This window comes from Pseudomonas shirazica (assembly GCF_015168335.1).
Lineage (GTDB): Bacteria > Pseudomonadota > Gammaproteobacteria > Pseudomonadales > Pseudomonadaceae > Aquipseudomonas > Aquipseudomonas asiatica.
Genome location: NZ_CP063456.1, coordinates 3365001 through 3823604 on the forward strand (window position 1 = coordinate 3365001; position 458604 = coordinate 3823604).

The following is a 458604-nucleotide window of genomic DNA, read 5'->3' on the forward strand; positions in this document are numbered from 1 at the left end:
CGAGCTGATCATGCCCACCTGCATCGCGGTCTGCGGCGTGGGTGCCGCCTGGTAGGCAATTACCTGCGGCCCCTCGTGCACGTTCATGAAGTAGCCCACACCATGCCCGGTGCCGTGGCCGTAATCCACCTGGTCAGCCCAGATCGGTGCCCGGGCAATGGCGTCGAGCAACGGCGATAGCACGCCACGCGGGAAGGTGGCACGCGACAGGGCGATCATGCCTTTGAGCACGCGTGTGCAATCCTGCTTCTGTGCAAGGCTCGGGTTGCCCACCGGCACCATGCGCGTGATGTCGGTGGTGCCCCCCAGGTACTGCCCGCCCGAATCGATCAGCAGCAGACCATCGCCCTCGATGACCGCGTGCGACTGTTCCGTGGCGCGGTAATGTGGCATCGCGCCATTGCCGTTGAAGGCGGCAATGGTCGAGAAGCTCAACGACACGAAACCTGGGCGGCGGGCACGGGCGGCACTCAACTGCTCGTCGATCGTCAGCTCGGTAACCAGCTCACGACCAAGGTTGGCCTCGAGCCAGGCGAAGAATTCGCACAGGGCCGCGCCGTCCTGCTCCATCACCTGCCGGATGTGCACCAGGTCCTCATCACCCTTGCACGACTTGCTCAAGGTGCTGGGGTTGAGCCCCTCGACCAGCTCCACCTCGGTCGGCAGGTTATCCAGCAGGCCGCAGGTCACCCGGGCCGGGTCGACCAGCAATCGGCTGCCGGCCGGCATGGCGGCAAGGGCCTTGCCTGCTTCGGCGTAGTCACGCACTTCGATACCGTCGGCCGCAAGCACCTTGCGTAGATGTTCGTCGAGCTTGTCCTGGCCGACGAACAGGATGGCCTGCTGCTGGCTGATCAGAGCAAAGGCCACGAACACCGGATTGTAGGAAACATCGCTACCGCGCAGGTTGAACAGCCAGGCGATGTCATCCAGGGTGGCGATGAAATGCCAATCGGCCCCCTTGGCCTGCACGCTCTGGCGCAACTGCGCCAGTTTTTCCGCACGGTTCACCGTGGCGTGCGGCGGCAAATGCTGGTAGACCGGGTTGCCTGGCAGCGCCGGGCGCCCTTCCCAGACCTGGCCCAGCAGGTCCTTGTCAGTCACCAATCGCGCCCCGCGCGCCTTCAGCCGATCGCTCAGTTGGCGCGCCGAAGCCAGCGCCATGACCGCACCATCTACCGCCACGCTGCCGTTGGGCTCGACGTGATCGCCCAGCCATTCCAGCGCACCAGGCTTGCCCGGCAGCAGCTTCATAAGCTCGATGCCACTGCCTGCCAGCTCGTGTTCCGCCTGTTCCCAGTAGCGGCTATCGACCCACAACCCGGCAAAGCCAGCTGTGACGACCAGCGTGCCGACCGAGCCATGGAAACCCGAAAGCCACTGGCGCCCTTGCCAGTAACCAGGCAGATATTCGGAAAGATGGGGGTCGGCCGAAGGTACCAGCAAGGCATCGATGCCCTCTGCGGCCATGGCCTGGCGAACCAGCGCCAAACGCTGCGGCACGCTTTGCCCAAGGGTGGTCTGAACGTTCATGCGCTCTCCTGCGGCTACATCACGGTTTATCCAGTGTGCCGATAATGGAACAGCCGCCGAAGCCCTGCAATCTTGGCGACCGACACACGGCATGCATTGCCCGTGACGCCCTGCGCATACCGGACATTTCCTACAGACAGGCCAGAACCACCGATCAAGTTCCGCTGAACTTCCACAAAGCACCGGCTTCACACTCAGTACATTCATTGCACACAGGCAAATGACCATGCCCAACGCCTGCGCCCCTAAAAGCGGCGTGGTGCTGCTCGACACCCGCGCGCACACCCCCGACCACGAGCATGCCGTGCACCTGAAGCTTGCCGATGGCCTGGCCCGCCTTCTGGGCTGCCCGCACGTGCAACCCAGCCAGCCACCAAGCGCCACCGACGGCTACTACTACCTGCCCACCGAAACCCTGGTCGATCCCGAACGCCATGCCGCCCTCGGCATCTGCAGCGAACAGGACCTTTTCGGTGGCCTGGTCGCACACCCCTACATGGCGACCAAGGCGATTTCCCACCCGCTGCCGGCCGGGGCCAGTTTCCCGCCGGGCTGGACCGATGCCTTCGCACGGCAAGCCTGCGACGCCCTGCTGCGCGGCTACACCGTATTCAGCAAGGCCGATGCACGGACCGCCGCACAGCTGTTACTGACGGACGGCCCGTTGCGAATCAAGCCGGTACTGGCCTGCGCAGGCCGTGGGCAACAGGTCATAACCACGGCGGATGAGCTGGAACCGCTGCTGGCCGGCATGGATGACCAGGACCTTGCGCTATGGGGGTTGGTGCTCGAGGAAGACCTGAGCGAAGTGCAAACCTTCAGCGTTGGCCAGGTACGTGTCGCCGGCCTGACCTGCAGCTATCACGGCACCCAGCAACTTACCCGCGACCATCAGGGCACGGAAGTGTATGGCGGCTCCGACCTGGTAGTGGTACGCGGTGACTACCAGGCACTGCTGCAACTGCCGCTGGATGAGCCGCTGCGCCTGGCCATCAACCAGGCGATGGCCTACGAACAGGCCGCCGAGCAGCACTTCCCCGGCTTCATCGCCTCGCGGCGCAACTACGACATTGCCCGCGGCGTGAACCCACAGGGCCACCTGCGCAGCGGCGTACTCGAGCAATCCTGGCGCCTGGGCGGTGCCAGCAGTGCCGAACTGCTGGCCTTGCAGGCGTTCGCCGACGACCCGGCATTGCAACGGGTACGTGCCTCCACCCATGAAGTGTTCGGCACCCCCGAACTACCCACTGACGCCACCCTCTTTTACCAAGGAAACGACAGTGAACTCGGACAACTCAGCAAATTTGCGCGGATTCGCGAACATGACCATTCAAAGTGAAACCGTTGAACTCCAGGTCGAGGATGACAGCATCGTCGGCACCTTGGTCAGCCCCGGCAGCAAGATGCCGGGCATTCTCTTCGTCCACGGCTGGGGTGGCAGCCAGCAACGCGACCTGGCCCGCGCCCGGCATATCACCGGGCTGGGCTGCGTATGCATGACCTTCGACCTGCGCGGCCACGAAAAAACCGAAAGCCAACGGCTGACGGTAACCCGCGAACAGAACCTGACCGACCTGCTGGTGGCCTACGACCGGCTGGCAAGCCACCCAGCCGTCGACACCAGTGCCATCGCCATCATCGGTAGCAGCTATGGCGGCTACCTGGCCACCTTGCTGACCCGTGAGCGGCCGGTCAAATGGCTGGCCCTCAGGGTACCCGCGATGTACTGGGACGACGAATGGAACCTCCCCAAGCAAACCCTCGACCGGCAACGGCTGAACGCCTATCGCCAACGCCTGCTCGGCCCGGCAGACAACCGCGCACTGGCAGCCTGTGCCGAGTTCGGTGGCGATGTACTGCTGGTCGAGTCCGAGCAGGACGACTACGTACCGCACAGCACCTTGATGAGCTACCGCTCGGCATTCGTCAGCGCCCATTCGCTCACCCACCGCATCGTCGACGGTGCCGACCACGCGCTGTCCAGCGAAGAGAGCCAGAAAGCCTACAGTTCGATCCTGGCGGCATGGGTCAGCGAAATGGTCATTGGCGCCCGCCTGGATCGCTACCCGCACTACGCACCCTGGTATGCCTGAGGCTCACCCACCTGGCAATGCAGGCCGCCATCGGCACCGCGCACCAGGCTGCGCAGCGTCTGGTAGGCAGCAAAGTTGACGCCACGCGCCTGGTACTGGCCAAGCAGGTCGAGGAAAGGTTCCCCGACGAAATATACGGCCGCCGCTGCCCACGCCTGGCGGGATTGCCACTGCAGGTACTGCAGCACCCGGCTGCCATCGTCGCTGGCCTGAATACTGACGCCCTGCAGTCCTTCGCAACGCGCGGCCAGCTCTTCGCTGCGCGCCACCAGCGCTTGGGCCAAGGCCTGCTGGAACTTGCCAGGCACTTCAAATTCGATCATCTGGGTAAACCACAGGGCATGGGATGTTGCCGTCATGAACGGTCTCCTGGTCACGGACGCCTATAGCGCGATGCAGAGCAGGGTAAAACCTCAAGTTATATCAAGGTCAAGCGGTTTCCGCACCGGGAACGCCCCCGCGCCCTAACCCGATACCGCGAAGCGCCGCCGATAATCACTCGGGGTCAGGCCGGTGATGCGCTGAAACACCTTGCGAAACGCACCCGGGTCCTGGTAACCGACGCCCCAGGCGATCTGCTCGACATTGCGCCGGGTGAACTCCAGCAAGCGGCACGCACGCCCCACCCTCACCTGCTGGCAGTACTCGGTCGGCCGTAGCCCCGTGGCAGCACGAAAACGCCGCAGGAAAGTGCGTTCCTCCAGCCCCGCGCATGCGGCCATGCTGGCCAGGTCGGCATCCTGCCCACCGTTGCCCTGCAACCAGTGCTGCACTTTCAGCACTGCTTCATCACCATGGTCCAGGCGTGGGTTGAACACTGCACCGGGCAGTGGCGCCGCGACCGGGTCGACCGCCAGGTAGCGGGCAGTTTCCCGCGCCACCGTCGCGCCCATGAAGCGCTCCAGCAAGCGCAAGCCCAGGTCGGTCCAGGCCATCAGCCCGGCCGAAGTGACGATGTCGCCATCGTCCAGCAACGGCTGCTGGGCCTCGACCCGCACCTTGGGAAAACGCTGGGCAAGCGAATGCACGTAGTTCCAGTGGGTACAGGCCGGGCGCCCGTCGAGCAGACCACTGGCGGCGATGAAGAACACCCCGATGCACACCGATGCCAGCACCGTGCCGTGCCCGTGCAACTGGCACAACGACGCGCGATGGCGCTCAAGCAGCTCACCCTGTGGTGCCGACTCCAGGCTTGGCGGAATGATCAGCACCCGCAGATCGGCCGCGGCGGCAGGCGGGCCCTCAGGGGCAAGCTGCAACCGCCCTGCCTCGTCTGCCTGCCAAAAGCTGATACGCGCCGATGGCAACTCGACAGCACCCAGTTCGGCAACCACCCGGTTGGCTACCAGGAAAAGGTCGGCCAGCCCATGCACGGCAGCACGCTGCGCGCCGGGGTACAGCAGCAGGCCGATGTCCAGGCTGGCGGGGTTGTCAGTTTTTGCCTGCATAGTGTCGTTCGCGCCAATCCTCAGGTCAGTGCACACAGCCTATAACTAACGTCATCCAACGACTACTGCCACAGGAGGCAGCATGAGCAAGCAGGCGCTGATCATCATCGACATCCAGAACGACTACTTCCCGGGCGGCAAATGGACCCTCGATGGTGCCGACCAGGCGGCCGACAATGCTGCCCGCCTGTTGGCGGCAGCGCGTCAACGGGGCGACTTGGTGGTGCATGTGCGGCATGAGTTCGAAAGCGCCGATGCGCCGTTCTTCGCGCCAGGCTCGCAGGGTGCGGCGATCCATGCCAAGGTCGAGCCTCAAGCCGGTGAGCCGGTGGTGCTCAAGCACAAGGTCAACGCCTTCCTCGGTACCGACCTTGAGCACACGCTGGACCGGCATGGCATCGAGGCCCTGACCATCGTCGGCAGCATGAGCCACATGTGCATCGACGCCGCCACCCGGGCCGCGGCCGACCTGGGTTACGACGTGACCGTGGCGCACGACGCCTGTGCCACGCTGCCACTGGAGTTCAATGGCAAGCGGGTGCCGGCGGCGCAGGTGCATGATTCGGTGATGGCGGCGTTGGCGTTTGCCTATGCCAAGGTGGTCAGGACCGATGAGTTGATAGGAGACTGACCGCGAACCTTGGTTGCCCATACGGGCCTCATCGCCGGCAAGCCAGCTCCCACAGGTCCACCTTCAGGCTCATAGCCAGTGGCGAACCTGTGGGAGCTGGCTTGCCGGCGATGAGGCCCTGGAGGCAGCAACACCTCTCGATCAAATCACCACATTGCGCACAAACCGCACCGCCACCGCCCCATCGTTGCGATAGGCATACCGGCAGTTACTGGGAAACACATGGAACTGCCCGACCTGCAGGCGATGCTCGACCCCTTCGATAATCAGCGTCAGTTGCCCTTGCGCCACATAAATCTGCTCGCTCCAGCCTTCGGCATCAGCCTCGCTGGAATAGCACTCGCCCGGTGCCAGGGTCCATTCCCACAGTTCCACCTCGCGCCGCGCCACGCTGCTGCCCAGCAGCACCGCCCGGCTCTGCGGGTGCTCCCCGGCCCAGGCCAACTCTTCGATGCGCCCGGGGTCGCGCTGGTCAGGTGCCTGGATCAGAGTACTGAAAGCCACGCCCAAGGCCTCGGCAATCAGGTCGAGAGTAGTCAGGCTGACATTCTTCTCGCCCGCCTCGATCGCCACCAGCATGCGCCGGCTGACCCCGGAACGCTCCGCCAACGCCGTCTGGCTCATACCCGCGGCGTTGCGCAGGCTGCGTACATTGAGGCTGACATGTTGCAGCACCGATGCCCGGTGCGAGGAATCTTTGTGCACTATATTGCTCACTGGTCGGTATTGCGCAGTATACTGCCCACTTTGCGGCGATTGTGCGCCGCCCCCTCCGAGTGCGCAAGACCATGAGCCAGCCCAGCAGCAAACCGACCCCTGCCATTGCCTTTCGCCTGAGCAAGGCCGAATTGGTGCTGGTGTTCATCACCATGCTGTGGGGCGGCACCTTCCTGCTGGTGCACAACGTGATGAGCGTCAGCGGCCCGATGTTCTTCGTCGGCCTGCGCTTCGCCGCAGCCGCGCTGTTCGTCGGGGTGGTCTCGGCGCGGGCGCTGCCAGGGCTGACCTTCACCGAACTGAAGGCCGGCATGCTGATCGGGGTGTCGATCATGCTCGGCTACGGCCTGCAGACCATGGGCCTGCAAACCATCAGCAGCAGCCAGTCGGCGTTCATCACCGCGCTGTACGTGCCGTTCGTGCCGCTGCTGCAATGGCTGGTGCTGGGCCGGCGCCCCGGCCTGATGCCCAGCATCGGTATCGGCCTGGCGTTCATCGGCCTGATGCTGCTGGCCGGTCCGGAGGGTGGCAGCCTGCACTTCAGCGAAGGCGAGCTGGTAACCCTGGTCAGCGCCGTGGCCATTGCCGGCGAAATCATCCTGATCAGCCGCTACGCCGGGCAGGTCGATGTGCGCCGGGTCACCGTGGTGCAGCTGGCGACCGCCTCGCTGCTGGCGTTCCTGATGATCGTGCCGACCCAGGAGCGCATACCCGATTTTTCCTGGCTGCTGCTGACCAGTGCCGTGGGCCTGGGCGCCATGAGCGCGGTGATCCAGGTAGCCATGAACTGGGCGCAGAAGTCGGTCTCGCCCACCCGCGCCACCCTCATCTATGCCGGCGAACCAGTATGGGCCGGGATCGTCGGGCGCATCGCCGGTGAGCGCCTGCCGGGCGTGGCACTGCTCGGCGGCCTGCTGATCGTGATCGCGGTGGTGGTCAGCGAACTCAAGGTGCGCCGCCCGCGCGAGGTGGCCGAATCGCGGGAAGTGACGGATGAAGGTGAACGCCAGGCTGGCCTGTAAAGCCGCCAACTGCGGCTATGCTTTGTAAGAATCTGTTATAAAAAAACAGCTTGTCACAGCCTGTTTGTAGGATTCTGCGACAGCTTGCGTGTTGGTGATCAACCCCTCGGCACGTATGATTCTTTGCAAACTTCTCCAGAATAGAACGCTATGTCATTGATAGTGCTATTGCTTCTGCCGTTCGTGGGCAGTTGCCTGGCAGCAGTGCTGCCGCACAACGCACGTAACGCGGAGTCCATTCTCGCCGGGCTCGTGGCCCTGGTCGGCACTGTCCAGGTAGCACTGCTGTACCCTCAGGTTGCCCACGGTGGCGTGATTCGCGAAGAGTTCCTCTGGCTGCCCAGCCTGGGGTTGAACCTGGTGCTGCGCATGGACGGCTTCGCCTGGCTGTTCTCGCTGCTGGTGCTGGGCATCGGTACGCTGGTTTCGCTGTATGCCCGCTACTACATGTCGCCACAAGACCCGGTGCCGCGCTTCTTCGCCTTCTTCCTCGCCTTCATGGGCGCCATGCTCGGCCTGGTGATCTCCGGCAACCTGATCCAGCTGGTGTTCTTCTGGGAACTCACCAGCCTGTTCTCGTTCCTGCTGATTGGCTACTGGCACCACCGTGCCGACGCCCGCCGTGGCGCCTACATGGCGCTGATGGTCACGGGCGCGGGCGGCTTGTGCCTGCTGGTGGGTGCCCTGCTGCTCGGCCATGTGGTCGGCAGCTACGACCTGGACAAGGTCCTGGCTGCCGGCAACACCATCCGCCAGCATGCGCTGTACCCGGTGCTGCTGCCGCTGATCCTCATCGGCGCCCTGAGCAAGAGCGCACAGTTCCCCTTCCAGTTCTGGCTGCCCCATGCCATGGCAGCGCCCACCCCGGTATCGGCTTATCTGCACTCGGCGACCATGGTCAAGGCCGGGGTGTTCCTGCTGGCGCGCCTGTGGCCGGTGCTGTCGGGCAGCGAAGAGTGGTTCTGGATCGTAGGCGGTGCTGGCGCCCTCACCCTGCTGCTCGGCGCCTTCGCCGCCATGTTCCAGAACGACCTCAAGGGCCTGCTGGCGTACTCGACCATCAGCCACCTGGGCCTGATTACCCTGCTGCTGGGCCTGAACAGCCCGCTGGCCGCGGTCGCGGCGGTGTTCCACATTCTCAACCACGCCACCTTCAAGGCCTCGTTGTTCATGGCCGCCGGCATCATCGACCACGAAAGCGGTACCCGTGACATCCGCCGCCTCAGCGGGCTGATACGCCTGGTGCCATACACCGCCACCCTGGCCATGGTCGCCAGCGCCTCGATGGCCGGCGTGCCGTTGATGAACGGTTTCCTGTCCAAGGAAATGTTCTTCGCCGAAACGGTGTTCATCAGCTCCACTGCCTGGGTCGAGGCCACGTTGCCGGTGGTCGCCACCCTGGCCGGCACCTTCAGCGTGGCTTATGCCCTGCGCTTCACCGTCGATGTGTTCTTCGGCCCCACTGCACAGGACCTCCCGCACACACCACACGAACCGCCACGCTGGATGCGTGCGCCGGTCGAATTGCTGGTGCTTACCTGCCTGGTGGTGGGCATCTTCCCTGCCCAGTCGGTCGGCCCGCTGCTGGCCGCCGCCGCCCTGCCTGTGGTGGGCGGCACCCTACCGGAATACAGCCTGGCCATCTGGCATGGCTGGAACGCGCCGCTGATCATGAGCCTGGTGGCCATGAGCGGCGGTATCGTGCTTTACCTGCTGCTGCGCAAGCAGCTGCGCCTTGGCCGCTTCCCCTACCCACCGGTGATCGAACGCTTCAATGGCAAGCGCCTGTTCGAACACGGCCAGGTGCAGCTAATGCTGCTGGCGCGGCGCATCGAGCGCCTGCTCACCAGCCGCCGCCTGCAATCGCAGCTGTTCATGCTGGTGCTCGCCGCCTTCCTCGCCGGCCTCACCCCCATGCTCTACAGTGGTCTCAGCTGGGGCGACCGGCCGAAGATTCCGGGCTCGGGCGTGTTTGTCGCGCTGTGGCTGATCGCCATCGCCTGCGCCATCGGCGCTGCCTACCAGGCCAAGTATCACCGTTTGGCGGCGTTGATCATGGTCAGCGTCTGCGGCCTGATGACCTGCATCACCTTCGTCTGGTTCTCCGCGCCCGATCTGGCCCTGACACAGCTGGTAGTGGAAGTGGTCACCACCGTGCTGATCCTGCTCGGCCTGCGCTGGCTGCCGCGGCGAATCGAAGGCGTATCGCCGCTGCCGGGCAGCCTCGAGCGTGCGCGCATGCGTCGCCTGCGCGACCTGCTGCTGGCGGTGCTGGTAGGTGGCGGCATGGCCGTGCTGTCCTACGCCATGCTCACCCGGCCGACGCCGAACGACATTTCCTCGTTCTACCTGAGCCGGGCACTACCCCAGGGCGGTGGCACCAACGTCGTCAATGTCATGCTGGTCGACTTCCGTGGCTTCGATACCCTCGGTGAAATCACCGTGCTTGTGGCCGTGGCGCTGACCGTGTTCGCCCTGCTGCGGCGCTTCCGCCCGCCCAAGGAAAGCATGCAACTGCCGGCGCAACAGCGTCAGCTGGCACCCGACGTGGTCACCGACCTGATCAACCCGCGGCATGCCACCGACACCGCCCTGGGCTTCATGATGGTGCCCGCGGTGCTGGTGCGCTTGCTGCTGCCGATCGCCCTGCTGGTGTCGATGTACCTGTTCATGCGTGGCCACAACCAGCCGGGTGGCGGCTTTGTTGCCGGCCTGGTGATGTCGGTGGCGTTCATCCTGCAGTACATGGTGGCCGGCACCCAGTGGGTCGAGGCGCAGATGAGCCTGCGCCCGCTGCGCTGGATGGGCACCGGGCTGCTGTGCGCAACCCTGACCGGCGCGGGCGCCATGCTGCTGGGCTACCCGTTCCTCACCACCCATACCGCCCACCTGCACCTGCCGTTGCTCGGCGATGTGCACGTGGCCAGCGCGCTGTTCTTCGATGTCGGGGTGTTCACTGTGGTGGTCGGCTCGACCCTGCTGATCCTCACCGCCCTGGCGCACCAATCGGTGCGCGCCTACCGCCCGGGTAACCCGGCGAAAACCAGCCAAGCAGGAGCCGCCTGATGGAAGAAGTGATTGCAGTTGCCATCGGCGTGCTGGCCGCTTCGGGAGTGTGGCTTATCCTGCGCCCGCGAACCTACCAGGTGATCATGGGCCTCTGCCTGCTGTCGTACGGGGTCAACCTGTTCATCTTCAGCATGGGCAGCCTGTTCATCGGCAAGGAACCGATCATCAAGGACGGCGTGCCCCAGGACCTGCTGCACTACACCGACCCGCTGCCGCAGGCCCTGGTGCTCACCGCCATCGTCATCAGCTTCGCCATGACCGCGCTGTTCCTGGTGGTGTTGCTGGCCTCGCGCGGCCTGACCGGTACCGACCACGTGGATGGCCGGGAGCGTGACGAATGAGTGGCATGAGCCAATTGATCATCGCGCCCATCCTGCTGCCCCTGGTTACCGCGGCATTGATGTTGCTGCTGGGCGAGAAACACCGGCAGACAAAGGCCTGGCTGAACCTGCTGTCGACCTTTGCCGGCCTGGCCATCGCGGTCAGCCTGCTGCTGTGGGTGCGCACCCAGGGCCAGGCGGAATCGATCGGTGTCTACCTGCCGGGCAACTGGCCGGCACCGTTCGGCATCGTGCTGGTGGTAGACCACCTGTCGGCCCTGCTGCTGACCCTCACCGGCATCATCGGTTTCAGTGCCCTGCTGTTTGCCCGCGCTCGCTGGGACGGTGCCGGGGCCAGCTTCCACGCACTGTTCCAGATCCAGCTGATGGGCCTGTACGGCGCCTTCCTCACCGCCGACCTGTTCAACCTGTTCGTGTTCTTCGAGGTGCTGCTGGCCGCTTCCTATGGCCTGCTGCTGCATGGCTCGGGCCGCGCCCGAGTGCGTGCCGGCCTGCACTACATTGCCATCAACCTGTTCGCCTCGTCGCTGTTCCTGATCGGCGCAGCGATGCTGTATGGCGTGACCGGCACCCTGAACATGGCCGACCTGGCGCTGAAGATTCCGTTGGTGCCGGAGGCCGACCGTGGCCTGCTGCACGCTGGCGCGGCGATCCTGGCCATGGCCTTCCTGGTCAAGGCCGGCATCTGGCCGCTGAACTTCTGGCTGGTACCGGCCTATGCCTCGGCCAGCGCGCCGGTGGCGGCGCTGTTCGCCATCATGACCAAGGTCGGCCTGTATGCCGTGCTGCGCCTGTGGACTCTGCTGTTCTCAGGGCAGGCCGGGGCCTCGGCGCACTTCGGTGGTGAATGGCTGGTGTACGGTGGCCTGGTCACCCTGGCGGTGGCGGCAGTGTCGATCATGGCCGCGCAGCGCCTGGAGCGCATGGCCGCCCTCAGCATCCTGGTTTCAGCCGGCACCCTGCTCGGCGCCGTCGGTTTTGCGCAATCGGCGCTGACCGGCGCGGCGTTGTTCTATCTGGTCAATTCGACCCTGGCGCTGTGCGCGCTATTCCTGCTCGCCGAACTGGTCGAACGTTCGCGCTCGGCCAACGAAGCACCGCTGGACGACGAAGAAGACGCCATGCCGCCACCGCTGGAATCACTGCACCCGCCCAAGGGTATCAACCTCGACGATGAACAAAAGGTTGTGATCGGCCAGATCATCCCGTGGACCATGGCCTTCCTCGGCCTCAGCTTCATCGCCTGCGCCCTGTTGATCATCGGCATGCCGCCGCTGTCGGGCTTTGTCGGCAAGCTCAACCTGATCAGCGCGCTGTTCAACCCGCAAGGGCTGGGCGTGCCTGCCGAGCAGCCGCTGGGCATGGCGGGTTGGGGCCTGGTGGCGTTGCTGGTCCTGTCTGGCATGGCCTCGCTGATCGCCTTCGGCCGCGTCGGCATCCAGCGCTTCTGGAAGCCTGAAGAGCGCCCGTCGCCGGTGCTGCGCCGCTATGAATGTCTGCCCATCGTCATCCTGCTCGGCCTGTGCTTCATCCTCAGCTTCAGGGCCGAGCCGCTGCTGCGCTACACCCAGGACACCGCCGCCAGCCTGCAGGCCCCCGACACCTATATCGAAGCCGTGATGGCCGCCCGGCCGATTCCTGGCCCCACCTCGCTCGACGTACAGGTGCAGCCATGAATCGACTGTTCCCGGCACCGCTGTTATCGGTTTCGCTGTTCGCACTGTGGCTGTTGCTGAACCTCTCGGTCAGCCCCGGCAACCTGCTGCTGGCAGCCGCGCTCGGCGTGCTGGCGCCACTGCTGATGGCACCGCTGCGCCCACAGCATGCCCATGTGCGACGGCCGCTGGCCATCGCCCGGCTGATTGGTCGTGTCGGCATCGATGTGATCATGTCCAATCTCCTGGTTGCCCGTGGCGTGCTGCGCGCCAGCAAGCAGCCGCCGCGCTCGGCCTTCGTGCACATCCCGCTGGCCCTGCACGACCCACATGGCCTGGCGGCGTTGTCGATGATTACCACGGTGGTGCCCGGCACGGTCTGGTCCGAGCTGGCCCTGGACCGCAGCGTGTTGCTGCTGCATGTGTTCGACCTGGACGATGAGGCGGCCTTCATCCAGCACTTCAAGGACACCTACGAACGCCCGCTGATGGAGATTTTCCAATGACAGGCCTGCTCGCCAATGCTGTCCTCGCCAGCCTGTTCATCTTCGCCCTGGCCATGGCCCTGGCACTTATCCGGCTGTTCCGCGGCCCGTCCGCCCAGGACCGGGTGCTGGCGCTGGACTACCTGTACATCCTGGCGATGCTGACCATGCTGGTGCTGGGAATCCGTTATGCCAGTGACACCTACTTCGAAGGTGCCCTGCTGATTGCGCTGTTCGGTTTCGTTGGCTCGTTTGCCCTGGCCAAGTTCCTGCTGCGCGGTGAGGTGATCGAATGACTGAAACCCTGCAACTCCCCTTCTGGCTGGAGCTGGTCACAGCCGCGCTGCTGCTGACCGGCAGCCTGTTCGCCCTGATCGGTGCCGTGGGCCTGTTGCGGCTGAAGGACTACTTCCAGCGGATGCACCCGCCGGCACTGGCTTCGACCATTGGTGCCTGGTGCGTGGCACTGGCTTCGATCATCTACTTTTCTTGGCTCAAGGAAGCCCCGGTGCTGCACGCCTGGCTGATTCCGATCCTGCTGTCGATCACCGTGCCGGTGACCACACTGTTGCTGGCCCGGGCGGCGCTGTTCCGCAAGCGCATGGCGAAAGAGCCGGTCCCTGAAGAAGTCAGCAGCGGCCGCGATCGAGGCAACTGACAGGTCGCCACCTCACCCTTGGGCCAGGCGCTGCAACTCGCGCCGGACCATGGCCGCATAAGGCGGCGGGCCGAGGCGATACAATTCCCCTGCCACCCAGTTCAACCAGGCGCCTTGCAGTTCTTCGCGCCTGGCCAGCAAACGCTCGGCCTCGGACACGGCATCCGCCTGGTGCTGCCGATGGAACTCGGCACGCGTGGCAGGCGCGTCGTCACTGTGGGTCATTCACTGGCCTTGAAGGTGGTCAGCTCACCCTTGCGCCATTTGGCAACCTTGCCGGTCACCGCCTTGAGCAACTTGCCCAGGCCTTCCTGCACTTGTTGCTGTGCGGCGAATACCAGCATCACACCGTGGCCTTCACGGAACACGATGCCCTCGCCTTCAGGCACCGACACAAAGGCATAGTCGCCCACGCCATATACGTTCAACTTGATTTCGCGAAAGCGCATTTCCAGTTTGCCGCCTTCGCGGCTGGGCAGCACGGCGGCGCGAAAGTGGTCGCCGACCTTCAGTTCCAAACGCTGCTTGTCATCGACGACCAATGCGCTTTCGGTGTCGATTTCGGCCATGTACAGGCCTTCGGGACTCTGTTCCGTAACATAGACAAAGCGGCCCTGGAACAGCTGGGCCAATTTACCGCGCAAGTCGCCCAAGGCGAACAACGCATGGGTATCAAGAGTGCTGACTGCCAATGAAGTAATCCTCAACCGGTTACAACCCGCCCTCACCCAAAGCTCGGTGAGGCACGGCCATTTCTTATCGATAGGCGAAAAGAGTAATAAAGCGATATGCGAAATGTCTGCGCCCGCTGGCGATGCAGCGTGCGGGAATCTTTACCCTGGCTTGCCAGATCTGGCCTCAAATACAGGCTTTCGGCATATTCCCGATTCGGGAAGCGCAATGTCTGACAGCAAAACCGCCAGAAAAAAATGCGACAGGCAATGCCAGAGCGCACGTAAGAACGGGCCCTGCAATCCATCAGCGCATTACTGGGGAAAGAATATGCACGAAAACACCGAAATTCGTCGAGAGGCAAAGTACATTTCTTACAAGCGAACGCCCTGAACAACACCCCGTTCGCTTGCCGGCAGCACTCACGGTGCTCAGGCAGCCAGGCCCTTCTTCAACTGCTGCCAGGCCGCTTGGCACTCCAAGGCCTCTTCACGGGTGGCAAATGCGGTACCACGGCGTTCGCCATTGACCAGCACCACCCAGCAGATGCGTTTACCCAGCGCCCGCATCGAGGCTGGCACACCAGAACCAATCATCACGGCTACATCGACCCGGCTATTCATCATTCCCTCCGGAATTTAATTAGCACCCTAACGATAAAGTGATGATACGCCTGCTTACGGCGCTGAAACAGCGCATCCCGGTACAGCAGTGTTACGTGCAGGGCAACAAAACCGCCGCCGGCAAGAAACGCAAAAAGCCCCAGGGATCGCTCCGTGGGGCTTGGCACACCGCGCGGGGTTACACCTGGCGCTGGTGGCGGTCGAGCTGCTCGTGGCGCTCCTGGGCTTCGATGCAGTACTTGGTGGTCGGGCTGATCAGCAGACGCTTCAGGCCGATTGGTTCACCGCTGTCATCACACCAGCCGAAGCTTTCGTCGGCAATACGGTCCAGGGCCATTTCCAGCTGCGGCAGCAGGCGCTGGTCGCGGTCGATGGCATTCACCAGCCAGCTACGCTCTTCTTCGACCGAAGCCACGTCGGCAGGGTCCGACGGGGTGTCCAGGCCTTCGATGGTGGCACGGCTCAGCTCGATGCGTTCATGGGTTTCGACTTTCATCGCCTGCAGCAGGCCAGCGAAGAAAGCCAGCTGGTCAGCGTTCATGTAGTCATCGGCCGACATGGCCAGCAACTGTTCCTTGGTCATCGATTTCTCTATGAAAAAATGTGCATTTGGGCGATTCGGGTGCCGCCGACGCCTCGGCATCGGCAGCAGAATTCTTCAAGCGCCAACCGGCACTCTTTTACAGGGGGCGGCAGTCTAAGGCGCCACGTCGCGTGGAGCAACTGCAATTGGGTGCGAATTTGCTTCCGGTGCCCACATTCCGCCAGTCGGCGCCCTCTGCTCTGGCTCTGGCTCTGGCTCTGGCTCTGGCTCTGGCTCTGGCTCTTGATCTTGATCTTGATCTTGATCTTGATCTTGATCTTGATCTTGATCTTGATCTTGATCTTGATCTTGATCTTGATCTTGATCTTGATCTTGATCTTGATCTTGATCTTGATCTTGATCTTGATCTTCGCGACTTCAGGAGGCCGAGCAGAGGTTTTGCGGAGGGAGGTGACGGGCATGGATGCCCGTCAAGCGCTGAGGCCCCATGGATGGGGCCTGCAGCGCGTCCTCCCGGGAGCAAGACCGGAGCGAGGGAACCCCGTAGCGTAGCGGAGGGGCCGGATGATGGGAGCGCAGCGTTTTTTGGTTACTTTTTGTCGCGTTTGACAAAAAGTGACTCGCCGTAAGGGCGAAAAGGTGAGTAAGCGTCGCCATCGTAAATGGACTATGCGCGAGATCAAGACCAGTACGTTTCCGCTCTTCGCTCTTCGCTCTTCGCTCTTCGCTTTCAAGCGTGGGCATCAACAACAAGGTCAACATTCATTTTCGAAGGTGGCGCTTAATCACCTTTCCGCCCTTACGGCGGGTCACTTTTTGTCAAACGCGACAAAAAGTAACCAAAAAACGCTGGCTCCCATCATCCGGCCCCTACGCTTCGCTCCGGGGTCCCCTCGCTACGGGCCTGCTCCCGGGAGTACGCGCTGCAGGCCCCATCCATGGGGCCTCAGCGCTTGACGGGCATCCATGCCCGTCACCTCCCTCCGCAGTCCCTTCGCTCGGCCTCCTGAAGTCGCAATCGGCGGCGCCTGAGCTACCGTGCGCTTAGAAGCAAAGCAAAAGCAAAAGCAAAAGCAAAAGCAACGGCAATGCCGATTCCAATCAACGATCCTTGAACTGCGCCTCGCGCTTGGCAATGAACGCAGCCATCCCCTCTTTCTGGTCTTCGGTAGCAAACGCCGCATGGAACACCCGCCGCTCGAAGCGCACACCTTCGCTGAGGGTGACTTCGAACGCACGGTTGACGCTCTCCTTGACCATCATGCTCACCGGAATCGACTTGCTGGCAATGGTCGCGGCCACCTTCAGCGCCTCTTCCACCAGCTCCGCCTGCGGCACGATACGCGCCACCAGCCCGGCACGCTCCGCTTCCTCAGCCCCCATCAGGCGACCGGTCAGGCAAAGTTCCATGGCCTTGGCCTTGCCCACCGCGCGGGTCAGGCGCTGGGTGCCGCCCATGCCCGGCAGCACGCCAAGGTTGATTTCCGGCTGGCCGAACCTGGCATTGTCCGCCGCCAGGATGAAGTCACACATCATCGCCAGCTCGCAGCCACCGCCCAGGGCAAAACCGGATACCGCGGCAATGATCGGCTTGCGCCGGTTGGCAATGCGGTCGGAATCGCTGAACAGGTCGTCAACGTAGATTTGCGGGTATTGCAGCTCGGCCATTTCCTTGATGTCGGCACCAGCGGCAAAGGCCTTGGCGGAACCGGTCAGCACCACGCAGCCGATGTTCGGATCGCGCTCGAGCTGGTCCAGGGCCTGGTTGATCTCGCCGACGATCTGCGCGTTCAGCGCGTTCAGCGCCTGCGGGCGGTTGAGGGTAATCAGGCCGACCTTGCCGTGGATATCCAACAGGATAGTTTCGAATGCCATGCAGTCTGCTCCTTCAAAGATTGCGCGCAATGACCATGCGCTGAATGTCGCTGGTGCCTTCGTAGATCTGGCAAACCCGAACGTCGCGGTAGATCCGCTCCAGCGGGAAGTCGCTCAGATAGCCATAACCGCCCAGGGTCTGCAAGGCATCCGAACAGACCTTTTCGGCCATTTCCGAGGCAAACAGCTTGGCCATCGACGCTTCCACCAGCGCCGGGCGCCCGGCATCGCGCAGCGCGGCAGCGTGCAGCACCATCTGCCGGGCCACGGCAATCTTCGTCGCCATGTCGGCCAGGCGGAAGGCCACCGCCTGGTGCTCGATCAGCGCCTTGCCGAAGCTCTGCCGCTCGTTGGCGTAGTCACGCGCCACTTCGAACGCCGCGCGGGCCATGCCCACCGCCTGCGAGGCGATGCCGATGCGGCCGCCTTCGAGGTTGGCCAGGGCGATCTTGTAGCCCTCGCCTTCGGCGCCCAGGCGGTTGGCCACCGGCACGCGCACATTGTCGAAAACGATCTGGCAGGTGTCGGAGGCGTGCTGGCCGAGCTTGTCCTCAACCCGCGCCACCTGGTAGCCCGGCGAATCGGTGGGCACGATGAAAGCAGTGATCCCGCGTTTGCCGGCGTCCGGGTCGGTCACGGCGAACACGATCACCACCCCGGCGTTCTGCCCGGAGGTGATGAACTGCTTGCTGCCATTGAGCACGTAGTGGTCGCCATCCAGACGCGCACGGGTCTTCAGGCTGCTGGCGTCGGAGCCTGCCTGCGGTTCGGTCAGGGCGAAGGCGCCGAGCATCGCACCGCTGGCCAACGGGGTGAGGAACTGTTCTTTCTGCTGCTCGCTGCCAAAACGCAGGATCGGCACACAGCCCACCGAGTTGTGCACGCTCATGATGGTCGAGCAGGCGCCGTCACCGGCGGCGATTTCCTCCAGGGCCATGGCATAGGCCACGTAGCCGGTGTCGCTGCCGCCCCACTGCTCCGGCACCAGCATGCCGAACAGGCCCAGCTCGGCCATCTCGTCGATGGCCTCCTTGGGGAAGCGGTGTTCCTTGTCCCATTGCTCGGCAAACGGTTTCAGGCGCTCCTGGGCAAAGGCGCGTACCGCGTCGGCGATCTGTTGTTGCTCGTCAGTTACCAGCATGATTCACCTCAGTACAGGCATTCGACAGCCATGGCCGTGGCCTCGCCACCGCCGATGCAGATGGCCGCCACGCCACGGCGCAGGTTGTTCTGGCGCAGGGCCGACAGCAGGGTCACCAGGATGCGCGCGCCGGAAGCGCCGATCGGGTGGCCGAGGGCGCAGGCGCCGCCATGGATATTGACCTTGTCGTGCGGCAGGTCGAGGTGCTTCATGGCCGCCAGGGTGACCACGGCGAAAGCCTCGTTGATCTCGAACAGGTCGACCTCGGCCAGGTTCCAGCCAGTGCGTTTCATCAGCTTGTCGATGGCACCGATCGGCGCGGTAGGGAACAGTGCCGGGGTGTCGGCAAAAGCGGCGTGGCCGTGGATCACCGCCAGCGGCTTGAGGCCGCGCTTGTCGGCTTCGGAGCGGCGCATCAGCACCAGCGCCGCAGCGCCGTCGGAAATCGAGCTGGAGTTGGCGGCGGTCACCGTGCCGCCTTCGCGGAAGGCCGGCTTGAGCTGCGGGATCTTGTCCAGGCGCGCCTTGGGCGGTTGTTCGTCATCCTTGATGACGCGCTTCTCCTTGCCCTCGGTAACCTCGACCGGCACGATCTCGGCAGCAAAGCGACCACTCTTGATAGCGTCCTGGGCGCGGGTCAGCGAGGCGATGGCGAACTGGTCCTGGGCTTCGCGGCTGAAGGCATTGGCCTGGGCGCAGTCTTCGGCAAAGGTACCCATCAGGCGGCCCTTGTCGTAGGCGTCTTCCAGGCCGTCCATGAACATGTGGTCGATGATCCTGCCGTGGCCCATGCGGTAACCGCCACGGGCCTTGTCCAGCAGGTACGGCGCATTGGTCATGCTTTCCATGCCACCGGCCACCACCACATCGGCGGTACCGGCCAGCAGCAGGTCATGGGCCATGATCGCCGCCTGCATGCCCGAACCGCACATCTTGTTCAAGGTGGTGCAGGTGGTGTGTTTGTCCAGCCCGGCGCCCAGCGCGGCCTGGCGCGCCGGTGCCTGGCCCTGGCCAGCCGGCAGCACGCAGCCGAACAGCACCTGCTCGACACTGGCAGCATCGATGCCGGCACGCTCCACGGCACCACGGATGGCGGCGCTGCCCAGCTGCGGCGCGGTCAGGCTCTTGAGGTCGCCCTGCAGGCCGCCCATGGGCGTGCGCACGGCGCTGACGATAACGATCGGGTCATTGGCGAGGGTCATGTTCGCTCTCCTTACTTGGCAGCCATGCGCAGTGCACCGTCGAGGCGGATCACCTCGCCGTTGAGCATGCTGTTCTCGATGATGTGGCGGGCCAGCGCGGCATATTCCTGCGGGCGCCCCAGACGCGGTGGGAAAGGTACGCCGGCGGCCAGCGAGGCGCGTACTTCCTCGGTCATGCCGGCCATCATCGGCGTTTCGAAGATGCCCGGGGCGATGGTCATCACACGGATGCCGAAGCGCGCCAGTTCGCGGGCGGTCGGCAGGGTCAGGCTGGCGATGGCGCCCTTGGAAGCAGCGTAGGCCGCCTGGCCGATCTGGCCGTCATAGGCGGCGATGGAGGCGGTGTTGATGATCACCCCGCGCTCGCCACCCTCATCTGCAGCCCCTTCGGCCATGGCCGCGGCGGCCAGGCGCAGCAGGTTGAAGCTGCCGATCAGGTTGACGTTGATGACCTTGGCAAAGCTGGCAAGGCCATGCGGGCCCTGTTTGCCCAGCACTTTCTCGGCACCGACGATGCCGGCGCAGTTGACCAGCCCGTGCAGGCTGCCAAAGGCGCTGACGGCCGCATCGACCGCCGCCTGGGCGGCCTGCTCGTCGCTGATGTCGGCCACCGCGAAACGGGCGTTTTCGCCCAGTTCGCGGGCCTTGGCTTCAACGGCCTGGGCATTGAGGTCGACCAGCATGACCTTGGCGCCGGCCTCGACCAGCATCTGCGCGGTGGCAGCACCCAGCCCGGAGGCGGCGCCGCTGACGATGAAGTGTTTGTTGGCTATCTGCATGATCGGTTCCTTTCAGGCGCTGGCAGGGGTGGCCTGTTGCGCTTGTTGTTTGGCGACTTCCTGGTTGCGCAGGATGAAGCGTTGCAGCTTGCCGCTCGGGGTCTTGGGCAGCTCGCTGACGAATTCGATTTCCCTTGGGTAGGCATGGGCGTACAGGCGCTGGCGCACGTGCTGGCGCAAAGCCTCTTCAAGCTCGGCGCTGCCCTGGTAACCGCTGGCCAATACCACGAAGGCCTTGATCAGCTCGGTACGTTCCGGGTCCGGTTTGCCAATCACCGCCGCTTCGATTACCGCTGGGTGCTCGATCAGTGCGCTCTCGACGTCGAACGGGCCGACCCGGTAGCCGGAGGTGGTGATCACATCGTCGCTGCGGCCGACGAAGCTGATGCTGCCGTCCTGGTTCAGCTCGACGGTGTCGCCGCTGAGGTAGTACTTGCCGACGAAGGCTTTGGTCGGCAGGCCGTGGTAGCCCGCGAACCAGCACAGCGGCGACTGCTCGCGGTCGACCGCGAGGATGCCCGGCTGGCCGGCGGGCAGTTCGTTGCCCTGCTCGTCCAGCACCACGATGCGGTGGCCGGGGATGGCGAAGCCGGCCGAGCCGAGGTGTACCGGGTGCTGCAGGCCATGGTGGTTGCACAGCACCATGCCCAGTTCGGTCTGCCCGTAGTGGTCATGGATGGTCACGCCCAGTTCGTCGGCGAACCAGCGGATCACTTCCGGGTTGAGCGGTTCGCCGGCACTGCTGACCACCCGCAGGCGGCCCTTGATCGGTGCCGAGAAGTCATCCCCGGCGGCAATCAGCAGGCGGTACGCAGTGGGCGAGCCGGCCAGGTTGGTGATGCCCAGCTTGTCGATCACTCGTGCGCAGCTTTCAACACTGAACGGGCCATCGTAGAAGGTGGTGGCATGGCCCAGCGACAGCGGGCCAGTGACCGCATAATACAGGCCATAGGCCCAGCCCGGGTCGGCCAGGTTCCAGAAGTTGTCCTCGGGGCGCAGGTCGATGGCGTCGCGCATGTAGCCCTGGAACGCGACGATGGCACGCAGCGGCACTTCCAGTGGCTTGGCCGGGCCGGTGGTGCCGGAGGTGAACATCAGCAGGAACGGGTCGTTGCCCGAGCGCATGACCGGCTCGCATTTGTCTGCGGCTTTGTCCAGGCACTGCTGGAAGTCCAGCTCGCCATTGCGGGCATTGACGGTAATGATGGTCGGGCAGGCGTGCACATCGTCCAGCTTGGCGCGGTTGTGGCTGTCGGTAACGACCACCCGGGCGTGGGACTGCTCCAGGCGATGTTCGATGGCCTTGGGGCCGAACGCGGTGAACAGTGGCTGGTACACCGCGCCGAGACGCCAGGTGGCGAGGATGGTGACCAGCAGCTCGGGGGTACGCGGCATCAGGCCGGCGACCCGGTCACCCGCACCCACGCCTTGCGCTTCGAGCACATTGGCGAAACGGGCCGCCAGTGCCTGCAACTGGTCGAAGCTCAAGCGCACGCTGTTGCCCTCGCGGTCTTCCCAGACCAGTGCGGTCTTGCCCTCACCGGCATGGCGGTCGCAACATTCGACACAGGCATTGAGGGCTTCGAGGTTGCCATGTAGCGCCGCCGCAGCAGCCTGGCCATGGTCGAACGCACGAGCGGCCTCGGTGTAATCGCGCATCGTCGGACTCCTGGTTTCTTGTTTTTGGAGTTGAACCATCGGTCCGATGATGTTCGCGCCGCGCTGGCGTCGCGGCAATGGCCTAAGTTGTCAAACTGGATGACCGGTTTGGCCGGTGGCCATCAGCCCGGTGCGCGCTCCAGACTGATCACGTAGTGCCGGGTCAGTTGCAGTTGCAACGTCAGCCGATCGGCCTGCAGCTGCGCATCCAGCGCCTGTACCTGGTTCAGATACTGTGCTTCACCCAGTTCATCGCGCCTTACCGCCAGGGCCGCCCGCTGCTCAGCGGCGAGTTGCTCCAGGTCATTGAACGGCTGGGCAAAGTGCTGTTGCAAAAAGCGCTGCCAGAACGCACGCGTGCACAGATCGGCCGCGAGAGCAACGAGAACGTTCGCCCTTTCCACAGCCGCCTCGGCCGACTGCAGCCGATGCTCGCTCAACCCTACGGCAGCGGCTTTAAGGCGCATTCTGACAGGCTGGAACGGCAACCTGAGCCTGGTGCGCAAGCGTACCCTGTAGCGCATTGCCAACGTCGCCAGTACCGCGGGCTCGGCGAAGCCTTCAAGGTTTTGCCGCTCGGTCTCGACATACTCGTCAAGGCGGTCCAGGCGGTGCAAGGCGCGCCCCAACGCCAGCAACTTCGGGCCTCGGGATTGCGCACCATCGCCTGCCGCGTCGCGCTCGGCATGCAGACGCAGCAGTCGGCTGAACAGGTCGATGGCACCGTTGTCATCCATTACCACATCGTCGGCCGCCAGTTGCGCCTGGCGAGCGAACTCGACGTCTGTCTCCAGCATCGACAGGCATTGCCAGCCCATGCGCAGCAGATAAGCCTTGGGCCAGCTGAAGTCCGCCAAGCCTTGCAAAAGCTCCAGCAGATCGAACAGGCGGGCGTTTTCGTCCCGGGTGCTCAGCCGGTCCCAAAGCTCGCCGCGCCCATGGCTGGCGGAGTCGGAACCGACCCACCAGGCTCGGCCTATCTCTTCCTGCGGCTCTTCCAGGAGCGGCTCCAAGGCATAGAGCTTGCCGTAATCAGCCATGCTCAGGCGGTTGCCATCGACCAGGATGCGCTGGCGAAACTCCAGCGGCATGGCCAGCACGCCGTCAGGCACACCCCGCAAGAAGTTGTCACGCAGGTCGGCTCGTTGCAGGAAGCCACACAACTCGAGCCCTCTGGGCCACTCGCTGAGCCCGCAGCGACGCAAATTCAGCTCGATCAGATGAGGCAGGTGATGGAAGCGCATTTCGTACACCCCCAGCGGGCTGTTGTAGCTCAGGTCGAGGTGACTGAGCAGCGGCAACCCGTTCAGTGCTTCGATGGCATGGGCATCCAGGCGAATGCGGTTATGCCCCAGGCGCAACCGGCGTAGGTTGGTCAGGTAGCCAAGCCCGCGCGGGCAGCGCAGCAGCTGGTTGTGGCTCAGGTCCAGCTCCTGCAGGTAGGTGAATGCCCGCAGAAACTCCTCGTTCACCACCCCGATGGTCGTCTCGCTCAGTACCAGGGTGGTTACGTGATAGAAATCGATAGGTGCAGGCATGACCGGCAACGAATCGGTGGGCAGATCATTCAACACCAGACGCAGCCCCTGGCGCTTGCCGTCACTGTCGACCACCACATGGTCGCCAAGCGCCTGCCAGGCACGCAGCAATCGTTCGGCGAACAGCTGGCGTCGCGCCCGCAAAGTGTCACTCAGCGCAGCCGACACCCAACCATTGAGCGCGCGGTTCAACTGCTCAAAATCGTCCTGCAGCGCCAGGAGCGCATCGGCGACCGACACATTCTGCAGCAGCCAGCGGTCAACTTGCGTTTCCAGCGAATCGCCCAGCCCCGGGAAGAATCGCCTCAGGCCGGCCCGCAGTTGTTCCCTGGGTGTGGTGGGCAGTGCCGCGCGCCCGCTGAGCAGGTAACCGACGCGGCCATCGGCAAGGCGCTGCCCAGGGTTGAACCAGCGCTCCGTCGACGCCCAGCCCAGCATGCGGGCTATTTCCTCATGGGTACCCAGGTACGCCATGAGCTTCTCGCGCAGGCGCTCGGCGTTGGCGTTCTCGGCCAGGCCCAACCGGCCCAGCAGGTTGCGCGATTCGAGCGCGGCCAGCACAGCCTGGAAGATGCATGAGGAAGCAGGTGGCTGCATCGCGAGTTTTCGGCCCTGCCCGTCATACAGGGCAAAGACACCTTGCTCACGCACCAGCACCCGTTGCTCGGCCGCATCGCCAACCGAACCGATGCGTTTCAACGCCACGGCATCCGCAGCAGCATTGCTCAACGCCAGGCTGAACGCATCAATGGCCTCGACATTCAGCAATGCCAGCACCAGCATGCCCGTTTCGTCGCTATATGCACTCGGCAGATAAAACCCTGCCAGCGCCCTGCTCACCTTCGCCTGCGAGCACAACGACCTGGCCTGGGTGGCCAGGCTTTGCGGCAACTTTCCACCACTGACGAACAGCTGGCGAGCCTCGTGACTTGCTCCGTCGGCCAGATCGCGCGCATAGGGCTCAGGCAGCCCCAGCGCCATCAGCGGCTTGAGCAAAGGCTCCGTCGATTCGGGCAGGCGTGTCAGCCGTGCGAACAGCAGGTCGCTCGACCTTGGCCGGTCCGCCAGCACTGCCGCACGCCCCTTTACACTGCCCGGTCGGGCCTCGCACCAGGCCAGCAGCTGCAAGTCCTGATCGGAGACAGTGTCGCGTTCCAGGTTGCGGAAGAACGTGTCGATCCGGGCATCGGCATCGAATGCCTTGAGGGTTTCCCGCAAGGTGGCAGGCGTTCGCCGGTTTTCCACCAGCAGGCCGCGCAGTTCGTCCTCATCGATGCCGGCCATGCGCAAGATCCGCTGCGCCTGCTGTTTATCGAAAGGTTGATCGCGCGGCCAAAGTGTATCGAGCATTTTCGCAGGGTCGCGCCAACGCTGGGGCTCATCGTGCATCAGGCGCCAACTGCGTTCGCCATTGTGCAGCACGACCGGGCCGTACGCCTCTTCGCGACCGGGGTGGCGCAGACGCCAGGGGCCATCGGGGTCAGGCCGATGAACTTCGTAGAAGACCCCGTCGGACTTCATCCAGCGGCGCTCGCCATCAGCATAGGCCCCGTCCGTACCCAAGGTGATCGTCTCAGGGGTCGAGGCAAAAGCTGCCAGATCTCGGGACCACAAACGCCCCGCCCCATTGGCGAGCCTTACCGGCTCCAGCGCCGCGACGAACGCGCTGCGCACGAAGGTGACGCCGGCCACCGTCGCGGCGGTGCCCGCCAGTATCTCGGCAACGCCCAGCATGTGCTCCAGCGCCTCGTGCTGATGGCCTCGCGACCAGTCCTGCACGCCCTCGAAAACCTCCGAGAGGGTCTGGGCCACCAGTTGCCCAAGCAGCAAGCCACCCACCACCGGAATGAACAGGCCCGCGAGATTGAGCACATCAAGGCCGGCGGCCTTCCACGCCTCATGCCGTTCACGCGACGCGGCTTCATCGGCATCGGCGGTCGGCACCAGCAACAGGCGGCCATCCTGCTTCACCCGGTTTGTCTGCTGCGCAGCCAGCGCCTGGAAAATGTCATGCTGTGGCACGCTGCCATCGAGCTCCAGGTCCGGCTGGTCATCCGCCAGGCGGGCCTGCAGCTTGCGCATGAACCCGGCACGCTGATCCAGGCCGATCAACTGGCTGAACGCCTGGCGATAGGGTTCATGGCGCAGCTCGGCCACCAGCGTGCGGTTGATCGAGGCATGGCTGTCGAAGTGTCGCAACGCCTGTACCGGGTCGCTGGGCAGGTAGAGCACGCCACCCTGCGTTTGCCCATGCGTGTCGCGAAGTTGAATCCACACACCATCCGCCACTGGGCAACCGAGGGCTTCGAACAGGCCCGGGTGGCCCGTGAGGCTGGCGGATCGCCGATCTGCGGGTTTATCCACCAGGGCGTGCAATGCCTCCTTGACCGGCTCGGTAATCTCGCCTTTCAGCGCGGCAACCTGCACGGCCAGGCGCAGCCCGGAGCGTTTGTCTTCACACAAGATGCGCTGTGCCGCGGCATCGAATGTGCGGTCCAGTTCCTGCTGGTACAGGCGCCCGGCATCGAGCTTGCGGCACGCCTCGACCAGTTCATCGGTGCCTCGCGAAAGTACCCGTTCCTGCCCCGGCGCGACCAACCCGGTTCCCAGGTAGAAATCGTTGCTGACGGCAAAGTTGCGCATCAGGCGGAGCAAGCCGTTTTCACGCCGTTGCCCGTAAGTGGGAAATGGCGGCTCAGCGCCGGGCGTGGACGAAAAACGATGGGAAACTTCCAGCCACTCCAGCTGCCAGAACGCTACGTCACCCGGCAGCGGCTCGCGCAACAAACTGGCGAATTGCCGTTCGGCGAACTGCTGTGGTGACGGCAGCGCCAGGGTGATCCCGCGCAACCGGGCCTGGGTGGCATGATGGGCTTCCAGGCTTTCGCGCAAGGTGCGTATCTGGCTTTGCGTGGCCTGTTTGAGCCAGGCAGGCAACCGGTCACCGATGAAACCGTCGTGCAAGTGGCTGGAAGATGCAGAGGCGGGCTGTGGGGCGTGTGGTTCGCGGGTCATGGCAGGTCCCTGGATGACTGTCGAAAGCCACGCATGGTGTGCAACCTGCCGGTGCTTGCGCAGAGGGAACCCCTGCGGTAGAAGCAGGGCGGCACACTGCGTGCCGCCCCTGAAGGGCCGTCACTTTGCCTCTGGCACCATGAACGCTTCGCGCGTAAGGCGCTGGGCAAGGCTGGCCAGGGCCTGCTCGCGCTCGTCGCGCAGAGCGTTGCTCAGGTTCCAGTACTCGTCACTGGTCAAAGCTTCCCTTTGCTCGTCCAATGCCTCCAGCCGAACGGTGAATTGCGTTTCCAGGTTTTCGAAGTCATCCGGATGCTCTGCCCGCAGTACCGGCAACCAGAAATCACGCTCGCTGATGAACACGATCCGTTGCTCGCCCGCCTCCACCTCCAGCACTTCCTTGAAGGCCTCGTCCAGTTGCAGGGGCGACACGTTGGCCAGCCTGCCAAACTGCATATGGCGAGGCTGGCCCAACAGGTCCAGGCGCTGGGCCAAGCCGCTGAGGTAGGCAAGGTTGACCTCCACCTCCTCTTCATCGTGGTTCCCGTGGCTCCAGCGTCCATCCTGGTAGCGGGCGTCGATTTCGCGCCGGGCGATTTTCTCCACCCAGTGCACGCGAAACAGCCGCTTGGCCAGCTGCAGGCGTGCCGAGCGGGTCGAGATCGGGTCGCCGCCGCGGGTGGCCTGCTCGACATGCATGCGCACCTCAAGGCGGCTGAACACCGTGGAAACGCTGTCCACACAGGTGGTGGGCTCCGCTGCCAGGTCAAACAGCGCCATGCGCGTGGTGGTATCGGCATGGGCGGCATCCAGCATTGCCCATACCCTGAACCCGAGTTCGGCCGGCGCCTTGCTGAATTCGGCCGTGCTCGTCAGTTGCCTGAGCAGCTCGAAGAAAGCCAGGCTGCCGGGCTCGGCATTCAGCGCATCCCATTTCCCTTGCTGCTCCTGCCGCGCCGCTGGGTCCAGGGTCTGCAGCCATTGTTCCCGGGCCGGGGCGTGCCGTTGCGGGCGGGGCGTGGCCAGCAGGCGTTCGGCGGCATAAAGGCGATCGAGATCCTGCACTGGCAGTGCATTGCCCTCCAGGTGCATGGCACGGCGCAACTGCAACGGGGCCTGAAACAAGGCTGCCGGCAACTCGGCTATCTGGTTGTTGCGAAGGTCGGCGAACACCAACAGGCCACACCACTCCAGGCCCCAGGGCAGCGCCGTCATCTGCACCCGGTTCAAACGCAGGATCCGCAGGCTGGGCAACCGCTCGAACTGTAGCCTGATGTCGCCGAGCGGGTTGTCACTCAGGTCCAGCGAACGCAAGAGCGCCAGGCCAGTCAGCACATTGGCCTGCGGCTCCGAGATACGAATACGGTTGCGCGGCATCAGCAACTGGCGCAAGGCGGTCAAACGCTCCAGCCCCGCAGGTAGCGCGCGCAAGGCGTTGTCGCTCATGTCCAGGCACAGCAGATCGGGGAAGCAGGCGAGGAACCCCGGCGGGATGGCATCCAGACCGAGCGCCGACAGGGTCAATTCCGACACGTGCGAGAAGTCCGTCCCGATCGGCAATACAGGCAGGCTGCCCACCGGTACGGCGACGATGCTCAGGCTGAGCACCGCATCGTTGCCGATAGCCCCGACGGCGCGGTCGCTGCGCATCTGCCAGGCACGCCGCAACGAATCTGCGACGCGTCGGCGTGCGCGGCTGGCGCTGCCCGCCACCTCTGCAACCCAGGCCAGCAAGCTGTCATCCAGGCGGCGGTACTCCTGCTCGACACGCAGCAGGTTCTCGAACAGGCCCCCGCGCATGTCCAACAGGCTCTGGACATAGCGATCGACGCCGACATCCCCGATACCGGGGTACAAGGCGCGCACCCGCTGCCGCACCACACGCTCCGGCGAGCCGATGCACGACTGGCAGCCACCCAGTGGATAGCCCGCTCGGCCATCGGCCAAACGCTGCATGGGCGATGCCATGGGCCTTGCCTCCCGCCAGCCGAGCAGGCGCAGCAGGGCCTGCCGGTCACCGGGTAGCCAGGCCTGCATCTGCTCGCGGATTCTGGTCGGCGCATCGGTGCCATTCCAACCCTGTCGCACCCGGTATTCCACGGGCAGGCAAGCGGCCAGCACCTCGAACAGCCCCTCGGGGGCGGCGACCTCGCGCTCATCCGGCAAGCCTCTGTCGTTGTAGAGCTGGAAGCGCCCTTCCCGCCTGACCAGCACCACGTCCTGCTCAAGGTCGGTCTCGGCGAACAGCCGTTCCATCGCCGCCCCAGCATACGGGTCACGACGCAACACCAGGTTGAACCCGGCAGCGCCGGGGCCATGCCGACGCAGCAGGGCAAAGGCCAGCGCCACCACTTCCGGCCGGTAACTGCCTTGCAGGTACAACGCTTCGCGCATGCGGGTCAGGCGCGCCAGTTGCAGGGCCACCCGCGCCTGCTCAGCCAACGCCAGCGGCAGACGGGACTCTGCCTGCATGCGCAAGCGCACAGCCTCGGTGGCCTGCTCCAGCACATCGAGGGCATAGGCTTCTGGCAGCGTCGGGAAGTCGCGCTGGATCAAGCCCAGCAGCGGGTCGTCAGCCAGGTAAAGCCCGGAGAAATGCTCGAGCATCGCCTCACGCAACTCGATTGCCGCGTCACCGATCGACAGCGCCTGTTCTTCGACGGTTTCATCCTGCAGCTGCAGCCTTTCGATGCACCATTGCCACAAGTCGGAATCGGTATCGGCCTCCCCCGCTTCCAGCCGGCTGAAAAAGGCTTGCGCGCGCGCGTCCACGGCAAAGCGCTGCAAGGTATCGCGCAGCTGCACTGGCATCGCTCGCCGCTCCACCAGCAGGCCACGCAGGTAGGCCTCGTCGACATCCGCGACTTTCAGCACCTGCTCCACCCGCACAGCGTCCATCGCGGCCGCAGCCGGCCAGAGCCGCCCGAGCAACAGCGCGGCGCCCTGCCATTCCAGTGGCCGCTCATAAGCCAGCCGCCAGCCACGCGCAGAGCAGCGTTCCAGCACCGGCCCGAACGCTGCCTCACCGTCGGCATGCAGCAAGCGCCAGACGCCATTGGCGGTTTGCCTTACCCGATACAAGGCTCCATTCAACCGCCACCAATGGCGCTCACCCTCGGCGAGCAAGCCGTTGTCGAGCTCCGTCAGCTGAACGGGTGGAGTAGTGTCCTGGTAAGGCGCCAGCTCATTGCGCCACAGCCGTTGCCGGCCATCTTCGGTGATGACCGGCTCCAGGGTTTCGACGAATGCGCTGCGGGCCAGGTGGGCACCGACAACCACCGCACCGGTGGTTGCCACGCTGAATGCCACCTGAAGCATATGCATCAAGGCCTCATGCTGATGGCCCAACTGCCAGTCACGCACGCCCTCGAAAGTTTCGGTCAACAGTTGCCTGGCAAGGTCCGCCAGCAGCAAAGCCCCGATGACCGGCACGAACAGGCCCGCCAGGTTGAGCAATACCAGGCCGGCGCCTTTGAGCTCGTCCAGGCGCTGCTCCGAAGCCGCGTCATCGGCCTGGGCGGTGGGCACCGCTAGGAAACGTCCATCGGCCTTGATTCGCTGAATGTGCCAGGCGGCCATCGACGCAAAACCGTCCCCCGCTTCCAACACCCTGCGGGGTTCCAGGTCAGGTTGTGCATCCTGCAAGCGGGTGGCCTGGGCCTGCTCACAAGTGGCGCGATCACCCAAGGCAATGCGCCGCACGAATGCCTGCCGATAGTCCTGGTTGCCCATCGCCGAGGCCAGGACGCGGTTCGCCTCATCCCAGTTGGTGAACGCGCGCAGGGGTTGCGCCTGATCGTCAGGGGTGTACAGGATCACTCTTTTCAAGCGCCCAGGTACCCCGAAGGGAAACGTGGACTGGTGGCGGGACTGCTCGATCAATTCAACCGCCAGCGCGCCATCCACCCGGCAGCCAAGGACCTGAAGCGCACCGATCTCCAGCTGCAGCGGCCCCTTGATCACGGCGTGTTCATCCTTGCACGCGACACGCAGCAGCAGCAGGTCTTGCGGATCCAGCTGCTGCTTGATGGCCGCGATCTCGACCGCCACGGCCAGTTCCAGGCGCCGGTCGGTGGTCAGGGCTTTTTCATAGTCAGGGGTCAATACCTGCGCCAGGTGCCGCTGGTAGGCGCTGCCGACATCCACCTGGCGGCACAGGCTGACAATCCGGTCGATGTCTTCGCTCACCACCTGCTCGTCCTGGTGGGCTCCCGGGAGGGTCAAGGCGGTGCCGAGGAAGAAGGACTCGTTGGCCTTGAAGTTCTGCAACAGCTTTTGCAAGGCCGGCATGCGCACGAAGTACGGTTGATAATCAGGGATCAAGCCGGTTCTCACATCCAGCCGTGCGCGTGTTTCGCGCCACACCAGCTTGTCCAGGTCAACCTGCAGCTTCAGCTGGCTGTCCTGACGCAAGGCAGGCTCGAACAGTTGCTTGGCAAACCGGTCCAGAGGCTGCAGGCGGTCGGCGAACCCTGCCATCTGCCTCTGACTCGCAAGATAGGCATTGAAACGCAGTTGCAGCCTGGCAAGCTGCTTGGGCTTGGCCGCCTTCAACCAGGCGGGCAAGCTTTGGGCGATGAAGTCTTCGGCGGGGTGAAGCAACTTGGGATGCAAGGCAGGTTGAGACATCGTCGATTTCCTGGTCAGTGATCGACTCGTCACGATGCTTGCCAGCGGCGGCGGCCGGCAGCGGGAAGGCGTGGTCCCCTAGCCGCCACTGCCGCGCTTGAGGATCAGCGCACGGTAATGCCCGGGGTTGCAGCCGAACCACTTGCGAAACGCCTTGTAGAACGAACTGCTGTCGGCAAAGCCCAGGCGTTCGGCGATTTCGCTCATGGCTGCGTCTTCCTGGCTCAGCCAGGCAATCGCCAGCTCACGCCGCACACTGTCCTTCAACCCCTGGTAATTCTGACCCTCTTCGGCCAGCCGCCGGCGCAGGGTAGAGGGCGACAGGCACAACTGCCGCGCCAGGCTGTCACCATCGGGCCACTGCCCCGGATCCAGGCGCAGCAGGTCGGTGCGAATGCGCCGCCCGAGGCTGGCCGGGTCACGGTACTTGACCAGGATGTTGCCCGGCGCCTCGGCCAGAAAACGCTGCAGTTCTTCTTCGCTGCGCCGCAGCGGCAGCTCAAGGCATTCGGCAGCGATGATCATGCGTGTGCGCGGGCGCTCGAACTGCAGGTTTTCCGAAAACATCACCCGGTAGTCATCGCAGAACGGCGGTTCGGCACAGCGCAGATCGATGGCCAGGATCGGGATACGTCGCCCGGCCAGCCAGCAGGTCACACCGTGCACGATCATCCAGAAGGTGAAATAGGTGAAAGCGCGGCGCGGGGTGTCACGCGGTTCATTGATGACGATTTCGGCCAGGCCCTGCTGGCGCACCAGGCTTGGCTGCAGGTCTTCAAGCATCAGTGACAGAAACGCCAGCGCGGTTTCCAGGCCAGCGCCCAGGGTCGGCTGGCCCATGCTGGCACGGCACATGAACGCCAGGCTGCCGCTGCGCAGACCGCGCGGGTCCATGGCGAAGAACTCATCGTTGCAGCGCCGCGCCAGCAGGCGCCAGAGCCGGGCATAGGACTCGGCGCTGACTCGCGCCGCAGGCAGGTGCAGCTGTTCGACGGCGATACCCGCCCGGGCCAGCAAGCCGATATCGGGCTCGCCAGCGGGGCAGGTCTGCAACAGCGCCTCGCGTACCAGCTGCATGGAAATGGTGTCTTTCTCGCTCATCAACGGTCCTGTCGGCTCAATGCCGGCCATCTTAGGCCGCCCCGTTGAAAACAGCCATCACAGCCCTGCCGCCAGGCCGAGGAACGCCTGGATCAGGCGCAGCTCACGGCGGCGCTCCAGGCAGCCGATCAGGTGCTGGTTGACCAGGCCGTCACCGGCCAGCGGGCGCGCCACTACCCGCGGGTCATTGGCGACTTCGGTGGACGACACCACGCCAATGCCCAGCTCCGAGGCCACCGCTTCGGTCACCGCCTCGCGGCTATCCAGCTCCAGCAGCACCCGAGGTTGCACGGCGGCCTTGCTGCAGGCCTTGTCGAAGGTGCGCCGGGTGGTGGAGCTGGGCTCGCGCAACACCATGATCTGCTGGTGCAGCTCGGCCAGCGGCAAATCACCTTCGCCGCTGGCCCAGGCATGCCCCGCCGGCAGCAAGGCGCACAACCGCGACTCGCACAGGTTCTGCAAATGCAGGCCTTTGCGCGGCTCGATCTCGGTCAGCACGGCCACGTCGGCATGTTCGCTGAGCAATGCCGCCAAAGTTTCCTGGGCATTGCCCAAGCGCAGGTTGACGGTAATGCCCGGGTAGCGCTCGCGCAGCAGCGCCAGCATCGGCATGACCCGGTGCGGGCCATCGGCCGCCACCTCCAGGCGCCCGGTCAGCAATTGGCGATTAGCCTCGAGCATGGCCTGCGCCTCTTCGGCCAGCCCGAACATGGCGCGGGTGATGGCTGCCAGGCGGGTGCCCTCTTCGGTCAACTCAACCCGCCGCGCGGTACGCCGCAGCAAGGTGATCTGGTAGTGCTCCTCCAGCGCCTTCACGTGCCCGGTCACTGCCGGCTGGCTGATGAACAGGCGTGCGGCGGCACGGGTGAAGCTGCCCTCACGGGCCACGGCATCGAAGGCACGCAACTGGAACAGGTTCATATTTATCGGCCTTACTTATAGCTCGGATAACAACAAACAATTTGATTGATGACAGCGCCAATTGCAACCTAGGCCCCGTAGTTTCAGCCCACCGCTTGTGAGGAATAACGGAATGAGCAACGCCCCGATTCTGCTGACCCCCGGTCCCCTGACCACATCAATCCGCACCCGCCAAGCCATGCTGGTGGACTGGGGCTCCTGGGACCGCGACTTCAACCAACTGACTGCCAGTGTCTGCGAGCAACTGCTGGCCATCATCGATGGCAGCGCCAGCCACCACTGCGTGCCCCTGCAAGGCAGCGGCACCTTCGCCGTGGAAGCGGCCATCGGCACCCTGGTGCCGCGTGACGGCAAGGTCCTGGTGCTGATCAATGGCGCCTATGGCCAGCGCCTGGCGAAGATCTGCAAAGTGCTGGGCCGTGCCTACAGCACCTTCGAAACCGCCGAAGACCAGCCGACCACCGCCGCCGACGTCGACCGCCTGCTGGCCGCCGACCCGGCCATCACCCATGTCGCGCTGATCCACTGCGAAACCAGCACCGGCATCCTCAACCCGCTGCCCGAGATCGCCCAAGTGGTCAAAGGCCACGGCAAGCGCCTGATCATCGACGCCATGAGCTCGTTCGGCGCACTGCCGATCGATGCCCGCGCCATCCCCTTCGAGGCGCTGATCGCCGCCTCCGGCAAATGCCTGGAAGGGGTACCTGGCATGGGCTTCGTGTTTGCCGAGAAAACCGCCCTGGCCGCTGCCGAAGGCAACGCCCACTCGCTGGCCATGGACCTGCACGACCAGCACACCTACATGGCCAAGACCGGCCAATGGCGCTTCACCCCGCCGACCCACGTGGTCGCTGCCCTGCACGAAGCGCTGCAGCAATACAACGAGGAGGGAGGCCTGCCGGCACGCCACCGGCGCTATGCCGACAACTGCAAGACCTTGCTCGACGGCATGGCCGCCATCGGCCTGCGCAGCTTCCTGCCCGCCGAGATCCAGGCGCCGATCATCGTCACCTTCCACGCACCGAACGATCCCCGCTACCAGTTCAAGGACTTCTACGAGCGGGTCAAGGCCAAGGGCTTCATCCTCTACCCGGGCAAGTTGACCCAGGTGGAAACCTTCCGTGTCGGCTGCATCGGCGTGGTCGGAGCGGATGGCATGCAGGCCGCCGTGAATGCCGTGGCCGAGGTGCTGCGGGAAATGGAAGTGCTGGACATCTGACCCTTTGCCCACCCAATTTCAGGAACAAGCGCACATGAACTACAGCAACCCTACCCAGCTGCAAGCCGCCATCCTCGACTGGGCCGGCACCGTGGTCGACTTCGGCTCCTTCGCCCCGACCCAGATCTTTGTCGAAGCCTTTGCCGAATTCGATGTGCAGGTGTCCATCGAAGAAGCCCGTGGCCCGATGGGCATGGGCAAGTGGGACCACATCCGCACCCTGTGCGATGTGCCGGAAATTGCCGAGCGCTACCGCAAGGTGTTCGGCCGTACCCCGACCGACGATGATGTCACCGCCATCTACAACCGCTTCATGCCGCTGCAGATCGAGAAGATCGCCGTGCACTCGGCGCTGATCCCCGGCGCCCTGGACACTCTCACCGGGCTGCGCCAGGACGGCCTGAAGATCGGCTCTTGCTCGGGCTACCCGAAGGTGGTGATGGACAAGGTGGTGGAGCTGGCCGCGCAGAACGGCTACGTGGCCGACCATGTGGTGGCCACCGACGAAACCCCGAACGGCCGCCCATGGCCGGCCCAGGCCCTGGCCAACGTGATCGCGCTGGGTATCGACGACGTGGCGGCGTGCGTGAAGGTCGACGATACCGTGCCGGGCATTCTCGAAGGCCGCCGTGCCGGCATGTGGACCGTGGCCCTGGTGTGCTCGGGCAATGCCCTGGGGCTGACCTGGGAAGGCTACCGCGCGCTGAGCGCCGAGAAGCTGGAAAGCGAGCGCCAGCGCATCCACGCCCTGTTCGCCGGCTCCCGCCCGCACTACCTGATCGACACCATCAACGAACTGCCCGAAGTGATCGCCGACATCAACCGGCGCCTGGCCAAGGGTGAGATGCCGCAAACATCCTGACCCGGCCATGGGGGCCGCGTTGCGGCCCATCGCCGGCAAGCCAGCTCCCACAGGTCCAGCGACAATCTTGAGAACAACGCTGTACTTGTGGGAGCTGGCTTGCCGGCGATGGGCTGCAAAGCAGCCCCAGCAAGGCCCGCCCCTACTCCGGCAACTGCACCCGGGGTTTGGTTGCCGCGAAGATCGCCCAGCTCGACACGAACAGCGCCGCGATCAACGGCCCGATCACGAAGCCGTTGAGCCCGAACACCGCCAGCCCGCCCAGCGTCGACACCAAAATCAGGTAGTCCGGCATGCGCGTGTCCTTGCCCACCAGGATCGGCCGCAACAAGTTGTCCACCAGACCGATCACCAGCACACCGAACGCGGTCAGTATCACCCCCGACAAAATCGCACCGGTCAGCAGGAAATACGCCGCCACCGGTGCCCACACGATCCCCGCCCCCACCGCCGGCAACAGCGACAGAAACGCCATCAGCACCGCCCATACCAGCGCACTCGGGATATCCAGCACCCAGAAAATGAAACCGCCCAGCGCCCCCTGGGTAATGGCCACCAGCACGTTGCCTTTTACCGTCGCCCGCACCACACGGTTGAACTTCAGTTGCAAACGGCGCTTCTGGTGTTCGGGCAACGGCACTGCCAGACGCACCTGGCGGGCGACATCCGCGCCTTCGCGCAGGAAGAAGAACAACAGGTACATCATGATGCCGAAGCTGATCACGAACTCGAACGTGCCCTGCCCAAAGTTGAACGCCTGGCTGGCCAACACCTGGCTGCCCTGGGTGGCCCACTTGCTGATCTTGTCGCGTAGCCCGTCGAGGTTGCCCATGCCCATGCTGTCCAGGCCCTGCTGGGCAAACGCCGGAAGCATGTCCTTGCCGCGCTCGACATAACCGGCAATATCCAGCTCCCCGTGCTCGATGCGCTGGTACAGGGCGGCTCCCTCCTGCACCAGCAACGCGCTGGTGATGATCACCGGCAGGATCGCCACCAGCAGGCACACCAGCAAGGTGGCCGCCGCAGCCAGGTTGCGCCTTCGGCCGAAACGCAGCAGCAGGTGGCGCTGCAGCGGGGCGAACAGGATGCCGAGTATCACCGCCCAGAAGATCGCACCGTAGTACGGCAGCAGGATCCAGATGAAGGCAATGGTCACCAGCGCCAGCAGTACTGCCAGGGCTTTGTTCTGCAGGGCGGTCTGGTTCATCGCGGGTCCTCGCATGGCTTATGCGTTATTAGTGCACCGCGCCTTGGCAAAAGTGCCGCCATTTCCTTGATGCAAATCAATACGCGCCGTATCTGCCAGCCCTAGCATCCGCGCCTTTTGCTCCGGTGCGCACATGAACCCTATCGCCAAGCCCGAACTGCTGGCCCCCGCCGGCACCCTCAAGACCATGCGCTACGCCTTCGCCTATGGCGCCGACGCGGTCTACGCCGGCCAGCCACGCTACAGCTTGCGGGTGCGCAACAACGAGTTCGACCATGCCAACCTGGCCCTGGGCATCCAGGAGGCGCATGCCTTGGGCAAACGCTTCTACGTGGTGGTCAACATTGCCCCGCACAATGCCAAGCTCAAGACCTTCCTCAAGGACCTGGCGCCGGTGATCGAGATGGCACCGGACGCGCTGATCATGTCCGACCCAGGCCTGATAATGCTGGTACGCCAGCATTTTCCGCAGATGCCGGTGCACCTGTCGGTGCAGGCCAACACGGTCAACTGGGCCAGCGTGCAATTCTGGCAGCAACTGGGCCTGAGCCGGGTAATCCTGTCGCGCGAACTGTCGCTCGAAGAGATCGAGGAAATCCGCCAGCAGGTGCCGGGCATGGAGCTGGAGGTGTTTGTCCACGGTGCCCTGTGCATGGCCTACTCCGGCCGTTGCCTGCTGTCGGGCTACCTCAACAAGCGCGATGCCAACCAGGGCACCTGCACCAACGCCTGCCGCTGGAAATACGACGCCACACCTGCCACCGAGAACGCCACCGGCGACATCGTGCGCGAAGTGCAGCCGACCCTGGGCCTGGGTGCACCGACCGAGCAGGTATTCCTGCTGCAGGAAAGCAACCGCCCCGGCACCGAAATGCCGGCGTTCGAAGACGAGCACGGCACCTACATCATGAATGCCAAGGACCTGCGCGCCATCCAGCACGTCGGGCGCCTGGCCGCCATGGGCGTGCACTCGCTGAAGATCGAAGGCCGTACCAAATCGCACTTCTACTGCGCCCGCGCCGTGCAGTCGTACCGCCAGGCGATCGACGATGCGGTGGCCGGGCGACCATTCGACCGCTCGCTGATGGACAACCTCGAATCCTTGGCCCAACGCGGTTACACCGAAGGCTTCTTGCGCCGCCATGTGCACGACGAATACCAGAACTACCAGCGCGGTAACTCGGTGTCCGAGCGCCAGCAGTTCGTTGGCGAGCTGACCGGGGCACGCGTCGACGGCCTGGCCGAGGTCAAGGTGAAGAATCGCTTCGCCGTGGGCGACCACCTGGAACTGATGACCCCGCGCGGCAACTACCACTTCGATCTCGAGCACATGAGCAACGGCCAGCAGCAACCGCTTCAGGTCGCCCCAGGCGATGGCCACACCATCTACCTTCCTGTTCCCGAGCAGGTGCCGTTGGCATATGGCCTGCTGATGCGTGACCTGCCAGCTTGAGCAAGGTGGCTGTGGCTAGAGCTCGATCCTGGTAACGGCACCAAGCCGTCGGTCGCCCAACTCTTTACGAATCTGCTGACGGAAACCGGCAAAACGTTCCACGTCAAAACGATAAACAGTGCCGGTGTTCCACACGACGATGTCACGCTGGGTCTCGCTCCAGAATCCGAAGTCGCGCATCTCCACGGTGCCATTGAAGCGAAACGAGTAGACCGCCAGATGGATCTGGCCCTCCTCGTCCTTCTGGCAGGGTGTGATCAGAAAGGATGAGGCGACGTCGTTCTGCCAACCCGACTGCAGGAACTTGCTGGCGTGTGCACTGATTCGCAGTTCCTGCATGGATGCGCGCGCCAGTTGGGCCAACAGCGTCGGTGTGCTGCCTGTGCCGATGGGCTCGAGCCTGGTATCGAAATCGTCATGGTCCCTGATGACCTGGGGCGGTAACTCCAGGGCGGCCGTCCTTACGCAGCCATGTTTCTCCAGGCGATTGCGGAAGCGGTCGAACCAGCTTTTCCATAGTTCGTCCCGGTCGAGAAAGCGGCTTGCGAACTCATCGGCATGGTCCAGCAACGTTTGCACGTCCAGGCGTTCCTCTTCGGACAGGTTTGGTCCGATGCCGATCAGATTGGTCTTGGAGTACAACAGGCAGTCCAGTGGTAGGGTCATGATCAAGCAGGCTCTCAGATAGGTGTGCCGCACGTTAGCCAGCGTGATGACAGGCCGGCATCCGGAACCAGTACCTGGCAGGTAGACTGGCTGCCTGGCAACGCTGGTGAAGGGCAACAGGCCGCGCTGCGCCTGAAGGCCGCTTGCGCTATGCTGCTGGCCAACCGCTGGATACCGGACCGCCCCTGGGGCCGCAACGACACCGGGCGCGAGCAAGGCACAGGCCTGGTCGCCGGTATCCGCCCACGTTTTTGAAGGAGTGTTTCATGATGCTGCGTAAACACCTGCTGCCCCTGGGCCTGCTGGCCATCACCGGCCTGGCCCAGGCTGCCGAGACCATCGACGTCTACCGCGACCCCAACTGTGGCTGCTGCAAGGCCTGGATCAGCCACCTGCGCGACAACGGCTTCACCGTCAACGACCATGTCGAGCCGAACATGAGCGAGGTGAAGCAACACCTGGGCGTGGCGCCACGCCTGGCGTCGTGCCATACCGGGGTGATCGATGGCAAGTTCGTCGAAGGCCATGTGCCGGCCGAGCAGGTGCGCCTGCTGGCCAAGCGCAACGACCTCAAGGGCCTGGCCGTGCCGGGCATGCCCATGGGCTCGCCCGGCATGGAAATGGGTGACCACAAGGATGCCTACCAGGTCATCGGCGTGACCCAGGACGGCAAGGACACCGTGGTCGCCAACTACTGATGCTCAGCCTGTGGGCGCTGTTCCTCAGCGCCTTCGGCGCCGCCACCCTGCTACCGCTGCAATCGGAGGCCGTGCTGGTCGGCCTTTTGCTGCGCCAGCCCGAGGCCTGGGCCACCCTGCTGCTGGTGGCGACCCTGGGCAATGTGCTGGGCTCGGTGGTCAACTGGGTGCTGGGCCGGGCCATCGAGCATCTGCGTGACAAGCGCTGGTTCCCGTTCAGCCCTGCCCAGCTGGAGCGCGCGCAGCAGCGCTACCAGCGCTGGGGGCAATGGTCGTTGCTGCTCAGCTGGATGCCGGTGATCGGTGACCCGCTGACGCTAATCGCCGGCATCATGCGTGAGCCGTTCTGGCGCTTCCTGCTGCTGGTGACCCTGGCCAAGGCCGGCCGTTATGGAGTGCTGGCGATGATTACCCTGGGCTGGTTTCACGCCTGGTAACACCTTTCACGTTCCGCGTGGTCCACTGGCTGCTACAGTCGCCCCTTCCTACATGGCCCTACACGGAGTGCCCCTATGCTGCGCGCAACTGCCCTGGCCCTGGCCTGCCTCGCCGGCAGTTCGGCCATCGCCGCCGAATCGCCCACCTACGGTCCTCAGTTGGAAGGCTTCAGCTACCCGCATCCGCTCAAGCATTTCGACTTCAAGTCCCAAGGTCAGGCCCTGCAGATGGGCTACATGGACGTGCCCGCCCAGGGCCAGGCCAACGGTCACAGCGTAGTGCTGATGCACGGCAAGAACTTCTGCGCCGCCACTTGGGAAACCACCATCGACGCCCTGAGCAAGGCTGGCTACCGGGTCATCGCCCCCGACCAGGTCGGCTTCTGCAGCTCCAGCAAGCCAGCCTACTACCAGTACAGCTTCCAGCAACTGGCGAGCAATACCCATGCCTTGCTCGAACAGCTGGGCGTGAAGCAAAGCATCGTGCTCGGCCACTCCACCGGCGGCATGCTCGCCACCCGCTATGCGCTGATGTACCCGCAGCAGGTGGAGCGCCTGGCGATGGTCAACCCCATCGGGCTGGAAGACTGGAAAGCCCTGGGCGTGCCCTACCGCACGGTGGACCAGTGGTATGCGCGCGAGCTCAAGCTGGATGCCAACGGCGTGCGCGAGTATGAGCGCAAGACCTACTACGCCGGGCGCTGGAAGCCGGAGTACGAGCGCTGGGTGCAGATGCTGGTGGGCCTGAACAAGGGGCCGGGGCATGAAGCAGTGGCGTGGAACTCGGCGCTGATCTACGACATGATCTTCACCCAGCCGGTGTACCACGAGTTCAAGGACCTGCAGATGCCCACCCTGCTGCTGATCGGTGACCAGGACACCACGGCCATCGGCAGTGATATCGCGCCGCCGGAGGTGAAAGCGAAGCTGGGCAAGTATGCAGTGCTGGGGCCGCAGGTGGCCAAGCTGATCCCCAAGGGTGAGCTGATTACCTTTGAAGGCATGGGGCATGCGCCGCAGATCGAGGAGCCGGTGCGGTTCAACCGTACGCTGGTCGAGTGGTTAGGGCGCTAGATCTAATTTGGGGGCCGCTTTGCGGCCCATCGCCGGCAAGCCAGCTCCCACTTGACCGCATCAACCTCAAGCTTTGTTCAACACCTGTGGAAGCTGCCCAGCTCTTGAGCGTAGCGCGGTCGAGGTGGGAGCTGGCTTGCCGGCGATGGGCTGCGCAGCAGCCCCTTTGGCCCGTCACATCTTCCAGACCTGCTCCTCGGTCCAGCCCAGCTCGGCAAAATCCGCCACCCGCAACCTCGCCTCTTCCTCGCAGAAAAACTCATCCAGCTGCGGCGGCCTCACTGCCGTATCACTGAGCATCGCATGCACCTGCCCACGATGATGTATCTGGTGCTCGAACAGGTGCGCCAACAACCGCAGCCGTTGCTCGCGCTGTACCCGCTCGGGGCGCACGATGCTCACATAGCGCGCCAGCTCACCATCGCGCAGGCCCCGGCAATAGGCGATCAGCCGGTGATCGGCCTGGGCCTGTTCGGCGTGCAGGTCGGTGCAGGTGGCAAACGGCTGTTCGGGGTCGAAGAAGCGCTCGCCGTCGGCGTCGGGCTGCTCGCCACGCTGCTCGCACTCGAGCATGTGCAGGTAGAACCAGTCCACCGTCAGCAGGTGGTTGAGGGTGGCCTTGATCGACGGGAAAAAACTGCAGCGGGGGGCGACGAATTCGTCCTGGGTCAGTTGCAGGCAGGCCTTGTACAGACGGTGGTTGGCCCAGCCATTGTTGTAGGCCTGGGTCAGCAGATGATGCGACAGCGGCTCCATGGTTCGGCTCCTTTTCAGGCGAAGCGTTGCAGTTGCATCTCCCGTAGCCGGCTCAGGGTCCGTTGGTACGGGAACGCCAGATACCCTTGAGTGTAGAGGGCATCCAGCGGCACCTGTGCCTCCAGGTACAACGCCACCCGGCGGTCGTAGCATTCGTCGACCAGGGCTATGAAGCGGCGCACCGCGTCGTCCTTGGGCGACAGCGCCGGCAGCTCGCGGTCGCCCGCTGCCACCCGCGCCGCAGCATCCTCGGTGCCCCGGGCAATACGCCCGGCCCGCTGTTCACCCCCCAGCGCCGGAATGCCCGACACCAGGATGGCCGGGAACCGGTCGCACAGGGCCATGAACTCCATGGCCGCCAGCGGCTGTTCGCACAGGTCGGTGAAACGGCACCAGATGGCCTGCGCGCTGCGCCGCACCACCTGCACCTGCCGGGAGCCGATCGCCAAGGGCTGATCGTGGCCTTCGTCGCCGGGGCTGAGCTGGCGGAACACCTCGCCCAGCTGGCTGGCCTGCCCCGCTTGCGCCACCCAGTAACGCTGGCGCTCGGCGCCGGGGTGCAGGCGGTGGTCCTGCTCGCCGGCTACCGGCAGCACCTGCATGTGCCGCTGGATGGCGGCGATGGCCGGCAGGAACCGCTCGCGGTTGAAACCGTCGCGGTACAGCTGCTCGGGTGGCTGGTTAGAGGTGGCGACAATCACCACGCCTTGGTCGAACAGTACCTGGAACAGGCGGCCGAGGATGATCGCGTCACCGATGTCGTTGACGAACAGCTCGTCGAAGCACAGCACGCGAATCTGCCCGGCCAGTTCCCCGGCCAGCGCCAGCAGCGGGTCGGCGGTGCCGTTGAGCTGGAACAGGCGCTGGTGGACCCAGGCCATGAAGTGATGGAAGTGCTGGCGCCGGCTGGGTACCCGCAGGCAGCGGTGGAACTGGTCCATCAGCCAGGTCTTGCCCCGGCCGACCGGGCCCCAGAGGTAGATACCCTGGGTGGGGCGGCCCTGTTCGACGGCCTGGAAACAGGCCTGCAAGGCTTCGACGGCGCGGGCCTGGGCGGGGTCGGCGACATAGCCCTGGGTGGTCAGGGCCTGCTGGTAGAGGGAATGGGGATCGATAGCCATGCGGCATTATCTGCACCGGCCTCATCGCCGGCAAGCCAGCTCCCACAGGGATAGCGCATGGCTTGGGGCCAATGCGGTCGAGGTGGGAGCTGGCTTGCCGGCGATGAGGCCGGTGCAAGTGACTTTGGCTCAGCTATCTCCCAATCCAACTTTCAGCAGCGCGCCGTCCTTGTCATCGGTCAGCACATACAGGTAGCCATCCGGCCCCACCCGCACATCGCGGATACGCGCCTTCAGCTCACCCAGCAAACGCTCTTCATGCACCACCTTGTCGCCATCCAGTTGCAGGCGGATCAGCTCCTGGGTGGCCAGCGCGCCAATGAACAGATTGTGGTCCCAGGCCTTGAACCTAGGGCTGTCGTAGAACGCCATGCCGCTGATACCCGGCGACTTCTCCCATACATGGTGCGGGTCGACCATACCCTGTACATGCTTGCCCTTGGCCTCGGGGATCGGCAGCAGCGAGTAGTTGATGCCGTGGGTCGCAATCGGCCAGCCATAGTTCTTGCCGGGTTCGGGAATGTTGATCTCGTCGCCGCCGCGCGGGCCATGCTCGTGGGTCCACAGCTTGCCGGTCCAGGGGTTGAGTGCGGCGCCTTGCTGATTGCGGTGGCCGAACGACCAGATCTCCGGCCGCACATTGTCCTTGCCGACGAAGGGGTTGTCCCTGGGCACTTCGCCGTCCGGCAAGATACGCACGATCTTGCCTTGCAGCTTGTCCAGGTCCTGGGCAGTCGGGCGCTGGTTGTTTTCACCGAGGGCGATGAACAGGTAGCCGTCGCGGTCGAACACCAGACGCGAGCCAAAGTGGTTGCCCTCCGACAGTTTGGGCTGCTGGCGGAAGATGACGTTGAAGTTTTCCAGCCGGGCGCGGTCCTGGGACAACTGGCCACGGCCGACCGCCGTACCGGCCTTGCCGTCACTGCCCTCTTCGGCGTAGGACAGGTAGACGGTGCGGTCCTTGGCGAACTCCGGCGACAGCACCACATCCAGCAAGCCGCCCTGGCCCTCGGCCCAGACCTTGGGCACACCGCTGATCGGCGGGCCGACCTTGCCTTCGGCATTGACCACCCGCAAGTTGCCGGCACGCTCGGTGACCAGCATGTCCTTGCCGCCCGGCAGGAACGCCAGGGCCCAGGGATTGCGCAGGCCGTCGGCCAGGGTGCTGACGGTCAAGGTGCCTTCTTCACTGCGAAACTGCTGTTCGGCCGCCGCCTGCGCCAAAAGGGGCAGGACTGCGGCGGCGGTCAGGGTTACAAGCCAGGGTGCTCGAAGCATGCAGGATTCCTTTCGTAGGGCGCTCATGGCGCGCGCGGGTTGTCGCGGGGTGGTCGGCTGGGCTCCAGGTTCGGGGTTTGTTGCTGGCGGCGCAGGTTGTCGCCATTGCCGATGCCGCGGTTGTCCAGGGTGGGCGTGCGCTGGTACGGGTCGGTGGACGGGCCGCGCACGGGAGGCGTGGCCGGCATGCTGCCCTGTCGGCTGTTGGGGTTGGCGCGCTGGATCGGGCTGTTGTAGGGGTTGTTGTTGCCGGCGGCGAGTTGCAAGGGCGGCTCGGGGGCCGCTTGCGCGGGCAGGCACAGCACCAGGCCGAGGGCCAGGATGGGCAAGGTCGGGGTCATGCTTCACCTCCTGTACGAAAATGCCGCGCCTGGTGGGTTTGATAGCCTAAGGCGCGAAGGGTTCGCGGCAAAAGTGTGAATGCGGGTGGAGATGATTCCTGATGTTTCAGTATGGGCCTTGGGGGCTGCTGCGCAGCCCTTTCGCGACACAAGGCCGCTCCCACAACCCCCCTACGGACGCCGAATTACTGGCCCTTGTCCACCTTGTGCCGCGCCGCATACAGGCACAGCATTTCCATCGCCAGGGTCGCCCCGGCCAGCGCGGTGATGTCGGCATGGTCATAGGCTGGCGCCACCTCCACCAGGTCCATGCCCACCAGGTTGATGCCGCGCAGCCCGCCAAGGATCTCCAGCGCCTGCACCGTGCTCAGCCCACCGCACACCGGCGTGCCGGTACCGGGCGCATACGCCGGGTCGAGGCAGTCGATATCGAAGGTCAGGTAAACCGGCCGCTCGCCCACCCGCTGGCGAATCGCCGCGATCACCGCCTCGGTGCCCTGCCGGTGCACCTGGCGGGCGTCGAGGATGGCAAAGCCCTGGCTGTCGTCATTGGTGGTGCGCAGGCCGATCTGCACCGAGCTGGCCGGGTCCACCAGGCCTTCGCGGGCGGCATGCCAGAACATGGTGCCGTGGTCGATGCGCTTGCCTTCCTCGTCCGGCCAGGTGTCGCTGTGCGCATCGAAGTGGATCAGCGCCAGCGGGCCATGGCGACGGGCATGGGCCTTGAGCAGCGGGTAGCTGATGAAGTGGTCGCCACCCAGGGTGAGCATGGCGCAGCCTGCTTCCAGAATATGCGTGGCATGGGCCTCGATGCTGTCCGGTACCGACTGCGGGGTGCCGCTGTCGAAGGCGCAATCGCCATAGTCGATCACCGCCAGGTGGTCGAACGGGTCGAACGCCCATGGCCAGTGCCGGGCCCAGGCCTGCTGCACCGAGGCGGCGCGGATCGCCCGCGGGCCGAAGCGCGCACCGGGGCGGTTGCTGGTGGCAGTATCGAACGGCACACCACTGACCACCACATCGACACCACGTAGGTCGCGGCTGTAGCGGCGGCGAGAGAAACTGGTAATACCGGCGTAGGTACTTTCCGCAGCGGTGCCATACAGGCTGTCGCGGGTCATGGCCTGGTCGTTGTTTACGGCTTGCTCCACGGTCGAGCTCCTTTGTCGTTATCGGTTACTGGCGGCTGCGGAACGCGGTCCACAGGCGGTTGCGCTGGCGCAGGTCGGCCAGGGCCATGCTGCGGTCGGCATACAGGCGCTGGCGCACCGCGGCCGACGGGTAGATGTCCGGGTCGTTGCGCACTGCTTCGTCCACCAGCGGCGTGGCCGCCTGGTTGGCGTTGGCGAAGAACAGCGTGTTGGTCAGCGCGGCGACCGACTCGGGCTTGAGCATGAAGGCGATGAACGCCCGCGCGGCCTCGGGGTGCGGGGCGTCCTTGGGAATGACCAGGTTGTCCTGCCACACCAGCGTGCCTTCGCGGGGGATGCGGTAGATCAGCTCGAACGGTTTGCCTGCGCGACGCGCCTGGTCGGCGGCCATCGCCGCATCGCCGTTGTAGGTCAGCGCCAGGCACACGCTACCGTTGGCCAGGTCGCTGATCTGCCGGCCATTGGCGACGTAGCTGATCGACGGCTGCAGCTGGCTCAGCAGGTTCTGCGCGGCGGCCAGGTCGTCCTTGTCCTGGCTGTAAGGGTCCTTGCCCAGGTAGTTCAGGGCCACACCGATCACCTCCTGGGGCGAGTCGGGCATGGCGATGCCGCAGTCCTTCAACCGGCTGGCGTACTCGGGCTTGAACAGCAGGTCGAGGCTGTCCAGCGGTACATCCCCCAGGCGCTGGCGCACCGCTTCCACATTCACCCCCAGGCCCAGGGTGCCCCAGGTGTAGGGCACGGCATGGCGGTTGCCGGGGTCGGCCTCGGCGAGCTTGGCCAGCAGGTCCTTGTCGAGGTTGGCATAGCCGGGCATGGCCTGGGGATCGAACGGCTGCAGGGCATTTGCCTTGAGCGCCCGGGCCAGTACGGTTGACGACGGCACCACCACGTCATAGCCGCTACCACCGGTCAGCAGCTTGGTTTCCAGCACTTCGGTGGTGTCGAAGGTGTCATAGCGCACCTTGTAGCCGGTTTCCCGCTCGAAGCGCTGGAGGGTTTGCGGGGCGACATAGTCGGCCCAGCTGTAGAGGTTGACGACCTTTTCTTCGGCCTGCAGCGGCAAGGCCAGGACCAGGGACAGCAGGCACAACGATCGACGCATGGCGAACACCTCGGCAAATGGGTGGATGCCGCGAGCATGCCAGCCGGGTTACATTGCAGGAATGGCAAGTTTGCAAAGCTGACATTCATCAGGAGCAATGTAATGCTCGGACAAGTGCACGACCCCGACCTGCATCTGCTGCGGCTGTTCGTCACTGTAGTCGAGGCCGGTGGCTTCAGCGCCGCGCAAGGCGTGCTGGGCCTGAGCCAGCCCACCATCAGCCAGCGCATGGCGCAGCTGGAAGCGCGGCTGGGCTACCGCCTGTGCAGCCGCGGCAAAGGTGGCTTTCACCTGACGGAAAAGGGCGCGTTGTTGCTGGACGCCGCCCGTGGGCTATTGCTGAACATCGAACAGTTTCGCCAGCGGGCCAATGGCGTTGCCGGGCGGCTGCTGGGGACCGTGCGCATAGGCATGGCGGAGAACCAGGACAAGGCGGTGAGCCTGAAGCTGGCGGCGGCCATTGCGGCGTTTCGCAGGCGCGAGGAGGCGGTGCAGCTGGAACTGATCAGTGCGCCACCGGCAGAGCTGGAGCGCTTGTTGCTGGAGCAGCGGCTGGATTACGCCATCAGCTACTTTTCCGGCAACCAGGCAGCCTTCGACTACCAGCCGCTGTTCCAGGAGCGGCAACGGCTGTATTGCGGCAAGGGCCATGTGCTGTTCGGTGAGGCTGGTGTTGGCCGGGAGCGGTTGCTGGCGATGGACCAGGTGCGCCATCCGTACCGGTTTCTCAAGGGCGGTGAGCCGTTCCAGAGCCAGCGCAGCATGGCGGTAGCGGAACAGATCGAGAGCGTACTGACGTTCATTTTGTCGGGGCGGCATATTGGCTATCTGCCGTGCCATTGCGCGCAGGGGTGGGAGACTCAGGGGATGTTGTGGGCGCTGGACCCTGGGCTGGACTTTGTGGTGCCGTTTACCCTGGCCAGGCACCGGGCGCAGGCGGTTGGTGAGGCACAGCAGGCGTTTGCGCAGGATTTGCTGGCGGCGTTTGCCTGACCGGGCCTCTTCGCGGGTGAACCCGCTCCCACAGGATTCTCACACAGCCTGAAGGCTGCGCCGCACCTGTAGGAGCGGGTTGACCCGCGAAGAGGCCGGGACAGACAACACCCATCAGTAAGCCATGCTCCAGGTCAGGGTGTAGGTGCGCCCGCGCCCCTGGTAGTCATACAGGTACGCCGGCCCGTAGGTCGGCGAGTAGAACAGCGTCGCACGCTGCCCCCAGACCGTGCTGTACTGCTTGTCCAGCAGGTTCTGGATACCGGCGCTGAAAGTACCGAAGCCGGTGTCCTGGCTGCCCAGCAGGTCGAAGGTGGTGTAGCCGTCGATCTCGTGGTCGGCATCGTCCTTCAGGTTGAAGGCATGGTTGGCCTGCAGCCGCGCACTGCGGCCATCGCCCTTCCAGCCAACGAACGCGGTAGCCTTGGACAGCGAGGCATAGCGGGCATCGCGTTTGATCCAGCCGCCATCGACATCTTCTTCCTCGGAGCGGGTCAGGTGCAGGGTGCCACCGGCTTCCCAGCCGGTCTGGAAGTGCCGGGTCAGCGCGCCCTCAAAACCGAAGTCACGGCTTTTCTGGTCTTCCACATTGATGGTCAGCGTCTGCGAGTCGACGTTGATGATCTTGTCCGACCAGATGTAGTACAGCGCCGCCTGAGCATCCCAGTCCAGGTCGGCATAGCGCCAACCCAGTTCCACCTGGCGGCTCTTGATGCCGGCCAGCGGGTTGTCGGCCACGCTCAACCCGGGCTTGCCGTAGTACTTGGCCGGGTCGGGCAGGTCGAAGCCTTCGCCGTAGTTGGTCCATACCTGGTGGCCATTCTTGAAGTCGTAGATGGCACCGACGTTGAACAGGTTGACCTGGTAATCGTTGCTGCCGCCCGGCACACCCTTGAAATCGCTGACGTCCACATCCATCTGCTGGCGCCGGGCGCCGCCGGACAGGGTCAGGTTATCGGTGGCATGCCAGTCCAGCTGCGCGTATACCGACACGCCATCGACCCGGTAGCTGGGGTAGCGTGCGGCCTTGCTTTCCTTTTCCAGCTCCAGGCCACCCGACTCGGACGACGTCTGGGCGTTGAAGGTGGTCTGCTCGGCGTTGAAGCGCTCGCGGTCCAGGTCCACGCCGTAGGTCAGCTTCAGCGCGTCCCACTGCTTGGCGAACAGGCCCTTGAGGCTGGTGACTTCGAAGTTTTGCTGCGAGGCGGCGAAGTACACCCCGCGCGAGCCGGTGGGCGTGGCGCGGTTGTAGTACGGGAACGGATAGAAGTTGTCGTCTTCCTTGCGGTACGAGGCCTGCAGGTAGAAGTCCTGCCCCAGCACGTCGGTGTGGTGGTAGTTGGCGTTCAGCAGCAGGCGCCGGGTGCGCGGCTCCAGGTCCGACGAGTAGCCACTGCGCAGCTCGGCGTCTTCCAGGTCGGACGGGGCGTTGTAATTCAGGTTGGGGAAGTAGATACCGGTACTGCCATGGTTGCCCGAGTCATAGTACTGGGCCAGCAGGTCGAGGCTCTGCTGGTCGTTCAGTTGCATCCCCAAGGTGCCGAGCACGTCGATGGTGCGGTTGTATTGCAGGTCGGTCTGGGTGTTGTCGATGAAGATCTGGTCGCCGGCGCCGTCGTAGAAGGCTTCGTTCTGCTCGCCGGAAACCCCCAGGCGGGCGTTGAACCGTTCGTTGCCGCCACTGATCGACTGGGCGAAGCGGGTGGCCAGGTCGTCGCTGTTGTTGAAGCCGCTGCTGGCACCGAGCTGGGTCTCGAAACGCGCCGGGCCGGGTTCGCCCTTCTTGGTCACGATGTTGATGATGCCGCCGGTGGCGCCACCACCGTAGATGGCACTGGCGCCAGACAGCACTTCGACGCGCTCGACGTTGAACGGCGAAATGCTGTCGAACTGGCGTGACAGGCCGCGCGAGCTGTTCTGGCTGACCCCGTCGATCATCACCAGCACATTGCGCCCGCGCATGTTCTGGCCGTAGTTGGTACGGCCTTCCGGCGCCAGGTCGAGGCCTGGCACCAGCTTGCCGATGGCTTCCTTCAGGCTGACGCCGCTGTCGATCTGCTCGCGCAACTGCTGCTGGTCGACCACCCACACGGTGCCGGGGATTTCACTGATCGCGGTGCTGGTGCGCGAGGCCACGCTGACCTCGATCGGCTTGAGATTGATCGCCTGCGGCGCAGCGTCGGCCTTGCGCAGGGTCACCGTGCGGGCATCGCTGAAGTGCCAAACCATGCCACTTCCGGCCAGCAACTGCTGCAGCGCCTGCTCGATGCTGTAGCTGCCCTGCAAGGCAGGGCTGGATTGACCGGCGACGTCGCCGGTGGTGTACAGCAGGTGCAGGCCGGCCTGGTCGGCGAACGTCGTCAGGGCGTGGTCCAGCGGCTGGGCCGGCAGGTCGAGCTGGACCTGGCGGGCCTGAGTCTGGGCCTGTTCGGTGGCGGTCGAGGCAAACACCTGCAGCGGGCCGACCAGCATGGCCAGGGCACTGCAGGACATCAGGGCATGGTGAAGCGGACCGCGGCGGCGGTGCAAGGGCTTGAGCATCAGAGGCACGAATGAGCTTCCTGACAAGTCGTAAATGAGAATTGGTTGCTGATCAGTCCCACTACGACGATCTGGCTTGCAGGAACTTGCAGTGCCAAATGGAAAATATTTTTATTTCTGTGCCGGCCTCTTCGCAGCACGAGGCTGCTCCTACAGGGATCACAGTTCGCTGTAGGAGCAGCCTTGTGCTGCGAAGAGGCCGGCACAGGCGAATCAATGAACCACGGCCAACCACGGCAGGTAGGTCACCTTCAGCCCATAACGCTGCTCAAGGGTCCGCAACAGGGCCTCCGGCTCATCGAGGTCGAACACCCCGCTGACCTGCATCGCCGCCAGCTTGCTATCGGACAACACGATCCGCCCATGCCGATAACGCTCAAGCTCCGCCAGCACCTGCCCCAGCGGCTTGCCGTTGAAGATCAGCTTGCCGCGCTGCCAGGCCATCTGCGTGCCGGCATCGGCCGCTACTGCCAGTTCATGTTCGCCAACCTTGGCTTCGCCATGGGCCAATACCACGCGGCCATCGCGACGCACGCTGAAGGTGGCCGCACTCCCCTGCACCCGCTCACCGGCCGTATCGACCACAAAGGGCCGTGAATCATCGGTGGTCTCGAACAAGGCCTCACCAGATTCCAGCACCACCCGCCGCTCACGGTCGCTGAACACCACGCTCAGGGCTGTGGCACTGTTCAGCGTCACCCGCGTGCCATCTGCCAAAGTAATCACCTGTCGCTCACCTACCCCGGTGTGGTAATCCGCCAGCAGCATTGGCGCCTTCTGCCAACCCGCCACACCAACGGCCAACACCAGTGCAGCAGCCACCCCTGCCTGTTTGAGCCAGTTGCGGCAATGGCGCAGGGCCTGGCCGATGTATTTCGCCACCATGCTTTCGGAAACCCCCAGGCGCTGCGCGATCTGCGCCTGGGTCAGGCCGTCGACGCGGTTGAGCAACAGCGCCTGGCGGGCATTGTCGGACAGCTGCAGCAGCGCCTGGTCGAGGATCTGCAAGCGCTCCCGGGCCAGCAAGGCCGCTTCCGGGGCCGGCGCCGGGCAGGCGACCTCACCTGCCCGCTCGCTGTCGTCGTGGCTGGCGGCAATGCGCTGCTCGCGGCGCAAGGCATCGATCGCCAGGTTGCCGGCCACGCGGAAGATGAAACTGCGCGCGTGCAGCACCGGCACCGCCTGCTGGTCGATGTTGACCAGCTTCAGGTAGGTTTCCTGCGCGACATCGGCAGCGCGCTGACGGTCGCTCATGCGCCGGGTCAGGAACTGAAGCAGGTCGTCGTAGTGCTCCTGGAAGCTTGCCAGCAGGCCCGGCGCGGGAGAAGTCAGCATGGGTTCGGGAACGGCCAGTAGGAGAAGTTATCGGGCGTTAATGAGAAACAGTATCTTTCATCTGGACGGTGACTTTCAACGCCGACGCGTATTTGCCACACTGCCCATTCGCCCACTCTGGCAAGGTCGCACTCCATGGCTGCCCGTCTGCACCGCTACGCCCGCCTGTTCCTGGTCCTGCTGCTGGCCTGCGGCCTGGGAGCCTGTGCGCTGTTCCAGGCACGCGACCCGGTCAATATCAGCGTGATCGGTATCGAGCCGCTGCCCGGGCAGGAGCTGGAACTGCGCATGGCGGTGAAGATGCGGGTACAAAACCCCAACGAGGCGCCGATCGACTACAACGGCATCGCCCTGAACCTGGAGGTGAACGGCCAGCCGCTGGCTGCCGGGGTGAGCGACCAGCAGGGGCACATCGGCCGTTATGGCGAAGCGGTGATCGTGGTGCCGGTGAGCATCACGGCGTTTTCCTTCCTGCGCCAGGCCTATGGGCTGGGCCAGGTGGACTCGCTGCAAGGCCTGCCCTATGTGCTGCGCGGCAAGCTGGCCGGCGGGCTGCTGGGGACCGTGCGCTTTACCGACGAGGGCAAGCTGGACCTGCCCAAGGGCGCCTACTGGTAGGCGCCTGGCGGGGTGTGATCAGCGGCTGGCGCTGGCTGCGGCCATCAGCTTGTTGACTTCGCTGCGCACCATGTTGGCGTATTCGGGCGGCGACATGCCATCCAGCTCGGCGCGCACCCACTCGGCCCATTTGCCTTTGCGCCGTGGTTTCTCGGCGATCAACCGTGCCGCTTCGCCCTTGGCCTTGCCCAGGTTGTTCTGCCACAGCTCGAACAGCCGGGCCTTCTCTGCCTCGATCTGCGCCCGTTCCTCGAAGCTCATGTTGGCCAGATTGAAACTCATGAAGGTACCTGCAGGTTTGAAAATGGCCGCTATCTTACACCCAGGTACTGCAACAGCCCAAAGCCGCCGCAACTTTCCCGACGCGCCGGCATCCATTGTTCAAGCCACACCATCGACGAGGACGAGTTCATGGCCCGGAAAAACGCCCCGCTGACCGACAGCGATCAGATCAAGGACCAGGTATTCAGCGAACTGCAGGCGCTGATCGAAGAGTCGGAAAAACTGCTGAACGACAGCGCCGCCCTGGTGGGTGACGAGGCGGAAACCCTGCGCGCGCAGGTAAGCCTCAAGCTACGTCAGGCGCGCAATGCCGCCGACAAGGTACGCAGCAAGGCGCAACCGGTGATGGACGCTACCCAGGACTATATCGGTGGCCACCCGTGGCAGACCGTGGCCATTTCCGCTGGCCTCGGGCTGGTGGTCGGCCTGCTGCTGGGCCGCCGTCACTGACGCCTGGGCTGCCTGGTGCGAATCAGGCGGCCTGCGCCATCGGTATACCGCTGTGAAAGCGCAGCTCCTGGTCCGGTGACTGGATCAGCTCCACCTCTGCTGCGCGCACCAGGTCCACCCGGCGGGCAATGTCTGCCTCTTCGCCATAGTTGTGCGCCAGTTTCAGATAACCTTGGTAATGGCGCGCTTCGCTCTTCAGCAGGCCGTGGTAGAAGCGGCCCAGTTCCTCGTCCAGATGCGGTACCAACGCGGCAAAGCGCTCGCAGCTGCGCGCCTCGATGAACGCCCCCACCACCAGCGTATCCACCAGCTTGACCGGCTCGTGGGCGCGCACCAGCCGCCGCAGCCCCGACGCATAACGCCCCGCCGACACCGGGCGCAGCGGCACGCCACGACGCTTCATCAGGCGCAGCACCTGCTCGTGGTGCACCAGCTCCTCGCGGGCCAGGCGCGACATCATGTTGATCAGGTCGAGGTGGGTGTTGTACTTGGCGATCAGGCTCAGGGCGGTGCTGGCAGCCTTGAATTCGCAGTTCTTGTGGTCGATCAGCAGGGTTTCCTGGTCGGCGAGCGCCGCTTCGATCCAGGCGTCTGGTGTCGGGCAACCAAGAAAGGCGTCGATTTCGGGGATCAGGGACATGAGCGTGCAACCACAAAGAACTGGCAGGGCCGGCGATTATACCGGCGGCGGCGGGCGGCGCCAGTGACTATGCTTGATGTACATCAAGCGCCAGCGGGGGAAGCGCCGACTATAGTCAGGCATTGGTCGCCACCTTTGAAGGGAGTTAACGCCCATGCAAGCCGTCCGCAGCATCCTCGTCGTCCTCGACCCCGAGCACGCCCACAGCCGGGCACTGACCCGGGCCAAGCTGATCGCCGGCGTCACCGGCGCCCGCCTGCACCTGCTGATGTGCGACAAAAGGCATGACCACAGCGCGCTGCTGAGCCTGCTGAGCAGCCAGCTGCATGATGACGGGTACGACAGCGTCACCCATGAGGAGGCCTGGCGCGACAACCTGCACGACACCATCATCTACGTGCAGCAGGCCGAGGGCTGCGAGCTGGTGATCAAGGAACACCGCCCGGACAACCCGCTGAAAAAGGCCCTGCTCACCCCCAGCGACTGGAAGCTGCTGCGCCAATGCCCGTGTGCCGTGCTGATGGTCAAGAGCGAGCGGCCGTGGACCGGCGGCAAGATCCTGGCCGCGGTGGACGTGGGCAACCAGGACGAGGACCACCGCCGCCTGCATGCCAGCATCATCGACCATGGCTATGCCATTGCCGGGCTGGCCAAAGGCGAGCTTCACGTCATCAGCGCCCATCCGTCGCCGATGCTGTCGGCGTCGGACCCGGTGTACCAGCTGAGCGATACCATCGAAAAGCGCTACCGCGAGGCGTGCAAGGCGTTCCAGGCAGAGTACGACATCAGCGAAGACCGCTTGCATGTGGCCGAAGGGCCGGCGGATGTGCTGATTCCGCATACCGAGAAGAAGCTCGATGCCGTGGTAACGGTGATCGGCACGGTGTGCCGCACCGGGATTTCCGGGGCGTTGATTGGTAATACCGCGGAGGTGGTGCTGGATTCGCTGGAGGGGGATGTGCTGGTGCTCAAGAGCGAGGAGGCAATTGCCCATCTGGCGGAACTGGCCCGCGGCTGAGTTCAATCTGTCAGGGCCCTATCGCCGGCAAGCCAGCTCCCACATCGACAGTACCTGTGGGAGATTGCCCAGCCCTTTTGATCTGCGCTGTAGGGCAGAAAACAAATATCGCTCGTTTGAAGCGTACTTTGTAGGAGCCGCCTTGTGCTGCGAAGAGGCCGGTACTGACAAAGCCTGTCTATGGCTTGTACCGGCCTCTTCGCAGCACAAGGCTGCTCCTACAGAGCCTCGCTGAACCAATGAGTCATGTGCATTACCTGTTGGAGCTGGCTTGCCGGCGATGGGCTGCGCAGCAGCCCCATTCGACACCAAACGCTAGGCCAACGCTTCCTGCACCTTCGGGTCCAGCCCCTCCCCTGCATTGGCCTCGGCCCATTCCGCCAGTTGCCGGCGCATCGCAGGCGTCCAGAAGCTCTGCAGATGCTGCCGTATCCCTTGCACCGCCAGCGCCCGGTCTGGCTCGCTGTCGAAGTAATGGGCAATCTGGTTGGCCATCTTGACCAGATTCTCACTGCTCATCGGCGCACCTCGGTTTTCTCGGCAATACGACGCTCCTTCAACAACCGCCGCTGCTCGTCACTGAAGTCCTGGTAGCGCTTCTGCCACTGCGACGGCTGGAACACTTTCACCACCTCCACCGCCGTCACCTTGTACTCAGGGCAGTTGGTGGCCCAGTCGGAGTTGTCGGTGGTAATCACGTTGGCCCCCGACTCTGGGAAGTGGAAGGTGGTGTACACCACACCCGGCGCCACCCGCGTACTGACCTTGGCGCGCAGCACCGTCTGCCCGGCGCGGCTGCCGATGCCGACCCAGTCGCCATCCTGGATGCCGCGGCTTTCGGCGTCGGTCGGGTGGATTTCCAGGCGGTCGGCGTCATGCCAGGCGACGTTGCCGGTACGCCGGGTCTGGGCGCCGACGTTGTACTGGCTGAGAATGCGCCCGGTGGTCAGCAGCAGCGGGTAGCGGTTGTTGACCTTCTCCTCGGTGGGCACGTAGCCGGTGAGCATGAAGCGCCCCTTGCCACGTACGAACTGGTCGATGTGCATGGTCGGCGTGCCATCCGGCGCTGCGTCGTTGCACGGCCACTGCAGGCTGCCGTGGCGGTCGATCTCGGCGTAGCTGACGCGGTGGAAGGTAGGCGTAAGGCGGGCGATCTCGTCCATGATCTCGGACGGGTGACGGTAGCTCATCGGGTAGCCCAGGGCATTGGCCAGGGCTATGGTCGCCTCCCAGTCGGCCTTCCCGGCCAACGGCTCCATGACCTTGCGCACCCGCGAAATACGCCGCTCGGCATTGGTGAAGGTACCGTCCTTCTCCAGGAACGAGCTGCCCGGCAGGAACACATGGGCGAACTTGGCTGTTTCGTTGAGGAAGATGTCCTGCACCACCACGCACTCCATGGCCAGCAGGGCCGCAGTGACGTGCTGGGTGTTGGGGTCGCTCTGGGCAATGTCCTCGCCCTGGCAGTAAAGGGCCTTGAAACTGCCGTCCAGCGCAGCCTCGAACATGTTGGGGATGCGCAGGCCCGGGTCAGGCTGCAGGGTCACGCCCCAGGCCTGCTCGAACTCGGCGCGTACAACTTCGTTGGAAATGTGCCGGTAGCCGGGCAGTTCGTGGGGGAACGAGCCCATGTCGCACGAGCCTTGCACGTTGTTCTGCCCGCGCAGCGGGTTCACCCCTACCCCTTCACGGCCGATGTTGCCGGTGGCCATGGCCAGGTTGGCGATGCCCATCACCGCGGTGCTGCCCTGGCTGTGTTCGGTCACGCCCAGGCCGTAGTAGATGGCCGCGTTGCCGCCGGTGGCATACAGGCGCGCTGCGGCGCGGATCTGCTCGGCAGGCACGCCGCAGACCGGGCCAAGCACTTCGGGGGCGTTTTCCGCCAGGCTGACGAAGTCGCGCCAGCGGGCGAAATCCTCGGTTTCACAGCGGGCATCGATGAAGCGCTGGGCCAGCAGGCCTTCGGTGACGATCACGTGGGCCAGGGCGTTGAGCATGGCCACGTTGGTACCGGGGCGCAGTTGCAGGTGCAGCTCGGCGCGGGCGTGCGGCGAGTCGACCAGGTCGATGCGCCGAGGGTCGATCACGATCAGCCGCGCGCCCTGGCGCAGGCGGCGCTTGAGCTGCGAGCCGAATACCGGGTGGGCGTCGGTGGGGTTGGCGCCGATCACCAGCACCACGTCGGCCTGCATCACCGAGTCGAAGCTTTGTGTACCAGCCGACTCACCCAGGGTCTGCTTCAGGCCATAGCCGGTGGGCGAATGGCATACCCGCGCGCAAGTGTCGACGTTGTTGTTGCCGAACGCCGTGCGCACCAGTTTCTGCACCAGGTAGGCTTCTTCGTTGGTGCAGCGGCTGGAGGTGATGCCGCCGATGGAATCGCGACCGTACTTCAGCTGGATACGGCGGAACTCGCTGGCGGCGTAGGTCACCGCTTCGTCCCAGCTGACTTCCTGCCATGGGTCTTCCAGGCGCTTGCGGATCATTGGCTTGGTGATGCGGTCCGGGTGGGTGGCGTAACCCCAGGCGAAGCGGCCCTTGACGCAGGCGTGGCCGTGGTTGGCGCCGCCGTTCTTGTCCGGGACCATGCGCACCAGCTGGTCGCCCTTCATTTCGGCGCGGAACGAGCAGCCGACGCCGCAATAGGCGCAGGTGGTGATGACCGCACGCTCGGGCTGGCCCAGCTGTACCAGGCTCTTTTCGGTCAGGGTCGCGGTCGGGCAGGCCTGCACGCAGGCGCCGCATGACACGCACTCGGAGGCGAGGAAGTTTTCACCACCCGCCGCCGCCACCCGTGATTCGAAGCCGCGCCCGGTAATGGTCAGGGCGAAGGTGCCCTGGATATCCTCGCAGGCGCGCACACAGCGGCTGCAGACAATGCACTTGCTCGGCTCGTAGTCGAAATACGGGTTGGATACGTCCTTTTTCTCGGCCAGGTGGTTGGCGCCGTCGTAGCCGTAGCGCACCTCGCGCAGGCCCACCTGGCCGGCCACGGTCTGCAGCTCGCAGTTGCCGTTGGCCGAACAGGTCAGGCAGTCCAGCGGGTGGTCGGAGATGTACAGCTCCATCACGTTGCGGCGCAGGCCGGCCAGGCGTGGGGTTTCGGTGTGCACCACCATGCCTTCGCTGACCGGGGTGGTGCAGGAGGCCGGGTAGCCGCGCATGCCTTCGATTTCCACCATGCACATGCGGCACGAGCCGAAGGCTTCGAGGCTGTCGGTGGCGCACAGTTTGGGGATGCTGGTGCCGAGCATGGCCGCGGCACGCATCACCGAAGTACCGGCGGGCACAGTGATGGCGCGGCCATCGATGCTCAGGCTGACCTGTACCTCGCTGTCACGGGCCGGGGTGCCGAGGTCGCTGCTTTTATCAGAAGCGGGGTCGAAGAAATTGATCACTGCGCGGCCTCCGTGTGGGTCAGCCCGAAATCGGCGGGGAAGTACTTCAGCGCGCTGGCCACCGGATAGGCGGTCATGCCGCCCATGGCGCACAGCGAGCCGTATTGCATGGTGTCGCACAGGTCGCGCAGTAACAGGGCCTGGTCATGCCGTTCGGTCATGTCGCTGGTGGCGATCAGCCGGTCGACCACTTCCATGCCCCGGGTCGAGCCGATGCGGCACGGGGTGCATTTGCCACAGGACTCCTCGGCGCAGAACTGCAAGGCGAAGCGCGCCATGCTGGCCATGTTCAGGGTGTCGTCGGCCACTACCACACCACCATGGCCGAGCATCGCGCCCATGGCGGCAAAGGCTTCGTAGTCCAGCGGCGTATCGAAGTGGCTGGGCGGTACCCAGGCACCGAGCGGGCCACCAACCTGCGCGGCCTTCAACGGCCGGCCGCTGGCCGTGCCGCCGCCATAGCCTTCCACCAGCTCGCGCAAGGTCAGGCCAAAGGCGCGCTCCACCAGGCCGCCCTGACGGATGTTGCCGGCCAGCTGGAACGGCATGGTGCCCAGCGAGCGGCCCATGCCGAAGTCGCGATAGAACGCCGCGCCCTTGGCCATGATGATGGGTACCGAGGCCAGGGTGAGCACGTTGTGCACCAGCGTCGGCAGGCCGAACAGGCCCTGCAGCGCGGGCAGCGGAGGCTTGGCGCGGACGATGCCGCGCTTGCCTTCGATGGATTCGAGCAGCGCGGTTTCTTCGCCGCAGATATAGGCGCCGGCGCCGACCCGCACTTCCAGGTCGAAGGCCTGGCCGCTGCCGGCCACGTCGCTGCCGAGATAGCCGGCGTCACGGGCGATGGCGAAGGCCTGGTCGAGCACGCGGATGGCGTCGGGGTATTCCGAGCGCACATAGATGTAGCCCTTGTCGGCACCCACGGCGAGGCCGGCAATGATCATGCCTTCGATCAGCAGGAACGGGTCGCCTTCCATCAGCATGCGGTCGGCGAAGGTACCGGAGTCACCCTCGTCGGCGTTGCACACCACGTACTTCTGCCCGGCCCCGGCGTCACGCACGGTGCGCCACTTGATGCCGGCCGGAAACGCCGCACCGCCGCGGCCGCGCAGGCCGGAATCGAGCACGGCGGCGACCACCTCGGCACCGTCCAGGGCCACGGCCGCTTCAAGGCCGGCGAAACCGCCATGGGCACGGTAGTCGTCCAGCGACAATGGGCGAGTGATGCCGGCGCGGGCGAACAGCAAGCGCTGCTGGGTCTTGAGGTAAGGGATGTCCTCGACCGGCCCCAGGGCCAGCGAGTGGCCACCAGGTTCACCGGTAAAGGCGTCGAGCAAGGACGGCACGTCTTCCGGGGTGACCGGGCCGAAACCCAGGCGCCCTTGCGCGCTGTCGCACTCCAGCAGCGGCTCCAGCCAGTAGAGCCCGCGGGAACTGGTGCGCTGGATGTCCAGCGGCAGCTGGCGGCGCTCGGCCTCACGTTGCAAGGCATCGGCGACCTGGTCGGCGCCCACGGCACGGGCTACCGAATCGCAGGGGATGTACAGCTTCAGCATGCTGCGTCCTCCCGGCAAGCGTTGACCAGCGCGCGCAGGCGCTCAGGGGTAAGGCGCGCATGCACCTGGCCGTCCAGTTCCAGCGCTGGCGAGCAGGCACAGGCGCCCAGGCAGTACACCGGGCGCAGGCTGATGGCGCCGTCGGCGCTGGTGCCGTGGTCGTCCAGCGCCAGTTGTTCGCGCAGTTGCGCGGCCAGCGCCTCGGCGCCCCGGCTCTGGCACGACTCGGCGCGGCACAGGCGCAGGGTGTGGCGCGCCGGTGGCGTGGTGCGGAAATCGTGGTAGAAGCTGATCACCCCACGCACCTCGGCCAGGCTGAGGTTCAGGGCATGGGCAATTTCGGCGACAGCGGCATCGGGGATGTAGCCGATGTCGTGCTGGATGGCATGCAGGATCGGCAACAGCGCGCCGGGGGTATCCTTGTCACGGGCCAGAATGCGGTGGATCACAGGCAGGTGGAGCAATTCATCAGGCATACAGCGGACCTCGGCATCACGGACCCTGCCTGAATTGTTGTAAGGGCAGGTATCCGGCGTGTTCTGCTGCGGCGCGCCGGCCACGTCACGGTTGCGTGGTACCAGCGGCCTCCTTGCCTGCGGCCGCACGTCTGCGCGCGCTGGTCCGAGGCATCCTGCAAGCATGGCACTTGTGGCGCCGGGGGGTTGCGTGCGAACGACCAGGCGCATCCTGAAACCGACGCGGGTTGTTTCTGGCCTTATGCAGTCTGCTGCGCTGTCGCTTAGAGAACTGAATTCGCAAGCGGTCCGCGTACCCAGTGGCAGCGGCTTTAGCCGCGAAGAATCCAACGCGGTGCATGGCACCGGCTGCGCCGGTGTTCGCGGCTAAAGCCGCTCCCACAGGGTCCCTGCTAATTCAATGAGTTATGTGCAGTCCCATGAATGCATGGTATGCGCAAGGCTTCAAAGCTGCACGGCTTTGTCGATCAGTGCTTGCCTTCCACCGCCTTGGCCGTCTCGATCAGCTTGTCGAACTTGCGGTTCAGCTGGGCAAAGCGCTCATCGCTCTTGGCCCGCGCCTTGACGTTCTGGTCCGAGCTGGCCTTGTCGGCGATGGTCACCACCGTCCAGTCCCGGTCCTTGGCCACCCAGTACACCAACTCACCTTCAGCGGAAAACGCCTCGAGCCGGCCACCACTGTTCGGCACAGGCTTGGCCTGCCTGGTCATCGGCAGCAGTTGCTGGACCCGCGCCTCGTCGGTACTGGCCAGCCGCACCTCCACCTGGCGAAGCTGGTCGGCCTCGTTGAACGACGCCTTCACTTGCGTGATGGCAATACCGCCCAGGTTGTAATCGCCCTTCGGGTTGCTCCCCTGAAAGAACTCGGTGGGCACCTGGTAGTGATAGCCGGTGAAATGCTCAACTTCACCGAACTGCTGCTGCAGAATGGCCATGGCCTGGGGCTTGGGCATGCCCAGGGTGAACTGGCCGACTTCCAGCGCCGACCAGGCTTGCAGGGGGAAAAGCGCGCAGGCGAATACCAGCGGCAGGGTCCGTTTCATCGGTCATCTTCCTTGAAAAGAGCCCAGCAACCTAACCCCTGCATGACAATCAGACAATACTGGCAGGGTGCCAAGCCCACCCTGCCCCCGGCTTCAGGCTACCGCCTTGTCCACGCTGCGCCCGGCCTCCAGTTCACGCACCAGCGGCAGCACATGTTCGCCGAAGTACGCTACTTCCTCCTGGAAGTGCAGGAACCCGGACAAGATCAGATCCACACCCACCGCCTTCAGCGCAACGATGCGCTCGGCAATCTGCCGCGGTGTACCGATCAGGTTGGTCTTGAAGCCATCGTTGTACTGCACCAGGTCTTCGAAGCTGGACCTGGCCCAGTTGCCCTCGCCCTCCGGGCTGGCAGAACCGGCATGCTTCACTTCCTGGCCAAACGCCCGCACCGCCTCGGGGTTGGCCTTGTCGATGATCTCCTGCAGCACCGCACGCGCCTGCTCTTCGGTGTCGCGAGCGATGATGAAGGCATTGACTCCAACCTTTACCGAATGGCCGTTGGCCGCCGCCTTGGCGCGGATATCGTCGACCTGCGCCTTGATCCCTTCCACGCTGTTGCCGTTGGTGAAGTACCAGTCCGACACGCGCGCCGCCATGTCCCGTGCGGCACGCGAGCTGCCGCCCTGGAAAATCTCCGGGTGCGGCTGCTGCAGCGGCTTGGGTTTGAGGTTGTAGTTGCGAAAGCGATAGAAGTCGCCGTTGAAGGTGAAGTTGTCCTGGGTCCAGATGCCCTTCAGCGCGCGGATGAATTCCTCGGAACGGCGATAGCGTTCGTCGTGGTCCAGCCAGGGTTCGCCGATGGCGTGGAACTCGCCCTTGAACCAGCCCGAGACCACGTTGATGGCGATGCGGCCGTTGGTGAACTGGTCGATACTCGCCAGCTGCTTGGCCGCCAGCGCCGGGTTCCACGGGCCTGGCAGGATGGCGGCGATGACCTTGAGCTTTTCCGTGGCAGCGAGCAGCGCGTGGCTGATGGTGACCGACTCGTGCTGATTGTCGGCGCCGTAGCCGGCGGTGAAACGGATTTGCGACAGGGCGTAGTCGAAACCGGCCTGTTCGGCGATTTGCGCGAGCTTGCGGTTGTAGTCGATGTCCCAACTGGTGCGTTGCTCGATGGTGCTGACCACCAGGCCACCACTGACGTTGGGGACCCAGTAGGCGAACTTGATCGGGGCTTGGCTCATGGTAAGGCTCCTTGGTGATCCTCGGGTTCAAGGAGGCAGGAGCAGCAAACATGCCAGGCTTTAAAGTGTTTTTATTTCAATGGGTTAGCTGAAATTGGCGGCGATGTTGGCTGCATGCGGTCGAACAAGCTGCTGGATCGCTGTTGCCTGCACAACATCGCCGCCCCGGGGCAGGTCAGCGGTTCTTGCGCATGCCCATATGCGCGTCATCCATCAGCGCCTTGGCCATGTCGCAAAGAAAGTGCGAAGCCCAGACCAGCACCGGTTCGTTGTCCATCACCCCGATAAACGATGCTCGCCGTGAGCAGTCCATCAAGACCGACGCTTGTTCGATGGCATGGTCGCAGCAGTTTCCCGGTTCTACGCGGAACAGTTTCTTGCCGTCCAGCACACCATCCAGGAACGTGGCCGCGCCTACGGTCAGGCCCAGTGTGCCGGTGTCGTCATCCAATTCCTTGTCCATCTGAAACCCTCTTTTGAATCTGCCGGCCAGTGCGATTTCCCGGTTGCAGTCCCTGGCAGGAAAACCACACCGCCCAGGCTGGCAAAATTTGAAAATCAGCTCATCAGTGCAATGTATGCACCGGCTGCCCGCCCCGGAGCTGCACCTGAGCAATCGCCGACTCCAGCAGCGTGCGCACAGCCTCCATTTCATGCATGACCGCCAGGGTCATGATCGTGGCGGGAGATCTGGGGAGCGAGGCTATCGCGTGATGGCCTACGGACAAGGCGCAGAGCACGTATTCCGTGGCCTGGATCAGGGTGTCTTCCAGGTGATGGGGTGAGTCGGAAATGGGGGGATCCGGGACTATTTTGAGCATGGTCACATCTCGATTTCGTGAGAGAAAACCACACCCCATCCCTTGCAGAGAATGGGTGGCGGCTACGTACGGGCCTGCAAGACCGGGGAAGATCGAGAAAAACCCAGCTGACCCGAAGGTCACCCGTACGCAGCCACCATTAAGCACAACCATTGGCACAGACCAACGGCTCGATGATGAGCACGCTTTCGATACTTCCCCAGGCTTGCAGACCCGGTCGTTGAATTTGCAACGACAGGGCGAGACTAGGGGGCTCAGGTTTCCATCGCAATGGTGAAACGGCTTGAAAAGGATGATTCAGAAATGGACTACGAGGAAGGGGAAAAATCTGATTAGTTCTTGTAGGAACTGATATGAGTTTCTCTAAAAAGACTCAAAGATCCGAGTGTGAAGCACAGCGCTTGGCAGTACGCTGTGCTTCTTTCAAATGCTCACTACAACGCCAACCGCGCCAGTCGCTGCAAAGCTCGAATCACCTCCTGATCCCGGTTCTCCAGCACATCCGCCTGAATACGCGCGATCACAGCCTTCAGCAATTCGGTCTGGTTCATCTCTGTATGCTGCTGAAGCGCAAGCATGTCCTCCGCCATGTACGGATTGACCTTCATCGACAACCGCCGAGTAACATTGGAACGCGCAAGCCCGCGCTGCTCTCGCTGTTCATCCAGCGCCTGAAGGAACGTTTGATGCGCCGCATGCAACTGCTCACACTGCTGCGCCTGCACCAACTGTTGGAAATAGTGGGCAAGAAACAACTTGCGCAAATTTGCCCCCGCCTCATTACTGACCGCATGCATGGCCGCATCGAGCACATCCAGATAGACCGCCGGCAAACGCGCCTCAATCGACTTGAGCTGCTGCTTGCGCGCCTCGCGGATGGCCGGCGTGGATTGCGATGGAATGGCGACCACACCATCACAACGAGCGCACACGCCCACCAGAATGTCCTTGGCCACCCCTTGGCCATCGCTAAACGGCACATCCCGGCGAGCATAGTGCGTGGGCACCACTGCCTGGCAATGCTCGCAAAGCGCATTTCCTCTGTCGCCTTCGAAAAAGATCTTCATGATCTGGGTACTCACTGGTGAACGCTGATGAACCAAGTGTCTGGCTCGATGAAAAAGAACTTTATGTACCAACCATCCCGTTTGAGCACATGCACCTCGATGGCTGCGACGGCATGGTGAGGGGTGCTGGCGTGATGAATACCCCTGCATGAGCGAACGACTTCGGCAACCTCGCCGGCTGACACTTCCCCTGTAGCCAGCAGGTTCTTTACATCGATATCCCTGCGTGAAACGTGTTGATACTCCCCTGACTCAAGCGCCGCTATCACCGCTCGCTGGGCCTCCCTGAAGCCGAATTTCATAGCTCATCCCTGCCAATACGAAAATCATCGTACAAAACCCGAATCAAATCTACCGTTTGCCGAGCCCGGGCGACCAATGGCACCCCGGCCAGCTCAAGACAGCGATCCGGAACACGCATGAACTATGGTCCCATCGACCGCAGGACGGCGTAGAGCAATGTAACCAACGCTTTCATGGCCTTTTCCGACTGCCCGTTCGAGGGCAAAACCTGCTCCCACGAACACATCACCGAGGCGTCATTCAGGTAAGCTCAGCCCAGCGCAATGCAACCACCAAGGACGGTACCCATGCATTCACTGACCAATGAACAAGTGCTGGCAATCATCCACGAGAACCCGATAAACCGGGCATTGCTGGCCGCCCTGCCAGCGCTGGATATCCCGCACTGCATGTTGACGGCAGGCGCCCTGTTCCAGACATTCTGGAACCACCGCGCCGGGCTACCTTCGGAGAGGGGCATCAAGGACTATGGCATCGCCTATTTCGACGCCGACTTGTCCTGGGAGGCAGAGGACCGTGTCATCGCCCGGGTTCATCAGGCGTGCGCGCACCTGGGCGTCAACGTGGAAGTGCGCAACCAGGCCCGTGTTCACTTGTGGTACGAGGCGAAGTTCGGCGCATGAGCGACATTGAAATACTGTCCTTGTCCCCAGACGGTCGCTACCAAGTCCAGGCGACCCCGTGGGAAGCAGGCAACTCGCACTGGCTGTTCCCGCCGCAAATCATAGATACCCAAAACGGAAACGTGGTGTTTGGTTTCGAGGATCCTCTGTGGTCAGCAGATCTCATTACCTGGCTAAGCCCGACCCGGGTCGAACTAACGCTGCGCAAATACCCCGGCCATCGAGTACCTTTGGGGCTCACGATGATCGTTGACTGTGCGCTGCGTATCGCTGAATGTGGCGATGGAACGCACATTGAATTAGCCCGTCTGGAAAGCACCCTTGAGGGAATGCTCGACCTGCTCGGCTGAACTCACTTGTCAGCAAGGGACTGAATGATGAATTGGAAGGCTCTGGAACAGGCGCTGTTCGACGCCGCCAGACAGACATTGCAAACGCTGCTCGATGAGGGGGGCAGCCCTTTGTACGCCGCAGCGTTTCATGCGAGCTATCGAGAAGAAGAGGCGGTTCTGTCACTGCCCAGCTTTGCCGCAAACAGCTTGCAAGCACTCTGCGAAGACTACCCCGACGAGGAAGATGAAAGCTTCAGTTCGGTGAAGTGGAACCCGGCGGACTGGCGCTGGGATTGGGAAATCTGCGCTGGTGAGCCGTTCACGCAGCTCGATGATGAACTGCAAGCCCACGCCAATCGGCTTGGCCCGCGCCAATGGCAAGCGGCTGAGCAACGCTTGCTGGTCACCGTTAGCCGTGCCGCCAGGTCGCTGGGCCGCCATTTCAGTCAGCATCCTGGTGTGACGCCTGGCTTCGTGGTGATTTTTCATGACTTTGCTGGCTATATGCCCTTGGCCAAGCGCAGCATGACCCGCCAGCAATTCGAGGATAATTTCCCTGTCGAACTGGCCATTGAAAACACCCTGCGCGGTGTCGCTGCCTTGCCGCTAGCCGAGCAGGTCGCGTTCTACGTCAGCCGCTTACATTGTTCGGATGGTATTTCGGGGGAAGACGCAGAGCGCTGGCTAATTGCCAACGGCCGTCCCGCGCAGGCAGCGCTTATCGAGCAGCTAAACGGGCACAAACAGCCTACCACTGCCGCGCGTATTCTCGGACTGGCCGGCATGGCTGATGAGCCCGTCATCCAGGCCCTGCGTCGACAGGCGATTGAGGCCTGTGAGCAACCGACCCGCAACTGGAGTGCAAAAGCCTTGGGTTACCTTGAGGATTTCGACTGGCTTATGCAGCAAACGCCCGACGTCGTTGTCGCGGGTATTTGCGCTAACTTCGACGGTTTCCGCCGGCGGGGCGTGCAGCCACCGGTGCTTAACTACACACCCGTTAAGCATCTACTCGATCAGCGTCCTGAGCTTCGGGCTGCTGTTGAAGAGACACTTGAAGAAGTCTACGGCCAGATCAATACCACCGCCGCCGATGTCAGCGAAGCCTTGCACGGTTTGATTTCACCCCACGTAGTCATTCGTCGTCATGCTGTGAGTGGATTGAATAACCGTGGTCTGCTGCCCGACGACGCGCTTCGAGCCATCGAGGCGCTACGCCTAGCAACACAGGATACCGATGAGCAGGTGCGGCACGCTGCGGGACTTGGCCTGGAAGCTATGAAACCCGGCCTGGCTCATCGTTTTTCCTGAGTGCACCGCAGATGGATAAATTACGAGTGTTCATGAGCAATTCGCCGGGCATGGGCCTACAGGTTACCGATTCAACTAGGTGATGAGCGTGTGCCCTGTCGGTCGGTTGCTGGAGTCTGGTTCTGACCCGAAGCAGGGCTTCTCAAGATTAAAGGATGCGTCATGTTGAATGAACCGAGCTTGGGGATTTGAACGTCCGCAATGGGTAGATAGCGGTCACTCACGAACGGCCGCTCTCGACCCAAAGCTGCCTCTCGGGAAAGAAGCAGCCGTTTAAGAGCGATAAATTTGATCAGCGTGGCCATTTCAAGAGAGCTATGAACAACTGATCTGCAACTCATCAATCAATGGGCAAAGAGAGCTCAAGCTTTCCATCGGATCTAAAATTGGATATCTGAACACGGATTAAATTACCCAATGGAAAGTGAGCCATAACAACCGTATTAAGAGGCAGCTTGCTGCGATGAAGAAGGCCGCTATGCCCGTTAACCCGCACAAATACCCCAAAGTCTTTCACGCCTGTTACATATCCTTCGTAGGTGCCGCCAACGGTTAGACCTTCTACTTTTTTACTTATCAAAGAGGCAGGCGACTCCAAACAAACCTGAACAAAATCTCTATCGAGATTCAGCGAGCTTACATAAAAGTAACCCTCAAAGCCTTTAGCCCTACGAAAACCATCGTGCCTGTTTGGCAATACCGCCACTAGCCCGACCTCTAGCTCGACCGAACAATAATTTTTCTTGACAGCTATCACTTTGCCTTTTATCGGCAAACAGTCATCCAGACAACGAAACGCTTCGCCCCACGCCGGTGACTCTTTACGTGAATATAAGGCTTGCAACCAATCGCGCACTGCGGGCGGAAGCACGATGCCGGCAGTAAGATTGCTCATAATATTGACAGTTTTAAACCAGTGCCCGTTATTGGGACAGGCGTTTATGCGCTCGGTCAACTTCACGGAAAAATCCGCCGATGCTGCGTGGTGGGGCGCTATGGCTATGAACTTTGCCGCCAGTAGTGGCCATTCAGGTTTGGCCTTGGTACTTTCAAGCCATGTGGCGACCTGCGCGATGAAATCACTGGACTGGAATCGCTGATCTAGCATCGCCTCGCAAACAAAGCCCCATTCCTTAGTGTTTTCGCGCCCGGCCAGCCACCCAGCACCAAGGCACAACAGTTCACCGAGCTGCATGTCGTGCGGCGGCGACTTACTCTGTGCCAACAACTCTTCCCAGATAAATACCCACTCTGTCCGGTCTTCGCGCCCTGTCAGCCACTCCCTACCAAGGCGCAACAGCTCACCGAGCGGCATGTCTTCAGACTCGGACTTACTCTGTGCCAACAACTCTCGCCAGATATACGTCCACTCTGTCCGGTCTTCGCGCCCAGTCAACCACTCCCTACCAAGGCGCAACAGCTCACCGAGCGGTATGTCTTCTGGTAGTGACTTACTCTGCGCTAGCAAATCCTGCCAGATATAATTCCACTCTGCCCGGTCTTTACGCCCGGTCAGCCACTCCTTACCAAGACGCAACAGCTCACCGAGCGGTATGTCCTCTGGTAGCGACTTACCCTTCGCCAGCAAAGCCCGCCAAGCATACGTCCAATCGGCCCGGTCTTCGCGTCCGGCCAGCCACTCCCTACCAAGGCGCAACAGCCCACCGAGCGGCATGTCTTGCGGCAGTGACTCACCCTGCGTCAGCAAAGCCCGCCAGACAAAACTCCACTCGGCCCGGTCTTCGCGCCCGACCAGCCAAGCTCTTCCCAAAAAAGCCAGATCATCCAGTTGTGGCCTGCTATGTTGCGCTAGGGCATAAAGGTCGCCAAATACATAAGCCCAATCGGCTCCGTCATTTTCCTCACGCACACGATGAAGGCCAAGAGTCAATACAGGATCGGCTTTCCAATCTGGTCTGCAGCTATCAGGTAGGAGTTTCTTCCAGACAAAATGCCAATCAGTGCGGCGGAAGTGTTTTTGCAGCCAAACCAGCCCCATGTGATGCCATACAGAGCTACGTCCGGAATCATGCTCTAGGCAGTGCTCCCAATCTAAAGACCATGTAGGGTGCGATATCTTCAGTGGGTCCGCCAAATGCTCTGCAGCCCAAGCGAAAAGCTCGTCGTGCTTTGGGTAGCTCCCGGCCAGACGGCTCCAACAACCTGACCAGACCTTATTTGCTGACTCCATGCGAGCCAGCGCATTGTCGAGGAGATTTGTTCCAAAAACTGAGGCAATGCAGGGAATCGCCGCAGCCCAACAAGCCCAACTAGTGGCGGCTTCCGCCGATCCGTCCGCATCAAGTGCCAGCAGCGCCTGCTCGTTTGTCCATAACTTGGCACACTCGCGTCCCAAGCGAGTGCGGTCCACAATACTCAACCGTTCACTCGTCAGAGCTTCCCCGCGTGCAGAAAATACCCGCAACAGTTGCAAAACCAAGCCTGTATTACGGTCGGCAAGCGCACGCCGGAAGATGGCTATCAAATCGTTGGTAAAGGCATCAGCATTAGCTGGCTTGCGTAGTGAGCGATACAGGGCATCGGCCAGATGTGGATGCGTCAGGCGAACGATTTGCGACTCGTTGTCCGCGTCTAACAGACTGAAATCGCCTTCGCCATTTAAGGTGGCAAGCTTTTCGCGGTCATCTTCGGTCAGCCAGTCGTAAGGTGCACGCAGGTAGAGCCGATTCATTGCCAGAGGCAGGCGTAGCGCTTCTTCTAGACCGTTGAGGCGAACCCGCTCTGCAAAGCGTTTTGCGAAGGCTTGTAGATCGCCGTGCGCCAATTCCACTGCCAGCGAGACGAATAGACCCTCATCATCTTTCGAAGCCTGAGAAAAAGCAGCGCCGCGGTTCGGCACTTGGCCGGTGCGAACGCAATACCAAGCTTCGATCTCGGCAGCCTCGCTCGCGGCAATGGTTTCCACTGTTTCGCGATGAACTTCGAAACCACCGAAAGCAGAATCTTCTTTAAAAGACTCAGCAAATTCAGCTGGGCCACAAGTCAGGATCATTGGCCATGCCTGGTGACCGCGCTCGTCGATGAATTCGCCCAAACGTGCAAGATCAAGCCGTTCACGAGCGTCGCGATCATATAGATCATCGATAGCAATGAAATCCGGCCACCACTCGCTAGGCGTACCAATAATCGCACGCAGGGCAGGCTCTAGTAATTCGGCCTGTCCTTTGAGCCATAAAACCCGCCAGCCTTCCCCGACAAGTCGCTCAACCGTCTGGAGTAGCAACACGCTCTTACCGACACCGGAACGACCACTCAACCAAAAAACGCGAGCCTCGCTCTTAAGGTCGCGCTGACTGAGATCCTTGCATTTGAGCAACGTGGCATAAAGAGCGTCCAGGCGGTGGGCGCGCGCCATGTATTGCTGATCACGCAGTCGCGCTAGGGTGATTTCACGCCCGATTTCCAGCGAGGGGCTGGGATGAACGACACATTGAAAATCTGCCGAAGTCAGAAGTTGCCCAGAACGCTCGTGCATCTGCCGAGCTTGTGCGAAGCGCTCACAAATATCGTCACGAATACGCTGTGCATCTGCAGCAGTTGGCGCACGAGTCAAAGCACGATCCAGCGCAAAGCGCAGGAAGCCGTAGGGATCTTTCAAATGCTTCCATACAGCGGCAATTGCTCTCCACCACGGGTCGGGCTCGATGCGTGGCGGCAAAAGCCGATCTTCTTGAAGAAGCGTATCTATAATCGAACGGGCTGCATGTTTTTCCGGAATTTCTCTCCATTGCAACGCGACATCACCTTTTGACGCGACGAGCTCGAATTTCACCAGATCACGCAAGCTTGGGTGGTGTTTTCTAAGAAAGCAATCGATGGCCTCGACCTCGGCTGCAGCATCCTTGAGAGTCTCCTTCGTTAAGGTTCGCTTGACTTGGATGCAGACTAAGCGCCCCCCCTCGGTTTGCTTAGCCAGATCTGAAAGTGCTTCCAGAAATAGCCCGCCTGCCTCATCAAGCCCCTGTCCTTCGCCAGCAAGAGACTCTGCAAACTCGGCCAGATAGCAGCGTAGCTGGTAGTCAAAGCCAGTTAAGGCATAAATACCACCGAGGGCTCTGCGTGATTGCACCTGCTCGTAAGCAGAGAGAATTGATGTCAGTTCGTCCATGAGCAGATGATCGCAAAACTCTTAAGAGAAGCCCAGACCTTCGGAATTTGCGTCCTCGAATCTTTTTTGCTCCGCTAATAGCTATGAGCCAGAAGACCTGCAAAAAATTGTCAAAAACTGTTTCGTCCGAGCGGTATGAATTAGTTGCCCGACAAGCTGAATCGCATTCCGGTCATTTGAATTCAGCTTCGCCAACGTGGGTCGCCGCTTCTGGCCGATAGCCGCCCTCCGCGACCGACCGCTTCGGGTCGATAGCTGCCGGTCGTGGATGACCGCTTTCGCCCCAGAGCGGCTCTTGGCGGAGGGTAACTAACGAACAGAAGCAGTCTCCCTAAGCGCCGACAAATAGAGTGACGGTCCAGCTGCCCTTTCAACTGACCTTGCTGCGATACCAAACGGAAGTCCGTTCATTATCAGCTTGGGATTTTCGTATTTCGAACTGTCGTGATTCGTGCAGGACATGCCTCCAGCGATTGCAACCGTAGCGCTTGGGCGACTGCTCCGGATAGGTATCACTAATCCAGCGGATCGCTGCTTCCAGTCGAGTCCAGCCACCTTCGGCAAGCTTGGCTTCTGCCTCACGTAAACAGGAGCAGATCCCACTGCCAGGCCAATCGACCGAGCCGTCCTCCCGTATGCCGTCGAGCGCATCTTCAAATACCTGGCTCTGTATAAACGAAGCCATTTTAACTTGTGCCTCAACCATGGTTCTGGCCCAACATTGCAGGTTCAAACAATGCCGATTGATGGTCTGGTAGCTTTCCTCCAGATAACCATCCGCAGCCTGGCAGCCTGACTCTGACCAGAGATCGAAATGCTCAATGAAGTGGTGAACCAGCTTGTTACGCAGGTCGACCAACGCCTTGGTAACCACCTTCGTTGCCTCATAATGCTCGACTGGCATTTCCAACTGGTTTCGATAGCTGAACCCGATCTGGTCACAAGCATCGGCGTCCGTCTGTGACTCCTCATTTTTTGGGGACTGGATCAGAAAGCTTTCGGTCAGCATCCTGACCAACATGCCCATGGTTTTTTTCTTGGTACGTGCGATCTTCTGCTCACGGATGGCATGCAGCCGATCCACAGGGCCGCTCAACTCAGCATGCGCGACTATGACTTTCAGCAGCTGTTCGTATTGTTGCAAACGCAACAGACAGCGTCCGAGCTTGCGCTGCACCACAGGTTGAAGTTCAGGTACATCATCCGCGGGCATGGTAGTGACTTCATCCATGATCAACGACTCACCTAAAAGTGGCAGGGCTGGAGCAATTCACGGCAATGCGCTTGCCCTGCAAGGAGGGCCTGCAATGCGTATATCGGGCGCTTTTCAAGCGTCAGTATAGGTTGAGGATTTTTACCCGCATCGGTCGACAGCTACCCCTGGCACTCAGGACCATTCAATGGCGACGAGCCTGTTCTGCAGGCGTCGTAACGGCCTGGATCAATACTCGTGTTGAAGCTATACCCAAAGGGTTCAGAGTAGCGATGAACCATCCGCCCTGTTAGCGACTGGGAGAACTTCGCGGTGTCGAATCAGCTGGTCATACGCAACATGACCCGTCCCGAACTGGACGAGCTCGTCGATTGGGCTGCCCGTGAGGGTTGGAATCCCGGCGTTCACGATGCCGATTTGTTCTGGGCCACGGACCCTGCCGCCTTCATTGCTGCGTCCTGGGGCGGTGAATTGATCGGTGGCGGTGCCATCACTTTCTACAACGGCGAATTCGGTTTCATGGGCTTTTTCATCGTCCGGCCTGAGTATCGCGGTCAAGGCCTGGGCAATACCCTCTGGCACGCACGCCGCGAGCGACTCCTCGCCCGCCTGCGCCCAGGCGCGAGCATTGGCATGGACGGCGTGTTCGCAATGCAGGACTACTACGCCAAGGGTGGGTTCGTCTTCTCCCATCGCAACATGCGTTTTCGTGCCAAGGCCACCGAACGCCCGGCGCCTTCGCAGGTAGACAACCAGGACATCGTTCCGTTGGCCACCTTCCCGTTCGATGAGGTGGTCGATTACGACCGCACCTGCTTCCCTGCCCCGCGCGCAGCCTTCCTGAGCGGGTGGATAGCCCAGGCCGATGCACTCGCCGTGGGTTGCCGCCGCGAGGGCAGGCTTAGCGGCTATGGCGTGGCAAGGCGCTGCCGGGAAGGCTACAAGATCGGCCCCCTGTTCGCCGATGACGCCCTGGCAGCCAATGCCCTCTACGCACACCTGGCAGAATTTGCGCAAGGTTGCCCGCTATTCCTGGATGCACCAGAAAACAACCCCGCAGCGATGGCGCTTGTGCGCCAACAGGGCATGATCGAGGTTTTCGGCTGCGCACGCATGTACCTCGGCCCTCCTCCGGCGATCGCACACGAACGTGTGTTCGCCGTCACGACCTTCGAGCTGGGCTGATGTCCGCTCGCAACCTGATCGGTTATGGCGGCAACCCACCCCACCCGCGATGGCCCGGTGGGGCGCGCGTCGCGGTCCAGTTCGTACTCAACATCGAAGAGGGTGCGGAGTCATGCATGCTCAATGGCGACGCACAGTCGGAGGCCTGGCTTCATGAGCTACCCGGCCGCCCGCCGCGTGTGGGGGAACCGGACCTGAGCGTCGAGGGCATGTACGAATACGGATCGCGTGCAGGTGTGTGGCGCATTCTGGAGCTGTTCGGCGCCAGGGGCCTGCCGCTGACCGCCTTTGCCGTTGGCCGAGCACTGGAACTGACCCCGGCGGTTGGCCATGCGCTCTGCGCTGCCGGGCATGAGATTGCCGGGCATGGCTACCGTTGGCTGGACTATCGCGACATGCCTGAAGACCAGGAGCGGCGACATATCCGCCTCACCATCGAGGTGATCGAGCAGATCTGCGGTAAACGCCCCGTAGGTTGGTATACAGGAAGGGTCAGCCAGAACACCCGCCGCCTGTTGCGTGAGGAAGGCGGGTTTCTCTATAGCTCGGATGCCTACAACGATGATCTGCCCTATTGGCTCCCAGGCTCGCCCGCCCACCTGGTGGTTCCGTACACACTGGTCAACAACGACGCCCGCTATCTGCTGCCCAATGGCTTCGCCTGCGGTGAAGACTTCTTCCGGCTGCTGAAGGATGCTTTCGACCTGTTGTGGCAGGAGGGCGCGCACCACCCGAAGATGATGAGCGTGGGCCTGCATGGGCGGATCAGCGGCCATCCTGGTCGGGCGATGGCGCTGGCGCGCTTTCTCGATTACGTGCAGGGCCACGACGGGGTGTGGGTCTGCCGGCGCGAAGAGATTGCCAGGCACTGGATAGCCCAGTTCCCCGCCTGAGCGGTCAGTCGTTCGCAACAAACACGGGATCAGCTAACGGCCTGCCCTGCCGGACGCGCCGAGCACAGCCTTGCGCTGGCATTTCATCAGGACCTTACGGCCGGTTTCGACAAAGGGCGTGACGATCAGGCTATAGACCGTCAGGTAACGCTGGTGGTCCTGCTCGTTGGTGCCGAAGCGGATGTTTTCGGGCGTTGATGTAGTGACATAGAGCGTGCCGAACATCCAGTCCCAGAGGGACAGGTTGGTGCCGAAGTTACGGTTGAAATGGCGCGGGGCATCACTGTGATGGATCTGGTGCTGGGCCGGGCTGTTCAACACATGTTCCAGCTGCGGGCCGAACGACAGCCAGACATGGCTATGCCGCAGGTTGGCCGCCAGGCTGTTGAAGATGAACACAAGGTAGGTCACGCCGAACAGGGTGTAGCGGCTGACTTCACCGCCGCAAAGGTACCAGAAGCATCCGGCGTAGAAGCCGATGCCAATGCCGGTGCTCAGTTTCTCGACGATCTTTTCCACGAAATGCACCCGGCTCGCTGTCGCCGGCACCAGCACGGGCGCCGAATGATGGACCTTGTGAAAGGCCCAGAGCCAGCGGGAGTGAAAGGCCCGGTGCGCCCAGTAATGGATGAAGTCCTTGAGCAGGAACACCCCCAACCCATAGAGCAGGGACAGTGCAAGGTTCTCGCCCAGGCGCGGGCGCGCGCCCCAGAGGTTGCTGAAAAAGGCCAGGTAATCGCCGGAGCGCAGGATGTAGGGGTCGACCAGTTGGACGACGGGCAGCACCAGTGCAACCTTGAGGATGGCCCGCACGAAGTAGTAGCGGTAGTCCAGCAGCGCCGAGGGATGCAGATGTACCCGGGCGCCGCCGATGAATTGCCAGAACGACTGGGCGTCGCTCAGGCCGCGCCGCTTCCTGAAACGGAACAGGCCGTAGGCTGCGCCGTAGGAGATGCAAAGGAACAAGGCCCCGAAACGGCCGTTCATATTGAAAATGCCGAGAAACTGGTCGGTAACGGGCGTAATTACCCACTCGGTCAGGTGCTCAAAGACAAGCGACAGGGCATCCACGAAACGTCAGCCTCGGCAAAAGGGACGCAATTGTAAATCAGATTGATTTACTCCAGTGGTTTTATGCATGGCCTGGTGCTGCCTCACCAGCTCCCGCCTGCAGGCACTGCCGCAGTTGAAAGTGGCGGCGGAGTGCGTTGGCGATGCTCGGAGTTCATTGATCAGCGTGAACGACCCGCTTCGCCCAGTCGACCGATCATGCTGGGCCGGTTACGCTGGTGCATCCCCTTGCACGGAAGCGCCAGCGACCGCATTCACCCTGCTGCCCTCCCCTGCGAACACCGAAAGCACCGGTGCCATCCACGGCACGGTCAAGACAATCCCCGATACAGCAATCCCGGCTAGGCGCCTGCATGACTGAACAACGGATGCTAGCGCTCACCGCACCTCCCGGAGATTCCGTTCGTTGACTGATTCACAGCACAAAGCGACTTACGCGAAACGGTTCGAAGCCGTGCTTGCCTACATCGACAGCCACCTCGAAGGTGACCTGTCGGTAAATGCCCTGAGCCGCGTCGCGCACTTCTCGGCATTTCATTTCCATCGGCAGTTCACGGCATACATGGGCGTTTCGGTTTCACGGTATGTGCAACTGATGAGGCTTCGACGCGCGGCGCACCAACTGGTTGCCTCGCCTGCCATCTCCGTGCTGGAAGCAGCTTTCGGCGCCGGCTTCGAAAGCCCCGAAGCCTTTTCCAGGGCCTTCAAGCGTGCTTTTGGCGTGGCACCGAGCGTATTCGCCAAGGCCCCGAACTGGCAGGCCTGGAGTGCGGTTTTCGTTGTTCCCCACCTTTCCAGGAGTATTGCCATGCAGGTCCGTATCGTGGATTTCGCCGAAACTCATGTGGCCGCGCTCGAACATCAAGGGGCGCCCGGCCTGGTCAGTGAAAGCGTCGCGCGTTTTCGCCAATGGCGCATTCAAAGCGGCCAGTCACCGGTAGCCAGCAGCCGAACCTTCGGCATTGCCTACGACAACCCCGACACCACCCCGGCGCACGCCTTTCGCTTCGCCGTGTGTAGCGAGATATGCGAAGCCGTGCAGCCCAACGATTTCGGCGTGCACGAACGCATCATCCCGGCGGGCCGCTGCGCCGTGATCCGGCATACCGGCTCGCCTGACTACATTGGCGAAACCATCTATCCGCTTTATCGGGACTGGCTGCCTTCGAGCGACGAGGAACTGCGGGATCATCCGTTGTTCTTTCACTACTTGAGCGTGTATCCGGAAACGCCGCTGGAGCAATGGCAAACGGATATCTACGTGCCGCTCAAGTAAGTTGGCTGGTGGCTAATCTGGGGAGAAGGCTGCTGGGCCGCGCATAGATCGAGTCCAGACGGATGCCCGGCTCTCTTGGTAAACTAGCTGCCTGCCCTGGCTATCACCGAGCACTTGCCGTCGACTTTTGCCAGGGCGCGCAACCGGATTGCTACAAACACCTTCGAAACTGCTGAATTTGGTACAAGACACGTTGAACGATATGACCAAAAACCCAGGCTCTAACCCAGCAACCACGCGCCCTGAGCCTTCCCGTCGCTTCAGCGTTGCACCGATGATGGACTGGACAGACCGCCACTGCCGGTTCTTTCTGCGCCTGCTTTCCAAAAACACCCTGCTGTACACCGAAATGGTCACCACCGGTGCCCTGCTGCACAACGACGCCCACCGTTTCCTGCGCCACGACGTCTCCGAGCACCCGCTGGCCCTGCAACTGGGCGGCAGCGTGCCGGCCGACCTGGCCGCCTGTGCCCGCCTGGCCGAGGAGGCCGGCTACGACGAGGTCAACCTCAACGTCGGCTGCCCGAGCGACCGGGTGCAGAACAACATGATCGGTGCCTGCCTGATGGCCCACCCGGCGCTGGTGGCCGATTGCGTGAAAGCCATGCGCGATGCGGTGTCGACCCCGGTGACGGTCAAGCACCGCATCGGCATCAATGGCCGCGACAGCTACGCCGAGCTGTGCGACTTCGTCGGCCAGGTGCGCGAGGCAGGTTGCCGGAGCTTTACCGTGCATGCGCGCATCGCGATCCTGGAAGGGCTGTCGCCGAAGGAGAACCGTGAGATTCCGCCGCTGCGCTATGACGTGGCGGCGCAGTTGAAGGCGGACTTCCCGGACCTGGAGATCGTGCTCAACGGCGGGATAAAGACCCTGGCCGAGTGCCAGGCACACCTTGAAACCTTCGATGGGGTGATGCTGGGGCGTGAGGCGTACCACAACCCTTACCTGCTGGCCGAGGTGGACCAGCAGCTGTTCGGCAGCGAGGCGGTAGTGGTCAGCCGCAGCGAGGCGCTGGCGCAGTTGCGTCCTTATATCGTCGCGCACATGGAAAGTGGTGGCGCGATGCACCACGTTACCCGGCATATCCTGGGGCTGGCCCAAGGGTTCAAGGGGGCGCGGCGCTTCCGCCAGCTGCTGTCGGCGGATATTCACAAGGCGGCGGAGCCGCTGGCGGTGTTCGACCAGGCGGTGGAGCTGTTGCAGGGGCGGTAACCCGGCCCGAGCATCTGACGCGGTCGGGTGTAGGAGCGGCCTTGTGTCGCGAAAGGGCTGCAAAGCAGCCCTGGCAATTTGTGCACCAGCGCTGAAGCCCTGGGGCTGCTTTGCAGCCCTTTCGCGACACAAGGCCGCTCCTACAAGGGGGCGCGACAGCTTCAGACGTGTGCATGCGGAACCTAGGGGCCGCTTGCGACTCGAATCCTCACCTTTCGCACCGCGCTTCGCGAGCCCTTGAGTGGCCGCCGGGGCTCGGGTAATGTCGAGTCATTGCACAGGACAGAGCACGCCCATGACCTCCAAGCTGGAACAACTCAAGCAGTTCACCACCGTGGTCGCCGACACCGGGGACCTGGACGCCATCACCCGCCTGAAACCGGTCGATGCCACCACCAACCCGTCGCTGCTGCTCAAGGCTGCGGCCATCCCGGGTTACGCCGAGCTGCTCAAGCAGGTGAAGGCCGATGCCAAGGGTAATGTCGACCTGGCCTGCGACAAGTTCGCGGTGGCCGTGGGTTCGGGCATCCTCAAGGTCATCCCCGGGCGTATCTCCACCGAGGTGGATGCCCGCCTGTCGTTCGATGAACCCGCCCTGCTGGCCAAGGCGCGCAAGCTGATCGATCTGTACGAAGCCGCCGGCGTTGGCCGCGACCGTGTGCTGATCAAGCTGGCCTCCACCTGGGAAGGCATTCGCGCCGCCGAGAAGCTGGAGAAGGAAGGTATCCAGACCAACCTCACCCTGCTGTTCTCCTTCGCCCAGGCCCAGGCCTGCGCCGATGCCGGGGTGTTCCTGATTTCGCCGTTCGTGGGCCGTATCTACGACTGGTACAAGAAGAGCACCGGCCAGGAATACGTGGGCGCCGAAGATCCGGGCGTGCAGTCGGTCACTCGCATCTACAACTACTATAAGGCCAACGGCTACGGCACCGTGGTGATGGGCGCCAGCTTCCGCAATATCGGCCAGATCGAACAGCTGGCCGGCTGCGACCGCCTGACCATCAGCCCGGAACTGCTGCAGCAGCTCAGCGATGACCAGGGCGACCTGCCACAGGTGCTTAAGCCGGGCAATGCCGGCGAGCCCAAGCAGCAGCTGAACGAAAGCCAGTTCCGCTGGGCGATGAACGAAGATGCCATGGGTACCGAGAAACTGGCCGAAGGCATTCGCCAGTTCGCGCGGGACCAGGAGAAGCTGGAGAAGTTGATGGCTGAAAAGGCCTGATATATTTCGGGATTGCCTGACGGGCGGGAAGTGTTCAGCATTTTCCGCCCGTTTTTCGTCTGGCCCCATCAAGTGCCGGGCTTTAGCAGTTTGTTGAATTCAATGGCCCTATCGCCGGCAAGCCAGCTCCCACAGTTACTGCACAGCCTTCGAGATCAGCGCTGTACCTGTGGGAGCTGGCTTGCCGGCGATAGGGCCGGTTAGCCCTCAGAGCTGTCGATGACCTCCTCTACCCCATTGCCCCTCGTACTCGCCGGCCCGGTACTGCGCCGCCTGGAACCTCAGCGCCTGGCCATCTGGCTGGTCGCCACGCAACCGCTGCAACCCGAATTCATCTTCCCGGCAGGCGAGGCCCAGGTCGATTGCCAGGTGGTCGCGGTGGGCCAGCACGCCTTCATCCACCTGCTGGACATCCACTTCGCCCAGCCGCTGCCCTGCAACCAGCTGCTCGACTATGACCTGCTCATCAACGGCCAGGGCATCGCAGGCTGGGCGCCGCACCTGCTTTACCCCGGCGCCCGGCGCCCAAGCCTGGTACTGCGTGATCGGCTCGACCACCTGCTGCACGGTTCCTGCCGCAAGCCGCATTTCCCGGCCGCCGATGGCCTGCTATGCGCCGACCGCCTGCTGCTGGCCTGCGAAAAACCCGCGGACCGCCCCGCCGTGCTGCTGATGACCGGCGACCAGGTCTATGCCGACGACGTTGCCGGCCCGATGCTGCGCGCCATCCACAGCCTGATTGCGCGGCTGGGCCTGTTCGATGAGCAACTTGAGGGCGCGGTGGTGCCCGACAGCCAGGCGCTGTACCAGCACCCGGCCTGCTATTACCACCGCGCCGACCTGCTGCCAGCGCAGGAACGCAACGAAACCCTGCGCGAGCGCTTTTTCGGCGGCAAGCGCAAACCGATATTCTCGTCCAGCAACGCCGACAACCACCTGGTGACCTTCGCCGAGGTCATGGCCATGTACCTGCTGGTGTGGTCACCGGTGCCCTGGCAGCTGGTGAACCTGGACATGCCCGACGGGCTCACCGCACCGCGCCAGGCACGTTACCGGCAGGAGCTGCCGCTGATCCAGGCGTTTGCCGACAACCTCGGCCAGGTAGCGCGGGTGATGGCCCACCTGCCGTGCCTGATGATCTTCGACGACCACGACATCACCGACGACTGGAACCTATCGGCGCTATGGGAAGAAACCGCCTACGGCCACCCCTTCTCGCGGCGGATCATCGGCAATGCCCTGCTCGGCTACCTGCTGTGCCAGGCCTGGGGTAACGACCCGCAGGGTTGCAAGCCACTGCTCGGGCAATGCCAGGCGTTGAACAGCCAGACCCAGGATGAGCTGATCGGCGCACTGCTGCGCTTCCAGGGCTGGCAGTTCAGCCTGCCCACCAACCCACCCTTGCTGGTGCTGGACACCCGCACCCGCCGCTGGCGCAGCGAAAGCAGCCTGGCCAAGCCGTCCGGCCTGCTCGACTGGGAGGCGCTGAGCGAGTTGCAGCAAGCACTGCTGGACCACCCGTCGGCGATCATCGTGTCACCTGCGCCGATTTTTGGCGTGAAGCTGATCGAGACGGTGCAGAAGCTGTTCAGCTGGCTGGGCTACCCGCTGCTGGTGGATGCCGAGAACTGGATGGCCCACCGCGGCGCAGCGCAGGTCATCCTCAACATCTTCCGCCACTCGCGCACGCCGGGGCACTACGTGGTGCTGTCCGGCGATGTGCATTACTCGTTCGTCTATGAAGTGCTGATCCGCCACCGCCAGCGCAGCCCGCACTTGTGGCAGGTGACCAGCAGCGGGATCAAGAACGAATTCCCGCGGCGCCTGCTGGATGTGCTCGACCGGCTCAACCGCTGGCTGTATGCGCCACGCTCGCCGCTCAACTGGTTTACCAAGCGGCGGGAAATGGAGGTGGTGCCGCGTACGCCCAGCCATAGCAAGGCTGGCGAGCGGTTGTGGAATGGTGCGGGGTTGGGGCAGGTGTTCTTCGATGAACAGGGGCGGCCGGCGCGGGTGTATCAGCTGGATGCGGGTGGGGGTGAGGCTACCGAGTTTGCGCGGCGAGGGTGATCAGGCAGGTAATGCTTGTGTTGGCCTTGCCGGCCTCTTCGCGGGTAAAACAGCTCCCACAGGGGCAACACAGGTTTCGAATGCAACGCAGTACCTGTAGGAGCAGCCTTGTGCTGCGAAGAGGCAGGTATGACAAAAGATATTCTGTGGCAGTGCTGGCCTCTTCGCAGCACAAGGCTGCTCCTACAGGTGAGTGCATGACTCAAGACTGGTGCATAACCTGTGGGAGCGGGTTTACCCGCGAAGAGGCCGGTACAGGCTGAAGATCAGGTCCGCTCCAGCGCATTGACCAGGTCATGGAACGCTTCGCGGTTGGAGTCGTTCAGGCCCATGAGGATCTTGTGCGCCTCCAGCACCTTGGAGCGCACCACGTCTTCGTTCTGGTCCTGGGACGGCAGGTCGGTCAGGCATTCCGGACACGGGATCGGCCGATCGACGATGTTGAACACCTGATCGAAGCCCATCGACTGCAACAACCGGGAAATGTCCGGGTTGGTGGTGACCACGGTCGGCAACAGGCCCACCTTCTGGCGCGACAGGATCGACAACTTGGCCAGCAGGCCCAGGGTGGTACTGTCGATGCTCTCGGTTTCGGTCAGGTCGATGACAATCGCCGAGAAGTTCAATGCGGTGAAAATCTTCTCGATCGTCGCATCCAGCGCCGAACACAGGGTCAGGCGCACTTCACCGACGAATTTCAGGACGAAGGTACCGCTCTGCTCGGCGAACTGGATTCTACCGGTACTCATTGAAGGTTCCTGCTCAACACCAATAGGGCGATATCATCCGGCATCTCCCCAAGCGTAGCCAATCCGAATCGTTGACGCAGCCCATCCAGGCTGCCACCTGCTGCCCTGACGATTTCCGGCAGGGCGGTTTCTTTATCTTTGAGCGTATCACCCGGCAAAAGGTCCAGAATGCCATCGGACATCAGGCTGAGGCTGAACTGCGGCGGCAGCTCCACTACCAGGTCCTGGTAGGTAGCCTCGTCGAACAGCCCTACCGGCAGGCCGCGGCCTTCCAGGTAGCGGGTGTGCTCGGGGGTGTGCAGCACCGGCAGCGGCAGATGGCCGCCAACGGCGTAGGTCAGCAGGCCGGTGTCTTCATCGATCACCCCGCCAACCATGGTCACGTGCTTGCCCAGCTTGCAGTTGATCAGCCCGCGGTTGATGTGGCTGAGCACCTGCGAGGGTTTGAACTCGCGCATTTTGCTGCCGCGCTTGAATTCGAACAACAGCCGTGTGGTCATGAACTTCAGCAGCACGGTGACGAACGCTGAGGACGCGCCATGCCCGGAGACATCGGCGAGATAGAAAGCGATGCGCCGTTCGTCCACCCGGAAGTAATCGGCAAAATCACCCGACAGGTACAGCGACGGGATGATTTGGTGCTCGAAGGCGAACTCGCCGGCCACCCAAGGGCTTTCCGGCAGCATGTTCATCTGCACCTGGCGACCGGCGGTCTGGTCCTCCTGCAGCAGGTGAAGGCTGGCCTCCAGTTCGCGGTTGGCGGCTTCGAGCTTGTCGCGGTAGCGCTGGTTTTCCAGCACCAGACGCGAGCGGTCGAGGGCGCGGCGCACCGAATGCTCGAGCACGGCCAGGTCTTCCAGCGGCTTGATCAGGTAGTCGGCAGCGCCCAGGCGCAACGCTTCCACCGCATCACTCATGACGCCGGCACCGGACACCACGATCACCGGCAACTGCGGGGCGCGCTCGCTGACCTGGCGGATCAGTTCGAGGCCGCCCATCTGCGGCATGCGCAGATCGCAGATCACGAGGTCGGGCTGGTGTTCTTCGAAGACCTGAAGCCCCTGCTGGCCATTGCCGGCCTGGAGGACGCTGAAGCCACTGTCTTCAAGATAGGCGGCGAGGCTTGCACGGACCACGTCGTCGTCATCGATGATCAGCAGCGTTGCACTGGTTTTCTGCATGTGGGCGAACGGCGCCGATTTAGGTTGGTGCAGCGGTGTCGGCAAGGCAGACGGCCAGCTACGGGAATTCTTTATGGTCACACTCTACTTGAGTTGTAGGACAAGAACACCTGCCCGGCAACTGTCTGGCAACTGCGAGAGCTACCTTGTAAGGCGCAGACGGTACTCCCATCCGGCAGGCGTTTCAAGCATGCAAGGGTCGACCCCGGCGCACTTTACAGGGCAAATCACCGAGAGTTATAAGAAAGTCGACCAGCGCAACCCGACGGGAAGGATGCAGCATGCCCCACACGCCCTCCAGCCATGGCGAGAAACGCGATTTCATCCGCATGCGCATTGACACCGAGGTCAGCCTTCTGCACGAAGGCCAGGTGATCGCGGCAGTGTGCCTTGACCTGTCCAGCGGCGGCATGCAGGTGCAGGCACCGCAGCGCTTCCAGGTGGGGGACCATATCGAGGTACGGATCGAGTCCGAGCATCCGGCGCTGAAAGGGCTGCACGCCAGCACGGAAGTGGTGTGGATTGCCGACCAGCCGGGCGGGCAGCAGAAGTTCGGGTTGCGGATTGTGGCGATGCATTGATGGCCCTGCTGGCCCCCCCCTGTAGGAGCGGCCTTGTGTCGCGATGGGCTGCGCGGCAGCCCCCGGATTCAGCTTCGCCGCATGAGTTGCCGGGGCCGCTTTGCGGCCCTATCGCGACACAAGGCCGCTCCTACACGGGGACTGCACAGGACCAAGCACGTGCAGGATCAGAAGTCGTCTTCGACCTCGCCATCCTTGACCTTGAACTCGCGGTTCTGCAGGTAGGCGTTGCGAATGAAGATGTACTTGTCACCCTGGATCAGCTTCTCTGCCGACAGCAGGTCGGCGCGGGTGTCGATGATGTCCAGGGCAAAGATCGAATTGCGCGTCGGCACATGGTCGATGTAGCGGTAGGGTTTGGTGTAGGTATCCGGGTACTTGGCCACGCCGTCACGCACGGTGCTCGGGCCCAGCAGCGGGATGACCACGTACGGGCCGCTCGGCACGCCCCAGTAGCCGAGGGTCTGGCCGAAGTCCTCGTCGTTGCGCTGCAGGCCCATCTTGGTACCCACGTCGAAGAAGCCGCCCAGGCCGAAGGTGGTGTTGACGATCAGCCGCGCAGTGTCCACGCCCGCCGCATGGGGCTTGAACTGCAGCAGGTCGTTGGCCAGGTTGGTCACGTCGCCCAGGTTGCGGAAGATGTTGTGGATGCCATCCTCGAGGAACTGCGGGGTGACCGCCTGGTACCCCTTGGCCAATGGCTTGAGGGCATAGGTGTCGAGGGTATCGTTGAAACGGAAGATCGGGCGGTTGACCGCTTCCCAGGGATCTTCCTCGGTGGCTGCCTGGGTGGCTGCCACGGGCGCCAGCAGCATGCTGGCGCAGACACAGGCCTGGGTGACTCGTTCGATCACACTGGCACCGATCCTACGCATAGGTGTTTCTCCATCGAATTTCTCGGCCGCAAGCGCAAACGGGTGCGCTGCTGTACGGCGGCAGTATAGAGGCTTGCGGGCTGATAAACAGCTTTACACATCTCTGCTCAATATTTTGTGAACAACTGTTGCGCGGTGCCGGTTGTCACAGGGCGGTAACAATCGCCGAATAGCCTGCGGACTATTTGAGGGAAGTTGCCATGGACAATGCACCCGCCTTCACCGCTGTGCTATTCGGCTTGCGCGGCTGCCTGGTGCAAGCCGCCAACGGTACCCCCTCGCCCGCCCCCGGCGCGCTAGCCACCCTCGCCAGCCTGCGCCAGCGCCAGGTGCCGTGCATCTGGCTGGACGACCTCGACGCCCCCCAAAGCAAGCGCCTGGCGCACGTACTGCCCGCCTGGCTGCCGGGGCATTCGGTGAACGGCGTGCGCTGGCCGGCGCCGAACGCCTGCTGGCAGGCCCTGATGACGCTGGACAGCGAACGCCTGGACGGCTGCGTGCTGGTCAGCGGCGACCCACGCCTGCTGCAATCTGGTCTGAACGCGGGGCTGTGGACGGTGGGGCTGGCTGCCTGCAGCCCGTTCTGCGACCGCAGCTCGCGGCAATGGCAAGCCTTGACCCCGCAGGAGCAGGACCTGGCCCGTGGCAAGGCGACGCTGGAACTGTTCAGCCTGGGCGTGCACTCGGTCATCGACCACCTGGAAGCGCTGGACACCTGCCTGCAGGACATCGCCCAACGCCGGCGCAAGGGCGAAAAACCCTGATACAGCACCATTGACGCGGATCATGCAAAGCATCGGCAGGTGGATTACGCTGAAGACAGGCCAGAACCTTTGCCGCTTCGCTGAGGTCCATGGCTTGCCAAGCCATTGATGGAGAACTGCCAATGCCTGCCCGCGAATTGCAAGAGCGCCTGAACAGCTTGCGCGAGCAACTGGACCGCAACGTGCCGCTTTCGGACGAGGAACTGGCCGCGCTGCACGAAGAAGCGCGCCAGATCGAGGCGCAACTGAAGCTTGAGGAAGCCACGCCAGACCATAACCTGGTGGACGGCGTGAACCTGGCGATCGAACGCTTCGAGGCCGACCACCCCGACCTCACCGCTACCCTGCGCAGCATTGCCAACTCGCTGCACAGCATGGGGATCTAGAAATACTGGGGCCGCTTTGCGGCCCTATCGCGACACAAGGCCGCTCCTACAGGTACAGCGCAAGCCCCAAATCTTGCGCTGTACCTGTAGGAGCGGCCTTGTGTCGCGATAGGGGCGCGAAGCGCCCCCCGGCGTACTTGCGAACCTTACTGCCGAACCAGGCGCTTGTTGTCCGGGCTGATCGCCCTCGTGCTGCGGTAAGGGTTGATATCCAGCCCACCCCGGCGCACATAGCGCGCATACACCGTCAAATGCTCCGGCTGCAGCAGGTTCTTCAAGTCCAGGTAGATCCGCTCCACACACTGCTCGTGGAAGTCGGCATGCTGGCGGAAGCTGATCAGGTAGGTCAGCAGGCTGGCATGGTCCAGCGCCCTGCCCTTGTACTCGACCACCACGCTGCCCCAGTCCGGCTGGCCGGTGACCGGGCAGTTGGACTTCAGCAGGTGACTGTGCAGGGTTTCTTCCACCTGCCGCTCCGGGTTGCAGTGCAGCAGCTCTGGCTGTGGCTGTTCGTAGTTGCTGATGGCAACGTCCAGCGCATCGATGCACTGCCCCGGCAACGCCACCACGCCTTGGGCCTCGACCTCGGCCAGGGTGCGCACTTTCACGCCCACCGGCTTGCCGGCGGCGGCGGACAGGTCTTTCTCCAGGCACGCCTGCAGCTCGCCAAGCGAGGCGAACACCGTCTGGTTCAACGAGTTCAGATACAGCTTGAACGACTTGGACTCGATGATGTTCGGCGAATCGGCGGGGATAGCGAACTCGCCGATCGCCACCACCGGCTTGCCCGAAGGCAGCAGCCAGCTCAGCTCGAAGCAGTTCCAGTAATCCACACCCTGCCACGGCAAGGTCTGGGCGGTAACGCCCAGCTCGGCCCACTTGGCGGTACGCGGGATCGGGAACAGCAGCTCCGGGGAATAGGTGGCAATGTATTCGCTGGATTTGCCCAGCGGGGAATGTTCGGCAGCGGGATGCATGGAAACTGACCTGAAGGTTCGAAATTGCCCCTAGTCTACCGGTTTTGCACCCCACCTTGGAGCGCAAGTCAGCGGTATTACATCTTCGTCAGTTTGGGGCGAGCGGGTGCATCGTCACGTATCATCTCAGCATCACCCGGTCCCTGTAGGAGCGGGTTCACCCGCGAACACCGGCAAAGCCGGTGCCATGCACCGTGTTGAATTCTTCGCGGGTAAACCCGCTCCCACAGGGTTTTGTGCCGTTTGCTGGAGTCAATTCACCCAATGAAACTGCTGATCGTCGAAGACCAGGCCCGGACCGGCCAGTACCTGAGCCAGGGCCTGAACGAGGCCGGCTTCGCCACCGAACTGGCCACCGACGGCGAGACCGGCCAGTTCCTCGCCCTGACCGGTGACCACGACCTGCTGATTCTCGACGTGATGCTGCCCGGCCGTGACGGCTGGCAGATCCTCCAGGCCGTGCGCCAGGCCGGCCTGGACACCCCGGTGCTGTTTCTCACCGCCCGCGATGCCGTGGAGGACCGGGTGCACGGCCTGGAGCTGGGCGCCGATGATTACCTGGTCAAGCCGTTTGCCTTCTCCGAACTGCTGGCGCGGGTGCGCAGCCTGCTGCGCCGGGGCACCAGCCCCAGCCAGGACACCACCCTGGGGCTGGCCGACCTGCGCCTGGACCTGATCCGCCGCCGCGCCGAGCGCGCCGGCCAGCGCATCGACCTGACCGCCAAGGAGTTCGCCCTGCTTGAACTGCTGCTGCGCCGCCAGGGCGAGGTGCTGCCCAAATCGCTGATCGCCTCGCAGGTGTGGGACATGAATTTCGACAGCGATACCAATGTGATCGAAGTGGCGATCCGCCGCCTGCGCCTGAAGATCGACGACCCGCACCCCAACAAGCTGATCCATACCGTACGCGGCATGGGCTATGTACTCGAAGAGCGCGCGGAGTGATGCGCCAGGTCTCCCTCGGCAGCCGCCTGGCCCTGCTGTTCGCCGCCTGCACCGCCGCTGTCTCGCTCGGCGCGGGCCTGATATTCAGCCGGGCCAGCGAGCAGCACTTCGTGGAACTGGACCAGCAGCTGCTGGACTCGCGCCTGTCGCTGTTCCGCACCCAGCTGGCCGGCATCTCCACCCCGGCCGAGCTGCAGGCGCGCCTGCCCGCCTTGCGCGATGAACTGGGCCACCAGGCCGACCTGGCCCTGCGCATCAACGGCAGCGACGGCGCCACCTGGTTCGAAAGCCGCACAGGCCTGCCCCGGACACCGCTGCCCGACGGGCTGGCAACCCTGCATGCGCAAGGCACCGACTACCGCAGCCTGGCCGTGCACCTGGCGCAAGGCGCCCCGCAGTCGCCACAACTGACCCTGTACCTCGACATCACCCATCACCAGCACTTCCTGCAGGGCATGCAACGGCTGATCTGGCTGACGGTGGGCCTGTCGGCGCTGGCCACGGCGCTGCTCGGTGCCTGGGCTGCACGCCGCGGGTTGCGCCCATTGCGGCAGATGGGCCAGGTGGCTGCCAGCGTGTCGGCGCGCTCGCTCACCACCCGCCTGCCGGTGGCACAGATGCCCGAAGAGCTGGCCGAGCTGGCGACGGCCATGAACGCCATGCTGCAGCGCCTGGACGATGCCTTCCAGCGCCTGTCGGCATTCTCTGCCGACATCGCCCACGAGCTGCGCACGCCGCTGTCCAACCTGCTGACCCACACCCAGGTCACCCTCACCCGCCCGCGCAGCCTCGAAGAGTACCGCGAAGCCCTGCACGGCAACCTCGAGGAACTGCAATGGATGGCGCAGATGATCAACGACATGCTGTTCCTGGCCAAGGCCGACCATGGCCTGCTGGTGCCGGGGCAAGCACCGCTGGTGCTGCATGAGGAGGTGGATGCGCTGCTGGAGTACTACGCGCCGCTGGCAGAGGACAGCGGCGTGCAGATGCTGCGCGAGGGTGAGGCGCTGCTGCAGGGCGACCGGCATATGCTGCGCCGGGCGCTGTCCAACTTGCTGGACAATGCCTTGCGCTTTACCCCGTCGGGTGGGCAGATAAAGGTGACATTGGGGCCAGGGCCGAGGGTTGGCGTGGCCAATACCGGGGCGGCTATCGAGCCGGCAGTGTTACCACGGTTGTTCGACCGCTTCTACCGGGTGGACCCGGCGCGGCGGGAAGGCAGTAGCGAGCATGCCGGGTTGGGGTTGGCGATTACCCGGTCGATCGTGCAGGCCCATGGTGGGCGCATCAGGGCGGAGTGTGCGGACGGGTGGACGCGATTCGTGATCGATTTCACTGAAGACCAGTGACATCGGGGCTGCTTTGCAGCCCATCGCCGGCAAGCCAGCTCCCACAGGTACAGCGCAGGTCTTGAGCTTGATGCAATCCTGTGGGGGCGACCGTCTTGTACTGCCTGTACTGGCCTCATCGCTGGCAAGCCAGGCTCCTACAGGGACTGCGCAGGGCTTGAGGCCGATGCGGTCGGGGTGGGAGCTGGCTTGCCGGCGATGAGGCCCTCAACAGTCACTCAAACTGCCAGGCCAATCGCCGGCTGCACCTGCGATGCCCGATAAGCCGGGTAAATGGTCGCCAGGAAGCTCATCACCAACCCGGCAGTGCAGATGATCGCCACATCGCCCCACTGCAACTGCGACGGCAAGCTGCTGACGAAGTACACATCCGAAGTAAAGATGTGCTGCCCGCTCACCCGCTCCAGCCAACCGACGATCTGGCTGACGTTGAACGCCGCAACCACCCCAAGCACGCCACCGATCAGCGTCCCGACAATACCGATCAGGCTGCCCTGGACCATGAACGTGCCCATGATCTGCGCCGGCGTGGCGCCCAGGGTGCGCAGGATGGCGATGTCCGGCCCCTTGTCGTTCACCACCATCACCAGGGTGGCGATGATGTTGAACGCCGCGACCGCGATGATCATCAGCAACAGCAGGCCGATCATGGTCTTTTCCATCTTCATGGCACTGAACAGGCTGCCCTGGGTATGCGACCAGTCATCGGCACGGTAGGCATCGCCCAGCCCGGCAGCGATGGCCTTGGACACCTGCGGCGCGGCATACAGGTCGTGCAGTTTCAGGCGCACGCCCTGCACCTGGCCCGGCGCCCAGCGCTGCATGGCGCCGGCATCGTCGACGTGAATGTAAGCCTGCGAGCCGTCCAGCTCGGCGCCGACCTTGAAGATACCGACCACGGTCAGGCGCTGCATGCGCGGGGTGATACCGCCCGGCTCCTTGCTGATTTCCGGCACGATCAGGGTCAGTTTGTCGCCGGTATTCAAACGGAAGCGCCGCGCAGTCAGCTCACCGATGACCACGCCGAACTCTCCCGGCTGCAGGTCCTGCAGGCGGCCCTGGACGATATGCTGGCCGACGATCGAGACCTTGCCCTCTTCGGCCGGGTCGATACCGCCGACCTGGATCGGCTGCATCGCGCCCTTGTACGACAGCATGCCTTCCATTTCGGTAATCGGCGCTGCCGCCATCACCGCCGGGTCGCGCATGGCCGCGTCGGCCACCTTGTGCCAGTCGTCCAGTGGCTGCACGCCGAGGATGGCGGCATGCGGCACCAGGCCGAGGATGCGCGAACTCATTTCGCGCTGGAACCCGTTCATCACCGACAGCACCACGATCATCGCCAGCACGCCCAGCGACAGGCCGATCATCGAGGTCATCGAGATGAACGAGATGAAGTGGTTGCGGCGCTTGGCTCGGGTGTAGCGCGCGCCGATGAAAATGGGCAAGGGTCTGAACATGTACGGAAACACCCAATGAAAACAGGAAAACGGGGCGGCACCGGCCACCCCGTGCAGTCGATCAGATCGCCACCAGGTGGCCGTCGTCGAGCTTCAATACACGATCCATCTGGCGCGCCAGGTTGAGGTCGTGGGTGACCACCAGGAACGCCGTGCGCGACGCACTGGACAGCTCCTGCATCAACTCCTGGATGCCCTGGGCGGTGTGGTGGTCGAGGTTGCCGGTCGGCTCGTCGAGCATTACCAGGCCGGGGCGGTTGACCAGTGCGCGGGCAATCGCTACCCGCTGGCGCTCACCACCGGACAACTCGGCCGGCTTGTGGTTGAAGCGGTGGGCCAGGCCAACACGCTTGAGCAGCGCCTCGGCACGCTCACGGGCCTCGGGGATCGGCGTGCGGCCGATCAGCAACGGCATGCACACGTTTTCGATGGCAGTGAATTCCGGCAGCAAGTGGTGGAACTGGTAGACAAAGCCCAGCTCGCGGTTGCGCAACAGGCCACGGGCACGCTCGCCCAGTGCCGACAGCTCCTCGCCGGCCAGCCAGACGCTGCCCTGGGTCGGCCGGTCGAGGCCGCCCAACAGGTTGAGCAAGGTACTCTTGCCCGAGCCGGAGCTACCCACGATGGCTACCCGCTCACCGGCGTGCAGCTCGAGGTTGAGCCCGGACAGCACCTGCACCGACTCCGGGCCCTCGTCGTAGGACTTGCCCAGGTTGCGGCAACTCAGAACGGCTTTATCACTCATGCGCGACTCACTCATAACGTAGCGCCTCTGCAGGCTGGGTGCGGGCCGCACGCCAGGCCGGGTACAGGGTGGCGAAGAAACTCAGGACCAGCGCCGCACCACAGACCATGTATACGTCCTGGGCCTGGATCTGCGACGGCAGGTAATCGATGAAGTACACGTCGGCGTTGAGGAACTTGTGCCCGATCAGTTTCTCGATGCCGGCGATCACCGCGCTCACGTTCAGCGCGGCGACGATCCCGACCACGGCGCCGATCAGGGTACCGATCACCCCGATCACCGTGCCCTGGACCATGAAGATGAGCATGATCTGCCCAGGCGTGGCGCCCAAGGTACGCAGAATAGCGATGTCGCCACGCTTGTCGTTGACCACCATCACCAGGGTGGAAATGATGTTGAACGCCGCCACCGCCACGATCAGCAGCAACAGCAGGCCGATCATGGCCTTTTCCATGCGGATCGCCTGGTACAGGTTGCCGTGGGTGCGGGTCCAGTCACGGCTGTAGAACTCCTGGTCCCCCAGGCGCTGGGCGATGTCCCAGGCCACCCGCGGCGCCTGGAACAGGTCGTCGAACTTCAGGCGCAGGCCCTGGACCTGGTCAGGCTTCCAGCGGTGCAGCCGGGACAGGTCGCTGATGTTGGTCAGGCCCAGGTAGCCGTCGATTTCGCCCGCGCCCACGTGGAAGGTACCGACCACGGTGAAGCGCTTCATGCGCGGGAACATGCCGGCCGGGGTCACGCTGACCTCGGGGGCGACGAAGGTGAGCTTGTCGCCGATGCCCACGCCCAGCTTGGCCGCGGCCTTGTCGCCGATCATGATGCCCCACTCGCCCGGCGCCAGCTGGTCCAGGCGGCCTTGCAGGACGAACTTGTCGATGATCGACACTTCGCGCTCGCGGGCCGGGTCGATGCCGTTGAGCAGCACCTTCTGCACCTTGCCTTCGTGGGTCAGCAGGCCCTGCATCTGGGTGAAGGGCGCAACCGCCACCACCTGCGGATTCTGCTTTACTTGTTGGGCAAGGGCCGGCCAGTCGGCAATGGGCTGGCCGCTCTCCAGCGTGGCATGGGGGATCATGCCCAACACGCGGGTACGCATCTCGTGGTCGAAACCGTTCATGACCGAGAGCACCACGATCATCACAACCACACCCAGGGCGAGGCCGATCATCGAGGTCAGGGAAATGAACGAGACGAAGTGATTGCGACGTTTGGCACGGGTATAACGCGTGCCGATGAATGCGAAAAGAGGTCTGAACATGTCGGGGCTTGTTCGGATGAAAGGGAACGTCCTTGTGGCGAGGCGCCTACGGCGGCTTTACACTCGGACCACCGCCGCTACCTTGGGTTCGCCATGACGACATTAGACGAAGAAGATCGCCGCGAATACTACCGCATCGAAGATCGGATCGCACTTCAAATCAGCCCCCTCAGCGCGGCCGAAGCCCTTGACCCAGATGTGTTGCAAGATGATTCGCCTCTGTTCAACCTGCTCAGCGAGCTGCACCTGTCCGACTTCGAGTCGCAGCACCTGCTGCGCCAGCTGAGCGAGAAGGACCGCACCCTCGCCGCTTTCCTGCGCGCACAGAACAAACGCCTCGACCTGCTTAGCGCAGTAGTTGCCCAGACCCTGCTCGGCGAAGTTGGCCAGCCCCAGCCGGTGGTCATTTCCGAGGGCGGCATCGAGTTCGCACAAGCCACAGCGGTTGCCCCCGGCACCCGGGTGAAGGTGAAGATGGTGCTGATGCCGCGCGCCCACGGCCTGCTGCTGCGCGGCAAGGTCACCCATTGCGACCCGCGCCCGGAGGGCGGCTTCGAGGTCGGCACCGAATTCACCGACATGACCGACGCCCAACGGCAATTGCTGGCCCGCTACATCCTGCAACGCCAGCAGCAGCAACGGCGCCAGCAGCTGGAACAGAACGACCCCGCCTCCTGAGCCCATTTTTCTCTGATTTGAAGGAACGAACGTGACCCTGATCTACGGCCACCGCGGCGCCAAGGGCGAAGCGCCCGAGAACACCCTGAAGAGCTTCCAGCAATGCCTCGCCCATGGCGTGACCCGCTGCGAGCTGGACCTGCACCTGTCGGCCGACAACGAGCTGATGGTGATCCACGACCCTACCCTCAAGCGCACCACCGGCAAACGCGGCAAGGTGGTCGAGCACCCGGCCGCAGACCTGGTCAAGATAGATGCCCGCAAAGGCGGCCCGGGCCATGTCCAGCCCTGCCCCATCCCGAGACTGGAAGAACTGTTCCAGAAGTGCCCGTTCGAACATTGGCAGCTGGAAGTGAAAAGCGCCTCGCGTACCCGCGCCGCGACCACCGTGCTGGCGATCCGCGAACTGGCCCAGCAGTACGGCCTGCTGGACAAGGTGACCATTACCTCCAGCTCACGCGAAGTGCTGGGTGCCGCCCTGGAGCTGGTGCCGGACGTCAAACGCGGGCTGGTAGCCGAATACGCCTGGCTCGACCCATTGAAGGTGGCACAGAACTACGGCTGCAACCTGCTGGCATTGAACTGGACGCTGTGCACCCCCGAGCGCCTGCTGAAAGCCCAGGCCCAGGGTTTGCACGTGTCGGTGTGGACGGTCAACGAACCGGCACTGATGCGCCGGCTCGCTGACTTCGGTGTGGACAGCCTGATTACAGACTTTCCCGGTTTGGCCAGGACCACCCTCGGGCAGGGTTGAAATCGGTCTCTCCGACCGGCTCAGGCCACCGGTCGGAGCCGCTCAAAAAAGCCGGTTCAGGCCATCGTAGGCAGCTACCCGATAGGCTTCGGCCATGGTCGGGTAGTTGAACGTGGTGTTGACGAAATACTTCAGGTTGTTCAGCTCGCCCGGCTGGTTCATCACGGCCTGGCCGATATGGACGATTTCCGAAGCCTGGTAGCCGAAGCAGTGTACGCCCAGCACCTCCAGTGTTTCGCGGTGGAACAGGATCTTCAGCATGCCTTGCGGCTCGCCGGCGATCTGTGCACGGGCCATGCTCTTGAAGAAGGCTTTGCCCACTTCGTACGGCACCTTGGCCTGGGTCAGTTCCTGCTCGTTCTTGCCGATCGAGCTGATCTCCGGAATGGTATAGATACCGGTCGGCACATCATTGACGAAGCGCCAGCTGCCATTGTCCACGATGCTGCCAGCTGCCGAACGGCCCTGGTCATGGGCAGCGCTGGCCAGGCTTGGCCAGCCGATCACGTCGCCGGCACCGTAGATGTTCGGCACGCTGGTGCGGTAGGCCTCGTCGACCTCGATCTGGCCGCGGCTGTTGACCTTGATACCGATGTTTTCCAGGCCCAGCTTGTCAGTGTTGCCGGTACGGCCGTTGCACCACAGCAAGGCGTCGGCCTTGATCTTCTTGCCCGACTTCAGGTGCAGGATCACCCCGTTGTCCAGGCCTTCGACGCGCTCATACTCTTCGTTGTGGCGCACGGTGATGTTGTTGTTGCTGAAGTGGTAGCTCAGCGCCTGGGAAATTTCCGAGTCGAGGAAGCTCAGCAACTGGCCACGGTTGTCTACCAGCTCTACCAATACACCCAGGCCGCTGAAGATCGAGGCGTATTCGCAACCGATCACGCCGGCTCCGTACACGATCAGCTTGCGTGGGGTGTGGCTGAGGCTGAGGATGGTATCGCTGTCGTAGACGCGCGGGTGGTGGAAGTCGATATCGGCCGGGCGGTACGGGCGCGAGCCAGTGGCGATGATGATGTGCTTGGCGTTGAGCTTTTCCACCACACCGTTCGGGCAAACCACTTCGACGGTCTGCTCGTCGGCGAAGCTGCCGGTGCCGAAGAACACGTCCACGCGGTTACGTGCGTAGTAGCCGGTGCGCGACGCTACCTGCTTGGCGATGACCTTCTCGGCGCTTTTCAGCACGTCGGGGAACGAGAACCAGCGCGGCTCACCGATGGCACGGAACATCGGGTTGGTGTTGAACTGCATGATCTGCCGCACCGAGTGACGCAGTGCTTTGGACGGGATGGTGCCCAGGTGGGTGCAGTTGCCCCCGACCTGGCGACGGCTATCGACCATCGCCACCTTGCGCCCTGCTTTGGCGGCGTTCATTGCCGCACCTTCTCCGGCCGGGCCGGAACCCAGCACCACTACGTCGTAGTTGTAGACAGCCATGCGTACTCCTTCAGAACTGGCCCGCAAGCTACGGTCGCTCGCGGGGCGCGATCATGCCGCCGGGGCGTCATGAGAAAATTCGGGTGCAGTCTAATCAAGCGTGAACGCCGCGCACATTAACCCTTGGTCGCGTCGTAGGCCAATTTCGCCCGCACTACATGTGAACCATTCCCTGGCGGCGATCATCCCTGCTTGTGCTTTCACTCGCCTTTCACTGCCCGTTCGAATGCGGGCGTAGCTCGGGAGACGAAGCCACCCTCGGCCCGAGTCACCAATACCGCGGCAAGGCCATGCGCCACGGCAAAATCCCAGCCACGTTCCGGGCCCAGGATCAACAGCAGCGTCGAATAGCCGTCGGCCTGCAGCGCCGAGGCATCGAGCACGGTGACTGCGGCCAGGTCGTGCTGCACCGGGCGCCCGAGGCGGGCATCGAAGGTGTGCGAATAGCGCCGGCCATTCTCCTCGAAATAGTGCCGATAGTCACCCGAGGTCGATACCGAAAGGCCATTGACCGGGATGATCTGGCGGGCTATCTGGCGATCTTCGCGGGGTAGCTCCAGGGCGATGCGCCAGGGGCTGCCATCCGGTTTGCGGCCGGCGGCCTTGAGCTCGCCGGTGGCTTCGGCGACAAAGTTGGCCACGCCCATGGCCTGCAGGCGCGCGGCGATCAGGTCGACGGCATGGCCGGCGGCGATGCTGTTGAAGTCGAGCTTCACCGGGGCGTCCTTGCACAGGGCCTGGCCGTCGATGTGCAGATGCCGGTAGCCCACGCGCTGGCGCACCTGGGCCAGGGCCGACGGGTCGGGCACCTGTTCGTGACGGGCCTGGGGGCCGAACCCCCACAGGTCGAGCAAGGGTTCGACGGTAAGGTCGAAGGCGCCGCCGCTCTGCTCGGCCAGGTGCTGACCAAGGCTGACCAGTTCGAGCATGTCGGGCGGCAGTACCTGGCACTGGTTGGCGGGCAACTGGTTGAAACGGCTGATGGTGGAGTCGCCGCGGTAGGTCGAGTAGTGCTGGTCGATGCCGTGCAGGATGGTTTCGACTGCCGCCTGCACCTGAACCGGCGCCGGGCCGCCGGGTTCGCGCACGTACTGGATGCTGTAGCTGCTGCCCATGGTCGGGCCACCCAGGCGCTCCAGGGTGGGGCCCTGGTTGCAGGCGGTGAGCAGCATGAGGATGAACAGCAAGGCTGTGCGCAAGGTTCGGGCTCTCGGTTGCCTGTGCCGGCCTCTTCGCGGGTATACCCGCTCCCACAGGTATACCACTGCCCTCACGGACGACGCGGCCCTGTGGGAGCGGGTTTACCCGCGAAGAGGCCGGCACAGGCAACAAAAATTCTGGATAAAAAAACGGGAACCCGAAGGTTCCCGTTTTTTCATTGCCTTACAAGCGTATCAGTGCGGAAACGCTGGCGGGTTCACACCGGCCATCTCTTCCATCACACGAACCACCTGGCAGCTGTAACCGAATTCGTTGTCGTACCAGACGTACAGAACAACGCGGTTGTCATTGCAGATGGTCGCTTCGGCGTCAACCACACCGGCGTGGCGCGAACCGACGAAGTCGGTCGAAACCACTTCCTGCGAGCTGACGTAATCGATCTGCTTGTGCAGTTCCGAGTGCATGGCGGTCTGGCGCAGGTACTCGTTGATCTCGTCGCGGCTGGTGGCCTTCTCGAGGTTCAGGTTGAGGATGGCCATCGAAACGTTCGGCGTCGGTACGCGAATGGCGTTGCCGGTCAGCTTGCCCTTCAGCACTGGCAGTGCCTTGGCGGCAGCAGTGGCGGCGCCGGTTTCGGTGATGACCATGTTCAGCGGCGCGGCACGGCCACGGCGGCTGCCCTTGTGGAAGTTGTCGATCAGGTTCTGGTCGTTGGTGAACGAGTGAACGGTTTCGACGTGGCCGTTGACGATGCCGTACTGGTCGTTGATGGCCTTGAGCACCGGCACGATGGCGTTGGTGGTGCAGGAAGCGGCCGAGATGATCTTGTCATCGGCAGCGATGTCGCCGTGGTTGATGCCGTGCACGATGTTCTTCAGCGCGCCCTTGCCAGGTGCGGTGAGGATCACGCGGGCAGCGCCCGGGCAGGCCAGGTGCTGGCCCAGGCCGTCGGCATCACGCCATACGCCGGTGTTGTCGACGATCAGCGCGTTTTCGATGCCGTACTGGGTGTAGTCGACTTCGCTCGGGCTCTTGGCGTAGATAACCTGGATCAGGTTGCCGTTGGCGGTGATGGTGTTGTTGGCTTCGTCGATGGTGATGGTGCCATCGAACGGGCCGTGCACCGAGTCACGGCGCAGCAGGCTGGCACGCTTGACCAGGTCGTTCTCGGCGCCCTTGCGCACGACGATGGCGCGCAGGCGCAGGCCGTCGCCACCACCGGTCTTCTCGATCAGGATGCGCGCCAGCAGGCGGCCGATGCGACCGAAACCGTACAGCACAACGTCGGTGCCCTTGCGCGCCGAAGCGTTCTGCTGGCCAACTACCGCGGCCAGTTCTTCACGGACGAACTGCTCGGCAGTGCGGCCATTGCCTTCCTGCTTGAACTTGTTGGCCAGCTTGCCCAGGTCGACCGAAGCGGCGCCCAGTTTCAGCTCGCTCATGGCCTTGAGCAGGGGGAATGTCTCGTGGACGGACAGTTCGGTTTCGTCGGCTTGACGATGACGCGCAAAGCGGTGCGCCTTGAGGATCGAGATAACCGAACGGTTGATCAGGCTACGGCCATAAATCGAGCTCACCACGTTGTTGTTGCGGTAGAGCTGACCGATAAGCGGGATCATCGCTTCAGCCAGGGCTTCACGATCGATCCACTCACCAAGACACTGGTCGGGCTTCTGAGTCACGGGAACCTTCCACATGTAGGGACAGAAAAAAGGGGCTACATTATGACGCCCCAACGCGTTACGGGCAATGAGCGCCTGTCGCGGCCACGCAAGCCAGCGTTCACGCCCTTTCGAACCTGACAGCCGGCACCGTCACCGGTACAATCGATCTCTTTGCCGCAACGCTTGGAGTGCAATCTCCCGTGTCAGTTCTGCGCCTACCGCAAATGTCGGCCACGGCCGGCAAACAAACCTGGGGCAATCTACCCGGTGCCGCCCTCAGCCTGGCCATCGCCGAGGCCGCCAGCAGCGCGGGCCGCTTCACTTTGCTGCTGACAGCCGACAGCCAGGCTGCCGATCGTCTGGAACAGGAACTTCGCTTCTTTGCCCCGGACCTGCCGGTGCTGCCGTTCCCCGATTGGGAAACCCTGCCCTACGACCTGTTCTCGCCGCACCAGGACATCATTTCCCAGCGCATCGCCAGCCTCTACCGCCTGCCCGAGCTGAGCCACGGCATCCTCGTGGTGCCGGTCACCACCGCCCTGCACCGCCTGGCGCCGACCCGCTTCCTGCTGGGCAGCAGCCTGGTGCTGGACGTGGGCCAGACCATCGACGTGGAGCAGATGCGCCTGCGCCTGGAGGCCAGTGGCTATCGCTGCGTCAACACCGTCTACGAGCATGGCGAGTTCGCCGTGCGCGGCGCGTTGATCGACCTGTTCCCGATGGGTAGCAAGCTGCCCTACCGTATCGACCTGTTCGATGACGAGATCGAGACGCTGCGCACCTTCGACCCCGAGACCCAGCGCTCGATCGACAAGGTGGATTCGGTGCGCCTGCTGCCGGCGCGCGAGTTCCCGATGCAGAAAGAGGAAGTGACCCGCTTCAAGGCGCGCTTCCGCGAACGCTTCGATGTCGATTTCCGCCGCAGCGCGATCTTCCAGGACCTGGCCAGCGGTATCATCCCCGCCGGCATCGAGTACTACCTGCCGCTGTTCTTCGAAGAAACCTCGACCCTGTTCGACTACCTGCCGGCCGACACCCAGGTGTTCTCGCTGCCCGGCGTGGAACAGGCCGCCGAACACTTCTGGAACGACGTGCGCGGGCGTTATGAAGACCGCCGTGGCGACCTGAGCCGGCCGCTGCTGCCGCCGGCCGAGCTGTTCCTGCCGGTGGAAGACTGCTTTGCCCGGCTCAAGCAATGGCCACGGGTAGTGGTCAGCACCGAAGACCTCGACCCGGGCGTGGGTCGCGAGCGCTTCCCGGCACGCGCCCTGCCCAACCTGGCAATCGAAGCCAAGGCCAACCAGCCCCTGGCCGAACTGGCCAACTTCCTCGACCAGTTCCCCGGCCGGGTGTTGTTCACCGCCGAATCGGCGGGCCGCCGCGAAGTGCTGCTGGAGCTGCTCGAGCGGCTGAAACTGCGCCCGCATACCGTCGACGGCTGGGCCGACTTCATCACCGGCAGCGAACGCCTGGCAATCACCATCGCCCCACTGGACGAAGGCCTGCTGCTGGACGACCCAGGCCTGGCCCTGATCGCCGAAAGCCCGCTGTTCGGCCAGCGAGTCATGCAGCGCCGGCGCCGCGACAAGCGTGGCGAAACCGCCAACGACGCGGTGATCAAGAACCTGACCGAGCTGCGCGAAGGCGCGCCGGTGGTGCACATCGACCATGGCGTGGGCCGCTACCTGGGCCTGGCCACCCTGGAAATCGACGGCCAGGCCGCCGAATTCCTCACCCTGGAATACGCCGAGGGCGCCAAGCTGTACGTGCCGGTGGCCAACCTGCATCTGATCGCTCGCTACACCGGGAGCGACGATGCCCTGGCACCGCTGCACCGGCTGGGCTCGGAGGCCTGGCAGAAGGCCAAGCGCAAGGCCGCCGAACAAGTGCGCGACGTCGCCGCCGAACTGCTCGATATCTATGCCCGCCGCGCCGCGCGCAAAGGCTATGCATTTGCCGACCCGTCCGCCGACTACGCCACCTTCAGCGCCGGCTTCCCGTTCGAGGAAACCCCGGATCAGCAGGCTGCCATCGAAGCCGTGCGTGCCGACATGCTGGCGCCCAAGCCGATGGACCGCCTGGTGTGCGGCGACGTCGGCTTCGGCAAGACCGAAGTGGCCATGCGCGCAGCGTTCATCGCCGTACACAGCGGCCGCCAGGTGGCCGTGCTGGTGCCCACCACCCTGCTCGCCCAGCAGCACTACAACAGCTTCCGCGACCGCTTTGCCGACTGGCCGGTGACCGTGGAGGTGATGAGCCGCTTCAAGTCGGCCAAGGAAGTGGCCAACGCCGCCGCCGATCTGGCCGAAGGCAAGATCGACATCCTCATCGGCACCCACAAGCTGCTGCAGGACGATGTACGCTTCAAGGACCTGGGCCTGGCCATCATCGACGAAGAGCACCGCTTTGGCGTGCGCCAGAAGGAACAGCTCAAGGCCCTGCGCAGCGAAGTGGACATCCTCACCCTCACCGCCACGCCGATCCCGCGTACGCTGAACATGGCGGTGGCGGGCATGCGCGACCTGTCGATCATCGCCACGCCGCCAGCGCGCCGCCTGTCGGTACGCACCTTCGTCATGGAGCAGAACAAGAGCACGGTCAAGGAGGCGCTGCTGCGCGAGCTGCTGCGCGGTGGCCAGGTGTACTACCTGCACAACGATGTGAAAACCATCGAGAAATGCGCCGCCGACCTTGCCGAACTGGTGCCAGAGGCGCGCATCGGTATCGGCCACGGGCAGATGCGCGAGCGCGAGCTGGAACAGGTGATGAGCGATTTCTACCACAAGCGCTTCAACGTGCTGGTGGCCTCGACCATCATCGAAACCGGCATCGACGTGCCCAGCGCCAACACGATCGTCATCGAGCGCGCCGACAAGTTCGGCCTGGCCCAGCTGCACCAGCTGCGCGGCCGTGTTGGCCGAAGCCACCACCAGGCCTACGCCTACCTGCTGACGCCAACCCGGCAGAAGGTCAGCGCCGACGCCGAAAAACGCCTGGAGGCGATCGCCAACACCCAGGACCTCGGTGCCGGCTTCGTGCTGGCCACCAACGACCTGGAGATTCGCGGAGCCGGCGAGCTGCTGGGCGAAGGCCAGAGCGGGCAGATCCAGGCGGTGGGCTTTACCTTGTACATGGAAATGCTCGAACGCGCGGTCAAGGCGATCCGCAAGGGTACCCAGCCCAACCTTGAGCAGCCGCTGGGTGGTGGTCCGGAAATCAACCTGCGCCTGCCGGCACTGATCCCCGAGGACTACCTGCCCGACGTGCATGCACGGCTGATCCTGTACAAGCGCATTGCCTCGGCCGCCGATGAAGAAGGCCTCAAGGACCTGCAGGTGGAAATGATCGACCGCTTCGGCCTGCTGCCCGAGCCGACCAAGAACCTGATGCGCCTGACCTCGCTCAAGCTGCACGCGGAAAAGCTCGGCATCAAGAAAGTCGACGCCGGCCCCAACGGCGGCAAGATCGAGTTCGAGGCCGAGACCCCGGTCGACCCGCTGACCCTGATCAAGCTGATTCAGGGCCAGCCCAAACGCTACAAGTTCGAAGGCGCCACCCAGTTCCGCTTCCTGGTACCCATGGAACGCCCCGACGAACGCTTCAATAACCTGGAGGCGCTGTTCGAGCGCCTGACCCCACAGCCTGCCTAAGGAAGATCCATGCGTGCCATCCGTTGCCTGACCCTGCTGCTGGCGCTGTTCGCCCCGGCCGCCTTCGCCGAAGGCCTGTATCAGGTAGAAATGATCCTGGTGCGGCAGAACAGCGTGCCCGCCTTCACCAGCCCGTTCGCCCCCGAAGACTGGAGCGCCGGCGCTCCGCGCCTGGAAAAGGACGCCGAGCGCCGCCTGGCGCTGGAAGACGAAGCCACCCGCCTGGAAGCCACCGCGGACTACACCGTGCTACTGCACAAGGCCTGGCAGCAGCAAGTGGGCAGCGAGCCCAGCCGCATCGCCCTGGGCGAAGGCACCGAGCAGTTCGGCCACTTCCCCATCGAAGGCAACCTGAGCATCGCCGAGGGCCGTTTCATTGCGGTCGAGGCCAACTTCTGGGTCAACCAGCTGGACGGCAACGGCAGCGTGCTGCAAAGCGAGCAGTTCAAGCAGAGCAACAGCAACGTCAAGGGCGGCCAGCTGACCTTCCTCGACGGTGGGCACCTGGCGGTGCTGCTGAAGGTGACACCACCAGGTACGCCTAAAATGCCAGTGATGGACCCGGAGATGATGGAGCAGTGATGTGAGCGAGAGCGATGCGCAGTTCTTTGTGCGGGAGCACGACGGCTGGACGTTCGCGTTTGACCGCAAGTCCCTGCAACGCGGCCTGGACTACGCCGAGGAAGGCAGAAGCGAAATCGTGTCCATCCTCGACATGACCGTCCGCGCCCAGTGCGCAGGTTCCGGCGGCCGGACCTACTACCAGCGCATCACGCTGGACATGACGGAAGATGGCCTGGAGTGCCGAGGCACTTGCTCATGCCCGGTGGGCGAAGACTGCAAGCATTGTGCGGCTGCGCTCTATTTGCTGGAGCGCGGGCCGGATTACGCCGAGGGCAGCCATGATGCCCCTCACCCAACGGTTGACGCAGCCCGGCAATCTCTGGACCTCCCACCTGAACTCGCCCATTGGGTCGAGGCCCTGGAAGCTCCGACAAAGCCTGCCGAGCCTGCCAGGCGCAAAGGCCCGTCGCTCTACTACAAGGTCGTTAATGAGCACGGCCTTTGCACGCTCAGCGTATCCAAAGGCACCCGCGAAGCCGATGGCCAGCTGAAACTCGCCCGTGCCAGCTCGCTGCCTGAGATGCTCTACTACACGCCACGTTACGTAACTGATGAGGACCTGCGCATCCTCAGGCTGATTGACGCCCTTGGCAAAAACACCAACATGCCAATCGCAAGGCTGGAAGGAAAGCAAGGCGCAGAGCTGTACGAGTTCGCACTGGCCAGTGGCCGCCTGATCTACGGCGAGCAACTGTTGCCACTAGCCCCCGGGCCGACACTGCCGGCCGAGTTTCGCTGGATGAGGCTTGAGAACGGCAGCTATCGTGGTGCGTGGCACCATGATGAGCGGATGCATGACATGGCACTGCCGCTCGACCCGCTCTATTACATCGATACCCAGACGGGCATGACTGGCAAGCTTGTACATGATCTTGACCCGTTCATTGCCAGCCAACTGGCAAGCGCACCTACGGTGCCCGAACACTTGATCATCCCCCTGAGCCACCGCTTGAACGCACTGAATCGCCAGGTTCCAACGCCTACAAGCGTACGCAGTGAAGAGATCGACAGTATTCAACCCAGGCCGCACCTGACGCTGGGCAGCCTTGAATTCAGCGCCTACATGCCCAAGACCGGCCGCATGCAGCGGCAGATGCAGCATCGGGCCGCACTGGCGTTCGACTATGACGGTTTACGCGCCAGCGGCAGCGACGAAAAACCGCTGACCCGCCTGGTAGACAACACCTGCCAGCGCATCCGCCGCCAGCCCCAGGCCGAACAGGCGCTGCGCAAGGTGCTGCGCGACCTCGGTTTCAAGGCCGCCACCCGGCAGAGCAAGGCCCTGCCTGACAGTGCCGGCGAGATGCTCCAGTTGCCCGATGACGAAGCCTGGCTGCGCTTTGCCCGCGAAGGCCTGCCGCGCCTGCGCGAAGCCGGTTGGAACATCGACATCCACCGCGACTTCGCCTTCAACCTGCAGGAAGTGGACGACTGGTACGCCACCATCGACGAAGCGCCCGGCCATGAATGGTTCGACCTGGAGCTGGGCATCGTGGTCGATGGCCAGCGCCACAGCCTGCTGCCGATCGTGCTGCAACTGCTGCGCAGCAACCCGGAGCTGCTGCGCCCCAGCGAACTGGCCCGGCGCAGTGACGACGAGCACCTGCTGATCGACCTCAACCGTGGCCGCCTAGATGCCCCGGCCCTGCGCGTTGCCTTGCCCTATGGCCGCATCAAGGCAGTGATGGGCACCTTGGGCGAACTGTACCTGCACGAAGACGCCGCAGGCCCGTCCCTGCGCCTGGACCGTGCCGATGCCTCACGCCTGAACGACATCGACGGCCTGCCCCTGCATTGGGAGGGTGGCGAGCATGTGCGCGACCTGGGCCGTCGCCTGCGCGATGCCCGTGACTTGCAGGTAGAACCGCCGTCCGGGTTGCAGGCCAGCCTGCGCCCTTACCAGCAACAAGGCCTGAACTGGCTGCAGGCGCTGCGCGAGATGGGCACCGGCGGCATCCTCGGCGACGACATGGGGCTGGGCAAGACCCTGCAGGCCCTGGCACACCTGCTGCTGGAAAAACAGTCCGGGCGCCTGAGCGCACCGGCCCTGGCGGTGATGCCGACCAGCCTGGTGCCCAACTGGCTGGACGAAGCCCAGCGCTTCGCCCCCGGGCTGCGCGTGCTGGCCCTGCAAGGCCCGGGGCGCAGCAAGCATTTCGCCAAACTGCACGAATACGACCTGGTCCTGACCACCTATGCCCTGGTGCCACGCGACCTCGAGCACCTGCGCGCCCAGGCCTGGCATGTGCTGGTGCTGGACGAGGCACAGAACATCAAGAGCAGCACCAGCAAGGCCGCCCTCGCGGTTTGCGAGCTGCGGGCCAATCAGCGCGTCTGCCTGACCGGCACGCCAATGGAAAACAACCTGGGCGAGCTGTGGTCGATTTTCCACTTCCTCATGCCTGGCTGGCTGGGTGACCTGAAGCGCTTCAACCAGGACTACCGCACACCGATCGAGCGCCACGGCGACAGCGAGCGCATGGCCCACCTGGCCAGCCGCATCCGCCCGTTCCTGCTGCGCCGCACCAAGGAGCAGGTGGCCACCGAGCTGCCGGCCAAGACCGAGATGGTGCACTGGGTCGAGCTTAGCGATGCCCAGCGCGACACCTACGAAGCCGTGCGGGTGGCCATGGACAAGAAAGTCCGCGATGAAATCGCCCGCAATGGCGCCGCGCGCAGCCAGATCATCATCCTCGACGCCCTGCTCAAGCTGCGCCAGGTATGCTGCGACCTGCGCCTGGTCAAAGGGGTGGAAAGCAAAGGCAACCAGGCCGACAAGGGCAAACTGGGCGCGCTGCTGGAAATGCTCGAAGAGCTGCTGAGCGAAGGGCGCCGGGTACTGTTGTTCTCGCAGTTCACCTCGATGCTGGCGTTGATCGAGCAGGAACTGGAGAAGCGCAAGATTCGCTACAGCCTGCTGACCGGCGACACCCGCGACCGGCGCACGCCGGTGCAGCAGTTCCAGCAGGGTGACAGCGAAGTGTTCCTGATCAGCCTCAAGGCGGGTGGCGTGGGCTTGAACCTGACAGCCGCGGACACGGTGATCCACTTCGACCCCTGGTGGAACCCGGCCAGCGAAAACCAGGCTACCGACCGCGCCTACCGCATTGGCCAGGACAAGCCGGTATTCGTGTTCAAGCTGATCACCCGGGGAACGGTGGAAGAAAAGATCCAGCTGTTGCAGCAGGAGAAGGCCGCGCTTGCGGCGAGCCTGCTGGATGGCGGGCAGGCCGGGCAATGGCGGCTGGGGGATGAAGAGATCGAAGCGCTGTTTGCGCCGCTGCCCGGGAAGCGCGGGCGGTAGCCCAGAATCCTTCGCTGCCTGTACCGGCCTCTTCGCGGGTAAACCCGCTCCCACAGGGAGATCAGTGCCCTCAAGGGCGGTGCCGTACCTGTGGGAGCGGGCGTGCCCGCGAAGGGGCCGGCGCGGTCAATCGACCAACTGCGCCTCTCGCAACGCCCCCAACGCCTCCAGCCACCGCGGCTGCTGGCGATAGTCAGTGCGTGCAAAACTGAAGCCTCGCATCCGAGCAAGGCGCGGCGATGGCTTGACTTTCAAGCGCTGCGCAGCAAGCAGAGCAAGCTCTGCCGAAGCCCGGTCATTACATACCAGGCCCACGTCACATCCCGCACCGAAAGCAGCCTCGACGCGACCAGCAACATCTCCGACCACATGGGCACCGGCCATGGACAGATCATCACTGAAAATCACGCCATCGAAGCCAAGCTCCCCCCTGAGAATGTCCTGAAGCCAGCGCCTCGAAAAACCGGCGGGCTTACTATCGACCTGGGGATAGATCACATGTGCAGGCATCACTGCCGACAGCTGGCGTGCCAATCGGGTAAATGGCACCAGGTCCGTCTTGCGCAGTTCATCCAGGCTGCGATCATCTACGGGAATGGCCACATGCGAATCGGCCTCAGCCCAGCCATGCCCAGGAAAATGCTTGCCGCATGCTGCCATGCCCGCTGCAGTCATGCCCCGGATGAACGCCCCACCCAGCTGAGTGACACGCTCTGGATCACCATCGAAGGCACGTGCACCAATGACTGCACTGCGCCCATGATCCAGATCGAGCACTGGAGCAAAACTCAAATCCAGCCCGATCGCCAGCACCTCGGTTGCCATCAACCAGCCACAATGCCCGGCCAATCGCTCGGCATCATCGCTCTGGGCGATCTGCCGCATGGATGGCAACCTGACGAACCCTTCACGCAAGCGTTGCACCCGCCCACCTTCCTGATCGACCGCAATGATCAGGTCAGGGCGCAAAGCACGTACCGAAGCGCACAGCTCCCGCACCTGACGCGGGTGGGCAATATTACGAGCAAAGATGATCAAACCAGCTACTTCAGGCTGGAGCAATAACCGACGATCCTCAGGCGTCAGCCCTGTGCCTTCGATATCGACCATCAAGGCCCCCTGCATACAAACTGTCATTACAAAATCCTCTAATCGAATATCAGAAACCCATTACGGGCGAAGCGGAGAAATCTCCGCTTTGCCCGAGTCTCTGGAATGCGTGCCGCCTGGTACACCGGGGCACATTTCCCGGTGTACTCACGCAATACGCACATCGAAAACGCAGGATCCTGTCTCGGACCGAGCAGGGTGGAGCCTCGTCAGTCGACCAGTTGAGCGTCCTTCAACGCGGACAATGCCTGCTGCCAACGAGGCTGCTGACGATAGTCAGTCCGCGCAAACCCTTGCCCGCGCATGCCTGCGATGCGTGGCGAAGGTTTTACCTTCATGCGTTGTGCCGCACTCAATGCCAGCTCCGCCGCCGCCCGATCATTGCAAACCAGCCCCATATCACAACCGGCGCTCAGTGCTGCTTCGATGCGGCTCGCCGCGTCCCCGACAACATGTGCGCCGGCCATCGACAAATCGTCACTGAAAATCACCCCGTCGAAACCCAGCTCGCCACGCAGGATGTCCTGCAACCAGCGCCGCGAGAAGCCAGCCGGCTGGTTGTCGACCTGCGGGTAGATGACATGCGCCGGCATCACTGCCGCCAATTGCCCGCTCAGGCGGGTGAACGGCACCAGGTCGGCCTGGCGCAGCTGTTCGAGGCTGCGCTCATCGGTCGGGATGGCCACATGCGAGTCCGCTTCGGCCCAGCCATGCCCCGGGAAGTGCTTGCCACAAGCCGCCATACCCGCCGCATTCATGCCACGGATGAACGCCCCGGCCAGTTGCGTGGCACGCAGCGGGTCACTCTCGAAGGCGCGGCTGCCCACCACGGCGCTGCGCTGGTGGTCCAGGTCGAGTACTGGGGCAAAGCTGAGGTCCAGGCCAACCGCCAGCACCTCGGTCGCCATCAACCAACCGCACTGCTCGGCCAGGTACTCGGCGTTGTCATTGTCGGCCAGCGCTCGCATGGCCGGCAGGCGCACAAAGCCCTGGCGCAGGCGCTGCACCCGGCCGCCCTCCTGGTCCACCGCCAGGATCAGGTCGGGCCGGATGGCACGGATCGACGCGCACAGTTCACGCACCTGGCGCGGGCTGTCGATGTTGCGGGCAAAAATGATCAGGCCAGCCACTTCAGGTTGGCGTAGCAGGTGACGGTCTTCGGCGGTCAGCCATTTACCGGCGATATCCACCATCAGGGAGCCTTGCAGGCTGACAGTCATGGGTAATCCTTCATTGAAGACTGAGAGAAGCCCACTGGGGGCAGGCGGCCTGCTCGATGCGCACCGGGCAATGGGCCGGCACCTGCTCGAACAGGCTTAGCAAATCGATGTTGCGCAGGCGTATGCATCCATGGGACAGCGCTACGCCCAAGGGTTCCGTATCCGGGGTGCCGTGCAGGTAGATATAACGGCGGAAGGTGTCGACCGCACCCAGGCGGTTGACACCCGGCTCGCAGCCACTAAGCCAGAGGATGCGGGTGAGGATCCAGTCCCGGCCGGGGTATTGCGCATGCAAGGCCGGCGACCACACCTCGCCGGTCCAGCGCCGCCCGACCAATACCGCTTTCAGCGGCAAGCCCGCGCCGATCTTCGCTCGCACCTGGTGCAAGCCACACGGCGTGCAACCCGAGCCGTTGCGCTCGCCGGCGCCGTTGCGCGCCGTTGAAACCGGCAGGCGTACGCGCAGCTGGCCATCGGCAAAACCATAAAGGCGCTGATCGGCGAGGGAAATGTGCAGGAAGTCGAGGTCAGGCATGGGCGCTAGCTTAGCCGAAGCGCCCTGCCCCGCCCAGCCTTCAGGCCTTGGCGGTGGTCGCGCCTGCGCTGGTCTTGGTGCGCGGGCGCAGCTGCGCGGCGGCCATGGCGTCGTCGGTTACACCGCTATCGGCACGCATGCCCGCAGCCAGGAACGGCACCATCAGGCGCATTACCTGCTCGATCGAGGTATTGATGCCGAAATCGGTTTCGGCAATCGCCCGCAGGGCCTTGATACCAGACATGCTGAAGGCGGCGGCGCCAAGCATGAAGTGCACGCGCCAGAACAGCTCCAGCGGCGGAATGCGCGGCGCGGCCTCGTTGACCAGTAGCATGTACCGGCGGAACACCTTGCCGTACATGTCTTCCAGGTAACGCCGCAGGTGGCCCTGGCTCTGGCTGAAGGCCAGACCCAGCAGGCGCATGAAGATCGACAGGTCGTTGTTGCTGCGCGGCTGCACGGCCAAAGCCTGCTCGACCAGCATTTCCAGCAGCTCCTCGAGGCTCGGCTTGTGCTCAGGCTTGGCCTGGCGCCGCTCCAGCTCACGTTCGAGGCTGGCGCAGAACGGCCCGAGGAAGCGCGAAAACACTGCCTGGATCAGGGCCTTCTTGGAGCCGAAGTGATAGTTGACTGCCGCCAGGTTGACCCCGGCCTTGCTGGTAATCAGCCGCAACGAGGTTTCTGCGAACCCCCTTTCCGCGAACAGCTGCTCGGCAGCATCGAGAATGCGTTCAACGGTTTCCGATTGGGCCATGACTACTCCGACTACTCCGCCAGACAAACAGGTGTTTGAAACATACGTTTCAGCCCTGTTTCTGTCAAGGCTCGGTGACCGGTCGGTCGCCATTTAAAAACGCCAGGCGGGTGGCTGCAAGCGCCATTGCTACTGTTTATTGCGGGTTTTGGCTTGCAGCGCATCCAGTACTGTATATAATCCCAGTCACTGTACAAAAAGACAGAGCGCTCACCATGTTGAAACTGACGCCACGCCAAGCCGAAATTCTCGCGTTCATCAAGCGTTGCCTGGAAGACAACGGCTTCCCGCCGACGCGCGCCGAGATTGCTCAGGAGCTGGGCTTCAAGTCGCCCAACGCCGCCGAGGAGCACCTCAAGGCCCTCGCCCGCAAAGGCGCGATCGAGATGACCCCGGGCGCCTCCCGTGGTATTCGCATCCCCGGCCTGGAAGCCAAGGCCGAAGAAAGCGGCCTGCCGATCATCGGCCGGGTTGCCGCCGGTGCGCCGATCCTTGCCGAACAGCACATCGAGCAATCCTGCAACATCAACCCCGACTTCTTCCACCCCCAGGCCGACTATCTGCTGCGCGTACACGGCATGAGTATGAAGGACGTCGGCATCTTCGATGGCGACCTGCTGGCGGTACACACCTGCCGCGAAGCCCGCAATGGCCAGATCGTCGTGGCCCGCATCGGCGACGAAGTCACCGTCAAGCGCTTCAAGCGCGAAGGCAGCAAGGTGTGGCTGCTTGCCGAAAACCCCGAATTCGCCCCCATCGAAGTCGACCTGAAAGAACAGGAGCTGGTGATCGAGGGCTTGAGCGTCGGCGTCATTCGCCGCTGATCCAGGAGGCATCATGCAGCAGTTCATTCACGTACCCGAGCAAGCTCAGTTGCCATTGTTCGAAGCATTCCTCGCCCAGCCCGTACTGCCTGGCCTGAAAGCCAGCGAAGTGGCACGCAAGAACAGCCAGCCCGAGCTGTTCAGCGAACTGTCGCTGCGCGGAGCCCCCGGGCATTGCCAAAGCCTGCTGGCACCCGTGCTGCGCGAACTGAGCGAAGAGGACGAGACCCGCTGGCTGACCCTGATCGCCCCGCCGTCGAGCCTGACCCAGGCCTGGCTGCGCGATGCCGGGCTCAACCGTGAACGCATCCTGCTGCTGCAACCTCGCGGCAATCAAAGCCCGCTTCAACTGGCCTGCGAAGCCTTGCGTCTGGGCCGCAGCCACACCGTCGTCAGCTGGCTGGGCAATGTCAACGCCACTGCGCGCCAGCAATTGCTGCGCGCTGCCAGTGCCGGAAACGCACAAAGCCTGAACATCCGCCTCGGCTGATGTTCAGGCTTTGCCTGTCACTGCATGAAACCTGATGCCTTGCTGCACCTCAGTGCAGCACTCGCGGCCCTTCATCACGCTCAAGCTCGCCATCCATCAGGCGACCGGCCATCTGTACGCCCACGCTGAGCATGGCCTTGGCCACTTCCACATGCTGACCCTGCAGGAACGCCTTGGCGTCTTCCGAGAAATCCAGGGTTACCAGAGAGCCCTCATCCTCGGCGCGACGCAGTTCGATGCGGCCATCAGGCAACTCGACAATTTCCAGAAACGACGTAGACATAAATGGCAGTTCTCCGCGAAAGGCCGGCATTGTACCAGCCGTAGCTGCTATCAGCACTCACTCAACGCGTCACGGAAACGTCTCACCAGGCCTTTGAGGTCGCTGCGCCAGCGTTCCAGTTCGGCATGCGACAGCGCCGGATGCTCGGGCTCATCGAGATTGACCGCCTGAATCAATGGCTGGGTAACGTCGGTTTTCGGCGTTTTTTTCGCGACCGGTGGTCGGAACAAATCGGCATAAGCACCAAGCATTTGTGCCAGCCAGGTTTCGCGCTGGCGGGCCAGCTCCAGCAGCTCGGCCACTTCCGGGATGGCGATACCGTTCAGGGCGTCGTCAGCCAGTGCTTGCTCGACAGTTGCAACAACTGGCAGGCGGTAGAAGCCACCAATTTCATGACACAGGCCCAGCAATGCGCCGTAGAGATGGAACAGCGCCGACTCGCGTTCGGCCTGGACCAGGCCCTGGGCATTCATGGCCTGGCTTTGTTCGGCCTTGGCCATGGACTCCAGGGCGAGGCCGGCAAAGAACAGTTTCTGATTGGTGCGGGTGTAGAGTTCCTGGGCCATTTCAGTGACCTCCCTAAGGCTGCAAGGCGGATAGCTGCATCATAAATGATTGGGGCCGCTTTGCGCCCCTACGCAGGCTTGCCCCGCCTGACCGGTTAACGCGGTCAGCTGTAGGAGCGGCCTTGTGTCGCGAAAGGGCTGCAAAGCAGCCCCAGCAATTTGTGCATCTGCGCTGAAATCCTGGGGCTGCTTTGCAGCCCTTTCGCGACACAAGGCCGCTCCTACAAGGGCGCGCGCAGGTCAGAGACTGATGAAGAATCAGCGCTTGTCTTCAACCTTCCACGCATTGCCGTCGTAGAACGCCTTCCAGCCGGTCGGCTTGCCATCAACCTCGGACTGCACATACTGCTCCTTGGTCTTGCGGCTGTAGCGGATAACTGCAGGGCGGCCTTCCGGGTCTTTCTGCGGCGCATCGCACAGGAAGTGGTACTTCGGATCAATCTCGTGTTTGTGTGGAACGATTTCCAGCACCAGCGGTGCACGGGTTTCGCGATTCTTGGGGAACTGGCTGGCTGCCAGGAACAGCCCCGAAGCGCCATCACGCAGCACGTAGGTATCGTCGACCTTCTCGCACTTGAGCTCCGGCATGTCCACCTTGTCCATCTTCGGTGGCGCCGCCTCGCCGCTCTTGAGCAGTTTGCGAGTGTTCTTGCACGCCGGGTTGGTGCAACCGAAGAACTTGCCAAAGCGGCCAGTCTTCAACTGCATCTCGCTGCCACACTTGTCGCACTCCAGGCTCGGCCCTTCGTAACCCTTGATGCGGTAGTTGCCTTCCTCGATCTCGTAGCCAGCGCAATCCGGGTTGTTACCGCAGATGTGCAGCTTGTGCTTCTCGTCCAGCAGGTATGCATCCATCGCCGTGGCGCAGATCGGGCAGCGGTGCTTGCCCAGCAACACGCGGGATTCCGATTCGCCCTCGTCGTCGGCGGCAATCTCGTCGCCCGGCACCAGGTTGACGGTGGCCTTGCAGCGCTCTTTCGGCGGCAGGCTGTAGCCCGAGCAACCGAGGAACACGCCGGTGGAGGCGGTGCGGATCATCATCGGCCGGCCACATTCCTTGCACGGAATGTTGGTCATGGTCGGCTGGTTGGCACGCATGCCGTCTTCGCTGGACTCGGCAGTCTGCAGTTTCTTGCTGAAGTCGCCGTAGAACTCGTCGAGCACGTTCTTCCAGTCACGCTCGCCCTGGGCCACGTCGTCGAGGTTCTCTTCCATGTCGGCGGTAAAGCCGTAGTCCATCAGGTTGGAGAAGCTTTCGGACAGGCGCTCGGTGACGATGTCGCCCATCTTCTCGGAATAGAAGCGGCGGTTGTGCAGGGTCACATAGCCACGGTCCTGAATGGTCGAAATGATCGCCGCATAGGTCGACGGGCGACCGATGCCGCGCTTTTCCATTTCCTTGACCAGGCTGGCTTCGGTGAAGCGCGCCGGTGGCTTGGTGAAGTGCTGGCTCGGGTCGATCTGGATCAGCTTCAGCGCTTCGCCCTGGACCATTTCCGGCAACACGTCGTCTTCGCCAGGCTTGCTCTGTTGCGGCAGCACACGGGTGTAACCGTCGAACTTGAGGATACGGCCCTTGGCACGCAACTCGAAGTCGCCTGCAGCCACGGTGACGCTGGTGGACAGGTACTGCGCCGGCGGCATCTGGCAGGCCAGGAACTGGCGCCAGATCAGCTCATACAGGCGCTCGGCGTCACGCTCCATGCCACTGAGCTTGCTCGGGTGGGTGTTCACGTCGGAAGGACGAATCGCTTCGTGCGCCTCCTGGGCGCCTTCCTTGCTGCCGTACACCAGCGGTGCCTCGGGCAGGTACTGCTTGCCGAACTCGCGCTCGATGTAGCTGCGCGCCATATCCAGGGCGTCGGCCGACAGGTTGGTCGAGTCGGTACGCATGTAGGTGATGTAGCCGGCTTCGTACAAGCGCTGGGCCATCATCATGGTTTTCTTCACACCGAAGCCCAGGCGGTTGCTGGCGGCCTGCTGCAAGGTGGAGGTAATGAACGGTGCCGAAGGCTTGCTGCTGGTCGGGCGGTCTTCGCGCTTGACCACGCTGTAGCTGGAAGCCTTGAGCTTCTCCAGCGCGGCCATGGCCTGGGCTTCGTTCAGCGGTTTGAAGGCCTCGCCCTTCTCGCGGGCCACTTCGAAGCGCACCTTGGCGTTCTTGGCGGTGCCGAGGTCGGCATGGATTTCCCAGTACTCTTCCGGGATGAACGCGCGGATTTCACGCTCGCGCTCCACCACCAGCTTCACCGCGACCGACTGTACACGGCCGGCGGACAAGCCCCGGGCGATCTTGGCCCACAGCAGCGGCGAAACCATGTAGCCGACCACGCGGTCGAGGAAACGCCGCGCCTGCTGCGCGTTGACCCGGTCGATATCCAGCTCGCCCGGCTGCGAGAAGGCTTCCTGGATAGCCTTCTTGGTGATTTCGTTGAACACCACGCGCTTGTAGCGGGTGTCGTCGCCGCCGATGGCCTCGCGCAGGTGCCAGGCAATGGCTTCCCCTTCGCGGTCCAAGTCGGTTGCGAGATAGATGGTGTCGGCGTCCTTCGCCAGGCGGCGCAGCTCTTCGATCACCTTTTCCTTGCCAGGCAGGATCTCGTACTTGGCCTTCCAGCCGTGGTCGGGGTCGACGCCCATGCGTGCCACCAGCTGGCGGCGGGCCTTTTCCTTCGGCGACAGGGCCGGAGCCTCACCCGCGGCCTTGCCACGCTTGGCGGCTGGCTCTTTGCTGGCGCTGGCCGAACCGCTGGTGGGGAGGTCTCGGATATGGCCGATACTCGACTTCACCACGTACTGGTTGCCCAGGTACTTGTTGATGGTCTTGGCCTTGGCCGGGGATTCCACAATGACCAGCGATTTGCCCATGGATCGGAGTATTCCTGAATCTGAAGATGAAAAACGCGTCAGGTGCCAGACGCGGCACCGCTATATATAGTGGCAAAAGTGTGAGGTCAAGTTCGGACTATCACTGGTGCGACTTGCCCAGCACCCCGGGCAGCCCCTCTTCGGCCTTGACCAAAGCAAAGCGTGGCACCTGCTCGCCGTCAACCTCGACGGACTCCCGGAACATCGAAAGTGGCCGTACCCAGAAGCTGTAATCACCATACAGGCATTGGTAGAACACCATCCACTCTTCGCTCTCGGAGTGCCGCGCAACACTGAAGACACGGTACTCAGGCCCTTTGTAATGCCGGTATACGCCTGGTTGTATCTGCATGTTGCTCCACCCTCTTGAATAAAACCTGTAAAAACAAAACCGGGGCACAAGGCCCCGGTCGCTGTCCCGCTACGCGATCAGACGCGCTCGAAGACAGTGGTGATACCTTGGCCGAGGCCGACGCACATGGTCGCCACCCCCAGGGTACCGCCATTCTGCTTCATGACATTGAGCAGGGTGCCGGAAATCCGCGCCCCGGAGCAACCGAACGGGTGGCCCAAGGCAATGGCGCCGCCGTGCAGGTTAACCTTCTCATCCATCTTGTCGAGTACTTTCAAGTCTTTCAGCACTGGCAGGGCCTGTGCAGCGAAGGCTTCATTGAGCTCGATGAAATCGATGTCGGCCATGGTCAGGCCAGCACGCTTGAGGGCTTTCTGGGTCGACGGCACCGGGCCGTAGCCCATGATTGCCGGGTCGACACCAGCTACCGCCATGGAACGGATGACCGCCAATGGCTGGATGCCCAGGTCCATGGCGCGCTGACCGGACATGACGATCATGCACGATGCACCGTCGGTGATCTGCGACGAGGTACCGGCAGTGACGGTACCGCCTTTCGGGTTGAACGCCGGCTTCAGCGATGCCAGGCCTTCGAGGGTGGTTTCCGGGCGAATGGTTTCGTCGAAATCGAACACCTTCAGGAAGCCGTTCTCGTCGTAGCCCTGCATCGGGATGATTTCGTCCTTGAACTTGCCTTCGACCGTGGCCTTGTGGGCCAGCTGGTGCGAACGCAGGCCGAACAGGTCCTGCTGCTCACGGGTGATGCCGTGCATCTTGCCGAGCATTTCCGCGGTCAGGCCCATCATCCCGGAAGCCTTGGCAGCATGCAAGGACAGGTGCGGGTTGGGGTCGACGCCATGCATCATGCTGACGTGGCCCATGTGCTCCACGCCACCGACCACGAACACATCACCGTTGCCGGTCATGATCGCCTGGGCGGCGGTGTGCAGCGCGCTCATCGACGAGCCGCACAGGCGGCTGACGGTCTGCGCCGCGGAAGTGTGCGGGATCTGGGTCATCAGCGAGGCCATGCGGGCGATGTTCCAGCCCTGCTCGAGGGTTTGGTTGACGCAGCCCCAGATCACGTCCTCGACTTCTTTCGGGTCGACCTTGTCGTTGCGTTCCAACAGCTTGCTGATCAGGTGCGCCGACATGTCTTCGGCGCGGGTATTGCGGTGCATGCCACCCTTGGAGCGGCCCATCGGCGTGCGACCGAAGTCGACAATCACCACGTCTCTTGGATTCAGGCTCATATCAAATCTCTCGCTCTAGCTCGTTGACCGCTCAGTTGAAGAAGCGCTGGCCGTTCTTGGCCATCTCACGCAGCTTCGCGGTCGGGTGGTACAGCGGCCCCAGGTCGGCGTATTGATCGGCCAGGGCAACGAATTCGGCCACACCGATCGAGTCGATGTAGCGCAGCGCACCACCGCGGAAGGGAGGGAAACCAATGCCGTAGACCAGACCCATGTCGGCTTCGGCAGCGGTTTCGACGATGCCGTCTTCCAGGCAGCGCACGGTCTCCAGGCACAGCGGGACCATCATCCAGTTGATGATGTCTTCGTCGGTGACTTCACGCTGCTCGTAGACGATCGGCTTGAGCACGTCGAGCACGGTGGCGTCGGCGACCTTCTTCGGCTTGCCGCGCTTGTCGGTTTCGTAGGCGTAGAAGCCCTTGCCGTTCTTCTGCCCCAGGCGGTTGGCCTCGTACAATGCGTCAACGGCCGAGCGGCGCTCGTCCTTCATGCGGTCCGGGAACCCTTCGGCCATCACGTCGCGGCCGTGGTGGCCGGTGTCGATGCCGACCACGTCCATCAGGTACGCCGGGCCCATTGGCCAGCCGAACTTCTCCATGACCTTGTCGATACGCACGAAGTCGACACCGGCGCTTACCAGCTTGGCGAAGCCGCCGAAGTACGGGAACAGCACGCGGTTGACCAGGAAGCCCGGGCAGTCGTTGACCACGATCGGGTTCTTGCCCATTTTCTTGGCGTAGGCCACGGTGGTGGCAACCGCCACTTCACTGGACTTCTCGCCACGGATGACTTCCACCAGCGGCATCATGTGCACCGGGTTGAAGAAGTGCATGCCAACGAAGTTTTCCGGGCGCTTGAGCGCCTTGGCCAGCAGGTTGATGGAAATGGTCGAGGTGTTGGAAGCGAGGATCGCATCGTCCTTCACCTGGGCTTCCACTTCAGCCAGCACGGCCTGCTTGACTTTCGGGTTCTCGACCACGGCCTCGACGACGATGTCGACATTGGCGAAGTCACCATAGGACAGGGTCGGGCGAATGGCGTTGAGTGCCTCGGCCATCTTGGCCGGGGTCAGGCGGCCCTTCTCGACGCGGTTGCCGAGCAGCTTGGAGGCCTCGTTCAGGCCCAGCTGGATGGCTTCCTCGCGGATATCCTTCATCAGGATCGGGGTGCCCTTGACCGCCGATTGGTAGGCGATGCCGCCACCCATGATGCCGGCACCGAGCACGGCGGCCTGCTTCACGTCGTGGGCGATTTCGTCATGCGCCTTGGCCTTGCGCTTGAGTTCCTGGTCGTTGAGGAACAGGCCGATGAGGCTCTCGGCAACCGAGGTCTTGGCCAGCTTGGCGAAGCCTGCGGCTTCGACTTCCAGGGCCTTGTCACGGCCGAAGTTGGCAGCCTTCTGGATAGTCTTGATGGCTTCGACCGGGGCTGGGTAGTTCGGGCCGGCCTGGCCGGCGACGAAGCCCTTGGCAGTCTCGAAGGCCATCATCTGTTCGATGGCGTTGAGCTTGAGCTTTTCCAGCTTGGGCTGGCGCTTGGCCTTGTAGTCCAGCTCGCCACTGATGGCGCGCTTGACCAGGTCAAGGGCACCGGCCATCAGCAGCTCAGGCGCGACCACGGCGTCGACAGCCCCCACTTTCAGGGCGTCCTCGGCACGGTTTTCCTTGCCGGCGGCGATCCATTCGATGGCGTTGTCCGAACCGATCAGGCGCGGCAGGCGCACGGTGCCGCCAAAGCCCGGGTAGATACCCAGCTTGACTTCCGGCAGGCCGATCTTGGCGCTGGTGGACATGACCCGGTAGTCGGCGGCCAGGCACATTTCCAGGCCGCCGCCCAGGGCGATGCCGTTGATGGCGGCGACGGTCGGCACTTCGAGGTCTTCGAAGGCGTTGAAAATGCGGTTGGCTTCCAGGTTGCCGGCGACCAGTTCGGCCTCGGGCAGCTTGAAGTTGTCGACGAACTCGGTGATGTCGGCGCCGACTATGAACACGTCCTTGCCACTGCTGACGATCACGCCCTTGACCGAGGCGTCGGCCTGGATGGCATCGACGGCCTGGCGCAGTTCGTTCAGGGTCAGGCGGTTGAACTTGTTGACGGACTCACCCTTGAGGTCGAACTTGAGCTCGACGATGCCACTTTCAAGAGCCTTAACCGTGATGGCTTTACCTTCGTAAATCATCAACTGATCTCCACGATATGGAAGCTGAACTGTACACGCCGATCGCTGCGGCAAAAGCAGGCCTAGCTGCCCTGCCCCAGGCACACCCGTCAGCGCGCTAGTCGGAAGTATGGCTTGGCGTCATGACATACAAACGCTCAATTCATACGCCCGTTTGATTTGGGTGTGCACACATTCTCCGAAAAGATCGGCGTTGTCAAATGCTCGCGAGCAAGGTGAAAACACGACTTTCCGGTCATTTTGTAGCGTCCCGGTACAAAACATGATGACAGTGATTGCTGACCATTCATGTCGGCGATTGACCATGAACCGCAGAAGAATGCTGCAGCTTTTGCCTTGCGCGGCGGCCTCCAACGGCTACACTGGCACTTGCTTGAATGCATACCCGGCCTGCCTGGCCTTTTCTGCGCAGCAGAACGCAAAGCGGCGACTTGGCACCCCACCCCTTCAGGGTTCGGCCAAGCCGCCGCTTTGTCGTTATAGAGGCTTAAAAAGCACCGCATACCCCTGTAGGAGCGGCCTTGTGTCGCGATCGGGCTGCGCAGCAGCCCCGGGGATTTGAGAGAAAAGCAAAGATTGCCGGGGCTGCTGCGCAGCCCGATCGCGACACAAGGCCGCTCCTACAGGGCCCGTGCAAGACAGCTCTCAAGCCAGGGCTTCGAGGACGTGGGCAATATCCTGCAACACAGCCGTATCGCCCCGCTCGGTCCAGTACAACGCGATCATCCGGGCATCGGCCTCGACCTTGTAGACACTCGCCGGCAAGCGTGCCAAGGCCTCCATGAAGCGTGGGTCCTCGCAGGGTTCACGCCACTGGTTCCACCAAACCCCCGGGGTGATCTGCCAGAAGCAGAAGCTGTCCTCATGCCCGCGGCGACGCGCCCGGTGGTATTGCGGGCATGGGCTTGGCGGCTCCTTTTCCAGCCAGTGCGGCCACTGCTGCGGCGCCAGCTGCATGGCCAAACCCATGCGCCGAGCCTCCAGGCGCAGCTTCATCTGCTCGCTCTGCTTGCGCGATGTGCGCAGCCAGGAAAGCGGGCTGAGAATCAGCGCGAGGATTGACACCACCAGCAATACCGTCATATCAGTAGTTCCCATAAAACGTTGCAAATGAGCTGGTTAGCCATTTTTCACGGAAGACCCGCCCGAAAGCGACCATACTTCTTCTATCGCGATTGTCAGGAGTTCCGCTCATGTCCTACGAACATCTTCTGGTCGCCGTCGACCTGACCGAAGAATGCGACCCGGTGATCAAGCGCGCCATGGCGCTGGCCGCGCCGTCGAATGCCAAGGTTTCGCTGGTACACATCGTCGAGCCGATGGCCATGGCGTTCGGCGGCGACGTGCCGATGGACCTGTCGCAGCTGCAACAGCAGCAGTTCGACCAGGCCAAGGAACGCATGGACCGCCTGTTCAACAAATACCCGGACATCCACCGCGGCGACTCGCACCTGACCTATGGCCAGCCGCGCCAGGAAATCCACCAGTTGGCCAAGGACCAGAAGTGCGACCTGATCGTGGTTGGCAGCCATGGCCGGCATGGCCTGGCATTGCTGCTGGGCTCCACGGCCAATGACGTGCTGCATGGCGCGCCGTGCGATGTACTGGCGGTGCGATTGCAGAAGAAGGAATGATTCAACCTGTGCCGGCCCTTTCGCGGGTGAACCCGCTCCCACAGGTACTGCACCGCGCTCAACAGCGGTGCGGTCCTTGTGGGAGCGGGTTAACCCGCGAAGAGGCCGGGTCAGGCTAACGCCGATCAGCCTTCCAGCTCGGCCCAGCGCTCCACCAGCACATCCAGCTCACTCTGCAGCTTCTCGATCTTGGCCAGCACTGCCGAGGTTTCCGCAATCGGCCGCTGATAGAAGCCCGCCGCATTCACTTCTTCCTGGGCCTCGGCCATGCGCTGCTCCAGCTCGTCGATCTGCCCCGGCAGCATTTCCAGCTCACGTTGCAGCTTGTAGCTGAGCTTCTTCTTCGAACCATCGGCCACCACTGCAACCGGCGCAGGCGCCGGCTTGGCCTCTACCTTCTCCACCACCGCGCTGTTGAGCTCGGACTTGCCGCCCTTGCTCTCGGTCACGCCCAGCAGCTTCGGCGAGCCCCCTTGGCGAATCCAGTCCTCGTAACCACCGACGTATTCACGCACCTTGCCCTCGCCTTCGAACACCAGGGTGCTGGTGACGACGTTGTCGAGGAAGGCCCGGTCGTGGCTGACCATCAGCACGGTGCCCTTGTAGTTGGACAGCACCTCCTCGAGCAGCTCGAGGGTTTCCACGTCCAGGTCGTTGGTCGGCTCGTCAAGCACCAGCAGGTTGGCCGGCTTGCTGAACAGCTTGGCCAGCAACAGCCGTGCACGCTCGCCACCCGAGAGCGCCTTGACCGGCGTACGGGCACGCTGAGGGCTGAACAGGAAATCGCCCAGGTAGCTCAGCACATGGCGGTTCTGGCCGTCGATCTCGATGAAGTCCCGGCCTTCGGCCAGGTTGTCGATAACGGTCTTTTCCAGGTCGAGCTGGTGGCGCATCTGGTCGAAATAGGCCACTTCCAGCTTGGTGCCGCGCTCTACCTTGCCTGCGGTCGGCTCCAGGTCACCGAGCATCAGCTTTAGCAACGTGGTCTTGCCGGTACCATTCGCGCCAAGCAGGCCGATGCGGTCCTCACGCTGCAGGACCATGGAGAAGTCCTTGACCAGCACAGGCCCTTCCGGGTGATGGAAGCTGACGTTCTCCAGCACCATCACCTGCTTGCCGGACTTTTCCGCCGCCTCGATCTGGATGTTGGCCTTGCCCTGGCGCTCGCGGCGTTCGCTACGCTCCACGCGCAGGGCCTTCAGTGCGCGTACGCGGCCTTCGTTGCGGGTACGGCGGGCCTTGATGCCCTGGCGAATCCATACCTCTTCCTGGGCCAGACGCTTGTCGAACAACGCGTTGGCGGTTTCCTCGGCGGCCAGCGCGGCCTCCTTGTGCACCAGGAAGCTGGCATAGTCGCCGTTCCAGTCGATCAGGCCGCCGCGGTCCAGTTCGAGGATGCGGGTGGCCAGGTTCTGCAGGAACGAACGGTCGTGGGTGATGAACAGTACCGCGCCATTGAAGCCGCGCAGGGCCTCTTCGAGCCAGGCGATGGCACCGATGTCCAGGTGGTTGGTCGGCTCGTCGAGCAGCAGCAGGTCGGGCTCCGACACCAGCGCCTGGGCCAGCAGCACGCGGCGGCGCCAGCCACCGGACAGTTCGGCCAGGGTCTTGTCGGCCGGCAGCTGCAGGCGGCTGAGAGTGCTTTCCACCACCTGCTGCAGGCGCCAGCCGTCACGGGCTTCCAGCTCGTGCTGGACGTGCATGAGTTTTTCCAGGTCTTCGTCACCCTGGATGTTCAGGCTCAGGTGATGGAACTGCGCCAGCAGATCGCCCACACCATCCAGGCCTGCGGCCACCACGTCGAACACCGTGCGCTCGTCGGCCACCGGCAGCTCCTGCGGCAGCTCGCCGATCTTCAGGCCCGGGGCACGCCAGATTTCGCCGTCGTCGCCCTTCTGCTCGCCCTTGACCAGGCGCAGCATGCTCGACTTGCCGGTGCCGTTGCGGCCGATGATGCACACCCGCTCGCCACGAGCGATCTGCCAGGACACTTTGTCCAGCAGCGGCATGGCGCCGAATGCGAGGGACACATCGCTGAATTTGAGCAGGGTCATGTTGGTCTCCATAAATCGGGCGCGCATTCTACCTGACTTGGCCCCCGACGGCATCCGCCTGGCCATCCGGCAAGGGCTTTGCGACATCTGGTCGAACTTAATATCCCGATACAAGCACAGTGCTTTCACCCGCCGCTGGCAAACAGCTAAGCTAAGGCAATAGCTTCCAACAGTGCTGGCTCCGCCGTCACTTCCCCATGGTTCAACTGCCCGGACGTATCATGCGCAGCCGCCTGTTACATATTGCATCCTGCCTGCTGCTCACCGCCGCCACCTGCGCGGCGCAGGCCGCCGATCTTACCCTGCAACGCCAGTACTATGACGAGGCCAAGCGCGCGCTGGCCAAAGGCGACAAAGGCCCCTATCTGCGCTATGCCCAGGCCCTCAGCGACTACCCGCTGACGCCCTACCTGGCCTACGACGAACTCACCGCCCGCCTGAAAACCGCGAGCAACCAGGAAATCGAAGGTTTCCTTGCCAAGCATGGCGACCTGCCCCAGGCCAACTGGATGAAACTACGCTGGTTGCGCTGGCTTGCCGAACGCGGCGAATGGAACACTTTCGTCAAGTACTACGACCCCAAGCTCAACTTCACCGAACTGGACTGCCTCAACGGCCAGTACCAGCTCAGCCACGGCCTGCGCGCCGAGGGTTTTGCCACGGCCGACAAACTGTGGAACGTCGGCAAGTCGCAGCCGGCTACCTGCGACACACTGTTCGGCATGTGGGCGGCCGAGGGCCAACTGACCGAGGCCAAGCGCTGGCAACGCACCAAGCTGGCGGCCCAGGCGCGCAATTACGGTCTGGCCAACAACCTGGTCAAGACCCTGACCACCCTCGCGCCGCAGGGGCGCCTGCTGGTAGAGGTGGCGCAGAAACCCGAGCTGCTCAACCAGCCGTCGCGCTTCACCCCGGCCAACGAAGCCATGTCCGACGTGGTCAGCCTCGGCCTGCGCCGCCTTGCCCGACAGGACCCGGAGCGGGCCATGGCGCTGCTCGACGACTACGCCCAGCGCATGCACTTTTCACGCGACGAGAAGGTGGCCATCGCCCGCGAAATCGGCCTGACGCTGGCGCGCCGCTACGACCCGCGCGCGCTCGACCTGATGACCCGTTACGACCCCGAGCTGCGTGACAACACCGTCAGCGAATGGCGCCTGCGCCTGCTACTGCGCCTGGGCCGCTGGGAAGACGCCTACGAGCTGACCCGCCGCCTGCCCCAGGACCTGGCCAACAGCAGCCGCTGGAAGTACTGGCAGGCGCGCAGCCTGGAGCTGGCGCAGCCGAACAACCCACAGATCCCGCTGCTGTACAAGACCGTGGCGCGCGAGCGTGACTTCTACGGTTTCCTCGCTGCCGACCGGGCACAAACCCCTTACCAGCTGAACAACAAGCCGCTGGTGCTCAGCCCACAGCTGGTCAACAAGGTCCGCAACACCCCGGGCATCCGCCGTGCCCTGGAGTTCCACGCCCGTGGCCAGATCGTCGAAGGTCGCCGCGAGTGGTACCACGTCAGCCGCCACTTCAGCCGCGACGAAATGGTCGCCCAGGCGCGCCTGGGCTACGACCTGCGCTGGTACTTCCCGGCCATTCGCACCATCAGCCAGGCGCAGTACTGGGACGACCTGGACATCCGCTTCCCGATGGCCCACCGCGACACCCTGGTGCGCGAGGCCAAGGTCCGCGGCCTGCATTCGAGCTGGGTCTTCGCCATTACCCGCCAGGAAAGTGCGTTCATGGAGGATGCCCGTTCCCCGGTCGGTGCCAGCGGCCTGATGCAGTTGATGCCGGCCACGGCCAAGGAAACCGCGCGCAAGTTCAGTATCCCGCTGGCATCACCGGCGCAGGTGCTCAACCCAGACAAGAACATCCAGCTGGGTGCGGCCTACCTGAGCCAGGTGCACAGCCAGTTCAACGGCAACCGGGTGCTCGCGTCGGCAGCCTACAACGCCGGGCCTGGGCGTGTGCGGCAGTGGCTCAAAGGCGCCAAGCACCTGAGCTTCGATGTGTGGGTGGAGTCGATCCCGTTCGACGAAACGCGCCAGTATGTGCAGAACGTACTGTCGTATTCGGTGATCTACGGGCAGAAGCTGAACTCGCCGCAGCCGCTGGTGGATTGGCATGAGCGGTATTTCGATGACATGTGATTGCTACTGAGCCTGTGCCGGCCTCTTCGCGGGTTTACTCGCGAAGAGGCCGGCACAGGCAACACAGCTACTCCAGGATTTCGACCTGCATCCCTACCTCCAACCACCCGCTGCCATCCACCGCCAGGTTCTGCCCGAACAGCACATCCCCCTCCTTCTCACGGAAGGTCCTGAGCGTGGCCATCGGCTCGCGGTCCTCGCTGCGCTCGCCGGTAACCGGGTCGATGGTGGTAAAGATGCAGCGCACACTGGGCTTGAGCACGCGAAACTCCAAGCTGCCGATACGAATCCGCTTCCAGCCATCTTCGGCAAACGGTTCAGCCCCCTGCACCACCAGGTTGGGTCGAAAGCGAAGCACCTCCATGGGCCGGCCGATACGGCGATCGAGTTCTTTCAGCGATCCCTGGTTGATCAGCAACAACGGGAAACCGTCGGGGAACGCCGCCCGGTCACTGTTGAAGCCATAGCCATTGGGCAGGTAACGCGCGCGCTGCTCCGGGCAATACACCAGGCGCACGGCCTTGCCCAGCAACTGGCTGAGCCAGGCCGCCGCCGCGTCGCCCGCATCCGGCACACGCAAGGTATCGCGCCAGATGGTCACGCCGCGCAGGGCGTCATCGGCAGGTGGCACAGGTACCCACAAGGGAGTTTGCCCAGGTGCTTCCAGCAGCAACTGGCCGCTGTCATCGTCGCTTGCCTTGATCTGGCCTAGATGAGGCCAGGCGCGCTGGGTAAGGAAGCGTCCATTTTCTTCCTCCACCACCATCCAGCGCCGGTCACCCTGCAACCCCAGCAACCCAACCGCTGAAGCCTGCAGGCGTTGCGCCTGCCCGGACTTCACCGGGTACCGATACAGCTCACTGAGAAACATCCCTGCCGCCTCGCGTCATGCCAAAACGCCAAGCTTATACCCCGCAGGGGCCGGGATCACGCAGTAGCGGCATCCAGCAACAGGCGTTGCTTGACCACGTCGACCAGGCGATCGGGCTGGAACTTGGACAGGAAGTTGTCGCAGCCTACCTTCTTCACCATGGATTCGTTGAAACTGCCCGACAGCGAGGTGTGCAAAACCACGTACAGCTGGCGCAAACGGGCATCGCCACGGATCTCGGTGGTCAACCGGTAGCCGTCCATTTCCGGCATCTCGGCGTCGGTGAACACCATCAGCAGCTTCTCGCACACATCCTCACCAGCGTCGGCCCAGCCCTTGAGCATGCGCAGCGCCTTCAGACCATCACTGGCCACGTGCAGCTTCACACCCAGCTGGGACAGGGTGTCGCGCAATTGCGCCAGTGCCACGCTGGAATCGTCCACCAGCAGCACTTCGCGGCCGCGGGCCCGGGCCAGCACCGGATCGGCGAGTTTGTCGCCAGAAACCCGGGCGTTGTAGGGCACGATCTCGGCCAGCACCTTCTCCACGTCGATCACTTCCACCAGCTTGTCATCGACCTTGGTGATGGCCGTCAGGTAATGCTGGCGCCCGGCGCTGGACGGCGGCGGCATGATCGCCTCCCAGTTCATGTTGACGATACGGTCGACACCGCCCACCAGGAAAGCCTGCACCGAGCGGTTGTATTCGGTGACGATGATGGTGCTGTCCGGCCCCGGCTGCAGCGGGCGCATGCCGATCGCCTGGGACAGGTCGATCACCGGCAGGGTCTGGCCGCGCAGGTTGACCACACCGCAGACGAAAGCGTGGCGCTGGGGCATCAGGGTCAACTTGGGCAGCTGCAGCACTTCCTGCACCTTGAACACGTTGATCGCGAACAACTGGCGGCCGGCCAGGCGAAACATCAGGATTTCCAGGCGGTTCTCACCCACCAGTTGCGTGCGTTGGTCTACCGTGTCGAGAATGCCAGCCATTGGAAAGCCCCCAGGCTTGAGTCGGAAAAAGTGAAATCATCCACCCTGTATCGGCGGCTTCACGCACACCTTGACCCTTACGGGAAAATGCCGTGAAGGCAATTGATATCACTTTACCATCATGCTTTACTGCGGGAAGCGCGGGTGATTCAGCGGGACAGCAAAAGTTCCCCTCCTGAGGCCCTTATCAGGGAAACCCTTAGCTACAATCGGGTGCGACCTGATGTTCGCAATATCCTTTAGCCATTAATGTGACGCCATTCTCATTGCATGAATGGAGTCAGGCTTTTGCTAGCTATCGTTTTGGCGTGCCCGTCCCCTGTGCCAGCCCCACGCGCGGGGGCATCATGATGGACAGCGCCTTGTCGTTCGATAACGCCCTGCAGGGGTTCCTGCTGGATGCGCAGGTACTGCTGACCCAGGCCCAGGAATGCCTGCAGCATCTGGAACTGATCGACAACGACCCGGATGCTTGCCACTGCCTGGAAAATGCCCTCGACAACCTCGCTCGACAGGCCGCACATCTGGGCCTACGCGAAGTCGCCCATTACACCACCGCCCTGCAGCAATTGCTGGCACCGGCCTGCCAGGTCGGTTGCCTGCAACGCGAAGCCCTGCCCGCGGTATGGGCCTGCCTGACCTTGCTGGCCTGGCAGTTGGAACTGGTAGACCCTTGCACCGGACGGCTTAACCTGGACATCGGCGAGCAGTTGGTGCTGCTGGGTGAACTGGCCAAGGCCTTGCAGCAAACGTTTGCACAACCTTGCACACCCTGCGACGAGCAAGGCAGCGTGTGCATTCACCCGCATTCCGAGACGGCAGGCAGCACGCACTCCGGCCGCTCATCTGCCACCTATTGAACTGGCGCAAAATGCAGCCGGGCACGTTTATTCAGGCCCATCCTGGCCGAACCTGGAACATTCTCGAGGTTTTTCAGGTTGCGGGGGGCCAAGTTGAATCAACAGCGCACAAGTTCGATGGCAAGTGCATATTGCGCGATCAAGCAAAGCGGCACTTTGCCACCCTCCCGCACCCGCCCCGTCGGCGTTTCATGGCGTTAGCCGACCGCGACCGATGCACTGCGAAGTGGTAATATGCGCCCCCACAAACGCTTGCGGCCTGCAGCAAGGTCGCAAGATCACGTGTTTGAAAGAAAACGGCAAGTACTGCTCCAAAGCCTCTGACATGGATTGTGCAAGGCCTCCATCAGCAATACTTCAGTGGCTTCCCTACCTATGCTTCCACGCTTGAAGACTTCTTTGCTGTGCTGCTCCCGTACTACCCTGCTGCGCTGGGCGACTGTCGGGCTGTGCATTGCCTCGCTGGTCGCCAACCTGTTGCTGTACCTGGCCGATCAGGTGATTCCGGCCAGCCTGCTGGTGCTGCAACTGGCCGCCACACTGGGCGCTACCGTGCACCTGGCCCTTGGTGCCAAGTCGATCAGCCTGCGCCCGGCGGAACTGGCCGAGCGCATGCTCAAAGTCCAGGAAGGCGAGCGCCAGCACCTGAGCCGGGAACTGCACGACGACATCGGCCAGTTGCTCACCGCCGCCAAGCTGCAGCTGCAGTGGCTGCAGAAGCGCATGCCCGACGAGCTGCAAGGCCACTGCGACGCGCTGCGCAGCACGCTGGATGACACCTTGGGCAACGTGCGCGATGTCTCCGCCCTGCTCAACCCGCGGCAGTTGGCCAGCCTGGGCCTGGAAGCCAGCCTGCGCGCACACCTGGTGCGCACCCTGGGCAACAGCGGCGTTCACTGGAGCCTGGCATGCAACCAGCGCTTGGGGGGCATCGACGAGGCCGTGGCCATGGCGGTGTTCCGCATTACCCAGGAAGCCGTGACCAACATGCTGCGCCACGCCCAGGCACGCAATCTGGTCATCCGCCTGCAGCGCACCCCCGAGGGGTTGGCGCTGTCAATCCAAGACGATGGCCGCGGCTTCGTGCCCGCCAGGCAACCGGCCGAAGCAGGCCAGCGGGGCTTGGCCGGTATGCAGGAGCGGGTAACCGCGTTGCAGGGCAGCCTGGACATCACCAGCCAGCTCGGCCTGGGCACGCACATCGAGGCGATGTTCCCATGGCCACCGCGCACCCAGCAACGCGCCAGGAGCACTGCAACCCATGACCTGTAGACTGCTGCTGGTAGACGACCACTCGCTGATTCGCGCTGGTGTGCGCGCACTGGTGTGCGACATCCCCGGCTATGACGTGATCGGTGAAGCCGACGACGGCAGCCAGTTGCTCGAACAGGTGCGCACGCTGGCGCCGGACATCGTCTTGCTGGACATCTCCATGCGCTCGACCAGCGGCCTGGACGCCCTCACCCAACTGCGCGCCAGCGGCAGCACCTGCAAGGTGTTGATCCTGTCGATGCACACCGACCCGGACCTGATCATGCGGGCACTGGAGAGTGGCGCCCACGGCTACCTGCTCAAGGACACCAGCGCCACCGAGCTGGAACAGGCCCTGACCGCGGTGCGCAACGGCGAGCGCTACCTCAGCCCAGCCGTCGCCCATACGGTCATCAACCAGGCGCTGCAGCACACCAGGCAGGGCAAGCTACCAGCTGGCGAGCGGCATAATCTCACGGCGCGACAGCTGGAGATCCTGCGCCTGATCGTGCGTGGCAAGTCCACCCGGGAAATCGCCACCGGCCTGGGCCTGTCGATCAAGACAGTGGAAACCCACCGCTCGCAAGTCATGAAACGCCTGCAAATCCATGACGTGGCCGGCCTGGTGCTGTTCGCCGTGCGCGAGAAAATCATCAGCCTGGACGACTGAGCAACGGAGACCCCTCCGGCAGGTGTAGCCGCAGTGCAGCGGGCTTGGCCTGGAAGCGTAACTTTTCGGCCTGCACTGGCTCGCCATCAAGATTGATGTCCAGCCCCTGCGAGCACTTGATCTCCACCCAGGGCAACCTGGCCCTGACGAACAGACCGTTACCGGCCAACAGCTCACGCAACGTCCCGACCATCTCCTGAGGTGCCGGCAGGATGGCGATATCGAGCAAGCCGTCGTTCACCAGGGCCTCGGGGCACAGCACTTGCCCACCCCCGGCCTGGCGGCCATTGCCGATCCCCAGCGCCAGCAGGTCACCCTGCCAGTCGAAGCCTGGCCCTTGCAGCTCTACCGAGGCGGCCTGCAGTTCGCTAAAGCGCGACAACCCGGTGAACAGGTAGGCGGCCGCGCCCAGTACTTTCTTCAGGTCTTCGGAGGTATTGGCCGTGACCTGGCTGCCAAAACCGCCCGTGGCCATGTTGAGGAACAGCTGGTCGCCGGCCTGGCCCAGGTCTATCGGCCGTGCGGGTATGTTCAGCAAGGCCAGGGCCGTGGCAGGCTCCAGGGGTATGCCGGCGGCCTTGGCAAAATCGTTGGCCGTGCCCAGCGGCAACAACGCCAGGCTGGCCTTGGTACCTGCCAGCCCCATGGCCTCGGCGACATCACGCAGCGTGCCATCCCCGCCTCCGGCGACGATGTGGTCGTAGCCGGCGGCCAGCGCCTCGGTGACCAGGCGCTGGGCGTCACCGGCCTCCCAGGTAACCCGCACATCCAGGACCCAGCCGCTGTCGCGCAGGTCATGCACGGCGCTGCGCAAGTCTTCGTTCATCGCCTGCTTGCCATGCAGGATCAGCATTGCCTTGCCCGCTCGCATGTTGTGCGCCTCCGTGAAGTGATCAACCCAGATCTCGACCCTTTGCAGTCGCGGATCGTTGCATGCGCCCGAAAAAATAGCAGGCCGCTCCCCAGTGCCTGTCAGTTAAGCAATTCGGGGCTGCTTTGCAGCCCCAGTAAAGCCTGTAGAAACCTTAACTGACTGGCATTAGGCCGCTCCCAGTATTTAATTGCGTAGGCCTGTCTTTTCCCACACGCCTGGCAATGCACGGCTATGCTCAGCAGATACACTTTATTGCCACGGACGCGCCCCCGGCAGTGGTTCTACCACTGCTGCCCATGGGCGCGTCTTGCTATCCGCAGCCTTTAGCGAGGATTCCGGGTCATGCGCATTCTCTGGACACTGCCGTACCTGCCCTGGCCAACCACCAGCGGCAGCAAGACCCGGCAATACCACCTGATACGCGCACTGGCACAGCGGGGCCACCGGATTACCCTGCTGGTGCAATCGAAGATCCCCCTTGACGATGCCGCCCGCGAGGCCCTGGAGCCGCTGCTCGAGCGCCTGATCGTGCTGCCCCGACGGCCCCTGCACAGCCCGCTCAACCTGCTGGCCTCGCCGATTATCGCTTACCCCATGCGCGCAATTATCAATGGTCTGGCCCCTTGCCTGCGGCACCGCTTCGAGCAATTGCTGGACGAGCCCTGGGACGTGATCCAGATCGAGCACAGCTACAGTTTCCAGCCCTTCGAAAAAGCCCTGCAGGCACGCGGGCTGCCGTACATGCTTAGCGAGCACACCCTGGAATCAGTGATGGGGGGCGCCAACCACGATCGCCTGCCGCTATGGTTACGCCCGCTCAACGCCTTCGACCGCTGGCGTTATCGACGCTGGGAACAGCGGGTATTGCACCAACCCACCGAACTGGTGGCAGTCAGCGCCCACGATGCCGAATTGATCGCACAGATCAGCGGGCGCCCGGTGAACGTGGTGGTCAATGGCGTGGACTGTGATTTCTACCAGCATGTGCAACCCGCGCTGCACAGCCAGCGCCTGCTGTTCGTTGGCAACTTCGAGTATGGTGCCAACCTGGAGGCCATCGAATGGGCGCTGGAAGACATCATGCCGCAGGTCTGGATGAGCAACCCGGCGGTGCGCCTGGCGATTGCCGGGCATGCCATGCCGGCCAGCTGGAAACTGCACTGGAACGACCCGCGCATCGAATGGTTCGGCTACCGTCCCGACCTGCGTGAACTGCAGCGGCGCTCGGCACTGTTCTTCGCACCACTGCGCTATGCCGGTGGCTCCAAGGTAAAAATCCTCGAAGCGATGGCCGCCGGCTTGCCGGTAATCACCACCGGCAAGGGCGTTTCAGGCCTGGCCGCGAACAACGGTGAGCACTACCTGGGCAGTGAGGATGGCGACCAGTTGGCGCTGCTGATCACCCAGTTGCTCAACCAGCCCTGGCGCATGAGCCAGTTGAGCGACGCCGGGCGCCAGTTTGCCCGCCAGCGCCACGACTGGAGCGTGGCCGCCCAGCAACTGGAGAACGTGCACATGCGCCTGGCCCTGGCGGCACCGGTCGAGGCCGCGCCGCTGGCCAGTGCCTGGCTGGGCCGCTCAGCCAAGTAGTTCGCTGAAGGGAATGAAGGGCACGCTGTCACCCTGCTTCGGTGTACTGCCTTCACGCACTTCTACCAACCCCTCGGCCCAGGCCGCACTGCGCAGTACGCCCGAACTCTGGTTCTTGTAGATGCGCACTTGGCCTTGCTCGATGCGGGCACGCAGGTACTCGCGGCGCGTGCCGGCCTTGGGCCAGTCAAAGCCGGCCGGCATGTCGAAGCGCAACGGCGTAACATCGGTCACGCCCTGACGCCGCAACAAGTAAGGCCGGGTGAGCAGGCCGAAGGTGACCAGGGTCGAGGCCGGGTTACCCGGCAGGCCGATTACCGGCACGCCCTGGAAGTGGCCGAAGGTCAGCGGCTTGCCCGGCTTGATCGCCAGCTTCCACAAGGCCAGCTCGCCGGCTTCGCGCAGGGCGGCACCGAGGTAGTCGGCCTCACCCACCGAGACACCGCCGGTTGACAGGATCAGGTCGACCTCGCCCAGTTCGACCAGGCAGGTGCGGGTGCGTGCCAGGTCATCCGGCAGGATGCCCGCATCGACCACCTCGCAGCCCAGCCGCTGCAACCAGCTGACCAGCAGTCGGCGGTTACTGTTATAGATCTGCCCCGGCCCCAGCGGCAGGCCAGGTTCGACCAGTTCGTCACCGGTGGACAACACCGCCACCCGTACCTTGCGCACCACATCCAGCCGGCCGTGGCCCAAGGTCGCGGCCAGGCCCAGCTCGATCGGCCCCAGCCGGGTGCCGGCGCTCATCACCTGTTCGCCCTTGCGGGTTTCCTGGCCCTGGGGACGAATGTTCTGCCCGGTCTTCAGCGCTTCGAGAAAGCGTACCCGCCCATCCTCCGCCACTTCGGTGTTTTCCTGCATCTCGACGCAGTCGGCACCTTCGGGCAGCGGTGCCCCGGTGAAGATGCGTGCGCAGGTACCCGGCTGCAGCGGCTGCGGTGGATGGCCGGCGAAAATCCGCTGGCTGACCGGCAGTGGTTCGCCCTGCCAGTCGGCCAGGCGCAGGGCGTAACCGTCCATGGCGCTGTTCGGCCAAGGCGGCAGGTCGAGCGAGGCCACCAGGTGGGTAGCCAGCACACGGCCTTCGGCCTCGGCCAGTGGCAGGTTCTCGGTGTCACGGATCGGTGCCGCTTCGGCCAATGCCAGCAACTGCTCCAAGGCCTGCTCTACCGGCATCAGCGGCCGGGCCTGGGTAACCTCAGCCACGGCTGTCGCAGGCCGCTGCCTGCTTCAGGTGCGGCACGAAGTTGCACGGGCGATGACGGGCGTCCAGCTGCTCGGCGAGGATACCGTCCCAACCGGTGCGCACCGCGTTGGTCGAACCTGGCAGGCAGCACACCAGGGTACCGTTGGCCAGCCCGGCCAGGGCGCGCGACTGAACGGTGGAGGTGCCGATGTCGGCCACGGAAATCTGCCGGAACAGCTCACCAAAGCCTTCTACCTGCTTGTCAAGCAGGCAGGCCACGGCCTCGGGCGTGCTGTCGCGGCCGGTAAAGCCGGTGCCGCCGGTGATCAGCACCACCTGCACGCTGTCATCGGCAATCCAGGTGGCGACCTGGGCGCGAATCTTGTACAGGTCGTCTTTCAGCAGCACGCGCTCGGCCAGGCGATGGCCAGCCGCGCCCAGGCGGTCGACGAACATCTGGCCGGAGGTATCGGTGTCGAAGGTGCGGGTGTCGCTGACTGTGAGCACGGCGATGTTCAGCGGCACGAAGGGGGTATCTGCCTTGGCTTTCATGGGGGTCCGTCACAAGAAGATGGGATGGCCGCAGTTATAACACAGCACGCGCCCATCACAGCTTGGCGCCCGTGGCCCTTGCCCTCGATCAATGCCACAGGTTTGCCGCTATGCTGCACTGTAGACGGAACTTGCGTGGACGCCCTGCGTCTTAATGTCATCTAGCACCATCGCACTGGAGAAACACGATGATTCAACGGACCCTACCCGCCTTCCTGCTCGCCCTGGGCCTGGGCGCCCTCGCTGGCTGCGCATCGCCAACCGTCATTACCCTGAACGACGGTCGCGAAATTCAGGCCACCGACACACCGAAGTACGATGAAGACTCGGGCTTCTACGAATTCGAGCAGCTGGACGGCAAGCGCACGCGCCTGAACAAGGACCAGATCCGCACCGTCAAAGAGCTCTGATCGCAGCCTGTTTTTTGCAAAGGCCCTTTTAACAACAAGGGCTTGCGTGCAAAAAAAGTATGCAGTAGGATTTCCTTCATCGGAGTGTAGCGCAGCCAGGTAGCGCGTCTCGTTCGGGACGAGAAGGCCGCAGGTTCGAATCCTGTCTCTCCGACCAAATCCTCGTCAAAAAGCCCGCCTTGTGCGGGCTTTTTCGTTCTCTAGCCCAGGGCTGTGCAACCCCCTCGGGGAGTTGAGCGACGCCGTACAGGCGCAGCTGGGGCCCATGCTGACACCAGTTAGTGCCAAGGCAGTCATGCCACCTACCAGCATCGGCACGCCTATCCGCCTGGGCGACTACGGCTTGCCGGACGATCAAGCCACGCTTGTGGCAGGGCTCTGCCGCCGAACAACCGGGAGGTTCGGCGCCGCGCAAGCTTTCACCTAGTGAACGATGTCGGGCAATTATGAGCAGGCGCGGGCGCGATCTGCTGTGATAAGGCTGTTATGTTTTACTCACCGTCCTGGCTCTCTACCTGCACTGCTTCTTCGTGGCCGCAGTCATTACAAAGCATGATGACAATTGAATCATCCTCGGTTGCTTGCAAGCTGAAATCCATGCTTTTGCATTCCGGGCATTTGGGCTCTGCATCAAAGCCCAAGTGTTTCAGGTAAAGGTTTTGGAAGATAGAAACGACTGAGCATGTAAATAGCAGGCAAATTTTGGCGTCTGGAATATTTTTGTTTGGCGAGTGAACAATTTCAGACGAATAGTCCCAAGCCATTTCTGCCATGCTGCGGCTATGCTTTCGCAGATTGCTGTTACTTTTCCCTTCTGCGTATATTGAAATTACTGCTTTTGCTATGCCTTTAAAATCTGCGGCTTTGAGATTATTCTCTTCCAAGATGGTTGGATTAGCGCTTACTAGCGCTTTAGCCAGCTCAATCAAGCTTTCTCTGCATGTCAATCCGATACTTTGAATGTCTTCCACGCCAGCAACATCGTTCAGGGCCTGCGCTGCTAGGTTTAATCTTCGACTGATTGATTTTATTTCGTCAATGTCTAATGGCAATTCATCAATTATATGTTTGAACTCACTATGGTGACGTGCTTGTAGTCTTTGGGTTATACCCATATGAAAAGAATAAGCCTCATCAGCGGAAAAATAAAAAGCGTCCTGAGGATAGAGATTCATGGGGGCACCTTCCCCTTCCACAACCCACCAGTTTCCGCCTTCTGCTTTCACGTTCCAAACGTGAATTTCCACGCCCAAGTCGCTGAATGTTTGCTCAACCTGCATATATTTAATATTTTTGACGTCATATTTTGACAGGTAGGATGTGATCTGCTTTTCTACTGCGATTCTATATTCTGGGGTCATTTTCAGGCCGTGACTATCATTAGGCGGCATGCCATGCCGTGTTTTTGTCGCGAGGAATAGCGAAAGCTACCTAATTTTCCGTTTGGCTGTCCATCGTCGGTGCGACCTCCTTTAGCTCTTCCTTTGCGAACAGGTCCAACTGCTCAGGCGCAGGGCCGGGCGGCAGGTCGAAAAGGTTAGGCTCTTGGTCGTCGGGAAGGGGAATGGGGATAATGGTGCGCATGGCGGGGCACTCCACACTTAGCAGGTATTTCGAAAGCGCCCCTGCAAATGGGAAATCGGCGCGAATTTCAGTTTAGCATCGGTGCCAGCTGCTGCTGGACCGGTACAGCTCGTTACTCAGCCTGAATACGTGCCCATTCGCTGGCATATTGCTCGGCTTCGTTAACGCAGTCTTCGCACAGCGCGGCGTCGTAGTAAGCCTCATTGTTCAAGGCTTCAACCAAAGCCTTTCCTTCAAGCGTGACTGCACACTCATTATGGTATCCGCCCGGATTTTCTACGCCGTCGCACGGGCGAGACAGGAAAGGCTGTACCACCTTTTGTTGGAGGGCAGACAATTGCTCGTAACCCTTGTCTACCGCCAGCTGGGCGATACCTCGGACCTTTTGGTCCTCGTCATCCAAGCTGCCATTTTTGATAAGAACTTCTAACACTTGCTGCTCAACGCTCATGTGAATCTCCATGAAAACCCGAAGCACCTGCCTCAGCAGTAGGAGCCGAACCATACCACTGCGTCGCATCAGATCGGAAGGCGACGCGGGGCTATTCTGTACCAGGAAAAGGTATGAAGGTTAAGGTTGCTGGCCAGCGAGGGGTTGTTGCGTACTGAGTTGCTCGGTGATGAGCTTAGATAGCACCTGATGCAGCGGACCTAGGTCCAACGCCCCTTGAGCCCAGGACGCATCCACGAGCTGCAGTGCATCAACGTAGTCCTGTCGGTCGCGACGGATTAGCTCCGGGAGGATGGTAGTTCCCGGTAGCCAGCCACCTGATTTCAGGCACAGTACGAAATAGCAAGCGGCCCTGGCAGTCCGGCCGTTGCCATTGATGAACGGGTGAATGTGGTTTAGTCGCCAGAGCACATATGCAGTTAGCGTCACATCATCCGTTACCTCCCAGTTCCTGTTCACCATGTTCACAAGATCATCCATGAGCGCCTCAACACGATAGTGGTCTGGGGGCTGGTGGGTGCCTACGTAGACGGGACAGGGACGGTACTCGCCAGCATTGGTATGCAGGCAAGTGATCGCATGAAAGTTCAATGCTTTGATGATGTGGGTCGACAAGAAAGGGCGCTGCGTAGCCAATGCAGCGCCCACTATGGACTTTAAGAAGTCATACTGCCGATTACCATTGGATACTTCCAGTTCTTGATAGACTGGATTATGCTCGGTGTTACCGCACAATTCGAAGAGGATCAACGTTTCGCCCCTTCGACACCTTCCTGCTCCAAGATCAGCTTGCGAATCTGCTCGCGCGTTACGCCGTTCTGCGCGTCCACCGACCCATAGACGAACGACACTCGCTGTTCCAGCATCTCGGCAGCAGTCTGTTTGTGTTGCGCGGCCCCTCGGAGCGCAGACAACAGCTCTGGATTTGTCTTCAAATCCAGGAAATTCCTAGCCATGTTGATCTCCTCCTCGCTGGTGGCTGTTTTGGCCCCGTCAATGACGGTATGAGCCAGTCAGTGCCACTGATTGTAGCATCAGCAGGCGCCACAGTGACCAAGGTCGAGTTAGCCCAGCCCAGGCAGTATCCGACCAGTGGTAAAAAGCGTGGTAAATGCTAGGCGCCACATTAAGCGAAGTCAGTAGGTACGGGGCTTGTAGGACATAGTTCGGCCGATGTCTCTCCGACCAAATCCTCGTCAAAAAGCCCGCCTAGTGCGGGCTTTTTGTTGTGCATTGAAAAGTGCCCCGCCCCAGCGCGCCCCCCCTGTGAGCGGCCTTGTGCCGCGATGGGCTGCAAAGCGGCCCCAGATTCCGGCATCGCTGATATCGCCGGGGCTGCTTCGCAGCCCTCTCGCGACACAAGGCCGCTCCTACAAAGGGCTGCGTCAACCGGTCATAACGCTTGCTCGGCCTCCACCGGCACATACAGCAACTGCAGGCGCTCGCTGCTCCATGCCCGGGTCTGGTTGGTCAGCGCCAGGTTGTTGTTCAGCTTTTGCCCATAGCTCGGTACGATTTCCTTGAGCCTGGCCTGCCAGGCTGGCGACTGGATACGGTACTTGAAGGTCTTTTCCAGCACGGTCAGCATGATCGGAGCCGCTGTCGAGGCACCCGGCGAAGCTCCCAGCAACGCAGCGATGCTGCCGTCCTGCGCCGCCACCACTTCAGTTCCGAACTGCAGCACACCGCCCAGGACCGGGTCCTTCTTGATCACCTGCACCCGCTGGCCGGCCTGCAGCAACTTCCAGTCTTCGTTCTTGGCGTTGGGGAAGTACTCGCGCAGCGCGTTCATGCGGTCATCGAAACTGAGCATCAGCTGCCCCATCAGGTAGGTGCTGAGGTCGATGTTGTCGATACCGGCATTGACCATCGGCAGCACGTTGTGGCTGTTCAGCGAGGCGAACATGTCCAGCAGCGAGCCGTGCTTGAGGTACTTGGTGGAGAAGGTGGCGAACGGGCCGAACAGCAGCACCTGCTTGCCATCGATCATCCGCGTGTCCAGGTGCGGTACCGACATCGGCGGCGCGCCAACCGAGGCCTTGCCGTACAGCTTGGCCTGGTGGCGGGCGACCAGGTCGGGGTTGTCGGTCATCAGGAACTGACCACCGACCGGGAAGCCGGCGTAGCCTTCGGCTTCAGGAATGCCCGACTTCTGCAGCAGCTTCAGCGCGCCACCACCGGCACCGATGAACACGAAGCGGGCGTTGACGGCCTTTTCCCCGCCGCCGTTGGCCAGATCGACCACCCGCACATGCCAGGTGCCGTCGTCGTTGCGCACGATGTCACGCACCTCATGACGCAGGTTCAGCGACACATTGGGGTTGCGGGTCATCGCGGCGAACAACTGGCGGGTGATTTCGCCAAAGTTCACGTCGGTACCGATGGCCATGCGCGTGGCGGCGACCTTCTGCCCCGGGTCACGGCCCTCCATCACCAACGGCGCCCACTTGCGGATCTGCTCGTGGTCTTCGGAGATTTCCATGCCGCGGAACAGCGAGCTGTGCTGCAGGGCGTCGACGCGCTTGTGCAGGAAGGCGACGTTGTCGTCACCCCAGACAAAACTCATGTGCGGCACGTTGTTGATGAACGACTTCGGGTTGCTCAGCACGCCCTGCTCGACCTGGTAGGCCCAGAACTGCTTGGACACCTCGAACTGCTCGTTGACCCCCACGGCCTTGCTGATATCGATATTGCCGTCCTTGCCCACACTGGTGTAGTTCAACTCGCAGAACGCGGAGTGACCGGTCCCGGCGTTGTTCCAGGCATTGGAGCTTTCTTCGGCCACCTGGTCCAGGCGCTCGTAGACGTCGATCTTCCAGGAGGGCTCCAGCTCGGTGAGGTAGGTACCCAGGCTGGCACTCATGATGCCACCGCCGATCAGCAGCACGTCGACGGTCTTTTCCGGTTCCGCGGGTTTGGAGCAGCCGATGACGCCCAGGCAGAGGAACGTCAGCAGGAATTTCTTCATTGATGTTATCCAGTTGTTGTGTACACGCGCGCCGCCTTGAGCAGGGAACGTGCCAACTGGGTCTGGAGCAGTGAATACAGGGGGCGGGCGACGGGGTAGATGGCGACAATCCGCCAGGGGGGCCGGATGCACTGCAATGAAATGGCGGATTTCCCCGCCTTGCGCTGCCCTTGTAGGAGCGGCCTTGTGTCGCGATGGGCTGCAAAGCAGCCCCCTGCGATATCAGCACTGTTGCCGAGACATTGGGGCCGCCTTGCGGCCCATCGCGACACAAGGCCGCTCCTACAGGGACCGCGTCAGGCATGACAGGGCGTCAGGCGCTGAGGCGGGAGGTGACTTCACCCAGCTGCCCCGACAACCCATGCAGGCGCTGCCCCGCCTGTTCGGTATGCTGCACCGCCTGCTGGTTGGCCGTGGCGATGCGGGTGATTTCGATCAGGTTGCAGGAGATGTCCTCGGCCACGCTGGTCTGCTCTTCGGCCGCCGTGGCGATCTGCCGGTTCATGTCGCGGATCGCTTCCACTGCCAGGGTGATGCGCTGCAGCATCTGCCCGGCCTGCTGCACCTGCTCGGCACCCTCCTCGCTGCGCTGCTGGCCGCTTTCGATGGCCTTGACCGCCTCCACCGCCCCCGACTGCACCGCCTCGATGATCTGGTGGATCTCGGCGATCGACGCCGCCGTGCGCTGGGCCAGGCTGCGCACTTCATCGGCGACGACCGCAAAACCTCGCCCGGCCTCGCCAGCACGGGCCGCTTCGATGGCCGCGTTGAGCGCCAGCAGGTTGGTCTGCTCGGCAATGCCGCGGATCACTTCAAGGACTTTGCCAATGCGCGCGCTGTCATGCTCAAGGTCGCGAATCACCGCCGCCGTGCCGGCAATTTCGCGGTTGACCGCGCCGATGATGTCGATGGTCTGCTGCATCACCTGCTCGCCCGCCTGGGCACTGTGATCGGCATCGTCCGCCGCGCGGGCGGCCTCGGCGGCGTGGCGGGCGACTTCCTGGGCGGTGGCGGACATCTCGTGCATGGCCGTGGCCACCTGGTCGGTGCGCTGGAACTGGTCGTGGGTACCACGGGCCATGTCGCCGGCGATGCTGCGCAGCTGGCCGCTGGCCCCTTCCAGTTCCTGGGCGTTGTCCTGCAGCCGGCCGACCGTGTCGGCGAGGAAATCGCGCAGGGTGTTGGCGGCCCGCGCCAGACGGCCCAGTTCGTCCTCACGGCGGCTGTCTACCCGGGCGGCAAAGCGGCCCTGGCTCAGCTGCGCGACATACTCGATCAACTGGCGGATCGGCTCGATCAGGCTGCGGTTGACCAGCCACAGGCTGAGCAGCCCCACCGACACGGCCGAGGCCAGCATCACCAGCAGGCCCAGCCATACCGTGCGCTCGGCACCGGCACTCAGCCTGGCGGCGTGCTGACGAGCTTCGGCACGCAGTTGCTCGACCAGTTCGCTCATCTGCTCGCTGACGGCGCGGTCCACGCCCTTGACCGCCAGATCGCCGGCCACCGGGTCGCCGCCCGCCGCCAGGAATGCCTGGCGACCCTGCGCATAGGCCTGGCCCAACTGCCGGTGGCTGTCACGCAGTTGCTGCAGCGGCGCCTTGAGCCTGGCGTCGCTGCTGTCGATCAATTGCCCGAGCAGTTGCTGCACCTGCTGCTCGCGAGCCTGGAACTGCTGCCAGTACTTGTCCATGTCAGCCGGCTGGCGCCCGCGCAACAACACATTCTTCCACTCCTGCACCTGGATCTTGAACTGCAGGTTGGCTTCGTCGATCAATTGCGAGGCCCGCAGCGGCCCATCGACCAACTCGGCATAGCCGCGCACGCTGGACGAAAGGAACTGGAAGCACACCAGGGCGATCAGCAACATCGCCACCAGACTGCCGCCGAGCAGGGAGAGAATTTGCACTCTGAGGGATTTACGCAACATCTTGGATCTCGGAAAGCAGGAGGAAGACCGGAGGGCCGCGCAAGCTGGCAACAAGGCGCAACGCAGCCCGGTTGCGGGCAGGCCAAAAAAAGGCTGCCATCAAGCAATGGCAGCCAGGTCGAGCACTTACGCAACAGTTGAGCTAGATACTCTCAGGCAAATACTACAGAAATGTTACAACGCCACTACAAGCTACCCCGTGGTGAACTGCAAGGCCGCCAGCCGCGCATACAGCGGGCTCTCTTCGATCAACTGGCGATGCGTCCCCACCGCCACCAGCCGGCCCTTGTCGATGACCGCGATACGGTCGGCATGCTGGACCGTAGCCAGACGATGGGCGATCACCAGTGTGGTGCGCCCGGCCATCAGGCTGGGCAGCGCCTGCTGGATCAGGTGTTCGCTTTGTGCGTCGAGTGCGCTGGTGGCTTCGTCCAGCAACAGGATCGGCGCATCGACCAGCAACGCACGGGCAATGGCCAGGCGCTGCCGCTGCCCGCCGGACAGGCCGATGCCGCCCTCGCCCAGCGGTGTCTGGTAGCCCTGCGGCAATTGCCGGATGAATGCGTCGGCATGGGCACCCCGGGCGGCTGCCTCGACCTCGGCCAGGGTCGCCTCGGGCCGGCCATAGCGGATGTTGGCCTCGACCGTGCCGCGAAACAGCGAGGGGTTCTGTGCCACCAGGGCGAACTGCTGGCGCAGGTGATCGGGGTCGAGTTCGGTGATCGCCCGGCCATCGAGCAGGATGCGCCCCTGCTGGGGGTCGTAGAAGCGCAGCAACAAATCGAACAAGGTCGACTTGCCCGCCCCCGACGGGCCCACCAGCGCCACGGTCTGCCCCGGCTCGATGGTCAGGCTCAGGCCATCGACAGCCGCCACCGAGGGCCGTGACGGGTAGGCGAACACCAACTGCTGCAGTTCGATACGCCCACTGGCCCGCTGCTGCGGCAGCACCTGCGCCACGGCGGGCGGCAGGATTGCACTGCGCGCCGCCAACAGTTCGGCAATGCGCTCGGCGGCGCCCGCCGCCCTTTGCAACTCGCCGATCACCTCGCTGAGGGTGCCGAAAGCGCTGCCTACGATCAGGCTGTAGAACACGAAGGCGGCCAGTTCGCCCGCGGAAATACGTCCGGCGATCACGTCCATGCCGCCAACCCACAACATCACACCCACCGCTCCCAGAACCAGCACGATCACCAGGGTGATAAGCCAGGCGCGCTGGGCAATCCTCTGCCGGGCCACGGCAAACGCCGCTTCGACCGTGCCGGCGAACAGCTGGCGGTCATGCGCCTGGTGGTTGTAGGCCTGCACGGTCTTGATCTGCCCGAGGGTCTCGGCCACATAGCTGCCCACATCGGCCACCCGGTCCTGGCTCTGCCGCGACAGGCTGCGTACCCGGCGGCCAAACAGCAGGATCGGCGCCAGCACCAGCGGCAGGGCCACCACCACGATGCTGGTGAGCTTGGGGTTGGTGATGAACAGCAACACCACGCCACCGATGACCATCAGCGCGTTGCGCAGGAACATCGACAGCGAAGAGCCGATTACCGATTGCAGCAAGGTGGTGTCGGCGGTCAGCCGCGACTGGATCTCGGAGCTGCGGTTGTCTTCGAAAAACCCGGGATGCAGGCCGATCAGGTGGTCGAACACGGCCCGACGGATATCGGCCACGCAGCGCTCGCCGATCCACGACACCAGGTAGAAGCGGCTGAAGGTACCCACCGCCAGGGCCAACACCAGCAGCAGGAACAGGCCGATGGTCTGGTTGAGCTGATGCGCGGAGCGGGTCATGAAGCCCTGGTCCACCAGCAGGCGGATGCCCTGGCCCATGGACAGGGTGATGGCGGCGGTGACTACCAGGGCCAGCAAGGCCAGCAGCACCTGGCGACGGTACGGACGGACAAACTGCCAACCCAGGCGCAAGGCTCGGCGTTGACGCGGGGAAACCGATTCGGGCATGGCGCTGACCACATTGGCGGGAAACCGCAGCCTACCACTCATCCACGCCTGTGGAACCCTTTCAGGGTTGCTATAGCCTATCGGTCTAACCAGGCTATGGAGCTTTACTGACGTTTCTGTTGGACTGTGCCTGCCGTGACACTGCAGGTACTGTCACAGGCCAGTCACGGCACAGGGTTAACCTGCGCTTGAACCTGATGAGGAGACAATACATGAGCTTGCAACATGGCAGCGACAACCAGAAGCCCCGGACCACACCACCGTCGCAGGTGTGCGGTTCGATCATCGATGCGAAGGGGCGCGAAGTACCGATCACCGAGCAGATGATCCAGCAGGCCTGCAAGGCCCTGGAAGAAAGCCGGGTCGAGCGCGTACGCAAAGGTTGATCGGCGAATTCCTTGCAACCCGGCGCTTGCGCCGGGTTTTTATTTGCCTGAATCCTGTACCCGCGAAGAGGCCGGCACAGCGTTCAAATGGCTGTCAGACCAACACCCCACCCAAGGCACTGACCAGCTGCGCCAACTGCGGCGACTCCCCGCGCAAGCGCACCGCCAGCCCCTCGATCTCGCGCCGTGGCGGGTACTGCTTGCGCAACTGGTCGAACGCTGCACGCTGCTGCTGCGGGTCGTCGCTGAGGCTGCGGCGGAAATCGGCATCGTCGCGGCGTGGGTCGTAAACCGCGCGGCACAGGGTGGCCAAGGCCCAGGCCGGGTCGGCGCTGGCATCCAGCTCGATCTGCGCCAGCGGCGGCCGGGGCAGCAGGTCGGCCAGTTGCACCTGTTCATCCACACCGAGGAAGCGGCACAGCGCCTGGTAGATCTGCGCCGTACCACGCTGGCGGCCGTCGAGGCTGTAGCCGGCAATGTGCGGCGAAGCCAATGTGCACAGGTCGGCCAGTTGCAGGTCGACCTGCGGCTCACCCTCCCACACATCCAGCACCGCATGCAGGTCTTCGCGGTCCAGCAGCAATTCGCGCAGGGCGGCGTTGTCCACTACCGGGCCACGGCTGGCGTTGACCAGCCAGGCACCCGGGCGCAACTGTGCCAGCTGCGCCTGGCCCAGCAGGTGCCAGGTCGGGTGGTCGCCGCCACGCTGCAAGGGGGTGTGCAGGCTGATCACATCGCACTGTTGCAGGATGGTCTCGAGGCTGACGTAGTCACCGCCCTCGGCGGCCTGGCGCAGCGGGTCGCATACCAGTACCTTCCAGCCCAGGCCGTGCAGCACCCGCACCAGGCGGCCACCCACCTCACCCGCGCCCACCACGCCATACACGCGCTCGGGCAGTGCCACGCCATCCAGCTCGGCCAGGGTCAGCAGGCTGCCCAGCACATAATCGACCACGCCGCGGGCATTGCAGCCCGGTGCGCTGCTCCAGTGGATGCCGGCTTCGGCAAAGTAGTTCAGGTCGAGGTGGTCGGTGCCGATGGTGCAGGTGCCGACGAAGCGCACGCGGCTGCCTTCGAGCAACTGTCGGTCGACCTTGGTCACCGAGCGCACCAGTAGAATGTCGGCGTCCCTTACGCTGGCGGCATCGAGGCTTCGGCCGGGGTAACGGCGGATTTCGCCGAAACCCTGGAAGAATGCATCGAGCAGCGGGATGTTCTCGTCGGCAACTATCAGCATGGCGCTCTCCTGTCTGGGGAACGCAGTGTAGGCGCAACGCCAGACGTGTTCCAGAGCGGTTCAGTCGGCTTTCTTGCGGATCCAGTACAGGAAGGTACCGGCGTCTTCCTGCTGCTGCAGCAGTTCGTGGCCGAGGAAGTTGCAGAACTTGGGGATATCGCGGCGGGTCGAGGGGTCGGTGGCGATGACCTTGAGCAGGCCGCCAGCGGCCAGGTTGCGCACGTGCTGGTGCAGCATCATTACCGGTTCCGGGCAGTTCAGGCCGGTGGCGTCGAGGATGGCGTCAGGGGTGAAATCGGTCATGGGGGACTCCGCAAATGATCGCTATTGTCGCGCATCGCGCGCCGTGGTCCAAGCACCGCCTGTGAAGACAAGCCCTGAGCTTGCTCTTGATCTTGATCTTGATCTTGATCTTGATCTTGATCTTGATCTTGATCTTGATCTTGATCTTGATCTTGATCTTCGCGACTTCAGGAGGCCGAGCAGAGGTTTTGCGGAGGGAGGTGACGGGCATGGATGCCCGTCAAGCGCTGAGGCCCCATGGATGGGGCCTGCAGCGCGTACTCCCGGGAGCAAGACCGGCGCGAGGGAACCCCGTAGCGTAGCGGAGGGGCCGGATGATGGGAGCGCAGCGTTTTTTGGTTACTTTTTGTCGCGTTTGACAAAAAGTGACTCGCCGTAAGGGCGAAAAGGTGAGTAAGCGTCGCCATCGTAAATGGACTATGCGCGAGATCAAGACCAGTACTTTTCCGCTCTTCGCTCTTCGCTCTTCGCTCTTCGCTCTTCGCTCTTCGCTTTCAAGCGTGGGCATCAACAACAAGGTCAACATTCATTTTCGAAGGTGGCGCTTATTCACCTTTCCGCCCTTACGGCGGGTCACTTTTTGTCAAACGCGACAAAAAGTAACCAAAAAACGCTGGCTCCTATCATCCGGCCCCTACGCTGCGCTCCGGGGTTCCCTCGCTACGGGCCTGCTCCCGGGAGTACGCGCTGCAGGCCCCATCCATGGGGCCTCAGCGCTTGACGGGCATCCATGCCCGTCACCTCCCTCCGCAGTCCCTTCGCTCGGCCTCCTGAAGTCGCAATCGGCGGCGCCTGAACTATCGCGCGCTTAGAAGCAAAAGCCGAAGCAAGAGCAAAGCGGTTCGCTGTGCTAGCGCTTCAAGTCCAACCGGCGCAGATGGCAGGTCACTTCCTCGCGGTCGTGATACAGCTGCTTGCAAGCAATCGACACCTTGATCTTACGCGCCTTGAAGGTCGCCTCCATGCGGTCGAGCAGCCGGCGTACTTCGGCATAACGCTGTTTCATCGGCAGCTTCAGGTTGACCACAGCTTCACGGCACAACCCCTCGCCCAGCCAGGTCTCGATCAGCGAGGTGGTACGGGCCGGTTTCTCGACGATGTCGCACACCATCCAGTCCACCGGCTGCTTCGGTTGCCAGGTGAAACCATCGGCCATCAGGTGCTGAACCAACCCGGTGTCCATCAGGCTTTCGGCCATCGGCCCGTTGTCGATGGCGGTCACCAGCATGCCCCGGCGCACCAGCTGGTAGGTCCAGCCACCCGGCGAGGCTCCCAGGTCGACACCGGTCATGTCATCGCCCAGGCGCTGCTCCCACTGCTCGCGCGGGATGAACTGATGCCAGGCCTCTTCCAGCTTGAGGGTCGAGCGGCTGGGCGCCTCGCGGGGGAACTTCAGACGCGGGATGCCCATGGGCCACAGTGCACTGTTGCTGGCCAGAGCAACACCGGCAAATACCCGGCGGCCGCTGATGAAGGTGAGCAGCAGGCGTGGGCGGCTGGCGTCGTCGACCAGGCGGCCAGCCTTTTCCAGGGCCTTGCGCAGCGGCACCTCGAACTTGCGGCAGAAGGTGGACAGTTCCTTGCCTTCGTTACTGTCCAGCACCTCCAGCCACAGGCTGCCGAACACCGGGAACCCGGCCAGATGCGCCAGCAGCACACTGATGCGGTCGCTTTCCGGCAGTTCGACATAACCGCCACGAGCCCACTGCCGCGGGAAAATCAGCTGGTTGAAGCGCAGTTCCCCCATCAAGCGCTCGGCACCGCCCTCCTCGCTACAGACAAACTCGGCACTGGCACTCTGCGGCTTGCCTTTGGCATAGCCGGCAACGCCCAGGCGGGCGGCATGTTCGCTGATTTCGGCGCACACCTCACCCTCGAAACCGGGCCGGCAATGCATGAACAGGGTATTCATCTCTCACTCCACTACGGCTGGCGCGCCACAGGCGCCGGCAGGGCGGCGATGATAAAGGAAGATCGGAACCTGCGACACGCCCCGCCGGTCCAGAAAAGGGTCAGGTGGCGCAAAGCGGTCTAACCTGACCTTTCAGCCAGGTCCGTGCCGTGCGGATCGATACACAGCGGTGCCACAGGCATATCTTGCCAGGCACCTGCGCAGAAGGAGTTGGCAATGCCCTCGCTCGATAGCCTGAATACCCTCAAATCCCTCAAGGTCGGCGACCAGACCTACCACTACTTCAGCCTCACCGAGGCCGCCCGCCAACTGGGCGACCTGCAGCGCCTGCCCATGTCGCTGAAGGTACTGCTGGAAAACCTGCTGCGCTGGGAGGACGGCAAGACCGTCACCGGCGACGACCTGCGCGCCCTCGCCCAATGGCTGGGCGAGCGACGCTCCGACCGCGAGATCCAGTACCGCCCGGCGCGGGTGCTGATGCAGGACTTCACCGGTGTGCCGGCCGTGGTCGACCTGGCCGCCATGCGCGCTGCCATGGCCAAGGCCGGCGGCGACCCGCAGAGGATCAACCCACTTTCACCCGTGGACCTGGTGATCGACCATTCGGTGATGGTCGACCGCTACGGCACGCCGCAGGCCTTCAGCGAGAACGTCGACATCGAAATGCAGCGCAACGGCGAGCGCTATGCCTTCCTGCGCTGGGGCCAGAGCGCCTTCGACAACTTCCGCGTGGTACCGCCGGGCACTGGTATTTGCCACCAGGTCAACCTCGAATACCTCGGTCGCACCGTCTGGACCCGTGAGGCCGATGGCCGCACCTACGCCTTCCCCGACACCCTGGTCGGTACCGATTCGCATACCACCATGATCAACGGCCTCGGCGTGCTCGGCTGGGGCGTGGGCGGGATCGAAGCGGAGGCGGCCATGCTCGGCCAGCCGGTGTCGATGCTGATCCCTGAAGTGATCGGCTTCAAGCTGACCGGCAAGCTGCGCGAAGGCATCACCGCCACCGACCTGGTGCTGACGGTGACGCAGATGCTGCGCAAGAAGGGCGTGGTGGGCAAGTTCGTCGAGTTCTATGGCGACGGCCTGGCCGAGCTGCCCTTGGCCGACCGGGCAACCATCGCCAACATGGCCCCGGAATACGGTGCCACCTGCGGCTTCTTCCCCGTCGACCAGGTGACCCTGGACTACCTGCGCCTGTCCGGCCGCCCCGAGGCGACGGTGCAACTGGTCGAGCAGTACTGCAAAGCCCAGGGCCTGTGGCGGCAGCCGGGCCAGGAGCCACTGTTCAGCGACAGCCTGGCGCTGGACATGCAAGAGGTCGAGGCCAGCCTGGCCGGGCCCAAGCGGCCGCAGGACCGGGTAGCCCTGGGCCAGGTCAGCCAGGCCTTCGACCACTTCATCGAACTGCAACCCAAACCGCTGGCCAAAGAGGTCAGCCGCCTGGAAAGCGAAGGTGGCGGCGGCGTGGCGGTGGGCAACGCCGACCAGGCCGGGGAGATCGACTACAGCCATCAAGGCCAGACCCACACCCTGCGCGATGGCGCCGTGGTGATTGCCGCGATCACCTCGTGTACCAACACTTCCAACCCCAGCGTGATGATGGCCGCCGGGCTGGTGGCGAAAAAGGCCCTGGAAAAAGGCCTGCAACGCAAACCCTGGGTCAAGAGCTCGCTGGCGCCGGGCTCCAAGGTGGTCACCGACTACTTCAAGGCCGCCGGGCTAACCACCTATCTGGACCAATTGGGGTTCGACCTGGTCGGCTATGGCTGCACAACCTGCATCGGCAACTCCGGCCCGCTGGATGAAGCGATCGAAAAAGCCATCGGCAGCGCCGACCTCACGGTGGCTTCTGTGTTGTCGGGTAACCGCAACTTCGAAGGCCGTGTGCATCCGCTGGTCAAGACCAACTGGCTGGCCTCGCCGCCACTGGTGGTGGCCTATGCCCTGGCCGGCAGCGTACGCCTGGACCTGACCCGCGACCCTCTGGGCACTGGCAAGGATGGTCAACCGGTGTACCTGCGTGACATCTGGCCCAGCCAGCAGGAAATTGCCGCTGCCGTGGCCAAGGTAGACACGGCGATGTTCCACAAGGAATACGCCGAAGTGTTCGCCGGCGATGCACAGTGGCAGGCCATCGAGGTACCGCAGGCGGCCACCTACGTTTGGCAGGCCGATTCTACCTATATCCAGCATCCGCCGTTCTTCGACGACATCGGCGGGCCACCCCCGCAGGTCACCGACATCCAGGGTGCGCGGATCCTGGCACTACTGGGTGACTCGGTGACCACCGACCACATTTCCCCAGCTGGCAACATCAAGGCCGACAGCCCGGCCGGGCGCTACCTGCGTGAGCAGGGCGTGGAGCCCCACGACTTCAACTCCTACGGCTCACGGCGTGGCAACCATGAAGTGATGATGCGCGGCACCTTCGCCAACATCCGCATCCGCAACGAAATGCTGGCGGGCGAAGAAGGTGGCAACACCCTGCACGTGCCCAGTGGCGAGAAGCTGTCGATCTACGACGCGGCGATGCGCTACCAGCAGGAAGGCACGCCGCTGGTGGTGATCGCCGGCCAGGAATACGGCACCGGCTCGAGCCGCGACTGGGCCGCCAAAGGTACCAACCTGCTGGGGGTCAAAGCGGTACTGGCGGAAAGCTTCGAGCGCATTCACCGCTCCAACCTGGTAGGCATGGGCGTACTGCCGCTGCAATTCAAGGCCGGGCACAACCGCAAGCAGCTAGGGCTGACCGGCAAGGAGAAGATCGATGTGCTGGGCTTGAACGGTACACAGATCCGCCCGGGCATGAGCTTGCCCTTGCGCATCACCCGCGAGGATGGGCAGCACGAGCAGATCGAGGTGCTGTGCCGGATCGATACTGTGAATGAAGTGGAATACTTCAAGGCAGGGGGGATATTGCATTATGTGTTGCGCCAGCTGATTGCTGGTTGAGGCGCGTATGCTTGGGGCTGCTGTGCAGCCCATCGCCTGTAGGAGCGGCCTTGTGTCGCGATGGGGCGCGCAGCGGCCCCGCTCGATAGCGGCGGCGGAGCTGAAATCTGGGGCCGCCATGCGGCCCATCGCGACACAAGGCCGCTCCTACAAGCGACGCGTAGCGGCCCGTTTCTGCTTACCCGAGAAGGACTACTCGTGCCCCGTTCCAACCTGTTCACCCTGCTTCTGCTGGCGCTCGGCTACACCCTCGCCCTGAGCCACGGCAACCTCGGCATCACCACCTTGCCCACCTTTCTCGCCCTGCTTGCCAGCGCCCTGCTCGCTCGCCGCCCCCAGCGCTGGCAACAAGCCCTCGGCCACACGTTGTTCATCCTACTGGCCATCGCCCTGGCATTGCACTGGCTGCCCGGCTTCAACGCTGCCAAGGTCATCGACGGCGTTGTCCTCAGCCCTGGCGCCCTGCCCTTCACGATGTACCTGAACCTGGACAAACCGCTGATCGGCGCCTGGCTGCTGCTGGCCTGCCCTTGGTTGTTCCTGTGGCGTAGCCAGGGCCTGGCGACCAGCCTGGTGTACGCCCTGCCCCTGACCCTGCTTGCCTGCCTGGGAGGCGCCTGGGCAATGGGCATGCTGGGCTGGGCCCCGAAATGGCCCGACCAGGCCTGGCTATGGCTGCTGAACAACCTGCTGCTGGTAAGCCTGACCGAAGAACTGTTGTTCCGCGGTTACATCCAGGCCGGCCTGCAACGGCTGCTGCGCCACCAAGGGCTGGCATTGTTCGCCGCCGCCTTGCTGTTCGGCCTGGCACACCTGGGGGCCGGCTGGCAATGGATGTACCTGGCCACCCTTGCCGGTATCGGCTACGGCCTGGCGTACCGCTGGGGCGGCGTGGCGGCGGCGGTGCTCTGCCATTTTGGCCTGAACCTGGTGCATTTCACCCTGTTCAGCTATCCGATGCTGGCTCTTGGCTAGCCATTCGGTCATCATTCGACTTATCCGTCATGAAACAGCAGTAAAAACGAAATAATGACGCTAAATTGCTTGAACGTGCTCGTTGGCTAACCCAGATCGACTGATGGCCAGTTGCCACAGGTCAAGCACATTAATTATTCATTCAATAAAACCAGCGGCTTGCCGATACCAGTCGAAAGCCCTGCGGACTATCAACCCATGCGTAACAACCAGCCGATTACCCAGAGAGAACGGACTTTCCCTGCCCAGCAGCGGTTGATCTCCACCACCAATGCCAAAGGTGTGATCACTTACTGCAACGATGCCTTCATCGAGATCAGTGGTTTCACCCGCGAAGAACTGACCGGTGCGCCGCACAACCTGGTGCGCCACCCCGACGTACCGCCAGCGGTGTTTGCCCACATGTGGCAAACCCTCAAGCAGGGCCAGCCGTGGATGGGTATCGTCAAGAACCGCTGCAAGTCCGGCGACCACTACTGGGTCAACGCCTATGTCACGCCGATCTTCGACAACAACCAGGTAGTCGGCTTCGAGTCGGTGCGGGTCAAGCCTACCGCCGAGCAGGTCCGCCGCGCCGAGGCGCTGTACCAGCGCATCAACCAGGGCAAGCCGCCGGTACCACGCCGGGACAAGTGGCTGCCGGTGCTGCAGGACTGGTTGCCGTTCATCCTGATCAGCCAGGTGGGCTTCCTGATCGGCAACTGGCTGGGCCATTCCTGGGGCTTCGCCCTGGCTGCCGGGCTTTCCGTACCGCTGGGCCTGCTGGGCCTGAGCTGGCAGCAACGTGGCCTCAAGCGCCTGCTGCGCCTGGCCGAGCAAACCACCTCCGACCCGCTGATCGCGCAGATGTACACCGACAGCCGGGGCGTGCAGGCGCGCCTGGAAATGGCCATGCTCAGCCAGGACGCGCGCATGAAAACCTGCCTGACCCGCCTGCAGGACAGCGCCGAACACCTCAGCGAACAGGCGCGCCAGTCTGACGCGCTTGCGCACAAGAGCTCTTCGGGCCTGGAGCGCCAGCGAGTGGAGACCGAGCAGGTTGCCGCTGCGGTCAACCAGATGGCCGCCACCACCCAGGAAGTGGCCAACCACGTGCAGCGCACCGCCGATGCCACCCAGGAAGCCAACCGCCTGACCAGCCAGGGCCGTCAGATTGCCGGTGAAACCCGCGAGGCCATCGAGCGCCTGTCGGCGGCGGTGGGCGAAACCGGCCAGACGGTGACGCAACTGGCCAAGGACAGCGACGAGATTGGTGGCGTGGTCGATGTGATCAAGGGCATCGCCGACCAGACTAACCTGCTGGCGCTGAACGCGGCGATCGAAGCGGCACGTGCCGGTGAAATGGGCCGAGGCTTTGCCGTGGTGGCCGACGAAGTGCGCCAGCTGGCCCAGCGCACTGCCGAATCCACCGGGCAGATCCACGGCCTGATCGCCAAGCTGCAACAAACCGCCAGCAATGCCGTACTGACCATGGAAACCGGCCATCGCCAGGCGCAGGAAGGCGTCGACCGTGTGATGCAGGCCGACGAGGCGCTGGTGGGTATCAGTGAAGCGGTGGCCAACATCACCGACATGGCCACCCAGATTGCTGCAGCGACCGAAGAGCAGACTGCAGTGGCTGACGAGATCAGCCGCAACATCAGCACCATCGCCGACCTGGCCGACCAGACTGCCGAACAGGCCCAGCACTCGGCGCTGCTCAGCGAAGAGCTGACCAGTACGGCGGGTACCCAGTACTCGCTGGTGGAGCGGTTCAACCGCTAGGGCCCTGTAGGAGCGGCCTTGTGTCGCGATGGGCCGCGAAGCGGCCCCTGGAGTTCAGCGGTGATGCAAAAAATGCCGGGGCCGCTTCGCGGCCCATCGCGACACAAGGCCGCTCCTACAACGACCCCGTCCAGACTACCAATCCAGCTGCAAACAGCTCTCGAAGTAGCGTTCTTCCCCGCTCAGCGGGTCTGCAAAGCGCAGGCTCTGCGCCAGCAACTTCAGCGGCCGCTGGTAGTCGTCCTCGTCGTTGAGAAGCTGCGGATAGAACGGGTCATTGCAGATCCCCGCCCCCAGCGCCGCCATGTGCACGCGCAACTGATGGGTCTTGCCAGTTACCGGCGACAGCCCATAACGCCAGAGCTCGCCATTCTTCTCCAGCACTTCGGCCAGGGTTTCGCTGTTGGCCTCCCCCTCTACCTCGTGCATGCGGAAAAACGGCTCGCCATGTACCAGGCGACTTTTGTGCACCAGCGGGAAATCGTGCTGCGGCATGGCCGCCGCAATTGCCTGGTAGCGCTTGTCGATGCGTCGTTCGGGGAACAGCCGCTGGTAGGCACTGCGGCTCTGCGGGTTGGCGGAAAACAGCACAAGCCCGGCGGTATGCCGGTCGATACGGTGCAACGGCACCAGATGCGGGTTGCCCAGGCGGCGGATCAGGCGGCGCAGCAAGGTCTGTTCGACGTATTCACCAGTCGGCGTCACAGGCAGGAAATGCGGCTTGTCGGCTACCACCAGGTGCTCATCCACATGCAGTATGGCCTCCTGCACCGGGATCGGCCGCTCGTTCGGCACCTCACGGAAGTAGTGCAATCGCATACCGCGCTTGTAAGGCAGTTCGGCGGAAACCGCCCGCCCTTCGGCATCAAGCACCCGGCCACGGGCAAAACGATCGAGCCACTGGGCGCGGTCGATGGCCTTGAAATGGTCACACAGGCAGTCGAGCACCGTCGCCCAGTTACCGGGGGGCAGGCACACCGTGCTGGCTTGCTGGCGGGCGGGGTCGAAAGGCGTGGTCATGGCAGGGCTCGAAACGTTCACGGCCGCGCATTATCCCCCAAGCCCGCGCCCTCAACCAGCCTGGGCAATGGCCTCGCAGCGATCCCTCAGCCAGCGCAACACCTGCACCGGCTCCCAGCGCCCAGGGTCGTAGAGGGCATACAGCAACCCCTGATACCCCACCACATCCAGCCCGCGGTGATAGCCGGCACGCTGGAACAGGGCCTCGATCTCGGCGAAGCAGGTATTGAAGTGGACCTTGCCGAACGGCGTGCGGTCGTCGGTCACCAGGCCTTCGAGGCGCAGTTCCAGAACAGCGTCGGCCACCCGCTCGACAGGCATGCGGTTGACGCTGTACTTGAGTTGCTCGACATTGAGCATGGCTTCACCTCGACACTGTATTTATATACAGCATACGAATATCCCCTTGCCGCCGTCAATGCGCTTCATTGCAGGCCCGGCAGATAGCCGGTGCCTTTACGGATGGTCAACACCTGGCGCCGAGGGACGCCGCGCGACACGGCCAGGTGCACCCAGTCATCGAATTCGAGGATCAGCTGGTCGAAGGGGATGGTGCTTTCGCTGATCCGTCGCACAACCTCGCGCGGGGTCACTTCAATCACCGTGAAATCAGCCGCCAGCCCCTGCAGATGCTTGCTCGTCAGCGTCCCGCCAATACGCTGGTTGACTGCGGGGCTGCGATAGCCACTGCTGACGATGACCGGTGCGCCGAACAGCGCGCGCACCTGCTCCAGTGCATTGCACAGCAACTGCAGGTTGGCACGCGCCTCGGCTGGAGGATTGTTGTCGAGCCCTTCCCTGGCGGCGAGCTGCGAAACAGTCATTTCATCGAGGGTGAAATGGGGGGTAATGCGCATGGCTGGATTCCTGATGACCGGTGAAGGATGCCGGCCTCAACGTGCCGGCAGCGGATCATCACAACGCTGCACACCCCATGGAGCAGGGACAGACCTCCCCTTGCGCAATTACTGCGCGAGAAACGCCACCACCTGTTCGGCATCGAACGGCCAGTGCAGCTCGGCGCCGTTGTCACAACGGCGCAGCACCGGAATGATCAGGCCATAGCGTTCGAACAGAGTTTCGTTCTCGGCAATGTCGACCAGTTCCACCAGCAGGCCATGATCGACGAAGGGCATCAGCACGGCCTCGGCCACTTCACACAGGTGGCAGCCGAGGGTGCCGAACAGTTGGCATTCAGGCAGCATGGGGGCAAGTCCGCTTTGGCAGAGAGAAACCTATTCTAGGTCCGTCCTGCCCACAGTGCACCTGACCTGGCTCAATCCTGGCTGGTGGCGCCGATACGGTGTAGCGACAGGTCCGCGCCCTGGAACTCCTGCTCATGGCTCAAGCGCAGCCCATGCAGCGCGCGGATTGCACCATACACGGCAAAACCGCCGGCCAATGCCACCACCACGCCCATCAGGCTGCCCAGCAATTGGCTGACCAGGCTGACACCGCCCATGCCACCCAGCACCTCCTGGCCGAAGATGCCGCAGGCCATGCCACCCCATACGCCGCACAGGCCATGCAACGGCCACACACCCAGCACATCGTCGATCTTCCAGCGGTTCTGCGCCGCGGTGAAGGTCCAGACGAACAGCGCCCCCGCCACCAGGCCGGTGGCCAGCGCACCAATCGGGTGCATCAGGTCGGAACCGGCACAAACCGCCACCAGCCCGGCCAGCGGCCCGTTATGCAGGAAGCCCGGGTCGTTACGCCCGGCCAGCAAGGCCGACAGGGTGCCACCGACCATGGCCATCAGCGAGTTGATCGCCACCAGGCCGCTGACACCTTGCAGGGTCTGGGCACTCATGACGTTGAAGCCGAACCAGCCGATGATCAGGATCCACGACCCCAATGCCAAAAAGGGAATGCTCGACGGGGCAAACGCCACCAACCGGCCATCGCGGTAGCGCCCACGGCGCGCGCCCAGCAGCAACACCGCCGCCAGCGCCAGCCAGCCGCCCATGGCATGCACCACCACCGAGCCGGCAAAATCATGGAACGGCGCGCCGAAGCGTGCCTGCAACCAGGCCTGGACGCCCAGGTTGCCGTTCCACACCACGCCCTCGAAGAACGGGTAGATGAACGCTACGATCAATGCCGTGGCACACAGCTGCGGCACAAATCGCGCCCGCTCTGCGATGCCCCCGGAGATGATTGCCGGGATCGCCGCAGCGAAGGTCAGCAGGAAGAAGCACTTGACCAGCGCATAGCCATGGTCGGCCGCCAACGCTGCCGCCGGCTGGAAGAAGCTGACCCCGTAGGCGATCCAGTAGCCGATGAAGAAGTACACCAATGCCGAAATAGCGAAGTCGCTGAGAATCTTCGACAAGGCGTTGACCTGGTTCTTGTGGCGTACAGTGCCCACTTCGAGAAACGCGAAGCCGGCATGCATGGCCAGCACCAGGATGGCGCCCATGAGAATGAACAGGGTGTTTGAACCGTGGACCAGAGAGTCCATCGCGCTGTGCATGTTTTCCATGAAATAGGCAGACCTGCTGAAAAAGGCACCAGGACAGTTCAAGAACCTGCATCCCTGCACCGAATCGGTGCCAGCTCCCTGCCCCGTTTCGGTGAACCGGGCGGAGCCTGCTTGGTTTTTTCTTGGGTTTGTCGTGGATTGAGTTAAGGTTTATCGGTATCCGCTGCGCTGACGCCCTGAATCGGCGCAATACCCGACCAGGGCGCCCCGCAACGTGGCAAAGCCTTAGCAAGGCCCATACCAGCGCCGGTACTTGAACCTTCCGCGCGTGCTATTACTCGAACTACCAACACTCATCGACAGGGAGATACCCATGGCCAGCAAATCGGCAAAGACTGCACAAGAGATATTGATGGCTGACTTCCAGGCACTGGTCCGCGACACCGAGAAGCTGCTGGCCGACACTGCCAACCTGGCAGGCGACCAGGCTGACGAGTTGCGTGAACAGATCCACGACCGCCTGACCCAGGCCCGCGAAACCCTGCAACTGACCCAGGACTCGGTGCGGGAACGCGGCCAGGCAGCATTGAGCAGTGCCGAACAGTACGTGCAGGAAAAACCGTGGCAGGCGATCGGCATTGCCGCTGGTGTCGGCCTGTTGATCGGCCTGCTGGCCAACCGGCGCTGAGGGGTTTCCATGGAGAACGACGCCAACGGCGCCAGCGCCTCGGGCAAACGCCTGGGGGCGGCTGCCCTGGGGCTGCTGCACAGCCACATCGAACTGTTCGGCATCGAATTGCAGGAGCAGAAGGGCCGCACCTTGAGCCTGCTGCTGTTCGCCGGCCTCGCCCTGGTGTTCGCCCTGCTTCTGCTGACGGCGTTGTCCGGGCTGTTGCTGGTGCTGCTGTGGGATAGCTATCGCCTGGCCGGCATCATCGGCCTGTGCGTGTTCTACGGCATAGCCGCGCTGTATTGCGGCTTGCGCCTGAAGGCCGCGGTGTTCGACGAGTCGTCGCCCTTCGGCGCCACCCTTGAGGAACTTGCCAAGGACCGGGAGCGCCTGTTGCCATGAGCCTGCCAGAACTGCCAAACACCCGTAACCCGCGGGAACTGCGCAAGGCGCTGCTGCGCCTGCGCATGGAAATGCACCGCCAGGAAATCCGCCACGAGTCCGCGCAGTTGCTTGAGCCACTGCGCCGCGTGCGCGGCATGGGCAGCTCACTGCACGACGGGCTGGGCATCAAGCATGCGCCGCTGTGGGGGATTGGCGCCGTGGTGGCGCTGGGCTTCCTCACCGGCAAGGGCGTGCGCAGCGGCAACCTGGCGCGGCTGTTGCGCCTGGGCACCAGCCTGCTGCCGTTGCTGCGCCTGTACCTGCAAGGCAGCCGCCGCCCCTGACCATCGCAATCCTTGTAGGAGCAGCCTTGTGCTGCGAAGAGGCCGGGAGCGGCAAGGAATTTGTATCGATCAAACGGACCTCTTCGCAGCACAAGGCTGCTCCTACAGGATATGCTGCTGCCTTCGACCTACAGGAGACCGCGCCTTGGACTGGCACACCCTGCTCACCCGCGAACGCCTGGGCAAAGCCCTGTACAGCGCCGATGAACTCGGGCGCAGCCCCTTCCACAAAGACCACGACCGCATCATCTTCTCCGGTGCCTTTCGCCGCCTCGGGCGCAAGACCCAGGTGCACCCGGTTTCGAGCAACGACCATATCCATACACGCCTGACCCACTCGCTGGAAGTCAGCTGCGTCGGCCGCTCGCTGGGCATGCGCGTCGGCGAAACCCTGCGTGACAGCCTGCCGGACTGGTGCGCCCCCAGCGACCTGGGGATGATCGTGCAGTCGGCCTGCCTGGCCCATGACATCGGCAACCCACCGTTCGGCCACTCTGGCGAAGACGCCATCCGGCACTGGTTCCAGCAGGCGGCCGGGCGTGGCTGGCTGGACGACATGAGCGACGACGAGCGCGCCGACTTCCTCAACTTCGAAGGTAACGCCCAAGGCTTTCGCGTACTCACCCAACTGGAGTACCACCAGTTCGACGGCGGTACCCGGCTGACCTATGCCACCCTCGGCACTTACCTGAAGTACCCGTGGAGCGCACGCCACGCCGACGCCCTGGGCTACAAGAAGCACAAGTTCGGCAGTTACCAGAGTGAACTGCCGCTGCTCGAGCAGATCGCCCGCAAGCTCGGCCTGCCGCAACTGGAACACCAGCGCTGGGCGCGCCACCCGCTGGTCTACCTGATGGAGGCTGCAGATGACATCTGCTACGCGCTGATCGACCTGGAAGACGGCCTGGAAATGGAGCTGCTGCAATACGCCGAAGTCGAAGCCCTGCTGCTCGATCTGGTCGGCGATGACCTGCCGGAAACCTACCGCCAGCTCGGCCCTGGCGATTCCCGGCGGCGCAAGCTGGCGATCCTGCGCGGTAAGGCCATCGAGCACCTGACCAACGCTGCCGCCCGTGCCTTCGTCGAGCAGCAGCAGGCCTTGCTGGCCGGGCAGCTGGCGGGCGACCTGGTCGAACACATGCACGGCCCGGCCAAGCGCTGCGTGCTGCAGGCCAAGGACATGGCACGCAACAAGATCTTCCAGGACAAGCGCAAGACCCTGCACGAGATCGGCGCTTACACCACGCTGGAAATCTTGCTGAACACCTTCTGCGGGGCCGCCCTCGAGCAGCACGGTGGACGCACGCCCTCGTTCAAGAGCCGCCGGGTACTGGACCTGATCGGCAACAATGCCCCCGACCCACACGGCTCGCTGCACAGCGCCTTCCTGCGCATGATCGACTTCATCGCGGGGATGACCGACAGCTATGCCAGTGAAATGGCCCGGGAAATGACCGGGCGCTCCAGCCCGACCTGAGCCCTGCCGGTGCAGCCCGGACATCGCCCGTAGCTGCACCGCACATTGTGGGAAACTTCCTACATATACTGGCGACAAGTTAAACGTCACGAATAAAAGTAAATGAAAAGTTACCAATCACGCTTTGACAATGAATTAAACGCGCTTATTTCGTAGCCCGAATTGTTTTATCTTGTAAGCCATTTCCCATATAGGGCTAATAGCCCTTCCTCGCATGCCCGATGACTTTCAACTGCGATAAGGTGCCGCCTGTCACCCTCAATCGCCCGCAGGGAAGTTGAACATGCATTCCATATTTATCGTCGACGACCATCCCGTCATCCGCCTGGCCGTTCGTATGTTGCTGGAAAACCAGAATTACAAGATTGTCGGCGAGTCGGACAACGGCGTGGACGCCATGCAGATGATTCGCGAAGCCGCCCCAGACCTGGTCATCCTCGACATCAGCATCCCCAAACTGGACGGGCTGGAGGTGCTTGCCCGGTTCCAGGCCATGGCCTTGCCCCTGAAGGTACTGGTACTGACCGCGCAATCTCCCGCATTGTTTGCCGTACGCTGCATGCACTCGGGTGCCGCAGGCTATGTGTGCAAGCAGGAGGACCTGAGCGAACTGCTCAGTGCAGTAAAGGCCGTGCTGGCTGGTTACAACTATTTCCCCAGCCAGGCAATCAAGCATAACCAGGCGGTAGATGCCGACCTGCAACTTTTCCGTCAGGTTAATGACCGCGAACTGATGGTGCTGCAACTATTCGCCCAGGGCCGCAGCAACAAGGAAATTGCCAAGGGCATGTTCCTCAGCAGCAAGACCGTCAGTACCTACAAGAAGCGCCTCATGCACAAACTTCAGGTCAATACGCTGGTCGATCTGATTGAAATGGCCAAACGCAACGCGCTGGTCTGAGGGTAGTCATGGCGCACAGTATCGCTCGCCTACTGCTCACCCTGCTCCTGTTCAGCGGCGTGGCACAGGCTACCCATCACGAGGCTTCATCCTATACCTTGCTGGCACGCTCATCGGCCAGGCCGGCATTACCAGCGCTCACGGACGAACAACGGCAATGGCTCGAAGGCCGTCAGGAACTGGTGCTGGGTACCTCGGCACCAGACTACCCGCCGTTCGACATCACCAGTGGGGGCCGCGACTACCAGGGCCTTACCGCCGAGTACGCAAGCCTGATCGGCAAGGCCCTGCAGTTGCCCGTGCGGGTGCTGCGCTTTTCCAGCCGGCAAGCGGCGGTCGAGGCGCTCCGGCAGGGCGATATCGACCTCCTTGGCAGCTCCAACGGCTACGAAGCGGCCAGCGATGGCCTGGCCCTGTCGGCCCCCTATGCCATCGACCAACCGGTGCTGGTAACGCGCGAGGACGAAAGCCGGGCGCTGGACACGGGCCTGGGCGGCATGCGCCTGGGCATGCTCTACCATTACCTGCCCCGGCAGGAGGTGAACAGCGCCTACCCCAAGGCCGAGCTTCTGGCCTTCGGCTCGTCCAGCCAGGCCCTGAGTGCCGTGGCGTTCGGCCAGGCCGACGTGTTCATCGGTGATACCATTTCCACCCACTACCAGCTCAATCGCGGCCACCTGCCGCGCCTGCGCATGGCCAGTTTCGGCAAGCACGAGGCCATCGGCTTCGGTTTTGCCCTGCGCCGCGAGGACAGGGTCCTGATGGATCTGGTGAACGCCACCCTGGACAGACAGACCTCGGCCATACGCGCCAGCATCTTCAAGCGCTGGAGTGCTGGTAGCGACCTGCTGCTGACCGACCGCAAGCTGCAACTGACCGACACCGAAGAACAATGGCTGAAAGAACACCCGGTGATGCGCGTTGCAATCGATGACACCGCTGCACCGGTTTCCTATTTCGACGGCTCGGGGCATTTTCGCGGCATCACCGCCGACCTGCTCGAGCTCCTTCGCCTGCGCACCGGCTTGCGCTTCGAAGTGCAGCGCGCCAGCGGCCTTGCCGACATGATTGCCCGCCTCAAGGATGGCCGCGCCGATGTCATTGCCGCACTGGCCAGCGGCGGGATGAACGAAGACGACCTGCAAATCAGCCAACCCTACCTGGAAAGCGCCTATGTGCTGGTCAGCCGCAAGGACAAACAACCCTTCACCTCGCTGGAACAGCTGCAGGGTCATCGCATCGCCATTACCCGCTACAGTGCCATGGACGCCATGCTGTCGCGGCACTATCCGCAAATCGGCTGGGTCGAGACCGAAAGCTCGTTCTATTCCATGGCGTTGCTCAACAGTGGTGCCGTCGATGCGGTGATCACCACCTTGATCGACGCCAACCACGCCCTGGCTGGCAATCCCGAACTGGTCATCCGGGCCACCGTCGGCAGCGAACCCGCCACCTTCGCCATGGCCACCAGCGCCCCGTCACAAGCGCTGGTGTCGATCCTCGACAAGGCGCTGCTGAGCATCTCGCCGGAAGAACTGGGGGTCATCAACAACCGTTGGCGCGGCTTCAGCCTGCACGAGGATGGCAACGACCACGGCTACCGCCGGCTGGCGATACAGGTGGTACTGGGCACCGCCGTGCTGTTGCTGCTGGCCTTGTTGTGGAATGCCCGCCTGCGCCTGCAGATTCGCCAGCGGCAACGCGCCGAACGGGCGCTGAACGACCAGTTGGCGTTCATGCGCGCCCTCCTCAACGGCACGCCCCACCCCATGTACGTGCGTGATCGCGAGGGCCGACTGCAAAGCTGCAACTACAGCTACCTGGAAGCCGTGCAGGCCCGCTCCGAGGAGGTCATCGGCAAAAACCTGGAGGGGAGCCTGTTCGCCGATTACGAGCAGACCCGGCAGATCCACGCCGATTATCTGAAGGTGATGGCCGAAGGCTCGCCGCTGATCATGGACCGGCCACTTCGGATCCAGGGCCGGGAGATGACCATCTACCACTGGATTCTGCCGTACCGCGACTCACTGGGTGAGGTGCAGGGCATCATCGGTGGCTGGATCGACATCAGCGAGCGCCGCCATCTGGTCATGGAGCTGCGCCAGGCCAAGCAGCAGGCCGATGATGCGAACCGCGCCAAAAGCACGTTCCTGGCCACCATCAGCCACGAAATCCGCACCCCGATGAATGCCGTCATCGGCATGCTCGAGCTGGCAGTCAAGCGCGCCGACCAAGGCCGTGTAGACCGCTGTGCGCTGGAGCTGGCCCACCATTCGGCCAAGGACCTGCTGGGCCTGATCGGCGATATCCTCGACATTGTGCGCATCGAGTCCGGGCATTTGTCCCTCGCCCCGGAGGCCGTTGACCTGGCGGCCTTGGTCGAGTCGGTGGGGCGCATTTTCGAGGGCCAGGCCCGGCAGAAAGGCCTGGCCCTGGAGGTGATCATCGCACCGGCCGCCCGCTGCCATGCCCTGCTCGACCCCCTGCGTTTCAAGCAAGTCCTGTCCAACCTGGTAAGCAACGCCATCAAGTTCACCGAGCATGGCCAGGTGCGCATATGCGTCGGCCTGGTGGACGACGGCAGCACTACCCCCGCAGTGCTGGACCTGGAAGTGCGCGACAGTGGCATCGGTATCCACGCCGACGACCTGCAGCGCCTGTTCAACCCGTTCATCCAGGCCAACCCGCATAGCCAGAGCGCCCGTGCAGGTACCGGGCTGGGCCTGGCCATCTGTCGCAACCTGTGCGAGATGATGGGCGGCAGCCTGACCATAAAGAGCCTGGAGGATGTCGGCACCCAGGTGCGCCTGAAGATGCCGCTGCAGCGGGTTGACGCAGCAGCGCAGCCGGCCCCGCTGATCGAAAACCTCGACGTGCCCGACCCACGGCTGAGCGTGCTGGTGATCGACGACCACCCGGCCAACCTGCAACTGATGGCACAGCAGCTTGGCTACCTGGGGCTTGAGCACACCAGCGCCCAAGACGGTCGCGAAGGCCTGGCTACCTGGCGGGCGGGCGACTTCGATGTGCTGGTGCTCGACTGCAACATGCCGCACATGAACGGTTACCAGCTGGCCACTGCCGTACGTACCGAGGAACGCCATGGCAAGCGGCAGCGCTGCACCATTCTCGGCTACACCGCCAACGCACAGCCGGAGGTACGCCGCAAGTGCCTGAGCGCCGGCATGGACGACTGCCTGCTCAAGCCCATCAGCCTGGGCACGCTCAGCCAGCGTCTTGCCAGTATCCGCCCACGCCGCCAGCAGAAACCGCGCCGCAAGCTCTATAACCTGGACGGCCTGGCGACGGTGGTCGGGCATGACCCGAACGATCGCCAGCGTTTCCTGCAGGCGTTGCAGCAGAGCCTGCAGGCCGACCTGGCCACCTTGATGGCATTGCATCCGCAGCATGACAGCAATGCCATTGCCGAACAGGCGCACAAGGTGCTCAGTGCCGCGCGGATGCTGGAAGCCCCCGAGCTGATGAAAGCTTGCGAAGCCCTCGAGGCAAGCGGCTTGCCTACCCCCCAGTTACGCCTGCGGCGCCAGGCACTGGCGCGGCATATGTGCCGGGTAGAACGTGCCCTGGCCAGGGAACTGGCCACAGGTACCTGCACACAGGCAGGCAGCCAGGCGTGTTAACTGGTAGACTGCGCGGCGTTATTACCTAAGAGGATTGTTTCATGGCCACAAACCGCTCCCGTCGTCTGCGCAAGAAGCTGTGTGTCGACGAGTTTCAGGAATTGGGCTTCGAGCTGAACCTGGAATTCAAGGAAGATCTGGATGACCAGGCAATCGATGCTTTCCTCGACGCGTTCCTGGCAGAAGCCATGGACGCCAATGGCCTGGACTATGTAGGCGGTGACGATTTCGGCCTGGTGTGCTCGGTCAAACGCGGCTCGGTCAGCGAAGAACAGCGTGCAGCCGTTGAAGCCTGGCTCAAAGGCCGTAGCGAACTGACCAAGATCGAGGTCAGCCCGCTGCTGGACGCCTGGTACCCGGAAAAGCCGATCAACAAGGCCGAGTAATACCGGCCCGGCTCGATCGCTGAAAAGGCCACCCTCAGGGGTGGCCTTTTTTATTGGGGGTGCTTTTCCGTCGAACGTGGCGCATCGTCGCTGCGCTTGGGGCATAATGCGTATTCTTTCACCCTGGGGCCATCATTCCTTACAGCCCCAATGCCCTTTTCCCTCGCCGTAGGGTATTTATCGATCATGATCAAAACGCTTCGTCCCCTCGTTCTTGCCGGCCTGCTGTTGCCACTCGCCCTGCCCAGCCAGGCCGCCGCCGTCAACACCACGCTGCCTGCCAAGGTGCAGCAGGCCCTCAAGGCCAACAAGCTGCAGGATTCTGCCCTGTCGCTGGTGATGCTGCCGCTTGACGGCCCCGGCACACCGACCATGTTCAATGCCGATGTCTCGGTCAACCCGGCCTCGACCATGAAGCTGGTCACCACCTACGCCGCCCTCGAACTGCTCGGCCCGACCTTCCAGTGGAAAACCGAGTTCTACACCGACGGCACCCTGAGCAACGGTGTACTCAACGGTAACCTGTACCTCAAAGGTGGCGGCGACCCGAAACTGAACATGGAAAAGCTGTGGCTGCTGATGCGTGACCTGCGCGCCAATGGCGTGCGCACCATCACCGGCGACCTGGTGCTGGACCGCAGCCACTTCGTGCAGCCCAACCTGCCGCAGTTCAACGACGACGGTGGCGATGAGAACAAGCCGTTCCTGGTCAAGCCCGACTCGCTGCTGGTCAACCTCAAGGCCCTGCGCTTCGTGGCCCGCAACGATGGCGGCAAGGTCACCATCGCGGTCGAACCGCCGATTGCCAGCATCCGTATCGACAACCAGGTCAAGGCGGTGGCCTCCAAACAGTGCTCGGGTGACGTGCGTTACAACCCGGTGCAGCAGGCCGATGGCATCAGCGTAACGGTCAGCGGCCAGCTGGGTGACGGCTGCAACTCGCAGACCTACCTGTCGCTGCTCGACCACCAAACCTACGCCGCCGGTGCCGTGCGCGCGATCTGGAACGAGCTGGGTGGCAGCATCCAGGGTAGCGACCGCTTCGAGAACGTGCCCAAGGGCGCTCGCCTGCTGGCCCGTGCCTTCTCGCCAGACCTGGTGGAAGTGATCCGCGACATCAACAAGTACAGCAACAACACCATGGCCCAGCAGCTGTTCCTGAGCCTTGGCGCGCAGTTCCGCACCGATGCCGACGGTGACGACGCCCGCGCCGCCCAGCGCGTGGTGCGCCAGTGGCTGGCGAAGAAGGGCATTACCGCGCCGCACCTGGTGATGGAAAACGGTTCCGGCCTGTCGCGTGCCGAACGGGTCAGCACCCGGGAGATGGCCGCGATGCTGCAGGCTGCCTGGAAGAGCCCTTATGCTGCCGAGTTCATGAGCTCGATGCCGCTGGTGGGTATGGATGGCACCATGCGCAAGCGCCTGAAGCGTACCGCCATGACCGGCGAAGGGCACATCAAGACTGGCACGCTGAATACCGTGCGGGCAATTGCCGGCTTCAGCCGCGACAGCAACGGCCATACCTGGGCGGTGGCGGCGATCCTCAACGATCCGAAACCCTGGGGCGCCTCGCAGGTGCTCGACCAGGTGCTGCTGGACCTGTACCGCCAGCCGAAACTGGCCGGCAGCACTGCGGCCAACTGATCGTTAGCCGGTACCGGCCTCTTCGCGGCTAAAGCCGCTCCTACATGTACAGTGCAGGGTTCAAGACCTGTGATGTCCCTGTGGGAGCGGCTTTAGCCGCGAACGGGCCGGCATTGGCAACTGAAAGCTGTCAGGCCAACTCCCCCTCTACCCGGTCCCGCCCGGCCTGCTTGGCCGCATACACGCCTGCATCGGCCCGCAACAGCAAGGCATCGGCCCCTTCCCCCGGTCGCCAACCCGCCACACCAAAACTCGCGGTCACCCTGCCCACGCCTTCCACCGGCACATTGCGCACCCCATGCCACAGTTCCAGCGCCAGCAGCCGCGCCTGCTCGGCATCGCTCCCCGGGCACAGCACCATGAATTCCTCGCCGCCCAACCGGCAGAAAACATCGGTACGGCGCAAACGCTGGCTGATACGCAGGCACAGGCTGCGCAGCACGCGATCGCCGACAGCATGGCCAAAATGGTCGTTGATGCGCTTGAAGTGATCGATATCGAGCATGATGACCGCCAGTGCCTGACCATCGCGCTGGGCCCGTTCCAGCTCGAGCTTGAGCCGCTCCTGAAAGTAACGGCGATTATGGATGCCGGTCAGCGAATCGGTCACCGACAGCGCCCGCAACTCTTCCTCCACACCCTTGAGGTCGGAGATATCGGTCAGGTAGCCATGCCACAACGTGCAGCCCTGCTCGCCCACCTCCGGTGTCGCCTCGCCACGCACCCAACGCAGCCCGGCACGCGGCAGGCAGACCCGATATTCTTCAAGCCAGGGCGACAGGTGTTCGGCCGAGTAACGCACCGAGCGGCGCACGCGCTCGAGGTCATCCGGGTGGATGCGCTCGAACACCGCCGTGGCATCCTCGCGCAATTGCTGCAGATCGACTTCGTAGATGTCGTACAGGCCCTTGCTGGCGTACGGAAAACAGGAATGGCCGTTGCCATCCAGGCGGTACTGGTAGATGCCACCCGGCACCTCGGCACTGAGTTTTTCCAGAAGGCGGTCACGCGCCGCCAGCGCCTCATGCACCCGACGCCGTTCAGTGACATCGATGCAGATCGCCAGGTAACCGATCCATAACCCCTGTTCATCGAGCATGGCGGTGACCAGCATGTTGGCCACCAGTTGGCTGCCATCGGCGCGCAACAAGGTCCACTCCCCCGGCTCGGCACCATGCTCCTGCACCGTTTCGGCAAACATGGCCTGGCCACCTGCAATCGGCCGGCCGAAACGCAGGCTCAAGGCATGGGCACGCAGGCTCAACTCCTCGGGCAACACCAGGTCCTCCAGGCGCAGCTTGCCGATTGCCTCGCTGGCCGGGTAACCGAGCATGCGCTCGGCACCGGCGTTGAAGGTGCTGACCAAGCCCTTGAGGTTGGTGGCGATGATCGCCACCTGGGTTGCGGCATCCAGCACGCTGCGCAGCTGGTTATGGGTACCACGCAGTGACTGCTCGCTGACCCGCAGCTCGGCGGTACGCTGCTCTACCAGGGCCAAGGCGCGCTGGCGCTGGCTGAACAGGCTGTAGAGCAACACACTGAGCAGCAGGCTCAACAAGCCGCCCAGCAGGCTTACCGCCAGCACCGCGGAGGAGCGGTTGGCGCGCACGAAGGCCAGGCTCGGCCGGATACTCAGCTGGAAGTGGTGGTCAGCCAGGTGCAACAACTGGTTGATGGCCAGCGGCAGAGGTGCGACCGGGTTCTGTGAATCGAACATCACCTCAGGGCCATGCAGCCCGGTGGGGTCGACGATACGCACCACCAGGTTATCGTCTGCCGTAACCGGGCGCCCGTCACTGACCAGTTCACGCATGCTCAGCAGGGCCATCACATAGCCCATTGCCGCGCCGCGGGGGTTGGCATCGGAAAACACTGGCGCCACCATCAGCAGGCCACGCGCATCCGAGCTGGTATCGAACATGGGCAGTGGCTCGGACACCGCCATGCTGCCGGGCCCCAGCGCCCGCGCCAGTGCCGCCAAGGGCACTTCCTGGCCGGCGAGGTCCAGACCATAGGGCAGCCCGGGCAATTCACCCGACTGGGTATAGAGTACCGGGAAGTAATGGTCGCGCTGGGGGGATGGGTGCCACTGGCCTTGTTCATCCTGGTCGCGGATCACATAGCCCGGGCCGAAATGCACACTGGCCTGGCGCTCGAACTCGGCGCGTTGCGCGGCCTCGACACGCGGCGCCCAGGCGTAGGCCAGGGTCCGCTGCAGCAATGGCCGGGCGTAGCCGTCGAACTCGTGTGGGGTGATTTCGTTGGAAAAGCTGAAAAACCGCCGCAGCCCGTCCAGGCGCTGCTGCTGTTCATCAAACCGCTCGGCGATACGGCTGAAACGCTCGCTGGCCAGCAGCTCGAAGCGCTGGCGCAGTTGCTGCTTGTAGAAGGTTTGCGTGGCTAACGCCAGGACGGCCGTCAACAGGCCACCCACGATCAGGGCGACCACGGCCACCGCCCAGGCGGACACTGCCTCTGTGCACAGGCCAAGCAACCGCGCACGCACGCCACCCTTTGACATACACCCATCTCGTCACGTCAGCGTCCTGCGGATTATCTTGCCCTGCCCTCAGTTATAGCTATTGGCCATTAGCCGCGCAATGTACCTCGTCGCCTCAACGAAGCTGCAGACGCCAGGCACGATGGATACGGTTATTGCGCGCGAAGTCCGGGTCCAGGGTCTGGGCCGTGATCTCTTCCACCGCATAACGCGCCATCAGGTGCTCGTCCAACTGGAACTTGCGGAAGTTGTTGGAGAAATACAGCACGCCACCCGGCGCCAGGCGGGCCATGGCCAGGTCCAGCAGTTGCACGTGGTCACGCTGCACATCGAACACGCCTTCCATGCGCTTGGAGTTGGAGAAGGTCGGCGGGTCGATGAAGATCAGGTCATAGCTGTCGCGGTTGCCTTCCAGCCAGGCCATCACATCGCCCTGCTCCAGGCGGTTGCGCTCGGAGAAGCCATTGAGCGCAAGGTTGCGTCGCGCCCAGTCCAGGTAGGTTTTCGACAGGTCGACGCTGGTGGTGCTGCGCGCGCCGCCCTTGGCCGCGTGCACGGTGGCCGTGGCGGTGTAGCAGAACAGGTTGAGGAAGCGTTTGCCGGCTGCTTCGCGCTGGATGCGCATGCGCATCGGGCGATGGTCCAGGAACAGGCCCGTGTCGAGGTAGTCGGTGAGGTTGACCAGCAGCTTTACGCCACCTTCGTTAACTTCCTGGAAGCGGCCTTCGGTCGCCTGGCGCTCGTACTGGCGCGTGCCGCTCTGCCGCTCGCGACGCTTGAGCACCACACGCTGCGGCGAAATGCCCAGGGCCTGCGGGATGGCTGCCAGCGCGTCAAGCAGGCGTGCCTGGGCCTTGTCCGGGTCGACCGAACGTGGCGCGGCGTATTCCTGCACGTGCACCCAGTCCTGGTACAGGTCGACCGCCAGGGCATATTCGGGCATGTCGGCGTCGTACAGGCGGTAGCAATCGACCTGCTCGCGGCGGGCCCACTTGCCCAGTTGCTTGAGGTTTTTCTGCAGGCGGTTGGCGAACATCTGCGCCCCTTCCGACAGGCGCGCCGGCTCGCTGGCCGGTGCTGCCTGCTGGCGGGTTTCCGCGCCTTCAGGCTGCGCCTCGCGGCGCTCGCCGGTAACGAACTGGTCGGGCTGCACCTTGAACAGCAGCAGCTTGCACGGCAAGGCGCCGTTCCAGAACGCGTACTGCTTGTGGCTACGAATACCCATGCGCTTGCCCAGCTGCGGCGCGCCGGTGAACACCGCCGCCTCCCAGCCCATGCAGGCCTGGCGCAGACGCTCGCCGAGGTTCTGGTAGAGGTACAGCAGGCTGGCTTCGTCACCCAGGCGCTCGCCATAGGGCGGGTTGCTGATGACAAGGCCTTTCTGGTTCTGGTCAGGGCGCGGCTCGAAGGTACTGACCTCGCCCTGGTAGATCTTCACCCAGTCGCCCAGGCCGGCACGCTCGACGTTGTTGCGGCCTGGCTGGATCAACCGCGGGTCGGCCTCGTAGCCACGGATCCACAGTGGTGGCTTGGCCAGACCGGCCTGTGCCCGCGCCTGCGCCTCGTCATGCACCTTGCGCCACAATGCCGGTACGTGGCCGAGCCAGGCACTGAAGCCCCAGCGCTCACGCTTGAGGTTGGGCGCGATATCGGCGGCGATCATCGCCGCTTCGACCAGGAAGGTACCCACACCGCACATCGGGTCGGCCAGCGCGCCACCTTCGGCGGCAATGCGCGGCCAGCCGGCGCGGATGAGTACCGCCGCCGCCAGGTTTTCCTTCAGCGGCGCGGCGCCTTGCTGCAGGCGGTAGCCACGCTGGTGCAGGCTGTGCCCGGAAAGGTCGAGCGAGAGAATGGCTTCGCCACGGTCCAGGCGCAGGTGCACGCGCACATCAGGGTCGATCTTTTCCACCGACGGGCGCAGGCCTTCACGGTTGCGCAGCTTGTCGACGATCGCGTCCTTGACCTTCAACGCACCGAAGTGGGTGTTGTCGATGCCCGAGCCATGGCCGCTGAACTCAACCGCCAGGGTGCCGTCGGCTGTCAGGTGATCGGCCCAGTCGACCGCGTGCACGCCGTCGTAGAGGTCGTCGGCGTTCTTCATGGAGAAGCGCTTGAGTACCAGCAGCACCCGGTTGGCCAGGCGTGACCAAAGGCACAGACGGTAGGCGGTTTCCATGTCGGCGGCGCCGCGAATGGCCGAGGTGTGCTCGCGCACGTCATCCAGGCCGAGGCCCCGCGCCTCTTCGGCAAGCAGGCCTTCCAGGCCTTTAGGGCAAGTGAGGTAAAGTTCGAAACGGTCCGACATGAGTAATCCAGCGCCTTGGGCTATTTGACTGACGGGGCGACGCATCGCCCCGCGATGTTTGCCCGCACACCTTTCCAGCAGGCGTGCGGGTGGCCCTTCCCGACACGCGAGCGTGCGATGAAAGGCCGGGCCGCCTGACCGATCTGTGCTTGGCCCAGTGGCAAAGACAGCTTAGATCATCAGGCAGTATGAAAAATTCTGGCGATACCAGGGCCGATGTGACCCTTCGTCGCATTTCAAATTATTTCTGTCATCCGCAAGCAACGCTGGCGAAATGACGTCAATGATCGGCAAACCCTGATCATAGCGGGCTCAACGCTAAACAAGGTTGAGTCGCATTTATTTACTTATCCCCTCACCCTTGGAAAGGTTACGTGCTTATGACAAATCGATCATTCACACCGTGACTCGCATTCGATAGAACTGGTCTCAGGCCACTTCGCAACGAGGTGGCACTTTCAGCTCGCCACGCCGGCAGCGAGCGCACACCGGCAGAAAGACTCTGCCCGGCCTCGGAGAGGCCGACGGGACATTACAGTCAACAAGTGAGGGCAACACCCTATGAGAAGACTTAAGCGTGATCCGTTGGAAAGAGCATATTCACGTGGCTACCAATACGGGGTCACCGGCAAATCCCGCGAACTTTGCCCCTTCAATCTTCCTTCTGTTCGCCAAGCCTGGATCAACGGCTGGCGTGAAGGTCGCGGTGATAACTGGGACGGAATGACTGGCACCGCTGGCATCCATAGACTCAACGAAAATCACGCCGTTGGCTGAACGAGGACACTGAATTCGATTCACCATGCACGCCCTATCCGGGCGGCGGGCGAAGGCCCAGGGGCCCCTTGATGGGGCCCTTTTTTATTGCCGATCAAACCCGTGGCATTGCCGCGATAGCGTCCACCGCCTCGCGAATCAGCGCCGGCCCTTTATAGATGAAGCCGGAGTAGATCTGCACCAGGCTCGCCCCGGCAGCGATCTTCTCGGCGGCATGGCGGCCTTCGGTAATGCCGCCAGCGGCAATGATCGGCAGCTTGCCGCCCAGCTCACCCGCCAGCACCTTGACGATATGGGTGCTCTTTTCCAGCACCGGCGCACCCGACAGGCCACCCGCCTCGCCACCGTACGGCAGGCCTTCGACACCTTCACGGCCCAGCGTGGTATTGGTGGCGATCACCGCATCCATGCCCGACTCGATCAGCGCCGCGGCCACCAGGGCGGTTTCTTCGTCGCTCATGTCCGGGGCAATCTTGATTGCCAGAGGTACGCGCTTGCCATGCGTGCCGGCCAGTTGCTCGCGGCGCACGGCCAGGGCATCGAGCAGTTGCTTGAGCGAATCGCCGAACTGCAGGCTGCGCAGGCCCGGGGTGTTGGGCGAACTGACGTTGACCGTGATGTAACTGGCCTCGGTGTACACCTTGTCCAGGCAGATCAGGTAGTCATCGACGGCACGCTCCACCGGGGTGTCGAAATTCTTGCCGATGTTGATGCCCAACACACCGTTGTAACGCGCAGCCCGTACCCGGCCGAGCAGGTGATCAACGCCCAGGTTGTTGAAGCCCATGCGGTTGATGATGGCCGTTGCCTCTGGCAGGCGGAACAGCCGCGGCTTGGGGTTGCCCGGCTGCGGTCGCGGGGTGACGGTGCCGATTTCGACGAAGCCGAAGCCCAGCTGGGCGAAACCGTCGATGGCCGCACCGTTCTTGTCCAGGCCGGCCGCCAGGCCCACCGGGTTGGCGAAGTTCAAGCCCATGACCGTAACCGGCAAAGCCGCCGGCTGCTTGCACAGCATGCCGTTGAGGCCGAGACGGCCACCGGCGCCGATCATGTCCAGGGACAGGTCGTGGGAGGTTTCCGGGGAAAGCTTGAACAGCAGCTGGCGGGCCAGGGTATACATGGGCGGGCAAGGCTCGGGGTGAATGAGGGGGCGATTATAGCCAGCGTGGGGCCGGCATGACAGCAAATCGTGGGGCTGCTGCGCAGCCCATCGCCGGCAAGCCAGCTCCCACAGGTACAACACAAGGGCTGAAACCTGTGCTGTATCTGTGGGAGCTGGCTTGCCGGCGATGAGGCCAATGCAGGCGGCACAGGGCAGTTGCTCCACAGGGATGCTGCCAGATGGCACATCGGTTGCACCGGAAAAGCCCACAGCCTTATCAGTACGGGCGAGGAACCTTGTGAACACTGCACCCCGAGCAACGCCCCTGGCCTGGGTCAACGGCAGCGACGCGCCGGAAAAGCCCAGCCTGAACATCGGCTACATGGCCCTGACCGACTGCGCCTCGGTGGTAGTCGCCGCCACCCAAGGCTTCGCCCAGCAGCACGGCCTTACCCTCAACCTCAAGCGCCAGGGCTCCTGGGCCGGGCTGCGCGACAAGCTGGTCAGCGGCGAACTGGATGCGGCGCACTGCCTGTATGGCCTGGTGTACGCCGTGCACCTGGGCATCGGCGGTGTACCGGCCAGCGCCATGGCCGTGCTCATGGGGCTGAACCAGAACGCCCAGGCCATAAACCTGTCCCCGGCCCTGCAGCGCAAAGGCGTGACCAACCCTGAAGCACTGGCGCGCCTGGTGCACCAGCATGGCGCACGCCTCACCTTCGCCCAGACCTTCCCCACCGGTACCCACGCCATGTGGCTGTATTACTGGCTGGCCAGCCAGGGCATCCACCCATTGCGCGACGTCGACAGCGTGGTGGTACCACCAGCGCAGATGGCCGCGCATATCCAGGCCGGGCGCATCGACGGTTTCTGCGTGGGCGAACCCTGGGCTGCCGATGCCGTAGCCACGGGCCAGGGCTTCACCCTGGCCACCAGCCAGTCGATCTGGCCGGACCACCCGGAAAAGGTCCTGGCCTGCGCCCGCGCCTTTGCCGAGCAATACCCCAACAGCGCCCGCGCGCTGATCAAGGCGGTCCTCGCCGCCAGCCGCTTCATCGAGCAAAGCCCGGAGAACCGCCGCAGCACTGCTCAACTGCTCAGCGGCAGCGCCTACCTGGACACCCCGCTGACAAGTATCGAACCACGCCTGCTCGGCAGCTACCACGATGGCCTGGGCAACCACTGGCAAGACCCGCACGCCCTGCGCCTGCACGATCATGGCCGGGCCAACCTGCCGTACCTGTCCGACGGCATGTGGTTCATGACCCAGTTCCGCCGCTGGGGCCTGCTGCGCGACGACCCCGACTACCTCGGCGTGGCCCGCCAGGTCCAGCAACTGGCACTGTATGGCGAGGCGGCACAAAGCCTCGGCGTGGCCTGCCCCGAGCAGCCGATGCGCAGCAGCCTGCTGATAGATGGCAGCCGCTGGGACGGCAGCGACCCCTACGGCTATGCCCGCAGCTTCAGCCTGCATGCGCTGGGCGACCTGCCCGATGCCCGTGTCGGCGCGTGAGGGGGACCATTCATGTTGCGCATCCTGCTGATCGACGACACCCAGAGCAAACTCGGCCGCCTCAAGGCGGCCTTGAGCGAGGCCGGCTTCGAGGTCATCGAAGCCCCAGGCCTGACCATCGACCTGCCCGCCTGCGTTGAAACGGTGCGCCCGGACGTGGTGCTTATCGATACCGACTCACCGGACCGCGATGTGATGGAACAGGTGGTCCTGGTCAGCCGTGACCAGCCACGGCCAATCGTGCTGTTCACCGACGAGCACGACCCCGGGGTGATGCGCCAGGCGATCCAGGCAGGGGTCAGCGCCTACATCGTTGAAGGCATTCATGCCGCGCGGCTGCAACCGATCCTGGACGTGGCCATGGCCCGCTTCGAAAGCGACCAGGCGCTGAAGGCGCAGCTGCTTGCGCGCGACCAACAACTGGCCGAGCGCAAGCGCATCGAGCAGGCCAAGGGTTTGCTGATGAAGATGAAGGACTGCAACGAAGAACAGGCCTACACCCTGATGCGCCGCCAGGCCATGAGCCGGCAGCAGAAGCTGATCCAGGTGGCCGAGCAGATCATTGCCATGCACGAGATGCTGGGCTAGCAACCTGCTTCAAGCGGTCCCCTGTAGGAGCGGCCTTGTGTCGCGATGGGCTGCACAGCAGCCCCGGTAATCTCTGCCGCGAAGCTTAGATCCTGGGGCTGCTGCGCAGCCCATCGCGACACAAGGCCGCTCCTACAAGGGGACTGCAACTTCTCAGAGTTGGCCCATCTCTTGCTGAACAAATATCACCGGTAGCCAACGGCGGTTGCCCCACTTAATCCCCGACAAAGACGTCGCTCTCCCCTCCACGCACGTGGAGCGGGTAGCGGCGTCTTTTTCGTTCCGTTGCATTGCCGAGTGAGGTGTTCGATGAGTACCAGCTTCTGGAAATCCGGGCATGTGCCCACGCTGTTCGCCGCGTTCCTGTACTTCGACCTCAGCTTCATGGTCTGGTACCTGCTTGGCCCATTGGCGGTGCAGATTGCCGCCGATCTGCAGCTGAGTGCACAACAACGGGGCCTGATGGTGGCCACGCCGATCCTGGCCGGGGCGATCCTGCGCTTCGCCATGGGCGTGCTGGTCGACCGCCTGTCGCCCAAGACCGCCGGGCTGATCGGCCAGGTGGTGGTCATCGTCGCCCTCGCCGCTGCCTGGCACCTGGGCGTGCGCAGCTATGAACAAGCGCTGCTGCTGGGCGTGTTCCTCGGCTTTGCCGGCGCTTCGTTCGCTGTGTCACTGCCGCTGGCCTCGCAATGGTACCCGCCACAGCACCAAGGCAAAGCCATGGGCATTGCAGGTGCCGGCAACTCCGGCACAGTGTTCGCCGCCCTGCTGGCCCCGGCGCTGGCTGCGGGCTTTGGCTGGAACAACGTGTTCGGCTTCGCGCTGATCCCGCTGTCGCTGGCCCTGTTGGTGTTCGCCCTGCTGGCACGCAATGCTCCGCAGCGGCCCAAGCCAAAAGCCATGGCCGACTACCTCAAGGCCCTGGGCGACCGTGACAGCTGGTGGTTCATGTTCTTCTACAGCGTCACCTTCGGCGGCTTCATCGGCCTAGCCAGCGCCCTGCCCGGCTATTTCAGCGACCAGTATGGCCTGAGCCCGGTCACCGCCGGCTACTACACCGCTGCCTGCGTGTTCGCCGGCAGCCTGATGCGCCCGCTCGGCGGCGCCCTGGCCGACCGCTTCGGCGGCATCCGCACCCTGCTGGGCATGTACAGCGTGGCGGCCATCGGCATCGCTGCAGTCGGCTTCAACCTGCCTAGCGCCGCCGCCGCACTGGCCCTGTTCGTCAGCGCCATGCTCGGCCTGGGGGCCGGCAATGGCGCGGTGTTCCAGCTTGTGCCGCAACGCTTCCGCCAGGAGATCGGCGTGATGACCGGGCTGATCGGCATGGCCGGCGGCATCGGAGGCTTCCTGCTGGCCGCCGGGCTTGGCACCATCAAGCAGCACACCGGTGACTACCAACTGGGGCTGTGGCTGTTCGCCAGCCTGGGCTTGCTGGCCTGGTTCGGCCTGCACGGCGTGAAACAGCGCTGGCGCACCACCTGGGGCTCGGCTGCGGTTACCGCGGCGCGAGTCTGAGGCACAGCCATGAGCCTGCAACTGAACTTTGCCCAGGCCAGCGCCACCGGGCCGCGCGAGGAAAATCAGGACGCCCTGCGCCTGGTTACCCCGGCGCCGGAGCTGGCCGCCAGCAAAGGCTACCTGTTCGCCCTCGCCGACGGCGTCAGCCAATGTGCCGATGGCGGCCTGGCAGCCCGTGCCAGCCTGCAGGCGCTGGCCCTGGACTATTACGCCACCCCCGCGACCTGGAGCGTGGCCCAGGCACTGGACCGCCTGCTGCTGGCGCAAAACCGCTGGCTGCGCGCCCAAGGCAGTGGCCAGCCACTGCTGACCACCCTCAGCGCGCTGGTGCTGCGCGGCCGACGCTTTACCCTGGCCCACGTGGGCGACTGCCGCGTGTACCGCTGGCACGCCGGGCGCCTGCAATGCCTGAGCGAAGATCACGTATGGGACCAGCCTGGCATGCAGCATGTACTGAAGCGCGCGCTGGGCCTGGACCAGCACCTGCTGGTGGATTACCTGGAAGGCGAGCTGCAGCCGGGCGAGAGCTTCCTGTTGTTGAGCGATGGCGTATGGGCCAGCCTGGGCGACCAGCACATCCAGGCGGTGCTGCGCGAGCAACCCGACCTGCAACTGGCCGTCGATACCCTGGTCGCCAGCGCGCACCTGAACGGCAGCCAGGACAACGCCAGTGCCTTGCTGGTGCAGGTCGAGCAATTGGGCACTGCCAACCTGGGTGACACCCTGGCGCAACTGCAGCAATGGCCGGTGCCCGGCCCATTGCGTGAAGGCCAGGTAATCGATGGCTGGCAAGCCGAAAAGCTGCTTTCGCAAAGCCGCCAGTCGCTGCTGTACCGGGTGCGCGATGGTCAGGGCCGAGCCTGGCTGCTGAAGACACTGCCACCCGCGCGCGGGCAGGAGCCCGGTGCGGCGCAAGGGCTGTTGCTGGAAGAATGGTTCCTGCGCCGGGTCGCTGGCCGGCACTTCCCCGAGCTGCACACCGCCAGCCAGCGCCAGCACCTGTACTACGTGATGCGCGAATACCCCGGCCAGAGCCTGGCGGCGCTGCTGGCCGAGCATGGCCCGCTGCCCATGCCGCAGTGGCTGGAGCTGGCCCGGCAACTGTTGCAGGCGGTCGGCGTATTGCACCGGCGCAACCTGCTGCACCGCGACATCAAGCCAGAGAACCTGCACCTGGGCAGCGATGGCCAGCTGCGCCTGCTGGACTTCGGCCTGGCCTACTGCCCGGGCCTGTCCGAAGACCCGCTGCACGAGTTGCCGGGTACGCCGTCATACATTGCCCCGGAAGCGTTCGACGGCCAGCCGCCCAACCCACGCCAGGACCTGTATGCCGTGGGTGTGACGTTGTATCACCTGCTGACCGGGCATTACCCCTACGGCGAGGTGGAGGCCTTCCAGCGCCCACGCTTCGGCCAGCCGGTCAACGCCGCGCGCTACCGCCCTGACCTGCCGGAATGGCTGCAGCACAACCTGCAGCAGGCACTGGCAGCCGACCCGGCGCAGCGCTTCGAAACCGCCGAACACTGGCTACTGCTGCTCGAACGTGGCGACCGCCAGGAGCTGCCCACCCGGCCACGGCCGTTGCTGGAGCGCGAACCGTTGAAGGTCTGGCGCACCCTGGCCCTGCTGTCCTTGCTGTTCAACCTGATTTTGCTGCTCACCCTGCTCAAGGGCTGAACGCACCTTGCCGATGAGGAAACCCTGATGAATGCGAAAGTCTGGCTGGTTGGTGCTGGTCCTGGCGACCCCGAACTGCTCACCCTCAAGGCTGTACGCGCATTGCAGCAAGCCGCTGTGGTGATGATCGACGACCTGGTCAACCCGGCGGTGCTGGAGCATTGCCCACAGGCCCGGGTGATTGCCGTGGGCAAGCGCGGCGGCTGTCGCTCCACGCCGCAGGCATTCATCCAGCGCCTGATGCTGCGCCATGCGCGGCAAGGGCGCTGCGTGGTGCGGCTCAAGGGCGGCGACCCGTGCATCTTCGGCCGCGGCGGTGAAGAGGCGCTGTGGTTGCAGGGGCATGGTATCGAGGTGGAAGTGGTCAATGGCATTACCGCCGGCCTGGCCGGCGCCACGCAATGCGGTATTTCCCTGACCTCACGTGGCGTAAGCCGTGGCGTGACGCTGGTCACGGCCCATACCCAGGACGACAGCGAACTGAACTGGGCGGCCTTGGCCCAGGGCGGGACGACGCTGGTGGTGTACATGGGCGTGGCCAGGCTGGAGCAGGTGCGCCAAGGGTTACTGGACGGGGGCATGGCACCGGCGACGCCGGTGGCGATGATCGAGAATGCCTCGTTGCCGCAGCAGCGGGAATGCAGGAGCGATGTGCGGGGGATGGTCGAGGATGCGCGGGGGTTTGGCTTGCGTAGCCCGGCGATTTTGGTGATTGGGGAGGTGGTTGGAGAACAGCAGGCCCTGGGGCTGATCGCAGTCGCGGGCTGAACGCCATCCCTGTAGGAGCAGCCTTGCGCTGCGAAGAGGCCGGTAAGGGCAATGGTATTCTGTTGCTGTAATGGCCTCTTCGCAGCGCAAGGCTGCTCCTACAGGCATTGTGCAGGCTTTGAGACCGGATAAATCCCAGGCAAAGAAAAACCCGGCCGAAGCCGGGTTTTTCATGAAGCTTCAAACCAATTACTTGGCCTGGGCTTCTACCTGAGCTTCAACGCGACGGTTGACAGCGCGGCCTTCTTCGGTGGCGTTGTCGGCAACCGGACGGGTTTCGCCGTAGCCAACCGAATCAACACGGCTGGATTCTACGCCGTACTGCTGGGTCAGGACCTGCTTGACAGCGTTGGCACGACGCTCGGACAGCTTCTGGTTGTAAGCGTCTGGGCCGACGGAGTCAGTGTGACCTTCCACGGTGGTGGTGGTCTGTGGGTACTGCTTCATGAAGTCAGCCAGGTTCTTGATGTCGCCGTAGCTGTTTGGCTTGACGACCGACTTGTCGAAGTCGAACTTGACGTCCAGCTCAACGCGAACGACTTCGGCAACAGCCGGGCAGCCATCAGCGTCAACGGTAACGTTGGCCGGGGTGTCAGGGCACTTGTCGACGTTGTCGCAAACGCCGTCGTTGTCGGAGTCGGAGCACACTTCGGCAACTGGGGCCGGAGCGACTTCAGCTTGCTTCGGGCTACCGCCGAAGTTCAGACCAACACCAACGGTCGGGCCCCACTCGGTGTTGCCGTTGTCGATGTTGTACATGGCTTCTACGCCAGCACGGGCGAAGAACATGTCGGTGATGTACCACTTGGCGCCAGCGCCAACGTTGGCGAAGGTGGAGTGGTCGCGGCCGCTACGAGTGGCCTGGCCCAGGCTCTCGTGAGCGAAACCGGCGGAAACGTACGGACGCAGAGCGTCGCCAACGGTACCGAAGTGGTAGGTAGCGTCGAGCTTGGCCTTGGAACCTTTGATGTCTTTGTTGAAGACTTCACCACGAGCGTTGTGGGTCTCGTTGTAGCCGAGGTCCAGGGAAACGTCGTCGGTCAGGAAGTAGCCCAGGCGAACACCAGGATTGGTGCCGTCGTTCTTGAAGTTACGTTCGCTGTCGTAGTACTGCTTGGTAACGTTGCCTTCGATTTCCACAGCGCCTTGGCCTTGAGCCAGAACGCCGAACGAAGTAGCAGCGACGAGCGAGCCAATGGCCAAGCCCAAGGTGTTTTTCAATTTCATCCGTTAAATCCCCATCTGGTGATAGTTAAGCAGTCCCACCACAAACAAGGGGGACAACTCGACGGCAAGTCTAGCAGAACTCGCCGGTTCGTTAGAGATATTTGCACGCCACTAAGTTTCATCGAGGCCGGCAAATTTCTCCCGAAGCTTGTCTAGCGCGCGCTTGTAGCGCATTTTTGTCGCGCTCAGGCCCATGTGCATGATGTCGGCAATTTCCTGAAATTCCAGCTCTGCGACAAAACGCAGCACCAGGATTTCCCGGTCAATCGGGTTCACATGCACCAGCCATTTGTCCAGCCCGCCTTTTTCTTCCGGCTTCGGAGCCTTGTCTTCGGACGCCTCTTCGACAGGGTCCAGACTCAAGGCATCCATCAGCCGACGTTTACGGCGCTCCTTGCGGTACTGGGTAATGCATTCGTTGTAGGTGATGCTGTAGAGCCAGGTCTTGAACTTGGACTTACCCTCGAAGTTCTTCAGCCCGTACAGCACTTTCAACATGACTTCCTGACAGACATCGTCCGCGTCACGGTCGTTCCCCAGATAACGCGCACAGACGTTGAACAGGGTCCGTTGGTAGCGCCGCATGAGCTCCTCATAGGCGCGGGTAACGTGATACAGCTCTTCATGCGAACGCGCCACCAACTCTTCGTCGGTGAGCTCGCGAGGGTCATAACGCATGGGCGGCGAATGAACTTTATTCAAAACGGATCTGGCCGACAGTCAGGTCAATGTCGCCGCGCGACCCCGTGGGTCGATTTTCGCGGCGGCATACATTAACAGCTTTGTGCGGTTAGCGGCTATTGACTCGCTGCTCAAGCAACTCGCGATTGGACAGCGAAACCAGTTCGCCATCATCGGTCAGCAGCGTCGTCTTGACCGTGCCGATTTCCTCGATGTGCCCTTCGACCTCTCCAATTCGCACTTGCTGGCCCACCTGATACAGTTCGCGCACGTAGATGCCGGCCAGGATCTGCCCGGCGATTTCGCGGCTACCCAGGCCCATTGCCAGCGCAACGGCCAGACCAACGGTAATCAGCCCGATCACGATCACATGGTTCAGCAGGTCGGTTTTCACCTCCAGCTGGCTGATGGCCACCGAGATGCTGATGATGATCACCAGGCCCTGGGTGATACGCCCCAGGCCTGCCGAGTACTCCAGGCCGATGCCTTCGGCAGCGCCGCGTACCAGGCCGTTGGCCACCTGGGCCAGCAGCACGCCGGCCAGCAGCACCAGGGCTGCGCCGAACACCTTCGGCAGGTAAAGGGCAAGCATGTCGAGGGTTGCCGAAACCCGCTCCAGGCCCAGCGACTCTGCGGCCGAGACCAGGAAGATGAGCAGCACGAACCAGTAGACGATCTTGCCGATCAGGGTGGAGATGGGTACCTGGATGCCGACCCGGCCGAGCATCTTGGTCAGGCCGGTGCCGGCCATCAGGCGGTCCAGGCCGAACTTGGCCAGCAGTTTGGACAGCAGCGTGTCGAGCAGCTTGGCCACCACGAAACCGAGCAGCACCACGACCAGCGCGCCAAACAGGTTGGGGATGAAGTTCGCTACCTTGGTCCAAAGGGCAGTCATGGCGGTGACCAGGCTCTGGGTCCAGAGATCGAGTTCCATATTCAATCGGCCTTATCTGCTTTGCTGCCGTTGGCAGCGTTGCGGGAAGAGTGTCGACGCACCGGCGCAACATGCGCCGCGCCATTGTTCACGGCGATCAGCAGCGCCTGGCTCCAGCGGCCAAGCAGGCTGAACAGATCGCCCGCGCCAACCTGGCGGTTGGCGGTTTTCAGCACGCGACCCAGGCAAGCGGCGTCGTCCCGGTCGTCCCGGTCATTGCCGGAGGGGGACGCCTTGAGCAGGTCGCGCAGGGATTCTTCAAACGGATCGTGCATGGGCACCTCGCGCAGTGTCAGTCAGAGACGAGATGGCCGGTCGATGGGTCACACATCGCATTGGGACGAGTGTTTCAAAATGAATGACGCTTGCCTGCACTGGCCCTATCGCCGGCAAGCCAGCTCCCACAGGGGTACCACAAGCCTTGAAACCTGTGGTGTACCTGTGGGAGCTGGCTTGCCGGCGATAGGGCCGGTGCAGGTCAATGAGCATCTATACCCACCGCAACCGCCGAAACAGCCACCACTGCCCCACCGCAAGCCCCAGCACGACGATGCAGGCGAACAGGAAACCATAGGGGTTTTCCGCCCCGGGGATGCCGCCGACATTGATGCCCAGCAGCCCGGTGATGAAGCTCATGGGCAGGAAGATGCAGGTGATGATGCCGAAGCGGTACATGGTGCGGTTCATGCGCTCGCTACGCCGGCGATCCTGGCTTTCCAGCACCAGCGCGGCACGTTCGCGGGTCAGTTCCAGCTCTTCGAGGTAGCGGATGAGGCTGTTGTTCAGCTCGTTCCAGTAATCGGCATCGGCATCGGCGAACCAGCTCCATTTGCTGCGCGACAACTGGGCGTAGATTTCCCGCTGCGGGGCAAGAAAACGCCGCAGACCGGCGGCACGCCGGCGGATCTGCTGCAGGCTGCCGTTCTCCGGGGTATACCGTTCGTCGGATTCAACCTTTTCTTCCTCAATGTCGGCCAGTTCGGACAGGTCGCTGACCAGGCCCTGAACCTTTTCGGTGAGCAGTTCGCCCATCAGCAGCAACAGCTCGGAAGCCGATTTCGGGCCCCTGCCCTCTTCCAGCTGCTGGAGAATCTCGTCACTGGCGCGCAACGGCCGCAGGCGCAGCGAGATGACCCGCTGCGCCTCGGCAAAGATACGCACCGAGACCATGTCTTCCGGCTCTGCACCCGGGTTGAGGTTGACCCCACGCAGGAACAGCAACAACTGTTCATCGGCCATGGGCAGCAGGCGCGGCCGGGTGTTTTCTTCCAGCAGCAGCTCGCAGGCGAACGCGCTCAGGCCGCTGTCGTGCAGCAGCCAGGTGCGGGTTTGCGGATGGCTGCGATCCCAGTGCAGCCACAGGCTTTGCTCGGGTTGCAGCTGCAGGTCGTCCAGTTCGGTACGGGCAATCGAGCGCGCGCCACCTTTGCCATCGAGCACCAGGGCGTGCACCAGCCCCCACTGCGCGTTGTCTTCCTCGAACATCAAAGCTCCATCAGCGCGGGCGGCGCCTTACTCAGGCATTTTCAACGGGCTTGGCGAGACCAGCACGCCATTGTTGTCGGCATACACATACTCGCCCGGGCGGAAGGTCACCCCGGCGAAGGTCACTGGCACGTTGAGGTCGCCGATGCCGCGCTTGTCGGTCTTCATCGGGTGGCTGGCCAGGGCCTGCACGCCGACGTCGGTCTGGATCAGCACGTCGACGTCACGCACACAGCCGTAGATCACCAGGCCTTCCCAACCGTTCTTGGCAGCCTTTTCGGCAAGCATGTCGCCGAGCAGTGCGCGACGCAGCGAGCCGCCACCATCGACGACCAGGACCTTGCCCTTGCCATCGAGCTCGACCTGCTCCTTGACCAGCGAGTTGTCTTCGAAGCACTTGATGGTGACGATCTGGCCACCGAACGAATCGCGGCCGCCGAAATTGCTGAACATCGGTTCCAGCACCTGCACCAGGTCCGGGTAGGCATCACACAGGTCGGGCGTAACGTAATGCTGCATGGGAAGCTCCTGTCAGTCACAACGAAAGCGGGTATCGGCCAAGGCTACACCGTAGAGCCCGTTGCAGTCATCCAGGACCGAACGGTCATGTTTTGCCTGTACCGGCCCTATCGCCGGCAAGCCAGCTCCCACAGGACCCCGCTGGCTTCAGGCTAGTGGTACTCCTGTGGGAGCTGGCTTGCCGGCGATAGGGCCAGTACAGATACAGCAGAATCAACTGGCGGGCACAGGCTCCGCCACCACCGTGGATTCATGCACCGGCACCAGCGGATCCCGCAGCCAACGCTCCACCAGCGGCCACACCTGCACCTGCGCGGCCTTGCTCACCAGCATGTCGACATGCCCGAAAGCGTCGAAGCCTTCCTCGAGCCCCAGCCGCAGAAACTGCTTGCGCTCACCGCCAAATTGCTCGAACAGCTTGCGGCAGGCCCACACCGGGTCCTGGAAGTCCCCCGCACCAGCCACGGCCAGCAGCGGCACATCCACCTTGGCCAGCCCCGCCCACCAGTCGCTCTGTTTGTCGCCAAAGCGCCCGAACAGGCCATGCCAGCGCATGCTTTCCAGGGCCAGGCCGATCGGCTCATCCTCCGGCCCACGCTTGAAACGCGGCCCGGAAATCTGCCCCCAGCGCTTGAGCAGCAGCTTCGCCCCCCAGGCCAGGGGCGGCACCTTCAACGGCCAGTACACGCGGCTGATCTGGGTACCGAACAGCGCCACGCTGGCCACCTGCTCGGCAGGCAGAAAGCCACCGCCCAGCGCTGCCGCCAGGGTCGTACCACCCAGGGAATGGCCGACCCAGTGCGGCGTCTGGCCCGACTGCTCGCGCACGAACGCGGCAATCAGCGGCAGGTCATCGCGGGCATAGGCGGCAACGCTGTTGTGCTTCCAGTCATGGTTGCGCGGCGACAGGCCATGGCCGCGCATTTCCGGGATCCACACATCGAAGCCGGCGCGGGCGAGATAGGCGCCCAGGCCAACCCCTTTGGGGGAATACCAGAAGCGGCGGTTGGAGAAGCTGCCGTGCAGGAGAATGACCGGTACGCCCTGGGCCTGGCCCTGATCGGCCAGCCCCAGGCGGGTGACAGCCAGCTCGACGCTGGGGTCAGGGCTGTTGCCGGCCTTGATCCGGTACACGTCTTCGCTGAGGTCGCCGCGGCGTTCGGCGCTGAGCAGGGCCACGGGGAATAGAGTGCTGCTGCTTTGCATAAGGTTGCTTGGTGCACAAAAAAGGGCGGGATCCATTGCTGGAGCTCGCCCTGGAAAAAACCAGGCGGGGGTACGCCAGACGTACCCCCGCGTTTTACTGCATCAGACCGCGCCCTGGCCTTCAGCCAGGTAGAACCAGGTTTCGAGTACCGAGTCCGGGTTCAGCGACACGCTGTCGATACCCTGCTCCATCAGCCACTTGGCCAGGTCCGGGTGGTCCGACGGGCCCTGGCCGCAGATGCCGATGTACTTGCCAGCCTTGTTGCACGCGGCAATGGCGTTGGCCAGCAGCTTCTTCACCGCAGGGTTACGCTCGTCGAACAGGTGGGCGATGATGCCCGAGTCACGGTCCAGGCCCAGGGTCAGCTGGGTCAGGTCGTTGGAGCCGATCGAGAAGCCGTCGAAGTACTCCAGGAACTCTTCGGCGAGGATGGCGTTGGACGGCAGTTCGCACATCATGATCACGCGCAGGCCGTTGTCGCCACGGGCCAGGCCGTTTTCGGCGAGCAGGTCGACAACCTGGCTGGCTTCACCCAGGGTACGCACGAACGGCACCATGATCTCGACGTTGGTCAGGCCCATCTCGTTGCGCACGCGCTTGAGCGCACGGCACTCGAGCTCGAAGCAGTCACGGAACGATTCGCTGATGTAGCGCGAAGCGCCACGGAAGCCCAGCATCGGGTTTTCTTCTTCCGGCTCGTACAGCTTGCCGCCGATCAGGTTGGCGTACTCGTTGGACTTGAAGTCCGACAGGCGCACGATGACCTTTTTCGGGTAGAAGGCCGCAGCCAGGGTGCTGATGCCCTCGACCAGCTTCTCGACATAGAAGCCTACGGGGTCGTTGTAGCCGGCGATGCGCTTGTCGACGCTGTCCTTCAGGTCGGCTGGCAGGCCGGCGTAGTTCAGCAGCGCCTTGGGGTGCACGCCGATCATGCGGTTGATGATGAACTCCAGGCGCGCCAGGCCGACACCGGCGTTGGGCAGCTGGGCGAAATCGAAGGCACGGTCCGGGTTGCCGACGTTCATCATGATCTTGAATGGCAGGTCGGGCATGGCGTCGACCGAGTTCTGCTTCACATCGAAGCCCAGCTCGCCCTCGAAGATGAAGCCGGTATCGCCTTCGGCACAGGACACAGTCACACCCTGGCCGTCTTTCAGCACCTGGGTGGCGTTGCCGCAACCGACCACGGCCGGAATGCCCAGCTCACGGGCGATGATCGCCGCGTGGCAGGTACGCCCGCCACGGTTGGTGACGATGGCGCTGGCGCGCTTCATCACCGGTTCCCAGTCCGGGTCGGTCATGTCGGAGACCAGCACGTCGCCCGGCTGGACCTTGTCCATTTCCGATACGTCGTTGATCACGCGGACCTTGCCGGCGCCGATGCGCTGGCCAATGGCGCGGCCTTCGACCAGAACGGTGCCTTTTTCTTTCAGCAGGTAGCGTTCCATGACGTTGGCGCTGGAGCGGCTCTTCACCGTCTCGGGGCGCGCCTGGACGATGTACAGCTTGCCGTCGTCACCGTCCTTGGCCCATTCGATGTCCATCGGGCGCTGGTAGTGCTGCTCGATGATCATGGCCTGCTTGGCCAGCTCGCTGACCTCGGCATCGGTCAGGCAGAAGCGCGCGCGCTCGGCGCGGTCCACTTCGACGGTCTTGACCGAACGGCCGGCCTTGGCTTCTTCGCCATAGACCATCTTGATCGCCTTGCTGCCCAGGTTGCGGCGCAGGATGGCCGGGCGGCCTGCCTGCAGGGTGTTCTTGTGCACGTAGAATTCGTCAGGGTTGACCGCACCCTGCACCACGGTTTCGCCCAGGCCGTAGGCGCCGGTGATGAACACCACGTCGCGGAAGCCCGACTCGGTGTCGAGGGTGAACATGACGCCGGCGGTGCCGGTTTCGGAGCGGACCATGCGCTGCACGCCGGCGGACAGGGCCACCAGCTTGTGGTCGAAGCCCTGGTGCACGCGGTAGGCGATGGCACGGTCGTTGAACAGCGAGGCAAACACTTCCTTGGCCGCGCGGATCACGTTGTCGACGCCGCGGATGTTGAGGAAGGTTTCCTGCTGGCCGGCGAACGAGGCGTCCGGCAGGTCTTCGGCGGTGGCCGAGGAACGCACGGCAACGGCCATGTTGTCGTTGCCGGCAGCCATTTCGGCGAAGGCCGTACGGATTTCCGAATCCAGACGTGCCGGGAAGTCGGCTTCCATGACCCACTGGCGAATCTGCGCGCCGGTCTTGGTCAGGGCGTTGATGTCATCCACATCGAGTGCGTCGAGCGCGGCATGGATACGGTCGTTGAGACCACTCTGTTCGAGAAAATCGCGGTACGCCTGCGCCGTAGTGGCAAAGCCGCCCGGCACCGATACACCAGCACCTGCGAGGTTGCTGATCATCTCGCCCAGGGATGCGTTCTTGCCCCCCACATGCTCCACATCATGGACGCCGAGCTTATCGAGGGAAACTACGTACTCTACCAAGGTGATCTCTCCACTAACTGTGTTGGAAAAGCTCAAGGGCGCCCGCCTGCCTTCGTTGACTTGGCCGGACGCTTGTGGCCTGTACCTGGAAAATAAGTGAGAATGCCGACAGCCGCATTCGGCAAACCGAACTTATCATATCCAAGAAACGTCATCAGCTTAAGGCCCAGATCGCAAATGAAACGAACCGCGTTCTTCATCTCCGACGGCACCGGCATCACCGCCGAAACCCTGGGCCAGAGTCTGCTCGCTCAATTCGAGAGCATTCCGTTCAATAAATTCACCCGTCCCTACATCGATTCGCCGGAAAAGGCGCGGACCATGGTCCAGCAAATCAACGCTGCGGCCGAGCGCGATGGTGTACGCCCGATCATCTTCGACACCATCGTCAATCAGGACATCCGTGAGATCCTGGCTACCTCGAATGGCTTCATGATCGACATCTTTTCTTCGTTTTTGTCCCCGCTTGAACAAGAATTGACTGCCCATTCGTCGTATTCCGTCGGCAAGTCGCACTCCATTGGCGGCAATTCCAACTACATGGAACGCATCGAGGCGGTGAATTTCGCCCTGGACAACGACGATGGCGCACGCACCCACTACTACGACAAGGCCGACCTGATCCTGGTAGGCGTATCGCGCTGCGGCAAGACCCCCACCTGCCTGTACATGGCCATGCAGTTCGGCATCCGCGCCGCCAACTACCCGCTGACCGAGGAAGACATGGAGCGCCTGCAGCTGCCGGCGGTGCTGAAAAAGCACCATAACAAGCTGTTCGGCCTGACCATCGACCCCGACCGCCTCACCGCCATCCGCCACGAGCGCAAACCCAACAGCCGCTATTCCAGCTTTGCCCAGTGCGAGTTCGAAGTGCGCGAGGTGGAAAACCTGTTCCGCCGGGAGAACATTCCCAACATCAATTCCACGCATTTTTCGGTGGAAGAGATTTCGGCGAAGATCCTGGTGGAGAAAGGGGTGGAGCGCAGGTTCAAGTAAGCCTGTACCGGCCTCTTCGCGGGTAAATCCGCTCCTACAGGGGCCTCACTACGCTCAAGCCTTGTGATAGCAGCACAGGAATAAAAAAGCCCCGGCATCGCTGCCGGGGCTTTTCATTTCAGCTCATGGCTCAGGACGGCACCACCGCCGCCTGCCCGCTCATGGCCAGGTCGACCAGCTCGCGGTTGGCCACCGCGTACATCGCATAATCGGTACCCGTTGCATTGCGCAGGTCATCCAGCATGGCGCGCCAGCGCTCCACCATCACCCGGTGCTGCTCGGCCCACAGCGCCACGCGGGCGTCCATGTCTTCCGGTGCATCGGCCATCTGCAGTACCGAGATGGTGATCGCCCGCTGCTGCAGGTCGATGTCGTCGCGGAACGCCTCGCGGGCCAGCGCCTGCCAGTTGTTCTCCACCGGCAGGTTGCTGATTTCCTGCAGGTACCAGGTCAGGTCCAGTGCGCTGCCCACGGCGAAGAACGCCTTGGCCACCTGCGCCGGGTCATGGCCGGTAACGTCCGAAGCCTCGATGATCGGCAACAGGGTGTACAGGTGGGTAGTACCAGCCACCATGCGCGCCAGCAACTCCGGCACACCAGCCTCGACGAAGCCTTGGTAGCGCACCATCCAGCGCTCGCGGGTCGGGCCTTCGAGCAACTCGTCGAGCTTGAGCCCCAGTTGCGCGATCTTCGGCCCGAAGTGCGCGGTGTCGCGCCCGGCGTCCTGCTCGTTGCGGCGGCTGCGCAGGAACCAGCGGGTGGCACGACGGCCCAGGCGCATCAGCTCGTCCATCAGGGTCAGCTGGATTTCCGCCGGCACCTGGTAGTCCAGAGCCTCGATCTGACGGAACCAGTGCGGCAGGTGGAAGATGTCGCGCACGATCACGTAGGCCCCGGCCACGTTGGCCGGGCTCATGCCGGTCGACTCCTTCAGGCGCTGGACGAAAGTGATGCCCATGTTGTTGACCAGGTCGTTGGCGATCTGGGTGCTGACGATTTCGCGCTTCAGGCGGTGGCGGCGCATGGACTCGGCGAATTTGCTGACCAGCGACGGCGGGAAAGCGGTTTCCATGTCGCGGGTCAGGTAGTCGTCGTCCGGCACCAGCGACTTGAGCAGCTGTTCCTTGAGGTCGATCTTGCTGTACGAGATCAACACCGACAGCTCGGCGCGGGTCAGGCCCTGGCCGGCGGCCAGGCGTTCGGCCAACTGCTCTTCGGACGGCAGGAACTCGATGGCACGGTCCAGCTTGCCACGGGCTTCCAGGTCGGCCATCAGGCGCTTGTACTCGGCAATCCGCTCGCGGGCGCGGCGGGCCGCCAGCGACAGCGCCTGGGTTTGCTTGTAGTTGTTGCCCAGCACCAGGCCGGCCACTTCGTCGGTCATGCTGCCCAGCAGCTGGTTGCGCTGCTTCTCGGTCATGTCGCCACCCTGCACCACTTCGTTGAGCAGGATCTTGATGTTGACCTCGTGGTCGGAGCAGTCCACGCCGCCGGCATTGTCGATGAAGTCGGTGTTGGTGGCGCCGCCATGCAGGCCGAACTCGACCCGGCCAAGCTGGGTCATGCCCAGGTTGCCGCCCTCGCCCACCACCTTGCAGCGCAGCTCGTTGCCATTGACCCGCAGCGCGTCGTTGGCCTTGTCGCCGACGTCGGCGTGGCTCTCGGTGCTGGCCTTGACGTAGGTACCGATGCCACCGTTCCACAGCAGGTCTACCGGTGCCTTGAGCAGCGCATTGAGCAGCTCGGTCGGGGTCAGGCGATCGGCTTCGATGGCGAAGCGCTCTTTCATCTGCGGGCTGATGGCGATGCTCTTGGCACTGCGCGGGAAGATCCCGCCGCCTTCGGACATGATGCTGGTGTCGTAGTCGCTCCAGGCCGAGCGCGGCAGGTCGAACAGGCGCTTGCGCTCGGCAAAGCTGGACGCAGGCTCCGGGTTCGGGTCGATGAAGATGTGCAGGTGGTTGAACGCCGCCACCAGTTGCAGCTTGTCGGACATCAGCAGGCCGTTGCCGAACACGTCGCCGGCCATGTCGCCGACGCCAATGACGGTGATCGGGTCTTCCTGCACATTGATGCCGCGCTCGCGGAAGTGGCGCTGCACGCCCACCCAGGCGCCGCGCGCGGTAATGCCCATCTTCTTGTGGTCGTAACCGGCCGAGCCGCCCGAGGCGAAGGCGTCGCCCAGCCAGAAGCCGTAGTCGATGGCGATGCCGTTGGCGATGTCCGAGAAGGTCGCGGTGCCCTTGTCGGCCGCCACCACCAGGTACGGGTCGTCATCGTCATGGCGTACCACGTTGGCCGGCGGCACCACGCCACCGTCCTTCAGGTTGTCGGTGATGTCGAGCAGGCCGGAAATGAAGATGCGGTAGCACGCCACGCCTTCGGCGGCGATCTCGTCACGGCTGCCGCCCAGCGGCAGGCGGCGCGGCAGGAAGCCGCCCTTGGCGCCGACCGGCACGATCACCGAGTTCTTCACCTGCTGGGCTTTCACCAGGCCCAGCACTTCGGTGCGGAAGTCTTCCTCGCGGTCGGACCAGCGCAGGCCACCGCGGGCGACGTTGCCAAAGCGCAGGTGCACGCCTTCGACCCGTGGCGAGTAGACGAAGATCTCGAACTTGGGCACTGGTTTAGGCAGTTCGGGGATCAGCTTGGGGTTGAACTTGAAGCTGAAGTACGACTTGTTGTGGCCGTTGGCGTCCGGCTGGTAGAAGTTGGTGCGCAGGGTGGCCTTGATCAGGTCCAGGTAGCGACGCAGGATGCGGTCTTCGTTGAGCACCTGCACGTCGTCCAGCGCGGTCAGGATGGCTTGCTCCAGGCGCAGTTGCTTGTCATCCAGGTCTTCCTGGGTGAGCTTGCGCGCCAGGTAGAAGCGGGTCTTGAACAACCGGGTCAGCTCGCGGGCGATGTCGGTGTGGTTGTTCAGGGTACTGGCGATGTAGCCCAGGTCGAAGCCCAGGCGAATCTGCTTCAGGTAACGGGCGTAGGCGCGCAGCAGCGCCACGTCGCGCCATGGCAGGCCGGCGGTCAGCACCAGGCGGTTGAAGGCGTCGTTCTCGGCATCGCCGCGGACGATGTGGATGAAGGCATCCTGCAGAGTGTCGTTGAGCTGCTGGATGTCCAGGCTCAGGCCTTCGCTGTAGGTGAAGGCGAAGTCATGGATCCAGTAGCCGCGGCCACTGGCATGGCGCAGGCGGTACGGGAACTCGCCGAGTACGCGCAGGCCAAGGTTCTCCAGGATCGGCAGCACGTCGGACAGCGCCAGCGGCGTGTCGGCGTGGTACAGCTTGCAGTGCAGGGTGCGTTCCCCGACCTGGGTCAATGGCTGGTAGAAGCTCATCGCCAGCGGCTTGCTTTCCGACAGGTTCAGCACGTGCTGCAGGTCGACCACCGCCGAGTGCGCGGCGAAGCGCTCGCGGTAGCCGGCCGGGAAACCTTTGGGGAAGTCGGCGAGGATGTTGGTGCCCTGGGCTTCGCCGAAGTTCTCGATCACCAGTGCCGAGTAGTCGTCATGCCACGAACGACAGGCCTGGATCACTTCGCGTTCCAGCTGCTGCGGGTCGATGTCGATGCGGTTTTTCGGGTCTACCCGCAGAATCAGCTGAACACGTGCCAGCACCGATTCGGAGAAGAAGGTCCAGAACTCGCAGTCGCTGGCCTTCAGGCGCTCCATCAGCACCTGCTGGATCTTCTGCCGCACTTCAGTGGAGTAGATTTCCCGCGGTACATAGGCCAGGCAGTAGCAGAAGCGGCCGTATGGGTCCTTGCGCAGGAACACGCGGATCTTGTTGCGTTCCTGGATCTGCACGATCGACATGACGGTGCTGAACAGCTCGTCGACCGGGGTCTGGAACAGGTCGTCGCGCGGCAGTACTTCCAGTACCTGGGCCAGTTCCTTGCCCAGGTGGGCCTTGGGATCGAAGCCCGAGCGGCGCTCGACTTCGGTGACCTTCTGCCGGATATAAGGGATGGCATGCACGCTTTCGCCGTACACCGACGAGGTGTACAGGCCCATGAAGCGGTGTTCCTTGATCACCTTGCCGTCGGCGTCCAGCTGGCGGATCGACACGTAGTCCGGGTAGGCCGGGCGGTGTACGCGGCTTGGCAGCGCGGCCTTGGCGAACGACAGCAGCAGCGGTTCGTTGAGGTAGGCCACGGCGTAGTCTTCGATGCGCAGCTCGTCGCTCGTCAGGCCCACGCGCAGGCGACGCGGCAGGCCAAGGAACGACTGCTCGTCGTAGACCATCTGGCCGCCATCGGCGTCGCCCTTGACGGTGAATTCTTCATAGCCCAGGAAGGTGAAGTGGTTGTCCAGCAGCCACTCGAGGAAAGCCTTGACCTCGCCCTTTTCGTTCTGCGCCGGGCCAAAGGCTGTCTGCTCTACCTCCGCCACCACTTCGCGCAGCTTGGCCTTCATCGGTTCGAAGTCGGCCACCACCACCCGCACCTCGGCCAGCACCTGCTCGATCTCGCGGGCCAACACCGTCAGCTCGGCAGCGTTGGCGCAACGGTCGATCTCCATGTACATCAGCGACTCATGGCGTACGTCCTCGCCCTGGGTGCCCTTGGGCAGCAGTTCAAGCAGCTCGCCTTTGGCGCCGCGGCGCACGCTGAGCACGGTGGTCTGCAGGGTGTGGATGCTGTAGCCGCGGCGGTTGAGCTCGGTGCGTACCGAGTCGACCAGGAACGGCAGGTCGTGGTGCAGCACTTCGACCACGCTGTGGGTCGATTGCCAGCCATTACGCTCGTAATCGGGGTTGTACACCCGTACTTGCGGGTATTCGGGGTCGAAACGCTCGATGATGCGCCAGGCTGACAGGGTGCAGCCGGCCAGGTCGGAAAGCCTGCGTTGGGTGAGTTCGTCCAGAGAGATGATGCCGAAGAACTGCTCGGCGAACAGCGCGACTTGTGGCAGGGACTGTTCGCTGATGTGCTGCGCCAGGGCCGCTTGCAGTTGATGCTGGAAGTCGGCTTTGCTGGCTGCGGTGAAGAACGCCATCTGTGGTACTCCGCTTGGGCTTTGTAATAATTGAAGCGTCGCTGCGTGCGCCGTGTACGGATCAACGATAGCCAACCCGTGGCAAGGCGGACGGTAAAACCAGGCGTTGAACGTGCGCAGGCACGCCCAGGGCTCGCCGAAGCTTAACGACTGATCGGTCATCAAGGCTTGCAGCGCTGCGACAATTTCGGTCAAGGGGGGGTAACTTTACGTTTATGCCTGTCGGCAAGACTGTCAGAATTCCCTTCCGTTTCCTTTGATCCGAGCCTTGTCCATGCAAATCAATACTGCCCTGCTGTTCGCCACCCCTTGCGATGACGAGGAAGACAACATGGCGACCCTGTGCTGCCACAGCGACAAGGGTCAGATGTTCCTGCTGACCCGCTACCCGGACGAAGACACCGTCGACCTGACCCTGGATGACGAGCCGTCGACGCTGGATGGCCTGAAAGTAACCCTGAGCGCCAAGCGCCTGCTGATCGAAGTGGCGGCCGGCGACCGGGATGCGCTGAAGGGGGATGAGGTGCTGGAGATCAACCTGACCAGCGAGTTGAGTGACATGGATGAAGTGAAGGAAACCCTGGAGAACATCCTGGCCGGGACCGGCACCTTCGTTTGCGAGCTGTGACAAACTGAATACCGGCGCTGCCCCTGTGGGAGCGGGCATGCCCGCGAACACCGGCACAGCCGGTGCCATCCATCGCGTCGCCTGCTTCGCGGGCTTGCCCGCTCCCACAGTGATCGCGCCAGTTTTTAGGTTTTGTGCAAGGCAGTTCCCCCACAACGATCATGCCAGCGCTTGCTGCATCTCCCGAGCCTGCACCCGCAACGCCTGGCAAAACGGCTCCACCGCCGCCGACGCCGGCCGGTGGTCCGGCCTGATCAGCATCACCTGGTACGGCACCGACACCCGCAACCGCCGGATCGGCAACCCGCCCTGCGCCGCCTCCAGCCCGCTCAGCGGGTTGATGATCGCCACCCCCAGGCCCTGCCTCACCATGGCGCACACCGAGGCAGCACTGGTGGTCTCGATGACCGTGCGGCGGTTCACCCCTGCCGCGCGAAAGTGCTGGTCCAGGCGCTGCCGGTAGGTGTCCAGGCTGGCCAGGTTGATGAAGTCGACCTCGTGGAAATCGCTCAGCTCCAGCTCGGCCCTGGCCTGCAACGGGTGCCCGTCGGGCAGCACGCACACCATGTTGGCGCTGAACAGCAATTCGCCGTAGGCGCCACGCGGTATCTGCTCTACCTCGGTCAGGCCCAGGTCATGCTGCTGGGCAACCAGCGACTCCTCCAGCAACGGCGACTCCTGCGCCAGGATACTCACGCTCACGCCCCGGTGCTGCTGGTGAAAGCGCTGGCAAGCCTTGGGCAGCAAGGTCTGGGAAAACAGCGGCAGGCAGGTAATGGCCAGCCGGCCCTGCTCGAAATTGCGGATGGCCTGGGCAAAGCGGTCGATGCGCTCCAGCCCTACGTAGGCCCGCTCAACCTCCTCGATCAACAGCAGCGCCTGGGCCGTCGCCACCAGGCGGCCACCTTCGCGCTCGAACAGGTTCAGCCCGGTTACCTGCTCCAGCCGCGCCAGCTCACGGCTGACGGTGGGCTGCGAGGTAAACAGCAGGCGCGCCGCACCGGTGACGCTGCCAGCGGCCATGATGGCGCGGAACACTTCGATATGGCGGACGGACAGTTTCACGGGCAACACCTGGCAAGTCGGCAATGGTCATATCAGATATGAATGGCTGACAGAAAAATAGCTATTTTTCTGAATTCCTGCTTTGGCTCATCCTCGTGGCCTTCCTTATATGAGTAGCGCCACCATGACTGCACCCTTCACTCTTCTGGCCGAGGCTGTCCGCCAGCACGGCTCGCCGCTGTGGGCCTACGACGCCGGCACCATCGCCGAGCGTGTCGAACAGCTGAAGGTGTTCGACACCGTGCGCTTCGCCCAGAAGGCCAACCCCAACCTGCATGTGCTGCGCCTGATGCGCGCCCACGGCCTGGTGCTGGACGCAGTGTCGCTGGGCGAAATGGAGCGGGCCTTCGCCGCGGGCGCCAGCGTGGATGGCGACCCTGCCGGCGTGGTGCTGACCTGCGACGCGCTGGACCGGCCGACCCTGGAGCGGGTGGTGGCCTCGAAGATCGAAGTCAACGCCGGTTCCATCGACATGCTGCGCCAACTGGGTGAACGCTCGCCCGGCCACCGCGTGTGGATCCGCATCAACCCCGGCTTCGGCCATGGCCACAGCCGCAAGACCAACACCGGCGGCGAGAACAGCAAACACGGCATCTGGCACGAAGAGCTGGGCGAAGCGCTGGCCTGCGTGAAAACCCATGGCCTGCACCTGGTAGGGGTGCACATGCACATCGGCTCGGGGGTGGATTACCAGCACCTGGAGCAAGTGGCCCGCTCGATGATCGAGCTGATCGGCCGCCTGGGCGTGGACATCGAGGCGTTCTCCATTGGCGGCGGCCTTTCCACCCCGTACCGCAGCAGCGACAAGCCGGTCGACCTGCAACGCTACGCCCGGACCTGGGCCGTGGCCCGCAAGGAAATCGAAGCGATGCTGGGCCACCCCGTGCGCATGGAGATCGAGCCAGGGCGCTTCCTGGTGGCGGAATCGGGCTACCTGGTGGCCGAGGTACGCGCCGTGAAGCAGGTGGGCCGCAACACCTTCGTCATGATCGACGCCGGTTTCAACGACCTGATGCGCCCAGCGATGTACGGGGCCTACCACCGCATGACCCTGCTCGACGCCAACGGCCAACCGGTGGACCGCCCACGGCAGCCGACCGTGGTGGCCGGGCCGCTGTGCGAGTCGGGTGATGTGTTCACCCAGGATGACCAGGAACTGACCCCGCACGACCTGCCCCAGGCGCAGGTGGGTGACCTGCTGGTGATCCACGACGCCGGGGCCTATGGCGCGTCGATGTCATCGAACTACAACAGCCGGCCGTTGCTGCCGGAGTTCCTGATCGAGGATGGAGCGCTACGGATGATTCGCCGCAGGCAGACGGTGCAGGACTTGCTGGGCCTGGAGGCGGGCATCTAGATACCGTTTTTCAGGCAGATTGCCCAGCGCGTTGGGCTGCGCTGCCACGTAGAGAACTGAATTCGCAAGCGGTACGCGTACCCTGTGGGAGCGGGTTTACCCGCGAAAGGGCCGGCCCGGGCAACACATCAGCTGATGCCCTGCCCCACCGTCCATTGCCCCGCCCCACACAATCCGGGTACCCTTTTTCTTCCTCCCGGCCTCCCCGGCCATACACCGCCCAGGCATGACTCCATGATCATTCGCCAAAGTATCGCTGCAGACCACCCGCAACTGCTCGATATCTGGCTGCGCGCCGTGCGCGCCACGCACCACTTTCTACAAGCGTCCGACATCGACGCGCTGCTGCCGCAATTGCGCGACGTCTACCTTCTGGCCGTCGAGCTCTGGGTCGCGGTTGACACCGAAGACCGCCCGCTGGGCTTCATCGGTTTCAATGGCAACCACGTGGAAATGCTCTTCGTCGCCCCCGAACGCCATGGCCAGGGCGTAGGCCGCGCGCTGCTGGACTTCGGCCGCCAGAAGCACAGCGTGATGAGCGTCGATGTCAACGAGCAGAACCCGCAGGCGGTGGGGTTCTACCGGCACTATGGTTTCATCCAGACCGGCCGTTCACCGCTGGATGGCGAAGGCCGGCCGTTCCCCTTGCTGCATATGAGCCTGCCCGCACAGGCTTGATTTCCGGGGCCGCATTGCGCCCCGCCGCTGTTACAAATTCGCGAGACAGACCAAAGGTATGAACCCGACGCGCTATAGCACCGTGGCCAAGGACTTGATGGAAGGCATCGCCAGCGGCCGCTACCCGGTGGGCAGCCTGCTGCCGACCGAGTTCGAGCTGTGCGACCTGTACGATGTGAGCCGACACACGGTGCGCGCGGCGATCAACCAATTGCTCAACCAAGGGCTGGTATCGCGGCGCAAGCGCGTAGGCACCCGGGTGGAGGCCAGCAGCCCGCGCGGTGGCTACTCGCAGTCACTGGCCAGCGTGGCAGACCTGGCGCACCTGGCGGAAACGCAGCAACGGGAAATTCAGGACGTGCGCCACTTCGTCGCCGACCTGAGCGAGGCGGCGCGGCTGGGGCTGGTACCAGGCGAGCACTACTTCTGCGTGTCGAGCATCCGTGTCGACCGCGTGCACAACGCGGCGCCGCTGTGCTGGACCGATGTGTACGCGCAGCGCGACCATGCCGAGGTCATCGAGTTGGCCCGCGAGCACCCCGACCAGCTGATTGCGGGGCTTATCGAGCAGCACTATGGCCGGGCGATCGCGGTGGTCGACCAGCAGGTGCGGGCAGTGTTGCTGAGCGCGGAAATGGCCCGAGTGCTGAAGGCCGAGACAGGCGCGCCGGGGCTGAAGATCATTCGCCATTACCGCGAGGAAAACGGCGACCTGATGGCGGTGTCCGAGACGGTGCACCCGGATGACCGCTTTACCCTGGTTAGCCAGATGCGCCGCGACCGGTCGCCTGGCTGATCAAACCAGCGCCATGCTCGATATCCCAAAACTTGCGCGATCCCTGTAGGAGCGGCCTTGTGTCGCGAAAGGGCTGCGCAGCAGCCCCAGGATTTCCGCGCAGGTGCATAAATTGCCGGGGCTGCTGCGCAGCCCTTTCGCGACACAAGGCCGCTCCTACAGGGATCGCGCATGCCTGTAAGCAGTGGCCAGGTTTACCTCACATGTCCAGCACCCGCTCAGCCTCCACCAACTGCTGCCCCCGCACCGTGGTCACCCGATGGTCTCGCGCCAGCAAGGCATAGATCGTCGGCAGCACAAACAGGGTAAACAAGGTCCCCACCAGCATCCCGCACACGATCACTACCCCCAGGCCAAAGCGGCTGTTGGCCCCGGCACCGCTGGCGAACAGCAGTGGCAGCACGCCGAAGGTCATCGCCGCCGTGGTCATCAGCACCGGCCGCAGGCGTATCTGCGCGGCGCGGACGATGGCGGTGGCACGGTCGAGGTTGTCACGCACCTGGATCTCGTTGGCGAACTCCACCATCAGGATGCCGTGCTTGCTGATCAGGCCGATCAGGGTCACCAGGCCGATCTGTGTGTAGATGTTCAGCGTGGCCCAGCCCAGCGCCAGCGGCAGCAGCGCACCGCAGATCGACAGCGGCACGGTCACCAGGATGATCAGCGGGTCCACCAGGCTTTCGTACTGCGCGGCCAGCACCAGGTAGATCACCACCAGGGCGGCGAGAAACGCCCACATCAGGGCAAAGCCCTCCTGCACGTACTGGCGCGACTCCGATTGCCAGTCATGGCTGAAGCCAGGTGGCAGTTCGGCGGCAAGCTGTTCGAGAAATGCCACGGCATTACCCATCGACACACCGGGCGCCGGGATCGCCTGTAGGGTACTGGCGTTCTGCTGGTCGAACTGCAGCAAGCGGTTGGGCGCCACTTCGATGTCCAGGTGCACCACCGTGGCCAGCGGCACCAGGGTGCCGTTTTCGGCGCGCACGTACTGGCGGTTCAGCGCTGCCGGCGTCAGGCGCTGGTCCTGGATGCTTTGCGGGATCACGTCGTAGGAGCGCCCGAACAGGGCGAAGCGGTTGAGGTACTGTTCACCCACCAGCACACCCAGCGACTCGCCGATGGCCTGCATGCTGATGCCCAGGCTGGCCGCCTTGGCGCGGTCGATGCGCACCTTGACCACCGGGTTGTTGTAGTCGAGGTCGCTGTCCACCACGCTGAACAGGCCGCTGTCGCGGGCGCGCTGCTTGATCATTTCCATGGTCTGGTACAGCTCGGGGTAGTCCTGTGCGCTGCGCAACACCATCTGCACCGGCAAGCCACCGCTGGAACCCGGCAGCGAGGCCACCTGGAAGGCGAAGATGCTGCTGCCCTCGATGTCCGCCACGGCCTGCTGCAACTGCGCCTGCACCTGCGCGGCGGAACGCTCGCGGGCCTGCCAGGCGCTGAGGTTGATGCCGCCGAAACTGGCGGCCGGGCCGTCGGTACCGTTGATGATCCAGGTGTCGGTGGTTTCGGCGAGGGACTTCATCACCTGGTCCAGCTTCAGGGCAAAGCGCTCCACATAATCCAGGCTGGCATGCTGCGGCGACTTGATGGCCGTCAGCACCGCCGCCTGGTCCTCGGGCGGGGCCAGTTCGCGCTGCGGCAGCAGGTACAGCCAAGGCAGGCTCAGGCACACCACAAGCGCCACACCACCACTGATCCAGCGATGCGACAGGGTGTAGGCGAGTACTCGCCCATAGACCCCGGTCAGCATGCCGAACAGGCGGTCGGCCATGTTGGCCATGGCGCCATGCTGCTGGCCGGGTTGCAACAACAGCGAACTCATCACCGGCGACAGGGTGAGCGCGACGATGCCCGACACGATCACCGCCCCCGCCAGGGTCAGGGCAAACTCACGGAACAGCGTGCCGGTCAGCCCGCCCATCAAGCCGATCGGCGCGTATACGGCGGCCAGGGTCAGGGTCATGGCGATCACCGGCCCGGCGATTTCCCGCGCCCCGGCCAGCGCCGCGGCAATCGGCGAGTTGCCCTCTTCGATATGACGGTGCACGTTCTCCACCACCACGATGGCATCGTCCACCACCAGGCCGATGGCCAGCACCATCGCCAGCAAGGTCAGCAGGTTCAGGCTGAAGCCGAACAGCAGCATCAGGCCCGCCGCACCGAGCATCGACAGCGGGATGGCCACCACCGCGATCACCACGCTGCGTAGTGAGCCCAGGCACAGCCAGATGACCAGCACCACGATCACCATGGCCTCCACCAGCGTGCGCAGCACCTCGTCGATCGAGGCGTCGATGAAGCGTGCGGTCTCGTAGGCCAGCGCCACCTCCACCCCGGGTGGCAGGGTCTGGCGGATCTGCGGCAGCAGCTGGCGAATACCCTCGACGATCACCAGCGGGTTGCCGGTCGGGGTGGGGAACAGCCCCAGGTGCACGGCGGGCTTGCCGTCCATGGTGGCGCTGGTCTGGGTGGCCGCCGCGCTCAGCTCGACGGTGCCGACATCGCGCAAGCGCACCAGGTCGGTGCCATCGTTGCGGATGATCAGCTCGCGGAAGTCCTCGACCCGGGTCAGGTCGGTGTCCACCTGGATATCGGCCAGCACGTACTGCCCACGCACCTGCCCCGGCGTCGCCTGGTAGTTGTTGGCACGCACCGCCTGTGCCACGTCGGCAGCCGTCACCCCGCGCCCGGCCATCTGTTCGCTGTCCAGCCAAAGGCGCATGGCCAGGCGCTGCCCGCCGAACGACTGCACCTTGGCCACACCGTCGATGCCGGAGAACTGCGGTTCCACCACCCGCGACAGGTAATCGCTCAGTTCGGGTATCGACAAGGTTTCGCTGGCAAAGCCCACGTAGGCCACCGCCGTGGAGTCACCTGCCGACAGCTCCACCACCGGGTCGTAGGCCTTTTCCGGCAGGCGATAGCGCACCTGGTTGACCTTGGCCATGGTCTCGGCAAGCGCCTGGGTCGAATCGCGATTGAGCACCATGCGCAAGGTGATCAGGCTGCGCCCCTGCTGCGACGACGAGGACAGGTAGTCGATGCCTTCGACCGACGACACCGCCTGGGTGATCGGCTGGGTCACGAAGCCTTGCATCAGCTCGGCAGAGGCGCCCGGGTACTCGGTGCTGATGGTGATGGTGGAAGTTTCCAGCAGCGGGTACTGGCGGATCGGCAGCTTGCCCATGGCAAACAGCCCCAACAGGATGATCAGGCTGCTGACCACCAGCGCCAGCACCGGGCGGCGGACAAAGAGGTCGGTGAACTTCACGATTGCCGCCCTCCCTGGCTGGCCTGCAGGCTGTCCTGAGCCACTGGCTCGACCGGCATGCCGTCGCTCAGTTTCAACTGGCCGGAAACCACCACCTGGTCACCGGGTGCCAGGCCTGAGGTGATCTCCACCCGCCCCTGCCAGCGCTCACCGGTAGTCACCCGCACCCGGCTGACCCGGGTGCCCTGTTCAGGGTCCCGGGTAGCGACGAACACCGTCTGCCCGTAGGCGGTGTAGGTGATCGCGGTTTCCGGCACGGCCAGCACGCTTGACGGCTGCGCGGCATCCAGGCGCACGCCGGCGTACATGCCCGGCTGCAACTGCCCGCCCGGGTTCGGCAAGGCCGCCTGCACCTGCACCAGGCGCGCCTTGCTCACCACCGGGTCCACCGCGACCACCCGGGCCTGGAAGTCCTGCCCGCGCACCGCATCCACCGTCAGCGCCAGCAGTTGCCCCACGTGCACTTCGGGGGCGGCTTGTTCGCCCAAGGAAAAATTGACGTGCAGCTGGCTGATGTCGGCCAGACTGGCGATGGTCTCACCGGCGCTCAGGTACTGGCCCTGATGCACCCGGCGAATGCCGAGCTTGCCGGCAAACGGCGCGCGAATTGCCTTCTGCGCGATCAGCGCCTCGACATGCTGCAGCTCACCGCTGGCCACGTCCACGGCGGTGGCCGCATTGTCGAGCAGCTCCTGTGACACGGCGTTCACCGCGCGCAGCTTGCGGCTGCGCTGCAGCACCACTTCGGCATTGCGCAGCCTGGCGCGCAACTGCACGCGCTGGGCCTGCTCCGGGGCATCGTTCAGCTGTACCAGCAATTGCCCTGCACTCACCAATTGCCCCGACTCGAAGGCGATGCGGGTGATGCGCCCCGCCGTCTCGGCCGCCACCTGTACCTGGTTGACCGCCTCCAGCTCCCCCGAAGCAAAGTTCTGCCGTGCCAGCTTCACTTGCTCGGCCGTGGCCAGCGCCACCTTGATCGCCGGCCATGCCGCCGCAGCCGGCGGCGCCGAGCCACTGCCGACCAATGCATAGGCAGCGGCCAGCAAACCTGCAACAGCGCCAGCCCAGGCCAGTAACGTCCTTTTGTTCATGCAGTGCTCCGATCATCAGGGAAAGCGGTTGCGGGGAAGATCGGGCAGGACTATAAGAGCTCGAGTTAACTTGAGGTCAACAGGCATGGCAGCGGACAACACACGGATGCTAACGGTAGGGGAAGTGGCCAAACGCAGCGGCGTGGCGGTTTCTGCGCTGCACTTCTACGAGACCAAGGGGCTGATCGCCAGCGTCCGTACGGCGGGTAACCAGCGCCGCTATCCTTCACTGGTGCTGCGCACGCTGGCCATCATCAAGGTGGCGCAGCGCACGGGTATTCCGCTTGACGAGATCAAGCAGGCCTTCAGCCGCTATGCGCCCAACAGCAAGCTCACGGCAGCGCAATGGGGCGAGATGTCGACCGCCTGGCGCGAAGACCTGAACGCCCGCATTCGTACTCTGGAAGCGTTGCGCGACAGCCTGGACAACTGCATTGGTTGCGGCTGCCTGTCGCTGGAAGATTGCCCACTGCGCAACCCCGAGGATGTGCTGGGCAAGGAAGGTACCGGGCCGCGGATTCTGGAGAAAAAGGCCCGATAGCCCGTCACCGGGTTTATCCACGCATCGCGTACCCTGTAGGAGCGGCCTTGTGTCGCGAAAGGGCTGCAGAGCAGCCCCAGCAATTTATGCATTTCGGCTGAGGTCCTGGGGCTGCTCCGCAGCCCGTTCGCGACACAAGGCCGCTCCTACAAGGGACCGCCTGCCCCATAAAGTTCAGTCGCCTTTGCCCAGCACATACCGGTCGAAATGCTCGATGTGCTCGTCCAGGTTGTCCTCGAGCATCATCCGGTACTGCTCGCAGAAATACTTCAACAGCTCCTCCCGCGCGGCAGCCAGTTCGGCACTGGTCTTGAAACTGCGGGCACTCATCCAGGCATTGAAGCGCGAGGCGCCGAAGGTCAGTGAGGCACTGACCTTGCCCAGGTCTTCGATTTTCTCGATCTGCTGGTTCGCCAGTTCGATATGCGCATCCGCGCGGTCGTAAAAAGCCTGATCGGTAGCTTGTGTCATTGCGGTTTACCTTGCTGCTGCATTCAAATTAGGCACAGCGCCGTTTTACAGCGAAAGCTCACGACGTGAAACCGGCAATTCACCTTCATGAGATTGCCCGGCGTCCTGTTTCCCGGCCATGCGCGCCAACAGCAACTTGATGCACACCAGCAGCGGCGCTGCCACGGCAAACAGCAACGCCACAGCGATGAATGCCGTGTCGAAGGCGATCACCGCCCCTTGCCCCGTCACTGCCTGCGACAACAGGCTCATGGCCACTCGTCCAGCTGCCGGCGGGTCAATACCCTCAAGCCGCAACATCGACGTCACCGAATCAAGCCGTTCATTTACCGCTGTCGCGCCTGTGCTCACATGCGCACCAAGCGTCTGGGCATTGAGCACGCCATACTGGTCGAGCAGCGTCTGCAATCCTGCCACCCCCAAAAGCCCACCCACCTGCCGCCCGGTATTGAAAAGGCCGATACCACTGGCCAGGCTGTGCCGGCCCAGCCTGCCAAAGGCAATCAGAGTCAGCGACAGAAACAGCAACCCCAGCCCGGCACCGCGCAGTATGACCGCGGCCATCATGTCGTGCATGCCACTCTCGCGGGTCGAGCCCGAAAGCATCCACATCGCCGCCATGATTGCCAGGATGCCAAACGGCACGGTGGCAAAAGGCGCGATACCACGCACCTGGATCAGGTACGCCACCCCCAGCAGCACGGCGATGAACACAACGCCACTGGGTAGAAGCACCTGGCGATTACCAATCACGCCGGCAACCGGCGCTCGCACCACGGTATGCTCAAGCTCGATCAGCGCCAGGTCGCGCGCGGCCCTGGCCTGGGCGATAGCCGCCACGGCCGCCTCGCGCTGGGCATCCAGCACGGCGATACGCTGACGCTGAGCATCGAGTGTCGCCGCCGCAGCCTTCAGCGCGGCCTCGGCGCTGCTGCGGGCGGCGTCGGTCTGATCGACCAAGGCCTGGCTGATTGCACTGTACTGAATCAGCTTGCGGCTGCGCTCGTGGGTTTTGCTGGCCAGCTGCCGCTCGGCCTGGGCCGACTGGCGCTGCGCCTCGGCCTGGCGGACCTGCGCCTGCTACAGGCGTGTCTGAGCGTCGACATCGCCAAGACGCGCCTCGGCAGCCTTCAGGTTGGCCTGCGCCTGGGCCAGGTGCGCACGGTAGTCGCGGTCATCGATACGGAACAACACGTCACCGGCCCTGACCTGCTGATTGTCCCCGACCTCCACCGCCGTCACGTAACCCGACACCTTGGCCGCCAGCGACGTGACATCTCCACGCACATAGGCGTTGTCGGTAAAGGCGGCGTCAGCAGAGCGCAACGTCAGCCAGCCCACAGCCAGCAACAGTATGGCTGCCACGCACAGCACGACGCCCACTATCTTCATCCGTGCAGGCTGCGGCATCACCGCCGCGCGGGCCTGCTCAGGTTCATGTGTGTTCATGATGCGTTGTCCTGTATTCGGCCCTGGTGGCATGGCACTGCCAACAGGGCCGAAGGCCTACTTCTCGCTCGGCGTGACCAGTACCGTCTCATTGCTGTCGAGCACGAACACGGCCATCAGCTTGGCCGGCTTGCTGTCGCTGGCGTTGGCACTGACGCCATGGAAAGCGCCCGGTGCCTCGTACCAGTTTTCGCCAGGTTTGTAGACCTTGGCTGGCTCGCCATTGACGCTGCTGCGCACTTCGCCTTCCAGCACCGTGGCATAGATGAATGCGGATTTCGGGTGCCGATGCGCGGGCGACGCGGCCCCGGGGGCGTAGTCGACGATCACTCCGCGCATGCTTTTGCCTGGCACGTTGGGCAGTGGTCTGTCGAAGACCACGGTGACTTTGCTGACTGGCCGCTCGGCGGCGATTACCGGGGTTATGGCCAGCACGGTGAACGCGGCGGCCAGGAGGGGGCGGCTGAACATGGTGATGCTCCTTCGGTTCGGGATAGGGGTTGAATCGCTCACTGGCGAGCCAGCCAGTCTTCGAAGCGGATCTTGCCAAGCCGCGCGCCGCTGCCGGGAGTCAGCGACTTGTCATCGAGCTCGGCACCGAAATAGCGGGCATGCACATCCGCCACCACCTTGCGTGTATCTCCACGCAGGCGCAGGAAGCGGCGCACCAGTTCATCCAGTGGCGCGGCCTCTGGCCCGGCAACCTCCAGCATGCCGAGCGCTGGTGGCGCCAACGCCACATCGATCAGCGCCGCTACCACATCATCCGAGGCCAAAGGCTGGAACAGCGCCGGCGACAGGCGAATCTCCTCTCCCACCGTCCCTGCCTGGGCAATGCCTTCGACGAACTCGAAGAACTGCGTGGCGCGCAGAATGGTGTACGGCAGCGCGGACTCCCTGATCAGCGCCTCCTGGGCGACCTTGGCCCGGAAGTAGCCATTTTCCGGCAACCGCTCGCTGCCCACGATAGACAACGCGACATGATGCTTGACCCCTGCAGCTTTCTCGGCTGCCAGCAGGTTGCGGGTGGACGTCTCGAAAAAATCGAGCACCGCCTGGTCCTCCCAGGACGGGGCATTCGCCACATCCACAACCACATCCGCACCGTTCATCGCCTCTGCCAAGCCCTCGCGGGTGATGCTGTTCACCCCCGTGCTCGGCGCTGCCGCGACGGCATCGTGGCCGCGCTCGCGCAGGCCATCGACAAGCTTCGAACCAATGAGGCCAGTGCCTCCGATCACCACGATTTTCATTGGGGCTGTCTCCACGTTCACGACCGCAACCATTGCCGTCGTGGTGGTTCAAGCATGCGCCGCCGGCCTGTGCAGAGTCCTTGCGTACCGGCTGGTTTTGCCTCCAGGCGTGCTTGAATTTCCGTCCAAACTGTTCAATCCACGCCCTGGCGTATGCAGCCAGCTTTGCGCTGCCGTATCATCGGCCCATACCACTGAACAGTCGCCTCGGACACCTAGCCTAGGGCGCGCGAGGGGATACATCGTGCCATTCGAGTTTGACGACTATGTGCTCGACGAACAGCGCAGGGAGCTGACCCTGTGCGGAAAGGCCGTGGCCATCGGCCCGCAGGTGTTCGACCTGCTCTTGCAACTGGTCATTCACCGCGACCAGGTGCTGGGGCGTGACGAGTTGTTGGCGCGCGTGTGGAACGGCAAGATCGTCTCGGAATCGACCATCACCAGCCATATCAATGCCGTGCGCAAAGCCATCGGCGATTCCGGTGAAGAGCAGCGCCTGGTACGCACGATCGCGCGCAAGGGCTACCGCTTCGTCGGCCTGGTCCGCGAGCCTTCCAGCAGCGCGGCACAGGCCCCATCCGAACCTGTTCCCGTCGCCTGTGGCCCTGCCCTGCCCGATAAACCGTCGATCACCGTGCTGCCCTTCCAGAACCTCAGCGGTGACCCTGAGCAGGACTATTTCGCCGACGGGATGGTCGAGGACATCATCGCCGCCCTGTCCCGCATTCGCTGGCTGTTCGTCATCGCCCGCAACTCGAGCTTCACCTTCAAAGGCCAGCGCATCGATGTGCAGCAGGTTGGCCAGGCACTGGGCGTGCGCTATGTACTCGAAGGCAGCGTGCGCAAGGCTGGCAAGCGGCTACGCATTACGGGCCAGCTGATCGACGCCACCAGCGGCGAGCATCTGTGGGCCGAGCGTTTCGAGGGGCGGCTCGACGATCTGTTCGAGTTGCAGGACCAGGTGACCGAAAGCGTGGTGGGCGCCATCGCCCCGCAGCTGGAAAGGGCGGAGATCGAACGTGCCAAGCGCAAGCCCACCGGCAACCTGTGCGCCTACGATTATTACCTGCGCGGCACGGCCAAGCTGCATAACGGAACGCGCGACGCCATCGCCCAGGCTCTACCGCTGTACTACCACGCCATCGAACTGGACCCTGAGTTCGCTTCGGCCTATGGCATGGCGGCGTGGTGCTACTTCTGGCGCAAGCTCAATGGCTGGATGGATGATCGTGCCCAGGAAATCACCGAGGGTGCCCGGCTTGCGCGCCTGGCAGTGGAACTGGGGCGTGACGATGCCGTGGCGTTGACCCGCGGCGGCCATGCCCTGGGGCATCTGACGGGTGACCTGGACGGCGCGATAGCGCTGCTTGACCGGGCGCGCCTGCTCAACACCAACCTGGCGCCGGCCTGGTACCTGGGCGGGATACTCAGGGCGTTACGCGGCGAGACACAGACCGCCATCGACAATCTCAAGCACGCCACACGGCTGAGCCCACTGGACCCGGAGATGTTTCGCATGCAGGTGGGCATGGCGTTGGCGCATTTCTTTGCCGGGCGGCTGGATGAGGCTGTGGAGTGGGCGGAGAAGTCGCTGGGGAATCTGCCCAGCCTGCTGGCAGCGGTGGCCCTGCTGGCGGCCAGCCATGCACTGAGTGGGCGGATGGACAGCGCGCACCGGGCGATGGAGCGCTTGCGGGCACAAGACCCAGGGTTAAGGGTGTCGACCTTGCGCCAGTGGCTGCCGATTTACCGCGATGAGGATCTGGCCCGATTTGCCGAAGGGTTGAGGTTGGCGGGGTTACCGGCTTGATAGAGTTTGGACGCCCCCTTGGCCCGGATTGCCTTCGTTGGAGTACCGAAACTCCAACTACAAATTTGTACCCGCCACCAGTGAACCTGGATTGAGGCGCACAGTCTTAGCCGAGCCCTTAATTCGGCCTTGCCGCCGCCATTCACCAGAGCCATTCACCCCATGCGCCACGCAGTCCGTCGCTCCCCCTTTGTCTCGCTCTGCCTCATTCCTTTTTTCCACCTGTTCGCCAACCCCGCCCATGCCAGCGGGGAAAGGCAACTGGTGGCAGCCATCAACGACTATCGCACCCAGCCACAACGCTGCGAGCGGCGCATTATCCGGGGCTCGACGCCGCTGGTGCTGAAGCCGAAACTGGCGTTGCCGGTCGGCTACGGCGGGGCATTGCGGGAAGGATTGAAGGCTGCGGGGTATCAGGCGGTGAAGGTGCGGGCCATCCGTCTGGTCGGCGCACAAGATGCCGAGGAGGCCTTCGACATGCTGCGCAGCGACTACTGCACGGCCCTGCTCGATAGCCAATATGCCGATATCGGCGTCAGTCGCTCACGCAACGAGTGGCGGGTGCTGCTGGCTCGGCCCCTGCTCGATGCCCAGCTCGGCGATGGGCGATCGGCAAGCAAAGCGTTGCTGGCACAGGTGAACGCTGCACGGGCGAAACCACGCCTGTGTGGTCGCAAGCGCTTTGCCGCTGCACGCCCGCTAGCCTGGAACACCGCCCTGGGAACGGCGGCGCAGCGACACAGCCGGGCGATGGCCAACGATAATTTCTTCGCGCACCGTGACCTCGACGGTGATCTGCCCGCGGATCGGGCATGGGATGCCGGCTACCGTGGGCGGCAGATCGGCGAGAACATTGCCGCAGGCCAAGGGTCACCGAGCAAGGCGATGGCAGGCTGGCTGGCCAGCCCCGGGCATTGCGCCAACCTGATGAACCCGATGTTTACCCAGGTGGGGGCGGCCTTTGCCAAAAACTCGCGTAGCGATAACGGCGTGTACTGGACGATGCTGTTCGGCGCGCCTTGACTGACTCAGGCTGCAGCCCCCGAACGAGCCGCCGTTCTGACTTGCAGGCCACCCCGCGGCCAGCCGCAGGCGCCGGGGCTGGCCTGACGGATGCCCTACAGCACTTCGAACAGCCCTGCCGCGCCCATCCCGCCGCCAACACACATGGTCACCACCACGTACTTCACCCCGCGCCGCCTGCCCTCCAGAAGCGCATGCCCGACCATCCGTGCACCGCTCATGCCGTAGGGGTGGCCGATGGCAATGGCACCGCCATTGACGTTCAGCTTCGCAGGGTCTATCTGCAAACGCTGGGCACAGTACAGTACCTGGCAGGCGAACGCTTCGTTCAGCTCCCACAGACCGATGTCGTCCACGTTCAGGCCGTGCTGGTGCAGCAACCTGGGCACCGCCAGCACCGGGCCGATACCCATTTCCTCAGGAGCCAGTCCGGCCACGGCGATACCACGATACAGCCCCAGCGGCGCCTTGCCCGACCTTGCGGCCAGTGCGCCTTCCATCAGCACGCAGGCACTGGCGCCATCAGACAGCTGGCTGGCATTGCCGGCCGTCACGCAGCCGCCTTCGACAACTGGCTTCAGCCCTTGCAGGTCTGCCAGGGTGGTCGCCGGCCGGTTTCCTTCGTCCTGACTGAGGCAGACTTCCTCATGGCTCACCGCACCGGACAGCTTGTCGACAACCTTCCTGCGTGCCGAGACGGGCACGATTTCATCGGCAAACAACCCCGCCGCCTGCGCCGCTGCAGTGCGTTGCTGCGACTGCAAGGCGTAGGCGTCCTGCGCTTCCCGGCTGATGCCATAGCGGCGGGCGACAAACTCGGCGGTTTGCAGCATCGGCATGTAGGCGTGTTCGCTCATTCGCAGCACGGCAGGGTCATAGGCCTCGCTGGCCAGCTGGTTGTGCACCTGCTGGACCAGGCTGATCTGCTCCTGGCCGGCGCCGATGGTCACCTGCATACCATCGACAATGATCTGCTTGGCCGCTGTAGCGATGGCCATCAGGCCCGACGCACACTGGCGGTCGAGGGTCTGCCCGCTGACCGATTGCGGCAAGCCGGCAGCCAGCGCCGACAGTCGGCCAGGGTTGATCGCGGCGGTACCACTCTGCATGGCGGTACCCAGCACCAGATCCTCCACCTGCGCCGGCTCGATACCAGCCCGCTCGACGGCTGCCCGAATGGCGACGGCAGTCATGCTGGGGGTTTTCAGGTCGTTGAAGGCGCCACGCATGGCTTTGCCGATGGGTGTGCGGGCAGTGGCTACGATCACGGCGTCTTTCATGGTCGAAATTCCTCGGGGAGTAAAGGCTGCAGTTCGCTCAACACCTGCCGCAAGCGGGCAGGCACCGGGACCGGGCGTCGGCCCTGCCGGTCGACGAATACATGGACGAAGCGTCCGGTGGCGCAAGCCAGGGATTGGCCCTGGATGAATACGGCCAACTGGTACTGCACCGAGGTGTTGCCCAGCCGGCTTACCGCCAAGCCCACCTCGATGCCCTGCGGAAACGCTACAGGCGACTGGTAGTCGCAGGCCGAACTGACCACCAGCGCAATCACCGCGCCATGGTGGATATCCAGTCCGCCCTGCTCGATCAGCAGGCGGTTCACGGCGCTGTCGAAAAAGCCGTAATAGACCACGTTGTTCACGTGCCCGTAGGCGTCATTGTCATGCCAGCGGGTGGCGATTGGCGTGTAGTGCCGGTAGTAGTCACGTTGCCGATGCACGCTCATCAGTAGGCAGCCTCGTAGATGGCCAGTGCATCGGCCTGGGTGACTTCACGCGGGTTGTTGACCAGCAGGCGCTGCTGTTGCATGGCATCTTCTGCCAGTTGCGGCAGGCGAAGGCGCGGAACATCGGCATCACGCAGCCGCCCAGGCAAACCGCAGCGGGCGCCCAGCGCGGCCAGTTCCTCGACGAACTGATCAGCCTGCCGGTGCAGGTCGCCAGGCTGCAACCGTGCGCCCAACAGGGGCACCGCCAGCTGGGCATAGTCCGTCACCGTCACGGGCAGGTTGAAACGCAGCACATGCGGCAACACCAATGCATTGGACAGGCCATGGGGAATGTGGAAGTGCCCACCCAACGGGTAAGCCAGCGCGTGCACCGCCGCCACCGGGGCATTGGCAAACGCCTGGCCGGCCAGGCAGGCGCCCAGCAGCATGGCCTGACGCGCATCCAGATTGCCGCCATTGTGCACGGCCTGATCCAGGTTTTCCGCCAGCAGCCGCAGCGCCTCGCGCGCCAGCAGGCTCGACAGCGGGTTGCGCTTGAGACGGCTGGTATAGGCTTCGATGGCATGCACCATGGCATCGATACCGGTCGCGGCGGTTACCGCCGGGGGCAGGCCGAGCGTGCAGACGGCATCGAGTACCGCCAGGTCCGGCAGCAGCAGCGGCGAGACGATGCCCATCTTGCTGGTGGCGCCGGTGGTGACGATGGCGATCGGCGTCACCTCCGAACCAGTGCCGGCCGTGGTCGGCACCTGGATCAACGGCAGGCGTCGGCCCTTGGCCTTGTCCATGCCATACAGTTCGGCAAGCGGCTGGTTGCAGTCGCTGTGGGCCAGCAGCGCGACCAGCTTGGCAACATCCATCGAACTGCCGCCGCCAAAGCCCACCACCAGGTCGGCACCGATATGCCGGGCCCGCTGGGTGGCTGCCAGTACACAAGCTTCGCTGGGGTCGGCGGTAACCTCGCTGAAGATCGCCACGCCGACCTTGGCCGTCGTGAATCCCGGTAGCAGATCATCGAGCATGCCCAGGCGGGCGATACCGGGGTCACTGACGATCAGCACGCGCCGTGCGCCGCGCTCGCGGCACAGAGTGGCAAGGCGCTGCACTGCGCCCGCTTCGCAGAGGATCTGCCCGGTAGTGGCAAAGCTGAAAGGCTGCATCTGGCTCTCCTTGTCGTCGTTGGCCCTGCGTCAGAAGGCGAAGTCGCTCGCTGGCAGTGCCATGAGGCAATCTGCACCGCCCAGCAGGGCTTCGCGGTGCGCGGTGGCGCGGGGCAGGACGCGTCGCCAGTAGAACTGCGCCGCGTGCAGCTTGGCCCGGTAGAAATCCGTTTCGGCACTGCCGCCAGCCAGCGCCGTCTCGGCACGCACGGCCGCCTGCAGCCACAACGCTGCGAGCAGCACATAGGCCGAGTAGGCCAGGAAGTCCACCGAGACCGCGCCCATTTCCTGAGGGTCACGCTGGCAAGCCTCGACTACATGGCCTGCCAGCACACGCCATTCCTCCAGGCGCTGCCCGACCGCTGTCGCCATGGCATGCAGACCACCACCGACACCAGCCGCCTCGACATGCAGGGCCAGTTCATCGACCAGCAAGTTCAGCTCGGCCCCGCCGTCGCCCAGCAGCTTGCGGCGCACCAGGTCGAGAGCCTGGATGCCGTTGGTGCCTTCATAGAGCTGGGTGATGCGGCTGTCGCGCATCAACTGCTCCATGCCCCACTCGCGGATATAGCCGTGTCCGCCATATAGCTGCACGCCAAGGCTGGCGACCTCCTGCCCGACATCGGTGAAAAACGCCTTGACGATCGGGATCAGCAGTGCCGCCCGCCGGGTTGCGCCCTTGCGTGCCTGATCGCCAGGCGCTGCGTGCTCCAGGTCGAGCTGCCGGGCGGTATAGATGGCCAGCATTCGGCAGCCCTCGGTAAGGGTTTTCTGGGTCAGCAGCATGCGTCGCACATCCGGGTGGACGATGATCGGATCGGCCGGCCTGTCCGCCGCCGCCGGGCCGGTCAGCGCGCGCGATTGCAAGCGCTCGCGTGCATAGGCCAGCCCCCCCTGGAAGGCCGCTTCGGCAATGCCCAGCCCCTGCAGGCCGACTTGGAAACGGGCGTCGTTCATCATGGTAAACATGCACGCCAGGCCTTGGTTGGCCTCGCCTACCAGCCATCCCTGGGCACCGTCGAAATTCATCACGCAAGTCGAGGCGCCCTTGATGCCCATCTTGTGCTCCAGCGCGCCACAGCCCAACGCGTTGCGTTCGCCACCCGGCAGCAGCTTGGGCACCAGGAACAGGCTGATGCCCCGCACCCCGGCCGGCGCATCGGGCAGGCGTGCAAGTACCAGATGAACGATATTGTCGGTCAGGTCCTGTTCGCCGCCACTGATGAAGATCTTGCTGCCTGTGATGCGATAGGAACCGTCGACCTGCGGCTGGGCGCGGGTGCGCAGCAAGGCCAGGTCGGTGCCGGCCTGCGGCTCGGTGAGGCACATGGTGCCGGCCCACTCGCCACTGACCATGCGCGCCAGATAGGACTGCTGCAACGCCGGGCTGCCATGGCGATGCAAAGCCAGCACGGCACCTTCGGTGAGGCCGGAGTAGATGCGGAACGACAACGACGCGGCCATCAGCATTTCGTGGAAGCTGGCCGAGGCCATTTGCGGCAGGCCCTGACCGCCGTAAGCCTGCGGCCCGGTCATGCTGGCCCAGCCATGGGCCACGTATTGCCGGTAGGCGTCGCGGAAACCATCGGGCGTGATGACCTCCCCATCAGCCAACTGGCAGCCCTGCTCGTCACTGTTGCGGTTGAGCGGAGCGACTACCTCGCCGGTAAAGCGCGCGGCCTCTTCCAGTATGCCGTCGAGTGTGTCGCGGTCCAGTTCGATACCCAGCTGCTGACAATGGGCGGCAACGTCGAACAGCTCATGCAGCACGAAGCGCATGTCGCGCAAGGGAGCCTGGTAGTTCATGCCTGAACCTCCGCCTGCTGCTCGAAACGCTTGCCGTTGGCCACCAGCGTGCAGAGCAGAGCGGCCGGGCGCCAGTGCTCGCCCAGTACGCTTTGCAGGTATTCCAGCCGAGCCAGGACGAATGCTGCACCCTGGTCATCGGCCCAGCGCATCGGGCCACCTGTGGCCGCAGGGAAGCCATAGCCGTTGAGCCACACCCGGTCGATGTCGGCGCTGCTGGCAGCGATGCCTTCCTGCAGAATCTTCGCGCCCTCGTTGACCAGCGCCAGCAGGCAGCGCTCGACGATTTCCTCGGCGCTGATGCCCCGGCGTCGGTAACCCAGGTCGTTGGAAATCTTGAGCACCAGGGCGTCGACCTCGGGGTCATGCTCGGCCTGGCGGCTGCCAGGTGCATAACGGTAATAGCCCTTCCCTGTCTTCTGACCCAGCCGCCCCAGATCACACAGCGCATTATCCACTTGCACCAGCGGATCGTGCATGCCCTGCCTGGCCAGCTGGCGGGCACGCCATTCCAGGTCGATACCGACCACGTCGTACATGCGGAACGGGCCCATGGCAAAACCGAACTGTTGCAGCACCGCATCCACCTGGTGCGGCAGCGCGCCTTCGAGCAGCAACTTGCGCGCTTCGGCCACATAACTGCGCAGCATGCGGTTGCCGATGAAACCGGGGCAGTTGCCGGCCACTACCGCCACCTTGCCCAGGCGCTCGCCCAGCGCCAGGGCGGTATGGAGCACCGCCTGGTCGGTGTGCGCGCCGCGCACTATCTCGAGCAGCTTCATGACATGCGCGGGGCTGAAGAAATGCAGGCCCAGTACGTGCGACGGTCGCCGGGTCACCGCCGCGATCGCGTCGATGTCCAGCGCCGAGGTATTGCTGGCCAGGATCGCCTCCGGTTTGAGGTGCTGGTCCAGGGCCCGGAAGATTTCCTGTTTGAGTTCAAGGCTTTCATACACTGCCTCGATCACCAGATCGGCCTGGGCCAGCGCGGCGTAGCCATCCACCGCCTGCACTCGCGCCAGGCAGGCTTCAGCCTCGGCCTGGGTGACACGCTGCTTCTCCACCTGCTGGGTCCAGGCCTGGCTGACCATGCTCAGGCCAGCGTCCAGGGCTGATGCGTTGCTGTCGAGCCACAGCACCGACAGCCCGGCACTGGCGAGGCTGATGACAATGCCGCGGCCCATGGTACCTGCGCCTATCACGGCCACCTGGTTGATCGCAAAGGGGGTATTCACGCGCAACGCTCCTGCTTGTTGTAGGGATGAGGACAGGCATCACCCTAAGCAGGCCGCAGGTATTTTTGAAATTTCAATTTCGTATGCCATATATTCTGCCCATGAATATTTCCAACTTCGATCTGAACCTGCTGCGGGTCTTCGACATGTTGCTGCGCGAGCAGAACGTCTCACGGGCGGCTGAACGCCTGGCCCTGACCCAGCCCACTGTCAGCAACGCCCTGGCGCGGTTGCGCGACCAGCTGGGCGACCCGCTGCTGGTTCGTGTGGGCCGGCGCATGCGCCCTACGCCACGGGCGTTGGCGCTGGAAGGGCCGATTCGAGCGGCGCTGCAACAAATCGAGCAGACCCTGGCCACTGGCGATGCCTTCGAGCCACGGCGCAGCCACCGTCAACTGCGCATCGCCCTCACCGACTTCGTCGAACAGTTGTGCATGCCACCGCTGCTGGCACGCCTGCAGGTACTGGCCCCGCACTTGCGCATCGATGTAGTGCACCTGGCTCCCAACCTGCCGGCCGAAGCGCTGGACCGCGGCGACCTCGACCTGGTGCTGGGGCGCTTCGATGAGGTGCCGGCACGTTTCAGCCGCCGCCCCTGGAGGCGTGAAACCCTGCAAGTCGCGCTGCGCCAGAAGCATCCGCAACTGGCGCCGGACCAGGCACTGGATCTTCAGGCGTTTCTTGGTTTGCGGCACATCTGGGTACACGGTGGCCAGACCCGCGGCATGGTCGACCAATGGCTGGCCGAACAAGGCCTGACCCGGAAAATTGCCTACACCACCCCCAACTACCTTCAAGCAGCGCATCTGGCCGCCGCCACCGAGATGTGCGTGGTGCTGCCGCGGCAACTTGCGCAGCAGTTCGCCAAGTTGCTGCCCTTGGCGGTGCACGAACTGCCCTTCGCCCTGGAGCCGTTCGAGCTGGAACTGGTGCACCTGACCCATCGTCGGCACGACCCCGCCCTGGCCTGGCTGGTGGAGCAGATCATGGAGCTTCCGCCTGCCTGAGCCCATCAGCAAATGCGATGGCAACCATGCCGCTCTGGTATTGGCTGGTGCCCGAACCCGTCCCCTACAGTGGTCCGCCACCATAACAACAAGGACACACCATGCGCTTCCCACTGTCGATGCTGGCGCTCGCCCTGCTGGCGCCCCTCCCGAGCCTGGCCACTACGGCGGCAAAGGATGCCACCCCGGCCACCCAGGCCAGCAACCAGCAATGGCTGCAACGCCTGCCGTTCGATGACCACGGGGATTTCGAAGCGGCCCGGCGCGGGCTGCTTGAACGCTTCGACGGGCCGGTCGCGACCGCCGATGGCAAGACTGTGTGGGACCTGGGCCAGTATCGTTTTCTCGACCCGACGCAGGCCCCGGCCACGGTAAACCCGAGCCTGTGGCGCATCGCCCAGCTGAACACCATCGCCGGCCTGTTCAAGGTCACCGAAGGCATCTACCAGGTCCGCGGCCTGGACTTGGCCAACATGACCATCGTTGAAGGCCAGGACGGGCTGATCGTGCTCGATCCGCTGCTGGCCGTCGAAACCGCCAGGGCCGGCCTTGAACTGTATTTTCGGCACCGCCCGCGCAAGCCGGTGACCACGCTGATCTACACCCACCCGCACATCGACCATTTCGGTGGCGCGCGCGGGGTGATCGACGAGGCGGACGTAAAGGCCGGCAAGGTCCAGGTCATTGCACCCGAAGGCTTCTTCGAGCATGCCATCGGCGAAAACGTGCTGGCCGGCCCGGCCATGAAGCGCCGCGCCCAGTACATGTACGGTGCCCCCCTGCCCCGCGGGCCACGCGGCCAGGTGGATGCCGGGCTGGGCAAAGGGGTGCCGGCCAACGCCACCGTCAGCCTGATAGCGCCGACGCTGGAAATCAGCCAGCCGCTGCAACGCATGACCCTCAGCGGCGTGGAGGTAGAGTTCCAGTTGACCCCTGGCACCGAAGCGCCAGCGGAGATGAACATCTACTTCCCTGGGCTCAAGGCTCTGTGCATGGCCGAGAACGCCACCCACGTGCAGCACAATGTGCTGACCCTGCGCGGTGCGCTGGTACGCGACCCGAAAGTCTGGGCGCACTACCTGGACCAATCGCTGTTGCGTTACGGCGACCAGGCCGAGGTAGTGTTCGCCCAGCATCACTGGCCGACCTGGGGCGGGCCGGCAATCCGCGAGTACCTGGCCGACCAGCGCGACATGTATGCCTTCATCGATAGCCAGACCTTGCGCCTGATCAACCAGGGCCAGACACCAATGGAAATCGCCCAGAGCCTGGCCAACCTCCCGCCGCGCCTGGCCAGCAAGTGGTACAGCCGCGACTACTATGGCTCGCTCAGCCATAACGTACGTGCGGTCTACCAACGCTACATGGGCTTTTACGATGGCAACCCGGCCAACCTCGACCCACTGCCGCCGCAAGCTGCCGGCAAGCGCTACGTGGCGGCAATGGGTGGCGCCGATCAGGTGCTGGCCCAGGCACGCCAAGCCTTTGCCGAAGGTGACTACCGCTGGGTCGCGCAGTTGGTGAACCATCTGGTATTCGCCGAACCGGGCAATACCGCAGCGCGCGAACTGCAGGCCGATGCGCTGGAACAGCTGGGTTACCAGAGCGAGAACGCTACCTGGCGCAACGCCTACCTCAGCGGCGCCCAGGAGCTGCGCGGCGGAATAGCCGCCGCCACCGGCAGTGGCGGCAATGCCGACGACATGGTGCGGGCACTGACCCCAAGCCTGTTCTTCGATTACCTTGGGGTACGGGTGGATGCCTTCAAGGCGGCGGAGAGCGACCTGAGCATCAACTGGCGCTTCACCGACCTGGGTGAAGACTACGCCCTGACCCTGCGCAACGGCGTGCTCACCCATCGCGACCTGGCTCGTCACGCCCAGGCCGATGTGCAGGTGAGCATGAGCAAACAGACATTGGACCGCATTGCCCTGAAGCAGACCGGGTTCCTCAAGGAGGCCACGCTGGGCGAGATCTCCATCGAAGGTGAGCGGGTGAAGTTCCTGCGTTTCATGGGCGGCCTGGAGAACGCCGATTCCCGTTTCAACATCGTGACCCCTTGAGCGTCGGCATCTTCGCCGGCAAGCCCGCTCTCACAGGTACCGCAATGGCGTCTGGATTCACATCGTACCTGTGGGAGGGGTTTCAGCCCCCGTTCGCCAACCGGTACAACCCTGCCAGCGCCATCAGGCACACTGCGCTGCCCAGTGCCACTACCGGCAGAATCGCAGGCCGACCGCGCTCGACCCGCAACATCGCCAGGCCCTCGCTGTAGCGCCGTCCCTGGCGGGTCAACAGCGTCAGCGTTGCGAAGCCGACTACTGCCGCCAGCGCCAGGTCGCCCTGGCGCAAAGCCAACCCCGCGACCGCCACCAGCGCCAACCAGGTACGCCGCCAAGCCAGTTCGGTGCGTTCGGCCTGCAAGCCCGGATCAGGCATGCCAGCGCGGCCACAACACGACAGCGGCCATCAACGCCGCGATCAGGCAACCCAGTGCCAACAGCGGCACCAGCGCCGGCAGCGGCAATGGCCGGCGCTGTCGCAAGGCACGCTCCACCCGCAGCCAACGCAGGCAGGCGCCGGCGCTCAGCAACATGCTCAGCAACATCAGGCTGCCGACAAGCCAGAGCCGAAGCGGCGCCTGCAGGGCCTGGCCGGCAAAGGTCTCGATGGCAATGCCACCTCCCAGCAACGCCAGCGCGGTACGGATCCAGGCCAGGAACGTGCGCTCGTTGGCCAAGGTGAAGCGAGGGTCGGGCGCCTCGCCCTGCCCCAGCAGACGCCGAGCCCAGTCCGGCCGTGGTTCAAACGCGTCCATCAGCGCACGCCAAAGCTGCGCAGGGCGCCGGGAGAAAAATACGAAAGGCTGGTGCGAACATTGAAGTCGAACGGGCGACGTTGCTCGTTGATCAGCCCCGACGCATGGTAGCGGCCACTCTTGAGGTCATAGGTGACCTCCATTGCGTTGACCGCCACCTCGCCGCCTGGGTGGTAGAAGCTGTGGGCCTGTGATGTACGCCACAGATGGCCGCCAGCATCGTAGCTGTCGGTTTCGAGAATGGCCCAGGTGTCTTCGTCCACATAGAAGCGTCGCTTGGCATAGATGTGCTGTGCGCCGGGCTTCAGCGTCGCCTCCACCACCCACACCCGGTGCAGCTCGTAGCGTGTAGGCGCCGGATTGACATGACCAGGCCTGATCAGCTCGGCATAGCGCAGCTCGGGCGATGCCAGGCGGTAGCTGTTGTACGGCACGTGCAGGGCCTGCTTGCCCAGCAGCTTCCACTGGTAACGGTCGGGGGCGCCATTGAACATGTCGCGGCTGTCGGCAGTACGCAGGCCTGCGGTGCCAGGCCCCGTGGTGTCGTAGGCGATGTTCGGCGCGCGCCGCACACGCCGCTGACTGGCACTGTAGACCCAGGACAAGCGGGGCTCGGCTACCTGGTCAAGGGTTTCGTGAACCACCATGGCATCACCGGCAAGCCGTGATGGTGCCGTCATGCGGTAGGTGAAGTAATACAACACATTGCCTGCACCCAGCCCACCCAGGCCTTCCGGGCGGGCTACATCCTGGCGCGCGCTCATCAGCACGAAGCGGCCGTTCTTGAACGGTGTGACGCTGTCGGACATCTGAATGTAACTGGCATTGCGGTGCCGGGTCAGATGGTTCCAGATCACTTCCAGCCCGTTGTCCGGCCGGGGAAACGCAATCACTCCATTGAACCCGCGCAGGCCGTTGCCCTGGTCATCCAGCTGCGCCTGCGCTGCATTGCGGGCGGCCGAGGCGGCGACGCCGGCAGGCACCGCGACACTGCGATGGGTGGGGTAGACCGGCAGCTCGAAGGTGTGCGGGAAGCGCTTGAGCAAGGCTACCTGGCCGTCGGAAAGCTGGCCCTGGTAACGCCGATAGTTGGCCGCCGTGATCCGGTACAGCGGCTGTTCGGCGGCATACGGATCCAGCGGCGTGCCGTTGTCACCCAGGCGCTGCTGGGCGACGCTCAACCCGCCTTGCCAGGCCGGGATACGGCCGTCCGGGCTGGCCGCGCGTTCGGCGCCCACAGGGGTGAGGTTGTCTGGCAGGCCTGTCGCAGCCAGCGCGCCGCTGGCCCAGAACAGGCCGATCATCACCATTCGCATATTCATCATCATGCCCTCAGAAGGTGACGCCCAGGCTCAGCGAGACAAAGTCCCGGTCACCACGGGTGCCATAGTCGCCATCGATAAAGTCGGTGTACGACAGGCTCAGGCTGTAGGTACTGGCAAGCGTCGCATCCAGCCCGACGCTCATGGCCTTGGAGCCTTCGCTGAAAGCCGAGCCTTCCACCGGGCCTGTACCGTGCACATCGTGCGACCAGGACAGGTTCGGCCGCAGGTCGAAGCCGGCGATCACGTTGGGGTAGGTCAAGGTCGCGCGTAACCGGTAGCCCCAGGAGAACGGGGTCATGAAGCCTTGGTCGTTACAGTGCTCTGGCGTCTTGGAAATCGCCCGGCAGACGCTGTTGTCCGCCAGCTCGCCACTGTTGAAGGTACCCGAGCGGCCGTAACGCGGGCCTGCGCCGCCCTCCAGCCCGCCGACGTAGGTGGCCCCGGCCTCGCCCACCAGTAGCATCTGGTTGGCCCCCAGCACCTGACTGAAGGCATGTACGGCGGTCACCTGAAGCTGGGTCACCTCCTTGCGCCGGTAGCCGTCAAACAGGGTGCTGGCGCTTTCTGGCCGCAGCCCGTCGCCCAGCAAAGGCGAACGCCCCTCGACGTTGAGCAGCGACTGGATGATGTCGGTACCGTTGAGTTGCATGGGCATATTCGGCCGGTAACTCAGCTCACCCTGCAGGGCCGTACCGCTGCGCAGGGTGGTGGCGAACGACAACCCGTACATGCGGATGTCCTCGGGGTACTGCACACGGTACTGGGAGGTACCCAGGCGCAATGCACCGACCAGCGACTGACCGGCAGCGGAGCCGAGGAACCCGGCGCAGCCGGCCGGGCCGATACCCAGGTTGGCGCACAACTGGGGGGCGAAGCGGCTGTTGTCGAAATAAGGGCTGCTGACCGTCCCCAGATAAGGCGTGCGGCTGTGATAGTTGGCTGCGTAGGCACCGAACTCGGTGTCCAGCGCCGCCACGTACCAGCGCAACGAAACACCCCACTGCCCGCCGTCGCGGGCATCCTGGTCACTGCCCCGGGGTATGCGCACGCCTTCGCTGGTCAGGTTCACGCCAAACGGTGCAAGGCCGGCCACGGCAGCCGGGTTGCCAAGCAACCTGGCTCCCACATCCAGGCCATCGCAACCATCGGGCAGAAAGTCGTTGTTGGAGAAGAACGTGCCACAGTTGTCGAGCTGGGTCTGGTCCCAGTCCAACTGGTAGAAGCCATCGACCGACAACGCCTCGGTCAGGTTCTGCGTGAAGTAGAACAGGTTCACCGGCACCAGCGCGTCCTTCACCTCGGAACCTGGGCGGCGCAGCGCCGCCAGGTTGAAGGGATTGATGACGTTCAGCCCGCCCTGGATGAAGGTGCTCTCGCCCCAGTTCACTACCTGCTTGCCCAGCCTTGCCGAGCCTGGCTGGCCATCGATGTCGTAGAGGTAGTAGCCAAAGGCGTCGAGCAGCTGGGTACCTGCGGTCTTGGCCGAACGCTTGCGGTTGTTGTCCTCGACCTGCTTGAAGCGCTGGTCATGGTCGCGCAGCGCCGTGTCGTACCAGTAGGTGCCACGCAGGAACACACCCAGGTTGGCATGTTTGAGCTCCAGATCATGGGTACCTTTGAACACTGCCGAAAATACATCACCCGAGGCAAAGTTCAGGCGGCCGTCATCACTGTTTGCACTATTGTGCAAAGCCGGGTCCGGGTTGGCAGTGGAAATGCTGGTGCCAAACGAAAACGCTGAATCAAACTGTCCTTCAAACTCTCCCAGATTAAATTGAACAGCCAGGGCAGGCACAGAAAAAAGTGCAGACGACGCAAGCAGCGACAACGGTCCCGAAAGACCAGAAGCACGAAATGCCATCACTCTTAACCTCTTATTGTGTTTATTCGAGAGTGAGTTGCGAGTTAGCGCCGAAACACGGCGCAAAGGCTTGTGTAAAAAGGGGCTGGGTAAATAAGTGAAAGTTTCTGTTATCCTCGATCCGGTGTTCCCCGATACTAAGTAGGCCACTAGAGCTGAACAAATAACGTCTCTCGATAGTTGCCATACCACTTCGGCATAGCCTGAGAATTGCCATGACTTTGAAACAGCTGCGTTACCTGATTGCCATTGTCGAAGCCGGCAGCTTCTCCAACGCCGCGCGCCACGCGTTCATTGCCCAGCCAGCATTGAGCCGTCAGATAGGACTGCTGGAAAGCGAGCTGGAAATGCAGTTGCTGGCGCGCCAGCATGACGGCATCGAGCTGACCGATGCAGGGCGCCAGCTGTACGAAGTGGCACGCTCGGTGATACAGAAGCTTGATTCGGTGAAGGACGAACTCAAGTCCAGCCGCGGCAACCCCAAGGGCCACGTGGCCATCTCGATTCCGGCCACGGCTTCGGCGCTGTTGTTGCCAGCCATCATCACCCAGGCGCAGGCGCGCTTTCCTGGTATCAAGCTCACCGTATGGGACGGCCTTAGCCGCGAAGGCGGCCAGGCGATCGAGCTGGGCAAGGTGGATTTCGGTGTGGTGCCCAATGCCGAGGAGCTGGCGCACATTGTCGCCGAGCCCGTGTTCTCCGAAGACCTGTACTGGGTCGGCCTGCCTGCGCATGGTCCGGACGATTCACCGATCACCCTGGCCGAGGCCGCGTCGAGCCGGCTGGTAATGCCGCCGCGCAGCCTGCACCTGCGCAGGCGCATCGAGCAGGCGGCCATGGAAACCGGCGTGGCCCTGGATTCAAGCTATGAACAGCAGTCTGCGCCCGGCATAGCCAGCCTGGTACGCGCCGGCCTGGCGGCGACCATCAGCAACTGGCCGCCATTGCTGGACCTGGCCGCCCCGGCCAGCGCGCGGCTGATCGTGGAGCCGCGCATCACTCGTACGATTGCCCTGGCCCATTCGCAACACAAGCCATTGTCGTTCGCCGCCGCCTGCATGCGCGACCTGGTGCGCGGGCTGCTCGTGGATGCGGTGCGCAGCGAGCGCTGGAAAGGCACCCTGATCGAGCGTGCCCCCTCCCCCAGCAGAGCCTCTGACGCAGCGCAGGTCAGGCCCGGGCCAGCGCAGCCGTGCCCACCTGAAGCAGCCGTTGGCGGGTTTTCTGAGGGTCCATCCATACCAACCCTGTCAACCCGGCAATGACCAGCACCGCCCCGCATACCAGGAAGCCCTGGCCATACCCTGCCGGGTGGTCGGCTCCGGCGCCCTGCACCAGAAACCCCGTGACTACGGGTGCCGCCAGCCCGGCCAGCGAAGCGATACCATTGCCGATAGCCAGGATGCCGCCACGCTGCCCGCTGGGCGTGAACTCCGCCAGCATGGCTGGCCCCACCGAGTACATGACCAGCGCCAGCCCGCCACTGAAAGTCAGGCTCATGATTCGCTCGACATTCCCCAGGCCCGGCAGGAACAATGCCGCCGACAACAACCCGCTGGCAATCAGGCACAGGGACACGAAGGCTCCGCGCGACCAGCGTGTCGCCACCCCGGCGCGCATCATGCGCTGCGACAGCCAGGCCATGAACAGGCTCAGCGGCGTGGTCACCACCACGAAAAGCACGAACACCCGACCGGTCATGATCGGGTCGATGCCCAACCCGGTTTCCAGATAACTCGGCACCCACGTCAAGGTCAGGGCCAGCGACCAATTGGCGGCGAAGTGGCACAGGTAATTGCCCAGCACGGTGCGGTCGCCGAGCAGACGGCGGTAGGCGATGTGCGCCTGTTCTTCCCTGGGCTGGCCGGGGCGGCTGCGGTCAAGAGTACCCTCGCGCCCCAATGCCCACCACAGCACGCACCATACCGCGCCGATCAAAGCCAGCACGATGAAGTTCATGCGCCAGCCATAGTGCACGCTGATCCATGGAATCATTGCGCCTGCCACCAGCAGCCCAAGTGCACTACCGGTATGCAACAGCGCCACCGGCAGGTTGCGCCGGTCGTTGGGGAACCACTTGTACAAGGCATGGGTTGCCACCGGTGACGCTGGCCCTTCGCCGATGCCCAGCAGCACCCGGCAAGCGACAATAGCCCACAGGGAGGTGACGAACAGCATGGGCAACTGGATCAGCGCCCAGAACGCGCCCATGCCCAACAGCAGGGTGCGGGTCGGCCGGCGGTTGGCCATGAAGCCACCGACCACTGCAGAGATGGCGAAGAACCAGTGCAGCGCGCCGCCCACCAGGCCGAACTCGGCCGGGGACAAACCCAGTTCCCTGGACATGGGTACCGCTACAAGGCCGATGACCACCTTGTCCAGGAAGTTCACCAGCATAAGCAGTGCCAGCAGTACCGCAATCATCCAGGCCGTGCCTGCACGCGCGCGGGGGTCAGTATGAGTCATGTCGATCTCTCTTATTGTTCTTGTGGGAGAGCCCGGCCACTGGAGGCCGGGCGTGCAGTTTCACTGCTCGGGCATGAGCACGCCCTTGGCAATGGTGTTGCGCTGGATTTCGCTGGTCCCGGTAAGAATGCGCATCATACGGGTCGCACGGAAGATCCACTCCACCGGGTTGCCCCGCAACAGCCCGGCCCCCCCATGAATCTGCACCGCGCGGTCGGCGATGCGGAAGGCCGTTTCCGATACGAACAACTTGCACATCGGCGCCTGGGTGCGGATATCGCCACCGGCGTCATTCACCGCGGCAGTGGCATAGACCATGCTGCGTGCCGCATGCAGTTCGGTGGCCATGTCGGCGATCATGTGATTGATCGACTGGAACATCGCGATCGGCTGGCCAAACTGCTTGCGAGTGCGGGCGTAGTCCACCGTCAGGTTCAGTGCCAGGCCCGCCAGGCCCAGCATGGTTGGGCAATGCAGCAGACGATTGAGCGTGATGCGCCCCATTGCCAGCTTGAAGCCCTGCCCCTCCTCGCCAATGCGGTTGGCCACCGGCACTCGTACTTCATCGAGAAGGATGTCGCCATGGGCGCCGCCACCGGACATGACCGAGTAATCGCTTTCCACCCGCACGCCCGGCGCATCCAGCTCGACAAAGAATGCCGAGATCCCCTGGGCGCCACGCCCGGGGCCGGTGACCGCGAGCAGTATTGCGATATCGGCATAAGGCGCCCCGGAAATGTAGCGCTTGGCCCCGCTCAGCACGTAATGCTCGCCGTCGCGCCGAGCGGTAGTCCTGATCGCCGTGGCATCGGACCCGGCTTCACTTTCGGTCAGCGCGAAGCACACGGCCTTTTCGGCTCGGCACACCGGCTGCAGGAAAGCCTCGACCTGGGCCGGGCTGGCCACCTTGAACAGGTGGCCGACACGCGGCGGCCCGGAAAGCTCGCCGAGAATGTGCGGCGCCAGCATAGAGCCCGTCAGCACTGTGGCCTCCTTCACCGCACACAGGTCGGACACGCTCAATCCTGCACCACCAATCGTTTCGGGCAGCATGATGTTGTAGAAGCCCTGCTCGCACGAGCGTTGCCACACCTGCTGCAGCACCTCACGCGGGTGCGGTTCGGCCCAGCTGAGGCCGGCGCGTTGCTCCAGGGGCAGGATTTCGTTGCGAACGAAGCCGCCGATGGCCTCGATGATCTGTTTGGCCTTTTCGCTTGGCTGGTACATGGCAATTCCTCAGGTCAGATGCGGCGTTCGCTGTTTTGCCAGTAGGCGTCTCGAATCAGGCGGCGCACCACTTTGCCGTTGGGGTTCTTCGGCAGCTCGCTGACGAAGTCCACCCCACGCGGTTTCTTGAACCCGGCAAGAGCCTGGGCGCAATGCTCGATCACCTCGTGCTCCTGCAGCTGCATGCCAGGCTTGAGCACGATCACTGCCCGCACCGCTTCGCCCCACTGTTCGTCGGGCACGCCTACCACGGCAGCCTCGAACACTTGCGGCAGGCTGTAGAGCACCTGCTCGACTTCGCTGGGGTAGATGTTGAAGCCACCGGAAATGATCATTTCCTTCTTGCGGTCGACGATGAACACGTAGCCCTGCTGGTCCACCGTGGCCAGGTCGCCGGTGAGGTAGTAGCCATCACGCATAACCTCGGCGGTGAGATGCGGTGCGCGCCAGTAGCCCTGCATGATGTCCGGTCCCTTGACCACGATCTCGCCCACCTCGCCTGGCTGGACATCGCGGAAATCGTCGTTCACCACACGCAGGTCGGTCTCGAAGTAGCATCGTCCGCACGAGGCCAGCCGGCGGTAGTCGCCGCCTTCACACAGGTGGTCCTGCTCGGTCAGCACCGTCACCAGCGAGCAGGTTTCGCCAGCGCCGTAGCCCTGGGCAAGAATCGGCCCGAACACTTCGATAGCCCGCTTGACCAGCGCTGGCGCCATTGGCGCTGCGCCATACATCACCAGGCGCAGGCTGCTCAGGTCATAGCGCTCGACCCCGGGAAAATTGACCAGACGGTTGATCATGGCCGGCACCAGGAACAACCGGGTCACGCCCTCGCGCTGGATGGTCTCGAGCAGCAACTGGTCATCGTAGCGTTCCAGCAACAGGCTGCAGGCACCCACCGCCAGCAGCGGCATCAGCTGCATGCCGCTGGCATGGGTGATGGGGCCGACATGGGCCATGATGTCGCCTGGGCCGGCACGCCGGGTGGGGCTGGCGATGCTCTTGCGGATCAGCGCCTTGCGGTTGCCGACGCTGAGCATTGCTGCCTTGAGCACACCGGAACTGCCCGAGGTGTAGTGCAATACGGCCAGTGCATCGTCAGGCAGATCGCAACTGACCGGCTGGCTGCTGCCTTGGGCCAGCAGTGCGCCGTAGCCGATATCGCCGCCCTGCTCGCCAAGGGTAACGATCAGGCGTAGCGCAGGCACCTCCTGCCTGCGCGCCAGCAAGGCCTCGGCAGCTTGCGGGTCGGCGATCAGCGCGACGCTGCAGGCGTCATTCAGTACCTGGATCACTTCATCCAGCGCCAGGCGTGCATTGACCGGGACCTTGACCAGGCCGGCCTTGTAGAAAGCCACCTCAGCCTCCACCAGCTCGACCCGGTTGGGAGCCAGGATCGCGACATGTTCGCCGCTGGTGATGCCGTGGGCCAACAAGGCCGAGGCCAACTGATTGGTCCGCTGTTCAAGCTGCGCGAAGGTGAGGCGGGTGTGGCGGTCGATCACCGCCAAGCGCTCAGGCCAGTATCTTGCACTTCGACTGGTTAGGGTTGCGAGGTTCACGTTGTTGTTCTCGTCGCGGTTAAGACCCGGTCGATGCTAAACAGCGTGCGGTCGGAGCAAGTAATACCAGTTACGTATGCGGCCCATAACGGTTTGCACTGGACCACATCGCATGAGCGGCAGTGGTGATGACACATCGCTTGCAAATGACACTTTGTGTCATTAATATCGATTTTGTGTCCTGATAGCGCTTCGCGCCAATCAGCCTTTATAGGCCCTTCATGCAGGTACAGCCCATGACGACCACCATGCAGACCCCCAAGGATCAGCTCGTCAAACTCGCCCAGCAGCAGATGCTGACGGCGCTGGCCGACAACACCTACACTCCTCGCCAGAAACTCGCCCTTACCTGCCGCATCCTGTTCGACGGCGGCCACGACTCGGGCCTGGCCGGGCAGATCACCGCCCGCGCCGAGCAGCCTGGCACCTACTACACGCAACAACTCGGCCTGGGCTTCGACGAGATCGCCGCTTCCAACCTGCTGGTGGTCGACGAAGACCTCACCGTGCTGCAAGGCCGCGGCATGGCCAACCCGGCCAACCGCTTCCATAGCTGGCTGTACCGCGCACGCCCCGACGTCAACTGCATCATCCACACCCACCCACTGCACAGTGCCGCCCTGTCGATGCTGGAAGTGCCACTGGCGATCTCGCACATGGACCTGTGCCCGCTGTTCGACGACTGCGCGTTCCTCAAGGAATGGCCCGGCGTACCAGTGGGCAACGAAGAAGGTGAAATCATCTCCAGGGCGATCGGCGACAAGCGCGCGATCCTGCTTTCCCACCACGGTTTGCTGATCGCCGGCCGCTCGATCGAGGAAGCCTGCGTCCTTGCCATGCTGTTCGAGCGCGCGGCAAAGATGCAGCTGCTGGCCATGGGCGCCGGTGAAATTCGCCCCATCCCGGATGCCCTGGGCAAGGAAGCCCACGACTGGATCTCCACCCCCAAACGTCATGGTGCCGCGTTCAGCTATTACGCGCGCCGTGCCTTGCGTGCCCATGGCGACTGCCTGGGCTGACTGAAGCTGTACTCTTTCCCCAACAACGGCAAAGGTGCCTGGTTATGTCTACACCTGTAATTCGCGGCGTTATCGGCTACACCATCACTCCCTTCAAGGCAGACGGCGCGCTCGACCTGGATGCCCTGGGCCTGTCCATCGACCGCCTGATAGAGGACGGCGTGCACGCCATCGCACCGCTGGGCAGCACCGGCGAAGGCGCCTACCTGTCCGACAGCGAATGGGAAACGGTGGTGCGCTTCAGCCAGGCACGCATCGCCGGCCGCGTGCCCAGCGTGGTCAGCGTCTCCGACCTGACCACCGCACGCACCGTGCAGCGCGCCCGCCTGGCACAGGCCTGCGGCGCCACGGCGGTGATGGTGCTGCCCATCTCCTACTGGAAGCTCACCGAAGCCGAAGTGGTCGCCCACTACAAGGCGGTGGGCGCGGCCATCGACATTCCGATCATGCTCTACAACAACCCGGGCACCAGCGGTACCGACCTGTCGGTGGAGCTGATCCTGCGCATCCTCGGCGAAGTGCCCAATGTGACCATGGTCAAGGAAAGCACCGGCGACATCCAGCGCATGCACCGCCTGTTCAAGGCCACCGATGGCCAGGTGGCCTTCTACAACGGTTGCAACCCGCTCACCCTGGAAGCCCTGGTGGCCGGTGCCACCGGCTGGTGCACCGCCGCGCCCAACCTGATCCCGGCGCTGAACCTGGCGCTGTGGGACGCGGTGCAGCAAGGCAACCTGGCCGAAGCTCGCGCGTTGTTCTACCGGCAGTATGAACTGCTGGAGTACATCACCCGCCGTGGCCTGCCCACCACCATCAAGGCCGGTTTGAAACTGCTCGGCCAGGATGTCGGCGCTCCACGCCTGCCCCTGCAACCACTGGATGCGCAAGGCAGCGACTACCTGAAGAGCATGCTGGTAGAACTGGCCGACTGACCGTGACAACTGCCCGGCGGCGTCTTGCTGCCGGGCTTCATCCTGGCGACGTTGCTCGCCCTTGGCCAGACTCGACCTGGCGCAACACCTTCGCCAGTTTCGCCACGGCCATCGCCAGCTCGCCAGGGGTATGCGCCGCAAACCCCATCAGCAATCCCGCCTCCCCTTTCGTCGACGCATACAGGCCACTTAGCCCCAGCAGGTCGATACCAGCGGCCTGCGCCGCCTTCACGACCTGTTCTTCAGGCATCGGCCTGGTGAAAACACAAGGCATCTGCATGCCGCCTGCGGGCACACGCGCGACAAGAAAGTCCGACAGCTGTGCCTGCACCAATGCCGCCAGGGCATCGCGGCGCTCCGCATAGATCGCCCGCATCAAGCGCACATGGGCGCCGAAGTGCCCGCCTTCGATGAACCTGGCCAAGGTCAGTTGCGCCAGCGAAGCCGTATGCCCGTCCTGCAAGGTTCGCGCAGCGATCATCGGCTCGACCAGTTGCGGCGGCAAGACCATGTAGGCAATGCGCAAGCCGGCGAACAGGGACTTGGTGAACGTGCCGATGTAAACCGTACGGTCGTGGGCATCCAGGCCTTGCACGCACGCGGTGGGTTTGCCGGCATAGTGAAACTCGCTGTCGTAATCGTCCTCGATGATCCAGGCGCGTTGTTGCCGCGCCCACTCGATCACCGCCAGACGCCGGTCCAGGGACAGGGTAACGCCAGTAGGGAACTGATGCGAAGGGGTCAGGAAAACAGCCCTGGCATGGGGAGCCAGCCGTGTTATCTGCTCGACCTGCATGCCGTCCGTGTCCACGGCCACGGCGATGCAATGCAGGCCAGCAGCACCCAGCGCCTTCCTGACCCCATGGTAGGCCGGGTCTTCGATAACCACTTGGTCGCCCGCGTCGGCCAATACGTGGGCACACAGGCTGAACGCCTGCTGTGAACTGGTAAGGATGAGCACGCGGTCAGCCGTGGCCTGTGCGCCACGTTCAAGATTGACGTAATCGGCAATAGCCCGCCGCAGTGGCTCGGTACCTTGCGCGCTACTGGGCTGCAATGCCTGGGAGCCATGTTCCTTGAACACCTGCCGTTGCAGCTTTTCCCAGGCCTGCAACGGGAAGTTGCGGGTTTCCGCCACCCCCGGCGCAAACGGCCGAGAAACGAAGAAATTGTGCACTCCGCCCTCCTGGCACAGCGCCTGGCCACGACGGCTGATTGCCGACGGTTCGTCCGGGGCTTTCACCTTGCGGCCCCGGGGCTGGGCCGGCAGGTGCTGCGCACGGGGTGAAACGAAGCTGCCACTGCCCACCCGGCGCTCGATGAATCCTTCGGCGTGCAGCTGGCCATATGCAGCCTCGACCGTATCCCGTGACACAGCCAGCGAGGCCGCCAGCGCACGGGAGGCGGGCAACGCCTTGCCCACGGGCAACGCCCCTTCGAGAACAAGCTGGCGTATCGCACGCTGGATTCTTACGTGCAAAGGCAGTGACGCGCGCTCTGGGTCGCCGATCCAGGCTTTCACCGACTCCAGTTGTGCATGCTTGAACATTGGTATGGCCATGTGTGGAAAAGTGGTGGGGCTATACCGGCCATTCTAGCGCTATAAAAACCAGCCTTTCCAACTCTATGCGCCAGAACGACCGAGGCCTCGATGAACACGCCCGCACACACTGTTCCCACCCCGCTACGGCTGACAGACATCCTTCACCCCGTGGTGGCGGGGATCGTTTCGGTAATAGTCAATTATGGCGGCACCTTCATCCTGGTGTTCCAGGCCGCCAAGCTGGCCGGGCTGAGCCCGGCGCTGACCTCCTCGTGGGTCTGGTCAGTGTCGATCGGCGTCGGGCTCAGTGGCCTGGTCCTGTCCTGGTACAGCCGCGAGCCGGTGATCACCGCCTGGTCCACGCCGGCCGCTGCGTTCCTGGTCACAGCGCTGGCCAGCGTGCCCTACAGCGACGCCATCGGTGCCTACCTTCTGTCGGCAGGCGGCTTCGTGATGCTGGGAGTGACCGGTTACTTCGAGCGCCTGGTGCGGGCCATCCCGGGCGGAATTGCCGCCGGCCTGCTGGCGGGTATCCTGTTGCAATTCGGCATTGGTGCATTCGGCGGCCTCTCGGTCGACCCCGCCCTGGCCGGGCTGTTGATCGCAGCCTATGTAACATTCAAACGCTTTACCGCCCGCTATGCCGTAGTAGGCATTCTGCTGCTGGGCCTGGGCTACCTGCTACTGCAGGGCCAGGTGGACCTGACAGCGCTCAGGCTGGAATTCGCCACGCCGTTGTTCACCGCGCCCACCTTCTCCCTCAACGCCGCCCTGAGCGTGGCCCTGCCGTTGTTCCTGATCACCCTTACCGGTCAGTACATGCCAGGCATGCTGGTGCTGCGCAACGATGGCTTCAAGACCAGCGCCAATCCGATCGTGGCAGTCACTGGCCTGGGGTCGTTGCTGATGGCACCGTTCGGGTCGCACGCCTTCAACATCGCTGCCATCACCGCCGCCATCTGCACTGGCAAGGAAGCCCACGAAGACCCGGGCAAACGCTGGGTCGCGGGCATCGCTGCCGGTGTCTGCTACATCCTCGTAGGGGTATTCGGGGTCACCCTGGCCAGTGTGTTCATGGCCCTGCCGGCCACCTTCATCACCACGCTGGCCGGCCTTGCACTGCTGGGCACCATCGGCGCCAGCCTGGCCAACGCAATGGCAGATGCCCGTTCACGCGAAGCGGCACTGATCACATTCCTGGCCGCGGCAGCCAACATCAACCTGTTTGGCATTGGCGGGGCATTCTGGGGGCTGGTCATTGGCTTGCTGGCCTATGCCGTACTGAACGGCCGCCTACCCGGTTTCTGCCACTTCTCCCGGTAAGCGGGCTTTCCACCATCCTGCCGTGCGCCAGGTGCGCACGCCGTACAACAGGTATCGACATGCCCAAAGCTGGCCCCAAGCTTCTTACCCAAATTGCTGCCGTACACTTCGTCAGCCATGTGCACATCATGCTTATCCCGGCGCTGCTACCCGTGCTCCCCGACTTGCTGGGGGTAGGGTTCGTCGAACTCGGCGCAGCCCTGGCCGTGTTCAATATCGTCTCCGCCCTGGTGCAGGCACCGCTAGGCTATGCCGTCGACCACTACGGTGCGCGCAAGGTGCTCAAGGCGGGCTTGCTGCTGGGCAGCATCAGTTTCCTGCTGGTTGCTGTCAGCCCCAGCTACATCCTGCTGTTGGTGGCGATGGCCATGGCCGGCCTGGCCAATGGCGTGTACCACCCGGCCGACTACGCGCTGCTGGCCAACGGCATCGAACAAGGCCGCCTGGGGCGGGCGTTCTCGATCCATACCTTTGCCGGCTTCCTCGGCTCGGCGGTAACGCCAGCTATATTTCTCGGCATCGCTGCACTATTCGGCACGCAGGCTGCCCTGATGGCGGGCTCGGCTGCGGGGGTTGCCGCCTTGCTGTTGATATCGGTTCCAGGCAATGGAATCCACCACGTTGCCAAGCCTGGCAAAGGCGGCGCTGGCCCCACTGCAGCAGGTCGCGCGCGACTGTTCACGCCCATGCTCGGGCTGCTGACGGTCCTGTTCATCTTGCTCAACCTGAGCACCAGTGCCATCGAGAAGTTCTCCGTGGCCGCCCTGGTCCAGGGCCAAGACCTGACCCTGGCCTGGGCCAACACGGCACTCACGGCCTTTCTGCTCAGCAGCGCTGCAGGTGTACTGTGCGGTGGGGCCCTGGCTGACCGGACCCGGCGTCACGGCCTGGTGGCGGCCTCGGCCTTTGCCCTGGCTGCCGCGTTGACAACGCTGGTGGCCCTCGGGCTGCTTCGGGGCTGGGGGTTGGTGGTGGTTCTCGGTGCCATTGGCTTGCTGACCGGGATCATCGCCCCGTCGAGGGACATGCTGGTGAAGGCGGCGGCACCGAGCGGCGCCGAGGGCAAAGCGTTCGGGCTGGTCTCGACCGGCTTCAGCATCGGCGGTGCCCTCGGGCCGGTGGCGTTTGGCTGGATGCTCGACCAACGCCTGCCTCATGGCATCTTCGTGGCATCGATCGTGTTCATGCTGCTGACGGTGCTGCTGACCTTGGCACAGGAGGCCTACCTGGCCAGGAAGCACCGACAGCCTGTCTAGCCCCAGGGCTGCTTTGCAGCCCTTTCGCAATGCAAGGCAGATCCAGCAGAACAGCACATGGCCATTGATTCATCTGCGCACTGGCTACTCAGGCGACCGGATTGGCATGCACCACCCTCCCACCTGCCCCCGGCCGATTGACGAACAACACATCCAGCACACTGCCGTGCAACCCCTTTAACGCATTCCAGTTCGCTGATGCATGCACGTACCTGTCTCGCAACAATCGCTGCTCATCCTCGGTCAACCCGGGCTCGTCGCATTCACCCAGGGCAAACGCATGCAACTTGCGGCTGATGCCCAGCAGTTCATCCGGCAGCCGGTGCTCGACCTGCCCGCCCAGTTGCGCAAACGGCACACCAGCGCGCACCGCCAGCTCCCGCATGATGCTCAGGTACACCCGCGACAGCTGCCCCGCCACTTCCCGTTCGCGGTACACCGCCGCATATACCTGTTTTTGCGCCTCGCTAGGCAGGCCACCGGCAATCGGAACCTCCCAGGCCAGCACACGCGGCCTGGGCGCGCCCATTTCGCCAAACGACGACGCCAGCAACGCACTGACTGTGGCATGCACACGCGTGTGCTCGGCGCGCATTCTCAGCGGCACCCGCTGAGAATGCGGTTTGCACAGCAGCACCTGCTCCTGCGTGGTATCCGGGTAACCACCGCCAATGTTCGAGTGCACGCCTGGCAACACGATGTCATGGCCGCTGCGTACCAGCGGGAAGTTGTGCCGCTGCTCGTCCCCCGCCACCAGCTGCACCATTTGCCGGGCAATGCCCGCGCCCAGGCCAAGGCGCAAGCCACCATGGCGGTCGTCGGCAGGATCGAAGTCGCCCTGCAGCGGCGCGATAATTGCCGCAACCGTGTCGAACAGGCCGATGAAGTTGATCACGATGCCACAGGGCACAGCCAACAGGCTGCTGCCGCCATCATGCAGCAGGTTGGCCAGATGACGCACAGCCGCAGCGCCGCGGCTGAAACCGAACAAGTCGAACTCGACCCGCTCGAGCCTTGCCTTTGGGTGCGCCTGGCGCCAGTCCCGCAGTTGCCCGGCAATCCCCGCCAAGGCCTCGGTGACACGCGCCTCGGCCCCTCTACGCCCACACCCGGTGGCCGAGGCATAGGCATGATCCGCCTCCCCCGCCAGGGTGCCCACGCCCTCGACATAGCGCTTCAGAAACGCCATGGTCCCATCAGCATTGGCCCCCTGCGTCGGGTACAGTGCATGCAACAGGGCCACATTGCTCAAGGCATTGGCATAACTGCCCCCCTTGTTCCCCGGTGCATCCACCGGCATCACATTGCTCAGGTTGTTACCGGTGCCATCGAAGAACACGCCAAAACGCAGGGTGACCGGCGTGATGCGTGCAGTGCTACAGCTGTTCAGGTCCATCGTCGTGCTTCCTGCTTGTACCAAAAGCACAAGCAGGCGCCAGCACGCTGCTGCGGAACATCAGCCAATGGCCAGCGATACACAGGACATTTCCGGACCTGCATGGCCCCCGGCAAGGATAAATTTCCCTACCGCCATTGGTCGCCACCCCCCCGGATGGATTAAAGTATCACCCCTTGCCAGGGCAGCTGCTTCCAGCCGCCTGCGGCCCCATACCAGGAACCGTCACCGATGGAACACCGTGAAGCGCTGATCGCGCTGCGCACCTTTCTTTCTTCCCAGATCCTAGGCCAGGAGAAACTGGTCGAGCGGCTGTTGATCGTGCTCCTGGCAGACGGCCACATGCTGGTCGAAGGCGCGCCGGGCCTGGCCAAGACCAAGGCCATCAAAGAGCTCGCCGAAGGCATCGAGGCGCAGTTCCATCGCATCCAGTTCACCCCCGACCTGCTCCCGGCCGACATCACCGGCACCGAAATCTACCGCCCGGAAACCGGCAGCTTCGTGTTCCAGCAGGGGCCGATCTTCCACAACCTGGTGCTGGCCGACGAAATCAACCGCGCCCCGGCCAAGGTGCAGTCCGCACTGCTCGAGGCCATGGCCGAACGCCAGGTCAGCGTGGGCCGCAGCACCTACGACCTGTCGCCGCTGTTCCTGGTCATGGCCACACAGAACCCGATCGAGCAGGAAGGCACCTACCCGCTGCCCGAAGCCCAGCTCGACCGCTTCCTGATGCACGTGAAAATCGGCTTCCCCGACGCTGCGGTAGAGCGGCGCATCCTGTTGCAGGCCCGTGGTGAAGCCCTGGGCGGCGAGACCAAGCCCGAGCGCCGGGTCAGCCAGCAGGCGATCTTCGCCGCCCGCAAGGAAATCCTTGGCCTGTACATGGCCGACGCGGTGGAGGAATACCTGGTGCAACTGGTGATGGCCACCCGCACCCCGGCCAAGTTCGATGCCGAACTGGCCGACTGGATCGCCTACGGCGCCAGCCCGCGTGGTTCCATTTCGCTGGACCGCTGCGCGCGCGCCCACGCCTGGCTGGCCGGGCGCGATTTCGTCAGCCCCGAAGACATCCAGGCGGTGCTGTTCGACGTGCTGCGCCACCGCATCATCCTCTCGTTCGAGGCCGAGGCGGCAGGGATCGACCAGGACCGCGTGGTCCAGCGCATCCTCGACGTCGTCGCCGTTGCCTGAGCCCATGCCCACTGCATCGCTGGCCGAACCCGGCATCCGCATCGGCCTTGCCGAACTGATCGACATGCGCCACCGCGTGCGCGAAATCCAGCTGTTTTCCCGGCCCGGCCAGCGCAGCCCGCTGGTGGGCCTACACCACTCCAAGCTGCGCGGGCGCGGCGTGGACTTCGACCAGGTGCGCGTCTACCAGGCTGGCGACGATGTGCGCAACATCGACTGGCGGGTTACCGCGCGTACCCAGGAGCCGCATACCAAGCTGTTCCACGAAGAGCGCGAACGGCCCATCTTCATTCTTGTCGAGCAGAGCCAACGGCTGTTCTTCGGCTCGGGGCTGATGTTCAAGTCGGTGCTGGCCGCCCAGGCTGCAGCGCTGTTCGGCTGGGCCGCGCTGGGCCATAACGACCGCATTGGCGGGTTGGTGTTTGGCGACAACGAGCACCACGAAATCAAGCCCCGGCGCAGCAAGCAGAGCCTGCTGCAACTGCTCAACCGCCTGGCCAAGGTCAACCAGGCGCTGCACACCGAGGCCACGCCCGGTGCCGACAGCCTCGGCCTGGCCCTGCGCCGCGCCCGCGAAGTGCTGCGCCCCGGCAGCCTGGCCATCGTGATCTGCGATGAGCGCTCGCTCACTGCCCAGGTGGAGCAGCACCTGGCCATGCTCTCGCGCCATTGCGACCTGCTGTTGATGCCGGTGTCCGACCCGCTCGATCATGCCCTGCCCGCCGCCGGCCTGCTGCGCTTCGCCCAGCGCAGCGCGCAGCTGGAGCTCGACACCCTGGACGCCAACCTGCGCCAGGCCTACCGCCAGCAGGCCGAAGCGCGTATCGAGCGCTGGGAGCTGATGGCGCAAAAGCTGCGCGTGCTGCTGATGCCACTGAGCACCCAAAGCGACATGATCGAGCAACTGCGCGAGTACCTGAACGCCCAGCGGCCACGGAGCGCGTCATGAAGAGCAGCGGCCAATGAACCCGCTTGATCAACTGCAGCCGCTGATCGCCCCCGCGCCGATCGGCCTTTGGCCACCGGCACCCGGCTGGTGGCTGCTGCTGGCCGTGCTGCCGCTGTTGGCCTGGGGCCTGTGGCGGGTGCGCCACTGGCGCCCGGGCAAACGCCGTATCGTGCGTGCCGAACAACCCTTGGACCCGGTACGCGTGGAAGCACTGGCCGAACTGGCCCGCCTGCCGCGCCCCTACGACGGCGCCCCGGCCGGGGCGTGGCTGCAACAGATCAACGCCCTGCTCAAGCGCCTGTGCCGCAGCCACTACCCGGGTGCCAACAGCCATACACTCAACGGCCGCCAGTGGCTGGCGTTTCTCGACAACCGCTGCCCGGCCGCCGGCCTGACCCGCTGGATGGTACTGGTAGAGGGCGCCTACAAACCCGAGTGCAAGCTCGACGACAAGGCCATCGCCGGGCTCAGCCAAGCCGTCGAAACCTGGATTCGCAAGCATGTTTGAACTGGCCTGGCCGTGGGTCTTCGCCCTGTTGCCGCTGCCGTGGCTGGCGCGCCTGGTGTTGCCGGCCGCCGACAGCGGCGAACCGGTGCTCAAGGTGGGCTTCCTCGACGAACTGGAAGACCTGGCCGGGCGCCGCGCAAGGCTCAACCTGCCGACCTGGCGCCAGCAGGCGCCCTTTGTCGTCATCTGGCTGCTGCTGCTGTGCGCCGCCGCCCGCCCGCAATGGCTGGGCGAGCCGGTGCCAGTGGCTGCCAGCGGCCGCGACCTGCTGGTGGCGGTGGATGTGTCCGGGTCGATGGACTTCCCCGACATGCAGTGGCAGAACGAAGAAATCAGCCGCCTCGACCTGGTCAAGGCGCTGCTCGGTGACTTCCTGCAGGAGCGCGAGGGCGACCGCGTGGGCCTGATCCTGTTCGGCAGCCAAGCCTACCTGCAGGCGCCGCTCACCTTCGACCGGCGCACCGTGCGCACCTTCCTCGACGAAGCGCAGATCGGCATCGCCGGCAAGAACACCGCCATCGGCGACGCCATTGGCCTGGCGGTCAAGCGCCTGCGTCAACGGCCGGCACAAAGCCGGGTGCTGGTACTGATCACCGACGGCGCCAACAATGGCGGGCAGATCCACCCGTTGACCGCCGCCCGCCTGGCAGCCCAGGAAGGCGTGCGCATCTACACCATCGGCATCGGCGCCAACCCCGAAGCCAGTGGCACCCCCGGCCTGCTCGGCCTGAACCCGAGCCTGGACCTGGACGAAGCCTCGCTCAAGGAAATTGCCGATATCACCCACGGCACCTACTTCCGCGCCCATGACGGCGCCGAACTGGACGCCATCGGCGACACCCTCGACCAGCTCGAACCGGTGGCCCAGCAACCGACCCAGGCGCGCACGGCCAAGGCCCTGTATGCCTGGCCCCTGGCCCTTGCCCTGCTGCTGAGCGTGCTGCTGGTGCTGGCCGTGCAATGGCCCGACAACCTGCTGCACCGCCTGCTGCGCAAGCCGCGCTTCCTGCAACCGCACCCAGAATGGCGCCAGCGCCTGAAGCGCCTGCGCCTGAGGAGGCGGCGATGATCGAACTGTGGCCCGAATGGTTGCGCCCGCTCTGGCTGCTGGCCGTACCCCTGCTCGCCTGGCTGCTGTACAAACTGTGGCACCGGCGCAAGCGCGCCGGGCGCTGGCAGATGATTCTGCCACCGGCGTTCCATGGCGTCCTGCTCGGCGGTGGCAGCGGCAGCACCAGCAAGCTGCCGTGGGTGGCGCTGGGCCTGGCCTGGGTGCTGGTGATCCTGGCGCTGCTCGGGCCGAGTTGGCAGCGCGTGGAAGAAAGCCGCCAGCGCCCGGCCGACCCACTGGTGATCCTGCTCGAACTGACCCCGCAGATGCTCGCCGAGGACAGCCCGCCCAACCGCCTGGAGCAGGCGCGGCGCAAAATCCTCGACCTGCTGGAGCACCGCCGCGACAGCCAGACCGCGCTGGTGGTCTACGCTGGCTCCGCACACACCCTGGTGCCGCTGTCCGATGACTTGGCCACCAGCCGCAACCTGCTCGAGGCGGTCGACCCATCGATCATGCCCAAGCCCGGCCAGCGCGCCGACCTGGCCGTGCAAAAAGGCCTCGCCCTGCTTGCCCAGAGCGGCCTGGGCCAGGGCCGCCTGCTGCTGATCGGCTCGTCGCTCAGCGCCCCGGAGCGCGAAGGCATCGCCCAGGCCCTCGGCCGGCAGGGCCCGAGCCTGTTGATGCTGGGCATCGGCAGCAGCGAAGGCGCACCGGTGCGCCAGGCCAATGGCGAATACCTGAAGGACGACCAGGGCGGCATCCTGTTGCCACGCCTGGACAGCGCCAGCCTCAAGGGCTTCATCAACGGCACCGGCGGGCGCTACCGGCATGCTCGCATCGACGACCTCGACCTGCGAGGCCTGGGCCTGTTCGACAGCCCGCGCACCGGGCGCAATGATGGCCAGACCCTGCAATTGGACAGCTGGGCCGACCAGGGGTACTGGCTGCTGCTGCCGCTGTTGCTGCTGGCCGCCTGTGCCGGCCGACGCGGCTGGCTGTTCTGCCTGCCGCTGCTGCTGGCCCTGCCCCAGCCCAGCCAGGCCTTCGAGTTCAACGACCTGTGGCTGCGCCCCGACCAGCAAGGCCAGCGCCTGCTGGAGCAGAACCGCCCGGCCAGCGCCGCGCGCCAGTTCCAGGACCCGCAATGGCGCGGCATGGCCCTGTACCAGGCCGGCGACTATGCCGGCGCTGCCGAAGCCTTTTCCCAAGGCGACACCGCCGCCGCACACTACAATCGAGGCAACGCCCTGGCCCGCAGCGGTGAGCTGGAAGCCGCGCTGGACGCCTACGAACAAGCCCTGGAACGCCAACCCGACCTGCAAGCGGCGCTGGACAACCAGGCACTGGTGCAGCAACTGCTGCAACAGCGCGAGGCCACTGCCGAGGAACAACCGGCCAGCAGCGATACCCAAGGCACGCCCGGCAGCGAAACCGAAGGCAACAGCAGCTCGGCCAGCAGCCCGGCCCAGGGCACGCCCGGCAACGACGAACAGGCCAGCGCCGAACAGCCCGGCGAAGGCAGCAGCAACAGCCAGGTAACGCCCGGCAACCAAGCGGGCGCGGACGACAGCGTCATCCAGCCGCCGCAGCGCCCGGTATCGACCAGCCTTGATACCGAACAGCGCCAGGCCTTGGAACAATGGCTGCGGGAGATCCCCGACAACCCGGCGGAGCTGCTGCGGCGCAAATTCTGGTATGAACAGCAATTGCATCAGGAAACCTCACGATGAGTCGCTTCGGCGTCTTTCTCCTCTGTCTGCTGTGGGCCGTGCTGGCCCAGGCCGAACCGTTGCTGCGCGCCAGCGTCGACCGTACCCGCCTGGAAGCCGGCGAAAGCCTGGAGCTGACTCTGGAAAGCCAGGACGTCACCCAGTTCGGCAAGCCCGACCTGCGCGCGCTGGAGGGTGACTTCGAAGTGCGCGGCACGCGCCAGCTGAACAGCCTGCACAGCCTCGACGGCGAAACCCGCGCCAGTACCCGCTGGATCATCACCCTGCTGCCGCGACGCAGCGGCAGCCTGCGCATCCCCGAACTGCAACTGGGCCAGTCGCACAGCCAGGCCATCGAACTGCAAGTGCTGCAGGCCGATGCCAGCCGCCAGGACAGTGCCTCGCAGGTGTTCATCGAAGCCACGCTCGACAGCAGCGAGGTCTACGTACAGGCCCAGGCCGTGCTCACCCTGCGCATCTACCATTCGGTGGCACTGTACGACGACAGCAGCCTCAGCCCGCTGCAACTGGAAAACGCCAAAGTCGAACCGCTGGGTGAATCGCGCACCTATGAAAAGGAAATCAACGGCGTCCGCCACGGCGTGATCGAAACCCGCTATGCCGTGTATGCCCAACAAAGCGGAACCCTCGACATCCCACCGTTGACTTTCACCGCCACCGCCGCCGCCAGCCAGGACGATGCCCCGCAAGCCAACGGCACGGCCCGGGCCGGCCACCAGGTGCAGGTCAGCTCGTTGCCATTGCGCCTGGCCGTGCGGCCGATTCCGGCGGCCTGGCCTGCTGGCGTGCCCTGGCTACCGGCCCGCAGCCTGGCACTTGAAGAGCACTGGAACCCCGACCCTGGCAACCAGCAGGTGCAGATTGGCGACTCGCTGACCCGCAACATCACCCTGCGTGCCGAAGGCTTGTCCAGCACCCAGCTGCCACCGCTGCCAGCCACCGAAATCACCGGCCTGCGCCGGTACCCCGACCAGCCATTGCTGCGCAACGAAATCAGCGAACGAGGGATGATTGCCAACCGCGAAGAGCGCGAAGCCTTGGTGCCGACCCACAGCGGCGCGCTGGCCCTGCCGGCGCTGGAAGTGGCCTGGTGGAATACCCGAGAAGACCACCTGGAGCACAGCAGCCTGCCGGCGCGCACGCTGAATGTGCAGGACAACCCGGCGCTGAGCGCCGACACCCCGGTCGGCGACAACAGCAGTGCCAGCAGCTTGCTGTGGCCCTGGCAGCTGGCCACCCTGGTGTTCGCCCTCACCACCGTGCTGGGCTTTGCCCTGTGGTGGCGCGCCCGCTCGCAGCCAGCGGTGCTGCGTGCCGCGCAGGCCGGGCCGAGCCCACGTACCTTGCTGGATGATCTCAAGCGCGCGTGCCAGGCCAACGACCCACAGGCAACCCGCCAGGCGCTGGACGCCTGGGCCCGCCAGCAGCCGGAGACCCTGGCCGAGATGGCGGCGCGGTTCGTGCCGTTGTCGGATGCACTGGATGGGTTGAATGGGGCGCTGTATAGCGAGAGCGGGCAGTATTGGCAGGGTGAAGATTTGTGGCGGGCGATCGGTACGATTCCCCCGGCTGAGCAGGTATTGCTGCCGACCGGCGAGAACGGCAGCCTGCCGCCGCTCTATCCCAAGTGATGTGCTGCCTGTGCAGGCCTCTTCGCGGGCATGCCCGCTCCCACAGTGACCGCGCCGGCCTGTAGGAGCAGCCTTGTGCTGCGAAGAGGCCATGACTGCCACAGACAGTCTTCTGTCATACCGGCCTCTTCGCAGCACAAGGCTGCTCCTACAGTCATTGGCTGCTTACACCCCCCCTGTGGGAGCGGGCGTGCCCGCGAACACCGGCGCAGCCGGTGCCACCGTAAGATATTTCTGAACCTGCCCCCCAATGCTTCAGGATCAACCCGCTTAGGAATTATCCTACGCGCGCTGCCGAACTATCACTGTTGTCGGGGAAACACCTCACGGATAAAGCTTCCGGGGCGCTTCGGTGACCGGGTGTGAGAACCCGACGATAAGCAAATTCCGTCAGCTTTCATGGCGGCCGCGCGCGGGCAGACTTCGGTCTGGCCGAGTTTTCCTTTGCTTCCTCGGTTTCTCACCCCGCGCACGGCTGCCACCTAAACCCGTGAGAAGGTTGCGGTGGTGGCATTCTCTGATCAAGCAAAGGGTTTGAATCATAAAAAAGGATCGTCCCCGATCCACCCGTAAAACTAACGGCCCGTCCCTTCTACACCATCAACCAGGACACACCCTCGGTTGACGCCCTGATCCACACCCTCCAGCTGATGGCCGGCATCGAAGACTCGCTGGACGAATACATCTGCGCCAATGCCGGCGAGCCCGGCATCAACATGCTGGTCAACGCGGTGCATCACGTACAGATGACCAAGGCCTTGGCCGAGTTGCTGTTGCACCGGCAAACCGGGGATATCACCCGGCACTGACTACACAGCCCCAAGACATGCGCGACCCCTGCAGGAGCGGCCTTGTGTCGCGAAAGGGGTGCGAAGCGCCCCCAGGATCTGCGCATCACCGCAAAATCGCCGGGGCCGCCTTGCGGCCCTTTCGCGACACAAGGCCGCTCCTACAGAGACCGTGATCAGGGCTTCATCAACCTGCGAGCACCGGTTGAACTGGCTGACGGCTCAGATGAACCGCTGCCCCTCGAACGGGTTCCAGCTCTGCTGCCCTTTGGTCTGCTTCAGGTAGTAGGCACGGTTGGTCAGGAAGCTGTACAGAAACGCAAACGCCATGCTGATGCCGTTATCCACCGGGCGCGGGATCTCGCTACCCGTCGCGATCTCGTAGTAGCTCAGGAGAACGCCGATGGCGATCATGATGGTCAGCATGACCAGGTTCTTCTTCCACAGCCCCAGCACGAACCAGTAGATCGGGCCGAAGAAAAAGGCGATGAAGTTGTTGTTGATCAGCAGCTTCTTGCCAAATGGCAAGGCGCGGAAAGCGGCTTTGTAGGGCTCGGAGGTGGGTGCGCCGTACTGATCGAAGAAAGCGAAACGCTCCCGCCATTTTGGCTTGAGGTTATCTGGGGTGGATTGGGTTTGTGGGATGCCTTCCATTGGTGACTCCTGTGATCGTCGTCCGTGAGTGTCGAATAGCCATGATCATGGCCGGTTCGGAGGGTAAATCAGCATGCCTTTGAGGGCAAGCTTGATACCTCCCGCAAAGCGAGAGCCAAGTCACGAAACACTCAAGGCTTCCAGATCGGCGCGATCAGAAATTCGTTGTTCACCAATTGATGTCGGTCAGGCGACCCAGCGGGTGGTCGTAGTGCAGGTGTACGCGGGTGCCGCCGGTGGCGCTGATGTCGGTCAGCGTACCGTCAGGCGTGCGGGTGAAATGCAGGAAGTGGCCGAGAACGTTCTCGATGCGTTGCAGCGGCACTTCGGTGTTGGTGTCTGGCACTTCGCCGAAGTAGAAGAACAGGTTGTCCCGCGTTTGCAGGATGTAGTGGCCGCCCTCGGTGCACACCAGGTACACCTGCTCGTGCGGGTTGCGCTGACCGTATTTGCCCTAAAAATATTTGGCTCCGCCAGCAATTTGGCAGAGCCAGTCTATTTTAACTGTTAAAGATCACGCCATCAAAGTCGTACAACAAAAAATTTACACAGAAAATAACTCTCGGGAAAACTCGACGGCACAGGCATCTAATCCTTAAACTGCACCCCGCGCACCAAGCCATTCTCCAAAACAGACTTGACGCGAGCAGTCACCACAATCGTAGGGCTGTCCTCTTCAGCCCTAACGACATCACTAGAAAGCACCGCCTCATTATCCAAAACTATCTTACTGAACCACCTCGGACCATCTGACATATAGCTAAGTAACGGCTCACTAACAGATTCTTTCAAGTTAAAGGCTGGTGATTTACCTATAACATTGAATATCTTGTAACCAGTATAGGAAGCCTCACCTATCAGTAGATCCGCATCCACAAACTGAACACCAGAAATACTTTCTCTCCTCATTAGTTCGTAGAGCCGCGGCGAAATCAAATTGGGCCCATCACTGAAAAAAAAATCATAGCTAAGGAGCTTGGAAGTACTGACCCTTTTCGACCCCTCGAAACAGACTTTTATATCCTTGCTTACAACCACGCACTCTTTGAAAATCCCAGAATCCTCACCAGACAACATCTTTGTCTTCAGCCAATAACTTTCAGGATAGTCATCTGAAATAGAAAGTATAAAATTTTTAGCCACAAGTCGCTCCCCGAACAGAGTTTTTATTCAGCATCGTTTTACCTGCACGCAGACCTTTTCTCTCATCAACCATGACTCCGTGAATAGCCTTCTGGTAGTCCGCTTTGGTCCAGCCATTTTTCTTGCCGTATTCGTGAATAATATCCAGTTTCTTCTCTACAGCCGAATTATATTGCGCGTGAGAGCCACGATGCACCGTTCGCACCGGATGGTTCTCCTCATACTTAGGCAGATAAATAATATTGGACAGCTTATGAATATTCACCTCGCCCGCCTGCATGGCCGCATGATTAGATAGCTGCTGCGGGATAATATGATGCTTCTGGAAACCATCTATCGCAGGCATCGTATTATAGGTAATCCATCCCAAAGGATCCAGCCAGCTAACAGGGTTCGGCGCATATTGATATAAGTTTATTCCGCCTAACAAGCCTATTGGGTCATGCGATATATATTTACCGACCTCCGAATCATAGTAGCGGAACGTGTTGTAGTGCAGCCCCGTTTCGCTATCAAAGTACTGACCTTGGAAACGCAAATTCTGCTCGATCTCATTGATCGGCAGACCCTCTATTGCCCCCCACGAGCGATACGTCGCCTGCCAGACGATCTTACCGTCACTGTCCGTGACCTCCAGCGGCGTACCAATCTGGTCAGTATGGAAATAATAAAGCTTCTGCTCCTCTCCTTCCGCCTGATCAACCCGCGCCAACGGCGCATAGCTACCCGGCTCATACAGGTACAGGATGCTCTGCCCGGGCGCTTCCTCGCGCAGCATCCTCAGCCCTTGCCAGAGGAAGCGCTTCTGCTCGACCTGCCCATTGATCTCAGCCAGCTTGGCCACCCGCCGCCCCAGGCTGTCATAACGGTAGTGCCCGGCACTCTCCAGCTTGCCATTGCCCCATGTCTCCGCCCGCACCAGCCGGTTTTCACCGTCATAACCGAAGCGCTGCAACCGGTTGCCATATTCCGAGCATTTTTCGATCAGGTTGCCCCACGGGTCGTAACGGTACTCCTGGTCCCGCCAGTGTGTGATGCGGTTGTCCCTGGACTTGGCAAATTGCCGGGCATTGAAATCCAGGCGGTTGCCCGCAGGGTCGTAACGAAACTCTTCGCTGCCAACCAGCGAGCCCGTATCGCGGCTGCGCAACTGGCCGTTCGCTTCGTACTCGTACTTGATCTCGCCACACAGCTTGTCGAGCGTACGCACCAGTTCACCTGCCGGGTCGTACTGATAACGGCGGTGAATCGGGTTGTAGGCATGCTCCACCAGCAGCGAGGTATTAATGCCAGTGTTGTGCACTTGCGACAGCTTGTCGGCCGGCAGCATCGATGCGTATTGCCACGCCTTGCGCCCCATCGCGTCATAACCGAAACAACTGGTGAGCTTGCCCTGGGTCCGGTAAACCTCGCGGTGCAGGTCATCACGCTCCATGTCGCTGATCACCTGACCGTCCAGGTTCAGTTGGTGCAGATGCCCACTGCCGTAGTACAGGTGATTGACCTTACGACCATCCGGCAGGGTCAGCGTAGTCAGGTTGCCGAGCGGATCGTACTCGTAGCCGAGCGTGCCGTCGGGGGTGATTTCTTTGGTCAGCCGCCCCAGCAGATCGTAGGCGTACTCCAGCTTCTCTTCCGTGATCCCTAGCTGCTTGCCGATCCCGGTCGGCTGCCGCTCGATGCTCAGCAACCGGTCTCCGTCGTCGTACGCGAAGGTCTGGCTCGCATCGCGGTTGATCTTGGCGACCAACCGGCCAATGCTGTCACGCTCGAACAGCGTATGCCGCTCCGGCCGCTCGGCATTTTCGCCATAACCAATCTCATCCAGCCGGGTCAGATGGCCGCCGAGGTTGTAGCTGAAACGCCGGGTCAGGTTATCCACCCGCACTTCTTCAGTCAGCCGGTCCGAGGCGTCATAGGCAAAGCGGTACGTGGCGTTGTTCTCGTTCACCAACCCGGTCAGGCGCCAAGCCTTGTCGTACTCGTAACGAACCACACCTCCTTTCGGGTCCCGGCGGTTACTCGGCAAACCACGGGAAGTGCGTAGCAGGCGGGTGATCTGGCCTTTGCCATCGGTGTGGTCGAGCACCTGACCAAGGTCGTTGTAGGTGAAAGTTTCCGCCGTGCCGTCGGGATGGCTGATGCGCAGCACCTCACCGTCGGGCTTGCGCTCCAGCGTGGTGGTCTGGTTCAGCGCATCGGTTACCGCGACGAGGTGCTGGCGTTCGTCGTAGCGGTACCAGGTGTTCTTGCCCGAACAATCCTGGTAACGCTCGACCTGGGCCAAGGTGTTCCACCACAGGTACTTGGACTTGTAGGTCGCGTCGATGATGGTGTGCGGCAGGCCGTCATCGCTGTTCAGGTATTCGGTCATTTGACCCAGGGCATCGAATTCGGCGAGCAGGTTGCCCTTGGCGTCGTAGCGCGCCCGCCAGGTGCTGCCATCCGGGTAACTGACCTGGGTCACCAGCGTGGTCAGGTGGTGATATTCGTAGGTGGTCTTGCGGCCTAGCGGGTCGGTCTCTTCGAGCAGACGGGAGAATTCGTCGTACTTGAATTGCAGGCAGCTACCGTCCGCCAAGGTCAGGTCGACCATGTTGCCATTGTCGTCCAGCTCGGCGGCGTAGCGTTCGCCGCCGTAGTCGCGGCTGGCGATCACCCGGTGGTCGGGGTTGTACTGCACTTCCAGCTCGCGGCCGAGCACGTCGGTGGCCCAGCTGGTACGGGCATCGAGGTCGTAGCGGAAGTGGTAGTGTTCGCCATCGGTGGTCCAGTGCTCGACCACCCGCGGCTGGCCGCCGAGGGTTTCCCAGCGGTAATGGCAGCCCAGGCCCAGCGCATTGCTGTGGGTCACCATCAGGCCTTCGGCGTAGCTGAAACTGCGCACGGTGTGGCCGTTGCGGTTGATCACCGCGCTCAGCTGGCCGTGTTCATCGTAGCGGTACTGGGTGAGCGTTTCGACGGCCTGGTCGTTCACCACGCGCTTGATGTCGGTCAGGCGGCCCAGCGGGTGGTCGTAGTGCAGGTGCACGCGGGTACCGCCGGTGGCGCTGATGTCGGTCAGCGTACCATCGGGCGTGCGGGTGAAATGCAGGAAGTGACCGAGAACGTTCTCGATGCGTTGCAGCGGCACTTCGGTGTTGGTGTCTGGCACTTCGCCGAAGTAGAAGAACAGGTTGTCCAGCGTTTGCAGGATGTAGTGGCCGCCCTCGGTGCAGACCAGGTACACCTGCTCGTGCGGGTTGTAGATCCGTTCGCCCGGTTGCAGGGTCACGAACGGAACTTTGCGGCCTTGGTTGTCGGTGAGGTAAATGAATGAGCCCCGCCGACGCAGACTTTGCTCCCAGGGCAGCACCCAGCCGCGCCCGAGCACGCTGTCGACGGTAAGGTCGCTGGCGTAGAAACGTGACCACTCGATCGGCATCAGCCCGGGCAGGCTGAAGTCGATCTCGTCGGGGATCAGCTTGCGACCGGTGGTGAGGTCGACCGGGTTGCCAACCAGTCCACCCAAAACCCTGCGTGCCACGGGTTCGACCATGTAGCGGGCGGCCACTTCGCCGGCAATGAAGCCGGCCGTGAATTTCAGGGCACAAGGTAGGGCGGCCTTCATACCGGCCTGGGTACCCATCTTGAGCACATTCGCGAGGCCACTGGCTGCGCCAGCAATCGCCATCAGCACATCCACGGTGGTGCGCAGCCACTCCGGGACTTCGTCATCCACGGGCAGGTAGCGGTAAGTGCCACCGCCGATGAAGACGTTGTTCGAACCCCCGGAAATGGTCGCGCCGCAGGTCAGCTTGTCGCCCTTGCGCGCCGCCGCGACGCCATTGATGAAGACATTGGTCGAGCCTTCGGCGATCTGCACCGGGCCAGGATGTTTGTCGCAGGTGCCGATGCTTTTTTCGACGCGGGCGGCCTTGCGGCTGTTGATGAACACGTTGGGTGAGGCAGTCGTTATCGTCCCTGAGGGGGATGAGAACAGACTTCCCAGTGCCTCGCCGGCAGCGGTCAGCAAGCTGCCCCCGAGACCTGCTGCGAGGCCGGCCAGCAAAGCCACGCCTAACCCGCAGGTGAAGGTGGCGATGGCCACCGTGGCCACCAGTGCGATACCCAGGGCAGCGCCCAGCAGAAAGCCGCCCAATGCGCCGGTGTGTGAAATCTCGTCGCCAAACCTGGCCGCTTCGAACATGAGGGGTTACTCCTGTTCGGCCAAGTTGTGCAACGTGAATGAACGACAAGACTGAAGCAGCGAGCGCTCGGTCAGATCCTTGATCATTGTTGCGTCCTTGAGGCTTGAAACCCAAGGACGCTAGGAAAACGCCGTTAGGCCGTCAATGAACAAGGCGTTCAGTGCGCGGACCTGCTTGTAGGAAAGCACTTACCCGCCAGGAGCGACTGCCTTGCCGCATAGGCTTGGGTTACCATACCGCCCTTGCGGAACACCCATCACCCAAGCCAAGCCCCCGCTTGCTCGACTCGACACCAACAGGTCATCCATGCGTCTGTTTCATACCTCCGACTGGCACCTGGGCCAAAGCCTGCACGGCCAGGAACGCGACTTCGAACACGCCTGCTTCCTCGACTGGTTGCTCGGCCAGCTGCGCCTGCGCCAGCCGGATGCGCTGCTGATCGCCGGCGATATCTTCGACACGGTCAACCCGCCGGTCAAAGCCCAGGAACGTCTCTACGACTTCATCGTCCAGGCCCACGAGCAACAGCCGAAGCTGGACATCGTGATGATCGCCGGCAACCACGACTCCGGCTCGCGCATCGAGCTGCCCGCGGCGCTGATGCGCCGCCTGCGCACCCATGCCCTGGGCCGTGTGCACTGGCTGGACGAGGGCCAGCTGGACGCCGAGCGCCTGCTGATTCCGCTGACCAACGGCCGCGGCAAGGTCGCCGCCTGGTGCCTGGCCCTGCCCTTCCTGCGCCCGGCCGAAGTGACCGGTCCGCAACTGGGTGACGACTACCTGCAAGGCATTACCCAGGTGCACCAGCAGCTGATCGCCGCCGCGCAAAAGAAGCGCAAGAAGGACCAGGCGCTGATCGCCATCAGCCACGCGCACATGGCCGGTGGCGCGGTGTCGGAGGACTCCGAACGCAGCCTGATCATCGGCAACGCCGAGGCGCTACCGGCCAAGCTGTTCGACAAGGCCATCAGCTACGTCGCCCTGGGCCACCTGCACAAGCCGCAGAAGGTCAACCGCGAAGAACGCATCCGCTACAGCGGCTCGCCGATCCCGCTGTCGTTCGCCGAAATCAACTACCCGCACCAGGTGCTGGAAGTGGAGCTGGACGGCACTGGCCTGGTGAGCGTCGAACCGCGCCCGGTACCGCGCGCCGTGGCCCTGCAACGGGTCGGCCCGGCACCACTGGGCGAACTGCTGGAGCAGTTGGCCGAGCTGCCAGTGATCGACCTGCTCGAAGACCCCAACCGCCAGCCCTGGCTGGAGGTGCGGGTAATACTGGATGAGCCGCAACCCGACCTGCGCCAGCAGATCGAAACCGCACTGCAAGGCAAGGCCGTGCGCCTGATCCGCATCAGCGCCGAATACGCCGGCCGCAACAATGCCGAAGACGATGACCTGGCCTTTGTCGAACTGGCCCAGATGACCCCGCAGGACCTGTTCAGCCGCGCCTGGGAGCAGGCCTATGGCAACCCCGCCGACGAACAGGCGCTGGCCGACTTCGCCCTGCTGTTGCAGGACGTGCAGCAGGAAGAGGAACAGCCATGAAGATTCTTGCCATCCGCCTGAAGAACCTGGCATCCCTGGCCGGCCCGGTCGATATCGATTTCACCGCCGAACCGCTGGCCAGCGCCGGCCTGTTCGCCATCACCGGGCCTACCGGGGCGGGCAAAAGTACCCTGCTCGACGCCCTGTGCCTGGCGTTGTTCGGCACCGTGCCACGGCTGAACGACATTGGCCGCGAGGCCAAGGTGCCGGATGCAGACGGTGAAATCCCTACCTCCGACCCGCGCAACCTGCTGCGCCGCGGCACCGGCAGCGGCTTTGCCGAAGTCGATTTCGTCGGCATCGATGGTCGCCGCTACCGCGCCCGCTGGGAAGCCAACCGCGCCCGCGACAAGGCCAACGGCAAGCTGCAGCACAGCCGCCAGAGCTTCTACGACCTGGACAGCGAGCAGGTACTGGGCAGCGGTAAGAACGAGTACAAACAACTGGTCGAAGCCCGCCTGGGCCTGAACTTCGAACAGTTCACCCGCGCGGTGATGCTGGCCCAGAGCGAATTCGGCGCCTTCCTCAAGGCCGACGACAAAGAACGCAGCGAGCTGCTGGAAAAGCTCACCAACACCGCCATCTACACCCGCCTGGGCCAGCGGGCCTTCAGCAAGGCACGCGAAGCCGGCGAGGCCCACAATGCCCTGAAGGACCGTGCCAGCCACCTGCTGCCGATGGCCACCGAAGCCCGCGCCGAGCTCGACCAGCGCCTGGAACAGGCGCAGCAGCAATTCAAGGCCGACCAGGCCGGCGAGCGCCAGCTGGAACAGCAACGCAACTGGCTGAACGAGCAGCGCCAGCTGCAGGCCCAGCACGCCGAAGCCGGTACCGCGCTGCAGGCCGCCGAACAGGACTGGCAACAACTGGCTGACCAGCGCCTGGACCTCGTGCGCCTGGAGCGTCTGGCCCCGCAGCGTCACCAGTTCCACCGCCATCAGACACTGACTGCGCAACTGGCACCGCTGGCAGCGAAGATCGCCGAGCAACAGCAGCAGCAAGCGGAGCTGCAAGTGCGCACCGGCGAGCTCGAACAGGCGCTGGACGCCGCGCGCCAGGCGCTTGCCGTCAGCCAGGCCCAACACAGCGAGAACGCCCCTCGCCTGCGCCAGGCCTTTGCCGCCCAGGACAACCTGGCCCGCCTGGACCAGGAGCTGGCAGCACAGCGCAGTGCCAGCCAGCAGGCCGAGCAGCAGGTCGCCGAAGGCCAGCAGCACCTGCAGCAGCTGGAAGACAACCAGCAGCGCAGCCTGCAGCAACTGGCGCAGATCGACACCGCGCTCGCCGACAGCCAGCACCTGGCGGGCCTGGCCAACGCCTGGCACGCCTACCTGCCGCAACTGAAGCAAGTGATGCTGATCGGTGGCCGCCTGGCCAAGGGCCGTGAAGAGCTGCCTGGCCTACAGGCCCAGGCCAGCCAGGCCAATGCGCACTTGCAGGCCGAGCGCGATGCCTTCGAGCTGCTGTTCCGCGAAGCCAAGGCCGAACCCCAGGCCCTGGCAGAACAGATCGACCTGCTGGGTGGCATGCTGCAGGACAACCGCAAGCAGCAGCGCGCCGTGGAAGAACTGTCACGCCTGCATGGCCGTGAACTGGAACTGCGTCAGCAGCTGGAGGCCGTGCGCGTGCGTCAGCAGCAGGCCATGCAGCAGCGCCAGCAGCTGATTACCGAAGGCACCGCCGCCAAGGCCGAGCTGGAGGCCGCCGAGCAAGCGCTCAACCTCACCCGCCAGTTGCTGGAACGCCAGCGCCTGGCACGTAACACCAGCGTCGAAGAGTTGCGCGGCCAGTTGCGCGACGGCGAACCCTGCCCGGTGTGCGGCAGCGCCGAGCACCCGTTCCACCAGCCTGAAGCGCTGCTGCAAAGCCTGGGTCGCCATGACCAGGCCGAGGAAGACGCCGCGCAGAAGCAGGTCGAAACCCTCAACAGCAAGCTGGTGGAGCTGCGCACCCAGCTGGGCGTGGTCAACGCCCAGCTCAAGGATTATCAGCAGCAACAGCAGCAACTGGGCGAACAGCTACAACCGCTGGTGGCCCAGGTGCAGGCGCACAGCCTGTGGCCCGCCCTGGCACCGCAGGACGACAATGCCCGCAGTGCCTGGCTCGACAGCCAGCTGCGACGCCTGGACGAAGAAATCGGCCAGGACGAGAAACGCCAGAGCGCCCTGCTCGCCCTGCAAAAAGATGCAGCCCGTCTCAACCAGCAATTGCAGGCCGCCCAGCAGGCGCAACAGCAGGCCCAGCGCCACCTGGAGCAACAGCACCAGGCCCTGGTCAGCGACGAGCAGCAGTTGCAGCAAGGCCTTGAGGACCTTGCCGGCGTGTTGCCCGAAGAAGCCCTCAAGGCCTTGAACGACGACCCGGCCAATGCCTTCCTCGCCCTGGACCAGCAGATCGCCCTGCGCCTGCAGCAACTGGAGCAGCGCAAGGACGAACAGGAAGAACAGCAAGCCCGCCAGGCCCAGCTGGACAAGCTGCGCGACCAGCAACAGGCACGCGTGCAGACCCAGCAGCAGTTGCAGCAGAAACTTGCCGCCCTCGACGAGCAGCGCCAACAGGCCCAGGCTTCGCTTGGCGAACTGCTTGGCGGGCATGCAAGCGCCGAGGCCTGGCAACAGCATATGGACGCCGCGCTGGAGCAGGCCCGCGCCCTCGATGCCGACACTGCCCAGCGCCTGCAGGACTTGCGTACCCAAGGCGTGCAACTGGCCAGCGAACTCAAGGCCAACACCCAGCAGCAGCAGGCGCTGGACGCCGAGTGCCAGCAGTTGCAGGGCCAGATCGCCCAGTGGCGCGCAGAACACCCGGAACTGGACGACGCCGGCCTGGATCGCCTGCTGGGCATGGAGGACGCGCAGGTAAATGAGCTGCGCCAGCGCCTGCAAGGCGCCGAAAAGGCCATCGAACAGGGCCGCGTGCTGCTGCAAGAACGTGAACAACGCCTGCAGCAACATGCCGCGCAAATGACTGTGGACACCTCGGCCGACGCCCTGGAACAGGCCCTGACCGAACTGCGCGAACGCCTGGCCGGCCATGAGCAGCAATGCGCCGAACTGCGTGCACAGCAGGCCGATGACCAGCGTCGCCAACAGGCGCACCAGGCGCTGGCGGCGGAAATCGAACAGGCCCACCAGCAGTGGCAACGCTGGGCTCGCCTGAACGCCCTGATCGGCTCGGCCTCGGGCGATGTGTTCCGCAAGATCGCCCAGGGCTACAACCTCGACCTGCTGCTGCACCACGCCAACGCCCAGCTGCGCCAGCTGGCCCGCCGTTACCGCCTCAAGCGCGGCGGCAGCGCCCTCGGCCTGCTGGTGCTGGACACCGAGATGGGTGACGAACTGCGTTCGGTGCACTCGCTGTCTGGCGGGGAAACCTTCCTGGTGTCGCTGGCCCTGGCCCTGGGCCTGGCCTCGATGGCCTCCAGCACGCTGCGCATCGAATCGCTGTTCATCGACGAAGGCTTCGGCAGCCTCGACCCCGAGTCGCTGCAACTGGCCATGGACGCCCTCGACGGCTTGCAGGCCCAGGGCCGCAAGGTGGCGGTGATTTCCCACGTGCAGGAAATGCACGAACGCATCCCGGTGCAGATCCAGGTGCGCCGCCAAGGCAATGGCCTGAGTGACGTGGAGGTGTGCGGGTGATCCTCTACTCGTTCCGCCGCTGCCCCTGGGCCATGCGCGCGCGCCTGGCCCTGCGCTATGCGGGGTGCGAGGTGGAGATTCGCGAGGTAGCGATGAAGAACAAGCCGGCAGAACTGCTGGCCCTGTCACCCAAGGGCACGGTGCCGGTACTGGATACCGGCGCCGGCGTGCTCGAAGAAAGCCTGGACATCATGCGCTGGGCGCTGGCGCAAAACGACCCGCAGGACTGGCGGCTGCAGGCCGACCCTGCGGCGGCGCAGCAGGCTGAAACACTGATTGCGCGCAACGACAGCACGTTCAAGGCGCAGGTGAACCTGTACAAGTATGCCGAGCGCTACCCCGAGCATACCCGCGAGCATTACCGCCAGCAGGCCGAGGCCTGGCTGGCGGAGCTCGAAGGCCTGCTGGCGGGCAGGCCCTACTTGCTGGCCACGCACCCGAGCATTGCCGATGCCGCGTTGCTGCCCCTGATGCGCCAGTTTGCCGGGGTCGAACCGCAGTGGTTCGCCGAGGCGGCTTATCCGCGGGTGCGGAGCTGGCTGGAGGGGTGGTTGGCTTCGGAGCTGTTCAGGTCAGTCATGGCCAAATGAACGCTGTTTCCTGTACTGGCCCTATCGCCGGCAAGCCAGCTCCCACAGGTACGGCGCTGGACCTGAGGCCTGCTCAACCCCTGTGGGAGCTGGCTTGCCGGCGATAGGGCCAGTACAGGATTCAGTGGTTGTGTTTGCCACTCAATGCCGCATGGAAGTTGGCACTCTGGCGCAGGTACTGTTCGGTGTAGCTATGGGTAGCAGACGCCTTGCCGCTGCTGTCGGCATGGGCATGCGCCGGCAATACGACCGAAGCGGAAATGGCGGATGCGGCAATGACCGGGAAGAGATTGAAGTTCATCTGGGCTGACCTCGACGGCGGTGGTTTGACGTTGGCCCGTTTGGGCCTTGGGTCAAACTTACGCCGCCGAAGCCGCAGGCAAAAATTCATTGCGGCAGTATCGATTATCACGCCGATCGATATCACTCGATGAACTTCAGGTCCGACGGTGCCTCCTGCTTCAGCTTCTGCACCGTCTCCAACAACTTGCCGCTGCGCGGATCGCGGCGTATCACCACGATCTGGTTGCTCTTCTGGTTGGCCACCAGCAGGAAGTTGTCACTCGGATCGAGGGCGAACTCGCGGGGATGATCCCCCTCCACCGAACGGCGCTGCAGGAACGTCAGTTGGCCATCCTGCTTGCCCACGCTGAACGCCACGATCTCGTTGGCCGTGCCGCGGTTGCTCACATACAGAAAGCGCCCGTCTGCCGACAGGTGCAAGCCACCTGCCGCTTTCGCCGCAGCTTCCTTGCTCTCGGTCAGGGGCAGGCGCTGGCGTTCGACCAGGTTGCCCTCCTGCACGTCGAACATCACCACTTCGGCACTCATTTCCAGGGTCAGGTAGGCGTGACGACCCTTGGCGTCGAACAACAGGTGGCGCGGCCCGCTGCCCGGCGGCAGGTCCACCGACGCGGGGATCGCTGGCGTCAACGGGTGGTCTGCGCTGGCACCGTCGTAGCGGTAGATGAACACCTTGTCGGCCCCCAGGTCGCTGGCATACAGGTGGCGGCCGTCCGGTGACAGCACCAGCGAATGCACATGGGCGCCAGCCTGGCGCTCGGGGTTGACCCCGCTCGCCTTGTGCCGGGCCTGTTGCACCACCGGCTTGAGCTTGCCGTCCTTGGCCACCGGGACTACCACCAGGCTGCCGCCGGGATCGGGCTTGACCGCGTAGTTGGCCACGAACAGATAACGCTGGTCCTGGCTGAGGCTGGCGTGGGTCGGTTCGTCACCTTGGCTGGTCACCTGGTTGAGTGCCTTGATCTCGCCTTTTGCACTGACGACGAAACTGCTGACATTGCCGTTCGGGGTTTCGTTGACCGCGAACAGTTGGCGTTGATCGGCCGACAGCACCAGCCATGAAGGGCTGACACTCTCCACCACCTGCTGCGGCGACGGGTCGATATGACCGGTCTTTTCGTCGAACCCGTAGCGGTAGATGCCCTCGCTGGCGCCATCGGTGTAACTGCCCACCAGCAAGGTGGCGGCGTGGGCATGGATGGTCAGGCTCATCAGGCTAGCGGTCAGCAGGCTCGTCCAGATCCGATTCATCTTCGTCATCATCCGGGGCGCGAAAGGCACTCATACAGACTAGTCGATGCGCGCCGTCGGCATCGTCGAGTTGCCACTCGTCACCCACGGCGATGGCAGCTGTGATCTGCTCGGGGGTGAAGGACCAGCGGCGGAGCTGGCGGCCGTCCATGCATTCGATGGTGAGGCCGGATTCATCGGAGGTGAAGTCGAAGGCGTGCAGGCCGTCGATCAGGAGCATGTCGCAGGACTGCAGGGCGGTGGCGAGGGGGGACATGGGGGTACCAATCTGAAATGAGTCGGCATTATAGCCCTGGGGCTGCTTTGCAGCCCATCGCGACACAAGGCCGCTCCTACAGGGATCGCATCAGCCTGCCGATACGCGTTCCCCTGCAGGAGCGGCTCCCTGCGGTCAATGAGCGAAAATGGAGCCCCCCTCCTTGCCCACCATCTTCTCAGGCTTGATCAGGAACCTTGCCAGCGCCGGCAGCAGCCACAGCGCACCGAACATGTTCCACAGCAGCATGAAGGTCAGCATCAACCCCATGTCCGCCTGGAACTTGATCGCCGAGAAGATCCAGGTGCACACGCCGATGGCCAGGCACAAGCCGGTGAACAGCACTGCCTTGCCGGTCGAGCGCAGGGTCTCGTAATACGCCTCCTGCAACGGCAACCCGGCGCGCAGGAAGCTCTCCAGCCGGCTGTAGATGTAGATGCCATAGTCCACGCCAATGCCCACACCCAGCGCCACCACCGGCAAGGTCGCCACCTTGACCCCGATGCCCATGTAGGCCATCAGCGCGTTGCCCAGCACCGAAGTCAGCACCAGCGGCAGGACGATGCACAGGGTGGCGGCGAACGAGCGGAAGGTAATCAGGCACATCACCGCCACGCAGATGTACACCAGGATCAGGATGGTCAGCTCGGCCGACTTGATCACCTCGTTGGTCGCCGCTTCGATCCCGGCGTTGCCCGCCGCCAGCAGGAACTGCAGGCCTTCCTTGTTGTGGCTGTCGGCAAACGCCTTGGCCACGGCGGTGACCCGCTCCAGGGTTTCGGCCTTGTGGTCGTTGAGGAACACCAGCACCGGTGCCAGCGAGCAGTCGCCGTTGTACAGGCCATCGGCGCGGGCGATGGAGTTGTTGAGGATGTCCGGGTTGCGCGACAGGGTTTCCCATTTCAGGCTGCCCTCGTTCATGCCCTTGATCACCTGCTTGGACACGGTCACGAGGGAAATTGCCGACTGCACGCCCGGGGTGTTCTGCATGGTCCACATCAGCTCGTCGATCGGCGCCATGGTCGAGTGGATCGAGCAGCTTTCCGGCGGGGTCTTGACCATGATCACCAGCACGTCGGAACTGGTCGAGTAGTTACTGATGATGAAGTTGTTGTCCTGGTTGTAGCGCGAATCGGGGCGCAGCTCCGGTGCGCCCTGGTCGAGGTCGCCGATCTTCAGGTTCTGGCTGTACCACAGGCCACCGGCGAAGGCGACCAGCGCCAGGGCCACCGATACAGGCGCCACCTTGGCACTGGCGAAGTTCGACAACAGGCGCCAGAACGGGTGCTCGCGGGTGGCGTCCTGCTTGCTGCGCTCGACGGCCTTCTTGCTGATGCCGACGTAGGAGATGGCTACCGGCAGCAGGATGAGGTTGGTGAACACGATCACCGCCACACCGATGGAAGCACCGATGGCCAGTTCACGAATCACGCCGATGTCGATGATCAGCAAGGTGATGAAGCCCACGGCGTCGGCGAGAATGGCGATCATCCCAGGCAGGAACAGCTGGCGGAAGGTGCGCCGGGCAGCGGTCAGGGCGTTGTCGGCATCACTCGACTGCAGGGCGATACCGTTGATCTTCTGCACCCCGTGGGAAATGCCGATGGCGAAGATCAGGAACGGCACCAGCATCGAGTACGGGTCCAGGCCAAAGCCCACCGCATGCATCAGGCCCAGCTGCCAGACCACTGCCACCAGGGTGGTGATGAGCACGGCGATGGTGCTGCGGATGCACCAGGTGAACCAGTACAGCAGCACCCAGGTGATGGCCAGGGCGACGCCGAAGAACATCGCCACCATCACCAGGCCGTCGATCAGGTCGCCGACCTTCTTGGCGAAGCCGACGATGTGCACCTTCACGTTGGGGTTCTGCGCCTGGAACTTGTCACGGATCTTTTCTTCAAGCTGGTGCGAGAACTGCTGGTAGTCCAGCTTCACCTGCTTGCCCGGGTCCTGCGGGTCGGGGTAGCTCTCCAGCAGTGGCACATCGACGATGCTGGACCTGAAGTTGTTGCCCACCAGTCGCCCCACCTGGCCCGACTTGAGCACGTTGTCGCGCAGGGTGTCGAGGCTGTCCTGCGAGCCGTTGTAGGTGTTGGGAATCACCTCGCCACCCGAGAAGCCTTCCTCGGTGACCTCGCTCCAGCGCACGCTGGGGCTCCACAGCGACTTCAACCCGGCACGGTCGACGCCCGGGATGTAGAACACCTCGTCATGGATCTGCCGCAGGGTCTCCATGTAGTCCTTGTCGAAGATGTCGCCATTCACCGCTTCCACCGAGATGCGCACGGTGTTGCCGAGGTTGGCCAGGTCGTTGCGGTGCTCCATCATCTGCTCGATGAACGGATGCTGCAGCGGGATCATCTTCTCGAAGCTGGTGGACGGGCGAATCTGCGTGGCCTGCCAGAACAGGAAGATACTGACCAGCACGCACAGGGCGATGACCACGGGACGATTGTTGAAGATCAGGCGTTCGAGCAACGTGGCCTTGTCCTGGTGATGCGGGTGCATAGTGATGCTCTCCCTGCTGGTCATGGACGCACCTCCTGGTCAGCACCCTGCGGGTCAGCCAGGTGCACGCCACCCTGCCCTACCAGCAGCAGGCCGCCATCGGCCAGGCCGCTGACGCCGGCCAGGGCAATGCGGTCGGCGCGGTTGTAGACACTGAAGGTCTGGCCGTCATCGGTACTGCGCAGCACGCTGCCGCCATTGCCGACCAGCACCAGGCTACCGTCCTCGACAAGCGTAGCGCCTGCCAGGCCGAATTCGAGGGTGCCACGTGCGGCCTTGAGCTCGATCGGTTGCCAGCTGTCACCGAAATCGGTGGAGCGGAACAGGTTGCCGCGCAGGCCGTAGGCCAGCAATGTGCGCGGCTGTGCAGTGCCGATCACGCCGAACAGCGATCCCTCGTAGGGGCCTTGAACCTTGGCCCAGGTCTGGCCGTTGTCGGCTGAGCGGAACATGCCGCCCTGCTCGCCGACAATGAACAGGCCCGCGTCACGCACCTGGGCGATACCGTTCAGGTGCAGCTGGTCGGGGTTGTCCAGGCGCTCGGCCACGTCCTGCCAGTGCTGGCCGCCGTCGGTGGTTTCCAGCAAGGCGCCGTAGGCACCTACGGCAAAGCCGTGCCGGGCGTCGAGGAAGGCGACATCGAGCAAGGGTGCTTCGCGGGGCAGGTCTTCGAACTGCTTGCTCCAGGTGGCACCACCATCGCTGCTGGCGAGCACCAGCGCATCGTGGCCGACGGCCCAGCCGCGCTTGTCGTCGAGGAAGAACACCGCGGTCAGCAGTTGCCGGGTGGGCACCCGCGCCTGGGTCCAGGTTCTGCCCTGGTCGTCGGAGAACAGGATATGACCGCGATCGCCCACCACCACCAGGCGCTTGCCGGCATGGGTGGCGTCGATCAGCAGGCTTTGGCTGGCCTTGGCCGATTCGGTGGAATATTCGTCGGCGGCAGCGGCTTGCACGTTGTCAGCCCACACGCCGAGCCCCAGCGCCAGTACCGCGCTGGCTGCCAATGGCCAGGCAAAGCGCCTGTTCTGTTCCCTCATGACTGTCCCCCTGTTGTGTTCTTGTCTGGTGGGTCAATGCACTGCAGGTACTGCGAAAAGCCTGATCTAGAGGCCCGCAATAGCTTGAGGGGATCGTAGCGGGGATATTTGCGGGAACACAACGGGCGGGGTGTTATGTTTTGTTGTCGGCTGTAAAAAGCCGGGGGCCGCTGTGCGGCCCATCGCCGGCAAGCCAGCTCCCACAGGGACAGCACATGCCTTGACGGCAGTAGAGTACCTGTGGGAGCTGGCTTGCCGGCGATGGGCTGCAAAGCAGCCCCCTTCGCCCTTAAGCCAGGCTCTTGCTCACCACTTCATACACATCACTGGACAACTCACCAGAAGCCAGAATCCGCTCCAGCTCGCCCTTCATCAGGGCCTGACGCGCAGCGTCATACTTGCGCCAGCGGGTCAGTGGTGCCAGTTGCCGCGAAGCGATCTGCGGGTTCAGCGCATTCAGCTCGATCACCAGATCCGCCAGGAAGCGGTAGCCCGAGCCATCCGCCGCATGGAAGTTGACCAGGTTCTGCCCGGCAAAGGCGCCGATCAACGCACGTACCTTGTTCGGGTTCTTCAGGGTGAACGCCGGGTGCTGCATCAGCGCCTTGACCCGCGCCAGCCCGCCCGGCAGCGTACTGGCCGCCTGCACGCTGAACCACTGGTCCATGACCAGCGGGTTGTCCTTGAAGTGCTCGGCAAAGGCTTCCAGCGCCTTGGCCCGCTCGGCCTCGAACGGCGAGTTGACCAGCACGGCCAGGGCGGTAAGGCGTTCGGTCATGTTGTCACAGTGCTCGAACTGCTCCAAAGTCGCCTGCAGCACCTGCGGCTTGCCGCTCTGCATCAGGTACGACAGCGCGATGTTCTGCAGGCTGCGGCGAGCGAAATGCTCGGCCGAGGCCACGTAGGCGGTGCTGCGCGACACTTCGCGGTTGGCCTGGTAGCGCGCCCACAGGGCGTCGAACAGCTTCTCGGCGATCTGCTGGCGGGCGAACTCGCGGGCGGCGTGGATGGCGTCCACATCGGCCACCTGGCTGATTTCGGTGAGGTAGGCCTCACCCGGCAGCGAGAGCATTTCGGCAACCATGGCCGGGTCCAGCGACTCGTTGCCGAGCACGGTGCCCAGGGCGGTGATCATGCGCTGGTCGAGCTTCAGTGCTTCGCCGCGCTGATGCTGGCCGATCAGCTCCTGCAGCACCTGCACCGACAACTGCTGCCCCGCCTCCCAGCGGTTGAAGCCGTCGCTGTCGTGCTGCATCAGGAACATCAGCTGGTCACGGTCGTAGGGGAAGCTCAGCTTGACCGGTGCGCTGAAACCACGCAGCAGCGACGGCAGCGGCTTGGCCTGGATACCCTGGAAGGTGAAGGTCTGCTCGGCCTCGGTCACCGACAGCACGCGGCTGGTGCCCTGCACCGTATCTTCGCCGGCGAGTTGCAGCGGCAGGTCGTTGCCTGCAGCATCCAGCAGGCCAAGCTCCACCGGGATCACGAACGGCAGCTTTTCGGCCTTGTCCGGGGTCTGCGGGCAGCTTTGGCGGAAGGTCAGGCTGTAGGTTTGCGCGGCCGCGTCATAGGCCTCGCTGACTTCCAGGCGCGGGGTGCCGGCCTGGTTGTACCAGCGCTTGAACTGGGTGAAGTCGACGCCGTTGGCGTCTTCCATGGCCTTGATGAAATCGTCGGTGGTCACCGCCTGGCCATCGTGGCGTTCGAAGTACAGGTCGCTGCCCTTGCGGAAGCCGTCGGCGCCCAGCAGGGTACGAACCATGCGCACCACTTCGGCGCCCTTCTCGTACACGGTCAGGGTGTAGAAGTTGGAGATCTCGATGAAGCTGTCCGGGCGCACAGGGTGGGCCATGGGGCCAGCGTCTTCGGCGAACTGGTGAGTACGCAGGTAGGCCACGTCTTCGATGCGCTTGACCGTGCGCGAGTTCATGTCGGCGCTGAACTCGGCATCGCGGAACACCGTGAAGCCTTCCTTCAGCGACAGCTGGAACCAGTCACGGCAGGTGACGCGGTTGCCCGACCAGTTGTGGAAATACTCGTGGGCAACCACGCCTTCGACGCGCTGGTGGGCGGCATCGGTGGCGGTTTCGGCACGGGCCAGCACACAGCTGGAGTTGAAGATGTTCAGGCCCTTGTTTTCCATGGCGCCCATGTTGAAGTCGTTGACCGCGACGATCATGAAGATGTCCAGGTCGTACTCGCGGCCATAGACTTCTTCGTCCCAGCGCATGGACTTCTTCAGGCTGACCATGGCGTGGTCGCACTTGTCGATGTTCTCGGGCTCGACATAGATGCGCAGGGTCACGTCACGGCCGGACTGGCGGGTGAAGCTGTCCTCGACGCACCACAGGTCACCGGCCACCAGGGCGAACAGGTAGGCCGGCTTCATGAACGGGTCTTCCCAGGTCGCCCAGTGGCGACCATCGTCTGCCGGCCCGCTGCCGATCGGGTTGCCGTTCGACAGCAATACCGGGTAGCGATGCTGCTCGGCGATCACCGTGGTGGTGAAGGTGCTCATCACATCCGGACGATCGAGGTAGTAGGTGATCTTGCGGAAGCCTTCGGCCTCGCACTGGGTGCAGAACATCTTGCCCGACTTGTACAAGCCTTCCAGCGCGGTGTTGCTCTCGGGGTGGATCTTCACGCTGGTGTCGAGGGTGAAGCGCTCGGCCTTGGGCTGCACGGTCAGGCTGTCGGCGTCGAGCTGGTAGTCGCCCGGCTGGAGTTCCTGGTCATCCAGCGAGGCGCGCAGCAGCTCAAGCTGCTGGCCATCGAGTACCAGTGGCGGCAGGCCGGCACCGCGTGCCGGGTTGCGGCGCATGACCAGTTGCGCGTGAACCAGGGTATGGTCCTCGAACAGCTCGAAGGTCAGGTGCGTCTCGTCGATCAGGTACTCGGGCGCCTGGTAATCCTTGAGGTAGATCACTTGCGGTTGTTCGGTACGCATGTGCAGGTCCTTTTTACTGGAGTACGGCCAACTGGTAGGCCGTGTACTTGCGAATATTGATCACACCGGTGTCGAAGATCAGGTACTGGCCCTTGATGCCCAGCAGCGTGCCTTCCACTACCGGGTCCTTGTCGAGGTTGAAGCTGACGATCTTCGATGGGTAGGCCTCGACCGGGTACTTCATCTGCACCACTTCGGCATCGGCCAGCGGCTGAACCGCCTGCAGGCCGAAACGCCCCTGCAGCTCGCGCAAGCCATCGGCACAGGCGTCGAAGACCTGTTCACGAATGGCCACCAGGTCGAGCTCCTCGGCATCGCCCTTGAGCAGGGCGCGCCAGTTGGTGCGATCCGGCACCTGGCTGCGCAGCAAGTCTTCGACCAGGCCGGACTGCTGGCGGGTGGCCACGCGCACGATCGGCAGGGCCTGGCTGGCGCCCTGGTCGAGCCAGCGGGTGGGCAGCTGGGTGGCGCGGGTGATACCGACCTTGATCCCCGACGAGTTGGCCAGGTAGACCACATGGTCGGTCATGCAGAACTGTTCGCCCCACGACGGTTCGCGGCAGGTGCCGGCGTCGTAGTGGCACTTTTCCGGGGCCATGATGCACACGTCGCACTGGGCCAGTTTGGTCATGCACGGGTAGCAGTAACCCTGGCTGAAGCTGGTCTTGGTGCGCTTGCCACAATGGCTGCAGTGAATGGCGCCAAGGTACTCAAGGCGCAGGCGCTGGCCGATCAGCGGGTTGACCGGCACCTGCGTGTCATCCAGGCGAAAGCTGTACTGCACCACTGGCGCCTGCAGGCTTACCGCCATCTTGCTCAACGAGCCACGAGCGAGTTCGATCAATGTACCGAGTCCGACTTGAACAGAATGTTGGCGATCGGCGCGGACTTCGAGGCGCATTCCTGCGGGCCCATGTAGCCGGTACGCTGGTCTTCGGGCAGGTTTTTCATCTCCCAGGCGATTACCGCCTGCAGCGACAGCTCTTTCTGCTCGGCAGTGAGCTTGCGGCCATCCGACCATTTGCCGATTTCCACGGCCAGTTTCAGGCTCTCGTAGATTTCCGGGGTGATGTTTTCGATCATTTGCGCGAAAGTGGACATAGTGTCTCCTGATTCAAGCCGACAGTTTACGCCGGGCAAGCGCCCCACCCAAGAGCCCGGTCAGGCATCCGATGAGCAGCCCGCCGACGTGGGCGGCGTTGGCGATCTGGCCAAGGCCCAGGGTGTCGATCACGCCGCTCAGGCACACCACCAGCCAGATCAGCATCATCACCAGCACGCCCTTGGGCAGGTTGAAGTAACGGTCGGGTGCCAGCCACTGGTACAGCCAGATGTGCCCGAGCAGGCCGTACAGCACGCCGGACAGGCCGCCGAACAGGCTCGGCCCGCTGCTGTAATGCTGGGCCAGGTTGGACACCAGGCTGAACAGCAGGGTCAGGCCCAGCAGCGCCCACGGGCCCTGGCGCAGTTCGATGCGTTTGCCCAGCTCCCAGTACCACAGGCTGTTCATGGCCAGGTGCAGCACGCCGAAATGCAGCAGCATGGGCGATACCAGGCGCCACCACTGGCCTTGGTCCAGGCTTTGCGCCAGCGGGTTGAAGTACAGGTAGTCGCCCTGGACGCGGAAATCGAGGAAGGTGAACCAGCTGATGGTGGTGAAATTGTCGCCAAGGCCGGTGAGGCCGGCGACGATGAAGCACAGCAGCAGGGTGATAGTGGTGACTTTGCAGGCTTTGGCCTGTTCTGCCAGGGGGGGCCCTTTCGCGGGCTCGCCCGCTCCCACAGGATCGGTGGTGGCCGGCAGGTCGGCGTTGCCGTCGGGGTAGCGCTGGTAGAGTTCGCGGACGTCCGCTGCCAGGGTGTCGGGGGCCCACAGCACCTGGGCATCGCCCTCCTCGCTGACCCGGTGCGGCACCTGCAGGCGCTGCAGCAGGTGAACGAAGCCGCTGAGGTCGACCGACAGCGGCAGGCGCATCACTTCGATAATGTTCATTGGTTGGCCTGTGGGCGGTCGACGTCGACCCAGACGAACTTGTGCGGGTCGATGCGGGTTTCATCATCCAGCCGGTAGGCTGCCAGCTTGCCGTAGAGCACGGCGCTGTAGTCCAGGCAGGCCAGGTTGGCGCGGATCGGCGCCGGGCGGCCGCTGCGCCAGTAATGGCCGACGAACAGCATGGGCTCGTCTTCGGCATAGCGCAGCAAGGCGTTCTTCTGGCTGTGACTGAGCGGGGTGCTGGCCACTTCCGCGGGCAGGGCGTCTGGCTGGAACACGATGTCGCCGTAGGTTTGCGGGTCTTCTTCCCAGAACTTGGTACGGAAGAAGGCACGGGTCAGGCCGTCGCCACCGGTGAGGGTCAGGCCGTCCGGCAGGCGCATGTCGGTACCGCGCAGCAGGCGGTTGCACACGGTGGCGGCAAAGCTGCCGTTCACCGCCGAGGCCTGGATGAAATGCTCGTCGATACGCCCGTCGGGGTACTGCTGGCGCAGCGGCTCGATCAGCCGCGGGTCCCAGCAGGCATGCACCAGGCGGAAACGCCCGGCGTCGACGAACAGCGGCAATTCGTAGAACCAGTTGACGAAGTCGTGCCAGTCTGCGGGGTGGTTGGCGAACTGGGTCAGGGTTTCGTCGATCAGCCGGGCGTGGCGTGGCGTATGCTCGCGCACAAAGGCCTTGCCGCTGCCAGGCAGTGCCGGGGTGACCCAGCCCAGGGCGTTGTACTCGTGGTTGCCCATGATGCAGAACGCCTGGCCGGCCTCGACCATGTCGTGGACGATGTGCAGCGCCTCGCGGATGCGTGGCCCGCGGTCGACGATGTCGCCAAGGAACAGCGCCTGGCGCCGCGGGTGGCGCCACACGCCTGCCACACGCTTGTAACCGAGGGCGTCGAGCAGGCGTTCAAGGGTCAGCGCACAACCGTGCACGTCACCGATGATGTCGAAACTACGCGCCGGATCGAGCATCAGTCGTCCCTGCTTCCCAGCCGGCTGCCCCAGCCGAGCTTGGTGCGGCAGACCTCGTAGTAATTGTGGTCCAGCGGGTGGATCAGGCGCAGCTTCTGCGGTTTCTTGCTCACCGTGATGGTGTCGCCAGGGGCACAGGTGAAGTGGTTCTGGCCGTCACAGGATACCTGCGGGTAGATCTGCAGGTCCTTGGACACCACGATCTTCAGTTCGCTGTTGCCGTCGACCACGATCGGCCGGCCTGACAGGGTGTGCGGGTACATCGGCACGATGACGATGGCATCGAGCTTGGGGTGCATGATCGGGCCGCCGGCCGACAGCGCGTAGGCGGTGGAGCCGGTGGGGGTGGCGACGATCAGGCCGTCGGCCTTCTGGCTGCAGACGAACTGGCCATCGATGTAGATCTCGAACTCGATCATGCGCGTGGACTTGCCCGGGTGCAGCACCACATCGTTCAGCGCATCACCCTGGCCGATGGCTTCGTTGTGGCGGCGTACCTCGGCCTGCAGCAGGAAGCGGTTTTCCACCAGGTAGTGGCCGTCGAGCACTTCGGCGACCTTCTCTTCCAGCTCGTCGGGGCGGATGTCGGTGAGGAAGCCCAGGTTGCCACGGTTGATGCCCAGCACCGGAATGTTGTGCCGGGCCAGGGCGCGGGCGGCGCCCAGCAGGCTGCCGTCGCCGCCGACCACGATGACCAGGTCACAGACCTCACCCAGCAGCTTGCGGGTGGAGGTTTGCAGGCCATGGCCAGGCAACACTTCGGCGATGGTGTCCTCGAGGATCACGTGCAGGTGGCGCTCGATAAGAAATTTTTTCAGTCGGCGAATGGTGTCGAGCACCTGGGAGCTGCCAAGGCGGCCAATGATACCGATATTGCGAAATTGCTCCATGGGGCTCCTGCGAGGCTCTGCGGCGGGTGACTATGCCGCGATTATGGGCGAAACCACCGGGTAGCGGCAAACCGGCTATGCTCGCAGGATGATGCCATTCGCCCTGCTCCACGACCTGCCCCGGCAGCTACGCCGCCCCAACGTGCGCGACCTGGCCTGGGCCCTGCTGTCGCCCCCGTTGCTCAGCGCCCCGCCCTGCCCCCAGCGCCACCCGCTGGCGGGTAGCCTGTGGGCGGACCAGCCACAGCGCCTGGCAGACTGGCTGCGGGCGCTGGATGACGATGATCGCCCACTGCGCGACTGGCTGGCGCAGCTAGGCAGCCGGCGCCTGGGGCACTACTACGAACGGCTGTGGCAATTCGCCCTGGGCCAGGCCCCGGGCATCGAACTGCTGGCAGCCAACCTGGCGATTCGCGAAGGCGGGCGCACCCTGGGCGAGCTGGATGTGGTGCTGCGCGACCGCGATGGTGTGCACCACCTGGAACTGGCCATCAAGCTGTACCTGGGTCCGGAACACCCCGGGCACGACCCCGACACCTGGCTAGGGCCAGGCTGCCATGACCGACTGGGAAGCAAACTGGCGCACCTGGCACGGCACCAGTTGCCCATGTCGGCGGGGGCGCACAGCCGCGAGGTGCTGGCCCGGCTGGGGGTGGAGCAGGTGCAGGCGCATGTGTGGCTGGGTGGCTATCTGTTCTACCCGTGGCCCGGGCATGCGCAGCCACCACAGGGCGCCAACCCGCAGCACTTGCGCGGGCGCTGGCTGCGGCGGCGGGACTGGGTCATGGGCGAAGGTGAGCAATGGCAGCCGCTGCAACGGCATGCCTGGCTGGCGCCGGCGCGGGTCGAGGCGCATGAGTGCTGGGCGGTGGAGCAGTTTGCGGCGTGGCTGCATGTGCTGGAACGGCAGGCTCCGGCGCAGTTGCTGGTGAGGTTGGAGCAAGAGGCTGACGGGGCGTGGCAGGAGGCCGAGCGGGTGTTTCTGGTGGCTGACAGTTGGCCATCTACACCCGAGGCATGATGCCAGCTGTACCGGCCCTTTCGCGGGCTTGCCCGCGAAGAGGCCGGTGCAGACAACACAATTTTCACAGACCTGGCGCAAAGATTTGTTCCCCCGCAGCCATTACAGTACTTCCTGAGCGCCGGCAAGAGCGCCATTCCGACCTGATGACGAGGACCGATCATGGTTTCATCCACCCCCGCGACCCATTACGCGCGCCTGTCCATTGCCCTGCACTGGCTGATGCTGGTGCTGCTGGCCGCTGTCTACGCCCTAATCGAACTGCGTGGCCTGTTCCCCAAGGACAGCGTCGAACGCAACCTGATGAAGGACCTGCACTTCATGCTCGGGCTCAGCGTGTTCGTGCTGGTCTGGTTGCGCCTGGCCATCCGCCTGAGCCGCCCGACCCCACCCATCGTGCCCAAGCCTGCGGCCTGGCAGACCGGCCTCGCGCACCTGATGCACCTGGCGTTGTACCTGCTGATGATCATCCTGCCGCTGGCCGGCTGGCTGATCCTCAGCGCCGCCGACAAACCAGTGCCGTTCTTCGGCCTGGAGCTGCCGCACCTGATCGGCCCGAACCCGGATCAGGCCAAGTTCATCAAAGGCTGGCATGAACGCATCGGCAGCTGGGGCTACTGGCTGATCGGCCTGCACGCGCTGGCCGGGCTCTATCACCACTATGTGCAGCGCGACAACACGCTGCTGCGCATGCTGCCCTACAAGTAACCGCGCCGGCCCTGCAGGCCGCCGGTGTGCACCACGATCAGGCGGGTGCCGGGCGCGAACAGCCCGGCCTCGACCTGCTCACGCAGGGCCAGCAGGGCCTTGCCTGTGTAGAGGGCTTCGAGCGGCACGCCGGTGTGCCGCTCGCAATCAGCGATGAACGCCAGCAGATCAGCGTCGAATTTGCCGAAACCGCCACGGCAGGCGTCGTGCAGCTTGTAGCCATGCGCGCCGGCCAGTGCTGCTACCGCCTCCGGCACGCCATGGTCCCTGGGTACCGCCAATGCACCATGCACCACATGTGCGCCCGCCTCGGCCATTACCAGACCGGCCAGGGTAGTCCCCGTTCCGGCAGCCAGCCACCAGGCGTCGTAGCCCGACCAGCCCAGTGCCGCGATCTGCGCCCGTGCCTGCTGCATGATCAGCGCGCAGCCCTGTGCACCGGCAAGCCCGCCTCCCCCTTCGGGGATGCAGTGCCAACCCGGATAGCGTGCCTGCCAAGGGTCCCAGAAACCCGCTTGGTTTCGTGCGCGGTAGCCGCCATAGCCCAGCCAGTGCAGTTCCATACCCAGCGCCTGCAGGTCACGCACGGTTGGCGTGTCCTGGGCGTGACCACGCAGCAGGCCGGCGGTGGCGAAGCCGAAGCGCTTGCCGGCAGCGGCCAGGGCGTGCAGGTGATTGGAATGGTTGCCGCCGAGGCTGATCAGGCCCGAGGCGTTGCTGGCGCTGGCCTGTTGCAGGTGATGGCGTAGCTTGAACCATTTGTTGCCGCTGATCAGCGGATCGATCAGGTCCAGGCGCAGGATGGCGGCTTCTACCTGGGCTTGTTGGAGCCAGGGCAGGATCAGGGGCTGCAAGGGGGGTTGGGGGAGGTCAAATTGCATCGCGCGAGTTTACCAGTGAAGGCCTGGGGGCTGCTTTGCAGCCCATCGCCGGCAAGCCGGGCTCCCACGGGTACAGCGCCAACCTCAAGCATCACGCTGTACCTGTGGGAGCCCGGCTTGCCGGCGATGGGCCGCAAAGCGGCCCCGGCGATCTCAGAGCTCAGCCGCCAATCTCGAACCCTGGTTGATCGCCCGCTTGGCATCCAGCTCGGCCGCCACATCGGCCCCACCAATCAGGTGCACCGACTGCCCCGCCGCCACCAGCCCGTCCTGCAGCTCGCGCAGCGGTTCCTGCCCGGCACAGATCACTACGTTGTCCACCGCCAGTACCTGCGGCTCGCCATCGGCCACGCGAATGTGCAGGCCCGCATCGTCGATGCCCAGGTACTCGACGCTGTTGAGCATCTGCACCCGCTTGTTCTTCAACCCGGTGCGGTGAATCCAGCCAGTGGTCTTGCCCAGGCCGTCACCCACCTTGGATTTCTTGCGCTGCAACAGGTACACCTGCCGCGCCGGGGCATGCGGCTCGGCCTTGATCCCGGCCACGCCACCACGCGCCTGCAGATGGGTGTCGATACCCCACTCCTTCCAGAACGCCTCACGGTCCTGGCTGGTGGCAACGCCCTGATGCACCAGATACTCGGAAACGTCGAAACCGATGCCACCCGCGCCAATCACCGCGACAGCCTTGCCCACCGGCTTGCGCTCGAGCAGCACGTCGAGGTAGCTGAGCACCTTGGCATGCTCGACACCGGGGATGGCCGGTGTGCGCGGGGCGATGCCGGTGGCCAGGATGATCTCGTCGTAGCCACCGTCCACCAGGGACTGCACATTGACCCGGGTGTTCAGGCGCAAGTCCACGCCCGTGCTTTTGACCTTGTTGCGGAAGTAACGCAGGGTTTCATGGAACTCTTCCTTTCCCGGTACCCGCTTGGCCACATTGAACTGCCCGCCGATCTCGCTGGCGGCATCGAACAGGGTCACCGCGTGGCCGCGCTCGGCCGCCACCGTGGCCGCCGCCAGGCCGGCCGGGCCTGCGCCGACCACGGCAATGCGCTTCACGGTGCGCACAGGCAGGTAGTTGAGCTCGGTCTCGTGGCAGGCACGCGGGTTGACCAGGCAACTGGTCAGCTTGCCGCCGAAAGTATGGTCCAGGCAGGCCTGGTTGCAGCCGATGCAGGTGTTGATCTCGTCGCCGCGACCGGCAGCGGCCTTGTTGACGAAGTCCGGGTCGGCCAGGAACGGGCGTGCCATCGAGACCATGTCGGCATCGCCTTCGGCCAGCACCGCCTCGGCCACCTCCGGAGTATTGATGCGGTTGGTGGTGATCAGCGGAATGTTCACCACGCCGCGCAACTTGGCGGTGACCTTGCTGAATGCCGCGCGCGGCACCTTGGTGGCAATGGTCGGTATACGCGCTTCGTGCCAGCCGATGCCGGTATTGATCAAGGTCGCGCCGGCCTTCTCGATGGCCTTGGCCAGCAGCTCGATTTCATCCCAGGTGCTGCCGCCCTCGATGAGATCGAGCATCGACAGGCGGAAGATGATGATGAAGTTCGGCCCGACCGCGCCGCGCACCCGGCTGACGATCTCCACCGCCAGGCGCATGCGGTTTTCATAACTGCCACCCCAGCGGTCGGTGCGGTGGTTGGTGTGGGCGGCGAGGAACTGGTTGATGAAGTAGCCTTCCGAACCCATGATCTCGACGCCGTCGTAACCGGCGCGCTGGGCCAGCACCGCGCAATTGACGAAGTCGGCGATCTGCTTCTCGATACCCGCCTCGTCCAGTTCCTTGGGCTTGAACGGGTTGATTGGCGCCTGGATCGCGCTGGGCGCCACCTGGCGCGGGCTGTAGGCGTAGCGCCCGGCATGCAGGATCTGCAGGCAAATCTTGCCGCCGGCAGCGTGTACCGCCTCGGTGACGATGCGGTGCTTGTCGGCTTCTTCCTCGGTGCTGAGCTTGGCCGCCCCGGAATACACCCCACCCTCATCGTTGGGCGCGATGCCGCCGGTAACCATCAGGCCGACACCACCGCGGGCGCGCTCGGCAAAGTACGCCGCCATGCGCTCGAAGCCGCCCGGGCGCTCTTCGAGGCCGGTGTGCATCGAGCCCATCAGGGTGCGGTTGCGCAAGGTAGTGAAGCCCAGGTCCAGCGGTGCGAGCAGGTGCGGGTAGCGGTCGGCGGCCATGGAAAGGTCCCCAGGTGGCGTATTCACGGAATGCGGGTGCCTCACCGGCTGGCGGACCCCGTCGTTTGTCTGCCTGCGACATTAAACAGACGTTTGAACGGGCTCAATGATCGAAACTGACAAGTTATTGATCCTCGCGCACAGCGCGACTACCCTAGGAAACTCTTGTTTCCAAGGCGCTGTCCTGCTTCATGCGAAAACTCCTGGCAAGCGCCCTGGCGCTGGTGATGATCGCCGCCCTCTGCGGCTACGGTTTCTGGACCCAGCAGCGCCCGGAAGGCCATTACCTGTCCGACCTGCGCATCGAACTGGCGCTGAACCATGGCGTGCCGGGCGAGCACGGCAACCTGCTTGGCGTCGAACCGCTGCTGTTCCCGGGCGACTACCAGAACCTGCAGCGCCTGCACCGCAAGCTCGCGGCCTACCTGGAGCAAGCCCGCACCCAAGGGCTGGTCGGCCCGCGCACGGTGGTGGTGCTACCCGAGCACATCGGCACCTGGCTGTGGGCGCGTGGCGAAAAAAACGAGCTTTATCAAGTCACGCAAAGCCGCGAAGCTCTGCAATGGCTGGAACTGAGCAACCCGCTGCGCTATGGCCTGGCCATGCTCCGTGCCGACGGGGACGACTGGCGCGCCGACGCGCACCTGCGCATGAAAGCCGAGCAGATGGCTGCGGACTACCAGCAACTGTTCGGTGGCCTGGCCAAGGAATTCAATGTCACCCTGGTGGCCGGCTCTATCGTACTGCCCGCCCCCTACGTGAAACAGGGCGTGCTGCATGCCGGCAGCGGCCCGCTGTTCAACAGCAGCGTGGTGTTCGCCGGCGACGGCTCGCTGCTGGGCCAACCGCAACGCCAGCAGTTCCCCGACAGCGAAATGCGCCGCTATGTACATGATGGCCGCCAGCACCCGCTGCAGGTATTGCAAACCCCTGCCGGGCGCCTGGGCGTGCTGGTGGGCAGCGACAGCTGGTACCCGGAAAACCACCAACAACTGGCCCAACAGGCAGTACAACTGATCGCCAACCCGGTGTTCCTCAGCGGCAAGGGCAGCTGGCAAGCGCCTTGGCGCGGCAATCGCCATCAGGATGCCAGCGCCGGGCTGCCCTTGCGGCGCGGCGAAGTCAGCGAACAGGCTGCATGGCAGCGACTGACCCAATCGGCCGGAACCAGCGTCAGCAGCATGAGCGTGTTCATGCGTGGGCAGTTCTGGGAACAGGGCAGCGACGGCCAGGGCTTTGCCCGCCAGGCGGGTGAATTGCTGGCAGGCACCCCCAGCCCTGGAGCCCGCCTGTTGAACCTGTGGTTGTAAGCCCATGGCCCGCCCCCGCGTGCGCCTGGGTGACCTGTCGGTTGGTTTTGTCCAGCCGCTGACCGAGGCCCTGCGTGAACTGGGCCACGACCCCGAGCCGCTGCTGCGCCGCTATGGCCTGGACGCGGCACGCCTGGGCGAAGCCGGTGCGCGCTTGTCGATCCCGCGCTACATGCACCTTGGGCACGCTGCCATCGAGCTGTGCGGCGAGGCCGCACTGGGCCTGCACATGGGGCGCCTGAGCCGCCTGGCGCATGCCGGCCTGGCCGGGGTCACCGCTGCCCAGGCACCGAACCTGGGCGAGGCGGCACGTACCCTGTTGCGCTTTGAGCCGCTGTATGCGGCCAACTACCGAGGCCACTCCAGTTTTCAGGAAGATGCCCAGGGCGCCTGGCTGCGCTTCTACTCCATCAGCCCCTACAACGCCTACAACCGTTTCGTGGTCGATTCGCTACTTGCCGGCTGGCTCGCCCAGCTTGCCGACCTGGCCGGTACGGCGGTGCAGGCCGAACATATGGACATCGAGTTCGCCGCACCCGCCTATGCCGCGCGCTACCAGCCGCTGTGCAGCACACCCGTGCAGTTCGCGGCCGCTGGTAACCAGCTGCGCCTGAGCCGGGCCACGCTGCAGCTGGCCAACCCCAGGCATTGCCCGAGCACCTGGCAGCACCTGCTGCAGCTGTGCGAGGCGGAAATGCTGCAGCGTACGCGGGTGCGCAGCCTGGGTGAGCGCATTACCCACCTGCTGGGCCCGTTGCTAAATGGTGGCCGTGAACCGGACCTGGAAGAAGTGGCGCTGCACCTGCAACTGCCGACCTGGACCTTGCGCCGCAAACTGGCCGAGGAAGGCACGCGCTTTCGCGACCTGCTCAGTGAAACACGGCGCGACCTGGCCGAGACCTATATTCGCGATACGGAGTTGGCCTTCGGCGAGATTGCCTATCTGCTGGGGTTTGCGTCGGCCGAGGCCTTCCAGCGCGCGTTCAAGCGCTGGACGGGCCTTACACCGGGAGAGTTTCGCCGCAGCCAGCGGCGGGCAGGCTAGAGCTCTGTAGCGTCGTCAGCCGGTTCCGGGGTGTCCAGTTCATAAGCCTGGAATTCGAGAAGTTCTTCTTGGTATTCGTCCATAGCCCTAAGCCCTCTTCATTCATTTTTCCTGGTAACTGTCGCCTCACCCTAGGCAGGAAGGATGAAGGAATCATGACAAGCTTATGATCCGGTGCCCAGCAATCGTTAGCCCCGTGCTACTTGATATTAGCCGTTTGTAGGTCATGCAGGCTTTAGACGGCAGGCCCAAGCCGAACTACGCGTGCGCAGTGCTGGCTGCGCTCCCTCGTGCAGTGCGCAAGCATGCCATAGCCATTTCTGTCGCCGCAGGTGTGCCCCATGACAAGCTCAGCCAGGCACTAAGTGCTCTGGCGACTGCGCACTCAGCGCCCTTTTCAACACTTCGTAGAGTTTGCCGTCACCCGATTGAGCAACGTTGAAGCGCAGGAAATCCCCCGCCGTCATGGATTGGCTGAACGCATTACCGGGCGCCAGCACTACACCTTCATTCAGGCAGGTCCTGGCCAGCGTTGCTGCATCCTTGCCTTGAGGGAGCTGGCACCAGAGGTACATGCCTGCCTGGGGAATTATCCACGGCTTGATACCAATGGCCTGAAGCCTCGGCACCGTTCTGTCCATTGCCTCGCCTAACCGGTGGCGGACACCTTCCATGTGTTTTCGGTACCCGCTATCCGTAATCGCTTGATAGATGATGTCCGCGGCCAAGCGTCCGCCGCCGAAGGTGGTCGCGATCTTCAGGTCGACCAGGCTCTCGATCCATTCACCACGGGCGGCGATGTAGCCGCATCGGATTGAAGCAGAGATGGTCTTGGAAAAGCTGCCTATCTGAATCACACGCGAGAGGCCGTCGAAGGCAGACAGCCGTGGCGCGGGCGTATTCTCGAAATCAGCGAAGATGTCGTCCTCCACGATCACCAGGCTAGAGGTGTCGGCCAGCTTCAGCAGCCTGTGCGCGGTGACCGGGGACAGGCTGGCCCCGGTTGGGTTGTGGATGCCGGAATTGGTGATGTACAACCTGGGTACGTGCCTGAGCAGGGCTGCGCCGAACGCCTCGATGTCCGGGCCTGTCTGCGTGTAGGGCACCCCGACAATGTTCACCCTGTGGGCTTTGAGCAGTGCGTGAAAATTGAAATAGCAGGGGTCGTCGACCAGGACCGTGTCCCCCGGTTCCAGCAGAAAACGGCAAATCAGGTCGATGGCGTGGGTGCCCGATTCGGTGAGCATGATCTGTTCCAGCGGGGCTTCGATGCCGATGCCAGCCAGCCGTCGCGACAGGAACTGCCTGAGCGGCGGATGCCCGAGCGGCGACGCGTACTCGGCCAGTTTTACCGTGTCGGAACGGGCAGCGACTCGCAGCGCTTTACGCATGCCGGCTTCGTACATCCAGGAGGCAGGCAGCCACCCGCACCCTGGTTTCAGCGCATCGCTGGAGGTTTCAAGAGACTGGCGCGAGATCCACAGCGGGTCGACCTCACGATCGAGCCTGGGGCCGAGTTCGGTCAGTGCCAAGGGCGCCACGGGCCCTGCCACGTAGTAGCCAGAGCCAGGGCGGGCGCTGAGCACCCCCTCTGCCATCAACCGTTCATAGGCCTCAAGGACGGTAGAAACCGATACCTGCATGGCCTGCGCCATTGCCCGGACCGAAGGGATCCGCGTACCGGGTGTGTAGGTCCGGGAGGCTATCCTCGCCTGCACCTCACCCATGACGGTCCGAATCAGCGTTCCACTGCGTTTCATCGCACCCTCAACTGTGCTGGATTAATGTGCATAACAGTTCGGTCAAACTGTATTGGATTGTACATGGCCTTGGTGAACGCGTCAGTGATGTACTGAACCCAGACTTATCGAGGACTGGGCGATGGAAAAATCAACAAGCGGATGGATCAACGGCTTCATAGGCGTCGCCATCTTCGCCGGCTCGCTGCCGGCCACCCGTGTGGCAGTGACGGCCTTCGAACCGACGTTCCTGACCTGTGCCAGGGCAACGATTGCCGCTCTGTTGGGGGCGCTTTTCTTGCTTGTGCTGCGCCAGCCTCGCCCTGAACGCGGTGACCTGTGGTCATTGGCGGTAACAGCGTTGGGCGTGGTAATCGGTTTCCCGCTGCTGACGGCACTGGCCCTGCAGCATGTAACCTCTGCGCATTCCATTGTCTTTGTCGGGCTGCTGCCGCTGTGTACCGCAGGGTTTGCCGTGCTGCGGGGCGGTGAGCGACCTCGACCACTGTTCTGGTTGTTCTCGTTGACGGGTGCCGGAATCGTCGTTGGTTATGCGGTTATGAATGGTGGGGAGGCATCGGCGCTGGGCGATTTACTGATGATGGCGGCGGTCATCGTCTGTGGGTTGGGTTATGCCGAAGGGGCGCGGCTGTCGCGGACGTTGGGGGGTTGGCAGGTGATCAGTTGGGCGTTGCTGGTGGCGTTGCCGCTGATGCTACTACTGACAATCACTAATCTTCCGACACCAGATGCCTTCGCCAAAGTAAGCGCCCCTGCGTGGTTCAGCCTCGGCTACGTTTCACTGTTCAGCATGCTGATCGGTTTTGTGTTCTGGTACCGAGGGCTGGTCCAGGGTGGCATTGCAGCAGTGGGCCAGTTGCAACTCTTTCAGCCGTTCATGGGGCTTGGGCTGGCAGCGTTGCTGCTGCACGAACAGGTCAGCTGGATGATGCTTGTGGTGACGCTGGGGGCTGTCATCTGTGTTGCCGGGGCCAAGAAGTACGCCTTGTAGATGTCGATCCAGAAAAAAGCGAATTGGGAAGGCTTCGCCAAGCCGCAGCGCGCCTTGGGGACCTCCGTAAGCTGTTCGCACCGGGGCAGTTGCACAGCACAGGGCCAAGTTCATGGGCACGGAGGATTTTGCCCCATGGCGGTACTGCGCAGATGTTGAGAACTGCGCAGTACCTGTGGGAGCGGTTTACCCCTACAGGCAAGCCATCAGAGGGCGGGGGACGCGGGCTCAGCGGCCTCGGCAGGCTGTGCTTGCTGTTGTACTTCAATAGGCGCAGCCTCAGCCGGCGGTGCCACTGGCTGCGAGCCCTGGCTGTCATCCAGCACCGGCGCTGCTACCGCCTCGCTGGCCGGGGCTACAGGGGCCGGGGCTGGCGCCGCATCAACCAAAGGCTCAGCAACCGGGGCCGGTGCCACCGGCGCTGCGGCGGCCGGCTCCGGCAGCCCCAAGGCAGCCGCTGGCGCGTCGACCTGCGGTGCGGGCTCCTCGACCTTGGCCTTGCTCTCCTGCCTAGCCTTGGGCTTTGGCAAGTAGCTCTCAACCAAGGCGAAATAGCGATCATAGAACTGCGCCGCTGTCACAGTCTCGCTGGCCACCTTGACCATCGAGTCGTCGCTGGAGCCGATCGGCATCGATACCGACCCCAGTACACCAACCCCCAGGCTGGCGGAGGTGTTGGACTTTTTCAGCGCGTAGCGGTCCTGCAAGGCGTTGGCGAACATGGTCGAACGCTGCTCGTCGCTCACATCCGGCGCACAGGTGACGTTGAAACTGATCTGCAGGTGGTTCTCGCTGTTCTGCTGGAAGCTCTTGTTGCCCACCACCTGGTTGGCGCCGCTGCTGGTGATGATGTAACCCTGGCTGAGCAAGGCGCGTCGGGCGGCCTCGCAGGAGCCGGCATCGCTCACCGGGAAGCTGCGCGAGAAGGTGCCCGAGTCATCGAAGTTCTCGTGCTCGTAGACGGCGGCTTTTTTCGAGGAACAACCGGTCACGCCCGCCAGCACCAGGGCCAGCCCGAGCGCACCAAAGACGGAAGATCTGGTCATTGCGAATTCCGGGTAAGTCAAGAAGGTGCCTATTGTGCAACACAGCAGGCAGGCACAGGAACCGCTGATCGGTGAAGAGTCTGTCAGGTTCGTGTAAATCTGGGTCAAGGGCGGCAATTGCCAGACGCAGAAACGAAAAAAGCGACCCTAAGGTCGCTTTCTCGTTGCTTCGAGACGTTCAAGGGGCCTCGAAGCGAAGATGGCGCAGCGGACGGGACTCGAACCCGCGACCCCCGGCGTGACAGGCCGGTATTCTAACCGACTGAACTACCGCTGCGTATCATTCAGGCTTGCGCCCGATTGAAACCTGGGTCTACCCTTCCGGCGCGATGGCCTCAGGACAGGCACAAAAAAAGCGATAACGTGATCGCTTCTTTTGTGTTTTCTTCAAGGTGTTCAAGGGACCTTGAAACGAAGATGGCGCAGCGGACGGGACTCGAACCCGCGACCCCCGGCGTGACAGGCCGGTATTCTAACCGACTGAACTACCGCTGCGTATCGTTCAGGCTTTCGCCCGATTGAAACTGGGATCAGCCCAAGGCGTTTACCTTGTGGCTTCAGACCGGTGCCAGGCACCCATCTGATACTGAAAAATGGCGCAGCGGACGGGACTCGAACCCGCGACCCCCGGCGTGACAGGCCGGTATTCTAACCGACTGAACTACCGCTGCGCAGTGCGTTCCTCTCTGGCTATCGGTTTCTTGCGAAACCTGAAGCACCAGGAACATCTCAGGAAGTGGTGGGTGATGACGGGATCGAACCGCCGACCCTCTGCTTGTAAGGCAGATGCTCTCCCGGCTGAGCTAATCACCCTCGCGATGTTGCTTGTTGCGTTTGCTTCGCTGAGGCCGCGAAATTTACGCAGGTGGCGAAGCTAAGTCAATAGCCCCATTGAATTTTTTTCAGAAAAGCGCAAAAGCGGTGCGGTTGCCTGTGGCGGCCTCTTCGCGGGTAAACCCGCGAAGAGGCCGGTACAAGATATGCACAAGGCTCAGGTGTAGATCATCTTGCGGGTCATGCCGCCATCGACCACGAACTCCTGGCCGGTGACGAACGCCGCTTGCCGAGACAACAGCCAGGCAACCATGGCCGCCACGTCTTCCACCGTCCCTACCCTGCCCGTCGGGTGCTGGGCATGGTCCGCCTCGGTCAACGGCTCGGCACGGCGCTGCGACGGATCACGGGCATCGATCCAGCCCGGGCTCACCGCATTGACGCGAATCTCCGGGCCCAGGCTCATGGCCAAGGCATGGGTCAAGGCCACCAGCCCGCCCTTGCTCGCTGCGTAGGCCTCGGTATCGGGTTCGGATTGCCGCGCCCGGGTGGACGTGAGATTGACGATCGCCCCATTGTGCGCACGCAGGTACGGCGCACAATGCTTGGCCAGCAGCATCGGGCCGTTGAGGTTGACCGCCAGCACCCGGTTCCACTGCGCCAGGCTCAGGCTTTCCAGGGTCTGGTTGTGCGGGTTGGCGATGGCCGCATTGCACACCAGCGCGTCCAGGCGACCAAACTGCCCCAGCACCTCCGACACCCCGGCGCTGACCTGGGCCTCGTCGGCAACGTCCATGGTGATGAACCAGGCATTGTCACCCAGCGCCTTGGCCGCCTTTGCGCCGCGCTGGCGGTCAAGGTCGCTGAGCACCACCTGCCAGCCTTCGCAGATCAACCAGGCGGCAATACCCAGGCCGATGCCGCGTGCGGCACCGGTCACCAGGGCTACCCGGCCGTTATGGCCGGGCGTACCGCCGCGGATTTCAATCACAGTGCCGCCAACCCGCGCGCCAGGTCGGCCTGCAGGTCGGCCACATCTTCCAGGCCCACGGCAACCCGGATCAGGCTGTCGCGGATACCCGCGGCTTCACGCTCCTGCGGCGTCAGGCGACCGTGGGAGGTGGTGGCCGGGTGGGCGATGGTGGTCTTGCTGTCACCCAGGTTGGTGGTGATGGAAATCACCCGGGTAGCGTCGATGAAGCGCCAGGCGCCTTCTTTGCCACCCTTCACCTCGAAGCTGACCACCGCACCGAAGCCACTCATCTGGCGCTTGGCCAGTTCGTGCTGCGGGTGGCTCGGCAGGCCGGCGTAATGCACCTTCTCCACGCCCTCCTGCTGCTCCAGCCATTCGGCCAGCAGCTGGGCGCTTTCGCAGTGCGCACGCATGCGCAGGCGCAGGGTTTCCAGACCCTTGGTGAAGATCCAGGCGTTGAACGGGCTGAGGGTGGGGCCTGCGGTACGCAGGAAGCCCACCACTTCTTTCATCTGCTCGGCACGGCCGGCAACCACGCCACCCATGCAGCGGCCCTGGCCGTCGATGAACTTGGTGGCCGAGTGGAACACAATGTCAGCACCCAGCTTCAGCGGCTGCTGCAGCGCCGGGGTGCTGAAGCAGTTGTCCACCACCAGCATGGCGCCGTGGGCATGGGCGATTTCGCTGAGCGCGGTGATGTCGACCAGCTCTGCCAGCGGGTTGGACGGCGATTCGACGATCAGCAGCTTGGTATTGGCCTTGATGGCCTTTTCCCAGCCGGCGAGGTCGACCAGTGGCACGTAGTCCACCTGCACGCCAAAGCGCTTGAAGTACTTCTCGAACAGGCTGATGGTCGAGCCGAACACACTCTGCGACACCAGCACATGGTCACCGGCACTGCACAGCGACATCACCACGGCGAGGATCGCCGCCATGCCGGTGGAGGTGCCCACAGCCTGCTCGGCGCCTTCCATGGCCGCCAGGCGCTCCTCGAAGGCACGCACCGACGGGTTGGTGTAGCGCGAATAGACGTTCCCCGGCGTTTCGCCGGCAAAGCGTGCGGCCGCATCGGCAGCCGTGCGGAACACATAGCTGGAGGTCAGGAACAGCGCTTCGCTGTGCTCGGCCTCCGGTGTACGGTTTTGACCAGCGCGCACCGCCAGGGTGTCGAAACCGACACCCTCGAGGTCACTGTCCAGTCGTCCGGCATCCCATTGATCCGTCATGCCGTCGCTCCCGAAATCAGTTGTTGTAGAGGTCGATGATCGCACTGACCGCCTGGTTCTTGGCCTTGGCCAGGTCGTTACGAGCCTGCTCGATGCGGTCGAGGTAGGCTTCGTCGATATCGCCAGTGACATACTCACCGTTGAACACCGCACAATCGAACTGATCGATCTTGATCTTGCCGCCACCGACCGAGTCGATCAGGTCCGGCAGGTCCTGGTAGACCAGCCAGTCGGCGCCAATCAACTCGGCCACCTGTTCGGTGGTACGGTTGTGGGCGATCAGTTCGTGAACACTCGGCATGTCGATGCCGTAGACGTTGGGGTAGCGCACGGCAGGAGCTGCGGAGCAGAAGTAGACGTTCTTGGCGCCGGCTTCACGGGCCATCTGGATGATCTGCTTGCAGGTGGTGCCGCGCACGATCGAGTCGTCCACCAGCATCACGTTCTTGCCGCGGAACTCCAGTTCGATGGCATTGAGCTTCTGGCGTACCGATTTCTTGCGCGCGGCCTGGCCTGGCATGATGAAGGTACGGCCGATGTAGCGGTTCTTGACGAAACCTTCGCGGAACTTCACGCCCAGACGGTTGGCCAGCTCCAGGGCCGCGGTGCGGCTGGTGTCCGGGATCGGGATGACCACGTCGATGTCATGCTCGGGACGTTCGCGCATGATCTTGTCGGCCAGTTTTTCACCCATGCGCAGACGGGCCTTGTACACCGACACACCATCCATGATCGAGTCCGGACGGGCCAGGTAGACATGCTCGAAGATGCACGGCTGCAGCTTTGGTGCTTCGGCGCACTGCTTGGTGTACAACTGGCCTTCTTCGGTGATGTACACCGCTTCGCCCGGCGCCAGGTCGCGGATCAGGGTGAAGCCGAGGACGTCCAGGGCCACGCTTTCCGAAGCAATCATGTATTCCACGCCTTCGTCGGTGTGACGCTGGCCGAACACCACCGGGCGGATGCCGTTGGGGTCGCGGAAGCCGACGATGCCGTAGCCGGTGATCATCGCCACCACGGCGTAACCGCCAACGCAGCGGCTGTGCACGTGGGAAACCGCGGCGAACACGTCTTCTTCGGTCGGCTGCAGCTTGCCACGCACCGCCAGCTCATGGGCGAACACGTTCAGAAGTACTTCCGAGTCGGAGTTGGTGTTGACGTGGCGCAGGTCGGACTCGTAGATCTCCTTGGCCAGCTGCTCGACGTTGGTCAGGTTGCCGTTGTGTGCCAGGGTGATGCCATACGGCGAGTTGACGTAGAACGGCTGCGCCTCGGCAGAGGTCGAGCTGCCCGCCGTCGGGTAGCGCACGTGGCCGATACCGATGCTGCCGACCAGGCGCTGCATGTGGCGCTGCTGGAACACGTCGCGCACCAGGCCATTATCCTTGCGCAGGAACAACCGGCCGTCATGGCTGGTCACGATACCGGCAGCGTCCTGGCCGCGGTGCTGGAGGACCGTAAGCGCGTCATACAGCGCCTGATTGACGTTCGACTTACCGACGATACCGACGATGCCACACATGCGACGCAACCCCTACTTTGACGAAACTTGAGTGAATAGTGCTCAGGGCTTTGCCGGCCCGAGCAACTGTTCCTTGAACGGAAGATCAGCTGGAGTGCCGATCAGCCCACTGGGTGTCCACTGGCCGGTAAAACCCAGGATCAGGTTTTTCGACCAGTCGGCAACCAAGAGAAATTGTGGTATCAGGCGTGATTCCTGCCACCAGGTGTCTTGTTGAACCGGCCCCAGGCTGATCAGCCCGATGGCCACCACCACCAGCAGGGCCCCGCGCGCGGCGCCGAAGGCCATGCCCAGGAAACGATCGGTGCCGGACAGCCCGGTCACGCGAATCAGCTCGCCGATGAGGAAGTTGATCATGGCCCCCACCAGCAAGGTGGCGACGAAAAGAATGGCGCAGCCGGCGATGACGCGCATCGACGGCGTCTGGATGTAGCTTTCAAGATACACCGAGAGCGAACCGCCGAACATCCAGGCAACCGCACCGGCAATGATCCAGATGAGCAAGGACAAGGCTTCCTTGACGAAGCCGCGCTTGAGACTGATCAGTGTGGAGACGGCGATGATCGCGATGATCGCCCAATCAACCAAGGTAAATGCCACGGTGCTGCCTGCAGACGTTTGAGGCGGCGCATTTTAACAGAGCGGCGGGCTGGGAGTAAGCGGAATGTCGGGTGGATTAGCATGCGCACTTCTGTAGGAGCGGCCTTGTGTCGCGATCGGACCGCACAGCGGCCCCAAGGATCTCGGACACAGCCAAAATCGCTGGGGCCGCCATGCGGCCCGATCGCGACACAAGGCCGCTCCTACAAGGGCCCGAGTCAGCCAGACTCAGCTGCGCTCAGGCTGGAAGCGCACCACGAAGCCATTGAGGCTGTTCTGGCGGTTGATGGCGTCGCGCACGCGCTCAGCCTCGGCCCGCTCGATCAGCGGCCCCACGTACACGCGGTTCATGCCACCCGCCGAGCGGATATAGGCGTTGTAACCCTGGCTACGCAAGGTTTGCTGCAGCTTTTCGGCCCCGGCACGGTTGGACAGGCTGGCCAACTGGATCGACCAGCTGACCGGCAGGCCATTGACGTCGATCTTCGATGGCGCCGTCGGCGCGGCCGGCTTGGCTGCCGGCTGAGGCTCGACCTTGGCCACAGGCGCCTGCGGCTTGGCAGGCTGAGGCTGGGGCTGCACCTGCACTTGAGGCTGGGTCTGCGGTGACGGTGCAATCGGCTGGCTGGGCGTGCTCGCCGGCGCGGTGGACTCGTCCACCACCACCGGTGGCTGTTGCGGCTCTTGCGCAATGGCCTGCGGCTCCGGCACGGCGACCGGCTCCACCTTCACTTCCGGCAGGCTTGGCATGGCCGGCGCCTGCGGGGCATCGACGCGCACCTGACGCATCTCGTCCTCGCGGGTGAACAGCATCGGCAGGAAAATCACCGCCAGCGCCACCAGCACCAACGCACCCACCATGCGCTGTTTCATCCCTTTATCCAGCACTGCCATCTACTCCACCCTCCTGGGCGTGCCGCTCCAGCCATTCCAGTGCCTGGGCAACACAGAAAAACGAACCGAACAGCAAGATCTGGTCATCCGCCGTTGCCTGCGCGCATTGCCCTTCAAGGGCAGCATCGACGCTGGCATAAGACTTCACCGCGGCGCCGACGTTCGTCAAGGCCGTGGCCAGCTCCGCAGCCGGGCGGCTGCGCGGGGTATCCAGTGGCGCCACTGCCCAGTCGTCGACCAGCCCCTGCAGCGGCGCGACAACACCGTCCAGGTCCTTGTCGGCGAGCAGGCCGAACACCGCCAGGCGGCGCCCCTTCAGCGGCCGGGCCGCCAGGCGCCGGGCCAGGTACTCCGCGGCGTGCGGGTTGTGCCCGACATCCAGCAACAGTTCCACCGGCTTGCCCTGCCAGCTCAGCTGGCGACGGTCGAGGCGACCCGTGATTCGGGTATCCAGCAGCGCCTGGCGAATCTGGCCGGCGTCCCAGGGCAGCCCCATCAGCAGGTAGGCCTGCAGGGCCAGCGTGGCGTTTTCCATGGGCAGGTCGAGCAAAGGCAGGCCAAGCAGCTCTACCGGCGCTCCATCAGCCGCAGTACCCCGCCAGTTCCAGCTGCCATCGGCAATGGCCAGGTCGAAGTCACGACCACGCAGGAACATCGGCGCAGCCAGTTCGGCGGCCTTGTCCAGCAGCGGCTGAGGCGGATCCAGGTCACCGCACAGTGCCGGCTTGCCCTGACGGAAGATGCCTGCCTTCTCGAAGGCCACCAGCTCGCGGGTATCACCCAGGTAATCGACATGATCGACGCCGATGCTGGTCACCAGGGCCAGGTCGGCATCCACCACGTTCACGGTGTCCAGGCGGCCACCAAGCCCCACCTCCAGTACCACGGCATCCAGCTGCGACTGGTAGAACAACCAGAACGCGGCCAGAGTGCCCATCTCGAAGTAGGTCAGGGAAATTTCGCCCCGCGCCGCCTCGACGGCGGCGAAGGCTTCGCACAGGCGCTCATCGCTGGCCTCTTGGCCATCGATCAGCACCCGCTCGTTGTAACGCAACAGGTGCGGCGAGCTGTACACGCCAACCTTCAACCCCTGGGCACGCAGCAGCGAGGCCACGAAGGCACAGGTCGAGCCCTTGCCGTTGGTGCCGGTCACCGTCACCACACGTGGCGCCAGCTTGCCTAGCGCCAGCCGGGCAAGCACCTTCTGCGACCGCTCCAGGCCCATGTCGATGGCCGAGGGGTGCAACTGCTCGAGGTAGGCGAGCCATTCGCCCAGGGATCGTTGTTTCATCACGCGACGGCAGCCGCCTCACGCGCTTGCTCCGGGGTTTCCTGGCCAGTCATCTGCGCCAGCAGGCGGGCCAGACGCGGGCGCAGCTCGCCACGAGAGATGATCAGGTCGATGGCGCCGTGCTCCAGCAGGAACTCACTGCGCTGGAAGCCTTCCGGCAGCTTCTCGCGCACGGTCTGCTCGATCACGCGCGGGCCGGCGAAGCCGATCAGTGCCTTCGGCTCGCCGACGATCACGTCACCGAGCATGGCCAGGCTGGCGGAGACACCACCGTACACAGGGTCGGTCAGTACCGAGATGAACGGGATGCCTTCTTCGCGCAGGCGCGCCAGCACGGCCGAGGTCTTGGCCATCTGCATCAGCGAGATCAGCGCTTCCTGCATGCGTGCACCGCCCGAGGCGGAGAAGCAGACCATCGGGCAGCGGTGCTCCAGGGCATAGTTGGCCGCGCGCACGAAGCGCTCGCCGACGATGGCACCCATGGAGCCGCCCATGAACGAGAACTCGAAGGCGCTGACCACGATCGGCATGCCCATCAGGGTGCCGCTCATGGAGATCAGGGCGTCCTTCTCGCCGGTTTGCTTCTGCGCGCCAGCCAGGCGGTCCTTGTACTTCTTGCCATCACGGAACTTCAGGCGATCGACCGGCTCCAGGTCGGCGCCCAGTTCGGCACGGCCATCGGCGTCGAGGAAGATGTCGATGCGCGCACGTGCGCCGATGCGCATGTGGTGGTTGCACTTGGGGCAGACATCCAGGGTCTTTTCCAGCTCCGGACGATACAGCACGGCCTCGCAGGCCGGGCATTTGTGCCACAGGCCTTCAGGCACCGAGCTCTTCTTCACCTCGGAACGCATGATCGAAGGGATCAGTTTGTCGACTAACCAGTTGCTCATGCTTTCTTTCTCCAGTATTGGCAGGCGTGGTCCGGTGTCGCCGGCCCTACCCTGCCCTTGAGCTCAAAATCTTTTATGAAACGATGATGGACCGGCCGCCAGGACTACCAGCGCGCCACCCCACCGCTAATGTGTTGTGTTGCCGCCACAGGCGCAGGCGGCTGCCCCGCAGGGCTGCGAAAGCTATGGACGATGGCGCGCAGCCAGCCGTCACATCTGCCATCACGCCTGTTTCACCGCACGCATGAAGGCCTCGATCTTCGCCGCATCCTTGATGCCCTTGGCTTGCTCCACGCCGCCACTGACATCCACCGCGTACGGCCGTACCTGGGCGATGGCCTGGCCGACATTGTCGGCAGACAGCCCGCCCGCCAGAATGATCGGCTTGCTCAGGCGCGCAGGCACCAGCGACCAGTCGAACGCTTCACCGGTGCCTCCGGGTACGCCCGGCACGTAGGTGTCCAGCAGAATGCCGCGGGCACCAGCGTAAAGCCGGCAGGCCGCCTCCAGGTCGTCGCCCGGGCGTACGCGCAGGGCCTTGATCCAGGGGCGGTGGTAGCCTTCGCAGTCCTGTGGGGTTTCGTCGCCGTGGAACTGTAGCAGGTCCAGCGGAACCACTTCGAGAATCTCGTTCAGCTCGCAGCGCGAAGCATTGACGAACAAACCGACCGTGGTCACGAACGGCGGCAGCTCGGCAATGATCGCCCGCGCCTGGCGCACGTCCACGGCGCGCGGGCTCTTGGCATAGAAGACGAAGCCGATGGCATCGGCCCCCGCTTCGGCAGCGGCCAGTGCGTCTTCGATGCGGGTAATCCCGCAGATCTTGCTGCGAACATTGCTCATGGACAGCTAACCCTGCTTGTTACGGTGAAAGGCCGGATGTTAGCAAATGACTTTTCGCCCGTCAGTCTGCCAATGCTTCGTAACCGGTCAAAAAGTGTGGACCGATGTAACGCTTGGGCAGCGCGTACTCCTCGGGGTACTCCACCTGCACCAGGTAGAGGCCGTATGGGTGCGCCGTGACCCCACCTTCGCGGCGGTTGCGCCCTTCCAGCACCTCACGCGCCCAGGTGACCGGGCGCTCTCCGGCACCGATGGTCATCAGTACACCGGCAATGTTACGCACCATGTGGTGCAGGAAAGCCGTGGCGCGCACGTCCAGCACGATCATCTGGCCATGGCGGGTGACGCGCAGATGGTAGATGTGCTTGATCGGCGACTTGGCCTGGCACTGGCTGGCGCGGAAGGCACTGAAGTCATGGGTACCAAGCAGGTACTGCGCGGCTTCGGCCATGCGTTCGACATCCAGCGGGCGGTGGTTCCAGGTGACTTCCTCGGCCAGATGGGCCGGGCGGATCGGGTCGTTGTAGATGACGTAGCGGTAACGCCGGGCGCAGGCCTTGAAGCGGGCATGGAAGTCGGCCGGCATCGGCCGCGACCAGACCACGCTGATGTCATGGGGCAGGTTGAAGTTGGTGCCCATGGTCCAGGCGCGCTCATCGCGCACGGCGCGGGTGTCGAAGTGCACGATCTGCCCGCAGCCATGCACACCGGCGTCGGTGCGCCCGGCGCAGATTACCGAGATGGGCTCGTTGGCCACCTTGGACAGCGCCTGCTCCAGGGCCTGCTGGACACTGGGCACGCCACTGGCCTGGCGCTGCCAGCCACGGTAGCGCGCGCCTTTGTATTCCACGCCCAGGGCGATGCGGGAGTAGCCTTCGGCCGCGGACTCGGCGGCGGCGGTGTCGATGATGTCCAAGAGCATGAAACCTGTGGGGGTGTACGGAATGGCGGGGATTATAACGACAACGGCAGCCGTGTAGGGCTGCCGTTGAATATGCACTGCCTTTCAGGGCCTCTTCGCGGGTAAACCCGCTCCCACAGGGCCCGCACAGAATTCGGACCTGTGATGAACCTGTGGGAGCGGGTTTACCCGCGAAGAGGCCGGAGCAGGCAACCTCAGACCAGCCGGGAGAGCATGTCCTCGGCCTCCTGACGCTGGCTGTCGTCGCCATCCTTGACCACTTCATCGAGAATGTCGCGTGCGCCCTGGTTGTCGCCCATGTCGATATAGGCGCGGGCCAGGTCAAGCTTTGTGGCCACTTCGTCGCTTCCGGAGAAGAAGTCGAAGTCCAGGTCGTCCAGTGGCTCGGGCTCGGGCTGGGCAGCCGCATCCTCGCTGGTGAAATGCGGCTCCAGCGACGGCGACTCGAGGCTCTGCGACAGCTTGTCCAGCTCAGCGTTGACGTCGTCCAGCTCCGAGGTAAAGCTCTTGGCTGCCGGCGAATCGTCTTCCAGCGACAGCGAAAGATCGAAGTCGGATGGCAGATCGAACTCGGAAAGCGGGTCGAACGCTGGCTCGCTGTCGAAGGCAGCCAACTCGGCGGCGACATCCACCGGGGTTTCGTCGACCGCAGCCGGGGCTGCCGGGGCAACCGGCTCGCTGATGTCGAGGTCGAAGTCGGACAGGTCCACAGCGGGCTGTGGCTCGGCCTGCGCCAGCATGGCCTCGAATTCGGCGTCAGCGTCGGCCTGTAGCTCGGCGTCCACCGCAAACGGCTCGTCTTCGGGCTGAGCCGATTCCAGCACGGGTTCATCCAGTACCGGCTCTTCGACTACAGGTTGCTGGGCCACAGATTCGTCCAGCAGCGGCGCTGCCAGCGGGTCTTGCTCGGGCAGGTCGTCACCCAGGCTCAGGTCGAAGGCACTGTCCAGGTCCTGCTCGTCCAGGCCCGGCGCATCGAGGGTCGGCACTTCATCGAAGGCATCCAGCTCAGCATCCAGGTCAACTTCGGGTTCGAGCGCTGCTTCAGGTTCCGCCAGAGCAACGGCCTCTGGTTCAATCGCCACCTCTGGCTCGACCGCCGGCACTTCCTCCGGCGCTACATCGGCAACCACTGGCGTATCAGGCTGATCCTGCAACAGCTCCTGCACGTACTGCTCATCCATCTCGGCAGCCAGGGCCGCCGCGCCCAGGCCGGCAGCAGCCAGGCCGAGCATGGCCGGGTAGCGCTCTTTCAACCCGGCAACCGCTGCACTGTTCTGCTCACTGGCCGGCAACTTGCGCTCCTGCTCGACGAACGCGCTCTGGTCACCCTGGCGGGCGTACACATCCATCAGTTTCAGGCGCAGGTCGTCACGCTGCGGCGCGGCGGCCACGGCAGGTTCCAACAGGTCGGTAGCGCGGTTCAGGCGGCCTTCGGCCACGCACTGCTCGACTTCCGCCAGCAAAGCGGCGTGGGGGTCGGCTTGCGGTTCAGGTTGCGCTTCGACAGCGGGTGCCGCCGTTTTTTCCGCGGCGGTGGCGGCGGCAGCCGAAGCGGCGACCACGGCCGGCGACAGGGTTACGCTCGGCGCCGAGACTTCTACGCCATCGAAGCTTGCGCTATCGCTGTCAAAGCCTGCGCCCTGCTCTTCTTCCAGCGCCCGCGCCATGCGCAGGTGCTTTTCAGCCTCCTGCTGGGCCTTGCGCTTGCGCGCCAGCAACAGCAGCAGAAGCAGCAGTACGAGGAAGGCGCTACCGGAAATCAGCCCGAGCAGCAGCGGGTTGCCCATGATTTCGTCGATCACGCTGTCAGGCTGACCGGCAGGTGCGGCCTCGGCGGCGGGCACCGGCTTGGGTGCGGTATCGACGGCGGCAGGCGCAGGCTTGGCGACCGGTTCGGCCGGTGCAGCCGCCCCCTGGGCTTCAAGGCGGGCCAGCTGGTTGTTCTTCAACTCGATCAGACGCTGCAGCTTGTCCAGCTGGCTCTGCAGGTCGGCCATGCGGCTCTTGAGCTCTTCGTTGTCGCGACGACTGGTGTCCAGGCTTTCCTGGGCCACCGCCAGCTTGTCATTGAGGGCCTTGGCCTGGTCGGCACCAGCCTGGTTGCCCGGGCTGACCAGGCGCAGGTTGTCGCCCTGGGCGATACGCGCCGGAGCTGCCTCGGCGGTACCGCGGCGAGTGGCGTCCAGCTGGCGGGCACGCGGGCCCAGGCGACGACCTTCACGCCAGGCAGCATACTGCTCGGCCACCTCGGCGGTCGCCTCGCTCTGCGGGATGTTCTGGATCTGCTGCTGGTCGGGCAGGCGCAACACCTGGCCAACCTTCAGCTGGTTGATGTTGTTGCCGATGAAAGCGTCCGGGTTCAGGGCCTGGATCGCGATCATGGTCTGCTGGATCGAGCCGCCCTGGGTATTGCGCGCGGCAATCTGCCACAGGGTGTCCCGGCGCTGGGTGGTATAGCTGCCGGCAGCGGTCACCGCTGGCGCGACATTGCCTGCCGCAGGCTTGTCGCCCTGGGCCTTGGCCTGGTCGAGCAGCACGCTGTAGTCACGCAGCAGGCGGCCCTGCGGCCACATCAACTGGACCAGGAACTTTACCACCGGTTCCGGCAGCGGCTGGCTGGAGGTAACACGCAGCACGCTCTTGCCGTTGGGGTTGATCACCGGCGTGAAGGTTAGGTCTTCGAGGTAGGTTGGGAATGCCACCCCGGCCTTGCTGAAATCTTCCGGCGGCGCCAGGCTCGGTGCCACTTCGGCAGCGGTGAGGTCGCGCACGTCGAGCAGTTCGATCTCGGCGTCCAGGGGCTGGTTCTGTGCCGATTTGAGGGTCAGTTCCCCCAGGCCCAGGGCATTCGCCATGCCCGACGACAGCGCCGATGCTGCAGCCATGGCCAGAACCAGTTTGCGAATTCGAAGCATGACCTCTTCCCTTGTATGAAGCGTCCTGAAACCTGCATGCAGAGCAGGACAATAGTGCTCGCCAGTATCTTTTACAGCATGTGTTTAATCAACAATTGCGCCACTTGCACAGCATTGAGCGCGGCGCCTTTGCGCACGTTGTCGGTGGTCAGCCAGAGGTTGAGCTGCTGGTCTTCATCAACACCATGCCTTACACGACCAACATAGACCACGTCCTGGCCTACTGCGTCGCCTACCGGAGTCGGATAATCGTCGCGCTCCACCAGTTCGACGCTGTCAGCCGCCTCGAGGGCCTGGTTGACCGCCTCCAGGTCGACCGGGCGACGGCTCTGTACCGCCACACTGAAGCTATCGCCGAAAAATACCGGGACTTGAACGCAGCTCACGGAAATCTTCAGTTCAGGCAGGCCCAGCAGCACACGCAGCTCACCGACCAGGCGGCGCTCCAGGGCGGTGTGGCCTTGCTCATCGGCGGCACCGACCTGGGCCAACATGTTGAACGCCACCTGGCGATCGAAGAAGCGCGGCTCCAGGGGCCGGGCATTGAGCAGCTCGGCAGTTTGCCGGGCGAGTTCGTTGACAGCTTCCCGACCTTGTGCGGACACCGCCAGCGCGGCCATCACCTGCACCCGCTCGATATCCAGCAGGCGCTTGAGCGGTGCCAGAGCAACGGCCAGGGCAACCGCGGCCGAGCACGGGCTGACGATGCGCGCGGGCAATGCCAGGTCAATCAGGCGTTCGGCGTTGGCTTCGGGCACCAGAGCCAGGGCGTCGTCCAGACCAGCGGACAGGTCGATGACCGTGCAGCCTGCCTGCAGCGCCTTGCTGGCAAAGCTTCGGCTGACTGCGGCGCCTGCGGCGAAAAAGGCCAGCTTGACCTGGGCAAAGTCGAAGCTGTCCACCTCACGTACCTTCAGCTTCTTGCCGGCGAACATCACGCTACTGCCCGCCGATTCCATGCTGGCTAGCAGGTGCAGGGTGGCGACCGGGAAATCCAGCTCTTCGAGGATCTGCACCAGGGCTTCACCGACGCTGCCGGTGGCGCCGACGACGGCGATGTCCAAAGGGTGTGTCATGGAAGGGATCCTTTTGCTGAAAACGGCGGGGGGGCGGCACTTTACTCGGATTGTAGAGTTTTGTCTGTGCTGGCCCAAACCTAGAGCTGCGCTGCTCTTGATCTTGATCTTGATCTTGATCTTCGCGACTTCAGGAGGCCGAGCAGAGGTCTTGCGGAGGGAGGTGACGGGCATGGATGCCCGTCAAGCGCTGAGGCCCCATGGATGGGGCCTGCAGCGCGTGCTCCCGGGAGCAAGACCGGCGCGAGGGAACCCCGTAGCGTAGCGGAGGGGCCGGATGATGGGAGCGCAGCGTTTTTTGGTTACTTTTTGTCGCGTTTGACAAAAAGTGACTCGCCGTAAGGGCGAAAAGGTGAATCAGCGTCGCCATCGCAAACGGACTGTTCGCCATATCAAAACCGTCGCTTAAGCTTTTTGGCTTTTTGGCTTTTTGGCTTTTGGATGTGGGCATTCGCATCGAGTAGACATTCATTCGCGATGGTGGCGCCAAGTCACCTTTCCGCCCTTACGGCGGGTCCCTTTTTGTCGTGGCAAAAAGGAACCAAAAACCGTCGGCTCCCATCATCCGGCCCCTGCGCTACGCTCCGGGGTCCCCTCGCTACGGGCTTGCTCCCGGGAGGACGCGCTGCAGGCCCCATCCATGGGGCCTCAGCGCTTGACGGGCATCCATGCCCGTCACCTCCCTCCGCAATCCCTTCGCTCGGCCTCCTGAAGTCGCAATCGGCGGCGCCTGAACTATCGCGCGCCTAGAAGCAAAAGCAAAAGCAAAAGCAGAGAAGAGCCGGGCCGGCCGGGATGGATCGGAAATAAAAAAACCCGCGCTGTCGCCAGCGCGGGTTTTCGGTCAGGCCGGAGCGATCAACGCTCCAGCAGAATCCGCAGCATGCGGCGCAGCGGCTCGGCCGCGCCCCACAGCAGCTGGTCACCTACGGTGAACGCGCCCAGGTACTGGGACCCCATGTTCAGCTTGCGCAGGCGGCCAACCGGGATGTTCAGGGTGCCGGTAACCTTGGTCGGGCTCAGCTCCTGCATGCTGATTTCACGCTGGTTAGGTACCAGCTTCACCCAAGGGTTGTGCTGGCTGATCATGCCTTCGATGTCGGCCAGCGGCACGTCCTTGTTCAGCTTGATGGTCAGCGCCTGGCTGTGGCAACGCATGGCGCCGATGCGCACGCAGATGCCGTCGACCGGGATCGGGCTCTTGAAGCGGCCGAGGATCTTGTTGGTCTCGGCCTGGGCCTTCCACTCTTCACGGCTCTGACCGTTCGGCAGTTCCTTGTCGATCCACGGGATCAGGCTGCCAGCCAGTGGCACGCCGAAGTTCTCGGTCGGGAACGCTTCGCTGCGCATGGTCTCGGCAACCTTGCGGTCGATGTCGAGGATGGCGCTGGCCGGGTTGGCCAGGTCATCGGCGACGGCAGCATGGGTAGCACCCATCTGCTTGATCAGCTCGCGCATGTTCTGCGCACCGGCACCCGAGGCCGCCTGGTAGGTCATGGCGCTCATCCACTCGACCAGGCCGGCTTCGAACAGGCCACCCAGGCCCATCAGCATCAGGCTGACGGTGCAATTGCCGCCGATGTAGTTCTTGGTACCCGCGTCCAGCTGCTGGTCGATGACCTTGCGGTTGACCGGGTCGAGGATGATCACCGCGTCATCCTGCATGCGCAGGGACGAGGCGGCATCGATCCAGTAACCCTGCCAGCCGGCTTCACGCAGCTTGGGGAAGACCTCGTTGGTGTAGTCGCCACCCTGGCAGGTCAGGATCACGTCGAGGGTCTTGAGTTCTTCAATCGAATAAGCGTCCTTGAGCGGAGCTGTATCCTTGCCCACGTTCGGGCCCTGGCCGCCAACATTGGAGGTGGTGAAGAACACCGGCTCGATAAGGTCGAAATCCTGCTCCTCCAGCATCCGCTGCATGAGCACGGAACCGACCATACCGCGCCAACCGATCAGACCTACACGTTTCATCGCAACTACACCTTTGCTAAAAGTGGGCCGCCACCGGGAATTTTGGGTGGCGGGCCAGAGAGATTACAGATTCCGCAGCGCTGCGACTACTGCGTCGCCCATTTCCTGCGTACCTACTTTGCGACAACCTTCCGAGAAGATGTCGCCGGTGCGCAGGCCCTGGTCCAGGACCACGCTCACAGCCTTCTCGATTGCCTCGGCGGCAGCCGACTGATTGAAGCTGTAACGCAACATCATCGACACCGACAGGATGGTCGCCAGCGGGTTGGCGATGCCAAGGCCTGCGATGTCTGGGGCCGAACCGTGGCACGGCTCGTACATGCCCTTGTTATCGGCATCCAGCGACGCCGAAGGCAGCATGCCGATGGAACCAGTCAGCATGGAAGCTTCATCCGACAGAATGTCACCGAACATGTTGTCGGTCACCATCACATCGAACTGTTTGGGCGCGCGCACCAGTTGCATGGCGGCGTTGTCGACGTACATATGGCTCAGTTCCACATCCGGGTAGTCCTTGGCCACGTCCTCGACCACTTCACGCCACAGCTGGCTGGAAGCCAGGACGTTGGCCTTGTCCACCGAGCACAGCTTCTTGCCACGCACGCGGGCCATGTCAAAGCCGACACGGGCAATGCGGCGCACTTCGCTTTCGCTGTACGGCAGGGTGTCGTAGGCCTGGCGCTCGCCGCCTTCCAGCTCGCGCTGGCCGCGCGGGGCACCGAAGTAGATACCGCCGGTCAGCTCACGGACGATGAGGATGTCCAGGCCGGAAACGATCTCTGGCTTGAGCGACGAGGCATCGGCCAGTTGCGGGTAGAGGATGGCCGGGCGCAGGTTGGCGAACAGGCCCAGTTGCGAACGGATTTTAAGCAGGCCGCGTTCGGGGCGGATGTCACGCTCGATCTTGTCCCACTTCGGCCCGCCCACGGCGCCCAGCAGCACGGCATCGGCCTTGCGCGCACGCTCCAGGGTCTCGTCGGCCAGCGGCACGCCGTGCTTGTCGATGGCAGCGCCACCAATCACGTCGTGCTCCAGGCTGAAGCCGAGCTGAAACTTGTCGTTGGCCAGTTCCAGCACCTTGACTGCCTCGGCCATGATTTCCGGGCCGATACCGTCACCTGGGAGAATCAGAATCTGCTTGCTCATGCTTTCCTCTATCCATTCACGCGGTGCGGCCAAGCGGGCCCCACCGAAAAGTTCTTAACGCTCGGCCCACAACACCAGCACATCGGTGCTGAACGAACCATCGGCCTCGATCTGGTAATACTGCCGCACTTCTTCACCCATGGCTTGCTGCAATTGGCGAATTGCCACGCGCATTGGCTCGGGGGTGCGCATGCGCTCGACCCAGCTGGAAAACTCCAGGCGCAGCGGCTGGCGGGTGTGGCTGCGTACATGCAGGCCAGCCTCGCTGACCTGGCGTTGCCATTCGGCAGCGGAATAATCGCGCACGTGGCTGGTGTCGCGCAGTACTTCGACCGTTTGCAGGTAGGTGTCGAGCAGCGGGCTGCCCGGCGACATGACGTCGATGAACGCCGCCACGCCACCCGGCTTGAGCACTCGGCGCACTTCGCGCAGGGCCAGACCCAGGTCGCTCCAGTGGTGGGCCGAGTAGCGGCTGAAGACGAAGTCAAACGAGGCGTCGGCGAACGGCAGGCGTTCGGCGGCACCGCGTTCGGTGGTGATATTGGCCAGGCCGCGCTCGGCGGCGGCACTGGCGACCACGTCGAGCATGGCTTGCGAGAGGTCGTAGGCGACCACTTCGGCAACCAGAGGGGCGACGTGGAAACTGACATGACCGGCACCGCAGCCAAGGTCGAGCACGCGGGCATGGCCCCGCCCTGCCAGCGCGTCTTGCAGCAGGCCGAATTCACTGCCTTGGGCGTGCACGGCGCTGCTGAGGTAGGCGCTGGCCTGTTCGCCGAACTGGCGTTGGACCACATCGGTGTGCTGGGTGCTGGTCATGTCTCGATCCTTTTGGTTTTGGGTTGTCTCTACTGGCCCTATCGCCGGCAAGCCAGCTCCCACAGAGAACCCACAGTCTTCAGACCTGTGGAGTTCCTGTGGGAGCTGGCTTGCCGGCGATGAGGCCAGCAAACCCAACTACATCATTCAGGCATCACGGAACAGCCAAGGCTGCCCGGCGCGGTGCTTGCCTTCGAAGGCCTTGATCGCATCGCTGTCCTGCAGGGTCAGGCCGATGTCGTCGAGGCCGTTGAGCAGGCAGTGCTTGCGAAACGCATCGATCTCGAAGTGCAGCACCTTGCCATCCGGACGGGTCACCGCCTGCGCCTGCAGGTCGATGGTCAGCTGATAGCCCGGGATGGCTTCGACCTGCTTGAACAGCTCGTCGACTTCCTCGTCGCTGAGGATGATCGGCAGCAAGCCGTTCTTGAAGCTGTTGTTGAAGAAGATGTCGGCAAAGCTCGGCGCGATCACGCTGCGGAAGCCGTACTCGTCCAGCGCCCATGGGGCGTGCTCACGGCTGGAGCCGCAACCGAAGTTCTCCCGCGCCAGCAACACGCTGGCACCCTGGTAGCGTTCGTGGTTGAGCACGAACTCCTTGTTCAGCGGGCGCTTGCTGTTGTCCTGGTAAGGCTGGCCCACGTCCAGGTAACGCCACTCGTCGAACAGGTTGGGGCCGAAGCCGGTGCGCTTGATCGACTTCAAAAACTGCTTGGGGATGATCTGGTCGGTGTCGACGTTGGCACGGTCCAACGGCGCGACGAGGCCAGTGTGCTGGGTAAAGGCTTTCATGCTGCGCTCCCTTGGATCAACTCGCGGACATCGATGAAGTGGCCGGTCACCGCGGCGGCGGCGGCCATGGCCGGGCTGACCAAGTGGGTGCGGCCACCGGCCCCCTGACGGCCTTCGAAGTTGCGGTTGGAGGTAGACGCGCAATGCTCGCCGCTCTCCAGGCGGTCCGGGTTCATCGCCAGGCACATCGAGCAGCCTGGCTCACGCCATTCGAAACCGGCCTCGAGGAAGATCTTGTCCAGGCCTTCGCGCTCGGCCTGGGCCTTGACCAGGCCCGAGCCCGGCACCACCAGCGCCTGCTTGACGTTGGCAGCGACCTTGCGGCCCTTGGCGATTTCGGCGGCAGCGCGCAGGTCTTCGATACGCGAGTTGGTGCACGAACCGATGAACACGCGGTCGAGCTTGATATCGGTTATCGCCTGGTTGGCGGCGAGGCCCATGTACTTGAGGGCACGCTCGATCGAACCACGTTTGATCAGGTCAGGCTCGGCAGCCGGGTCCGGCACGCGCTGGTCGACAGCGAGGACCATCTCCGGCGAAGTGCCCCAGCTGACCTGCGGCTTGATTTGCGCAGCGTCGAGCTCGACCACGGTGTCGAACACCGCGTCAGCGTCGGAGACCAGGCCTTTCCAGGCTTCGACCGCCTGCTTCCACTGCTCGCCCTTCGGCGCGTACGGGCGGCCTTCGACATAGGCAACAGTGGTGTCGTCCACCGCCACCAGGCCTACGCGGGCACCGGCTTCGATGGACATGTTGCAGATGGTCATGCGGCCTTCCATCGACAATTCGCGGATGGCGCTGCCAGCAAATTCCATGGCGTGGCCGTTACCACCGGCGGTACCGATCTTGCCGATCACGGCCAGGACGATGTCCTTGGCGGTTACGCCGGCAGGCAACTGGCCTTCCACGCGCACCAGCATGTTCTTCATTTTCTTGGCGACCAGGCACTGGGTAGCAAGCACGTGCTCCACTTCGGAGGTGCCGATGCCGTGGGCCAGGGCACCGAAGGCGCCGTGGGTGGAGGTGTGCGAGTCACCGCAGACCACAGTCATGCCAGGCAAGGTGGCACCCTGCTCCGGGCTGATGACGTGGACGATGCCTTGACGCTCGTCATTCATCTTGAATTCGACGATGCCATATTCGTCACAGTTCTCGTCGAGGGTCTGCACCTGCAGGCGCGACACCTGGTCGACGATGGCCTCGATACCGCCCTTGCGCTCTGGCGTGGTCGGCACGTTGTGGTCAGGCGTGGCGATGTTGGCGTCGATGCGCCAAGGTTTGCGGTTGGCCAGGCGCAGGCCTTCGAAGGCCTGGGGCGACGTCACTTCGTGGATGATGTGACGGTCGATGTAGATCAAGGACGAGCCGTCATCACGGCGCTTGACCTCATGGGCTTCCCAGAGTTTGTCGTAGAGCGTTTTGCCAGCCATCAGACTGTTCCTCATCAGCGTCTTTCTATGCCAAAGACCCCTTGGCTTGTGCGGTCGATGCTAGGGGGTTAGATTGAATAACTCAAATTCATAATTTTTATGCTTTGGATAACCAACAGGAATGCGACCCCATGGATCTGGCCAACCTTAGCGCCTTCATCGCAATTGCCGAAACCGGTAGTTTTTCCGGGGCGGCCGACCGCCTGTTCCTGACTCAACCGGCCGTCAGCAAACGCATCGCCGGACTGGAACAGCAACTGGATGTGCGCCTGTTCGACCGGCTGGGCCGCGAGGTGACCCTGACCGAGGCGGGCCGCGCCCTGCTTCCCCGCGCCTACCAGATCCTCAACGTCCTCGATGATACCCGGCGCGCGCTGACCAATTTGACCGGGGAAGTGAGTGGTCGGCTGACCCTTGCCACCAGCCACCATATCGGCTTGCACCGCCTACCCCCGCTGCTGCGGGCCTTCACCCGGGAATACCCTGCAGTGGCGCTGGATATTCAGTTCATGGATTCGGAAGCGGCCTACGACGAAATCCTCCATGGCCGCGCGGAGATTGCCGTTATCACCTTGGCACCCGAGCCGCACCACCTGGTCAAGGCCGTGCCGGTATGGGACGACGCCCTGGACTTCGTCGCCGCTCCCGAGCACCCGCTGGCCAACAACAACACGGTCAGCCTGGCCGACGTCGCCCGCCACCCGGCCGTGTTCCCGGGCGGCAACACTTTTACCCACCACATTGTTCAGCGCCTGTTCGAAAGCCAGGGCCTGACGCCGAACATCGCCATGAGTACCAACTATCTGGAAACCATCAAGATGATGGTGTCCATCGGCCTGGCCTGGAGCGTGCTGCCGCGCACCATGCTCGACGAACAGGTTGCACCCATCGCCTTGCCGGGCATACAGCTGTCTCGCCAGCTAGGCTACATTTTGCACACGGAGCGTACGCTTTCGAACGCGGCCAGGGCATTCATGGCCCTGCTCGACAGCCACGCAGGGCCCGCCTGACCGGTCGTCAGCCCGGTATTGCCACCTCCAAGGACGCGTCATACGCCAAAGGTCTGGTACCGATGCCCAAATCAGCGAATCGCTTTTTGCGCCTGCCGCGCATACCAGCGGCCGACCCTCAGGAGTCGGAACAGGCCTGGCAGAACGCCCCACAGTTGCTGGCCGCACTCAACGGCGCACGGCTGGGAGCCTGGCTATGGGATATCGACAGCGGCCGGGTGAGCTGGTCACGGGGCACCCAGGCTCTGTTCGGCTTCGACCCGCAGCGCCCGCTCCCCGCAGATATCGACTACCTCGACCTGCTGCCGGAGGAAGACCGTGCGCGCACACGCCAGGTGTTCCAGGCAGTGTTCAACGGCGAACCGGTGGAGCAGGCCATGCGCCACCGCATCCGCTGGCCGGACGGCAGCCTGCACTGGCTGGAGATCAACGGCAGCCTGACCCACGACCCGAACGGCCGGCCGCAGATGATCGGGGTGATCCGTGAAATCACCCGCCAGCGCGAGCGGGAAACGGCGTTGATCAATTCGGAAAAACGCTTCGCCACCCTGTTCCACCTCAGCCCCAATGCCATTTTGCTCACCCGACGCCACGACGGCATGATCTTCGAGGTCAACCAGCACTTCGAAGACATGTTCGGCTGGCCCGGTAGCCAGGTGATCGGCAAGACCAGCCTGGAGCTTGGCCTGTGGGCAAACCCCGAACAGCGCCACCAGTTGCTGGAGTCGACCCGTGGCAACACTGGCCCTTTGATAATGGAAGTCCAGTTCCGCGCTACCAGCGGCAAGGTACATGACGGCATCCTCTGTACCCAGGGCATCGAACTGGAGGGCGGAACCTTCCTGCTCAGCACCTTTATCGACACCACCGAGCGCAAACGTGCCGAGCAGGCCTTGAAGGACAGCCAGGAGCGCCTGGACCTGGCCCTGGATTCGGCACAGCTGGGCACCTGGGACTGGCATATTCCCAGCGGCATGCTCTACGGTTCGGCGCGCGCCGCGCAGCTGCACGGCCTGCCGCCCATCCCGTTTCACGAATCGTTCGACGCGTTTTTCGAAGGGGTCCCGGAGCAAGAGCGCAATTCGATGCGCCAGGCCTACCGCAGCCTGCGCGAAGGACCTGCCGGCAACTACCAGATCACCTACCGGGTACAGCTGGAAAACGGCATCTCGCGCTACATCGAAAGCCGCGCCCGGCTGTACCGCGACGAGCAGGGCAACCCGCTGCGCATGGCTGGCACTTTGCTCGACATCACCGACCAGGTGGAGCGCGAACAGCGCCTGAGCGCTTCGGAAGAGAAGTTCGCCAGCCTGTTCCAGGTAAGCCCCGACCCAATCTGTGTCACCCGCCAGGACACCGGGCAGTTCATCGAGATCAATCCGGCGTTCACCCAGACCTTCGGCTGGAGCACCGAGCAGGTGATCGGCCGCACCGCCGAGGAAATCGGCCTGTGGGCGGAGTCCATCGAGCGCGCGCAACGCATCGAGCGGGTAATCCGCGAGCAGGCCCTGAGCAACGTCGCCGTAGTGGTCAACCACCGCAATGGGGCACCGCTGACCTGCGTGATTTCCAGCCGCCTGATCACCGTCGATGACCAGCCTTGCAGTGTTACCACCCTGCGCGACATCACCCAGCAGCAGCGCGCCGAGGCGGCGCTGAAGTCCAGCGAGGAGAAGTTTGCCAAGGCCTTCCACTCCAGCCCTGACGCCATCACCATCACCGAACGCTACAGCGGTCGCTACCTGGAAATCAACGACGGTTTCTGCCGCCTGACCGGCTACAACGCCGCCGACGTGGTCGGCCGCACGGTGTACGAGATCGGCATCTGGGCCGACGACAAGCAGCGCAGCGCCCTGCTGGCCGAGTTGCGCGAGCGTGGCCGGGTGCATCATCGCGAGATGCTAGGGCGCAACAAGCGCGGCGACATCCTCACCGTGGAAGTGTCGGTGGAGCCGATCACCCTCAATGAGGTGGACTGCCTGCTGGTAACCGCCCGCGATGTCAGCCAGCTGAAAAACGCCCAGGCACAGATTCGCCACCTGGCCTACCACGACCCGCTGACCAACCTGCCCAACCGCGCCCTGCTGATGGACCGCCTGAGCCAGCAGATCGCCCTGCTCAGGCGCCACAACCTTCGCGGCGCCCTGCTGTTCCTCGACCTCGACCACTTCAAGCACATCAACGACTCGCTGGGCCACCCGGTGGGCGACACGGTGCTGAAGATCATCACAGCGCGGCTGGAAGCCAGTGTGCGCCTGGAAGACACCGTGGCGCGCCTGGGTGGCGATGAGTTCGTGGTATTGCTCAGCGGCCTGGAAGGCAGCCGCGAGCTGGTCGAAGAGAAAGTCCGCGGGCTGGCCGATACCCTGCGCGAACTGCTGGCCGAGCCGATGTCGCTGGATGGCCAGCGCCTGCAGGTAACACCCAGCATAGGCGTGGCGCTGATCCCTGACCACGGCGCCACCCCGGCCGACCTGCTCAAGCGTGCCGATATCGCCCTGTACCGTGCCAAGGATTCCGGGCGCAACACCACCCAGCTGTTCCATACCACCATGCAGAAGGCTGCCAGCGAGCGCCTGCGCATGGAAAACGACCTGCGCCTGGCCCTGGCCCGCGGCGAGTTGGCGCTGCACTTCCAGCCACAGGTGGATGCGCGCGACAACCGCATCGTCGGTGCCGAGGTGCTGCTGCGCTGGCATCATCCGCAACTGGGTCAGCAGCCACCGGCGCAATTCATTCAGGTGCTGGAAGAAAGCGGCCTGATCCTGGAGGTTGGCAGCTGGATACTCGACGAAGCGTGCGATGCCTGCGCACGCATGCTCGGCGACGGGCTGATCGACGCCGATGATTTCAGCTTGTGCGTGAACATCAGCCCACGGCAGTTCCGCCAGAACGACTTTGTCGGGCGGGTGCTGCGCAGTCTGGACGATTACCGCCTGCCACGGCAAATGCTGACGCTGGAAATTACCGAAGGCATCGTCATCCAGAACCTGGAGGACACCATCAGTAAGATGCGCGAGCTGAAGCGCTACGGGGTGAGCTTTGCCATGGATGACTTCGGCACCGGTTATTCCTCGCTGACCTACCTGAAACGCCTGCCAGTGGACGCGCTGAAGATCGACCAGACCTTCGTGCGCGATGCGCCGGAAGACCCCAACGACGCCGAAATCGTCCGCGCTATCGTCGCCATGGCTCGCAGCCTGGAGTTGACGGTGATTGCCGAAGGGGTGGAACTGACCGAACAACTGGAGTTTCTGGAACGGCTGGGGTGCCACCTGTACCAGGGGTACTTGCACAGCCGGCCGCTGCCGTTGCCGGAGTTCCGGCAGATGTTGCTGGAGGCGCCGGCGGATTACTGAAACCGCTCCCACAGTGATCGCGCCAGCTTCTGGATGTTGTGCAAGACAGCCGCCACAAAAAAGGGCACCCCTAGGGGTGCCCTTTTTCACATCTACACGATCAGTTCAGCGCTGGCTTGTCGCCGTTGATCGGAATGCGCTTGGCCTTGGCCTCTTCAGGCACGATGCGCAGCAGGTCGATGCTGAGCAGGCCATTGGCCAGGCCGGCGGCCTTGACTTCAATATGGTCGGCCAGGCGGAACGACAGCTTGAAGGCGCGCTGCGCGATACCCTGATGCAGGTAGGTCACTTCAGCAGGGCCATTGTCGCGCTTGCCACCGGTCACGGTCAGGACACCTTTTTCAACCTGCAGGTCGAGGTCCTCTTCCTGGAAACCGGCTGCAGCAACCACGATACGGTAGTGGTCATCGCCATGCTTTTCCACATTGTAGGGCGGGTAGCTGCTACCGGCCTCGTTACGTGCCGCGGATTCGAACAGGTCGTTGAAACGGTCGAAACCAACGGAATGGCGGAACAGTGGAGCGAGAGAGAAAGCGGTAGTCATGGTCATGAACTCCTGAGATTCAGCAAGTAAGTCATTACGCGACCCGACTTCGGCATCGCGTACTCAAGAGATATGGCCGGGGGAAATGCTTTCAAGGGGGGAGCAGAAAAAATCTGGATTCCTGCACTGGATTTGATGGCCTCTTCGCGGGCACGCCCGCGAAAGGGCCGGATCAGGCAACACAAGCCTCCAAGGAAACCGCCTCAACCCCCAGCAACCGGCTGATCCGCGCACAGTCATCTTCCCGCCGCAATTCGGCAAACAGCACAACCGCTTCGGGATAACTGCGGGTCAGCATCGCCAGCCACTGCTTCATCCGCCCCGGTGCATAGCGCGGCGACAACTTGGCCTGGGCCTGACGCCAGAACTCGCGAAGCAACGGCAGCAGGTCGTCCCAGCTCATCGGCCGGTACTCCCGCCCATCACGCGCCGCGGCAATCTGCAGCCCAAGATCGGGGCGCGAAACCAGCCCACGGCCCAGCATGATATCTTCGGCGCCACTGACCTCACGACAGCGCCGCCAGTCATCCACGGTCCAGATCTCGCCGTTGGCGAACACTGGCACCTTGACCACATCCTGCACCCGCGCCACCCACTCCCAGTGGGCCGGGGGCTTGTAGCCCTCGACCTTCGTCCGCGCATGCACCACCAGGTGCGCCGAACCGCCTTCGGCCAGCGCCATGGCACACTCCAGCGCGCCATCGGGGCTGTCGAAACCCAGGCGCATCTTCGAGGTGACCGGGATATGTGCCGGCACGGCACGGCGCACTTCACGCACAATGGCGTGCAGCAGCTCCGGCTCCTTGAGCAGCACCGCTCCACCGCGCGACTTGTTCACGGTCTTGGCCGGGCAACCGAAGTTCAGGTCTATCACCGGCGCGCCCAACTGGCAGGCCAGCGCGGCGTTTTCCGCCAGGCACACAGGGTCCGACCCCAACAACTGCACGCGCATTGGTACCCCTGCAGCGGTCCGTGCGCCATTGCGCAACTCGGGCGCCAGCTTGTCGAACGAGGAAGGCGGCAGCAGGCGGTCGCACACGCGAATGAACTCGGTGACGCACCAGTCGATACCGCCCACGCGGGTCAGCACGTCGCGCAGGATGTTGTCGACCAGCCCCTCCATGGGGGCCAGGGCAATTTGCATGTCGGGGTCTCGGCGGAAAAAGCCGGCAGTTTAACAAAAATTGCCGGTGTTTCAGGCGCCGATCAGCGCCGGGCCGTAACCGTCGAGGAACTCCGCCGGCATGCGCTTGGGCTTGCCGCTGGACAGCTCGATGCAGGCAAAGGTGGTCTGGGCGCGCAGCAAAGTCACGCCGTCGCGCGGGCGCTTGAGCTGGAAGCGCCGGGTCATGCGCAGGCGCTGGTCCCAGTCGATGATCCAGGTGGCCAGTTGCAACTCGTCATCCTCGTAGGCAGCAGCCAGGTAGTCGATTTCGTGGCGCACCACCGCCATGGCCCGGTCCAGCCGGCGATATTCGGCCAGGTCCAGGCCCAGGCGCTGGGAATGGCGCCAGGCGCAGCGCTCCAGCCAGGTGACGTAGACCGCGTTGTTGGCGTGGCCGAGGCCGTCGATATCCTCGCTACCGACGCGCAGGTCGATGACGAAGGGTGTTGCCAAGTCCCAGCTCATGTTCGCTTCCTTGGAGCAAAAGTGGATTTAGCAGGGACCGCCGAGGGAAAGTCCAGCCCTTCTGCACTTGCCTGCGGGGCTACGCGGTCCCTGTAGGAGCGGCCTTGTGTCGCGATGGGGCGCGCAGCGGCCCCAAAATCTCAGTCCCGACACAGATTGCCGGGGCTGCTGCGCAGCCCATCGCGACACAAGGCCGCTCCTACAGGCACCGCGCCAGCCCGGGCCAGCAGCTCCAGCACCGCTTCACTCAGGCGCGGATCGGACAGCACGCGCTGGTGGCCACCCGCCTCCAGCAGCATCAGGCGGCTATCGAACCAGGCCTTGTGGATAACCCGGGCCTCATCGGCTGCGACCAAGGCATCATCGGCGGCATGCACCACCAGCCCGGGTAACTCCAACTGGTAACCCGTCACATCCAGCCGCGCAATCTGCATGCCCACATCCCGCTCCACCTGGCGAATGAATGCAGCCCGCGCCCGCGCCGGCAGACCCAGACGATGGGCAAAGCCACGCAGTACGCCCAATAGCCGCGCCGGGGCAGCGATGCTTACCGCTGCCTCGGTACGCAGCCCCATCTGCAAGGCCAGCAATACACTGGCGCCGCCCATGGAATGGCCAATAACCGCGCGCAGCGGCGGCAGCTCGGCGGCAGCTTCCAGCAGCGCTCGGGCAAACAACACCACATTTGCCTGTTCGCCAGGCGAACGGCCATGCCCCGGCCCCTCCAGCGACACCACCGTGTGCCCCGCCTGGACCAAGGTTTCGATCAACGCGGCAAACTGGGTCGGGCGCCCCTCCCAGCCGTGCATCATCAGCACGGTCGGCCCCTTGCCCCAGCGCAAGGCCGACAAGCCGAAGCGCAAAGTGATGCGCTCGGCGCTGGCCAGCACGGGCAACTCCCAATCCCGTGGCGGCAGGTTGCGAGGAGTCATGAAGGCACGGCGCATCTTGCCCGCGACATGCTCGGGGGCCAGGCGGCCCAAGGTGCCATTGACACCACGAATCCAGCTCAGGGTAGTCATCGCCATGCTCCAGGCTCAAAGCACCGCCGATTTGGCGGCGCGCAGAATACGATCGGACAGTTCGCTGGTGCCCAGGGCACGGGCAAGCGCCAGGCCACCAACCATCAGGGCCAGGTCGGCCAATGCCTTGTCGGCGTCCTCGGGGCGGTCGACCATGGCGGCAGCCATCAACTCGATGTGCTCGGCCAGAACCTCGCGGAAGGCCTCTGGCAGGCGCTGCATCTCGCCCAGCGAATTGGGCAGCGGGCAGGCATGCACTTCGGCATCACGGTGCTTGCGCGACAGATAGAACGCACTGGCCAGCGCCCGCCGCCCGGCGCCATCGAGGCTGGGGTCGATCTGCGCGAGCAAGGCGCGGCGCTCGCCCAGCAACTGGCGGAACGCTTCGAGCATCAACTCGTCCTTGCTGTCGAAGTGGGCGTAGAAACCACCGACGGTCAGGCCTGCCGCACCCATGACCTGGCTGACGCTGGGCTCGGCCGGGCCGTGCTGGATCAGCGCACTTCGCGCCGCCTCGAGAATGCGCTCGCGGGTTCTGCTCTTCTTGTCGCTCATCAGGCCACTCGCCAACAAAAATATGATGATCGAAATATTATTCGCATAATATTTTTTGGCAAGCAGAATCTGCAGCCGCCTGTCGGTCGCGAAATTTTGATTAGGGGAGAAAAACAAAAGGCCCATTCAATAATCGAATGAGCCTTCAAAGTCCCGCAAAACGCGGGTAAACGTGGCGTCCCCTAGGGGACTCGAACCCCTGTTACCGCCGTGAAAGGGCGGTGTCCTAGGCCACTAGACGAAGGGGACGTAACCTTCGTGCCGATCCGCTTACGCGAACCGCGGCAGAAATGGTGGAGCTAAGCGGGATCGAACCGCTGACCTCCTGCATGCCATGCAGGCGCTCTCCCAGCTGAGCTATAGCCCCGAAACAAAAGGCTCATCAGTAATCGACGAGCCTTTAAAGCCCTGCAAAACGCAGGAAAAGTGGCGTCCCCTAGGGGACTCGAACCCCTGTTACCGCCGTGAAAGGGCGGTGTCCTAGGCCACTAGACGAAGGGGACGTAACCTTCGTGCCGATCCGCTTTCGCGAACCGCGGCAAATTGGTGGAGCTAAGCGGGATCGAACCGCTGACCTCCTGCATGCCATGCAGGCGCTCTCCCAGCTGAGCTATAGCCCCGGATTTCTAGCCTCTCGGCCCAGCGACATCCTGAAACATCGCTTGTGCAAAACTGGCGTCCCCTAGGGGACTCGAACCCCTGTTACCGCCGTGAAAGGGCGGTGTCCTAGGCCACTAGACGAAGGGGACGAACCTTCTTACCTTCAAGACCCGGTTGCTGGACCCGGTCTTGCCCGACAGCCTTGGCTGCCAGACGGAATTTGGTGGAGCTAAGCGGGATCGAACCGCTGACCTCCTGCATGCCATGCAGGCGCTCTCCCAGCTGAGCTATAGCCCCACAATGTCGCTTTGAACCGAAGCGCTGGCTGGGTGCCTGGCGTTTCGTTTTCGTTCATCGCTGTGGACGGGGCGCATATTAAGATCGGATTGCAGGGCTGTCAAACGAATTTTTCAAAATATTCAAAAAATTTTTCACAGATAACAATCACTTACCGCCCTCCCCTTGCCAAAACTGAACACTGAGCCCCGTGGGAGCGGGTTTACCCGCTCCCACAAGTTCGGCTTATGGCCTCGGGACCACTGTCAGGCGATAGAGGCCAGCAGCTTTTCCCACTCTTTGTTTTCTTTCTTCGACACACCACCCAGCAGGTCCAGGGCCTGGCGCAGGCGGTAGCGGGTCAGGTCCGGGCCAAGGATTTCCATCGCGTCCAGCACCGAAACCGAGCTGGCCTGGCCGGTAATGGCGGCAAACATCAGCGGCATGGCATCACGCAGCTTCAGCTCCAGCGCCTCGACCACCGCCTGGATGCAACCGGTGATGCGCTCTTTTTCCCACTGACGCAGGCTTTCGAGCTTCCACAGGATCAGCTGGATCACCTGGCGTACCTGGTCGGCCGACAGCTTCTTGCTTTCGAACAGCTTGGCGTCCAGCTTCAGCGCGCCTTCGAAGAAGAACCCGCCCAGCGGGGCAACCTGGCTGAAGGTTTCCACCCGGCCTTGCACGTGCGGGGCGATCTTCATCATGTAGTCGCTGTTGAACGCCCACTTCTGCAGGCGCGCGGCGAACTCCTCGACCGACAGTTCGCGCAGCCACTGGCCGTTCAGCCAGGACAGCTTCTCGATGTCGAAGATCGGGCCGCCCAGCGAGATACGCGACAGGTCGAAGTGCTCGACCATCTCGGCCAGCGAGAACTTCTCGCGCTCGTCCGGCATCGACCAGCCCATGCGGCCCAGGTAGTTGAGCATCGCCTCGGGCATGAAGCCCATGCGCTCGTAGAAAGTCACCGAGGTCGGGTTCTTGCGCTTGGACAGCTTGGACTTGTCCGGGTTACGCAGCAGCGGCATGTAGCACAGCTTGGGCTGTTCCCAGCCGAAGTATTCGTACAGTTTGATCAGCTTGGGTGCCGATGGCAGCCACTCTTCGCCGCGCAGCACGTGGGTGATGCCCATCAGATGGTCGTCGACCACGTTGGCCAGGAAGTACGTCGGCAGGCCGTCGTTCTTCATCAGCACCTGCATGTCCATGCGGTCCCACGGGATCTCGACATCACCACGCAGCATGTCCGGTACCACGCACACGCCTTCGCTCGGCACTTTCATGCGGATCACGTGCGGCTCGCCAGCGTCCAGGCGGCGCTGCACTTCCTCGGCGCTCAGCAGCAGCGCGCGGCCGTCGTAGCGCGGGGTTTCGCCACGGGCTTGCTGCTCTGCGCGCATCTGCTCCAGCTCTTCGGCGGTGCAGAAGCAGTAGAAGGCATGGCCGGCGTCAACCAGCTCCTTGGCGTACCTGGCGTAGATTTCGCCACGCTCGCTCTGCCGGTAAGGGCCGTGCGGGCCGCCGACGTCCGGACCTTCGTTCCATTCGATGCCGAGCCAGCGCAGGGCATCGAAGATCTGCTGCTCCGACTCGCGCGTGGAGCGCAGCTGGTCGGTGTCTTCGATGCGCAGGATGAACTCACCGCCGTGCTGCTTGGCAAAGCAGTAGTTGAACAGGGCGATGTAGGCAGTGCCGACATGGGGGTCGCCGGTAGGCGATGGCGCGATACGCGTGCGTACGGTGGTCATGGAGAGTCTCGAACGAAAGATGAAACAAAGGCGGGATGTTAGCAGGAGGCAGGCACCGGGCTCCAGCAATGGCGCGAACGTCACTTGTCGACCGGCCATGTGCCGCTGTTAAATTTATTTACATTTCTGGAACGATAGTCCTCATGCCTGCCCAACTCAAACGCCGCCTGCTGGTCTTCTTCACCTTGGTGGCCGTCATCGCCCTCACCTTCCTGGGCCACTGGTACTTCAAGGGCCGCTTCTACGAAAGCACCGACAACGCCTACGTACAGGGCGAGATCACCCGCATTTCCAGCCAGTTGGGCGCACGCATCGACGAGGTGCGGGTCGAGGACAACCAGCACGTCAGGAAAGGCGACCTGCTGGTGCGCCTGGAGGCCGCCGACTTCGAACTGGCCGTGCAACGCGCCCGCGCCGCCCTGGCCACCCGCGAAGCCGAGCAGGTGCAGGCGCAAAGCCGCCTGACCCAGCAAGCCAGCCTGATCGCCGCCGGCCAGGCCCAGGTGGCGGCCAACCAGGCCACCTTCGACCGCTCGCGCCTGGACCTGAGCCGTGCCGAGAAGCTGCGCAAACCAGGTTTCGTATCGGAAGAACGGGTCACCACCCTGTCCGCGGACAGCCATGTCGCCGGCTCGCAGGTCGACAAGGCCCGTGCCGACCTGCAAAGCCAGCGCCAGCAAGTCAACGCACTGACCGCCGAACTCAAGCGCCTCGACGCGCAGATCGCCAACGCTCGCGCCGACCTGGCACAAGCCGAACTGAACCTGACCCGCTGTGAAATCCGTGCACCGATCAGCGGCAGCATCGGCCAGCGCAACGCGCGCAATGGCCAGGTGGTACAGGCCGGTGCTTACCTGCTGTCGATCGTGCCGGATGAAGACATCTGGGTGCAGGCCAATTTCAAGGAAACCCAGATCGGCCGCATGCAGCCCGGCCAGCGTGCCGAGCTGCTGTTCGACAGCTACCCCGACACACCGATAGAAGGCCGGGTCGACAGCCTTTTCGCCGCCTCCGGCGCGCAGTTCAGCCTGCTACCGCCCGACAACGCCACCGGCAACTTCACCAAGGTGGTGCAGCGTATTCCGGTCAAGCTGACCTTCCGCGCTGACAACCCGCTGCACGGGCGCATCCGCCCTGGCATGTCGGTGACCGCCACCGTCGACCTGCGCAGCGAAGACGAAGGCCACAATGGCCGGTGACCAGCTGCTCAGGCCAACCGCGGAGCCGACACGGCGGGACTGGATCGCGGTGATGAGCGTGATGCTCGGCGCCTTCATGGCGGTGCTGGACATCCAGATCACCAACTCGTCGCTCAAGGACATCCAGGGCGCACTGTCGGCGACGCTGGAGGAAGGCTCGTGGATTTCCACCTCTTACCTGGTCGCGGAAATCATCATGATCCCGCTCACCGCCTGGCTGGTGCAGCTGCTGTCGGCGCGGCGCCTGGCCGTGTGGGTGTCCAGCGGTTTCCTGTTGTCGTCGCTGTTATGTTCGATGGCCTGGAACCTGGAGAGCATGATCCTGTTCCGCGCCCTGCAGGGTTTTACCGGCGGTGCGCTGATCCCGCTGGCCTTCACCCTGACCCTGATCAAGCTGCCCGAACACCACCGCGCCAAGGGCATGGCCATGTTCGCCATGACCGCCACCTTCGCCCCCTCCATCGGCCCCACCTTGGGCGGCTGGCTGACCGAGAACTGGGGCTGGGAGTACATTTTCTACATCAATATCCCACCGGGCCTGGTGATGATCGCCGGCCTGCTGTACGGGCTGGAAAAGAAGGACGCGCACTGGGAGCTGCTGAAAAGCACCGATTACGCCGGCATCGTCACCCTGGGCCTGGGGCTTGGCTGCCTGCAGGTGTTCCTGGAGGAAGGCCACCGCAAGGACTGGCTGGAATCGCAGCTGATCGTCGGCCTGGGCAGCACCGCCCTGGTCAGCCTGATCACCTTCGTCATCCTGCAGTTTTCCAAGCCACACCCGCTGATCAACCTGCGCATCCTCGGCAACCGCAACTTTGGCCTGTCGAGCATCGCCAGCCTTGGCATGGGGGTGGGCTTGTACGGGTCGATCTACCTGCTGCCGCTGTACCTGGCGCAGGTGCAGGGCTACAACGCCTTGCAGATCGGCGAGGTGATCATGTGGATGGGTATCCCGCAGCTGTTCCTGATCCCGTTGGTGCCGCAACTGATGAAAGTGGTGTCGCCCAAGGTGTTGTGTGCCCTGGGGTTCTGCCTGTTCGGCGCCGCCAGTTTCGGCTCGGGGGTGCTCAATCCGGATTTTGCAGGGCCGCAGTTCAACCATATCCAGATCATCCGTGCCATCGGCCAGCCAATGATCATGGTGACCATTTCGCTGATCGCCACGGCGTATATACAGCCGCAGGATGCGGGTTCGGCGTCGAGCCTGTTCAATATCCTGCGTAACCTGGGCGGTGCGATCGGCATTGCGCTGCTGGCCACCCTGCTGGATGCACGGACCAAGGTGTATTTCGATTACCTGAGGGAGGCGGTGGTGCCGAGCAACCCGCAGGTGGCGGAACGGTTGGCGCAACTGGCGGAGCGGCTGGGCAATGACAATGCGGCGCTGGGCAAGTTGAGCGAGATCACTCACCAGCAGGCGTTGATCATGGCCTATAACGATGCGTTCCACTTTGTGGGGATCGGGTTAGCGGTGAGCATGGTGGCGGTGTTGTTGACCCGCAAGTTGCCGGAGGGGCTGAAAGCGGGAGAAGCACATTGAGGCTATTTCAAACTGTATGCGGTCCCTGTGGGAGCGGGCGTGCCCGCGAACACCGGCGCAGCCGGTGCCAGCCACCGCGTTGAATTCTTCGCGGGCACGCCCGCTCCCACAAGGCCCGCGCCAGGCTTCAGCTGGTAATCAACCGCTCGCGCAGCTGGGCAATCTCGTCGCGCAATTGCGCCGCGGCCTCGAACTCCAGATCGCGGGCGAACTGCATCATCTTCTCTTCCAGTTGCTTGATGCGTTTGGTGATCTCGCCCGGCGTGCGCAGCTCGGCCTCGTAACGGGCGCTCTCCTCCGCTGCCTTGGCCATGCCCTTGCGCTTCTTGCTGCGCGCGCCGGGCACGGTGGCGCCTTCCATGATATCGGTGATGTCCTTGACCACGCCTTTGGGCACGATGCCATTGGCCTGGTTGAATGCGATCTGCTTCTCGCGACGACGCTCGGTTTCGTCGATGGCGCGCTGCATGGAACCGGTGATGTTGTCGGCATACAGGATGGCCCGGCCATTGAGGTTACGCGCAGCACGGCCGATGGTCTGGATCAGTGAGCGCTCGGAGCGCAGGAAACCTTCCTTGTCGGCATCGAGGATCGCCACCAGCGACACCTCGGGCATGTCCAGGCCCTCACGCAGCAGGTTGATGCCCACCAGCACGTCGAAGGTACCCAGGCGCAGGTCGCGGATGATCTCCACCCGCTCGACGGTGTCGATGTCCGAGTGCAGGTAACGCACCCGCACGTCGTGGTCGGCCAGGTAGTCGGTGAGGTCTTCGGCCATGCGCTTGGTCAGCGTGGTGGCCAGCACCCGCTCGCCCTGTGCCACGCGCTTGCGGATTTCCGACAGCAGGTCATCCACCTGGGTAAGCGCCGGGCGTACTTCCACCTGAGGGTCGACCAGGCCGGTGGGGCGCACCACCTGCTCTACCACGCGCCCGGCGTGCTCGGCCTCATAGGGGCCCGGGGTGGCGGATACGAAGATGGTCTGCGGGCTGACGTCCTCCCACTCGTCGAAACGCATCGGCCGGTTGTCCAGCGCCGAAGGCAGGCGGAAGCCGTACTCGACCAGGGTTTCCTTGCGCGAGCGGTCGCCCTTGTACATGGCGCCGACCTGCGGAACGCTGACGTGGGATTCGTCGATCACCAGCAGCGCATCGGGCGGCAGGTAGTCGTACAGGGTGGGCGGCGGCGCCCCGGCCGGGCGCCCGGACAGGTAGCGCGAGTAGTTCTCGATGCCGTTGCAGTAGCCCAGCTCCAGGATCATCTCCAGATCGAAGCGGGTGCGTTGCTCCAGGCGCTGGGCCTCGACCAGCTTGTTGGCCTTCTGCAGGTATTCCAGGCGGTCCTTGAGCTCTTCCTTGATGCCCTCCACCGCCTCCAGCAGGGTTTCCCGCGGGGTGACGTAGTGGCTCTTGGGGTAGAAGGTGAAACGCGGCAGCTTGCGGAAGACCTCGCCGGTCAGCGGGTCGAAGGCGGCGATGTTCTCCACCTCGTCATCGAACAGTTCGATGCGGATGGCCTCGAGGTCCGATTCGGCCGGGAAGATGTCGATCACATCGCCGCGCACGCGGAAGGTGGCGCGGGCGAAGTCCATCTCGTTGCGGGTGTATTGCAGGTCGGCCAGGCGGCGCAGCAACGCGCGCTGGTCGAGCTTGTCGCCACGGTCCACGTGCAGGACCATTTTCAGGTAGGTCTCGGGGCTGCCCAGGCCGTAGATGCACGACACGGTGGTGACGATGATCGCGTCACGCCGCTCCAGCAGCGCCTTGGTCGCCGACAGGCGCATCTGCTCGATGTGGTCGTTGATCGAAGCGTCCTTCTCGATGAAGGTGTCGGACGACGGTACGTAGGCTTCAGGCTGGTAGTAGTCGTAGTAGGAAACGAAGTACTCCACCGCATTGTTGGGGAAGAATGCCTTGAATTCGCCATAAAGCTGCGCGGCCAGGGTCTTGTTCGGCGCAAGCACCAGGGTAGGCCGCTGCACCTGCTGAATGACGTTGGCGATGCTGAAGGTCTTGCCCGAGCCAGTCACCCCGAGCAGCGTCTGGTGCGACAGCCCCGCCTCGATACCTTCGACCATCTGGCGGATGGCCTCGGGCTGGTCGCCGGCCGGCTGGAAACGGGTGACGAGCTGGAACTCGGACATGACAGACCTCGCGGTGTTGCAGCAACTGTAAATTTAGCCAGTAGTCTATACCCAAATGCGCCCGCAGGGGGGCGCTTTCAAGGCACAGCTGTGAGCGCTTGTTGCAGTGGACCCGGCAATTAGACCAATGGTCGAAAAATATTTGCGCAAATGACCTGAAAAGCGATGCCGGACTGTCGCGGTGACCGGTCGGTATCACTATACTGACTCCCCGTTTGTGCACCGCTTCAGTGCATTCGGGCTGGAGCGTGTACGTCCTATCACACTCCAATCAGAGCCAAGGTAACAATGAGCCTGTTTTCCGCTGTCGAGCTGGCACCCCGCGACCCTATTCTGGGCCTCAACGAAGCATTCAACGCCGACCCACGTACCGACAAGGTCAACCTGGGCGTGGGCGTGTACTGCAATGAGGAAGGCCGCATTCCGCTGCTGCGCGCCGTGATCGAAGCCGAGACCCAGCGTGCCGCCCAGCACGCCTCGCGCGGCTACCTGCCGATCGACGGTATCGCCACCTACGACCAGGCTGTACAAAAGCTGCTGTTCGGCGCCGAGTCGCCACTGCTGGCCGCCGGCCGCGTGGTTACCGTGCAGGCCGTCGGCGGTACCGGCGCACTGAAGATTGGCGCCGACTTCCTCAAGCGTGTGTCGCCGAACGCCGTGGTTGCCATCAGCGACCCGAGCTGGGAAAACCACCGTGCGCTGTTCGAATCGGCCGGCTTCCCGGTGCAGAACTACCGCTACTACGACGCGCCGACCAACGACGTCAACCGCGCCGGCATGCTCGAAGACCTGAACAACCTGCCGTCCGGCTCGATCGTGGTGCTGCACGCCTGCTGCCACAACCCGACTGGCGTCGACCTGAGCCTGGACGACTGGAAGAACGTCCTGGAAGTGGTCAAGGCCAAGGGCCACGTGCCGTTCCTCGACATGGCCTACCAGGGCTTCGGTGACGGCATCGCCGAAGACGCCTTCGCCGTGCGCCTGTTCGCCGAGTCGGGCCTGGAGTTCTTCGTGTCCAGCTCGTTCTCCAAGTCGTTCTCGCTGTACGGCGAGCGCGTCGGTGCGCTGTCGATCGTCACCGCCTCCAAGGACGAGAGCACCCGCGTGCTGTCGCAGGTCAAGCGCGTGATCCGCACCACCTACTCCAACCCGCCGACCCACGGTGCAACCATCGTTGCCACCGTGCTGAACAGCGCCGAACTGCGCCAGATGTGGGAAACCGAGCTGGCCGAAATGCGCGAGCGCATCCACGGCATGCGCAAGCAGATGGTTTCGCTGCTGGCCGAATATGGCGCCAACCGCGACTTCAGCTTCGTTGGCCGCCAGGTTGGCATGTTCTCGTACTCGGGCCTGACCGTCGAACAGGTCGCCCGCCTGAAGAACGAGTTCGGCATCTATGCGCTGGACACCGGCCGCATCGCCGTGGCCGCGCTGAACAAGAGCAACATCCACGTAGTGACCAAAGCTATCGTGCAGGTACTGTAACTCATTGTTTTGCCTAGGGGTGGCTTGACTTCCCCTGGGCAATCAGTAAGATACGCACAGATTCCGCGATAGCTCAGTCGGTAGAGCAAATGACTGTTAATCATTGGGTCCCTGGTTCGAGTCCAGGTCGCGGAGCCAAACATTGAAAACCTCCAGATGCGCAAGCACTGGAGGTTTTTTGTTGCACTTATCCCCTCATGCCAGCGCACGGCTGCTGTATCGTCCGAGATCCCTCGACGAGCACAGGCAAGCATGAAAGCCAACGATTTCACCCAGAACGCTCAGCAAGCGGTAGCAATCGCCGCCAACCAGGCCCTCCTGGCAAGCCGACAAGCAACGTTCGCCGTGGGTGGCTGCATCATCGAAAATGCCACTGGAAAGGTACTGATCGCCCTGCACAACCGCGTGCTGGAGCCCTCTGCCAGCCAGGCGCAACCCGCATTCAGGCTCCGCGACCCAACGGGGCATGGTGAGCGCCGGCTGGTCGACTGGTATTTCGACAACCAGCAGCGCCTTGCCCTCCCCCCCACGCATGAACTGACCGTCATCACCACGCTCGACCCCTGCGCCATGTGCGCAGGCGCCTTGCTGACTGCCGGCTTCAATGTTGCCGTAAGTGCGCTCGACACCTTTGCCGGCGTCAATCATGACGGCCGTTTCGAATTCCCCGGCCTGCCGGCCGCACTTCGTCTGCGCGCGCAAGCCACGTGGGGCTACTATGCTGTCGGCAGCCCTTTTGATCGCGACTATGTCGGGCCGCCGCAAGGGCCGGTCTACGCTGGCGAACGCATCGACGCCGCAACGATGTGCCTTACCCGTTCGTTGTTCGAGGCCAGCGTGAACCATGTGCACGACGAAAGCAGCAACGCCGGCCTCCCGCCATCTGCCCTGAAGGACCCGATCACCCTACCCAGCCGGAGCCTGGTACGCCAGGCCCTGGCGGGCTTGAGCCCATGGAGCCTGCGCAGCAAAAGTGCAGACCCTCGGCTGCCCGGCATCGAACTGGCCGAGCCATTGGTCGACACAGCGCTCGCGGCAGATAGGTGCAATGCCGTAGCCTTGCTGGACCCATTCGGCAATCTGCTGGCCTGCCTGAACGGTGACGAAACGCGCTCCCCCATTCGCACTGCATTCATGGAGACCACTCGCAGCTACGCCGCGTTGCGCTGGAACCTGATGAACCATGACGACCCACAGGTCCGCCACGAAGCACACCAGCATCTCACCCACCCCCGTTTCTGCACATTCGTCCTGCTCCGTTTTCCGGACCCGGCCGACAGCGAGGCGGTCATGACCCTTGGCGCGTATGGCTCCACCATGGAACGGCACACCGCGCCGTCCTTCCCCTCAAGCCTGCAATATGTATTGCTGCCAACAGGCTGCACTGCCAAGGATGTTGCTCGACTGGCGCAAAATCTGCCGCCGTTCTACACGAGCAACGTGCAGGTTGCGCCTTGCCAGGTACTGGACCCGAACCTGATGCAGGAAGTTACAACCCGGCTGGGGCAGGCTCAGCGCTCCGAGCCTGCTGCCGGATAGGGCAATGTGACCGCACTGCCTTCATCCACCAGGCTCCAGACCAGCAACCTGGCTGACTGCTTCTGACTGGCGTTGCGTGACACGCTGTGCACGGTACCCGGGGCTTCGTACCAGTATTCACCGGCCTTGTAGGTTTTCTCCGGCTCGTGATCGAGCTTCGATACCACTGCCCCTTCCAGCACGTAGGCCATCACTGCGCCCGGGTGCTGATGCGCAGGTGATGCCTGGCCGGGGGCGTAGCTGACGGTGAGCATCACGGCGCTCTTGCCGGGGGCGTTCGAGGGTTGTTGCTGCTGCAGCACCTTGACCTGGTCGGCAGCATCGCCGTGCGCCCAGGCAGGGGTTTGAGCGGCGAGCAGGGCGAAAAGGAGATGCTAAACGGTTTCATGGGGGCTTCTCCTGGATGGCAATTGCCTGCAGGTTAGGCCTGTGGGGCAGAGAGACAAATGACCAATTCGGGGAAAAACCAAGAGGCCGATCATTGCCTGTGCCGACCTCTTCGCGGGCAAGCCCGCGAGGAAGCCGGTGCAGGCACCAGATATCTCAGCTGCTACGTCCGATCGGATAAAACTCACCGTGGCTCCAGACCCCAAGCCACTCTTCCCCGTCGATCTCGCGCGGCACCGCCAGCTCTACCAACTGGTAGAACACATTGCGATTAATCAGCGCCTCGAGATTGCTGCGTATCAGCACATACGGCGATGGCTCCTGCGTGACAGCGTCGATCACCACGCGCAGCGGGTTGGCCGGCCCGGCTTCGACCTGGTCCTCGACATTGCTGGTGAAGTGCAGCACCTGCTGCTCACCCTCACCTTCCACGTCAAGCGCCACGGCCACGAACGGCGCATCGTCGACGCGGATGCCCACCTTCTCTACCGGGGTAATCAGGAAGTAGTCATCGCCATCGCGGCGGATGATGGTGGAAAACAGCCGCACCATCGGCTTGCGACCGATCGGCGTACCCAGGTAATACCAGGTGCCATCACGGGCGATGCGCATGTCGATGTCACCGCAGAAGTCCGGGTTCCACAGATGTACCGGCGGCAGGCCCTTGGCCTTGGGAATCTGCGCCAGAAGATCATTGGCCTTGCCGGAATCGCTCATCACGCTTGCCTCATTCACTCACACCCAGAAGGCTACGAGCGTACTCGCGCATCGGCGCGCCAAGCAAATCCTCCGGGGTTTTATCGTGGAACGTCAACAAACCGCCACGGCTCTTGATACGTGCAGTGTCGATCAGGTAGCGGGTACTGGTTTCGATGAGCATCATCTGCACCACGCCGGTGTCCCAGCCCAGGCGGTCGACCGCTTGTTCGTCATACCACTCGTCGCCATTGCCGATGCGGTCGTCGGTGCGCGCGAAGCGGGTGTACAGCACGTAGTCGGCACCCACCGAACGGGCCTGGGCGATGGCCTCTTCCAGGCCCAATGGCCCTTGGGCACGCCGTACCAGCGGGAAATATTCGACGAAGCTCTTGTAGGCCTGCTCGGCCACCGCGTTCTGCCGCGGCACCGGTCCCTTGCCCGGAGGCACGAACGCGCCCTGGCCGATGAAGATGAACGAATCGGGCTGCAGGCGGATCGACAGGGTGCGACGGGTATCGCTGTGGTCCAGCAGACCGGCATCGCTCATGTGGTAACGGACGCCCTCGCCCATATCGCTGACATTCATGCAACCGCCCAACGCCATCAGCGCCAGCAGCAAAACCAGGCTACGCATCTTTCCTCCAGTGGCCGGCGACGAAAAACCGGCGAATAGCTGGCGGATGCAGCTTTTGCGCCAGCTTCAGCCGCCAATCACCTTCATCACCATCACATCGCCGGAAAACGCCAGGTCCTGTTTGTCTGCCAAGGCCTTTACCAGCAAGCGCTGCAGCGCCGGCAGCGCCTGATGGCGCGGTTTTTCCAGAAGGTCGCCGACGAAATGGCGATTGCCCGACGACAGGCAGCCATGCAGCCAGCCCGTGGAGGACAGGCGCAGCCGCGAGCAGGTGCGGCAGAATGGTACGCTTTCGTTGGCGATCACGCCGAAGTGGCCTCTGCCGGGCACCTGATAACGCAAGGCAGTGGCGTCCAGCGGCGCATCGACCTGAACGTAGGCATGCTTGCCAGCAATCAGTGCGAGCAGTTGGTCGAGGCCGACGAACTGCTGCAGGAAGACGTTTTGGTCACGGGCCAGGTGGCCCATGCGCATGAGCTCGATGAAGCGCAGTTCGAAGCCGCGCTCAAGGCAATAATCCAGCAGCGGCAGCACCTGATCGAGGTTGTGCCCGCGCATCGGCACCATGTTCACCTTGATCTGCATGCCCATGGCGCTGGCCCGCTCCATGCCCGCCAGCACGCTGGCCAAGTCGCCGCCCCGGGCAATACGGCGGAACGCCTGAGGGTCGAGGGTGTCGAGGGAAACGTTCAATCGGCGGATACCTGCCGCCTGCAACTGGGGCAACTTGCGCGCCAGCAACTGGCCATTGGTAGTCATCGAGATATCGTCAAGGTCGAGCTTGGCCACGGCGGCCAGGAAAGCATCCAGGCGCGGACTGACCAATGGCTCACCGCCGGTGATGCGCAAGCGTTCGATGCCGGCGGCTTCGATCAGGTAGGCCACGCCACGAGCCAGGGCCTCCGCCGACAGTTCGTCCTGTGCTGCCACCAGGCGCTTGCCGTCTGGCACGCAGTAGGTGCAGGCATAGTTACAGGCAGCCGTCAGGCTGACGCGCAGGTTGCGAAAACGCCTGCCTTGACGATCGACGATCATGAATGACTCCGGCATGGATGATGGGGGCTGGCAAAACCTGACTCATAAATCAGGTTTTTGCAAGCCCTGCACATCGCCGAAATAGGTAAGAGCAGCCTTGTGCTGCGAAAGGGCCAGTACAGCCATGCAGATGTGTGCTGGCTGTACCGGCCCTTTCGCAGCACAAGGCTGCTCCTACAGGTACTGCGTATTGCCTGAACGCGGATGCTTCAGTTCGAAGGTTCCGGGTCGCGCTTGCGCTTGTTGCCCATGCGCACGCCAATGTCCATCAGGAACTGGAAGAAGCCTTCCTGGTCCTCCAGCACATTGCTCCAGAACGGCGAGTGGTAAAGCGCCACGGCGCCGTGCACCAGCGCCCAGGCGGCGCAATAGTGGAAATACGGCGGCACGTCTTCGAGCTTGCCTTCGCTGATACGGCCCTTGATCAGCTGGGTCAGGCGGTCGAAGTTGGAGGCACGGATGCTGTGCAGCTGTTCGACCATTTCCGGTACCTGGTTGCCCTTGACCACCTTTTCTTCCAGGCGGTCGAACAGCCGGTAACGCTGCGGATCGCGCATGCGGAACTCGAAGTAGGCTCGCGACAGGGCTTCCTTGTCGCGATCGACGTCGGCCGAATGCAACAGCGCGTTCAGGTCGCGCTCGTAGTCGAGCATCAGGCGCAGGTAGATCTCCGCCTTGGACTTGAAGTGCTTGTAGATCGTGCCTTTGCCGATGCCCACGGCGTCGGCGATCATCTCGACGGTGACGCTGTCTTCTCCCTGTTCGAGAAAAAGCTTGAGCGCGGTGTCGAGGATTTCCTGTTCGCGACGGCGAAACTCACGGACCTTACGAGGTTCTTTCTGCATAGGAAGGACTGGATGACAATCGAAGCGGTTTATTATGCCTAACTTGCAAGAAATTGCACGGATCATCCAAGCATGTCTGTGTTTCACGATGCTTATAGCCATGCGCTGCGGGAGGAATGAAACGTGGGCGTATTCCAAATTTGTTTAAAAATCGATCAATATGCACTGGCACTGCGCCAAAGCTGACTAATACTTGAAGTGTTGGCGCGGCGCATCCCCCCCAAGTGGCGCGCCGATAAAGGTGCTCAGGGACCGCGTACCTTTGTTTTACTCCTAATGGTCTTAACCCGGATTCCCCCCCCAGAACCCGGGTTTTTTTTGGGTGTTTCGAGGGGGGGGCGTTGGGGGCATTTTTGGGATTACGTGTGGGCTGCTAGGTGCCCTCACCCGCAACCCTTCGAGTCAGGCCACCCGCGCCAACGGGAACAAACGCTTGAAGTTGGCAGTGGTCTGTTCGGCCAACTGCTCATAACTGGCCCCGCGCAACGAAGCCACGTACTCCGCCACCTCACGCACATACTGCGGCAAATTCGGCTTGCCGCGATACGGAATCGGCGCCAGGTACGGCGAATCCGTTTCCACCAGCAAACGATCGACCGGCACCTGCCGCGCCACTTCACGCAGGGCATCGGCATTGCGGAAGGTAACGATGCCAGACAACGAAATGTAATACCCCAGGTCCAGCGCCGCCTTGGCCATGTCCCAGTCTTCGGTGAAGCAGTGCAGCACGCCGGCCTGCGGCAGATTGGCCTCGCGCAGCAGTGCCAGGGTATCGGCACGCGCCGCACGGGTATGCACGATCACCGGTTTGCCGGTCTGCCGCGAGGCCTCCAGGTGCAGGCGGAACGAGGCTTGCTGCAACTCGGCTGCTTCCGGCTCGTAGTGGTAATCCAGCCCGGTTTCTCCAATCGCCACCACATGTGGGTGAGCCAGTTCGCGCAGCAGCCATTCCAGCGCCGGCGTTTCGCCCGGCGCCAGGTCCAGCGGGTGCACGCCCACCGAGCAATCGACATCGGCGTAACGCTCGCTCAGCGCCTTCACCGCACCAGCATTCTCGGCACTGACGCCAATACACAGGAAATGCCCGACCCCGCGCTCACGCGCCGCCTGCAGGGCAGCATCGAGGGAGCCCTGGTGGGCGCTCAGGTCCAGACGGTCGAGGTGGCAATGGGAATCTACGAGCATGGGATAACGACACACATGAAAAAATGAAAATCAGCGGGCGCCCGGCAACTGCAGCCAATGGGCCAGCAGCGATTCAAGCAGCAGGGCGCGGTTGAGGTTGGCCTTGCCCAGCACCTTCTGGCGCTGTTCCAGGATCCATGCCTGCACCTCCAGCACCTTGGCCTGGCGGCTCTTCTGCGCCAGGTACTGCACCACCTTGCGCATATCGGCCAAGCCTAGCCCTTCCTCGTCCTGGGTCAATTGGTAGCGCAGGATCAGGTGCGCCCAATCGCAGAACCAGTCGAACAGCAGCAGCAGCGGTACACCGTTCCAGGCATCGGCCAGCTGGCTGGGCGATTGCTGCTGCTTGAGCAGCTTCTTCACCCCGTCGGTGACCAGCGCACGCTGCTCTCGCACGCCTTGCGCCTGCAAGCTGACCGCCATCAGCGGCGAACCGGCAGCCAGGGTCAGCAACTCGTCGCGCTCGGTCTCATCACTGTCGGGCAGCGCGCCGGCCAGCCAGGCTTGGCTCTGGGCCAGGCTGGGCTGCGGGCAGGCGACCTGCTGGCAACGGCTCTTGATGGTCGGCAACAGACGGCTGGGCTGGTGGGTGACCAGCAGCAACACGGTATCACCGGAGGGTTCTTCGAGGCTCTTGAGCAAGGCGTTGGAGGCGTTGACGTTCATCGCCTCCACTGGCTCGATCAGTACCACCTTGCGCCCACCCAGCTGCGCGGTCTGCACCACGAAGGCCACCAGCTCGCGTACCTGATCTACCTTGATAGGCTTGTCAGCTTCTTCGGGCTCAAGTACGAAGTTGTCCGGGTGGCTGCCGGCCTTGAGCAGCAGACAGGACTTGCACGCGCCACAGGCCTCCAGGCCCTGGGGCTGCTGGCACAGCAGGCGGGCCATCAGGCGCTCGGCCAAGGCCCGCTTGCCGATACCCTGCGGCCCATGCAGCAGGTAGGCGTGAGCGTGCTGGCTGCGGCCGGCCAGTTGCTGCCAGAGGGCCTGCTGCCAGGGATAGGCCTCAGCCACGGCAACGCTCCACGATGCCTGGTAGCAACGCATCAATGGAGCGCTGCACCGCCTCCAGAGGCTGGGCGGCATCAAGCAGGGTATAGCGCTGTGGTTCGCGACCGGCGCGCTGCAGGTAGGCCTGGCGCACTGCTTCGAAGAACGCCTGGCCTTCCTGCTCGAAACGGTCCAGGCGGCCGCGGGCGGCGGCGCGGGCCAGGCCCACTTCGACTGGCAGATCGAAGACCAGAGTCAGATCCGGGCGCAGGTCGCCCTGGACGAATTGCTCCAGGATGGCGATACGCTCGACTGGCAAACCACGCCCGCCGCCCTGGTAGGCGTATGTCGCATCGGTAAACCTGTCACACAAGACTACGGCCCCGCGGGCCAGCGCCGGCCGGATCACCTGCGCCAGGTGCTGGGCACGCGCAGCGAACACCAGCAACAGTTCGGTGTCGGCCGCCATGCTTTCATCGCTGGGCGCCAGCAGCAGCTCACGCACCTTTTCGGCCAGCGGCGTGCCGCCGGGCTCACGGGTCAGCACTACGTCCAGGCCCTGCTCGCACAGGCGCGCAGCCAGGTAGTCGCGGTTGGTGCTCTTGCCCGCGCCTTCGGGGCCTTCCAAAGTAATAAACAAGCCGCTCACAGGCAGTCCTTAATGTTGTTCGTCAGACATCGGCCGTTCGGCCGCTTGCGCGCCGCCGGCTGGGGCGTCCTGCACAGGCGGCTGGTCGGGCGCTGGCTGCACGGTAGACTCGTCGGCAGGGGCTTCGGGTTGTTCGGCCTCGTCGGCACCTGGTTGCGTCTGTTGCTCTGGCTGCGATTGCGGCGCGGGGCTGGAGCGGTAGTCCGCACGGCGCTTGAGCTGGAACTCGCGCACCGCCGAGTTGTGGTCGTCGAGGTCGTCGGAAAACACATGGCTGCCATCGCCACGGGCGACGAAGTACAGGCTGGTGCCATCGGACGGGTTGAGCGCCGCGTGAATCGCTTCGCGACCGACCATGGCGATCGGGGTCGGCGGCAGGCCGGTGATGGTGTAGGTGTTGTAGGGCGTCGGCTCGCGCAGGTCGGCGCGGGTGATCTTGCCGTTGTAGCGCTCACCCATGCCGTAGATCACCGTAGGGTCGGTCTGCAGCATCATGCCCAGGCGCAGGCGCCGCACGAAAACGCCGGCGATCTGCCCGCGCTCCTGAGGAATGCCGGTTTCCTTCTCCACCAGTGAAGCCATGATCAGCGCCTGGTACGGGTCGCGGTATGGCAGGTCGGTGGTGCGCTCGGCCCACTCCTTGGCCAACACTTCGTCCAGGCGCATATAGGCCTGCTGCAGCAACTCGACGTCGGTCATGCCGCGCACGAAGCGATAGGTGTCCGGGAAGAAGCGCCCTTCAGGGAACACCCCGGTATGGCCGAGCTTGTCCATCACTTCCGAATCGGACAGCCCGTCCAGGGTGTGCTTGATCTTTTCATGCTTGGCCACGGCCGCGCGCACCTGGCGGAAGGTCCAGCCTTCGACCAGGGTGAGGTTGTACTGCACCACGTCGGCTCGACGCCAGGCATCGAACAGCTGCTCCACGGTCATGCCGGGGGTCAGGCGATACTCACCGGTGTGCAGAGGGGTGCCGGCCATGTTGAAACGCCAGTACAGGCGCAACCAGACGGCGTCGTCGAGCAACCCTTCGTTCTGCATGCGATAGAACATGCGGTTGGGGGTGGTGCCATTGGGCACGTCCAGCAGGCGCTCCTGCGTCACGTGCAGAGGCTGCTCCAGGACCGAGTTGACCTTCCAGGCCGACCAGCCCACGGCAAGGCCGGCGAGGATCAAGCCCATTTCCAGCAGCAGCAGGAATTTACGTCTCACGAATTCAGGTTTCCAGTAACGTACGGGCAACGGCCTGCAGTTTACGGGTGAGCGGGCCCGGCGACCAGTTTAGCTCGGCAACGCCTCGCACGGGCCAGACACCGTAGACGCTGTTGCAGACAAATACTTCATCTGCCTGCTCCAGAGCGTCGAACGGCAGGTCGCAGACCTGCAATGGGATGCCCTGCAGCGCTGCCTGTTCCAGCAACGCGCCCCGCATCACGCCAGCGACGCCACAGCGGCTTAGGTCAGCCGTGAACAGCACGCCATCGCGCACCAGGAACAGATTGCTGTACACACCTTCGATCACCCTGCCCTGCCCATCACGCATCAGGCCTTCGGCATGTTCGCTGTCCTGCCATTCGGCACGGGCCAGCACCTGCTCCAGGCGGTTGAGGTGTTTGAGGCCGGCCAGCAGCGGTTGTTCCCCAAGCCGGGTCTGGCACGGAAACAGTTGCACGCCCTGCTCGGCATTGTCGACAGGATAGCTGGGCAACGGGCTGCCCTGCAGAATACGCCGCGGCGCGGCACCGGCAACCGGTGCGTAACCGCGCTGGCTGTCACCACGAGTAAGGATGAGTTTGGCTACGCCATCACCGAGCTGGCTGGCATAGCGCAGGAGTTCGTCGCGTACCAGCGCCAGGTCGGTACTGATCGCCAGGCGCTGGCAACCCAGCGCCAGGCGTGCGAGGTGGCCGTCCAGCAAGCTGGGCCGGCCGTCGCGCACGGCGATGGTCTCGAATAGCCCATCGCCGTAGGCCAGGCCGCGGTTCTGCAGGTTGACTGCAGCCGCCGGCTGGCCATCGATCCAGCTTTGCATCAACCGGCGAACCGGCGGAATACCAGCGAACCGTTGGTACCGCCAAAGCCGAACGAGTTGGACAGCACCACATCGATCGGCATGCTGCGCGCCTGGTGCGGCACGAAGTCGAGGTCGCAGCCTTCGTCCGGCTCGTCCAGGTTGATGGTGGGCGGAGCCATCTGGCTGTTGATTGCCAGTACGCTGAAGATCGCTTCTACGGCACCGGCGGCGCCCAGCAGGTGGCCGGTCATCGACTTGGTCGAGCTGACCGCCAGCTTGTAGGCATGCTCACCGAACACGCGCTTGATCGCCGCCACTTCGGCCACGTCGCCAGCAGGGGTCGAGGTGCCATGGGCGTTGATGTAGCTGACCTCTTCCGGCTGGATGCCGGCATCACGCAGGGCGTTGGCCATGCAGCGGGCAGCGCCTTCGCCGGTGTCGGGTGGCGAAGTCATGTGGTAGGCGTCACCGCTCATGCCGAAGCCGACCAGCTCGGCATAGATGGTCGCGCCGCGGGCCTTGGCGTGCTCCAGCTCTTCGAGCACCAGGGCACCGGCACCGTCGGACAGCACGAAGCCGTCACGGCCCTTGTCCCACGGGCGGCTGGCCCGGGTCGGCTCGTCGTTGCGAGTGGACAGTGCACGGGAGGCACCGAAGCCGCCCATGCCCAGGCCGCAGGCAGCCATTTCGGCGCCGCCGGCGATCATCACGTCGGCTTCACCGTAGGCGATGTTGCGCGCGGCCATACCGATGCAGTGGGTACCAGTGGTGCACGCGGTGGCGATGGCGTAGTTCGGCCCTTGCAGCCCCAGGTGGATCGACAGGAAGCCGGAGATCATGTTGATGATCGAGCCTGGCACGAAGAAAGGCGAAATACGACGCGGCCCCGAGTCGTGCAGGGTGCGGCTGGTTTCTTCGATATTGGTCAGGCCGCCGATACCCGAGCCCATGGCCACGCCAATACGCTGGCGGTTGGCGTCGGTGACTTCCAGACCGGCATTACGCACTGCCTGGAACCCGGCCGCCAAGCCGTACTGGATGAACAGGTCGAGCTTGCGGGCCTCTTTGGCCGACAGGTATTGCTCGACCTCGAAGCCTTTCACCGAGCCGCCAAAACGGGTGGAGTAGGCAGACAGATCCGTGTGTTCGATCGGACCGATGCCACTGCGGCCAGCCAGAATGCCCTGCCAGGTGCTCGGTACATCAGTACCCAGTGGCGACAGCATACCCATACCGGTGACCACGACGCGTCTACGCGACACAGTACTCTCCTTTTCTAATGACAGAGTTTCTTGCCATTGCATTCAAGCGATGGAATGAAATGGCAACAAGCTCTTGATACCCGGTGAACGAGACCGACTTGCAAAACGCAGGGTGCTCGCAAAGAAAAAACCGCACGCCGGCAAAGGCAGTGCGGTTTTTCCCGACAAGAAGCGTCGACTACAGCGTCTTAGGCCTGGTGGGCTTTGACGTAGTCTACGGCAGCTTGAACGGTAGTGATCTTCTCGGCTTCTTCGTCAGGGATTTCGGTCTCGAATTCCTCTTCCAGAGCCATCACCAGCTCAACGGTGTCAAGCGAATCGGCACCCAGGTCATCGACGAAGGACTTCTCGAGAGTCACTTCCTCTTCCTTGACGCCCAGTTGCTCGGCGACGATTTTCTTGACGCGTTCTTCGATGGTGCTCATACCTAGTTTTCACTCCTAATGGACATATGTCAGGCAGCTGGCCGGTGGCTAATTTTATAGAAAGACGTTCGCTTTTCAAGCTAAACACGCCTTCACACCAACCCCCACACCCGCTGCCTGGAATCTGGTTGCAGCTTTATAACGGATTTTAGGCTCGCAGTATGACTCTTTTTTTACGAAATCCGTCACATTGAGTTGCAGTGTTACATGTACATCCCGCCGTTGACCGGCACGGTAGCGCCGGTTACGTAGGCTGCGCCGTCAGATGCCAGGAACGAAACAACCTTGGCAATTTCGTCGGCCTGGCCCAGGCGGCCCAGCGGGATCTGGGTCTGCAGCGCTTCACGCTGCGCTTCTGGCAGCTCGCGGGTCATGTCGGTGTCGATGAAGCCCGGGGTCACCGAGTTGACGGTGATGCCACGCGAGCCCACTTCACGCGCCAGGGCGCGGCTGAAGCCTTCCAGGCCGGCCTTGGCGGCCGCGTAGTTGGCCTGGCCGGCGTTACCCATGGCACCGACGACCGAGCCGATGCTGATGATACGGCCCCAACGTGCCTTGGTCATGCCACGCAGCACGCCCTTGGACAGACGGTAGAGGCTGTTCAGGTTGGTATCGATCACGTCGAACCACTCGTCGTCCTTCATGCGCAGCATGAGGTTGTCACGGGTGATACCGGCGTTGTTGACGAGGATGGCCGGTGCGCCGAATTGCTCGCCGATGGCGGCCAGCACAGCTTCAACCGATTCGGCGCTTGTCACGTTCAGTTCCATGCCGGTACCGGTGATGCCGTGTTCTTTCAGCGTGGCAGCAATGCGCTCGGCGCCGGAGGCCGAGGTGGCGGTGCCGATCACGGTCGCGCCCTGGCGGCCCAGCTCGAGGGCGATGGCCTGGCCAATGCCACGGCTGGCGCCGGTGACCAGTGCAACTTTACCTTGCAGGCTCATGCAAGCTTCTCCAAATCAGGCCAGTGCCGCGCGGGTGGCGGCGACGGCGTCAGGGGTATTGAGGTTGTAGGTGGTCACGCCATCGGCGCAACGCTTGTTCAGGCCGGCCAGGACCTTGCCCGGGCCGCACTCGACCAGGTTGACCGCACCGTTAGCGGCCAGGGTCTGCACGCATTCGACCCAGCGCACTGGCTGGTACAGCTGCGCCAGCAGGTCGTGCTTGAGGGCATTAAGGTCAGCGGCAACGGCAGCGGTGACGTTCTGCACCACGGGAATTTGCGGGGCGTGCCACTCGATGGCGTTGACCGACTCGGCAAAGCGCTCGGCAGCCGGCTTCATCAGCGCGCAGTGCGACGGCACGCTGACCGCCAGCGGCAGGGCGCGCTTGGCACCCTTGGCCTTGCACAGCTCGATGGCGCGATCGACGGCGGCCTTGTTGCCAGCGATAACCACCTGGCCTGGCGAGTTGAAGTTGACCGCGCTGACCACCTGGTCTTCGGCCGCTTCGGCGCAGACTTCCACGACCACGGCGTCGTCCAGGCCAAGAATGGCGGCCATGGCGCCATGACCGGCCGGCACGGCTTCCTGCATCAGCTGGCCCCGGCGCTCGACCAGGCGCACGGCATCTTTCAGGCTCAGGCTGCCGGCGGCAACCAGGGCGCTGTATTCACCCAGGCTGTGACCGGAGACGAAGGCCGGCCTGGCACCGCCCTCTTCCAGCCACAGGCGCCACAGTGCGATGGACGCGGTGAGGATGGCCGGCTGGGTCTTGTCGGTCTGGTTGAGTTGCTCTTCCGGGCCTTCCTGGACCAGCTTCCACAGGTCGTAACCGAGTGCCTCGGACGCTTCCTTGAAGGTTTCGATGATCACTGGCTTCTCGGCGCCGAGCTCGGCGAGCATGCCCAGCGACTGGGAACCTTGACCGGGAAAGACGAATGCGAGAGATGCAGACATTGAACAAGCCCTTATGATCTTGTCGTCGGATAGGGTGCGCCGGACATTAGCCAGACGCGGAATCTGAAAACTTGGATGGAGACGCGGACCAAGCGGTCACATTTAAGCACTTCAGCGGCGATATGCCTAAGGTCTTTATTCCTTCAGCACCGGCCTCTTCGCGGGTAAACCCGCTCCCACAGGGTTACCACAGACCTAAAGGTTATGGGGCACCTGTGGGAGCGGGTTTACCCGCGAAGAGGCCGGCACAGGCTACAACAGCAAATCTTCCAGCCGCCCATGCAAGCGCTGCGGCAGGTTTTCCTGAATCTCGATCAACGCCCGCTGGATGGCACTCTGGAAGCCCTGCACCCCCGCCGAGCCATGGCTCTTGATGACGATGCCCTGCAACCCCAGGAAACTCGCACCATTGTGCCGCGCCGGTGCCAGGTCGGCCTGCAGGCGTTTGAGCAGCGGCATGGCCACGGCCCCGGCTGCCCGCGACAATACGCCACCCTTAAACAACTGCTCTATGCGCGCACCGATCATCGTCGCCAGCCCCTCGCTCGACTTGAGCAGGATGTTGCCGACGAACCCGTCGCACACCACCACATCGGCTTCGCCGCGATACAACCCGTCACCCTCGACGAAGCCTATGTAGTTGAGCCCGCGGGCGTTCTGCAACAGGCTGGCCGCCAGCTTGACCTGCTGGTTGCCCTTGATGTCCTCGGTACCGATGTTAAGCAGCGCCACGCGCGGCCGCTGCACACCCAGCGCCTGGGCGGCCACCGAGCCCATCACGGCGAACTGGTAGAGGTTCTCGGCGCTGCAGTCGACGTTGGCGCCAAGGTCGAGCAACTGGCAGTAACCGGTCTGGGTCGGGATCGCCGCCACCATGGCCGGCCGATCGATACCTGGCAGTGTCTTGAGCACGAAACGCGAGAGCGCCATCAGCGCCCCGGTATTGCCGGCGCTGACGCAGGCCTGAGCCTTGCCGTCGCGCACCAGTTCGAGGGCGATGCGCATCGACGAGTCCGGCTTGCCGCGCAGCGCCTGGGATGGCCGCTCGTCCATGCCGACCACCTCGCTGGCGGCCACGATTTGCAGGCGCGCGCGATCCGCAGCCGCAAGGCCGCTGACAAGATCTTCGAGGAGGGAGGGTTGACCGACGAGGGTCAGGTGCAGCGAGGGGGTAGCCGAAAGGCAGGCAATGCTAGCCTGGACAATGCTGCGGGGACCGAAGTCCCCGCCCATTGCGTCGATCGCGATGATCTGAGCGGACAAGGATTACTCGTCAGCGCCCTTGTCGACCACTTTGCGACCACGGTATACGCCTTCTGGCGAAACGTGGTGACGCAGGTGTACTTCACCGGTGGTTTTCTCTACCGACAGCGCGTTTTCCGACAGGGCGTCGTGCGAACGGCGCATGTCACGGGCAGAGCGGGATTTTTTGTTCTGCTGAACAGCCATAATTGATTAACTCCTAAACGTTTGGGTCACGCTTTAACTGCGCCAAAACACTGAACGGGTTGGACCGCGATACCTCGTCCTTGCTCGATTCGGGCTCGTCTGCGCCCGCCGGCTGCTGGCATTCTTCCGGATGATGAGCAGGCACGATTGGCAAGGCGAGCAGAAGCTCCTCCTCGATCAATGCCTGCAGATCCAAAGGATCTTCGCCCAGTTCCAGCACGTCATAGCCTTTCGGCAACGACTGGGTATTCGCACCCTCCTTCACCACGGCGTATGTACATTCGCTGTGGATCGGCAGGGTGACCAGCTCAAGACAACGCTGGCAAACCATCTTGACCTCGACGTCCAGCTCGCTGTGGATAACCACCACGTGCTGTTCATCTCGTTCAAAATCGAACTTCGCCTGCACCGTACCGACATTGTCGGAAAGCGGGTCGCAGAGTCTTTCCAAATCAGCGAGCTGCAGCGAACCGTTAAGGGTTACGCCACGATCGGCTAATTTGCGCGGGTCAACGTGAGGTGGAATCGGGTCATTCAACATAGGCGCAGCATTCTAGGGATGCCCCCCGCCCCTGTCAAAGGAAATTCGGCGGCATCGTGCGTGATAGAATTTGTTCAACCGATTCAGGAGTCTACCATGCTTCCTCTGTTACTGGCTTCCAGCTCTGCCTACCGCCGCGAACTGCTTGCACGCCTGCGCCTGCCCTTCACCTGGGCAAGCCCCGATATAGACGAGCGACGCCTGGATGACGAACCGGCGGTGGAGCTGGTGCAGCGGCTGGCCAGGCAAAAAGCCGAGGCCCTGGCAGGCAGCCACCCCGGGCAGCTGATCATTGGTTCGGACCAGGTTGCGGTGCTGGGCGAGCAGGTACTGGGCAAGCCGCACACCTTCGAGCGGGCTTGCGAGCAACTGCTGGAGTGCAGCGGGCAGCAGGTGAGCTTCCTGACCGGGCTGGCGCTGCTGAACAGCGCCACCGGGCACTGCCAGGTGGACTGCGTGCCGTTTACCGTGACCCTGCGCGAACTGGACCGGGAGCGAGTGGAGCGCTATGTGGCGGCGGAACAGCCGCTGGACTGCGCCGGCAGCTTCAAGGCCGAGGGCCTGGGAGTGAGCCTGTTCCAGAGCACGCACGGGTGCGATGCGACCAGCCTGATCGGACTGCCGTTGATTAGACTGGTGGATATGTTGACCAAGGAAGGGGTGGTGATTCCCTGAGGTTTTGGGGCCGCGCCGCACCCCTTCGCGGGCACGCCCGTGAAAGGGCGCAAAGCGCCCCCGACAATCCCGGATCAGCGCAACTGCGGCCCCTGGAAGCCCATCCACATCGCCAAGCGTTCAGCCACGCTGGCGCCAACGCGCTTGGAGAAGCGATCGAGCGCCGATTCCTGCACGGTGAAGTCCACCAACTCCTTTTCACCCACGATCTCGCGCGCCACATAGCTGGCACTGCCCAACCCATCCACCAGGCCCAGCTCCTTGGCCTGCTCGCCCGACCAGACCAGGCCACTGAAGAGCTCCGGATGCTCCTTGTCCTTCAGGCGCTCACCCCGCCCCTGCTTGACCATGGCAATGAACTGCTGGTGCGTGGTATTCAGTACGCCCTGCCAGAACTCGGTCTCTTCCGGCTTCTGCGGCGAGAACGGATCGAGGAAGGCCTTGTGCTCGCCTGCAGTGTAGGTACGCCGCTCCACACCCAGCTTCTCCATGGTGCCGACAAAGCCGTAACCGGCCGCCGTCACACCAATCGAGCCCACCAGGCTGGCCTTGTCGGCATAGATCTCGTCCGCCGCACTGGCGATGTAGTAGGCACCGGAAGCGCCAAGGTCGGCGATGACCGCATACAGCTTGATGGCCGGATATTCAGCCCGCAGACGGCGAATTTCGTCATACACGTAACCCGACTGCACCGGGCTGCCTCCCGGGCTGTTGATGCGCATCACCACAGCCTTGGTCTTGCTGTCCTTGAACGCCTCGCGCAGGCTCTTGACGATATTGTCGGCGCTGGCTGGCTCCTGGTCGGCAATCACCCCGCGCACCTCGACCAGCGCGGTATGGCTGGCACTGCGCGACGCTGCCTTGTCCATGTCCATCAACGGCGTGAACAGGATCAGGATGCCGAACAGGTAGACGAAGGTCAGCAACTTGAAGAAGATCCCCCAGCGTCGCGCCCGGCGCTGCTCCTGAACGCCCGCCAGCAGGGTCTTTTCCAGCAGCTTCCAGCTCTTGCGCTCTTCGCGCCCCTCGTCGGGTTCGGCCTCAGGGGCTTTCCATTCGTCTGCCATGCTTACCTACCTTGGAAATGGAATTGCGGAACCACCCAGCCACTCACGCAACTGGGAAAAATGATCGATGCACACCTGCGGACCAAACTCGGCCAGTGCCTGCAGCGACATGGCACCATAGCCCACGGCCACCGAATGCATGCCGGCATTGCTGGCCATCTGCAGATCGAATGCCGAATCGCCAACCATCAGCGCACGCCCTGCTTCGACACCGCAATGCCGGAGAATTTCCTCGAGCATCAGCGGGTGCGGCTTGCCGCGGGTCTCGTCGGCGGCGCGAGTGATGTCGAAGAACTGCTCCCAGCCATTGGCCTTGAGTACCCGATCCAGCCCGCGACGCGCCTTGCCGGTGGCCACCGCCAGGCGGTAACCCTCGGCACGGAAGGCATCCAGCGACTCGACCACACCCTCGAACAGCGGCGAGGGCTGCTGGTCCAGGGCCATGTAGATATCGGCATAGTGCTGACGAAAGCTTTCGACCTGAGCAGGCGCCAGGTGCGGGTACAGGGTGTGGATCGCCTCGCCCAGGGCCAGGCCGATGATGCCCTTGACCGCGTCCTCGCTGCTTTGCGCCTCACCGGCACGCTCGGCGGCGGCGTTCATGGCCTCGACGATACGCCCGATCGAGTCGGCCAGGGTGCCATCCCAGTCGAAGATCAGTAGCTCATAGCCTTTTTTCATAGGTCAGGACGCACTCAGACGTTCAACGGTTTTCGCCCAGACTTCATCCACCGGCGCCTCGAGCTTCAGCTCGCCACCGTCCGGCAGCGGCACGGTCAGCGCATAGGCATGCAGGAACAGGCGCTTGCCGCCCAAGTCGCGAATTTCACGACTGAAGTCTTCGTCACCGTACTTGCTGTCGCCAGCGATCATATGCCCGGCATGCAGGGTGTGCACACGGATCTGGTGGGTACGGCCAGTGATCGGGCGCGCCTCGACAATGGTGGCGAACTCGCCGAAGCGGCGCAGCACGCGGAACAGGGTCAGCGCCTCCTTGCCCTCGTCGTTCACCTCGACCATGCGCTCGCCGGAGCGCAGGTTGCTCTTGAGCAACGGCGCGCTGACCTGCTTCTTCGAGGTCGGCCAGTGGCCGCGCACCAGCGCCATGTAGCGCTTGTCGACACCGTCGCCACGCAATGCGGCGTGCAGGTGCCGCAGCATGCTGCGCTTCTTGGCGATCATCAACAGTCCGGAGGTGTCGCGGTCCAGGCGGTGCACCAGCTCCAGCTCCTTGGCGTCCGGGCGCAACTGGCGCAGCGCCTCGATCACGCCGAAGCTCAGGCCGCTACCGCCATGCACGGCGATGCCGGCCGGCTTGTTCATCACGATCAGCGCCTTGTCTTCGTAGACAATGGCCGCTTCCAGGCGCTGCAACAGGCCCTGGGCCACCGGCGCGGGCTCGTCACGTTCCGGCAGGCGGACGGGCGGTACCCGCACGATGTCCCCGGCCTGGATCTTGTACTCCGGCTTGACGCGCCCCTTGTTGACCCGTACCTCACCCTTGCGCAGGATGCGGTACACCAAGGTCTTGGGCACGCCCTTGAGGGCCGTGATGAGGAAATTGTCGATGCGTTGGCCGGCAAGCTCCGGCGCGACTTCGATCAGCTGAACGCCGGAAGTCGGAGGGGTATTGGTCGTCATGGCGGGATCATAACAATTTTTTATGGAATTGAAGCACTTAATCATTGCTGCTATAGTCGCGAACGCCGCCAAAAGCGGCAGGCCAGCGGCACCAGGCTCCGAGCCGGTCCCTGACCAACGCAATTCTCCAGGACGCGAGGCCGTCCTACGGGGTTTTCGCCAGTTTACCGAATTGCCTGGAATCGCCACCAGCGCTGTGTAGAGAAGACCGAAAAAAAACGACAAGTGCGGTGTTTCACCTGCTTACCCGATTCTTTTCGCTGCACCTCTGCCCGCCCCGTCGCTTCCACGCAACGCCCGGCGAATGCTTCGGAAATACCTGCCTTGGACATGAATGGCGCCAGCGCAGTACCTGCGCTGGCGAAAAATGCAACCCGTTGCGGATTCAGCGCGCGGCAGCACCCGAATTATCAGGGATACGTGCAGGGTGGAGATGCACAGCCCTCGGACCGTGTAGCACCGCGTCCGGCCACCAGCCCACTGAGCGGCTGGCGAGCGGATAAGGTCCTGAACAGATGCCCCCGGGCGTCCACGGCTGACGGTTGATTCCTCCTCCTGACTGAGTGCACAAGGCCCGCTTGGTTGATTCGGATTCCAATTCGAAGCCACCGGGGCCTTGTTGGCACCGCAGCAAACAGGACGCGTCGTCGCGACAACGGCAGGCTGGGCAACCGGCTGGTGCCGAACGTCGCTCGACACGGGGGTGGCCCGGCCACCCTTTGCGCACCTTGGCACCGACCATGAGACGTCGTGTGTGCCGAACGCCGTTTCCGGCAGCCCGGAAACCGACGGTACAACATGAAAAGAATGCTGATTAACGCGACTCAACCCGAAGAGTTGCGTGTAGCCCTGGTGGACGGCCAACGTCTCTACGACCTGGACATCGAGTCCGGCGCGCGCGAGCAGAAAAAGGCCAACATCTACAAAGGCAAGATCACCCGCATCGAACCCAGCCTCGAAGCCGCCTTCGTCGACTTCGGCTCCGAACGTCACGGCTTCCTGCCGCTGAAAGAAATCTCCCGCGAATACTTCAAGAAAGCCCCCGAAGGGCGGGTCAACATCAAGGAAGTGCTGAGCGAAGGCCAGGAAGTCATCGTCCAGGTCGAGAAGGAAGAGCGTGGCAACAAAGGCGCCGCCCTCACCACCTTCATCAGCCTGGCCGGCCGCTACCTGGTGCTGATGCCGAACAACCCGCGTGCCGGTGGCATTTCCCGCCGCATCGAAGGCGAAGAGCGCAACGAACTGCGTGAAGCCCTGAACGGCCTGACCGTGCCGGGCGACATGGGCCTGATCGTGCGCACTGCCGGCCTTGGCCGCAGCAGCGAAGAAATGCAGTGGGACCTCGACTACCTGCTGCAACTGTGGACCGCCATCAAGGAAGCGTCCCAGGACCGCGCCGCGCCATTCCTGATCTACCAGGAAAGCAACGTCATCATCCGCGCCATCCGCGACTACCTGCGCCAGGACATCGGCGAAGTGCTGATCGACAGCATCGATGCCCAGGAAGAAGCCCTGACCTTCATCCGCCAGGTCATGCCGCAGTACGCCAGCAAGGTCAAGCTGTACGAAGACAGCGTGCCGCTGTTCAACCGCTTCCAGATCGAAAGCCAGATCGAGACCGCCTTCCAGCGCGTGGTCGACCTGCCGTCCGGCGGTTCGATCGTGATCGACCCGACCGAAGCCCTGGTGTCGATCGACATCAACTCGGCGCGCGCCACCAAAGGCAGCGACATCGAAGAAACCGCCCTGCAGACCAACCTGGAAGCGGCCGAGGAAATCGCCCGCCAGCTGCGCCTGCGTGACATCGGTGGCCTGATCGTCATCGACTTCATCGACATGACCCCGGCGAAAAACCAGCGCGCCGTCGAAGAACGTGTTCGCGAGTGCCTGGAAGCCGACCGCGCCCGCGTCCAGGTCGGCCGCATCTCGCGCTTCGGCCTGCTGGAAATGTCCCGTCAGCGCCTGCGCCCTTCGCTGGGCGAAAGCAGCGGCATCGTCTGCCCACGCTGCTCCGGCACCGGCATCATCCGTGACGTCGAATCGCTGTCGCTGGCCATCCTGCGCCTGATCGAAGAAGAAGCCCTGAAGGACCGCACCGCCGAAGTTCGCGCCCAGGTGCCGATCCCGGTGGCTGCCTTCCTGCTCAACGAGAAGCGCAACTCGATCACCAAGATCGAACTGCGCACCCGTGCGCGCATCATCATCCTGCCGAACGATCACCTGGAAACCCCTCACTTCGAAGTCCAGCGCCTGCGCGACGACAATCCGGAAGTGCTGAGCAACCAGTCCAGCTACGAGATCGCCGCCGCCGAAGCCGAAGAAGCGCCGCAGCCGACCGCCACCCGCACCCTGGTTCGCCAGGAAGCCGCAGTCAAGACCGCCCCGGCCCGCGCCAACGCGCCGGTACCGGCCACTGTCGAAGAACCGCAGCCTGCCGCAACGGTCGCCCCTGCCCAGGTCGCTCCGGAGCCAAGCCTGTTCAAGGGCCTGGTGAAGTCGCTGGTAAGCCTGTTCGCCGGCAAGGAAGAGCCTGCCGCAGCGCCGGTTGTCACTGCCGCCGAGAAGCCGGCCGCCGAGCGCAGCCCACGCAACGAAGAACGCCGCAACGGCCGTCAGCAGAGCCGCAACCGCAACGGCCGTCGCGACGAAGAGCGCAAGCCGCGTGAAGAGCGTGCCGAGCGCGCACCTCGTGAAGAACGTGCCCCGCGCGAAGAGCGTGCACCACGTGAAGAACGCGCCCCACGCGAAGAGCGTGCACCGCGTGAAGAGCGTGCACCGCGTGAAGAACGTGCCCCACGCCAGCCACGCGAAGACCGCCGTGGCAATCGTGGCGAAGAGCGTGTGCGCGAACTGCGTGAGCCACTGGACGCCACCCCTGCCGAGCGTGAAGAACGTCAGCCGCGCGAGGAACGTGTAGCCCGTGAAGAACGTGCCCCACGTGAAGAGCGTGCACCTCGCGAGGAACGCGCACCTCGTGAAGAACGTGCTCCACGTGAAGAACGCGCACCTCGCGAAGAACGTGCTCCTCGTGAAGAGCGTGCACCTCGTGAAGAACGTGCTCCTCGTGAAGAACGTGCTCCTCGTGAAGAGCGTGCACCTCGTGAAGAACGTGCTACACGCGAAGAACGTGCCCCTCGCCCACCACGCGAAGAGCGTCAGCCACGCGTAGCCGAAGAAGCCGCCGAGCAGGCTGCCGAGCTGGCCGAAGAGCAACTGCCGAACGAAGAACTGCTGCAGGACGAACAGGAAGGCACCGATGGCGAGCGCCCGCGCCGCCGTTCCCGTGGCCAGCGTCGTCGCAGCAACCGTCGTGAGCGTCAGCGCAACGCCAACGGCGAGCTGATCGATGGCAGCGAGGAAGAAGGCAGCGAAGAGCAGCCACAACAGCACCAGGCCACCGAGCTGGGTGCCGAACTGGCCGCCGGCCTGGCCGTGACTGCCGCTGTCGCCAGCAGCAACATCAGTGCCGACGCCGAAGCCCAGGCCAACCAGCAGGCCGAGCTTGCCACCGCCGAAGTCGCCCAGCCGGTCGAGCAGGCTGAGAAGTTCGAGCAGGTAGAAGCTGCTGCCGAGGCTGAACAAGTGGCTGTGGCTCCTGTGGTCGAGCAGCCGGTCAGCGAGCCTGTGGCCGTGGTCGAGGCAACTGCCGAGCCAGTGGTCGAAGTCACTCCGCAGCCAGTGGTCGACGAAGCACCTGCTGCCGAACCGGTAGTGGTTGCCGAAGCACCGGTCGAAGCGCCTGCCGTCGAAGCCGGTGAAATCGAGCAGGCCCCGACCGTGGTCGAAGCCGCTCCGGTCGCCGAGCAACCTGCCCCGGTTGTCGAAGCCCAGCCAGAAGTGGTGGCCGAGCCTGCACCAGTGGCCGTCGAGCCTGCACCGGTCGAAGCCCCTGCGGTGGTGGAACCTGCCACTGTCATGCTGGCCAACGGCCGTGCGCCGAACGACCCGCGTGAAGTGCGTCGCCGCAAGCGTGAGGCCGAGGCTGCAGCCAAGGCCGCGCAGGAAGCTGCTGCTGCCGAGGAGCCAGCCCTGGAAGCCAGCGATGAGCAAAAGCCTCATCACGGTTGATAGCCAAGGCTGAATGAAAAAGCCCCGCCAGTGCGAACTGGCGGGGCTTTTTCTTGGCTGGGCGTTTTTCCTGTACCGGCCTCTTCGCGGGTAAACCCGCTCCCACAGGCCCCCACCACCCTCAAGCCCTATGACGTCCCTGTGGGAGCGGCTTCAGCCGCGAAAGGGCCAGCCCAGGCACTGAATCAGTAGAGGTTAGGCTCCATCTCCAGCTCGACCCCGAACCGCTCGAGGATATCGGCCTGGATCCGGCGCGCCAGTGCATGCATCTGCGCCCCGCTCGCCTGGCCGTAGTTGACCAGCACCAGCGACTGCAAACGATGCACCCCGGCATCCCCCTCGCGGTGGCCCTTCCAGCCTGCCTGCTCAATCAACCAGCCTGCCGCCAGCTTCACCTGGCCATCGGCTTGGGGATAAGCCACTACCCCCGGGTACTGCGCACGAATACGCTCGACCAGTTCCGCCGAGACCACCGGGTTCTTGAAGAAGCTCCCGGCATTACCCAGCTCTGCCGGGTCTGGGAGCTTCTCGCGGCGAATGTTGCAGATCGCCTCGCTGATCGCCTGCGCGGTCGGCTCGGTCACGCCCTGCTCCGCCAGGCGCTGGCGCACCGGGCCGTAGTCCAGGTGAGCCTGTAGCGTACGGCTCAAGGCAAAGCGCACACGCAGGATCAACCAACGCCCAGGGTTGCGCTTGAACAGGCTGTCGCGATACCCGAAGGCACATTCAGCCAGGCCGAAGTCACGCAACTCGCCGGTCTCGCGGTCCAGGGCGGTCAAGCCGACAAATACGTCCTTGATCTCCACGCCATAGGCGCCCACGTTCTGCATCGGCGCGGCGCCCACGGTGCCGGGGATCAGGCTGAGGTTCTCCAGCCCGCAATAGCCCTGCGCCAGTGTCCACTGCACGAACGGGTGCCACGGCTCACCGGCCTCGGCCTCGACCACGATACGTTCGCCATCGTCGCCGAGCACGCGCCGACCACGGCTGGCCATATGCAGCACCAGCGCATCGATATCGCGGGTGAGCAGCAAGTTGCTGCCACCGCCAATCACCAGCACCGGCACGCCGCCTTGCTGTGCCTGGCCCAGCGCCAGGCGCACCTCCTGGTCATCATGTGCCTGGGTGAAATACCGCGCCTTCACGTCGATGCCAAAGGTGTTGTACGGCTTGAGCGATACCTGCTCCTGCCACTGCACTGTCATAGCCGCCCCTTGATTTCCAGGACCAGCGCCTGGCACGCCGCTTCAACCAGGTCGAGCACCTGCTCGAAGCCGTCGGCGCCACCGTAGTACGGGTCCGGCACTTCATCCAGCGCTGCGCCATAACGGCGCAGGAACAGGTCGAGCTCCCCCACTGCCGTGTGCGGGCGCATCGCACGCAAGTGGCCAAGGTTGCTCTCGTCCATGGCCAGGATCAGGTCATATTCGGCAAAATGCGCCGCCTTGACCTGCTGGGCACGCTGCTGCGACAGGTCATAACCACGCGCCAGCGCTGCCTTGCAGGTGCGGCTGTCGGGCGCCTTGCCGACGTGCCAGTCGCCGGTGCCGGCCGAGGCCACATGCACCCGGTCTGCAAGCCCGGCAGCCTGCAATTGATGGCGCAGCACGCCTTCGGCGGTGGGCGAGCGACAGATATTGCCGAGGCAGACGAACAGGACGCGCATCAGGCCTCCAGCAAGCGCCGTACGCGCTCCAGATCTTCAGGGGTATCCACGCCCACGGCAGGCGCCTCGATGGCGTCTTCGACGTGGATGCGCACGCCATGCCACAGGGCACGCAGCTGCTCCAGCGCTTCGGTCTGCTCGAGCCAGCATGGGCCCCAACTGACGAAGTCCTGCAGGAAGCCGACGCGGTAGGCGTACATGCCAATGTGGCGGCGATATGGCACGCCTTCTGGCAACAGGTTGCGATCCTTGGCAAAAGCATCGCGAGCCCAGGGCAGCGGCGCACGGCTGAAGGTCAGGGCCAGGCCGTTCTTGTCGCTGACCACCTTGACCGCATTGGGGTTGAACACCGTTTCCGGCTCATGGATCGGTTCGGCCAGGGTGGCGATGCCGGCTTCCGGATGCGCCGCCAGGTTGGCTGCCACCTGGTCGATGATCACCGGCGGGATCAGCGGCTCGTCGCCCTGTACATTGACCACGATGGCATCGGCAGACAGGCCTAGGTGTACGGCCACTTCGGCCAGGCGGTCGGTGCCGGACTCATGGTCGGCACGGGTCAGCAGCACTTCGGCGCCGAAGGCCTTGCAGGCCTCTACGATGCTGGCGTCGTCGGTGGCGATGACCACGCGGCTGGCGCCGCTCTTGCGGGCCTGTTCCCACACATGCTGCACCATCGGCTTGCCGGCGATCGACAGCAATGGCTTGCCCGGCAGGCGCGTGGAGCGCAGCCGGGCGGGGATCACCACGGTGAAATCCAGGCTCATTTGTCCAGACGCTCTTCATCGGTCAGGGTGCGTGCCTCGCTTTCCAGCATGACCGGGATGCCGTCGCGGATCGGGTAGGCCAGGCCAGCCCCCTTGCTGATCAGCTCGGTCTTGTCGGCACTGAGCTTGAGCGGGCCCTTGGTGATCGGGCAGGCCAGGATATCGAGCAGTTTGGTGTCCATTTGAGGCTTCCTTTAGGCCAGGTGGCCGGGAATTGAAAAAGGGCTCAGGGCTTGCGCAGCAAGCGTTGCAACTGGTTGTCGAACCAGGCGCTGAAAGCCGGCGTGGGCTGCGCCTCGACGGCCAGGTACCACCAGTCGTCAGCGGCGAAGGCCCGGCATTTCACCGCATCCTTCTCGGTCATGACCAGCGGCAGCGGCGGGCTGAAGGCCAGGCTCTGGGCGCTGAACTGCGCATGGTCGGCAAAGGGATGCGGCACCGGCTGCCAGTTTAGCCCCAGCAGGGTATTGAAGAAACGTTGCGGGTTGCCGATACCGGCCACCGCGTGCAGGCGCTGGCCTGCGGGGAAATGGTCAAGCGCACGGCGCTCGCCACTGCGCAGGTTGACCAGGGCGGACGGCTGCAGGCGGAAGCCGAAACCATCGGCGCGGTCTGCGCTGGCGCCGTTGAACAGCACTGCGTCAGCCTCGTGCAGGCGCTCGGCGGGCTCACGCAGTGGCCCCGCCGGCAGGCAGCGGCCATTGCCCAGGCCGCGTGCGGCATCGATCAGCACCAGCTCCAGGTCGCGCGCCAGGCGATAGTGCTGCATGCCGTCGTCACACAGGATCAGGTCGAGGGGTTCGCTGGCCAGCAATGCCTGCACGGCCCGGGAGCGGTCGGGGTCGATCATCAGCGGCACGCCGGTGCGCTGCACGATCAGCAGCGGTTCATCGCCGGCCTGCCCGGCCGCCTGATCGGGCTGCACGCGCCAGGGTAGCTGCGGCGGCTTGGCGCCATAGCCACGGCTGACCACGCCCACTTTCAACCCCTGCTTGCGGCAGTGCTCGATCAGCCAGAGGATCATCGGCGTCTTGCCGGTACCACCCACGGTAATGTTACCCACCACGATGACCGGCACCGGGGCCCGGTAGCTGGCACTTTCGCCACTGAGAAAACGCGCCCGCTTGCGCGTGACCACGCGGCGATACAGCGCCTCCAGCGGGCGCAGCAGCGCCAGGGCCGGGTGCCCGGCGTACCAGGCGGCGAGCAGACGGTCGGCGAAGGCCATCAAGGTGTGCCCTGGGCCGCCTCGACAGTGGTCATGCGCAACTGGCTGAAACCGAGCTTGCCGGCGGCATCCATCGCAGTGACCACGGCCTGGTGCGGGGTCTTGCCGTCGGCGCTGATGGCCAGCGGCAGCTTGTTGTCGCCGCCCGACTCACGCTCGATCGCTTCGCTCAGGGTGGCCAGGTCGCTCTTTGGCAGCAAGTGGTTGTTCACCGAGTACACGCCTTCGGCGCTGATGGTGATTTCCACCAGCTTGCCCTGGTCGGGCGCCGCCGGCTCGGCGCTGGCAGCTTCAGGCAGCTCGACGCGCAGCTGGGTCTCGCGGGTGAAGGTGGTGGTGACCACGAAGAACAGCAGCAGGACGAACACCACGTCGATCAGCGACGCCAGGTTGATGTCGACGTTCTCCCGCTGGCGATTGCGCCGGAACTTCACACCTTGCCTCCGGCCACTTCCACTTCGCGGTCGCCCTGGATCACCTCCACCAGCTTGATCGCTTCCTGCTCCATGCCCACCACCAACTCATCGATGCGGCGCTGCAGGAAGCGGTGGAAGAACACCGCCGGGATACCAACCATCAGGCCGGCCGCGGTGGTGACCAGGGCTTTGGAGATACCACCGGCCAACACCGCGGCGTTGGCGGTCATCTGCGAGCCCATGAAGGCGCTGAAGATGTCGATCATGCCCAGCACGGTGCCCAGCAGGCCCAACAGCGGAGCCATGGCGGCGATGGTGCCGAGGGTGCTGATGTAGCGTTCCAGTTCGTGGATGACGCGCGAAGCGGCCTCCTCGATGCATTCCTTCATGATTTCGCGGCCATGGCGCGAGTTGGCCAGACCGGCGGCAAGGATTTCGCCCAGTGGCGAATCGGCGCGCAGGGCCTTGAGCTTGTCACTGGTCAGTTGCTTGTCCTTGATCCACATCCACACCTGACCCAGCAGGTGCGGCGGGGTGACGCGGCTGGCGCGCAGGGTCCACAGGCGCTCGACGACGATAGCCATGGCAGCGATGGAGCTCAGAATGATCGGCAGCATCATCCAACCACCGGACTTGACCAATTCCCACACAGTAAACGCCCCTTCGGAAAAAGGCCGCCACTCTACCATAGGCGCGCCGGGGGCTCATCTGCCGGAGGTCAGGGAATTGGGTTGTGTGGGGGGTGGGGGGTGGGGTCGCCATGACAGTTGCAGCGCCTGCGAGATCGAGCGCCGCCCGCGCGGTGCTTCGCAGCGCAAGGCTGCTCCTACATCTGTTTCGGGCCAGTAACGCCTGTGCCAATGCGCGCGACCGCCTTGTTTGTCCGGCCCGATATCGAGGTGGACGCCAAGGGGCCGCGCGCCTTTGCCTGAGGAATAATTGGCCCGAAACAGATGTAGGAGCAGCCTTGCGCTGCGAAGCGCCGCGCGGGCGGCGCTCAATCCCACAGGCGCTGAAAATGTAACGGCAAGCACCTGCAAGCCACTACACCTCACTGCACCCGAACCCGCCAAAACCGCCTCTGCCCCCGCACACCCTCCACCTCCCCCAGCCTCCCCAGCACCAACCGCAACGCCCCCTGCTCCGCCGTGTCATGCATCACCACCCCACGCCGCCGATAACGTTCGACCACCTGCGCATGCGGGTGCCCGAAGCTGTTGTTGCGCCCCCGCGAAATCAGTACCCCGCGCGGCGCCGTGGCGCGGATGAAGGCCTCGCTGGACGAACTGCGGCTGCCGTGATGCGGCGACTGCAACCAGTCGATCCGCGGTGCTTCCGTGGCCGCCAGCCAGGCCCGTTCGGCACCGGCCTCCATGTCTCCCGCCAGCAACAACCGCTCACCCTGCGCCTCGACCAACAACACACAGGAGCGGTCATTGCTGCTCTGCCCATCGGCCCAGCGCCACATCGAAAAGCGCACGCCATCCCACATCCACTGCTCGCCACTTACGCAAGGTTGCAGTTGCAGGTCATCCAGCAATTCGCCGCCGATCACCCGTTCGACCGGCAGGCCACGCATGATTGCGCCAGCACCACCGGCGTGGTCGGCATGGGCGTGGCTGACCAGCATCAGGTCCAGTCTGCCCACCCCCAGCTTGCGCAAGGTCGGCAACACCACCCGCTCGCCCAGGTCGCTCTCTCCCCTGGCCGGCCCGGCGTCGTACAGCAGGTTGTGATGCCGGGTGCGCAAAAGCACTGCCAGCCCCTGGCCGACGTCCAGCTGCCAGACCTCGACCTGGCCGAACGGCACCGTCTCCCGGGGTACCCACAGCGCCAGCAGCATTACGCCACCCAACCCGCGCAGTGGTACGCCACGGGGCATCAAAACCAGCAACGTACCCAGGCACACCAGCAGCCAGGCCCACAACGGCAGAACTGCTGGCAGCCACGCCGACTGCTGTTGCGCCACCAACTCCAGCAGCCGGAAGAGCACATCGAGCAAACCTCCCGCCAGCCAGAGCAGTGCCTCCCCTACCCCGCCCAACGGCAGCAGCAAAGTGCCCAGCAATGCCAATGGCAGCACGGCCAGGCTGACCCAGGGCACCGCAACAAGGTTGGCCAGCGGCGCACTCAAGCTCACCGGCAAGCCCGTAGCCAGCAGTACCGGCAGCAAGCCGATCGCAATCACCCATTGCGCCCGCGTCCAGGCCTGCCAGGGCCGCCAGCTGCCCAGGCGGGCACTGAAGCAATAGACAAGCGTGGCCACGGCCGCGAACGACAGCCAGAACCCGGGCAGCAGCGCGGCCAACGGCTCCACCAACAGTACGGCAATCAGCGCCAGCAACAACGGTAAGGTCGCACCCAGTTGGCGAAAACGCAGGCGCCAGAGCAACACCACGGCCAGCATCAGGCAGGCACGCTGCACCGGTACACCGCCACCAGCCAACCAACCGTAGGCCAGTGCCGCAGCCATGGCCAAGCCACACGCCCAGGGCAGCCACGGCAACCGAGCGGGCCACAGCCCCCAACGCGCCAGCCCGGCAACCAGGCCATACAGCAAGCCGGCAACCAGGCCGATGTGCTGGCCAGAGATCACCAGCAAGTGCACCGTGCCGGTGGCCTGCAACGTTTGCCAGTCCTCCCGGGCCAGGCCCGCCCCGTCGCCAAGCACCAGCGCCACCAACGCTGTCTGCCGGCCATTGGCCTCGACTGCCAGCAGGCGCTGGCGCAGCGTGTCGCGCCAGCCGCCGACAACCGGCGCCAGCAACTGCCCGGCCTTGACCGTACCGGTCGCACCGACCCGCCGCGCCAGCAATTGCGCCTCACGGTCCGGTCCATGCGGGTTGAGCAGCCCGGCCGGGCGCTGCAAGGTCACCGCCAGCCGCCACTGCTCGCCCGCGCGCAGCGGCGGGCCGTCGAACCAGCTCAGTTGCAGGCGCTGCGGCAGCTCTGCCCGCCGCGAGCGGGCCGCGTCCAGCTCGAAGCGCACACCCTGCGCAGTCCGGGTCGGCAGGCCGACCACCCGGCCCTCAAGCCACAAGGTGCGGCCATCCAGCCCGGTTGCCAGGCGGTCATCCAGCGCCTGCTGCGCAGACCAGCAGGCCCAACACAGGCCCAACAGAAAACAGCCCAGTGGCCACAGCCGGGTAAACAGGCCGATGCCACCGGCTACAGCCAGCAGCACCAGCCATCCGACCGATGGCAATCCGGGGAGAAAGCCCAGGCACAACAGCCCGAGCGCGAGCGCAAACATCCCTGTGCGCATGAAGTAGAGCTCCAGAAGCGAAATCACCTTCTGAGGCATAGCCCAATTGCCGGCAGCGCTTGCTCAACAATTGTCACAAACTCTAAACGAGGCTGAGCGGGAATCAGGGCATACTGCCCGGATCAACGCTCCGGGAGCCTACATGCCGCGCCGACTTTTCAAACGCTACATGCCGGACCCGACCAGTATTCGGGAACACAAGTCCTTACGCTTTTTCGGCAAGTTGCTGCATGACCCGAACCTCTGGCACCTGAACCGCCATTCGGTGGCGAGGGCCATGGGCGTTGGCCTGTTCGCGGCGCTGATCCCGATGCCGGCGCAAATGCTGCTGGCTGCCGCGCTGGCCATTCCACTGCGCGGCAACCTGCCGATCGCGGTCAGCCTGGTTTGGCTGACCAACCCGCTGACCATGCCACCGGTGTTCTTCGTCACCTACATGACCGGCGCCTGGCTGATGCAGGTACCGCCGCGCACCCTGCCCGACGAGCTGACTTTCCAGTGGATAACCGACCAGCTGTCGACGTTGTGGCAACCTTTCCTGCTCGGCTCGGTAGTGTGTGGTGTGGTGCTGGGCATCCTTGGCTACTTCACCACCATGCTCTACTGGCGCTGGTGGGTGGGCCGGCAGTGGCGTCTGCGCCAACGCCGGTGCAAGGCTTCAGGCACGCATGCCGCGGCCGCTGACCAGCAGGCGAACGCACACCAGGTAGAGCACCGCGGTGGCGACCAGCATGAAGGTAATCGCCGTACCAATGCTGATATCCGACACCCCTAGGATGCCGTAGCGGAACGAGTTGACCATGTGCAGCACCGGGTTGGCCAACGACACGGTCTGCCAGAACGGCGGCAGCAGGTTGATCGAATAGAACACCCCGCCCAGGTACGTCAGCGGCGTCAGCACGAAGGTCGGGATGATCGAGATATCGTCGAAGTTGCGTGCGAACACCGCGTTGACGAAGCCCAGCAGCGAGAAAATGGTTGCGGTCAGCAGTACCACGACCACGGTCACGCCTAGGTGGTGCACCTGCAAATGGGTGAAGAACAGCGACAGGAAGGTCACGATCACGCCCACCGCCAAGCCGCGCAGCACGCCACCCAGCACATAACCGACGAGGATGGTGTGTGGCGAAACCGGCGACACCATCAACTCCTCGATAGAACGCTGGAACTTGCTGCCGAAGAAGCTCGACACCACGTTGCCGTAGGAGTTGGTGATCACCGACATCATGATCAACCCCGGCACGATGTACTCCATGTAGCTGAAGCCACCCATGTCGCCGATCTGCCGACCGATCAGGTTACCGAAGATGACGAAGTACAGAACCATGGTGATCGCTGGCGGCAGCAGGGTCTGCGGCCAGATACGTAGGAAGCGCCGCACTTCGCGGTAGACGATGGTATTCAGGGCGACCCAGTTGGTGCGCAGTTCCACACTCATACGGCCACCTTCGACAGGTTTTTTTCCACCAGGGACACGAACAGCTCCTCGAGTCGGTTGGTCTTGTTGCGCAGGCTCTGCACCTCGATGTTCTGCAGCGCCAGCTGGCCGAACAGCGCAGTGATGCCGATGTCCTTGTCCACCTGCACTTCCAGGGTGTGCGGGGTCAGCAACCGGCACGGGTAGCCCTGCAGCACCGGTGCAGTGGCCAGGTCCTGCCTGAGGTCGAGCACGAAGGTTTCGACATGCAGCTTGCCCAGCAACTGGCGCATGCTGGTGTTCTCGACGATGGTGCCGTGGTCGATGATGCCGATGTTACGGCACAGCTGCTCGGCCTCTTCCAGATAGTGGGTGGTGAGGATGATGGTGATGCCCTTCTGGTTCAGCTCGGTGAGGAAGCTCCACATCGAACGACGCAGTTCGATGTCCACACCGGCGGTGGGCTCGTCGAGAATCAGCAGGCGCGGTTCGTGGATCAGCGCGCGGGCAATCATCAGGCGGCGCTTCATGCCCCCCGACAGCGAACGCGACTGCACGTCACGCTTGTCCCACAGGCCGAGCTGGGTCAGGTACTGCTCGGCACGCTCCTTGGCCACCTTGGGCGGGATGCCGTAGTAACCGGCCTGGGTCACGACAATGTCGAAGGTTTTCTCGAACTGGTTGAAGTTGAACTCCTGCGGCACCACGCCCAGGCAGCGTTTGAGCGCCGACGGCTCGCGGTCCAGGTCGTGGCCGAACACGTTGACCGTGCCGCTGGTCTTGTTCACCAGGGTGGAGAGGATGCCGATGGTGGTGGACTTGCCCGCGCCGTTGGGGCCGAGCAAGGCGAAGAAGTCGCCTTCGGCAACATCCAGATCGATGCCCTTGAGGGCCTGGAAGCCGTTGCCGTAGGTCTTGGTCAGCTGTCGGATGGACAGGGCGGAACTCATAGCGGGTCACTTACCGAGAAAAAGGTGCAGGACACGCCAGGTAAAGGCACTGGCGCAGTGAGTGCGGCCAATGGTGCTTGGCCTGGCCGCACAAGTACAGTCATGTGTATTGATAATGACTATCGAAGTGGCCGTGGTGTTCGATCAGGTCAGCGCAGTCATTACCGCTGCCTGGTAGGCAGGGCGGGCCTTGAGGCGCTCGTACCAGGCCTCCAGGTGACGCATGGCCGGGCGCTCGATGGGCATTTCGAACCAGGCATAGATGAAGCTACCCAGTGGGATGTCGCCCATGCCGATCTGGTCACCGGAAAGGTACGGTTGTTTGGCCAGGGCTTCGTCGGCAATGGCCAGCAACTGGGCGCATTGCTTGTGCGCAGCGTTGATCGCCACCCAGTCGCGCTGGTCTTCCGGGGTGCGCAACAGGCCCCAGAACAGTGGGCGGAACGGCGTGGCGAAGGACGAGGTGGTCCAGTCCATCCACTTGTCCGCCAGGGCGCGCTGACGCGGGTCTTCCAGGTACCAGCCTTGCTCCGCACCGTACTCGGCGCACAGGTAGCGGACGATGGTGTTGGACTCCCACAGGGTCAGGTCGCCGTCTTCCAGCATCGGCACCAGGCCATTGGGGTTGCGCGCGCGGTAGTGCGGCTCGTTGACTACGCCGAAGGCGCCGCCGGCGTCGATCGACTCGAAATCCAGGCCCAGTTCGTGGGCGATCCATAGCGCCTTGCGCACATTGCTCGAATTCTTGCGACCCCAGATCTTCAGCATGGCAACGTCCTAATGAATGCGGAGGTGGTGCAGTCTACTCCAGACTTTCGTCGCCTGTACCGGCCTCTTCGCGGGTAAACCCGCTACAGGGTTCTGCGCCAGACCTGAGAGTGGTGCAGTACCTGTGGGAGATTGCCCAGCCCTTTGGGCTGCGCTTTCGCGCAGAGAACAAATATCGCTCGTCTGACGCGTCCTTTGTAGGAGCAGCCTTGTGCTGCGAAGAGGCCGGTACAGCCAATAGACAGGCTTTGTCAGCCCCGGCCTCTTCGCAGCACAAGGCTGCTCCTACAGAACCTCGCCGAACCAATGAGTCATGTGTTGTTCTATGAGAGCGGGTTCACCCGCGAAGAGGCCGGCACAGACAAACAATGCCCTGAAACTCCCGCCGCCATACCCTGTCACTGTTCTGACCCGGCCATTCTCAGCATTGCGTCTAAGCTGTCTGGGACGGCTTACCCCCCTGGTTCCAAGGAGGACCGATTATGTTGCTGTTGTGGTTGGTAGTGCTGGTGATCGGCGCGGCGTACCTCACGCACCGGCGCCTGGCGCCCTTGCAGATTCTTGGCATCATGGCGGCTTATGTACTGCTGATGGGCATTTTCAGCAGTGCTCCCGGCTGGCTGCTGACCCTGATCTGGATAGTGCTGGCCCTGAAAGTCGCCCTGGTGGCGCTGCCGGAATGGCGCCGCAAGGTATTCACCGATCCGGTGTTCAAGTGGTTCCAGCGCACCCTGCCGCCGATGTCGCAGACCGAGCGCGAGGCGATCGACGCCGGCACCGTGTGGTGGGACGGCGAACTGTTCAGCGGCCGTCCCGATTGGCGCACCCTGCTCGCCTACCCGGCTCCACAGCTGACCGAAGAAGAACAGGCATTCATCGACGGCCCGACGGAACAACTGTGCGCCATGGTCAGCGACTGGCAGATCGGCCAGGACATGGACCTGCCGCCCGAAGCCTGGGCGCATATCAAGCAGAATGGCTTCTTCGCCCTGATAATTCCCAAGGAGTACGGCGGCAAAGGCTTTTCGGCATACGCCCACTCCCAGGTGGCGATGAAACTGGCTACCCGCAGCGGCGACCTGGCTTCCACCGTGATGGTGCCCAACTCGCTCGGCCCGGCCGAACTGCTGTTGCATTACGGCACTGACGAACAACGCAACCACTACCTGCCACGCCTGGCGCGTGGCGATGAAATACCCTGCTTCGCCCTCACCGGCCCGCTGGCCGGCTCCGACGCAGGCGCCATGCCTGACACCGGCGTGGTCTGCAAAGGGCAATGGAACGGCGAAGAGGTCATCGGCCTGCGGCTGAACTGGGAAAAGCGCTATATCACCCTCGGTCCCGTCGCCACCCTGCTGGGCCTGGCGTTCAAGGCCTACGACCCGGACCACCTGTTGGGCGAGCAGGAAGAACTGGGTATCAGCCTGGCGCTGATCCCTACCGACACGCCCGGCGTCGAAATCGGCAAGCGCCACCTGCCACTGGGCGCCGCGTTCATGAACGGCCCCAACAGCGGCAAGGACGTATTCGTGCCGCTGGATTTCCTCATCGGTGGCCAGGCCATGCTCGGCAAGGGCTGGATGATGCTGATGAACTGCCTGTCGGTAGGCCGCTCCATCTCCCTGCCGGCCGTGGGCACTGGCGCTGCCAAATACACCAGTCTGGTCACCGGCCAGTACGCCAACATCCGCGAACAGTTCAATGTCCCGCTGGCTGCCTTCGAAGGCATCCAGGAGTCGCTGGCACGCATCGGCGGCAACGCCTGGCTGATGGACAGCGCGCGGCTGCTGACCGCCAAGGCCGTGGACCTGGGCGAGAAGCCTTCGGTGCTGTCGGCGATCCTCAAGTACCACCTCACCGAGCGTGGCCGCGAGTGCATCCAGCACGCCATGGATGTACACGGCGGCAAGGCCATCATCATGGGCCCGAACAACTACCTGGGCCGTAACTGGCAAGGGGCGCCGATCTTCATCACCGTCGAGGGGGCGAACATTCTTTCGCGCAACCTGATGATCTTCGGCCAGGGCGCCATCCGTTGCCACCCGTTCGTGCTCAAGGAAATGGCCTTGGCCGGGCGCGAGGACCGCGATCAGGCATTGAGGGAATTCGATTACCTGCTGATGAAACACATCATGTTCGCCGCCGGCAATGCGGCCAGCACACTCATACTCAGCCTGGGGCTGGGGCGACTGGAATCCGTGCCCGGCGATGCCCTGAGCCAAGGCTACTTCCGTGCACTCAATCGCCAGGCAGCGGCCTTCGCCATGCTGGCTGACCTGTCGATGATGCTGCTGGGCGGCGCACTGAAACGCCGCGAACGGCTGAGCGCAAGGCTGGGGGATGTGCTGAGTTACCTGTACCTGGCCAGCGCCGCGCTCAAGCGCTATCACGACCTGGGCTCACCGGAACACATGCAGCCCTTGCTGCGCTGGGCGATGGAGGAAAGCCTGGGCCAGGCGGAAACAGCCCTGGACCGGCTGCTCGACAACTTCCCTAACCGCTTTGTCGGCTGCGCGTTGCGGATACTGGTGTTCCCCTTCGGCCGCCGTCATACCGGGCCGAGCGATGAACTGGATGCAGAGGTGGCGGCGCTGATCGGCCGCAGCAAGGGCGACCCGGCGCTGGAAGAGCTGCTTGCTGGTTGCTTCAGGCCGCAGGGCGAGGGCGACCCGGTGGCAGCGCTGCAACGGGCTTGCGACTTGCTGGATGAAACCGTGCCACTGTACAAGGCACTTCATCAGGCGATCAAGGAGGGCAAGGTGCAGCCGGCACCAGGGCAGTCGCTGATCGATGCGGCAGTCGAGCATGGTGCACTGCAGCCGACCGAGGGGCAACGATTGCGTGAAGCCGAGCAAGCCCGCCGCGCGATCATCGATGTGGACGCCTTCGACAAAACGCAGTTGCTACTGGGGCAGGGCAAGGTACGTTGACCTGCTGATTGCCAGACGCGATTTTGGAGTACAGCGGTCTTGTGTTTCGACGGGGCGCAAAGCGGCCCCGTCTCTTGGGAAATGTCCCACACCTTGGCAACACGTAATACAGCGCGTGTGCCTGAGGGCTGCTCAGGCACTGGGTGGGAACTTGGAAAGCTGAACTTCACAATCTATTTGATGGTTCGCTTTCATATCAGCCTGGAGGAGAGCTGAGCCCGTTTTGGCAATCACCTTCAGGCCCAGGCCTTCGCTGACGAAGTCGCCAACGGAATAGGTTCCCTGCAGATAGCTGTATTGGGTCCGGTCGAGCGACGCTGGCCTGTGAGTGGTCAAGAATGTGATGGATGAGTGCACAACCCAATCGTCTGGGGCCTTTCTATACTTCAACGTAATGGTCGAGGCAGAAGGGATGTCGCTCATCGCAATACCGCTGTTGGTCGCATCAACCGTCTTGTTGGCCCTTTCGCCACTGCCCTCTGCTGGCAAGGTCAGGCCATGGCTGACGTTGGACTCGTGCCAGAAGATGATGGCACCGTTCTGTGCCGGGGTGTTGCCCTTTTCCATGATACGCACCTCGCGTGGAAGATTGAGTGCCCTGAACGCCTATCACCGCCAGCAACGGTGCAGTGTCATTGTGTGGGCTTGAATCTAGATCAATACCCGTGCGTGCGCACCTGGCAGAATTGACAGGTCCATGGTTCGCACGCGGTGCTCGCCGACCATGCCGCATCGGGTAATCACAAGGCGCAATGGAGCGGAGCAGCCACCACCGTCCCCAACCCGCCCTCAACCGGCGTATACTCCGCCCCCGTTTCAACTACCCCGAGGACCGCCCCCATGGCCAACCCCCACCTGGAATACCACCTGCAACTGCTGAACCACCTGCGTACCATTCTGGTGGCTCTGGGTGAAGCCGAGCAGGTACCGGAGGAAAGCCACACCCTGTTTCTCGAGCGTTTCGACGAATTGCTGACCCTGCTACCGCAAGACCCGCTGGAAAGCCAGTACCTGGGCCAGGACCTGATCTGCCAGGTGATCCAGCGCTACCCGCAAATCGCCCACCTGGTGCCACGCGACCTGCTGTGGTTCTTCGGGGGTGACTGCCTGCACTACATGCCCGACGAAGAGCTGGACCTGTACCAGCAGCTGGAAGAACGTCGTTACGAAGCCGAGCAGAGCGGCGAAGCGTTCGACTGGCACCAGCAGAAGCGATTGATGAGCCAAGCTCATGGCGACAATACCCAGCACTGATATGCACAGCACACCACACGCTTGCGAGCGCGCCTTGCAATGTCTCCAATTACCTCACCAAAGGTAGACTTCGCCTACAGCTTCACCCCGCCCCCCTTTCTATCCTGCACGCCGAACAGTTTTTGTCTGTTCGGCCCGTTTTTTCGCCCCCAGGATCAGAAAATGAAAAAAACCCTTCTCGCCATCGCCTTTGGCCTGGCAAGCAGCACAGCATTTGCAGATACAGGCACGATCACCTTCGCCGGCTCGATCAAACCCGGTGGTACCTGCCCTATCGACCTGGTCATCCCAGGAACCGGAACCAGCATCCCCAGGCTTGAAATGGGCAGCCTGCGAGCGGAGGACTTCCCAGCTACAGGTAGCAAGTCCAAGCTGGTTCGTTTCGCCTTGAAGGTCACGCCAGGTGCCGGCTGTGTGGTCGGCACTCAAGATGGCTATGTCACGTACAAGCCCGTTTACGATACAGCAGGTACAAAGCTATATGGCCTTGACAGAATCGACCCGGATGCCGCGAAAGGAATAGCGCTTGCCATCCTGGATAGAGCACAAAACTACGTGGAGCCCAATAAGGAAGCCCCAGATAATAGCTCTTGACCTCAGCGGAGCTGCCGCGAATCAGGTCCAGGTCAGATGAGCTGTGGCCCGCCATTACACCGGCCAGCCACTGGCCGTCACCGAATGGAAGTGGCGCATCGACCCCGATCGAGAACCCACGCTGCACCTGGCTGTAGGGGCTGCCCGCATTGTCCGAAACCTGGTACTTGTTGCCATAAGCCCTCGCCCATCCCCCTGCCTTGCGCTCATCCAGGCGTAATTCGCCCATACGGCTGCGCAAGGTGGTCAATTCACCGTACCAAACGGTGGGCGCGGTATTGAACAGCGCCAGCACCGATGCAGTGCCAGGGCTGATCACTTTACGCGTACCATCAAGGAACCAATCGTTACCACGCTGTACCAACTCGTAGGAAAATGCACCGAGATCCACCGGGCCATTAACCAGAGAGAAGCTGGCATCACCTGCTGCCGCATGCACCAGGTGAAGGGCGTTCTCACTCACGGGGTCCGCACCACTGCTACCCACCAGCAGGCTATGGCTACCGGTAGCGTTGCCTACTTCAAGGAAGTCTGTCGCACCGGTTGTGAAGTCAGCATCCATGATGAAGGTACCGCTACCGGCCAGCGTACCCAGCGTCAAGCGCTGGTACTGCCCTGGCTCACCGAAACGGACCACGCCACCATTCATGGCCAGGCTGCCAACCTGACTGCTCTGTACCATGTTCCAGCGCGCCTGGTTGTTCAAAGTCAAACCGGCCACGTTCTCCAGGTGCCCGGTCAGGCTGGCCTGATTGTCCAGGATCAGGGCCGCACTGGAACCTGCCTCGACCCGTACATCCCCTACCAGGTGGCTATTGTCCACAGTCATGGTGGCCTCGGACCCTCCCACCACTTCAAGCAGGTTACCGTTGCTCGCCACCAGGCTCGAACCACTGGCAACGACGATGTCCGCCTTGGTCGGGCCGATCAGGGAGTGCCCCACGACAATCGCCGAACCATCCTGGCCCTCGACCCGCGAGCCAACCAAGTTGATCCTGGCGGCCCCCGAGAACGTGGGGTCGGCAAGTACCAGCAAGCCGTCAGTGGCGCCAACCACCGAGCTGCCCTGTGCCGAAAGCTCGGCGTTGCCAAACAACTGGGCTGCCGGTGCCGTGCCGTTGCCAACCAGCGTGCTGCCCTGCAGCACCAGACGTGATGCGGCGGACACCAGAGCCCCGGCCCTGCCACCCTCGACATGGCTGTCGGAGACCAAGGCCGAAGCACCAGTGCTGCCATCATGCTGCAAGCGTAAGCCAAAGCGGTCACTGACCACCCGAGAGTTGCCGGCGATGCTGGCAGAGGCGCCCGCCACCAGATCGACACCATCCGCCCGTTGGGCCTCGATCGTGCTGGCTTGCATGTTCAGGTGCGCACCAGTACCGACAGCAACATCATTCATTGAAGCGCCCACCGCATTGAGCCTGGCGTTGGGGTTTCGGGCCTACAACCCACGCCTGATGCGCTTCCATAGCCCAGATTCGCTCCCCCCCGAAGAAACCGGCATCAACCCGTACAGCTATGCCTTGGGTAACCCGGTCTACTGGCAAGACCCTACAGGCCACCGTGGCCAACCGGTGACACATGGCCGCGAAGCGCCGCTGGAGATCATCTCGGATGATAAACCCAAGATACCGTGGTACGTCTGGCTTGGTGTGGCTGCGACCGCCGCCATCTTCGTGGTCTCGGCCATCGCCATGCCATGGACGGCACCGGCTACCCTCGGCATCACGGCCGGCTATGTGGCGGGTGTTGTAGGGGTAGCGTCCAACGGTGTCGCTGCCGTGCTCCAGGGTGTGGGAACTGCAAAGAGGATTGAAAACCCTGAGCTGTCGGATGCGCTGTTCCACATCAGTACAGTGTTCAGCGTCATTGGCATGTATGCCGGCGGCTACGGTTCGGCATCGACGAGGGCGGCAGTGAAGGCGGTGAAGTCGGCGAAGTCGGTTAGTAGTTCCGCGGTCAACGTTGCGACTAAGGTTAAGGTAATCAATAACCCTGTTAAAATTTTCAAATTCAAGCCTCGCACATCCGTACGGGACGTGAAATTTACCTCAGCAACCCAAACCACTGCCCCAGGAAGCCCGACCACTACAGCTACGCCTACACCTACGTCTTCGCCTACGCCTACGCCTACGTCAGGGCTAGTAAGCGACGGACCAAGTACCTCAGCGGCCCTTAGTGCCGAAAATGCAACAAAGGCCGCGGCCCGCACTGCAACTAGGGCCCCAGCTCCCCCGCGAATCTTCAAGCTCGACCTAACAACACTGGATAACCAAGCGGGCAACATTTTGCAGAAAACAGACGACGGAAGCTTTATCTCCGCCCCTCCAAAACGATAACGCCCATCGCACCGGTTCCCGCAGCTGATAAGCCGCGGGAACCGGCTAGCGGGTCACCTGCTTCGTCATCGACTCCTTCCACCACGACTACTGACTATTCCTACATTCCCGCCCCCTCTTCCCCCCCTACCCTGCCCTCGCCTGTAAACCGTGATCCCGCAGCGCAACCTGCCGTCACGCCACTCCCAATATCGCACCAGGCGCCTAGCACGAGCCCAACGGTGCATCGTCTGACGGCGCCACCCAGGACTCGCTCATGCTCCAGCTCGACCGGCGCAGGCTCATGCCGTTGCGCCCGCGCCTCGCCCCGCTGCCGCCGCTGCTCGGCGGTTGCCTGGCCCTGACCTTGGCCAGCCCGGCACCTGCCGAACAAATCGACATGGCCTTCCAATCTGGCTTCATGCGCCAGGCACCCGGCCAGCCCGCCGAAGCGGGTGCCCTGGCCCTGCGCCACCTAGCCACGCAGGCACGCCTGCCTCCCGGACGCTACCGGGTTAACCTCACGCTCAACTTCGACACCTTACCGGAACAGGAGCTCGACTTCGTCGAAGCCCCCCACGGCGACGGCCTGCAACCCTGCCTCACGGCCGAGTTGCTGCGCAGTCTGAACCTGCGTGAACAAGCGCTGGAGGCTCCCCTGCCCGACACCTCGCAGTGCCTGGACCTGGCGCAGTATCTCCCGCAGGCAACCGCCGAGTTCAACGCCGCACAATTGCACCTGGCTCTGTCGATCCCGCAGATCGCCCTGCGCCAGGACCGTTCGGGCAGCATTCCGGAAGAGCGCTGGAGCAATGGCATCAATGCCGCGTTCATCAACTACCAGGCCTCAGCCCAACACAGCAACCAGCGCGACGGCCGCAGCAGTAATAGCCAGGACCTGTACCTGAACAGTGGTATCAACCTGGGCGCCTGGCGCCTGCGCAGCAAGCAGGCCTTGCGCCAGACGCCCGACGGTGAACGCCAGTGGACACGTAGCGATACCTATGCCCAACGCGACCTGCCTGGCCTGCAGGCCAACCTGACACTGGGTGAAACCTTCACCAATAGCGAGATGTTCCGTAGCGTGCGCTTCACCGGCGCGCAGCTGGCCTCGGACAGCGGCATGCTGCCCGACACCTTGCAGCAGTATGCGCCGGTAATCCGTGGCGTGGCGCAAAGCCGTGCCAAGGTCGAAGTGCTGCACAATGGCTACCCCATCTATGCTACCTACGTCGCCCCCGGCCCCTACGCCATCGACGACCTCAGCGTAGGGTCCAGCCATGGTGAGCTTGAAGTGGTCATCACCGAAGCCGATGGCCAGGTACGCCGCTTCACCCAACCCTACTCGACCATGGGCAGCCTGTTGCGCGAAGGCATCTGGCGCTACAGCGCCACCGTTGGCCAATATGAAAGTGCGCAGCAGCTGGACAACCCGGTCTTCTGGCAAGCCACCCTGGCCCGTGGCGGTGCCTGGGACACCACTCTGTACGGCGGCCTGCTTTCCAGCGAGTACTACAACGCCAGCGTGCTGGGTCTGGCCCGCGACGTCGGCAACCTGGGAGCACTGTCGTTCGATGTCACCCGTGCTACCAGCGAACTGGGCCATGAACAGGGCAAGGTTCAGGGACACAGCCTTGCCCTGCGCTACGGCAAAAGCTTCCAGACCCGTACCAGCCTGCGCTTCGCCGGCTACCGCTACTCGACCCAGGGTTACCGCGATTTCGACGAGGCCGTGCAACAGCGCAGCAGTAACATCGATTACCTTGGCAACCGCCGTAGCCGACTGGAAGCTTCGGTCTACCAGAACGTAGGTGACCGCAGTTCGCTGAGTCTGACCTTCTCCCAGGACACCTACTGGCAAACCAATTACCAGCGCCGCCAGTACCAGTTGCAGTACAACACGCAACTGGGCAAGGTGGGGGTCAACCTGTTCGCCACCCAAGCCCTGGACACCAGCAACCACGCTAGCCGCTCTTTCGGCCTGAGCCTGAACCTGCCGCTGGACTTTCGCCGCCAGCAACAGGCCAGCTTCGACCTGCGCCATGAGAATGGCCACTACAGTGAACGGGCCAGCCTGAACGGCGGCTTGCTGGACAGCCGGCTCAGCTACAACACCGCACTGACCAATGATAACCAAGGGCGCAAGAGCGCCGCGCTTTCCATGGCCTATCAGGGCAGTCAGGCCAGTATTGGCATGGGCTATACCGAAGCCAGCGATTATCGCAGCCTGTCGTTGAATGCCAGTGGCGCCGTGCTGCTGCATGACGAGGGTGTGGCCTTCGGTAGCCATCTGGGGGAAACCATGGCGCTGGTTCATGTACCCGGCGTGCCAGGCGTTGGTGTACAGAACACCCCGGCGGCGCGTACCAATGCCGAAGGCTATGCATTGATCCCGTACCTGCGCCCCTACCGGCTCAATAATCTGGTGCTGCAGACCGACGACCTTTCACCAGAGTTGGTGATTGGCAATGCCAGCCAACAAGTCGTGCCACGGCGCGGTGCGGTGATGAAGGCATCGTTCAATGCCGAGCATGTATCCCGCCTGGTGCTGACGCTGCTACAGGCCAATGGCGCCCCCGTGCCATTCGGTGCCCAGGTAGTCGATGCCGATGGCGTGACGCTAGGGGTCGTCGGCCAGGCAGGCCAGGCCCTGGTGTCGGCGCGCAGGGCCGGTCACCAGCAGATACAGGTGATCTGGGGCGGTGCCGGTGACGACGTCTGCCAACTGAGCATCGACCCGCAAGCCCTCGAACAGGACGGCGGTTACCGCCTGAAAACCTTGAATTGCCCACTTCCCCAGGCGGGCGCAAGCGCAGCCCTGCCTGACGAAAAACCCCAGGAAACTCTTTTATGAAACTGCTCAGACTCACCCTGGACCGCAACCTGTGGCTCGCCGGTTGCAGCCTGGCCCTTGGGTTATGGACGACCGCCGCACAGGCAGGCTGCGCGTTTGATGCGGGCGGCAGCTACATGACCTACGAGCGCGACATGGGCACATTCTGGGTACCACGCGATGCGCCTGTCGGTACCGTCATCGCCCGCGGCGCAATGGACACGACAAACAATGAGGGCGCAGTCATCAATTGCTTCTGGAACGACCTCGACATACCTACCGCCCGCTTGCCCAACACCGCTCCGGTATTTTCTGGCAGCCTGCCACCTATAGATGGCAGAAACGTCGACGGCTATGTCATGCAGACCAATGTGGCGGGGGTGGGCGTGTACTTGGAATTGTTCGACCCTTTCGATGGCAGCGCCCCCAACACCTTTCGCCCGGACCATGGCAGGCCGACCATCCCTTATACCGGCACCATGGCCAGCGCCGGGCCATTCAACCTGAGAATTTCCAGGCTGTACGGCCAGGCATGGCTCATCAAGACAGGCCCGATCGCCTCAGGGACACAACGCATCGACGGTGAACTGTTCCATGGGTCCATCCATCACCTGGGCAAGGTCCTGGAGTATCGCCTGAGAGCGGAAGTCAACCAGGCACAATGCTCGCTGAAAGCCGATGCAGTCAGTGCCGACCCCGTACACTTGGGCGACTACAAGGCCGATGATTTCAAAGGGGTTGGCACAACGACGAAACCCGTCCCCTTCCACATCAACCTCGTTGACTGCAAAGATGCCAGCGCGCCCCTCCCCGGTACCGCCAATGTGTACATAGAGCTGGATGGTATCGATGGTTCGAAACCCACCGTACCCGCGCAAGGGCGCTTCAGCCTGACCAGCGCCTCGGACGCCGACGGGGTCGAAATCCAGTTGCTGCGCGGCGACACAAGCAACCCCATGCCCCTGCAAGCGGAAGTGCGCATGAAGCCCGTGGAAATCGGCATCACCCGCCTGGACTTTTACGCCCGCTACTACCAGAGCTCGCCGATAGTGAAGCCAGGTTCGGCCGAGGGAGCACTGAGCTTTACCGTAAGCTACAAATGACAGGCAAAAAAAAGACCGCAGGGCTAATACCCTGCGGTCTGGATGGCGAAGAAAAACAAACGACAAAAACGAAGAAAGGGACTTGCGTCCCTTTCTTCGTTCTTCGATTTGGAGCGGGAAACGAGACTCGAACTCGCGACCCCGACCTTGGCAAGGTCGTGCTCTACCAACTGAGCTATTCCCGCATTGTGAAACCTTACCGCTATCGGCGTGAAGCGCCTTTAAGACCTTCACCACCACTGCACCGCATAGACGCCACAGTATTTAAACTGGAGCGGGAAACGAGACTCGAACTCGCGACCCCGACCTTGGCAAGGTCGTGCTCTACCAACTGAGCTATTCCCGCAAATGGCGTCCCCTAGGGGACTCGAACCCCTGTTACCGCCGTGAAAGGGCGGTGTCCTAGGCCACTAGACGAAGGGGACACACGACACTTTTCAGTGCACCAGGTTTGAACCTCACGATTCAGCCTGGATTTTCTTTTCCTGCCTCGCCGAAGCGCTGCCGGAGAAACTGGAGCGGGAAACGAGACTCGAACTCGCGACCCCGACCTTGGCAAGGTCGTGCTCTACCAACTGAGCTATTCCCGCAATTTGGCGTCCCCTAGGGGACTCGAACCCCTGTTACCGCCGTGAAAGGGCGGTGTCCTAGGCCACTAGACGAAGGGGACACGCTGCTGGCATTACTGCCTGCTTTCACTCCCTGCCACGTTTCGCTGTGTGCTTTACGCTGCAAGTGGCGCGCATTCTATGGATGGTTCGTACAGGCGTCAACCCCTTTGTAGAAATTTATTTAAATCAATGACTTCCGGGTGAGTTGGGGTGCAGATGCGGGATGGGGTGCCGATATAGAGAGAAGCAATCCTGTGCCGGCCCTTTCGCGGCTAAAGCCGCTATTCGCCCCCCGGCAAACTCACTACACTCAAAGCTGTAATTCTTCTTCAATGAGGCATTAACGGTGACACCACTTCTGATCACCCTGCTCATCGTGGCGGGTATCGCGTTGCTGATCGTGATCGGCTACCTAAACAATGTGGTCGAGAACGGTAAGCTCGAGCGCGCCCGGATGAAGGTCGAGCTGGCCGACCGCCTGCGCCGCTGTGGCGAAATCACCGAGACCTTCCCCGGCCAGTTCATGACCCCGGCCTTGAAGTTGCTGCTGACCCGCCTGGAGCTCAACCTCAACCAGCGTCAACTGGCGATGGACAAGCACAATGCCGAGATCAAGGCGCGCATCGCCGAACTGGAGAGGCTGATTGCCCTGGGTGCGCAAATCCCGGTGAACAACCCGCCCAACCCGATCCAGACCGAGATCAAGGCCAAGGATGTGCGCTTCCTGCTGGAGGCGTTGCACAACCAGGTGACCCGCGCCGCCCAGGAGGGCTTCCTGCCCACGCCCGAGGCCAAGCAATGGATCAAGGAAATCCGCCATATCCTGGTGCTGCTGCATATCGAGTTCTTCAACAACCTCGGCCAGCAGGCCCTGCAGAAAAACCAGCCAGGCCAGGCGCGCCTGGCCTTCGAGCGCGGCGTGCAGTACCTGCGCAAGCAGCCGGAACCGAAGGTGTATGAAGAGCAGCTGACGTACCTGGAGAAGCTGCTGGCCCGGGCCAACGCCCAGGTGCTGGACCGCATGGCCCCGGCGGAGGACGAGCAGAATGAACTGACCCAGGGGCTCAAGACCGATGAGGAAGAGACCTGGAAGAAGAAGGTGATGTACGACTGATGCATTAACCTGTACTGGCCTCTTTACGGCTAAAGCCGCTCCCACAGGGACCACATCGCCCTCAGGCTTGGTGCGATCCTTGTAGGAGCGGCTTTAGCCGCGAAGAGGCCGGTACAGGCAACAAATATCAGCAGTCGGTCAACTCCAGAAAAATCGCCGCCAACCGCTCCAGCCCCACCTGATCCGCCTCGCTGAAGCGCCCAAACTTCGGGCTGTCCAGGTCCAGCACACCAATCAACCTGCCCTCCTTCACCAGCGGGATCACCAGCTCGCTGTTGGACGCGCTGTCACAGGCAATGTGCCCCGGGAACGCATGCACGTCCTCTACCCGTTGGGTCTGCCGGGTGGCCGCTGCCGCCCCGCACACGCCTTTGCTGAACGGGATGCGCACGCATGCCACCTGGCCCTGGAACGGGCCCAGCACCAGTTCTTCGTTGCGGTTGAGGTAGAACCCCGCCCAGTTCAGGTCATCCACCTGGTTATAGAGGAACGCCGAAAACTGCGCGGCATTGGCGATGAAGTCACGCTCGTCGGCAAACAGCGCCTGCACTTGCGCCGCCAGCAGGTTGTAGCCGTCGAGGCCGGCGCCACTGGCATTGAGGTCGATCATTTACTTTTGCTCCAGCAATTGCAGCCCGACCCAGTAGCGGGCGAACTGATAGGCACAACGGCCATTACGGTTACCGCGGCCGGTGGCCCAGCGCACGGCGAGGATGTCGAGTTCTTCGCTGCGCTGCCAGGCCAGGCCGGCAGTTTGCGCAAGCTGGCCGATCCAGTGCTCGACCACGTTCAGGAAGTGTTCCTGGGTGAAGGGGTAGAACGACAGCCACAAGCCAAAACGGTCGGACAGGGCAATCTTGTCTTCCACCGCTTCACTGGGGTGCAGCTCGCCGTCCACGCGCTTCCAGTTCTCGTTGTCGCTCTCCTTTTCCGGCACCAGGTGGCGGCGGTTGGAGGTGGCGTACAGCAGCACGTTGTCCGGAGCCTGCTCGAGCGAGCCGTCGAGCACGCTCTTGAGCACCCGGTAGTCGCCCTCCCCGGCTTCGAACGACAGGTCGTCGCAGAACAGGATGAAGCGCTGCGGCAGCTTCTGCAGCTGCTCGACCACCCGTGGCAGGTCGGCCAGGTGGTCGCGTTCGATTTCGATCAGGCGCAGGCCGGCACCGGCGTGCTCGGCCAGCAGGGCACGTACCAGCGACGACTTGCCGGTGCCGCGCGAGCCCCACAGCAGTGCATGGTTGGCCGGCATGCCGTTGATGAACTGATGGGTGTTGCGGCCCAGCTGGTCACGCTGCAGGTCGACGCCGATCAGGTCGCTGAGGCGAATGTCCAGGCTGACCTCCAGCGGCAGCAGGTAGCCGCTGCGGCCATCGCGCTGCCAGCGCGCGGCCAGGGTGGTGGCCCAGTCGATGTTCGGGCGCTGGGCCGGCAACAGGGGTTCGAGGCGGGCCAGGACCGATTCGGCGCGGTCCAGGAAAGCAATCAAGCGAGCGTCCATGACGACTCCTACGAATTTCAGTTTTTTGGGGCCGCTGCGCGCCCCTTCGCGGGCTTGCCCGCGAAGGGGCGCAAAGCGGCCCCCGCTTGGCAATCAACTGAAATGAACAGACAGACCCACCAGCAGCCGGAGCTATTCGGCTATGCTTGCGCAGCGCAAGGGACGTGAAACCGGCTCGGGACACATGGATATAAAGTTCACCAATCGCCTGTCATACAAGCAAGCCCGGTTGACAGTCCTGGTCGGCTTCATCCTGGGAACATTGCTCAGTCTCATCCAGATCGGCATCGATTATGCCAGCGAAGACGCGTCCATCAACCGTGAAGTACGCGCCTTGCTGCAAATCAGCCACAACCCGGCCTCGCGCATCGCCTACAACATCGACTCGGAACTGGCGCTGGAGCTGACTCGCGGCCTGCTGGAGTCGCCGGCCATCATCCGTGCGCGGCTGATCGACAACAACGAAACGGTACTGGCCGACGTCGAACGGCCGCGCCTGGAGGACCGCTACCGGCCACTCAGCGACTTCCTGTTCGGCGATCAGCGCCAGTTCAAGGAACGCCTGTATCTGACCCACATGCCCGAGGAAAACCTCGGCACCCTCTACCTGGAGGTGGACACCTACGCCTTCGGCAGCCGCTTTCTCGACCGTGCCGGGATCACCCTGCTCAACGGCTTCGCCCGCAGCCTGGTGCTGACCGGCATCCTCCTGGCGCTGTTCTACATGATGCTGACCAAGCCGCTGGTGACGGTAATTGGCGCGCTCAGCGGCAGCGACCCGCGCAAACCCACGCAAACCCGCCTGCAATGCCCACCCGGACATGAACATGACGAAATCGGCGTACTGGTAAGGGTCGCCAACCAGCAGTTCGTCAGCATGGCCACCGAGATCGATCAGCGGCGCACCGCGGAAAACCGCCTGACCCAGTACCTCAACGAGCTGGAAGATATCGTCTCGGCACGCACCAACGAGCTGAAGGCCAGCAACAGCAGCCTGAGCCAGTCCAACCAGGAGCTGGAAGAAGCCCGCCGCCGGGCGCTGGACATGGCCCAGGCACGCGCTGCCTTCCTCGCCAACATGAGCCACGAAATCCGCACCCCGCTCAACGGCATGCTCGGCATGATCGCCCTCGCCCTGGACAGCCCGCTGCCCAGCGAGCAACGCCAGCAACTGGCGATTGCCCATGACTCGGGCAAGGTGCTGGTGGAGTTGCTCAACGATATTCTCGACCTGTCCAAGTTCGATGCAGGCCAACTGGAGCTGGAGCGCATTCCGTTCGACATGGGCTCGATGGTCGAGGACACTGCCAACCTGCTATCGCAGAACACCGCGCAAAGCGTGGAGCTGACCTGCCTGATCGCCCGCGACTTCCCCAGCAGCGTGCTTGGCGACCCCACGCGGGTACGGCAGATCGTCAGCAACCTGCTGTCCAACGCCCTCAAGTTCACCCGCTTCGGCCGCGTGGATGTGCGCCTGGCGACCATTGTCGGTGGTGTGCGCCTGGAAGTGCGCGACACCGGCATCGGCATCCCCGAAGAAGCCCAGGCACGGATCTTCCAGCCATTCACCCAGGCCGGCGCCGGCATCACCCGCCAATACGGCGGCACCGGCCTGGGCCTGGCGCTGACACGCAACCTGTGCAAGGCCATGCAGGGCCACCTGCATATCAAGTCCGACCCTGGCTTCGGCAGCCGCTTCACCGCCGAGCTGCCGCTGGCCGTGCACACCGAGGCCATTGCGCCGGCACCGTTGCACGGGCGCGTGGTGGCGCTGAGCACGGCCGGCAGCGGCCTCGATGAACTATTGCAGGACCTGTTGCCCGCCTGGGGCCTTGCCTACCAGCACCATGACAGCTGCGCGGGGCTCGACGCCACGGCCATCGACCTGCTGATCACCGACAGCCTGGACCACCTGTTCGAACTGCGACCGGCATTGAAAACACCGATCTTGCTGGTGACCGCCTACGGCAACTTCCTGCCCAGCGAACAGTCGGTCGCCCTCGCTCCCCTGCACCAACTGGCCCGGCCGCTGGCGCGCAACGCCCTGTACCAGACCTTGCGCCGCACCTTGCAGGGCCATGAGCCCGAACACCCGCTGGCGACCCCAGCCATCACCCTGGAACAAGGCCGCGCGCGCATCCTGCTGGTGGAGGACAACCCGGTGAACCAGCTGGTGGCCAAGGGCATGCTGGTCAAGCTCGGCTGCCAGGTACAGCTGGCCACCCAAGGCGCCGAGGCCCTGGAGCTACTGGAACAGGACGAATTCGATCTGGTCCTGATGGACTGCAACATGCCGGTGATGGACGGCTACGAGGCCAGCCGGCGTATCCGCCAAAGCGGTCGCTGGCCCGACCTGCCAATCGTCGCCCTCACCGCCAACGCCATGCCCGAAGAGCGCGAGCGCTGCCGGGCAGCCGGCATGAACGACTACCTGGCCAAGCCGTTCCGCCGTGAAGAGCTGCTGGCGCTGGTCGAGCACTGGGTGCCTGTCAACGGCTGAGCAGGCGCTCGATGTCCGCTTCCAGGGCCTGCGGCTTGGTGGTGGGGGCGTAGCGCGTTACCTGGCCAGAGGCCGGGTCGACCAGGAACTTGGTGAAATTCCACTTGATCTTCTGGCTGCCCAGAATGCCCGGGGCGCGCTGCTTGAGTTCGACGAACAGCGGGTGGCTGCCGGGGCCGTTGACCTCGACCTTGCGGAACAGCGGGAAGCTCACACCGAAATTGCGCTCGCAGAACTGGGCAATTTCCCGTGCATCGCCCGGCTCCTGTTTGCCGAACTGGTTGCAGGGGAAGCCCAGCACCACCAGGCCACGCGCGCGATAGGCCTGCCACAGTTGCTCCAGGCCCTTGTACTGCGGGGTAAAGCCGCACTGGCTGGCGGTATTGACCACCAGCAGCGCCTTGCCGGGGAAGTCGCCGAGCTTCTTGTGCTCGCCGCCCAGGGTCACGCAGGGGATGTCCAGTATCGATCCAGCCATGGTCGGGCTCCGGTCAGTCGCGCGGGCGCAGGTCGATGCACACCGAGTTGATGCAGTAGCGCAGGCCGGTCGGTGGCGGGCCATCGGGGAACACGTGGCCCAGGTGCGCATCGCAGCGGGCACAGGTGACTTCGGTGCGGATCATGCCGTGGGAGGTGTCGCGAATCTCGATCATCGCGCTTTCCTCGATGGGTGCGTAGAAGCTCGGCCAGCCGCAGCCGGAATCGAACTTGGTCTGCGCATCGAACAGCGGCAGGCCGCAGCAGATGCAGTGGTAGATGCCGTCGCGGCGCTCGCTGTTGTACTTGCCGCTGAACGGCCGCTCAGTGCCCTTGAGGCGGCACACCTGGTACTGCTCGGGGTCGAGCATCGACCGCCATTGTTCCAGGGTTTTCTCGATCTTTTGCATGTAGGGACCTCGGCAGGCTGAATTTCACAGCGCACCGTCTTTTCCGGGGCGCGGGTGGCACGTATATTAGTTGGCTTCGTGTGCCAGGCGTTCAGTCTGGCACCCGCTTCCTGCCCTTTCAAACCTTTCGGCGGGGCGTAGCGCGTTTTCTCAATCGGGATCCCATCATGCAGTTCAGCAAATCGAACAAGCTCGCCAATGTCTGCTATGACATTCGCGGCCCAGTGCTCAAGCACGCCAAGCGCCTGGAAGAGGAAGGCCACCGCATCCTCAAGCTGAACATCGGCAACCCGGCGCCGTTTGGCTTCGAGGCGCCTGACGAAATCCTCCAGGATGTGATCCGCAACCTGCCCACCGCGCAGGGCTACAGCGACTCCAAGGGCCTGTTCAGCGCGCGCAAGGCGGTGATGCAGTACTGCCAGCAGAAGCAGATCGAAGGTGTCGGCATCGAGGACATCTACCTGGGTAACGGCGTGTCCGAGCTGATCGTGATGTCGATGCAGGCGCTGCTCAACAACGGCGATGAAGTGCTGATCCCCGCCCCCGACTACCCGCTGTGGACCGCCGCCGTGAGCCTGGCCGGCGGCAAGCCGGTGCACTACCTGTGCGACGAACAGGCCGACTGGTTCCCCGACCTTGAGGACATCAAGGCCAAGATCACCCCGAACACCAAGGCTCTGGTGATCATCAACCCGAACAACCCGACCGGCGCGGTGTACTCCAAAGAGCTGCTGCTGGGCATGCTGGAACTGGCCCGCCAGCACAACCTGGTGGTGTTCTCCGACGAGATCTACGACAAGATCCTGTACGACGAAGCCGTGCACATCAGCACCGCCTCGCTGGCCCCCGACCTGCTGTGCCTGACCTTCAACGGCCTGTCCAAGTCGTACCGGGTGGCGGGCTTCCGTTCCGGCTGGCTGATCATCTCTGGGCCCAAGCACCACGCGCAAAGCTACATCGAAGGCATCGACATGCTGGCCAACATGCGCCTGTGCGCCAACGTGCCGGCCCAGCATGCCATCCAGACCGCGCTGGGCGGCTACCAGAGCATCAACGACCTGGTGCTGCCACCGGGCCGCCTGCTGGAGCAGCGCAACCGCACCTACGAGTTGCTGAACGACATCCCGGGCGTTAGCTGCGTGAAGCCGATGGGTGCGCTGTATGCATTCCCGAAGATCGACCCGAAGGTTTGCCCGATCCACAACGACGAGAAGTTCGTGCTCGACCTGCTGCTGTCGGAGAAGCTGCTGATCGTTCAAGGTACGGCGTTCAACTGGCCGTGGCCGGACCACTTCCGCGTGGTCACCTTGCCGCGGGTGGATGACCTGGAGGCGGCGATTGGCCGGATCGGGAATTTCCTGAAAGGTTATTCGCAGTAAGTGATGGCCTCTTCGCAGCGCAAGGCTGCTCCTACAGGAGAACGCATGCCCCTGTAGGAGCAGCCTTGTGCTGCGAATGGGCTGCAAAGCAGCCCCCAAAAACCCCACAGGATGTTTCTTACATCCTGCAACGCTCTATCCCACAGCCCCCGCGCCATCCTCTGCCATACTCCGGCGTACACAGTTTGAAATAGTCGCCCGATTGAATCGGCACGGCCGGCCCCTTATATACCCCGCAGTAAGCGACAACTCATCCGTCAGGAGAACGTAACAACCATGATGCGCATTCTGTTGTTTGTAGCCACCAACCTCGCGGTGGTGCTGGTTGCAAGCATTACCCTGAGCCTGTTCGGTTTCAACGGGTTCATGGCCGCCAACGGGGTCGACCTGAACCTCAGCAGCCTGCTGGTGTTCTGCGCCGTGTTCGGCTTTGCCGGCTCCCTCGTTTCGCTGTTCATCTCCAAGTGGATGGCGAAGATGACCACCGGTACCCAGATCATCAGCCAGCCGCGCACCCGCCACGAGCAGTGGCTGCTGCAAACGGTCGAAGAGCTGTCCCGTGAAGCGGGCATCAAGATGCCCGAGGTGGGTATCTTCCCGGCGTACGAGGCCAACGCCTTCGCCACCGGCTGGAACCGCAACGACGCGCTGGTCGCCGTGTCCCAGGGCCTGCTGGAGCGTTTCTCGCCCGATGAAGTACGCGCAGTGCTGGCCCACGAGATCGGCCACGTGGCCAATGGCGACATGGTCACCCTGGCGCTGGTGCAAGGCGTGGTGAACACCTTCGTGATGTTCTTCGCACGCATCATCGGCAACTTCGTCGACAAGGTGATCTTCAAGAACGAAGAAGGCCAGGGCATTGCCTACTACGTGGCGACCATCGTTGCCGAGCTGATCCTGGGCATTCTGGCCAGCATGATCGTGATGTGGTTCTCGCGCCGCCGCGAATACCGCGCCGACGAAGCCGGTGCACAGCTGGCCGGTACCGCGGCGATGATCGGTGCGCTGCAGCGCCTGCGCGTGGAGCAAGGCCTGCCGGTGCACATGCCCGACACCATGAAGGCCTTCGGCATCAATGGTGGCCTGAAGCATGGCCTGGCCGGGCTGTTGATGAGCCACCCGCCACTGGAAGACCGTATCGAGGCCCTGCGCCGTCGCGGTTGATCCAACCAGTAAAACAAAAGGGCGACTTCGGTCGCCCTTTTTTATGCTTGCCTGCACCGGCTGACCCGGTAAACCCGCTCCAACAAACTCGATACCCCGGCCTGCAAAAACTTCGGGCTTTCCTCAATCACCTCCTCAGCCTCCAGCTCATCCACCTGCCACCCGGCAAACCCTTGCCGCAGCTCCTCATCCCCCACCGAAAACGGCGGCCCGCCCAGCAAAACCTGGTCATAGTCCAGAGTCACCACCACCCCCTGGCAACCCGCCGGCAGCAAGCTCGACAACAGCTGCATGTACGCCCCACGCATCTGCGGCGGCAATGCAATCACCGCCGCCCGGTCATAAAGCCCCGCGCAGTCACCGACATCCCCTGCCTGCAACGCAAAGAAATCCCCACACCAAAGCTCAACGTCACCACTGCGCCAAACTTCGAAAAACCCGCGCTGATGCACCTCGGCTTCAAGCCCATGCTCACAGAAGAATGCCTCCACCGCTTGCCGCGACAACTCTACGCCCAACACGCGATACCCCTGCCCGGCCAGCCAGGCCAGGTCCAGGCTCTTGCCGCACAACGGCACCAGCACGCGGCTGCCCGGCGCCAGGCCAAGCGTTGGCCAGTACCTCTGCAGATAGGGGTTCACCTGCGCCTGGTGAAAGCCGATCTGGTTGTCGGCCCACCGCTGCTGCCAGAACGCTGGCTCCATGATCACTCCTGATTTTTAGATGGTTTGTCGGTAAAAGTTGGTTTGGATTTCGATCTGTAGTTGATCGAAGATGATTGCATCTTAACCGTCAGGACCCCGCCATGCTGCCCAGCCTGTTCATTTCCCATGGTTCTCCCATGCTTGCCCTGCAACCCGGCGCCAGCGGGCCTGCGCTGGCAGGGCTTGCCAACGCCCTGCCCCGGCCGAAAGCGATCGTGGTGGTGTCGGCGCACTGGGAAAGCCGCGAACTGCTGGTTACCGGCAGCGCACAACCAGAGACCTGGCATGACTTCTACGGCTTCCCACCGGCGCTGTATGCGGTGCAGTACCCGGCGCCGGGTGATCCCACCCTTGCTGGCCAGCTCAGTGAATTGCTGCAGGCTGCCGGGCTGACAGCCCGGCTGGACGCGCAGCGGCCGTTCGACCACGGCGCCTGGGTACCGCTGTCGCTGATGTACCCGGATGCGGATGTTCCGGTGGTACAGGTTTCACTGCCCAGCCATATGGGGCCGGCACTGCAGGTCAAGGTAGGCCAGGCGTTGGCGGGCTTGCGCGACCAGGGCGTGCTGTTGATCGGTTCGGGCAGCATTACCCACAACCTGGGCGAACTGGACTGGCATGCCGGGCCGGATGTGATCGAGCCTTGGGCACTGGCGTTCAGGGATTGGGTGGTGGAAAAGCTTCGGGCGAATGACCAGGAAGCGTTGCTGGGTTATCGGCAGCAGGCGCCGTTTGCGGTGCGCAACCATCCCAGTGATGAGCATTTCCTGCCGCTGTTCTTTGCCCTGGGGGCTGGCGGCAAGTTCGGGGTGGTGCACCAAGGGTTTACCTTGGGGGCGTTGGGGATGGACATTTATCGGTTCGACTGAAGATAGCCGGGGGCGCTTTGCGCCCCTTTCGCGACACAAGGCCGCTCCTACAGGCGTTACGCGTCACCTGTGCACAGGCAAAAAAAATCCCCAGCCAAAGCCGGGGATTTTTTCATTGCGCCAGGATCAATCCTCGCGGTAGCGACGCAGCTTCAGCTGCTTGCCAGCCACGCGGGTGTCCTTGAGCTTGGACAGCAGCTTCTCCAGGCCATCTTCCGGCAGCTCGACCAGGCTGAAGCTGTCGCGCACCTGGATGCGGCCGATGGCGTCACGAGCCAGACCACCCTCGTTGAGGATCGCGCCCAGCAGGTTCTTGGCAGCGATGCCGTCACGGGCACCCAGAGCAGTACGGCAACGCACGCGGCCTTCGGCCAGCGGCATCGGCGCACGGCGCTCGCGGTCACCACGCTCCGAGCGTTCGCCACGCTCACCACGCTCGGTACGCTCACCACGCGGGGCGAAGCTCGGCACCAGCGGCTGCTCACGCTCTACCGCAGCCAGGTCCAGCGCCTGGCCATTGGTGGCCTTGCGCAGCAGGGCGGCAGCCAGGGCACGCGCGCTGCAACCCAGGTCGGCGGTCAGGCGGTCGAACAGATCGCCGTGGGTGGCTTCTGCTTCGGCAACCAGTGGCGCCAGGCTCGAGGTCAGCTTCTTGATGCGGGCATCCAGCACGGCCTGGGCATTCGGCAGGCGGGCTTCGGCAACTTTTTGCCCGGTTACACGCTCGATCACCTGCAGCATGCGGCGCTCACGCGGGGTGACCAGCAGCAGTGCACGGCCATCGCGACCGGCACGGCCGGTACGGCCGATACGGTGTACGTAGGACTCCGGGTCGTACGGCATGTCGACGTTGAACACGTGAGTGATGCGCGGTACGTCCAGGCCACGAGCGGCGACGTCGGTAGCGACAACGATGTCCAGGCGGCCATCCTTGAGCGAGTCGATCACGCGCTCACGCTGGTTCTGGGCGATGTCGCCGTTCAGCGCGGCAGCCTTGTAACCCTTGGCTTCCAGCGCGGAGGCCAGGTCCAGGGTGGCTTGCTTGGTACGCACGAAGGCGATCAGCGCGTCGAACTCTTCCACTTCCAGCAGACGCAGCACAGCCGGGATCTTCTGGTCGGCGTGGACCATCAGGTGGGCCTGCTCGATCGCGGTAACGGTCTGGGTCTTGCTCTGGATCTTGACGTGCTTGGGCTCGCGCAGGTGGCGTTCGGCGATCGAGCGGATCGACGACGGCAGGGTGGCGGAGAACAGCACGGTCTGGCGGCTGGCCGGGATGGCATCGAAGATCACTTCGAGGTCGTCCATGAAGCCCAGCTTGAGCATCTCGTCGGCCTCGTCCAGTACCAGGTACTGCACGGTCGACAGGACTTTTTCGTCACGACGCAGGTGGTCGCACAGACGGCCAGGGGTGGCCACGACGATTTGCGCGCCGTTGCGGATCGCACGCAACTGTGGGCCCATCGGGGCACCACCGTAGACGGCGACCACGTTCACGCCCGGCATCTGCTTGGCGTAGGTTTCGAAAGCGGTAGCAACTTGCAGCGCCAACTCACGGGTTGGCGCCAGGATCAGGGCTTGCGGTTCGCGCTTGCTCACATCGATCTTGTTGAGGATCGGCAGGGCGAAGGCAGCGGTCTTGCCGGTGCCAGTCTGCGCCTGGCCGATCATGTCGTGACCGGCGAGGATGATCGGGATCGATTGTTGCTGAATGGCGGACGGCTCTTCGTAGCCGGTCGCCAGAACGGCAGCAACAATATTCGGATTGAGATCGAGAGCGGCGAAGCCGCCGGTTTCCTGGGTCATGGGTCTGCCTCTAGGTGCATCCGCAAAGACCCATGCTCCAAAGCTGCACAAGCCATGAAAGACCGACAGGTCACCCAGGCAGCTTTGGCGGCGGGGATTTGCGAAAACGATTGAAAAAGAAAACGTGGGAAGGTCCGCCTAGCGGACGTGCAGCCTAAGCTGGACTCGGAGGGTTTGCACCACCTGATTTTGCGGTCCGCTAAAAGACCGGCGCGTACTATACCCGAAATCGTGCGCAGACGTGAGGAATATTTTCAGGGTGCTTGGCCAGTGTCGGGCCATCAATCACAGCAAGCTGAATCGATAATCCCCTGGAGCCTGTCGCGGTCCGTGTAGGAGCGGCCTTGTGTCGCGAAAGGGCCGCAGAGCGGCCCCGGCAATATTTGCATTGACGCTGGAATCCGGGGCCGCTACGCGCCCCTTTCGCGACACAAGGCCGCTCCTACACGAACCGCTACAGCCATCAGGTCTCGCATAGGCCGCGCCAGCCATTCAGGTAGCCGGCCGAATCTCGCGGATCAGCCCCTCGAGGCTGTACCCAAGGCGCGGCGCCAGCGCCTGGGCCCGGGCTTTCAGCCCATCCAGGTCCAGCGTCTGCTCCAGGTCCGCCGGCACCAGCAGGATCACATTGCCCTCCTTCACCGGCAGCTCCCAGTAATGCCGGTGGTACAACCCGCGCAGCAACGCCGCGCCCAGCGGCTTGCCGTCGTCGGTGGCCCACTGGTTGATCACCAGCCAACCACCCGGGTTCAGTTGCTGCTGGCAGTTCTCCAGGAAGTTCCACGCCAGGTGGCCCACCCCCGGCCCATGGTCGGTGTACAGGTCGACGAACAGCAGGTCGGCCTTCTCCGCCGTGGGCAACAGCTCCAGCGCATCGCCGATGCGTACATACAGGCGCGGGTCGTCGTCAAGGCCCAGGTACTCCATGGCCAGGCGCGGTACGTCCGGGCGCAGTTCGATGGCCTCGATGTCGTCCAGCGGCAGGAACTTCATGCAGGCCTGGGTCAGCGTGCCGGCACCCAGGCCGAGAAACAGCGCGCTCTCCGGCTGCTCGTGGCACAGCGCCCCCACCAGCATGGCGCGGGTATAGTCGTACTCAAGCCAGCTGGGGTCGGCCGTGAACACGCAGCTCTGCTCGATCGCATCGCCGAATTCCAGAAAGCGGTAGTCGTCGACTTCATACACGCTGATGACGCCAAAGGCGTCCTGCACCCGTGCCAGTAGCCGCTCTTCCCGTTCCGCCGCCATGCTCACCACCTACCCGCACAAAAACGCGCATTGTCCGCCAACACCCTCGATGCAACAAGCGCAGCGCCAACTGTTACCATGGCCCATAGCCTACAACCGACAAGACCGAGCCCGAGATGAACCAACCGTGGAGCCCCGACAGCTGGCGCGCCCTGCCGATCCAGCAGCAACCGACCTACCCCGATGCCGCGCACCTGCTGAAGGTCGAACAGACCCTGGCCAGCTACCCGCCGCTGGTGTTCGCGGGCGAGGCGCGCGAGCTGCGCCGGCAGTTCGCCGAGGTCACCGAAGGCCGCGCCTTCCTGCTGCAGGGTGGCGACTGCGCCGAGAGCTTCGCCGAGTTCTCGGCGGCGAAAATCCGCGACACCTTCAAGGTGCTGCTGCAGATGGCCATTGTCATGACCTTCGCCGCCGGCTGCCCGGTGGTCAAGGTCGGGCGCATGGCCGGGCAATTCGCCAAGCCGCGCTCATCGGGCGATGAAACCATCGGCGACATCACCCTGCCCGCCTACCGTGGCGACATCGTCAACGGCATCGGCTTCGACGCGAAAAGCCGCATCCCCGACCCGGAACGCCTGCTGCAGGCCTACCACCAGGCCACCGCCAGCCTCAACCTGCTGCGCGCCTTCGCCCAGGGCGGGTTCGCCGACCTGCACCAGGTGCACAAGTGGAACCTGGACTTCATCGCCAACTCGGCGCTGGCCGACAAGTACCACCAGCTGGCCAACCGCATCGACGAAACCCTGGCATTCATGCGCGCCTGCGGCCTGGACAGCGCGCCGCAGCTGCGCGAAACCAGCTTCTTCACCGCCCACGAAGCACTGCTGCTGAACTATGAAGAAGCCTTCGTGCGCCAGGACAGCCTGACCGGCGACTACTACGACTGCTCGGCGCACATGCTGTGGATCGGCGACCGCACCCGCCAGCTGGACGGTGCCCATGTGGAGTTCCTGCGCGGCGTGCACAACCCGATCGGGGTCAAGGTTGGCCCCAGCATGAACCCCGAAGAACTGATCCGCCTGATCGACACGCTGAACCCGGCCAACGACCCCGGGCGCCTGAACCTGATCGTGCGCATGGGTGCCGGCAAGGTCGGCGACCACCTGCCGGGGCTGATCCGCACGGTCGAACGCGAAGGGCGCAAGGTGCTGTGGAGCTCCGACCCGATGCATGGCAACACCATCAAGGCCAGCAGCGGCTACAAGACCCGCGATTTTGCGCAGATCCTGGATGAGGTGAAGCAGTTCTTCCAGGTGCACCAAGCTGAGGGTAGCCACGCCGGCGGCATTCACATCGAGATGACCGGGCAGAACGTCACCGAATGCATCGGCGGCGCCCGGCCGATCACCGAGGATGCGCTGTCCGACCGGTATCACACCCACTGCGACCCGCGGATGAATGCCGACCAGTCGCTGGAGCTAGCGTTCCTGATTGCCGAAACCCTCAAGCAGGTGCGGCGCTGAGGTTGGGGCATGCCTTGGGATTTTCAGCGCCTGTGAGATCGAGCGCCGCGCGGGCGGCGCTCGATCTCACAGGCGCTAAAAACCTCCAGCCAAACACCTCTGCGCCCCAACTCACCTCCTCAGCGGATCATCCCAGAAATGCCGCTCGGCCTCCTGCTGGATATCCGCCCGGCTCAGCCCCAGGTCGTGCAGGGTCGCATCACTCAGGCTGGCCAGTTCCTGGCGCTGGCGGTATAGCTGCAGCCATCGCGCCGGGCGCCGCAGGGCGGCATGCCACAGGTGGTTCAGGGAAAAGGCAGGTTGCTGGATGCTGCTGACATGACCTTTCATCGTGAAGCCCTCCGTGTTGATGGCTCCAGTCTCCTGCCAGGCATAAGATCAATCCAACGAATGTTTCTGATGCCATGCATCTCGGAGATTGATGCAATGTCCCAGTACCAGAGCCTCGATGCGGACGTACTGCGCACGTTCGTGGCCATCGCCGAGCAGGGTGGCTTCACCCGCGCCGGCGAGGTGGTCAACCGCACCCAGTCGGCGGTGAGCATGCAGATGAAACGCCTGGAAGAGGACATCCTCCAGCGCCAGCTGTTCGAGCGCGATGGCCGCCAGGTGCGCTTGACCGCCGAGGGCCAGGTGCTGCTCGGCTATGCCCGGCGCATCCTCAAGTTGCATGGGGAAGTGTTCAACACCCTGCGCATGCCGCACATGGTCGGGGTAGTACGCATCGGCACGCCGGACGACTATGCCATGCGCTTTTTGCCGACCATCCTGTCGAGCTTTGCCCAGGCTTACCCGCTGGTGCAGGTGGAGGTGCATTGCGACTCCTCCAAACAACTGATGCTGCGCCAGGACCTGGACCTGACCATCGTCACGCGTGAGCCGGGCAACGAGATTGGCCAGCTGCTGCGCCAGGAACGCCTGGTCTGGGCCGCCGCGGAAGGCTTCTGCCCGCAGGAGCAACGCCCCATGCCGGTAGCCTTGTTCAACACCGACTGCTTCTGCCGGGCCTGGACCTGCAATGCCCTGGAGGCCCAGGGCATCGACTACCGCATCGCCTATACCAGCCCGAGCCTGGCAGCGATCTTTGCCATCGTCACCGCAGGGTTGGCGGTGACCGCACAGTTGCAGAGCCTGATTGGCGGGAATATCCGCATTCTGGGCGAAAACGAAGGGTTGCCGCAGTTACCGGTGGCCAATGTGATGCTGGTGCGCAGTACCCAGAACCCTTCGCCGATTACCGATTGCATGGCCGACTACATTGTCGAAGGGTTCAAGTGAGCCGCAGCGGGCATGTCCCCCTGTAGGAGCAGCCTTGTGCTGCGAATGGGCCGCAAAGCGGCCCCAAATTTCAAAGCTCGAACCCGAGTATCACCGCACAACCCACCAAAAACACACAGAACATCGCCCGCAACACCTTCTCCGGCAACGCATGGGCCAACTTCACCCCCCAGCTGATACTCAGCAAGCCGCCCACCGCCAATGGGATCCCCACCCCCCAGTCAACACTGTGGTGCACCCCGTAGGTGACCAGGGTTACCAAGGTACTTGGCGCCGCAAGCGCCAGCGACAGCCCCTGCGCCACCACCTGGGTGGTACCGAACACACTGGTCAGAATCGGCGTGGCTACCACGGCCCCACCAACTCCGAACAAGCCGCCCATGGTCCCGGCAAAGCTGCCCAGTACACCCAGCCAAGGCCAGGCATAGCGCAACTCGGCGCTGGGCGGCGTTACCTTCATGAACATCCGCGCAACGTTCCACACCGCCAGGGCCACCAGGAAGCCGACGAAGCCCAGGCGCATGGAATGCGCATCCAGCCCGACCGCCCAGATCGACCCCAGCCAGGCGAACACGAAGCTGCACAGCGACAGCGGTACCGCATGGCGCAACTCGATGCGGTTACGCTGGTGATAACGCCACAGCGCCAGCAGCACATTGGGCACTACCATCACCAGCGCAGTACCCTGCGCCAACTGCTGGTCCAGGCCGAACAGCACGCCCAGCGCCGGAATCGCGATCAGCCCGCCGCCAATGCCGAACAGGCCACCCATGGTTCCCAGGGCTGCGCCCAACACGATATACAACAACCACTCGATCATCAGGGGCCTCATCCGCCTGTACACATAAAGCGAGCATGCTATCGATTGCGGGCTGGTGGGGAAACGCACAGCAGCGCACAATGGCTGTGCGTTTTTCGCAAAAGCAAGGCAGCCATGAGCCCCGATACCCTGACCGACCAGCTAAGCCTGTTCCTCGATGTGCTGGAAACCGGCAGTTTTTCTGCCGCCGCCCGCCGTCACCCGCTGACGCCTTCCGCCGTGGCCCGCCGCATCGACAACCTGGAAAGCGCCGTGGGCAGCCGCCTGTTCACCCGCAGCACCCACGCCGTGCGTGCCACGCCTGCAGGCAACGCCTTTGCCGAACGGGCCAGGCGCATCATCGAGGAACTGCGCCTGGCCCGCGCTGAAGCGGTGTCGCTGAGCAATGCCCCCGAAGGCCTGATCCGCATCGACGCCCCCGCCGCATTCGGCCGCCGTCACCTGGCCCCTGCCATCGCCGACTTTCTGGTCGCCTATCCGGGCCTGGATGTGCAACTGCGCCTGATCGACAGCTTCGTCGACCTGCATGGCAGCCACCTGGGCGAGGTCGACCTGGTGCTGCGCGCCGGCCCCCTGGCCGACACCCGGCTGGTCGCCACGCCACTGGCCTACATGGTGCGCATCGCCTGCGCCAGCCCGGCCTACCTGGCCAGCCGCGGCATGCCCAGCTGCCCCAGCGAGCTGCCAGGGCACGACGGCCTGGACTGGGACGGCCTTGCGCCACCATTCGCCTGGCGTTTCAACGTGGCCGGGCAAACCCGCCTGTACCGCCCCTCACGCATGCGCATGGCCGCCAACAACGCCGAAACCCTGCTGTTCGGTGCGCTCGCAGGCTTAGGCATAGCCCACCTGCCTACTTGGCTGATCAGCGAATACCTGCTGCGCGGCGAGTTAATACCGTTGTTTTGCGACGGTGGCTTGCCCAAAGCGGAAACCAGCGGTATTTACGCACTTCGCCTGGAACATGAAACGAACTCTCGCAGCCGTTTGCTGCTCGAATTTCTCAAGAGCCGCTTCAGCCCGATTCCACCCTGGGACCTGGCCTTGCGCAGTGAGCTGCGCGAATAAAGCGCGCACTAACGATCCGCGTGCCAGACTTTCCCATTGATTACCTTCAAGGACCTGCATGAACGCCGACACCCAAGCCTCCTGTGACGAGCTGCTGCTGGACAACCAGGTCTGTTTCGCCCTGCACTCCACCTCGTTGCTGATGACCAAGGTCTACAAACCGCTGCTGCAGGCCCTGGGCCTGACCTACCCGCAGTACCTGGCCATGCTCGTGCTCTGGGAGCACGATGGCCTGACCGTAGGCGAGATCAGCCAGCACCTGCTCACCGACCCCGGTTCGCTGACACCGCTGCTCAAGCGTCTGGAGAGCGAAGGCCTGCTGCAGCGCAACCGCAGCCGCGAGGACGAACGGGTGGTACTGGTGCAGCTGACCGACAAGGGCCGCGCCTTGCAGCAGCAGGCCAAAGAAGTGCCGCAGTGCATCCTCAAGGCCAGCGGGCGCAGCCTGGAACAGCTGCAACAACTGCAGGCCGACCTGCTGGCGCTGCGGGAGAACCTGCAGAAAACCCTCTGACAGCTATGCTGTGCGATGGCCGTTCAGATGAACGGTGATGATTTATCTTGCGCACTAACTAATTGCGCGCTAATTTAAATCCCACACCAACCCGCGCCCTCCTCCAGACGGGGAGCGCACAGCACATTAGCGAGGCTCAAGATGCAAAAGGTCACTCCGCTGTACATCGCAGAAGCTACCTCCACCGGTGGGCGCGATGGCAAATCCCGCTCCAGTGACGGCAAGCTGGTGGTCAGCCTGAGCACCCCCAAGGAACTGGGTGGCGCTGGCGGTGACGGCACCAACCCCGAGCAGATGTTCGCCGCAGGGTACTCGGCGTGCTTCATCGGTGCCCTGAAGTTCGTGGCCGGGCAGGAGAAAAAAGCCCTGCCGGCGGAGGCCTCGATCACCGCGAAAGTGGGCATTGGCCAGATTCCAGGTGGTTTCGGCCTGGACATCGACCTGCACATCAACCTGCCGGGTCTGGCTCAGGCCGATGCCGAAGGGCTGGTGGAAAAGGCCCACAAAGTGTGCCCGTATTCCAACGCCACCCGCGGCAATGTGGATGTGCGCCTGCATGTGACCGTGTAAGCCACAGGCATAAAAAAACCCGGCCTAGGCCGGGTTTTTTGCGTTTCACAAGAAGGATTACTTCTTGGAACGGCCTTTGAAGCTGTTGTCGCGAGTGTCGATATCGATCCACTCGTCGATCTGGATGAAGTCGGCAACCGAGATCTCGGTACCGTTCTTCAGCTTGGCAGGCTTCATGACTTTGCCCGAGGTGTCGCCGCGTGCAGCGTTCTCGGTGTAGACAACCTGGCGGCTGATGGTGGTCGGCAGTTCAACCGATACCAGGCGGCCTTCGAAGAACACGGCTTCGCAGACGTCTTCCATGCCTTCTTCGATGTACGGCAGAACGGCTTCGATGTCCTCGGCGTTCAGTTCGTACATGGTGTAGTCGGTGGTGTCCATGAAGGTGTATTCGTCACCGTTGATGAACGACAGGGTCGCTTCTTTGCGATCCAGGATCACGTCGTCCAGCTTGTCGTCTGCACCGTAGACGGTTTCGGTCTTGTAGCCGGTCAGCAGGTTCTTCAGCTTGGTCTTCATGATCGCGCTGTTACGGCCCGACTTGGTGAACTCAGCTTTTTGAACCAGCCACGGGTCGTTGTCGATCCGCAGGACGGTACCGGGTTTCAGTTCTTTACCAGTTTTCATTACGAAGTATCCGAATCTGGATGGATTTATAAAAATCGAGGCCGCGTATCATAGCGAATTTCGGTAAAAGTGTACTAGCGCTGTGGCAAGGTCCGGCTGAGCGGCCTGTCGCGCCGCCCAAAGCCGGGCATGCTGCTGCAGTTCCGGCCAGTGCTGACGGGCTGCCTGCCAGGCCTGGCCCATGTCGCGGTCCATGTTCCAGGCACGCCACAGGCCAAGCAGGGCGGCATCGGCATCGCCTGACAACCCCTGTCGATAATGCGCGAGAAACGCTTCGAGCTTTTCCCAATGGGCATTCTCGTCCTGCACGTAAATGTGCCACAGCATCGGCTGCCCGGCCCACTGCGCGCGCACGAACGAGTCTTCGCCGCGCACGGCATTGAAATCACAGCTCCACAGCAATCGGTCGTAGTCGTCCTGGCTGACGAAAGGTAGCACCTGCAGGGTCAGCGCCCCTCGCTTGCGCACGCTGCCCACTTGCAGTACCGCCTCGCCAAGCCACTGGCCGAGCCCCGCGACAACGCGCCCTTGCGGCACCAGCAGGTGGCAGGGTTGCTCGCCTGAGGCCAGGGCCTCAAGCCAGTTGCCCAATTGCGGGTTTTCGTAGGCGAACAGGGAAATCAGCAACGCCCCCGCTTCAGGGTTTACGCCAAGCCCGTGCAAGAAGGCCTGCCGTGCCCCCTGCTCGAACGCATCACGCCGTGCCAGCAGCGAGCCCTCGCGCAGCAGGCCACCGGTTTTTTCGGTGAAGCCTGGAAAGAAAAACACCTTGCGCAAGCCATTGGGCTGCGGCGAAGGCAAGCCATGGCAACCTTCCACCCAGTCCTCGGCACTGAGGTATTCGAGGTTCAGCCACAGCGGCGGCGCGACACGAGCACGCATTGCCTCCACATAGGCTGCTGGCAATTGGCAGGCGAAGGCACCGATTACCACATCAGCCGGCGCCACCGGCAACCAGGCTACCGGCCATTGGCGCACATCCACACCGTGCTGCCACTGCTGCGGGGCGGTGGCATCGGCCCCGGGGCACATGGGCGTGAATGCATTGAGGTCATCCACCCACAGGCGCACAGCCAGGCCGTGCTCGGCCACCAGCTGCCGGGCCAGGCGCCAGGTCACGCCTATATCGCCGTAGTTGTCGACGACGCTGCAGAAGATGTCCCAAGTGGCTTTCATGTGCCCAGCCCTCGCCCAGCGGAAAAACCGCGCATTCTGCGTATAAATTGTCGCTGACAAAAGCACCTGCGCGGAAAAATGCCCAGGCGCATGCGACAATGCCCCCCCGAACACCCTGCCAGGAGGCTGCCATGGCGCGCCACCGTGAACTGAAGATCACCCTCAAGCCGCTGCCGTTGATCGTGTGCGTTGCCTTTGGCCTGTGGCTGGGCGCCGTGGCGATCGCCGCAAGCCTGTGGCTGGCCCTGCAACTGTGGCCACAGCAGGTACAGCCACTGGCCCAAGCCGTGGCCCCCGCCGCGTACCGGCCTGCCGCGCCGCCAGCGCCAGCCCCTGCGGCGGATGCCCAGGCGGAAATGTTCGAACGCTACAAGGACATCCTGCACAAGCAGGAGCTGCAACAGGCCGCCGAGGCCGCCCAGGGCAACCCGCGCAACCTCAACAGCCCCAAGTGCCAGTTCTGGCTGCAGCAGAACCGCACCGCGCCCACCGACAAAAGCCAGGCCAACGTGCTGGAGTTCTGTTACTGACCATGGACAAGCCCAGCCTGCTGGCGCAGATAGTTGCCACCCTCGAACATGACCTGGATGTGCTGACCCGCGCGGCGCAAACTGCGTACGAAGCCGCCACTGCCGAAGAGAACATCGCCGAGAACAAGTACGACACCCTGGGCCTGGAGGCCTCGTACCTGGCCACCGGCCAGGCCCGCCGCAGCGCCGAGATCCGCAAGGCGCTGCTGACCTACCAGCAACTGCTGCTGCGCGATTACGACCCGGCACGCGGGGTGCAGGTGAGCAACCTGGTGACACTGGAGGATGAAGATGGCGGGCAGCGCCGACTGTTCCTCGGCCCCGAGGCGGCGGGGTTGAAGATTGGCGAGGGGGATGGGCTGGTGACGGTGATTACCCCGCGCTCGCCGCTGGGGCAACAACTGGTCGGCAAGAAGGTTGATGATGAGGTAAACCTGGGGGCACAGACATTGGTCATCATCGATATTGCCTGAACCGGCCTCTTCGCCCCTCAGGCCAGTGATACCCCTTGTAGGAGCAGCCTTGTGCTGCGAAGGGGCCATGAGCAACACAGAAGATCTTTTGCCTTACCGGCCCCTTCGCAGCACAAGGCTGCTCCTACACGGATTGCAAGGCATCGAACCGCCGCGCCAACCCCTGCTCTGCGAACTGCTCCACCACAAAATCGACAAACGCCCGGGTCTTGCCCGGCAACAGCTTGTGCTCGGCGAAATACAGGCTGATATGCCCATCGTCCACATACCAGTCCGGCAGCACCCGCCGCAGCCGCCCGCCTTCCAGGTACGGCACGGCAAACGGCAGGCTCACCAGGGCAATCCCCAAGCCCTGCTCGGCCACCGCGCAAGCCGCATCCGAATCGCTCATGGTCATCGTCTGGCGCAACTGCAATGGCTGCTGCACCTGCCAACGGCTGGTCAACGGCCATGACCGCACCCGCCCAGTCTGCGGCGAGCGGATCAGGATACCGTCATGCCGTTGCAATACCTGCGGGTCGTCAATCGGCGCGTGCCGCCCCAGGTACGCCGGCGCCGCCACCAGCACCCTGTGCGCCGGGGTCAGCTTGCGCGCCACCACCCCCGGCGGCAGCTCGAAACCTCCGCCAATCGCCGCATCGAAGCCCTGGCCGATCAGGTCGACCTGGCGGTTGTCGAAATGCCAGTCCGGAGTAATGGCCGGGTAGCGACGCAGGAACTCACCCAGCAATGGCAACACATACAAGCGCCCGAATACCGTGCCCATGCTCACCCGCAACAACCCGGCCGGCTGGCCTTCGCTGCTGGCCAGGTTGGCCACGGCGTACTGGATGGTGCGGAAGCTGTCACTGACCTCCCCCAGAAATCGCTGCCCTGCCTCGGTCAGGGTCAGCTTGCGGGTACTACGCTGGAACAACCGCACCCCCAGGCGCGCTTCCAACTGGGCAACATGCTTGCCTACGGCAGCCGGGGTAATGCTGAGGCGCCTGGCGGCTTCGGCAAAGCTGCCGACTTCGGCACTGCGGATGAAGCATTCCAACGCGTTGAATGATTCCATGGCCATGATTGGCAACCAAAGGTTTACTCTGCTGATAGTGATTGCCATCTTATCAGCAGGTAATCAAGCGCCGATACTGCGCCCATCCAAGGCATTCCGGCCTGGCTTCCAGCAGGAGATCAACATGTCCAAGCAACACTCACTCGAAGGCAAGGTGGCCCTGGTACAGGGCGGTTCCCGCGGCATTGGTGCAGCCATCGTGCGACGCCTGGCCCGCGAAGGCGCACAGGTGGCCTTCACCTATGTCAGCTCCGCCGGCCCGGCGCAGGCGCTGGCTGAGGAAATTACCGAAAACGGCGGCAAGGCCCTGGCCCTGCGGGCCGACAGCGCCGACGCGGCGGCCGTGCAACTGGCCGTGGATGGCACCGTGAAGGCCTTCGGCCGGCTGGATATCCTGGTCAACAACGCCGGTGTGCTGGCGGTAGCGCCGGTGACCGAATTCGACCTGGCCGACTTCGACCACATGCTGGCGGTGAACGTGCGCAGCGTATTCGTCGCCAGCCAGGCCGCGGCACGCTACATGGGCCAAGGCGGACGCATCATCAACATTGGCAGCACCAATGCCGAGCGCATGCCGTTTGCCGGCGGCGCCCCTTATGCCATGAGCAAATCAGCCCTGGTCGGCCTGACCCGCGGCATGGCCCGTGACCTGGGGCCGAAAGGCATTACCGTGAACAACGTGCAGCCAGGGCCGGTGGACACCGACATGAACCCAGCCAGCGGCGAGTTCGCAGACAGTTTGATCCCGCTGATGGCGATCGGGCGCTATGGCGAGGCGGATGAGATTGCCAGCTTCGTGGCTTACCTGGCGGGGCCTGAGGCGGGGTATATCACTGGGGCCAGCCTGACGGTCGATGGCGGGTTTGCTGCCTGATTGAAGGGTTGCCTGTGCCGGCCTCTTCGCGGGCGCGCCCGCTCCCACAGATACTGCGCGATGCCTGTGGGAGATTACCCAGCCCTTTTGGGCTGCGCTGTCGCGCAGATAACAACTATCGCTCGTTTGAAGCGTCCTTTGTAGGAGCAGCCTTGTGCTGCGAAGAGGCCGGTACAAGCAACAGACAGGCTTTGTCAGTACCGGCCTCTTCGCAGCACAAGGCTGCTCCTACAGAACCTCGCCGAACCAATGAGTCATGTGTTGTTCTATGAGAGCGGGCATGCCCGCGAAGAGGCCGGCACAGGCTCTGCCGCACAATGCATTGATGTAAGGCCCGACACTTTCCGATAATCCCCCCTTTTATTCTGCCCGCCACGAGAACTGCATGAACGCCCCCACTCTCAGCCGTGCCCTGATTCTGCTGATGGCCACCGCCACCGGCCTGGCCGTGGCCAGCAACTACTATGCGCAACCACTGCTGCACAGCATCGCCCAGCAGTTCGGCCTGAGCACCGCCAGTGCCGGCAGCATCGTCATTGCCGCGCAACTGAGCTACGGCGCCGGCCTGTTGCTGCTGGCGCCCCTGGGCGACCTGTTCGAGCAGCGCCGGCTGATCACCGTGATGACTGCCATTTCTACCCTTGGCCTGGTCATCAGCGCCTGCGCACCGAGCCTTCCCTGGCTGATCCTTGGCACGGCGCTGACCGGGCTGTTCTCGGTGGTGGCGCAGATCCTCGTGCCCATGGCCGCAACCCTCAGCGAGCCACACCAGCGCGGGCGGGCGGTCGGCACCTTGATGAGCGGATTGCTGCTGGGCATCCTGCTGGCGCGTACCGCCGCCGGGTTCATGGCCGAACTGGGTGGCTGGCGCAGCATCTACGTGCTGGCCGCGGTGCTGATGGCCATCACCGCCGTGGCGCTGTACCGCAGCCTGCCACAACACCACAGCCATGCCGGGCTGAAATACCCAGCGCTGATCGGCTCGGTGTTCCGCCTGTTCCTCGAAGAACCGGTGCTGCGCCTGCGTTCTCTGCTAGGCCTGCTGGCTTTCAGCCTGTTCGCCCTGTTCTGGACGCCACTGGCGTTCCTGCTGGCGAAAGGCCCGTACCACTATTCGGACGCGGTGATAGGCCTGTTCGGCCTGGCCGGTGCAGCGGGTGCACTGTCGGCCAATTGGGCGGGGCGCCTGGCCGACCGTGGCAAGGGTTCGCTGGGCACCACCGTGGGCCTGGTGGTATTGCTGCTGTCGTGGGTGCCGCTGGGCTTCGCCGAACAGTCGTTGCTGGCCTTGCTGCTGGGCGTGCTGATGCTCGACCTGGCAGTGCAACTGGTGCACGTGAGCAACCAGAATGCGGTAATTGCCCTGCGACCCGAGGCGCGCACGCGGCTGAATGCCGGGTATATCACCTGCTACTTCATTGGCGGGGCCTTGGGATCGCTGCTGGGCACGCAGCTGTTCCAACGCCAGGGCTGGATGGGGATTGTGCTGGCCGGGTTGGTGATTGGCGGGCTGGCGTTGCTGGCGTGGGGTTTGGCCGAGCGCAAGCGCAAGAACGCTTTGCAGATCGCCTGAAGCCCATTGACCTGAGCGACAATGCACCGCACGACCCTCCGTCGCATGGCCGTTGACTTGCCTGCCCGGGCAGCGCTCAGTAGGCGCTGGTCAATGCCCTTTCCCTGACAGGACGACGTTATGACAAGACTCACGGTGCAATCCGGCGATTTCTTGCAAGGCGAAGGCGAGTATCGCAACGGATCGCTCACACTCAAGACCCCGCACAGCCCCTCCCCGGGCGAGCGGATTTCCCTGGCACGCATCAGCGACCTGCGGCTGGCCAGCCTGGAATCCAGCCGCAGCCTGGGCAGTGCCCTGGGCTGGGGCGTGGCCGGGGCACTGGTGGCCGGGCCGGTGGGGTTGCTGGCCGGGCTCTGGCTGGGTGGCAAGGAAGAGGAAGCCACCTTCCTGGCCACTTTCAAGGACGGGCGCAAGCTCATGGCCATTACCGATGGCAAGACCTGGTCGAAGATCGACGACAACTGGAAGCAGCACAGGCGGCCGGCCAGCAAAGGCTGACGGGATATCGCAGGGCCCGGATCGTTTTATGTTGAAGGCGGCTGTAAGATGCCGCCTTTTTTCATGGCCTGTGCTGGCCTCTTCGCGGGCTCACCCGCGAAGAGGTCGGCGCAGGTGTCGCGCATCCAGGAGCCCCACCGCATGCCCCCGCGTCATCCCCGCCTGCCCCTGAGCCTGCTCAGCCTGGGCCTGGCCCTGCATTGCCCCCATGTGCTTGCCGAAGACAGCGTGCTACTGGCCCCGCTGCAGGTCTCCGATACCTACACCAACGACGGCTATCAGGCACGCCAGGCAGCAGTAGGCGGCTTCCAGCCCGCGCCCCTGCTCGACACCCCGGCCTCGATCAGCGTGTTCAGCCAGCAACTGCTGGAAGACCGCCAGGTACGCCAGCTCAGCGAAGTGCTGCAAAGCGACGCCTCGGTGGGCGAAAGCTACGCCCCCATCGGCTACTACGAAAACTTCAACGTGCGCGGCTTCGAGCTGAATGCCGCCAGCAGCTACCGCATCAATGGCCAGACCATCGCCGGCGAGCAGAACGTGGCCCTGGAAAACAAGCAGCAGGTGGAGCTGCTCAAGGGCCTGTCCGGGCTGCAGAGCGGCGTATCGGAGCCGGGCGGCCTGATCAACTACGTGACCAAGCGCGCCGAAGACGTGCGCAGCGTCACGGTGTCGACCAACGAACAAGGCGAGCGCTACCTGGCCACCGACCTGGGTGGCTGGTTCGGCAGCGAGCGGCAGTTCGGCCTGCGGGCCAACCTGGCTCATGAAGACATCCGCTCCTACGTCGACCACGCCGACGGCAAGCGCGACTTCGCCTCGCTGGCCTTCGACTGGCAGATCAACCCAGATGCCACCCTGCAGCTGGATGCCGAATACCAGCACCGTGAACAGCGCTCGGTGCCGGGTTACCAGCTGCTCGGTGGCAGCGAAGTACCCCATGGCATCGACCCGGACGACCGCCTGGCCTACCAGCACTGGGCCAAGCCGGTGCAGAACGATTCGCTGAACCTGGGCGGGCGCTTCGAGTACCGTTTCAACGAAGCCTGGACCGGGACTTTGAGTGCCTCGCGCAGCAAGGTGGTGATCGATGACTACAGCTCGTTTGCCTGGGGCTCGAGCGAAGGCGCGTTCTTCGGCAGCAACGGCGACTACGACATCTACGACTTCCGCAGCCCGGACGACACCCGCCGTACCGACGAGGCGCAGGCCATGCTCAACGGGCGTTTCGATGCGCTGGGCGTGGGGCATGAGCTGACCGTGGGCACCAGTGCGCAGCGGCGCACGCTGGATCAGCGCCCCAGCTATATGGAATGGGTAGGTACAGGCAACATCTACACGGGCGCACCGGCCTTTGATCCATCCGACAAGCCCATCAGGACTAGCGAACGTCGCCTGGACAGCCGCCAATACGGGTTGTTCGTGAGCGACCGCATCAGCTTCAACGAGCACTGGCAGACCGTACTGGGTGCCCGTGAAGTACGCCTGGACGAGAAAACCTGGAATGAGGACGGCGTTGCCGGTCGCCATACCCGGCAGTACGAGTTGCTGCCCAACGCCGCGCTCATCTACAAGCCGCAGCCGGATACCACGGTATATGCCAGTTATTCCAAAGGCCTGTCGGCAGGCGGTACCGCACCGTGGTTCGCCGAGAACAGATTCGAAATCCTGGCACCGACGACCTCACACCAACTGGAACTAGGCCTCAAGCATGACTGGCAAGGCCTGAGCTTCAGTGCCGCACTGTTCCAGATACGCCAGGCGTACCAGTACGCGCGCCCGGACGACGCCGGCACTTTCACCTACGTGCAGCAAGGCCAGCAGAAGAACACCGGCCTGGAACTGGGCGCCAGCGGCTGGGTGACCTCGAACCTGCAGGTGCAGGCCAGCGCTGCGGCGATTCGGGCGCGGGTGCAGAACAGCGATACCGATGCCTATGAGGGCCACCAGGCGATCAACGTGCCCAGGTTCCGGGCGGCGTTGCAGGCGGAATACACCCTGCCGGTACCGGGATTGGCACTGCTGGGTGGGGCGCGCTACAGCGCCAGCAAATATGCGAGCCAGGCGGGGAATGTGGAAGTTGGTGGGTATACGGTGTTCGATGTGGGTAGCCGCTACCGTACGCGCATCGGGGGGTATGACACGGTGCTGCGGCTGACTGTGGATAACGTGTTCGACAAGCGTTATTGGCGTGATGTGGGGGATTACCTGGGGGATAACTACCTGTTCCAGGGAGCGCCGCGCACGGCTCGGCTTTCGGCTTCGGTCAGCTTCTAGGTTTTTGGGGCTGCCTTGCAGCCCATTCGCAGCACAAGGCTGCTCCTACAGGGGCGCACCCCATCCTGTAGGAGCAGCCTTGTGCTGCGAATGGGCCGCAAAGCGACCCCAAAGGGCGTGAAAACAAAAAGCCCCCGGCTTTTCAGCTCGGGGGCTCTTCGTAGAATGTGGCGGTGAAGAAGGGATTTGAACCCTTGATACGATTTCTCGTATACACACTTTCCAGGCGTGCTCCTTCGACCACTCGGACACTTCACCGTTTCTCTTCAAGCCTTGCAGCCTGTCGAGGTGCGCTAATTTAGTGAAAGACCTTCCCTTTGGCAAGCATTTTTTTCAATTTTTTCATGCATTTGCATTTGAGCTCTGGCGAACGCTGACCGACCAGTCAGCCTTACTGCTTTACCTCGCCCCTGCCGCTGGGTAACGTCGTCGCCACGCCAACAAAAGGACTCTGCCATGAGCGAGCTGATTACCTACCACGCCGAAGACGGCATCGTCACCCTGACCCTGAACAACGGCAAGGTCAACGCCATCTCGCCAGACGTCATCGCCGCCTTCAACGCCGCGCTCGACCGCGCCACCGAAGAGCGCGCGGTTGTGATCATCACCGGGCAGCCCGGCATCCTGTCTGGCGGCTACGACCTCAAGGTGATGACCAGCGGCCCCAAGGAGGCGATCAGCCTGGTCACCGCCGGCTCCACCCTCGCCCGCCGCCTGCTGTCGCACCCGTTCCCGGTAGTGGTCGCCTGCCCGGGCAACGCCGTGGCCAAGGGCGCCTTCCTGCTGCTGTCGGGCGACTATCGCATTGGCGTCGAAGGGCCGTACAAGGTGTGCCTGAACGAAGTGCAGATCGGCATGACCATGCACCATGCCGGCATCGAACTGGCCCGCGACCGCCTGCGTCGCTCGGCCTTCCACCGCTCGGTGATCAATGCCGAGGTGTTTGACCCGCAGGGCGCGGTGGACGCAGGCTTCCTCGACAAGGTGGTGCCGGCCGAGCAGTTGCAGGATGCGGCACTGGCGGCTGCGCGGGAGCTGAAGAAGCTGAACATGCTGGCGCACAAGAACACCAAGCTGAAGGTGCGCAAAGGGCTGCTGGAAGCGTTGGACAAGGCGATCGAGCTGGACCAGCAGCATATGGGTTAGCCGGGCCGACCTCTTCGCAGGCAAGCCCGCGAAGAGTCCGCAACAGGCTTGCACCAGGGTTTGCCCCGACCAGTGCACATCCGTACACTGCCCGGCGACTGTCTGGTGTGAGTCGTACCATGCTTTATTCATTGCGCATGCTCCTGCTGGCGCTGCATTTCCTTGTGGTTGGGGCCCTGGGCCTGGTCATTGGCCTGTGCCGCCCCTTCAACCCCGACAACAGCCGCGTGTTCGCCCGCCTCTACAGCCTGCCGGCCACCTGGCTGATGCGCATCAGGGTCAAGGCCGAAGTCGGCCCGCTGTGGGACCAGCCGCCAGGCTGCGTGATCGTCGCCAACCACCAGTCCAACTTCGACCTGTTCGTGCTTGGCCAGGTGGTGCCGCAGCGCACCGTCGCCATCGGCAAGAAAAGCCTGGGCTGGATCCCGCTGTTCGGCCAGCTGTTCTGGCTGGGTGGCAACGTGCTGGTCGACCGCAAGAATGCCTACCAGGCACGCAAGGCCATGCAGAAGACCACCCGGGTACTGCAGGACGACACCTCGATCTGGATTTTCCCCGAAGGCACGCGCAATCCCGGCGAGCACCTGCTGGCCTTCAAGAAGGGCGCGTTTCACATGGCCATCGAGGCCGGTGTGCCGATCGTGCCGGTATGCGTCAGCCGCTATGCCGGGCGCCTCAGCCTGAACAGCTGGCGCCAGCGCACGGTGATCGTGCGCTCGCTGCCACCGATCGCCACGGCGGGCATGACCCTGCAGGACCTGCCGGCGCTGATCGAACAGTGCCGCGGGCAGATGCAGCAATGCATCGACCGCATGGAAGGGGAACTGGCCAAGAGCTAGGTTGCTCTTGAGCCCACTACAGCCCAAGCTGTAACCCGTGTCCAACCGGAATAAGCGAACAACCATGGGTCGAGTCGTGGCATCGGCGGTATACAGCGCCGGCAGAAAGGTCACCAACATCAGCATCGACGAAGGCAGCGAATGGGCACGCAAGCCAGGGCATTTTGTGTGGATTGGCCTGGAAGAGCCCAACGCTGAGGAACTGGCCAACCTGCAATGCCAGTTCAATTTGCACGAACTGGCCATCGAAGACGCCCTGGAAAAGCACAGCCGGCCCAAGCTGGAAACTTTCGGCGACGCCCTGTTCATCGTCACCTATTCGCCGGTGCGCCACGAAGGCAAGCTGGAGTTCATCGAAACCCACATCTTCGCCGGCAACGGCTACATCATCACCTGCCGCAACGGCCACTCCAAATCCTATGCCCTGGTGCGCCAACGCTGCGAGGCGCGGCCGTTGCTGCTGGAGCACGGCGAAGACTTCGTGCTGTACGCCCTGCTCGACTTCGTCACCGAGAACTACCAGCCGGTCAGCGAGGCCATTCATGGCGAGATCGAAGAGCTGGAGCAGAGCGTGCTTGGCGGGTCGCTGCAAGAAGACGATATCCGCCGCTTGCACAGCCTGCGCCGCGACATCCTGCGCCTGCGCCGCTACGTGGCACCGATGGTGGAAGTGAGCGAGGAACTGCAGCGCCTGAGCTTCCCGTTCATCGACAAGAACATGCGCCCGTACTTCCGTGACGTGCAGATCCACGTGACGCGGCAGATGGAAGACCTGGCCGGTATCCGTGACATCGCCAGCCAGACCATCGAGATCGGCATGCTGCTGGAGTCGTCACGGCAGAGCATCGTGCAGCGCAAGTTTGCAGCCTGGGCGGCGATCCTGGCGTTCCCCACGGCAATTGCAGGGGTTTACGGGATGAACTTCCAGAACATGCCGGAGTTGGGGTGGCACTATGGGTACTTCGGGGTGCTGGGGGTGATCGGGCTGGGCTGTACCGCGTTGTATGCCAGCTTCAAGAAATCTGGCTGGCTTTGAGATTGTCGGGGCCGCTTTGCGGCCCCCAGCCATCACGCTGCGGTATCTTTGCTCACCGGCTGCTGGATAAACCGCAACATCCACTCCCCCACCAGGTCGCCCTGGTGCTCGGTGGCCAGGCTGGCCACGGCCTTGTGGTACACCTCATCACCCAGATACTCCTGGCGCGCATCGAGCAGCGCGCGAGAGTAGTCGTGCACGAACTCGGGGTGCCCCTGGAAGCACAGCACCTGGTCACGAATGTGGTACGCAGCGTTCGGGCAGAAATCGCTGGAGGCGATCACCGTGGCGCCTTCCGGCAGCTCGGTCACCTGGTCCTGGTGGCTGATCAGCAAGGTCAGCTCCGACACCTCCGGGTCCATCCACGGCGCATGGGCCGCCAGCGAATAGCGGTGGATACCCACGCCCCAGCCCTGCTCGGCACGCTCGGCCTTGCCACCCAGGGTCAACGCCAGCAACTGGTGGCCGAAACATACACCCAGCAACTTCTCGCCACGCTCGTACAGCTTCAGCAGGTAGGCCTTGAGGGTCTGGATCCACGGGTCGGTACCAAACGAGTCGGCCTTGCTGCCCGTCACCAGATAGGCATCGAACACTTCGTTGTCGGCGGGGTAATCGCCGTTCATCACGTTGTACACACGAAATTCGGCGGCGATCGGCTGACGCGAGAAGAGCTGCTCGAACATCCTGCCGTAGCCCTGGTACTGCGCGGTCAACTCCGGTCGCAGGACATCGGTTTCAAGGATGCAGATGCGTAACGACATAGGGATAGTCCTGAACGACATGGGTGGGAATCTGCTGTAGAGACTGACGCGAAAGGCACGTACAAGCAAGTAGGCCGCACTGACGAACGGTCACATTTCATCGGTGCCCTGCTGGCACTTGCGCCACCGTCTAGCGAGAGCATGCCAGCCGGCTGGCACTTGGCCTCATAGCCCGAAGAAATTAATGACCGACAACATTAGAACAAAGGGTTCTCAAACATGGATGACGCACACCCTACTGTTGGTTGTATATCCACTTTCAAGAGGCAGGCAGTTCAGGCGTCACGCAACGCCACTGCGATCGACCCGAAGCGCGACAGGGAAGCCAACGGGTATTCAGGAATAACAACAAGAAGGCGGTCCGCCATGTTCAGACAATCGAAAATTCGCCAAGCTGGGCTCATTCTCTTCGCCACGACTTTGCTGCTGATCCTGCCGAACCTTACACGTTTGTTCGGCTGACTGCCGCTGTGGCGCCAACAGGCAACGCACAGGTAACCTGCTGGCCTTGATGGTCGGAGATTACCCATGCGCCACTGCCTTGCACTGTTAGTGTTGCTCCTGAGCCTGCCGCTGTCGGCGGCGCAACTGCACCTTGAACTGGGCGCTACGACGCGCCAATGGAGCAGTGAAGAACTGCTCGACCACCCGCAGGCCCGGGACATCAGCATCGACCAGGACGTTTCCTACAAGCAGCCCATGCGTTATCGGGCTGTGCCGCTGGCCGCGCTGCTGGACGGCGTGAGCGCCAGCGACCACCTGCAGGCAGTGGCGCTGGACGGTTTTGCCGCCGAAATGCCCGCGGCGCCACTGTTGCAGCAGGGGCCGGCACAGGCCTGGCTGGCGGTGGAGGAACCTGACCGGCCATGGCCACCACTGGGCCAAGGCAAGCCGAGTGCAGGACCGTTCTACCTGGTGTGGACTGCACCGCAGGCCAGCGGTATCCGCCCGGAGCAGTGGCCGTTCCAGATTGCCACGATTCGCAAGCAGGCCTCCGTCGAAGCGCGTTTTCCGGTGCTTCTGCCCGACCCGAAGTTGCCGGCCGACAGCCCGGTGCGCCGAGGCTTTGCCTTGTTCCAGCAGAATTGCCTGGCGTGTCATAGGTTGAATGGCGCGGGGGATGCACAGGTGGGGCCGGACCTGAATATGCCGCACAACCCGACCGAGTATTTTCGGCCTGAATATCTGCGCCAGCTGATTCGTGACCCGCAAAGCCTGCGGCAGTGGCCGCAGGCGAAGATGCCGGGGTTTGCAGAGAGTGTCTTGAGTGAACCGGAGCTGGATGAATTGCTGGCTTACCTGGGGCATATGGCTGGGCGCAGGCCTTGAGAACCTGGGGGCGCTTTGCGCCCCTTTCGCGACACAAGGCCGCTCCTACAAGGGTACGCGCACGCCTGTAGGAACGGCCTTGTGTCGCGATGGGCCGCAAAGCGGCCCCAAACTCCCGAAATCTCAGGCTATGGGCCGCTCCTGCTTGACCCCCCACCCTTCCACCTCACCGCCATAAGGTGTCACCAGCTGCTCGAAGGCCTCTTCAAAGTCGCCAATCCCGCCATGGGTGGCATACATGACCTTGCTCAGTTCCAGATGCCATGCACCGTCGCCCAGTTCCTTGACCTGGGCATTCAGCGATTCACCGCGAAACTGCCCGGCCGCACGGCGGGCCCCTGCTTCGTCGGGGAATATGGCGTAGAACTCGATGGGATGGATCTGGGTGAAGTCGAAACCGCCTGCCTTCATCTGGCGCAGGACGTTGCTGCTGATATCGTCGTTCTGGCTGCTCATGAAACGTCCTCCTGAATAATGCGATGGATAGACTTTCCGTGCACTACGCACCTGCCGGCAGCGGCCGGGCAGTTCGAGCTGATGCAAGACGCGAAGGGATGCGGTGCCGACCCGCAGAATAGGCCGGCACCTTCATGCAGCGTAGTGCCTGCCAGGGCACCACGCAAACGTGTGGTTCAGGGCGTTTCGTGGATGCTGGTGATGGTCACGCCACTCTGCTCCTTCAGCCAGCGTGCGGTGGGGGAAATGGTGCGGTCCTGGAAGTCGTTGAGGTCCAGCTCGTCCATCACCGGGAACAGGTGCGAACGGATGGCCCGCGCGGCGTCCTCTTCGCTGGGGCACTGGTCGCCGCGCAGCGTCAGGGTGGTGAGCACGCCTTTCTGGTCGGCAAAGATGACTTCCCACTCTTTCATTGAACGAACCCTCTCAGTCAACGAACACCAAGGTGTGTGATGCCTGAAACAAGTGACCTTGAGGTGGGGAGAATGTTCAGTCGGAGGGATTTGTGTTGGGCCCATTCGCGGGCACGCCCGCTCCCACAGGCCAACACAAGGTCCGAAACCTGTGCTGTACCTGTGGGAGCGGGCGTGCCCGCGAATGGGCCGTGAAACGGCCCCGACCTACTTCGGCGTGCCGTGCACTACACCGGCAGTGTTATCCAGCAAGCTCTTGGTCGCAGTCTGGATATACGCTTCCAGCTTCTTCAGCATTTCCGGCTGGTCCGGGCTTTCGATCAGCTCGGCCTTGAACTCGCTGCCCAGCTGGTAGCGGTACATGCGCGGGGTCATGTCCTTGGACTCGATCAGGATACGGTCGCCCTGTACCAGGCCGACGATCTGCTCGCTGCCCGATGGCTTGATCATGCCCATGCCCTGGTCGCCCTCAGGCAGGTTGAGCAGGTCGCGGCCCCAGCACTGGTGACGGGCCTGGCCACCCAGGCGGCCCATGATGGTCGGCACGATGTCGACCTGGGTGCCCACGGTGTGGTTGACCGCACCGAACTTCTCCTGGATGCCTGGGGCAATCAGCAGCAGCGGCACGTTGAAGCGGCCCAGGTCCAGCTCGGTGACCTGCTGGTGGTTGCCAAAGCCATGGTCGCCAACGATGACGAACAGGGTTTCCTTGAAGTACGGCTCCTTGCGCGCCTTCTCGAAGAACTGCCCCAGCGCCCAGTCCGAATAGCGCATGGCAGTGAGGTGCTCGTCCAGGCGGCCCTGGCCGGTTACCGGCTCTACCGGCAGGTCTTTGGGCAGTGCGTACGGGGTGTGATTGGACAGGGTCTGCAGCAGCGCGTAGATCGGCTTCTTGCCATCGTGCTTGGCTAGCTCTTCGGCACCGCGGTCGAACATGTCCTGGTCGGACACGCCCCAGGTCGGGTCGGAGAACACCGGGTTGACGAAGTCGTTACGGCCAATGAAGGTGGTCATGCCCTGGTTGCCGAAGAACCCGGACTGGTTGTCCCAGGCAAAATCGCCGTTGTAGACGTAAACGTCGTCGTAATCGCGGGCGCTGAGCAAGGCTGGCAGGCCGGAGAGCTTGTGGCCGCCTTCCGGGGTCTGCATCAGGTACTCGAAGCCTGGCAGGTTGGGGAAGCAGGCCATGGTGGCGAACATGCCCTGGTGGGTATGGGTGCCGTTGGAGAAGAAGCGGTCGAACAGCAGGCCCTCTTTGGCCAGCTTGTCGAAGTACGGGGTGATGTTGTTGGGGCTGCCCAGCGCGCCCACCGAGTGGCCGGCGAAGCTTTCCATCAGGATCACCACCACGTTCTTGATCGGCAGGGTGCGCTCGGCCGGCGGCACGAAGTCGCGGCGGATTGCAGCCTCGTCGGCATCGACCAGGGTGTCGTGGGCGGTCAGCAGCTGCTCGCGCACGCTCTGCGTGGCCACGTCCTGCTCCAGCACCGGCTTCCAGATGTTGGCGCGGTCTTCGCCGAAGCGGCTCTTGGCAGCATCGATCAGGGTCAGGGTGCCGTTCAGGCCCAGCTGGTTGACGAAGTTGGAATCGGTGGTGAAGGCATCACCCCAGCGCATCGGCGGGCCCTGACGCAGGGTGCCACGGGCGGCGACCACGGCCACCAGCAGGATCACCATGAACACCGCCAGGCGGTTGTACCACGGCGCTGCACGGCGCTGCAGGGTGACCTCGCCGGCACCGTTGCCACGGGTCATGCGGTCGATGCCCTTGAACAGCAGGCTCAGCAGCCAGGTGCCGAACAGCCAGGCCAGCAGGTAGCGCACCACCGGGAAGCCGTACCAGAGCATGCTCAGCACGGTCTTCGGGTCTTCCTTGATGTACTGGAACACCAAACCGTTGAGGCGCTGGTGGAACTCGCGATAGAAGTCCATTTCCATCAGGCCGAGGAACATCACCACGCTCGAGGTGATGGTCAGCCAGAAACGGAACAGGCCACGCCGGGCCATGGCCCAGGGACTGAGGATGGCCAGCAGCAGCGGAATGCTGATGTACACCACTACCCGCAGGTCGAAGCGCAAACCGTTGAGGAAGCCTTCTGCGACGGTCGCGCTGGGGGTATCGCCGATCATGTCGCTGTTGTAGACCAGCAGCGCCAGGCGCACGAGGCTGAGCATCAGCATGATCACCAGGCCACTGAGCAGGGTGTAGGCCAGGTGGGATTTCAGAGTGGGCGAGAACGACGCTCGCGCGCCCCGTTGCTTCAAGGCGTCCAGGTTAGCCATGAATGGGAAGGTCCTAGGATTGCGGGTTTGCGGATATGGCGCAGGTGTATACCAACGCAGCATTGTGCGGGTGCGGATTCTGTTTAAACCAATGTGAAAATTTTGTCACGGGGGTGTTGCGGGTTTTGTCTGTTCCGGCCCTATCGCCGGCAAGCCAGCTCCCACAGGATCACCACAAGCCCTGGCATTGTGGAGTACCTGTGGGAGCTGGCTTGCCGGCGATAGGGCCAGTACAGGCATTCAGATCCGCACATTCCCCCGCGGCCCGGCGATCGCCCAGATCACCAGGCCCACCACCGGCAGCAAGGCGATGAGCAGGATCCACAACACCTTGATGCCCACTTCACTGCCACTTTTGATCACATTCAGGATGGCCCAGATATCCAGCGCCAGGATGATCAGCCCGACCAGGCTGTTGAACGTCGACCCCATGCCAAAACTCCTGTCAAAGGCTTTGCTGCACAGCATAGTCAGCTATCAAGGCGATAGAAGGGAATCCTTGGCGGTTGGCACAGGTCCCTGAGTAGACTGCCGTTATTCACTGATTCGAGGTTCACATGCCCCCCGCCCACACTCAAAGCGCCGCCCCAACCTCGCTGCTGAACGCCTGGCGCCGACAGGCCGTGAACACCCCGTGGCTCAGCGCCGGCCTCGGGTTGAGCCTGCTGGCGGTGTTGCTACTGCTGGCCGCCAGCCTGTGGAACGCAGTGAACGGCGACCATGCCGACAACCTGCACCTGGCCATGCTGGGCGGGTTGTCCGGCTTTGGCGCCACGGCGCTGGGCGCAGTGCTGGCAGTGGTGCTGCGCGATGTCAGGGCCCGCACCCAGGATGTGATGCTGGGTTTTGCCGCCGGCATGATGCTGGCGGCCAGTTCGTTTTCGCTGATTCTGCCGGGCCTGGATGCCGCCCGCGAAATTACCGGCAACGGCCCGGCCGCGGCCTTTACCGTGGTGCTGGGCATGGGCCTGGGCGTGCTGCTGATGCTGGGCCTGGACCGCTTCACCCCGCATGAACACGAAAGCACCGGCCCTTGCGGCCCGGAGGCCGAGCGCATCAGCCGGGTGTGGTTGTTCGTGCTGGCGATTACCCTGCACAACCTGCCTGAGGGCATGGCCATTGGCGTGAGCTTTGCCAATGGCGACATGAACATCGGCCTGCCGCTGACCAGCGCCATCGCCATTCAGGACATCCCCGAGGGGTTGGCCGTGGCGCTGGCCTTGCGCGCTACCGGGTTGTCGAACCTGAAAGCCGCGCTGGTGGCGATCGGGTCGGGGCTGATGGAGCCGCTGGGTGCGGTGATCGGCCTGGGGATTTCGACCGGCTTTGCCTTGGCCTACCCGGTCAGCATGGGGCTGGCGGCGGGGGCGATGATTTTTGTGGTGAGCCACGAGGTGATTCCCGAAACCCACCGCAATGGGCACCAGACGGCGGCGACCCTGGGGTTGATGGGTGGGTTTGCGGTGATGATGTTCCTGGATACCGCACTGGGCTGAAGTTCTGGGCTGACTGTACCGGCCCTATCGCCGGCAAGCCAGCTCCCACAGGTACAGCACAGGTTTCGAACTCTGTGGTGATCCTGTGAGAGCTGGCTTGCCGGCGATAGGGCCATCAGCCTTTAGATGTGTACAGCCACTTTCAATGCCTCCAGGGCCGGCTCGACCTTGATCCCCACCTCAGCCCCCAGCTCCAGCACCCGCGCCAGGTCGTTCTGCCCTACCATCACCATCTGCAGCTCGTCATCCAGCAACTGGCTGAAGTTGAGCAGCACATACCCGCCCGCCTCCTTGTTCAGCGCCCCCATCTGCACCTGAATGCGATTGAGCGCGGTCAGCGGCTCGGTGCGGGCCAGTTGTTTGGGCTTGAGGGTGAACGGCACGCTCTGGTCGAACGAATCGCTGATCTGCTGGAACAGGTCCTGGTAGCTGTCGGCCTGGAACACCACGGTGTCCGGCAGGCTGCCCAGCACCACCCATTCGCCCAGCGGAATGGGGAAGCTGTCGTCGTAGTTGATGTCGGGGTTGGCGGCCAGGAAGGCGGCGGGGTCGGCGTAGGCCTGGGCGGCCTCGTCGGCGATGCGCTCGATGTCTTCCTCGCGCATGCAGCCAGCGCCAATGAGGCTGATGAATTCGAGCAACTGAGTTTTCATGAAAGGGGGCCTGCGACGGGTGAAAAGTCGCCAAGGATAGCCGCAAATGCCCCCTTGCGGTTAGCCGGCCAGCACTTGCAGGCGCGCTGCGGCGTCCACGGCCCCCATGGTTTGCGCCGCCATCAGCGCGGTGGCACCGCGGGCATCCTGGCGCGCCGGGTCGGCGCCCTGGGCCAGCAGGTAGTCGAGGATTTCGCTACGGTTGAACATGGCCGCCAACATCAGTGCGGTGCGGCCATCCTGCGCGGCGGCGTCCACCGGTACTCCGTGCTCCAGCAACAGGCGAATCATGGCCAGGTCCCCCTTGAACGCAGCGCCGGCGATGGGCAGTTGGCCGTTATCGTTGGCAATCAGCGGGTCGGCGCCATGCGCCAGCAGCACACGCACTGCGTCGTGGTGGCCGTGGTAGCTGGCCAGCATCAGCAGGGTGTCGCCCTTGTGGTTGCGCAGGTTGGCCGGCAGGCCGCTGGCCAGCAGGCGCCCGAGCATCTCGGCATCGCCCTGGCGGGCACGTTCGAACACCTGCTCGGCAAAGGCGGCGGTCTCGTCGTCGGTCATGGTGGTGGGCGTGGGTTGGCTGGACATTTGGAACCTCCTGGCAGAAATCGTTGCCCAAGTCTTTGTCAGGCAAGGCTGCCGGGTCAAAGGTTCAGATTCTATCGGGGCGATAGCTGGCCGCGGGTCGTGCAATATGCACTGTGCAAAATGCACGACCATGCAGGCTGCACGATAGCGCTTCGGCAAAAAACAAATAACTGACTGAAATTTAAGGATTTTTTCAGAAAAAGCTTCCTGGCACGGTCACTGCAACCATCAACTCACGTCTGCCACGCAACAGCCAGGAGTTGATATGGACCTCATCCAGGAAAAGTTCGTTTCGGTATTTTCTGCCTACCAGGTGAATACCCAGGCCCGCCCAGACGGCGGTGTGCTGCTGACCCTTCGCGCAGCTGATGGCAAGGTCACCCGCCGCGTGCTGACCTACGCGCAATTGCACAGTGCCGAGCAGCTGTCCTGGGCAATCAGTGCGATTCGCCGCGATTTGGCCGAGCAGGCCAGTGAATTGCCGGTGATTTCGATGCTGCAGAGCCAGCAGCGGTTTGCCCTGCCGACTTATCGCTGAGTTTTTTGTTGGTTGATCTGGCCTCTTCGCAGCACGAGGCTGCTCCTACAGGGCCCGCGCTGGCCTCAAGCTTCGCGTTTTACTTGTAGGAGCAGCCTTGTGCTGCGAAGAGGCCGGCAAAGCCATCACAACTCATCAATGCCCAGAAACGCCCGCGCAGTCACATCCCCGGTAAACCTCGGCTGCATCCCTTCCTCGCTGCCGTACAACCGCAACGCCAGGCAAAACGGCGCATCGCCCAGCTCGACCCAGCGCCGAGTCCCCGCCGGCACCACCAGCTGGTCACCCTTCTCGCACAGCACCGAATACACCCAATCCCCCAAACGCAGGCCAACCTGAGCCCGCCCGCTGACCACGGCGAACACCTCGTCGGCGTCATGCACATGCTCATCGCGAACGTCCACCTGCGCAGGGGCCTCACCCTCACGGTTGAGTACCACGAAAGCCTTGCTGCCATGCGCCGTCATCAACTGGTCAAGGTGCTCGCGACAGGCCTCCAGTACCTCCTCCTGGGCAGTGCCAGGGCGCACACGCAGGCCATGCTCGGCATGGGCAAAGCGCACGCCCTGCTCGGCCAGGGTGGCAACGATATCGTCGTGGTGGGTCAACACCTTGTTCGGCAGTTCCGGGCTGGAGGGGTGGAAAACGCTGAGAATGCTCATCAGGGGCGGGTCCTGGTCGGTTGCGAACAAAGGGCAATGATAACGGCTGCAGCCAAGGCTGCGGCACTGGCCATACCAAAGGTGAAGGTGGGCCCCAGCAGTTTCCAGCTGTAACCCGAATACAACGCCCCCAGCGCACCGCCAGTGCCCGACAGCGCCGCATACAGCGCCTGGCCCTGGCCCTGCTGGCGGGCGCCGAAACTCGCCTGGACGAAAGCGATGCTGGCGGCATGGAAGCAGCCGAAAGTGGCCGCGTGCAACACCTGGGCAAACACCAGCACCACCGGCTCGCCGGCCAGGTTGCCCAGCAACAGCCAGCGCAGCGCCGCCAGCACGAAGCTGGCCAGCAGCACCCGCTGCACCGAAAAGCGCGCGAAGATACGGCTCATGGCCATGAACACCAGTACTTCGGCCACCACCCCCAGTGCCCACAGCAGACCGATGGCACCCCGGGCATAGCCCAAGTGCTCCAGGTGCAGGGTGAGGAAGGTGTAGTACGGCCCATGGCTGAGCTGCATCAGTGCCACGCAGGCGTAGAACGCGACCACCCCCGGCGCCCGCAGTTGCTGCAGGAAGCCGCCCGCGCCACTGCGCTCGCCCTGCTCCACCGGCTGGGCATTGGGCACCCACAGGCTGGCGGCGACGATGCCGGCCATGATCGTGACCAGCGCCACCGGATAGATGTCCAGGCTCAGCCACTCGAACAGCCGGCCCAGGCCGACCACGGTGAGGATGAAGCCGATCGAGCCCCACAGGCGCACCTGGCTGTAGCGCGCGGTTTGCCCGTGCAGGTGGGCCAGGGTGATGACCTCGAACTGCGGCAGCACCGCATGCCAGAAGAATGCGTGCAGGGCCATGACCAGCGCCAGCCAGGCGTAGCTTTTGCCAAGGAAGATCAGGGCGAAGGTGGCCAGGGTCGACAATGCGCCCAGGCGCACGATCAGCAGGCGCTGGCCGGTGCGATCACCCAGCCAGCCCCACAGGTTGGGGGCGATGCAGCGCATGAGCATGGGTATGGCCACCAGCTCGCCGATGCGTGCCGGAGAGAAGCCCAGGTGGTCGAAGTACAGCGCCAGGAACGGGGCGGTGGAGCCGAGCAGGGCGAAGTAGAACAGGTAGAAGCTGGACAGGCGCCAGTAGGGGATTGGTTGCATGGGGTGGCCTATGGGGTTGCCGGTACTGGCCCTATCGCCGGCAAGCCAGCTCCCACAGGTACCCCACAATATTCAGGCTTGTGGTAATCCTGTGGGAGCTGGCTTGCCGGCGATAGGGCCAGTGCAAGCGAATCAGAGCTGGCCCAGCACCGGGGTATTCACCTTCACATCGGCATTCTGCGCGCGGTGGCGCAGCAGGTGGTCCATCAGCACGATGGCCATCATCGCCTCGGCGATCGGCGTGGCGCGGATGCCCACGCACGGGTCGTGGCGGCCTTTGGTGATGACGTCCACCGGGTTGCCGTCGATGTCGATGGAGCGGCCCGGGGTGGTGATGCTGGAGGTCGGCTTCAGCGCCAGGTGGGCAACGATCGGCTGGCCCGAGGAAATACCGCCGAGGATGCCGCCAGCGTTGTTGCTGAGGAAGCCTTGCGGGGTCAGTTCGTCACGGTGCTCGGTGCCGCGCTGGGCCACGCTGGCGAAGCCGGCGCCGATTTCCACGCCCTTGACCGCGTTGATGCTCATCAGCGCGTGGGCCAGTTCGGCGTCGAGGCGGTCGAAGATAGGCTCGCCCAGGCCCGGCATCACGCCTTCGGCGACCACGGTAATCTTGGCACCCACCGAGTCCTGGTCACGGCGCAGCTGGTCCATGTAGGCCTCCAGCTCCGGCACTTTGCTCGGGTCAGGGCTGAAGAAAGCGTTCTGCTCCACCGACTCCCAGGTCTTGAACGGGATTTCGATCGGGCCCAGCTGGCTCATGTAGCCGCGCACGGTGATGCCTTGGGTGGCCAGGTATTTCTTGGCGATGGCACCGGCGGCCACGCGCATGGCGGTTTCGCGCGCCGAGCTGCGGCCACCGCCGCGGTAGTCGCGAACGCCGTACTTGTGGTGGTAGGTGTAGTCGGCGTGGGCCGGGCGGAACAGGTCCTTGATCGCCGAGTAGTCCTTGGACTTCTGGTCGGTGTTGCGGATCAGCAGGCCGATCGAGCAGCCGGTGGTGCGGCCTTCGAACACGCCGGAGAGGATTTCCACCTCGTCGGCTTCCTGGCGCTGGGTGGTGTGCCGGCTGGTGCCGGGCTTGCGCCGGTCAAGGTCGTGCTGCAGGTCGTCGAGAGAAATCTCCAGGCCCGGTGGGCATCCATCGACAATGGCGACCAACGCCGGGCCATGGCTCTCGCCAGCGGTGGTGACAGTGAACAGCTTGCCGTAGGTATTGCCGGACATGGACGCTCCGCGAGATCTGCCTGAAGTGAACGAAAGCGGCAGTATACAGATGGATTGATCGCCTGTGCTGGCCTCTTCGCGGGCTCGCCCGCTCCCACAGGTACCCCACACGACTCAGGCCTGTGGTAAACCTGTGGGAGCGGGCGAGCCCGCGAAGAGGCCGAACCTGCCAGGCAAGGCCCAAGAACCTTCCCGCAAACACTGGGTCAAACCCTCATCTCCCCATGTAGTACCGAATGATGTCGCGCCTCGTCGCCCTCTTCTTCCTGCTGTGCATCGGCCTGGCCCAGGCCGCCGCCCCCACCGTGCTGCAACGCCCGATCGACCTCGACACCGGCCAGGGCGTGCTGCACGGCAGCCTGCTGCTGCCGCAACAGCCAACCCCGCCACCGGTGGTGCTGATCATCGCCGGCTCCGGCCCCACCGACCGTGACGGCAACAACCCGGCGTCAGGCCGGGTCGACAACCTCAAACGCCTGGCCCTGCTGCTGGCCAACGAACACATCGCCAGCGTGCGCTACGACAAGCGCGGGGTGGCCGCCAGCCAGCCGGCCACGCCCGACGAGCGTGACCTGAGCGTGGAGCGCTATGTAGCCGACGTGGTCGCCTGGAGCCGCAAGCTCAAGGCCGACCCGCGCTTCGGCCCGTTGATCCTGATCGGCCACAGCGAAGGCGCGCTGATCGCCAGCCTGGCCGCCGAGCAGGCCGGCGCCAGCGCGGTGATTACACTGGCTGGCAGCGGCCGACCGCTGGCCGACGTGCTGCGCGAACAGCTGGCACAGCGCCTGCCACCGGCACAACTGGCCGGCGGCAGCGCCCTGCTCGACCGCCTGCAGGCCGGGCAGACCAGCCTGGAGGTACCGGTGCCGCTGCGTCAGGTGTTCCGCCCAAGCGTGCAGCCCTACCTGATTTCGCTGTTCCAGCAAAACCCGGCGGCGGCCTTCGCCCGCCTGCCCATGCCCGCGCTGATCGTGCAGGGGCGCAACGACGTGCAGGTGGGCGTGATCGACGCCGAACGACTGAAGGCGGCTAAGCCGGATGCCCAACTGGTGCTGATCGATGGCATGAACCACATGCTGCGCATCAGCCCCAAGGCAATGAGCCAACAGCGCGACAGCTACCTCAACCCTGAACTGCCGCTGGCAAGGGAGCTTGGCGAGCAGATTGTGACGTTTATCCAGCATTTGCCTTCTGCCTGACCCTCAGGTCTTGGCCGGTACGGCCGATATTTCAGTATTAGCGGAACTTTGGGGCCGCTGGCGCGCCCCATCGCCGGCAAGCCAGCTCCCACAGGAACACGATAGGCCTGAATGCCCTGCGGTCCCTGTGGGAGCTGGCTTGCCGGCGATGGGCTGCGCAGCAGCCCCTGCCGCATGCCCGTACCCAAGGACAAGCCCTGATGACAACCGCCCCCGCCGCCGTAGAGCCAGCCGAAGAGCCCGAGGAAAGCCCTGCCCTGCCCTGGGCCGATCTGGCCGCCGAACATTTCCAGCTGTTGCGCCTGGCCGCCCTGCCCACCGACCGCAACACCGGCGCGCGGCCCCTGCGCTTCGTGCAGTTCGGCTATGCCGAGCGCCACGACAAGGCCCACAGCCTGCTGCGCATGGAAATCCAGCTGCCCGGGCAGAAGGTGCACAAGGAACAGAACCGCCTGGACATTCGCGTCGACCACTCCGCGCGCCTGGTGCGCATTGGCAATGAACACGGCCTGCAACTGGAGCCGCTGAACCGTGGCATCGGCCGCTTCCTGCTGGCCCAGGCCGCGCAGTGGCTGCAGCGCAAGTGGTCGCACTACCGGATCGAGGGCATGGCGCTGCCGAGCAAGGATGCGCTGAACGAAGACTCACGCCTGCGTCGTGACCACTGCCTGCGCGCGATGGGTATCGGGGTGGAGTACGAGGACAGCCAGCATCTGAAGGGCCGTACCGTGGAAATGACGGTGGGCGAGCTCAAGGGGGCGTGGAACAGCGAGCGCTTGCAGCGAGTGGGGATACTGGATGCTGCCGGCCTGCTGCAGCAGGCTGACCAGCAGTTGCAGGAGAAGGAAGGGCAACTGCGTGAGCGCGATGAACGGGTTGCCAAGTACCAGCGTGAAGACAGCGGGTTGCGCTTTACCATTACCTGTCTGGTGGCGTTTGCGGTGTTCCAGGCGGGGTTGCTGATCTGGATTGCCACGCGCTGACACCGCGTCGCCTGCTTCGCGGGCTTGCCCGCTCCCACAGGAATTGCGCAAAGCCTGAGGACAGCGCTGTACCTGTGGGAGCGGGCAAGCCCGCGAATGGGCCCTGGAATCAGACCCGGGCCTTGAACAGTTCCTGATGCTGGCGGCACTGCTCGGCAGTCAGCATGAACACCCCGTGCCCACCGCGCTCGAACTCCAGCCAGGCAAAGTCCACCTCGGGGTACAGCGCCTCGACATGCACCTGGCTGTTGCCCACCTCGACAATCAGCAAGCCCTTGTCGGTCAGGTGGTCCGCCGCCTCGGCCAGCATGCGCCGCACCAGGTCCAGGCCATCGTTGCCGCAGGCCAGGCCCAACTCGGGCTCGTGGTGGTACTCGGCCGGCATGTCGTCGAAGTCTTCGGCATCGACATACGGCGGGTTGGACAGGATCAGGTCGAAACGCTGCCCCGGCAAACCGCCAAAACCGTCGCCCTGCACGGTGTACACGCGCCCGTCCAGGCCGTGGCGTTCGATGTTCTGGTTGGCCACTTCGAGCGCTTCGAACGACAGGTCGGCCAGCACTACCTCGGCCTCGGGGAACACGTCGGCGGCAACGATGCCGATGCAGCCAGAACCGGTGCACAGGTCAAGAATGCGCGCCGGCTCGCTCGCCAGCCACGGCTCGAAGCGTTTCTCGATCAGCTCGCCAATCGGCGAACGCGGCACCAGCACGCGCTCGTCGACGATGAACGACATGCCGCAGAACCAGGCTTCGCCCAACAGGTAGGCGGCCGGCACGCGTTCTTCGATACGGCGCTTGAGCAGGTGCTGCAGGCGTACCCGCTCGTCGTCCTCGAGCATGCAGTCCAGATAGCTGTCGGCCACCTCCCACGGCAGGTGCACCGCCCCCAGTACCAGCAGGCGGGCCTCGTCCCAGGCGTTGTCGGCACCGTGGCCGAAGAACAGGTCGTGCTCGTGGAAGCGGCTGACCGCCCAGCGGATGTAGTCGCGCAGCGTGCGCAGGCGGGATGTGATCACGGGGTACTCCTAATTCAGACCGGACAAAAGTCTAACAGCCCCACCCGCACATTTGTTCCTTTGCCTTACCCAATGGCTAGCCACAAGCCAGTAACCATGCCGCTTGCGTTGTCAACCATTCCCATTGGCGCCAAGGCAGGGGAGAATAGGTATACAAAAGCCCTATCCAAGGAGCCCTTGATGTCCGTTCCAACCACGATGTTTCGCCTCACTGGCCGCGACTACCCGCCGGCCAAGCTGAGCCACGCCAGCCTGATCATCATCGATGCGCAAAAGGAGTACCTCAGCGGGCCCCTGGCGCTGTCGGGCATGGACGAGGCCGTGGCCAACATCGCCAGGTTGCTCGACGCCGCGCGCAAGAGCGGCCGTCCGATCATCCACGTTCGCCACCTGGGCACTGTCGGTGGCCGCTTCGACCCACAAGGGCCGGCCGGCCAGTTCATTCCGGGGCTGGAGCCGCTGGAAGGCGAAATCGTCATCGAAAAACGCATGCCCAATGCATTCAAGAACACCCAGCTGCATGAGACCCTGCAGGCGCTGGGCCACCTGGACCTGATCGTCTGCGGTTTCATGAGCCATTCCAGCGTCAGCACCACGGTACGCCGCGCCAAGGACTATGGTTACCGCTGCACCCTGGTGGAAGACGCTTCGGCGACCCGCGACCTGGCATTCAAGGATAGGGTGATCCCGGCCGCGCAGATCCACCAGTGCGAAATGGCCGTGATGGCCGACAACTTCGCTTGCGTGGCCCCCACCGCCAGCCTGATCTGAGCGGCTGAGCACAACCGCCCGGCAGCCGAGCGGAACCCGATGGGCGGCCCCAGGTCGAATTCCGGATATCCACAGAGGAGAGCGGAATGAAGCTCAAAGGCAGTTTCGACGCCAAGCGCCTGCGCCCGCGCGAACCGCGTAACTGGGGTGCACGCCTGGCGGCAGGCCTTTCGGCCATGCTGGCGACCCTTGGCGTGCTGCTGGCGATGGCCGGCGTTGCCGGCCTGCTGGGCAACTACCCTGCCCTGGCGGAGCTCAACGCCAACAAACCACTGGCCGGCATCCTCACCGTTGCCGGTTTGCTGCTGCTGTGGCTGGGCGTGCGCTTCTGGCGGCGCAGCCGCATTCGCCTGCGCCGCGGGCGGGAACTGAACCTGTCGCCGCACCTGATGAAGAAGCATGACTGAAACCTGTACCGGCCCTATCGCCGGCAAGCCAGCTCCCACAGGTACCCCACAAGTCCTCAGGCCCTTGGTAATCCTGTGGGAGCCGGCTTGCCGGCGATAGGGCCCACACAGGCTGCACAAGGCCCCACAGTCGCGTAAACTACGCCGCCCACGTGGAGGCATCATGCAAGACGACGATTTTTCCCTGTTCAAGGCCGAAGTGCGGGGTGTCAAACCGATCAGGCACGACCGCGCCGAAGTCGGCAAGCCCAAGGCCGACCGCCAGAAGCTGGCCGGCCTGCGTCAGGCGGCGACCGTGCGCAGTGACAAGGCGCTGGTGATCGACGGCATGTCCGACCAGTTCGTCATCGACGTTGGCGCCGAAGACGAGTTGCTGTGGCGCCGCGATGGCGTGCAGGAAGGCCAGCTGCGCAAGCTGAAGCTGGGGCAGATCCCGTTCGAGGGCAGCCTCGACTTGCATGGCATGACCGTGGAAAAGGCCCGCGAAACCCTGTGGGATTTCATCGCCGAGGCCACCAGACTGGAAGTGCGCTGCGTGCGAGTTACCCACGGCAAGGCCGCGCGCCTGGACGGCAAGCGCCCGATGATCAAGAGCCACGTCAACACCTGGCTGCGCCAGCACCCGCAGGTGCTCGGTTTTGCCTCGTGCAGCGCCCGCCACGGCGGCACCGGCGCGGTGTATGTGATGCTTAAGCGAACCATGCTCGAAGGCCGCGACGAGTAACGCCGCGCTTGCAGCGCCGCCCTCACCGCCGTACCCTTCGTTTTTGCGATTTTTTCCCACAGGTAGATCCATGTCCCTGGAACAGAACTACACCGAGATCCTCAGCCAGATTGGCGAGGACGTCTCCCGTGAGGGCCTGCTCGACACGCCCAAGCGGGCTGCAAAGGCGATGAAGTACCTTTGCCGCGGTTATGAGCAAACACTGGAAGAAGTCACCAACAACGCGCTGTTCAGCTCTGACAACAGCGAAATGGTGCTGGTCCGGGACATCGAGCTGTATTCGATGTGCGAACACCACATGCTGCCGTTCATCGGCAAGGCGCACGTGGCCTACCTGCCCAAGGGCAAGGTACTGGGCCTGTCGAAGGTGGCGCGCATCGTCGACATGTACGCTCGCCGCCTGCAGATCCAGGAAAACCTCAGCCGCCAGGTTGCCGAGGCCGTGCAGCAGGTAACCGGTGCCGCCGGCGTTGCCGTGGTCATCGAAGCCAAGCACATGTGCATGATGATGCGCGGTGTCGAGAAGCAGAACTCGACCATGATCACCTCGGTGATGCTGGGTGAGTTCCGCGAAAACGCCGCCACCCGCAGCGAGTTCCTCAGCCTGATCAAGTGATTGGCTGCTGACCCCGAGCCGACCCTGCCGGGTCGGCTTTTTCATTTCAGGAGTTGCCCATGATCGTCAAAGCCCTGCGGGTTGGCCTCGGCCAGCTCATCGTGTTCGGCGACTGGATCAGCCGCCCGGCCAAGCGCAAGCGCGACGCCGCCGCCCAGGCCCGCGTCGAGCAAGCGGCCCAGAGCCTGGCGCTGTACCAGTTCCACGCCTGCCCGTTCTGCGTCAAGACCCGCCGCACCCTGCACCGTTTGAACGTGCCGGTGGCGCTGCGCGATGCCAAGAACGACCCAGTGCACCGCCAGGCCCTGCAGGAAGGTGGCGGCCGGGTGAAAGTACCGTGCCTGCGTATTGAAGAAGCGGGCAAGGTGACCTGGATGTATGAGTCCAAGGCGATCATTGCCTACCTGGATGAGCGGTTCGCTTCGGCCTGACCGTTTGCCGGCGGCCTGTGCCCGCCTCTTCGCGGGCACGCCCGCTCCCACAGGTTCACCACAGGGCTGAATATTGTGGAATACCTGTGGGAGCGGGCATGCCCGCGAAGAGGCCGGCGAAGGCTATAAACTAGCCCACCATCGGCACATGCCGCGGGTGGCTGCTGACCCGCTCCAGCCAGGCCCTCACTGCCGGGTAGTCGGCCAGGTCGAACCCGCCCTGCTGCGCCACGTGGGTGTAGGCATACAACGCCACATCGGCAATCGAATACTGCTCGCCGACCAGGAACGGCGTCATCTGCAGCTGCCGCTCCATCACCTTCAGTGCCTTGTAACCGCCCTTGTGCAGCTTGCGGTACTCCTCCAGTCGCTCGTCCGGCAACCCCAGGTAGAACTGGATGAAACGCGCCACTGCAATGTACGGCTCATGGCTGTACTGCTCGAAGAACTGCCACTGCAACACCTGGGTGCGCAGGCGTGGCTCGGTGGGCAGGAACTCGCTGCCATCGGCCAGGTAGTTGAGAATGGCATTGGACTCCCACAGGTAGCTGCCGTCTTCCAGCTCCAGCACCGGTACCTTGCCGTTGGGGTTCATCGCCAGGAACTCGGGCGTTTCGGTCTCGCCCTTGAGGATGTCCACCGGGTGCCATTCATATGGCCGGCCCAGCAGGCTCAACATCAGCTTGACCTTGTAACAGTTGCCCGACTGGTAGTCGCCGTAGACCTTGTACATCGCCCCTCTCCCCCTCTATGCCAAAGATCTCGCCTGGCCCTGTAGGAGCAGCCTTGTGCTGCGAAGAGGCCGTTACAGGCGCAGCACCTGCATGGGCTGAAACGGCCTCTTCGCAGCACAAGGCTGCTCCTACAAAAGCGGGCACCATTCTTGTGGCTGCCTGTGCAGTTCTGCATTTGCGCCCAATAGTTGGCGACTGTACGGCTAAAAGCAATGGCCGCTGTATGGCAAGGATCAACCTTGCTCGCTGTAGTCTGAAAAAACTGCTTACACCTTTACAAGGATTTTGTTCATGACCGATGCCACTTCCGTACGCCTGCGGCCCCTGGCAGACAGCTCCCCGTCGGCGGTGGTCGCCGGCTTCATCGCCATGCTCACCGGCTATACCAGCTCGCTGGTGCTGATGTTCCAGGCCGGCCAGGCAGCCGGGCTGACCACCGCGCAGATTTCCTCATGGATCTGGGCGTTGTCGATCGGCATGGCGGTGTGCAGCATCGGCCTGTCGCTGCGTTACCGCACACCGATCACCGTGGCCTGGTCCACCCCCGGCGCCGCCCTGCTGATCACCAGCCTGGGCGGGGTCAGCTATGGCGAAGCGATCGGCGCCTACATCACCTGTGCCGTGCTGGTGCTGATCTGTGGCCTGACCGGCAGCTTCGAGCGCCTGGTCAAGCGCATCCCGGCCTCGCTGGCCTCGGCGCTGCTGGCGGGTATCCTGTTCAAGATCGGCAGCGAAATCTTCGTTGCCGCCCAGCATCGCACCCTGCTGGTACTGGGCATGTTCTTCAGCTACCTGCTGGTCAAACGCCTGTCGCCGCGTTACTGCGTGCTGGCCGCGCTATTGGTGGGTACGGCGCTGTCCGGCGCCCTGGGCCTGCTGGACTTCAGCGGCTTCCGGCTGGAGATGGCCACGCCGGTGTGGACCACGCCAAGCTTCTCGCTGGCGGCGACCATCAGCATTGGCATTCCGCTGTTCGTGGTGGCGATGACCTCGCAGAACATGCCGGGTGTGGCCGTGCTGCGCGCCGACGGCTACCAGGTGCCGGCCTCGCCGCTGATCTCGGCCACCGGCTTTGCCTCGCTGCTGCTGGCGCCGTTTGGTTCGCATGGGGTCAACCTGGCGGCGATCAGCGCGGCAATCTGCACCGGGCCGCATGCCCATGAAGACCCGGCCAAACGTTATACCGCGGCGGTGTGGTGCGGGATTTTCTATGGCATTGCCGGGGTGTTCGGCGCGACCTTGGCGGCGCTGTTTGCGGCGCTGCCGAAAGAGCTGGTGCTATCGATTGCGGCGCTGGCGCTGTTCGGCTCGATCATGAACGGGCTGACCGTGGCAATGAGCGAAGCGCGCGAACGGGAGGCGGCGGTGATTACCTTCATGGTGACCGCTTCGGGGCTGACCTTGTTCTCGATCGGCTCGGCGTTCTGGGGGATTGTGGCGGGGGTACTGGCCTTGATGATCCTCAACCCGCGCAGGGCCTGAAGGTATTTGTTGCCTGTACTGGCCTCTTCGCGGGTAAACCCGCTCCCACAGGGATCACACAATATTCAGCATTGTGGTATTCCTGTGGGAGCGGGTTTACCCGCGAAGGGGCCGGTACAGGCAACACAAGCCCCAGGTCCAGATCACAACCTGAAATGCCCCACCATCCCCTTCAGGTCGGTACCCAGCTGCGCCAGCTCGATACTCGACCGGGCATTATCCTGCATCGCCAACGCCGCCTGATCGGCACTACCACGGATCTGCGTGACGCTGCGGCTGATCTCTTCTGCCACCGAGCTCTGCTGCTCGGCCGCCGCGGCAATCTGCTGGTTCATCTGCTGAATCAATGACACCGCCGCCGCAATGCTGCCCAGCGCGCTTTCGGTCTGCAGTGCATCAGCCACCGCCAAACGCACCAGCTCGGTACTGCCGCGAATCTGCGCCACCGACTGCTGGGCATTGCCGCGCAGGCTGGCGACCAAGGTCTCGATCTGCTCGGTAGACTGCCGGGTACGCCGCGCCAGCGCACGCACCTCGTCAGCGACCACGGCAAAGCCACGCCCCTGCTCACCCGCGCGGGCGGCTTCGATAGCAGCATTCAGCGCCAGCAGGTTGGTCTGCTCGGCCACGCTCTTGATCACTTCCAGCACGTCGCCAATGGTGTGGATCTCGGCACTGAGGCTGTCGATACCGGCGCTGGCCGTCTCCGCCGCCGCCGCCAGTTGCTCGATGCGCTGCATGCTCTGGCGCACCACCTGCTGCCCGGAATCAACCTTCTCATCCGCTGCCTGGGCCGCCTGCGCCGCCTCTTCGGCATTACGCGCCACATCGTGCACGGTGGCGGTCATCTGCTGCATGGCGGTGGCCACCTGCTCGGTCTCTTCCTTCTGGCTGCCCACCTCGCGGTTGGTCTGTTCGGTCACCGCCGACAGCGCCTGCGCATTGCCGGCCAGTTGCTCGATGCCCTGCTGCAAACCGCTGACAATGCCCGACAGGCCCGCCGCCATCTGCTGCATGGCCTGCATCAGCTGCCCTACTTCGTCACGGCGTGGTGCCTGGGCGTCGAAGCTCAGCTCGCCGGCAGCGATGCGCTGGGCGCGGGCAATCACATGCTTGAGCGGGCCGACCACGGCGCGGGTGATCAGCCAGGCTGCCAGCACACCTACCAGCAGCGCCAATGCGGTAGCCAGGCCGATGGCCACGGCATTGCGTTGCAGTTCGCCCTGCAGGGCCTGCTCCTGCCCCAGGTAAGCCTGGTCGACCCGGTTGGTGACTTGCTCGGCACTGGCCTGCAACTGCGCCTTCAAGCCCTGCTCGCGGGCCAGTTGGTCCGTGTATTCGTTAAGCTTTTCCGAGAAGCTACCAATGTGCCCCGCCACTTCGCCCAACACACTCTGGTAGCCGGCATCGCTGACAGCGCCCTGCAACTGGCTAACCAGGCTGGCGGCCTCTACAGTCTGGGCGATGCGTTCCTGGCTGACGCCCTCTTCGCCCTTGCGGCTTTTTTCCAGGCGTACCCGCGCTTCGTCCATGGCCTGCAGCATCAGCCGCGACACCTGCGCCACCTGCGCGGCCTGCTCGAGGAACGCGCCGCCCTGCTGGCCCTGGGACTGCTTGAGGGTATACACGCCGTCATCGGCCAGGCCGGCCTGCAGTACGTCGAGGTTGTTGGCCACGCTGGACACCGACCAACTGGCCATGTCCAGCGCCAGCTCCTTGGCCTGCACCGCCTCGACAAAGGCCTCGAACGCCTGGCCATAGGCTGCCAGGTCGGTTTCCGCCGCCGCCAGCGCCGGCAGGCCACGGGCGCGTTCGGCCAGGCCCTGCAAGCCGCTGCGCAAGGCCTCGGCCTGCTGCAGGTCGGAGCGCAGGGCAAAGGCCTGCTCGTGCTGGCGCAAGCGCAGCAGGTCAGTATTGAACTGGGCCAGCTGGCGCAAGCTGTCGAAGCGCTGGCCAACGCTGTGCAGCGCGGCAATGCCAATGCCGGCCACCGCCAAGGTCAGCACCAGCACCAGGGCAAAGCCCAGGCCGAGTTTGCGTGCCATGCCCAGGTTCGCCAGCACACCGTGCTTGCTCGTGCCCATGCCGATTCCCCTTCTGCGTGCGAGGTTATCCCGAAGGCCAAGGGTGGCAACGTTGCCAGCCGATGAACAAGGGCCTGACGTCAGAATAGTGTCAAATAGCTATGAGCGTGTCGCTATCAGCTTGGCAGAGGTCGCCCTGCGTGCTGAAGGAAGGCCTGGGCGCGGGAGTCCTGCCCGTAAGCGACATTGATGCGCAGCCAGGCGCTGGCCGCGCCTTGGTAATCGAAGGCGCTGCCGGGGGTTAGCAGCACGTCGTGTTCCAGTGCAAGGCGCTCCAGGCTGGCAAAATCGCGGCCTGGCACCCGGGCCCAGACGGTTGTAGTAGCCGGGGTTTTCCACAAGGACCGTGTCGCCCGGACGCAGCAGGGTGCGCACCAGCAGGTCCAGGCCGTGGCTGGCGCCGTGGGTGGTGAGGAAACGTTCGGGGCCGGCGGCGATGCCCAGCTGCGCCAGGCGCTTGTGCAGCTGTTGGCGCAGGCTGGCCAGGCCAAGGGGTGGGCAATAGTCGAACAGGTCCTGCGGGTTGCCACGGCTTACCTGGCGCACTGCCTGGGCCAGCTCGGTGGCCGCGCGCCAACTACGACGCACTGACCGCCTGGCTGCGGGCCAAGGCCCGAATCGACGGCAGGCGCGCGCCGGGCGCAGGCGTTGCTGGTCGATCCAGGTTTGCAGGTGGTCGGTGAGTTGCTGCACCAGCGGGGTGGGGCTGGTGCGGTCGAGGGGCAAGTGTTCGCTGGTTTTGAGCGAACAGTTAAGCATAAAGGATTGGCGGTGTGTCTGGTGATGGGGGTGGGCTGGCATCAGAGTGGGCAGGCCCGACCCTTTCGCGGGTGAACCCGCTCCCACAGAGATCGCACCCAACCCGAGAGCGGTGCAGTACCTGTGGGTTTACCCGCGAAGAAGGCCACATCGATATCGGCTCAGATCGCCGTAGCCCCACCATCCACTGCCAGGCAATGCCCTGTGGTAAACGCCGCGTCATCACTGCACAGGTACAGCACGGCGCTGGCAATTTCCTCGACCTTGCCAATGCGCCCCACCGGATGCATGGCAGCGGCAAACTCGGCCTTGCGTGGGTCGGCCTCATAGGCGCGGCGGAACATGTCGGTGTCGATCACCGCCGGGCACACCGCATTCACCCGGATGCCCTTCTTGGCGTATTCGATGGCCGCCGACTTGGTCAGGCCGATCACCGCGTGCTTGGAGGCGCTGTAGATGCTCATCTTCGGCGCCGCGCCCAAGCCCGCCACCGAAGCGGTATTGACGATGGCCCCACCGCCCTGGGCCAACAGCAACGGCAGCTGGTACTTCATGCACAGCCACACACCCTTCACGTTGACGCCCATGATGGCATCGAACTCCGCCTCGCTGCCCTCGGCCAGGCGGCCCTGCTCTATCTCGATACCTGCGTTGTTGTAGGCATAGTCCAGCCGGCCGTAGGCAGCGATCAGGCGCTCGTGCAGTTGGCGCACCTCGGCGTCACGAGTAACGTCGCAGGCAATGAACAGCGCCTCCCCGCCCGCGGCGTGGATCAGGGCTACAGTGGCCTCGCCGCCGGCCGGGTCGAGGTCGGCCACCACCACCTTCAGGCCCTCCTGGGCGAAAGCCAGGGCGGTTGCCCGGCCGATGCCGGCGCCGCCGCCGGTGACCAGGGCAACCTGGCCGGAAAAGGTCATGCTCATCGCGTGCTCCAAAGCGTGCTTGGTGGGGTTCAGAGCATAGTCAGCCACCGCTCGCCCGGGCAGCATCATCACCCCACCGGTTGGGCTACCATGCTTGTCAGTGATGTTAAGGACCTGCCTACATCAACAGGGTAGATTTGACGCCTCCCCCTTCCATTGCCCACAAGGACCCGCCATGACCAACACCAACCGCCGCTTCCTGCTCGCCAAACGCCCGGTCGGCGCCGTGCGCCGTGACGACTTCAGCTTCGAGACCGTGCCCGCCGAACAACCCGGCGAAGGCCAGGTGCTGGTGCGCAACCTGTACCTGTCGCTGGACCCGGCCATGCGCGGCTGGATGAACGAAGGCAAGTCCTACATCCCGCCCGTGGCCCTGGGCCAGGTGATGCGCGCGCTGGGTGTTGGCGAGGTTGTTGCCTCCAACCATCCCAGTTACAAGCCGGGCGACCATGTAAGCGGCGCCCTTGGCGTGCAGGACTACTTCACTGGCGAACCCCAGGGCCTGCACAAGATCGACCCCAACCTGGCGCCCCTGCCCCGCTATCTGTCGGCGCTGGGCATGACCGGCATGACCGCCTATTTTGCCCTGCTGGACGTCGGCCAACCCAAGGCCGGTGACACCGTGGTGATTTCCGGCGCGGCTGGCGCGGTGGGCAGCATTGTCGGGCAAATTGCCAAGATCAAAGGCTGCCGCGTGGTCGGCATTGCCGGCGGCGCCGAGAAGTGCCAGTACCTGAAGGACGAACTGGGCTTTGATGGGGTGATCGACTACAAGGCCGAAGACGTGCTGGCCGGCCTGAAGCGCGAATGCCCCAAAGGCGTGGACGTGTACTTCGACAACGTCGGCGGCGACATCCTCGACGCCGTGCTGACCCGCATCAACTTCAAGGCACGCATCGTGATTTGCGGCGCGATCAGCCAGTACAACAACAAGGAAGCGGTAAAAGGCCCGGCCAACTACCTGTCGCTACTGGTGAACCGCGCGCGCATGGAAGGCTTCGTGGTGATGGATTACGCCAAGGATTACGGCAAGGCCGCGCTGGAGATTGCCGGGTGGCTGGCCAGCGGGCAGGTGAAGAGCAAGGAAGATGTGGTGGAAGGGCTGGAGACCTTCCCCGAGACCTTGCTGAAGCTGTTCAGTGGGGAGAACTTTGGCAAGTTGGTGCTGAAGGTATAAACCCCTCAACACTGCGCGGTCCCCTGTAGGAGCGGCCTTGTGTCGCGACGGGGTCGCGCAGCGGCCCCTCATTTGTAGCTTCGCCGCAGATATTGCCGGGGCCGCTTTGCGGCCCAATCGCGACACAAGGCCGCTCCTACACTGACCACCTATGCAGGAGCAGCGCGTCAGACTTTCCTGAACCTTGCCCCCACCGCTTCAGCTTGAAGCAGCAAGCGAACTATCCTACGCAGCGATCGGAAGCAGCTGAATTGTCGAGGAAATCCCTCAGGGATAACTTCACCGGGTCGCCATGTTGGTGACCGGGTGTGAGAACCTGTTATGCACTGCTGCTCAACTGTTCAATGGCAGCCATTCGCGGGCAGGCTTTGGCTTGGCCGGCGTCAGTGCACCGGTTTCTCACCCCGCGCAATGGCTGCCACCTTTATCCGTGAGAAAGATCCGGGTGGTTGCTCCTCGTCACGCACTGGATTTTCACCATGAAAACGAACACCCCATCCCCCATCCTCACCGCAGGCGTTGAAACCTTCCTCGAAGCCGGCAACCCCACCCTCGACCTGCTCCGCGTACAGCCCGGCGTGCCCATCGATGATGCCTACGAGCACGTGTCAGTCCTGCTGGGCTACATCAAGCACCTTGTGCGCGAAGGCGACATGGAAGATGACCACAAACTGCTGGGCTCCGCCGATTACCTGCTGGCCATGGCCAAGGCCCTGATGAACGACATCGAACTGGCCAAGAACAAGCTGCACTGACAGGCTTTGAGGGAACAACCCAAAATCCAAAAGCTGACTCACCCGCTCCCACAGGTCCAGCTCTGCCTGTGAGGCTGCGCTCTTCTGTGGGAGCCGGCTTGCCGGCGATCACCGCCAAAGGCGGTGCCATGTACCAAACAAAAAAGGCCAGCACTCTCGTGCCGGCCTTTCTTTACAACGCGGGCTACTTACCCACGAATCTCCGCCACCACCGCAGCCAACGCCTGCGCCGGATCGGCAGCCTGGCTGATCGGCCGGCCGATCACCAGGTAATCCGAACCCGCATCCAGTGCCTGGCGCGGGGTGAGGATACGGCGCTGGTCATCCTGCGCACTGCCCGCCGGGCGAATACCCGGGGTCACCAGTTGCAGCGACGGGTGCGCAGCCTTCAGTGCCGGGGCTTCCAGAGCCGAGCACACCAAACCGTCCATGCCAGCCTTCTCGGCCAGCGCCGCCAGGCGCAGCACCTGCTCTTGCGGGTCGACATCCAGGCCGATGCCGGCCAGGTCTTCACGCTCCATGCTGGTCAGCACAGTCACGCCAATCAGCAACGGCTGCGGGCCGCTGCGCTTGGCCAGCTCTTCGCGGCAGGCCGCCATCATGCGCAGGCCACCGGAGCAATGCACGTTCACCATCCACACACCCATCTCGGCCGCAGCCCTCACCGCCATGGCGGTGGTGTTGGGGATGTCGTGGAACTTGAGGTCCAGGAACACTTCGAAGCCCTTGTCGCACAGGGTTTCGACAATGCCCGAAGCGCTGCTGGTGAACAGCTCCTTGCCAACCTTCACCCGGCACAGCGCAGGGTCAAGCTGGTCAGCCAGCTTCAGGGCGGCCTCACGGGTAGGGAAATCCAGGGCGACGATCAGGGGCGTCTGGCAGGCGGACATGGGCAGGGTCTCTTGGCAAGTCGAAAACGGCGCGCATTGTAAACGAAGTGGCGCAGGCTTTGGGGCCCGCGGGTCACGGAATTGGCCCGACAGTGGCTGGCTCCTATAATTGAACCAACGGAACGGGCAATTGCTCAACATTTGTACAAGCGCTGCCCATCACCAGCAAAGGAGAACGACAATGCCCTGGTATGCCTGGCTGATACTCATCATAGCCCTCGGCTCGATCGTCGGCGGGCTGATGCTGCTGCGCGACACCGCAAAAAAACTGCCACTGACCGAAGAACAGCTGCGCAAGGTACATGAGCGCAATGCCGAAGCGGATGCCAAGGATGCGCAGGACCGCTAGCACCCCCGCTGGTCGCTGGCACGATCTGACCGCTGATACGGTCCATGTACCGTCGCAAGGCCGCTTTCATAGAATTGCACATAACTCATTGAATCAGCAGGGTCCCTGTGGGAGCGGCTTTAGCCGCGAATACCGGCGCAGCCGGTGCCATGCACCGCGTTTGGTTGTTCGCGGCTAAAGCCGCTCCCACAGGGTACGCGGACCGCTTTTGGATTCAGTTCTCTGAATTGAATCTTCATCAAAGGCAGGGCCAGGACACAAACCCCAGCCCCCTCCCCCTTATTCCACCATCACCTTGTCCCGGTTACGCTCCAGCAACGCATTACCAATCCCCTTGATCTCCAGCAGCTCATCCACCGAAGCAAACGGCCCATTGGCCTCCCGGTAGGCCACTATGGCCTCAGCCTTGGCCTTCCCTATCCCGTTCAGCTCCTTCTGCAAAGTAAGCGCATCAGCCGTGTTCAGGTCCAGCCGCTGCGGCTGCTGGGCCTGCTGCTGGGTTACCACCGGCACCGGCTCGGCCACCGCCGTGGTGCTGGCCGGGGCGGCGCTAAGGGAAAAGGACAGGCTGGCGAACAGCGGCAGCAGCAAGTACGACAGAACGTTGTTACGCATGGTGAACACTCCTGGGTTGGTCATTTTCCAGCAGCCGGTTTCCTTCAGCTGCGCAATCAACCCTAGCGGCAAACCCGACATCGAAACAGCTACCATCATCGGCCAATGGTTACCAAATCGATCAATCACCCAGCCAACTTCGCCAACCCAAAAAACAATCGCCTTTTCCCTCCACCCCCCAGCCCGAGAGCATTGGCGCCATGCATCACGGCCTGTAGCCGAATACCCGTTTGTCCGATGCCGCATTCACAGCAAAACCTGCCCACATTCCTACAACCTCCGGTGAACAAGGCCTGAGCAGGAACAACAGCACTCTCCAGCGGGCCATCCCCGCCTACGCCAACTGGCATCACATGAACCAACTGCTAGATTTTTTGAGCAATGGACAGCCGTTTGCTTGAAGGACCCAAGCTGCATGCCCTCACCCACCCGCCGCTTGCCCTCGCTCCCGGCCCGTCCACAAGGCCAGTCTCCGCGCGCCTGCCCGGCCCCTTTTGGCCCACCCGTACTAGCCCGTCCAGCAAGAGGATCACCGCCGTGCCCCTCAAGACCCTCACCGTATTTGGCACCCGTCCAGAAGCCATCAAGATGGCCCCCCTTGCCCTGCAACTCGCCCAGGACGCCCGCTTCGAGTCGCGCGTGTGCGTAACCGGCCAACACCGGCAAATGCTCGACCAGGTACTGGAACTGTTCGGTATCACCCCCGATTACGACTTGAACATCATGAAACCCGGCCAGGACCTGACCGGCGTGACCACCGGGATTTTGCAGGGTATCCAGCCGGTACTGGCCGAATTCAAGCCCGATGTGGTGCTGGTGCATGGCGACACCGCGACCACTTTTGCTACCAGCCTGGCGGCCTATTACCAACAAATACCCATAGCCCACGTAGAAGCCGGCCTGCGCACCAATAACCTGTATTCACCCTGGCCAGAGGAAGGCAACCGGCGCCTTACCGGCACCCTGGCCGCCCTGCACTTCGCCCCCACCGCCACCTCGCGTGACAACCTGCTAAGGGAAGGCATCGACCCGGCGAGCATCTTCACCACCGGCAACACTGTGATCGACGCCCTGCTGGAAGTGGTGCACAAACTGGAGAGCCCGGCGCTGAGGGCACAGTTCGAGCGCCAGTTCGATTACCTGGCTGCCAACCGCCGCATGGTTTTGGTAACAGGCCATCGTCGCGAGAACTTTGGCGGTGGCTTCGAACGCATCTGCCAGGCTTTGGTACAGACGGCGCGCCAGTTTCCCGAGGTGGATGTACTGTACCCGGTGCACCTCAACCCCAACGTGCGCGAACCGGTCAACCGCCTGCTGGCGGATGTGGGGAATATCTACCTGATCGAACCACTGGATTACCTGCCGTTCGTTTATCTGATGAGCCGGGCGTATGTAATTTTGACCGACTCGGGGGGCATTCAGGAGGAAGCGCCGGCGCTGGGTAAGCCGGTGCTGGTGATGCGCGATACCACGGAGCGGCCAGAGGCCGTGGCGGCGGGGACGGTGAAGCTGGTGGGTACGGAAGTTGAGACTATTGTCGGAGAGTTGGCTCGGTTGCTGACGGATGAGGGGGCGTATCGGGAGATGAGCGTGGCGCATAATCCGTATGGGGATGGGGAAGCGTGTGGGCGGATAGTGGGGGCGCTTGCTGATTTTGCTGTTGAATCAAATTGTCGAGAAGGCACCTAATGCCACAAGGCCATAGAAAATCGAAGATAACAACAAGCGGCCCGCGCTATACAGCCGCCTTAATTAGAGACTTGACGCTAGACGGCGGCTGCCCTTTTTGGGGCAGCCAGTGGCCGACAGCATGACGACCTTGGAGGGAGTATCAGCCCCGGTGACGACCGCGGAAGTAATTGATCAGTCCTTGAGTTGAACCGTCATCAGCGGTCTCTTCACGGCTGCCAATCAAACGCTGGTAGATCCCCTCCCCCAACTCCTTGCCCAGCTCCACGCCCCACTGGTCGAAGGCGTTGATGCCCCAGATCACGCTCTGCACGAACACCTTGTGCTCGTACATCGCCACCAGCGCGCCCAGGCGGCGCGGGCTGATGCGTTCCACCACCAGGGTGTTGCTCGGACGATTGCCTGGGATCACCTTGTGCGGGGCCAGCTTTTCGATGTCCGCTTCGTTCAGGCCTTTGCCACGCAGCTCTGCCTCGGCTTCCTCGCGGGTTTTGCCCAACATCAGCGCCTGGCTCTGCGACAGGCAGTTGGCGTACAGCCACTGATGATGGTCGGCCACCGGGTTGAAGCTCACCACCGGCACGATGAAGTCGGCCGGAATCAGCTGGGTGCCCTGGTGCAGCAGCTGGTGGTAGGCATGCTGGCCGTTGCAACCGACGCCACCCCAGATAACCGGACCGGTGTCGGTCTTCACCGGGGTGCCGTCCTGCAGCACGCTCTTGCCGTTGGACTCCATGTCCAGCTGTTGCAGGTGCTTGGTGATGTTGCGCAGGTAGTGGTCGTACGGCAGGATCGCGTGACTCTGGGCGCCCCAGAAGTTGCCGTACCACACGCCCAGCAGGGCCAGCAGCACCGGCATGTTCTTGTCGAACGGCGCGGTCTGGAAGTGCTGGTCCATGGTGTAGGCACCGGACAGCAGTTCCTTGAAGTTGGCGGTACCGATGGCCAGGGCGATCGGCAGGCCGATGGCCGACCACAGCGAGTAGCGCCCGCCCACCCAGTCCCACATCGGGAAGATGTTTTCTTCGCGGATGCCGAAGGCCACGGCGGCGGCCTTGTTGCTGGAAACGGCGATGAAGTGGCGATACAGCTCGGCTTCCGAACCGCCCTGGGCCAGGTACCAGGTACGGGCGGCTATGGCGTTCTTCAGGGTCTCGAGCGTGTTGAACGACTTCGACGAGACGATGAACAGGGTGGTTTCGGCGCGCAGGTTGGCCGACAGCTCGTGGAACTCACTGCCGTCGATGTTCGCCAGGTAGTGGCAGCGCACGCCGCGCTGGGCGTAGGGCAGCAGCGCCTCGGACACCAGTTCGGGGCCGAGGAACGAGCCGCCGATGCCGATGTTGACCACGTCAGTGATCGGCTTTTCGCTGTAGCCACGCCACAGGCCGTCGTGAATGCGGCCGACCAGTTCGGTGATCTGGTTGAGCACCTTGTGTACTTCCGGCATGACGTTCACGCCGTTGACGCTGAGCTTGTCGCCTACCGGCCGGCGCAGGGCGGTGTGCAGCACCGGGCGACCTTCGGAGGCGTTGATGATTTCGCCGCTGAACATCGACTTGATGGCGTCCTGCAGGCCCACTTCGTTGGCCAGGTTCACCAGCAGGTCGCGGCTTTGTTCGGTGATCAGGTTTTTCGAATAGTCGAGGAACAGGCCGCAGGAGCTCAGGGAGAACTGGTCGAAGCGCTTGGTATCGGCGGCGAAAGCTTCGCGCATGCTGAAACCTTGCATGGCGTCGCGGTGTTGCTGAAGCGCCTGCCAGGCAGGCAGAGCCGTCACATCATGGGGTGTTCGGTAATACGCCATTGCGGGGGTCCTTGATGCATGGTGATGCCTTTAAAACGGCAGACATTGCCAGGCAGCGATAACGCAAATGCATAATCCATTGCGCCACAGAGTATGCAGCGCACGGTGCTATCTTTACTGGGTAATTAAATCCGACAATGCGGATTTGCAGGCTACCCCAGTATTTGCAAAGTAATCCTGCCAGCCCTTGAACTCCGTCCAGGCCGAAACAAAGACAAAATCAGTCTCGAACATTTCAGAAACCGTATGATCGTAACGACTGTCTCCAATAAAGAGCGCAGGGAATTCAATGTTACCTGCAGCGATTTCCCGGGCGAAAATGGTGTCTTTGGGATCGGGACTGCCAAAAATCCCGCCATCGAAGTAATCAGATATGCCCCGTTCAGAAAACACATGCCTCAACTCGACCTGAGCACCACCAGAGACAACCAGCCATTTAGCATTCGGCGAAGCGAATCGAAAATCCTCAAGGCCCTCTGCAATCTTACATTGCATCAGGCCATCTGCAACTTCCTTGCTATAGGCATCTAGCAGGTATTGCATGCCCGACTCATCCGAGCGCACACCCACTATTTCATTTAAGAAGTATTCAAACTTTTTAAACCTGGATATACCGCCATTGGCAGTATGATGCTCGACGAGCGCTTGCGCAGCTGCTTCACCGTAGCGCAGTGCGGCCAAGTAGAACGCCTGTGTTTTTACGCGATTCGAATCTAAAACCACGCCATCACAATCAAAAATGATTGTTTTATACTTTTGCAAGTTCAAACCCAAGCTCCTGCAGCGCACGCTCTACAACATCTACATCGGTAGATACATCCACTGCCAGGCTACCACCGCTGGTTTCGACCATTTTGACTGGCACACCCAACTCGAGGAACCGCAGAATTTCGATGTCCTCGCTGCTTTCTACCTCACCTTTTCGGCCAAAGCTGGCGTAGCTATCCAGTTGCTGGCGGGTGAATCCATAAATGCAGACTTGTTTTTTGTAGCGGCTTGGCGCAACGGCCGGATCTTTAAAACCAGGAACCGGTAGGCGAGACATGTACATCAGGTCACCTTTTTCAGTAGTGACCACTTTAGGAATATTGACGCTGTTTGGGTCTTCCGCATCATCAATCCAGCAGTAACCGTTCACCACCGAATCCATTGCCACCTTCTTGAGCTCCAGAACTTTCTGGATATCAACAGGATCAATCAGCGGCTCATCACCTTGTACGTTGATGTAGATGTCAGCCTCAATTTGCTGAGCAGCCTCTGCCAGACGGTCAGTCCCAGTCAGGGCCGTGCTGCTCGTCATCACCACATTGAAACCAGCACCTTCCACCACCTGCGCTATGCGGTCATCTTCGGTAGCAACAAAAACGTTTTCTTGGCCGACCGCTTTGGCAGACAGTTCGGCCACCCAAAGGATCATGGGTTTTCCCAGCAGATTCACCAAAGGCTTACCTGGGAACCGTGACGATTTATAGCGTGCAGGAATTACGACAACTGATTTCATATTAGTCAGATCGCATAAATAGATTTGGATTCGATCGCATAACGCGAAGGCGTTACTGCGGTGACGGGCAACTCCGGCGTCGACTTGAGGAACAGTTCCAACACAGACTCAACTTCAGCTGTACGCGGGTCATCTGCGCCATACCCATCAAACCCTGCCAAGTTGATCGAACGCGCATCCCCACTAGCAGCGATGGCCAACGCGTAAGCAAATACCAAAGAGGTCGGCAACGTGCAGTGTGTTGAGTTGAACTCAAACATATCCGGGTTGACGGTAATCCCGAAGTCAAGAAGGGTCGTCTCCCCCAATGCTTGCCTTACATCTTCTGGTAGCATGCTAGCTGGGGTTACCAGCGGCTGCGGCAAACGAGCATGCTCTGCGCAGTCAGCTAGCAGACGAACCGGATGGCAAGCCACTCTCACATCAATCAATTCCGAAGCAATCTTCGCTTGTGTGTTGAGTGCCATTACAAACGGCTTGCACCTGCGAATATAGGCCTCAATCGCAGCCCTATGCTTTTCCACACCAGGCCCGGTGCCCAGCAGCAACACATCGCGACCCGCTAATACCTCTGCGGGAGCCCAGCTCCCCTGCGTAGGGCTCTGATAGAAGACCCGGGCGGAATTCAATGTGCGCGAGCTGAATTTTTTGCCACCCTCAACACGCAGGTGCTCTATAACAGCCAGGATATCTTCTTCGCCATAACGCGAGTCGCCCAGCATTTCCTGGATGTAGGTAGGGTGTATCCCATACTTACCCGCCAGGTAATAGTAAGTATTGGTACCCCACCCACACTCATGCTGCAGAGGACGGAAGTAGCGATTGATCACGCCCATCAAGGGAACAACGTTAGCGCTTAGCCCACTGCGCTCCGAGAGCTCGATGACCAAGTACTCAGTTTTCGCATTACCGGGGCCACGCCCCATGCCGGTAACGGTGGCGTCCAACCAAGTGACGCCTTCGTCCAAGGCGCGCAGAGTGTTTTGTAGTGCCAAGCCCATGTTGTCATGAGTGTGAATACCCAGAGGGCCCTTCCAGCGCGAGCGCAGCCAACCGACAACCTGTGCCACTTGGTCAGGGCTCATGCTGCCCATGCTGTCAGCGAAATACAGAACATCCAATGGCCAGTTGGCGGCTGCGGCGGCCAAAGTCTCAACTTCCTGCTGATTACGGTCAGCAATCTGCATGAGGTTGAATCCGACCTGGAAACCGCGCTCTTTCAGCCAGGCCGAGGCAGGAAGTGATTGTTCGAATTCGTGTACATGGCAGGCGATACGCACGAGTTCCACAGGCGACGTCGCCGCGGTCTCTGGAAACAGCCGGCTTAAGACCTCTTCCATCGGCAGGTCACTGCTGAGCAGCTCCACAGCATTAATCATGACCGCGACTGAGAGTGAGTCAGGTACATCGAGACTGCGGATGTAATGATCGGTGGTAAAAGCGCTTGCGCCCTTGAAACCGGAATTTTTCAGAGAGCGTAAACCCAGTTCAACGACGTTAACCCCTGCAGCAACCATTGCCTTCAGGTAGTCATCAACTACATCTTCCGGAAAATCCCAAGAATTATAGTAACCACCATCGCGCAAGGTGCAATCGATAACAGTACTTCCACTCAATTTGAACCTCCCTCAATAACCTGAACCAATTCGTCATACACAACCTGCCAGTCCAGACTGTAACTGATAAAATCCATTCTCAAGTCAGAGTCCTCAGGACGATCAACAATATGTTTGACGTCTATGAGGCGGGTTCGCTTGCGAATGTGATTATTCGCATTAAGCATCTTCGTATTCAAATGCGCCACCCCTGGACGCCCAGAAAACCTCGCAACATGCAGGCCACCTGTACCAGAGTTACCTACATAAGCATCGACAAAGTTTGCATATTGAATTTTTTTGAAACTAGCAGCCCCAACAACATTAAAAACAGATATCGAACCATCCAGCCTTTCTACTATCTGATTTACAACGCCATTATCAAGATCAGTTTCACGTTGATCTCGAGATGTTGAGTGTATCGGCGAGGTCCACCCATCGAATACAACACCAACCTCTGGATATACAAGCCTTAATGAATTCAATATATTGACCGCAGCATCAACCTGCTCTAGCCATGAGCGCTTCTGGACAGTGACACCAAACCAAATCAATGGATAGCAGGACATCAATCCCGCCGTAGTTACTGGATCTAGCGACGCCATCCCCTTCCGCACCGAAGAAATAAATCTCCTATCAAAATTAGTCACATTTTCAATCCGCGCCTGATTAAATACCGCACCAACATGAAAATAGAATCCCTTGGATTTTAATAGCTTACCCCATACTTCGTCGGGCGCAAGAAACTCCTCAGGAACACTTAATCCATACAACTTAGCGAACGAACAGAAATCTGCACCCTTATAATAAACGATACTTGGCAAACGCTCCAACAGACTCGCCCGATGAAGATCATCTATCGCTGGAGCCACATCATAGTAGAAATGGTATGGTCGACCGTGAGACGCAATCACCCCAGAGAAAGCTCGTTCTCCTGAAGCGTAATCACCAACCGCAACAATGCTACGAATCAGTTTGTAAATAAAACCTTTTACAAGAGCATCAGACAAGTGCGGAGTCAATGCGATTACATCTCTTGTAGGAAAATATACAGCATCCGCGGAACCCACATGTTGGAATATGAAGAATGCCTCACCCGTTGACGAGACAAACCTGAGCACATTGACTTCATACCCCATTACATAGCTTTCATTACAGAATGCCATACCATATCCAAACGGATCAGGCACAATCACAGAACCTTTGGATAACGCAGTCTCTACAGCATTTATGCAAAAATCGCTGGATGTAACATAATTCAAGAATGGCAAGACCCGCGCTAGCGATGCAGGAACCTTACCGAAAGCCAACTCTTTCAAGCTGGCGACCTGCACACCCTTGAAGATAATATCCTCAAGGATTGCATCGCTTATTTTCGTTAGAAAACCAGACAGTTCCCCCGCAAGCCTCTTGATATCTTTACAAGCAATGAACTCAGACCACAACTGTTGCATACTGGCAGCCTTAAAACCAGTTGCTGCGGCATGAATCACGCGCCAAGGATATTCCTCTCCATCAGCTACAAAGAAAATCTCGACTGGCTGACTTAGATCTACCTCAACAGATGTACTGAACCCACAACGCAACTGGGGATGCACACTAAGCGAATTCTCAGAAACTTTTAGAACACTGCACAACACATCACGACGCTCGACCGTTGCACGGATCTGGCTCTCTACGACACCGTTCCGAACCAGCAAGTAAGTATCCGAGGTATTACTACCCTTCAAAAACCAACCCGCAATAGATAGCTTTGCACCACCCAGTTGACGATGGGATGGGGTATCCAGGCACGAGTGAGGCACAACCCTCTTTAAGTTTGACTTAGCTTTATCGAGCACCGAAAGCTCTAAAAAATCAGGATACACAAATTCCTCCCTACTTAATCGTATCGAGCAGTCAGCACTCAGATTCAAAAACTCAAATCAAACCACGAGAAAATGCAGCACGCTTCCATCCGTACAAAACATCACCACCATAAGGACGGGAGTACATTATCCAGCGAAACTCTCCACGCTGATCAGACTCAAGATCCATTGCAAGCTTCTCGATATCGCTAGGGGAAAACATCCCACGATAAACGCCATCCAACTTAATAATCGGCAAGCCAATACGATGCAAGAAGATCCCATTCTGATGAATCTGCGACCCATGCATAAAGCAGCCAATAAACTTGGAAATCACCTCCCCCTTCACGGCGCTCCGAATACTTTCACTTGCAGATGAAGAGTTAGTCACAGCCCCGCAAACAAACTCCGAAAAGCCAGTAAGGGAATCCGCATAATGGACCTCAATCTCTGACAGAGATTCAAAATCGGCATTCAATGCAGAAACACCAGCTATCGCGGCTGGGGAATGCAGATACTTATTGATAACCTCTTTGCTCACAGAAGAAAACGAAAAACGCGGCGCCAGTGACAAAGCAGATGTGCGGGATAGATGGGCGATATCCTCCAGCACAGCATCATCTCTATGCAATAGTGCCGAAGCACGCTCAGTATCATATAATGACTTGAAATTATCGGGCGAACTTACGATACGTTTTAGCGTTTTCGACAGAGCCATTTCGCCCGTCTTAATTACGACTGGGCGCACATCCGTGCACTTATAGTTCTGCCAGTATTTTTTCAGCTTAGGATGATTTAGAACCCCGCCACCCAAGGCAATACAGAAAGAGCCTAGATGATGCTCAATCTCATAATTCTCAGTCGCACCCAAAACTTCTACGCTGGAATCAAACATTTCCTCCAAGAAGCGGACATTATGCTTACGGCTGAAAAACACGCTATCGTTGACTAGTAGCATTCGCGGGCACTGCTCAGCGAGCCCACTCGAATAGAGGTACTTGAATCCGGACTTATAGCTGCCAAAATCGCGCCCATAATTATACTTCTCTATATAGCAATCGATAACATCGCTATACAGATCCGGCTGTTTCAGCTTGAGGGTATTTACGCATACCACATAAAGACCCAGCGCCTTCGCAGCACGCAAAAAATGAATCACATCATTACGAATAGTCCCTTTTTGATACAACGCCATCAGAACTATTTTTTGGCCTTGGTAAGCAGACGAGTAAAATACCTGATCACTCTTACCCAAACTCTTAAACCAGTTGACGTGAGACTGCAGCGAAACGTATGCATGTGCTGCCGGGTAGACCAACTGGTCAGCGATCCTATGGAAAATACTCACAAAAAACCCTCAAATCAATATACTAAAAGATCACAACTCAACAATAATATTTTTATTTACGGCGCACGCCATCATACGATCCTTCTCAGGAGTTCTTATCAAGATACCGTATGCACCAGCCGGCAAGTTCGACAAGTCCGCCTTGACAATGAAACCTGACGACTTATAGTCATCATTCTTAAAGGCTTTGGCAACATCGGGACGGTCATAGCGAGCCCCTTCTTCAAAGGTATAAACCTGCCCCTCAGCATTCTTCAAAGTGATTATTAAATTTGACACGCCCTGCGCACTTTCAGCACCAAGCGCCCACCCTTGAAGCTCAACGATCTCCGGCCGAACTTTCACTACCCGCTCTGTACTACCTTGCACCTTGTCGAGCGCACAGCGATTAGTTTTTTCCACCGGTAGTGACGCGATGTTTTTGTCGTCTCCACAACCAGCAAGCGCCATGGCGATTACTGCTGGAACCAACACAAACTTCATGTTCATACATTTTCCCTAGCGCTTATTTCAATAATTTCTTCGTAAATCTTCATGACCTGCCCAACACTTTCTCCCGTGATGAGCCTACCCCCTTCCAAGATGACACAACGGTCGCACAAAGCGGCAATCTGCCCTTGAGAGTGCGATACCAATACAACGGTTTGGCCTGATGCAATTTTTTGAATCATGGTGCGCTCAGCTTTCTTTCTGAAGCTGACATCCCCCACGCTAAGCACCTCATCAACCAAAATCACATCAGGGCTCATGATGGTGCTGATAGCGAACCCCAAACGAGAGGCCATACCCGTGGAGTAGTTTCTTACCGGCTCTTCAAAATAGTCGCCAAGCTCAGAGTATGCTTTGATTTCCTCAACCCGCTCGACAACCCGCTTTTTGGGATGCCCCAACAGCATGCCACCAAAAATTGCGTTATCGCGGCCAGTGAGATTGCTGTCGAAACCGGCCTGCAGTGCCAACAGCGCCACCGAGGCGCCATGGTTGAGAATTTCACCCGAATCAGGTGTCAAAGCGCCTGACAAGACTTTCAATAACGTCGATTTGCCTGCGCCATTCCTGCCCAGAATGCCGAGCGTTTCGCCAGCCTTGATATCCAGGTCAATGCCTTTCAAGGGCTCATGGAACCCTCGCTTACCATTCAGTTTGAACCGCACACCTACGTTACGCAGCGAAAGGACTACATCAGACTTCATGCCATGCCCCGCCTTACAAACTTTTTCCGCTGCAGCTTGTAAACAATGTAATTGACAGCCGCCAACGCAACGCTCACTGCAAGCACATAAAGCAACCCTTTTGTTTCAGGAGCGGTTCCCTGCAGAATCACCTGGCGATAAGCGGAAATGATAACTGCCATTGGGTTGTACTGAACCCACTCTGCCACCTTCCCAGGCAGGGATTGGTAGTTGTAGATTACCCCCGAAAGGATCATCAGCAGGGTCAAGCCCGTACCAACGATGTTGGCAATATCGCGAACCATTGAAACAAGCGCCGCAAGCAGCATACCCAGCACGATGGTCAGCAGGAACTGCAGCACTACGATTAGCGGGAAATAAATAAGACTTAAGCTCAAACTATCATCGTCAGCTACAAAGCGTAGAACGATCAGCAATAGCATGGCTGGCAACTGCTTGAACGTCGACTGCACAATATTGACAAGCGGAAAAAAGGCGGGCTGAACGTTACTGTTCAGCATGAGTGACTGACCGCCCAATATGCTGGTTGCACTGGTCGACACCGCTTTGGTGAACCACATCCAGGGCACTAAACCGCAGAGCAGGAATAGGCCATAATTCTCGACCCCCGCATTCAAGACTCTGCCGAACAGGAAATAATAAATAACGAGGTGCAGCAGAGGCTCCAGCACCACCCAAGCGTAATTAAGGTGGGTGCGCGAAGACTCTGACTTCAGGTTCAAAATGGCCTTGGTTACCACCAAAGTAGCAAAGTGCATAACCGAAGATGCCGAGCCCTTGGCCTTTTTTAGTTCATCTTTTACAGCAGGCCCCGGCGTATTTAATATTTCGGCACCATATTGCATTGCCAACCGATATCGCCGCGCCAATGCGTGTTGCCCTGCCCGCTCGTAGGCCTGCGAAAGCTTTTGATAGGCCTGGGAGTGTGCTGGCTTCAAAGCGACTACAGCGTTCCAATACTCAGCGACCTCTTCCCACTGCTCTAGCTTTTCGGCGATTTCCGCAGCTTGGACCAGCGGCTCAACTTGATCAGGGGCCACATTGCGAGCAGTGAGGTTATGCGCCTTCGCGGCGGAAACATCACCGTTGCGCATTGCCAACGCGGCGGTACGGCAAAGCAACTCCCAACAGTCACCCAGCACCGCACGACCTTGCCCCAGAAGCTGCGCTTCGAGCGCCGCCTCACCTTGCACCTGGGCCCAGTCTGCACTGATCAACCAGGTGGAGACGTGCTTATCGAAACGGTGTCGACTAAACTCTAAAAGCTTGCCCGCTTGTTCATACTGCTCTTGCTTAAAGCAGCAGACAGCACCTTGCAACCATGGCGCAGGGTGGCCCTTATATTGCTCGCGGAAGGCCTGCCATAGCGTAGCCGCCTCCACCCAGCGTTTCTGCCGCATCAACGCGTTCGCCAATTCGAATGCCTGTGCGGGTGCGAGGTTTTCTATCTGAGTCATAAGTTCCAATGCGCAAAACGCAGGGCATTAGCCCTGCGTCTCGTCGATCGCTACCGTGGTTTTATTTGCTGTAATTCTCGAACACATCAACCTCGGCCAACCGCTTGCCAAGCAGGTCTTTCGCCGACAGCTGTGGTTCAAAGTCTATCGGCCAGTCAATTCCGATATCCGGGTCGTTCCAGATGATGCAGCGCTCGTGCGCTGGGGCGTAGAAGTCGGTGGTTTTGTACAGGAACTCTGCCGCTTCCGTGAGGACGACAAAGCCGTGCGCGAATCCTTCCGGCACCCACAGCTGATGCTTGTTTTCTGCGGACAGGTGCGCCCCCACCCATTTGCCAAAGGTGGGCGAATCACGACGGACATCTACAGCAACGTCGAACACTTCACCCTGGACCACACGCACCAACTTGCCCTGCGCTTGCTGCAGCTGGTAGTGCAGCCCGCGCAATACGCCCTTGGCAGAGCGGGAATGGTTGTCCTGCACAAAATTGACTTCGCGGCCTACCACTTCATCAAAAACCTTCTGGTTGAAGCTTTCGAAGAAGAAGCCACGGTCATCACCGAAAACCCGAGGCTCAAACAAAATGACTTCGGGAATTGCCAAAGGAGTAGCTTTCATTAGTAAATTTTTTCCTGCAGCAGGCGTTTCAGGTATTGGCCATAACCGTTCTTGGCCAGCGGCGCAGCCAGTTTTTCCAGCTGTTCTGCAGTGATCCATTGCTGGCGGAAAGCAACTTCTTCAGGACATGCAACCTTAAGGCCCTGGCGGTGCTCGATGGTTGCGATGTAGTGGCTTGCCTCGAGCAGCGAGTCGTGGGTGCCGGTGTCGAGCCATGCATAGCCCCGGCCCATGATCTCAACAGACAGGCTACCCTGCTCCATGTAGATGCGATTGAGATCAGTGATCTCCAACTCGCCGCGTGGCGAAGGCTGAATGCTCTTTGCAATCTCAACCACTTGCTGGTCATAGAAATACAGGCCGGTGACCGCGTAGTTCGACTTCGGCTGCAGCGGCTTCTCTTCCAAGCTGACAGCTTTGCCCTGGTCGTTGAACTCGACCACACCGTAACGCTCAGGGTCGTTGACGTGATAGGCAAACACGGTTGCACCATGGTCACGGTCTGTTGCGCTATGCAACAGTTCGTTGAAGTGGTGCCCGTAGAAAATGTTGTCGCCCAACACCAATGCCGACAGATCATTACCGATGAATTGCTCGCCAATGATGAAAGCTTGGGCCAGGCCGTCCGGCGAAGGCTGGACTGCATACTGGATATTCACCCCCCAACGCGCACCATCTCCCAGCAGCTGTTCAAAGCGCGGGGTGTCTTGCGGGGTGGAGATGATCAAAATGTCGCGAATACCCGCCAGCATTAGCGTAGTCAGCGGGTAGTAGATCATCGGCTTGTCGTACACCGGCAACAACTGCTTGGAGATGGACAGCGTTGCTGGGTGAAGACGGGTGCCGGAGCCACCGGCCAGGATAATCCCTTTACGTTTACTCATCATTGCTTCTCTATGATTTCTGTCAGCATCCGTGCCACACCGTATTCCCAGGACGGGAGATTCAGCTGGAAGGCTTTCTGCAGTTTTTCAGTATTCAGGCGGGAGTTGGCCGGGCGTTTGGCTGGCGTAGGGTAGGCATCTGTTGTGAGTGCATTGACTGCCTCGGCAGAGACTTTAAGCTCCAGACCAGCGGCAGTAGCCAGATTGATGACATAGCGCGCGTAACCGCACCATGTAGTTTCACCGCCCGCTGCCAGATGGTAGATACCGTCCAGCTTGGGGTTTTCCCGCGCAGCCGGAATGGCATGCGCCGTCACGTCGGCGATCAGTTCGGCCCCTGTAGGTGCACCAAACTGGTCATCGATCACGCCCAAGGTGTCGCGCTCACGCGCCAGTCGCAGCATGGTTTTCGCGAAGTTGTTGCCGCGGGCTGCGTACACCCAGCAAGTGCGGAAGACCAGGTGGCGGCAGCCCGATGCCTGAATTGCCTGCTCCCCGGCCAGCTTGCTTACGCCGTAGACGTTCAGCGGGCCAACACCGTCAGTCTCGCGCCAGGCCTGCGTACCGTCGCCAGGGAATACGTAATCGGTGGAGTAATGCACCAGCAACGCGCCACTGCTTGCCGCGGCCTCAGCCATTACAGCTACAGCCTCGGCGTTGACCAGGTGTGCCTGGCTCGGCTCGGATTCGGCCTTGTCCACTGCGGTGTAGGCGGCGGCATTAACGATAACGTCGGGAGCATAACGCGCCAGCGTGTCCTTGAGCCCTTCGAGGTTGCCCAGGTCACCGCAGAAATCAACGCTACGCGAATCCAGGGCAAGCACCTCGCCCAAGGGGGCGAGGCTGCGCTGCAGTTCCCAGCCCACTTGGCCATTCTTGCCCAACAGAAGAATTTTCATGCGCGGCGCTCGGCGTAGTTCTTCTCGACCCAATCACGGTAGTTACCGGACAGGACGCTTTCGACCCACGGTTGGTTTTCCAGGTACCACTGGACGGTCTTGCGAATGCCCGTTTCAAATGTTTCGGCAGGCTTCCAACCCAGCTCACGCTCCAGCTTGCGAGCATCGATCGCATACCGGCGGTCGTGCCCAGGGCGGTCGGTAACATAGGCGATCTGTTCGCTGTAGAGCTTGCCGTCGGCGCGTGGACGAAACTCGTCCAGCAAGGCGCAAACACGATTGACGATTTCCAGGTTCGGCTTTTCGTTCCAACCGCCAACGTTGTAAACCTCGCCCACGGCACCTGCCTCGAGCACGCGACGAATGGCGCTGCAGTGGTCTTTCACATACAGCCAGTCACGAATCTGCTGGCCATCGCCGTATACCGGCAAGGCCTTGCCTGCCAGGGCATTGACGATCATCAGCGGGATCAGCTTCTCAGGGAAGTGATACGGGCCGTAGTTATTCGAGCAGTTGGTGGTCAGTACCGGCAGGCCATAGGTATGGTGGTACGCGCGCACCAAGTGGTCGCTGGCTGCCTTGCTCGCGGAGTACGGGCTGTTCGGTTCGTACTGGTGCTTTTCGGTGAAGGCTGGCGCATCGCCAGCCAGCGAACCGTACACTTCGTCGGTGGATACGTGAAGGAAGCGGAACTTTTGCTGCTCATCACCTTCCAACCCATTCCAGTAAGCACGAACGGCCTCCAGCAAGCGGAAGGTGCCGACGATATTGGTCTGGATGAAGTCTTCCGGCCCATGGATGGAGCGATCAACATGCGATTCTGCAGCAAAATTGATGATGGCACGAGGGCGATGCTCGCCAAGCAGCTGCCCTACCAGTTGGCTGTCAGCGATGTCGCCATGCACAAACACATGCTGCGGGTTACCTTCCAGGGTGGAGAGATTCTCCAGGTTCCCGGCATAGGTCAGCTTGTCCAGGTTGATGACGGTTTCACCCGACTGGCCAACCCAGTCAAGCACGAAGTTGGCGCCGATGAAGCCGGCGCCACCAGTTACCAGAATAGTCATTTGATCAGATCTTTTTCAGTATTGTCGCGAGCAGCAACCCAAGGTTGCCAAGGAGGGTCTGACGATGCAGGCCTGCTTTGAGCACTTTGTAGACGCGCACAGGCAGGCTTCGTTTTCGGGCTGTCTTGAACAGCTTGAGGGTCTTGCGGTGATCTTTGCTCAACCGGTGACTCATGCTCTCCAAGGCACGGATATTCTGGGCATTCCACTCATAGAAACGCCCTTGGAATACCATGACCAGGCGTCGCAGGCGGGCGCACCAGTCAGAGTTGCTGCCGATGACATTGTCGGCATGCTGCCGGTAAAAAACCCGGGGTTCAGGGTCGTAGCGAACGGCGCCAGACGCACCGGTGATCAGCTGATAGCACCACCAGTCGTGGGAGGGCACGGTCAATTCAGCACCGGCTTCCATGATCAAGGCACGCGCGGCCTTGTTGAAGACCATGGTGTTGCCTCCGCTGATACTTTGAACCAGTGCATTTTTGAAATGTGGTGGAGAGGCAAAATTTGGCGATAATCCGCGATGGATTCCCCCGTCACAAATCAGCAGGGTGCGGCCACAATAAAGGGCAGGCTGGTCGGCAGGCACACTCGAAAGCCACTCTACAGCTGCCTGGAGCTTGCTTGGGCACCAAACGTCATCTTGATCCGACCACGCGAAATAATCCGCTTCGATGTCAGCCCTGCAGGTCAGCGAAAGGAAATTACGCACAAAGCCGGCTTGGGGACCGCTCACAATTTTGATGCGGTGTGAGCCCCACGACTCCACGTACCCTTTGAGTACCTCGAGCGTACCGTCCTGCGAGGCATCATCCGACACGTGGAGGACCCAGTTTCGATAGGTTTGCCGCTCGAAAGAATCCAGCTGCTGAGTCAGGAAATTGGCACCGTTATAGGTGCACATGAGGATCGCCACACGCGCAAGCTCAGGAATGCTTAATTCCTGAGCGAATAGGAGCTTGTCCGGCGTGTGAACGCCAGGGGGTTGAGTGAGCACCGCCACGCTTGTCTTCCCTGAAATGACAACTGCTTCCGCAGATACCCTAACTAAACTTGAGTGCCATCAAAAAGCCATTGCACAAAATCGCGAGGAAGGATAGCACAATCACATCAGTTTCTGAATATCTCGTGAAATTCTTGCGTTCCAGATAAAATTTTCTTTAAAAAACAGAACCAAAATAACAAAAATCGTCACTGAAATTACATAGGCTTTCTGCGCGGTCACTTTCAGACCGAAAATTTGACTAGCCGGCGAGAAGATGCAGACTCGCCACTATTGCCAACGGCGGCAATGCACTCGCCACACCCAAGGAATGCCACCCTTCAAAGGTGGACCGCATCTTCCTTAAAAAACCGTCCCCTGCACCAACCGCCTCAGGTACTGCCCGTACCCGTTCTTCGCCAAAGGCTCAGCCAGCCTCAACAATTCCTCGGCACCAATCCATCCCTGCCTGTACGCCACTTCCTCCGGGCAGGCCACCTTCAATCCCTGCCGCCGCTCGATAGTCGCAATATATCCACTCGCCTCCAGCAACGAATCATGCGTCCCGGTATCCAGCCAGGCATACCCGCGCCCCATGATCTCCACCGACAGCCGGTGCTGTTCCAGGTAAGCCCGATTCACATCGGTAATCTCTAACTCGCCCCGTTCGGATGGCCGAATACTCTTGGCAATCTCGATCACGTCATTGTCGTAGAAGTACAACCCGGTCACGGCATAGCTGGACTTGGGCTTGGTTGGTTTCTCTTCCAGACTAATGGCATTGCCCTGGCCGTCGAACTCGACTACGCCGTAGCGCTCAGGGTCATGCACGTGGTACGCGAACACGCTGGCGCTTCCCTGACGATCCATGGCACTGCGCAGCAAGTGCTGGAAGTCGTGGCCGTAGTAGATGTTGTCACCCAGCACCAGTGCTGTGGGGTCGTTACCAATGAAGCCTTCGCCTATCAGGAAGGCCTGCGCCAGACCATCCGGGGATGGTTGCACCGCGTAGGTGATGTTGATGCCCCAGCGGTGACCGTTACCCAGCAGCTGTTCAAAGCGCGGGGTGTCTTGGGGGGTGGAGATGATTAGGATGTCATGGATGCCCGCCAGCATCAGGGTGGTCAGCGGGTAATAGATCATCGGTTTGTCGTACACCGGCAGCAGTTGCTTGGAAATTGCCAGGGTTGCGGGGTGCAGTCGGGTACCCGACCCGCCCGCCAGAATGATGCCTTTACGCTTCATGGTGGTCATTTCTCGTGGGTTTCCTGAACATGCACAGGTTGGTCGGCCACTTGGCCGGGACGGAGTACACATCGGTGATCAATGGCAGGAATGCTTGGACTTTCGAGGTTACGCCCTGCCCCAACGAGGCCAGGCTGCGTTGCACTTCCCAACCTAATCTGGCCGTCCTTGCCCAGTAGCAGAAGCCTCATGACGAGCGCCCTGCGTAGTTTTTCTCGACCCAGTCGCGGTAGCTGCCGGACTGTACGTTCTGCACCCACTCCTGGTTGTCGAGGTACCAGGCCACGGTCTTGCGAATGCCGGTTTCGAAGGTTTCGGCAGGCTTCCAGCCCAGTTCGCGCTCGAGCTTGCGGGCGTCGATGGCGTAGCGGCGGTCATGGCCGGGGCGGTCGGTCACGTAGGTGATTTGCTCGGCGTAAGGCTTGCCGTCGGCGCGGGGGCGCAGTTCGTCCAGCAGGGCGCACACGCGGTTGACGATTTCCAGGTTGGGCTTTTCGTTCCAGCCGCCCACGTTGTACACCTCGCCGGTCTTGCCGGCTTCCAGCACGCGGCGGATGGCGCTGCAGTGGTCCTTGACGTACAGCCAGTCGCGAATCTGCTGGCCGTCGCCGTATACCGGCAGCGGTTTGCCAGCCAGGGCGTTGACGATCATCAGCGGGATGAGTTTTTCCGGGAAGTGGTAAGGGCCGTAGTTGTTCGAGCAGTTGGTGGTCAGCACCGGCAGGCCGTAGGTGTGGTGGTACGAGCGCACCAGGTGGTCGCTGGCGGCCTTGCTGGCCGAGTACGGGCTGTTGGGCTGGTACTGGTGGGTTTCGGTAAAGGCCGGTTCGCCGGCGGCCAACGAACCGTAAACTTCGTCGGTGGACACATGAAGGAAGTGAAAAGCCTTGCGCGCCGGCTCATCCAGGCCACCCCAATACGCGCGTACCGCTTCCAGCAGGCGGAAGGTGCCGACGATGTTGGTATCGATGAAGTCTTCCGGGCCGTGAATCGAGCGGTCGACGTGCGACTCGGCGGCAAAGTTGACGATGGCGCGCGGCTGGTGGGTTTTCAGCAGTTGTTCCACCAGCGCGGAATCACCAATGTCGCCATGCACGAAAATATGCCGCGCGTCGTCTTGCAGGCTGCTAAGGGTCTGCAGGTTGCCTGCGTAGGTGAGTTTGTCGAGATTGACCACGGGCTCGTCATTGCCGGCCAGCCAGTCCAGCACGAAGTTCGCGCCGATAAAGCCTGCACCGCCGGTTACCAGAATGGTCATATTTGTCTGCTTCCGCTGTCATGGTCCGCTCTTCCACCTTCCTGGATTCTAGCTTGTTGGCGCTTGGCCCGAGAGCTGAAACGATGTCATCGTGACATTGAGCCATGACCGCCTGGTCTACTTCGCTCAGTCAACGGAGCTTAAGCCTTACAGCACTTTGCACTGTAATCCGCGCCTAACAGGAAGGGTCGATAGATAATGGAATGCCGAAGGTTGGCCCCTCCCGAGTCACGCAGCTTTTGAACGGAGGCTATTACACCGTGGTTTTGTATGAGAATTCCGCATGCTGGGACAACGTGGCGAAGCCGCGTCTGGAGCCTCGTGGGATACAGCATTGCCTTCATTGAATTGCCTTCAAAGGTAAACATACGTTGATTGGCATTTTTGGGGCAGAGCGCAATGCTGGGTGTAAGGAATTCACTATCCCTGTGGGGGCACCGGTGCACCCGGCGCCATATACCGAATCATACTCTTCGCGGGTAAATCCGCTCCCACAGGGTTAGTGCAAACCTTTGAGCCTTGAGCAAGACTAACCCGCGCACTGCTGCTGAATCAGGGGTCCAGCCGTCGCTGCTGGTAAATCCAATCCACAATCTCGCCTTCCGGCGAATAGCCGCTCACAGTTTCGCGCAACAACTGCCGTACCCGCACAAAATCATCTTCAGCCACGGCCGCCAGCAATTGCCGCAGCGCTTCCTTGAGCATATCCCAGGCTAGGAAATCTTCGTTGGCGCTCATGATCATCGGGTGGCGTGTGGCAATCACGTTATCGCCAATCAGCAGCTCCTCGTACAGCTTTTCACCTGGCCGCAGACCGCTGAACTCGATGGCAATATCGCCCATCGGGTTACGTTCGGAGCGCACGCTGAAGCCGGACAGGTGAATCATCTTCTCAGCCAGCTCCACTATCTTCACCGGCTCGCCCATATCCAGCACGAACACATCACCACCCTTGCCCATCGAGCCGGCCTGAATCACCAGCTGCGCCGCTTCGGGGATAGTCATGAAGTAACGAGTGATCTTCGGGTGGGTGACAGTCAGCGGGCCACCCGCCTTGATCTGTTTGTGGAAAAGCGGAATCACCGAACCCGACGAGCCCAGCACATTGCCGAAGCGAACCATGGTGAAGCGTGTCTTGTTGACCTGCGATACATTGCTGCTGTCGCCGAACAACACTGGCGCCATTTCCCGGCTAAGGGCTTGCAGGGTCATTTCCGCCAAGCGTTTGGTGCTGCCCATCACGTTGGTAGGGCGCACAGCTTTGTCGGTAGAAATTAGCACGAAGTTGGCAACGCCGGCCTGCAGCGCAGCCTGGGCGGTGTGCAAGGTGCCGATGACGTTGTTCATCAGACCTTCGGCGATGTTGTGTTCGACCATCGGTACATGCTTGTAGGCCGCAGCGTGATACACGGTATCAACCCGCCAGGTCTTCATGATGTCGAGCATCTGTGGCTGGTTGCGCACCGAGCCCAGGATCGGGATCAGGTTGATCGACAACGACTCACGGGCAACACGCTGCTCCAGCTCCGAGAGGATACTGTAGAGGTTGAATTCGCTGTGATCGAACAGCAACAAGGTCTTGGGGGATTGCCCGAGAATCTGCCGGCAAAGCTCGGAGCCGATGGACCCCCCTGCTCCAGTGACCAATACCGTCTGCTCGACAATGCAATGCTCCAGCAAGTCGCTTTGCGCAGGCACGGCATCACGGCCCAGCAAATCGGCAATGTCAACTTCCTGGATGTCATCCACCTTGACCTTACCACTGGCCAGGTCCATGAAACCGGGCACACTGCGTACGTGCAGCGGGAAGCTTTCAAGGAAGTTGAGGATTTCGCGTCGACGGGTGCGGGTAGACGATGGAATCGCCAGCAGAATCTCGTGCGCCCCTGTTACATCGATCATCCGCTGAAGCTGGTCGGGGTGATAAACCTGCAAGCCTGCAATCACCCGGTCGGTGATGCTGGCGTCATCATCAATAAAAGCCACCGGGCGCATGGCCTTATCCATGCGCAATGCAGCCACAAGCTGGTTGCCGGCCGCACCCGCGCCGTAAATCGCTACGCGCGGCAGACCGTCGCCGCGGCTGGCGAACGGCACGTGCTGCACCGCGGCGGAGAACCAGTCGCCCAGGAAGTACTGACGCATGGCCAACCGCAAGCCACCGATCATAATCAGGCTGAGCCACCAATAGTTGAAAGTGATCGAACGAGGGACGACGTTTTGGTGGTTGCTAGACCAGTAAATGATGAACCCGAGGATCAGCGCGGAGAGTGTCACGGCCTTGATGATGGCGATCAGTGCGTCGTTGCCGAAGTAGCGCATTACCGCGCGGTACAGGCCGAAGCGGATGAACAGCGGGATCGACACGACGGGGGCACAGAGGAACAGCCAACCGTGGTCGATAATTGGGTTGGCCAGATCATCAATTCCAAGACGGACCACGAAGGCCAGCCAGAGCGCAACCCAGATCAGGAGCACATCAGTAGACAATTGCAGCAGCCGTTTCTGGCGCCGCGTAAGCTGTAGAAGCCAACTGCGCATCTTGTTATCGCCTCCTTGTGTCATGGGTAGTCAGGCCTCTCGCAGTCCAGCTTTAAACTTTATTGCCAAAAAGACCAATGGTGCATAAGCCATTACAAGCCCTGTGATGCCATCAAGCTTGCCTAAACCGACCAATAATGCGAATGGTATCAACCATACGGTGTTGATCAGGAGGACGCTGAGGGTCACTACCCGATGGCTCCCGTACTGCCTCGACGCGAACTGGTACGCATGGCTGCGATGAGCTTCATGGGGCTTCTCTCCCCTCAAAAGCCGCCGGATGAGTGTCCAGGTCGCATCGACAACGAATACACCCAGCAGGATCAGCCAGCTCCAGAAAAAAACAGGCGAAACCCAAGTGGCTTGTAGGGCCAGCAGTCCAAGCATGATACCCAGAAATCCACTACCGGCATCGCCCATGAAGATTTTTGCGGGCGGGAAATTCCATATCAGGAAGCCCGCCACTGAGGCTAACATCAGGCCTGACAGCCACAGTTGCGAAGCCTGCCCTCCAAGCCAGCAGAGCAGTGCGCCCCCCATACACGCCGTCACGGCCTGGACGCTGGCCAAACCGTCAATACCATCCATGAAATTATACAAATTGAGCAGCCAGACCAGATAGACAGCAGCCAGCAAATGCCCAACAAGCCCAAGATTGAAGACCGTACCGAAAAGCTCGAGCGGTGGGGCGCCGTCCAACCAGACCAAACCCCACGCAGCTGCGGAAAAATGCCCTAGCAATCGCCAGCGCGCGGGAACGTGACCATGATCATCAAGGAACCCTACGAGCGCCGCGATCAAGCCAGCACCGAATAGCCCCCATACAAGGGAAGTGTGCAGTGCACCGGCGAACGCCAGCGCCAGAAGCCCTACCAGGAATGACACCACAATAGCAACACCGCCACCGCGGGGTGTTGGCACTGTATGTGAACTGCGTGCGTTTGGCACATCGATCATGCTGGCAGAGAGAGCGTAGCGGCGGAGCGCTCCAGTCAGGAAATACGAAACAATAACGGTGATGGGTAACAACAACCAAAGGGTCATTTGGATTCCTGCTGACGGTAGTCTTTCACAGTGCGCTTCAATTCATCGGCAACCGATAACCGTGGCTGCCATCCAAGCAGCCGGTAGTTTTTTTCGATATCCACCTGTAAGGAGCCGCAAAGCCGCCCCACCTCGGCCTTCCTCCCAAGCAGCGCCGCCATGCCAGATAACAACGCTGATGGAAATGGCACCAACCTCGACGTCTTGCCGAGAGCATTGGCAACCTTGCGCAGCAACGCTGGCGTCGAGAGGTCTTCTCCATCAGAAATCAGAAATACCTGGTTAGCGGCATTTGGATGACTGATGCAATGGATCAAGAAACCGATCAGGTTAGTCAAGCCAACCAGGCTACGGCTGTTGTGGACGGTGGCCAGCGGTAACGGGATGCCTCGATCCATCCATCTGATCATTTTCAGGAAGTTGGCCTTGACCCCCGGGCCATAAATCAGCGGAGGCCTGACGATGACGACATCCATCGCGCTTTCAGCTGCAATGGCCATCAACCCCTGCTCGGCCTCCCATTTGGATAGGCCATAGGGGTCGGTCGGTGAGCAGCAGTCGTCCGGACGGAAGGGCTGGAGGGTCGTTTGCTCACCATTAACCTTGATGGAGCTCAGGTAGATGAACCGGCGCACACCTGCTTTGGCAGCCTGCCGGGCAAGCGCCAGCGTGCCGTCAACATTGACCTGGCGAAACGCAGACAACGGGTCAGCAGTGGTCTCGGTCATGACATGCACTCGGGCAGCACAATGCACTACAACATCCACACCCGACAGCGCAGCAGCCCAGTCGGTCCCACCGTTGATGGCAGGCACCTGCACACTTTTTACCAAAGGGTTGGTTACCGGCGATCTTTCCCGAACCTGGGCCACGACATCATACGTTTGGGTGCTCAACAGGGCGGCCACAAGTGCGCTACCAACGAAGCCTGTGGAGCCCGTCACGAGCACGCGCTCTTTCGCTGAATTGCTCATCGGTGAAATCCTTCATATTGTTCAATGAGCAGGGCCGAGCACCGCCTCGAATCGAAATCCCTTCTGGCGCGCGCCTTCGCTTGGATGGCCATGTCACTCAGCTGATCTGGCTGAGAAAGTAACGAACCAATCGCATCAGACAACGCCCCCGCGTTCCTCACAGGAACCAGCAGCCCGGTTTGGCCATCAACAATAGCGTCGCTCAGACCATAGATGTCGGTACCTACAGTAGGCAGGCCCATTGCAGCGGCTTCGATCACTACGGTACCAAACCCTTCCCGATAGCTGGGCAAGCAAAGCAAATCTGCTGCAGCCATATACTTTTCTGGCTCGGCCTGGAGCCCAAGCACCTTTACATGCGAAGCGCGCTCACCGGCAAGGTAAGCCTCGACGATCTCTCGCCCGTCAGCTTCGTATGGCCCGACCAGAATGAGATAGAGATCTTGGTGCAACCCGCTCAGGAGTTTGAATGCGTCCATGAGTTCGCGGATGCCTTTATCTGGTGTGACCCTGCCGACAAACAGCAAAACTTTGGCACTGGAGGGGATACCAAGTTCCATTCGGGTCTGCGCAACAGCGGCGGGAGCAAAACGTCCAGCGTCAAACCGCGCCATATCGACACCGGCAAGAGAGCCCAGGCCAATAACTGAAATTTTTTCCGCTGGGACCACCCCTTCACGAACAAGAAAATCTCGTTGGCTGGCACTGTCGGTAAAGCTATGGCTGTTTAACGCAGCAATAAGCTTGTCACAAAATTTTAGGAGACTTTTTTTTGCGCCTGTCGTAGTGACCCACGGTTGCCCGGTGTAAGTATGCAAACGAACCTTCACACCCGCTAGGCGTGACGCAATAGCTGTTAGCAACCCGGCTTTCGGCGTCGTGGAATGAACAATGTCATAGCGCTGCTTACGGAACAAAATGACAAGCCGTACCAAGCTGCACAGATCTTTCAGCGGGCTGATTTCTCGGGCTATATTGACCGGAATAAACTTGAGGTCTGATCGTGACCGTAAAGCGTCACTCATGTCGTCATTGCTGGCAATGACATGCACTTCTGCACCTGCTTCATGCAGGGCGCTGAGTTGAGCACTTAACTGAGTGACGACAAAAAACGGAACCGTCGAGATCCGTGCCACCCGTAGGCCATTAATCGACATGTTGTTTGATCCTAATACGCTATTCAATTATAAATCGCTCAAGCGCCACAAGATGAAAGCCCCTAACGCTTATTCACTACTTCGCCAATATGTGCAGGCACATTATATTGCGGCACAAAGCCCAATTGAGTTCTTAGTTTGTCAGCCGGGTAGGTCGTCTTGTTCACGAGTGCATCAACTCGACCTTGTGTCAACGGTAACCGCATCATATTACTAGCCATCCACACCGCAGCCCTCACCGCTTTTTCAGGCACTCGCAGTCGTGGCGAGGGGACACCTTGGCACGCTGCCAAAGCGTCTACAACGTCCCGCAGCGGGCAATCATTGGACAGGTTGTAAATTTGCCTAGAGGCACGAGGATCGATAGCACAGCGCACGAGGGCAGCAGCGACGTCGTCAGCGTGGACATAAGTTGCGATGGCCTCCTCCCGGCCAACATAGAAAAATGCCCGCTTACGAATGATCGCTGCCAGTTGACGGATGGAAGCGTTGGGCATGTCGCTAGCAAATACATTTGATGGGCGTAGAATGCTCCAGTCCGCCGCTTGTCCCTGCAAAGCAGGGTGGGACATGATCAGCTTATCCGCATCGGTCTTGGTAGTTTCATAGGGTCCTTGGGGGTTAACGGCTGTGACCTCCGTGACTACGCGGCTGCGGCCGGCCGCAGGGCCGTAGGCCCCAACGCTGCTCAACTGAACCCAGCGCACAGGCCGCGGCGCCCCACTTCTACCACTGACGGCACCTAGTAAGCGTTCAACCGCTTTCACATGCAGTGGGGCCATCAACTGTTCGTTCCTGATCTCCCCTGCGCAGTTGATGATCACATCACAACCATCTATAAGAGCATCAACGTCCAGGCGCTCACTTGTAAGGTCACCGACAAATACCTCTATCCGCTCATTGGCCAAGCGGCCTGATTGACGGGTCAAGATGCGCACCGAGTACTGCTGCTCCGCTAGCACCTTGAGCAGGCGCGCTCCGATGAAGCCATTTGCACCCAAAACTAGAATTTTCAAGCCGGCCCTCCTGTAGCGAAATCTGCCACGCCCATTTACATGCCGCCGAATATATCAAGCAAATGATAAGGCAAAAATGGGCTAGGCCCTTGTCCCGACTCCTGCAAGTAGTTCCTGTAGCTTGCCACCATCGCCAGAAGGCCGACGGCTGAAAAACCAAGCTTGATTACCCAGTCAAGGGGCCGGTCATCATCGTTGTAGGCCACCAAAACCGCCAATGGAAGGGCAAAAGACAAAAGATCAAGGAAGCGTAGCCCGGCGTAGCTGATGCTGGCCAACGCCAATGATGCTGTTGTCAAGATTACTGTAAGTAGCATCAGTTTAAACTTATCGCTCCGCTGCATCCGCGAAGCAGCCACTGAAAGCAGCATCACAGCTATGACCGCGACTTTACTCAGCCCGGAAAAAATTCTTGGCGAAGAAACAGCGCTATAGGCGTTAAATTTCATCAGAAAGTAGTCGCTTTTCATAAACAGTATCGAGGCGGTTGCCAGCACGAAGCCGACTGCCCACCCAACACTACTCCACCGAGCCCAACGCATGCGCAGCAGCAACAAGTAGGCCAAATTAAAAATTGAGGAATAATGAAACCCTAGCGCCAACACTGAAAAAACGGCCCGCCGTGAGTAACGAAGCCTCCGCACCCACTGAAACGCCAGCAACAAGAAAACGCTAGCCAGGCCAAGGCGCAATGTATTCATACTGTACTGGTAAATGAACGCTGGCAAAAAACAAGACAATAAAAAAAAGCGCTCATTTTTATTGGAGCAAAGCACATAATAAAACAACACTACAAAAAGAAGCAGCGCAAACAACCTGACTGCGCCCACCGCTGACCCTGTAATGGTTTTAAAGAGCCAACCCAAGAACGTGAATATCGGCTCCACTCCGCCCGCAATAATATCTGAGCCAGCCGATTCCAATAGCCACTCATAGGTATTTGTATCTGTACCGACAGAACCCCTGAGTATGGCAAGCACTGCAACAATAAAAACCACCAAAGCAACAGGAATTCTGCTTCTGTTTTTGGTAATTTCAGATGCGACAAGCGCCAGCAACATCACTGCCCAGCCAATGATATAGATCATTGACACTTTCGCACAGAGGAGTTGAGGACACGCCGAGCAAACTTCATCAACGACCAAGACACCGCGAGCAAGAATGGCATAACACCAATTTTTCTGCGCCGGAGCAGCGAGACATGAACGCCCAACTCACCTTGTTCCATTCGCCAGAGCTGTCCACTTAAGCCAGAATCACCATAAACAGGCTTGAATGTTCGGACAAGTGGGAAGTCTATATTGTAGCACCCGCCTCCTCCGTAACTGATATCGCACCAAAGCTGATAATCTTCACAGTAGCGTTTATCACGTGTGAAGCGCTCTCCAATGTCCCGACGCAGCATTACAGAAGAAGTTGTAAACCTGTTAGAAAATAGCAACTGCCTCGCCGTTACCTGCACAAAGCCAATAGTTTCACTGAAGGATTCATTTCGCATACCCGAACCAAAATATTGGCCCAACAGCACTGCTTCGGGGTGTGACTCAAGCCAATTATATTGAAGTTCGATTTTCCGCTCATGCCAACAATCGTCGGAATCCAGAAAAGCTATGTATCGGCCATTCGCTTCAGACCAGCCGGCATTACGCGCATTACCAGGTCCACCATTTTGCGGCATGGCAATTACCTTTACCCACCCCGCCGGGTATTTGCGCTGCTCGAGATAAAGTTGCTGCAGCGTATCATCGGGACTGCAGTCATCGACCAAAATGACTTCAAGGGGCCTTACAGACTGTGCAAACACCGACTCGACCGCACGCGAAATCGATGCCGTGCTTCGATAGCAAGGGACAATAACACTGACAGAAGCATTGAGCACAGTTGACCACCCTTTCCATTACAGCCAGACCTTATGGTCTGGCCGTTCTTAAACCTCAGGCGTTACGCCTTGAGCGCGTGCTGTATGTATTCCAACTTCAACAGCGTATCCTTGATCTCGGCTATGGACAGCAGAGTGGTATTATGCGACGTATAATCATCCAGCAGGGAGACCTCTTCCTCGCCATTGGATGAATACTTCTCGTAGTTCAGATCTCTGTTATCGGCAGGAATTCTGTAGTACCGCCCCATATCCTCAGCCTTCGCCATCTCCTCACGAGAGATGAGCGACTCATAAAGCTTCTCACCGTGCCTCGTCCCAATCACCTTTACTTCAGTGGTCAGCGCAAATAACTCTTGAAGGGCGAGAGCCAAGTCACCCACCGTCGAAGCAGGTGCCTTCTGCACAAAGATATCCCCTTGCTGGGAATGTTCGAATGCGTGCAGTACCAAATCGACAGAGTCCTCCAAAGACATGAGGAAGCGCGTCATATTAGGATCGGTCACCGTCAACGGCTGACCATTTTTCAATTGGTTAACGAACAACGGAATTACCGACCCACGTGACGCCATGACATTGCCGTAGCGGGTCGCGCAAATTACTGTTGGCGAACTTGCGGGGATCATCCGAGATTTGGCAATCACCAGTTTTTCCGCCAACGCCTTGGAAATCCCCATAGCGTTGATCGGGTATACCGCTTTATCGGTACTCAACACCACAACCCGCTTGACCTTGCACTCCACGGCCGCGTTGAGCACATTCTCTGTCCCTAGGACATTAGTCTTAACAGCCTCCATGGGGAAAAACTCGCAAGAAGGTACCTGCTTCAGCGCTGCCGCGTGGAAGATGTAATCAACCCCGACCATTGCTTGAATCAAGCTGGAGTAATCACGCACATCACCAATATAAAATTTTACCTTGTCGTTACCCAAGGCAATACGCATGTCCTCTTGTTTTTTTTCATCGCGGCTAAAAATACGAATTTCCTTGACATCCGTATCAAGAAAACGCTTCAGCACTGTATTACCAAACGAACCGGTACCACCCGTGATCATCAATACTTTATTTTTAAACATGCATAAGCCCTAAAAACTTTTTATTTAAAATCACGCATACTGGCAATCAAATCATCCCAGCTTGGCGGTACGTAACCCGTGGCCTCACGAAAACGTGAAGAGTCCAATGAGCGATCAATAACCAGCGAGTCATCCGCAGTGATACTCACGCTCTTACCATAAATTTTTGCGACCTTCTCCAACAAGGAGAACTTATTAATCGCCTCGGCGGAGACATGGTACAGCCCATTCAATTGGGCATTCGGCAACACATAGTCACCAATAATGCGACCGATTTCTACCGTGGGCAGACCCGAAAAAATTGCCCGACGGAAGCCTTTGACTGCACCTGCCTGGGATAGAAACCAGTCTATGAGCGATTTATTACTGGTCAACTCGTGACCTATAATTGACGTCCTGAGCGTAATCGCATTACTGGCGTCGCTGACTTCACCAATGTATTTTGATTTACCATAAAGGTCTTGCGCATCAGACGCGTCAGCCTCTACGTACATCCCTTTATCACCAGCATACACACAGTCAGTACTGACATGAACCAGACGCGCATCGATCAAGCTAGCCATTTTTTGCAGGCGATGTGGCAACAACGAATTGATAGGCAACACAGCGAGCGGGTCATTGGCGGTAGATAACTGCTTGATCAAGCCCGTGCAATTGATGATCACTGCAGGTCGGTGCTCATTTAATAGCGACAGCAAATCATCCTGGTTCAGCACATCCACGCCATTAAGTAAACGGCTCTGCTCAGCTGCGGAAAAATATTTGAACACGGCCGCGCTCCGCACTGTACCCCAGACATCATAACGCGGATCAGCAGCCAGATGCTTGAACACTGCGTTGCCTAACATGCCGGAAGCACCAAGCACCATTATCTTCATTATAATTCTCCCTAATTTCGATAGCCTATACTGTCACGTCATCTGAGTCCAGCAAGGTGCCTGCGAAATACTACCACCCCTACAGCGCCTATCACTGCAGAAGAAATGCATGTGACTGCGACCACAGCAAATCCAGTTGTGAACCACAGCGAACATATGAAAAACGCACAATTTGCCAAGGCCGCAGTGACCCCGCCCACTGACAGCCCTGTGCGATAAGCCTTGATTAGCCAGGGGAAGCGGCGGCAAGTGAAATACGCCGTACACATGAGCGAAAAAAAATTGTAAAGTACCCATGTATACCCCCCCCCGACGGCGCCATACTGCGATACCAACGCCGGCAAAGCCAGCAACATGAACGGCATGGCTATGACGTTGAGGCGGAAAGACAGCGATGTCCAACCGGCAGCCAACTGCAGCGCAAACGGTATGATCAGCAATGACTGCAATGCAGTCCCCATTAGCAGCCACGGCAACACTGAACTCATGCCATTTGCAATAAAGGGCTCGAACATCATGAGGAGCACGGGCTGACCAAACCAGATTACCGCGCTACAAATAATGGTCATAACCAAGACAAAGAAGACCAGCGCGGCACGAAACACTTTTTCGATTTGCTCAGACTCACCGAGTTTTAGATTTCTGGAAAATCTTGGAAATAATACTGCATTGAACGCAGTAGAAAAAATGTACGGAAAGCCCGCTACTGTCGCTGCCAAACTATAATAAGCATACTCATCCAAGCTGAGCGCGCCACTCATAAATATTTTATCACACTGCACTGTCACCACTGAGGTCAGGGAGATTAGAAACACCCCGCGACTAAATGCCAACCCGCTCGCAACATATTTTATATGAAGCCGTGCGCGCCCCAATAAAGCATGCCTGCGAAGCACCAAGAGCAACGTCAACACATAAGCCAGTTGCACAGCAACCTGAACAATGAAATACCCTTTCACACCGCTTATCAAGGGAACCTCATTTACTAGCAGCAACACCCCCAAGGTTCGCATCAACGAATAGGGAATGTATATTTTGTTGAGTGAACGCTGTAGTTCGCATCCCGTAAACACTCCCTGCAGCAGCATCACAGGAAGATTCAGTCCGATGAAAATTGCCATGCAGAACAAGCAATACAACGCTTCCTCCGGGCTTATGGCTGCTAGCTTGAGCCAATGTGTGACAATTAGCGGCGCGGCACACGCTATTGCGACAGCGGCCACCAGGCCCACTGTCGCGAATACCAGTAGGTACGTGTTTACCAGCGCATAGACTGAGCGTTGAACGCGTTGTTCTTTTTTGGCGCCTCTTATTCTCGCTAAACGTTGAATAACAGTACTGGTAAGCCCGCCCTCCAATACCATCAGCACCATTAATAGCGTTGTAAAAAAACCTACCAACCCTACCGCTTCCGCACCTAGGACATGTGCCGCCAAGGGCAGAGAAACCAGACTCGCCAATGCGTAAATCAGTTTTCCGGAAAAACTGGCAAGCAGCAGCGATGACAGATTGGGTATCTTCATTGACACGCCGTAACTCACTCAGCGCGTTGAGTAGTAGAGGTAGGTGAAGCGCAAGTCTGCGCCCCCGCCAAGCCGGCTGCAAGCCGCGCATCAAGCGCCTGCCTTGCAAGGTAGACGTCATCAACGACTGCCACGACTTCTCGGCCATTACTCGCATTTGGCTTGAGCAACCGCTTGAATCGGGTCAAGGCATATCTAGTGACAACCGTCATGAGCTCGGATGCCATTCGAACGACGCCCACTTGAGTACTGCCCTTTTCTTGGGCCGCGCGGCGTGCGGAAAATATCTCCTTGGCATAGTCACGGTGATAGAACAAGCAAAGTGCGTACAACCGCGCGAGGTTGAATTGCTTTTGCCGCGCCTCGTCATTCAAACCTTCTAACGTCGCCCAGGCCGCATGCGCCCATACCGTCTCGACGCTAAAAAACATCGGCAATTCAGCCGGCCATTGTAGATCGGTGAAAGGCTTCATGTGAGGGTCGCTTTTCAGATCACCTTTATGTTTACCCATTGCACTGCGGCCACTGTTACTCCCCCCCCCTCCACCCGGCATTGTGAAAGGAAAGTCAATCAACGTGTAGCTTCTACCGATAATCGCCAGCGACACGGATGCCGACATATCCGGGCTTGTCCCGTAGAAAACCCGGCCGCTGCGCGCACGCAATTCATCCAGCAGGGTCCGCTTAACAAGGCCATGGTAGAGCTTGGGCAGTGCATCCGTGCCCTGACACGCTTGATGCAAAGCTTCATCCAGACGCGTACTGACATCGTGCTTGACGCAATTACCGGCAAAACTTTCCAGATAGATACGACCGGCATGTGCAGCGCCATAGAATTTAGTTCTAAAGTCAGGCCAGTAGTAAAACGCCTTCACCTGCGGCGTCAGCATTTCGATATTGTGGGACTCTGCGTAGTCGGCCGCTTCAATAATTTTTTCCGAGACAGTGTCGTCATCGCCAATCAGGCAAATATATTTACCCTCAGCCAGAGCAATAGCCCGCTCATGATTTTCAGTCATGGACAGCCGGCTTTTCCAGTGGACGTAAATCAGCCGAGGATCGTCCTGAGTCGCCGCCCAAACAGCCAACTCACATCCGTCAGTGCTGGTATCATGCACAACCACCTGAAGTCGATCACTTTGTATCTCCAGCAAGCTTTTTACGCAGGGTATCGCATACTTGGAGCGGTTATGGGTTGGCACTACCACAGTGACTAAATATTGCTCACTCATTTTGCATCAAGACCTTTAAATTGTGATAAGCGATGTAGCCCCATCCAGACTGACCGGCAGACCTCATGGCACCGCAACAGTCAACTTAACCGCAGCTTGTCATTTAGTTGAGCGTACGCGCCTGCCGGTAGTGCCATGCTTCACGGACAAGCGCGATGAACAAGCCAGCAAATAGGCCAAATAGTACACCCAAGATCACCAATAAAACTTTCCGTGGCTTGATCGGCCTACCTGGCGTTTCTACAATACCATCCTGCCTATAAACAGCAAACTCACCTGAAACCTTATTGAAGGTCCGATAAAATGACACTTTCTCTTCTCGTTCGCGGAGCCCATCAACGAACGGATCATCAGACGAACGCGTTTGCAGGTTTTGAATTTCCGACTCCAGCGCCTTACTACCGCGCATGTACATCAAAGAGCCCGTCATGCCAGCCGAAACTTCACCCGTTAGCGTACTGGAAATAATCGGTGGCTTTTCCAGATCAATCGACTTGGCAATTTTCAGAGCCTCTACCAACTGTGCGATCCGATCCTGACGCTCAAGCTTGGCACTGGCCCGGGCAGCATCAATGGATTGCTGAATATTAGCAGCTTCAACTTTAAAATCTGAAGCCACACGCTCAGTCAATTCCTTTTTGGTTTGCTCGCCCGCCAATTCGGCGTAGCGCTCGGCCCAGTCAGCAGCCAACTGCGGATCCTCGGCCAACACCGTTACTGACGCACGCGCGTCCGGCTCGCTTACAACCACGATAAACTGACTACTGAATTTGGCGTAAAGCCCGACGGGCGGCTTTTCGCGCAAGTCTTCCCTTAAACTCGGCAAATAGACACGCTGATAAAACAGCTGACGCAAGGCATCAGACTGCAGGTTTCGCTTATAATCATCGTTTACTTCTTTGGCTGAAATCGGCGCCAATAGCCCAACCCCACCTCGTCCAAAATTCAACTGGTTAATATCGCTTTCCAGCGGCGCTTGAAGCAGGACCTTAGCTTGGTAAATTGGCGTTATTACCATCGCATAGATCGCAAAGAGCGCCGTCAGTACAACTGTGACCCCCAGCACCAGCCAGCGCTGCCGCCACACCCCTTCGAGCAAATCAAAAATGTCAAATTCACGCTCTTGAACCAGGCGCCCACGATCATTGCGCATTTCTTTTAGTTTTCCTTGATTCCGACCATCTGAACGCTCTTTGGTATACCAAAAACAGCAACCGTTTTTAGCACTCCTACGGCACAGTATAGAAAATCGAGGGCAGCAGCAAATCGACACACGCACGCTCAGGCCGACACCTGCCTACCAGCAGCACAGAGTACATCATCAGCACTCATCCGACTTGAGATGAGGACAAAAACGATTAGTTCCCAAGCCGATGAAAAACGCTCAGATCAGCACGTCGATCAAGCAATGTTTACAGTCACCGAGCGCCCGATTTTTAAGCCGTGACCTATTAGCGCAAGCCTCAACGCAGCTTTCGCACTGGCTTCCCCATGCACCAATTGCACGCTCACAGCCGACTGTGTACCACCTAAAGCGAATCGGATCAGCCCTGCTTGGTCCGCATGCCCCGAATACCCGCTCAACGTCATCACCTTCAGCCGCACCTCATACATTTTCCCATCCAAATCAATCTGCACAAACCCTTCCGCCCCTTCACTCGCCTGTATCACCGCGCCCGGCGTCCCCTTGGCCTGGTAACCGACAAACATCACCTCATGTCGCGGATCCCCCAGCATGGCCTTCAGGTAATTGACGATGCGCCCACCCGAGCACATGCCATTGCCGGCAATCACGATCGCCGGCCGCCCGGTGCTCTTCAGGTAATTGACCACCTGCTGGTGGCGGGCGTGGGTGTCCACGCTGATCAGCTGGCTGAAACCCAACGGGTCGCGCCCTTCGGCAAGGCGCGACCGGGCCTCGGCATTCCAGTAGTCGTGCAGTTCCCGATATACACCGGTAATGCGCTGGGCCAGGGGTGAGTCGAGGATGATGGGCAACTGCGACCAGTCGAGGGGGTCGCCATCAGGGGCCGGGCCGGCCTTGTTCAGCAAGGCCTTGCGATGAAGAATGCTTTCGAGCTCGTACAGCAACTCCTGGGTGCGGCCGAGGCTGAAAGCCGGAATGAGCAGCGTGCCCTGGTCAGCCAAGGCGCGGTCGATGGCCGCTTCCAGTCGCTGCTGACGGTCACCTGCAGGCGGGTGCAGGCGGTCGCCGTAGGTGCTTTCCAGTACCAGTACATCTGCCCGTTCCGGGGGTTGCACTGGGCGCAGCAAGGGGTTGCCACAGGCGCCGAGGTCGCCGGAGAACACGTAGCGGGTGCTGGCGTTCGCGCGCTGCACATCGCATTCGACATAGGCCGAACCCAGCAGATGCCCGGCGCGCTGCAGGCGAACTTGGCAGTTGAGCCCTGGTTGCTCGACCAGGGTGTGCCACTGCTCGAAAGGCAGAGGCACGATCAGGTCGCGGATGAACTCGAGGTACCTTGCCACCTGGGCGGGCTCGCTGCTGATGCTCAGCTTGTAGGCATCCTCCAGCACCAGTGGCAGCAGCCGGGCGGACGGCTCGCTGCACAGGATGGGGCCACGGTAGCCGGCAGCCAGCAGTGCCGGGATGCGGCCAACGTGGTCGAGATGCACATGGGTGATGACCAGGGCCTGGATGCCGTGCACATCGAAACCGAGCGGCGCCGATGCTGCGCCTGGCGCTGCCTCGGCGCCCTGCTCCAGGCCGCAGTCGATCAGCAGGCTGGTGGACAGGTCGAGGTGCAGTTGATGGCAGGAGCCAGTGACGCCACGGGTGCCACCATGATGGGAAAGGACGGGATATTCCATGCTGCGCACACTCGCCTGGGCCGAAAATGAAGTGCGTTATTACTCCATGACGGCCGGCGCAGGCATAGCCGGGACTTTCCCAAACGGATGTAGGAAATACCCTCAGTTACCGCTCAATGCTGCCTGGCGGGCCGAAGCCTTGATCTTGCGCTTGCTGCGCTGCACGCCGTAGGCACCCAGCAATGGCCCGACTGCCAGGCCAATGACCAGGGCGGCCAGAACCAGCACGGCGACAGGCATGGCCGGGGCGGCCCAACCGAACAGAACCAACGAGACGGTTTGCTGGTTCTCCAGCACGAAGAACAGCACCACAGCCGCCAACAGCAGCACGAACACCGCCGCCAGGGCGCGCTTGAGGTTACGCATCAGATTGCTCCTTGTGGAATCAGGTGTGGGCCTCATGCTCTTCTTCATTGACCCGGTCGCGCAACTCTTTGCCGGGCTTGAAGTGCGGCACGAACTTGCCTTCGAGGCTGACCGACTGGCCGGTCTTCGGGTTGCGGCCAACGCGAGGGGCGCGATAGTGCAGCGAGAAGCTGCCAAAACCGCGAATCTCGATGCGATCGCCGGTGGCAAGGCATTGTGACATCTGCTCAAGCATGGTCTTGATGGCAAGCTCCACGTCCTTGGACGAGAGCAGCCCCTGATGGGTGACAATACGTTCGATCAGCTCCGACTTCGTCATATTTTTCCCTTCGTTATCAAGCAGCTAGATCATTGCTTAACCAGTTTGTAGCACGCTGGGAGGGATTTGAACAGGGTGGTTCTTGACTTAATAAAAAAATTCAAGATTGAAGTTTTACTGGAATGGTCTAGCTGGCGGGGGCTGGAGGCGTGCGGCCAGGGGGTGCGGTGACGCGGAGATCGAACGCCGCCCGCGCGGCGCATCGCGAGCTGCGCTCGCTCCTACGTTTGATTCGGACCAGTCATTCCCGGGGGATTGCGCGCAAACGCCTTGGCGCATGTCTCGATATCGCGTGGAACAAACCAGGCGTTACCGGCCCGAGGCAAACGTAGGAGCGAGCGCAGCTCGCGATGCGCCGCGCGCGCGACGCTCGACCTACCACACACCACAAACCTCGCGCCATCCACTTACATGCTGCAACCCTAATCCCCACCCGCATCCGCCCAACGCAACTACGCTACGACCATACGCCCGTGCTCAAGGATGAACACAATGCTCAAACCCCACGGCCACCGGCTTCGCCATGCACGATGCTCGGTACCAGGCAGGCTTTACCTGCTGACAACCGTTACCCATCAACGCCGACCTTTGTTTCAAAACTTCCACTATGCCCGCCTGGCTATCCACAACATGCGCCACGCAGAACAGATACAGCACTGTCATTCTCTAGCGTGGGTAGTGATGCCAGACCACGTGCATTGGATGCTCGAATTGAAAAACACGACGCTTGGCACACTGATGCAACGGTTCAAGTGCCAGTCCAGCAGAGCATTGCACAAGGCCGGAGCGAAGGCGTCGCCGATCTGGCAAGCAGGTTATTACGACAGGGCCTTGCGCCGGGACGAGGATATTATCAAGGTAGCCAGATATATCGTGGCCAATCCGATTCGGGCGGGGCTGGTTAACAGGGCCGGCGATTACCCGCATTGGGATGCGGTTTGGCTTTGAGGGAGGGGTGGCGGCAGAGCGGGAGGGTTTGACGGTGGAGTGTCTGCTCCTGTCAATCGAGCGTCGCCCGCGCGACGCATCGCGAGCTGCGCTCGCTCCTACGTTTGTTTCGGGCCAGTCGCGCGGGCAGCGCTCGATCTGCCAGACGCCACATAACCCACGACGAACAACACAAATCTGAATCCACGCCAAAAAAAAGGGCGACCCGAGGGTCGCCCTTTTTTTACCGATCAAACAGAACTCAGTTCTGCTTGGCCATTGCTTCGCGCAGCAGCGCAGCCATGGTGGTGTCGGCAGCCGCTTCCGGAGCGTTTTTCAGGCTCTGGATGGCTTCGCGCTCTTCAGCGTCGTCTTTCGATTTGATCGACAGGCTGATAACGCGAGACTTGCGGTCAACGCTGATGATCTTGGCTTCGATCTCTTCGCCTTCCTTCAGGACGTTACGCGCGTCTTCAACGCGGTCACGGCTGATTTCGGAAGCTTTCAGAGTAGCTTCGATGTCGTCGGCCAAGGTGACGATGGCGCCTTTGGCGTCAACTTCTTTCACGATGCCCTTGACGATAGCGCCCTTGTCATTGACAGCAACGAAGTTGGAGAACGGATCGTCTTCCAGCTGCTTGATGCCCAGGGAGATGCGCTCGCGCTCTGGGTCAACCGACAGGATGACGGTTTCCAGCTCGTCGCCCTTCTTGAAACGACGTACGGCTTCTTCGCCGGTTTCGTTCCAGGAGATGTCGGACAGGTGAACCAGGCCGTCGATGCCGCCGTCCAGACCAATGAAGATACCGAAGTCGGTGATCGACTTGATGGTACCGGTGATCTTGTCACCCTTGTTGAACTGGCCGGAGAAGTCTTCCCATGGGTTGGACTTGCACTGCTTGATGCCCAGGGAGATACGACGACGCTCTTCGTCGATGTCCAGAACCATGACTTCCACTTCGTCGCCAACCTGAACGACTTTCGACGGGTGGATGTTCTTGTTGGTCCAGTCCATTTCGGAAACGTGTACCAGACCTTCAACGCCTTCTTCCAGCTCAGCGAAGCAGCCGTAGTCGGTCAGGTTGGTAACGCGAGCCTGTACGCGAGTACCTTCTGGGTAACGGGCAGTGATAGCTACCCACGGATCTTCGCCCATCTGCTTCAGACCCAGCGAAACGCGGTTGCGCTCGCGGTCGAACTTCAGAACGCGTACGTCGACTTCGTCGCCAACGTTAACGATTTCCGATGGGTGCTTGATGCGCTTCCAGGCCATGTCGGTGATGTGCAGCAGGCCGTCGATACCGCCCAGGTCCACGAAGGCGCCGTAGTCGGTGAGGTTCTTGACGATACCCTTGACCTGTTGGCCTTCCTGCAGGGTTTCCAGCAGGGCTTCGCGCTCGGCGCTGTTCTCGGCTTCCAGCACGCTGCGACGGGAAACGACAACGTTGTTGCGCTTCTGGTCCAGCTTGATGACCTTGAATTCCAGCTCTTTGCCTTCCAGGTGGGTGGTGTCGCGCACTGGGCGGACATCAACCAGGGAGCCCGGCAGGAACGCACGGATGCCGTTAACGTCGACAGTGAAGCCGCCCTTAACCTTACCGTTGATAACGCCCTTGACCACTTCTTCGGCGGCGAAAGCTGCTTCCAGAACAATCCAGCACTCGGCGCGCTTGGCTTTTTCACGGGACAGCTTGGTTTCGCCAAAGCCGTCTTCGACCGCGTCCAGCGCAACGTGAACTTCGTCACCGACCTTGATGGTCAGCTCGCCAGCTTCGTTGTAGAACTGCTCGAGCGGGATGACGCCCTCGGACTTCAGGCCAGCGTGTACGGTAACCCAGTCGCCGTCGATGTCGACAACGATACCGGTGATGATGGCACCCGGCTGAAGATTGAGGGTTTTCAGGCTTTCTTCAAAGAGTTCTGCAAAGCTTTCGCTCATTTTAATTCCTGTAGATTCGGGCGAAACAGACGCCCATAGCCACATTCCAGACAATGTGGGTTTGTTTTAAGTAAAGGAAAACCTGCAGGACGTTGACTGGTGCCCCTGCTTGCTTTCCTGGCTATCAGAGAAGGTCGCGCAGTGCGATCTCGCTCCTGATACGTTGCAACACCTGCTCGATGGACAACTCGGTAGAGTCCAACTGAATGGCATCGACCGCTGGCTTCAGCGGGGCCACTGCACGTTGGGTGTCGCGCTCATCACGCGCACGAATCTCATCCAGCAGACTCGACAGACTAACATCTTCACCCTTGCCCTTCAACTGCAGGTAGCGGCGACGCGCCCGCTCCTCCGCGCTGGCGGTGAGGAAGACTTTCAACGGCGCGTCCGGGAACACCACGGTGCCCATGTCGCGGCCGTCGGCTATCAGGCCAGGCGCCTCGCGGAATTCGCGCTGGCGCACCAGCAGTGCATCCCGCACGGCCGGCAGCGAAGCAACCATCGAGGCACCGGCACCGACGGTCTCGGTGCGGATGACGTTGCTGACGTCCTCGCCCTCGAGGATGATCTGTTGCAGCTTACCGGGCTCGGCGGCGATGAACTGCACATCCAGATGGGCGGCAAGCTTGGTCAGCAGCTCTTCGTTGGTCAGGTCGACGCCATGGTTGCTGGCGTTGAACGCCAGCAGACGGTACAGCGCGCCAGAGTCCAGCAACCTCCAGCCCAGTTCGCGAGCCAGCAGCCCGGCGACCGTGCCCTTGCCCGAACCGCTTGGCCCGTCGATGGTGATGACCGGCGCCAGGGCACTCACGACTTGCCCTCTTCGGCCACGCGGATGCCCACTTCGGCCACGCGGATGCCCACTTCGGCGCACAGCGCCAGGAAGTTGGGGAACGATGTGGCAACGTTGGCGCAGTCATGGATGCGGATCGGCGCGCTGGCGCGCAGCGAGGCCACACTGAAGGCCATGGCGATACGGTGGTCACCGTGACCATGCACTTCGCCGCCGCCCAACTGGCCGCCGTCGATGATGATGCCGTCCGGGGTCGGCTCGCACTTGATGCCAAGGGTGATCAGGCCGTCGGCCATGACCTGGATACGGTCGGATTCCTTCACCCGCAACTCTTCGGCACCACGCAGCACGGTACGCCCTTCGGCGCAGGCAGCGGCGACGAACAGCACCGGGAACTCGTCGATGGCCAGTGGCACCAGCTCTTCAGGGATGTCGATACCCTTCAGCTTGGCGCCGCGCACACGCAGGTCGGCCACCGGTTCGCCGCCGACTTCACGCTGGTTTTCCAGGGTGATGTCGCCGCCCATCAGGCGCAGGATGTCGATCACGCCGGTACGGGTCGGGTTGATGCCAACGTGCTCCAGCACCAGCTCGGAGCCTTCGGCGATGGACGCTGCTACCAGGAAGAACGCCGCCGAGGAGATGTCGGCCGGCACTTCGATACGGGTAGCAGTGAGCTTGCCGCCGGACTGCAGCGAGGCCACCGGGCCGTTGCTTTCGACGCTGTAGCCAAAGCCGCGCAGCATGCGCTCGGTGTGGTCACGGGTTGGTGCAGGCTCGGTGACGGTGGTCTTGCCTTCGGCGTACAGGCCGGCCAGCAGCAGGCAGGATTTGACCTGGGCACTGGCCATCGGCAGCGTGTAGGTCAGCGCCTTGAGCTTGTGGCCACCACGGATGGTCAGCGGCGGGCGGCCTTCAGGGCCAGTCTCGACCACGGCACCCATTTCGCGCAGCGGGTTGGCCACGCGGTTCATCGGGCGCTTGGACAGCGAAGCGTCGCCGGTCATGGTCACGTCGAACGGCTGGCCGGCCAGCAGGCCCGAAAGCAGGCGCATCGAGGTACCCGAGTTGCCCACATACAGCGGCCCGGGTGGTGGCTTGAGGCCGTGCAGGCCGACACCGTGAATGGTCACGCGACCGTGGTTCGGGCCTTCGATGACCACACCCATGTCACGGAATGCCTGCAGGGTCGCCAGCGCGTCCTCACCTTCGAGGAAGCCTTCGACCTCGGTGGTGCCTTCGGCCAGCGAGCCGAGCATGATCGAGCGGTGGGAAATCGACTTGTCGCCCGGTACGCGGATTCGCCCGGACAGGCGGCCACCCGGTTGGGCCAGGAAAATCAGATCGTTGGCGTTCATAGCGTCCACATAGGCCCGGCGGGCCAGGATTTTACTGAAATGCTCGCGGGCAACGCGTGCGCGGGTGAATACACCCAGCAGCTGGTGCCCGTCCCCTTCAGCGATCGCGTCGCGCAAGGCGTCGAGATCGCTGCGATATGTATCAAGCGTGCGCAGGACAGCGTCGCGGTTGGCGAGAAAGATGTCGTGCCACATGGTCGGGTCGCTGCCAGCGATTCTCGTGAAATCGCGGAAGCCTCCCGCAGCGTACCGGAAGATTTCGAGGTTTTCATTGCGCTTGGCCAGTGAATCGACCAGGCCGAAGGCCAGCAGATGCGGCAGGTGGCTGGTGGCGGCAAGCACTTCGTCGTGGCGTTCGACCGACATGTGCTCCACATCGGCATCCAGCGCGCGCCACAAGCGGTCGACCAGGGCCAGGGCGGCCGGGTCGGTTTCACCCAGCGGCGTGAGGATGACCTTGTGTCGGCGGAACAGGGCAGCATTGGAGGCCTCTACCCCGCTCTGCTCGGAGCCGGCGATGGGGTGGCCGGGGACGAAGCGCGGCAAGCGCTCCCCAAAGACGGCCCGCGCCTCACGCACGACGTTGCCCTTGGCGCTGCCGACGTCGGTGATGACGGCAGCGCCAAGGTCGAGCTTGGCCAGGCGGGCCAGGACTTTTTCCATGGCCAGGATCGGCACGGCCAACTGGATGACATCGGCACCGACACAGGCGGCGGCAAGGTCTTCTTCGCAGCGATCGACCACGCCCAGGGCCACGGCCTGCTTGCGGGAGGGGGCGTCCAGGTCGACACCGACCACTTCGCGGCACAGGCCGCTTTCACGCAGGCCCTTGGCGAACGAGCCACCGATCAGGCCGAGGCCGACCACGACCAGGCGGTTGATGATTGGCGCGGGTTTGGTTGTTACTGCTTTTACCACTGGTGCGAACCCTGTTCAGAAATCTAGACAGCCTGTGAGGGCCATTGGGGCTGCCTTGCAGCCCATCGCGACACAAGGCCGCTCCTACAGGGGCCAGTACAGTTTCGAGGCCTGCACAATACCTGTAGGAGCGGCCTCGTGTCGCGATGGGCCGCACAGCGGCCCCGGC

At 62.8% G+C, this 458604-nt stretch carries 398 protein-coding genes, 18 tRNA genes and 8 pseudogenes (1 of these 424 cut by a window edge); 148 read left to right on the top strand and 276 right to left on the bottom strand.

The window, feature by feature from the left end:
* Positions 1-1533: the 5' portion of an aminopeptidase P family protein gene (locus IMX18_RS15560; protein ID WP_191471848.1), read on the bottom strand. The gene continues 276 nt to the left of window position 1, outside the view; 1533 of the gene's 1809 nt are visible here — the first part of the coding sequence; it begins with the start codon at positions 1531-1533; its stop codon lies off the left edge, out of view.
* 220 nt (positions 1534-1753) lie between these two features.
* Here IMX18_RS15560 and IMX18_RS15565 point away from each other — a divergent pair, with 220 nt between their 5' ends.
* Both IMX18_RS15565 and IMX18_RS15570 read left to right on the top strand, forming a co-directional pair.
* Entirely contained in the window at positions 1754-2872 is a 1119-nt protein-coding gene (locus IMX18_RS15565; RefSeq protein ID WP_015269666.1) for a DUF3182 family protein, read from the top strand.
* Positions 2856-3626, top strand: a complete 771-nt coding sequence (locus tag IMX18_RS15570; protein WP_054572859.1) for an alpha/beta hydrolase family protein — start codon at positions 2856-2858, stop codon at positions 3624-3626. The genes IMX18_RS15565 and IMX18_RS15570 overlap by 17 nt, the downstream gene beginning before the upstream one ends.
* Here the strand turns inward: IMX18_RS15570 and IMX18_RS15575 are convergent.
* The gene (locus IMX18_RS15575) at positions 3605-3985 is read right to left on the bottom strand and encodes an antibiotic biosynthesis monooxygenase (RefSeq protein WP_015269665.1); all 381 of its coding nucleotides are present in this window, start codon (positions 3983-3985) and stop codon (positions 3605-3607) included. The genes IMX18_RS15570 and IMX18_RS15575 overlap by 22 nt on opposite strands.
* A gap of 105 nt (positions 3986-4090) precedes the next feature.
* The gene (locus tag IMX18_RS15580) at positions 4091-5074 is read right to left on the bottom strand and encodes a GlxA family transcriptional regulator (RefSeq protein ID WP_217190063.1); all 984 of its coding nucleotides are present in this window, start codon (positions 5072-5074) and stop codon (positions 4091-4093) included.
* 82 nt (positions 5075-5156) lie between these two features.
* Here IMX18_RS15580 and IMX18_RS15585 point away from each other — a divergent pair, with 82 nt between their 5' ends.
* Positions 5157-5705 carry a cysteine hydrolase family protein gene (locus tag IMX18_RS15585; protein ID WP_015269663.1) on the top strand — a complete coding sequence of 183 codons (549 nt, stop codon included), beginning with the start codon at positions 5157-5159 and terminating at the stop codon, positions 5703-5705.
* A gap of 141 nt (positions 5706-5846) precedes the next feature.
* On the opposite strand, the gene IMX18_RS15590 is transcribed toward IMX18_RS15585, so the two are convergent.
* Complete coding sequence (locus IMX18_RS15590) at positions 5847-6410, bottom strand: helix-turn-helix domain-containing protein (RefSeq protein ID WP_015269662.1); 564 nt, start codon at positions 6408-6410, stop codon at positions 5847-5849.
* An 83-nt stretch (positions 6411-6493) separates the two neighbouring features.
* On the opposite strand from IMX18_RS15590, the gene IMX18_RS15595 reads away from it, so the two are divergent.
* From IMX18_RS15595 to IMX18_RS15625, 7 genes are all read left to right on the top strand, one after another.
* Entirely contained in the window at positions 6494-7444 is a 951-nt protein-coding gene (locus IMX18_RS15595; protein WP_015269661.1) for a DMT family transporter, read from the top strand.
* A 150-nt stretch (positions 7445-7594) separates the two neighbouring features.
* Positions 7595-10510 carry a monovalent cation/H+ antiporter subunit A gene (locus IMX18_RS15600; protein WP_015269660.1) on the top strand — a complete coding sequence of 972 codons (2916 nt, stop codon included), beginning with the start codon at positions 7595-7597 and terminating at the stop codon, positions 10508-10510.
* Positions 10510-10854, top strand: coding sequence for a Na+/H+ antiporter subunit C (locus IMX18_RS15605; RefSeq protein WP_013971840.1), 345 nt, complete (start codon positions 10510-10512; stop codon positions 10852-10854). The genes IMX18_RS15600 and IMX18_RS15605 overlap by 1 nt, the downstream gene beginning before the upstream one ends.
* Entirely contained in the window at positions 10851-12530 is a 1680-nt protein-coding gene (locus IMX18_RS15610) for a monovalent cation/H+ antiporter subunit D (protein ID WP_015269659.1), read from the top strand. Before IMX18_RS15605 ends, IMX18_RS15610 begins: the two co-directional genes overlap by 4 nt.
* Positions 12527-13015, top strand: coding sequence for a Na+/H+ antiporter subunit E (locus IMX18_RS15615; protein WP_015269658.1), 489 nt, complete (start codon positions 12527-12529; stop codon positions 13013-13015). Before IMX18_RS15610 ends, IMX18_RS15615 begins: the two co-directional genes overlap by 4 nt.
* Positions 13012-13290 (top strand): K+/H+ antiporter subunit F, encoded by a 279-nt coding sequence (locus tag IMX18_RS15620; protein ID WP_003259015.1) that lies wholly within the window; start codon positions 13012-13014, stop codon positions 13288-13290. The genes IMX18_RS15615 and IMX18_RS15620 overlap by 4 nt, the downstream gene beginning before the upstream one ends.
* On the top strand, positions 13287-13652 hold the full coding sequence (locus IMX18_RS15625) for a Na+/H+ antiporter subunit G (protein WP_003259017.1): 366 nt from the start codon (positions 13287-13289) through the stop codon (positions 13650-13652). Before IMX18_RS15620 ends, IMX18_RS15625 begins: the two co-directional genes overlap by 4 nt.
* A 12-nt stretch (positions 13653-13664) precedes the next feature.
* On the opposite strand, the gene IMX18_RS15630 is transcribed toward IMX18_RS15625, so the two are convergent.
* From IMX18_RS15630 to IMX18_RS15695, 14 genes are all read right to left on the bottom strand, one after another.
* The gene (locus IMX18_RS15630; RefSeq protein WP_015269657.1) at positions 13665-13877 is read right to left on the bottom strand and encodes a hypothetical protein; all 213 of its coding nucleotides are present in this window, start codon (positions 13875-13877) and stop codon (positions 13665-13667) included.
* A complete protein-coding gene (locus IMX18_RS15635) occupies positions 13874-14344 on the bottom strand; it encodes a hypothetical protein (protein WP_003259020.1) in 471 nt (156 codons plus the stop codon). The genes IMX18_RS15630 and IMX18_RS15635 overlap by 4 nt, the downstream gene beginning before the upstream one ends.
* 411 nt (positions 14345-14755) lie before the next feature.
* Positions 14756-14947, bottom strand: a complete 192-nt coding sequence (locus tag IMX18_RS15640) for a hypothetical protein (protein WP_015269656.1) — start codon at positions 14945-14947, stop codon at positions 14756-14758.
* Between the two features lie 178 nt (positions 14948-15125).
* The gene (locus tag IMX18_RS15645) at positions 15126-15530 is read right to left on the bottom strand and encodes a TraR/DksA family transcriptional regulator (protein WP_003259022.1); all 405 of its coding nucleotides are present in this window, start codon (positions 15528-15530) and stop codon (positions 15126-15128) included.
* Positions 15531-15538: 8 nt separating this feature from the next.
* Positions 15539-15952, bottom strand: a complete 414-nt coding sequence (locus IMX18_RS15650) for a hypothetical protein (protein WP_217190066.1) — start codon at positions 15950-15952, stop codon at positions 15539-15541.
* Positions 15953-16592: 640 nt separating this feature from the next.
* On the bottom strand, positions 16593-17366 hold the full coding sequence (locus IMX18_RS15655) for an enoyl-CoA hydratase (RefSeq protein ID WP_013971834.1): 774 nt from the start codon (positions 17364-17366) through the stop codon (positions 16593-16595).
* A gap of 13 nt (positions 17367-17379) precedes the next feature.
* Positions 17380-18507, bottom strand: a complete 1128-nt coding sequence (locus IMX18_RS15660) for an acyl-CoA dehydrogenase (protein WP_013971833.1) — start codon at positions 18505-18507, stop codon at positions 17380-17382.
* A gap of 8 nt (positions 18508-18515) precedes the next feature.
* On the bottom strand, positions 18516-19709 hold the full coding sequence (locus IMX18_RS15665; RefSeq protein ID WP_024086601.1) for an acetyl-CoA C-acyltransferase: 1194 nt from the start codon (positions 19707-19709) through the stop codon (positions 18516-18518).
* An 11-nt stretch (positions 19710-19720) separates the two neighbouring features.
* The gene (locus IMX18_RS15670; protein WP_013971831.1) at positions 19721-20488 is read right to left on the bottom strand and encodes an SDR family NAD(P)-dependent oxidoreductase; all 768 of its coding nucleotides are present in this window, start codon (positions 20486-20488) and stop codon (positions 19721-19723) included.
* A gap of 12 nt (positions 20489-20500) precedes the next feature.
* Complete coding sequence (locus tag IMX18_RS15675; RefSeq protein WP_013971830.1) at positions 20501-22147, bottom strand: acyl-CoA synthetase; 1647 nt, start codon at positions 22145-22147, stop codon at positions 20501-20503.
* 122 nt (positions 22148-22269) lie between these two features.
* Complete coding sequence (locus IMX18_RS15680) at positions 22270-26700, bottom strand: dermonecrotic toxin domain-containing protein (RefSeq protein ID WP_217190944.1); 4431 nt, start codon at positions 26698-26700, stop codon at positions 22270-22272.
* Between the two features lie 120 nt (positions 26701-26820).
* Positions 26821-31329, bottom strand: a complete 4509-nt coding sequence (locus IMX18_RS15685) for an NEL-type E3 ubiquitin ligase domain-containing protein (protein WP_217190942.1) — start codon at positions 31327-31329, stop codon at positions 26821-26823.
* Positions 31330-31407: 78 nt separating this feature from the next.
* Entirely contained in the window at positions 31408-32430 is a 1023-nt protein-coding gene (locus tag IMX18_RS15690; protein ID WP_015269649.1) for an AraC family transcriptional regulator, read from the bottom strand.
* A gap of 57 nt (positions 32431-32487) precedes the next feature.
* The gene (locus tag IMX18_RS15695) at positions 32488-33351 is read right to left on the bottom strand and encodes a LysR substrate-binding domain-containing protein (RefSeq protein WP_015269648.1); all 864 of its coding nucleotides are present in this window, start codon (positions 33349-33351) and stop codon (positions 32488-32490) included.
* Between the two features lie 112 nt (positions 33352-33463).
* Between IMX18_RS15695 and IMX18_RS15700 the strand changes: the two genes are divergently transcribed.
* Both IMX18_RS15700 and phnX read left to right on the top strand, forming a co-directional pair.
* Positions 33464-34570: a 2-aminoethylphosphonate--pyruvate transaminase gene (locus IMX18_RS15700; RefSeq protein WP_015269647.1), complete on the top strand. Its 1107-nt coding sequence runs from the start codon at positions 33464-33466 to the stop codon at positions 34568-34570.
* A gap of 34 nt (positions 34571-34604) precedes the next feature.
* On the top strand, positions 34605-35432 hold the full coding sequence (gene phnX, locus IMX18_RS15705; protein WP_015269646.1) for a phosphonoacetaldehyde hydrolase: 828 nt from the start codon (positions 34605-34607) through the stop codon (positions 35430-35432).
* A 142-nt stretch (positions 35433-35574) separates the two neighbouring features.
* Here the strand turns inward: phnX and IMX18_RS15710 are convergent, their stop codons facing one another.
* Positions 35575-36639 carry an AI-2E family transporter gene (locus IMX18_RS15710; RefSeq protein WP_061302789.1) on the bottom strand — a complete coding sequence of 355 codons (1065 nt, stop codon included), beginning with the start codon at positions 36637-36639 and terminating at the stop codon, positions 35575-35577.
* Between the two features lie 133 nt (positions 36640-36772).
* On the opposite strand from IMX18_RS15710, the gene trhP reads away from it, so the two are divergent.
* A complete protein-coding gene (trhP, locus tag IMX18_RS15715; RefSeq protein WP_015269644.1) occupies positions 36773-38092 on the top strand; it encodes a prephenate-dependent tRNA uridine(34) hydroxylase TrhP in 1320 nt (439 codons plus the stop codon).
* Positions 38093-38107: 15 nt separating this feature from the next.
* Here the strand turns inward: trhP and IMX18_RS15720 are convergent, their stop codons facing one another.
* Positions 38108-38758, bottom strand: coding sequence for a hypothetical protein (locus IMX18_RS15720; RefSeq protein ID WP_015269643.1), 651 nt, complete (start codon positions 38756-38758; stop codon positions 38108-38110).
* A gap of 24 nt (positions 38759-38782) precedes the next feature.
* Here IMX18_RS15720 and IMX18_RS15725 point away from each other — a divergent pair, with 24 nt between their 5' ends.
* From IMX18_RS15725 to IMX18_RS15740, 4 genes are all read left to right on the top strand, one after another.
* On the top strand, positions 38783-39013 hold the full coding sequence (locus IMX18_RS15725; RefSeq protein ID WP_015269642.1) for a hypothetical protein: 231 nt from the start codon (positions 38783-38785) through the stop codon (positions 39011-39013).
* 14 nt (positions 39014-39027) lie between these two features.
* The gene (locus tag IMX18_RS15730; RefSeq protein ID WP_100413507.1) at positions 39028-39456 is read left to right on the top strand and encodes a DUF411 domain-containing protein; all 429 of its coding nucleotides are present in this window, start codon (positions 39028-39030) and stop codon (positions 39454-39456) included.
* Complete coding sequence (locus IMX18_RS15735) at positions 39456-39893, top strand: YqaA family protein (RefSeq protein WP_013971818.1); 438 nt, start codon at positions 39456-39458, stop codon at positions 39891-39893. Before IMX18_RS15730 ends, IMX18_RS15735 begins: the two co-directional genes overlap by 1 nt.
* Before the next feature lie 75 nt (positions 39894-39968).
* Positions 39969-40967 (top strand): alpha/beta fold hydrolase, encoded by a 999-nt coding sequence (locus IMX18_RS15740; RefSeq protein WP_015269640.1) that lies wholly within the window; start codon positions 39969-39971, stop codon positions 40965-40967.
* A gap of 174 nt (positions 40968-41141) precedes the next feature.
* On the opposite strand, the gene IMX18_RS15745 is transcribed toward IMX18_RS15740, so the two are convergent.
* The 6 genes from IMX18_RS15745 to IMX18_RS15770 form a co-directional block, all read right to left on the bottom strand.
* On the bottom strand, positions 41142-41723 hold the full coding sequence (locus IMX18_RS15745) for a DinB family protein (protein WP_100413486.1): 582 nt from the start codon (positions 41721-41723) through the stop codon (positions 41142-41144).
* Positions 41724-41737: 14 nt separating this feature from the next.
* A complete protein-coding gene (zapE, locus tag IMX18_RS15750; RefSeq protein WP_054573656.1) occupies positions 41738-42844 on the bottom strand; it encodes a cell division protein ZapE in 1107 nt (368 codons plus the stop codon).
* Between the two features lie 129 nt (positions 42845-42973).
* On the bottom strand, positions 42974-44122 hold the full coding sequence (locus tag IMX18_RS15755) for a PQQ-dependent sugar dehydrogenase (RefSeq protein WP_054573655.1): 1149 nt from the start codon (positions 44120-44122) through the stop codon (positions 42974-42976).
* 23 nt (positions 44123-44145) lie between these two features.
* Positions 44146-44463 (bottom strand): hypothetical protein, encoded by a 318-nt coding sequence (locus IMX18_RS15760; RefSeq protein WP_003256290.1) that lies wholly within the window; start codon positions 44461-44463, stop codon positions 44146-44148.
* A 185-nt stretch (positions 44464-44648) separates the two neighbouring features.
* A complete protein-coding gene (gene speB / locus IMX18_RS15765; RefSeq protein ID WP_015269636.1) occupies positions 44649-45614 on the bottom strand; it encodes an agmatinase in 966 nt (321 codons plus the stop codon).
* A gap of 25 nt (positions 45615-45639) precedes the next feature.
* The gene (locus IMX18_RS15770; protein ID WP_015269635.1) at positions 45640-46719 is read right to left on the bottom strand and encodes an extracellular solute-binding protein; all 1080 of its coding nucleotides are present in this window, start codon (positions 46717-46719) and stop codon (positions 45640-45642) included.
* A 102-nt stretch (positions 46720-46821) separates the two neighbouring features.
* Here IMX18_RS15770 and IMX18_RS15775 point away from each other — a divergent pair, with 102 nt between their 5' ends.
* Positions 46822-47712: a LysR family transcriptional regulator gene (locus IMX18_RS15775; protein ID WP_217190939.1), complete on the top strand. Its 891-nt coding sequence runs from the start codon at positions 46822-46824 to the stop codon at positions 47710-47712.
* 114 nt (positions 47713-47826) lie between these two features.
* Here the strand turns inward: IMX18_RS15775 and IMX18_RS15780 are convergent, their stop codons facing one another.
* Entirely contained in the window at positions 47827-50253 is a 2427-nt protein-coding gene (locus tag IMX18_RS15780) for a TonB-dependent receptor (RefSeq protein WP_217190950.1), read from the bottom strand.
* A gap of 213 nt (positions 50254-50466) precedes the next feature.
* Positions 50467-51588 carry a sigma-70 family RNA polymerase sigma factor gene (locus IMX18_RS15785; protein WP_015269632.1) on the bottom strand — a complete coding sequence of 374 codons (1122 nt, stop codon included), beginning with the start codon at positions 51586-51588 and terminating at the stop codon, positions 50467-50469.
* 135 nt (positions 51589-51723) lie between these two features.
* Here IMX18_RS15785 and IMX18_RS15790 point away from each other — a divergent pair, with 135 nt between their 5' ends.
* Entirely contained in the window at positions 51724-52206 is a 483-nt protein-coding gene (locus tag IMX18_RS15790; protein WP_013971807.1) for an LEA/WHy family protein, read from the top strand.
* An 18-nt stretch (positions 52207-52224) separates the two neighbouring features.
* Here IMX18_RS15790 and IMX18_RS15795 read toward each other — a convergent pair whose 3' ends face one another.
* Complete coding sequence (locus IMX18_RS15795) at positions 52225-52488, bottom strand: hypothetical protein (RefSeq protein WP_003256287.1); 264 nt, start codon at positions 52486-52488, stop codon at positions 52225-52227.
* A 129-nt stretch (positions 52489-52617) separates the two neighbouring features.
* On the opposite strand from IMX18_RS15795, the gene IMX18_RS15800 reads away from it, so the two are divergent.
* Positions 52618-52938 carry an ElaB/YgaM/YqjD family protein gene (locus tag IMX18_RS15800; RefSeq protein WP_003256286.1) on the top strand — a complete coding sequence of 107 codons (321 nt, stop codon included), beginning with the start codon at positions 52618-52620 and terminating at the stop codon, positions 52936-52938.
* 22 nt (positions 52939-52960) lie between these two features.
* Here the strand turns inward: IMX18_RS15800 and IMX18_RS15805 are convergent, their stop codons facing one another.
* The gene (locus tag IMX18_RS15805) at positions 52961-53578 is read right to left on the bottom strand and encodes a MiaE family protein (RefSeq protein ID WP_013971805.1); all 618 of its coding nucleotides are present in this window, start codon (positions 53576-53578) and stop codon (positions 52961-52963) included.
* Between the two features lie 154 nt (positions 53579-53732).
* On the opposite strand from IMX18_RS15805, the gene IMX18_RS15810 reads away from it, so the two are divergent.
* On the top strand, positions 53733-54596 hold the full coding sequence (locus tag IMX18_RS15810) for a universal stress protein (protein WP_085721146.1): 864 nt from the start codon (positions 53733-53735) through the stop codon (positions 54594-54596).
* A gap of 315 nt (positions 54597-54911) precedes the next feature.
* Here IMX18_RS15810 and IMX18_RS15815 read toward each other — a convergent pair whose 3' ends face one another.
* The 10 genes from IMX18_RS15815 to IMX18_RS15860 form a co-directional block, all read right to left on the bottom strand.
* Positions 54912-55115, bottom strand: coding sequence for a formate dehydrogenase subunit delta (locus IMX18_RS15815; RefSeq protein ID WP_013971803.1), 204 nt, complete (start codon positions 55113-55115; stop codon positions 54912-54914).
* Complete coding sequence (fdhF, locus tag IMX18_RS15820; RefSeq protein ID WP_054572332.1) at positions 55112-57994, bottom strand: formate dehydrogenase subunit alpha; 2883 nt, start codon at positions 57992-57994, stop codon at positions 55112-55114. The genes IMX18_RS15815 and fdhF overlap by 4 nt, the downstream gene beginning before the upstream one ends.
* Positions 57991-59550: a formate dehydrogenase beta subunit gene (locus IMX18_RS15825; RefSeq protein WP_191471858.1), complete on the bottom strand. Its 1560-nt coding sequence runs from the start codon at positions 59548-59550 to the stop codon at positions 57991-57993. The genes fdhF and IMX18_RS15825 overlap by 4 nt, the downstream gene beginning before the upstream one ends.
* Positions 59544-60026 carry a formate dehydrogenase subunit gamma gene (locus IMX18_RS15830; RefSeq protein ID WP_015269625.1) on the bottom strand — a complete coding sequence of 161 codons (483 nt, stop codon included), beginning with the start codon at positions 60024-60026 and terminating at the stop codon, positions 59544-59546. The genes IMX18_RS15825 and IMX18_RS15830 overlap by 7 nt, the downstream gene beginning before the upstream one ends.
* A gap of 467 nt (positions 60027-60493) precedes the next feature.
* The gene (locus tag IMX18_RS15835; protein WP_015269624.1) at positions 60494-61069 is read right to left on the bottom strand and encodes a hypothetical protein; all 576 of its coding nucleotides are present in this window, start codon (positions 61067-61069) and stop codon (positions 60494-60496) included.
* Positions 61070-61162: 93 nt separating this feature from the next.
* Positions 61163-62257, bottom strand: coding sequence for a dimethylsulfone monooxygenase SfnG (gene sfnG / locus IMX18_RS15840; RefSeq protein ID WP_015269623.1), 1095 nt, complete (start codon positions 62255-62257; stop codon positions 61163-61165).
* A 175-nt stretch (positions 62258-62432) separates the two neighbouring features.
* Positions 62433-62720, bottom strand: a complete 288-nt coding sequence (locus IMX18_RS15845) for a DUF3077 domain-containing protein (protein ID WP_015269622.1) — start codon at positions 62718-62720, stop codon at positions 62433-62435.
* Positions 62721-62823: 103 nt separating this feature from the next.
* Entirely contained in the window at positions 62824-63078 is a 255-nt protein-coding gene (locus tag IMX18_RS15850) for a hypothetical protein (RefSeq protein ID WP_015269621.1), read from the bottom strand.
* A gap of 434 nt (positions 63079-63512) precedes the next feature.
* Entirely contained in the window at positions 63513-64145 is a 633-nt protein-coding gene (locus IMX18_RS15855) for a hypothetical protein (protein WP_043936103.1), read from the bottom strand.
* 11 nt (positions 64146-64156) lie between these two features.
* Entirely contained in the window at positions 64157-64447 is a 291-nt protein-coding gene (locus IMX18_RS15860; protein ID WP_015269619.1) for a hypothetical protein, read from the bottom strand.
* A 288-nt stretch (positions 64448-64735) separates the two neighbouring features.
* Between IMX18_RS15860 and IMX18_RS15865 the strand changes: the two are divergent.
* From IMX18_RS15865 to IMX18_RS15875, 3 genes and pseudogenes are all read left to right on the top strand, one after another.
* A pseudogene (locus IMX18_RS15865) lies at positions 64736-65065 on the top strand (nucleotidyltransferase family protein); the annotation flags it as partial.
* Positions 65066-65067: 2 nt separating this feature from the next.
* A complete protein-coding gene (locus IMX18_RS15870; protein ID WP_015269617.1) occupies positions 65068-65421 on the top strand; it encodes a hypothetical protein in 354 nt (117 codons plus the stop codon).
* A gap of 24 nt (positions 65422-65445) precedes the next feature.
* Entirely contained in the window at positions 65446-66714 is a 1269-nt protein-coding gene (locus tag IMX18_RS15875) for a DUF4303 domain-containing protein (RefSeq protein ID WP_015269616.1), read from the top strand.
* 340 nt (positions 66715-67054) lie between these two features.
* Here IMX18_RS15875 and IMX18_RS15880 read toward each other — a convergent pair whose 3' ends face one another.
* Positions 67055-70843, bottom strand: coding sequence for a P-loop NTPase (locus tag IMX18_RS15880; protein WP_217190937.1), 3789 nt, complete (start codon positions 70841-70843; stop codon positions 67055-67057).
* A 370-nt stretch (positions 70844-71213) separates the two neighbouring features.
* Positions 71214-72074: an OST-HTH/LOTUS domain-containing protein gene (locus tag IMX18_RS15885; protein ID WP_052329208.1), complete on the bottom strand. Its 861-nt coding sequence runs from the start codon at positions 72072-72074 to the stop codon at positions 71214-71216.
* A gap of 294 nt (positions 72075-72368) precedes the next feature.
* Here IMX18_RS15885 and IMX18_RS15890 point away from each other — a divergent pair, with 294 nt between their 5' ends.
* Positions 72369-73241 carry a GNAT family N-acetyltransferase gene (locus IMX18_RS15890; RefSeq protein WP_217190935.1) on the top strand — a complete coding sequence of 291 codons (873 nt, stop codon included), beginning with the start codon at positions 72369-72371 and terminating at the stop codon, positions 73239-73241.
* Complete coding sequence (gene puuE, locus IMX18_RS15895; protein WP_139657594.1) at positions 73241-74134, top strand: allantoinase PuuE; 894 nt, start codon at positions 73241-73243, stop codon at positions 74132-74134. Before IMX18_RS15890 ends, puuE begins: the two co-directional genes overlap by 1 nt.
* A gap of 33 nt (positions 74135-74167) precedes the next feature.
* Here the strand turns inward: puuE and IMX18_RS15900 are convergent, their stop codons facing one another.
* A complete protein-coding gene (locus IMX18_RS15900) occupies positions 74168-75205 on the bottom strand; it encodes a sterol desaturase family protein (RefSeq protein ID WP_139657593.1) in 1038 nt (345 codons plus the stop codon).
* Between the two features lie 406 nt (positions 75206-75611).
* Here IMX18_RS15900 and IMX18_RS15905 point away from each other — a divergent pair, with 406 nt between their 5' ends.
* The 4 genes from IMX18_RS15905 to IMX18_RS15920 all read left to right on the top strand — a co-directional run bounded on the left by IMX18_RS15905 (position 75612) and on the right by IMX18_RS15920 (position 80986).
* Positions 75612-76481, top strand: a complete 870-nt coding sequence (locus IMX18_RS15905; protein WP_100413494.1) for an AraC family transcriptional regulator — start codon at positions 75612-75614, stop codon at positions 76479-76481.
* 202 nt (positions 76482-76683) lie between these two features.
* Positions 76684-77694 (top strand): tRNA dihydrouridine(20/20a) synthase DusA, encoded by a 1011-nt coding sequence (gene dusA / locus IMX18_RS15910; protein WP_100413495.1) that lies wholly within the window; start codon positions 76684-76686, stop codon positions 77692-77694.
* A gap of 295 nt (positions 77695-77989) precedes the next feature.
* Entirely contained in the window at positions 77990-78916 is a 927-nt protein-coding gene (gene tal / locus IMX18_RS15915; protein ID WP_100413496.1) for a transaldolase, read from the top strand.
* Between the two features lie 219 nt (positions 78917-79135).
* The gene (locus IMX18_RS15920; protein ID WP_043935478.1) at positions 79136-80986 is read left to right on the top strand and encodes an alkaline phosphatase D family protein; all 1851 of its coding nucleotides are present in this window, start codon (positions 79136-79138) and stop codon (positions 80984-80986) included.
* 266 nt (positions 80987-81252) lie between these two features.
* Here IMX18_RS15920 and rssC read toward each other — a convergent pair whose 3' ends face one another.
* Complete coding sequence (rssC, locus tag IMX18_RS15925) at positions 81253-81735, bottom strand: anti-sigma factor antagonist RssC (RefSeq protein ID WP_013971741.1); 483 nt, start codon at positions 81733-81735, stop codon at positions 81253-81255.
* Entirely contained in the window at positions 81732-82916 is a 1185-nt protein-coding gene (gene rssB / locus IMX18_RS15930; protein WP_015269551.1) for a two-component system response regulator RssB, read from the bottom strand. Before rssB ends, rssC begins: the two co-directional genes overlap by 4 nt.
* A 281-nt stretch (positions 82917-83197) precedes the next feature.
* Here rssB and IMX18_RS15935 point away from each other — a divergent pair, with 281 nt between their 5' ends.
* Positions 83198-83497, top strand: coding sequence for a PilZ domain-containing protein (locus tag IMX18_RS15935; RefSeq protein ID WP_013971739.1), 300 nt, complete (start codon positions 83198-83200; stop codon positions 83495-83497).
* A gap of 167 nt (positions 83498-83664) precedes the next feature.
* Here the strand turns inward: IMX18_RS15935 and IMX18_RS15940 are convergent, their stop codons facing one another.
* Complete coding sequence (locus IMX18_RS15940; RefSeq protein WP_015269550.1) at positions 83665-84372, bottom strand: MlaA family lipoprotein; 708 nt, start codon at positions 84370-84372, stop codon at positions 83665-83667.
* 200 nt (positions 84373-84572) lie between these two features.
* On the opposite strand from IMX18_RS15940, the gene pcrP reads away from it, so the two are divergent.
* Complete coding sequence (gene pcrP / locus IMX18_RS15945; protein WP_085721134.1) at positions 84573-85136, top strand: HAD superfamily inactivated hydrolase PcrP; 564 nt, start codon at positions 84573-84575, stop codon at positions 85134-85136.
* A 122-nt stretch (positions 85137-85258) separates the two neighbouring features.
* Entirely contained in the window at positions 85259-85522 is a 264-nt protein-coding gene (locus IMX18_RS15950; RefSeq protein ID WP_015269548.1) for a DUF4404 family protein, read from the top strand.
* 146 nt (positions 85523-85668) lie between these two features.
* Here the strand turns inward: IMX18_RS15950 and queF are convergent, their stop codons facing one another.
* Positions 85669-86499, bottom strand: a complete 831-nt coding sequence (gene queF / locus IMX18_RS15955; RefSeq protein WP_015269547.1) for an NADPH-dependent 7-cyano-7-deazaguanine reductase QueF — start codon at positions 86497-86499, stop codon at positions 85669-85671.
* A gap of 264 nt (positions 86500-86763) precedes the next feature.
* On the opposite strand from queF, the gene cinR reads away from it, so the two are divergent.
* Positions 86764-87444, top strand: a complete 681-nt coding sequence (gene cinR / locus IMX18_RS15960; RefSeq protein WP_015269546.1) for a two-component system response regulator CinR — start codon at positions 86764-86766, stop codon at positions 87442-87444.
* Positions 87441-88793 (top strand): heavy metal sensor histidine kinase, encoded by a 1353-nt coding sequence (locus IMX18_RS15965; RefSeq protein WP_043935476.1) that lies wholly within the window; start codon positions 87441-87443, stop codon positions 88791-88793. The genes cinR and IMX18_RS15965 overlap by 4 nt, the downstream gene beginning before the upstream one ends.
* 218 nt (positions 88794-89011) lie before the next feature.
* On the opposite strand, the gene IMX18_RS15970 is transcribed toward IMX18_RS15965, so the two are convergent.
* From IMX18_RS15970 to IMX18_RS15980, 3 genes are all read right to left on the bottom strand, one after another.
* Entirely contained in the window at positions 89012-90253 is a 1242-nt protein-coding gene (locus IMX18_RS15970) for a lipoprotein-releasing ABC transporter permease subunit (protein ID WP_015269544.1), read from the bottom strand.
* 61 nt (positions 90254-90314) lie between these two features.
* Entirely contained in the window at positions 90315-90998 is a 684-nt protein-coding gene (gene lolD, locus IMX18_RS15975) for a lipoprotein-releasing ABC transporter ATP-binding protein LolD (protein WP_169774647.1), read from the bottom strand.
* Positions 90999-91005: 7 nt separating this feature from the next.
* The gene (locus IMX18_RS15980) at positions 91006-92256 is read right to left on the bottom strand and encodes a lipoprotein-releasing ABC transporter permease subunit (RefSeq protein ID WP_015269543.1); all 1251 of its coding nucleotides are present in this window, start codon (positions 92254-92256) and stop codon (positions 91006-91008) included.
* Positions 92257-92349: 93 nt separating this feature from the next.
* On the opposite strand from IMX18_RS15980, the gene IMX18_RS15985 reads away from it, so the two are divergent.
* Positions 92350-92934, top strand: coding sequence for a PilZ domain-containing protein (locus tag IMX18_RS15985; protein ID WP_013971728.1), 585 nt, complete (start codon positions 92350-92352; stop codon positions 92932-92934).
* A 31-nt stretch (positions 92935-92965) separates the two neighbouring features.
* Positions 92966-93688, top strand: a complete 723-nt coding sequence (locus IMX18_RS15990) for a glycerophosphodiester phosphodiesterase (protein ID WP_013971727.1) — start codon at positions 92966-92968, stop codon at positions 93686-93688.
* A 42-nt stretch (positions 93689-93730) separates the two neighbouring features.
* Here the strand turns inward: IMX18_RS15990 and sthA are convergent, their stop codons facing one another.
* The 3 genes from sthA to IMX18_RS16005 form a co-directional block, all read right to left on the bottom strand.
* Positions 93731-95125: a Si-specific NAD(P)(+) transhydrogenase gene (gene sthA, locus IMX18_RS15995; protein ID WP_013971726.1), complete on the bottom strand. Its 1395-nt coding sequence runs from the start codon at positions 95123-95125 to the stop codon at positions 93731-93733.
* Between the two features lie 200 nt (positions 95126-95325).
* Complete coding sequence (locus IMX18_RS16000) at positions 95326-96324, bottom strand: FAD:protein FMN transferase (protein ID WP_100413500.1); 999 nt, start codon at positions 96322-96324, stop codon at positions 95326-95328.
* A 195-nt stretch (positions 96325-96519) separates the two neighbouring features.
* Positions 96520-97983, bottom strand: coding sequence for a glyceraldehyde-3-phosphate dehydrogenase (locus tag IMX18_RS16005; protein WP_043935474.1), 1464 nt, complete (start codon positions 97981-97983; stop codon positions 96520-96522).
* Between the two features lie 167 nt (positions 97984-98150).
* On the opposite strand from IMX18_RS16005, the gene mfd reads away from it, so the two are divergent.
* The 3 genes from mfd to IMX18_RS16020 are packed head-to-tail and all read left to right on the top strand — an operon-like array spanning position 98151 to position 105528.
* Positions 98151-101600 carry a transcription-repair coupling factor gene (gene mfd / locus IMX18_RS16010; RefSeq protein WP_217190932.1) on the top strand — a complete coding sequence of 1150 codons (3450 nt, stop codon included), beginning with the start codon at positions 98151-98153 and terminating at the stop codon, positions 101598-101600.
* A 9-nt stretch (positions 101601-101609) separates the two neighbouring features.
* Positions 101610-102182: a CsiV family protein gene (locus IMX18_RS16015; protein WP_004376408.1), complete on the top strand. Its 573-nt coding sequence runs from the start codon at positions 101610-101612 to the stop codon at positions 102180-102182.
* Between the two features lies 1 nt (position 102183).
* On the top strand, positions 102184-105528 hold the full coding sequence (locus IMX18_RS16020) for a DEAD/DEAH box helicase (RefSeq protein ID WP_081013962.1): 3345 nt from the start codon (positions 102184-102186) through the stop codon (positions 105526-105528).
* 126 nt (positions 105529-105654) lie between these two features.
* Here IMX18_RS16020 and nagZ (IMX18_RS16025) read toward each other — a convergent pair whose 3' ends face one another.
* The 4 genes from nagZ (IMX18_RS16025) to IMX18_RS16040 all read right to left on the bottom strand — a co-directional run bounded on the left by nagZ (IMX18_RS16025) (position 105655) and on the right by IMX18_RS16040 (position 109147).
* Complete coding sequence (nagZ, locus tag IMX18_RS16025; RefSeq protein ID WP_178075723.1) at positions 105655-106653, bottom strand: beta-N-acetylhexosaminidase; 999 nt, start codon at positions 106651-106653, stop codon at positions 105655-105657.
* 194 nt (positions 106654-106847) lie between these two features.
* Positions 106848-107846, bottom strand: coding sequence for a beta-N-acetylhexosaminidase (gene nagZ / locus IMX18_RS16030; RefSeq protein WP_170976293.1), 999 nt, complete (start codon positions 107844-107846; stop codon positions 106848-106850).
* 22 nt (positions 107847-107868) lie between these two features.
* Complete coding sequence (locus tag IMX18_RS16035; RefSeq protein ID WP_015269533.1) at positions 107869-108393, bottom strand: L,D-transpeptidase; 525 nt, start codon at positions 108391-108393, stop codon at positions 107869-107871.
* Between the two features lie 40 nt (positions 108394-108433).
* Entirely contained in the window at positions 108434-109147 is a 714-nt protein-coding gene (locus IMX18_RS16040; RefSeq protein ID WP_013971718.1) for a TetR/AcrR family transcriptional regulator, read from the bottom strand.
* Positions 109148-109362: 215 nt separating this feature from the next.
* Between IMX18_RS16040 and lexA the strand changes: the two genes are divergently transcribed.
* Both lexA and sulA read left to right on the top strand, forming a co-directional pair.
* The gene (gene lexA, locus IMX18_RS16045; protein WP_004376420.1) at positions 109363-109971 is read left to right on the top strand and encodes a transcriptional repressor LexA; all 609 of its coding nucleotides are present in this window, start codon (positions 109363-109365) and stop codon (positions 109969-109971) included.
* 13 nt (positions 109972-109984) lie between these two features.
* A complete protein-coding gene (gene sulA, locus IMX18_RS16050) occupies positions 109985-110461 on the top strand; it encodes an SOS-induced cell division inhibitor SulA (RefSeq protein WP_015269532.1) in 477 nt (158 codons plus the stop codon).
* 49 nt (positions 110462-110510) lie between these two features.
* On the opposite strand, the gene IMX18_RS16055 is transcribed toward sulA, so the two are convergent.
* The 7 genes from IMX18_RS16055 to IMX18_RS16085 all read right to left on the bottom strand — a co-directional run bounded on the left by IMX18_RS16055 (position 110511) and on the right by IMX18_RS16085 (position 119045).
* A complete protein-coding gene (locus tag IMX18_RS16055) occupies positions 110511-110744 on the bottom strand; it encodes a hypothetical protein (RefSeq protein WP_004376430.1) in 234 nt (77 codons plus the stop codon).
* Positions 110745-110794: 50 nt separating this feature from the next.
* Positions 110795-111310: a DUF6586 family protein gene (locus tag IMX18_RS16060; RefSeq protein WP_043935471.1), complete on the bottom strand. Its 516-nt coding sequence runs from the start codon at positions 111308-111310 to the stop codon at positions 110795-110797.
* Positions 111311-111568: 258 nt separating this feature from the next.
* Positions 111569-114178: a type I DNA topoisomerase gene (gene topA / locus IMX18_RS16065; protein WP_015269531.1), complete on the bottom strand. Its 2610-nt coding sequence runs from the start codon at positions 114176-114178 to the stop codon at positions 111569-111571.
* Positions 114179-114278: 100 nt separating this feature from the next.
* Complete coding sequence (locus IMX18_RS16070) at positions 114279-114530, bottom strand: DUF1653 domain-containing protein (protein ID WP_015269530.1); 252 nt, start codon at positions 114528-114530, stop codon at positions 114279-114281.
* A 77-nt stretch (positions 114531-114607) separates the two neighbouring features.
* Positions 114608-115783, bottom strand: a complete 1176-nt coding sequence (gene fadA / locus IMX18_RS16075) for an acetyl-CoA C-acyltransferase FadA (protein ID WP_013971712.1) — start codon at positions 115781-115783, stop codon at positions 114608-114610.
* Positions 115784-115814: 31 nt separating this feature from the next.
* On the bottom strand, positions 115815-117962 hold the full coding sequence (gene fadB / locus IMX18_RS16080; RefSeq protein ID WP_015269529.1) for a fatty acid oxidation complex subunit alpha FadB: 2148 nt from the start codon (positions 117960-117962) through the stop codon (positions 115815-115817).
* Positions 117963-118607: 645 nt separating this feature from the next.
* Positions 118608-119045, bottom strand: coding sequence for a hypothetical protein (locus IMX18_RS16085; RefSeq protein WP_015269528.1), 438 nt, complete (start codon positions 119043-119045; stop codon positions 118608-118610).
* Between the two features lie 110 nt (positions 119046-119155).
* Here IMX18_RS16085 and IMX18_RS16090 point away from each other — a divergent pair, with 110 nt between their 5' ends.
* The gene (locus tag IMX18_RS16090) at positions 119156-119596 is read left to right on the top strand and encodes a universal stress protein (protein ID WP_013971709.1); all 441 of its coding nucleotides are present in this window, start codon (positions 119156-119158) and stop codon (positions 119594-119596) included.
* 125 nt (positions 119597-119721) lie between these two features.
* Here the strand turns inward: IMX18_RS16090 and IMX18_RS16095 are convergent, their stop codons facing one another.
* The gene (locus IMX18_RS16095; RefSeq protein ID WP_096010220.1) at positions 119722-121650 is read right to left on the bottom strand and encodes an ATP-binding cassette domain-containing protein; all 1929 of its coding nucleotides are present in this window, start codon (positions 121648-121650) and stop codon (positions 119722-119724) included.
* Between the two features lie 221 nt (positions 121651-121871).
* Here IMX18_RS16095 and IMX18_RS16100 point away from each other — a divergent pair, with 221 nt between their 5' ends.
* Positions 121872-123797, top strand: coding sequence for a transglycosylase SLT domain-containing protein (locus tag IMX18_RS16100; RefSeq protein ID WP_061302839.1), 1926 nt, complete (start codon positions 121872-121874; stop codon positions 123795-123797).
* 67 nt (positions 123798-123864) lie between these two features.
* On the opposite strand, the gene IMX18_RS16105 is transcribed toward IMX18_RS16100, so the two are convergent.
* Positions 123865-124668 carry an MOSC domain-containing protein gene (locus IMX18_RS16105; protein ID WP_061302841.1) on the bottom strand — a complete coding sequence of 268 codons (804 nt, stop codon included), beginning with the start codon at positions 124666-124668 and terminating at the stop codon, positions 123865-123867.
* 56 nt (positions 124669-124724) lie between these two features.
* Positions 124725-125660 carry a chemotaxis protein CheV gene (locus IMX18_RS16110; protein ID WP_015269524.1) on the bottom strand — a complete coding sequence of 312 codons (936 nt, stop codon included), beginning with the start codon at positions 125658-125660 and terminating at the stop codon, positions 124725-124727.
* 350 nt (positions 125661-126010) lie between these two features.
* Here IMX18_RS16110 and IMX18_RS16115 point away from each other — a divergent pair, with 350 nt between their 5' ends.
* From IMX18_RS16115 to IMX18_RS16125, 3 genes are all read left to right on the top strand, one after another.
* Positions 126011-126520, top strand: coding sequence for a histidine kinase (locus IMX18_RS16115; RefSeq protein WP_217190948.1), 510 nt, complete (start codon positions 126011-126013; stop codon positions 126518-126520).
* Between the two features lie 375 nt (positions 126521-126895).
* Positions 126896-127792, top strand: a complete 897-nt coding sequence (locus IMX18_RS16120; RefSeq protein ID WP_043935470.1) for a sensor histidine kinase — start codon at positions 126896-126898, stop codon at positions 127790-127792.
* A complete protein-coding gene (locus tag IMX18_RS16125) occupies positions 127782-128441 on the top strand; it encodes a response regulator (RefSeq protein WP_015269521.1) in 660 nt (219 codons plus the stop codon). Before IMX18_RS16120 ends, IMX18_RS16125 begins: the two co-directional genes overlap by 11 nt.
* Here IMX18_RS16125 and yegS read toward each other — a convergent pair.
* A complete protein-coding gene (gene yegS, locus IMX18_RS16130; protein ID WP_015269520.1) occupies positions 128425-129312 on the bottom strand; it encodes a lipid kinase YegS in 888 nt (295 codons plus the stop codon). The two genes, IMX18_RS16125 and yegS, sit on opposite strands and share 17 nt — an antisense overlap.
* 345 nt (positions 129313-129657) lie before the next feature.
* Between yegS and IMX18_RS16135 the strand changes: the two genes are divergently transcribed.
* Entirely contained in the window at positions 129658-130905 is a 1248-nt protein-coding gene (locus IMX18_RS16135) for a glycosyltransferase family 4 protein (RefSeq protein ID WP_015269519.1), read from the top strand.
* Here the strand turns inward: IMX18_RS16135 and IMX18_RS16140 are convergent.
* Positions 130894-132081, bottom strand: a complete 1188-nt coding sequence (locus tag IMX18_RS16140) for a molybdopterin molybdotransferase MoeA (protein ID WP_217190946.1) — start codon at positions 132079-132081, stop codon at positions 130894-130896. The genes IMX18_RS16135 and IMX18_RS16140 overlap by 12 nt on opposite strands.
* A 22-nt stretch (positions 132082-132103) precedes the next feature.
* Positions 132104-132643 carry a molybdenum cofactor biosynthesis protein B gene (gene moaB / locus IMX18_RS16145; protein WP_085721125.1) on the bottom strand — a complete coding sequence of 180 codons (540 nt, stop codon included), beginning with the start codon at positions 132641-132643 and terminating at the stop codon, positions 132104-132106.
* Positions 132644-132831: 188 nt separating this feature from the next.
* On the opposite strand from moaB, the gene IMX18_RS16150 reads away from it, so the two are divergent.
* On the top strand, positions 132832-133053 hold the full coding sequence (locus IMX18_RS16150) for a YgdI/YgdR family lipoprotein (RefSeq protein ID WP_013971697.1): 222 nt from the start codon (positions 132832-132834) through the stop codon (positions 133051-133053).
* 80 nt (positions 133054-133133) lie between these two features.
* Positions 133134-133210 (top strand) — tRNA-Pro (locus tag IMX18_RS16155).
* A 334-nt stretch (positions 133211-133544) separates the two neighbouring features.
* On the opposite strand, the gene IMX18_RS16160 is transcribed toward IMX18_RS16155, so the two are convergent.
* The 9 genes and pseudogenes from IMX18_RS16160 to IMX18_RS16195 form a co-directional block, all read right to left on the bottom strand.
* Positions 133545-134414, bottom strand: coding sequence for an ACT domain-containing protein (locus IMX18_RS16160; protein WP_223175410.1), 870 nt, complete (start codon positions 134412-134414; stop codon positions 133545-133547).
* Between the two features lie 70 nt (positions 134415-134484).
* A complete protein-coding gene (locus IMX18_RS16165) occupies positions 134485-134637 on the bottom strand; it encodes a hypothetical protein (protein ID WP_217190930.1) in 153 nt (50 codons plus the stop codon).
* A gap of 112 nt (positions 134638-134749) precedes the next feature.
* Positions 134750-135088, bottom strand: a complete 339-nt coding sequence (locus IMX18_RS16170; RefSeq protein WP_217190929.1) for a hypothetical protein — start codon at positions 135086-135088, stop codon at positions 134750-134752.
* 120 nt (positions 135089-135208) lie between these two features.
* The gene (locus IMX18_RS16175; protein WP_217190928.1) at positions 135209-135838 is read right to left on the bottom strand and encodes a Fic family protein; all 630 of its coding nucleotides are present in this window, start codon (positions 135836-135838) and stop codon (positions 135209-135211) included.
* Positions 135835-136044: a hypothetical protein gene (locus IMX18_RS16180; protein ID WP_217190927.1), complete on the bottom strand. Its 210-nt coding sequence runs from the start codon at positions 136042-136044 to the stop codon at positions 135835-135837. The genes IMX18_RS16175 and IMX18_RS16180 overlap by 4 nt, the downstream gene beginning before the upstream one ends.
* Positions 136045-136481: 437 nt before the next feature.
* On the bottom strand, positions 136482-138056 hold the full coding sequence (gene mqo, locus IMX18_RS16185) for a malate dehydrogenase (quinone) (RefSeq protein ID WP_217190926.1): 1575 nt from the start codon (positions 138054-138056) through the stop codon (positions 136482-136484).
* A gap of 313 nt (positions 138057-138369) precedes the next feature.
* Positions 138370-139137 (bottom strand): methyl-accepting chemotaxis protein, encoded by a 768-nt coding sequence (locus IMX18_RS28530; RefSeq protein WP_371035196.1) that lies wholly within the window; start codon positions 139135-139137, stop codon positions 138370-138372.
* A gap of 165 nt (positions 139138-139302) precedes the next feature.
* Positions 139303-139986, bottom strand: a pseudogene (locus IMX18_RS28535) (methyl-accepting chemotaxis protein); the annotation flags it as partial.
* A 192-nt stretch (positions 139987-140178) separates the two neighbouring features.
* Complete coding sequence (locus tag IMX18_RS16195) at positions 140179-141942, bottom strand: ABC transporter transmembrane domain-containing protein (protein WP_015269515.1); 1764 nt, start codon at positions 141940-141942, stop codon at positions 140179-140181.
* Positions 141943-142154: 212 nt separating this feature from the next.
* Between IMX18_RS16195 and IMX18_RS16200 the strand changes: the two genes are divergently transcribed.
* Entirely contained in the window at positions 142155-142328 is a 174-nt protein-coding gene (locus IMX18_RS16200; RefSeq protein WP_015269514.1) for a PA1571 family protein, read from the top strand.
* 94 nt (positions 142329-142422) lie between these two features.
* Here IMX18_RS16200 and pdxB read toward each other — a convergent pair whose 3' ends face one another.
* The 3 genes from pdxB to rlmM all read right to left on the bottom strand — a co-directional run bounded on the left by pdxB (position 142423) and on the right by rlmM (position 145780).
* Positions 142423-143565, bottom strand: coding sequence for a 4-phosphoerythronate dehydrogenase PdxB (pdxB, locus tag IMX18_RS16205; protein WP_015269513.1), 1143 nt, complete (start codon positions 143563-143565; stop codon positions 142423-142425).
* A gap of 60 nt (positions 143566-143625) precedes the next feature.
* Positions 143626-143868, bottom strand: a complete 243-nt coding sequence (tusA, locus tag IMX18_RS16210) for a sulfurtransferase TusA (protein ID WP_003248727.1) — start codon at positions 143866-143868, stop codon at positions 143626-143628.
* An 850-nt stretch (positions 143869-144718) separates the two neighbouring features.
* Complete coding sequence (gene rlmM, locus IMX18_RS16215) at positions 144719-145780, bottom strand: 23S rRNA (cytidine(2498)-2'-O)-methyltransferase RlmM (RefSeq protein ID WP_100413419.1); 1062 nt, start codon at positions 145778-145780, stop codon at positions 144719-144721.
* A gap of 216 nt (positions 145781-145996) precedes the next feature.
* Here rlmM and acnA point away from each other — a divergent pair, with 216 nt between their 5' ends.
* From acnA to IMX18_RS16230, 3 genes are all read left to right on the top strand, one after another.
* On the top strand, positions 145997-148738 hold the full coding sequence (gene acnA / locus IMX18_RS16220; protein ID WP_015269511.1) for an aconitate hydratase AcnA: 2742 nt from the start codon (positions 145997-145999) through the stop codon (positions 148736-148738).
* 198 nt (positions 148739-148936) lie between these two features.
* Positions 148937-149713 (top strand): CPBP family intramembrane glutamic endopeptidase, encoded by a 777-nt coding sequence (locus IMX18_RS16225; RefSeq protein ID WP_217190275.1) that lies wholly within the window; start codon positions 148937-148939, stop codon positions 149711-149713.
* A 198-nt stretch (positions 149714-149911) separates the two neighbouring features.
* Positions 149912-151477: a methyl-accepting chemotaxis protein gene (locus tag IMX18_RS16230; RefSeq protein WP_015269510.1), complete on the top strand. Its 1566-nt coding sequence runs from the start codon at positions 149912-149914 to the stop codon at positions 151475-151477.
* Between the two features lie 135 nt (positions 151478-151612).
* Here the strand turns inward: IMX18_RS16230 and IMX18_RS16235 are convergent, their stop codons facing one another.
* From IMX18_RS16235 to IMX18_RS16255, 5 genes are all read right to left on the bottom strand, one after another.
* Entirely contained in the window at positions 151613-152497 is an 885-nt protein-coding gene (locus IMX18_RS16235; protein ID WP_015269509.1) for a pseudouridine synthase, read from the bottom strand.
* Between the two features lie 51 nt (positions 152498-152548).
* Positions 152549-152857 carry a hypothetical protein gene (locus IMX18_RS16240; RefSeq protein WP_015269508.1) on the bottom strand — a complete coding sequence of 103 codons (309 nt, stop codon included), beginning with the start codon at positions 152855-152857 and terminating at the stop codon, positions 152549-152551.
* Positions 152858-152922: 65 nt separating this feature from the next.
* A complete protein-coding gene (locus IMX18_RS16245) occupies positions 152923-153354 on the bottom strand; it encodes a D-Ala-D-Ala carboxypeptidase family metallohydrolase (protein WP_015269507.1) in 432 nt (143 codons plus the stop codon).
* A gap of 108 nt (positions 153355-153462) precedes the next feature.
* Entirely contained in the window at positions 153463-153702 is a 240-nt protein-coding gene (locus IMX18_RS16250; RefSeq protein ID WP_004376101.1) for a glutaredoxin family protein, read from the bottom strand.
* Positions 153703-153773: 71 nt separating this feature from the next.
* Entirely contained in the window at positions 153774-154982 is a 1209-nt protein-coding gene (locus tag IMX18_RS16255) for an ammonium transporter (RefSeq protein ID WP_015269506.1), read from the bottom strand.
* Between the two features lie 313 nt (positions 154983-155295).
* On the opposite strand from IMX18_RS16255, the gene IMX18_RS16260 reads away from it, so the two are divergent.
* The 8 genes from IMX18_RS16260 (at position 155296) to dacB (ending at position 164369) form a co-directional block, all read left to right on the top strand.
* The gene (locus IMX18_RS16260; RefSeq protein WP_013971684.1) at positions 155296-155610 is read left to right on the top strand and encodes an ElaB/YgaM/YqjD family protein; all 315 of its coding nucleotides are present in this window, start codon (positions 155296-155298) and stop codon (positions 155608-155610) included.
* 9 nt (positions 155611-155619) lie between these two features.
* Entirely contained in the window at positions 155620-155994 is a 375-nt protein-coding gene (locus tag IMX18_RS16265; protein WP_013971683.1) for a phage holin family protein, read from the top strand.
* Entirely contained in the window at positions 155991-156320 is a 330-nt protein-coding gene (locus IMX18_RS16270) for a hypothetical protein (RefSeq protein ID WP_013971682.1), read from the top strand. The genes IMX18_RS16265 and IMX18_RS16270 overlap by 4 nt, the downstream gene beginning before the upstream one ends.
* A 145-nt stretch (positions 156321-156465) precedes the next feature.
* Positions 156466-157797 (top strand): deoxyguanosinetriphosphate triphosphohydrolase, encoded by a 1332-nt coding sequence (locus tag IMX18_RS16275; protein WP_013971681.1) that lies wholly within the window; start codon positions 156466-156468, stop codon positions 157795-157797.
* A 283-nt stretch (positions 157798-158080) separates the two neighbouring features.
* A complete protein-coding gene (locus IMX18_RS16280; RefSeq protein WP_015269505.1) occupies positions 158081-158698 on the top strand; it encodes a response regulator transcription factor in 618 nt (205 codons plus the stop codon).
* 8 nt (positions 158699-158706) lie between these two features.
* On the top strand, positions 158707-162339 hold the full coding sequence (locus IMX18_RS16285) for an ATP-binding protein (RefSeq protein ID WP_054573500.1): 3633 nt from the start codon (positions 158707-158709) through the stop codon (positions 162337-162339).
* A gap of 41 nt (positions 162340-162380) precedes the next feature.
* Positions 162381-162725, top strand: a complete 345-nt coding sequence (locus IMX18_RS16290; RefSeq protein WP_004376110.1) for a YggL family protein — start codon at positions 162381-162383, stop codon at positions 162723-162725.
* Between the two features lie 186 nt (positions 162726-162911).
* A complete protein-coding gene (dacB, locus tag IMX18_RS16295) occupies positions 162912-164369 on the top strand; it encodes a D-alanyl-D-alanine carboxypeptidase/D-alanyl-D-alanine endopeptidase (protein WP_137138038.1) in 1458 nt (485 codons plus the stop codon).
* Positions 164370-164499: 130 nt separating this feature from the next.
* On the opposite strand, the gene IMX18_RS16300 is transcribed toward dacB, so the two are convergent.
* Together IMX18_RS16300 and rlmKL are read right to left on the bottom strand one after the other, a co-directional pair.
* A complete protein-coding gene (locus tag IMX18_RS16300; RefSeq protein WP_061302863.1) occupies positions 164500-166890 on the bottom strand; it encodes a sensor domain-containing diguanylate cyclase in 2391 nt (796 codons plus the stop codon).
* A 94-nt stretch (positions 166891-166984) separates the two neighbouring features.
* Complete coding sequence (gene rlmKL, locus IMX18_RS16305; RefSeq protein WP_015269501.1) at positions 166985-169177, bottom strand: bifunctional 23S rRNA (guanine(2069)-N(7))-methyltransferase RlmK/23S rRNA (guanine(2445)-N(2))-methyltransferase RlmL; 2193 nt, start codon at positions 169175-169177, stop codon at positions 166985-166987.
* Between the two features lie 561 nt (positions 169178-169738).
* Here rlmKL and rmf point away from each other — a divergent pair.
* A complete protein-coding gene (gene rmf / locus IMX18_RS16310) occupies positions 169739-169954 on the top strand; it encodes a ribosome modulation factor (RefSeq protein WP_003248687.1) in 216 nt (71 codons plus the stop codon).
* A 94-nt stretch (positions 169955-170048) separates the two neighbouring features.
* On the opposite strand, the gene IMX18_RS16315 is transcribed toward rmf, so the two are convergent.
* Complete coding sequence (locus IMX18_RS16315) at positions 170049-171074, bottom strand: quinone-dependent dihydroorotate dehydrogenase (protein ID WP_217190277.1); 1026 nt, start codon at positions 171072-171074, stop codon at positions 170049-170051.
* A 280-nt stretch (positions 171075-171354) separates the two neighbouring features.
* Here IMX18_RS16315 and IMX18_RS16320 point away from each other — a divergent pair, with 280 nt between their 5' ends.
* From IMX18_RS16320 to cobA, 5 genes are all read left to right on the top strand, one after another.
* The gene (locus tag IMX18_RS16320) at positions 171355-172569 is read left to right on the top strand and encodes a CmpA/NrtA family ABC transporter substrate-binding protein (RefSeq protein ID WP_217190279.1); all 1215 of its coding nucleotides are present in this window, start codon (positions 171355-171357) and stop codon (positions 172567-172569) included.
* 12 nt (positions 172570-172581) lie between these two features.
* Positions 172582-173157: an ANTAR domain-containing response regulator gene (locus tag IMX18_RS16325; RefSeq protein WP_013971673.1), complete on the top strand. Its 576-nt coding sequence runs from the start codon at positions 172582-172584 to the stop codon at positions 173155-173157.
* A 309-nt stretch (positions 173158-173466) separates the two neighbouring features.
* The gene (locus IMX18_RS16330; protein ID WP_015269498.1) at positions 173467-174678 is read left to right on the top strand and encodes a nitrate/nitrite transporter; all 1212 of its coding nucleotides are present in this window, start codon (positions 173467-173469) and stop codon (positions 174676-174678) included.
* Positions 174679-174687: 9 nt separating this feature from the next.
* Positions 174688-176358 (top strand): bifunctional protein-serine/threonine kinase/phosphatase, encoded by a 1671-nt coding sequence (locus IMX18_RS16335; protein ID WP_015269497.1) that lies wholly within the window; start codon positions 174688-174690, stop codon positions 176356-176358.
* A 27-nt stretch (positions 176359-176385) separates the two neighbouring features.
* On the top strand, positions 176386-177126 hold the full coding sequence (gene cobA / locus IMX18_RS16340) for a uroporphyrinogen-III C-methyltransferase (RefSeq protein ID WP_054573504.1): 741 nt from the start codon (positions 176386-176388) through the stop codon (positions 177124-177126).
* A 189-nt stretch (positions 177127-177315) separates the two neighbouring features.
* Here the strand turns inward: cobA and IMX18_RS16345 are convergent, their stop codons facing one another.
* From IMX18_RS16345 to ppsA, 8 genes are all read right to left on the bottom strand, one after another.
* Positions 177316-178353 (bottom strand): OmpA family protein, encoded by a 1038-nt coding sequence (locus IMX18_RS16345; RefSeq protein ID WP_004376136.1) that lies wholly within the window; start codon positions 178351-178353, stop codon positions 177316-177318.
* 111 nt (positions 178354-178464) lie between these two features.
* The gene (gene sigX / locus IMX18_RS16350) at positions 178465-179031 is read right to left on the bottom strand and encodes an RNA polymerase sigma factor SigX (RefSeq protein WP_003248665.1); all 567 of its coding nucleotides are present in this window, start codon (positions 179029-179031) and stop codon (positions 178465-178467) included.
* Between the two features lie 112 nt (positions 179032-179143).
* Entirely contained in the window at positions 179144-179968 is an 825-nt protein-coding gene (locus IMX18_RS16355; RefSeq protein WP_004376138.1) for a mechanosensitive ion channel family protein, read from the bottom strand.
* 2 nt (positions 179969-179970) lie between these two features.
* Complete coding sequence (locus IMX18_RS16360; RefSeq protein ID WP_004376140.1) at positions 179971-180243, bottom strand: hypothetical protein; 273 nt, start codon at positions 180241-180243, stop codon at positions 179971-179973.
* A 214-nt stretch (positions 180244-180457) separates the two neighbouring features.
* Positions 180458-181453 carry a zinc transporter ZntB gene (locus IMX18_RS16365; protein WP_013971669.1) on the bottom strand — a complete coding sequence of 332 codons (996 nt, stop codon included), beginning with the start codon at positions 181451-181453 and terminating at the stop codon, positions 180458-180460.
* A 27-nt stretch (positions 181454-181480) separates the two neighbouring features.
* Positions 181481-181972, bottom strand: a complete 492-nt coding sequence (gene rraA / locus IMX18_RS16370; protein WP_015269495.1) for a ribonuclease E activity regulator RraA — start codon at positions 181970-181972, stop codon at positions 181481-181483.
* 213 nt (positions 181973-182185) lie between these two features.
* A complete protein-coding gene (locus IMX18_RS16375) occupies positions 182186-183214 on the bottom strand; it encodes an alpha/beta fold hydrolase (RefSeq protein WP_043935463.1) in 1029 nt (342 codons plus the stop codon).
* Positions 183215-183280: 66 nt separating this feature from the next.
* Positions 183281-185656, bottom strand: coding sequence for a phosphoenolpyruvate synthase (gene ppsA, locus IMX18_RS16380; protein WP_015269493.1), 2376 nt, complete (start codon positions 185654-185656; stop codon positions 183281-183283).
* Positions 185657-185833: 177 nt separating this feature from the next.
* Between ppsA and ppsR the strand changes: the two genes are divergently transcribed.
* Positions 185834-186652: a posphoenolpyruvate synthetase regulatory kinase/phosphorylase PpsR gene (ppsR, locus tag IMX18_RS16385; RefSeq protein ID WP_015269492.1), complete on the top strand. Its 819-nt coding sequence runs from the start codon at positions 185834-185836 to the stop codon at positions 186650-186652.
* A gap of 130 nt (positions 186653-186782) precedes the next feature.
* Here ppsR and IMX18_RS16390 read toward each other — a convergent pair whose 3' ends face one another.
* A complete protein-coding gene (locus tag IMX18_RS16390) occupies positions 186783-191648 on the bottom strand; it encodes an NAD-glutamate dehydrogenase (protein WP_015269491.1) in 4866 nt (1621 codons plus the stop codon).
* Between the two features lie 274 nt (positions 191649-191922).
* On the opposite strand from IMX18_RS16390, the gene IMX18_RS16395 reads away from it, so the two are divergent.
* A complete protein-coding gene (locus tag IMX18_RS16395; RefSeq protein ID WP_013971664.1) occupies positions 191923-192276 on the top strand; it encodes a hypothetical protein in 354 nt (117 codons plus the stop codon).
* A gap of 159 nt (positions 192277-192435) precedes the next feature.
* On the opposite strand, the gene IMX18_RS16400 is transcribed toward IMX18_RS16395, so the two are convergent.
* Positions 192436-193341 (bottom strand): LysR family transcriptional regulator, encoded by a 906-nt coding sequence (locus IMX18_RS16400; RefSeq protein WP_015269490.1) that lies wholly within the window; start codon positions 193339-193341, stop codon positions 192436-192438.
* Between the two features lie 124 nt (positions 193342-193465).
* Between IMX18_RS16400 and lysA the strand changes: the two genes are divergently transcribed.
* The 3 genes from lysA (at position 193466) to IMX18_RS16415 (ending at position 196172) form a co-directional block, all read left to right on the top strand.
* Entirely contained in the window at positions 193466-194698 is a 1233-nt protein-coding gene (gene lysA, locus IMX18_RS16405) for a diaminopimelate decarboxylase (RefSeq protein WP_054571881.1), read from the top strand.
* A 234-nt stretch (positions 194699-194932) separates the two neighbouring features.
* Positions 194933-195376 carry an acetyltransferase gene (locus IMX18_RS16410; protein WP_015269488.1) on the top strand — a complete coding sequence of 148 codons (444 nt, stop codon included), beginning with the start codon at positions 194933-194935 and terminating at the stop codon, positions 195374-195376.
* Between the two features lie 58 nt (positions 195377-195434).
* On the top strand, positions 195435-196172 hold the full coding sequence (locus IMX18_RS16415) for a GntR family transcriptional regulator (RefSeq protein WP_015269487.1): 738 nt from the start codon (positions 195435-195437) through the stop codon (positions 196170-196172).
* A gap of 199 nt (positions 196173-196371) precedes the next feature.
* On the opposite strand, the gene IMX18_RS16420 is transcribed toward IMX18_RS16415, so the two are convergent.
* Both IMX18_RS16420 and IMX18_RS16425 read right to left on the bottom strand, forming a co-directional pair.
* A complete protein-coding gene (locus tag IMX18_RS16420) occupies positions 196372-199452 on the bottom strand; it encodes a MexW/MexI family multidrug efflux RND transporter permease subunit (protein WP_054573331.1) in 3081 nt (1026 codons plus the stop codon).
* Positions 199449-200546: an efflux RND transporter periplasmic adaptor subunit gene (locus tag IMX18_RS16425; RefSeq protein ID WP_137138032.1), complete on the bottom strand. Its 1098-nt coding sequence runs from the start codon at positions 200544-200546 to the stop codon at positions 199449-199451. The genes IMX18_RS16420 and IMX18_RS16425 overlap by 4 nt, the downstream gene beginning before the upstream one ends.
* An 85-nt stretch (positions 200547-200631) precedes the next feature.
* Here IMX18_RS16425 and soxR point away from each other — a divergent pair, with 85 nt between their 5' ends.
* Positions 200632-201087, top strand: coding sequence for a redox-sensitive transcriptional activator SoxR (gene soxR / locus IMX18_RS16430; protein ID WP_039614512.1), 456 nt, complete (start codon positions 200632-200634; stop codon positions 201085-201087).
* A 174-nt stretch (positions 201088-201261) separates the two neighbouring features.
* Here soxR and IMX18_RS16435 read toward each other — a convergent pair whose 3' ends face one another.
* The 5 genes and pseudogenes from IMX18_RS16435 to IMX18_RS16450 all read right to left on the bottom strand — a co-directional run bounded on the left by IMX18_RS16435 (position 201262) and on the right by IMX18_RS16450 (position 204260).
* Positions 201262-201558, bottom strand: a complete 297-nt coding sequence (locus IMX18_RS16435) for a DUF3144 domain-containing protein (RefSeq protein WP_015269483.1) — start codon at positions 201556-201558, stop codon at positions 201262-201264.
* A 45-nt stretch (positions 201559-201603) separates the two neighbouring features.
* Positions 201604-202293: pseudogene (locus IMX18_RS28100) on the bottom strand (MFS transporter); the annotation flags it as partial.
* 345 nt (positions 202294-202638) lie between these two features.
* On the bottom strand, positions 202639-203007 hold the full coding sequence (locus IMX18_RS28540) for an HlyD family secretion protein (protein WP_371857136.1): 369 nt from the start codon (positions 203005-203007) through the stop codon (positions 202639-202641).
* A 57-nt stretch (positions 203008-203064) separates the two neighbouring features.
* Positions 203065-203478: a cupin domain-containing protein gene (locus IMX18_RS16445; protein ID WP_003260184.1), complete on the bottom strand. Its 414-nt coding sequence runs from the start codon at positions 203476-203478 to the stop codon at positions 203065-203067.
* Between the two features lie 38 nt (positions 203479-203516).
* Positions 203517-204260 carry an SDR family oxidoreductase gene (locus IMX18_RS16450; RefSeq protein ID WP_139657580.1) on the bottom strand — a complete coding sequence of 248 codons (744 nt, stop codon included), beginning with the start codon at positions 204258-204260 and terminating at the stop codon, positions 203517-203519.
* 244 nt (positions 204261-204504) lie between these two features.
* On the opposite strand from IMX18_RS16450, the gene IMX18_RS16455 reads away from it, so the two are divergent.
* Together IMX18_RS16455 and IMX18_RS16460 are read left to right on the top strand one after the other, a co-directional pair.
* Entirely contained in the window at positions 204505-206070 is a 1566-nt protein-coding gene (locus IMX18_RS16455; protein WP_217190281.1) for a winged helix-turn-helix domain-containing tetratricopeptide repeat protein, read from the top strand.
* 162 nt (positions 206071-206232) lie between these two features.
* On the top strand, positions 206233-207093 hold the full coding sequence (locus tag IMX18_RS16460; RefSeq protein WP_015269482.1) for a CAP domain-containing protein: 861 nt from the start codon (positions 206233-206235) through the stop codon (positions 207091-207093).
* Positions 207094-207188: 95 nt separating this feature from the next.
* On the opposite strand, the gene IMX18_RS16465 is transcribed toward IMX18_RS16460, so the two are convergent.
* The 5 genes from IMX18_RS16465 to IMX18_RS16485 are packed head-to-tail and all read right to left on the bottom strand — an operon-like array spanning position 207189 to position 213026.
* Positions 207189-208373: an acetyl-CoA C-acyltransferase gene (locus IMX18_RS16465; RefSeq protein WP_023663031.1), complete on the bottom strand. Its 1185-nt coding sequence runs from the start codon at positions 208371-208373 to the stop codon at positions 207189-207191.
* Positions 208370-208822 (bottom strand): acyl-CoA thioesterase, encoded by a 453-nt coding sequence (locus IMX18_RS16470; RefSeq protein WP_003260181.1) that lies wholly within the window; start codon positions 208820-208822, stop codon positions 208370-208372. Before IMX18_RS16470 ends, IMX18_RS16465 begins: the two co-directional genes overlap by 4 nt.
* The gene (locus IMX18_RS16475; RefSeq protein ID WP_015269480.1) at positions 208822-209985 is read right to left on the bottom strand and encodes an iron-containing alcohol dehydrogenase; all 1164 of its coding nucleotides are present in this window, start codon (positions 209983-209985) and stop codon (positions 208822-208824) included. The genes IMX18_RS16470 and IMX18_RS16475 overlap by 1 nt, the downstream gene beginning before the upstream one ends.
* 30 nt (positions 209986-210015) lie before the next feature.
* Positions 210016-211791 (bottom strand): acyl-CoA dehydrogenase C-terminal domain-containing protein, encoded by a 1776-nt coding sequence (locus IMX18_RS16480; RefSeq protein WP_100413409.1) that lies wholly within the window; start codon positions 211789-211791, stop codon positions 210016-210018.
* Complete coding sequence (locus tag IMX18_RS16485; RefSeq protein ID WP_015269478.1) at positions 211788-213026, bottom strand: 3-hydroxyacyl-CoA dehydrogenase; 1239 nt, start codon at positions 213024-213026, stop codon at positions 211788-211790. Before IMX18_RS16485 ends, IMX18_RS16480 begins: the two co-directional genes overlap by 4 nt.
* Before the next feature lie 83 nt (positions 213027-213109).
* On the opposite strand from IMX18_RS16485, the gene IMX18_RS16490 reads away from it, so the two are divergent.
* Together IMX18_RS16490 and IMX18_RS16495 are read left to right on the top strand one after the other, a co-directional pair.
* Positions 213110-214033 carry a LysR family transcriptional regulator gene (locus tag IMX18_RS16490; protein ID WP_054573340.1) on the top strand — a complete coding sequence of 308 codons (924 nt, stop codon included), beginning with the start codon at positions 213110-213112 and terminating at the stop codon, positions 214031-214033.
* Positions 214034-214134: 101 nt separating this feature from the next.
* A complete protein-coding gene (locus IMX18_RS16495; protein WP_023663035.1) occupies positions 214135-216096 on the top strand; it encodes an alkyl/aryl-sulfatase in 1962 nt (653 codons plus the stop codon).
* Between the two features lie 82 nt (positions 216097-216178).
* Here IMX18_RS16495 and IMX18_RS16500 read toward each other — a convergent pair whose 3' ends face one another.
* Genes IMX18_RS16500 through IMX18_RS16515 form a run of 4 tightly spaced genes read right to left on the bottom strand, consistent with a single transcriptional unit; the run spans position 216179 to position 220037 of the window.
* Positions 216179-216472, bottom strand: a complete 294-nt coding sequence (locus IMX18_RS16500; RefSeq protein WP_015269475.1) for a DUF202 domain-containing protein — start codon at positions 216470-216472, stop codon at positions 216179-216181.
* Positions 216465-216851 carry a YidH family protein gene (locus IMX18_RS16505; RefSeq protein WP_015269474.1) on the bottom strand — a complete coding sequence of 129 codons (387 nt, stop codon included), beginning with the start codon at positions 216849-216851 and terminating at the stop codon, positions 216465-216467. Before IMX18_RS16505 ends, IMX18_RS16500 begins: the two co-directional genes overlap by 8 nt.
* The gene (locus tag IMX18_RS16510; protein ID WP_015269473.1) at positions 216851-218161 is read right to left on the bottom strand and encodes a DUF1329 domain-containing protein; all 1311 of its coding nucleotides are present in this window, start codon (positions 218159-218161) and stop codon (positions 216851-216853) included. The genes IMX18_RS16505 and IMX18_RS16510 overlap by 1 nt, the downstream gene beginning before the upstream one ends.
* A gap of 22 nt (positions 218162-218183) precedes the next feature.
* On the bottom strand, positions 218184-220037 hold the full coding sequence (locus IMX18_RS16515; RefSeq protein ID WP_043935454.1) for a DUF1302 domain-containing protein: 1854 nt from the start codon (positions 220035-220037) through the stop codon (positions 218184-218186).
* Positions 220038-220252: 215 nt separating this feature from the next.
* Here IMX18_RS16515 and IMX18_RS16520 point away from each other — a divergent pair, with 215 nt between their 5' ends.
* Positions 220253-221302 (top strand): LysR family transcriptional regulator, encoded by a 1050-nt coding sequence (locus IMX18_RS16520; protein ID WP_015269471.1) that lies wholly within the window; start codon positions 220253-220255, stop codon positions 221300-221302.
* Here the strand turns inward: IMX18_RS16520 and IMX18_RS16525 are convergent.
* The 3 genes from IMX18_RS16525 to IMX18_RS16535 form a co-directional block, all read right to left on the bottom strand.
* Complete coding sequence (locus IMX18_RS16525) at positions 221208-222461, bottom strand: MFS transporter (RefSeq protein WP_015269470.1); 1254 nt, start codon at positions 222459-222461, stop codon at positions 221208-221210. The genes IMX18_RS16520 and IMX18_RS16525 overlap by 95 nt on opposite strands.
* A 102-nt stretch (positions 222462-222563) precedes the next feature.
* A complete protein-coding gene (locus tag IMX18_RS16530; RefSeq protein WP_015269469.1) occupies positions 222564-223730 on the bottom strand; it encodes an acyl-CoA dehydrogenase family protein in 1167 nt (388 codons plus the stop codon).
* A 14-nt stretch (positions 223731-223744) separates the two neighbouring features.
* Positions 223745-225292 (bottom strand): AMP-binding protein, encoded by a 1548-nt coding sequence (locus IMX18_RS16535; RefSeq protein WP_039614530.1) that lies wholly within the window; start codon positions 225290-225292, stop codon positions 223745-223747.
* Positions 225293-225528: 236 nt separating this feature from the next.
* Here IMX18_RS16535 and IMX18_RS16540 point away from each other — a divergent pair, with 236 nt between their 5' ends.
* The gene (locus IMX18_RS16540) at positions 225529-226311 is read left to right on the top strand and encodes an aldolase (RefSeq protein WP_015269467.1); all 783 of its coding nucleotides are present in this window, start codon (positions 225529-225531) and stop codon (positions 226309-226311) included.
* A gap of 44 nt (positions 226312-226355) precedes the next feature.
* The gene (locus tag IMX18_RS16545) at positions 226356-227243 is read left to right on the top strand and encodes a dihydrodipicolinate synthase family protein (protein ID WP_054573345.1); all 888 of its coding nucleotides are present in this window, start codon (positions 226356-226358) and stop codon (positions 227241-227243) included.
* A 37-nt stretch (positions 227244-227280) separates the two neighbouring features.
* On the opposite strand, the gene pdxR is transcribed toward IMX18_RS16545, so the two are convergent.
* Entirely contained in the window at positions 227281-228792 is a 1512-nt protein-coding gene (gene pdxR / locus IMX18_RS16550) for a MocR-like pyridoxine biosynthesis transcription factor PdxR (protein WP_191471874.1), read from the bottom strand.
* Positions 228793-228894: 102 nt separating this feature from the next.
* On the opposite strand from pdxR, the gene IMX18_RS16555 reads away from it, so the two are divergent.
* Entirely contained in the window at positions 228895-230109 is a 1215-nt protein-coding gene (locus IMX18_RS16555) for a benzoate/H(+) symporter BenE family transporter (protein WP_043935451.1), read from the top strand.
* A gap of 59 nt (positions 230110-230168) precedes the next feature.
* Complete coding sequence (locus IMX18_RS16560) at positions 230169-231365, top strand: MFS transporter (protein ID WP_054573347.1); 1197 nt, start codon at positions 230169-230171, stop codon at positions 231363-231365.
* Between the two features lie 88 nt (positions 231366-231453).
* On the opposite strand, the gene IMX18_RS16565 is transcribed toward IMX18_RS16560, so the two are convergent.
* Positions 231454-232761, bottom strand: a complete 1308-nt coding sequence (locus IMX18_RS16565; protein ID WP_139657577.1) for a T6SS phospholipase effector Tle1-like catalytic domain-containing protein — start codon at positions 232759-232761, stop codon at positions 231454-231456.
* 231 nt (positions 232762-232992) lie between these two features.
* On the opposite strand from IMX18_RS16565, the gene IMX18_RS16570 reads away from it, so the two are divergent.
* The 7 genes from IMX18_RS16570 to IMX18_RS16600 all read left to right on the top strand — a co-directional run bounded on the left by IMX18_RS16570 (position 232993) and on the right by IMX18_RS16600 (position 240633).
* On the top strand, positions 232993-233952 hold the full coding sequence (locus IMX18_RS16570; RefSeq protein ID WP_013971644.1) for an AAA family ATPase: 960 nt from the start codon (positions 232993-232995) through the stop codon (positions 233950-233952).
* 4 nt (positions 233953-233956) lie between these two features.
* Positions 233957-234901, top strand: a complete 945-nt coding sequence (locus tag IMX18_RS16575) for a DUF58 domain-containing protein (RefSeq protein WP_013971643.1) — start codon at positions 233957-233959, stop codon at positions 234899-234901.
* Between the two features lie 13 nt (positions 234902-234914).
* On the top strand, positions 234915-235409 hold the full coding sequence (locus IMX18_RS16580) for a DUF4381 domain-containing protein (RefSeq protein ID WP_015269461.1): 495 nt from the start codon (positions 234915-234917) through the stop codon (positions 235407-235409).
* On the top strand, positions 235402-236478 hold the full coding sequence (locus tag IMX18_RS16585) for a vWA domain-containing protein (protein WP_100413402.1): 1077 nt from the start codon (positions 235402-235404) through the stop codon (positions 236476-236478). The genes IMX18_RS16580 and IMX18_RS16585 overlap by 8 nt, the downstream gene beginning before the upstream one ends.
* Entirely contained in the window at positions 236475-238193 is a 1719-nt protein-coding gene (locus IMX18_RS16590; RefSeq protein WP_054573348.1) for a vWA domain-containing protein, read from the top strand. The genes IMX18_RS16585 and IMX18_RS16590 overlap by 4 nt, the downstream gene beginning before the upstream one ends.
* Complete coding sequence (locus IMX18_RS16595; RefSeq protein WP_217190283.1) at positions 238190-239824, top strand: BatD family protein; 1635 nt, start codon at positions 238190-238192, stop codon at positions 239822-239824. The genes IMX18_RS16590 and IMX18_RS16595 overlap by 4 nt, the downstream gene beginning before the upstream one ends.
* Positions 239825-240474: 650 nt before the next feature.
* A complete protein-coding gene (locus tag IMX18_RS16600) occupies positions 240475-240633 on the top strand; it encodes a hypothetical protein (protein ID WP_015269457.1) in 159 nt (52 codons plus the stop codon).
* A 201-nt stretch (positions 240634-240834) separates the two neighbouring features.
* Here IMX18_RS16600 and IMX18_RS16605 read toward each other — a convergent pair whose 3' ends face one another.
* The 4 genes and pseudogenes from IMX18_RS16605 to IMX18_RS16620 form a co-directional block, all read right to left on the bottom strand.
* Positions 240835-241266: a DUF2628 domain-containing protein gene (locus IMX18_RS16605; protein WP_191471875.1), complete on the bottom strand. Its 432-nt coding sequence runs from the start codon at positions 241264-241266 to the stop codon at positions 240835-240837.
* A 178-nt stretch (positions 241267-241444) separates the two neighbouring features.
* A pseudogene (locus tag IMX18_RS16610) lies at positions 241445-241711 on the bottom strand (hypothetical protein); the annotation flags it as partial.
* A 143-nt stretch (positions 241712-241854) separates the two neighbouring features.
* Positions 241855-242409 (bottom strand): hypothetical protein, encoded by a 555-nt coding sequence (locus IMX18_RS16615; protein WP_225903902.1) that lies wholly within the window; start codon positions 242407-242409, stop codon positions 241855-241857.
* Positions 242402-246598, bottom strand: coding sequence for an RHS repeat-associated core domain-containing protein (locus IMX18_RS16620; protein WP_217190285.1), 4197 nt, complete (start codon positions 246596-246598; stop codon positions 242402-242404). Before IMX18_RS16620 ends, IMX18_RS16615 begins: the two co-directional genes overlap by 8 nt.
* 307 nt (positions 246599-246905) lie before the next feature.
* Between IMX18_RS16620 and IMX18_RS16625 the strand changes: the two genes are divergently transcribed.
* The 3 genes from IMX18_RS16625 to IMX18_RS16635 are packed head-to-tail and all read left to right on the top strand — an operon-like array spanning position 246906 to position 252375.
* Complete coding sequence (locus tag IMX18_RS16625; protein ID WP_013971635.1) at positions 246906-248144, top strand: exonuclease SbcCD subunit D C-terminal domain-containing protein; 1239 nt, start codon at positions 246906-246908, stop codon at positions 248142-248144.
* Positions 248141-251785, top strand: coding sequence for an AAA family ATPase (locus IMX18_RS16630; RefSeq protein ID WP_217190287.1), 3645 nt, complete (start codon positions 248141-248143; stop codon positions 251783-251785). Before IMX18_RS16625 ends, IMX18_RS16630 begins: the two co-directional genes overlap by 4 nt.
* Positions 251782-252375 (top strand): glutathione S-transferase, encoded by a 594-nt coding sequence (locus IMX18_RS16635; protein WP_047932973.1) that lies wholly within the window; start codon positions 251782-251784, stop codon positions 252373-252375. Before IMX18_RS16630 ends, IMX18_RS16635 begins: the two co-directional genes overlap by 4 nt.
* 121 nt (positions 252376-252496) lie before the next feature.
* On the opposite strand, the gene IMX18_RS16640 is transcribed toward IMX18_RS16635, so the two are convergent.
* From IMX18_RS16640 to IMX18_RS16690, 11 genes are all read right to left on the bottom strand, one after another.
* Positions 252497-252676, bottom strand: a complete 180-nt coding sequence (locus tag IMX18_RS16640; RefSeq protein WP_012271225.1) for a hypothetical protein — start codon at positions 252674-252676, stop codon at positions 252497-252499.
* Between the two features lie 122 nt (positions 252677-252798).
* Positions 252799-253929: a lactonase family protein gene (locus tag IMX18_RS16645; protein WP_224765876.1), complete on the bottom strand. Its 1131-nt coding sequence runs from the start codon at positions 253927-253929 to the stop codon at positions 252799-252801.
* On the bottom strand, positions 253895-254185 hold the full coding sequence (locus IMX18_RS16650; protein ID WP_015269450.1) for a DUF5629 family protein: 291 nt from the start codon (positions 254183-254185) through the stop codon (positions 253895-253897). The genes IMX18_RS16645 and IMX18_RS16650 overlap by 35 nt, the downstream gene beginning before the upstream one ends.
* Before the next feature lie 135 nt (positions 254186-254320).
* Complete coding sequence (locus IMX18_RS16655) at positions 254321-256696, bottom strand: efflux RND transporter permease subunit (protein WP_217190338.1); 2376 nt, start codon at positions 256694-256696, stop codon at positions 254321-254323.
* Positions 256697-256716: 20 nt separating this feature from the next.
* Positions 256717-257736 carry a WD40/YVTN/BNR-like repeat-containing protein gene (locus tag IMX18_RS16660; RefSeq protein WP_015269449.1) on the bottom strand — a complete coding sequence of 340 codons (1020 nt, stop codon included), beginning with the start codon at positions 257734-257736 and terminating at the stop codon, positions 256717-256719.
* A 289-nt stretch (positions 257737-258025) separates the two neighbouring features.
* On the bottom strand, positions 258026-260683 hold the full coding sequence (gene pepN / locus IMX18_RS16665; RefSeq protein WP_217190288.1) for an aminopeptidase N: 2658 nt from the start codon (positions 260681-260683) through the stop codon (positions 258026-258028).
* Positions 260684-260696: 13 nt separating this feature from the next.
* The gene (locus IMX18_RS16670; protein WP_015269447.1) at positions 260697-261527 is read right to left on the bottom strand and encodes a DUF2797 domain-containing protein; all 831 of its coding nucleotides are present in this window, start codon (positions 261525-261527) and stop codon (positions 260697-260699) included.
* A complete protein-coding gene (locus tag IMX18_RS16675; RefSeq protein WP_003260154.1) occupies positions 261524-261784 on the bottom strand; it encodes a YeaC family protein in 261 nt (86 codons plus the stop codon). Before IMX18_RS16675 ends, IMX18_RS16670 begins: the two co-directional genes overlap by 4 nt.
* A 13-nt stretch (positions 261785-261797) precedes the next feature.
* Positions 261798-262676 (bottom strand): rhomboid family intramembrane serine protease, encoded by an 879-nt coding sequence (locus IMX18_RS16680; protein WP_137138025.1) that lies wholly within the window; start codon positions 262674-262676, stop codon positions 261798-261800.
* Positions 262673-263644, bottom strand: a complete 972-nt coding sequence (locus IMX18_RS16685; protein WP_217190289.1) for a metallophosphoesterase — start codon at positions 263642-263644, stop codon at positions 262673-262675. The genes IMX18_RS16680 and IMX18_RS16685 overlap by 4 nt, the downstream gene beginning before the upstream one ends.
* Positions 263644-264534 (bottom strand): NAD(+) kinase, encoded by an 891-nt coding sequence (locus tag IMX18_RS16690; protein WP_013971624.1) that lies wholly within the window; start codon positions 264532-264534, stop codon positions 263644-263646. The genes IMX18_RS16685 and IMX18_RS16690 overlap by 1 nt, the downstream gene beginning before the upstream one ends.
* An 88-nt stretch (positions 264535-264622) precedes the next feature.
* Here IMX18_RS16690 and IMX18_RS16695 point away from each other — a divergent pair, with 88 nt between their 5' ends.
* Together IMX18_RS16695 and IMX18_RS16700 are read left to right on the top strand one after the other, a co-directional pair.
* Positions 264623-265555, top strand: a complete 933-nt coding sequence (locus tag IMX18_RS16695) for a DUF1853 family protein (RefSeq protein ID WP_043935444.1) — start codon at positions 264623-264625, stop codon at positions 265553-265555.
* Positions 265556-265717: 162 nt separating this feature from the next.
* Positions 265718-266263 (top strand): cytochrome b, encoded by a 546-nt coding sequence (locus IMX18_RS16700; protein WP_003260150.1) that lies wholly within the window; start codon positions 265718-265720, stop codon positions 266261-266263.
* On the opposite strand, the gene IMX18_RS16705 is transcribed toward IMX18_RS16700, so the two are convergent.
* Both IMX18_RS16705 and IMX18_RS16710 read right to left on the bottom strand, forming a co-directional pair.
* Positions 266254-267144, bottom strand: a complete 891-nt coding sequence (locus IMX18_RS16705) for a 1-aminocyclopropane-1-carboxylate deaminase/D-cysteine desulfhydrase (protein WP_015269444.1) — start codon at positions 267142-267144, stop codon at positions 266254-266256. The two genes, IMX18_RS16700 and IMX18_RS16705, sit on opposite strands and share 10 nt — an antisense overlap.
* A 153-nt stretch (positions 267145-267297) precedes the next feature.
* A complete protein-coding gene (locus IMX18_RS16710) occupies positions 267298-269334 on the bottom strand; it encodes an NADPH-dependent 2,4-dienoyl-CoA reductase (RefSeq protein WP_015269443.1) in 2037 nt (678 codons plus the stop codon).
* 191 nt (positions 269335-269525) lie between these two features.
* Here IMX18_RS16710 and IMX18_RS16715 point away from each other — a divergent pair, with 191 nt between their 5' ends.
* Both IMX18_RS16715 and IMX18_RS16720 read left to right on the top strand, forming a co-directional pair.
* Complete coding sequence (locus tag IMX18_RS16715) at positions 269526-270644, top strand: nitrilase-related carbon-nitrogen hydrolase (protein WP_013971619.1); 1119 nt, start codon at positions 269526-269528, stop codon at positions 270642-270644.
* 4 nt (positions 270645-270648) lie between these two features.
* Entirely contained in the window at positions 270649-271689 is a 1041-nt protein-coding gene (locus tag IMX18_RS16720; protein WP_015269441.1) for an AraC family transcriptional regulator, read from the top strand.
* 350 nt (positions 271690-272039) lie between these two features.
* On the opposite strand, the gene IMX18_RS16725 is transcribed toward IMX18_RS16720, so the two are convergent.
* Entirely contained in the window at positions 272040-273449 is a 1410-nt protein-coding gene (locus IMX18_RS16725) for an aminotransferase-like domain-containing protein (RefSeq protein WP_217190291.1), read from the bottom strand.
* A 121-nt stretch (positions 273450-273570) separates the two neighbouring features.
* Between IMX18_RS16725 and IMX18_RS16730 the strand changes: the two genes are divergently transcribed.
* Positions 273571-274440, top strand: coding sequence for a DMT family transporter (locus IMX18_RS16730; protein WP_217190293.1), 870 nt, complete (start codon positions 273571-273573; stop codon positions 274438-274440).
* Between the two features lie 206 nt (positions 274441-274646).
* Here the strand turns inward: IMX18_RS16730 and IMX18_RS16735 are convergent, their stop codons facing one another.
* From IMX18_RS16735 to leuC, 21 genes are all read right to left on the bottom strand, one after another.
* A complete protein-coding gene (locus IMX18_RS16735; protein WP_015269439.1) occupies positions 274647-275486 on the bottom strand; it encodes a DUF2242 domain-containing protein in 840 nt (279 codons plus the stop codon).
* A 200-nt stretch (positions 275487-275686) separates the two neighbouring features.
* A tRNA-Asp gene (locus IMX18_RS16740) sits at positions 275687-275763 on the bottom strand.
* 141 nt (positions 275764-275904) lie between these two features.
* A tRNA-Asp gene (locus IMX18_RS16745) sits at positions 275905-275981 on the bottom strand.
* 99 nt (positions 275982-276080) lie between these two features.
* Positions 276081-276157: transfer RNA gene (locus tag IMX18_RS16750), tRNA-Asp, on the bottom strand.
* Positions 276158-276223: 66 nt separating this feature from the next.
* Positions 276224-276299 (bottom strand) — tRNA-Val (locus IMX18_RS16755).
* Between the two features lie 178 nt (positions 276300-276477).
* Positions 276478-277251 carry an SDR family oxidoreductase gene (locus tag IMX18_RS16760; protein WP_013971614.1) on the bottom strand — a complete coding sequence of 258 codons (774 nt, stop codon included), beginning with the start codon at positions 277249-277251 and terminating at the stop codon, positions 276478-276480.
* Entirely contained in the window at positions 277248-278459 is a 1212-nt protein-coding gene (locus IMX18_RS16765; RefSeq protein WP_003258500.1) for an O-succinylhomoserine sulfhydrylase, read from the bottom strand. Before IMX18_RS16765 ends, IMX18_RS16760 begins: the two co-directional genes overlap by 4 nt.
* 16 nt (positions 278460-278475) lie before the next feature.
* Positions 278476-279981: an amidophosphoribosyltransferase gene (gene purF, locus IMX18_RS16770; protein ID WP_013971613.1), complete on the bottom strand. Its 1506-nt coding sequence runs from the start codon at positions 279979-279981 to the stop codon at positions 278476-278478.
* 42 nt (positions 279982-280023) lie between these two features.
* Entirely contained in the window at positions 280024-280581 is a 558-nt protein-coding gene (locus IMX18_RS16775; protein ID WP_013971612.1) for a CvpA family protein, read from the bottom strand.
* 228 nt (positions 280582-280809) lie between these two features.
* Positions 280810-281475, bottom strand: coding sequence for an SPOR domain-containing protein (locus IMX18_RS16780; protein ID WP_191471881.1), 666 nt, complete (start codon positions 281473-281475; stop codon positions 280810-280812).
* Positions 281459-282766 carry a bifunctional tetrahydrofolate synthase/dihydrofolate synthase gene (gene folC / locus IMX18_RS16785; protein ID WP_054573327.1) on the bottom strand — a complete coding sequence of 436 codons (1308 nt, stop codon included), beginning with the start codon at positions 282764-282766 and terminating at the stop codon, positions 281459-281461. Before folC ends, IMX18_RS16780 begins: the two co-directional genes overlap by 17 nt.
* On the bottom strand, positions 282766-283659 hold the full coding sequence (gene accD, locus IMX18_RS16790) for an acetyl-CoA carboxylase, carboxyltransferase subunit beta (RefSeq protein WP_013971609.1): 894 nt from the start codon (positions 283657-283659) through the stop codon (positions 282766-282768). The genes folC and accD overlap by 1 nt, the downstream gene beginning before the upstream one ends.
* Before the next feature lie 222 nt (positions 283660-283881).
* On the bottom strand, positions 283882-284502 hold the full coding sequence (locus IMX18_RS16795) for a phosphoribosylanthranilate isomerase (RefSeq protein ID WP_013971608.1): 621 nt from the start codon (positions 284500-284502) through the stop codon (positions 283882-283884).
* A 61-nt stretch (positions 284503-284563) separates the two neighbouring features.
* Positions 284564-285424: a tRNA pseudouridine(38-40) synthase TruA gene (gene truA, locus IMX18_RS16800; RefSeq protein WP_025338241.1), complete on the bottom strand. Its 861-nt coding sequence runs from the start codon at positions 285422-285424 to the stop codon at positions 284564-284566.
* 194 nt (positions 285425-285618) lie between these two features.
* Positions 285619-288342, bottom strand: coding sequence for a motility hub landmark protein FimV (locus IMX18_RS16805; protein ID WP_217190295.1), 2724 nt, complete (start codon positions 288340-288342; stop codon positions 285619-285621).
* Positions 288343-288413: 71 nt separating this feature from the next.
* On the bottom strand, positions 288414-289418 hold the full coding sequence (locus IMX18_RS16810) for an aspartate-semialdehyde dehydrogenase (protein ID WP_054573328.1): 1005 nt from the start codon (positions 289416-289418) through the stop codon (positions 288414-288416).
* Positions 289419-290276: 858 nt separating this feature from the next.
* Entirely contained in the window at positions 290277-291389 is a 1113-nt protein-coding gene (gene asd / locus IMX18_RS16815) for an aspartate-semialdehyde dehydrogenase (RefSeq protein WP_003260268.1), read from the bottom strand.
* Between the two features lie 63 nt (positions 291390-291452).
* Entirely contained in the window at positions 291453-292535 is a 1083-nt protein-coding gene (gene leuB / locus IMX18_RS16820; RefSeq protein ID WP_087502435.1) for a 3-isopropylmalate dehydrogenase, read from the bottom strand.
* A 54-nt stretch (positions 292536-292589) separates the two neighbouring features.
* Positions 292590-293354 carry a class I SAM-dependent methyltransferase gene (locus IMX18_RS16825; protein ID WP_015269432.1) on the bottom strand — a complete coding sequence of 255 codons (765 nt, stop codon included), beginning with the start codon at positions 293352-293354 and terminating at the stop codon, positions 292590-292592.
* A gap of 147 nt (positions 293355-293501) precedes the next feature.
* The gene (gene leuD / locus IMX18_RS16830; RefSeq protein ID WP_015269431.1) at positions 293502-294146 is read right to left on the bottom strand and encodes a 3-isopropylmalate dehydratase small subunit; all 645 of its coding nucleotides are present in this window, start codon (positions 294144-294146) and stop codon (positions 293502-293504) included.
* A complete protein-coding gene (gene leuC / locus IMX18_RS16835; protein WP_013971600.1) occupies positions 294143-295576 on the bottom strand; it encodes a 3-isopropylmalate dehydratase large subunit in 1434 nt (477 codons plus the stop codon). The genes leuD and leuC overlap by 4 nt, the downstream gene beginning before the upstream one ends.
* A 131-nt stretch (positions 295577-295707) precedes the next feature.
* On the opposite strand from leuC, the gene IMX18_RS16840 reads away from it, so the two are divergent.
* Positions 295708-296586, top strand: a complete 879-nt coding sequence (locus IMX18_RS16840) for a LysR family transcriptional regulator (RefSeq protein WP_015269430.1) — start codon at positions 295708-295710, stop codon at positions 296584-296586.
* Positions 296587-296648: 62 nt separating this feature from the next.
* Positions 296649-299945: a PAS domain S-box protein gene (locus IMX18_RS16845; RefSeq protein WP_015269429.1), complete on the top strand. Its 3297-nt coding sequence runs from the start codon at positions 296649-296651 to the stop codon at positions 299943-299945.
* A gap of 100 nt (positions 299946-300045) precedes the next feature.
* Here the strand turns inward: IMX18_RS16845 and IMX18_RS16850 are convergent, their stop codons facing one another.
* From IMX18_RS16850 to gltX, 12 genes are all read right to left on the bottom strand, one after another.
* The gene (locus tag IMX18_RS16850; RefSeq protein WP_003260273.1) at positions 300046-300489 is read right to left on the bottom strand and encodes an Hsp20 family protein; all 444 of its coding nucleotides are present in this window, start codon (positions 300487-300489) and stop codon (positions 300046-300048) included.
* Positions 300490-300661: 172 nt separating this feature from the next.
* Entirely contained in the window at positions 300662-301633 is a 972-nt protein-coding gene (locus tag IMX18_RS16855) for a tRNA dihydrouridine synthase (RefSeq protein ID WP_139657576.1), read from the bottom strand.
* Positions 301634-301684: 51 nt separating this feature from the next.
* Entirely contained in the window at positions 301685-302119 is a 435-nt protein-coding gene (locus IMX18_RS16860; protein ID WP_015269427.1) for an acyl-CoA thioesterase, read from the bottom strand.
* 140 nt (positions 302120-302259) lie between these two features.
* Positions 302260-303141, bottom strand: coding sequence for an alpha/beta fold hydrolase (locus IMX18_RS16865; protein ID WP_015269426.1), 882 nt, complete (start codon positions 303139-303141; stop codon positions 302260-302262).
* A 15-nt stretch (positions 303142-303156) separates the two neighbouring features.
* Positions 303157-303696 (bottom strand): TetR/AcrR family transcriptional regulator, encoded by a 540-nt coding sequence (locus IMX18_RS16870; RefSeq protein WP_013971594.1) that lies wholly within the window; start codon positions 303694-303696, stop codon positions 303157-303159.
* Positions 303697-303869: 173 nt separating this feature from the next.
* Positions 303870-303945: transfer RNA gene (locus IMX18_RS16875), tRNA-Glu, on the bottom strand.
* Positions 303946-303987: 42 nt separating this feature from the next.
* Positions 303988-304063, bottom strand: a tRNA-Ala gene (locus IMX18_RS16880).
* A 60-nt stretch (positions 304064-304123) separates the two neighbouring features.
* Positions 304124-304199: transfer RNA gene (locus tag IMX18_RS16885), tRNA-Glu, on the bottom strand.
* Between the two features lie 41 nt (positions 304200-304240).
* A tRNA-Ala gene (locus tag IMX18_RS16890) sits at positions 304241-304316 on the bottom strand.
* Between the two features lie 53 nt (positions 304317-304369).
* A tRNA-Glu gene (locus IMX18_RS16895) sits at positions 304370-304445 on the bottom strand.
* 72 nt (positions 304446-304517) lie between these two features.
* Positions 304518-304593, bottom strand: a tRNA-Ala gene (locus IMX18_RS16900).
* Between the two features lie 245 nt (positions 304594-304838).
* Complete coding sequence (gltX, locus tag IMX18_RS16905) at positions 304839-306320, bottom strand: glutamate--tRNA ligase (RefSeq protein ID WP_015269425.1); 1482 nt, start codon at positions 306318-306320, stop codon at positions 304839-304841.
* Between the two features lie 143 nt (positions 306321-306463).
* Between gltX and IMX18_RS16910 the strand changes: the two genes are divergently transcribed.
* Together IMX18_RS16910 and IMX18_RS16915 are read left to right on the top strand one after the other, a co-directional pair.
* The gene (locus tag IMX18_RS16910) at positions 306464-307519 is read left to right on the top strand and encodes an HlyD family secretion protein (protein WP_015269424.1); all 1056 of its coding nucleotides are present in this window, start codon (positions 306464-306466) and stop codon (positions 307517-307519) included.
* Positions 307509-309059, top strand: a complete 1551-nt coding sequence (locus IMX18_RS16915; RefSeq protein ID WP_015269423.1) for an MDR family MFS transporter — start codon at positions 307509-307511, stop codon at positions 309057-309059. Before IMX18_RS16910 ends, IMX18_RS16915 begins: the two co-directional genes overlap by 11 nt.
* A 127-nt stretch (positions 309060-309186) precedes the next feature.
* Here the strand turns inward: IMX18_RS16915 and uvrB are convergent, their stop codons facing one another.
* Positions 309187-311202 carry an excinuclease ABC subunit UvrB gene (uvrB, locus tag IMX18_RS16920; protein ID WP_015269422.1) on the bottom strand — a complete coding sequence of 672 codons (2016 nt, stop codon included), beginning with the start codon at positions 311200-311202 and terminating at the stop codon, positions 309187-309189.
* A 288-nt stretch (positions 311203-311490) separates the two neighbouring features.
* Here uvrB and IMX18_RS16925 point away from each other — a divergent pair, with 288 nt between their 5' ends.
* The 3 genes from IMX18_RS16925 to IMX18_RS16935 all read left to right on the top strand — a co-directional run bounded on the left by IMX18_RS16925 (position 311491) and on the right by IMX18_RS16935 (position 314226).
* Entirely contained in the window at positions 311491-312687 is a 1197-nt protein-coding gene (locus tag IMX18_RS16925) for an amino acid aminotransferase (RefSeq protein ID WP_015269421.1), read from the top strand.
* A 62-nt stretch (positions 312688-312749) separates the two neighbouring features.
* Positions 312750-312825, top strand: a tRNA-Asn gene (locus IMX18_RS16930).
* Positions 312826-312939: 114 nt separating this feature from the next.
* A complete protein-coding gene (locus IMX18_RS16935) occupies positions 312940-314226 on the top strand; it encodes a cytidine/deoxycytidylate deaminase family protein (RefSeq protein ID WP_217190297.1) in 1287 nt (428 codons plus the stop codon).
* On the opposite strand, the gene IMX18_RS16940 is transcribed toward IMX18_RS16935, so the two are convergent.
* From IMX18_RS16940 to IMX18_RS17020, 17 genes are all read right to left on the bottom strand, one after another.
* Positions 314199-314585, bottom strand: a complete 387-nt coding sequence (locus tag IMX18_RS16940) for a cupin domain-containing protein (protein WP_217190340.1) — start codon at positions 314583-314585, stop codon at positions 314199-314201. The genes IMX18_RS16935 and IMX18_RS16940 overlap by 28 nt on opposite strands.
* 184 nt (positions 314586-314769) lie before the next feature.
* Complete coding sequence (locus IMX18_RS16945) at positions 314770-315330, bottom strand: DUF1285 domain-containing protein (protein WP_015269418.1); 561 nt, start codon at positions 315328-315330, stop codon at positions 314770-314772.
* 10 nt (positions 315331-315340) lie between these two features.
* The gene (locus IMX18_RS16950) at positions 315341-315946 is read right to left on the bottom strand and encodes a DUF4823 domain-containing protein (RefSeq protein WP_013971585.1); all 606 of its coding nucleotides are present in this window, start codon (positions 315944-315946) and stop codon (positions 315341-315343) included.
* Positions 315947-316012: 66 nt separating this feature from the next.
* Positions 316013-316981, bottom strand: coding sequence for a GTP 3',8-cyclase MoaA (locus IMX18_RS16955; RefSeq protein WP_015269416.1), 969 nt, complete (start codon positions 316979-316981; stop codon positions 316013-316015).
* Between the two features lie 209 nt (positions 316982-317190).
* Entirely contained in the window at positions 317191-317826 is a 636-nt protein-coding gene (locus IMX18_RS16960) for a TetR/AcrR family transcriptional regulator (protein ID WP_003260720.1), read from the bottom strand.
* Between the two features lie 402 nt (positions 317827-318228).
* Positions 318229-319011: a TatD family hydrolase gene (locus IMX18_RS16965; protein WP_013971582.1), complete on the bottom strand. Its 783-nt coding sequence runs from the start codon at positions 319009-319011 to the stop codon at positions 318229-318231.
* A 30-nt stretch (positions 319012-319041) separates the two neighbouring features.
* On the bottom strand, positions 319042-320028 hold the full coding sequence (locus IMX18_RS16970) for a DNA polymerase III subunit delta' (RefSeq protein WP_015269415.1): 987 nt from the start codon (positions 320026-320028) through the stop codon (positions 319042-319044).
* On the bottom strand, positions 320021-320653 hold the full coding sequence (tmk, locus tag IMX18_RS16975) for a dTMP kinase (protein ID WP_023661450.1): 633 nt from the start codon (positions 320651-320653) through the stop codon (positions 320021-320023). The genes IMX18_RS16970 and tmk overlap by 8 nt, the downstream gene beginning before the upstream one ends.
* Before the next feature lie 9 nt (positions 320654-320662).
* Positions 320663-321865 carry an endolytic transglycosylase MltG gene (gene mltG / locus IMX18_RS16980; protein WP_015269413.1) on the bottom strand — a complete coding sequence of 401 codons (1203 nt, stop codon included), beginning with the start codon at positions 321863-321865 and terminating at the stop codon, positions 320663-320665.
* Between the two features lie 4 nt (positions 321866-321869).
* Positions 321870-322685: an aminodeoxychorismate lyase gene (pabC, locus tag IMX18_RS16985; protein WP_096009998.1), complete on the bottom strand. Its 816-nt coding sequence runs from the start codon at positions 322683-322685 to the stop codon at positions 321870-321872.
* Positions 322685-323929, bottom strand: coding sequence for a beta-ketoacyl-ACP synthase II (fabF, locus tag IMX18_RS16990; RefSeq protein ID WP_015269411.1), 1245 nt, complete (start codon positions 323927-323929; stop codon positions 322685-322687). The genes pabC and fabF overlap by 1 nt, the downstream gene beginning before the upstream one ends.
* A 188-nt stretch (positions 323930-324117) precedes the next feature.
* Positions 324118-324354 (bottom strand): acyl carrier protein, encoded by a 237-nt coding sequence (gene acpP / locus IMX18_RS16995; protein ID WP_013971576.1) that lies wholly within the window; start codon positions 324352-324354, stop codon positions 324118-324120.
* Between the two features lie 203 nt (positions 324355-324557).
* The gene (gene fabG, locus IMX18_RS17000) at positions 324558-325298 is read right to left on the bottom strand and encodes a 3-oxoacyl-ACP reductase FabG (RefSeq protein ID WP_003247160.1); all 741 of its coding nucleotides are present in this window, start codon (positions 325296-325298) and stop codon (positions 324558-324560) included.
* 15 nt (positions 325299-325313) lie between these two features.
* Positions 325314-326252 carry an ACP S-malonyltransferase gene (gene fabD / locus IMX18_RS17005; RefSeq protein WP_080604850.1) on the bottom strand — a complete coding sequence of 313 codons (939 nt, stop codon included), beginning with the start codon at positions 326250-326252 and terminating at the stop codon, positions 325314-325316.
* 252 nt (positions 326253-326504) lie between these two features.
* Complete coding sequence (gene plsX / locus IMX18_RS17010) at positions 326505-327515, bottom strand: phosphate acyltransferase PlsX (RefSeq protein WP_075044133.1); 1011 nt, start codon at positions 327513-327515, stop codon at positions 326505-326507.
* Between the two features lie 3 nt (positions 327516-327518).
* Positions 327519-327701, bottom strand: a complete 183-nt coding sequence (gene rpmF / locus IMX18_RS17015) for a 50S ribosomal protein L32 (RefSeq protein WP_003247154.1) — start codon at positions 327699-327701, stop codon at positions 327519-327521.
* A gap of 13 nt (positions 327702-327714) precedes the next feature.
* A complete protein-coding gene (locus IMX18_RS17020) occupies positions 327715-328242 on the bottom strand; it encodes a YceD family protein (RefSeq protein ID WP_012313431.1) in 528 nt (175 codons plus the stop codon).
* A 96-nt stretch (positions 328243-328338) separates the two neighbouring features.
* Here IMX18_RS17020 and IMX18_RS17025 point away from each other — a divergent pair, with 96 nt between their 5' ends.
* On the top strand, positions 328339-328917 hold the full coding sequence (locus IMX18_RS17025) for a Maf family protein (RefSeq protein ID WP_015269408.1): 579 nt from the start codon (positions 328339-328341) through the stop codon (positions 328915-328917).
* 74 nt (positions 328918-328991) lie between these two features.
* Here the strand turns inward: IMX18_RS17025 and sppA are convergent, their stop codons facing one another.
* From sppA to rluC, 3 genes are read right to left on the bottom strand one after another with little or no spacing between them, the layout of a single operon-like run.
* A complete protein-coding gene (gene sppA / locus IMX18_RS17030; protein ID WP_054572818.1) occupies positions 328992-329984 on the bottom strand; it encodes a signal peptide peptidase SppA in 993 nt (330 codons plus the stop codon).
* A 6-nt stretch (positions 329985-329990) separates the two neighbouring features.
* Complete coding sequence (locus tag IMX18_RS17035; protein ID WP_015269406.1) at positions 329991-330665, bottom strand: HAD family hydrolase; 675 nt, start codon at positions 330663-330665, stop codon at positions 329991-329993.
* Between the two features lie 3 nt (positions 330666-330668).
* Positions 330669-331625 carry a 23S rRNA pseudouridine(955/2504/2580) synthase RluC gene (rluC, locus tag IMX18_RS17040; RefSeq protein ID WP_013971570.1) on the bottom strand — a complete coding sequence of 319 codons (957 nt, stop codon included), beginning with the start codon at positions 331623-331625 and terminating at the stop codon, positions 330669-330671.
* 798 nt (positions 331626-332423) lie between these two features.
* Between rluC and rne the strand changes: the two genes are divergently transcribed.
* A complete protein-coding gene (gene rne, locus IMX18_RS17045) occupies positions 332424-335693 on the top strand; it encodes a ribonuclease E (RefSeq protein WP_217190299.1) in 3270 nt (1089 codons plus the stop codon).
* 185 nt (positions 335694-335878) lie between these two features.
* On the opposite strand, the gene murB is transcribed toward rne, so the two are convergent.
* The 8 genes from murB to IMX18_RS17085 all read right to left on the bottom strand — a co-directional run bounded on the left by murB (position 335879) and on the right by IMX18_RS17085 (position 343032).
* Positions 335879-336898, bottom strand: coding sequence for a UDP-N-acetylmuramate dehydrogenase (gene murB / locus IMX18_RS17050; protein ID WP_100413904.1), 1020 nt, complete (start codon positions 336896-336898; stop codon positions 335879-335881).
* Positions 336895-337359: a low molecular weight protein-tyrosine-phosphatase gene (locus tag IMX18_RS17055; RefSeq protein ID WP_003259973.1), complete on the bottom strand. Its 465-nt coding sequence runs from the start codon at positions 337357-337359 to the stop codon at positions 336895-336897. Before IMX18_RS17055 ends, murB begins: the two co-directional genes overlap by 4 nt.
* On the bottom strand, positions 337359-338123 hold the full coding sequence (gene kdsB / locus IMX18_RS17060; protein WP_015269402.1) for a 3-deoxy-manno-octulosonate cytidylyltransferase: 765 nt from the start codon (positions 338121-338123) through the stop codon (positions 337359-337361). Before kdsB ends, IMX18_RS17055 begins: the two co-directional genes overlap by 1 nt.
* Entirely contained in the window at positions 338120-338305 is a 186-nt protein-coding gene (locus IMX18_RS17065; protein ID WP_011532874.1) for a Trm112 family protein, read from the bottom strand. Before IMX18_RS17065 ends, kdsB begins: the two co-directional genes overlap by 4 nt.
* A gap of 44 nt (positions 338306-338349) precedes the next feature.
* On the bottom strand, positions 338350-339351 hold the full coding sequence (gene lpxK / locus IMX18_RS17070; RefSeq protein ID WP_015269401.1) for a tetraacyldisaccharide 4'-kinase: 1002 nt from the start codon (positions 339349-339351) through the stop codon (positions 338350-338352).
* Positions 339351-339785 carry an ExbD/TolR family protein gene (locus IMX18_RS17075; RefSeq protein ID WP_013971564.1) on the bottom strand — a complete coding sequence of 145 codons (435 nt, stop codon included), beginning with the start codon at positions 339783-339785 and terminating at the stop codon, positions 339351-339353. The genes lpxK and IMX18_RS17075 overlap by 1 nt, the downstream gene beginning before the upstream one ends.
* The gene (locus IMX18_RS17080; RefSeq protein WP_015269400.1) at positions 339782-340417 is read right to left on the bottom strand and encodes a MotA/TolQ/ExbB proton channel family protein; all 636 of its coding nucleotides are present in this window, start codon (positions 340415-340417) and stop codon (positions 339782-339784) included. Before IMX18_RS17080 ends, IMX18_RS17075 begins: the two co-directional genes overlap by 4 nt.
* Before the next feature lie 401 nt (positions 340418-340818).
* A complete protein-coding gene (locus tag IMX18_RS17085; RefSeq protein WP_217190301.1) occupies positions 340819-343032 on the bottom strand; it encodes a DNA internalization-related competence protein ComEC/Rec2 in 2214 nt (737 codons plus the stop codon).
* Between the two features lie 142 nt (positions 343033-343174).
* Between IMX18_RS17085 and IMX18_RS17090 the strand changes: the two are divergent.
* Positions 343175-343681, top strand: a pseudogene (locus IMX18_RS17090) (DUF2062 domain-containing protein); the annotation flags it as partial.
* A 9-nt stretch (positions 343682-343690) separates the two neighbouring features.
* Here IMX18_RS17090 and IMX18_RS17095 read toward each other — a convergent pair.
* The 3 genes from IMX18_RS17095 to IMX18_RS17105 form a co-directional block, all read right to left on the bottom strand.
* Positions 343691-344470 (bottom strand): ABC transporter permease, encoded by a 780-nt coding sequence (locus IMX18_RS17095; RefSeq protein ID WP_015269397.1) that lies wholly within the window; start codon positions 344468-344470, stop codon positions 343691-343693.
* Positions 344467-345399, bottom strand: coding sequence for an ABC transporter ATP-binding protein (locus IMX18_RS17100; RefSeq protein ID WP_013971560.1), 933 nt, complete (start codon positions 345397-345399; stop codon positions 344467-344469). The genes IMX18_RS17095 and IMX18_RS17100 overlap by 4 nt, the downstream gene beginning before the upstream one ends.
* A 144-nt stretch (positions 345400-345543) precedes the next feature.
* Complete coding sequence (locus IMX18_RS17105) at positions 345544-346167, bottom strand: glutathione S-transferase (RefSeq protein WP_137138019.1); 624 nt, start codon at positions 346165-346167, stop codon at positions 345544-345546.
* A gap of 482 nt (positions 346168-346649) precedes the next feature.
* Here IMX18_RS17105 and IMX18_RS17110 point away from each other — a divergent pair, with 482 nt between their 5' ends.
* The gene (locus IMX18_RS17110; RefSeq protein WP_217190303.1) at positions 346650-349097 is read left to right on the top strand and encodes an acyl-CoA dehydrogenase; all 2448 of its coding nucleotides are present in this window, start codon (positions 346650-346652) and stop codon (positions 349095-349097) included.
* 132 nt (positions 349098-349229) lie between these two features.
* Here IMX18_RS17110 and IMX18_RS17115 read toward each other — a convergent pair whose 3' ends face one another.
* Complete coding sequence (locus IMX18_RS17115; protein WP_015269394.1) at positions 349230-349664, bottom strand: hypothetical protein; 435 nt, start codon at positions 349662-349664, stop codon at positions 349230-349232.
* Between the two features lie 273 nt (positions 349665-349937).
* Between IMX18_RS17115 and IMX18_RS17120 the strand changes: the two genes are divergently transcribed.
* Positions 349938-350351, top strand: coding sequence for a PA2817 family protein (locus tag IMX18_RS17120; RefSeq protein ID WP_015269393.1), 414 nt, complete (start codon positions 349938-349940; stop codon positions 350349-350351).
* Positions 350352-350790: 439 nt separating this feature from the next.
* On the opposite strand, the gene IMX18_RS17125 is transcribed toward IMX18_RS17120, so the two are convergent.
* Positions 350791-352344, bottom strand: coding sequence for an autotransporter outer membrane beta-barrel domain-containing protein (locus tag IMX18_RS17125; RefSeq protein ID WP_225903903.1), 1554 nt, complete (start codon positions 352342-352344; stop codon positions 350791-350793).
* 16 nt (positions 352345-352360) lie between these two features.
* Here IMX18_RS17125 and IMX18_RS17130 point away from each other — a divergent pair, with 16 nt between their 5' ends.
* From IMX18_RS17130 to IMX18_RS17140, 3 genes are all read left to right on the top strand, one after another.
* Positions 352361-353284, top strand: a complete 924-nt coding sequence (locus IMX18_RS17130; RefSeq protein ID WP_217190304.1) for an RHS repeat-associated core domain-containing protein — start codon at positions 352361-352363, stop codon at positions 353282-353284.
* Positions 353285-353540: 256 nt separating this feature from the next.
* A complete protein-coding gene (locus IMX18_RS17135) occupies positions 353541-356117 on the top strand; it encodes a fimbria/pilus outer membrane usher protein (protein ID WP_217190306.1) in 2577 nt (858 codons plus the stop codon).
* Positions 356114-357199 carry a fimbrial protein gene (locus IMX18_RS17140; RefSeq protein ID WP_015269387.1) on the top strand — a complete coding sequence of 362 codons (1086 nt, stop codon included), beginning with the start codon at positions 356114-356116 and terminating at the stop codon, positions 357197-357199. The genes IMX18_RS17135 and IMX18_RS17140 overlap by 4 nt, the downstream gene beginning before the upstream one ends.
* Before the next feature lie 109 nt (positions 357200-357308).
* On the opposite strand, the gene IMX18_RS17145 is transcribed toward IMX18_RS17140, so the two are convergent.
* The 5 genes from IMX18_RS17145 to IMX18_RS17165 form a co-directional block, all read right to left on the bottom strand.
* Positions 357309-357384 (bottom strand) — tRNA-Gly (locus IMX18_RS17145).
* A gap of 85 nt (positions 357385-357469) precedes the next feature.
* Positions 357470-357545, bottom strand: a tRNA-Gly gene (locus tag IMX18_RS17150).
* Positions 357546-357548: 3 nt separating this feature from the next.
* Positions 357549-357624: transfer RNA gene (locus IMX18_RS17155), tRNA-Glu, on the bottom strand.
* Between the two features lie 89 nt (positions 357625-357713).
* A tRNA-Gly gene (locus IMX18_RS17160) sits at positions 357714-357789 on the bottom strand.
* A 4-nt stretch (positions 357790-357793) separates the two neighbouring features.
* Positions 357794-357869 (bottom strand) — tRNA-Glu (locus IMX18_RS17165).
* Positions 357870-358156: 287 nt separating this feature from the next.
* On the opposite strand from IMX18_RS17165, the gene IMX18_RS17170 reads away from it, so the two are divergent.
* Positions 358157-358924: a hypothetical protein gene (locus IMX18_RS17170; protein WP_015269386.1), complete on the top strand. Its 768-nt coding sequence runs from the start codon at positions 358157-358159 to the stop codon at positions 358922-358924.
* A gap of 127 nt (positions 358925-359051) precedes the next feature.
* Here the strand turns inward: IMX18_RS17170 and IMX18_RS17175 are convergent, their stop codons facing one another.
* Positions 359052-359534 (bottom strand): GAF domain-containing protein, encoded by a 483-nt coding sequence (locus IMX18_RS17175; RefSeq protein ID WP_015269385.1) that lies wholly within the window; start codon positions 359532-359534, stop codon positions 359052-359054.
* Positions 359535-360422: an ATP-binding protein gene (locus tag IMX18_RS17180; protein WP_015269384.1), complete on the bottom strand. Its 888-nt coding sequence runs from the start codon at positions 360420-360422 to the stop codon at positions 359535-359537.
* A gap of 142 nt (positions 360423-360564) precedes the next feature.
* On the opposite strand from IMX18_RS17180, the gene IMX18_RS17185 reads away from it, so the two are divergent.
* Positions 360565-362922 (top strand): hybrid sensor histidine kinase/response regulator, encoded by a 2358-nt coding sequence (locus IMX18_RS17185; RefSeq protein ID WP_100413649.1) that lies wholly within the window; start codon positions 360565-360567, stop codon positions 362920-362922.
* Here the strand turns inward: IMX18_RS17185 and IMX18_RS17190 are convergent.
* Entirely contained in the window at positions 362912-363400 is a 489-nt protein-coding gene (locus IMX18_RS17190) for a glutathione peroxidase (protein WP_015269382.1), read from the bottom strand. The genes IMX18_RS17185 and IMX18_RS17190 overlap by 11 nt on opposite strands.
* 13 nt (positions 363401-363413) lie before the next feature.
* Positions 363414-363809, bottom strand: coding sequence for a peptide-methionine (R)-S-oxide reductase MsrB (msrB, locus tag IMX18_RS17195; RefSeq protein WP_015269381.1), 396 nt, complete (start codon positions 363807-363809; stop codon positions 363414-363416).
* A gap of 167 nt (positions 363810-363976) precedes the next feature.
* On the opposite strand from msrB, the gene IMX18_RS17200 reads away from it, so the two are divergent.
* Complete coding sequence (locus IMX18_RS17200; protein WP_013971543.1) at positions 363977-365188, top strand: pyridoxal phosphate-dependent aminotransferase; 1212 nt, start codon at positions 363977-363979, stop codon at positions 365186-365188.
* Between the two features lie 276 nt (positions 365189-365464).
* Positions 365465-366352, top strand: a complete 888-nt coding sequence (htpX, locus tag IMX18_RS17205; RefSeq protein WP_003259721.1) for a protease HtpX — start codon at positions 365465-365467, stop codon at positions 366350-366352.
* A gap of 41 nt (positions 366353-366393) precedes the next feature.
* Here the strand turns inward: htpX and IMX18_RS17210 are convergent, their stop codons facing one another.
* Entirely contained in the window at positions 366394-367056 is a 663-nt protein-coding gene (locus IMX18_RS17210) for a thiopurine S-methyltransferase (protein WP_217190308.1), read from the bottom strand.
* A gap of 101 nt (positions 367057-367157) precedes the next feature.
* On the opposite strand from IMX18_RS17210, the gene IMX18_RS17215 reads away from it, so the two are divergent.
* Positions 367158-367925 (top strand): DODA-type extradiol aromatic ring-opening family dioxygenase, encoded by a 768-nt coding sequence (locus IMX18_RS17215; RefSeq protein WP_217190310.1) that lies wholly within the window; start codon positions 367158-367160, stop codon positions 367923-367925.
* Between the two features lie 126 nt (positions 367926-368051).
* Here the strand turns inward: IMX18_RS17215 and IMX18_RS17220 are convergent, their stop codons facing one another.
* Together IMX18_RS17220 and IMX18_RS17225 are read right to left on the bottom strand one after the other, a co-directional pair.
* Entirely contained in the window at positions 368052-369731 is a 1680-nt protein-coding gene (locus tag IMX18_RS17220; RefSeq protein ID WP_015269378.1) for a DEAD/DEAH box helicase, read from the bottom strand.
* A 492-nt stretch (positions 369732-370223) separates the two neighbouring features.
* Positions 370224-370979, bottom strand: coding sequence for a spermidine synthase (locus IMX18_RS17225; RefSeq protein WP_015269377.1), 756 nt, complete (start codon positions 370977-370979; stop codon positions 370224-370226).
* Positions 370980-371095: 116 nt separating this feature from the next.
* Between IMX18_RS17225 and IMX18_RS17230 the strand changes: the two genes are divergently transcribed.
* On the top strand, positions 371096-372442 hold the full coding sequence (locus IMX18_RS17230; protein ID WP_003247094.1) for a class II 3-deoxy-7-phosphoheptulonate synthase: 1347 nt from the start codon (positions 371096-371098) through the stop codon (positions 372440-372442).
* 111 nt (positions 372443-372553) lie between these two features.
* Here IMX18_RS17230 and IMX18_RS17235 read toward each other — a convergent pair whose 3' ends face one another.
* A complete protein-coding gene (locus IMX18_RS17235) occupies positions 372554-372772 on the bottom strand; it encodes a DUF1127 domain-containing protein (protein ID WP_054573472.1) in 219 nt (72 codons plus the stop codon).
* 96 nt (positions 372773-372868) lie between these two features.
* Between IMX18_RS17235 and IMX18_RS17240 the strand changes: the two genes are divergently transcribed.
* Positions 372869-373720: a LysR substrate-binding domain-containing protein gene (locus IMX18_RS17240; RefSeq protein ID WP_015269374.1), complete on the top strand. Its 852-nt coding sequence runs from the start codon at positions 372869-372871 to the stop codon at positions 373718-373720.
* A gap of 70 nt (positions 373721-373790) precedes the next feature.
* Here IMX18_RS17240 and IMX18_RS17245 read toward each other — a convergent pair whose 3' ends face one another.
* Positions 373791-374540: a sulfite exporter TauE/SafE family protein gene (locus tag IMX18_RS17245; RefSeq protein WP_217190312.1), complete on the bottom strand. Its 750-nt coding sequence runs from the start codon at positions 374538-374540 to the stop codon at positions 373791-373793.
* Between the two features lie 114 nt (positions 374541-374654).
* On the opposite strand from IMX18_RS17245, the gene IMX18_RS17250 reads away from it, so the two are divergent.
* From IMX18_RS17250 to IMX18_RS17260, 3 genes are all read left to right on the top strand, one after another.
* Positions 374655-375608: a LysR family transcriptional regulator gene (locus tag IMX18_RS17250; protein WP_013971533.1), complete on the top strand. Its 954-nt coding sequence runs from the start codon at positions 374655-374657 to the stop codon at positions 375606-375608.
* A 58-nt stretch (positions 375609-375666) separates the two neighbouring features.
* Positions 375667-376122 (top strand): MarR family winged helix-turn-helix transcriptional regulator, encoded by a 456-nt coding sequence (locus IMX18_RS17255; protein WP_003260416.1) that lies wholly within the window; start codon positions 375667-375669, stop codon positions 376120-376122.
* A gap of 141 nt (positions 376123-376263) precedes the next feature.
* On the top strand, positions 376264-376692 hold the full coding sequence (locus IMX18_RS17260; protein WP_061302960.1) for an organic hydroperoxide resistance protein: 429 nt from the start codon (positions 376264-376266) through the stop codon (positions 376690-376692).
* Positions 376693-376749: 57 nt separating this feature from the next.
* Here the strand turns inward: IMX18_RS17260 and efp are convergent, their stop codons facing one another.
* Positions 376750-377319: an elongation factor P gene (gene efp / locus IMX18_RS17265; protein WP_013971530.1), complete on the bottom strand. Its 570-nt coding sequence runs from the start codon at positions 377317-377319 to the stop codon at positions 376750-376752.
* Positions 377320-377367: 48 nt separating this feature from the next.
* Positions 377368-378495: an elongation factor P maturation arginine rhamnosyltransferase EarP gene (earP, locus tag IMX18_RS17270; protein ID WP_100413646.1), complete on the bottom strand. Its 1128-nt coding sequence runs from the start codon at positions 378493-378495 to the stop codon at positions 377368-377370.
* A 131-nt stretch (positions 378496-378626) separates the two neighbouring features.
* On the opposite strand from earP, the gene IMX18_RS17275 reads away from it, so the two are divergent.
* Together IMX18_RS17275 and IMX18_RS17280 are read left to right on the top strand one after the other, a co-directional pair.
* Positions 378627-379025, top strand: coding sequence for a hypothetical protein (locus IMX18_RS17275; RefSeq protein WP_013971528.1), 399 nt, complete (start codon positions 378627-378629; stop codon positions 379023-379025).
* Positions 379026-379027: 2 nt separating this feature from the next.
* Entirely contained in the window at positions 379028-379498 is a 471-nt protein-coding gene (locus IMX18_RS17280; protein ID WP_054573473.1) for a GreA/GreB family elongation factor, read from the top strand.
* Positions 379499-379622: 124 nt separating this feature from the next.
* Here IMX18_RS17280 and IMX18_RS17285 read toward each other — a convergent pair whose 3' ends face one another.
* Entirely contained in the window at positions 379623-380561 is a 939-nt protein-coding gene (locus IMX18_RS17285) for a LysR family transcriptional regulator (RefSeq protein WP_043935432.1), read from the bottom strand.
* Positions 380562-380679: 118 nt separating this feature from the next.
* On the opposite strand from IMX18_RS17285, the gene IMX18_RS17290 reads away from it, so the two are divergent.
* From IMX18_RS17290 to IMX18_RS17305, 4 genes are all read left to right on the top strand, one after another.
* Positions 380680-381429: a 3-oxoacyl-ACP reductase family protein gene (locus tag IMX18_RS17290; protein WP_217190313.1), complete on the top strand. Its 750-nt coding sequence runs from the start codon at positions 380680-380682 to the stop codon at positions 381427-381429.
* Between the two features lie 385 nt (positions 381430-381814).
* The gene (locus IMX18_RS17295; protein WP_061552384.1) at positions 381815-383002 is read left to right on the top strand and encodes an MFS transporter; all 1188 of its coding nucleotides are present in this window, start codon (positions 381815-381817) and stop codon (positions 383000-383002) included.
* Between the two features lie 120 nt (positions 383003-383122).
* Positions 383123-383503: a hypothetical protein gene (locus IMX18_RS17300; RefSeq protein WP_100413244.1), complete on the top strand. Its 381-nt coding sequence runs from the start codon at positions 383123-383125 to the stop codon at positions 383501-383503.
* 141 nt (positions 383504-383644) lie between these two features.
* Complete coding sequence (locus IMX18_RS17305; RefSeq protein WP_217190316.1) at positions 383645-385777, top strand: TonB-dependent siderophore receptor; 2133 nt, start codon at positions 383645-383647, stop codon at positions 385775-385777.
* 168 nt (positions 385778-385945) lie between these two features.
* On the opposite strand, the gene IMX18_RS17310 is transcribed toward IMX18_RS17305, so the two are convergent.
* Positions 385946-386035, bottom strand: a tRNA-Ser gene (locus tag IMX18_RS17310).
* Positions 386036-386233: 198 nt separating this feature from the next.
* Here IMX18_RS17310 and IMX18_RS17315 point away from each other — a divergent pair.
* The 3 genes from IMX18_RS17315 to IMX18_RS17325 all read left to right on the top strand — a co-directional run bounded on the left by IMX18_RS17315 (position 386234) and on the right by IMX18_RS17325 (position 388798).
* Positions 386234-386923 (top strand): crotonase/enoyl-CoA hydratase family protein, encoded by a 690-nt coding sequence (locus IMX18_RS17315; protein ID WP_015269365.1) that lies wholly within the window; start codon positions 386234-386236, stop codon positions 386921-386923.
* Between the two features lie 119 nt (positions 386924-387042).
* Positions 387043-387762 carry a lysophospholipid acyltransferase family protein gene (locus IMX18_RS17320; protein ID WP_061552386.1) on the top strand — a complete coding sequence of 240 codons (720 nt, stop codon included), beginning with the start codon at positions 387043-387045 and terminating at the stop codon, positions 387760-387762.
* 64 nt (positions 387763-387826) lie between these two features.
* Positions 387827-388798: a magnesium and cobalt transport protein CorA gene (locus tag IMX18_RS17325; protein ID WP_015269363.1), complete on the top strand. Its 972-nt coding sequence runs from the start codon at positions 387827-387829 to the stop codon at positions 388796-388798.
* A gap of 32 nt (positions 388799-388830) precedes the next feature.
* On the opposite strand, the gene IMX18_RS17330 is transcribed toward IMX18_RS17325, so the two are convergent.
* The gene (locus tag IMX18_RS17330; RefSeq protein WP_015269362.1) at positions 388831-389562 is read right to left on the bottom strand and encodes an amidotransferase; all 732 of its coding nucleotides are present in this window, start codon (positions 389560-389562) and stop codon (positions 388831-388833) included.
* Between the two features lie 528 nt (positions 389563-390090).
* On the opposite strand from IMX18_RS17330, the gene IMX18_RS17335 reads away from it, so the two are divergent.
* Positions 390091-390891: a c-type cytochrome gene (locus IMX18_RS17335; protein WP_217190318.1), complete on the top strand. Its 801-nt coding sequence runs from the start codon at positions 390091-390093 to the stop codon at positions 390889-390891.
* A gap of 123 nt (positions 390892-391014) precedes the next feature.
* On the opposite strand, the gene IMX18_RS17340 is transcribed toward IMX18_RS17335, so the two are convergent.
* The 4 genes from IMX18_RS17340 to IMX18_RS17355 all read right to left on the bottom strand — a co-directional run bounded on the left by IMX18_RS17340 (position 391015) and on the right by IMX18_RS17355 (position 394475).
* Complete coding sequence (locus IMX18_RS17340) at positions 391015-391347, bottom strand: ribonuclease E inhibitor RraB (protein WP_003260395.1); 333 nt, start codon at positions 391345-391347, stop codon at positions 391015-391017.
* Between the two features lie 176 nt (positions 391348-391523).
* Positions 391524-391760, bottom strand: a complete 237-nt coding sequence (locus IMX18_RS17345; protein ID WP_015269359.1) for a hypothetical protein — start codon at positions 391758-391760, stop codon at positions 391524-391526.
* A 207-nt stretch (positions 391761-391967) separates the two neighbouring features.
* Positions 391968-394043 (bottom strand): LTA synthase family protein, encoded by a 2076-nt coding sequence (locus IMX18_RS17350; protein WP_015269358.1) that lies wholly within the window; start codon positions 394041-394043, stop codon positions 391968-391970.
* A gap of 240 nt (positions 394044-394283) precedes the next feature.
* Positions 394284-394475: a PLDc N-terminal domain-containing protein gene (locus IMX18_RS17355; RefSeq protein WP_012271091.1), complete on the bottom strand. Its 192-nt coding sequence runs from the start codon at positions 394473-394475 to the stop codon at positions 394284-394286.
* A gap of 125 nt (positions 394476-394600) precedes the next feature.
* On the opposite strand from IMX18_RS17355, the gene IMX18_RS17360 reads away from it, so the two are divergent.
* Entirely contained in the window at positions 394601-395539 is a 939-nt protein-coding gene (locus tag IMX18_RS17360; RefSeq protein ID WP_015269357.1) for a ZIP family metal transporter, read from the top strand.
* Positions 395540-395661: 122 nt separating this feature from the next.
* Here the strand turns inward: IMX18_RS17360 and IMX18_RS17365 are convergent, their stop codons facing one another.
* On the bottom strand, positions 395662-396192 hold the full coding sequence (locus tag IMX18_RS17365; RefSeq protein WP_015269356.1) for a hypothetical protein: 531 nt from the start codon (positions 396190-396192) through the stop codon (positions 395662-395664).
* A gap of 60 nt (positions 396193-396252) precedes the next feature.
* Positions 396253-396777, bottom strand: a complete 525-nt coding sequence (locus IMX18_RS17370; protein ID WP_015269355.1) for an ankyrin repeat domain-containing protein — start codon at positions 396775-396777, stop codon at positions 396253-396255.
* Between the two features lie 265 nt (positions 396778-397042).
* On the opposite strand from IMX18_RS17370, the gene IMX18_RS17375 reads away from it, so the two are divergent.
* Complete coding sequence (locus tag IMX18_RS17375) at positions 397043-397315, top strand: DUF3509 domain-containing protein (RefSeq protein WP_013971511.1); 273 nt, start codon at positions 397043-397045, stop codon at positions 397313-397315.
* A gap of 125 nt (positions 397316-397440) precedes the next feature.
* Here the strand turns inward: IMX18_RS17375 and IMX18_RS17380 are convergent, their stop codons facing one another.
* From IMX18_RS17380 to aroC, 3 genes are all read right to left on the bottom strand, one after another.
* On the bottom strand, positions 397441-397977 hold the full coding sequence (locus IMX18_RS17380; protein ID WP_191471896.1) for an oxidase: 537 nt from the start codon (positions 397975-397977) through the stop codon (positions 397441-397443).
* Positions 397977-399131 (bottom strand): MFS transporter, encoded by a 1155-nt coding sequence (locus tag IMX18_RS17385; protein WP_217190321.1) that lies wholly within the window; start codon positions 399129-399131, stop codon positions 397977-397979. Before IMX18_RS17385 ends, IMX18_RS17380 begins: the two co-directional genes overlap by 1 nt.
* Positions 399132-399263: 132 nt before the next feature.
* Positions 399264-400355, bottom strand: coding sequence for a chorismate synthase (gene aroC, locus IMX18_RS17390; RefSeq protein ID WP_054572725.1), 1092 nt, complete (start codon positions 400353-400355; stop codon positions 399264-399266).
* A gap of 236 nt (positions 400356-400591) precedes the next feature.
* Between aroC and IMX18_RS17395 the strand changes: the two genes are divergently transcribed.
* Together IMX18_RS17395 and IMX18_RS17400 are read left to right on the top strand one after the other, a co-directional pair.
* Positions 400592-401554 carry an alpha/beta hydrolase gene (locus tag IMX18_RS17395; protein ID WP_217190322.1) on the top strand — a complete coding sequence of 321 codons (963 nt, stop codon included), beginning with the start codon at positions 400592-400594 and terminating at the stop codon, positions 401552-401554.
* A 200-nt stretch (positions 401555-401754) separates the two neighbouring features.
* On the top strand, positions 401755-402537 hold the full coding sequence (locus IMX18_RS17400; RefSeq protein ID WP_015269351.1) for a hypothetical protein: 783 nt from the start codon (positions 401755-401757) through the stop codon (positions 402535-402537).
* A gap of 109 nt (positions 402538-402646) precedes the next feature.
* Here the strand turns inward: IMX18_RS17400 and prmB are convergent, their stop codons facing one another.
* A complete protein-coding gene (gene prmB / locus IMX18_RS17405) occupies positions 402647-403555 on the bottom strand; it encodes a 50S ribosomal protein L3 N(5)-glutamine methyltransferase (RefSeq protein WP_015269350.1) in 909 nt (302 codons plus the stop codon).
* A gap of 180 nt (positions 403556-403735) precedes the next feature.
* Between prmB and IMX18_RS17410 the strand changes: the two genes are divergently transcribed.
* The 5 genes from IMX18_RS17410 to IMX18_RS17430 all read left to right on the top strand — a co-directional run bounded on the left by IMX18_RS17410 (position 403736) and on the right by IMX18_RS17430 (position 406504).
* Positions 403736-404326 carry a cysteine hydrolase family protein gene (locus tag IMX18_RS17410; RefSeq protein WP_015269349.1) on the top strand — a complete coding sequence of 197 codons (591 nt, stop codon included), beginning with the start codon at positions 403736-403738 and terminating at the stop codon, positions 404324-404326.
* An 86-nt stretch (positions 404327-404412) separates the two neighbouring features.
* Complete coding sequence (locus IMX18_RS17415) at positions 404413-404733, top strand: hypothetical protein (protein ID WP_024086500.1); 321 nt, start codon at positions 404413-404415, stop codon at positions 404731-404733.
* 163 nt (positions 404734-404896) lie between these two features.
* Complete coding sequence (locus IMX18_RS17420; RefSeq protein ID WP_013971503.1) at positions 404897-405457, top strand: Smr/MutS family protein; 561 nt, start codon at positions 404897-404899, stop codon at positions 405455-405457.
* Positions 405458-405527: 70 nt separating this feature from the next.
* Positions 405528-406073, top strand: coding sequence for a GTP cyclohydrolase I FolE (folE, locus tag IMX18_RS17425; RefSeq protein WP_013971502.1), 546 nt, complete (start codon positions 405528-405530; stop codon positions 406071-406073).
* A gap of 59 nt (positions 406074-406132) precedes the next feature.
* The gene (locus IMX18_RS17430; RefSeq protein WP_015269347.1) at positions 406133-406504 is read left to right on the top strand and encodes a glutaredoxin family protein; all 372 of its coding nucleotides are present in this window, start codon (positions 406133-406135) and stop codon (positions 406502-406504) included.
* Positions 406505-406634: 130 nt separating this feature from the next.
* Here the strand turns inward: IMX18_RS17430 and IMX18_RS17435 are convergent, their stop codons facing one another.
* On the bottom strand, positions 406635-407237 hold the full coding sequence (locus IMX18_RS17435) for a glutathione S-transferase family protein (RefSeq protein WP_015269346.1): 603 nt from the start codon (positions 407235-407237) through the stop codon (positions 406635-406637).
* Positions 407238-407529: 292 nt separating this feature from the next.
* On the opposite strand from IMX18_RS17435, the gene IMX18_RS17440 reads away from it, so the two are divergent.
* A complete protein-coding gene (locus IMX18_RS17440) occupies positions 407530-408720 on the top strand; it encodes a benzoate/H(+) symporter BenE family transporter (RefSeq protein WP_217190324.1) in 1191 nt (396 codons plus the stop codon).
* Between the two features lie 143 nt (positions 408721-408863).
* Here the strand turns inward: IMX18_RS17440 and IMX18_RS28545 are convergent, their stop codons facing one another.
* The 4 genes and pseudogenes from IMX18_RS28545 to IMX18_RS17455 form a co-directional block, all read right to left on the bottom strand.
* Entirely contained in the window at positions 408864-409745 is an 882-nt protein-coding gene (locus IMX18_RS28545; RefSeq protein WP_371034086.1) for a methyl-accepting chemotaxis protein, read from the bottom strand.
* Positions 409746-409772: 27 nt separating this feature from the next.
* Positions 409773-410804: pseudogene (locus IMX18_RS28550) on the bottom strand (methyl-accepting chemotaxis protein); the annotation flags it as partial.
* Positions 410805-411119: 315 nt separating this feature from the next.
* A pseudogene (locus IMX18_RS17450) lies at positions 411120-411563 on the bottom strand (aminotransferase class I/II-fold pyridoxal phosphate-dependent enzyme); the annotation flags it as partial.
* Between the two features lie 161 nt (positions 411564-411724).
* Positions 411725-412486, bottom strand: coding sequence for an SDR family oxidoreductase (locus tag IMX18_RS17455; RefSeq protein WP_217190327.1), 762 nt, complete (start codon positions 412484-412486; stop codon positions 411725-411727).
* A 175-nt stretch (positions 412487-412661) separates the two neighbouring features.
* Between IMX18_RS17455 and IMX18_RS17460 the strand changes: the two genes are divergently transcribed.
* On the top strand, positions 412662-413663 hold the full coding sequence (locus IMX18_RS17460) for an NADP-dependent oxidoreductase (RefSeq protein WP_085721740.1): 1002 nt from the start codon (positions 412662-412664) through the stop codon (positions 413661-413663).
* A gap of 479 nt (positions 413664-414142) precedes the next feature.
* Entirely contained in the window at positions 414143-414418 is a 276-nt protein-coding gene (locus tag IMX18_RS17465; protein ID WP_189121671.1) for a DUF3077 domain-containing protein, read from the top strand.
* Positions 414419-414606: 188 nt separating this feature from the next.
* Here the strand turns inward: IMX18_RS17465 and pyrF are convergent, their stop codons facing one another.
* Positions 414607-415308, bottom strand: coding sequence for an orotidine-5'-phosphate decarboxylase (gene pyrF, locus IMX18_RS17470; RefSeq protein ID WP_015269338.1), 702 nt, complete (start codon positions 415306-415308; stop codon positions 414607-414609).
* 181 nt (positions 415309-415489) lie between these two features.
* Between pyrF and IMX18_RS17475 the strand changes: the two genes are divergently transcribed.
* The gene (locus IMX18_RS17475) at positions 415490-415657 is read left to right on the top strand and encodes a DUF2897 family protein (RefSeq protein WP_010952850.1); all 168 of its coding nucleotides are present in this window, start codon (positions 415490-415492) and stop codon (positions 415655-415657) included.
* A 279-nt stretch (positions 415658-415936) separates the two neighbouring features.
* On the opposite strand, the gene IMX18_RS17480 is transcribed toward IMX18_RS17475, so the two are convergent.
* Positions 415937-416272, bottom strand: a complete 336-nt coding sequence (locus tag IMX18_RS17480; protein ID WP_024086485.1) for a ComEA family DNA-binding protein — start codon at positions 416270-416272, stop codon at positions 415937-415939.
* Between the two features lie 537 nt (positions 416273-416809).
* On the opposite strand from IMX18_RS17480, the gene wecB reads away from it, so the two are divergent.
* Positions 416810-417961 carry a non-hydrolyzing UDP-N-acetylglucosamine 2-epimerase gene (gene wecB, locus IMX18_RS17485; protein ID WP_217190330.1) on the top strand — a complete coding sequence of 384 codons (1152 nt, stop codon included), beginning with the start codon at positions 416810-416812 and terminating at the stop codon, positions 417959-417961.
* Between the two features lie 142 nt (positions 417962-418103).
* Here the strand turns inward: wecB and pgi are convergent, their stop codons facing one another.
* The 31 genes and pseudogenes from pgi to ihfB form a co-directional block, all read right to left on the bottom strand.
* Entirely contained in the window at positions 418104-419768 is a 1665-nt protein-coding gene (gene pgi / locus IMX18_RS17490) for a glucose-6-phosphate isomerase (RefSeq protein ID WP_217190332.1), read from the bottom strand.
* 114 nt (positions 419769-419882) lie between these two features.
* Positions 419883-420536 (bottom strand): HAD family hydrolase, encoded by a 654-nt coding sequence (locus tag IMX18_RS17495; protein WP_223175411.1) that lies wholly within the window; start codon positions 420534-420536, stop codon positions 419883-419885.
* Complete coding sequence (locus tag IMX18_RS17500) at positions 420517-421269, bottom strand: 3-deoxy-manno-octulosonate cytidylyltransferase (protein WP_217190865.1); 753 nt, start codon at positions 421267-421269, stop codon at positions 420517-420519. Before IMX18_RS17500 ends, IMX18_RS17495 begins: the two co-directional genes overlap by 20 nt.
* 5 nt (positions 421270-421274) lie before the next feature.
* Positions 421275-422885: an aldolase catalytic domain-containing protein gene (locus IMX18_RS17505; protein ID WP_217190867.1), complete on the bottom strand. Its 1611-nt coding sequence runs from the start codon at positions 422883-422885 to the stop codon at positions 421275-421277.
* On the bottom strand, positions 422882-424732 hold the full coding sequence (locus IMX18_RS17510) for a hypothetical protein (protein ID WP_217190870.1): 1851 nt from the start codon (positions 424730-424732) through the stop codon (positions 422882-422884). Before IMX18_RS17510 ends, IMX18_RS17505 begins: the two co-directional genes overlap by 4 nt.
* Before the next feature lie 52 nt (positions 424733-424784).
* Positions 424785-426059 (bottom strand): rhamnan synthesis F family protein, encoded by a 1275-nt coding sequence (locus IMX18_RS17515; RefSeq protein WP_217190872.1) that lies wholly within the window; start codon positions 426057-426059, stop codon positions 424785-424787.
* A 30-nt stretch (positions 426060-426089) separates the two neighbouring features.
* Positions 426090-426548: a hypothetical protein gene (locus IMX18_RS17520; protein WP_217190874.1), complete on the bottom strand. Its 459-nt coding sequence runs from the start codon at positions 426546-426548 to the stop codon at positions 426090-426092.
* Positions 426545-427156, bottom strand: a pseudogene (locus IMX18_RS17525) (ABC transporter ATP-binding protein); the annotation flags it as partial. The pseudogene IMX18_RS17525 and the gene IMX18_RS17520, both read right to left, overlap by 4 nt.
* Positions 427157-427248: 92 nt before the next feature.
* Positions 427249-428709 carry an ABC transporter permease gene (locus IMX18_RS17530; RefSeq protein ID WP_217190878.1) on the bottom strand — a complete coding sequence of 487 codons (1461 nt, stop codon included), beginning with the start codon at positions 428707-428709 and terminating at the stop codon, positions 427249-427251.
* 61 nt (positions 428710-428770) lie between these two features.
* A complete protein-coding gene (rfbC, locus tag IMX18_RS17535) occupies positions 428771-429328 on the bottom strand; it encodes a dTDP-4-dehydrorhamnose 3,5-epimerase (RefSeq protein ID WP_217190880.1) in 558 nt (185 codons plus the stop codon).
* The gene (rfbA, locus tag IMX18_RS17540; RefSeq protein ID WP_039615107.1) at positions 429328-430212 is read right to left on the bottom strand and encodes a glucose-1-phosphate thymidylyltransferase RfbA; all 885 of its coding nucleotides are present in this window, start codon (positions 430210-430212) and stop codon (positions 429328-429330) included. The genes rfbC and rfbA (IMX18_RS17540) overlap by 1 nt, the downstream gene beginning before the upstream one ends.
* Positions 430212-431111, bottom strand: coding sequence for a dTDP-4-dehydrorhamnose reductase (gene rfbD, locus IMX18_RS17545; RefSeq protein ID WP_217190883.1), 900 nt, complete (start codon positions 431109-431111; stop codon positions 430212-430214). Before rfbD ends, rfbA (IMX18_RS17540) begins: the two co-directional genes overlap by 1 nt.
* Positions 431108-432178, bottom strand: coding sequence for a dTDP-glucose 4,6-dehydratase (rfbB, locus tag IMX18_RS17550; RefSeq protein WP_061303009.1), 1071 nt, complete (start codon positions 432176-432178; stop codon positions 431108-431110). Before rfbB (IMX18_RS17550) ends, rfbD begins: the two co-directional genes overlap by 4 nt.
* 4 nt (positions 432179-432182) lie before the next feature.
* A complete protein-coding gene (locus tag IMX18_RS17555) occupies positions 432183-433181 on the bottom strand; it encodes a glycosyltransferase family 2 protein (protein WP_317246570.1) in 999 nt (332 codons plus the stop codon).
* Between the two features lie 342 nt (positions 433182-433523).
* Positions 433524-434405: a glucose-1-phosphate thymidylyltransferase RfbA gene (gene rfbA, locus IMX18_RS17560; protein ID WP_061303017.1), complete on the bottom strand. Its 882-nt coding sequence runs from the start codon at positions 434403-434405 to the stop codon at positions 433524-433526.
* Positions 434406-434592: 187 nt separating this feature from the next.
* Positions 434593-435663: a dTDP-glucose 4,6-dehydratase gene (gene rfbB / locus IMX18_RS17565; protein WP_217190885.1), complete on the bottom strand. Its 1071-nt coding sequence runs from the start codon at positions 435661-435663 to the stop codon at positions 434593-434595.
* Between the two features lie 552 nt (positions 435664-436215).
* Complete coding sequence (locus IMX18_RS17570; RefSeq protein ID WP_225903905.1) at positions 436216-438204, bottom strand: polysaccharide biosynthesis protein; 1989 nt, start codon at positions 438202-438204, stop codon at positions 436216-436218.
* A gap of 30 nt (positions 438205-438234) precedes the next feature.
* On the bottom strand, positions 438235-439248 hold the full coding sequence (locus tag IMX18_RS17575; RefSeq protein ID WP_217190889.1) for an MraY family glycosyltransferase: 1014 nt from the start codon (positions 439246-439248) through the stop codon (positions 438235-438237).
* Complete coding sequence (locus tag IMX18_RS17580; RefSeq protein WP_217190890.1) at positions 439245-440222, bottom strand: UDP-glucose 4-epimerase family protein; 978 nt, start codon at positions 440220-440222, stop codon at positions 439245-439247. The genes IMX18_RS17575 and IMX18_RS17580 overlap by 4 nt, the downstream gene beginning before the upstream one ends.
* The gene (locus IMX18_RS17585; protein WP_217190891.1) at positions 440219-441379 is read right to left on the bottom strand and encodes a glycosyltransferase family 4 protein; all 1161 of its coding nucleotides are present in this window, start codon (positions 441377-441379) and stop codon (positions 440219-440221) included. Before IMX18_RS17585 ends, IMX18_RS17580 begins: the two co-directional genes overlap by 4 nt.
* Before the next feature lie 62 nt (positions 441380-441441).
* Complete coding sequence (locus tag IMX18_RS17590) at positions 441442-442395, bottom strand: NAD-dependent epimerase/dehydratase family protein (protein WP_217190893.1); 954 nt, start codon at positions 442393-442395, stop codon at positions 441442-441444.
* A 35-nt stretch (positions 442396-442430) separates the two neighbouring features.
* Positions 442431-443483, bottom strand: coding sequence for an EpsG family protein (locus IMX18_RS17595; RefSeq protein ID WP_217190895.1), 1053 nt, complete (start codon positions 443481-443483; stop codon positions 442431-442433).
* Positions 443480-444274 carry a glycosyltransferase family 2 protein gene (locus IMX18_RS17600; RefSeq protein WP_217190897.1) on the bottom strand — a complete coding sequence of 265 codons (795 nt, stop codon included), beginning with the start codon at positions 444272-444274 and terminating at the stop codon, positions 443480-443482. The genes IMX18_RS17595 and IMX18_RS17600 overlap by 4 nt, the downstream gene beginning before the upstream one ends.
* 62 nt (positions 444275-444336) lie before the next feature.
* A complete protein-coding gene (locus IMX18_RS17605) occupies positions 444337-445350 on the bottom strand; it encodes a polysaccharide biosynthesis protein (RefSeq protein ID WP_217190898.1) in 1014 nt (337 codons plus the stop codon).
* Positions 445351-445370: 20 nt separating this feature from the next.
* Positions 445371-446228: a dTDP-4-dehydrorhamnose reductase family protein gene (locus IMX18_RS17610; RefSeq protein ID WP_217190899.1), complete on the bottom strand. Its 858-nt coding sequence runs from the start codon at positions 446226-446228 to the stop codon at positions 445371-445373.
* Positions 446229-446266: 38 nt separating this feature from the next.
* Positions 446267-447751: a lipopolysaccharide biosynthesis protein gene (locus IMX18_RS17615; protein WP_217190900.1), complete on the bottom strand. Its 1485-nt coding sequence runs from the start codon at positions 447749-447751 to the stop codon at positions 446267-446269.
* Between the two features lie 14 nt (positions 447752-447765).
* Positions 447766-448983, bottom strand: a complete 1218-nt coding sequence (locus IMX18_RS17620) for a glycosyltransferase family 2 protein (RefSeq protein WP_217190901.1) — start codon at positions 448981-448983, stop codon at positions 447766-447768.
* A 103-nt stretch (positions 448984-449086) separates the two neighbouring features.
* Positions 449087-450136, bottom strand: a complete 1050-nt coding sequence (locus tag IMX18_RS17625; RefSeq protein ID WP_217190902.1) for an LPS O-antigen chain length determinant protein WzzB — start codon at positions 450134-450136, stop codon at positions 449087-449089.
* A gap of 248 nt (positions 450137-450384) precedes the next feature.
* The gene (locus IMX18_RS17630; protein ID WP_217190904.1) at positions 450385-451815 is read right to left on the bottom strand and encodes an MBL fold metallo-hydrolase RNA specificity domain-containing protein; all 1431 of its coding nucleotides are present in this window, start codon (positions 451813-451815) and stop codon (positions 450385-450387) included.
* A 102-nt stretch (positions 451816-451917) separates the two neighbouring features.
* Positions 451918-452181, bottom strand: coding sequence for a lipopolysaccharide assembly protein LapA domain-containing protein (locus IMX18_RS17635; RefSeq protein ID WP_046615541.1), 264 nt, complete (start codon positions 452179-452181; stop codon positions 451918-451920).
* A 19-nt stretch (positions 452182-452200) separates the two neighbouring features.
* A complete protein-coding gene (ihfB, locus tag IMX18_RS17640) occupies positions 452201-452500 on the bottom strand; it encodes an integration host factor subunit beta (RefSeq protein ID WP_013971456.1) in 300 nt (99 codons plus the stop codon).
* Positions 452501-452992: 492 nt separating this feature from the next.
* On the opposite strand from ihfB, the gene IMX18_RS17645 reads away from it, so the two are divergent.
* Positions 452993-453448 (top strand): REP-associated tyrosine transposase, encoded by a 456-nt coding sequence (locus tag IMX18_RS17645; RefSeq protein WP_217190906.1) that lies wholly within the window; start codon positions 452993-452995, stop codon positions 453446-453448.
* A 241-nt stretch (positions 453449-453689) separates the two neighbouring features.
* Here IMX18_RS17645 and rpsA read toward each other — a convergent pair whose 3' ends face one another.
* From rpsA to IMX18_RS17660, 3 genes are all read right to left on the bottom strand, one after another.
* Entirely contained in the window at positions 453690-455366 is a 1677-nt protein-coding gene (rpsA, locus tag IMX18_RS17650) for a 30S ribosomal protein S1 (RefSeq protein WP_003252673.1), read from the bottom strand.
* Positions 455367-455490: 124 nt separating this feature from the next.
* A complete protein-coding gene (cmk, locus tag IMX18_RS17655; protein WP_003260862.1) occupies positions 455491-456177 on the bottom strand; it encodes a (d)CMP kinase in 687 nt (228 codons plus the stop codon).
* Complete coding sequence (locus IMX18_RS17660) at positions 456174-458402, bottom strand: bifunctional prephenate dehydrogenase/3-phosphoshikimate 1-carboxyvinyltransferase (protein ID WP_241865838.1); 2229 nt, start codon at positions 458400-458402, stop codon at positions 456174-456176. Before IMX18_RS17660 ends, cmk begins: the two co-directional genes overlap by 4 nt.
* Between the last annotated feature and the right edge of the window lie 202 nt (positions 458403-458604).

Bases quoted from the DNA above. Each gene is read 5' to 3' on its own strand.
- IMX18_RS15565 (WP_015269666.1), top strand. From the start codon at position 1,754: ATGACCATGCCCAACGCCTGCGCCCCTAAAAGCGGCGTGGTGCTGCTC.
- IMX18_RS15570 (WP_054572859.1), top strand. From the start codon at position 2,856: ATGACCATTCAAAGTGAAACCGTTGAACTCCAGGTCGAGGATGACAGC.
- IMX18_RS15575 (WP_015269665.1), bottom strand. From the start codon at position 3,985: ATGACGGCAACATCCCATGCCCTGTGGTTTACCCAGATGATCGAATTT.
- IMX18_RS15580 (WP_217190063.1), bottom strand. From the start codon at position 5,074: ATGCAGGCAAAAACTGACAACCCCGCCAGCCTGGACATCGGCCTGCTG.
- IMX18_RS15585 (WP_015269663.1), top strand. From the start codon at position 5,157: ATGAGCAAGCAGGCGCTGATCATCATCGACATCCAGAACGACTACTTC.
- IMX18_RS15595 (WP_015269661.1), top strand. From the start codon at position 6,494: ATGAGCCAGCCCAGCAGCAAACCGACCCCTGCCATTGCCTTTCGCCTG.
- IMX18_RS15600 (WP_015269660.1), top strand. From the start codon at position 7,595: ATGTCATTGATAGTGCTATTGCTTCTGCCGTTCGTGGGCAGTTGCCTG.
- IMX18_RS15605 (WP_013971840.1), top strand. From the start codon at position 10,510: ATGGAAGAAGTGATTGCAGTTGCCATCGGCGTGCTGGCCGCTTCGGGA.
- IMX18_RS15610 (WP_015269659.1), top strand. From the start codon at position 10,851: ATGAGTGGCATGAGCCAATTGATCATCGCGCCCATCCTGCTGCCCCTG.
- IMX18_RS15615 (WP_015269658.1), top strand. From the start codon at position 12,527: ATGAATCGACTGTTCCCGGCACCGCTGTTATCGGTTTCGCTGTTCGCA.
- IMX18_RS15620 (WP_003259015.1), top strand. From the start codon at position 13,012: ATGACAGGCCTGCTCGCCAATGCTGTCCTCGCCAGCCTGTTCATCTTC.
- IMX18_RS15625 (WP_003259017.1), top strand. From the start codon at position 13,287: ATGACTGAAACCCTGCAACTCCCCTTCTGGCTGGAGCTGGTCACAGCC.
- IMX18_RS15630 (WP_015269657.1), bottom strand. From the start codon at position 13,877: ATGACCCACAGTGACGACGCGCCTGCCACGCGTGCCGAGTTCCATCGG.
- IMX18_RS15640 (WP_015269656.1), bottom strand. From the start codon at position 14,947: ATGAATAGCCGGGTCGATGTAGCCGTGATGATTGGTTCTGGTGTGCCA.
- IMX18_RS15645 (WP_003259022.1), bottom strand. From the start codon at position 15,530: ATGACCAAGGAACAGTTGCTGGCCATGTCGGCCGATGACTACATGAAC.
- IMX18_RS15650 (WP_217190066.1), bottom strand. From the start codon at position 15,952: ATGCCCGTCACCTCCCTCCGCAAAACCTCTGCTCGGCCTCCTGAAGTC.
- IMX18_RS15655 (WP_013971834.1), bottom strand. From the start codon at position 17,366: ATGGCATTCGAAACTATCCTGTTGGATATCCACGGCAAGGTCGGCCTG.
- IMX18_RS15660 (WP_013971833.1), bottom strand. From the start codon at position 18,507: ATGCTGGTAACTGACGAGCAACAACAGATCGCCGACGCGGTACGCGCC.
- IMX18_RS15665 (WP_024086601.1), bottom strand. From the start codon at position 19,709: ATGACCCTCGCCAATGACCCGATCGTTATCGTCAGCGCCGTGCGCACG.
- IMX18_RS15670 (WP_013971831.1), bottom strand. From the start codon at position 20,488: ATGCAGATAGCCAACAAACACTTCATCGTCAGCGGCGCCGCCTCCGGG.
- IMX18_RS15675 (WP_013971830.1), bottom strand. From the start codon at position 22,147: ATGCGCGATTACACCGAGGCCGCTCGTGCGTTCGACCATGGCCAGGCT.
- IMX18_RS15680 (WP_217190944.1), bottom strand. From the start codon at position 26,700: ATGACCCGCGAACCACACGCCCCACAGCCCGCCTCTGCATCTTCCAGC.
- IMX18_RS15685 (WP_217190942.1), bottom strand. From the start codon at position 31,329: ATGTCTCAACCTGCCTTGCATCCCAAGTTGCTTCACCCCGCCGAAGAC.
- IMX18_RS15690 (WP_015269649.1), bottom strand. From the start codon at position 32,430: ATGAGCGAGAAAGACACCATTTCCATGCAGCTGGTACGCGAGGCGCTG.
- IMX18_RS15695 (WP_015269648.1), bottom strand. From the start codon at position 33,351: ATGAACCTGTTCCAGTTGCGTGCCTTCGATGCCGTGGCCCGTGAGGGC.
- IMX18_RS15700 (WP_015269647.1), top strand. From the start codon at position 33,464: ATGAGCAACGCCCCGATTCTGCTGACCCCCGGTCCCCTGACCACATCA.
- phnX (WP_015269646.1), top strand. From the start codon at position 34,605: ATGAACTACAGCAACCCTACCCAGCTGCAAGCCGCCATCCTCGACTGG.
- IMX18_RS15710 (WP_061302789.1), bottom strand. From the start codon at position 36,639: ATGAACCAGACCGCCCTGCAGAACAAAGCCCTGGCAGTACTGCTGGCG.
- trhP (WP_015269644.1), top strand. From the start codon at position 36,773: ATGAACCCTATCGCCAAGCCCGAACTGCTGGCCCCCGCCGGCACCCTC.
- IMX18_RS15720 (WP_015269643.1), bottom strand. From the start codon at position 38,758: ATGACCCTACCACTGGACTGCCTGTTGTACTCCAAGACCAATCTGATC.
- IMX18_RS15730 (WP_100413507.1), top strand. From the start codon at position 39,028: ATGCTGCGTAAACACCTGCTGCCCCTGGGCCTGCTGGCCATCACCGGC.
- IMX18_RS15735 (WP_013971818.1), top strand. From the start codon at position 39,456: ATGCTCAGCCTGTGGGCGCTGTTCCTCAGCGCCTTCGGCGCCGCCACC.
- IMX18_RS15740 (WP_015269640.1), top strand. From the start codon at position 39,969: ATGCTGCGCGCAACTGCCCTGGCCCTGGCCTGCCTCGCCGGCAGTTCG.
- IMX18_RS15745 (WP_100413486.1), bottom strand. From the start codon at position 41,723: ATGGAGCCGCTGTCGCATCATCTGCTGACCCAGGCCTACAACAATGGC.
- zapE (WP_054573656.1), bottom strand. From the start codon at position 42,844: ATGGCTATCGATCCCCATTCCCTCTACCAGCAGGCCCTGACCACCCAG.
- IMX18_RS15755 (WP_054573655.1), bottom strand. From the start codon at position 44,122: ATGCTTCGAGCACCCTGGCTTGTAACCCTGACCGCCGCCGCAGTCCTG.
- IMX18_RS15760 (WP_003256290.1), bottom strand. From the start codon at position 44,463: ATGACCCCGACCTTGCCCATCCTGGCCCTCGGCCTGGTGCTGTGCCTG.
- IMX18_RS15770 (WP_015269635.1), bottom strand. From the start codon at position 46,719: ATGCGTCGATCGTTGTGCCTGCTGTCCCTGGTCCTGGCCTTGCCGCTG.
- IMX18_RS15775 (WP_217190939.1), top strand. From the start codon at position 46,822: ATGCTCGGACAAGTGCACGACCCCGACCTGCATCTGCTGCGGCTGTTC.
- IMX18_RS15780 (WP_217190950.1), bottom strand. From the start codon at position 50,253: ATGCTCAAGCCCTTGCACCGCCGCCGCGGTCCGCTTCACCATGCCCTG.
- IMX18_RS15785 (WP_015269632.1), bottom strand. From the start codon at position 51,588: ATGCTGACTTCTCCCGCGCCGGGCCTGCTGGCAAGCTTCCAGGAGCAC.
- IMX18_RS15790 (WP_013971807.1), top strand. From the start codon at position 51,724: ATGGCTGCCCGTCTGCACCGCTACGCCCGCCTGTTCCTGGTCCTGCTG.
- IMX18_RS15795 (WP_003256287.1), bottom strand. From the start codon at position 52,488: ATGAGTTTCAATCTGGCCAACATGAGCTTCGAGGAACGGGCGCAGATC.
- IMX18_RS15800 (WP_003256286.1), top strand. From the start codon at position 52,618: ATGGCCCGGAAAAACGCCCCGCTGACCGACAGCGATCAGATCAAGGAC.
- IMX18_RS15805 (WP_013971805.1), bottom strand. From the start codon at position 53,578: ATGTCCCTGATCCCCGAAATCGACGCCTTTCTTGGTTGCCCGACACCA.
- IMX18_RS15810 (WP_085721146.1), top strand. From the start codon at position 53,733: ATGCAAGCCGTCCGCAGCATCCTCGTCGTCCTCGACCCCGAGCACGCC.
- IMX18_RS15815 (WP_013971803.1), bottom strand. From the start codon at position 55,115: ATGAGCAGTGAGAATCTGGTCAAGATGGCCAACCAGATTGCCCATTAC.
- IMX18_RS15825 (WP_191471858.1), bottom strand. From the start codon at position 59,550: ATGCTGAAGCTGTACATCCCCTGCGATTCGGTAGCCCGTGCCGTGGGC.
- IMX18_RS15830 (WP_015269625.1), bottom strand. From the start codon at position 60,026: ATGCCTGATGAATTGCTCCACCTGCCTGTGATCCACCGCATTCTGGCC.
- IMX18_RS15835 (WP_015269624.1), bottom strand. From the start codon at position 61,069: ATGAAACGGACCCTGCCGCTGGTATTCGCCTGCGCGCTTTTCCCCCTG.
- sfnG (WP_015269623.1), bottom strand. From the start codon at position 62,257: ATGAGCCAAGCCCCGATCAAGTTCGCCTACTGGGTCCCCAACGTCAGT.
- IMX18_RS15845 (WP_015269622.1), bottom strand. From the start codon at position 62,720: ATGGACAAGGAATTGGATGACGACACCGGCACACTGGGCCTGACCGTA.
- IMX18_RS15850 (WP_015269621.1), bottom strand. From the start codon at position 63,078: ATGCTCAAAATAGTCCCGGATCCCCCCATTTCCGACTCACCCCATCAC.
- IMX18_RS15855 (WP_043936103.1), bottom strand. From the start codon at position 64,145: ATGAAGATCTTTTTCGAAGGCGACAGAGGAAATGCGCTTTGCGAGCAT.
- IMX18_RS15860 (WP_015269619.1), bottom strand. From the start codon at position 64,447: ATGAAATTCGGCTTCAGGGAGGCCCAGCGAGCGGTGATAGCGGCGCTT.
- IMX18_RS15870 (WP_015269617.1), top strand. From the start codon at position 65,068: ATGAGCGACATTGAAATACTGTCCTTGTCCCCAGACGGTCGCTACCAA.
- IMX18_RS15875 (WP_015269616.1), top strand. From the start codon at position 65,446: ATGATGAATTGGAAGGCTCTGGAACAGGCGCTGTTCGACGCCGCCAGA.
- IMX18_RS15880 (WP_217190937.1), bottom strand. From the start codon at position 70,843: ATGGACGAACTGACATCAATTCTCTCTGCTTACGAGCAGGTGCAATCA.
- IMX18_RS15885 (WP_052329208.1), bottom strand. From the start codon at position 72,074: ATGGATGAAGTCACTACCATGCCCGCGGATGATGTACCTGAACTTCAA.
- puuE (WP_139657594.1), top strand. From the start codon at position 73,241: ATGTCCGCTCGCAACCTGATCGGTTATGGCGGCAACCCACCCCACCCG.
- dusA (WP_100413495.1), top strand. From the start codon at position 76,684: ATGACCAAAAACCCAGGCTCTAACCCAGCAACCACGCGCCCTGAGCCT.
- tal (WP_100413496.1), top strand. From the start codon at position 77,990: ATGACCTCCAAGCTGGAACAACTCAAGCAGTTCACCACCGTGGTCGCC.
- IMX18_RS15920 (WP_043935478.1), top strand. From the start codon at position 79,136: ATGACCTCCTCTACCCCATTGCCCCTCGTACTCGCCGGCCCGGTACTG.
- rssC (WP_013971741.1), bottom strand. From the start codon at position 81,735: ATGAGTACCGGTAGAATCCAGTTCGCCGAGCAGAGCGGTACCTTCGTC.
- rssB (WP_015269551.1), bottom strand. From the start codon at position 82,916: ATGCAGAAAACCAGTGCAACGCTGCTGATCATCGATGACGACGACGTG.
- IMX18_RS15935 (WP_013971739.1), top strand. From the start codon at position 83,198: ATGCCCCACACGCCCTCCAGCCATGGCGAGAAACGCGATTTCATCCGC.
- IMX18_RS15940 (WP_015269550.1), bottom strand. From the start codon at position 84,372: ATGCGTAGGATCGGTGCCAGTGTGATCGAACGAGTCACCCAGGCCTGT.
- pcrP (WP_085721134.1), top strand. From the start codon at position 84,573: ATGGACAATGCACCCGCCTTCACCGCTGTGCTATTCGGCTTGCGCGGC.
- IMX18_RS15950 (WP_015269548.1), top strand. From the start codon at position 85,259: ATGCCTGCCCGCGAATTGCAAGAGCGCCTGAACAGCTTGCGCGAGCAA.
- queF (WP_015269547.1), bottom strand. From the start codon at position 86,499: ATGCATCCCGCTGCCGAACATTCCCCGCTGGGCAAATCCAGCGAATAC.
- cinR (WP_015269546.1), top strand. From the start codon at position 86,764: ATGAAACTGCTGATCGTCGAAGACCAGGCCCGGACCGGCCAGTACCTG.
- IMX18_RS15970 (WP_015269544.1), bottom strand. From the start codon at position 90,253: ATGTTCAGACCCTTGCCCATTTTCATCGGCGCGCGCTACACCCGAGCC.
- lolD (WP_169774647.1), bottom strand. From the start codon at position 90,998: ATGAGTGATAAAGCCGTTCTGAGTTGCCGCAACCTGGGCAAGTCCTAC.
- IMX18_RS15980 (WP_015269543.1), bottom strand. From the start codon at position 92,256: ATGTTCAGACCTCTTTTCGCATTCATCGGCACGCGTTATACCCGTGCC.
- IMX18_RS15985 (WP_013971728.1), top strand. From the start codon at position 92,350: ATGACGACATTAGACGAAGAAGATCGCCGCGAATACTACCGCATCGAA.
- sthA (WP_013971726.1), bottom strand. From the start codon at position 95,125: ATGGCTGTCTACAACTACGACGTAGTGGTGCTGGGTTCCGGCCCGGCC.
- IMX18_RS16005 (WP_043935474.1), bottom strand. From the start codon at position 97,983: ATGTGGAAGGTTCCCGTGACTCAGAAGCCCGACCAGTGTCTTGGTGAG.
- IMX18_RS16015 (WP_004376408.1), top strand. From the start codon at position 101,610: ATGCGTGCCATCCGTTGCCTGACCCTGCTGCTGGCGCTGTTCGCCCCG.
- nagZ (WP_178075723.1), bottom strand. From the start codon at position 106,653: ATGCAGGGGGCCTTGATGGTCGATATCGAAGGCACAGGGCTGACGCCT.
- IMX18_RS16035 (WP_015269533.1), bottom strand. From the start codon at position 108,393: ATGCCTGACCTCGACTTCCTGCACATTTCCCTCGCCGATCAGCGCCTT.
- IMX18_RS16040 (WP_013971718.1), bottom strand. From the start codon at position 109,147: ATGGCCCAATCGGAAACCGTTGAACGCATTCTCGATGCTGCCGAGCAG.
- lexA (WP_004376420.1), top strand. From the start codon at position 109,363: ATGTTGAAACTGACGCCACGCCAAGCCGAAATTCTCGCGTTCATCAAG.
- sulA (WP_015269532.1), top strand. From the start codon at position 109,985: ATGCAGCAGTTCATTCACGTACCCGAGCAAGCTCAGTTGCCATTGTTC.
- IMX18_RS16055 (WP_004376430.1), bottom strand. From the start codon at position 110,744: ATGTCTACGTCGTTTCTGGAAATTGTCGAGTTGCCTGATGGCCGCATC.
- IMX18_RS16060 (WP_043935471.1), bottom strand. From the start codon at position 111,310: ATGGCCCAGGAACTCTACACCCGCACCAATCAGAAACTGTTCTTTGCC.
- topA (WP_015269531.1), bottom strand. From the start codon at position 114,178: ATGGGCAAATCGCTGGTCATTGTGGAATCCCCGGCCAAGGCCAAGACC.
- IMX18_RS16070 (WP_015269530.1), bottom strand. From the start codon at position 114,530: ATGCAGATACAACCAGGCGTATACCGGCATTACAAAGGGCCTGAGTAC.
- fadA (WP_013971712.1), bottom strand. From the start codon at position 115,783: ATGAGCCTGAATCCAAGAGACGTGGTGATTGTCGACTTCGGTCGCACG.
- fadB (WP_015269529.1), bottom strand. From the start codon at position 117,962: ATGATTTACGAAGGTAAAGCCATCACGGTTAAGGCTCTTGAAAGTGGC.
- IMX18_RS16085 (WP_015269528.1), bottom strand. From the start codon at position 119,045: ATGACGGTATTGCTGGTGGTGTCAATCCTCGCGCTGATTCTCAGCCCG.
- IMX18_RS16090 (WP_013971709.1), top strand. From the start codon at position 119,156: ATGTCCTACGAACATCTTCTGGTCGCCGTCGACCTGACCGAAGAATGC.
- IMX18_RS16095 (WP_096010220.1), bottom strand. From the start codon at position 121,650: ATGACCCTGCTCAAATTCAGCGATGTGTCCCTCGCATTCGGCGCCATG.
- IMX18_RS16100 (WP_061302839.1), top strand. From the start codon at position 121,872: ATGCGCAGCCGCCTGTTACATATTGCATCCTGCCTGCTGCTCACCGCC.
- IMX18_RS16105 (WP_061302841.1), bottom strand. From the start codon at position 124,668: ATGTTTCTCAGTGAGCTGTATCGGTACCCGGTGAAGTCCGGGCAGGCG.
- IMX18_RS16110 (WP_015269524.1), bottom strand. From the start codon at position 125,660: ATGGCTGGCATTCTCGACACGGTAGACCAACGCACGCAACTGGTGGGT.
- IMX18_RS16115 (WP_217190948.1), top strand. From the start codon at position 126,011: ATGGACAGCGCCTTGTCGTTCGATAACGCCCTGCAGGGGTTCCTGCTG.
- IMX18_RS16120 (WP_043935470.1), top strand. From the start codon at position 126,896: ATGCTTCCACGCTTGAAGACTTCTTTGCTGTGCTGCTCCCGTACTACC.
- IMX18_RS16125 (WP_015269521.1), top strand. From the start codon at position 127,782: ATGACCTGTAGACTGCTGCTGGTAGACGACCACTCGCTGATTCGCGCT.
- yegS (WP_015269520.1), bottom strand. From the start codon at position 129,312: ATGCGAGCGGGCAAGGCAATGCTGATCCTGCATGGCAAGCAGGCGATG.
- IMX18_RS16135 (WP_015269519.1), top strand. From the start codon at position 129,658: ATGCGCATTCTCTGGACACTGCCGTACCTGCCCTGGCCAACCACCAGC.
- IMX18_RS16140 (WP_217190946.1), bottom strand. From the start codon at position 132,081: ATGCCGGTAGAGCAGGCCTTGGAGCAGTTGCTGGCATTGGCCGAAGCG.
- moaB (WP_085721125.1), bottom strand. From the start codon at position 132,643: ATGAAAGCCAAGGCAGATACCCCCTTCGTGCCGCTGAACATCGCCGTG.
- IMX18_RS16150 (WP_013971697.1), top strand. From the start codon at position 132,832: ATGATTCAACGGACCCTACCCGCCTTCCTGCTCGCCCTGGGCCTGGGC.
- IMX18_RS16160 (WP_223175410.1), bottom strand. From the start codon at position 134,414: ATGACCCCAGAATATAGAATCGCAGTAGAAAAGCAGATCACATCCTAC.
- IMX18_RS16165 (WP_217190930.1), bottom strand. From the start codon at position 134,637: ATGCGCACCATTATCCCCATTCCCCTTCCCGACGACCAAGAGCCTAAC.
- IMX18_RS16170 (WP_217190929.1), bottom strand. From the start codon at position 135,088: ATGAGCGTTGAGCAGCAAGTGTTAGAAGTTCTTATCAAAAATGGCAGC.
- IMX18_RS16180 (WP_217190927.1), bottom strand. From the start codon at position 136,044: ATGGCTAGGAATTTCCTGGATTTGAAGACAAATCCAGAGCTGTTGTCT.
- mqo (WP_217190926.1), bottom strand. From the start codon at position 138,056: ATGAAGAAATTCCTGCTGACGTTCCTCTGCCTGGGCGTCATCGGCTGC.
- IMX18_RS28530 (WP_371035196.1), bottom strand. From the start codon at position 139,137: ATGGCCCGTGGTACCCACGACCAGTTCCAGCGCACCGACCAGGTGGCC.
- IMX18_RS16195 (WP_015269515.1), bottom strand. From the start codon at position 141,942: ATGCCCGAATCGGTTTCCCCGCGTCAACGCCGAGCCTTGCGCCTGGGT.
- IMX18_RS16200 (WP_015269514.1), top strand. From the start codon at position 142,155: ATGAGCTTGCAACATGGCAGCGACAACCAGAAGCCCCGGACCACACCA.
- pdxB (WP_015269513.1), bottom strand. From the start codon at position 143,565: ATGCTGATAGTTGCCGACGAGAACATCCCGCTGCTCGATGCATTCTTC.
- tusA (WP_003248727.1), bottom strand. From the start codon at position 143,868: ATGACCGATTTCACCCCTGACGCCATCCTCGACGCCACCGGCCTGAAC.
- rlmM (WP_100413419.1), bottom strand. From the start codon at position 145,780: ATGAATACCCTGTTCATGCATTGCCGGCCCGGTTTCGAGGGTGAGGTG.
- acnA (WP_015269511.1), top strand. From the start codon at position 145,997: ATGCCCTCGCTCGATAGCCTGAATACCCTCAAATCCCTCAAGGTCGGC.
- IMX18_RS16230 (WP_015269510.1), top strand. From the start codon at position 149,912: ATGCGTAACAACCAGCCGATTACCCAGAGAGAACGGACTTTCCCTGCC.
- IMX18_RS16235 (WP_015269509.1), bottom strand. From the start codon at position 152,497: ATGACCACGCCTTTCGACCCCGCCCGCCAGCAAGCCAGCACGGTGTGC.
- IMX18_RS16240 (WP_015269508.1), bottom strand. From the start codon at position 152,857: ATGCTCAATGTCGAGCAACTCAAGTACAGCGTCAACCGCATGCCTGTC.
- IMX18_RS16245 (WP_015269507.1), bottom strand. From the start codon at position 153,354: ATGCGCATTACCCCCCATTTCACCCTCGATGAAATGACTGTTTCGCAG.
- IMX18_RS16250 (WP_004376101.1), bottom strand. From the start codon at position 153,702: ATGCTGCCTGAATGCCAACTGTTCGGCACCCTCGGCTGCCACCTGTGT.
- IMX18_RS16255 (WP_015269506.1), bottom strand. From the start codon at position 154,982: ATGGAAAACATGCACAGCGCGATGGACTCTCTGGTCCACGGTTCAAAC.
- IMX18_RS16260 (WP_013971684.1), top strand. From the start codon at position 155,296: ATGGCCAGCAAATCGGCAAAGACTGCACAAGAGATATTGATGGCTGAC.
- IMX18_RS16265 (WP_013971683.1), top strand. From the start codon at position 155,620: ATGGAGAACGACGCCAACGGCGCCAGCGCCTCGGGCAAACGCCTGGGG.
- IMX18_RS16270 (WP_013971682.1), top strand. From the start codon at position 155,991: ATGAGCCTGCCAGAACTGCCAAACACCCGTAACCCGCGGGAACTGCGC.
- IMX18_RS16280 (WP_015269505.1), top strand. From the start codon at position 158,081: ATGCATTCCATATTTATCGTCGACGACCATCCCGTCATCCGCCTGGCC.
- IMX18_RS16285 (WP_054573500.1), top strand. From the start codon at position 158,707: ATGGCGCACAGTATCGCTCGCCTACTGCTCACCCTGCTCCTGTTCAGC.
- IMX18_RS16290 (WP_004376110.1), top strand. From the start codon at position 162,381: ATGGCCACAAACCGCTCCCGTCGTCTGCGCAAGAAGCTGTGTGTCGAC.
- dacB (WP_137138038.1), top strand. From the start codon at position 162,912: ATGATCAAAACGCTTCGTCCCCTCGTTCTTGCCGGCCTGCTGTTGCCA.
- IMX18_RS16300 (WP_061302863.1), bottom strand. From the start codon at position 166,890: ATGTCAAAGGGTGGCGTGCGTGCGCGGTTGCTTGGCCTGTGCACAGAG.
- rlmKL (WP_015269501.1), bottom strand. From the start codon at position 169,177: ATGTCGGACCGTTTCGAACTTTACCTCACTTGCCCTAAAGGCCTGGAA.
- rmf (WP_003248687.1), top strand. From the start codon at position 169,739: ATGAGAAGACTTAAGCGTGATCCGTTGGAAAGAGCATATTCACGTGGC.
- IMX18_RS16315 (WP_217190277.1), bottom strand. From the start codon at position 171,074: ATGTATACCCTGGCCCGCCAGCTGCTGTTCAAGCTTTCCCCGGAAACC.
- IMX18_RS16325 (WP_013971673.1), top strand. From the start codon at position 172,582: ATGTTGCGCATCCTGCTGATCGACGACACCCAGAGCAAACTCGGCCGC.
- IMX18_RS16330 (WP_015269498.1), top strand. From the start codon at position 173,467: ATGAGTACCAGCTTCTGGAAATCCGGGCATGTGCCCACGCTGTTCGCC.
- IMX18_RS16335 (WP_015269497.1), top strand. From the start codon at position 174,688: ATGAGCCTGCAACTGAACTTTGCCCAGGCCAGCGCCACCGGGCCGCGC.
- cobA (WP_054573504.1), top strand. From the start codon at position 176,386: ATGAATGCGAAAGTCTGGCTGGTTGGTGCTGGTCCTGGCGACCCCGAA.
- IMX18_RS16345 (WP_004376136.1), bottom strand. From the start codon at position 178,353: ATGAAATTGAAAAACACCTTGGGCTTGGCCATTGGCTCGCTCGTCGCT.
- sigX (WP_003248665.1), bottom strand. From the start codon at position 179,031: ATGCGTTATGACCCTCGCGAGCTCACCGACGAAGAGTTGGTGGCGCGT.
- IMX18_RS16355 (WP_004376138.1), bottom strand. From the start codon at position 179,968: ATGGAACTCGATCTCTGGACCCAGAGCCTGGTCACCGCCATGACTGCC.
- IMX18_RS16360 (WP_004376140.1), bottom strand. From the start codon at position 180,243: ATGCACGATCCGTTTGAAGAATCCCTGCGCGACCTGCTCAAGGCGTCC.
- IMX18_RS16365 (WP_013971669.1), bottom strand. From the start codon at position 181,453: ATGTTCGAGGAAGACAACGCGCAGTGGGGGCTGGTGCACGCCCTGGTG.
- rraA (WP_015269495.1), bottom strand. From the start codon at position 181,972: ATGCAGCATTACGTTACGCCCGACCTGTGTGATGCCTACCCGGACCTG.
- IMX18_RS16375 (WP_043935463.1), bottom strand. From the start codon at position 183,214: ATGGATCCCGCCCTTTTTTGTGCACCAAGCAACCTTATGCAAAGCAGC.
- ppsR (WP_015269492.1), top strand. From the start codon at position 185,834: ATGAAACGAACCGCGTTCTTCATCTCCGACGGCACCGGCATCACCGCC.
- IMX18_RS16390 (WP_015269491.1), bottom strand. From the start codon at position 191,648: ATGGCGTTCTTCACCGCAGCCAGCAAAGCCGACTTCCAGCATCAACTG.
- IMX18_RS16395 (WP_013971664.1), top strand. From the start codon at position 191,923: ATGCAAATCAATACTGCCCTGCTGTTCGCCACCCCTTGCGATGACGAG.
- lysA (WP_054571881.1), top strand. From the start codon at position 193,466: ATGACTGCACCCTTCACTCTTCTGGCCGAGGCTGTCCGCCAGCACGGC.
- IMX18_RS16410 (WP_015269488.1), top strand. From the start codon at position 194,933: ATGATCATTCGCCAAAGTATCGCTGCAGACCACCCGCAACTGCTCGAT.
- IMX18_RS16415 (WP_015269487.1), top strand. From the start codon at position 195,435: ATGAACCCGACGCGCTATAGCACCGTGGCCAAGGACTTGATGGAAGGC.
- IMX18_RS16425 (WP_137138032.1), bottom strand. From the start codon at position 200,546: ATGAACAAAAGGACGTTACTGGCCTGGGCTGGCGCTGTTGCAGGTTTG.
- soxR (WP_039614512.1), top strand. From the start codon at position 200,632: ATGGCAGCGGACAACACACGGATGCTAACGGTAGGGGAAGTGGCCAAA.
- IMX18_RS16435 (WP_015269483.1), bottom strand. From the start codon at position 201,558: ATGACACAAGCTACCGATCAGGCTTTTTACGACCGCGCGGATGCGCAT.
- IMX18_RS28540 (WP_371857136.1), bottom strand. From the start codon at position 203,007: ATGAACACACATGAACCTGAGCAGGCCCGCGCGGCGGTGATGCCGCAG.
- IMX18_RS16445 (WP_003260184.1), bottom strand. From the start codon at position 203,478: ATGTTCAGCCGCCCCCTCCTGGCCGCCGCGTTCACCGTGCTGGCCATA.
- IMX18_RS16450 (WP_139657580.1), bottom strand. From the start codon at position 204,260: ATGAAAATCGTGGTGATCGGAGGCACTGGCCTCATTGGTTCGAAGCTT.
- IMX18_RS16460 (WP_015269482.1), top strand. From the start codon at position 206,233: ATGCGCCACGCAGTCCGTCGCTCCCCCTTTGTCTCGCTCTGCCTCATT.
- IMX18_RS16465 (WP_023663031.1), bottom strand. From the start codon at position 208,373: ATGAAAGACGCCGTGATCGTAGCCACTGCCCGCACACCCATCGGCAAA.
- IMX18_RS16470 (WP_003260181.1), bottom strand. From the start codon at position 208,822: ATGAGCGTGCATCGGCAACGTGACTACTACCGGCACTACACGCCAATC.
- IMX18_RS16475 (WP_015269480.1), bottom strand. From the start codon at position 209,985: ATGCAGCCTTTCAGCTTTGCCACTACCGGGCAGATCCTCTGCGAAGCG.
- IMX18_RS16480 (WP_100413409.1), bottom strand. From the start codon at position 211,791: ATGAACTACCAGGCTCCCTTGCGCGACATGCGCTTCGTGCTGCATGAG.
- IMX18_RS16490 (WP_054573340.1), top strand. From the start codon at position 213,110: ATGCCATATATTCTGCCCATGAATATTTCCAACTTCGATCTGAACCTG.
- IMX18_RS16495 (WP_023663035.1), top strand. From the start codon at position 214,135: ATGCGCTTCCCACTGTCGATGCTGGCGCTCGCCCTGCTGGCGCCCCTC.
- IMX18_RS16500 (WP_015269475.1), bottom strand. From the start codon at position 216,472: ATGCCTGATCCGGGCTTGCAGGCCGAACGCACCGAACTGGCTTGGCGG.
- IMX18_RS16505 (WP_015269474.1), bottom strand. From the start codon at position 216,851: ATGGACGCGTTTGAACCACGGCCGGACTGGGCTCGGCGTCTGCTGGGG.
- IMX18_RS16510 (WP_015269473.1), bottom strand. From the start codon at position 218,161: ATGGTGATGATCGGCCTGTTCTGGGCCAGCGGCGCGCTGGCTGCGACA.
- IMX18_RS16515 (WP_043935454.1), bottom strand. From the start codon at position 220,037: ATGGCATTTCGTGCTTCTGGTCTTTCGGGACCGTTGTCGCTGCTTGCG.
- IMX18_RS16520 (WP_015269471.1), top strand. From the start codon at position 220,253: ATGACTTTGAAACAGCTGCGTTACCTGATTGCCATTGTCGAAGCCGGC.
- IMX18_RS16525 (WP_015269470.1), bottom strand. From the start codon at position 222,461: ATGATTGCGGTACTGCTGGCACTGCTTATGCTGGTGAACTTCCTGGAC.
- IMX18_RS16530 (WP_015269469.1), bottom strand. From the start codon at position 223,730: ATGTACCAGCCAAGCGAAAAGGCCAAACAGATCATCGAGGCCATCGGC.
- IMX18_RS16540 (WP_015269467.1), top strand. From the start codon at position 225,529: ATGACGACCACCATGCAGACCCCCAAGGATCAGCTCGTCAAACTCGCC.
- IMX18_RS16545 (WP_054573345.1), top strand. From the start codon at position 226,356: ATGTCTACACCTGTAATTCGCGGCGTTATCGGCTACACCATCACTCCC.
- pdxR (WP_191471874.1), bottom strand. From the start codon at position 228,792: ATGTTCAAGCATGCACAACTGGAGTCGGTGAAAGCCTGGATCGGCGAC.
- IMX18_RS16555 (WP_043935451.1), top strand. From the start codon at position 228,895: ATGAACACGCCCGCACACACTGTTCCCACCCCGCTACGGCTGACAGAC.
- IMX18_RS16560 (WP_054573347.1), top strand. From the start codon at position 230,169: ATGCCCAAAGCTGGCCCCAAGCTTCTTACCCAAATTGCTGCCGTACAC.
- IMX18_RS16565 (WP_139657577.1), bottom strand. From the start codon at position 232,761: ATGGACCTGAACAGCTGTAGCACTGCACGCATCACGCCGGTCACCCTG.
- IMX18_RS16570 (WP_013971644.1), top strand. From the start codon at position 232,993: ATGGAACACCGTGAAGCGCTGATCGCGCTGCGCACCTTTCTTTCTTCC.
- IMX18_RS16575 (WP_013971643.1), top strand. From the start codon at position 233,957: ATGCCCACTGCATCGCTGGCCGAACCCGGCATCCGCATCGGCCTTGCC.
- IMX18_RS16580 (WP_015269461.1), top strand. From the start codon at position 234,915: ATGAACCCGCTTGATCAACTGCAGCCGCTGATCGCCCCCGCGCCGATC.
- IMX18_RS16585 (WP_100413402.1), top strand. From the start codon at position 235,402: ATGTTTGAACTGGCCTGGCCGTGGGTCTTCGCCCTGTTGCCGCTGCCG.
- IMX18_RS16590 (WP_054573348.1), top strand. From the start codon at position 236,475: ATGATCGAACTGTGGCCCGAATGGTTGCGCCCGCTCTGGCTGCTGGCC.
- IMX18_RS16595 (WP_217190283.1), top strand. From the start codon at position 238,190: ATGAGTCGCTTCGGCGTCTTTCTCCTCTGTCTGCTGTGGGCCGTGCTG.
- IMX18_RS16600 (WP_015269457.1), top strand. From the start codon at position 240,475: ATGGCCGGCATCGAAGACTCGCTGGACGAATACATCTGCGCCAATGCC.
- IMX18_RS16605 (WP_191471875.1), bottom strand. From the start codon at position 241,266: ATGGAAGGCATCCCACAAACCCAATCCACCCCAGATAACCTCAAGCCA.
- IMX18_RS16620 (WP_217190285.1), bottom strand. From the start codon at position 246,598: ATGTTCGAAGCGGCCAGGTTTGGCGACGAGATTTCACACACCGGCGCA.
- IMX18_RS16625 (WP_013971635.1), top strand. From the start codon at position 246,906: ATGCGTCTGTTTCATACCTCCGACTGGCACCTGGGCCAAAGCCTGCAC.
- IMX18_RS16630 (WP_217190287.1), top strand. From the start codon at position 248,141: ATGAAGATTCTTGCCATCCGCCTGAAGAACCTGGCATCCCTGGCCGGC.
- IMX18_RS16640 (WP_012271225.1), bottom strand. From the start codon at position 252,676: ATGAACTTCAATCTCTTCCCGGTCATTGCCGCATCCGCCATTTCCGCT.
- IMX18_RS16645 (WP_224765876.1), bottom strand. From the start codon at position 253,929: ATGAATCGGATCTGGACGAGCCTGCTGACCGCTAGCCTGATGAGCCTG.
- IMX18_RS16650 (WP_015269450.1), bottom strand. From the start codon at position 254,185: ATGTCCCCCCTCGCCACCGCCCTGCAGTCCTGCGACATGCTCCTGATC.
- IMX18_RS16655 (WP_217190338.1), bottom strand. From the start codon at position 256,696: ATGCACCCGCATCACCAGGACAAGGCCACGTTGCTCGAACGCCTGATC.
- IMX18_RS16660 (WP_015269449.1), bottom strand. From the start codon at position 257,736: ATGAGGGAACAGAACAGGCGCTTTGCCTGGCCATTGGCAGCCAGCGCG.
- pepN (WP_217190288.1), bottom strand. From the start codon at position 260,683: ATGCGTACCGAACAACCGCAAGTGATCTACCTCAAGGATTACCAGGCG.
- IMX18_RS16675 (WP_003260154.1), bottom strand. From the start codon at position 261,784: ATGTCCACTTTCGCGCAAATGATCGAAAACATCACCCCGGAAATCTAC.
- IMX18_RS16680 (WP_137138025.1), bottom strand. From the start codon at position 262,676: ATGAACATTATCGAAGTGATGCGCCTGCCGCTGTCGGTCGACCTCAGC.
- IMX18_RS16685 (WP_217190289.1), bottom strand. From the start codon at position 263,644: ATGCTCGATCCGGCGCGTAGTTTCGACATCATCGGTGACGTGCACGGT.
- IMX18_RS16690 (WP_013971624.1), bottom strand. From the start codon at position 264,534: ATGGAGCAATTTCGCAATATCGGTATCATTGGCCGCCTTGGCAGCTCC.
- IMX18_RS16695 (WP_043935444.1), top strand. From the start codon at position 264,623: ATGATGCCATTCGCCCTGCTCCACGACCTGCCCCGGCAGCTACGCCGC.
- IMX18_RS16700 (WP_003260150.1), top strand. From the start codon at position 265,718: ATGGTTTCATCCACCCCCGCGACCCATTACGCGCGCCTGTCCATTGCC.
- IMX18_RS16705 (WP_015269444.1), bottom strand. From the start codon at position 267,144: ATGCAATTTGACCTCCCCCAACCCCCCTTGCAGCCCCTGATCCTGCCC.
- IMX18_RS16710 (WP_015269443.1), bottom strand. From the start codon at position 269,334: ATGGCCGCCGACCGCTACCCGCACCTGCTCGCACCGCTGGACCTGGGC.
- IMX18_RS16715 (WP_013971619.1), top strand. From the start codon at position 269,526: ATGCGAAAACTCCTGGCAAGCGCCCTGGCGCTGGTGATGATCGCCGCC.
- IMX18_RS16720 (WP_015269441.1), top strand. From the start codon at position 270,649: ATGGCCCGCCCCCGCGTGCGCCTGGGTGACCTGTCGGTTGGTTTTGTC.
- IMX18_RS16725 (WP_217190291.1), bottom strand. From the start codon at position 273,449: ATGAAACGCAGTGGAACGCTGATTCGGACCGTCATGGGTGAGGTGCAG.
- IMX18_RS16730 (WP_217190293.1), top strand. From the start codon at position 273,571: ATGGAAAAATCAACAAGCGGATGGATCAACGGCTTCATAGGCGTCGCC.
- IMX18_RS16735 (WP_015269439.1), bottom strand. From the start codon at position 275,486: ATGACCAGATCTTCCGTCTTTGGTGCGCTCGGGCTGGCCCTGGTGCTG.
- IMX18_RS16765 (WP_003258500.1), bottom strand. From the start codon at position 278,459: ATGACGGATCAATGGGATGCCGGACGACTGGACAGTGACCTCGAGGGT.
- purF (WP_013971613.1), bottom strand. From the start codon at position 279,981: ATGTGTGGCATCGTCGGTATCGTCGGTAAGTCGAACGTCAATCAGGCG.
- IMX18_RS16780 (WP_191471881.1), bottom strand. From the start codon at position 281,475: ATGGCAGTGCTGGATAAAGGGATGAAACAGCGCATGGTGGGTGCGTTG.
- folC (WP_054573327.1), bottom strand. From the start codon at position 282,766: ATGAAACAACGATCCCTGGGCGAATGGCTCGCCTACCTCGAGCAGTTG.
- accD (WP_013971609.1), bottom strand. From the start codon at position 283,659: ATGAGCAACTGGTTAGTCGACAAACTGATCCCTTCGATCATGCGTTCC.
- IMX18_RS16795 (WP_013971608.1), bottom strand. From the start codon at position 284,502: ATGAGCAATGTTCGCAGCAAGATCTGCGGGATTACCCGCATCGAAGAC.
- truA (WP_025338241.1), bottom strand. From the start codon at position 285,424: ATGCTCTTGGACATCATCGACACCGCCGCCGCCGAGTCCGCGGCCGAA.
- IMX18_RS16805 (WP_217190295.1), bottom strand. From the start codon at position 288,342: ATGCTTCGAATTCGCAAACTGGTTCTGGCCATGGCTGCAGCATCGGCG.
- IMX18_RS16810 (WP_054573328.1), bottom strand. From the start codon at position 289,418: ATGACACACCCTTTGGACATCGCCGTCGTCGGCGCCACCGGCAGCGTC.
- asd (WP_003260268.1), bottom strand. From the start codon at position 291,389: ATGAAACGTGTAGGTCTGATCGGTTGGCGCGGTATGGTCGGTTCCGTG.
- leuB (WP_087502435.1), bottom strand. From the start codon at position 292,535: ATGAGCAAGCAGATTCTGATTCTCCCAGGTGACGGTATCGGCCCGGAA.
- IMX18_RS16825 (WP_015269432.1), bottom strand. From the start codon at position 293,354: ATGACCAGCACCCAGCACACCGATGTGGTCCAACGCCAGTTCGGCGAA.
- leuD (WP_015269431.1), bottom strand. From the start codon at position 294,146: ATGAAAGCCTTTACCCAGCACACTGGCCTCGTCGCGCCGTTGGACCGT.
- leuC (WP_013971600.1), bottom strand. From the start codon at position 295,576: ATGGCTGGCAAAACGCTCTACGACAAACTCTGGGAAGCCCATGAGGTC.
- IMX18_RS16840 (WP_015269430.1), top strand. From the start codon at position 295,708: ATGGATCTGGCCAACCTTAGCGCCTTCATCGCAATTGCCGAAACCGGT.
- IMX18_RS16845 (WP_015269429.1), top strand. From the start codon at position 296,649: ATGCCCAAATCAGCGAATCGCTTTTTGCGCCTGCCGCGCATACCAGCG.
- IMX18_RS16850 (WP_003260273.1), bottom strand. From the start codon at position 300,489: ATGACTACCGCTTTCTCTCTCGCTCCACTGTTCCGCCATTCCGTTGGT.
- IMX18_RS16855 (WP_139657576.1), bottom strand. From the start codon at position 301,633: ATGCAAATTGCCCTGGCCCCCATGGAGGGGCTGGTCGACAACATCCTG.
- IMX18_RS16860 (WP_015269427.1), bottom strand. From the start codon at position 302,119: ATGAGCTGGGACTTGGCAACACCCTTCGTCATCGACCTGCGCGTCGGT.
- IMX18_RS16865 (WP_015269426.1), bottom strand. From the start codon at position 303,141: ATGACTACCCTGAGCTGGATTCGTGGTGTCAATGGCACCTTGGGCCGC.
- IMX18_RS16870 (WP_013971594.1), bottom strand. From the start codon at position 303,696: ATGAGCGACAAGAAGAGCAGAACCCGCGAGCGCATTCTCGAGGCGGCG.
- gltX (WP_015269425.1), bottom strand. From the start codon at position 306,320: ATGACCACCGTACGCACGCGTATCGCGCCATCGCCTACCGGCGACCCC.
- IMX18_RS16910 (WP_015269424.1), top strand. From the start codon at position 306,464: ATGCCTGCCCAACTCAAACGCCGCCTGCTGGTCTTCTTCACCTTGGTG.
- IMX18_RS16915 (WP_015269423.1), top strand. From the start codon at position 307,509: ATGGCCGGTGACCAGCTGCTCAGGCCAACCGCGGAGCCGACACGGCGG.
- uvrB (WP_015269422.1), bottom strand. From the start codon at position 311,202: ATGTCCGAGTTCCAGCTCGTCACCCGTTTCCAGCCGGCCGGCGACCAG.
- IMX18_RS16925 (WP_015269421.1), top strand. From the start codon at position 311,491: ATGAGCCTGTTTTCCGCTGTCGAGCTGGCACCCCGCGACCCTATTCTG.
- IMX18_RS16935 (WP_217190297.1), top strand. From the start codon at position 312,940: ATGAAAGCCAACGATTTCACCCAGAACGCTCAGCAAGCGGTAGCAATC.
- IMX18_RS16945 (WP_015269418.1), bottom strand. From the start codon at position 315,330: ATGAGCGATTCCGGCAAGGCCAATGATCTTCTGGCGCAGATTCCCAAG.
- IMX18_RS16950 (WP_013971585.1), bottom strand. From the start codon at position 315,946: ATGCGTAGCCTGGTTTTGCTGCTGGCGCTGATGGCGTTGGGCGGTTGC.
- IMX18_RS16955 (WP_015269416.1), bottom strand. From the start codon at position 316,981: ATGATCGTCGATCGTCAAGGCAGGCGTTTTCGCAACCTGCGCGTCAGC.
- IMX18_RS16960 (WP_003260720.1), bottom strand. From the start codon at position 317,826: ATGCAGAAAGAACCTCGTAAGGTCCGTGAGTTTCGCCGTCGCGAACAG.
- IMX18_RS16965 (WP_013971582.1), bottom strand. From the start codon at position 319,011: ATGCTCGTAGATTCCCATTGCCACCTCGACCGTCTGGACCTGAGCGCC.
- pabC (WP_096009998.1), bottom strand. From the start codon at position 322,685: ATGCAAAGCTGGATCGATGGCCAGCCGGCGGCTGCAGTCAACCTGCAG.
- acpP (WP_013971576.1), bottom strand. From the start codon at position 324,354: ATGAGCACCATCGAAGAACGCGTCAAGAAAATCGTCGCCGAGCAACTG.
- fabG (WP_003247160.1), bottom strand. From the start codon at position 325,298: ATGAGCCTGCAAGGTAAAGTTGCACTGGTCACCGGCGCCAGCCGTGGC.
- fabD (WP_080604850.1), bottom strand. From the start codon at position 326,252: ATGTCTGCATCTCTCGCATTCGTCTTTCCCGGTCAAGGTTCCCAGTCG.
- rpmF (WP_003247154.1), bottom strand. From the start codon at position 327,701: ATGGCTGTTCAGCAGAACAAAAAATCCCGCTCTGCCCGTGACATGCGC.
- IMX18_RS17020 (WP_012313431.1), bottom strand. From the start codon at position 328,242: ATGTTGAATGACCCGATTCCACCTCACGTTGACCCGCGCAAATTAGCC.
- IMX18_RS17025 (WP_015269408.1), top strand. From the start codon at position 328,339: ATGCTTCCTCTGTTACTGGCTTCCAGCTCTGCCTACCGCCGCGAACTG.
- sppA (WP_054572818.1), bottom strand. From the start codon at position 329,984: ATGGCAGACGAATGGAAAGCCCCTGAGGCCGAACCCGACGAGGGGCGC.
- IMX18_RS17035 (WP_015269406.1), bottom strand. From the start codon at position 330,665: ATGAAAAAAGGCTATGAGCTACTGATCTTCGACTGGGATGGCACCCTG.
- rluC (WP_013971570.1), bottom strand. From the start codon at position 331,625: ATGACGACCAATACCCCTCCGACTTCCGGCGTTCAGCTGATCGAAGTC.
- rne (WP_217190299.1), top strand. From the start codon at position 332,424: ATGAAAAGAATGCTGATTAACGCGACTCAACCCGAAGAGTTGCGTGTA.
- murB (WP_100413904.1), bottom strand. From the start codon at position 336,898: ATGACAGTGCAGTGGCAGGAGCAGGTATCGCTCAAGCCGTACAACACC.
- IMX18_RS17055 (WP_003259973.1), bottom strand. From the start codon at position 337,359: ATGCGCGTCCTGTTCGTCTGCCTCGGCAATATCTGTCGCTCGCCCACC.
- kdsB (WP_015269402.1), bottom strand. From the start codon at position 338,123: ATGAGCCTGGATTTCACCGTGGTGATCCCCGCCCGGCTGCGCTCCACG.
- IMX18_RS17065 (WP_011532874.1), bottom strand. From the start codon at position 338,305: ATGGACACCAAACTGCTCGATATCCTGGCCTGCCCGATCACCAAGGGC.
- lpxK (WP_015269401.1), bottom strand. From the start codon at position 339,351: ATGGCCTTCGCCGACCGTCTGCTCGCCGCCTGGTACGCCGGGCACCCG.
- IMX18_RS17085 (WP_217190301.1), bottom strand. From the start codon at position 343,032: ATGCGCACAGGGATGTTTGCGCTCGCGCTCGGGCTGTTGTGCCTGGGC.
- IMX18_RS17095 (WP_015269397.1), bottom strand. From the start codon at position 344,470: ATGAGTGTGGAACTGCGCACCAACTGGGTCGCCCTGAATACCATCGTC.
- IMX18_RS17100 (WP_013971560.1), bottom strand. From the start codon at position 345,399: ATGAGTTCCGCCCTGTCCATCCGACAGCTGACCAAGACCTACGGCAAC.
- IMX18_RS17105 (WP_137138019.1), bottom strand. From the start codon at position 346,167: ATGCTGAAGATCTGGGGTCGCAAGAATTCGAGCAATGTGCGCAAGGCG.
- IMX18_RS17110 (WP_217190303.1), top strand. From the start codon at position 346,650: ATGTTGCTGTTGTGGTTGGTAGTGCTGGTGATCGGCGCGGCGTACCTC.
- IMX18_RS17115 (WP_015269394.1), bottom strand. From the start codon at position 349,664: ATGGAAAAGGGCAACACCCCGGCACAGAACGGTGCCATCATCTTCTGG.
- IMX18_RS17120 (WP_015269393.1), top strand. From the start codon at position 349,938: ATGGCCAACCCCCACCTGGAATACCACCTGCAACTGCTGAACCACCTG.
- IMX18_RS17125 (WP_225903903.1), bottom strand. From the start codon at position 352,344: ATGAATGATGTTGCTGTCGGTACTGGTGCGCACCTGAACATGCAAGCC.
- IMX18_RS17135 (WP_217190306.1), top strand. From the start codon at position 353,541: ATGCTCCAGCTCGACCGGCGCAGGCTCATGCCGTTGCGCCCGCGCCTC.
- IMX18_RS17140 (WP_015269387.1), top strand. From the start codon at position 356,114: ATGAAACTGCTCAGACTCACCCTGGACCGCAACCTGTGGCTCGCCGGT.
- IMX18_RS17175 (WP_015269385.1), bottom strand. From the start codon at position 359,534: ATGATCGACCTCAATGCCAGTGGCGCCGGCCTCGACGGCTACAACCTG.
- IMX18_RS17180 (WP_015269384.1), bottom strand. From the start codon at position 360,422: ATGGACGCTCGCTTGATTGCTTTCCTGGACCGCGCCGAATCGGTCCTG.
- IMX18_RS17185 (WP_100413649.1), top strand. From the start codon at position 360,565: ATGCTTGCGCAGCGCAAGGGACGTGAAACCGGCTCGGGACACATGGAT.
- IMX18_RS17190 (WP_015269382.1), bottom strand. From the start codon at position 363,400: ATGGCTGGATCGATACTGGACATCCCCTGCGTGACCCTGGGCGGCGAG.
- msrB (WP_015269381.1), bottom strand. From the start codon at position 363,809: ATGCAAAAGATCGAGAAAACCCTGGAACAATGGCGGTCGATGCTCGAC.
- IMX18_RS17200 (WP_013971543.1), top strand. From the start codon at position 363,977: ATGCAGTTCAGCAAATCGAACAAGCTCGCCAATGTCTGCTATGACATT.
- htpX (WP_003259721.1), top strand. From the start codon at position 365,465: ATGATGCGCATTCTGTTGTTTGTAGCCACCAACCTCGCGGTGGTGCTG.
- IMX18_RS17210 (WP_217190308.1), bottom strand. From the start codon at position 367,056: ATGGAGCCAGCGTTCTGGCAGCAGCGGTGGGCCGACAACCAGATCGGC.
- IMX18_RS17215 (WP_217190310.1), top strand. From the start codon at position 367,158: ATGCTGCCCAGCCTGTTCATTTCCCATGGTTCTCCCATGCTTGCCCTG.
- IMX18_RS17220 (WP_015269378.1), bottom strand. From the start codon at position 369,731: ATGACCCAGGAAACCGGCGGCTTCGCCGCTCTCGATCTCAATCCGAAT.
- IMX18_RS17225 (WP_015269377.1), bottom strand. From the start codon at position 370,979: ATGGCGGCGGAACGGGAAGAGCGGCTACTGGCACGGGTGCAGGACGCC.
- IMX18_RS17230 (WP_003247094.1), top strand. From the start codon at position 371,096: ATGAACCAACCGTGGAGCCCCGACAGCTGGCGCGCCCTGCCGATCCAG.
- IMX18_RS17235 (WP_054573472.1), bottom strand. From the start codon at position 372,772: ATGAAAGGTCATGTCAGCAGCATCCAGCAACCTGCCTTTTCCCTGAAC.
- IMX18_RS17240 (WP_015269374.1), top strand. From the start codon at position 372,869: ATGTCCCAGTACCAGAGCCTCGATGCGGACGTACTGCGCACGTTCGTG.
- IMX18_RS17245 (WP_217190312.1), bottom strand. From the start codon at position 374,540: ATGATCGAGTGGTTGTTGTATATCGTGTTGGGCGCAGCCCTGGGAACC.
- IMX18_RS17250 (WP_013971533.1), top strand. From the start codon at position 374,655: ATGAGCCCCGATACCCTGACCGACCAGCTAAGCCTGTTCCTCGATGTG.
- IMX18_RS17255 (WP_003260416.1), top strand. From the start codon at position 375,667: ATGAACGCCGACACCCAAGCCTCCTGTGACGAGCTGCTGCTGGACAAC.
- IMX18_RS17260 (WP_061302960.1), top strand. From the start codon at position 376,264: ATGCAAAAGGTCACTCCGCTGTACATCGCAGAAGCTACCTCCACCGGT.
- efp (WP_013971530.1), bottom strand. From the start codon at position 377,319: ATGAAAACTGGTAAAGAACTGAAACCCGGTACCGTCCTGCGGATCGAC.
- earP (WP_100413646.1), bottom strand. From the start codon at position 378,495: ATGAAAGCCACTTGGGACATCTTCTGCAGCGTCGTCGACAACTACGGC.
- IMX18_RS17275 (WP_013971528.1), top strand. From the start codon at position 378,627: ATGGCGCGCCACCGTGAACTGAAGATCACCCTCAAGCCGCTGCCGTTG.
- IMX18_RS17280 (WP_054573473.1), top strand. From the start codon at position 379,028: ATGGACAAGCCCAGCCTGCTGGCGCAGATAGTTGCCACCCTCGAACAT.
- IMX18_RS17285 (WP_043935432.1), bottom strand. From the start codon at position 380,561: ATGGCCATGGAATCATTCAACGCGTTGGAATGCTTCATCCGCAGTGCC.
- IMX18_RS17290 (WP_217190313.1), top strand. From the start codon at position 380,680: ATGTCCAAGCAACACTCACTCGAAGGCAAGGTGGCCCTGGTACAGGGC.
- IMX18_RS17295 (WP_061552384.1), top strand. From the start codon at position 381,815: ATGAACGCCCCCACTCTCAGCCGTGCCCTGATTCTGCTGATGGCCACC.
- IMX18_RS17300 (WP_100413244.1), top strand. From the start codon at position 383,123: ATGACAAGACTCACGGTGCAATCCGGCGATTTCTTGCAAGGCGAAGGC.
- IMX18_RS17305 (WP_217190316.1), top strand. From the start codon at position 383,645: ATGCCCCCGCGTCATCCCCGCCTGCCCCTGAGCCTGCTCAGCCTGGGC.
- IMX18_RS17315 (WP_015269365.1), top strand. From the start codon at position 386,234: ATGAGCGAGCTGATTACCTACCACGCCGAAGACGGCATCGTCACCCTG.
- IMX18_RS17320 (WP_061552386.1), top strand. From the start codon at position 387,043: ATGCTTTATTCATTGCGCATGCTCCTGCTGGCGCTGCATTTCCTTGTG.
- IMX18_RS17325 (WP_015269363.1), top strand. From the start codon at position 387,827: ATGGGTCGAGTCGTGGCATCGGCGGTATACAGCGCCGGCAGAAAGGTC.
- IMX18_RS17330 (WP_015269362.1), bottom strand. From the start codon at position 389,562: ATGTCGTTACGCATCTGCATCCTTGAAACCGATGTCCTGCGACCGGAG.
- IMX18_RS17335 (WP_217190318.1), top strand. From the start codon at position 390,091: ATGCGCCACTGCCTTGCACTGTTAGTGTTGCTCCTGAGCCTGCCGCTG.
- IMX18_RS17340 (WP_003260395.1), bottom strand. From the start codon at position 391,347: ATGAGCAGCCAGAACGACGATATCAGCAGCAACGTCCTGCGCCAGATG.
- IMX18_RS17345 (WP_015269359.1), bottom strand. From the start codon at position 391,760: ATGAAAGAGTGGGAAGTCATCTTTGCCGACCAGAAAGGCGTGCTCACC.
- IMX18_RS17350 (WP_015269358.1), bottom strand. From the start codon at position 394,043: ATGGCTAACCTGGACGCCTTGAAGCAACGGGGCGCGCGAGCGTCGTTC.
- IMX18_RS17355 (WP_012271091.1), bottom strand. From the start codon at position 394,475: ATGGGGTCGACGTTCAACAGCCTGGTCGGGCTGATCATCCTGGCGCTG.
- IMX18_RS17360 (WP_015269357.1), top strand. From the start codon at position 394,601: ATGCCCCCCGCCCACACTCAAAGCGCCGCCCCAACCTCGCTGCTGAAC.
- IMX18_RS17365 (WP_015269356.1), bottom strand. From the start codon at position 396,192: ATGAAAACTCAGTTGCTCGAATTCATCAGCCTCATTGGCGCTGGCTGC.
- IMX18_RS17370 (WP_015269355.1), bottom strand. From the start codon at position 396,777: ATGTCCAGCCAACCCACGCCCACCACCATGACCGACGACGAGACCGCC.
- IMX18_RS17375 (WP_013971511.1), top strand. From the start codon at position 397,043: ATGGACCTCATCCAGGAAAAGTTCGTTTCGGTATTTTCTGCCTACCAG.
- IMX18_RS17380 (WP_191471896.1), bottom strand. From the start codon at position 397,977: ATGAGCATTCTCAGCGTTTTCCACCCCTCCAGCCCGGAACTGCCGAAC.
- IMX18_RS17385 (WP_217190321.1), bottom strand. From the start codon at position 399,131: ATGCAACCAATCCCCTACTGGCGCCTGTCCAGCTTCTACCTGTTCTAC.
- aroC (WP_054572725.1), bottom strand. From the start codon at position 400,355: ATGTCCGGCAATACCTACGGCAAGCTGTTCACTGTCACCACCGCTGGC.
- IMX18_RS17395 (WP_217190322.1), top strand. From the start codon at position 400,592: ATGATGTCGCGCCTCGTCGCCCTCTTCTTCCTGCTGTGCATCGGCCTG.
- IMX18_RS17400 (WP_015269351.1), top strand. From the start codon at position 401,755: ATGACAACCGCCCCCGCCGCCGTAGAGCCAGCCGAAGAGCCCGAGGAA.
- IMX18_RS17410 (WP_015269349.1), top strand. From the start codon at position 403,736: ATGTCCGTTCCAACCACGATGTTTCGCCTCACTGGCCGCGACTACCCG.
- IMX18_RS17415 (WP_024086500.1), top strand. From the start codon at position 404,413: ATGAAGCTCAAAGGCAGTTTCGACGCCAAGCGCCTGCGCCCGCGCGAA.
- IMX18_RS17420 (WP_013971503.1), top strand. From the start codon at position 404,897: ATGCAAGACGACGATTTTTCCCTGTTCAAGGCCGAAGTGCGGGGTGTC.
- folE (WP_013971502.1), top strand. From the start codon at position 405,528: ATGTCCCTGGAACAGAACTACACCGAGATCCTCAGCCAGATTGGCGAG.
- IMX18_RS17430 (WP_015269347.1), top strand. From the start codon at position 406,133: ATGATCGTCAAAGCCCTGCGGGTTGGCCTCGGCCAGCTCATCGTGTTC.
- IMX18_RS17435 (WP_015269346.1), bottom strand. From the start codon at position 407,237: ATGTACAAGGTCTACGGCGACTACCAGTCGGGCAACTGTTACAAGGTC.
- IMX18_RS17440 (WP_217190324.1), top strand. From the start codon at position 407,530: ATGACCGATGCCACTTCCGTACGCCTGCGGCCCCTGGCAGACAGCTCC.
- IMX18_RS28545 (WP_371034086.1), bottom strand. From the start codon at position 409,745: ATGCAGGCCATGCAGCAGATGGCGGCGGGCCTGTCGGGCATTGTCAGC.
- IMX18_RS17455 (WP_217190327.1), bottom strand. From the start codon at position 412,486: ATGAGCATGACCTTTTCCGGCCAGGTTGCCCTGGTCACCGGCGGCGGC.
- IMX18_RS17460 (WP_085721740.1), top strand. From the start codon at position 412,662: ATGACCAACACCAACCGCCGCTTCCTGCTCGCCAAACGCCCGGTCGGC.
- IMX18_RS17465 (WP_189121671.1), top strand. From the start codon at position 414,143: ATGAAAACGAACACCCCATCCCCCATCCTCACCGCAGGCGTTGAAACC.
- pyrF (WP_015269338.1), bottom strand. From the start codon at position 415,308: ATGTCCGCCTGCCAGACGCCCCTGATCGTCGCCCTGGATTTCCCTACC.
- IMX18_RS17475 (WP_010952850.1), top strand. From the start codon at position 415,490: ATGCCCTGGTATGCCTGGCTGATACTCATCATAGCCCTCGGCTCGATC.
- IMX18_RS17480 (WP_024086485.1), bottom strand. From the start codon at position 416,272: ATGCGTAACAACGTTCTGTCGTACTTGCTGCTGCCGCTGTTCGCCAGC.
- pgi (WP_217190332.1), bottom strand. From the start codon at position 419,768: ATGGCGTATTACCGAACACCCCATGATGTGACGGCTCTGCCTGCCTGG.
- IMX18_RS17500 (WP_217190865.1), bottom strand. From the start codon at position 421,269: ATGAAATCAGTTGTCGTAATTCCTGCACGCTATAAATCGTCACGGTTC.
- IMX18_RS17520 (WP_217190874.1), bottom strand. From the start codon at position 426,548: ATGAACATGAAGTTTGTGTTGGTTCCAGCAGTAATCGCCATGGCGCTT.
- IMX18_RS17530 (WP_217190878.1), bottom strand. From the start codon at position 428,709: ATGACTCAGATAGAAAACCTCGCACCCGCACAGGCATTCGAATTGGCG.
- rfbC (WP_217190880.1), bottom strand. From the start codon at position 429,328: ATGAAAGCTACTCCTTTGGCAATTCCCGAAGTCATTTTGTTTGAGCCT.
- rfbA (WP_039615107.1), bottom strand. From the start codon at position 430,212: ATGAGTAAACGTAAAGGGATTATCCTGGCCGGTGGCTCCGGCACCCGT.
- rfbD (WP_217190883.1), bottom strand. From the start codon at position 431,111: ATGAAAATTCTTCTGTTGGGCAAGAATGGCCAAGTGGGCTGGGAACTG.
- rfbB (WP_061303009.1), bottom strand. From the start codon at position 432,178: ATGACTATTCTGGTAACTGGTGGCGCCGGCTTCATCGGCGCCAACTTC.
- rfbA (WP_061303017.1), bottom strand. From the start codon at position 434,405: ATGAAGCGTAAAGGCATCATTCTGGCGGGCGGGTCGGGTACCCGACTG.
- rfbB (WP_217190885.1), bottom strand. From the start codon at position 435,663: ATGACCATTCTGGTAACCGGCGGTGCAGGCTTTATCGGCGCGAACTTC.
- IMX18_RS17570 (WP_225903905.1), bottom strand. From the start codon at position 438,204: ATGCGCAGTTGGCTTCTACAGCTTACGCGGCGCCAGAAACGGCTGCTG.
- IMX18_RS17575 (WP_217190889.1), bottom strand. From the start codon at position 439,248: ATGACCCTTTGGTTGTTGTTACCCATCACCGTTATTGTTTCGTATTTC.
- IMX18_RS17580 (WP_217190890.1), bottom strand. From the start codon at position 440,222: ATGAGCAATTCAGCGAAAGAGCGCGTGCTCGTGACGGGCTCCACAGGC.
- IMX18_RS17585 (WP_217190891.1), bottom strand. From the start codon at position 441,379: ATGTCGATTAATGGCCTACGGGTGGCACGGATCTCGACGGTTCCGTTT.
- IMX18_RS17595 (WP_217190895.1), bottom strand. From the start codon at position 443,483: ATGATCTATATCATTGGCTGGGCAGTGATGTTGCTGGCGCTTGTCGCA.
- IMX18_RS17605 (WP_217190898.1), bottom strand. From the start codon at position 445,350: ATGTTTAAAAATAAAGTATTGATGATCACGGGTGGTACCGGTTCGTTT.
- IMX18_RS17610 (WP_217190899.1), bottom strand. From the start codon at position 446,228: ATGAAGATAATGGTGCTTGGTGCTTCCGGCATGTTAGGCAACGCAGTG.
- IMX18_RS17615 (WP_217190900.1), bottom strand. From the start codon at position 447,751: ATGAAGATACCCAATCTGTCATCGCTGCTGCTTGCCAGTTTTTCCGGA.
- IMX18_RS17620 (WP_217190901.1), bottom strand. From the start codon at position 448,983: ATGAGTGAGCAATATTTAGTCACTGTGGTAGTGCCAACCCATAACCGC.
- IMX18_RS17625 (WP_217190902.1), bottom strand. From the start codon at position 450,136: ATGCGCAATGATCGTGGGCGCCTGGTTCAAGAGCGTGAATTTGACATT.
- IMX18_RS17630 (WP_217190904.1), bottom strand. From the start codon at position 451,815: ATGGAATATCCCGTCCTTTCCCATCATGGTGGCACCCGTGGCGTCACT.
- IMX18_RS17635 (WP_046615541.1), bottom strand. From the start codon at position 452,181: ATGCGTAACCTCAAGCGCGCCCTGGCGGCGGTGTTCGTGCTGCTGTTG.
- ihfB (WP_013971456.1), bottom strand. From the start codon at position 452,500: ATGACGAAGTCGGAGCTGATCGAACGTATTGTCACCCATCAGGGGCTG.
- IMX18_RS17645 (WP_217190906.1), top strand. From the start codon at position 452,993: ATGCTCAAACCCCACGGCCACCGGCTTCGCCATGCACGATGCTCGGTA.
- rpsA (WP_003252673.1), bottom strand. From the start codon at position 455,366: ATGAGCGAAAGCTTTGCAGAACTCTTTGAAGAAAGCCTGAAAACCCTC.